425 protein-coding genes, 10 tRNA genes, 6 rRNA genes, 1 other RNA gene, 3 pseudogenes and 1 other annotated feature (2 of these 446 running past the window's edge) are annotated in these 461,373 nt (G+C 56.1%); of the genes and pseudogenes, 193 read left to right on the top strand and 252 right to left on the bottom strand.

The window, feature by feature from the left end; genetic code table 11:
* The 5 genes from A4308_RS00270 to A4308_RS00290 all read right to left on the bottom strand — a co-directional run.
* A protein-coding gene (locus A4308_RS00270; protein WP_063308437.1) for a glycoside hydrolase family 43 protein crosses the window boundary here: on the bottom strand, positions 1–1,132 show its 5' portion. Its footprint begins 479 nt before the window's first position; 1,132 of the gene's 1,611 nt are visible here — the first part of the coding sequence; its start codon is at positions 1,130–1,132; its stop codon lies beyond the left edge, outside the window.
* Between the two features lie 11 nt (positions 1,133–1,143).
* Entirely contained in the window at positions 1,144–2,526 is a 1,383-nt protein-coding gene (locus A4308_RS00275; RefSeq protein WP_014882316.1) for an MFS transporter, read from the bottom strand.
* 224 nt (positions 2,527–2,750) lie between these two features.
* Entirely contained in the window at positions 2,751–4,718 is a 1,968-nt protein-coding gene (yagF, locus tag A4308_RS00280) for a xylonate dehydratase YagF (protein ID WP_032637620.1), read from the bottom strand.
* Between the two features lie 14 nt (positions 4,719–4,732).
* Positions 4,733–5,641: a 2-keto-3-deoxygluconate aldolase gene (gene yagE, locus A4308_RS00285; RefSeq protein ID WP_014882314.1), complete on the bottom strand. Its 909-nt coding sequence runs from the start codon at positions 5,639–5,641 to the stop codon at positions 4,733–4,735.
* A 221-nt stretch (positions 5,642–5,862) separates the two neighbouring features.
* Positions 5,863–6,315 (bottom strand): YhcH/YjgK/YiaL family protein, encoded by a 453-nt coding sequence (locus tag A4308_RS00290; protein ID WP_023336704.1) that lies wholly within the window; start codon positions 6,313–6,315, stop codon positions 5,863–5,865.
* A 675-nt stretch (positions 6,316–6,990) separates the two neighbouring features.
* On the opposite strand from A4308_RS00290, the gene arcA reads away from it, so the two are divergent.
* The 5 genes from arcA to A4308_RS00315 all read left to right on the top strand — a co-directional run bounded on the left by arcA (position 6,991) and on the right by A4308_RS00315 (position 12,175).
* Positions 6,991–8,211, top strand: coding sequence for an arginine deiminase (gene arcA, locus A4308_RS00295; protein WP_014882312.1), 1,221 nt, complete (start codon positions 6,991–6,993; stop codon positions 8,209–8,211).
* A gap of 10 nt (positions 8,212–8,221) precedes the next feature.
* Positions 8,222–9,133 (top strand): carbamate kinase, encoded by a 912-nt coding sequence (gene arcC / locus A4308_RS00300; RefSeq protein WP_023331903.1) that lies wholly within the window; start codon positions 8,222–8,224, stop codon positions 9,131–9,133.
* A 26-nt stretch (positions 9,134–9,159) separates the two neighbouring features.
* A complete protein-coding gene (gene argF, locus A4308_RS00305) occupies positions 9,160–10,164 on the top strand; it encodes an ornithine carbamoyltransferase (protein ID WP_023310201.1) in 1,005 nt (334 codons plus the stop codon).
* Between the two features lie 47 nt (positions 10,165–10,211).
* Positions 10,212–11,615, top strand: coding sequence for a YfcC family protein (locus tag A4308_RS00310; RefSeq protein WP_045134401.1), 1,404 nt, complete (start codon positions 10,212–10,214; stop codon positions 11,613–11,615).
* Between the two features lie 80 nt (positions 11,616–11,695).
* Complete coding sequence (locus tag A4308_RS00315) at positions 11,696–12,175, top strand: arginine repressor (RefSeq protein WP_014882308.1); 480 nt, start codon at positions 11,696–11,698, stop codon at positions 12,173–12,175.
* A 3-nt stretch (positions 12,176–12,178) separates the two neighbouring features.
* Here A4308_RS00315 and A4308_RS22365 read toward each other — a convergent pair.
* A pseudogene (locus A4308_RS22365) lies at positions 12,179–12,296 on the bottom strand (hypothetical protein).
* Here A4308_RS22365 and A4308_RS21510 point away from each other — a divergent pair.
* From A4308_RS21510 to gbpA, 5 genes are all read left to right on the top strand, one after another.
* Positions 12,276–12,380 carry a pyrBI operon leader peptide gene (locus tag A4308_RS21510; protein WP_022646880.1) on the top strand — a complete coding sequence of 35 codons (105 nt, stop codon included), beginning with the start codon at positions 12,276–12,278 and terminating at the stop codon, positions 12,378–12,380. The pseudogene A4308_RS22365 and the gene A4308_RS21510 overlap by 21 nt on opposite strands.
* 34 nt (positions 12,381–12,414) lie before the next feature.
* Entirely contained in the window at positions 12,415–13,347 is a 933-nt protein-coding gene (gene pyrB, locus A4308_RS00320; protein WP_014882307.1) for an aspartate carbamoyltransferase, read from the top strand.
* 12 nt (positions 13,348–13,359) lie between these two features.
* Entirely contained in the window at positions 13,360–13,821 is a 462-nt protein-coding gene (pyrI, locus tag A4308_RS00325) for an aspartate carbamoyltransferase regulatory subunit (RefSeq protein ID WP_014882306.1), read from the top strand.
* Positions 13,822–13,895: 74 nt separating this feature from the next.
* Complete coding sequence (ridA, locus tag A4308_RS00330) at positions 13,896–14,282, top strand: 2-iminobutanoate/2-iminopropanoate deaminase (protein WP_014882305.1); 387 nt, start codon at positions 13,896–13,898, stop codon at positions 14,280–14,282.
* Between the two features lie 133 nt (positions 14,283–14,415).
* On the top strand, positions 14,416–15,867 hold the full coding sequence (gene gbpA, locus A4308_RS00335; protein ID WP_063308438.1) for an N-acetylglucosamine-binding protein GbpA: 1,452 nt from the start codon (positions 14,416–14,418) through the stop codon (positions 15,865–15,867).
* Between the two features lie 85 nt (positions 15,868–15,952).
* Here gbpA and A4308_RS00340 read toward each other — a convergent pair whose 3' ends face one another.
* Positions 15,953–18,337, bottom strand: a complete 2,385-nt coding sequence (locus tag A4308_RS00340) for a beta-N-acetylhexosaminidase (RefSeq protein ID WP_063308439.1) — start codon at positions 18,335–18,337, stop codon at positions 15,953–15,955.
* A 199-nt stretch (positions 18,338–18,536) separates the two neighbouring features.
* Positions 18,537–21,245, bottom strand: coding sequence for a magnesium-translocating P-type ATPase (gene mgtA, locus A4308_RS00345; RefSeq protein ID WP_063308440.1), 2,709 nt, complete (start codon positions 21,243–21,245; stop codon positions 18,537–18,539).
* A gap of 389 nt (positions 21,246–21,634) precedes the next feature.
* Between mgtA and treR the strand changes: the two genes are divergently transcribed.
* The 4 genes from treR (at position 21,635) to A4308_RS00365 (ending at position 26,718) form a co-directional block, all read left to right on the top strand.
* Positions 21,635–22,582 carry a trehalose operon repressor TreR gene (gene treR / locus A4308_RS00350; protein WP_014882301.1) on the top strand — a complete coding sequence of 316 codons (948 nt, stop codon included), beginning with the start codon at positions 21,635–21,637 and terminating at the stop codon, positions 22,580–22,582.
* A 127-nt stretch (positions 22,583–22,709) separates the two neighbouring features.
* The gene (gene treB / locus A4308_RS00355) at positions 22,710–24,128 is read left to right on the top strand and encodes a PTS trehalose transporter subunit IIBC (RefSeq protein WP_063308441.1); all 1,419 of its coding nucleotides are present in this window, start codon (positions 22,710–22,712) and stop codon (positions 24,126–24,128) included.
* Between the two features lie 51 nt (positions 24,129–24,179).
* The gene (gene treC / locus A4308_RS00360) at positions 24,180–25,835 is read left to right on the top strand and encodes an alpha,alpha-phosphotrehalase (protein WP_045268869.1); all 1,656 of its coding nucleotides are present in this window, start codon (positions 24,180–24,182) and stop codon (positions 25,833–25,835) included.
* A gap of 136 nt (positions 25,836–25,971) precedes the next feature.
* Positions 25,972–26,718, top strand: coding sequence for an oligogalacturonate-specific porin KdgM family protein (locus tag A4308_RS00365; protein ID WP_023331894.1), 747 nt, complete (start codon positions 25,972–25,974; stop codon positions 26,716–26,718).
* Positions 26,719–26,726: 8 nt separating this feature from the next.
* Here A4308_RS00365 and A4308_RS00370 read toward each other — a convergent pair whose 3' ends face one another.
* The gene (locus A4308_RS00370; protein WP_014882297.1) at positions 26,727–27,386 is read right to left on the bottom strand and encodes a MurR/RpiR family transcriptional regulator; all 660 of its coding nucleotides are present in this window, start codon (positions 27,384–27,386) and stop codon (positions 26,727–26,729) included.
* 179 nt (positions 27,387–27,565) lie between these two features.
* On the opposite strand from A4308_RS00370, the gene A4308_RS00375 reads away from it, so the two are divergent.
* The 5 genes from A4308_RS00375 (at position 27,566) to nrdG (ending at position 35,265) form a co-directional block, all read left to right on the top strand.
* A complete protein-coding gene (locus tag A4308_RS00375) occupies positions 27,566–28,969 on the top strand; it encodes a PTS fructose transporter subunit IIC (protein ID WP_071890786.1) in 1,404 nt (467 codons plus the stop codon).
* Positions 28,970–28,979: 10 nt separating this feature from the next.
* On the top strand, positions 28,980–31,577 hold the full coding sequence (locus A4308_RS00380; RefSeq protein WP_045134405.1) for a glycoside hydrolase family 38 C-terminal domain-containing protein: 2,598 nt from the start codon (positions 28,980–28,982) through the stop codon (positions 31,575–31,577).
* Position 31,578: 1 nt separating this feature from the next.
* A complete protein-coding gene (locus A4308_RS00385; protein WP_063308442.1) occupies positions 31,579–32,151 on the top strand; it encodes a PTS sugar transporter subunit IIA in 573 nt (190 codons plus the stop codon).
* A 369-nt stretch (positions 32,152–32,520) separates the two neighbouring features.
* Complete coding sequence (gene nrdD / locus A4308_RS00390; RefSeq protein WP_014882293.1) at positions 32,521–34,659, top strand: anaerobic ribonucleoside-triphosphate reductase; 2,139 nt, start codon at positions 32,521–32,523, stop codon at positions 34,657–34,659.
* 141 nt (positions 34,660–34,800) lie between these two features.
* On the top strand, positions 34,801–35,265 hold the full coding sequence (gene nrdG, locus A4308_RS00395) for an anaerobic ribonucleoside-triphosphate reductase-activating protein (protein ID WP_023338956.1): 465 nt from the start codon (positions 34,801–34,803) through the stop codon (positions 35,263–35,265).
* 32 nt (positions 35,266–35,297) lie between these two features.
* Here nrdG and A4308_RS00400 read toward each other — a convergent pair whose 3' ends face one another.
* The 12 genes from A4308_RS00400 to pmbA form a co-directional block, all read right to left on the bottom strand.
* On the bottom strand, positions 35,298–37,208 hold the full coding sequence (locus A4308_RS00400) for a BglG family transcription antiterminator (protein ID WP_023338955.1): 1,911 nt from the start codon (positions 37,206–37,208) through the stop codon (positions 35,298–35,300).
* A gap of 19 nt (positions 37,209–37,227) precedes the next feature.
* Positions 37,228–38,364 carry a lactonase family protein gene (locus A4308_RS00405; protein WP_063308443.1) on the bottom strand — a complete coding sequence of 379 codons (1,137 nt, stop codon included), beginning with the start codon at positions 38,362–38,364 and terminating at the stop codon, positions 37,228–37,230.
* 17 nt (positions 38,365–38,381) lie between these two features.
* Complete coding sequence (gene dagF, locus A4308_RS00410; protein WP_023338953.1) at positions 38,382–39,125, bottom strand: 2-dehydro-3-deoxy-phosphogluconate aldolase; 744 nt, start codon at positions 39,123–39,125, stop codon at positions 38,382–38,384.
* Entirely contained in the window at positions 39,122–40,240 is a 1,119-nt protein-coding gene (locus A4308_RS00415) for a DgaE family pyridoxal phosphate-dependent ammonia lyase (protein WP_063308444.1), read from the bottom strand. The genes dagF and A4308_RS00415 overlap by 4 nt, the downstream gene beginning before the upstream one ends.
* Complete coding sequence (locus A4308_RS00420; RefSeq protein ID WP_023338951.1) at positions 40,224–41,357, bottom strand: amidohydrolase/deacetylase family metallohydrolase; 1,134 nt, start codon at positions 41,355–41,357, stop codon at positions 40,224–40,226. The genes A4308_RS00415 and A4308_RS00420 overlap by 17 nt, the downstream gene beginning before the upstream one ends.
* A gap of 42 nt (positions 41,358–41,399) precedes the next feature.
* Positions 41,400–42,041, bottom strand: coding sequence for a DUF4310 family protein (locus A4308_RS00425; RefSeq protein WP_003856081.1), 642 nt, complete (start codon positions 42,039–42,041; stop codon positions 41,400–41,402).
* Between the two features lie 13 nt (positions 42,042–42,054).
* Positions 42,055–42,831 (bottom strand): DUF4311 domain-containing protein, encoded by a 777-nt coding sequence (locus A4308_RS00430; protein WP_008501408.1) that lies wholly within the window; start codon positions 42,829–42,831, stop codon positions 42,055–42,057.
* 22 nt (positions 42,832–42,853) lie between these two features.
* Positions 42,854–43,153, bottom strand: a complete 300-nt coding sequence (locus A4308_RS00435) for a DUF4312 family protein (RefSeq protein WP_063308445.1) — start codon at positions 43,151–43,153, stop codon at positions 42,854–42,856.
* 2 nt (positions 43,154–43,155) lie between these two features.
* Positions 43,156–43,518 carry an SFCGS family glycine-rich protein gene (locus A4308_RS00440; RefSeq protein ID WP_006179053.1) on the bottom strand — a complete coding sequence of 121 codons (363 nt, stop codon included), beginning with the start codon at positions 43,516–43,518 and terminating at the stop codon, positions 43,156–43,158.
* 10 nt (positions 43,519–43,528) lie between these two features.
* Entirely contained in the window at positions 43,529–43,867 is a 339-nt protein-coding gene (locus A4308_RS00445) for a glycine dehydrogenase (protein ID WP_086527803.1), read from the bottom strand.
* A gap of 316 nt (positions 43,868–44,183) precedes the next feature.
* Positions 44,184–44,570 (bottom strand): cytochrome b562, encoded by a 387-nt coding sequence (gene cybC / locus A4308_RS00450; protein ID WP_032637638.1) that lies wholly within the window; start codon positions 44,568–44,570, stop codon positions 44,184–44,186.
* Positions 44,571–44,608: 38 nt separating this feature from the next.
* Positions 44,609–45,961, bottom strand: a complete 1,353-nt coding sequence (pmbA, locus tag A4308_RS00455) for a metalloprotease PmbA (RefSeq protein WP_047343866.1) — start codon at positions 45,959–45,961, stop codon at positions 44,609–44,611.
* A 95-nt stretch (positions 45,962–46,056) separates the two neighbouring features.
* Here pmbA and yjgA point away from each other — a divergent pair, with 95 nt between their 5' ends.
* Positions 46,057–46,608 (top strand): ribosome biogenesis factor YjgA, encoded by a 552-nt coding sequence (gene yjgA / locus A4308_RS00460; RefSeq protein ID WP_014882279.1) that lies wholly within the window; start codon positions 46,057–46,059, stop codon positions 46,606–46,608.
* Between the two features lie 102 nt (positions 46,609–46,710).
* Here yjgA and mpl read toward each other — a convergent pair whose 3' ends face one another.
* On the bottom strand, positions 46,711–48,084 hold the full coding sequence (gene mpl / locus A4308_RS00465; protein ID WP_014882278.1) for a UDP-N-acetylmuramate:L-alanyl-gamma-D-glutamyl-meso-diaminopimelate ligase: 1,374 nt from the start codon (positions 48,082–48,084) through the stop codon (positions 46,711–46,713).
* Between the two features lie 197 nt (positions 48,085–48,281).
* Between mpl and fbp the strand changes: the two genes are divergently transcribed.
* Together fbp and A4308_RS00475 are read left to right on the top strand one after the other, a co-directional pair.
* The gene (gene fbp / locus A4308_RS00470) at positions 48,282–49,280 is read left to right on the top strand and encodes a class 1 fructose-bisphosphatase (protein WP_014882277.1); all 999 of its coding nucleotides are present in this window, start codon (positions 48,282–48,284) and stop codon (positions 49,278–49,280) included.
* A gap of 150 nt (positions 49,281–49,430) precedes the next feature.
* A complete protein-coding gene (locus A4308_RS00475) occupies positions 49,431–49,787 on the top strand; it encodes a helix-turn-helix domain-containing protein (RefSeq protein ID WP_063308446.1) in 357 nt (118 codons plus the stop codon).
* Here A4308_RS00475 and A4308_RS00480 read toward each other — a convergent pair.
* The 5 genes from A4308_RS00480 to ytfQ all read right to left on the bottom strand — a co-directional run bounded on the left by A4308_RS00480 (position 49,759) and on the right by ytfQ (position 56,009).
* A complete protein-coding gene (locus tag A4308_RS00480) occupies positions 49,759–51,330 on the bottom strand; it encodes a methyl-accepting chemotaxis protein (protein WP_014882275.1) in 1,572 nt (523 codons plus the stop codon). The two genes, A4308_RS00475 and A4308_RS00480, sit on opposite strands and share 29 nt — an antisense overlap.
* 93 nt (positions 51,331–51,423) lie before the next feature.
* Complete coding sequence (gene yjfF / locus A4308_RS00485; protein WP_023331880.1) at positions 51,424–52,425, bottom strand: galactofuranose ABC transporter, permease protein YjfF; 1,002 nt, start codon at positions 52,423–52,425, stop codon at positions 51,424–51,426.
* Positions 52,412–53,437: a galactofuranose ABC transporter, ATP-binding protein YtfT gene (gene ytfT / locus A4308_RS00490; protein ID WP_162269483.1), complete on the bottom strand. Its 1,026-nt coding sequence runs from the start codon at positions 53,435–53,437 to the stop codon at positions 52,412–52,414. The genes yjfF and ytfT overlap by 14 nt, the downstream gene beginning before the upstream one ends.
* 10 nt (positions 53,438–53,447) lie before the next feature.
* A complete protein-coding gene (gene ytfR / locus A4308_RS00495; RefSeq protein WP_045134407.1) occupies positions 53,448–54,950 on the bottom strand; it encodes a galactofuranose ABC transporter, ATP-binding protein YtfR in 1,503 nt (500 codons plus the stop codon).
* Between the two features lie 102 nt (positions 54,951–55,052).
* The gene (gene ytfQ / locus A4308_RS00500; RefSeq protein WP_014882271.1) at positions 55,053–56,009 is read right to left on the bottom strand and encodes a galactofuranose ABC transporter substrate-binding protein YtfQ; all 957 of its coding nucleotides are present in this window, start codon (positions 56,007–56,009) and stop codon (positions 55,053–55,055) included.
* Positions 56,010–56,318: 309 nt separating this feature from the next.
* On the opposite strand from ytfQ, the gene ppa reads away from it, so the two are divergent.
* The 3 genes from ppa to A4308_RS00515 all read left to right on the top strand — a co-directional run bounded on the left by ppa (position 56,319) and on the right by A4308_RS00515 (position 58,117).
* Positions 56,319–56,849 (top strand): inorganic diphosphatase, encoded by a 531-nt coding sequence (gene ppa, locus A4308_RS00505; protein ID WP_008501423.1) that lies wholly within the window; start codon positions 56,319–56,321, stop codon positions 56,847–56,849.
* 216 nt (positions 56,850–57,065) lie between these two features.
* A complete protein-coding gene (locus A4308_RS00510; protein WP_014882270.1) occupies positions 57,066–57,650 on the top strand; it encodes a hypothetical protein in 585 nt (194 codons plus the stop codon).
* Positions 57,647–58,117: a hypothetical protein gene (locus A4308_RS00515; RefSeq protein WP_023336692.1), complete on the top strand. Its 471-nt coding sequence runs from the start codon at positions 57,647–57,649 to the stop codon at positions 58,115–58,117. Before A4308_RS00510 ends, A4308_RS00515 begins: the two co-directional genes overlap by 4 nt.
* A 315-nt stretch (positions 58,118–58,432) precedes the next feature.
* Here A4308_RS00515 and A4308_RS00525 read toward each other — a convergent pair whose 3' ends face one another.
* Genes A4308_RS00525 through tamA form a run of 3 tightly spaced genes read right to left on the bottom strand, consistent with a single transcriptional unit; the run spans position 58,433 to position 64,286 of the window.
* Positions 58,433–58,777 (bottom strand): gamma-glutamylcyclotransferase family protein, encoded by a 345-nt coding sequence (locus A4308_RS00525; protein WP_014882267.1) that lies wholly within the window; start codon positions 58,775–58,777, stop codon positions 58,433–58,435.
* A gap of 2 nt (positions 58,778–58,779) precedes the next feature.
* Positions 58,780–62,556, bottom strand: coding sequence for an autotransporter assembly complex protein TamB (tamB, locus tag A4308_RS00530; protein WP_023331875.1), 3,777 nt, complete (start codon positions 62,554–62,556; stop codon positions 58,780–58,782).
* Positions 62,553–64,286: an autotransporter assembly complex protein TamA gene (gene tamA, locus A4308_RS00535; RefSeq protein WP_045134408.1), complete on the bottom strand. Its 1,734-nt coding sequence runs from the start codon at positions 64,284–64,286 to the stop codon at positions 62,553–62,555. Before tamA ends, tamB begins: the two co-directional genes overlap by 4 nt.
* A 224-nt stretch (positions 64,287–64,510) precedes the next feature.
* Between tamA and msrA the strand changes: the two genes are divergently transcribed.
* The gene (msrA, locus tag A4308_RS00540) at positions 64,511–65,152 is read left to right on the top strand and encodes a peptide-methionine (S)-S-oxide reductase MsrA (RefSeq protein WP_023336688.1); all 642 of its coding nucleotides are present in this window, start codon (positions 64,511–64,513) and stop codon (positions 65,150–65,152) included.
* On the opposite strand, the gene A4308_RS00545 is transcribed toward msrA, so the two are convergent.
* Complete coding sequence (locus A4308_RS00545) at positions 65,153–66,211, bottom strand: LacI family DNA-binding transcriptional regulator (protein WP_045134409.1); 1,059 nt, start codon at positions 66,209–66,211, stop codon at positions 65,153–65,155.
* A gap of 193 nt (positions 66,212–66,404) precedes the next feature.
* On the opposite strand from A4308_RS00545, the gene A4308_RS00550 reads away from it, so the two are divergent.
* From A4308_RS00550 to A4308_RS00575, 6 genes are all read left to right on the top strand, one after another.
* Positions 66,405–67,556: a Gfo/Idh/MocA family protein gene (locus tag A4308_RS00550; protein WP_045134410.1), complete on the top strand. Its 1,152-nt coding sequence runs from the start codon at positions 66,405–66,407 to the stop codon at positions 67,554–67,556.
* A 15-nt stretch (positions 67,557–67,571) separates the two neighbouring features.
* Complete coding sequence (locus A4308_RS00555) at positions 67,572–68,756, top strand: Gfo/Idh/MocA family protein (RefSeq protein WP_045134411.1); 1,185 nt, start codon at positions 67,572–67,574, stop codon at positions 68,754–68,756.
* On the top strand, positions 68,753–69,820 hold the full coding sequence (locus tag A4308_RS00560; protein ID WP_047027137.1) for a Gfo/Idh/MocA family protein: 1,068 nt from the start codon (positions 68,753–68,755) through the stop codon (positions 69,818–69,820). The genes A4308_RS00555 and A4308_RS00560 overlap by 4 nt, the downstream gene beginning before the upstream one ends.
* 12 nt (positions 69,821–69,832) lie before the next feature.
* Entirely contained in the window at positions 69,833–70,852 is a 1,020-nt protein-coding gene (locus A4308_RS00565) for a Gfo/Idh/MocA family protein (RefSeq protein ID WP_014882259.1), read from the top strand.
* Positions 70,853–70,931: 79 nt separating this feature from the next.
* The gene (locus A4308_RS00570) at positions 70,932–72,479 is read left to right on the top strand and encodes an MFS transporter (RefSeq protein ID WP_032637661.1); all 1,548 of its coding nucleotides are present in this window, start codon (positions 70,932–70,934) and stop codon (positions 72,477–72,479) included.
* Positions 72,480–72,674: 195 nt separating this feature from the next.
* Complete coding sequence (locus A4308_RS00575; protein WP_023338945.1) at positions 72,675–74,012, top strand: hemolysin family protein; 1,338 nt, start codon at positions 72,675–72,677, stop codon at positions 74,010–74,012.
* Between the two features lie 63 nt (positions 74,013–74,075).
* Here the strand turns inward: A4308_RS00575 and A4308_RS00580 are convergent, their stop codons facing one another.
* Entirely contained in the window at positions 74,076–74,282 is a 207-nt protein-coding gene (locus A4308_RS00580) for a DUF1107 domain-containing protein (protein ID WP_003856054.1), read from the bottom strand.
* A gap of 324 nt (positions 74,283–74,606) precedes the next feature.
* Here A4308_RS00580 and A4308_RS00585 point away from each other — a divergent pair, with 324 nt between their 5' ends.
* Entirely contained in the window at positions 74,607–75,164 is a 558-nt protein-coding gene (locus A4308_RS00585; RefSeq protein WP_014882256.1) for a YtfJ family protein, read from the top strand.
* Here A4308_RS00585 and cysQ read toward each other — a convergent pair.
* A complete protein-coding gene (gene cysQ / locus A4308_RS00590; protein ID WP_023338944.1) occupies positions 75,158–75,898 on the bottom strand; it encodes a 3'(2'),5'-bisphosphate nucleotidase CysQ in 741 nt (246 codons plus the stop codon). The genes A4308_RS00585 and cysQ overlap by 7 nt on opposite strands.
* A gap of 190 nt (positions 75,899–76,088) precedes the next feature.
* Between cysQ and A4308_RS00595 the strand changes: the two genes are divergently transcribed.
* The gene (locus A4308_RS00595; RefSeq protein ID WP_023338943.1) at positions 76,089–78,038 is read left to right on the top strand and encodes a bifunctional 2',3'-cyclic-nucleotide 2'-phosphodiesterase/3'-nucleotidase; all 1,950 of its coding nucleotides are present in this window, start codon (positions 76,089–76,091) and stop codon (positions 78,036–78,038) included.
* Positions 78,039–78,115: 77 nt separating this feature from the next.
* Here the strand turns inward: A4308_RS00595 and A4308_RS00600 are convergent, their stop codons facing one another.
* Entirely contained in the window at positions 78,116–78,502 is a 387-nt protein-coding gene (locus tag A4308_RS00600) for a winged helix-turn-helix transcriptional regulator (protein WP_023331869.1), read from the bottom strand.
* An 84-nt stretch (positions 78,503–78,586) separates the two neighbouring features.
* Between A4308_RS00600 and A4308_RS00605 the strand changes: the two genes are divergently transcribed.
* The 3 genes from A4308_RS00605 (at position 78,587) to A4308_RS00615 (ending at position 81,381) form a co-directional block, all read left to right on the top strand.
* The gene (locus A4308_RS00605; RefSeq protein WP_023331868.1) at positions 78,587–79,435 is read left to right on the top strand and encodes an SDR family oxidoreductase; all 849 of its coding nucleotides are present in this window, start codon (positions 78,587–78,589) and stop codon (positions 79,433–79,435) included.
* 80 nt (positions 79,436–79,515) lie between these two features.
* Positions 79,516–80,340, top strand: a complete 825-nt coding sequence (locus A4308_RS00610; RefSeq protein ID WP_023331867.1) for an AraC family transcriptional regulator — start codon at positions 79,516–79,518, stop codon at positions 80,338–80,340.
* 75 nt (positions 80,341–80,415) lie between these two features.
* On the top strand, positions 80,416–81,381 hold the full coding sequence (locus A4308_RS00615) for a DMT family transporter (RefSeq protein WP_014882250.1): 966 nt from the start codon (positions 80,416–80,418) through the stop codon (positions 81,379–81,381).
* 87 nt (positions 81,382–81,468) lie between these two features.
* On the opposite strand, the gene A4308_RS00620 is transcribed toward A4308_RS00615, so the two are convergent.
* A complete protein-coding gene (locus A4308_RS00620) occupies positions 81,469–83,118 on the bottom strand; it encodes a methyl-accepting chemotaxis protein (protein ID WP_063308447.1) in 1,650 nt (549 codons plus the stop codon).
* A gap of 245 nt (positions 83,119–83,363) precedes the next feature.
* On the opposite strand from A4308_RS00620, the gene ytfE reads away from it, so the two are divergent.
* A complete protein-coding gene (gene ytfE, locus A4308_RS00625) occupies positions 83,364–84,026 on the top strand; it encodes an iron-sulfur cluster repair protein YtfE (RefSeq protein ID WP_045134413.1) in 663 nt (220 codons plus the stop codon).
* Between the two features lie 84 nt (positions 84,027–84,110).
* Here ytfE and cycA read toward each other — a convergent pair whose 3' ends face one another.
* Positions 84,111–85,520: a D-serine/D-alanine/glycine transporter gene (gene cycA / locus A4308_RS00630; protein ID WP_014882247.1), complete on the bottom strand. Its 1,410-nt coding sequence runs from the start codon at positions 85,518–85,520 to the stop codon at positions 84,111–84,113.
* Between the two features lie 311 nt (positions 85,521–85,831).
* Entirely contained in the window at positions 85,832–86,452 is a 621-nt protein-coding gene (fklB, locus tag A4308_RS00635) for an FKBP-type peptidyl-prolyl cis-trans isomerase (RefSeq protein WP_008502892.1), read from the bottom strand.
* A gap of 233 nt (positions 86,453–86,685) precedes the next feature.
* Between fklB and A4308_RS00640 the strand changes: the two genes are divergently transcribed.
* The gene (locus A4308_RS00640) at positions 86,686–87,324 is read left to right on the top strand and encodes an OapA family protein (RefSeq protein ID WP_045134414.1); all 639 of its coding nucleotides are present in this window, start codon (positions 86,686–86,688) and stop codon (positions 87,322–87,324) included.
* 67 nt (positions 87,325–87,391) lie between these two features.
* Here A4308_RS00640 and rplI read toward each other — a convergent pair whose 3' ends face one another.
* Genes rplI through rpsF form a run of 4 tightly spaced genes read right to left on the bottom strand, consistent with a single transcriptional unit; the run spans position 87,392 to position 88,831 of the window.
* A complete protein-coding gene (gene rplI / locus A4308_RS00645) occupies positions 87,392–87,841 on the bottom strand; it encodes a 50S ribosomal protein L9 (protein WP_006810372.1) in 450 nt (149 codons plus the stop codon).
* A 41-nt stretch (positions 87,842–87,882) separates the two neighbouring features.
* The gene (gene rpsR, locus A4308_RS00650) at positions 87,883–88,110 is read right to left on the bottom strand and encodes a 30S ribosomal protein S18 (protein ID WP_000135199.1); all 228 of its coding nucleotides are present in this window, start codon (positions 88,108–88,110) and stop codon (positions 87,883–87,885) included.
* A gap of 4 nt (positions 88,111–88,114) precedes the next feature.
* Positions 88,115–88,429: a primosomal replication protein N gene (priB, locus tag A4308_RS00655; RefSeq protein ID WP_008502895.1), complete on the bottom strand. Its 315-nt coding sequence runs from the start codon at positions 88,427–88,429 to the stop codon at positions 88,115–88,117.
* 6 nt (positions 88,430–88,435) lie between these two features.
* Positions 88,436–88,831, bottom strand: a complete 396-nt coding sequence (gene rpsF, locus A4308_RS00660; protein ID WP_014068637.1) for a 30S ribosomal protein S6 — start codon at positions 88,829–88,831, stop codon at positions 88,436–88,438.
* Positions 88,832–89,172: 341 nt separating this feature from the next.
* Between rpsF and yjfY the strand changes: the two genes are divergently transcribed.
* A complete protein-coding gene (gene yjfY, locus A4308_RS00665) occupies positions 89,173–89,448 on the top strand; it encodes a DUF1471 family protein YjfY (protein WP_014882245.1) in 276 nt (91 codons plus the stop codon).
* 140 nt (positions 89,449–89,588) lie between these two features.
* On the opposite strand, the gene A4308_RS00670 is transcribed toward yjfY, so the two are convergent.
* The 6 genes and pseudogenes from A4308_RS00670 to ulaA all read right to left on the bottom strand — a co-directional run bounded on the left by A4308_RS00670 (position 89,589) and on the right by ulaA (position 93,995).
* Positions 89,589–90,275, bottom strand: a complete 687-nt coding sequence (locus A4308_RS00670; RefSeq protein WP_045134415.1) for an L-ribulose-5-phosphate 4-epimerase — start codon at positions 90,273–90,275, stop codon at positions 89,589–89,591.
* Positions 90,268–91,127 (bottom strand): annotated as a pseudogene (locus A4308_RS00675) (L-ribulose-5-phosphate 3-epimerase). Before A4308_RS00675 ends, A4308_RS00670 begins: the two are co-directional and overlap by 8 nt.
* A gap of 9 nt (positions 91,128–91,136) precedes the next feature.
* Entirely contained in the window at positions 91,137–91,787 is a 651-nt protein-coding gene (gene ulaD / locus A4308_RS00680) for a 3-keto-L-gulonate-6-phosphate decarboxylase UlaD (protein WP_032637676.1), read from the bottom strand.
* Between the two features lie 12 nt (positions 91,788–91,799).
* Positions 91,800–92,267, bottom strand: coding sequence for a PTS ascorbate transporter subunit IIA (ulaC, locus tag A4308_RS00685; RefSeq protein WP_014882241.1), 468 nt, complete (start codon positions 92,265–92,267; stop codon positions 91,800–91,802).
* Between the two features lie 9 nt (positions 92,268–92,276).
* Positions 92,277–92,582, bottom strand: coding sequence for a PTS ascorbate transporter subunit IIB (gene ulaB / locus A4308_RS00690; RefSeq protein WP_003856022.1), 306 nt, complete (start codon positions 92,580–92,582; stop codon positions 92,277–92,279).
* A 12-nt stretch (positions 92,583–92,594) separates the two neighbouring features.
* The gene (gene ulaA / locus A4308_RS00695; protein WP_063308448.1) at positions 92,595–93,995 is read right to left on the bottom strand and encodes a PTS ascorbate transporter subunit IIC; all 1,401 of its coding nucleotides are present in this window, start codon (positions 93,993–93,995) and stop codon (positions 92,595–92,597) included.
* Between the two features lie 359 nt (positions 93,996–94,354).
* Between ulaA and ulaG the strand changes: the two genes are divergently transcribed.
* Positions 94,355–95,419, top strand: coding sequence for an L-ascorbate 6-phosphate lactonase (gene ulaG, locus A4308_RS00700; RefSeq protein ID WP_045134418.1), 1,065 nt, complete (start codon positions 94,355–94,357; stop codon positions 95,417–95,419).
* A 110-nt stretch (positions 95,420–95,529) separates the two neighbouring features.
* Positions 95,530–96,285, top strand: a complete 756-nt coding sequence (gene ulaR, locus A4308_RS00705) for an HTH-type transcriptional regulator UlaR (protein ID WP_014882239.1) — start codon at positions 95,530–95,532, stop codon at positions 96,283–96,285.
* Here the strand turns inward: ulaR and yjfP are convergent.
* A complete protein-coding gene (gene yjfP / locus A4308_RS00710; RefSeq protein ID WP_045134419.1) occupies positions 96,282–97,004 on the bottom strand; it encodes an esterase in 723 nt (240 codons plus the stop codon). The two genes, ulaR and yjfP, sit on opposite strands and share 4 nt — an antisense overlap.
* A gap of 137 nt (positions 97,005–97,141) precedes the next feature.
* Between yjfP and bsmA the strand changes: the two genes are divergently transcribed.
* From bsmA to A4308_RS00725, 3 genes are all read left to right on the top strand, one after another.
* Positions 97,142–97,471: a biofilm peroxide resistance protein BsmA gene (gene bsmA, locus A4308_RS00715; RefSeq protein ID WP_014882237.1), complete on the top strand. Its 330-nt coding sequence runs from the start codon at positions 97,142–97,144 to the stop codon at positions 97,469–97,471.
* Between the two features lie 136 nt (positions 97,472–97,607).
* Positions 97,608–97,895 carry a DUF1471 family protease activator YjfN gene (yjfN, locus tag A4308_RS00720; protein ID WP_023331857.1) on the top strand — a complete coding sequence of 96 codons (288 nt, stop codon included), beginning with the start codon at positions 97,608–97,610 and terminating at the stop codon, positions 97,893–97,895.
* 172 nt (positions 97,896–98,067) lie between these two features.
* Positions 98,068–99,999, top strand: coding sequence for a methyl-accepting chemotaxis protein (locus A4308_RS00725; protein ID WP_045134421.1), 1,932 nt, complete (start codon positions 98,068–98,070; stop codon positions 99,997–99,999).
* Here A4308_RS00725 and A4308_RS00730 read toward each other — a convergent pair.
* Positions 99,996–101,618 carry an isovaleryl-CoA dehydrogenase gene (locus A4308_RS00730; RefSeq protein WP_045134422.1) on the bottom strand — a complete coding sequence of 541 codons (1,623 nt, stop codon included), beginning with the start codon at positions 101,616–101,618 and terminating at the stop codon, positions 99,996–99,998. The two genes, A4308_RS00725 and A4308_RS00730, sit on opposite strands and share 4 nt — an antisense overlap.
* 193 nt (positions 101,619–101,811) lie before the next feature.
* Here A4308_RS00730 and A4308_RS00735 point away from each other — a divergent pair, with 193 nt between their 5' ends.
* Positions 101,812–103,086 carry an MFS transporter gene (locus A4308_RS00735; protein ID WP_045134423.1) on the top strand — a complete coding sequence of 425 codons (1,275 nt, stop codon included), beginning with the start codon at positions 101,812–101,814 and terminating at the stop codon, positions 103,084–103,086.
* 82 nt (positions 103,087–103,168) lie between these two features.
* On the opposite strand, the gene rlmB is transcribed toward A4308_RS00735, so the two are convergent.
* The 14 genes from rlmB to nnr all read right to left on the bottom strand — a co-directional run bounded on the left by rlmB (position 103,169) and on the right by nnr (position 118,946).
* The gene (gene rlmB / locus A4308_RS00740) at positions 103,169–103,900 is read right to left on the bottom strand and encodes a 23S rRNA (guanosine(2251)-2'-O)-methyltransferase RlmB (protein WP_023331853.1); all 732 of its coding nucleotides are present in this window, start codon (positions 103,898–103,900) and stop codon (positions 103,169–103,171) included.
* A 70-nt stretch (positions 103,901–103,970) separates the two neighbouring features.
* Positions 103,971–106,415: a ribonuclease R gene (gene rnr / locus A4308_RS00745; RefSeq protein WP_014882231.1), complete on the bottom strand. Its 2,445-nt coding sequence runs from the start codon at positions 106,413–106,415 to the stop codon at positions 103,971–103,973.
* A 38-nt stretch (positions 106,416–106,453) separates the two neighbouring features.
* The gene (nsrR, locus tag A4308_RS00750) at positions 106,454–106,879 is read right to left on the bottom strand and encodes a nitric oxide-sensing transcriptional repressor NsrR (protein ID WP_014882230.1); all 426 of its coding nucleotides are present in this window, start codon (positions 106,877–106,879) and stop codon (positions 106,454–106,456) included.
* A gap of 192 nt (positions 106,880–107,071) precedes the next feature.
* The gene (locus A4308_RS00755) at positions 107,072–108,370 is read right to left on the bottom strand and encodes an adenylosuccinate synthase (RefSeq protein ID WP_006178975.1); all 1,299 of its coding nucleotides are present in this window, start codon (positions 108,368–108,370) and stop codon (positions 107,072–107,074) included.
* A gap of 104 nt (positions 108,371–108,474) precedes the next feature.
* The gene (locus A4308_RS00760) at positions 108,475–108,672 is read right to left on the bottom strand and encodes a DUF2065 domain-containing protein (RefSeq protein ID WP_003855996.1); all 198 of its coding nucleotides are present in this window, start codon (positions 108,670–108,672) and stop codon (positions 108,475–108,477) included.
* Positions 108,673–108,743: 71 nt separating this feature from the next.
* Positions 108,744–109,748, bottom strand: coding sequence for a protease modulator HflC (gene hflC, locus A4308_RS00765; RefSeq protein ID WP_013095290.1), 1,005 nt, complete (start codon positions 109,746–109,748; stop codon positions 108,744–108,746).
* Positions 109,749–109,750: 2 nt separating this feature from the next.
* A complete protein-coding gene (gene hflK / locus A4308_RS00770; protein ID WP_014882229.1) occupies positions 109,751–111,010 on the bottom strand; it encodes an FtsH protease activity modulator HflK in 1,260 nt (419 codons plus the stop codon).
* Between the two features lie 56 nt (positions 111,011–111,066).
* The gene (hflX, locus tag A4308_RS00775; protein ID WP_023331851.1) at positions 111,067–112,347 is read right to left on the bottom strand and encodes a ribosome rescue GTPase HflX; all 1,281 of its coding nucleotides are present in this window, start codon (positions 112,345–112,347) and stop codon (positions 111,067–111,069) included.
* Positions 112,348–112,420: 73 nt separating this feature from the next.
* Positions 112,421–112,732 carry an RNA chaperone Hfq gene (gene hfq / locus A4308_RS00780; protein ID WP_008502919.1) on the bottom strand — a complete coding sequence of 104 codons (312 nt, stop codon included), beginning with the start codon at positions 112,730–112,732 and terminating at the stop codon, positions 112,421–112,423.
* 85 nt (positions 112,733–112,817) lie between these two features.
* Positions 112,818–113,768 carry a tRNA (adenosine(37)-N6)-dimethylallyltransferase MiaA gene (gene miaA / locus A4308_RS00785; RefSeq protein ID WP_032629682.1) on the bottom strand — a complete coding sequence of 317 codons (951 nt, stop codon included), beginning with the start codon at positions 113,766–113,768 and terminating at the stop codon, positions 112,818–112,820.
* Positions 113,761–115,605, bottom strand: coding sequence for a DNA mismatch repair endonuclease MutL (gene mutL, locus A4308_RS00790; RefSeq protein ID WP_063308449.1), 1,845 nt, complete (start codon positions 115,603–115,605; stop codon positions 113,761–113,763). Before mutL ends, miaA begins: the two co-directional genes overlap by 8 nt.
* Before the next feature lie 9 nt (positions 115,606–115,614).
* Positions 115,615–116,952: an N-acetylmuramoyl-L-alanine amidase AmiB gene (gene amiB / locus A4308_RS00795; protein WP_045134425.1), complete on the bottom strand. Its 1,338-nt coding sequence runs from the start codon at positions 116,950–116,952 to the stop codon at positions 115,615–115,617.
* 16 nt (positions 116,953–116,968) lie between these two features.
* Positions 116,969–117,430, bottom strand: coding sequence for a tRNA (adenosine(37)-N6)-threonylcarbamoyltransferase complex ATPase subunit type 1 TsaE (gene tsaE / locus A4308_RS00800; protein WP_014882224.1), 462 nt, complete (start codon positions 117,428–117,430; stop codon positions 116,969–116,971).
* A complete protein-coding gene (gene nnr, locus A4308_RS00805; RefSeq protein ID WP_045134426.1) occupies positions 117,423–118,946 on the bottom strand; it encodes a bifunctional ADP-dependent NAD(P)H-hydrate dehydratase/NAD(P)H-hydrate epimerase in 1,524 nt (507 codons plus the stop codon). Before nnr ends, tsaE begins: the two co-directional genes overlap by 8 nt.
* On the opposite strand from nnr, the gene queG reads away from it, so the two are divergent.
* A complete protein-coding gene (gene queG, locus A4308_RS00810) occupies positions 118,945–120,084 on the top strand; it encodes a tRNA epoxyqueuosine(34) reductase QueG (RefSeq protein ID WP_045134427.1) in 1,140 nt (379 codons plus the stop codon). The two genes, nnr and queG, sit on opposite strands and share 2 nt — an antisense overlap.
* A gap of 270 nt (positions 120,085–120,354) precedes the next feature.
* Here queG and A4308_RS00815 read toward each other — a convergent pair.
* From A4308_RS00815 to orn, 4 genes are all read right to left on the bottom strand, one after another.
* Positions 120,355–120,430 (bottom strand) — tRNA-Gly (locus A4308_RS00815).
* Between the two features lie 36 nt (positions 120,431–120,466).
* Positions 120,467–120,542, bottom strand: a tRNA-Gly gene (locus A4308_RS00820).
* 37 nt (positions 120,543–120,579) lie between these two features.
* Positions 120,580–120,655: transfer RNA gene (locus tag A4308_RS00825), tRNA-Gly, on the bottom strand.
* A 196-nt stretch (positions 120,656–120,851) separates the two neighbouring features.
* Entirely contained in the window at positions 120,852–121,397 is a 546-nt protein-coding gene (orn, locus tag A4308_RS00830; RefSeq protein WP_014882221.1) for an oligoribonuclease, read from the bottom strand.
* Between the two features lie 107 nt (positions 121,398–121,504).
* On the opposite strand from orn, the gene rsgA reads away from it, so the two are divergent.
* The 3 genes from rsgA (at position 121,505) to mscM (ending at position 126,966) form a co-directional block, all read left to right on the top strand.
* Positions 121,505–122,557 carry a small ribosomal subunit biogenesis GTPase RsgA gene (rsgA, locus tag A4308_RS00835; protein WP_014882220.1) on the top strand — a complete coding sequence of 351 codons (1,053 nt, stop codon included), beginning with the start codon at positions 121,505–121,507 and terminating at the stop codon, positions 122,555–122,557.
* A 97-nt stretch (positions 122,558–122,654) separates the two neighbouring features.
* The gene (gene asd, locus A4308_RS00840; RefSeq protein WP_023331845.1) at positions 122,655–123,623 is read left to right on the top strand and encodes an archaetidylserine decarboxylase; all 969 of its coding nucleotides are present in this window, start codon (positions 122,655–122,657) and stop codon (positions 123,621–123,623) included.
* 19 nt (positions 123,624–123,642) lie between these two features.
* On the top strand, positions 123,643–126,966 hold the full coding sequence (gene mscM, locus A4308_RS00845) for a miniconductance mechanosensitive channel MscM (protein ID WP_023331844.1): 3,324 nt from the start codon (positions 123,643–123,645) through the stop codon (positions 126,964–126,966).
* A gap of 36 nt (positions 126,967–127,002) precedes the next feature.
* Here mscM and yjeM read toward each other — a convergent pair whose 3' ends face one another.
* Positions 127,003–128,502 (bottom strand): glutamate/gamma-aminobutyrate family transporter YjeM, encoded by a 1,500-nt coding sequence (gene yjeM, locus A4308_RS00850; protein ID WP_023336678.1) that lies wholly within the window; start codon positions 128,500–128,502, stop codon positions 127,003–127,005.
* Positions 128,503–128,700: 198 nt separating this feature from the next.
* Positions 128,701–129,678, bottom strand: coding sequence for an elongation factor P--(R)-beta-lysine ligase (gene epmA, locus A4308_RS00855; RefSeq protein ID WP_014882216.1), 978 nt, complete (start codon positions 129,676–129,678; stop codon positions 128,701–128,703).
* A gap of 310 nt (positions 129,679–129,988) precedes the next feature.
* On the opposite strand from epmA, the gene frdA reads away from it, so the two are divergent.
* Genes frdA through frdD form a run of 4 tightly spaced genes read left to right on the top strand, consistent with a single transcriptional unit; the run spans position 129,989 to position 133,282 of the window.
* Entirely contained in the window at positions 129,989–131,779 is a 1,791-nt protein-coding gene (gene frdA, locus A4308_RS00860) for a fumarate reductase (quinol) flavoprotein subunit (RefSeq protein ID WP_014882215.1), read from the top strand.
* On the top strand, positions 131,772–132,506 hold the full coding sequence (gene frdB / locus A4308_RS00865) for a fumarate reductase iron-sulfur protein (protein WP_014882214.1): 735 nt from the start codon (positions 131,772–131,774) through the stop codon (positions 132,504–132,506). Before frdA ends, frdB begins: the two co-directional genes overlap by 8 nt.
* A gap of 10 nt (positions 132,507–132,516) precedes the next feature.
* Positions 132,517–132,912, top strand: a complete 396-nt coding sequence (frdC, locus tag A4308_RS00870; protein ID WP_014882213.1) for a fumarate reductase subunit FrdC — start codon at positions 132,517–132,519, stop codon at positions 132,910–132,912.
* Positions 132,913–132,922: 10 nt separating this feature from the next.
* Positions 132,923–133,282 (top strand): fumarate reductase subunit FrdD, encoded by a 360-nt coding sequence (frdD, locus tag A4308_RS00875; protein WP_000609653.1) that lies wholly within the window; start codon positions 132,923–132,925, stop codon positions 133,280–133,282.
* Between the two features lie 29 nt (positions 133,283–133,311).
* Here the strand turns inward: frdD and ampR are convergent, their stop codons facing one another.
* Positions 133,312–134,187 carry a LysR family transcriptional regulator AmpR gene (gene ampR, locus A4308_RS00880; protein ID WP_014882212.1) on the bottom strand — a complete coding sequence of 292 codons (876 nt, stop codon included), beginning with the start codon at positions 134,185–134,187 and terminating at the stop codon, positions 133,312–133,314.
* Between the two features lie 132 nt (positions 134,188–134,319).
* Here ampR and A4308_RS00885 point away from each other — a divergent pair, with 132 nt between their 5' ends.
* Both A4308_RS00885 and A4308_RS00890 read left to right on the top strand, forming a co-directional pair.
* Positions 134,320–135,465, top strand: a complete 1,146-nt coding sequence (locus tag A4308_RS00885; RefSeq protein ID WP_045282250.1) for a cephalosporin-hydrolyzing class C beta-lactamase ACT-143 — start codon at positions 134,320–134,322, stop codon at positions 135,463–135,465.
* Positions 135,466–135,563: 98 nt separating this feature from the next.
* The gene (locus A4308_RS00890; protein ID WP_014882210.1) at positions 135,564–136,094 is read left to right on the top strand and encodes a lipocalin family protein; all 531 of its coding nucleotides are present in this window, start codon (positions 135,564–135,566) and stop codon (positions 136,092–136,094) included.
* On the opposite strand, the gene sugE is transcribed toward A4308_RS00890, so the two are convergent.
* Positions 136,091–136,408, bottom strand: coding sequence for a quaternary ammonium compound efflux SMR transporter SugE (gene sugE / locus A4308_RS00895; protein WP_045269679.1), 318 nt, complete (start codon positions 136,406–136,408; stop codon positions 136,091–136,093). The two genes, A4308_RS00890 and sugE, sit on opposite strands and share 4 nt — an antisense overlap.
* A gap of 258 nt (positions 136,409–136,666) precedes the next feature.
* Here sugE and A4308_RS00900 point away from each other — a divergent pair, with 258 nt between their 5' ends.
* Positions 136,667–137,266 (top strand): response regulator transcription factor, encoded by a 600-nt coding sequence (locus A4308_RS00900; RefSeq protein ID WP_045134434.1) that lies wholly within the window; start codon positions 136,667–136,669, stop codon positions 137,264–137,266.
* A 37-nt stretch (positions 137,267–137,303) separates the two neighbouring features.
* Here the strand turns inward: A4308_RS00900 and ecnB are convergent, their stop codons facing one another.
* From ecnB to efp, 3 genes are all read right to left on the bottom strand, one after another.
* Positions 137,304–137,450, bottom strand: a complete 147-nt coding sequence (ecnB, locus tag A4308_RS00905) for a lipoprotein toxin entericidin B (RefSeq protein WP_003025482.1) — start codon at positions 137,448–137,450, stop codon at positions 137,304–137,306.
* Between the two features lie 108 nt (positions 137,451–137,558).
* On the bottom strand, positions 137,559–137,690 hold the full coding sequence (locus A4308_RS00910; protein WP_013095266.1) for an entericidin A/B family lipoprotein: 132 nt from the start codon (positions 137,688–137,690) through the stop codon (positions 137,559–137,561).
* Between the two features lie 48 nt (positions 137,691–137,738).
* Positions 137,739–138,305, bottom strand: coding sequence for an elongation factor P (gene efp, locus A4308_RS00915; RefSeq protein ID WP_014882207.1), 567 nt, complete (start codon positions 138,303–138,305; stop codon positions 137,739–137,741).
* A 40-nt stretch (positions 138,306–138,345) separates the two neighbouring features.
* Between efp and epmB the strand changes: the two genes are divergently transcribed.
* Complete coding sequence (gene epmB, locus A4308_RS00920; protein WP_045282251.1) at positions 138,346–139,374, top strand: EF-P beta-lysylation protein EpmB; 1,029 nt, start codon at positions 138,346–138,348, stop codon at positions 139,372–139,374.
* 65 nt (positions 139,375–139,439) lie between these two features.
* Here the strand turns inward: epmB and A4308_RS00925 are convergent, their stop codons facing one another.
* Positions 139,440–139,793, bottom strand: coding sequence for a DUF4156 domain-containing protein (locus tag A4308_RS00925; protein WP_014882205.1), 354 nt, complete (start codon positions 139,791–139,793; stop codon positions 139,440–139,442).
* A 232-nt stretch (positions 139,794–140,025) separates the two neighbouring features.
* On the opposite strand from A4308_RS00925, the gene A4308_RS00930 reads away from it, so the two are divergent.
* The 3 genes from A4308_RS00930 to iadA are packed head-to-tail and all read left to right on the top strand — an operon-like array spanning position 140,026 to position 142,307.
* Entirely contained in the window at positions 140,026–140,691 is a 666-nt protein-coding gene (locus A4308_RS00930) for a nucleoside recognition domain-containing protein (protein WP_045134435.1), read from the top strand.
* Positions 140,672–141,133 carry a YjiG family protein gene (locus A4308_RS00935; protein WP_014882203.1) on the top strand — a complete coding sequence of 154 codons (462 nt, stop codon included), beginning with the start codon at positions 140,672–140,674 and terminating at the stop codon, positions 141,131–141,133. Before A4308_RS00930 ends, A4308_RS00935 begins: the two co-directional genes overlap by 20 nt.
* A gap of 10 nt (positions 141,134–141,143) precedes the next feature.
* Positions 141,144–142,307 (top strand): beta-aspartyl-peptidase, encoded by a 1,164-nt coding sequence (iadA, locus tag A4308_RS00940; protein ID WP_045134436.1) that lies wholly within the window; start codon positions 141,144–141,146, stop codon positions 142,305–142,307.
* A gap of 73 nt (positions 142,308–142,380) precedes the next feature.
* On the opposite strand, the gene groL is transcribed toward iadA, so the two are convergent.
* Both groL and A4308_RS00950 read right to left on the bottom strand, forming a co-directional pair.
* Positions 142,381–144,024: a chaperonin GroEL gene (groL, locus tag A4308_RS00945; protein WP_014882201.1), complete on the bottom strand. Its 1,644-nt coding sequence runs from the start codon at positions 144,022–144,024 to the stop codon at positions 142,381–142,383.
* Between the two features lie 31 nt (positions 144,025–144,055).
* On the bottom strand, positions 144,056–144,349 hold the full coding sequence (locus tag A4308_RS00950) for a co-chaperone GroES (protein WP_003855929.1): 294 nt from the start codon (positions 144,347–144,349) through the stop codon (positions 144,056–144,058).
* 179 nt (positions 144,350–144,528) lie between these two features.
* On the opposite strand from A4308_RS00950, the gene yjeH reads away from it, so the two are divergent.
* A complete protein-coding gene (gene yjeH, locus A4308_RS00955; RefSeq protein WP_023331835.1) occupies positions 144,529–145,776 on the top strand; it encodes an L-methionine/branched-chain amino acid transporter in 1,248 nt (415 codons plus the stop codon).
* Positions 145,777–145,800: 24 nt separating this feature from the next.
* Here the strand turns inward: yjeH and A4308_RS00960 are convergent, their stop codons facing one another.
* The gene (locus A4308_RS00960) at positions 145,801–146,265 is read right to left on the bottom strand and encodes an FxsA family protein (RefSeq protein WP_014882199.1); all 465 of its coding nucleotides are present in this window, start codon (positions 146,263–146,265) and stop codon (positions 145,801–145,803) included.
* A 335-nt stretch (positions 146,266–146,600) separates the two neighbouring features.
* Between A4308_RS00960 and aspA the strand changes: the two genes are divergently transcribed.
* The 6 genes from aspA (at position 146,601) to A4308_RS00990 (ending at position 152,398) form a co-directional block, all read left to right on the top strand.
* Positions 146,601–148,037 carry an aspartate ammonia-lyase gene (aspA, locus tag A4308_RS00965; protein WP_003855923.1) on the top strand — a complete coding sequence of 479 codons (1,437 nt, stop codon included), beginning with the start codon at positions 146,601–146,603 and terminating at the stop codon, positions 148,035–148,037.
* A gap of 115 nt (positions 148,038–148,152) precedes the next feature.
* Positions 148,153–149,454 carry an anaerobic C4-dicarboxylate transporter gene (locus tag A4308_RS00970; RefSeq protein ID WP_023331834.1) on the top strand — a complete coding sequence of 434 codons (1,302 nt, stop codon included), beginning with the start codon at positions 148,153–148,155 and terminating at the stop codon, positions 149,452–149,454.
* A 113-nt stretch (positions 149,455–149,567) separates the two neighbouring features.
* On the top strand, positions 149,568–149,891 hold the full coding sequence (gene cutA, locus A4308_RS00975; RefSeq protein ID WP_014882197.1) for a divalent cation tolerance protein CutA: 324 nt from the start codon (positions 149,568–149,570) through the stop codon (positions 149,889–149,891).
* Positions 149,867–151,570, top strand: a complete 1,704-nt coding sequence (locus A4308_RS00980; RefSeq protein WP_045282252.1) for a protein-disulfide reductase DsbD — start codon at positions 149,867–149,869, stop codon at positions 151,568–151,570. The genes cutA and A4308_RS00980 overlap by 25 nt, the downstream gene beginning before the upstream one ends.
* Before the next feature lie 49 nt (positions 151,571–151,619).
* Positions 151,620–152,195, top strand: a complete 576-nt coding sequence (locus tag A4308_RS00985) for a transcriptional regulator (RefSeq protein ID WP_014882195.1) — start codon at positions 151,620–151,622, stop codon at positions 152,193–152,195.
* A gap of 127 nt (positions 152,196–152,322) precedes the next feature.
* Positions 152,323–152,398 (top strand) — tRNA-Phe (locus A4308_RS00990).
* Positions 152,399–152,614: 216 nt separating this feature from the next.
* Here A4308_RS00990 and rrf (A4308_RS00995) read toward each other — a convergent pair.
* The 3 genes from rrf (A4308_RS00995) to A4308_RS01005 form a co-directional block, all read right to left on the bottom strand.
* A 5S ribosomal RNA gene (gene rrf, locus A4308_RS00995) occupies positions 152,615–152,730 on the bottom strand.
* Positions 152,731–152,795: 65 nt separating this feature from the next.
* Positions 152,796–155,699, bottom strand: a 23S ribosomal RNA gene (locus A4308_RS01000).
* A gap of 208 nt (positions 155,700–155,907) precedes the next feature.
* Positions 155,908–157,447, bottom strand: a 16S ribosomal RNA gene (locus tag A4308_RS01005).
* The 16S, 23S and 5S rRNA genes sit together here, the layout of an rRNA operon.
* Before the next feature lie 495 nt (positions 157,448–157,942).
* Between A4308_RS01005 and A4308_RS01015 the strand changes: the two genes are divergently transcribed.
* Positions 157,943–158,896 carry a nickel/cobalt transporter gene (locus A4308_RS01015; RefSeq protein ID WP_045282278.1) on the top strand — a complete coding sequence of 318 codons (954 nt, stop codon included), beginning with the start codon at positions 157,943–157,945 and terminating at the stop codon, positions 158,894–158,896.
* A gap of 33 nt (positions 158,897–158,929) precedes the next feature.
* Here the strand turns inward: A4308_RS01015 and proP are convergent, their stop codons facing one another.
* Positions 158,930–160,432 (bottom strand): glycine betaine/L-proline transporter ProP, encoded by a 1,503-nt coding sequence (proP, locus tag A4308_RS01020; protein ID WP_014882193.1) that lies wholly within the window; start codon positions 160,430–160,432, stop codon positions 158,930–158,932.
* Positions 160,433–161,081: 649 nt separating this feature from the next.
* Between proP and kdgT the strand changes: the two genes are divergently transcribed.
* Positions 161,082–162,074, top strand: coding sequence for a 2-keto-3-deoxygluconate transporter (gene kdgT, locus A4308_RS01025; RefSeq protein ID WP_014882192.1), 993 nt, complete (start codon positions 161,082–161,084; stop codon positions 162,072–162,074).
* 63 nt (positions 162,075–162,137) lie between these two features.
* On the opposite strand, the gene A4308_RS01030 is transcribed toward kdgT, so the two are convergent.
* Positions 162,138–163,013, bottom strand: coding sequence for a diguanylate cyclase regulator RdcB family protein (locus A4308_RS01030; protein WP_032637716.1), 876 nt, complete (start codon positions 163,011–163,013; stop codon positions 162,138–162,140).
* Entirely contained in the window at positions 163,010–165,364 is a 2,355-nt protein-coding gene (gene crfC / locus A4308_RS01035; RefSeq protein ID WP_014882190.1) for a clamp-binding protein CrfC, read from the bottom strand. Before crfC ends, A4308_RS01030 begins: the two co-directional genes overlap by 4 nt.
* A 596-nt stretch (positions 165,365–165,960) precedes the next feature.
* On the opposite strand from crfC, the gene A4308_RS01040 reads away from it, so the two are divergent.
* From A4308_RS01040 to phnP, 16 genes are all read left to right on the top strand, one after another.
* Positions 165,961–166,296, top strand: coding sequence for a zinc ribbon domain-containing protein YjdM (locus A4308_RS01040; protein WP_008500067.1), 336 nt, complete (start codon positions 165,961–165,963; stop codon positions 166,294–166,296).
* Between the two features lie 122 nt (positions 166,297–166,418).
* Positions 166,419–166,856, top strand: coding sequence for a VOC family metalloprotein YjdN (yjdN, locus tag A4308_RS01045; RefSeq protein ID WP_014882189.1), 438 nt, complete (start codon positions 166,419–166,421; stop codon positions 166,854–166,856).
* Positions 166,857–166,992: 136 nt separating this feature from the next.
* On the top strand, positions 166,993–167,781 hold the full coding sequence (phnC, locus tag A4308_RS01050) for a phosphonate ABC transporter ATP-binding protein (RefSeq protein ID WP_045282277.1): 789 nt from the start codon (positions 166,993–166,995) through the stop codon (positions 167,779–167,781).
* A gap of 22 nt (positions 167,782–167,803) precedes the next feature.
* A complete protein-coding gene (gene phnD, locus A4308_RS01055) occupies positions 167,804–168,820 on the top strand; it encodes a phosphonate ABC transporter substrate-binding protein (RefSeq protein WP_045135406.1) in 1,017 nt (338 codons plus the stop codon).
* 118 nt (positions 168,821–168,938) lie between these two features.
* Complete coding sequence (phnE, locus tag A4308_RS01060) at positions 168,939–169,718, top strand: phosphonate ABC transporter, permease protein PhnE (RefSeq protein ID WP_023331823.1); 780 nt, start codon at positions 168,939–168,941, stop codon at positions 169,716–169,718.
* A 20-nt stretch (positions 169,719–169,738) separates the two neighbouring features.
* Positions 169,739–170,464 carry a phosphonate metabolism transcriptional regulator PhnF gene (gene phnF, locus A4308_RS01065; RefSeq protein WP_045282275.1) on the top strand — a complete coding sequence of 242 codons (726 nt, stop codon included), beginning with the start codon at positions 169,739–169,741 and terminating at the stop codon, positions 170,462–170,464.
* Positions 170,465–170,917 carry a phosphonate C-P lyase system protein PhnG gene (gene phnG, locus A4308_RS01070; RefSeq protein WP_014882184.1) on the top strand — a complete coding sequence of 151 codons (453 nt, stop codon included), beginning with the start codon at positions 170,465–170,467 and terminating at the stop codon, positions 170,915–170,917.
* Positions 170,914–171,498, top strand: a complete 585-nt coding sequence (gene phnH, locus A4308_RS01075; RefSeq protein ID WP_023331820.1) for a phosphonate C-P lyase system protein PhnH — start codon at positions 170,914–170,916, stop codon at positions 171,496–171,498. The genes phnG and phnH overlap by 4 nt, the downstream gene beginning before the upstream one ends.
* Positions 171,498–172,562: a carbon-phosphorus lyase complex subunit PhnI gene (locus A4308_RS01080; protein WP_045282274.1), complete on the top strand. Its 1,065-nt coding sequence runs from the start codon at positions 171,498–171,500 to the stop codon at positions 172,560–172,562. The genes phnH and A4308_RS01080 overlap by 1 nt, the downstream gene beginning before the upstream one ends.
* The gene (gene phnJ, locus A4308_RS01085) at positions 172,555–173,400 is read left to right on the top strand and encodes an alpha-D-ribose 1-methylphosphonate 5-phosphate C-P-lyase PhnJ (RefSeq protein WP_014882181.1); all 846 of its coding nucleotides are present in this window, start codon (positions 172,555–172,557) and stop codon (positions 173,398–173,400) included. Before A4308_RS01080 ends, phnJ begins: the two co-directional genes overlap by 8 nt.
* The gene (gene phnK / locus A4308_RS01090) at positions 173,397–174,152 is read left to right on the top strand and encodes a phosphonate C-P lyase system protein PhnK (protein WP_014882180.1); all 756 of its coding nucleotides are present in this window, start codon (positions 173,397–173,399) and stop codon (positions 174,150–174,152) included. Before phnJ ends, phnK begins: the two co-directional genes overlap by 4 nt.
* A gap of 106 nt (positions 174,153–174,258) precedes the next feature.
* Positions 174,259–174,939, top strand: a complete 681-nt coding sequence (phnL, locus tag A4308_RS01095; protein WP_014882179.1) for a phosphonate C-P lyase system protein PhnL — start codon at positions 174,259–174,261, stop codon at positions 174,937–174,939.
* Positions 174,936–176,072 (top strand): alpha-D-ribose 1-methylphosphonate 5-triphosphate diphosphatase, encoded by a 1,137-nt coding sequence (phnM, locus tag A4308_RS01100; protein ID WP_045268834.1) that lies wholly within the window; start codon positions 174,936–174,938, stop codon positions 176,070–176,072. The genes phnL and phnM overlap by 4 nt, the downstream gene beginning before the upstream one ends.
* A complete protein-coding gene (gene phnN / locus A4308_RS01105; RefSeq protein WP_032637724.1) occupies positions 176,069–176,620 on the top strand; it encodes a ribose 1,5-bisphosphokinase in 552 nt (183 codons plus the stop codon). Before phnM ends, phnN begins: the two co-directional genes overlap by 4 nt.
* Positions 176,613–177,047: an aminoalkylphosphonate N-acetyltransferase gene (gene phnO, locus A4308_RS01110; protein ID WP_032637727.1), complete on the top strand. Its 435-nt coding sequence runs from the start codon at positions 176,613–176,615 to the stop codon at positions 177,045–177,047. Before phnN ends, phnO begins: the two co-directional genes overlap by 8 nt.
* A 9-nt stretch (positions 177,048–177,056) precedes the next feature.
* Complete coding sequence (gene phnP / locus A4308_RS01115) at positions 177,057–177,815, top strand: phosphonate metabolism protein PhnP (protein ID WP_045282273.1); 759 nt, start codon at positions 177,057–177,059, stop codon at positions 177,813–177,815.
* 82 nt (positions 177,816–177,897) lie between these two features.
* Here the strand turns inward: phnP and yjdP are convergent, their stop codons facing one another.
* Both yjdP and A4308_RS01125 read right to left on the bottom strand, forming a co-directional pair.
* Complete coding sequence (yjdP, locus tag A4308_RS01120; protein WP_014882174.1) at positions 177,898–178,218, bottom strand: DDRRRQL repeat protein YjdP; 321 nt, start codon at positions 178,216–178,218, stop codon at positions 177,898–177,900.
* 69 nt (positions 178,219–178,287) lie between these two features.
* Entirely contained in the window at positions 178,288–180,567 is a 2,280-nt protein-coding gene (locus tag A4308_RS01125; RefSeq protein ID WP_045282271.1) for a hybrid sensor histidine kinase/response regulator, read from the bottom strand.
* A 181-nt stretch (positions 180,568–180,748) separates the two neighbouring features.
* Here A4308_RS01125 and A4308_RS01130 point away from each other — a divergent pair, with 181 nt between their 5' ends.
* The 4 genes from A4308_RS01130 to lpxO all read left to right on the top strand — a co-directional run bounded on the left by A4308_RS01130 (position 180,749) and on the right by lpxO (position 185,378).
* The gene (locus A4308_RS01130; protein WP_014882172.1) at positions 180,749–182,263 is read left to right on the top strand and encodes a sugar ABC transporter ATP-binding protein; all 1,515 of its coding nucleotides are present in this window, start codon (positions 180,749–180,751) and stop codon (positions 182,261–182,263) included.
* Positions 182,264–182,265: 2 nt separating this feature from the next.
* Positions 182,266–183,261: an ABC transporter permease subunit gene (locus A4308_RS01135; protein WP_045282270.1), complete on the top strand. Its 996-nt coding sequence runs from the start codon at positions 182,266–182,268 to the stop codon at positions 183,259–183,261.
* Positions 183,262–183,293: 32 nt separating this feature from the next.
* Positions 183,294–184,235: an ABC transporter substrate-binding protein gene (locus A4308_RS01140; RefSeq protein WP_014882170.1), complete on the top strand. Its 942-nt coding sequence runs from the start codon at positions 183,294–183,296 to the stop codon at positions 184,233–184,235.
* Positions 184,236–184,469: 234 nt separating this feature from the next.
* Complete coding sequence (gene lpxO / locus A4308_RS01145) at positions 184,470–185,378, top strand: lipid A hydroxylase LpxO (protein ID WP_023336610.1); 909 nt, start codon at positions 184,470–184,472, stop codon at positions 185,376–185,378.
* Between the two features lie 3 nt (positions 185,379–185,381).
* Here the strand turns inward: lpxO and A4308_RS01150 are convergent, their stop codons facing one another.
* Complete coding sequence (locus A4308_RS01150; RefSeq protein ID WP_014882168.1) at positions 185,382–186,113, bottom strand: response regulator; 732 nt, start codon at positions 186,111–186,113, stop codon at positions 185,382–185,384.
* Positions 186,114–186,370: 257 nt separating this feature from the next.
* On the opposite strand from A4308_RS01150, the gene fdhF reads away from it, so the two are divergent.
* A complete protein-coding gene (gene fdhF / locus A4308_RS01160) occupies positions 186,371–188,518 on the top strand; it encodes a formate dehydrogenase subunit alpha (protein ID WP_078309985.1) in 2,148 nt (715 codons plus the stop codon).
* Between the two features lie 106 nt (positions 188,519–188,624).
* Complete coding sequence (locus tag A4308_RS01165) at positions 188,625–189,299, top strand: tetratricopeptide repeat protein (protein WP_045282269.1); 675 nt, start codon at positions 188,625–188,627, stop codon at positions 189,297–189,299.
* Positions 189,300–189,379: 80 nt separating this feature from the next.
* On the opposite strand, the gene gltP is transcribed toward A4308_RS01165, so the two are convergent.
* Complete coding sequence (gene gltP, locus A4308_RS01170) at positions 189,380–190,693, bottom strand: glutamate/aspartate:proton symporter GltP (protein WP_014882165.1); 1,314 nt, start codon at positions 190,691–190,693, stop codon at positions 189,380–189,382.
* Positions 190,694–191,116: 423 nt separating this feature from the next.
* Here gltP and acs point away from each other — a divergent pair, with 423 nt between their 5' ends.
* The 3 genes from acs to actP all read left to right on the top strand — a co-directional run bounded on the left by acs (position 191,117) and on the right by actP (position 195,173).
* Complete coding sequence (gene acs, locus A4308_RS01175) at positions 191,117–193,075, top strand: acetate--CoA ligase (protein WP_023331810.1); 1,959 nt, start codon at positions 191,117–191,119, stop codon at positions 193,073–193,075.
* A 137-nt stretch (positions 193,076–193,212) separates the two neighbouring features.
* Positions 193,213–193,527 carry a DUF485 domain-containing protein gene (locus A4308_RS01180; protein ID WP_063308450.1) on the top strand — a complete coding sequence of 105 codons (315 nt, stop codon included), beginning with the start codon at positions 193,213–193,215 and terminating at the stop codon, positions 193,525–193,527.
* Entirely contained in the window at positions 193,524–195,173 is a 1,650-nt protein-coding gene (actP, locus tag A4308_RS01185) for a cation/acetate symporter ActP (protein WP_014882162.1), read from the top strand. The genes A4308_RS01180 and actP overlap by 4 nt, the downstream gene beginning before the upstream one ends.
* 32 nt (positions 195,174–195,205) lie before the next feature.
* Here the strand turns inward: actP and A4308_RS01190 are convergent, their stop codons facing one another.
* Positions 195,206–195,895 (bottom strand): LrgB family protein, encoded by a 690-nt coding sequence (locus tag A4308_RS01190; RefSeq protein WP_014882161.1) that lies wholly within the window; start codon positions 195,893–195,895, stop codon positions 195,206–195,208.
* Complete coding sequence (locus A4308_RS01195; RefSeq protein WP_014882160.1) at positions 195,888–196,298, bottom strand: CidA/LrgA family protein; 411 nt, start codon at positions 196,296–196,298, stop codon at positions 195,888–195,890. The genes A4308_RS01190 and A4308_RS01195 overlap by 8 nt, the downstream gene beginning before the upstream one ends.
* A 102-nt stretch (positions 196,299–196,400) precedes the next feature.
* Here A4308_RS01195 and A4308_RS01200 point away from each other — a divergent pair, with 102 nt between their 5' ends.
* Positions 196,401–197,288, top strand: coding sequence for a LysR family transcriptional regulator (locus A4308_RS01200; RefSeq protein WP_014882159.1), 888 nt, complete (start codon positions 196,401–196,403; stop codon positions 197,286–197,288).
* An 81-nt stretch (positions 197,289–197,369) separates the two neighbouring features.
* Here A4308_RS01200 and A4308_RS01205 read toward each other — a convergent pair whose 3' ends face one another.
* From A4308_RS01205 to soxR, 4 genes are all read right to left on the bottom strand, one after another.
* The gene (locus A4308_RS01205) at positions 197,370–199,016 is read right to left on the bottom strand and encodes a Na+/H+ antiporter (RefSeq protein ID WP_023336607.1); all 1,647 of its coding nucleotides are present in this window, start codon (positions 199,014–199,016) and stop codon (positions 197,370–197,372) included.
* Positions 199,017–199,166: 150 nt separating this feature from the next.
* Positions 199,167–200,516 (bottom strand): guanine/hypoxanthine transporter GhxP, encoded by a 1,350-nt coding sequence (gene ghxP, locus A4308_RS01210; RefSeq protein ID WP_014882157.1) that lies wholly within the window; start codon positions 200,514–200,516, stop codon positions 199,167–199,169.
* A gap of 295 nt (positions 200,517–200,811) precedes the next feature.
* The gene (locus A4308_RS01215; protein WP_023336606.1) at positions 200,812–201,483 is read right to left on the bottom strand and encodes a glutathione S-transferase family protein; all 672 of its coding nucleotides are present in this window, start codon (positions 201,481–201,483) and stop codon (positions 200,812–200,814) included.
* A 381-nt stretch (positions 201,484–201,864) separates the two neighbouring features.
* A complete protein-coding gene (soxR, locus tag A4308_RS01220) occupies positions 201,865–202,323 on the bottom strand; it encodes a redox-sensitive transcriptional activator SoxR (protein ID WP_014882155.1) in 459 nt (152 codons plus the stop codon).
* Positions 202,324–202,421: 98 nt separating this feature from the next.
* Here soxR and soxS point away from each other — a divergent pair, with 98 nt between their 5' ends.
* Entirely contained in the window at positions 202,422–202,748 is a 327-nt protein-coding gene (gene soxS, locus A4308_RS01225; protein ID WP_008503387.1) for a superoxide response transcriptional regulator SoxS, read from the top strand.
* Between the two features lie 6 nt (positions 202,749–202,754).
* Here the strand turns inward: soxS and A4308_RS01230 are convergent, their stop codons facing one another.
* Positions 202,755–204,320 carry an EAL domain-containing protein gene (locus A4308_RS01230; protein ID WP_023336605.1) on the bottom strand — a complete coding sequence of 522 codons (1,566 nt, stop codon included), beginning with the start codon at positions 204,318–204,320 and terminating at the stop codon, positions 202,755–202,757.
* A gap of 526 nt (positions 204,321–204,846) precedes the next feature.
* Here A4308_RS01230 and A4308_RS01235 point away from each other — a divergent pair.
* On the top strand, positions 204,847–205,128 hold the full coding sequence (locus A4308_RS01235; protein WP_014882153.1) for a YjcB family protein: 282 nt from the start codon (positions 204,847–204,849) through the stop codon (positions 205,126–205,128).
* Between the two features lie 59 nt (positions 205,129–205,187).
* On the opposite strand, the gene ssb1 is transcribed toward A4308_RS01235, so the two are convergent.
* Entirely contained in the window at positions 205,188–205,715 is a 528-nt protein-coding gene (ssb1, locus tag A4308_RS01240; RefSeq protein WP_014882152.1) for a single-stranded DNA-binding protein SSB1, read from the bottom strand.
* A 251-nt stretch (positions 205,716–205,966) separates the two neighbouring features.
* Here ssb1 and uvrA point away from each other — a divergent pair, with 251 nt between their 5' ends.
* Positions 205,967–208,789 carry an excinuclease ABC subunit UvrA gene (gene uvrA / locus A4308_RS01245; protein ID WP_014882151.1) on the top strand — a complete coding sequence of 941 codons (2,823 nt, stop codon included), beginning with the start codon at positions 205,967–205,969 and terminating at the stop codon, positions 208,787–208,789.
* 2 nt (positions 208,790–208,791) lie between these two features.
* On the opposite strand, the gene A4308_RS01250 is transcribed toward uvrA, so the two are convergent.
* The 6 genes from A4308_RS01250 to dnaB form a co-directional block, all read right to left on the bottom strand.
* Positions 208,792–209,145 carry an MmcQ/YjbR family DNA-binding protein gene (locus A4308_RS01250; RefSeq protein WP_014882150.1) on the bottom strand — a complete coding sequence of 118 codons (354 nt, stop codon included), beginning with the start codon at positions 209,143–209,145 and terminating at the stop codon, positions 208,792–208,794.
* Between the two features lie 2 nt (positions 209,146–209,147).
* Positions 209,148–209,564 carry a secondary thiamine-phosphate synthase enzyme YjbQ gene (locus A4308_RS01255; RefSeq protein WP_014882149.1) on the bottom strand — a complete coding sequence of 139 codons (417 nt, stop codon included), beginning with the start codon at positions 209,562–209,564 and terminating at the stop codon, positions 209,148–209,150.
* Positions 209,565–209,677: 113 nt separating this feature from the next.
* Entirely contained in the window at positions 209,678–210,391 is a 714-nt protein-coding gene (aphA, locus tag A4308_RS01260; protein WP_045281830.1) for an acid phosphatase AphA, read from the bottom strand.
* A 217-nt stretch (positions 210,392–210,608) separates the two neighbouring features.
* Positions 210,609–211,802 carry an aromatic amino acid transaminase gene (gene tyrB / locus A4308_RS01265; RefSeq protein ID WP_063308451.1) on the bottom strand — a complete coding sequence of 398 codons (1,194 nt, stop codon included), beginning with the start codon at positions 211,800–211,802 and terminating at the stop codon, positions 210,609–210,611.
* A gap of 119 nt (positions 211,803–211,921) precedes the next feature.
* A complete protein-coding gene (gene alr, locus A4308_RS01270; protein WP_014882146.1) occupies positions 211,922–213,001 on the bottom strand; it encodes an alanine racemase in 1,080 nt (359 codons plus the stop codon).
* Between the two features lie 16 nt (positions 213,002–213,017).
* Complete coding sequence (gene dnaB / locus A4308_RS01275; RefSeq protein WP_008503375.1) at positions 213,018–214,430, bottom strand: replicative DNA helicase; 1,413 nt, start codon at positions 214,428–214,430, stop codon at positions 213,018–213,020.
* Positions 214,431–214,496: 66 nt separating this feature from the next.
* Here dnaB and A4308_RS01280 point away from each other — a divergent pair, with 66 nt between their 5' ends.
* Positions 214,497–215,480 (top strand): quinone oxidoreductase, encoded by a 984-nt coding sequence (locus A4308_RS01280; RefSeq protein WP_023331801.1) that lies wholly within the window; start codon positions 214,497–214,499, stop codon positions 215,478–215,480.
* Positions 215,481–215,664: 184 nt separating this feature from the next.
* On the opposite strand, the gene pspG is transcribed toward A4308_RS01280, so the two are convergent.
* The 4 genes from pspG to A4308_RS01300 form a co-directional block, all read right to left on the bottom strand.
* Positions 215,665–215,907 (bottom strand): envelope stress response protein PspG, encoded by a 243-nt coding sequence (pspG, locus tag A4308_RS01285; protein ID WP_014882144.1) that lies wholly within the window; start codon positions 215,905–215,907, stop codon positions 215,665–215,667.
* Positions 215,908–216,043: 136 nt separating this feature from the next.
* A complete protein-coding gene (dusA, locus tag A4308_RS01290; protein ID WP_014882143.1) occupies positions 216,044–217,039 on the bottom strand; it encodes a tRNA dihydrouridine(20/20a) synthase DusA in 996 nt (331 codons plus the stop codon).
* An 82-nt stretch (positions 217,040–217,121) separates the two neighbouring features.
* A complete protein-coding gene (gene traF / locus A4308_RS01295; protein WP_176602214.1) occupies positions 217,122–218,381 on the bottom strand; it encodes a conjugal transfer protein TraF in 1,260 nt (419 codons plus the stop codon).
* 223 nt (positions 218,382–218,604) lie between these two features.
* Complete coding sequence (locus A4308_RS01300; protein ID WP_014882141.1) at positions 218,605–219,093, bottom strand: cupin domain-containing protein; 489 nt, start codon at positions 219,091–219,093, stop codon at positions 218,605–218,607.
* A gap of 115 nt (positions 219,094–219,208) precedes the next feature.
* On the opposite strand from A4308_RS01300, the gene zur reads away from it, so the two are divergent.
* Positions 219,209–219,721 carry a zinc uptake transcriptional repressor Zur gene (gene zur / locus A4308_RS01305; RefSeq protein ID WP_014882140.1) on the top strand — a complete coding sequence of 171 codons (513 nt, stop codon included), beginning with the start codon at positions 219,209–219,211 and terminating at the stop codon, positions 219,719–219,721.
* Positions 219,722–219,769: 48 nt separating this feature from the next.
* Here zur and A4308_RS01310 read toward each other — a convergent pair whose 3' ends face one another.
* The 4 genes from A4308_RS01310 to A4308_RS01325 all read right to left on the bottom strand — a co-directional run bounded on the left by A4308_RS01310 (position 219,770) and on the right by A4308_RS01325 (position 222,586).
* Positions 219,770–219,979, bottom strand: a complete 210-nt coding sequence (locus tag A4308_RS01310; RefSeq protein ID WP_014882139.1) for a CsbD family protein — start codon at positions 219,977–219,979, stop codon at positions 219,770–219,772.
* Between the two features lie 120 nt (positions 219,980–220,099).
* Positions 220,100–221,437, bottom strand: coding sequence for an MATE family efflux transporter DinF (gene dinF, locus A4308_RS01315; protein WP_045281831.1), 1,338 nt, complete (start codon positions 221,435–221,437; stop codon positions 220,100–220,102).
* 63 nt (positions 221,438–221,500) lie between these two features.
* Positions 221,501–222,109 (bottom strand): transcriptional repressor LexA, encoded by a 609-nt coding sequence (gene lexA, locus A4308_RS01320; protein WP_014882137.1) that lies wholly within the window; start codon positions 222,107–222,109, stop codon positions 221,501–221,503.
* A 108-nt stretch (positions 222,110–222,217) separates the two neighbouring features.
* Entirely contained in the window at positions 222,218–222,586 is a 369-nt protein-coding gene (locus A4308_RS01325; protein ID WP_014882136.1) for a diacylglycerol kinase, read from the bottom strand.
* A gap of 154 nt (positions 222,587–222,740) precedes the next feature.
* On the opposite strand from A4308_RS01325, the gene plsB reads away from it, so the two are divergent.
* Positions 222,741–225,161: a glycerol-3-phosphate 1-O-acyltransferase PlsB gene (gene plsB / locus A4308_RS01330; RefSeq protein WP_063308452.1), complete on the top strand. Its 2,421-nt coding sequence runs from the start codon at positions 222,741–222,743 to the stop codon at positions 225,159–225,161.
* 126 nt (positions 225,162–225,287) lie between these two features.
* Here plsB and gntU read toward each other — a convergent pair whose 3' ends face one another.
* From gntU to A4308_RS01355, 5 genes are all read right to left on the bottom strand, one after another.
* Complete coding sequence (gene gntU, locus A4308_RS01335; RefSeq protein ID WP_014833577.1) at positions 225,288–226,628, bottom strand: gluconate transporter; 1,341 nt, start codon at positions 226,626–226,628, stop codon at positions 225,288–225,290.
* A gap of 3 nt (positions 226,629–226,631) precedes the next feature.
* Positions 226,632–227,159, bottom strand: coding sequence for a gluconokinase (gene gntK / locus A4308_RS01340; protein WP_014882134.1), 528 nt, complete (start codon positions 227,157–227,159; stop codon positions 226,632–226,634).
* A 126-nt stretch (positions 227,160–227,285) separates the two neighbouring features.
* Positions 227,286–228,281 carry a gluconate operon transcriptional repressor GntR gene (gntR, locus tag A4308_RS01345; protein WP_014882133.1) on the bottom strand — a complete coding sequence of 332 codons (996 nt, stop codon included), beginning with the start codon at positions 228,279–228,281 and terminating at the stop codon, positions 227,286–227,288.
* Between the two features lie 91 nt (positions 228,282–228,372).
* Positions 228,373–229,068, bottom strand: a complete 696-nt coding sequence (locus A4308_RS01350; RefSeq protein WP_000639796.1) for a pirin family protein — start codon at positions 229,066–229,068, stop codon at positions 228,373–228,375.
* A gap of 123 nt (positions 229,069–229,191) precedes the next feature.
* Positions 229,192–230,229, bottom strand: coding sequence for an oxidoreductase (locus A4308_RS01355; RefSeq protein ID WP_014882132.1), 1,038 nt, complete (start codon positions 230,227–230,229; stop codon positions 229,192–229,194).
* Positions 230,230–230,484: 255 nt separating this feature from the next.
* On the opposite strand from A4308_RS01355, the gene yhhY reads away from it, so the two are divergent.
* The gene (yhhY, locus tag A4308_RS01360) at positions 230,485–230,973 is read left to right on the top strand and encodes an N-acetyltransferase (protein WP_045281833.1); all 489 of its coding nucleotides are present in this window, start codon (positions 230,485–230,487) and stop codon (positions 230,971–230,973) included.
* Positions 230,974–231,060: 87 nt separating this feature from the next.
* Here the strand turns inward: yhhY and ggt are convergent, their stop codons facing one another.
* Positions 231,061–232,806, bottom strand: coding sequence for a gamma-glutamyltransferase (gene ggt, locus A4308_RS01365; RefSeq protein ID WP_023331796.1), 1,746 nt, complete (start codon positions 232,804–232,806; stop codon positions 231,061–231,063).
* Between the two features lie 123 nt (positions 232,807–232,929).
* On the opposite strand from ggt, the gene A4308_RS01370 reads away from it, so the two are divergent.
* Positions 232,930–233,307 (top strand): DUF2756 family protein, encoded by a 378-nt coding sequence (locus tag A4308_RS01370; RefSeq protein WP_045281834.1) that lies wholly within the window; start codon positions 232,930–232,932, stop codon positions 233,305–233,307.
* Here A4308_RS01370 and ugpQ read toward each other — a convergent pair.
* The 10 genes from ugpQ to livK form a co-directional block, all read right to left on the bottom strand.
* Complete coding sequence (gene ugpQ, locus A4308_RS01375; RefSeq protein WP_023336597.1) at positions 233,291–234,037, bottom strand: glycerophosphodiester phosphodiesterase; 747 nt, start codon at positions 234,035–234,037, stop codon at positions 233,291–233,293. The genes A4308_RS01370 and ugpQ overlap by 17 nt on opposite strands.
* Positions 234,034–235,104, bottom strand: coding sequence for a sn-glycerol-3-phosphate import ATP-binding protein UgpC (locus A4308_RS01380; protein WP_014882127.1), 1,071 nt, complete (start codon positions 235,102–235,104; stop codon positions 234,034–234,036). Before A4308_RS01380 ends, ugpQ begins: the two co-directional genes overlap by 4 nt.
* A gap of 1 nt (position 235,105) precedes the next feature.
* Positions 235,106–235,951 (bottom strand): sn-glycerol-3-phosphate ABC transporter permease UgpE, encoded by an 846-nt coding sequence (gene ugpE, locus A4308_RS01385; RefSeq protein WP_023331793.1) that lies wholly within the window; start codon positions 235,949–235,951, stop codon positions 235,106–235,108.
* Positions 235,948–236,835 (bottom strand): sn-glycerol-3-phosphate ABC transporter permease UgpA, encoded by an 888-nt coding sequence (gene ugpA / locus A4308_RS01390; RefSeq protein ID WP_023331792.1) that lies wholly within the window; start codon positions 236,833–236,835, stop codon positions 235,948–235,950. The genes ugpE and ugpA overlap by 4 nt, the downstream gene beginning before the upstream one ends.
* Before the next feature lie 106 nt (positions 236,836–236,941).
* On the bottom strand, positions 236,942–238,258 hold the full coding sequence (gene ugpB / locus A4308_RS01395; RefSeq protein WP_045281835.1) for a sn-glycerol-3-phosphate ABC transporter substrate-binding protein UgpB: 1,317 nt from the start codon (positions 238,256–238,258) through the stop codon (positions 236,942–236,944).
* A 268-nt stretch (positions 238,259–238,526) separates the two neighbouring features.
* Positions 238,527–239,240, bottom strand: coding sequence for a high-affinity branched-chain amino acid ABC transporter ATP-binding protein LivF (livF, locus tag A4308_RS01400; RefSeq protein ID WP_006812273.1), 714 nt, complete (start codon positions 239,238–239,240; stop codon positions 238,527–238,529).
* Position 239,241: 1 nt separating this feature from the next.
* Positions 239,242–240,009 carry a high-affinity branched-chain amino acid ABC transporter ATP-binding protein LivG gene (livG, locus tag A4308_RS01405; protein ID WP_014882123.1) on the bottom strand — a complete coding sequence of 256 codons (768 nt, stop codon included), beginning with the start codon at positions 240,007–240,009 and terminating at the stop codon, positions 239,242–239,244.
* A complete protein-coding gene (livM, locus tag A4308_RS01410) occupies positions 240,006–241,283 on the bottom strand; it encodes a branched chain amino acid ABC transporter permease LivM (protein WP_014882122.1) in 1,278 nt (425 codons plus the stop codon). The genes livG and livM overlap by 4 nt, the downstream gene beginning before the upstream one ends.
* Positions 241,280–242,206 carry a high-affinity branched-chain amino acid ABC transporter permease LivH gene (gene livH / locus A4308_RS01415; protein WP_014882121.1) on the bottom strand — a complete coding sequence of 309 codons (927 nt, stop codon included), beginning with the start codon at positions 242,204–242,206 and terminating at the stop codon, positions 241,280–241,282. The genes livM and livH overlap by 4 nt, the downstream gene beginning before the upstream one ends.
* 46 nt (positions 242,207–242,252) lie before the next feature.
* A complete protein-coding gene (gene livK / locus A4308_RS01420) occupies positions 242,253–243,362 on the bottom strand; it encodes a high-affinity branched-chain amino acid ABC transporter substrate-binding protein LivK (protein WP_045281846.1) in 1,110 nt (369 codons plus the stop codon).
* Between the two features lie 424 nt (positions 243,363–243,786).
* Between livK and panM the strand changes: the two genes are divergently transcribed.
* Positions 243,787–244,176: an aspartate 1-decarboxylase autocleavage activator PanM gene (panM, locus tag A4308_RS01435; RefSeq protein ID WP_045135385.1), complete on the top strand. Its 390-nt coding sequence runs from the start codon at positions 243,787–243,789 to the stop codon at positions 244,174–244,176.
* A 109-nt stretch (positions 244,177–244,285) separates the two neighbouring features.
* Here the strand turns inward: panM and livJ are convergent, their stop codons facing one another.
* The 6 genes from livJ to ftsY all read right to left on the bottom strand — a co-directional run bounded on the left by livJ (position 244,286) and on the right by ftsY (position 251,276).
* The gene (livJ, locus tag A4308_RS01440; RefSeq protein ID WP_014882117.1) at positions 244,286–245,386 is read right to left on the bottom strand and encodes a branched chain amino acid ABC transporter substrate-binding protein LivJ; all 1,101 of its coding nucleotides are present in this window, start codon (positions 245,384–245,386) and stop codon (positions 244,286–244,288) included.
* Between the two features lie 196 nt (positions 245,387–245,582).
* Positions 245,583–246,848 carry a 4-aminobutyrate--2-oxoglutarate transaminase gene (locus A4308_RS01445; RefSeq protein WP_045281836.1) on the bottom strand — a complete coding sequence of 422 codons (1,266 nt, stop codon included), beginning with the start codon at positions 246,846–246,848 and terminating at the stop codon, positions 245,583–245,585.
* A 136-nt stretch (positions 246,849–246,984) separates the two neighbouring features.
* Entirely contained in the window at positions 246,985–247,842 is an 858-nt protein-coding gene (rpoH, locus tag A4308_RS01450; RefSeq protein WP_014882115.1) for an RNA polymerase sigma factor RpoH, read from the bottom strand.
* Between the two features lie 251 nt (positions 247,843–248,093).
* The gene (ftsX, locus tag A4308_RS01460) at positions 248,094–249,149 is read right to left on the bottom strand and encodes a permease-like cell division protein FtsX (protein ID WP_014882114.1); all 1,056 of its coding nucleotides are present in this window, start codon (positions 249,147–249,149) and stop codon (positions 248,094–248,096) included.
* On the bottom strand, positions 249,136–249,807 hold the full coding sequence (ftsE, locus tag A4308_RS01465; RefSeq protein WP_014882113.1) for a cell division ATP-binding protein FtsE: 672 nt from the start codon (positions 249,805–249,807) through the stop codon (positions 249,136–249,138). The genes ftsX and ftsE overlap by 14 nt, the downstream gene beginning before the upstream one ends.
* Before the next feature lie 2 nt (positions 249,808–249,809).
* Positions 249,810–251,276 (bottom strand): signal recognition particle-docking protein FtsY, encoded by a 1,467-nt coding sequence (gene ftsY / locus A4308_RS01470; RefSeq protein ID WP_045281837.1) that lies wholly within the window; start codon positions 251,274–251,276, stop codon positions 249,810–249,812.
* Positions 251,277–251,403: 127 nt separating this feature from the next.
* Between ftsY and rsmD the strand changes: the two genes are divergently transcribed.
* On the top strand, positions 251,404–252,006 hold the full coding sequence (gene rsmD / locus A4308_RS01475) for a 16S rRNA (guanine(966)-N(2))-methyltransferase (protein ID WP_045135381.1): 603 nt from the start codon (positions 251,404–251,406) through the stop codon (positions 252,004–252,006).
* The gene (locus tag A4308_RS01480) at positions 251,990–252,271 is read left to right on the top strand and encodes a DUF1145 family protein (RefSeq protein WP_014882110.1); all 282 of its coding nucleotides are present in this window, start codon (positions 251,990–251,992) and stop codon (positions 252,269–252,271) included. The genes rsmD and A4308_RS01480 overlap by 17 nt, the downstream gene beginning before the upstream one ends.
* A gap of 60 nt (positions 252,272–252,331) precedes the next feature.
* On the opposite strand, the gene A4308_RS01485 is transcribed toward A4308_RS01480, so the two are convergent.
* The gene (locus A4308_RS01485; protein WP_059373650.1) at positions 252,332–252,688 is read right to left on the bottom strand and encodes a DUF2500 domain-containing protein; all 357 of its coding nucleotides are present in this window, start codon (positions 252,686–252,688) and stop codon (positions 252,332–252,334) included.
* A gap of 129 nt (positions 252,689–252,817) precedes the next feature.
* On the opposite strand from A4308_RS01485, the gene A4308_RS01490 reads away from it, so the two are divergent.
* Both A4308_RS01490 and zntA read left to right on the top strand, forming a co-directional pair.
* Positions 252,818–253,444, top strand: a complete 627-nt coding sequence (locus tag A4308_RS01490) for a lysoplasmalogenase (RefSeq protein WP_014882108.1) — start codon at positions 252,818–252,820, stop codon at positions 253,442–253,444.
* Positions 253,445–253,520: 76 nt separating this feature from the next.
* Positions 253,521–255,692, top strand: a complete 2,172-nt coding sequence (gene zntA, locus A4308_RS01495; protein WP_045281839.1) for a Zn(II)/Cd(II)/Pb(II) translocating P-type ATPase ZntA — start codon at positions 253,521–253,523, stop codon at positions 255,690–255,692.
* Between the two features lie 88 nt (positions 255,693–255,780).
* Here the strand turns inward: zntA and ubiA are convergent, their stop codons facing one another.
* The 5 genes from ubiA to malK form a co-directional block, all read right to left on the bottom strand.
* Positions 255,781–256,650, bottom strand: coding sequence for a 4-hydroxybenzoate octaprenyltransferase (gene ubiA, locus A4308_RS01500; protein WP_014882106.1), 870 nt, complete (start codon positions 256,648–256,650; stop codon positions 255,781–255,783).
* 12 nt (positions 256,651–256,662) lie between these two features.
* Positions 256,663–257,160, bottom strand: a complete 498-nt coding sequence (ubiC, locus tag A4308_RS01505) for a chorismate lyase (protein WP_014882105.1) — start codon at positions 257,158–257,160, stop codon at positions 256,663–256,665.
* A 180-nt stretch (positions 257,161–257,340) separates the two neighbouring features.
* Positions 257,341–258,294: a maltose operon protein MalM gene (gene malM, locus A4308_RS01510; RefSeq protein WP_045268807.1), complete on the bottom strand. Its 954-nt coding sequence runs from the start codon at positions 258,292–258,294 to the stop codon at positions 257,341–257,343.
* Positions 258,295–258,406: 112 nt separating this feature from the next.
* The gene (locus tag A4308_RS01515) at positions 258,407–259,750 is read right to left on the bottom strand and encodes a maltoporin (RefSeq protein WP_032637773.1); all 1,344 of its coding nucleotides are present in this window, start codon (positions 259,748–259,750) and stop codon (positions 258,407–258,409) included.
* Positions 259,751–259,821: 71 nt separating this feature from the next.
* Positions 259,822–260,931 (bottom strand): maltose/maltodextrin ABC transporter ATP-binding protein MalK, encoded by a 1,110-nt coding sequence (malK, locus tag A4308_RS01520; RefSeq protein ID WP_023331782.1) that lies wholly within the window; start codon positions 260,929–260,931, stop codon positions 259,822–259,824.
* Between the two features lie 369 nt (positions 260,932–261,300).
* Between malK and malE the strand changes: the two genes are divergently transcribed.
* The 3 genes from malE to malG all read left to right on the top strand — a co-directional run bounded on the left by malE (position 261,301) and on the right by malG (position 265,061).
* Entirely contained in the window at positions 261,301–262,491 is a 1,191-nt protein-coding gene (gene malE / locus A4308_RS01525) for a maltose/maltodextrin ABC transporter substrate-binding protein MalE (protein ID WP_023331781.1), read from the top strand.
* Between the two features lie 120 nt (positions 262,492–262,611).
* Positions 262,612–264,156: a maltose ABC transporter permease MalF gene (gene malF / locus A4308_RS01530; RefSeq protein WP_014882101.1), complete on the top strand. Its 1,545-nt coding sequence runs from the start codon at positions 262,612–262,614 to the stop codon at positions 264,154–264,156.
* A 14-nt stretch (positions 264,157–264,170) separates the two neighbouring features.
* The gene (malG, locus tag A4308_RS01535; RefSeq protein ID WP_003860332.1) at positions 264,171–265,061 is read left to right on the top strand and encodes a maltose ABC transporter permease MalG; all 891 of its coding nucleotides are present in this window, start codon (positions 264,171–264,173) and stop codon (positions 265,059–265,061) included.
* 96 nt (positions 265,062–265,157) lie between these two features.
* Here malG and psiE read toward each other — a convergent pair whose 3' ends face one another.
* The 6 genes from psiE to pgi all read right to left on the bottom strand — a co-directional run bounded on the left by psiE (position 265,158) and on the right by pgi (position 271,538).
* Positions 265,158–265,568, bottom strand: coding sequence for a phosphate-starvation-inducible protein PsiE (gene psiE, locus A4308_RS01540; protein WP_000202963.1), 411 nt, complete (start codon positions 265,566–265,568; stop codon positions 265,158–265,160).
* A gap of 178 nt (positions 265,569–265,746) precedes the next feature.
* Positions 265,747–267,843: a YjbH domain-containing protein gene (locus A4308_RS01545; protein WP_045281840.1), complete on the bottom strand. Its 2,097-nt coding sequence runs from the start codon at positions 267,841–267,843 to the stop codon at positions 265,747–265,749.
* Entirely contained in the window at positions 267,840–268,580 is a 741-nt protein-coding gene (locus A4308_RS01550) for a capsule biosynthesis GfcC family protein (RefSeq protein ID WP_014882098.1), read from the bottom strand. The genes A4308_RS01545 and A4308_RS01550 overlap by 4 nt, the downstream gene beginning before the upstream one ends.
* A complete protein-coding gene (locus A4308_RS01555) occupies positions 268,577–269,215 on the bottom strand; it encodes a YjbF family lipoprotein (RefSeq protein WP_014882097.1) in 639 nt (212 codons plus the stop codon). Before A4308_RS01555 ends, A4308_RS01550 begins: the two co-directional genes overlap by 4 nt.
* Positions 269,216–269,278: 63 nt before the next feature.
* Positions 269,279–269,521: an exopolysaccharide production protein YjbE gene (gene yjbE, locus A4308_RS01560; RefSeq protein ID WP_003860341.1), complete on the bottom strand. Its 243-nt coding sequence runs from the start codon at positions 269,519–269,521 to the stop codon at positions 269,279–269,281.
* 367 nt (positions 269,522–269,888) lie between these two features.
* Positions 269,889–271,538: a glucose-6-phosphate isomerase gene (gene pgi, locus A4308_RS01565; protein WP_014882096.1), complete on the bottom strand. Its 1,650-nt coding sequence runs from the start codon at positions 271,536–271,538 to the stop codon at positions 269,889–269,891.
* A gap of 373 nt (positions 271,539–271,911) precedes the next feature.
* Here pgi and lysC point away from each other — a divergent pair, with 373 nt between their 5' ends.
* The 3 genes from lysC (at position 271,912) to A4308_RS01580 (ending at position 274,613) form a co-directional block, all read left to right on the top strand.
* A complete protein-coding gene (lysC, locus tag A4308_RS01570; RefSeq protein ID WP_023331779.1) occupies positions 271,912–273,261 on the top strand; it encodes a lysine-sensitive aspartokinase 3 in 1,350 nt (449 codons plus the stop codon).
* 93 nt (positions 273,262–273,354) lie between these two features.
* Positions 273,355–274,299 (top strand): ketopantoate/pantoate/pantothenate transporter PanS, encoded by a 945-nt coding sequence (gene panS, locus A4308_RS01575; RefSeq protein WP_023331778.1) that lies wholly within the window; start codon positions 273,355–273,357, stop codon positions 274,297–274,299.
* 41 nt (positions 274,300–274,340) lie between these two features.
* Positions 274,341–274,613 carry a DUF3811 domain-containing protein gene (locus A4308_RS01580; protein ID WP_045135511.1) on the top strand — a complete coding sequence of 91 codons (273 nt, stop codon included), beginning with the start codon at positions 274,341–274,343 and terminating at the stop codon, positions 274,611–274,613.
* Here A4308_RS01580 and rluF read toward each other — a convergent pair whose 3' ends face one another.
* From rluF to metH, 5 genes are all read right to left on the bottom strand, one after another.
* On the bottom strand, positions 274,614–275,486 hold the full coding sequence (gene rluF / locus A4308_RS01585; RefSeq protein ID WP_032637776.1) for a 23S rRNA pseudouridine(2604) synthase RluF: 873 nt from the start codon (positions 275,484–275,486) through the stop codon (positions 274,614–274,616).
* A gap of 54 nt (positions 275,487–275,540) precedes the next feature.
* Complete coding sequence (locus tag A4308_RS01590) at positions 275,541–275,858, bottom strand: CcdB family protein (protein WP_023331776.1); 318 nt, start codon at positions 275,856–275,858, stop codon at positions 275,541–275,543.
* Positions 275,858–276,151 carry a type II toxin-antitoxin system CcdA family antitoxin gene (locus A4308_RS01595; protein ID WP_023331775.1) on the bottom strand — a complete coding sequence of 98 codons (294 nt, stop codon included), beginning with the start codon at positions 276,149–276,151 and terminating at the stop codon, positions 275,858–275,860. Before A4308_RS01595 ends, A4308_RS01590 begins: the two co-directional genes overlap by 1 nt.
* Before the next feature lie 95 nt (positions 276,152–276,246).
* Positions 276,247–277,878 (bottom strand): Na/Pi cotransporter family protein, encoded by a 1,632-nt coding sequence (locus tag A4308_RS01600; protein WP_014882089.1) that lies wholly within the window; start codon positions 277,876–277,878, stop codon positions 276,247–276,249.
* Positions 277,879–277,994: 116 nt separating this feature from the next.
* Positions 277,995–281,678, bottom strand: coding sequence for a methionine synthase (metH, locus tag A4308_RS01605; protein ID WP_045281842.1), 3,684 nt, complete (start codon positions 281,676–281,678; stop codon positions 277,995–277,997).
* 193 nt (positions 281,679–281,871) lie between these two features.
* Here metH and iclR point away from each other — a divergent pair, with 193 nt between their 5' ends.
* A complete protein-coding gene (gene iclR / locus A4308_RS01610; RefSeq protein ID WP_014882087.1) occupies positions 281,872–282,699 on the top strand; it encodes a glyoxylate bypass operon transcriptional repressor IclR in 828 nt (275 codons plus the stop codon).
* On the opposite strand, the gene aceK is transcribed toward iclR, so the two are convergent.
* The 11 genes from aceK to rluD form a co-directional block, all read right to left on the bottom strand.
* Complete coding sequence (aceK, locus tag A4308_RS01615) at positions 282,653–284,416, bottom strand: bifunctional isocitrate dehydrogenase kinase/phosphatase (RefSeq protein WP_014882086.1); 1,764 nt, start codon at positions 284,414–284,416, stop codon at positions 282,653–282,655. The two genes, iclR and aceK, sit on opposite strands and share 47 nt — an antisense overlap.
* 51 nt (positions 284,417–284,467) lie before the next feature.
* Positions 284,468–285,772 carry an isocitrate lyase gene (gene aceA / locus A4308_RS01620; RefSeq protein ID WP_014882085.1) on the bottom strand — a complete coding sequence of 435 codons (1,305 nt, stop codon included), beginning with the start codon at positions 285,770–285,772 and terminating at the stop codon, positions 284,468–284,470.
* Positions 285,773–285,803: 31 nt separating this feature from the next.
* Complete coding sequence (gene aceB / locus A4308_RS01625; RefSeq protein WP_045281844.1) at positions 285,804–287,405, bottom strand: malate synthase A; 1,602 nt, start codon at positions 287,403–287,405, stop codon at positions 285,804–285,806.
* A gap of 270 nt (positions 287,406–287,675) precedes the next feature.
* Positions 287,676–288,605, bottom strand: coding sequence for a homoserine O-acetyltransferase MetA (gene metA, locus A4308_RS01630; RefSeq protein WP_023331771.1), 930 nt, complete (start codon positions 288,603–288,605; stop codon positions 287,676–287,678).
* Positions 288,606–288,780: 175 nt separating this feature from the next.
* A 5S ribosomal RNA gene (gene rrf / locus A4308_RS01635) occupies positions 288,781–288,896 on the bottom strand.
* Between the two features lie 64 nt (positions 288,897–288,960).
* Positions 288,961–291,864, bottom strand: a 23S ribosomal RNA gene (locus tag A4308_RS01640).
* Between the two features lie 192 nt (positions 291,865–292,056).
* Positions 292,057–292,132 (bottom strand) — tRNA-Glu (locus A4308_RS01645).
* A gap of 85 nt (positions 292,133–292,217) precedes the next feature.
* A 16S ribosomal RNA gene (locus A4308_RS01650) occupies positions 292,218–293,757 on the bottom strand.
* A 430-nt stretch (positions 293,758–294,187) separates the two neighbouring features.
* Positions 294,188–296,761 carry an ATP-dependent chaperone ClpB gene (gene clpB / locus A4308_RS01655; RefSeq protein WP_014884862.1) on the bottom strand — a complete coding sequence of 858 codons (2,574 nt, stop codon included), beginning with the start codon at positions 296,759–296,761 and terminating at the stop codon, positions 294,188–294,190.
* Positions 296,762–296,891: 130 nt separating this feature from the next.
* The gene (gene yfiH, locus A4308_RS01660) at positions 296,892–297,623 is read right to left on the bottom strand and encodes a purine nucleoside phosphorylase YfiH (RefSeq protein WP_045269715.1); all 732 of its coding nucleotides are present in this window, start codon (positions 297,621–297,623) and stop codon (positions 296,892–296,894) included.
* Positions 297,620–298,600 carry a 23S rRNA pseudouridine(1911/1915/1917) synthase RluD gene (gene rluD / locus A4308_RS01665; protein ID WP_014884864.1) on the bottom strand — a complete coding sequence of 327 codons (981 nt, stop codon included), beginning with the start codon at positions 298,598–298,600 and terminating at the stop codon, positions 297,620–297,622. Before rluD ends, yfiH begins: the two co-directional genes overlap by 4 nt.
* A 131-nt stretch (positions 298,601–298,731) precedes the next feature.
* Here rluD and bamD point away from each other — a divergent pair, with 131 nt between their 5' ends.
* The 4 genes from bamD (at position 298,732) to pheA (ending at position 301,498) form a co-directional block, all read left to right on the top strand.
* Positions 298,732–299,469, top strand: coding sequence for an outer membrane protein assembly factor BamD (gene bamD / locus A4308_RS01670; RefSeq protein ID WP_014884865.1), 738 nt, complete (start codon positions 298,732–298,734; stop codon positions 299,467–299,469).
* Positions 299,470–299,736: 267 nt separating this feature from the next.
* On the top strand, positions 299,737–300,078 hold the full coding sequence (gene raiA / locus A4308_RS01675; protein WP_014884866.1) for a ribosome-associated translation inhibitor RaiA: 342 nt from the start codon (positions 299,737–299,739) through the stop codon (positions 300,076–300,078).
* Between the two features lie 103 nt (positions 300,079–300,181).
* Positions 300,182–300,307 (top strand) — a sequence feature (Phe leader region).
* Entirely contained in the window at positions 300,183–300,230 is a 48-nt protein-coding gene (gene pheL / locus A4308_RS22375) for a pheA operon leader peptide PheL (RefSeq protein ID WP_100249759.1), read from the top strand. It overlaps the preceding feature by 48 nt.
* A 30-nt stretch (positions 300,308–300,337) precedes the next feature.
* Entirely contained in the window at positions 300,338–301,498 is a 1,161-nt protein-coding gene (pheA, locus tag A4308_RS01680) for a bifunctional chorismate mutase/prephenate dehydratase (RefSeq protein WP_047027843.1), read from the top strand.
* On the opposite strand, the gene A4308_RS01685 is transcribed toward pheA, so the two are convergent.
* Genes A4308_RS01685 through aroF form a run of 3 tightly spaced genes read right to left on the bottom strand, consistent with a single transcriptional unit; the run spans position 301,495 to position 304,630 of the window.
* The gene (locus A4308_RS01685) at positions 301,495–302,367 is read right to left on the bottom strand and encodes an SMP-30/gluconolactonase/LRE family protein (protein ID WP_045281753.1); all 873 of its coding nucleotides are present in this window, start codon (positions 302,365–302,367) and stop codon (positions 301,495–301,497) included. The two genes, pheA and A4308_RS01685, sit on opposite strands and share 4 nt — an antisense overlap.
* A gap of 60 nt (positions 302,368–302,427) precedes the next feature.
* Positions 302,428–303,549, bottom strand: coding sequence for a bifunctional chorismate mutase/prephenate dehydrogenase (gene tyrA, locus A4308_RS01690; protein WP_023337646.1), 1,122 nt, complete (start codon positions 303,547–303,549; stop codon positions 302,428–302,430).
* 10 nt (positions 303,550–303,559) lie between these two features.
* Positions 303,560–304,630: a 3-deoxy-7-phosphoheptulonate synthase AroF gene (aroF, locus tag A4308_RS01695; RefSeq protein ID WP_014884870.1), complete on the bottom strand. Its 1,071-nt coding sequence runs from the start codon at positions 304,628–304,630 to the stop codon at positions 303,560–303,562.
* Between the two features lie 215 nt (positions 304,631–304,845).
* Here aroF and A4308_RS01700 point away from each other — a divergent pair, with 215 nt between their 5' ends.
* The 4 genes from A4308_RS01700 to A4308_RS01715 all read left to right on the top strand — a co-directional run bounded on the left by A4308_RS01700 (position 304,846) and on the right by A4308_RS01715 (position 307,621).
* Entirely contained in the window at positions 304,846–305,220 is a 375-nt protein-coding gene (locus tag A4308_RS01700; protein WP_045281752.1) for a DUF2799 domain-containing protein, read from the top strand.
* 201 nt (positions 305,221–305,421) lie between these two features.
* Positions 305,422–305,910: a YfiR family protein gene (locus tag A4308_RS01705; RefSeq protein WP_072093817.1), complete on the top strand. Its 489-nt coding sequence runs from the start codon at positions 305,422–305,424 to the stop codon at positions 305,908–305,910.
* On the top strand, positions 305,903–307,123 hold the full coding sequence (gene dgcN, locus A4308_RS01710; RefSeq protein ID WP_014884873.1) for a diguanylate cyclase DgcN: 1,221 nt from the start codon (positions 305,903–305,905) through the stop codon (positions 307,121–307,123). Before A4308_RS01705 ends, dgcN begins: the two co-directional genes overlap by 8 nt.
* 12 nt (positions 307,124–307,135) lie before the next feature.
* Complete coding sequence (locus A4308_RS01715) at positions 307,136–307,621, top strand: OmpA family protein (RefSeq protein WP_014884874.1); 486 nt, start codon at positions 307,136–307,138, stop codon at positions 307,619–307,621.
* A 2-nt stretch (positions 307,622–307,623) separates the two neighbouring features.
* On the opposite strand, the gene A4308_RS01720 is transcribed toward A4308_RS01715, so the two are convergent.
* The 7 genes from A4308_RS01720 to ffh all read right to left on the bottom strand — a co-directional run bounded on the left by A4308_RS01720 (position 307,624) and on the right by ffh (position 313,041).
* Complete coding sequence (locus A4308_RS01720) at positions 307,624–308,994, bottom strand: PepSY-associated TM helix domain-containing protein (protein WP_045281751.1); 1,371 nt, start codon at positions 308,992–308,994, stop codon at positions 307,624–307,626.
* Between the two features lie 38 nt (positions 308,995–309,032).
* A complete protein-coding gene (locus tag A4308_RS01725; protein ID WP_045281750.1) occupies positions 309,033–309,437 on the bottom strand; it encodes a DUF2946 domain-containing protein in 405 nt (134 codons plus the stop codon).
* Positions 309,438–309,569: 132 nt separating this feature from the next.
* The gene (rplS, locus tag A4308_RS01730; RefSeq protein WP_002914145.1) at positions 309,570–309,917 is read right to left on the bottom strand and encodes a 50S ribosomal protein L19; all 348 of its coding nucleotides are present in this window, start codon (positions 309,915–309,917) and stop codon (positions 309,570–309,572) included.
* Positions 309,918–309,960: 43 nt separating this feature from the next.
* Entirely contained in the window at positions 309,961–310,728 is a 768-nt protein-coding gene (trmD, locus tag A4308_RS01735) for a tRNA (guanosine(37)-N1)-methyltransferase TrmD (RefSeq protein WP_014884877.1), read from the bottom strand.
* Positions 310,729–310,759: 31 nt separating this feature from the next.
* On the bottom strand, positions 310,760–311,299 hold the full coding sequence (rimM, locus tag A4308_RS01740) for a ribosome maturation factor RimM (protein WP_028014127.1): 540 nt from the start codon (positions 311,297–311,299) through the stop codon (positions 310,760–310,762).
* A 15-nt stretch (positions 311,300–311,314) separates the two neighbouring features.
* Positions 311,315–311,563, bottom strand: coding sequence for a 30S ribosomal protein S16 (gene rpsP, locus A4308_RS01745; protein WP_003863133.1), 249 nt, complete (start codon positions 311,561–311,563; stop codon positions 311,315–311,317).
* A gap of 116 nt (positions 311,564–311,679) precedes the next feature.
* Positions 311,680–313,041 (bottom strand): signal recognition particle protein, encoded by a 1,362-nt coding sequence (gene ffh, locus A4308_RS01750; protein ID WP_045281749.1) that lies wholly within the window; start codon positions 313,039–313,041, stop codon positions 311,680–311,682.
* Between the two features lie 166 nt (positions 313,042–313,207).
* Here ffh and A4308_RS01755 point away from each other — a divergent pair, with 166 nt between their 5' ends.
* Both A4308_RS01755 and A4308_RS01760 read left to right on the top strand, forming a co-directional pair.
* The gene (locus A4308_RS01755; protein ID WP_014884879.1) at positions 313,208–313,999 is read left to right on the top strand and encodes a cytochrome C assembly family protein; all 792 of its coding nucleotides are present in this window, start codon (positions 313,208–313,210) and stop codon (positions 313,997–313,999) included.
* Positions 314,000–314,017: 18 nt separating this feature from the next.
* The gene (locus A4308_RS01760) at positions 314,018–315,304 is read left to right on the top strand and encodes an HlyC/CorC family transporter (protein ID WP_032629440.1); all 1,287 of its coding nucleotides are present in this window, start codon (positions 314,018–314,020) and stop codon (positions 315,302–315,304) included.
* 52 nt (positions 315,305–315,356) lie between these two features.
* On the opposite strand, the gene grpE is transcribed toward A4308_RS01760, so the two are convergent.
* A complete protein-coding gene (gene grpE / locus A4308_RS01765; protein WP_014884881.1) occupies positions 315,357–315,950 on the bottom strand; it encodes a nucleotide exchange factor GrpE in 594 nt (197 codons plus the stop codon).
* Between the two features lie 122 nt (positions 315,951–316,072).
* On the opposite strand from grpE, the gene nadK reads away from it, so the two are divergent.
* The 3 genes from nadK to bamE all read left to right on the top strand — a co-directional run bounded on the left by nadK (position 316,073) and on the right by bamE (position 319,175).
* A complete protein-coding gene (gene nadK, locus A4308_RS01775) occupies positions 316,073–316,951 on the top strand; it encodes an NAD(+) kinase (protein WP_008502500.1) in 879 nt (292 codons plus the stop codon).
* Positions 316,952–317,036: 85 nt separating this feature from the next.
* Positions 317,037–318,698 carry a DNA repair protein RecN gene (gene recN / locus A4308_RS01780; RefSeq protein WP_014884882.1) on the top strand — a complete coding sequence of 554 codons (1,662 nt, stop codon included), beginning with the start codon at positions 317,037–317,039 and terminating at the stop codon, positions 318,696–318,698.
* Between the two features lie 138 nt (positions 318,699–318,836).
* Positions 318,837–319,175: an outer membrane protein assembly factor BamE gene (gene bamE, locus A4308_RS01785; RefSeq protein WP_014884883.1), complete on the top strand. Its 339-nt coding sequence runs from the start codon at positions 318,837–318,839 to the stop codon at positions 319,173–319,175.
* A 108-nt stretch (positions 319,176–319,283) separates the two neighbouring features.
* Here the strand turns inward: bamE and A4308_RS01790 are convergent, their stop codons facing one another.
* Positions 319,284–319,571: an RnfH family protein gene (locus A4308_RS01790; protein ID WP_023331115.1), complete on the bottom strand. Its 288-nt coding sequence runs from the start codon at positions 319,569–319,571 to the stop codon at positions 319,284–319,286.
* Positions 319,561–319,998, bottom strand: coding sequence for a type II toxin-antitoxin system RatA family toxin (locus A4308_RS01795; protein ID WP_014832955.1), 438 nt, complete (start codon positions 319,996–319,998; stop codon positions 319,561–319,563). Before A4308_RS01795 ends, A4308_RS01790 begins: the two co-directional genes overlap by 11 nt.
* A gap of 156 nt (positions 319,999–320,154) precedes the next feature.
* On the opposite strand from A4308_RS01795, the gene smpB reads away from it, so the two are divergent.
* The 3 genes from smpB (at position 320,155) to A4308_RS01810 (ending at position 322,468) form a co-directional block, all read left to right on the top strand.
* A complete protein-coding gene (gene smpB / locus A4308_RS01800; protein ID WP_008502505.1) occupies positions 320,155–320,637 on the top strand; it encodes an SsrA-binding protein SmpB in 483 nt (160 codons plus the stop codon).
* Positions 320,638–320,726: 89 nt separating this feature from the next.
* Positions 320,727–321,090: a transfer-messenger RNA gene (gene ssrA, locus A4308_RS01805) on the top strand.
* A gap of 184 nt (positions 321,091–321,274) precedes the next feature.
* Entirely contained in the window at positions 321,275–322,468 is a 1,194-nt protein-coding gene (locus tag A4308_RS01810) for an integrase domain-containing protein (protein WP_023196286.1), read from the top strand.
* A 29-nt stretch (positions 322,469–322,497) separates the two neighbouring features.
* On the opposite strand, the gene A4308_RS01815 is transcribed toward A4308_RS01810, so the two are convergent.
* The 5 genes from A4308_RS01815 to A4308_RS01835 form a co-directional block, all read right to left on the bottom strand.
* The gene (locus A4308_RS01815) at positions 322,498–323,103 is read right to left on the bottom strand and encodes a hypothetical protein (protein ID WP_063308453.1); all 606 of its coding nucleotides are present in this window, start codon (positions 323,101–323,103) and stop codon (positions 322,498–322,500) included.
* Positions 323,103–323,996 carry a DUF4747 family protein gene (locus A4308_RS01820; RefSeq protein WP_023196287.1) on the bottom strand — a complete coding sequence of 298 codons (894 nt, stop codon included), beginning with the start codon at positions 323,994–323,996 and terminating at the stop codon, positions 323,103–323,105. Before A4308_RS01820 ends, A4308_RS01815 begins: the two co-directional genes overlap by 1 nt.
* 406 nt (positions 323,997–324,402) lie before the next feature.
* The gene (locus tag A4308_RS01825; RefSeq protein ID WP_063308454.1) at positions 324,403–324,969 is read right to left on the bottom strand and encodes a phage polarity suppression protein; all 567 of its coding nucleotides are present in this window, start codon (positions 324,967–324,969) and stop codon (positions 324,403–324,405) included.
* A gap of 18 nt (positions 324,970–324,987) precedes the next feature.
* Positions 324,988–325,215, bottom strand: a complete 228-nt coding sequence (locus tag A4308_RS01830) for an ogr/Delta-like zinc finger family protein (RefSeq protein WP_047352759.1) — start codon at positions 325,213–325,215, stop codon at positions 324,988–324,990.
* Positions 325,212–325,946, bottom strand: a complete 735-nt coding sequence (locus tag A4308_RS01835; RefSeq protein ID WP_063308455.1) for a hypothetical protein — start codon at positions 325,944–325,946, stop codon at positions 325,212–325,214. Before A4308_RS01835 ends, A4308_RS01830 begins: the two co-directional genes overlap by 4 nt.
* A 550-nt stretch (positions 325,947–326,496) precedes the next feature.
* On the opposite strand from A4308_RS01835, the gene A4308_RS01840 reads away from it, so the two are divergent.
* The 9 genes from A4308_RS01840 to A4308_RS01885 all read left to right on the top strand — a co-directional run bounded on the left by A4308_RS01840 (position 326,497) and on the right by A4308_RS01885 (position 332,838).
* Entirely contained in the window at positions 326,497–326,763 is a 267-nt protein-coding gene (locus A4308_RS01840) for a helix-turn-helix transcriptional regulator (RefSeq protein ID WP_063308456.1), read from the top strand.
* Positions 326,760–327,314, top strand: a complete 555-nt coding sequence (locus A4308_RS01845) for a host cell division inhibitor Icd-like protein (protein WP_063308457.1) — start codon at positions 326,760–326,762, stop codon at positions 327,312–327,314. Before A4308_RS01840 ends, A4308_RS01845 begins: the two co-directional genes overlap by 4 nt.
* A complete protein-coding gene (locus A4308_RS01850; protein ID WP_063308458.1) occupies positions 327,307–327,600 on the top strand; it encodes a hypothetical protein in 294 nt (97 codons plus the stop codon). The genes A4308_RS01845 and A4308_RS01850 overlap by 8 nt, the downstream gene beginning before the upstream one ends.
* Positions 327,593–328,042, top strand: coding sequence for a hypothetical protein (locus tag A4308_RS01855; RefSeq protein ID WP_063308459.1), 450 nt, complete (start codon positions 327,593–327,595; stop codon positions 328,040–328,042). The genes A4308_RS01850 and A4308_RS01855 overlap by 8 nt, the downstream gene beginning before the upstream one ends.
* Positions 328,043–328,114: 72 nt before the next feature.
* A complete protein-coding gene (locus tag A4308_RS01860; protein ID WP_063308460.1) occupies positions 328,115–328,375 on the top strand; it encodes a hypothetical protein in 261 nt (86 codons plus the stop codon).
* Positions 328,372–328,692, top strand: coding sequence for a DUF5375 domain-containing protein (locus A4308_RS01865; protein WP_063308461.1), 321 nt, complete (start codon positions 328,372–328,374; stop codon positions 328,690–328,692). Before A4308_RS01860 ends, A4308_RS01865 begins: the two co-directional genes overlap by 4 nt.
* A gap of 14 nt (positions 328,693–328,706) precedes the next feature.
* The gene (locus A4308_RS01870; RefSeq protein ID WP_063308462.1) at positions 328,707–331,040 is read left to right on the top strand and encodes a primase-helicase zinc-binding domain-containing protein; all 2,334 of its coding nucleotides are present in this window, start codon (positions 328,707–328,709) and stop codon (positions 331,038–331,040) included.
* 776 nt (positions 331,041–331,816) lie between these two features.
* Entirely contained in the window at positions 331,817–332,173 is a 357-nt protein-coding gene (locus A4308_RS01880) for a hypothetical protein (RefSeq protein ID WP_014884928.1), read from the top strand.
* A gap of 104 nt (positions 332,174–332,277) precedes the next feature.
* Entirely contained in the window at positions 332,278–332,838 is a 561-nt protein-coding gene (locus tag A4308_RS01885) for a YceI family protein (protein ID WP_032635751.1), read from the top strand.
* On the opposite strand, the gene A4308_RS01890 is transcribed toward A4308_RS01885, so the two are convergent.
* The 3 genes from A4308_RS01890 to A4308_RS01900 are packed head-to-tail and all read right to left on the bottom strand — an operon-like array spanning position 332,830 to position 334,683.
* Entirely contained in the window at positions 332,830–333,621 is a 792-nt protein-coding gene (locus A4308_RS01890) for an anti-sigma factor family protein (protein WP_014884930.1), read from the bottom strand. The two genes, A4308_RS01885 and A4308_RS01890, sit on opposite strands and share 9 nt — an antisense overlap.
* Positions 333,618–334,148 carry a sigma-70 family RNA polymerase sigma factor gene (locus A4308_RS01895; RefSeq protein ID WP_045281725.1) on the bottom strand — a complete coding sequence of 177 codons (531 nt, stop codon included), beginning with the start codon at positions 334,146–334,148 and terminating at the stop codon, positions 333,618–333,620. Before A4308_RS01895 ends, A4308_RS01890 begins: the two co-directional genes overlap by 4 nt.
* 7 nt (positions 334,149–334,155) lie before the next feature.
* Positions 334,156–334,683, bottom strand: coding sequence for a tetratricopeptide repeat protein (locus A4308_RS01900; protein ID WP_045281724.1), 528 nt, complete (start codon positions 334,681–334,683; stop codon positions 334,156–334,158).
* Positions 334,684–335,447: 764 nt separating this feature from the next.
* On the opposite strand from A4308_RS01900, the gene A4308_RS01905 reads away from it, so the two are divergent.
* The 5 genes from A4308_RS01905 (at position 335,448) to nudI (ending at position 351,129) form a co-directional block, all read left to right on the top strand.
* The gene (locus tag A4308_RS01905) at positions 335,448–345,569 is read left to right on the top strand and encodes a BapA/Bap/LapF family large adhesin (protein WP_063308464.1); all 10,122 of its coding nucleotides are present in this window, start codon (positions 335,448–335,450) and stop codon (positions 345,567–345,569) included.
* 77 nt (positions 345,570–345,646) lie between these two features.
* Positions 345,647–347,050 carry a TolC family outer membrane protein gene (locus A4308_RS01910; RefSeq protein ID WP_023331126.1) on the top strand — a complete coding sequence of 468 codons (1,404 nt, stop codon included), beginning with the start codon at positions 345,647–345,649 and terminating at the stop codon, positions 347,048–347,050.
* Positions 347,047–349,245 (top strand): type I secretion system permease/ATPase, encoded by a 2,199-nt coding sequence (locus A4308_RS01915; RefSeq protein ID WP_014884935.1) that lies wholly within the window; start codon positions 347,047–347,049, stop codon positions 349,243–349,245. Before A4308_RS01910 ends, A4308_RS01915 begins: the two co-directional genes overlap by 4 nt.
* Positions 349,246–349,255: 10 nt before the next feature.
* Positions 349,256–350,425 (top strand): HlyD family type I secretion periplasmic adaptor subunit, encoded by a 1,170-nt coding sequence (locus tag A4308_RS01920; RefSeq protein ID WP_127312435.1) that lies wholly within the window; start codon positions 349,256–349,258, stop codon positions 350,423–350,425.
* Positions 350,426–350,703: 278 nt separating this feature from the next.
* A complete protein-coding gene (gene nudI, locus A4308_RS01925) occupies positions 350,704–351,129 on the top strand; it encodes a nucleoside triphosphatase NudI (RefSeq protein WP_045269196.1) in 426 nt (141 codons plus the stop codon).
* On the opposite strand, the gene A4308_RS21550 is transcribed toward nudI, so the two are convergent.
* From A4308_RS21550 to A4308_RS01940, 4 genes are all read right to left on the bottom strand, one after another.
* A complete protein-coding gene (locus A4308_RS21550; protein ID WP_226856244.1) occupies positions 351,092–351,298 on the bottom strand; it encodes a helix-turn-helix domain-containing protein in 207 nt (68 codons plus the stop codon). The genes nudI and A4308_RS21550 overlap by 38 nt on opposite strands.
* A complete protein-coding gene (locus tag A4308_RS01930) occupies positions 351,295–351,813 on the bottom strand; it encodes a DUF6622 family protein (RefSeq protein WP_045281721.1) in 519 nt (172 codons plus the stop codon). The genes A4308_RS21550 and A4308_RS01930 overlap by 4 nt, the downstream gene beginning before the upstream one ends.
* Before the next feature lie 85 nt (positions 351,814–351,898).
* The gene (locus tag A4308_RS01935) at positions 351,899–353,080 is read right to left on the bottom strand and encodes an aminotransferase-like domain-containing protein (protein WP_063308465.1); all 1,182 of its coding nucleotides are present in this window, start codon (positions 353,078–353,080) and stop codon (positions 351,899–351,901) included.
* Positions 353,081–353,100: 20 nt separating this feature from the next.
* Entirely contained in the window at positions 353,101–353,988 is an 888-nt protein-coding gene (locus tag A4308_RS01940; protein ID WP_014884942.1) for a LysR family transcriptional regulator, read from the bottom strand.
* A gap of 96 nt (positions 353,989–354,084) precedes the next feature.
* Between A4308_RS01940 and A4308_RS01945 the strand changes: the two genes are divergently transcribed.
* Positions 354,085–354,687, top strand: coding sequence for a short chain dehydrogenase (locus tag A4308_RS01945; RefSeq protein ID WP_014884943.1), 603 nt, complete (start codon positions 354,085–354,087; stop codon positions 354,685–354,687).
* Here A4308_RS01945 and A4308_RS01950 read toward each other — a convergent pair.
* The 7 genes from A4308_RS01950 to A4308_RS01980 all read right to left on the bottom strand — a co-directional run bounded on the left by A4308_RS01950 (position 354,681) and on the right by A4308_RS01980 (position 363,110).
* The gene (locus A4308_RS01950; protein WP_014884944.1) at positions 354,681–355,415 is read right to left on the bottom strand and encodes a class I SAM-dependent methyltransferase; all 735 of its coding nucleotides are present in this window, start codon (positions 355,413–355,415) and stop codon (positions 354,681–354,683) included. The genes A4308_RS01945 and A4308_RS01950 overlap by 7 nt on opposite strands.
* A gap of 126 nt (positions 355,416–355,541) precedes the next feature.
* The gene (locus tag A4308_RS01955) at positions 355,542–356,921 is read right to left on the bottom strand and encodes an amidohydrolase family protein (protein WP_014884945.1); all 1,380 of its coding nucleotides are present in this window, start codon (positions 356,919–356,921) and stop codon (positions 355,542–355,544) included.
* 1 nt (position 356,922) lies between these two features.
* Positions 356,923–357,879 (bottom strand): carbamate kinase family protein, encoded by a 957-nt coding sequence (locus tag A4308_RS01960; RefSeq protein WP_023331135.1) that lies wholly within the window; start codon positions 357,877–357,879, stop codon positions 356,923–356,925.
* The gene (locus tag A4308_RS01965; protein ID WP_045281720.1) at positions 357,876–359,429 is read right to left on the bottom strand and encodes a hypothetical protein; all 1,554 of its coding nucleotides are present in this window, start codon (positions 359,427–359,429) and stop codon (positions 357,876–357,878) included. The genes A4308_RS01960 and A4308_RS01965 overlap by 4 nt, the downstream gene beginning before the upstream one ends.
* Positions 359,430–359,440: 11 nt before the next feature.
* Positions 359,441–360,856, bottom strand: a complete 1,416-nt coding sequence (locus A4308_RS01970; protein WP_045281719.1) for a DUF1116 domain-containing protein — start codon at positions 360,854–360,856, stop codon at positions 359,441–359,443.
* Positions 360,856–362,397 (bottom strand): acyl-CoA synthetase FdrA, encoded by a 1,542-nt coding sequence (gene fdrA, locus A4308_RS01975; RefSeq protein WP_045281718.1) that lies wholly within the window; start codon positions 362,395–362,397, stop codon positions 360,856–360,858. Before fdrA ends, A4308_RS01970 begins: the two co-directional genes overlap by 1 nt.
* Positions 362,398–362,504: 107 nt before the next feature.
* Positions 362,505–363,110, bottom strand: coding sequence for an ankyrin repeat domain-containing protein (locus A4308_RS01980; protein ID WP_014884950.1), 606 nt, complete (start codon positions 363,108–363,110; stop codon positions 362,505–362,507).
* 320 nt (positions 363,111–363,430) lie between these two features.
* On the opposite strand from A4308_RS01980, the gene A4308_RS01985 reads away from it, so the two are divergent.
* Positions 363,431–364,360, top strand: a complete 930-nt coding sequence (locus A4308_RS01985; protein WP_023331139.1) for a LysR substrate-binding domain-containing protein — start codon at positions 363,431–363,433, stop codon at positions 364,358–364,360.
* Here A4308_RS01985 and A4308_RS01990 read toward each other — a convergent pair.
* Entirely contained in the window at positions 364,357–364,515 is a 159-nt protein-coding gene (locus tag A4308_RS01990; protein WP_014884952.1) for a YqaE/Pmp3 family membrane protein, read from the bottom strand. The genes A4308_RS01985 and A4308_RS01990 overlap by 4 nt on opposite strands.
* Before the next feature lie 178 nt (positions 364,516–364,693).
* On the opposite strand from A4308_RS01990, the gene A4308_RS01995 reads away from it, so the two are divergent.
* The 3 genes from A4308_RS01995 (at position 364,694) to A4308_RS02005 (ending at position 365,783) form a co-directional block, all read left to right on the top strand.
* Positions 364,694–364,993 carry an ArsR/SmtB family transcription factor gene (locus tag A4308_RS01995; protein WP_014884953.1) on the top strand — a complete coding sequence of 100 codons (300 nt, stop codon included), beginning with the start codon at positions 364,694–364,696 and terminating at the stop codon, positions 364,991–364,993.
* 9 nt (positions 364,994–365,002) lie between these two features.
* On the top strand, positions 365,003–365,524 hold the full coding sequence (locus A4308_RS02000; protein WP_014884954.1) for a rhodanese family protein: 522 nt from the start codon (positions 365,003–365,005) through the stop codon (positions 365,522–365,524).
* A gap of 79 nt (positions 365,525–365,603) precedes the next feature.
* Positions 365,604–365,783 carry a hypothetical protein gene (locus A4308_RS02005; protein ID WP_045281717.1) on the top strand — a complete coding sequence of 60 codons (180 nt, stop codon included), beginning with the start codon at positions 365,604–365,606 and terminating at the stop codon, positions 365,781–365,783.
* A gap of 38 nt (positions 365,784–365,821) precedes the next feature.
* Here A4308_RS02005 and stpA read toward each other — a convergent pair whose 3' ends face one another.
* A complete protein-coding gene (gene stpA / locus A4308_RS02010) occupies positions 365,822–366,226 on the bottom strand; it encodes a DNA-binding protein StpA (protein WP_014884956.1) in 405 nt (134 codons plus the stop codon).
* 495 nt (positions 366,227–366,721) lie between these two features.
* Here stpA and alaE point away from each other — a divergent pair, with 495 nt between their 5' ends.
* Positions 366,722–367,171 (top strand): L-alanine exporter AlaE, encoded by a 450-nt coding sequence (gene alaE / locus A4308_RS02015; RefSeq protein WP_023331140.1) that lies wholly within the window; start codon positions 366,722–366,724, stop codon positions 367,169–367,171.
* 32 nt (positions 367,172–367,203) lie between these two features.
* Here the strand turns inward: alaE and A4308_RS02020 are convergent, their stop codons facing one another.
* The gene (locus A4308_RS02020) at positions 367,204–367,548 is read right to left on the bottom strand and encodes a DUF2002 family protein (RefSeq protein WP_006811693.1); all 345 of its coding nucleotides are present in this window, start codon (positions 367,546–367,548) and stop codon (positions 367,204–367,206) included.
* 160 nt (positions 367,549–367,708) lie between these two features.
* Between A4308_RS02020 and A4308_RS02025 the strand changes: the two genes are divergently transcribed.
* The 13 genes from A4308_RS02025 (at position 367,709) to leuA (ending at position 382,519) form a co-directional block, all read left to right on the top strand.
* Positions 367,709–368,035: a DUF883 domain-containing protein gene (locus tag A4308_RS02025; RefSeq protein ID WP_023308924.1), complete on the top strand. Its 327-nt coding sequence runs from the start codon at positions 367,709–367,711 to the stop codon at positions 368,033–368,035.
* A gap of 246 nt (positions 368,036–368,281) precedes the next feature.
* Complete coding sequence (gene nrdH, locus A4308_RS02030) at positions 368,282–368,521, top strand: glutaredoxin-like protein NrdH (protein WP_014884959.1); 240 nt, start codon at positions 368,282–368,284, stop codon at positions 368,519–368,521.
* Positions 368,518–368,928, top strand: coding sequence for a class Ib ribonucleoside-diphosphate reductase assembly flavoprotein NrdI (gene nrdI / locus A4308_RS02035; protein WP_014884960.1), 411 nt, complete (start codon positions 368,518–368,520; stop codon positions 368,926–368,928). Before nrdH ends, nrdI begins: the two co-directional genes overlap by 4 nt.
* Positions 368,901–371,045 (top strand): class 1b ribonucleoside-diphosphate reductase subunit alpha, encoded by a 2,145-nt coding sequence (gene nrdE, locus A4308_RS02040; RefSeq protein WP_045281716.1) that lies wholly within the window; start codon positions 368,901–368,903, stop codon positions 371,043–371,045. Before nrdI ends, nrdE begins: the two co-directional genes overlap by 28 nt.
* A 9-nt stretch (positions 371,046–371,054) precedes the next feature.
* Positions 371,055–372,014, top strand: coding sequence for a class 1b ribonucleoside-diphosphate reductase subunit beta (gene nrdF / locus A4308_RS02045; protein ID WP_014884962.1), 960 nt, complete (start codon positions 371,055–371,057; stop codon positions 372,012–372,014).
* Between the two features lie 333 nt (positions 372,015–372,347).
* Positions 372,348–373,559 carry a glycine betaine/L-proline ABC transporter ATP-binding protein ProV gene (gene proV / locus A4308_RS02050; protein WP_014884963.1) on the top strand — a complete coding sequence of 404 codons (1,212 nt, stop codon included), beginning with the start codon at positions 372,348–372,350 and terminating at the stop codon, positions 373,557–373,559.
* Positions 373,543–374,613, top strand: a complete 1,071-nt coding sequence (gene proW / locus A4308_RS02055) for a glycine betaine/L-proline ABC transporter permease ProW (protein ID WP_014884964.1) — start codon at positions 373,543–373,545, stop codon at positions 374,611–374,613. Before proV ends, proW begins: the two co-directional genes overlap by 17 nt.
* Before the next feature lie 9 nt (positions 374,614–374,622).
* Positions 374,623–375,618 carry a glycine betaine/L-proline ABC transporter substrate-binding protein ProX gene (gene proX / locus A4308_RS02060; protein WP_045281715.1) on the top strand — a complete coding sequence of 332 codons (996 nt, stop codon included), beginning with the start codon at positions 374,623–374,625 and terminating at the stop codon, positions 375,616–375,618.
* Between the two features lie 186 nt (positions 375,619–375,804).
* Positions 375,805–376,989: an MFS transporter gene (locus A4308_RS02065; RefSeq protein ID WP_014884966.1), complete on the top strand. Its 1,185-nt coding sequence runs from the start codon at positions 375,805–375,807 to the stop codon at positions 376,987–376,989.
* Between the two features lie 314 nt (positions 376,990–377,303).
* On the top strand, positions 377,304–377,834 hold the full coding sequence (mprA, locus tag A4308_RS02070; RefSeq protein ID WP_014884967.1) for a transcriptional repressor MprA: 531 nt from the start codon (positions 377,304–377,306) through the stop codon (positions 377,832–377,834).
* Between the two features lie 126 nt (positions 377,835–377,960).
* A complete protein-coding gene (emrA, locus tag A4308_RS02075) occupies positions 377,961–379,133 on the top strand; it encodes a multidrug efflux MFS transporter periplasmic adaptor subunit EmrA (RefSeq protein ID WP_014884968.1) in 1,173 nt (390 codons plus the stop codon).
* Between the two features lie 16 nt (positions 379,134–379,149).
* The gene (gene emrB / locus A4308_RS02080) at positions 379,150–380,697 is read left to right on the top strand and encodes a multidrug efflux MFS transporter permease subunit EmrB (protein ID WP_032635724.1); all 1,548 of its coding nucleotides are present in this window, start codon (positions 379,150–379,152) and stop codon (positions 380,695–380,697) included.
* A 166-nt stretch (positions 380,698–380,863) separates the two neighbouring features.
* Positions 380,864–382,519: a 2-isopropylmalate synthase gene (leuA, locus tag A4308_RS02085; protein ID WP_045281714.1), complete on the top strand. Its 1,656-nt coding sequence runs from the start codon at positions 380,864–380,866 to the stop codon at positions 382,517–382,519.
* Here the strand turns inward: leuA and A4308_RS02090 are convergent.
* The 19 genes from A4308_RS02090 to mltB form a co-directional block, all read right to left on the bottom strand.
* Positions 382,506–383,270: an AraC family transcriptional regulator gene (locus A4308_RS02090; protein WP_045281713.1), complete on the bottom strand. Its 765-nt coding sequence runs from the start codon at positions 383,268–383,270 to the stop codon at positions 382,506–382,508. The genes leuA and A4308_RS02090 overlap by 14 nt on opposite strands.
* A 53-nt stretch (positions 383,271–383,323) precedes the next feature.
* Positions 383,324–383,839, bottom strand: coding sequence for an S-ribosylhomocysteine lyase (gene luxS, locus A4308_RS02095; RefSeq protein WP_014884972.1), 516 nt, complete (start codon positions 383,837–383,839; stop codon positions 383,324–383,326).
* A gap of 152 nt (positions 383,840–383,991) precedes the next feature.
* Positions 383,992–385,536 (bottom strand): glutamate--cysteine ligase, encoded by a 1,545-nt coding sequence (gene gshA / locus A4308_RS02100; protein WP_045281712.1) that lies wholly within the window; start codon positions 385,534–385,536, stop codon positions 383,992–383,994.
* Between the two features lie 83 nt (positions 385,537–385,619).
* Entirely contained in the window at positions 385,620–386,048 is a 429-nt protein-coding gene (locus A4308_RS02105; protein WP_014884974.1) for a YqaA family protein, read from the bottom strand.
* Entirely contained in the window at positions 386,045–386,611 is a 567-nt protein-coding gene (yqaB, locus tag A4308_RS02110) for a fructose-1-phosphate/6-phosphogluconate phosphatase (RefSeq protein WP_014884975.1), read from the bottom strand. Before yqaB ends, A4308_RS02105 begins: the two co-directional genes overlap by 4 nt.
* Positions 386,612–386,869: 258 nt before the next feature.
* Positions 386,870–386,946 (bottom strand) — tRNA-Arg (locus A4308_RS02115).
* Positions 386,947–386,975: 29 nt separating this feature from the next.
* Positions 386,976–387,052: transfer RNA gene (locus tag A4308_RS02120), tRNA-Arg, on the bottom strand.
* Positions 387,053–387,081: 29 nt separating this feature from the next.
* Positions 387,082–387,158, bottom strand: a tRNA-Arg gene (locus A4308_RS02125).
* A 64-nt stretch (positions 387,159–387,222) separates the two neighbouring features.
* Positions 387,223–387,299, bottom strand: a tRNA-Arg gene (locus A4308_RS02130).
* 4 nt (positions 387,300–387,303) lie between these two features.
* Positions 387,304–387,396, bottom strand: a tRNA-Ser gene (locus A4308_RS02135).
* A 342-nt stretch (positions 387,397–387,738) separates the two neighbouring features.
* On the bottom strand, positions 387,739–387,924 hold the full coding sequence (gene csrA / locus A4308_RS02140) for a carbon storage regulator CsrA (RefSeq protein WP_000906486.1): 186 nt from the start codon (positions 387,922–387,924) through the stop codon (positions 387,739–387,741).
* A 241-nt stretch (positions 387,925–388,165) separates the two neighbouring features.
* Positions 388,166–390,793 carry an alanine--tRNA ligase gene (alaS, locus tag A4308_RS02145; protein ID WP_023331147.1) on the bottom strand — a complete coding sequence of 876 codons (2,628 nt, stop codon included), beginning with the start codon at positions 390,791–390,793 and terminating at the stop codon, positions 388,166–388,168.
* Positions 390,794–390,924: 131 nt separating this feature from the next.
* Positions 390,925–391,425, bottom strand: coding sequence for a recombination regulator RecX (gene recX / locus A4308_RS02150; protein WP_014884977.1), 501 nt, complete (start codon positions 391,423–391,425; stop codon positions 390,925–390,927).
* 68 nt (positions 391,426–391,493) lie between these two features.
* Positions 391,494–392,552 (bottom strand): recombinase RecA, encoded by a 1,059-nt coding sequence (gene recA, locus A4308_RS02155; protein WP_014884978.1) that lies wholly within the window; start codon positions 392,550–392,552, stop codon positions 391,494–391,496.
* Between the two features lie 89 nt (positions 392,553–392,641).
* Positions 392,642–393,139, bottom strand: coding sequence for a nicotinamide-nucleotide amidase (gene pncC, locus A4308_RS02160; protein WP_023331148.1), 498 nt, complete (start codon positions 393,137–393,139; stop codon positions 392,642–392,644).
* A 130-nt stretch (positions 393,140–393,269) separates the two neighbouring features.
* Positions 393,270–394,148 carry a metal ABC transporter substrate-binding protein gene (locus A4308_RS02165; RefSeq protein WP_045282211.1) on the bottom strand — a complete coding sequence of 293 codons (879 nt, stop codon included), beginning with the start codon at positions 394,146–394,148 and terminating at the stop codon, positions 393,270–393,272.
* A gap of 14 nt (positions 394,149–394,162) precedes the next feature.
* On the bottom strand, positions 394,163–395,023 hold the full coding sequence (locus tag A4308_RS02170) for a metal ABC transporter permease (RefSeq protein ID WP_014884981.1): 861 nt from the start codon (positions 395,021–395,023) through the stop codon (positions 394,163–394,165).
* Positions 395,020–395,673 carry a metal ABC transporter ATP-binding protein gene (locus A4308_RS02175; protein ID WP_023331152.1) on the bottom strand — a complete coding sequence of 218 codons (654 nt, stop codon included), beginning with the start codon at positions 395,671–395,673 and terminating at the stop codon, positions 395,020–395,022. Before A4308_RS02175 ends, A4308_RS02170 begins: the two co-directional genes overlap by 4 nt.
* Before the next feature lie 265 nt (positions 395,674–395,938).
* Entirely contained in the window at positions 395,939–397,039 is a 1,101-nt protein-coding gene (mltB, locus tag A4308_RS02180) for a lytic murein transglycosylase B (RefSeq protein WP_023331153.1), read from the bottom strand.
* 252 nt (positions 397,040–397,291) lie between these two features.
* Here mltB and srlA point away from each other — a divergent pair, with 252 nt between their 5' ends.
* The 7 genes from srlA (at position 397,292) to gutQ (ending at position 402,241) form a co-directional block, all read left to right on the top strand.
* A complete protein-coding gene (gene srlA, locus A4308_RS02185) occupies positions 397,292–397,855 on the top strand; it encodes a PTS glucitol/sorbitol transporter subunit IIC (RefSeq protein WP_023331154.1) in 564 nt (187 codons plus the stop codon).
* Positions 397,852–398,811, top strand: a complete 960-nt coding sequence (srlE, locus tag A4308_RS02190; protein WP_014884986.1) for a PTS glucitol/sorbitol transporter subunit IIB — start codon at positions 397,852–397,854, stop codon at positions 398,809–398,811. The genes srlA and srlE overlap by 4 nt, the downstream gene beginning before the upstream one ends.
* Positions 398,812–398,823: 12 nt before the next feature.
* Complete coding sequence (gene srlB / locus A4308_RS02195; RefSeq protein ID WP_014884987.1) at positions 398,824–399,186, top strand: PTS glucitol/sorbitol transporter subunit IIA; 363 nt, start codon at positions 398,824–398,826, stop codon at positions 399,184–399,186.
* Between the two features lie 14 nt (positions 399,187–399,200).
* On the top strand, positions 399,201–399,980 hold the full coding sequence (gene srlD / locus A4308_RS02200; RefSeq protein WP_014884988.1) for a sorbitol-6-phosphate dehydrogenase: 780 nt from the start codon (positions 399,201–399,203) through the stop codon (positions 399,978–399,980).
* Positions 399,981–400,086: 106 nt separating this feature from the next.
* Positions 400,087–400,446, top strand: coding sequence for a transcriptional regulator GutM (gene gutM / locus A4308_RS02205; protein ID WP_023331155.1), 360 nt, complete (start codon positions 400,087–400,089; stop codon positions 400,444–400,446).
* Between the two features lie 63 nt (positions 400,447–400,509).
* On the top strand, positions 400,510–401,283 hold the full coding sequence (gene srlR, locus A4308_RS02210) for a glucitol operon DNA-binding transcriptional repressor SrlR (RefSeq protein WP_014884990.1): 774 nt from the start codon (positions 400,510–400,512) through the stop codon (positions 401,281–401,283).
* A complete protein-coding gene (gutQ, locus tag A4308_RS02215; protein WP_014884991.1) occupies positions 401,276–402,241 on the top strand; it encodes an arabinose-5-phosphate isomerase GutQ in 966 nt (321 codons plus the stop codon). The genes srlR and gutQ overlap by 8 nt, the downstream gene beginning before the upstream one ends.
* On the opposite strand, the gene norR is transcribed toward gutQ, so the two are convergent.
* The gene (gene norR / locus A4308_RS02220) at positions 402,238–403,752 is read right to left on the bottom strand and encodes a nitric oxide reductase transcriptional regulator NorR (RefSeq protein WP_045134081.1); all 1,515 of its coding nucleotides are present in this window, start codon (positions 403,750–403,752) and stop codon (positions 402,238–402,240) included. The two genes, gutQ and norR, sit on opposite strands and share 4 nt — an antisense overlap.
* A gap of 186 nt (positions 403,753–403,938) precedes the next feature.
* Between norR and norV the strand changes: the two genes are divergently transcribed.
* The gene (gene norV / locus A4308_RS02225) at positions 403,939–405,387 is read left to right on the top strand and encodes an anaerobic nitric oxide reductase flavorubredoxin (RefSeq protein WP_045282210.1); all 1,449 of its coding nucleotides are present in this window, start codon (positions 403,939–403,941) and stop codon (positions 405,385–405,387) included.
* Positions 405,384–406,517: an NADH:flavorubredoxin reductase NorW gene (gene norW / locus A4308_RS02230; protein ID WP_023331159.1), complete on the top strand. Its 1,134-nt coding sequence runs from the start codon at positions 405,384–405,386 to the stop codon at positions 406,515–406,517. The genes norV and norW overlap by 4 nt, the downstream gene beginning before the upstream one ends.
* A 71-nt stretch (positions 406,518–406,588) precedes the next feature.
* Here the strand turns inward: norW and A4308_RS02235 are convergent, their stop codons facing one another.
* From A4308_RS02235 to A4308_RS02250, 4 genes are all read right to left on the bottom strand, one after another.
* A complete protein-coding gene (locus A4308_RS02235; RefSeq protein WP_023337689.1) occupies positions 406,589–407,611 on the bottom strand; it encodes a HoxN/HupN/NixA family nickel/cobalt transporter in 1,023 nt (340 codons plus the stop codon).
* Position 407,612: 1 nt separating this feature from the next.
* Positions 407,613–409,829: a carbamoyltransferase HypF gene (gene hypF, locus A4308_RS02240; RefSeq protein ID WP_045282209.1), complete on the bottom strand. Its 2,217-nt coding sequence runs from the start codon at positions 409,827–409,829 to the stop codon at positions 407,613–407,615.
* A 6-nt stretch (positions 409,830–409,835) separates the two neighbouring features.
* Positions 409,836–410,381 (bottom strand): electron transport protein HydN, encoded by a 546-nt coding sequence (gene hydN / locus A4308_RS02245; protein ID WP_008499565.1) that lies wholly within the window; start codon positions 410,379–410,381, stop codon positions 409,836–409,838.
* Positions 410,382–410,515: 134 nt separating this feature from the next.
* Positions 410,516–411,529 (bottom strand): LacI family DNA-binding transcriptional regulator, encoded by a 1,014-nt coding sequence (locus A4308_RS02250; RefSeq protein WP_045282208.1) that lies wholly within the window; start codon positions 411,527–411,529, stop codon positions 410,516–410,518.
* 214 nt (positions 411,530–411,743) lie between these two features.
* Here A4308_RS02250 and ascF point away from each other — a divergent pair, with 214 nt between their 5' ends.
* Together ascF and A4308_RS02260 are read left to right on the top strand one after the other, a co-directional pair.
* The gene (ascF, locus tag A4308_RS02255; protein WP_045282207.1) at positions 411,744–413,195 is read left to right on the top strand and encodes a PTS cellobiose/arbutin/salicin transporter subunit IIBC; all 1,452 of its coding nucleotides are present in this window, start codon (positions 411,744–411,746) and stop codon (positions 413,193–413,195) included.
* Between the two features lie 18 nt (positions 413,196–413,213).
* The gene (locus tag A4308_RS02260) at positions 413,214–414,638 is read left to right on the top strand and encodes a 6-phospho-beta-glucosidase (protein ID WP_045282206.1); all 1,425 of its coding nucleotides are present in this window, start codon (positions 413,214–413,216) and stop codon (positions 414,636–414,638) included.
* A gap of 86 nt (positions 414,639–414,724) precedes the next feature.
* Here the strand turns inward: A4308_RS02260 and hycI are convergent.
* The 9 genes and pseudogenes from hycI to hycA all read right to left on the bottom strand — a co-directional run.
* Positions 414,725–415,180, bottom strand: a pseudogene (hycI, locus tag A4308_RS02265) (hydrogenase maturation peptidase HycI); the annotation flags it as partial.
* The gene (locus A4308_RS02270; protein ID WP_045282205.1) at positions 415,173–415,583 is read right to left on the bottom strand and encodes a formate hydrogenlyase maturation HycH family protein; all 411 of its coding nucleotides are present in this window, start codon (positions 415,581–415,583) and stop codon (positions 415,173–415,175) included. The pseudogene hycI and the gene A4308_RS02270, both read right to left, overlap by 8 nt.
* Entirely contained in the window at positions 415,580–416,347 is a 768-nt protein-coding gene (locus A4308_RS02275; RefSeq protein WP_014885001.1) for an NADH-quinone oxidoreductase subunit B family protein, read from the bottom strand. Before A4308_RS02275 ends, A4308_RS02270 begins: the two co-directional genes overlap by 4 nt.
* Positions 416,347–416,889 carry a formate hydrogenlyase complex iron-sulfur subunit gene (locus tag A4308_RS02280; protein ID WP_014885002.1) on the bottom strand — a complete coding sequence of 181 codons (543 nt, stop codon included), beginning with the start codon at positions 416,887–416,889 and terminating at the stop codon, positions 416,347–416,349. Before A4308_RS02280 ends, A4308_RS02275 begins: the two co-directional genes overlap by 1 nt.
* A gap of 9 nt (positions 416,890–416,898) precedes the next feature.
* Positions 416,899–418,608: a formate hydrogenlyase subunit HycE gene (hycE, locus tag A4308_RS02285; RefSeq protein ID WP_014885003.1), complete on the bottom strand. Its 1,710-nt coding sequence runs from the start codon at positions 418,606–418,608 to the stop codon at positions 416,899–416,901.
* A 15-nt stretch (positions 418,609–418,623) separates the two neighbouring features.
* Positions 418,624–419,547 carry a respiratory chain complex I subunit 1 family protein gene (locus tag A4308_RS02290; protein ID WP_023331167.1) on the bottom strand — a complete coding sequence of 308 codons (924 nt, stop codon included), beginning with the start codon at positions 419,545–419,547 and terminating at the stop codon, positions 418,624–418,626.
* Position 419,548: 1 nt separating this feature from the next.
* Positions 419,549–421,363 (bottom strand): formate hydrogenlyase subunit 3, encoded by a 1,815-nt coding sequence (hycC, locus tag A4308_RS02295; protein WP_045282204.1) that lies wholly within the window; start codon positions 421,361–421,363, stop codon positions 419,549–419,551.
* Positions 421,360–421,968, bottom strand: a complete 609-nt coding sequence (locus tag A4308_RS02300) for a 4Fe-4S dicluster domain-containing protein (protein WP_023331169.1) — start codon at positions 421,966–421,968, stop codon at positions 421,360–421,362. Before A4308_RS02300 ends, hycC begins: the two co-directional genes overlap by 4 nt.
* 73 nt (positions 421,969–422,041) lie before the next feature.
* Positions 422,042–422,506 carry a formate hydrogenlyase regulator HycA gene (hycA, locus tag A4308_RS02305; RefSeq protein WP_045282203.1) on the bottom strand — a complete coding sequence of 155 codons (465 nt, stop codon included), beginning with the start codon at positions 422,504–422,506 and terminating at the stop codon, positions 422,042–422,044.
* 210 nt (positions 422,507–422,716) lie between these two features.
* Here hycA and hypA point away from each other — a divergent pair, with 210 nt between their 5' ends.
* The 10 genes from hypA to A4308_RS02355 all read left to right on the top strand — a co-directional run bounded on the left by hypA (position 422,717) and on the right by A4308_RS02355 (position 432,654).
* A complete protein-coding gene (gene hypA / locus A4308_RS02310) occupies positions 422,717–423,067 on the top strand; it encodes a hydrogenase maturation nickel metallochaperone HypA (RefSeq protein ID WP_032635694.1) in 351 nt (116 codons plus the stop codon).
* A gap of 3 nt (positions 423,068–423,070) precedes the next feature.
* Positions 423,071–423,934: a hydrogenase nickel incorporation protein HypB gene (gene hypB / locus A4308_RS02315; protein ID WP_045282202.1), complete on the top strand. Its 864-nt coding sequence runs from the start codon at positions 423,071–423,073 to the stop codon at positions 423,932–423,934.
* Complete coding sequence (locus A4308_RS02320) at positions 423,925–424,197, top strand: HypC/HybG/HupF family hydrogenase formation chaperone (RefSeq protein ID WP_014885010.1); 273 nt, start codon at positions 423,925–423,927, stop codon at positions 424,195–424,197. Before hypB ends, A4308_RS02320 begins: the two co-directional genes overlap by 10 nt.
* Before the next feature lie 3 nt (positions 424,198–424,200).
* Complete coding sequence (gene hypD / locus A4308_RS02325) at positions 424,201–425,322, top strand: hydrogenase formation protein HypD (RefSeq protein WP_045282201.1); 1,122 nt, start codon at positions 424,201–424,203, stop codon at positions 425,320–425,322.
* Entirely contained in the window at positions 425,319–426,329 is a 1,011-nt protein-coding gene (gene hypE, locus A4308_RS02330) for a hydrogenase expression/formation protein HypE (RefSeq protein WP_014885011.1), read from the top strand. Before hypD ends, hypE begins: the two co-directional genes overlap by 4 nt.
* 64 nt (positions 426,330–426,393) lie before the next feature.
* On the top strand, positions 426,394–428,466 hold the full coding sequence (gene flhA, locus A4308_RS02335) for a formate hydrogenlyase transcriptional activator FlhA (protein ID WP_023331174.1): 2,073 nt from the start codon (positions 426,394–426,396) through the stop codon (positions 428,464–428,466).
* Between the two features lie 154 nt (positions 428,467–428,620).
* Positions 428,621–429,619, top strand: a complete 999-nt coding sequence (locus tag A4308_RS02340) for an ABC transporter substrate-binding protein (protein ID WP_045282200.1) — start codon at positions 428,621–428,623, stop codon at positions 429,617–429,619.
* Positions 429,619–430,656 carry a FecCD family ABC transporter permease gene (locus A4308_RS02345; protein ID WP_045282199.1) on the top strand — a complete coding sequence of 346 codons (1,038 nt, stop codon included), beginning with the start codon at positions 429,619–429,621 and terminating at the stop codon, positions 430,654–430,656. Before A4308_RS02340 ends, A4308_RS02345 begins: the two co-directional genes overlap by 1 nt.
* Complete coding sequence (locus A4308_RS02350; protein ID WP_014885015.1) at positions 430,656–431,417, top strand: ABC transporter ATP-binding protein; 762 nt, start codon at positions 430,656–430,658, stop codon at positions 431,415–431,417. Before A4308_RS02345 ends, A4308_RS02350 begins: the two co-directional genes overlap by 1 nt.
* Before the next feature lie 16 nt (positions 431,418–431,433).
* On the top strand, positions 431,434–432,654 hold the full coding sequence (locus A4308_RS02355; protein WP_072251843.1) for an MDR family MFS transporter: 1,221 nt from the start codon (positions 431,434–431,436) through the stop codon (positions 432,652–432,654).
* Between the two features lie 5 nt (positions 432,655–432,659).
* Here the strand turns inward: A4308_RS02355 and A4308_RS02360 are convergent, their stop codons facing one another.
* Complete coding sequence (locus A4308_RS02360) at positions 432,660–433,004, bottom strand: nitrous oxide-stimulated promoter family protein (protein WP_014885017.1); 345 nt, start codon at positions 433,002–433,004, stop codon at positions 432,660–432,662.
* 175 nt (positions 433,005–433,179) lie between these two features.
* On the opposite strand from A4308_RS02360, the gene A4308_RS02365 reads away from it, so the two are divergent.
* A complete protein-coding gene (locus A4308_RS02365; RefSeq protein WP_014885018.1) occupies positions 433,180–433,410 on the top strand; it encodes a SymE family type I addiction module toxin in 231 nt (76 codons plus the stop codon).
* A 113-nt stretch (positions 433,411–433,523) separates the two neighbouring features.
* Positions 433,524–436,085: a DNA mismatch repair protein MutS gene (mutS, locus tag A4308_RS02370; RefSeq protein WP_023331179.1), complete on the top strand. Its 2,562-nt coding sequence runs from the start codon at positions 433,524–433,526 to the stop codon at positions 436,083–436,085.
* A gap of 86 nt (positions 436,086–436,171) precedes the next feature.
* On the opposite strand, the gene A4308_RS02375 is transcribed toward mutS, so the two are convergent.
* The 4 genes from A4308_RS02375 to A4308_RS02390 form a co-directional block, all read right to left on the bottom strand.
* The gene (locus A4308_RS02375) at positions 436,172–437,329 is read right to left on the bottom strand and encodes a DDE-type integrase/transposase/recombinase (RefSeq protein WP_045282386.1); all 1,158 of its coding nucleotides are present in this window, start codon (positions 437,327–437,329) and stop codon (positions 436,172–436,174) included.
* A 145-nt stretch (positions 437,330–437,474) separates the two neighbouring features.
* Complete coding sequence (locus A4308_RS02380) at positions 437,475–437,696, bottom strand: non-oxidative hydroxyarylic acid decarboxylases subunit D (RefSeq protein ID WP_003862116.1); 222 nt, start codon at positions 437,694–437,696, stop codon at positions 437,475–437,477.
* A 10-nt stretch (positions 437,697–437,706) separates the two neighbouring features.
* Positions 437,707–439,134, bottom strand: a complete 1,428-nt coding sequence (locus A4308_RS02385) for a non-oxidative hydroxyarylic acid decarboxylases subunit C (RefSeq protein WP_032635686.1) — start codon at positions 439,132–439,134, stop codon at positions 437,707–437,709.
* Positions 439,124–439,726 carry a non-oxidative hydroxyarylic acid decarboxylases subunit B gene (locus A4308_RS02390; RefSeq protein WP_014885021.1) on the bottom strand — a complete coding sequence of 201 codons (603 nt, stop codon included), beginning with the start codon at positions 439,724–439,726 and terminating at the stop codon, positions 439,124–439,126. Before A4308_RS02390 ends, A4308_RS02385 begins: the two co-directional genes overlap by 11 nt.
* A gap of 172 nt (positions 439,727–439,898) precedes the next feature.
* On the opposite strand from A4308_RS02390, the gene A4308_RS02395 reads away from it, so the two are divergent.
* Positions 439,899–440,306 (top strand): MarR family winged helix-turn-helix transcriptional regulator, encoded by a 408-nt coding sequence (locus tag A4308_RS02395; RefSeq protein WP_023331181.1) that lies wholly within the window; start codon positions 439,899–439,901, stop codon positions 440,304–440,306.
* On the opposite strand, the gene A4308_RS02400 is transcribed toward A4308_RS02395, so the two are convergent.
* A complete protein-coding gene (locus tag A4308_RS02400) occupies positions 440,303–441,190 on the bottom strand; it encodes a LysR family transcriptional regulator (RefSeq protein WP_045134139.1) in 888 nt (295 codons plus the stop codon). The genes A4308_RS02395 and A4308_RS02400 overlap by 4 nt on opposite strands.
* Before the next feature lie 108 nt (positions 441,191–441,298).
* On the opposite strand from A4308_RS02400, the gene A4308_RS02405 reads away from it, so the two are divergent.
* Entirely contained in the window at positions 441,299–442,507 is a 1,209-nt protein-coding gene (locus A4308_RS02405) for an MFS transporter (protein ID WP_045281978.1), read from the top strand.
* The gene (locus A4308_RS02410; protein WP_023338753.1) at positions 442,504–442,881 is read left to right on the top strand and encodes a DUF4440 domain-containing protein; all 378 of its coding nucleotides are present in this window, start codon (positions 442,504–442,506) and stop codon (positions 442,879–442,881) included. Before A4308_RS02405 ends, A4308_RS02410 begins: the two co-directional genes overlap by 4 nt.
* 52 nt (positions 442,882–442,933) lie before the next feature.
* Here A4308_RS02410 and rpoS read toward each other — a convergent pair whose 3' ends face one another.
* The 13 genes from rpoS to cysG form a co-directional block, all read right to left on the bottom strand.
* The gene (gene rpoS, locus A4308_RS02415; protein WP_008499600.1) at positions 442,934–443,926 is read right to left on the bottom strand and encodes an RNA polymerase sigma factor RpoS; all 993 of its coding nucleotides are present in this window, start codon (positions 443,924–443,926) and stop codon (positions 442,934–442,936) included.
* Between the two features lie 59 nt (positions 443,927–443,985).
* Positions 443,986–445,110, bottom strand: coding sequence for a murein hydrolase activator NlpD (gene nlpD / locus A4308_RS02420; RefSeq protein WP_023338754.1), 1,125 nt, complete (start codon positions 445,108–445,110; stop codon positions 443,986–443,988).
* Between the two features lie 116 nt (positions 445,111–445,226).
* On the bottom strand, positions 445,227–445,853 hold the full coding sequence (locus A4308_RS02425) for a protein-L-isoaspartate(D-aspartate) O-methyltransferase (protein WP_014885027.1): 627 nt from the start codon (positions 445,851–445,853) through the stop codon (positions 445,227–445,229).
* Entirely contained in the window at positions 445,847–446,608 is a 762-nt protein-coding gene (gene surE, locus A4308_RS02430) for a 5'/3'-nucleotidase SurE (protein ID WP_014885028.1), read from the bottom strand. The genes A4308_RS02425 and surE overlap by 7 nt, the downstream gene beginning before the upstream one ends.
* Positions 446,589–447,638, bottom strand: coding sequence for a tRNA pseudouridine(13) synthase TruD (gene truD, locus A4308_RS02435; protein ID WP_045281979.1), 1,050 nt, complete (start codon positions 447,636–447,638; stop codon positions 446,589–446,591). Before truD ends, surE begins: the two co-directional genes overlap by 20 nt.
* Positions 447,635–448,114 carry a 2-C-methyl-D-erythritol 2,4-cyclodiphosphate synthase gene (ispF, locus tag A4308_RS02440; RefSeq protein WP_006811766.1) on the bottom strand — a complete coding sequence of 160 codons (480 nt, stop codon included), beginning with the start codon at positions 448,112–448,114 and terminating at the stop codon, positions 447,635–447,637. Before ispF ends, truD begins: the two co-directional genes overlap by 4 nt.
* Positions 448,114–448,824, bottom strand: a complete 711-nt coding sequence (ispD, locus tag A4308_RS02445; protein WP_023338756.1) for a 2-C-methyl-D-erythritol 4-phosphate cytidylyltransferase — start codon at positions 448,822–448,824, stop codon at positions 448,114–448,116. Before ispD ends, ispF begins: the two co-directional genes overlap by 1 nt.
* A gap of 19 nt (positions 448,825–448,843) precedes the next feature.
* On the bottom strand, positions 448,844–449,155 hold the full coding sequence (gene ftsB, locus A4308_RS02450; protein WP_008499609.1) for a cell division protein FtsB: 312 nt from the start codon (positions 449,153–449,155) through the stop codon (positions 448,844–448,846).
* A 79-nt stretch (positions 449,156–449,234) separates the two neighbouring features.
* Entirely contained in the window at positions 449,235–449,561 is a 327-nt protein-coding gene (locus A4308_RS02455) for a DUF3561 family protein (protein ID WP_014885031.1), read from the bottom strand.
* 58 nt (positions 449,562–449,619) lie between these two features.
* Positions 449,620–450,225 (bottom strand): adenylyl-sulfate kinase, encoded by a 606-nt coding sequence (gene cysC, locus A4308_RS02460; RefSeq protein ID WP_014885032.1) that lies wholly within the window; start codon positions 450,223–450,225, stop codon positions 449,620–449,622.
* Complete coding sequence (gene cysN / locus A4308_RS02465) at positions 450,225–451,649, bottom strand: sulfate adenylyltransferase subunit CysN (RefSeq protein ID WP_014885033.1); 1,425 nt, start codon at positions 451,647–451,649, stop codon at positions 450,225–450,227. The genes cysC and cysN overlap by 1 nt, the downstream gene beginning before the upstream one ends.
* Before the next feature lie 9 nt (positions 451,650–451,658).
* The gene (cysD, locus tag A4308_RS02470) at positions 451,659–452,567 is read right to left on the bottom strand and encodes a sulfate adenylyltransferase subunit CysD (protein ID WP_008499613.1); all 909 of its coding nucleotides are present in this window, start codon (positions 452,565–452,567) and stop codon (positions 451,659–451,661) included.
* A gap of 9 nt (positions 452,568–452,576) precedes the next feature.
* Positions 452,577–453,935 (bottom strand): siroheme synthase CysG, encoded by a 1,359-nt coding sequence (cysG, locus tag A4308_RS02475; protein WP_014885034.1) that lies wholly within the window; start codon positions 453,933–453,935, stop codon positions 452,577–452,579.
* Between the two features lie 237 nt (positions 453,936–454,172).
* Here cysG and A4308_RS02480 point away from each other — a divergent pair, with 237 nt between their 5' ends.
* Complete coding sequence (locus A4308_RS02480) at positions 454,173–455,216, top strand: aminopeptidase (protein ID WP_014885035.1); 1,044 nt, start codon at positions 454,173–454,175, stop codon at positions 455,214–455,216.
* A gap of 71 nt (positions 455,217–455,287) precedes the next feature.
* On the opposite strand, the gene cysH is transcribed toward A4308_RS02480, so the two are convergent.
* From cysH to cysJ, 3 genes are read right to left on the bottom strand one after another with little or no spacing between them, the layout of a single operon-like run.
* Positions 455,288–456,022, bottom strand: a complete 735-nt coding sequence (gene cysH, locus A4308_RS02485) for a phosphoadenosine phosphosulfate reductase (protein WP_014885036.1) — start codon at positions 456,020–456,022, stop codon at positions 455,288–455,290.
* A gap of 15 nt (positions 456,023–456,037) precedes the next feature.
* Positions 456,038–457,750 carry an assimilatory sulfite reductase (NADPH) hemoprotein subunit gene (gene cysI, locus A4308_RS02490; protein WP_014885037.1) on the bottom strand — a complete coding sequence of 571 codons (1,713 nt, stop codon included), beginning with the start codon at positions 457,748–457,750 and terminating at the stop codon, positions 456,038–456,040.
* Positions 457,750–459,555: an NADPH-dependent assimilatory sulfite reductase flavoprotein subunit gene (cysJ, locus tag A4308_RS02495; RefSeq protein ID WP_023331194.1), complete on the bottom strand. Its 1,806-nt coding sequence runs from the start codon at positions 459,553–459,555 to the stop codon at positions 457,750–457,752. The genes cysI and cysJ overlap by 1 nt, the downstream gene beginning before the upstream one ends.
* A 306-nt stretch (positions 459,556–459,861) precedes the next feature.
* Here cysJ and queD point away from each other — a divergent pair, with 306 nt between their 5' ends.
* Positions 459,862–460,224, top strand: coding sequence for a 6-carboxytetrahydropterin synthase QueD (gene queD, locus A4308_RS02500; protein ID WP_014885039.1), 363 nt, complete (start codon positions 459,862–459,864; stop codon positions 460,222–460,224).
* Between the two features lie 30 nt (positions 460,225–460,254).
* On the opposite strand, the gene queE is transcribed toward queD, so the two are convergent.
* Together queE and A4308_RS02510 are read right to left on the bottom strand one after the other, a co-directional pair.
* Positions 460,255–460,926, bottom strand: a complete 672-nt coding sequence (gene queE, locus A4308_RS02505) for a 7-carboxy-7-deazaguanine synthase QueE (RefSeq protein ID WP_014885040.1) — start codon at positions 460,924–460,926, stop codon at positions 460,255–460,257.
* Positions 460,927–460,980: 54 nt separating this feature from the next.
* On the bottom strand, positions 460,981–461,373 hold the 3' portion of the coding sequence (locus tag A4308_RS02510) for an N-acetylmannosamine-6-phosphate 2-epimerase (protein ID WP_023331196.1). The gene runs 315 nt beyond the window's last position; 393 of the gene's 708 nt are visible here — the last part of the coding sequence; its start codon lies off the right edge, out of view; it ends in the stop codon at positions 460,981–460,983.

The following is a 461,373-nucleotide window of genomic DNA, read 5'->3' on the forward strand; positions in this document are numbered from 1 at the left end:
TGAAGGTCGAGTTAAGCGAGTCGTTGCCGTAGAGCCGTAAATAGCCGGGGCGCGCGGTGAGCGAGCCGAGGGTGTCGTCGAACGGAATGCGCAGGGTCTGCAGCTCCGGGTCAAGCGAACTGGCGTCGAAATCGTCCCGCCAGCTGTTCTGAGCGGCCGAAGGCTGCTCCGCCATGTGCGGGCCGGGCACGGTCAGCTGCGCGTGTTTTCCATCTTCCACGTACGGCCAGCCGTCGCGCCACTCAATACGGGCGATGCCGGTCTCGCGCCCCAGCGGGCAGTAGCCGCGCCCGCCGGAGGCCAGCAGCGGCACGCCGGGCAGGCGCAGCGGGCGACTGGTGAGGTAGGCCATATACCATTCCCCCGTGTGGGTCTGCAGCAGCGAACCGTGGCCGCTCTTCTGCAGCGGGTTCTCCGGCAGGTGCCAGCTGGTCATCATCGTCACCTCCGGGTGCAGCTCGTAAGGCCCGTCGATCGTTTTTGAACGCAGCACCACGACGGCGTGTTCGTAGCTGGTGCCGCCTTCGGCAACCATCAGGTAGTACCATCCTGCGTGGCGATACAGGTGCGCGCCTTCGGTGTAGCAGAGCGGCGTGCCGGTAAACAGGGTCTTACGCTCCGGCGAGAGGGTGCCGGTCTGCGGATCGAACTCCTGCATCACGATGGTGTTGTGCGGGTTGCTGTGGTGGCGCGGCCCCCACGGGCGGTAAAGGTAATATTTGCGGCCATCGTCGTCGTGGAACAGGGACGGGTCGAACCCACCGTTGCCCATCGGGATCGGCTCGCTCCACGGTCCCTCAATGGACGGCGCGGTGACGAGGAAATTGCGGCCGTTTTTCCACGGCGAGTCGACAATTTTCACGTCGGTATAGAGCAGCCAGAATTTGCCGTCGGCGTAGCTCAGGCACGGCGCCCAGATGCCGCCGGAGTCCGGGTTGCCCTTCATGTCCAGCATCGACACGCGGTCCAGCGGGGTGCTGACCAGCGACCAGTTTTTCAGGTCGCGGGAGTGGTAGATGCGCACGCCCGGGAACCACTCGAAGGTCGAGGTGGCGATGTAGTAGTCCTCGCCCTGGCGGCAGAGGGACGGGTCCGGGTTGAAGCCGGTGAGTATCGGGTTAGTGATTTCCATAGTGCCTCCGGTTAATGGGATGCGGCTGTCGCGGCGTCGGGAACGGCTTCACCCTGGGCCGCGCGGTGCTTGATCAGCTGCTGGCTGATGGCCTCCACGCGGGCGTCGGTGAGTTTGTAGAACGACAGCATGATGAACATGCCCGCGTAGAGCACTACCGGCACCACGCAGAACAGAATTTTGATGGTGGTCAGCACCTCAACCGGCTGCACGCTGCTGCTGGCGGAGTAGTTGACGTACGCGAGGATCCAGCCCACTACCGCCCCGCCAATCGCCAGGCCAATCTTCAGGCTGAACAGGTAGGTGGAGAACACCAGCCCGTCGAGGCGGCGCCCGCTGCGGCTCTCCTCGTAATCCACCACGTCAGAGGCCATGAGCCACTGGAGCGGCGTGGTGGTGTTAAAGACGAACAGGAACAGAATGTTGAGGGCGAAAATCAGGGCGATATGCTCCGCCGGGGTGACGAAAATCAGCAGGCTGATCAGCGAGTAGGCGACGATGATCCACTTGAAGGCGGTGACGCGGTCAAAGCGGCCCAGCAGGCGGGAGGAGCAGAGCGAGCCGAACATGGTGGCGAGGCTGCCATAGAGTAAAAACTGGGTCGCCAGCTCCGGGTGATCCATCACGTATTTGACGAAGTAGAGGGTCGCCCCGCCGCGCACCACGTTGGAACAGGTCGCCATCATCTTAAAGGCACACATAATGCGCCACTGGCCGTTGCCGAACAGCAGCCTGAGATCTTTTGCCACCGACGAGCCCGGCTGCACCTCAAAGGTGTAACGCTCTTTGGTGGTAAAGAAGCAGACGTAGAGCAGCACCACGCCGCTCAGCCCCAGCACGCACATGGCGCCGAAATAGCCCACCTGCTCGTCCCCTTTGCCGATGATGCTCACCAGCGGCAGGGCAATGCCGCTGATGGCGAGCGAACCCGCCGCCGCCAGGAAGAAACGCCAGGATTGCAGGGCGTGACGCTCTTTCGGGTCAGCGGTGATGACGCCCGGCATGGCGCAGTACGGCACGTTAACGAAGGTGTAGACCAGGGTCAGGAGAATGTAGGTCACGCAGGCGTAGATGATTTTGCCCTGCGCCGAGAAGTCCGGCGTGTAGAAGGTCAGTACGCAGACGATGCCGAACGGGATCGCGCCCCACAGCAGGAACGGGCGGAACTGGCCGTGCCGCGTGCGGGTGCGGTCAACCAGCAGCCCCATCAGCGGGTCGGTGACGGCGTCGAGCACGCGGGAGACCAAAAACAGCGTGCCCATAATGCCCGCCGACAGGCCGAAGACGTCGGTATAGAAATAGGCCAGCAGAAACATCGTGGCCTGCCAGACGAAGCCGCAGGCGGTGTCACCCAGCCCGTAGCCAATTTTGTCTTTCATGGTTAATTGCGTCATCAGATTTACACCCTTATGTCGTGTGCTGAATAACAACATCGTGTTAATGGAGTGTAATGAGCTGTTCAATTAACCAGCAATGGTCATATCTTATTTCTGAATTATGTTATTTTGCTTTTGTGACGCCAACGATATATCACAACTGATTGTTTAAATTAATAAATTACAGAAACGGGAAAGCCGTCCGCGGAATATTTTCCGCAGACGTTTTTTCCTGGAAATAATTAAATGCCGAGCGCTTTTTTACCGGCGTTAATTACCTCAATAATTTTATCGGTGTCATAAATACAGCCTTTCCAGGTGCCGCCGCTCACCGACTGCAATGCTGCCCATAGCCGCGTATCGTCCGGCAAAAAGTCGTGGGCGTGCAGGTCCGGATGCGTCTGCCGCCGTGCCAGCTCGCGCGCGCCCTCTTCCGGCGTCAGCGGGGTGTCCGCCGTGCCGATAAAGTTCACGCTGCCCGTCAGGGTCATACGATCCACGGCAATCTCAATGATGTCGTTATCGCGCAATTTGCCGATCGGCCCGCCCGCCAGCGCCTCCGGCGACACGTGCCCGAAGCAGGCGCCCGTCGACACGCCCGAGAAGCGCGCATCGGTAATCAGCGACACCGTTTTGCCCCACGAGATATGCTTCAGCGCGGAGGTGAGCTGGTAGGTCTCTTCCATGCCGGTGCCGGACGGTCCGCCGCCGATCACCACCATGATATCGCCCTGCTGAATCTCTTCCCGCTTGATGGCCTTAATCGCCTGCGCTTCTGAGACAAACACCCGCGCCCGGCCGGTGTGACGGTAAACGCCATCGTCACCGACCACCGACGGGTCGATCGCCGTGGCCTTGATCACCGATCCTTCCGGCGCAATGTTGCCCGTCGGGAAGCAGACCGTTGAGGTCAGCCCTTTCGCTTTGGCCTTCTCGGGCGGAAGGATCACGTCATCCGGATCGACGCCGTCCTGCTCGCGCAGGCACTGACGGAAGCGCGCCCGACGTTCCGAGGCCTGCCACCAGTCGAGGTTCTCGCCCACCGTCTGGCCGGTCACGGTCATGGCATCCAGATGCAGCAGGCCGAGATCGCGCAGGTGGAGCATCACCTCCGGCACGCCGCCTGCCAGGAACGCGCGCACGGTCGGATGATAGTCCGGACCGTTGGGCAGCACGCTCACCAGGCGCGGAACGTTACGGTTGATGCGCGTCCAGTGCGCGACGTCAGGAAGGGTGCAGCCCGCCGCGTGGGCGATGGCCGGTATGTGCAGCAGTAAATTGGTGGAACCGCCGAACGCCGCGTGGAGCACCATGGCGTTTTCGATGGCCTTATCGGTGAGGATATCGCGCGTGGTGATGCCGCGGTTATCCAGCTCGCTCACCGCCCGCGCCGACTGGCGGGCGATCTCGAGCCACACCGCCTGCCCGGACGGTGCCAGCGCGGAGTGAGGCAGTGCCAGACCCAGCGCTTCCGCGACCACCTGAGAAGTGCCCGCCGTGCCGAGAAACTGACACCCGCCGCCCGGCGACGCGCAGGCGCGACAGCCCAGCTCGGCGGCCTCCTGCAACGACAGCTCGTGGTTGGCAAATCGCGCGCCAATGGTCTGCACCTTGCCCGCATCTTCACCCACGGTCGGCGGCAGCGTCGCGCCGCCCGGCACCAGAATGGTCGGCAGATCGTGCATGGCGGCCAGCGCGATCATGGTCGCAGGCAGCCCTTTATCGCAGGTTGCCACGCCGATCACCGCCCGGCGCGTCGGCAGGGAGCGGATCAGACGACGAAACACGATCGCCGCGTCGTTGCGGTACGGCAGGGAGTCGAACATGCCGTGCGTGCCCTGAGAGCGCCCGTCGCACGGGTCGCTGACGAAGGCCGCGAACGGGATCCCACCGTTGCGGGTGATCTCCTTCGCTGCCGCCTGCATCTGCATGCCAATTTCCCAGTGCCCGGTGTGGTAGCCCAGCGCAACCGGGCGTCCGTCCCCGGCGCGGATGCCGCCCTGGGTACCGATGATCAGCACCTCTTTGCCGGTCAGCCTGTTGGCGTCCCAGCCCATCCCGGCGTTTTGCGTCATGCCGAACAGGTTGCCGCTGGGGGATTCCATCAGCATTTGCGGGGTCAGCGGCAGCGCGCCCTGCGGCCCCGCCGCGTGGGTGATCACCGCATAAAACGCATCGTCCTGTGGGGTGAAAATTTTCTCGATGGTCATGGTTATCTTCCGGCTCAGCAGAGCTTGAGCTGTTGCAGCAGGGATTTCAGCTGCGCTTTGCGCGGCTCGTCCAGCGGTGAAGCGGGCGGCAGCACGTGCGTGGAGATCGGGCGACCGCAAAGTACAATCGCCTCTTTAATGACGTTCACGAACGGCGTATCCAGCTGATACAGCTGCGGGATTTGCAGCAAGGTCTGATGATACTCAGCCGCTTTCGCCACGTCCTTATCGCGCCAGGCTTTCAGAAGATTTACCGACACCTGCGGCGCAAAGTTGCCGCTCGCCGAAATCGCCCCGTCGCCGCCGAGCAGCAGGGTATTAAACAGATGATCGTCGTAGCCACACAGCACGGTGAAGTGTGGGTGGGCCGCTTTGACGGTGTGGATCATGCTGCGCAGATGGGCGACGGAGTCGATGGTGTCTTTAATGCCTACGATGTTGCTGCGCGAGTCGGCGAGGGTTTTCACCAGCGCTGGCGTGAGATCCTGCCCGGTCAGCGCCGGGAAGTTATAGAGCATCACCGGCAGCGTGACGCTGTCGGCCACCTGTTCGAAATAGCGAATCAGGTTCGCTTCCGAGACTTTCCAGTAGTAGGGGTTGATGACCACGATGCCGTCCGCGCCCGCCTGCTGCGCGTGCTGGCTCAGTTCAATGGTTTCCCGGGCGTTGGTGCCGCCGGTGCCGATCAGAACCGGCACGCGACGATCGACATGATCGATAGCAAATCGGGCAATGGTTTTACGCTCTTCGGCGTTGAGCTGGGAGAATTCGCCGCCGCTGCCGAGGAAGAACAGGCCATCAACGCCTGCGGCGATCAGATCGTCGATCAGCGCGGCGGTGCCCTGCTTATCGAGCTGGCCATCGGCGGTAAAAATGGTGGAGACAGGGGGAATGATTCCCGTAAACAACACTGGCTGCGGCATGAGATCTCCTTGCTGAATCATTTTGTTCTACATTATAGAACATCGTTCATTAATTTAACGATCATACTATGACGCAGAAAAAGCGCAGGTAAATGGGAGATGAGGAGGGAGTGCGGGAAATTTAAGCTGGATCACAGATTAAAGGGTGCGGTCTGTTGCCCTCACCCTAACCCTCTCCCACAGGGAGAGGGGACTTTTACTCCCTGCCGGGGTTAATGGAGTTATTCAATCAGCATTTTCACCACGACTTTTCGCACCTTAGCAGGCGCCCCCACCGCGCACAGCGGCTTATGGACTTCGCCAGGCCAGAACACCACAAAATCCCCTTCGCTTAGCACCACGGTTTTCTCCTGCTCGCCTTCCGGCAGGAACGCGATGTCTTTGTCCGCCAGCCAGTCGGTATCCGGCGTACCGTGCGGCAGGGTGCTGAAAGTCATCCCTTCCTGACCCTTCATCACGATCTGGATGTCCAGATAGCGCGCATGAAACTCGGCGCGGCGTTCAGCAAACGGCTGAGTCATGTCTTCCGAGACCAGATAAAAGAGAGTGTTGCCATCGATATCATGCTTGCCGGGCGGCGTGGCGTCGGTGACGTGCCGCTTTATATAGTCAATGGCCTGGCGCAGTTCGTCAGGCAGCCAGGGCTGGAGATGGTGGATGTTGCCGATGATCATGAGAAAACCCTCAATGTAAAACAACGTTTCATTTTTGTCTTTTATACGAGAGTTCGCGCTGCCATACCAGCCCTTTTTCTGTGACCTTTGCGCGAGCGCATGTTTATCGGGAAAGGTGTTAATTCACTGTTAATCACACACAGGCAATTATGCAGCGGTTATGCATAACCTCATTTCGCGCGCGCGATAGCGCCAACATAACTTCCTGAATCGAAAGCGTAAATCACAAAACCTGCTGCCGTATCACATTTTATCACTTTAATAATTTCCTTTATAAACTCATAATTATTTATGGATTTTCCTTAAGTCAAAAATAGTTAACTGCCATTATTGCATAGCTATTCCCGCCACCAGATTTTAACCATTAAAATCAATGATATAACTAATTATTTCGAAACATTAAATTCTACAAAATAATAACAAATACAAATATTGCCACCGAATGCTGCTTAGCTATTCACGTGCCAATAATATGAAATTAATCATTATCTGATGCGAATCATGCAAATGAAAACAAACACCTTAATATCCATTTTCGCGTGAACTACATCACAATAATGATTATTTAACCGCCTAGTATGAACCACGAAATCAATTGAGCTTAGCCGCCATGAAATTAAACACATCACATGGCGCATGCCCTTTTTATTCTGAAAAACAGTTAAAGGAATAATTATGGAAAAGCATTACGTCGGTTCTGAAATTGGTCAATTGCGTAGCGTTATGCTGCACCGCCCAAATTTAAGTCTGAAACGTTTAACGCCATCGAATTGTCAGGAACTGCTTTTCGATGATGTGCTCTCGGTTGAACGGGCGGGCGAAGAGCATGATATCTTCGCAAACACGCTGCGCGAGCAGGGTGTGGAAGTCCTGCTGTTGACCGACCTCCTGACACAAACGCTTGATATTACTGAAGCGAAAGCCTGGCTGCTGGAGACGCAAATCTCGGACTATCGCCTCGGACCTACCTTTGCGGGCGACGTGCGCGGCTGGCTGGCGGACATGCCGCACCGTGAACTGGCGCGCAGATTAAGCGGCGGATTAACCTACGGCGAAATTCCGGCAGCCATCAAAAATATGGTGGTAGATACCCACACGGCCAATGACTTTATTATGAAGCCGCTGCCGAACCATTTATTTACCCGCGACACTTCCTGCTGGATTTATAACGGCGTGTCCATTAACCCGATGGCTAAACCCGCCCGTCAGCGTGAAACCAATAACCTTCGGGCAATATATCGCTGGCATCCGGCATTTGCCGACGGCGATTTTATTAAGTATTTCGGCGACGAAAATATTAATTACGACCACGCTACCCTGGAAGGCGGCGACGTATTAGTGATTGGTCGCGGGGCGGTATTGATCGGCATGTCCGAACGCACGACGCCGCAGGGCGTGGAGTTCCTCGCCAACAGCCTGTTCAAACACCGCCAGGCCGAGCGCGTGATCGCCGTTGAGCTGCCAAAACATCGCTCCTGCATGCACCTCGACACCGTGATGACCCACATCGACGTGGACACTTTCTCCGTCTACCCGGAAGTGGTGCGCAAAGACGCCCAGTGCTGGACGCTCACCCCGGACGGGCGCGGCGGCCTGCAACGTACCCAGGAAACCGACCTGCTGCACGCCATCGAGAAAGCGCTCGGCATTAACCAGGTGCGCCTGATCACCACCGGCGGCGACGCCTTTGAAGCCGAACGTGAACAGTGGAACGACGCCAACAACGTTCTGACCATCCGTCCCGGCGTGGTGATTGGCTACGAGCGCAACGTCTGGACTAACGAGAAGTACGACAAAGCCGGCATCACCGTGCTGCCCATCCCGGGCGATGAGCTGGGCCGCGGCCGCGGCGGCGCACGCTGCATGAGCTGCCCACTGGAACGCGACGGAATTTAAAGGAGCCATCATGGAACGAAAACCCACTCTGGTTGTGGCCCTTGGCGGCAACGCGCTGCTAAAGCGCGGCGAGCCGCTGGAAGCAGAGATCCAGCGCCAGAACATTGAGCAGGCCGCCCGCACCATCGCCGGGCTCACGGCGCAGTGGCGCGTGGTGCTGGTTCACGGCAACGGTCCACAGGTCGGGCTGCTGGCGCTGCAGAACAGCGCCTACGACAAAGTGACCCCTTACCCACTGGACGTTCTTGGTGCCGAAAGCCAGGGGATGATCGGCTACATGCTCCAGCAGGCGCTGAAAAACAACCTGCCGCAGCGTGAGGTGAGCGTCCTGCTTACGCAAGTGGAAGTGGACGCCGCCGACCCGGCGTTCAGCAACCCGACCAAATACATCGGCCCGGTGTACAGCGAAGCCCAGGCAAAAACGCTGGCCGCTGAAAAAGGCTGGGTGTTTAAGGCCGACGGCAGCTACTTCCGTCGCGTGGTGCCGTCACCGCAGCCGAAACGCATCGTCGAGAGCGACGCCATCACGGCGCTGATCCAGCGCGACCACCTGGTGATCTGCAACGGCGGCGGCGGCGTGCCGGTGGTGGAAAACGCCAACGGCTATCACGGCATTGAGGCGGTGATCGACAAAGACCTCTCCGCCGCCCTGCTGGCGCGCCAGATTGAGGCCGACGCCCTGCTGATCCTCACCGATGCCGACGCGGTGTACCTCGACTGGGGAAAACCGACCCAGCGCCCGCTGGCGCAGGTGACGCCAGAACTGCTCAGAGGCATGCAGTTTGACGCCGGATCGATGGGGCCGAAAGTGGCCGCCTGCCGCGAGTTTGTTGAAGCCTGCAACGGCATTGCCGGAATCGGCGCGCTGGCCGATGGGGCAGAGATTCTGGCGGGCGAGAAAGGCACGTTGATTCGTAACTGAACATACATTTAAAAAGGATTTCCCATATGACCATCAACCTGAAAAACCGCAACTTCCTGAAACTGCTGGACTACACCCCGGCGGAGATCCAGTACCTGATCGACCTCGCCATCGAGCTGAAAGCGGCCAAAAAAGCCGGACGCGAAAAGCAAACCCTGGTCGGCAAAAACATCGCCCTGATCTTTGAAAAAACCTCCACCCGCACCCGCTGCGCCTTCGAAGTGGGCGCGTTTGACCAGGGTGCGCAGGTGACCTACCTCGGCCCAAGCGGATCGCAGATCGGCCATAAAGAGTCGATGAAAGACACCGCCCGCGTGTTGGGGCGTATGTATGACGGTATCGAATACCGCGGCTACGGCCAGGCGATTGTTGAAGAGCTGGGTGAATACGCGGGCGTACCGGTGTGGAACGGCCTGACCGACGAATTCCATCCGACGCAGATCCTCGCCGATCTGATGACCATGCTGGAGCACGCGCCGGGCAAAACCCTGCCGGAGCTAAGCTTTGCTTATCTCGGCGACGCACGCAACAACATGGGCAACTCCCTGATGGTCGGCGCGGCCAAAATGGGGATGGACATCCGCCTGGTGGCACCGAAATCCTTCTGGCCGGAAGCGGGTCTGGTTGAGCAGTGCCGTGCCATCGCGAAAGAAACGGGCGCGCGCATCACCCTGACCGACGACGTGGAAGAAGGCGTGCGCGGGACGGATTTCCTCTACACCGACGTGTGGGTCTCCATGGGCGAGCCGAAAGAGGCGTGGGCCGAACGCGTCAGCCTGATGAAGCCGTATCAAATTAACGCGGACGTCATGAAAGCCACCGGCAACCCGAACGTCAAGTTCATGCACTGCCTGCCGGCGTTTCACAACGAGCACACCAAAGTGGGCCGCGAAATCGAAATGGCCTATGGCCTGAAAGGGCTGGAGGTGACGGAAGAGGTCTTCGAATCCCCGAACTCTATCGTCTTTGATGAAGCAGAAAACCGCATGCATACCATTAAAGCGGTCATGGTGGCGACACTCGGCGACTAATCACCGCCCGGCGCGCCGCGGGGTGCGCCGGGTTTCAGGAGAACATCATGGGCAAGTTCAAATTTCCCTCCGCATACACCATTCTCTTTTTTCTGATTGCCGTCGTTGCCGTCCTGACGTGGATTGTTCCGGCCGGGCAGTATCACATGGCCATGAACGAGGCGCTCGGCAAGGACGTGCCGGTTGCCGGAACCTATGCGCACGTAGCGGCCCATCCGCAGGGACTGGTTTCCGTGCTGATGGCCCCGATTGCCGGGTTGTACGATCCCGAGTCCGGCCAGGCCGGGGCGATCGACGTTGCGCTGTTTATACTGATCATCGGGGGATTCCTTGGGATCGTCACCAAAACCGGGGCCATTGACGCCGGGATCGAACGCGTCACCACCCGGTTGCGCGGTCGCGAAGAGTGGATGATCCCGATCCTGATGGCGCTGTTTGCCGCAGGCGGCACCATTTACGGCATGGCCGAAGAGTCCCTGCCGTTCTATACCCTGCTGGTTCCGGTGATGCTGGCCGCACGTTTCGACCCGGTGGTAGCCGCCTCCACCGTGCTGCTCGGCGCCGGGATCGGCACGCTTGGCTCCACCATTAACCCGTTCGCGACGGTGATCGCCGCCAACGCCGCCGGGATCCCCTTCACCAACGGTATCGCCCTGCGCGTGGCGCTGCTGGTCATCGGGTGGATCATCTGTGTGGCGTGGGTGATGCGCTATGCCCGTAAAGTGCGCAAGGATCCCTCTCTCTCCATCGTGGCGGACAAACAGGAGGAGAACCTCGCCCACTTCCTCGGCAACAAGGGCGAACAGTCGCTGGAATTCACCCCGGTGCGCAAAATCATCCTGGTGATTTTCGCCCTTGCCTTCGCGGTCATGATCTACGGCGTGGCGGTGCTCGGCTGGTGGATGGCGGAGATCTCAGCGGTGTTTCTCGCCAGTGCAATAATCGTCGGCCTGATCGCCCGCATGAGCGAAGAGGAACTGACCTCAACCTTTATCAACGGCGCGCGAGATTTGCTGGGCGTCGCGCTGATTATCGGTATCGCGCGCGGTATCGTAGTGATCATGGATAAGGGCATGATTACCCACACCATTTTGCACAGCGCCGAGGGAATGGTTACCGGCTTATCGACGGTGGCGTTCATCAACGTGATGTACTGGCTGGAGGTGGTGCTGTCGTTTCTTGTGCCTTCTTCGTCCGGCCTGGCCGTTCTGACGATGCCGATCATGGCGCCTCTTGCCGATTTCGCTAACGTCAACCGCGACCTGGTGGTTACGGCTTACCAGTCGGCGTCCGGTATCGTTAACCTGATCACTCCCACCTCTGCCGTCGTAATGGGCGGGCTGGCTATCGCCCGCGTGCCTTACGTGCGCTATCTGAAATGGGTCGCGCCGCTGCTGGGGATTTTAACGGTGGTGATTATGGTGGCGTTAAGTCTGGGGGCGTTGTTGTAATTTGCCGGATGGCGCTGCGCTTATCCGGCCTGTGGATCGGTGCGGTGTCACCGGTTATTTCGGGAACTGATATGGGAACTATGATGGATTACGAAGAGTACTCTCCCAAAGAGCAACTACAGCTAACGGTCTGCCAGCGTCTGATCGCGGAAAAGGGCTATCTCTCTCAGGAGGAGATCCGCCGCGACTTACAGGAGCGGGGTTTTGAGACCATCAGCCAGTCCACCGTTTCACGTCTGCTCAAGTTGCTCGGTGTCATAAAAATTCGAAATGCCAAAGGGCTAAAGATTTATTCGCTGAATCCCCAGCTGCGCCCGGCTCCTGATGCCGCGCGCACCGTGTCCGAAATGGTGGTGAGCGTTGAGCACAATAGCGAATTTATCCTTATCCATACCGTTGCCGGATATGGCCGCGCGGTGGCGCGTATCCTGGATTATCACCAGTTACCGGAAATTTTAGGCGTGGTGGCCGGAAGCAGTATCGTCTGGGTCGCCCCTCGGGTGGTGAAGCGCACCGCGCTGGTGCATAAGCAAATTAATTATTTACTCAGAACGCATTAATATTCATAAAGAACCGTTTGCATTGAGTAAAGCGTGCATTAAATCGCTTGATCCGCAAAGCGAGCTGCGTATAATGCCCGACAATTTGCCGGGAGGAAGCATGGTCAAGCGTGTACGACATAACGTCTTACCGCGTCTGAAATCAGACGCTGGCCTGCCGTTTTTCTTCCCGTTGCTTAATCTATTCCCAGAGCCCCTCATTTGAGGGGCTTTTTTTTGCCCGGCGTCAGGAGATAAACATGAATCCGCTTTATCAAAAACACATCATTTCCATAAACGACCTCAGCCGCGAAGAGCTGGAACTGGTTCTGGAAACCGCGGCAAAACTGAAGGCCAATCCGCAACCGGAGCTGCTGAAGCACAAGGTGATTGCGAGCTGCTTCTTTGAAGCCTCAACCCGCACCCGCCTCTCCTTTGAGACCTCCATGCACCGCCTGGGCGCGAGCGTGGTGGGCTTCTCAGACAGCAGCAACACGTCGCTGGGTAAAAAAGGCGAGACCCTGGCGGATACCATTTCAGTGATCAGCACCTACGTAGACGCGATTGTGATGCGCCACCCGCAGGAGGGCGCGGCGCGCCTGGCGACCGAGTTTTCCGGCGGCATCCCGGTACTGAACGCCGGGGACGGTGCCAACCAGCATCCGACGCAGACCCTGCTGGATCTGTTCACCATTCAGGAGACGCAGGGCACGCTGGAGAACCTGAACATCGCCATGGTCGGCGACCTGAAATATGGCCGCACCGTCCACTCCCTGACCCAGGCGCTGGCGAAATTTAACGGCAACCGCTTCTTCTTCATCGCCCCAGACGCGCTGGCGATGCCGCAGTACATTCTCGATATGCTGGACGAAAAAGGCATTGCGTGGAGCCTGCACGCCAGCATCGAAGAGGTGATGAGCCACGTGGATATTCTCTACATGACCCGCGTGCAGAAAGAGCGTCTGGATCCTTCCGAGTACGCCAACGTGAAGGCGCAGTTTGTGCTGCGCGCCAGCGACCTCGACGGCGCGCGCGACAACATGAAGGTGCTGCACCCGCTGCCGCGCATCGATGAGATCACCACAGACGTGGATAAAACGCCGCACGCCTGGTATTTCCAGCAGGCCGGGAACGGTATCTTCGCCCGCCAGGCGTTACTGGCACTGGTTCTGAATCGCGATTTAGCTCTGTAAGGGGAGACGACCATGACACACGATAACAAACTCCAGGTTGAAGCCATCAAACGTGGCACCGTGATTGACCACATCCCTGCGCAGGTGGGCTTTAAGCTGCTGACGCTGTTCAAACTGACCGAGACCGATCAGCGCATCACCATTGGCCTGAACCTGCCGTCGGGCGAGATGGGCCGCAAGGACTTGATCAAAATCGAGAATACCTTCCTGACCGACGAGCAGGTCAACCAGCTGTCGCTGTACGCACCGGATGCCACCGTCAACCGCATCGACGAGTATGAAGTGGTCGGCAAATCCCATCCTGGCCTGCCGGATCGCATCGAGAGCGTGCTGGTCTGTCCGAACAGCAACTGCATCAGTCATGCTGAGCCGGTTTCATCCAGTTTTGCAGTGAAAAAACGCGCTGATGACATCGCACTCAAATGTAAATACTGCGAAAAAGAGTTTTCTCATTATGTGGTGCTGGCCAACTAATTGAGGTTGGTAAAGGATCCCGGCCTCCCTATAATGGCCGGGAACATTTAATCAGCTGTTATTCTGGAGAAATCATGACCAAAGTACTCGCGACGGAAAATGCACCCGCGGCTATCGGCCCGTACGTTCAGGGCGTTGATCTGGGCAGCATGATCATCACCTCGGGCCAGATCCCGGTGAACCCAAAAACCGGTGAAGTGCCAGCCGACGTAGCGGCACAGGCGCGTCAGTCGCTGGAAAACGTGCAGGCTATCGTTGAATCTGCCGGTCTGAAAGTGGGCGACATCGTGAAAACGACCGTGTTCGTGAAAGATCTGAACGATTTCGCGACCGTTAACGCCACTTACGAAGCATTCTTTACCGAACACAATGCGACCTTCCCGGCGCGCTCCTGCGTTGAAGTGGCGCGTCTGCCAAAAGACGTGAAAATTGAAATCGAAGCGATCGCCGTGCGCCGCTAATCAATTTCAGGCAAACCAGGGCAGCTTCGGCTGCCTTTTTTATTTGGCTATTTTTACCTTCGTAATACGATGACGACGCGGTCCGGGAATAAATACACTCGCACACCTTTATACATTCCCGCTTCGGACAAAAATGAAAATCTCCAGAATTGCGTTGGCTATGGCCACTCTTACGGTAGCCTCTTCTGCGCTGGCACATGGCTATATCGAATCCCCTGCCAGCCGCGCTTATATGTGTAAACAGGGACAAAATATTGACTGCGGTCTGGTGGAATATGAACCCCAGAGCGTAGAACGTGCCTCCGGTTTCCCGTCAGGGAGCCTGCCGCCGGATGGCGAACTCGCCAGCGCCGGGATTGCCAACTACTCGCAGCTTGATAAGCAAAGCCAGAATGCCTGGACCAAAACGCCGATGACCGCCGGGGTACATCAGTTTGTCTGGCACCACACCGCGCCGCACAAAACCACCAACTGGCGCTATTACATCACCAAACAAAACTGGAACCCGAATAAGCCGCTGACCCGCGACCAGTTCGACTTAACGCCGTTTTGTACGGTAAACGGCAACGGCCAGGCGCCCGCAATGACCCAGTCGATGAACTGTAACGTGCCGGAACGTACCGGTTATCAGGTGATTTACGGCGTGTGGGAAATTGCCGATACGCCCAACAGTTTCTATCAGGCCATCGACGTGGACTTCGGTAACGGCGGCAACGTCACGCCGGATGAAACCCCGGTCGCCGCCTCCGTGTGGAGCAAAACGCTGAGCGGCCAGGTTGCGGGTAACAACCTCAACGTGGGCGATAAAGTAATTGCTCGCTTCTTCGATGCCAACGGCGAAATCGCCTCCATGGCGACCGAGCTGACTATCGCCTCGGCTCAACAGGGAGATGCCAACCAGTGGGCCTACGATCTGGCGCAAAAAATTAACAGCGCTCATCACGACGTGCGCGTCGGCGTGAAGGATGAAAGCGGAGACGTTAGCCCGGTTCACGGCGCAAACAGCGTCTTCGTAAAAGAAGACAGTACGCTAAAGTCAGTGGCTATCTCTTATGAAGAGCAAAAAGCGGTGGTTAATGAATCCATTGCCGTGACTGACCTGCATTACAGCAAAGTGACTCACGGTGCCGCGACGGTGACATTCCACGTCAATACGCAGGGTGACGTGAACCTTGAAGCACACGTATTGAACCATCCCGGAGCGGAAAAAGGTTATCTGAAGCAGGATATGAATAACAGCAACCAGGATGTGACCATGAACCTGACAAACGTCACGCCAGGGCACCACATGCTGAAATACTACGCTACCAATAAAGCCGGCACCCTGTTCGCGCAGGACGTGCTGGATATGATGCTCGAAGGTGAAGCAACCTCCGGCGATACCGGTAAATCTGATTTTATCTTCCCGGATAACCTTGCCTCTTATAAGGCGGGCACCGTGGTGTTGCAGCCCAAAGACGGTAAGACCTACGAGTGCAAGCCGTTCCCGTACAGTGGGTACTGCAAGCAGTACAGTTCGACCTCTACCCAGTTCGAGCCCGGCGTGGGTTCAGACTGGAAAGAGGCGTGGATGTTGAAGAACTGAGTTGCCTTTACGCCCGGCGGCACTTCGTTTGCCGGGCCTACACGTCACGTAGGCCCGGTAAGCGTAGCGCCACCGGGCGCTTATGTTACTGGTTTCGCGTCGCCCTGAGCAGCGTCTCCAGCGGATACACCGCAGCAATCACCACTTCGTCCTGCACCTTCGCCGCGTTATCCAGCTCGCGTTGAATCGAGGCGATCTCTTTGTCATCCAGCGTGCCCTGTCGCGCCACCAGATCCGTCAGCCTCAGGCCAATTGCGGCAAGCTTATCCACCTCCAGGATCACCGGTTTAATCGCCTTCAGCTGATAGCTGTTTTCGCTCAGCGCCAGCGCGTCGCTGGTGTTGCTCTGCCAGCGATTAAAGACGTGGCGCAGCGCGTCGGCGCTTTCCGTGTCTTCCGCATCGCTCACCAGACGGTCCGCCCATTTGTTCATCTGACGCACGGTGATGCTTTCCGCATTCAGCGCATCCGCGAGGCGGTTAAGCGGCTCAAACTGGTGATAGTTTCCCGCCTGGAACTTGAGGTGCTGACGGGTGTAATACTGGGCCGGTTCAAGCGCCTGCGCGAGGATTTGCAGCGGCAACGTGTCGGCATTATTCGCGAGCCGCGTGAATTGCACCTGCTGCTGGGTATGCTGCTGCAGGCCAACCGACACCGTCGTCCAGCTGTCCATCGCCTGCAGGCGGGTATACATGTTGTCGACATCATTGACGTCCTGCGCGGACCATAATCGCTCCGCCACCGCAAACGTCCGCGGCCACAGGCGGATATCCAGCACCGGCGCGACCACGTTTTCCGCCCACAGCGCGGCTTCTCCGCCGAGCAAATTAGCCTGATTCGCCACGTCCGGCACTACCGGTGGGATCCCTTTCGGCACCTCGTCCAGACGGGTACCGCTAATCGGATAGCGGGTATTGCCCACCAGGAAGTAACCGGTGAGCTTGTCGTTATCGACGGAGACGACCGGGCGCGTTTCACCCATCCAGGTGTCAACGGTAAACGTCACCTGATTGTCGTCGCGCCATGCAATATCCTGCACCGCACGGCGGGATTTCCCGGCAAAATCAATAAAACCGCGCCAGCCGGCGTCCCCTTTCACCAGGGTAAAACTCCCCTCGACCGGCTTGCCTTTCAGACGCGGCATGGAGAAGGCCCAGCTCTGGGCGCTGTCGGTGTCTGCTATCACGTCCACGCCATTCAGCCCCTGGGGAACGATTTCATTGCGGTAGTGATAGGCGGTGGACTGGGGTTGATCGAGGTAGAAACCGGTCGAAAGAATGCCCTTGTAGCCGGTTTGCGCCACCTTACCCAGCGCGTCCTGCCCCTGCCAGGACTGGATCAGAATGCTTTTCGGTAAGTCAGGGTGATAGATCTCATCCCAGCCGACCATCTGCCGATGATGTTTCTCGAGGATCGTCTCCAGCTTGCGGTTGAAATAGGCCTGCAGCGCGTGGCTGTCCGCCAGTGTGTTGTCGCGCATGAACGTCTGGATCGCGGCGTTCGCTTTCCACTGGCTGTCGTCCACCTCATCCCCGCCGATGTGCAGATACGGATCCGGGAAGATCGCCGCCAGTTCGCTGACCATCGCGTCAGCAAAGGCGTATGTGGCCTCTTTGGTCGGATCAAGCACCGGCTTCAGCACGCCCCAGTTGCGCTCCATTTTGTAGGGCCCCGGCGCGCTCATCAGCTCCGGGTAGGCCACAGCAATCGCCGAGGCGTGGCCCGGCATGTCGATCTCCGGCACCACGCGGATGCCGCGCTCGGTGGCATAGCGAACAATCTCGCGCATCTGCTCAGGGGTATAGAACAGCCCGTCGCTGGCAAGCTGCGTCAGCTTCGGGTAACGCCTCGAGCTGAAGCGCCAGCCCTGATCGTCGGTTAAGTGCCAGTGCAGGACGTTAAGCTTTGCGGCCGCCATGCCGTCAATCTGGCGTTTGATATCCACGATGGGAATGAAATGGCGCGCCGAGTCGAGCAGCAGCCCGCGCCACGGGAAGCGCGGCGCGTCTTCAATGGTCACCCACGGCAGCGACGTGTTTTCCGCGCCGTTTTGCACCAGCTGGAGCAGCGTTTCCATCGCCCGCAGCGCGCCGAAGCGGGTGTTGGCGGAGATGTTCACACCGTTGGCATCCACCGTGAGCTTATAGCTTTCATCGCTGTCCGGCAGCGGCTGTGGCTTCACCTTTTTGGCGATGGCGATGCGAATGGTCGGTTTGTCCGGTTGCTCAGCCTGCGGCTGTAGCGTCCAGCCGGTTTGCAGGGCGATACGCTGACGCAGGCGGTTGACCGCGTCGCCGAGATCGTCGCCGCTGACGGTCACGGAAAGTTGGCTGGTGAGCACCAGTGCGCCCTGCGTGGTCGGGCGTTCCACCTTCTCAGGCCAGGGCATTAACGGGAGATCCCCTGCCGGGGCGGCAAAGGCAGAGGCGCCGAGCAGCAGCCCGGCGGTTAAGAGACTGTACCGTAACATGAATGTTCCTTATCTGACGGGCCAAATAAAGGCAAAACATTCTGTTAACATGCGTACAAATTGTCGTCAAGCGAATGCGCCGACGGCGATCACAGGTTGTTGAATTTGGGAAGAAAGCTATTGCCCGGTGGCGCTGCGCTTACCGGGCCTACGTGACGGGAGTAGGCCGGGTAAGGCGAAGCCGCCACCCGGCAAAAAATCACTGCCATCCATACCGACGCGCATAAAACCCTTTCACCATCTGCGTCAGCACCATGTAGCCCGCGAGGATCGCCACCAGCCACGGGAAGTAGCTCAGCGGAAGCGCCTGAAGCTGCAGGTAACTTGCCAGCGGCGAGAACGGCAGCGCGATGCCGAGCGCCATCACAATGCCCGTCATCACAATCAGCGGCCATGCGGCACGGCTCTGGATGAACGGAATGCGGCGCGTGCGGATCATATGCACAATCAGCGTTTGCGACAGCAGACCCACCACGAACCAGCCGGACTGGAACAACGTCTGATGTTCCGGCGTGTTGGCATGGAACACAAACCACATCAGGCAGAAGGTCAGGATATCGAAGATGGAGCTGATCGGCCCAAAAAACAGCATAAAGCGCCCCAGATCGGACGGGTTCCAGCGCTGCGGCTTCTGGATCTGCTCGTCGTCGACGTTATCAAACGGGATCGCCACCTGGGACACGTCGTACATCAGGTTCTGGATCAGCAGGTGCAACGGCAGCATCGGCAGGAACGGCAGAAACGCGCTGGCCACCAGGACGCTGAACACGTTACCGAAGTTGGAGCTGGCGGTCATTTTGATGTACTTGAGCATGTTGGCGAAGGTGCGACGCCCTTCGATAACGCCCTCCTCCAGCACCATCAGGCTTTTTTCCAGCAGGATAATATCCGCCGCTTCGCGGGCGATATCCACCGCGCCGTCCACGGAGATGCCAATATCCGCGGCACGCAGGGCAGGCGCATCGTTGATGCCGTCGCCCATAAAGCCCACAACGTGCCCTTCACGACGCAGCAGGGTAACAATGCGCTCTTTGTGCATCGGTGTCAGGCGGGCAAACAGCGTGGTGTGCTGCGCCAGTTTCGCCAGCTCGTCGTCGGACAGGTGCTCAATGTCGCTGCCCACGACCACATCGCCCGCATCCAGCCCTACTTCGTGACACACTTTCGCGGCCACCAGCTCGCTGTCGCCGGTGAGGATTTTAACGGTGATACCGCTCGCCTTCAGCGCTTTGAGCGCAGGCGCGGTGGTCTCTTTCGGCGGATCGAGGAATGCGATGTAACCCTCGAGGATCAAATCGGATTCGTCGATACGCTGATAGTCCCCCTCGCGCGCGGGCAGAAACTTGCTGGCTACCGCCACCACGCGCAGCCCCTGACGATTCAGGTTGTCGGTAACGCGCTTGATGCGGCGCAGCATGGTGTCGTCCAGCGGTACGATCTCACCGTTATGGCGCACCTGCGTCGACACATTCAGGATCTCCTGCAGCGCGCCTTTGCAGATCAGCTGGTGCACGTCCGGCTGCTCGCTCACCACCACCGACATGCGGCGGCGTTCAAAGTCGAACGGGATCTCATCCACCTTCTGCCAGCGACCGGAGAGCGTGCGGGCGGCTTCCTCATCGACCCCTTCCAGCACCGCCACGTCGAGCAGGTTCTTCAGCCCGGTCTGGTAATGGCTGTTCAGCCACGCGCTGTGCAGCACGCGTTCGCTGGTTTTACCGGCGATATCGGTGTGGTTCTCCAGCACGATTTTATCCTGCGTCAGGGTGCCGGTTTTGTCGGTGCAGAGAATGTCCATCGCGCCAAAGTTCTGGATAGCGTCGAGGTGCTTGACGATCACTTTCTGTTTCGAGAGCTTCACCGCCCCACGCGCCAGCGTGGAGGTGACAATCATCGGCAGCATTTCCGGCGTTAAGCCAACGGCCACGGAGAGGGCAAACAGCGCCGCCTCCCACCAGTCGCCCTTGGTGTAGCCGTTGATCAACAGCACAATCGGCGTCATCACCATCATAAAGCGGATCAGCAGCATGCTGACGCGGCCAATCCCTTTCTGGAAGGCATTCGGCTCGCTCTCCTGCTCGCTGACGCGTCCGGCAAGCTGACCAAACCAGGTGTTGCCCCCGGTCGCGGTGACAATCGCCTGCGCCGTACCGCTGACGACCGTGGTTCCCATAAAGCACAGGGTGTCGCACTCAAGCGGGTTCATCTGCTGCGGATCACGGCTGCGCGCCACCTTTTCAACGGGCAGGGATTCCCCGGTCAGGGAGGCCTGGGCGACAAACAGATCCCGCGCCTGAATGATGCGTAAATCCGCCGGGATCATGTCCCCCGCGGCCAGCTTCACCAGGTCACCCGGCACCAGCTGGTCAATGGACAGCTCCACCCAGGCGTTTTCGCCGAGGTCGTTAATCACGCGCGAGACGGTCGCGGTGTTGCTGACCATCGCTTTCAGGGCGTCCGCCGCTTTGGTGGAGCGGGCTTCCTGAATAAAGTTCAGCAGCGTGGAAATCCCCACCATCAGGGCAATCACCCCTGCGGCAAAGAGATCTTCCGTCGCGTAGGAGATGATGCCGAGCACGGTCAGCAGCAGGTTGAAGGGGTTGCGGTAGCAGAGCCACAGGTGCACCCACCACGGAGACGGTTTTTGCGCCGGAATTTGGTTATCGCCGTGCACGGCGCGGATTTTGTCCACTTCCGTCGCGTTCAGCCCTTCCGGGTGGCCGCCAAAGGCGCGCCAGACTTCGTTCTCATCCATTGCCGCCACGTTCAGGCAGCGTTCGGTCAGGGAAGCGGGAATCGCTGCACCCGCGATGTTTTTTGCATTGGGCAGCGGGTCGCGCTGAATAAGACGATGTGGCAGGTGGCGGCTCAGCAGGGCCTGCAGCTGCCGGGTGATATTTTTAAACATAGTCATTCCTCCGCATCCGCAACGGCGGACGCAGCATTCCCTTCAGGCGTGGCAAAGCCGTACCTGTCAGGCACTCAATTTTTCAAGCAGGAACGTTTGGGACGTTGCTGCCTCACATCACCGGTGAGACAGCAAAAGCTGGCTTACCGGAAAGAACGTGTTCTCCCGTTCAGGAGAGGTGTGGGATCGGGATCCATGGAGCCTCCGGTAAGTAAAAACAGGGTGTCGCCGCGCAGTATAAGGATTTAAGCGTACCCTTTGTGACGATTCGGGCGGTATTATACCCCCCTGCAAATAAACCGAACGTAAACCAGACTTTGCCCATAGCGAAATCGCGCTATAGCATTAGGCTCAATTGATCATTTTGTCGTTGTTACAGGGAAAACAGCATGCAGAACCGCCTTACCATTAAAGACATCGCGCGTTTAAGCGGCGTGGGGAAATCGACCGTCTCACGGGTGCTGAATAACGAAAGCGGTGTCAGCGAACGCACCCGCGAGCGCGTCGAGGCGGTGATGAATCAGCACGGCTTTTCCCCTTCCCGCTCCGCGCGCGCTATGCGCGGGCAGAGTGACAAAGTGGTCGCGATTATTGTCTCTCGTCTGGATTCGCTCTCGGAGAACCTTGCCGTGCAGACCATGCTGCCCGCCTTTTACGAGCAGGGATATGACCCCATCATGATGGAGAGCCAGTTCTCGCCGCAGCTGGTTGAAGAGCATCTGGGCATGCTCCAGCGACGCAACATTGACGGCGTGGTGCTGTTCGGCTTTACCGGCATTAAAGACGAGATGCTAAAACCCTGGCAGCCCTCACTGGTCATGATGGCGCGCGACGCCCACGGTTTTGCCTCTGTCTGTTATGACGACGAGGGGGCGATTATCACCCTGATGCAGCGTTTGTACGATAAAGGCCATCGCCATATCAGCTTCCTCGGCGTACCCCACACCGACGTCACCACCGGCAAGCGTCGCCATGAGGCCTATCTGGCGTTTTGCAAAAAGCACAACCTCCCGGCCGTCGCCTCCCTGCCGGGTCTGGGCATGAAGCAAGGCTACGAGCAGGTTGCCAGTGTCCTGACCCCGCAGACAACCGCGCTGGTGTGCGCCACGGATACGCTGGCGCTGGGAGCCAGCAAATACCTTCAGGAGCAGCGCATCGACAGCCTGCAGGTGGCGAGCGTCGGCAGCACGCCGCTGATGAAGTTTCTGCACCCGGAGATCATCACCGTCGATCCGGGTTATGCCGAGTCCGGCAGACAGGCCGCCGCGCAGCTGATCGAGCAGATCAACGGGCGGAGCGAGCCGCGGCAGATCGTGATTCCCGCTCATCTTTCATAGCCCCCCTGAAGCGTTTATTGTGATCTTCGCCCGATTTCGGGAACGTTCCCATTTTCGCCGTCACGCTGAAAGAGTAGGCTTGCGCTCAGGTCATTACACCCCTCACCATCTGTCATGAGGTTTCATGATGAGTAAAGTCAAACAAGCAGATATTGATCAGCTGATCGTCCTGGTCGGCGGCCGCGAAAACATCGCAACCGTTAGTCATTGCATTACCCGCCTGCGCTTCGTGCTGAACGATCCGGCAAAAGCGAACCCGAAGGCCATTGAAGAACTCAAAATGGTTAAAGGCTGCTTCACCAACGCCGGGCAGTTCCAGGTGGTCATTGGTACCGAAGTGGGCGATTACTATCAGGCTCTGCTGGCAACCACCGGGCACAGCTCGGCGGATAAAGAGCAGGCCAAGAAGGCTGCACGCCAGAATATGAAGTGGCACGAGCAGCTGATTTCCCACTTCGCGGAGATCTTCTTCCCGCTGCTGCCGGCGCTGATCAGCGGCGGCTTAATTCTCGGTTTCCGTAACGTCATCGGTGATGTGCCGATGAGCGACGGCAAAACGCTGGCGCAGATTTATCCGGCGCTGAAAACCGTTTACGACTTCCTGTGGCTGATTGGTGAAGCGATCTTCTTCTACCTGCCGGTCGGGATTTGCTGGTCCGCGGTGCGCAAAATGGGCGGTACGCCGATTCTCGGTATCGTGCTGGGCGTCACGCTGGTCTCTCCGCAGTTAATGAACGCTTACTTACTTGGTCAGCAGGTGCCTGAAGTGTGGAACTTCGGTCTGTTCACCATCGCCAAAGTGGGCTATCAGGCGCAGGTTATCCCGGCCCTGCTGGCGGGGCTGATGCTGGGCTTTATTGAGACACGCCTGAAGCGCATCGTACCGGATTATCTCTATCTGGTGGTCGTTCCGGTCTGCTCGCTGATTCTGGCCGTCTTCCTGGCACATGCGTTTATCGGTCCGTTTGGCCGCATGATCGGCGACGGCGTGGCCTTCGCGGTGCGCCACCTGATGACCGGCAGCTTCGCACCGATTGGCGCCGCGCTGTTTGGCTTCCTGTACGCCCCGCTGGTGATCACCGGTGTACACCAGACCACGCTGGCCATTGATATGCAGATGATCCAGAGCCTCGGCGGCACGCCGGTCTGGCCGATTATCGCCCTGTCTAACATTGCGCAGGCGTCTGCGGTGACCGGCATCATCATCGTCAGCCGTAAGCACAACGAGCGCGAGATCTCCGTTCCGGCCGCGATCTCCGCCTACCTCGGCGTCACCGAACCGGCGATGTACGGTATCAACCTGAAATACCGCTTCCCGATGCTCTGTGCGATGATCGGTTCCGGTCTGGCAGGCCTGGTGTGTGGTCTGAACGGCGTGATGGCGAACGGGATTGGCGTGGGCGGTCTGCCGGGCATTCTCTCCATCCAGCCCGCTTACTGGCAGGTGTTTGCCCTGGCAATGGCGATTGCGATTATCGTCCCAATGGCGCTCACCACCGTGGTTTATCAGCGTAAGTTCCGTCAGGGCGCGCTGCAGATTGTTTAACTTCATCTTTCGGGGCGCAGTTGCGCCCCTTCGCATTTGCAGGAACGCATTATGAATACCCTTCCTCACTGGTGGCAGAACGGCGTCATCTATCAGATCTATCCAAAGAGTTTTCAGGACACGACCGGCAGTGGCACCGGCGATTTACGCGGCGTGACCGCGCGGCTGGACTACCTGAAAACCCTCGGCATTGACGCCATCTGGCTGACGCCGTTTTATATCTCGCCGCAGGTGGATAACGGCTATGACGTGGCGAATTACATCGCCATCGACCCGGCGTACGGTACGCTGGATGATTTTGACGAACTGGTCGCCGGGGCGCATCAACGCGGTATTCGCATCGTGCTGGACATGGTGTTCAACCACACGTCAACCCAGCACGCCTGGTTCCGGGAATCACTGAATAAGGAAAGCCCGTACCGCCAGTTCTACATCTGGCGCGACGGTACGCCGGAGCAACTGCCTAACAACTGGCGCTCCAAGTTTGGCGGCAACGCCTGGCGCTGGCACGCCGAGAGCGAGCAGTATTACCTGCACCTCTTCGCGCCGGAGCAGGCGGATCTCAACTGGGAAAACCCAGCGGTGCGCGCCGAGCTGAAAAAGGTATGCGAGTTCTGGGCCGATCGCGGCGTGGACGGCTTACGTCTGGACGTCATTAACCTGATTTCAAAAGATCAGGATTTCCCGAATGACGAAACGGGCGACGGTCGCCGCTTCTACACGGACGGGCCGCGCATCCACGAATATCTTCAGGAGATGAGCCGCGACGTCTTTACCCCGCGCAACCTGATGACGGTGGGCGAAATGTCCTCGACCTCGCTGGAGAATTGCCAGCAGTATGCCTCGCTCGACGGGCGCGAGCTGTCGATGACCTTTAACTTCCATCACCTGAAGGTGGATTACCCGGGCGGTGAAAAATGGACGAAGGCGAAACCGGACTTTGTCGCGCTGAAAACCCTCTTCCGCCACTGGCAGCAGGGGATGCACAACAAAGCCTGGAACGCGCTGTTCTGGTGTAACCACGATCAGCCGCGCATCGTTTCACGCTTTGGCGACGAAGGGGAACACCGCGTGGCCGCAGCGAAAATGCTGGGCATGGTGCTGCACGGTATGCAGGGCACGCCGTACATTTATCAGGGCGAGGAGCTGGGGATGACCAACCCGCACTTCAGCCGCATCACCGATTATCGCGACGTGGAAAGCCTGAATATGTTCGCCGAAATGCGGGCAAACGGTCGCGATCCTGACGAACTGCTGGCGATTCTGGCAAGCAAATCCCGCGATAACGGCCGCACGCCGATGCAGTGGGACGCCTCGCACAATGCCGGCTTTAGCGAGGGCGAGCCGTGGATTGGCGTCTGCGATAACTACGAAACCGTGAACGCCCGCGCGGCGCTGGACGACCAGGACTCGGTGTTTTACACCTACCAGTCGCTGATTCGCCTGCGCAAAACGCTGCCGCTGCTCACGTGGGGCGACTACGAGGATCTGCTCCCGGACCATCCTTCCCTGTGGTGTTATCGCCGTCAGTGGCAGGGGCAGACGCTGAGGGTGGTGGCGAACCTGAGCCGCGAGCGTCAGCAGTGGCAACCGGAGCCGGTACAGGGCGCATGGCGGGTCGCACTCAGCAACTATGATGATGTCCCCACCCGTCCCGACACGCTGCTCTTGCGCCCGTTTGAAGCTATCTGGTGGGTGCAGGAATAACTATCAGGAGATACAGCATGCTGTATCTCTTTTTTTTATGTTTAGCGATACGCTAAATGTACGACGATAACTTTTACATCGTGGCGTGCCGAAAATAAAAATAGCCCTGCCAATCAAATAACCTCGGCAGGACATTATGAAAAAGAGAATTATTAAAGCAACGTGTATTAGCGCACTATTATTAAGCACACAGGGATGGTGCGGAAATACATCCGTCGACCTTCGTTTTGGTCACAACACAAACTCAGACGTCAATGATTCCCGTATTAAGGTCATGCATCAGGCGGAGAATGGTTTTTACTTCTCCGTTGAAGCCGCACAAAACCACAATGATACCTTTTTTGGCGATACCGACCGATATAACCCAGACGAAAAAGGCTTAACGGAGGCGGCACAAGAGATTGAAACGCGCTGGCGCTTCGATCTTGGAAACGGCTTTGCCGTAGCGCCGGGCATGGTGACGGTTTTCACCGCCAGCAATACCCATTACCGCCCCTTCATTCAGGGCTGGAAAGCGTTCGATAACGGTCTGAATCTAGCCGCTCGTTATCGCTATAACACCGTCAATGACGCGCACAGCGACAAAGAACTCGACGGCAGCGGGTATACCCGCCGCCAGTCACACCAGTTCGACATCTGGTTCGCGTATAACATTGGCAAATTCGGGATGTCCTACAACCCACGCTTCCGCTGGCAGGATGGTGTCGATCAGGGAACCGGGGATGATACCTACTGGGAACATACCGTCGCCTTCAACTACAAGCTCGACGATGGCTGGACGCCTTACGTCGAACTGGTTTCACTGGATAAAACCTATATCAACGATGACGGCAACCATGAAAATGATTATGCCGTCCGTCTGGGGATAGTGAAGCAGCTCTGACGACCTGACTACACCGTATCGTGCTGCAGCAGCCTGCAGCCGATACGGTCTACCGCACTTAACAGTTCCAGCTGCCCTTCCCGCTGATATAACGATACCGCGTTGATATCAATCAACAACGGCCAGCATAGAGAAGAGAGCGCGGCCAGCGTAGACCCCTCGCGCGTGATCGCAATAATCTTTAATCCTTTGCGCAGCGCGTTACGCGCCATTTCAATTAACGACTGCGTCTCTCCGGATTTACTGATCAACACCAGCGTTCCCTTCGATACCCGCGTCAGCTGGTGCATATCGTTGAGAATAAGGTGCGGCAGGCTCGCCAGAGATAAAAAACGCGACAGGTAGTTGAGGCTGGTGAGTGATGCGCCCCGTGCATAGAGAAAAATATGGCTGGAATGGGTCAGCAATCTGGACATCTCCACCACAATCTCCTCCGCCTGCGGCCCCACGTCAGGGTTTACAGGCGCAGGGGTAAAATGATCGCGTAAAAAACGATACCGAAGCTCTGTATAGCTCTTATAGCCCATTTTCTTACACACGCGGTTAACGGAGGTTGTCGTGGTAAAAGTATCACGGGCAATCTCTTTTGCCGATATAGTAGAAATATGAGTAGCGTGATGCTGAATGTATTCAAATATCAAACGCTCACTTCCCTGAAATGAATTCATATATTACACCCTGTTTAATCCTGGCATGATTTTACCACAGCCGAAAAATATCCTCTGGAAGGCGCTTCACATATTGCAAGCCCGCGTATGACGATACGTAATAAGTATTAGCAAACATTAAAAACTGTTTTGGCTTCTCTTTATACTTTCCCTGTTTTCACATCCAGGGAATTATGACAATGACGAAACAAAAAGTTGTCGCGGTAACGGCCTGCCCGACAGGCATTGCACACACGTTTATGGCCGCGAATAAAATTATCGCATGGGCTAAAGCGCATAACATTGAGGTAAAGGTCGAAACGCAGGGTAGCGACGGTGTTAAAAATCGCTTAACAAAGCAGGATATTGCTTCTGCCACCGCCATTATTCTGGCAACCGACGTCCCCATTCAGGATGCCGAACGTTTTGATGACATTCCTCACCTTCAGACACGAACACAAGAGCTGATCAAGCACACCGACCGCTATCTGCGTCAGGCGCTGGCAATGGAAAAAAATGCGACCGCGGTGGCAGATGAAGACGAGGACGATCTCCGGCGTTCGGCTTACCAGATATTTATTGGCCATATCATGGCGGCCATCAGCTATATGTTACCGGTCGTGGTCATGGGTGGGCTGATGATGGCGACGGCCAAAATTACCGGCCAGTTTATTAACATTGAACATTCGCCGTTCAGCGTGCTGGATAAAGTGGGCTTTATGACCATCAAGTTCATGTATCCGGTCTTCGCCATGTTTCTGGCGTTTGCCATTGCCGGAAAACCGGCGCTGATCCCCGGGCTTATCGGCGGCATCATGTCAGACGAAGTCTACAAGCGCTTCTTTGATATCGAGGGCTTTATGCCCTCCGGCTTTTTTGGCGCGATTGGGATTGGCTTCTTTGTGGGCTATCTGGTGCGCTGGCTCAACGATTCGATTCATGTCCGCCAGCAGCTCACCACCATTAAAACCATGCTAATCGTCCCGCTGATCACCGGCATTACGCTGGTGATGGTCATGGAATATCTGATTAACCCGATTTTTGGCTCGCTTAATCAGCTGATGGTGGTCTTTTTTACCTCGGCAGGCGACACCGGTCGCGGGTTCTATTCCGCAATGATCGCCGCGGGCACCGCTTTCGACCTTGGTGGTCCGGTCAATAAGGCGGCAGGCTCGGTCGCGCTCGGCCTGAATGGCATGAGCGAGACGTTTGATTTAACCGCCCGCGAACTCTCTATCGTGATCCCCTCCATTGGCGTCGGTTTTGCCGCATTCCTCAACGGCCGCTTTGGTCTGCCGGATGTCTTCAGCCGGGAAGAAAAAACCGTTGGCAGCACCTCGTTATTGCTGGGCGTAATCGGGATCTCAGAAGGCGCTATCCCGTTCATCCTGAAAAACCCACGCCTGATCCCGGTGTTCATGACCGGTGCCGTCGCCGGTGCACTGGTGGCGATTGCACTCGGCGTGAAGCAGACGCTGCCTCTGCCCGCCATCTGGGGCTGGCCGCTGGCGACCAATGTGGCGGGCTATCTGGCGAGCGTCTTTATTGGCGCACTGATTTGCGCCCTGGGCGTGCTTTATGTCAGCCCAAAGAACGTCAGGTGAGGGAAACATCATGAGTCAGATCCACGTTATTGCCCACACGCACTGGGATCAGGAGTGGTATTTCACCCGTCAGGACAGCATGGTGCTGGCGTCATACAACTTTGCGGATGTTATCAACACGCTGGAGCAGAACCCGGCTTATGCCTGCTATCACCTTGACGGGCAGATGGCGGTCGTGGAGGACTTTCTTGCGATCAATCCCGATTATCGCGCCAGGCTGGAAAAGCTGGTCAGAGAAAAAAGGATTTTCGTCGGGCCGTGGTATACCCAGACGGACACCTACAACGTGCATGGCGAATCCATTATCCGCAACCTGAAGTACGGCATCTTCGCCGCCCGAACGCTGGGACATGCGATGCAGGTCGGTTATCTGCCGGATACCTTCGGCCACAATGCGCAGATGCCGACGATTTTGCAGGGCTGCAATATCGATAACATCGTCTTCTGGCGCGGTATCGATCACGACCGGCATGCCAAACGCAGCCAGTTTATCTGGCGCGCGCCGTCAGGGGCGAGCGTCATCGCCTGCGCGATGGCGCTCGGGTATGGCGCGGCTAAAAATATCGCTTCGCAAGCCAGCCATCTGCAGGGGAAAATCTACCCGATGGTCGATTTGCTGCGTTCACGGGCCGGTATCGATGACCTGCTCCTACCCTGCGGCGGCGATCAGGTCAGCATCGACCCGGCGCTGCCGACTATCCTGCAGGTCGCCAGCAAACACTCTCCCAACCAGGACTGGTACACCATCAGTTCGCTGGAGCGTTACGTGGACATCCTGCGCGCGCAGCGTGAGCAGTTTGAAAGCTGGGAAGGCGAGCTGAAATCGCCACGCTACACCCGCATCCATAAAACGATCGGCTCTGTGCGCTACGACATTAAAAAGAAAAATGATGAGATCGAGCAGTTTATCCTGCGACAGCTGGAGCCGACGATTGCCATGGCGCGGCATCAGGGGCTACCGGTCAATCTCTCTGTAGTCGATACCCTCTGGAAGACGCTTTTGCGAAGCCACGCCCACGACTCTATCGGCGGCTGTAATAGCGATGCGACCAATCGCGACATTCTGCATCGGCTGGAACAAACCGAGCAGCTGTGTCACAGCCTGTGGAATCTGGTGGTAAAAACGCTGGCCGCCGCCTGTGCTCAGGAAGGGGACCTGCTGATCTTCAATCCGCTGACCACCCCAATGCGGCGCGTGGTTAAAACCACGCTGTATAGCCGGGCTGAACATATCGCGCTGACGTATCAGGGGCAGCCCGTGCGCTTCGACGTCCTGAAAAGAGACATTTTACCCGGCGGAACGGCGATCTCCCTCACTGCCGAAGGCGAGTGTGAAACGCCCCTTCCTCCCTATTTCCGCTGGCACGTTGCTGTGCAGACGCCGGTTCTGCCGTCGGTTGGCTATCTCACCGTGAACGTTGAGAATAGCCCTGCGCCGCTACGGCAGCCTGAACAGGAAAAGGGCCGCGAAATAGAAAATGCGCATTATCGGCTGATGCTGGACGCCGGAACGCTTACCCTTGAGGACAAACACACGGGCAGATGCATCCCCGCGTTCTTTACCCTCGAAGACTGCGCGGATGCGGGCGACAGCTACGATTTCTCCCCGCTCGCGGGCGATACGCCAACGCGCTGTTCCCATTTCGCACTCATTGATTGCCTGAAAACGCCGCTTGTCGAAAAGCTGGTTATTGAGGCGACGCTGCTTCTGCCGCCGGATCTCGCCGGACATCAGGATGCAGCCAGAAAACCGTTATGCCTGCGTCTGGCGTGTGAATTGCGCCATGACGATCCGAACCTGTATGTCGACGGTGCGCTGGAAAACAGCCACTGCGATCACCGGCTGCGCTTGCTGATCAACAGCGATATTCACACGCATCACGCTATCGCCTCACAGCCCTTTGCGATCATCCAACGCGAAACGGGGTATGACGATGAAAACTGGCAGGAACGCTATCGCGAGCTGCCCGTGGATATCGAAACCAGCGAGGGCATTATCGCTGTCGCAGAAGAAGGCAAAGCGCTGGTGGTGAATAGCCGCGGCATGAAGGAGTTTCAGATCCTCGGGCACGAACCGGCAGTGATTGCCCTGACGCTGTTTAAGTCAACGGGTGTGCTCGGACGAAACGACCTGGACTGGCGGCCGGGTCGGGCATCCGGGATTAATAATACGGTGGTTGAGACCCCCGATGCCCAGTTGCTGAAGCCGTTGCACTTTTCATTCAGCGTCGCGCTGGCCGACAGTGCCGATCATCTGACGCTACGCCAGCTGGAAAATCTCGCGACCGGACAGCCCTTTACCTATCAACGGCAAAAGCTGCACACGCTCGATCATCGCCTTGAGCGCTTTTCGTTGCGCCTGCCCGAACGCCAGCTTCCGGCACACTTCTCGCTGTTGACCCTACCGGAGCCGCTTATTCTGTCTGCCCTGCCCCATGCCCAACAGTCACATGGCACGGTCATCCGCGTGTTTAACGCTGGCACGCAGCCGGTTCCCGTTCCGGCAGATCTCGCGGGGCTTCCTCAGATCAACTATCTGGAAGAGCCCGTGCAGCCGGTAACGGCGATCCAACCTTCCGCGACCTGCGATTTTTTGTTAGAGGCTTAATATGAACTTGCTTGCATTGACGCACCCCGATTTGGTTTTTATCAACCCGCCGCACCGTACCCCTGAAGCGCTGATCCGCTGGCTCGCCGAACCGCTCGTCAGGCGAAACGTCATCGGCGATCAAGAGACATTTATCCAGAGCGTTTTACAGCGTGAAAGTGAAGGTCCCACGGCTCTGGGCGAAGCACTTGCCGTTCCACACGGTAAAACCGAGACGGTGCATCAGGCGGCGTTTTGTCTGGCGCTTTTTGACGACCCAATACGCTGTCCGGGGCTGGAGGGGGATGAAGAGGTCAGAATGGTCTTCCTGCTCGCCATTCCCCCTGCTGAAGCAGGCAGCACGCATATGCAGCTGCTGACGACGCTAACCAGCCTGTTGACGGAAGACCGTGTGCGTGAGCAGCTTCTGGCGGCACGCACCCGGGAAGAGGCGCTGTCTGCCCTGAGTACGGAAGAACCGCACATTGAGGATGCGGTGCCCGCGCGTTCCCTTCTCATCCCACTGGTGCTGGGCACTGTCGCTATCGCCGCCTTTTTACAGGCAGGTTTAAGCTGGGTGCGCGGCATCCATTAATCACGTAGCGCTCAGTACAGACCGTGCTGAGCGCTTGTTTTTGTTGAATAATTAATCAGATTTTTCCTTCTGGTCTTTACAATCGCTGAAGCGCCCGCCGTTTGTACTCTCGTCTTTTTACTTTGTTCTGCATCAAATAAATCGCAAACAAGTTTGATGCAAATCACTATATGTAGCACTTAAAATGCACGCCAACCCAACATGTTGTATTAATCGTCTACTATTCCAACAACAAGACGGCGCTTACGCTGGCCGGAATTGTGGATAACACGAGCCGGGAACGCGGGAAGTCTTTGGCCTGGCGGGGAATGCGCCCGGTGAATACTTCTCCACCTCTGTGGATAAACTGTTTTTAAAAATGGAGTGATCATGACACCGCATGTGATGAAACGTGATGGCTGTAAAGTGCCGTTTAAATCAGAGCGCATCCAGGAAGCCATTCTGCGTGCAGCTAAAGCAGCGGGAGTCGATGACGCAGATTACTGCGCCACCGTCGCAGAAGTCGTTAGCAGCCAGATGAATGAACGCAGCCAGGTTGATATCAACGAGATCCAGACCGCGGTTGAAAATCAGCTGATGGCGGGCCCCTACAAGCAGCTGGCCCGCGCCTACATTGAGTACCGCCACGATCGTGACGTGCAGCGTGAAAAGCGCGGTCGCCTGAACCAGGAGATCCGTGGTCTGGTAGAGCAGACCAACTCTGCCCTGCTCAATGAAAACGCCAACAAAGACAGTAAAGTGATCCCCACCCAGCGCGATCTGCTGGCCGGTATCGTCGCCAAACACTATGCCCGTCAGCACCTGCTGCCGCGCGATGTGGTCTCAGCGCACGAGCGCGGTGAGATCCACTATCACGATCTCGACTATTCACCGTTCTTCCCGATGTTCAACTGTATGCTGATCGACCTGAAAGGCATGCTGACCCACGGGTTTAAAATGGGTAACGCCGAGATTGAACCGCCAAAATCCATCTCCACCGCCACTGCGGTCACGGCACAGATTATCGCCCAGGTCGCCAGCCACATTTACGGCGGCACCACCATTAACCGCATTGACGAAGTGCTGGCCCCGTTTGTGACCGCAAGCTTCAACAAGCACCGCAAAACGGCCGAAGAGTGGCAGATCCCGGACGCCGACGGTTATGCACACTCGCGCACCGAGAAAGAGTGCTATGACGCGTTCCAGTCGCTGGAGTATGAGGTGAATACCCTGCATACCGCCAACGGCCAGACGCCGTTTGTGACCTTCGGTTTTGGCCTGGGCACCAGCTGGGAATCGCGTTTGATCCAGCAGTCCATCCTGCGCAACCGTATCTCCGGCCTCGGTAAGAACCGCAAAACGGCGGTGTTCCCGAAACTGGTATTCGCCATCCGCGACGGGCTGAACCACAAAGTTGGCGATCCGAATTACGACATCAAACAGCTGGCGCTGGAGTGCGCGAGCAAGCGCATGTACCCGGATATTCTGAACTACGATCAGGTCGTAAAAGTAACCGGTTCATTTAAAACGCCAATGGGTTGCCGCAGCTTCCTCGGCGTATACGAAGATGAAAACGGCGAGCAGATCCACGACGGGCGTAACAACCTCGGCGTCATCAGCCTGAACCTGCCGCGCATCGCGCTGGAGGCGAAAGGCAATGAAGCGGAATTCTGGACGCTGCTGGATGAACGTCTGCAGCTGGCGCGCAAGGCGCTGATGACCCGTATCGCCCGCCTTGAAGGGGTCAAAGCCCGCGTGGCACCTATCCTCTATATGGAAGGGGCCTGCGGCGTGCGCCTGAAAGCGGACGATGACGTGTCTGAGATCTTCAAAAACGGCCGCGCGTCGATTTCGCTGGGCTATATCGGCATCCATGAAACCATCAATGCCCTGTCTGGCGGCACGCATATGTATGACAGCGACGCGCTGCGTGAAAAAGGCGTGGCGATTGTTCAGCGCCTGCGCGATGCCGTGGACCAGTGGAAAGAGGAAACCGGCTACGGTTTCAGCCTGTACAGTACCCCAAGCGAGAACCTGTGCGACCGCTTCTGCCGTCTGGACACCGCCGAGTTCGGCATCGTGGAAGGCGTGACCGATAAAGGTTACTACACCAACAGCTTCCACCTCGACGTGGAGAAGAAGGTAAACCCGTACGACAAGATCGACTTTGAAGCGGCGTATCCGCCGATCGCCAACGGCGGCTTCATCTGCTACGGCGAGTACCCGAACATTCAGCACAACCTGAAGGCGCTGGAAGACGTGTGGGATTACAGCTATCAGCATGTGCCGTATTACGGCACCAACACGCCCATCGACGAATGCTACGAGTGCGGCTTTACCGGCGAGTTCGAGTGTACCAGCAAAGGCTTTACCTGCCCGAAATGCGGTAACCACGACGCGGCACGCGTGTCGGTAACCCGCCGCGTGTGCGGCTATCTCGGTAGCCCGGATGCGCGTCCGTTTAACGCCGGTAAGCAGGAAGAGGTAAAACGCCGCGTGAAGCATCTGGGGAATGGGCAGATCGGGTAAGTTCTGCGCTGGGTTCTCCCCCTCACCCTACCCCTCTCCCTCAAGGGAGAGGGAACCGATCGAGCATATTGTTGAGCCCGGCTCCGGTTTTCTCCCTCTCCCTGTGGGAGAGGGCCGGGGTGAGGGCATCAGGTTAACGCTATGAATTACCATCAATACTACCCCGTTGATATCGTCAACGGACCCGGCACCCGCTGCACCCTGTTCGTGTCAGGCTGCGTCCACGAGTGCCCGGGTTGCTATAACAAAAGCACCTGGCGCTTAAATTCCGGTATGCCGTTTACCGCGGAAATGGCAGACCGGATCATTAACGATCTCAACGATACGCGCATCAAACGACAGGGAATTTCGCTCTCCGGCGGCGATCCTCTTCACCCGCAAAACGTGCCGGAGATCCTGAATCTGGTAAAACGCATTCGCCGCGAGTGCGCAGGAAAGGATATCTGGGTCTGGACGGGTTACAGGCTGGATGAACTGAATGCGGCTCAGATGGAAGTGGTGGAGTTGATTAACGTGCTGGTCGACGGCAAGTTCGTTCAGGATTTAAAAGATCCCGCGCTGATCTGGCGCGGCAGCAGTAACCAGGTTGTGCATCATTTGCGTTAATTAAAAGCGGATATTATTTATCCGCCTTTTTCTCAAAACCGACTCAAACTCTCCATCGCCACCGTTTTAAACTCGGCAAAATCGCCGCAGCTACAGAGCCGCGCCATGGCGCGCTCGCGCAGGAAGGTGACGAAGATATCGTAGATCGCCATCGCCTCTTCATACTCGCTTTTGCTGATGGCGAGCAGGAAAATCACGTGCGCGGTTTCGTCACCCCACGCAATCCCCTGCGGGGCGAGTACGGTGTAGACCACGGTTTTCTGGGCAAGCAGACCGAGGGAGTGCGGAAGCGCAATGCCGTCACCGAGCATGGTGCTGACGATGGCTTCACGTTCAACCACCGACTCCAGAAACGCCGTCCCCACAAACCCCTCCCCTTCAAGCTGTTCGCACAGCTCGCGGAACAGCGTTTGCTGGTCAATCGGCGCGTCGATGATGCGGAAATGGGCGGCGTCGAAGTATTTATCCAGCATCCACGGGCGGGTGCGGTCTACCAGCACCAGCTTGCCAATCTGCTCCAGCTGATAATCAGTCGGAAACGGTGCGATCATCACTACCGGTTTTGCTTTTTCACTGACGCGCGCGGTAGCGATAACAAAGTCCTCGCTAAGCGATTCCACCTGCTCGTACTCGCGCAGCGTGAGCGTGCGCGTGACCTCAATCTGCGGGTATTTACGCTGGAGTACCGCCTCAATCATACGCACCATCGCATTACCGGCGTCACAGACCAGCAGCACGCGCGGCTGGCGCTGGTAGCCAATGTTGTAGTGACGCTCCAGCCCGACGCCAATGTGCAGCACCAGGAAACCAATTTCGTTTTCGCTGATCGCATACGGCGTGTATTTGCCCCAGTTCGATACCGCCGCCAGGGTCATGTCCCAGGCCATCGGGTAGTGCTGCTTGATGTTATCCAGCAGCGGATTGGGGATCATGATTTGATACCGCACGCGGGTGATCATCGTCTTGATGTGCGTGAGCAGATCCGCGTGCAGCTGCGCGTCGCTGAGCAGGTTGTAGTTGTAGTGGGTGTTGATGTAGCGCAGGATGTAGTTCACCAGCGCCTCTTCGTCATCGGCGTTAATGGCGCTTGGGGCGATCTCCTGGATCTGCCGCGCAGCGATGTGCACGCAGAGCCAGTTCTCCTCCGAGGGTGCAAGCGCTTTGCCCGCCAGTTCCTGAATGGCCACAGCAATATCTTTCGCCGCTTCCCGCACGTTCTCCTCCACATCCTCCGCATGGAATTCCGGTAGCGGATAGCCTTCGCTGATGCGTCGCACTGATACCGCGCAGTACAGGCGCAGGAACAACTCCCCTTCGTCCGTCAGGCGAATGTGGTGACGCGTCAGCGCGTCGTGCAGCACTGGCACCATCTTTTCCGCCACGCCCGCATTGAGCGCGACATCCGTCACCAGCGGGTTCAGGCTGTCCTGCTGCGCCAGCTCCCAGAGCAGATCGGTCAGGCAGGCGCGAACCGACATTTCGCTGCCAAACAGCTTCATGCCATGGCGTGGACGGGTTTCCAGCGTCAGGTTATAGCGATGAAAACACTCGCGCACTTCCGCCATGTCGCTTTGTAGCGTGGCGCGGCTGACAAACCACTCGTCCGCCAGGTCCTCCAGCTTAAGCGAAAACGCCGACGTCAGAAAACGCACCACCAGATAATGCACGCGCTCCGCGCCCGTACGGGGAATACGCAGTGCGCGCGGATGGGAGGCCTGGAGCTGCTGATAACGCGCGGCGTCGTCAATTTTAAGCTGATAGCCATTTCCACGGCTCAGAATAAACTGCGCCCCGTGGCTCGCCAGCAGCGCGTTCAGGGCGGTGATGTCAGCACGGACGGTTCGCGTGGAGACCGACAGCCGCTGCGCCAGCTCGTCCTGCGGCAGCGTCTCGTTTTGCAACAGATCGAAAAGTTGCGCTAAACGTTGGTTCGGAAATCGCACGTCGTTGTCCTCTTACGGCTTAGGGTGAAATGACCATCTGGGATGGGCTGCCAACCGGCGTATAGTCTGGCTCGAAGCTCAACTTCCCATCCTGCGCCACGCGAAAACGGGTAATGTTATCGCTGCGCTGGTTCATAACGTACAGCCAGCGTCCTTGTTTATCGAGCGTCAGGGTGCGCGGGTAGTCGCCACGCGTCCACACGTCATCCTGATGCCTCAGCGTGCCTTCTGCTGTTACGGTAAAGTGCCCGATGCTGTTATGCAAACGGTTAGCCACATACAGCTGTTTACCGTCGGCGCTTAACGCCAGCCCGGCAGCAAAACTGGTGCCTTTGTACCCTTTTGGCAGGGCAGAGAGTGTTTTACCCGCTTTCAAGGTGCCGTTGGCATTCACGGCATAATGGGTGAGCGTTGAGGCCTCTTCGTTAATCAGCCACAGGGCATCCCCTTTCGGCCTAAAGACGAAATGGCGAGGTCCGGCCCCTTTCGAGGAGGCGCTGATAAACGGCGGATCGTTGGGGGTCAGCTTTCCGCTTCGATCGTCAAAACGGTACTGATAGATGCGATCTAACCCCAGATCGGTCGAAAACACGTACTTCCCGCTCGGATCGGCGGCGATCATGTGCGCATGAGGACCGTTGTGATCGCTGATAGCAAAACTGCCCTCTACAGCGGCTTCTGGTTTTGCTGCACCCGGTTCGCCCTGATCCTGATGTTTATCCGTGGCATCTCCCAGGCTGCCGTCTGCTTTGACCGGCAAAACGGCAATCGATCCGCTGACGTAGTTGGCCACCAGCAGGTGCTGGCCATTCGGCGTCAGCGAAAGATAAACCGGCCCCGCGCCGCCGGAGGCCACCTGATTCAACTCGCTCAGCTCGCCGTTATCTTCCACCCGCAGCGCCTGCACCACGCCCTGCTCCACTTCGCTTGCCAGATAGAGCGTTTTGCCGTCGTGTGAGACGGCCAACTGAGCGGCGTTCGGCAGTTTGCTCACCAGCGTTTTGTTGCCGAGCGCGCCGGTTTGCGCGTCAACGGTAAAACGGTACAGCCCTTCGCCGTTGGGGTTGTAGGTGCCGACCCAGGCATACTGGGTTTGCGCGACGGCGGCGGTAGCAAGCAAAGAGAGTGAAGCAACAAGCAGGTTACGGGTGTGCATGGTGGCTCCTTTGGGTGTTATGACTTAACCAGTTTCTTCGTCATCTCAAGCAGCGTACGCACATCTTCCGGACGCGTATCACCGCTGGCCTTGTCGATAATCGAGCTATAGATATGCGGGATGATCTTGCTCACGCCCGCGTCGAGGGCGATCTGCAGGATCGCCTCAAAGTTTTCCAGATCGATCCCACCGGTCGGTTCCAGCCAGAAGTCGTAACGGGCGCAGGCTTCCGCTACCGCCTGGTATTCGTCACGGCACTTAAGGCCACCCATCGGGAAGTATTTGATCGAGCTGCCGCCAAAATCTTTCAGCAGGGCAATCGCGGTTTCCACCGGGACGATACCGTCCGGTGCCGTGCTGCTCAGCGGACCGGTGGAAATTTTCACCATACCGACGGTGCCGGTCGGTGAGACCAGACCGTTCACCACAGAGTCGTTCTGCCCCAGCAGCGCGCGGCTGGTCGCCACGCCGGTAAAGACCTGGTTGACGTGCTGCGGCTGTACCTGACGGGAGATTTCACTGACCATCGCCGACTGGTTCGGGTCGCCCGCGCCCAGTCCCACGGAAAGCGCGTTATCAATCAGCGCCGCGTACTCGCGCATATCCGCCACTGCGCTTGCCACGTCCGGGTAATTTTTGGAGAGCACGCCCACCAGCACATGGCCTTCCGCCGCCTCGTAAATGGCGCTGGCATTGGCCTTCGAACCTGCCAGCACGTTCAGGCAGACGCGGTCACGGTAAAAATTGGGGGTCAGTTTCATGCGTTTTTCTCCTGTCCTAACACTTCGCTAATGCGGCGGTACACGATGTTCAGCTGGTCAGCATTTACGCTGCGCACGTCCGCTTCGATAATCCCTTCGTTGGCCTTGTAGCCACGGAAATAGATGGCGTATTCACCCTGCTTGAGCTTATTCACCAGGTCACCGGTGCCCACGCCGGTGGTCGCTTCGTCAAATTTAATCTCGGTGCGGGCAATATCGCGCCCGGCGCTGTCCCAGACTACGCGCGCGGTGACGCCGTTCAGGGTGTTAAGCGCGTCGATAAACGGCGTCATCTTCGCCACCATCTCGGCACCGCTCTCTTTGGTCGCCGTGAGGTAGTGTTCGATGGCGCAGGTCAGGCCGAGAATGCCCTCTTTACCCACCTTCATCGCGCGGCCAATACCTGCCGTCTGGCGTTTCACCCACTCAACGTACTGGGTTTTGCCGATCACCAGCCCGCTGGTTGGCCCTTCGATCGCCTTCGCACCGCTGTAGATCACCAGATCCGCGCCGGAACGGTAGTAAATATGCAGATCTTCTTCCGCTGCGGCATCGACGATCAGCGGCAGATCGTGTTTACGTGCGACTACTGCCGCCTGCTCGACGCTGAGCATGCTTTTCTGCACGCAGTGGTGAGATTTGATATAGAGGATCGCCGCCGTGCGCGGGGTGATCGCCGCCGCCAGCTGATCGGCGGAACATTCGTTGGCATAGCCCGCTTCGACCAGTTTTCCGCCGCCCAGCGCGACCATGGTGCCCACCGGCGCGCCAAAGTTAACGTTGTGGCCTTTCGGCAGGACAATCTCGTTGTTCGCAATCGGGGTCACGTGCAGGTTTTCCAGCAGCCAGTCGCTGTCTTTGACCAGCACTGCCGCTACGGACTGGGTAATGCCCGCCGACGCGCAGGAGACCACCGTCGCGCCTTCCACATCAAGAAGCTTCGCGATGTATTCCCCGGTTTTGTTGACCAGATCCTTCATCTCAAAATAGTGATTCATGCCGTCCATTGCGGCCTGCACCACTTCCGGGCGCGGCGTGGAAACGCCCAGCGCCGTCATGCGGCCCGAGGTGTTGATAACTTGCTTTAAGTGGTACTTCTCATAAATCGAAGGCATGTTCCGTGCTCCCTTGTTCGGTCATGTAGCCCTTGCCCGCGCGGATCGCGGCAAGCGGCACCAGAATATGTTCAGCCTGCAGGCTGTCGTTTTCGGCATCCGTCAGCACCGTTGGCTGGCGTTTAATCGTGAACAGCGTCAGGTCGGCGTCAAGGCCGGGCTGGATGCGGCCTTTACGCGTCAGGCGCAGGCCATCCGCGGCGTTGGCGGTGACGCAGTCAATGACCTGCGGCAAAGACATGCCGATGGCGAGAAACTTCGACATCACGCTTGCAAGCGACCCGACCGGTCCGTTAATCCGGTTACGGCAGTAGATATCCGAGCTGATGGTGTGCGGCAGAATGCCCATCGCGATGGCGCGTTTCGCCACCTCAAAGCTGAAGCTCGCCGTACCGTGCCCCACGTCCAGACGCACGCCGCGCTTCAGGGCGGAGGTGATGGAGGCGCGCAGCTCGCCGGAGGGCGTCAAAATACGGTTGGGTTTGCCGTTGTAGCAGTGGGTGATGATGTCGCCGGAACTGAGCAGTTCGGCGATTTCGTCGAGGTTCGGCGGGTTGTTGCCGATGTGCACCATCAGCGGCAGATCGCCGTTCTCGCTCTGGATGGCTTTCGCGCGCTCCAGCGGCGTAATGCCGTTTTCACCGACCACGCTGCTGCTCATGCGCGCTTTCAGGCCGACGATAAAATCAGGGTGGCGTTTTACTGCCTGCTTCACGGCATCGGCATCAATATTCGCCATATTGGCCAGTTCGTTCTGGGCAATCAGCCCGACGCGGGAGATGTTCAGCAGGGCAAACACCTCGGTGGCGGCTTTGCGGGTAATTTCATAGAAATCATCCACGTCATCTGCCCCGGTACTGCCGGCATCCACCACGGTGGTGACGCCCGTGGCAATGCCTACGCTGTCCGGCTCGTCGTGGTAAATCGGCGAGTTCGGGTAGCAGTGGACGTGAGAGTCAATCCAGCCTGCGCTGACGAACACATTACCGTTCAGCTCAACCGTTTTACGGGCAGGAGCGTCAATGTCGCCCAGCGCGGCGATTTTCCCATCCTGAATGGCGATATCGGTCAGGGTATCGTCGGCGAGGCGCGCGCGGCGCAGGAGTAAATCAAACATGGGGTTCTCCTGATAAGGCGGGCGCCTGAGCGCCCGCGGGTATTAAAGGGCGACCGGGAACAGCCAGCCCAAAATCATTGCACCGAGGATGGCGCCACCGGTGATCGGCTTCTGCCAGATGTAGAACAGCAGCGCGCCCACCAGCGAACCGACGCCGATAGGAATAGAGGCGGTCATGGCGCTGAGGATAATCAACGGCCCGAGGAAGCGGCCTGAGGCGTTACCCGCGCCCATCATCACGTCAGCCCCGTAGGTGGAGTTGCTCTGGTTGATGGTGAACTTACGCGCCAGGATGATGACGTAGCCAATCGCCAGGCCAATCACCAGGCCGGTAATCAGCGAGGCAATAAAGTTGGTCACCGGGAACATGATCCCCGCCCCCAACAGCAGCGCCGGCACGCCGAGCCCGACGCCGGTCTGAATCGCACCGCCGATGTCGAGAATACCCACCAGTGAGCCTTCAATGATGCGGGCGAACAGGAAGCTTGCGCCGAATGCCGCCACCGCACCGTAGACCCCGGTATCAATCCCCGCTTTCAGCATCGCCACGAAGGCCACTTCGTTAAACGCGCCGATGCCGTAGAGGTAGTACATGTGCGTCCCGGCGAACACGCCGGAGGAGAGCAGGCCAACGAAGATCGGGAACGACCAGTCGGCATACCAAAAACCTTTATTCTGTTCCATGTCGAGGCTCCTGTTATTTACCGCTGAGCGAGTTGTGGATCATGTCGAGCCAGTTCGGCACGGTCAGATGGAAGGATTCGATCATCTTCATGTCGAAGCCGCGGAAGAAGCCGCTCAGCACGAAGAGCAGAACGATCGCCGCCATCATCACTTTGGTGACGTGGTTCCAGCCGCTCTCTTCAACGCCTTTACCGATCAGGATCCCCAGCACCAGGCCCGGTACGGCGTTACCCATGATCAGCTGTGCCGCGCCGCCAAAGATGGTGGCCCAGAAGCCCGATTTTTTACCGGCGTCGATGGCCGCCAGCCAGAAGATCACCGGCATCACGGTGTTGACCAGCAGGTTCGCAGCGGGCACCAGCACCTTCACGGCGGTGACCTGAAGCGCAGCCGGTACGGAGGAGGCCGTCAGGTTAAGGAAAGTCACGACGATCATGCCGATCACGCCACAGGCAATCGCCATTTTGCGCGGATCGTGCAGCGTTTCGCCGACGTTACGGTTTTTGATCATCAGTGCCGCCGCGCCCCAGTTTGGGATGATGCGGTGGTCAACGTCCTGTGTGAAAGCACCCGCGGCCACGGAAGAGGCCCAGGCGTTAAAGAAGAAACCTAACCCAAAGGAGAAGTGAGAAGCGGGATCCCCTTCGCAGGAGTTCAGTTCCCCCAACGTACGAAACGCGCCCATACCCTGAGTGGTAGGCGCATGAAACATGCGTGCAGCCCCGGCCCCAACACCGACGCCTACCAGGCCGCCGATGATGAGCGATTTTATTAATATAATTAAGAACATCAGTCTGCCCTTTTATGAATAATCAGCGTTGCGTGACGAAGTCCACCAGATCGAGATTGATGGCGGTCACGTTGACGGTCACATCCAGCTCCACGCTGTAGGTGCGTCTTTCCCGGCGCAAAAAGAAGAACAGAAACGCTTCTTTACGCACCGCTTCTTGCGCCTGAACGACCTGCACATCCTGTGGCTCAATACGCAGTAAGATATGCGGTGAGGCTTTCATCACCGCGGCCTGAACGTGGTTGAGCGCGTCGGCAAAGGCGCGCGCTTTGGCGTCGCCCTTCCCCTTCACTCTCACCGTGGTTGTGAACTGTTCTTTCATGCTTATGCGCCGTGTTTCTTCTGCCACGCCTGCACCAGACGCTCGCCCAGCTCTTCTTTGTCCATAAAGCCAAAGCCCAGCACGTTGCAGCCTTCGTTGATGGCGGTGACGCCTTCATCCACCGAACGCATGCCGTATTTGGCTTTGTAGCCATACTTGGTTTGCGCGGTAATCGCGCCCGCGCCGCCGCTGCCGCAGAAGGAGATGCCGAAGGTGGCGTTTTCCGCTTTCATTACGTCGCCGAGCTTCATATCCGCTGCCATGCCCGGCACGACCACCGCGCGTCCACCTGCTTTTTCCACCCCGGCCGCCACTTTCTGACCTTTACCCAGGCGATCGCCAATCACGACTGTAATCTGTTCCATGTGTTGCTCCTTAAAGGTTGTCTTTCGCGACTTCAAAGTGAACGGAGAGCAGCCAGGCCTCTTCATCAGGAAGGTTGCCAAACTGCGCCACCACTTCACGGGCAAGCCGCATTGAATCCGGTGAAATTTCGTCAAACAGCTCTGCTTCAACCTCCGGCAGCGGCTCGCCGGTCACGGACCGGTGCGCCATGGCGCGAACGTGGGAGGTGAGCATCTGCTCCTGTACTGCGTTGGGGATGATGTTGTGCCGGGCCAGCAGGGCATAGACCTGCTGTAGCATGGTGTTCGCGAGCTGTTCTGTTTGCACCGCCTGTTCCCCAACGTCGTTCATTACCGCTCCGTTAATCACTCGTCTTACCCCGTTAATGGCTCTGGAATAAAACTAACGGTGGGGAGGAAGGGTTTGTAGCGAGTTGTTTTCCACTTCGAAGTGGAAAGGCAAGCCGCGGCAGTGATCTGTGCCACATAAATACGGTGAATGCGGTCAAATCAATGCATTTACGTGATGAATATCACTGATTCCAGCGGTCAAAGGCGGGCAGAGGCAACGAAAACGTTCAGGCGTGGTAATGCAAAAATGTGATGGCGATAGGGTTTACTTATCACCACGCAAAAAAAACGGGAGCCACTGGCTCCCGTTGGGTGTTGGTCCGATGCGCGATCGGTTAACGGTATTTCTTGTGATACGTGTTGCGGGTCGTCACGAACTGATCGGCTGCCGCCTGGGCTTCTTTAACTTTGCCTTCGTTGGCCAGCTTCAGCGCGCCGTCGATCTGGCCGACCAGCACGTCAAAGCCGTGGCGATAGTCTTTCATCTCTGCGCTGTCAGCCGCTTTGCTTTCCAGCTTCGGCGGTGTCGCTTTTTGGGCGTCCAGCGCCGCTTCACGCATTTTGGTCAGGGCGTCTTTCATTTCCGCCGCATTGTCCGTCTTTTGCACCACCTTCAGGTTTTGCCCGAGGATGCCCATGTCTTCTTCAAGATCGGCAGCAAACGCAGAAGAGCCAAGAACCAGCGTTGAAGCCGCGACGATCGCTAACAGATGTTTACGCATTGCTCACTTCCTTTTTTATTATTAACAAAACGCTATCTTTATTGACCCGCAATTTTCATCTCGGGCAGCAGTACAGAACCACACTGTATATTGCTACGTGTTTCAATATCGTTACCGACCGTAACGATGTTGCGCCACATGTCCTTCAGGTTGCCGGCGATGGTGATTTCGCTCACCGGATACTGAATTTCACCGTTTTCGACCCAGAAGCCCGCCGCCCCGCGAGAATAGTCTCCGGTGATGCCGCTGACGCCCTGGCCCATCAGTTCGGTTACCACCAGACCGGTGCCCATCTCTTTCAGCATCTGCTCAAAGTTCAGGCCCTGCCCGGCAATACGCCAGTTATGGATACCGCCCGCGTGGCCAGTACTTTTCAGCCCCAGCTTGCGAGCGGAGTAGTTGGTCAGCAGCCACTGGGTCAGAATGCCGTCCTTAACGATATCGCGGCGTTCCGTGCGCACCCCTTCGCTGTCGAACGGCGTAGAGGCCAGCCCTTTCAGCAGATGCGGGTGTTCTTCAATGGTCAGCCATTCCGGCAGGATCTGCTTGCCCAGCGAGTCGAGCAGGAAGGTGGATTTACGGTAAACGGAGCCACCGGCGATAGCGCCCACCAGATGACCAAACAGACCGGTTGCCACTTCATTGGCAAAAATCACCGGGGCTTTCATGGTAGAGAGTTTACGCGGCGACAGGCGAGACAGCGTGCGTTCGGCACACTCTTTGCCCACCCACTCCGGCGATTGCAAATCCCCCAGCGCGCGGCCAATGGTGTAAGCGTAGTCACGCTCCATGTCACCGTTCTCTTCGGCGATGACGCAGCTGGAGAGCGAGTGACGGGTGGAGCAGTAGCCCTGCAGCATGCCGTGGCTGTTGCCGAAAACTTTGATGCCGTAGTGGCTGTTGAAGCTGCCGCCTTCGGTATTGGTGATGCGCTTGTCGGCCTGCAGGGAAGCCTGCTCGGCACGCGCGGCCAGCTCGATGGCTTCATCCGGGGTGACGTCTGCCGGGTGGAAGAGATCAAGATCCGGCGCGTCAAAGGCCAGCAGCTCTTTATCGGCCACGCCGGCGTAAGGATCCGGCGAGGTGTATCGGGCGATATCCAGCGCCGCCTGCACCGTGCGGGCAATGGCATCCGGGCTGAGATCGGTAGACGACGCGCTGCCTTTGCGATTCTGGTGATACACCGTGATCCCAAGCGCGCCATCGCTATTGAATTCTACGTTCTCCACTTCGCCATAGCGGGTGCTCACGCTGATACCGGTGGTTTTGCTGACCGCCACTTCGGCGCCATCTGATTTTTCGGAAGCAAGCATCAGCGCGGTGGAGACGGCTTCTTCCAGAATCTTACGCTGCGCTTCAACTTGTGAGGTTACTTTCATCGCAAATGCCATACTGTAAGAGAGAGTTAAATGAAGTCTAACAGAGAACCGTTTTTCAGTGCGCGTCTTAACTGGTAACATTAGCCTCTTTTTTTAAGGAGCCTGACATGACTAAGCAGCCCGAAGACTGGCTCGACGACGTTCCCGGTGATGACATCGAAGACGAAGATGATGAGATCATCTGGGTCAGTAAAAGTGAAATTAAACGCGACGCCGAAGAGTTAAAACAGCTTGGCGCAGAAATGGTAGAACTGGGTAAAAACGCGCTGGACAAAATCCCGCTCGACCAGGATCTGCGTGATGCCATTGAACTGGCACAGAAAATCAAAAAAGAAGGCCGTCGTCGCCAGCTTCAGCTTATCGGGAAAATGCTGCGTCAGCGCGACGTAGATCCGATCCGCCAGGCGCTGGATAAACTGAAAAACCGCCACAACCAGCAGGTTGCGCTGTTCCATAAGCTGGAGCAGATCCGCGATCGTCTAATTGAACAGGGCGATGATGCGGTACCGGAAGTGCTGAACCTGTGGCCGAATGCCGACCGTCAGCAGCTGCGCTCTTTGATCCGCAACGCGAAGAAAGAGAAAGAAGGGAATAAACCGCCGAAGTCTGCGCGTCTGATTTTCCAGTATCTGCGCGAGCTGTCTGAGAACGAAGGGTAATCGGTGCGGTTTTGCGCCGGATGGCGGCGTAAACGCCTTATCCGGCCTACAAGGTCGTGCAAAATCCAGGCCCGGTAAGCGCTAGCGCCACCGGGCTTTTTTTTACTCTGCGGCCTCGGCCTTTTTCGCCAGACCGTCCAGCAGCTTCTGATGGATCCCACCAAACCCGCCGTTGCTCATCACCAGAATATGGTCGCCAGGCTGTGCGGCTTTGACCACCATATCCGCGAGCGCATCCACATCCGCACTCCAGTGGGCAGGCTGAATGCAGGCATCGGCCACTTCCGCCACCTGCCACGGAATATGCTGCGGCTGCAGCAGGAAGACTTCATCGGCACGGCCTAACGACGGGGCCAGATCGTCTTTGCAGATGCCCATTTTCATGGTGTTCGAGCGCGGTTCCAGCACGGCAAGAATGCGCGCGGTGCCGCCGACCTTGCCACGCAACGCGGCAAGCGTCGCCAGAATAGCCGTTGGGTGGTGCGCGAAATCGTCATACACCGTCACGCCATTCGCTTCACCGCGCAGTTCCAGACGGCGGCGGGCATTGATAAACGTGCCCAGCGCATTGGCGGCATCCGCAGGCAGAACGCCAACATGACGCGCAGCTGCAATCGCCATCAGGCCGTTGTGCATGTTGTGTTCGCCCACCAGGCCCCACTTCACCTCACCCACTTTTTCGCCGTCGAGCAACACTTCCCACTCGGAGGCATCCGCGTTGAGTTTCTTCGCCTGCCAGTGACCCTGCTCGCCCACCAGCTCCTGCTCGCTCCAGCAGCCCATCGCCAGAGTCTGCTTCAGGTTAATGTCATTCTCCGGCAGGATGATACGGCCCTGCCCCGGCACGATGCGCACCAGGTGGTGGAACTGCTTCTGAATCGCTTTCAGGTCGTCAAAAATATCCGCGTGATCGAACTCAAGGTTGTTGAGGATCAGCGTGCGCGGGCAGTAATGGACAAACTTGGAGCGTTTGTCGAAGAACGCGCAGTCGTATTCATCCGCTTCAATGACAAAGAATGGGCTATCGCCCAGACGCGCAGAAACGTCGAAGTTACCCGGCACGCCGCCGATCACAAAGCCCGGCTTGTAGCCACAGGCTTCGAGGATCCAGGTCGCCATGCCGGCGGTGGTGGTTTTTCCGTGGGTACCCGCAACGGCAACCACCCAGCGGTCACGCAGGACGAAATCATGCAGCCATTGCGGGCCGGACATGAATGGAATATTGCGCTCCAGCACCGCTTCAACGCACGGATTGCCGCGGGTCATGGCGTTGCCAATAATGACCAGATCCGGCTCGGGATCCAGCTGGCTGGCATCGTAGCCCTGAATCAGAGAGATACCCTGCTTCTCCAGAAGCGTGCTCATCGGCGGATACACATTGGCGTCCGAACCTGTCACTTCATGGCCCAGCGAGCGCGCCAGCATTGCCAGCCCGCCCATGAAAGTGCCACAAATCCCCAATATATGAATGCGCATACGTCACTATCCTTCTTCAATGTGGCGCACATTTTACTCACATGTTAGCGGCTGTGAAACGCATTTCAGGTAAATCCGTATGTTGCTGGCGCGATTCACCTCTGCGCTACTATTTGAATATTTGTTAAGATTGTTGGGCTTTAGTCGTTTTAGTGAACATACAATCGCTCTACTCACAAAGATGCAGGGAAAGTGTTATGAAAACGTTAGGTGAATTTATTGTCGAAAAGCAGCACGAGTTCTCTCATGCTACGGGTGAACTCACTGCTTTGCTGTCGGCAATAAAGCTGGGCGCTAAGATCATCCATCGTGATATCAACAAGGCCGGTCTGGTCGATATCCTGGGTGCCAGCGGTGCCGAGAACGTTCAGGGCGAGGTTCAACAGAAACTCGATCTGTTCGCAAATGAAAAACTGAAAGCTGCACTGCGCGCGCGCGACATCGTTGCGGGTATCGCCTCCGAAGAAGAAGATGAAATTGTTGTTTTCGAAGGCTGTGAACACGCGAAATACGTTGTACTGATGGATCCGCTCGACGGTTCCTCCAACATCGACGTTAACGTTTCTGTCGGTACCATTTTCTCCATCTACCGCCGCGTCACGCCTGTTGGCACGCCGGTGACCGAGGAAGATTTCCTGCAGCCGGGCAGTAATCAGGTGGCTGCCGGTTACGTCGTCTATGGCTCCTCCACCATGCTGGTGTACACCACCGGGTGTGGTGTTCACGCCTTTACCTACGATCCATCGCTGGGCGTCTTCTGTCTGAGCCAGGAGCGTATGCGCTTCCCGGAGAAGGGCAACACCTACTCCATCAACGAAGGCAACTACATCCGATTCCCGAACGGCGTGAAGAAGTACATCAAATTCTGTCAGGAAGAAGATAAAGCGACTCAGCGCCCGTACACCTCCCGCTATATTGGCTCGCTGGTCGCGGATTTCCACCGTAACCTGCTGAAAGGCGGTATCTACCTCTATCCAAGTACCGCCAGCCACCCTGACGGAAAGCTGCGCCTGCTGTACGAGTGCAACCCAATGGCGTTCCTGGCCGAACAGGCGGGCGGCAAGGCGAGCGACGGTAAAGAGCGTATTCTGGACATCGTGCCGGAAAGCCTCCACCAGCGTCGTTCCTTCTTCGTCGGCAACAACCACATGGTTGAAGACGTTGAGCGCTTTATCCGCGAGTATCCGGACGCGTAATCTCTCACCCCCGGGGAGCCCGTCTGGCTCCCCAACACATTTATATCTTTTACCGTATAAGTGTTTATAAAAAACACGCTTTAATATTCGCCATTGCTCCTGCATTATTTCCATAACAGTTTGACAGATATTTCGTGGAGCAGCATCGCAATGAAAAATTATTCCCGGGCGAATACCGGCATTGATTTAAACCTTATTCCTGTATTTATTGAAGTGGTCCGCTGCGGCAGCATGGCAAAGGCCTCTGTGCGCCTGGAGATGTCACGTCCTGCGGTGAGCCTGGCCCTGAAGCGTTTTAATCAACTGTTTGATGAGCCATTATTTTTCCGCAAAGGTTTATACCTTGAGCCAACTGAAAAAGCGTTAGCGTTAACCCACTCGCTGGAAATATTAATGGGCGATATTCACGATAATATTGCGGCCATTAATTCAGGGCGAAATAAACCCCCGGCACAGAACGTACCGGGGTTGGGAAATATTATGCCGCAGTCTGAGCCGTTAATTTAAATGATGACATGGCCTCCATCAGCTGACGCGACTGCTCTTCCAGAGAGCGGGTCGCGGCGGAGGATTGCTGCACCAGCGCCGCATTCTGCTGCGCCGTTTCGTCCATCTGATTCACCGCAATATTCACCTGCTCAATGCCGCGGCTCTGCTCCTGAGACGCGGTCGCAATCTCGCGCATCAGTTTGGTCATGCGCAGCACTTCGGTGGCAATCTCATCCATCGTTTCACCCGCCTGCTGGGCCAGCTCGCTGCCCTCGTTAACGTGGGTCTGCGAATCGCTGATAAGGGATCGGATCTCTTTCGCCGCGTCGGCGCTGCGGCTGGCAAGGTTACGCACTTCACCCGCCACGACGGCGAACCCGCGCCCCTGCTCGCCCGCGCGCGCCGCTTCCACGGAGGCGTTAAGGGCCAGAATATTGGTCTGGAAGGCAATGCCATCGATCACGCTCAGGATGTCAGCAATACGCGCTGAACTGCCGGAGATATCACGCATTTTTTCAATCACGTAGCAGACCATTTCGCTGCCGTGATCGGCGGTATCAGAAACCGATTTCGCCAGCTGGTGCGCCTGCTCGGCATTATCGGCGTTGAGTTTCACCGTGGCGGTAATCTGTTCCATACTGGCTGCTGTCTGCTCCAGCGAGGTGGCGGTGGATTCTGTACGCTCGGCAAGATCCCGGTTGCCCGCCGTCAGCTCACGGCTGCCGGTGTCGATTTGCGAGCTGGCATCGCGTACCCGCATCACCGAGTGCATCAGCGACTGACGCATCACCTCTATCGCCGCGTTAAGGCGGTTAAATTCCTGGCTCGCCGGGGCATTCAGCGTGTGGGTTAAATCGCCCGCCGCCACATTCTCCAGCTGAGCAATGGAAGCAGAGAGCGGCTTAAGCAGCATATGGCGCAGCACCAGCCAGGCAAGCACGATGATGCCAGCCGTCAGCAGCGCGGCGACAATAATCAGGATCAGCACGCGGGTTTTGCTCGCCTGTACGGCAGTGACTTCCGCCTTCCCTCGCGCTTCGCTCCATGTCTGAAACGCCTGCATATCGTTATCAAACTGCTTCGCCACGGGGATCAGCGTATTCTCCAGCAGGTCGTAATAACTGTCCGCGCTCTGGTCATTCAGGGTTTTTAGCATCGGGTTGATGCCCTGCTGGTTATACGTCGCCAGACTGGTTGCCACGTTATCCAGCAACTTTTGCCCCTGCTCGTCAGCCACGCCGCCGTCGATCACGCCTTTCAGCGTTTTCTGAGCCACGGCGATTTCCTGATTGATGTTTTTAACCGATTTGGCCGCATCATCGAGCATGCCGATTTCCATCATCCGGACGGCCTGGCCCGCCTCATTGCGAGCGCGCAGAATCAGCGTATAGCCGGTATTTAGCTGCACCATCTGCTCACCCTGAAGGTGATTAATGCGCTGCAGTGAAGAAGAACTCTGTGTGAGGGCATAAATGCCAATGCCGCTGACAATCAGCAGCAGAAGGGTCATAACGGCCAGTAAAGAGAGCAAGCCGGTACGAATCGATAGCGTTTTAAGCATGATATTATTTCCGGTAGCGAGATATTTCTGGACAGAAAAAAAGGTTATCGGCCGCTACCGGAAAATGTTTAGACTTTAAGCAAATTCAGCGTGTTATCGCTCTGTTACCGAGGTGTTTACGCGAGTAACAGGCGAGCTTTGACGGTTCTCCCAGAGCACCGTCAGACCGCGCTGCAGGGCAATAAATATAAACAGCAGAATGCCGATGGCGATCTTGGTCCACCAGGAACTGAGCGTGCCGTCAAAGTTGATATAGGTCTGGATCAGCCCCTGGATCGCTACGCCGAACAGCGTTCCCAGCACCGTCCCCACTCCGCCGCTGAGCAGCGTGCCGCCAATGACCACAGAGGCAATCGCGTCCAGCTCCACGCCTACGCCTGCAAGGGCATAGCCCGCCTGGGTATACACCGAGAAGACAATACCCGCCAGCGTTGCCAGGCCGGTTGAGAGCATATAGATGCGGATGGTCGTGCTGCGGGTCGAGATCCCCATCAGGTTTGCCGACGTGGCGTTCCCGCCAATGGCGTAAACCTGATTACCGAACCGGGTACGGTGGGCAAGGAAGATACCCACCACCACCACGCCCAGCATCAACAACCCCATCGCGCTCAGACGGCCACCGCCGGGGATTTTCCACGCCAGGCTGGAGAGCGTGTCGTACACCGGGTGGTTAATCGGGATGGACTCTTCCGATACCAGGTAACTTACGCCGCGCAGGAAGAACATCCCGGCGAGGGTAATAATAAAAGCGGGAATTTTTAGCGCGTCGATCAGTAGCCCCATAAAGGCGCCAAACGCACAGCCCATCGCCAGCACCAGCGGAAACGCTACCAGAGGGGAGATCCCCCAGAAACCGATCGCCTTGGCGAGGAACACGCCGGTAAACGCGATCACCGAGCCAACGGAGAGATCGATCCCACCGGAGAGGATCACAAAGGTCATCCCGACGGCGATGATGCCTAAAAAGGCGTTATCGGTCAGGATGTTGCAAATCACGCGTGTTGAGGCAAAACCGGGGAACTGGGTCAGACAGTAGAGATACCCCAGCACAAACACGCCCAGCGTGATCATTAACGGTAAATTACGTTTTATCATGGCCACGGATCCCCTTAATGATGCTGACAAAGCGCGGTGACTGGACGATCAGCACGCAGAGTACGACCACCGCTTTTACCACCTGGTTGAGTTCCGGCTGAAAACCGGAGAGCAGGATCCCGGTGTTCATGCCCTGAATGATCAGCGCGCCAATGACCGAGAGCAGCAGGTTAAAGCGCCCGCCCATCAACGATCCGCCGCCAATCACCACCGCGAGGATGGCATCCAGCTCCAGCCAGAGCCCAGCATTGTTGGCATCGGCCCCGCGGATATCGGCCGCGACAATCACCCCGGCAATGGCGGCGCAAACGCCGCTCAGCACGTAGGTCAGCATCACCATCAGCCGCGTATTGACCCCGGCATTTCGTGCCGCACGAATGTTGATCCCCACCGCTTCAATAAACATGCCGAGCGCTGTTTTGCGGGTGAAAAGCCAGAACACCACTAATGTAACCAGAGCCACGATCACCGGTGTTGGAAAGAACAGGAAATTGCCGCTGCCGATCCACGCCAGACTCGGGGAGTTAAAGGTGACTATCTGTCCGGAGGTGATCAGCTGCGCCACCCCGCGCCCGGCCACCATCAAAATAAGGGTGGCGACGAAAGGCTGAATTTTTAGTACCGCCACCAGAATGCCGTTCCACAGTCCGGCCAGCACGCCGGTTCCCAATGCCGCCAGCAGTACCACCGGCAGGCTATGGCCCGCCACGGTCATGGAGGCTGCGGTAGCCCCGGCAATAGCCATCACTGCGCCGACGGAGAGGTCAATCCCGCCGGTGGCTATCACCAGCGTCATACCAATCGCCAGCAGCGCGACGGGCGCGGCACGGTTTAAAATATCGATCGGGCTGCCAAACAGGCGACCATCCTGAACAATAATCTGGAAGAAATGCGGTGCGACAAGGCTATCCACCAGTAACACCAGCAGCAGCGCTGCGATTTGCGGCGTGCCGGTTGGCCAGTTAAAGCGGCGCTTTGACTCACCGGTTTGCGAAAGCGAACGGGACATCACAATTCACTCCTTATGCCGCGATGGCATTCATGATCGCCGGAACGGACAGCTTATCCAGCGGGATCTCAGCCACCTGTTTGCGATCGCGCATGATGATCACGCGATCGGCATACCCCACCAGCTCTTCCAGCTCGGACGAAATGACCAGCAGCGCCAGCCCGTCGGCACACAGCGTTTCGATAAGCCGGATAATTTCGGCGTGCGCGCCAACGTCAATGCCGCGCGTGGGTTCATCCAGGATCAGGAACTGCGGTTTGGTCAGCAGCCAGCGTGACAGCAGCACTTTCTGCTGGTTACCGCCGGAGAGAAATTCGATCGGCTGTTCCGCGCTCGGCGTACGAATACCCAGCTGGCGAATAAAGCGCTCGGCAATGGCGTTTTGCTCTTTACGCGGAATTGGACGCAGCCATCCGCGCTGCGCCTGTAGCGCCAGAATGATATTTTCCCGCACCGAGGCGGCGGCAATAATGCCGTCTGTTTTCCTGTCTTCCGGGCAGAACCCCACTCCCAGACAGGAGGCCTGATGCGGCGATCGCAGGGTTTGCGGTTTACCTTTGATCAACGCGGTACCGCTGTCCGCAGGCTTGATGCCGAAGATCACCTCGGCGGTTTCGGTCCGGCCTGACCCTAGCAGCCCCGCCAGCCCGACAATTTCGCCGGGGCGCACTTCGAGGTTAAACGGTGAGATGATCCCTTTTTTGCCGTAATCGCTGAACGCGGCCACCGGTTTTTCGCTCAGCAGCGTGCGCCCTGCGCGCTGGAGCGCATTGGTCTCCAGCTCACGGCCCAGCATCATTTTGACCAGCTCAATCTGCGGCAGCTCGCGGGTTTCACGGCAGCCGACAAAGCTGCCGTTACGCAGTACGGTAATGCGATCGCTCACTTCATACACCTGATCGAGGAAGTGTGTGACGAAGATCAGGCTGACGCCCTGATCGCGCAGCTGGCGCATCAGGGTAAAGAGCATCTCGACTTCCTGGGTATCGAGGCTGGCAGTAGGTTCGTCGAGGATCAGCACCTTCGCGGAGAGATCGATCGCGCGGCAAATGGCGACGATCTGCTGCATCGCGACGGAAAACCGGTTCAGCGGCTCGCGAACGTCGAGGGAGAAGCCGTAGGATTCCATCAGTTTCGTCGCCCGCGCTTCCATCTCTTTGCGCCGCAGCAGGCCAAAACGTCTTGGTTCACGACCAATAAACAGGTTATCCGCCACCGACATATTTGGCAGCAGGTTCACTTCCTGGTAGACCGTCCCAATCCCAAGCTGTTGAGCATGGGCGGTATTTTTTGGCGAAATGGCGTTGCCTTCCAGCCAGATGGTGCCGCGGTCGGCGTGATAAACGCCGGTCAGAGATTTAATCAGCGTCGATTTTCCCGCGCCGTTCTCGCCCAGCAGCGCCATAATTTCACCGCGCCGCAGGCTGAAATCAACGTTATCCAGCGCTTTTACACCCGGGAAAAATTTGCTTAAGCCCTCTGTGCGGAGGATTTCCTGGTGCTGTTCAGTGGTCATGGTTCCCCCTACATCAAGCCGGGTGGCGCTACGCTTATCCGGCCTACAAAAGAGCGTATCGTAGGCCGGGCAAGCGCAGCGCCACCCGGCAATTTCACTGGCTTAGTAGCCCATGTTTTTCTTCTTCTCTAACTCTTCTTTCGCCGTATCCGGCAGGTAGAGCGTGGACTTGGTGACGGTCACCTTCTCAGGCATCGTGCCGTCTTTCTTGAATTTCTCCAGCGCATCAAATGCCGGACCCGCCATATTTGGCGTCAGTTCTACGCTGGCATTGGCTTCGCCGTCGATCATCGCTTTGTAGATATCCGGCACACCGTCGATAGAGCCGGTGAGGATATCTTTGCCCGGCTTCAGGCCCGCTTCTTTAATCGCCTGAATCGCACCGATCACCATGTCATCGTTATGGGCGTAAACCATGCAGATGTTCTTGCCGTTGTTTTCCGCTTTAATAAAGCTCTCCATGACCTCTTTACCTTTACTGCGGGTAAAGTCGCCGGACTGAGAGCGGATAATCTTGATGTTTGGCGCTTTCGCGATGGCCTCAGCAAAACCCTTCTTACGGTCGATAGCCACGCTCGCCCCCACGGTGCCCTGCAGTTCAACGACGTTACACGGCTTGCCGTCGACCTGTTTTACCAGCCAGTCGCCAATTAATTGCCCTTCAAGCACGTTGTTGGCCGTCACGGTGGTCATATAGAGAGATTTGTCTTTAACGTCGATGGAACGATCGAGCAGAAAGACCGGAATCTCAGCATCTTTGGCTTCTTTTAGAACCGGTTCCCAGCCGGTCGCCACCACTGGCGCGATAAAGATGGCATCCACGCCCTGAGCAATAAATGAGCGCACGGCTTTGATCTGGTTTTCCTGCTTTTGCTGACCATCTGCGATTTTCAGCGTGATGCCGCGTTTCTGAGCCTCGCTTTTCGCAACGTTGGTTTCTGCCGCACGCCAGCCGGATTCAGAGCCAACTTGCGAAAAACCTACGGTTAAAGGGGCGGCCATCGCCATAGACGACATGGCTGCCGAAACTGCTGTGACAAGAAGTAAGCGCTTCCACATATGAGCGTCCTCGTAGGGGTGTTTATTGTTGGTTAAAAGATGTTCTGCGAAATGACTATAGCCAATGAAATATGTAACGAATTGCGTTACATCACACTTCGGAAAAGTGAATAAAACGTTAATCACAAGTTTGTAATCGCTTTCATTTCACCATTAAAAATGCGGCTGAGTTTATGGATTTTTCTGTCATGGAATCGGTCTGAAAAGTGGTGCTGGCGGGGAGAGAATGCGAAAACAGGCGGAGACATTCAGCGTGAGTTGGCTATAATACCTGCCACTTGTTTACCATCCATTTTAAAGGACACCGACATGAGCTTACTCAACGTCCCAGCGGGTAAAGAACTGCCAGAAGACATCTACGTAGTTATCGAAATCCCGGCAAACGCAGATCCGATCAAATACGAAGTGGACAAAGAGAGCGGCGCCCTGTTCGTAGACCGTTTCATGTCTACCGCGATGTTCTATCCATGCAACTACGGTTACATCAACCACACCCTGTCTCTGGACGGTGACCCGGTTGACGTACTGGTCCCAACGCCATACCCGCTGCAGCCAGGCGCAGTCATTCGCTGCCGTCCAGTTGGCGTGCTGAAAATGACCGACGAATCCGGTGAAGATGCGAAGCTGGTTGCAGTACCGCACACCAAGCTGAGCAAAGAGTACGATCACATTAAAGATGTGAACGACCTGCCAGAACTGCTGAAAGCGCAGATCACTCACTTCTTCGAGCACTACAAAGACCTCGAAAAAGGCAAGTGGGTTAAAGTTGACGGCTGGGACAACGCAGAAGCGGCGAAAGCAGAAATCATCGCCTCTTTCGAGCGCGCGGCTAAGAAGTAATTCTTACGCTGATAATGAAGGCCCCGCGAGTCGGGGCTTTTTTATGGATTAGTTAAAAGCACCACATGAGTTTTTAAGATAAATCCCATTTCTTTTATCTTGTATATTCTTAAAAAAAGGACACCCTATCATTTATGGTGGGAGTGGTTGAATAGCATGGAAATTAATAACATACTGTCATGATGATCATTAATCCCCATTCATAACAGGATTCATATGTCATCCATTAACATTGATGTTGCCCGCCCAACTGGAATTTATTTTATCATTGAACGACTGTATTCCCGCGATGGACTTATGCCTTCTATTGGGGAAATAAGCCCCTCTTTGACACAGGTGCATCGTACAGTCATTCAGCTAAAACGTAAGCAAGATATGTTTATGGATGGTATAAAAGTAATCCCAAAAGATATTACCCTTTGGCAACAGATAAAATATCTTACGGGTTCAAAAGTCACGACTAAAGATACCGATGCGTTAGTGTATACGACCGATTTTATCGGCTCCCTTGTTGCCACTACACCTTTAGGCAATATTGAGCATGAAAGCATTCCTCGCTTCCTCACGACAGAGTCTATTCACTCCCTTCCGCAAGCAGTGAGTTATGGGCGTGATCCCATCCCACAGGTACTTCTTTATGGTCGTAAGGATATTGTCTTCTTTATGGACAATGGTGGTAAAGGTACGCCAACCGCTATTGCAAAGTATAACCACAATACTCGTGACCTTGCCATAATCAAAGATCAGCTGGAAGCTGGTAAAACAATGAAGGAACTGCTTTCTAAGGGAGCAAAATTATGAGTAAGAAAAGCCATATCTTGAGTCTATTCATCCTTATTATTGCTGCCTTTATCTTTGGCAGAAGCACGTATGTTGAATACCTGGCATGGTACTATGGAAGCGATAATTTAGTCTTCAATGAAGTTAATATCGCCTTACTATCAAGTTTATTTAACGGACTCTATTTTGCTCTTTCAGCAAGTATTATCTACGCATCACTTATGTTATTAAAAAGAATTCCCAAAAATATCGTCGCTTCTTGTCTACTTCAGTTCTGTATCAACATCGGGCTATATACACTTTTTGTTGCAGTAGAGAGAGGATATAGTAAATTGCATACTTTAGGCTCGGGTGCTACTGATATCACCCACAGCTATTTTTTAGGGGCGTTGCTGACGAGCACACTCCTGACCGTCGCGATCGTGAGCGTTATACATGCTAAGTTTCTTTCTTCAAAGCATAAAGATGGGTTACATAAAGGCGTTTGACTGTTACGGCAAAGACAGCAAATGGCAGTATCTCTGCATCATAACATTCCAGCTTGCCTGGTTTTTGTTTTACTTATGGATCCCTTATCGAAGCGATTATGCGATTCTGCTGTTTTTACTGTTTTTCCTGCCCGTCATTTCAAGCAATACGCGGTGCATAAACTACTATGGCCGTTCACGCGCCTTGTGTTTTTTATGGATTATTGCCCCGTACGTCATGCTGTTCGTTCCTCTGTTCTTAACCAGACGCCGTAATACAGAAGATAATTGAAAGAGTAAAAAAACAACGCCACCTTCCGGTGGCGTTGTCGTTTTTCAGTACTGGTCTCTGTCTAACCAGTTACCGCTTACAATCCGCGTTAACCCATCGACCGGACGCTGGTAGACATACATCCACGCACTTCCGTACGGCGTCTGGATCAACTGGCGAGCGTATTCACCGCCCCTGGTGCGCAAGGCATCAAGTTCGGCAAGTGTAGCATTATCAATACGATAAACTTCACCCTGTACTGTTCCTTCGCCGGGAACCGCGCCTGGATAGTGGCCCAGGCTGTACAACTGGTAATTTTCGATATTGTAATTCCCCAGCAGCAGGGCATTGGTCATCCAGTGACTGTTGCCTTGCTTGGTTCGTAAACTGCCGTAGACAAATATTCGCATTGCTAAAACTCAAACTGATAGAGCAGATCAAGTGCCTGGTCTACGCCGGACACTGCTTCCAGATATAGCTTAGGCATCAGGCGATAGCGTAGCGTGAGTGTTGCCAGTGAGTCAAAGATACCCACACCGTATTTTACCTGCAGACCCGGCAGTACATAGCCACTGACCACCACCTGCGAGGAGTCACCCACGCCCTGGGTGTCCAGCGCCAGATTGCTTACGCCGAACGTCTCGCCGATTTTACCCACAACCTGCCCACTTTGTGCAACCCCCAGGCCGACTAACATTGAGGTCATCGCCGCACTGTCGCTCTGACCGCTGTCCAGACCCTGTCCACGCAGCAGGTAAGAGAGGGCTTCCTGCTGCGACATCGCCGGGTCAGAGAAGATCTCCGCCTTCGGTTCGTCGGCAGAGCCGGTGACGCGTACGCCTGCAATGACGTCGTTTTCCGTCGCTTCAGGGTTACGAATCGCTTCGATGTTCAACAGAGGCTGATCCGGTGGACCGGAGAACAGCAGCTCGCCCTTACGCACAATCAGATCCTGACCATAGGCATGGAAACGCCCTTCAGGAATATTGATCTGCCCGTTCAGGCCAAGCCCTTGTTTATCCTGGGCCACTTTCAGATCGCCCGTGAGCCTCGCCTTCAGCCCAAACGCATCCAACCGCACGTTATTCCCCACGTGTACGATAAGGTTACTATTAATCGGTATGCCAGCGCTCTTCTGTTCGACAGGTTTCAGATTTTCATTGAGCATAACTTCATCACTTGAGACACCGACGGCGCTTTCCGGAACCTCGTGAACCACAATACGCGCCCACGGCACGTCGACGCGCCCGTCCAGGGTGAAGAGGCTTGGCGTCGCCTCAAAGACCACATCCGGCGAGACATCCAGGCGCACCATTGGCGGTACGGTAATGCGCACCTTGCTGCCTTTGGCCGCGATGCGGGCACGCCAGTTATCGAGCTGGCTCCAGTCCGCATCACCGCTCAGGTTGATTTGCCCCTGCTGCGTTAACACCGAACCGCTCAGGGTCGAGCTCATACCGTTGAAGTTCATCGCAATCTGGCTGGGCTGCATATCAAACGGCATAAAGTTGCCGTCGATGTCCACGCCGCTGAGGCGCATCTGACCGAATAGCTGCGGGCTTTGCGCGTTGCCGCCCAGACGCAGGTTGGCGTTCAGCATGCCCTCGGCTTTCTCCCCGCGGGCGAATATCGGGTTCACCATCGCCAGGTTGAAGTTACGGATATTGACGTTGCCGCCCAGATTACGCCGTCCTTGCGGATCGGTAATTTGTACCTGTCCGTCAAGCTGACCGTTGTTAGTAAGACGGATCAGCCACCCCAGCTCAGCACGGTTGTTATGCAGGTCTGCGCTCAGGTTGAGGGTATCGAATGCCACCGGGAGCGACGCATCATTCACCTCCTGCGTCACCTTCACGTTACGGCCCGAAAGCGTGACGCTACCCTGCGGCAGCCCCTCTTTGGTCGTATCCCAGGCGACATCGGCTTTCCCGCTGAAGACGCCGCTGGCCTGCGTGGTGTCCGGCATAAACGGTTTCAGCATCGCCAGATCAAAGCGGTTGAGGTTTACCTGCGCGTGCCCTGCCGCGCCCGCATCGATGGTCTGCGGCACGCACAGTTCTGCATTCGGGTTGATCCAGCAGTGCGGCCCAATAGCGATCTTTTGTTCCGCATTACGGTAGTCCAGCGAGAGAGAGCGTGACAACGCCAGCGGCCCCACCGGCGTGTTGAAACGGGTATTGTCCAGCGTCCCTTTCCAGCGCTCCGCTTTGCGGTCGAAGCTGCCGGTCAGGTGAAGCTGCCCGGAAACCGGCTCACCCTGCACGCGTAGCTGGAGGTCATGCTGTTTTTCGTTCCCTTTGGCGTCCAGGGTAACCAGATTAATGTTCACGTCCGGCTGAGAAATGCGCTCCACTCGCAGATTCAGGTTACCGCCGATCTGATCGGTGGATTTCACATCCCCTTCCACACGGACGCGGGCAACGCTCAGTTCCTGCCAGCGCAGATTATTGGCGGTGATATCCGCAAGCAGTTGCGGTGCGTCGACCGTACCGCGCACTTTCACTAACCCTTTCGCCGTCCCGCCCAGGCCCGGCAGGGCGTTATCCAGGTTCGGCGCGTCGATGGTGGCATCAAGATTGAGATCTTTTACCCCCAGCTCGCCTTTGATATCCGCCGTGTTGCGCCCCAGCGCGACGTGCAGACCCGGGATCACCCACTGCAGGTAGCTGTTGCCTTTCACCGAGCCTTCAACATTCACCTTGTTCTGCTTCACGTTACCGGTGAGCTTGATCTCCGGCACGTCCATCTGCCACGTACCGCCGTACAGGCTACCGCGCGTTTTGATCAGCCCGTCCAGCTTCGACGGCCAGTCCGGCACCTCTTTGGCGGTGTTGATACCCGTCAGCTTCAGTTCGCCCCGCCAGCTGATCGCCTGCTGCCAGTCGAGCAGCGCGGTCAGCTCCGTTTTCCCTTCCAGCGCCGCAACGGTCAGCTTGTCGAGGTTGACCTGTTGTTCGTTGCCCTTCGCATCCAGCGTGATATTCGCGGGCGGTACGCCCTGCCCCTTCACCGCCGTGTGGAACGAGAGCGTGTAGTCAGTCATCTTGCCGCTCAGCTTCAGCTTCAGGTCATCGGCCTGGAACTGTTTTTCGCCGGTAAACGGCCAGTAAAGCTGCTTGCTGACGACCTCAAGATTGAGCGGCAGCCCGGCTTCAGCCAACTGAGTCTGCGCGCGCAGAACCATGTCCACCGGGCCGGAGAGATTGACCCCGACGTCCAGCTTATCGCGCAGCGCCCCACCCACTTTGACCTTCACTTTTTCGCCCTTCAGCGGGTCGATGTTGAGCGCGCTGTTCAGCGTGATATCCACCGGCCAGTTGTCGCGCAGCAGGGCGTTACCAGACGCATTCACCGACCCCTGGTTGGTGTCGATATCCAGCGCGTCGAGCTTCATGTTGCCGTCAATGCTGCTGACTTTCAGCAGCATGTTGTAGACGGTCAGGTCGGTATCGCCGGTCAGGCGTAGCTGCTCACCTTTGAACTCCTCAATATTGAGGTTCAGCGGCAGATGAACGTCAGTCATTTCCGGCAGAACAGGCTTCGAGAAGAGATCCTTCAGCGTTTCACCCAGCGGCTTTTCTTCCGGCTGCGGATTCTGGATCTTCGGCTCGACGATCTCTTCCTGCGCCACCTCGGCCACTTTCGGCAGCGCGATCAGCAAGCCCTGTAGTGAGGTTGGCGTCAGGGTCAGGTTTTTCTCCTGCCAGCGCAGGCCGGAGGTGAAATCCATGACGGAAACGGTGGTGTCGTCGATTTTAATATTGACGTTATCGAGCGCCACCCGATAGAGCGCAATCGGGTACGGCGTGGAGAGATTCAGCGGGCCGCTATCCTCTTCTTCCACCGGCGCAGACGGCGGCATTTTCTTCGAATCTATCGCCACGTTAACGTCTTTTAGCGACAGATCGTTAACGCACAGCTTGCTGTCACGCAGACAGCCCAGCTTCACCGCGAGGTGAAATTCCCCGGCATTTACCGCCACGCCCGGCTGCTCATAGCGGATGTTCTTCAGACGCAGGTCGCGCCAGCCGCCGGTCACCTGACCTATCTCCAGCCCCGGCACCCAGCGGTTCGCCGCGTTAAACAGCAGATGCAGCCCGGTCGTCGTCCCCACCAGAAACGCCACCGTACCGAGCAGCAGCACGATAAAAATCAGCACCCCGAGGCTTATTTTCTTCCATAAACTCATAATTCAGGCCCCAGACCGATGTAAAACTGTAATCCATGTTCTTCTTTGTCGCCGACCGGAACGGCGAAATCAAGCTTGATGGGCCCGACCGGTGACTGCCAGCGCACGCCTACACCTGCGCCAGTTTTAAAGTCGCTGCGGCGGATATCGCTCACCGCCTCGCCGCCATCAACGAACATGGCGCCCCACCATTTTCCGCTGACGTTGTACTGGTACTCCAGCGAGCCAGTGGCCAGCTTGGAGGCCCCGATCAGCTTGCCGTCATCGTCTTTAGGCGCGATAGATTTGTATTTGTAGCCGCGGATGCTGCGGTCGCCCCCGGCGAAGAAACGCAGGTCCGGCGGGACTTTGTCGAAATCGCCGGTTTCAATCCAGCCGAGGTTGCCGCGCATGACAAAGCGGTGTTTGTCATACAGCGTGCGGATCCAGACGTTTTGCGCCTGAATCACCGAGAAATCCACGTCAGAACCCCACATCGTGTTGGAGTAATCGATGGAGTAACGCTGGGAATCCCCCCAGGTTGGCATCAGGCCGCCGCGCGAGCGGGTGCGGCTGATCATCACCCCAGGATAGAGCAGCATGGTGGTGTTGGTGACGTTGGCCTGGGTAAAGTGGTCCAGGCTCCAGCGCAGGTTAATGGCGCGCTGCCAGCCGCTGGAGAGATCCCAGTAGCGGGATACCGCAAGCGTGGTGGAATCGGACTCTGTATCGTTCAGGTCGGTGCGCTTAAAGCCCCCCTGGACCAGATAGTACTGCTCAAGCGGATTTTTCAGCAGCGGCATTTTATAGCTGAAATCAAGCTGCTGCTCCGGTGCAGAGATACTGGCGCTGGTCGTCAGGCTGTGGCCGTATGAGTTCATCCACGGCTTTTTCCAGGTGGCCTTCACGCGCGGGCCGACGTCGGTCGAATAGCCAACACCGGTCTCAATGGTGTTCTCGGTGCGCGGCGAGACAACGCCATGCAGCGGCAACACCTTGGTTTTGCGAGACTTATCAAATTCCGGCGCGACAACCACCGAGTTAAACCAGCCGGTGGCGGAGAGACGACGGTTTAGTTCCGCCAGGTCGCTCGACTGGTAGTAGTCGCCTTTTTTAAACGGCACGAGGTTTTGCAGGTACTCTTCACGAATTTGCGAACCTTCAAACGTCACGTCGCCAAAGCGGTAGCGCTCCCCGCTGTCGTAGTCGATGTCCCAGAAGGCCTGGCGTCGCTCCAGCGCGATGCCCAGCTGGCTTTTGTTGAACTGGCTGTCAAAGTAGCCCTTACGCAGGGAAACGCTCGTCAGCTCTTTTTTGAAATGGTCGTAATCGCCATGGTTAAGCACGGTGCCGATCTTCGGCCGCGTGCTGAGCAGATCCAGGTAATCCCGGTCGGTACGCGCCCCGCCGCGCAGGACGACGTTCGTGCCACCAATCCGTACCGGCTCCCCCGCCGAGACGCGGGCAATAAGCACCTGACGCCCCTTCTTTGGCGGCGGACGGAGATCGAAATCAATGGTGGGTTCGTAATAACCCAGCGCTTTAAGCCCTTCACGGATCGCGTCATCCACGCGCGCGCGAAAACGCCGGTCCGGCGTCACCTCATCACTCTCGATGGTCGACAGCTGCGCACGCACGTTTTTTTCCAGCGCCCCGGAAAGCCCCTCAACCTGCAAACGGACATTCGCCGCGCTGGCAACCCCGCTTGTCAGCAACACACTGACCAAACATAACTGGCGGATTTTTGTCACGTTTTCTCCTGAATATCCCTGTTTCCACCCTGGAAGCAAATGCAGTGCCGCTCCGCGGCAAAATACGGCCTGTTAGCCAAAAACCCACATCACGGGTTGAAAATGGGTGTAACACCCAAATATTTCTTATGATTAAATCTAGACTCATTCAGCGCATTTATTGTGTTCAATTAAACGCGTCGTGACAACCTTAACCGAAACATCGCACCCCGGGAGGCCCCATCGTGAGTTTATTCGACAAAAAGCATCTGGTTTCACAAGCTGATGCATTACCGGGACGCAACACCCCTATGCCAGTGGCGACCTTACACGCCGTGAATGGCCATTCGATGACTAACGTGCCGGATGGAATGGAGATCGCCCTGTTCGCCATGGGCTGCTTCTGGGGCGTTGAGCGCCTCTTCTGGCAGCTGCCCGGCGTATACAGCACCGCTGCTGGCTACACCGGCGGCTACACGCCTAACCCAACCTACCGCGAAGTCTGCTCCGGCGAGACCGGCCATGCGGAAGCGGTTCGCGTGGTGTACGACCCTGCGGTGATTCGCTACGAGCAGCTTCTGCAGGTTTTCTGGGAAAACCACGATCCGGCGCAGGGTATGCGTCAGGGCAACGACCACGGCACACAGTACCGCTCGGCCATTTATCCGCTCACGCCTGAGCAGGATGCTGCCGCCCGCGCCAGCCTTGAGCGTTTCCAGCAGGCCATGCGGGAAGCGGGCGATACGCGTGACGTGACAACCGAAATCACCACCGCGAAACCGTTCTACTATGCCGAGGACGATCATCAGCAGTACCTGCACAAAAACCCGTACGGCTACTGCGGTATCGGAGGCATCGGCGTCTGCCTGCCGCCTCAACTGGCCTGATCACCGTTCCAGCGCCACGCGAGCCGCGTGGCGCGTTGCATTACAGACCGAGCCGTAATCCATCACTTTTCCCTGCAACAGCAGGTTAAAGACCGGCGCCTGCGGTCGGTTAAGCCGCGTTTGCAGCAGGTGAACGGCTTCAATCCCCAGCTCCCGACAGGGCACCGTCACGCCCGTGACCGGTTTTTCCAGACGGTGCGCCAGGTTCCATGCAAAATCGGTCGTTATCAGTGAAATATCTTCCGGAACGCGCAGCCCGTGTCGGGTTAACGCCCTGACCACCCCTTCCACCATGCTGGTGCTGTTCGGGAAAATCACCTCCGGCCACTGCGATCTATCATGGCTCATCAGCCACGCATCCAAAGCCCGCTCAGCCTCTTCAGCGGTAAACCACTCCGTCACGAGCAAATCACGCTGGGGATCGAAGCCCACGTGAAAATGGCGATACGCCTCTTTAATGCCGTCCAGACGCGCGTAAAGCGTTTCTCGCCGCAGGCAGGTGAGCGTGAGCACACGCCGATGTCCCTGCTCAAAAAGATACTGCATGGCGGTAAACCCAATCGCCCGGTGATCGGGTGACACGGCATCAAGCTCCCGATCCCGGTCAACGGAATTAATTAACACGCAGGGCTTATTTAACGTGCTCGCCAGTTTAAATATGGTGGAATCATCAGTCCCAATAATAATTATCGCGTTAATATTCTTCTGGCCGGCCTTTTCCATAAATAATTTCACGTCGGCGTGCTGTTCTTCTAATCCACAGCAGCTCACCCACACATTGTGTCGCGCGCAGGCTTCAGTAATCCCTTTTGTGACTTCCAGATAAAAAATATCGCCGCGTCCCTGAAAGGTTCTTTCTGGCGCAAAAACAGCGATACCGTTAATTAACAGTCTGCCGCTCGCCATGGACTCCAGTACGCCTAATTCTCTGGCAGTACGAACGATCGCCTCCCGGGCTTTATCGCTGGTGTACGATTTGCCGCTTAATACCCGAGATACCGTACTGACGGAATAGCCCGTCAGGGCCGCAATCTCCTCCATTTTTAACCTGCCCGGCATAGTGTGACCTCGCTCTCATTCAGTTTTTGCAAATATTTGCAGAAACAGCCTTTTGATTTTAAAACCAAATTTCAGAAAGCCTGGAGATTACTTAATCACCTTGCGAGTATTCTCACAAAAACACATTGTCGCTGCGGCTCGCCTTTCCTATTTTCCGGTCATCACTTCTTTTCAACAGAAATTAAGGTGTGACATGGATAAGGTACGTTTTGGCATTATTGGAATAGGTAATATCGGCACGGTCCACGCGCGCTATTTACTGGCGGGTACGGTCAGCGACGCGTGCCTGACGGCGGTTTGCGATGATGCACCGGAAAAGCATCCGGCCATTCGCCAGCTGGTCGGCAATCTCCCCGTGTTCAGTGACGCCCAGGAGATGATCCAGAGCGGGCTTATCGACGCGGTGATTGTCGCGACGCCGCACTACGAGCATCCGCGCTTGTCGATGCTGGCGATGCGCAACGGCATTCACACCCTGTGTGAAAAACCGGCGGGGGTATACACGGCGCAGGTGCAGGAGATGAACGCCTGCGCCCGGGAGTGCGACGTGGTGTTTGGCATCATGTACAACCAGCGCCCGAACCCGCTTTATCAGAAGGTAAAAGACCTTATCGACAGCGGCGAGCTGGGCGAGATCCGCCGCTCCAACTGGATCATCACCAACTGGTATCGTTCGCAGAGCTACTACAACTCCGGCGGCTGGCGCGCCACCTGGAAAGGGGAAGGTGGCGGCGTCTTGCTCAACCAGGATCCGCATCAGCTCGATCTCTGGCAGTGGCTGGTCGGAATGCCGGTCCGTCTGCGCGCGTTTTGCCAGTTCGGCAAACATCGCGATATCGAAGTGGAAGACGAGGTCACCGCCTATGCGGAGTACGCCAATGGCGCGACGGGCGTGTTTATCACTACCGTCGCGGAAACACCGGGGACCAACCGCCTGGAAATCGTTGGCGACCGCGGCAAGGTGGTCGTCGAAGAGGGGAAACTGCGCTACTGGCGGTTACGTGAATCCGAAACCGCCTTCAATGCCCGCTGGCAAAACGGTTTTGGTGAACCCGAATGCTGGGAGGTCTCCATCCCCGTCGCCCCGGAATGCAGCGAACATCACGTTATTACCGCCAATTTCTCTGCCGCCATTTTGCGCGGCGAGCCGCTGATTGCACCGGGTCTGGAAGGGATCCGCGGGCTTACGCTTTCCAACGCCATGCACCTCTCCACCTGGACAGACGACTGGGTCGACCTGCCGCTCAATGAGAAACAGTATCTGCGCCTGCTTCAGCAGCGTATTAGCACCTCAGTGGCTAAAGAGACCGCCAGCATCACGCTGGACGCCTCTGGCACCTGGTAACAGCGGAGAAACACGATGTTAAATGTCGCTATCGTGGGAACAGGGAATATCTCGCATAACCATATTCAGGGCTATTTGCAGTTTGGTCAGCGTTGCCGGATCGTCGCGCTGGTCGATATCTACCCGGAAAAAGCCCACGAGAAAAAAGCACGCTACGGCCTGACGGATGCCCGCGTGTACGCAAGCCACCAGCAGATGCTGGCGTCAGAGCCCGATGTGGACATCGTCGATGTCTGTACGCCGCCCTATGTTCACGCGGAGATCAGCATTGATGCCCTGCGCGCGGGGTGCCATGTGCTGTGCGAAAAACCGATGGCCGCCTCGCTGGAAGAGTGCGACGCGATGATCGCCGCACAGCAGGCCAGCGGTAAAACGCTCTCCATCATCGCTCAGAACCGCTTTACCGATGCTTTCTGGCGCTTAAAAGCAGCGCTGGATTCCGGCCTCGCGGGAAAAATCTGCCATGCGCAGGTGGATTCGTTCTGGTGGCGCGGACACTGCTATTACGACCTGTGGTGGCGTGGCACCTGGGAAAAAGAGGGAGGTGGCTGCACGCTTAACCACGCGGTACATCATATCGACGCCATCCAGTGGATGCTCGGCTTCCCGTCGGAGGTCGTGGCAATGATGACCAACGTGGCGCACGACAATGCCGAGGTGGAAGACCTCAGCGCCGCGATCTTCAAATACCCGAACGGCGCGCTCACGCAGCTTACCGCCTCGGTGGTGCACCACGGGGAAGATCAGAAAATCATCATTCAGGGCGATAAAGCGCGTATCTCCGCGCCGTGGCAGGCCTTTGCCAGCGTCAGCGCCGATAACGGCTTCCCACAGGAAAGCCAGGATCTGCCGCGAGAAGCGCAACTCAACGCGGTTTTTCACGACACCCGCAAACTCGAATGGACGCTACACAACGGGCAGATTAACGATCTGCTTTATGCCATTGAGCACGGCACGGCACCGTTAGTGGATGGCCTGCAGGGCAAGCGTTCCCTCGAACTGATTACCGCAATTTATAAATCAGCCATTACCCGCACCGTCGTCCCGCTGCCGATTCAGCGCGATGACCCGTTTTACCGTACCGGCGGGACGAACGCCCTCGCCCCCCGTTTTTATGAGAAGTCCGCAAGCGTGGCCAACTTCAGCGAAGTCGGTGCCATCCCCCTGGGAAAAGATCTGGATCGAGGAATGTCATCATGAACAAGAAAGACGGAATGAACTACGCCCCGGTAGGTAAACCGCAGCCGGTTGTCCGGGAAGGTGAATTTGTTTTTGCCGCTGCCGCACTCGACCACGGTCATATTTACGGCATGTGCAACGGCCTGATTGAAGCCGGCGCCACGCTGAAATGGGTGTACGACCCCGACCCGGCGAAAGTGGATAAATTCATCCAGCAATATCCGCAGGCCAACGTGGCGGCGTCGCTGGACGTGATACTCAACGACGACGAGGTGCGCCTGGTGGCGGGTGCCGCCATCCCGTCCGGGCGCTGTGCACTGGGGCTGAAAGCGATGGCCGCAGGTAAAGACTATTTCACGGATAAAGCGCCGCTCACCACCCTTGAACAGCTGGCCGATGCCAAAGCAATGGTGGCGCAAACCGGGAAGAAATACGCGGTGTATTACAGCGAGCGTCTGCACGTAGAGAGCGCGGTCTTTGCCGGACAACTGGTGCAGCAGGGCGCGATTGGCCGCGTCGTGCAAACCCTGGGAACCGGTCCACATCGGGAAGGGACCGGTCGTCCGGAGTGGTTCTACGATCGTCGCGACTTCGGCGGCATTCTCTGCGATATCGGGAGCCATCAGATTGAGCAGTTCCTTTTTTATACCGGCAACAGCGACGCCTCGGTGGTGGCAAGCCAGGTTCGCAACGTTAAACACCCGCAGTATCCCGCCTTCGAAGATTTCGGCGACGCGATGCTGAAAGGGGAAAACGGTGCCAGCGGCTATTTCCGCTGCGACTGGTTTACGCCAGACGGGCTGTCAACGTGGGGCGACGGTCGTCTGACCCTGCTCGGCACCGAAGGCTATATCGAAATCCGCAAATATGTCGATTTAACCCGCGGCGAGCAGGATGTGGTTTACCTGGTGAACAAGGAGGGAGAATTCCGTTATCCCGTCGCCGGGCAGGTCGGGTTCCCGTTCTTTGGTGAACTGATCCTCGACTGCCTGCACCGGACCGAAAACGCCATGACGCAGGCGCACGCCTTCAAGGCGGCGGAGCTTTGCGTAAAGGCTCAGATGCTGGCCAACGCGACGGCATAACGGGAGGCAACGATGACGATCCTGAACACAGCGGTTATCGGTGCCGGCGCGATTCACCGCTGCCATGTGAATGCATTACGCCAGATCCCCAACGTCGCGCTGCGCGCGCTGGTGGATATCGACAGCGTTAAAGGACTGACGCTGGCGATGGCCTATCAGTGCCGTTTTTATCAGGATTACCGGGAAATGCTGCTGGATGATGCCATCGACGTGGTCCATATCTGTACGCCGCATTTCGAGCATAAACGTATGATTCTGGCGGCGCTCGCCGCCGGGAAGCATGTGTTCTGCGAAAAACCGGTGGGGATGAACAGCAGTGAATTCGGCGATATCGTCCAGGCCGTCGACCAGTCGCCGGGTCTGCTCGGCGTTTGCTATCAGAACCGGCTCAACCCCACCAGCCTGCGCATCCGACAGGAGTTAAGCGAGGGCGGGCTGGGGAAGATGCTCGGCATGAAAGCGGTGCTGACGTGGTCGCGGTCGGGCGCCTATTACACCGAAAGTCCGTGGCGTGGACGGCTGGCAACGGAAGGCGGCAGTCTGCTGATCAACCAGGCGATCCATACCCTCGACCTGATGCAGTGGTTCGCCGGCGGGGTCACGCGCCTGAAAGGCGTGGTGGAGAGCGGTGAGCTGGCGGACGTAACCGAAGGGGAGGACAGCGCAATGGCGACGCTGCACTTTGCTAACGGCGCGCGTGGCCTGTTTTATGCCAGCAACTGCAATACCACGGATTCCCCCCTCTGGCTTGAGATCCATTGCGAACGGGGTTCGCTGCTGCTCAATGACAACGTGCTCTGGCGCATCACCCCGGGCGAACGTCGCAAGCTGGCAACCGATGATTCTCCTGACGGCTCGGTCAAAAGCTACTGGGGGCTGGGACACCAGCAGGCGATCCGCCGTTTTTATCATGCCATTCATCACCCGGAAACGGACTACACCGATATCCATGCTGCCGGGAAATCACTCACCCTTGTGGAGGCCCTTTATCGCTCATCTCAATTAAGAAAATGGATAGATATCAATAATTAGAACGTAATGTGTCGTCCAGCAGTAAATAAAAAAACGACCTGAAACACAGGTTAATCATTACCCTACACTGGATATTATTATGGTCAAACCAACTGAACGTAGAGTTGGTTACGGCGTAGCGCTTGGCTACGGCGTAACCGATCTGTTTGGCGGGGGCGCTTTTGCCATTATCGGCACCTGGCTGCTCTTTTTTTACACCACCTATTGCGGACTCTCAGTGATTGAGGCGGGTTCAATATTCGCCATTGCCCGCGTTATTGACGCACTCCTCAGCCCCATTATGGGATACGTCACCGATAATTTCGGTAATACCTGGCTCGGACGTAAATTTGGCCGCCGCCGCTTCTTTTTATTACTCAGCTCACCACTCATGTTTTTGTATGCCCTGCTGTGGCTGACGGACATGGGCTACTGGTACTATCTGGGCACCTATCTCTCGATTGAACTGCTGTCGGCGATGGTGCTGGTCCCGTGGGAAACGCTGGCAGCGGAAATGACAAACCGCTATGAAGAGCGTAGCCGCCTTTCCGGCGTGCGCATGATCTGCTCTCAGCTCGGGGGTTTTCTTGCGGTTTCCGTCCCCGGCGTCATTATGCAGTTCACGGGTAAAGATAATCCGTTTACCTATACCCTTACCGGGCTGATATTTTCCTGCGTATTTTGCATTGCGGTATTTATTACCTGGTACACCACCTGGGAAGCCAAAGATGTGCAGCAGGAGTCCGATTTTAAAGTGGATAACCAGCGCAGCAGCGGGATACTCAATCACCTGAAATATCTGGTTCTGGATCTCTTTTCTTCATTCCGCATTCGCGCGTTCCGGCTGCATATCATTATTTATATCTTTTCGTTTACGGCGATGGACGTATTCGGTTCGGTCTTTACCTATTATGTCGTGTATTGCCTGAGCCAGGATGCGGCAGCGGTATCTGGCTGGCTGAGCATTGCGGCCTTCGCCTCGGTGCCGGGCACATACGGGTTTATGCTGTTGCTGAACCGGCTGAATGTGACTCCTTCCGCCGCGCTCCGCCTCTCCTACGGCTGTATTTTCTGCGTGCTGGTATTCCTGTTTACGGTCTACCTTACCGAAACGCAGGTGCCGACGCTGCTGTTCTCGGCGGTCTTTATCTTGCTGGGTGCCGCCCGCTCCGGCCTTTACTACATTCCGTGGAATATCTACAGCTTCATTCCGGATATCGACGAGATGGTGACGCAGCAGCGACGCGAAGGGATTTTTGCCGGTGTGATGGTCCTGACCCGCAAAAGTACCGTGGCTATTGCCATCATGATTATTGGTCTGGTGCTGCAGGAGTCCGGTTTCGTGAAAGGCAGTGGCGCACAACCGGAAAGCGCGCTGGGGGCCATTATCGGCCTGATGATTTTTGCCACCGCGGCGCTTCTGGCGGTGAGTTTCTTCACTACCTACAAGTTTAAGCTCACCCGCGAGACGCATAAGTTGCTCCTCAAGGAGATTGCCCGACGGAAACTGGGCGGAGATTACCGCGACTGCGACGCCAGGACTCGGGTGATCATCAAGCAGTTAACCGGATACGAGTATGACCAGGTGTGGGGAGGCGACGCCACACGACAGACGGTGGGAAGCGCCCATTTATCTCCCGTGAAATAACCGCACAGACCGGTCAGCACTCCACTGTCCGGTCTGTTTTTATGCCAAAACGTGACCTCTGGCAGATTTACATCTCTTTACGCTATACTACCCGCTGAAATAATCAGCTCAACGCTACGGGCTGACGTTCTACGTGTTTTCACACAAATGGTATCAATTCCCCTTCTGAGGATCTGGCGAGAAGCCGGATAAACTATGTTAAACAGTATTTTAGTAATACTTTGTCTGATTGCCGTCAGTGCATTTTTCTCGATATCGGAGATTTCGCTGGCCGCCTCCCGTAAAATCAAACTGAAGCTGCTTGCTGATGAAGGCAACATCAACGCCTCCCGCATTCTCAAAATGCAGGAGAACCCCGGCACCTTCTTCACCGTGGTGCAGATTGGTCTGAACGCGGTCGCCATTCTCGGCGGTATCGTGGGCGATGCAGCGTTTTCGCCGGCGTTTTACAGCCTGTTTGTGCAGTACATGTCCGCCGAACTGGCCGAGCAGTTGAGCTTTATTCTCTCCTTCACGCTGGTTACCGGCATGTTCATCCTCTTCGCTGACCTGACCCCGAAACGCATCGGTATGATTGCGCCAGAAGCTGTGGCTTTGCGTATCATCAACCCGATGCGCTTCTGCCTGTTCGTGTTCCGTCCGCTGGTATGGTTCTTCAACGGCCTGGCAAACGTGATTTTCCGCATCTTCAAGCTGCCCATGGTGCGTAAAGACGACATCACCTCTGACGACATCTATGCGGTGGTGGAAGCTGGCGCGCTGGCCGGGGTGCTGCGTAAGCAGGAACACGAACTCATTGAGAACGTATTCGAACTGGAATCCCGTACCGTGCCCTCTTCCATGACGGGCCGTGAAAGCATTATCTGGTTCGATTTGCATGAGGATGAGCAGAGCCTGAAGAACAAAGTGGCACAGCATCCGCACTCTAAGTTCCTGGTCTGTAATGAAGATATCGACCACATCATCGGTTACGTCGACTCCAAAGACCTGCTCAACCGCGTGCTAGCAAACCAGAGCCTGGCGCTCAACAGCGGCGTGCAGATCCGCAACACCCTGATCGTGCCAGACACCCTGACGCTCTCGGAAGCGCTGGAAAGTTTCAAAACCGCCGGGGAAGACTTCGCCGTCATCATGAACGAATACGCGCTGGTGGTGGGGATCATTACACTGAACGACGTGATGACCACGCTGATGGGCGACCTGGTGGGCCAGGGGCTGGAGGAGCAGATTGTTCAGCGTGACGATAACTCGTGGCTGATTGATGGCGGTACACCGATTGAAGACGTCATGCGCGTGCTGGACATCGACGAGTTCCCGCAGTCCGGTAATTACGAAACCATCGGCGGCTTTATGATGTTTATGCTGCGCAAAATCCCGAAACGTACCGATTCGGTGAAGTTCTCCGGCTACAAGTTTGAGGTGGTGGACATTGATAACTACCGCATCGACCAGCTGCTGGTGACGCGCATTGACAACAAACCGACCGTGCTGGTGCCGCGGATGCCTGACGCAGAAGAGAAGGTGTCGGCGTAAGCCCCATATACATCAACGGCTCCCATTGGGAGCCGTCTTTTTAACTACTGCATAGCACGTTGGTTAAGCCATCTCAGTTTGCAGACGCATAACCTGACGGTTGACTTCGGACATCACAGACAGGTGCTGTTTGTCCTTCACTTTTGGGATAAGGATCTTGCCCTTATCAAATTCAAAAGCGCCAACATCCTTGATGTACAACCGTCCACGGAACAGGATCTTCACGTACTTCGCCACTTGAAGCGGGTTGTAGCGTTGGAAAATTTTCATTCTTGTATCTCCTGCGAATCATACGCTCTTGCGGTGCCACAATCGGCCCGACTGTCCTGAGCGCAAATTTTGATGCCCAATGACTATAGACCAGAACTACGGTGTTACCCAGTGTGCATAAGTTTATTTACCGTTTGATTACAATTATTCAGAATAATCTTTGCAAAGCGTGACTGAGAGCAGTATAAGCCGTCGTTTTTTCATGGATATGTGCGTTCACCCGCAAACTGGCATTGGGATTGCGGGAAAACCACATTGATCGCACTTATGATTAAAAGCGTAAGACCAAGTGGTCGGATCACCTGCAAACAATAAGGAAACGCCATGACCCTACGTAACATCCTTGCAGCAGCTTGTCTGCTGCTGCCCCTGTGGGCTTGCGCTCACAACATTGAAAAAGGACAACGTGTCCCGCCAGTCGGCATTGCTGACCGGGGAGAATTGATTCTCGACAATGATAAGTTTAGCTATAAAGCCTGGAATAGCGCGCAGCTCGCAGGCAAAGTGAGAGTTGTACAACATATTGCCGGTCGTACATCTGCAAAAGAGAAAAATGCCAACCTGGTGGAAGCGATCAAGGCCGCAAAATTCCCGCACGATCGCTACCAGACCACCACGATTGTGAACACCGATGACGCGATTCCCGGCTCCGGGATGTTTGTGCGTTCAAGCCTTGAGAGTAATAAGAAGCTCTATCCGTGGTCGCAGTTTATCGTCGACAGCAACGGAGTCACCCGTAAGGCCTGGCAGCTGGAGGAAGAGAGTTCCGCGATTATCGTGCTGGATAAGGAAGGTCGCGTCCAGTGGGTGAAAGACGGCGCGTTGACCCAGGAAGAGGTGCAGCAGGTCGTCGCCCTGCTGCACAAGCTGTTGGCTCAATAAATCGAGACGCGGAAGCCGGGGTTGAGGAAGGATTCACGCGGGGTATAGTCCAGCGGCTTGCCCTGCCAGTCATGAACATGCGCCCCGGCGGCCGCAGCAACCGCGTGCCCTGCCGCCGTATCCCAGACGTTAGTCGGCCCAAAGCGCGGATAAAGCTGCGCCTGTCCTTCCGCCACCAGGCAGAATTTCAGCGATGAACCAATCGACGTCGTCTGGTGTTCCCCCAGCTGCTGCAGGTACTCCTGCAGTTCACTGTCGCTGTGCGAGCGGCTAATCACCACCAGCGGTGGGCGCGCATCGCGCACCTGGATCTGCTTACGAACGCCGCACTCCTCCTTCCAGGCTTTACCTTCCGCCGCGCTGTACATCACCTTCATCACCGGGGCGTAAACCACGCCGAGCACCGCCTTTCCCTTTTCAATCAGAGCGATATTAACGGTGAACTCCCCGTTGCGCTTGATGAACTCTTTGGTACCGTCCAGCGGATCGACCAGCCAGTAGCGCTGCCAGTGCTGGCGTACATCCCAGCTCTGCGGCGCTTCTTCAGACAGAACGGGGATGTCCGGCGTCAGCGCCTGTAAACCGTTCATAATGACCTTATGCGCAGCGATATCCGCCGCCGTGACCGGGGAGTCGTCCGCTTTACTGACGACCTCCATCGGTTTTGCACCGTCATACACTTGCATGATGGCATCCCCCGCATCCCGTGCGAGTTGACAAATTTTATCTAGCATTCTCCACCTCTTTGTTAACGCAGTGAGGTTAACTCATTGTTTTAGTTATATCGTAATGTGAACAATTCCGCTATCTGTGAAGCAATTCCGGTTTCAGTACGCTTTTTTCTGTCAGGATTCACATTTCTGTAAGCAACACGCTATAGATACATACTCTTTTGTGGCATGGATCGAAAAAAGGACTCCTCTGATGATTAAGTTTAGTGCAACGCTTCTGGCGACGCTGATTGCAGCGAGCGTGCAGGCGGCGACGGTAGATCTGCGTATTCTGGAAACGACCGATCTGCACAGCAACATAATGGACTTCGATTACTACAAAGATACCCCTACCGAAAAATTCGGTCTGGTCCGCACGGCAAGTTTGATCGATGCCGCGCGCGGTGAAGTGAAAAATAGCGTGCTGGTGGACAACGGCGATCTTATTCAGGGTAGTCCACTCGGGGATTACATGGCCGCGAAGGGGCTAAAGAAAGGCGAGATCCATCCCGTTTATAAGGCGATGAATACGCTGGATTATGCCGTCGGCAACCTGGGCAACCACGAATTTAACTACGGCCTGAAGTACCTGCACGATGCGCTGGCTGGCGCAAAATTCCCTTACGTTAACGCCAACATCATCGACGTTAAGACGCAGAAGCCGCTCTTTACCCCCTATCTGATTAAAGAGACCGAGGTTGTCGATCAGGACGGTAAAAAACAGACGCTTAAAATCGGCTATATCGGCTTCGTGCCGCCGCAAATCATGACCTGGGATAAAGCCAACCTCGACGGTAAAGTGACCGTTAACGATATTACCGAAACTGCGCGCAAATACGTGCCGGAAATGCGCGAAAAAGGGGCCGATCTGGTGGTGGTGGTTGCGCACTCGGGACTCTCCGCCGACCCGTATCAGGCCATGGCGGAAAACTCCGTTTATTATCTGAGTGAAGTCCCGGGCGTCGATGCGATCCTGTTCGGCCACGCCCACGCGGTCTTCCCGGGTAAGGACTTTGCCAGCATTAAGGGCGCAGACATCGAGAAAGGGACGCTCAATGGCGTGCCATCGGTGATGCCGGGCATGTGGGGCGACCACCTTGGGGTGGTGGATCTGGTACTCAATAACGACGGCGGCAGCTGGAAGGTCACTCAGTCAAAAGCAGAGGCGCGTCCGATTTACGACGCTGCGGCTAAAAAATCACTGGCCGCTGAAGATAAAAAACTGGTCGACGTGCTGAAGCACGATCACGACGCCACCCGCGAATTCGTCAGCAAGCCGATCGGCCAATCCGCCGATAATATGTATAGCTTCCTGGCGCTGGTGCAGGATGACCCAACCGTTCAGGTCGTCAACATGGCGCAGAAGGCCTATGCCGAACACTTTGTTCAGGGCGATCCGGATCTGGCAAAACTGCCGGTGCTGTCTGCCGCTGCGCCATTCAAAGTTGGCGGGCGTAAGAACGACCCGGCAAGCTATGTCGAAGTTGAGAAAGGCCAGCTGACGTTCCGTAACGCCGCCGATCTCTATCTCTATCCGAACACGCTGGTGGTGGTGAAAGCGACGGGTAAAGAAGTGAAGGAATGGCTGGAGTGCTCTGCCGGACAGTTTAACCAGATCGATCCGAAGAGCAGTAAACCGCAGTCGCTGATTAACTGGGATGGCTTCCGAACCTATAACTTTGACGTGATCGATGGCGTGAATTATCAGATTGACGTTACCCAACCCGCGAAATATGACGGCGAGTGCCAGGCCATTAACCCGCAGGCCGAGCGCATCAAAAACCTGACCTTCAACGGTAAGGCGATCGATCCGAATGCCACCTTCCTGGTGGTAACCAATAACTACCGCGCCTATGGCGGTAAGTTTGCCGGTACGGGAGATAACCACATCGCCTTTGCTTCACCGGACGAAAACCGCTCGGTACTGGCGGCGTGGATCAGTGCTGAGTCGAAGAAGGCGGGCGAAATTCACCCGGCCGTGGATAACAACTGGCGCCTGGCACCGATCCACAGCGATACGAAACTGGATATCCGCTTTGAAACGTCACCGTCCGATAAGGCCGCCGCGTTCATTAAGGATAAGGCGCAGTATCCGATGAAGAAGGTGGCGACCGATGATATTGGCTTCGCGATTTATCAGGTTGACCTAAGCAAGTCGCGGTGATTGTGTCGGGTGGCGCTTCGCTTACCCGACCTACGAGATCGGGTAGGCCGGGTAAGGCGAAGCCGCCACCCGGCATGTCACGCCGCCCGATCGTCCCGATTCGCCATCACCTTCGGCGTATTCACCTCAATCCAGTCCGCCAGCGCAGCCACTTTCTCACTGACCTCAATCCCCATCGGCGTCAGGCTATACTCTACGTGCGGCGGCACAACCGGATATGACACGCGATCGACAAACCCGTCCTGCTCCAGCGCCTGAAGCGACTGGGACAGCATCTTTTCGCTTACCCCGCCCATTTTGCGGCGCAGATCGCTGAAGCGATGCGTTCCCTGACGCAGGGCCAGCAGAATCAGCACGCCCCAGCGGCTGGTAACGTGTTTGAGCACCTCCCGGGAAGGACACTGTTCCGCAAAGAGGTTGCCATCGCGCATTTGTTCGCTGAGTGTCGGTATCGTTGTTTTCATACTTACCTTTTTGTACGTACTTACTAAAAGTTAGCTATGGTGCTAGTGTGCCATAACACCAGACAAACACGAAGGAGATTCATCATGATTGCGATTACCGGCGCTACCGGCCAGCTTGGCCAATACGTTATTGAAGAACTGCTGAAAACGGTTCCGGCAAACGAGATTGTCGCCATTGTCCGTAACCCGGCGAAAGCCGACGCCTTAAGCCAGCAGGGAATTGTAGTTCGTCAGGCGGATTACACGAACGAAGCCGCCTTCACCGCCGCGCTGAGCGGCGTGCATAAGCTGCTGCTGATCTCCTCCAGCGAAGTCGGCCAGCGTGCAACCCAACATCAGAACGTCATTAACGCCGCCAAAGCCGCTGGCGTGAAATTCATCGCCTACACCAGCCTGCTGCATGCGGATCGCTCCCCGCTGGGCCTGCACGTTGAACACGTCGAGACGGAGAAAGCGCTGGCGGCGTCCGGCATTCCTTATGCCCTGCTGCGCAATGGCTGGTATACCGAAAACTATCTGGCAAGCGCGCCACCGGCGATTGAGCATGGCGTGTTTATAGGTGCGGCAGGCGAAGGCAAAATTGCCTCTGCCACCCGTGCAGACTACGCCGCCGCCGCAGCCAAAGTGATCGCTGAAGAGGGTCATGCTGGCAAGGTATATGAACTGGCTGGCGACCACGGCTGGACGCTGAGCGAGCTGGCGGCTGAACTCAGCAAACAGAGCGGGAAGCCGGTGACCTATCAGAATCTCAGCGAAGCCGATTTTGCCGCCGCGCTGAAGGGGGTGGGTCTGCCTGCGGGGCTGGCGGATATGCTCGCGGACTCCGACGTGGGTGCATCCAAAGGCGGCCTGTTTGACGACAGCCATACCCTGAGCACACTGATCGGCCGCCCGACCACGCCGCTGGCGGAGAGCATTAAAGCCATTCTGTAATTGTTACAGATTGGTTATTTTTTGTGGCATCCCCTCGGGTCATCTCTGATAATGAAGCGATGACCACGAGGAGGCTCAACGTGCAAGGCGTACCGGAACAGTTCATTGATGAGAGAGACAGCGCGCGCTTTCGCCATCTGGCGCAGGTGCCGGGCATCGAACTCTATCACGCGCATATTTCCCGCTACGCCTTTGAGCCTCACACCCATGAAGCCTTCGGGATCGGCACGATTGAAACCGGTGCCGAACGTTTTCGCTATCGCGGTACCCAGCACCTCGCGCCGGAGAAATCCGTCGTTACCATGAACCCGGACGAGATCCACACCGGGGAATCCGCCACCGAAGGCGGCTGGCGCTACCGGATGGTTTACATCGAACCTGACCTGCTGGAAGAGGTAACCGGCCTCCGGCACTGGTGGTTCAGCGAGGTGACCCGTTTTGACCCCCAGCGCTCGCAGCAAATCGGCAGGCTCATCTATGGCCTGTGGCATACGGACGATCCGCTGGCGCAAAAAGGATTATTGCTGGATCTGATTGAGACCTTTCAGCCCCTGGCCCATCACGCGCCGGTGGTTCAGGAAGGTGCGCACCGCTTCGAACGTGTGCGTGAGTATCTGCATGACAACTATATGCACTCCCTGACGCTGGATGAGCTGGCCAACGTCGTTTCGCTCAGTCCGTATCATTTTCAGCGCCAGTTCAAAGCCCATTTCCACGTTACGCCGCACCAGATGCTGATGGCTATCCGCCTGTGGCGCGCCAAAGCGTTCCTCACCCATGGCATGCCCGCAGCTGAGGTCGCTGCGGCGACCGGGCTGACCGACCAGTCACATTTGACCCGGGCATTTACCCGCCGCTACGGCATTACGCCCGTGCGCTACCAGAAGCAGGTCACCCGGCGCTAATGCGCAATCTCATACAATACGCGCGCATTTGCCCCTCCTACACTGAGCGCAACGTGAAGCAATAGGGATGGAAAAATGATTAGTGGCGTGTTGTATGCCCTGCTGGCAGGGATGATGTGGGGGCTGATTTTTGTTGGCCCGCTGATCGTGCCCGAATACCCGGCAATACTGCAGTCGACCGGACGTTATCTGGCGCTGGGGCTGATAGCCTTACCTCTGGCATGGCTGGGACGCGCGCGCCTGCGTCAGCTTAGCCGTCAGGACTGGCGCACCGCGCTGGCGCTGACCATGATGGGCAACCTCATCTATTACGTTTGCCTGGCGAGTGCCATTCAACGCACCGGGGCCCCGGTCTCGACCATGATTATCGGCACACTGCCGGTTGTCATCCCCATCTTTGCTAACCTGCTCTATAGCCACCGCGATGGCAAACTGGCGTGGCCAAAAATGGTGCCTGCGCTGTTGTGTACCGCCGTAGGGCTAATATGCGTCAATATTGCCGAGCTGCGTCATGGGCTGGAGGACTTTGATCTGTGGCGTTACGGCTCCGGCATTCTGCTGGCGTTCGTTTCCGTGGCGTGTTGGGCATGGTATGCCCTGCGCAATGCACGCTGGCTGCGTGAGAACCCGGACAAGCATCCGATGATGTGGGCGACGGCTCAGGCCCTGGTTACGTTGCCCGTTTCACTGCTGGGATATGTTGGAGCGTGCCTCTGGTTAGGCCATCAACAGCCCGATTTCGCCCAACCCTTCGGACCCAGACCGTGGGTATTTGTTGCCCTGATGGTGGCGATTGCAGTGCTGTGTTCCTGGGTGGGCGCGCTGTGCTGGAACATTGCCAGCCAGAAACTGCCAACGGTGATCCTGGGGCCGCTGATTGTTTTCGAAACCCTGGCCGGGCTGCTTTATACCTTCCTGATGCGCCAGAGCGTACCGCCTGTATTAACGGCCTGTGGGATTGTGTTGCTGGTCGTTGGGGTGGTGATGGCGGTGAGAGCGAAGCCGGAAAAACCGAGGGTTGTGTCAGCATCAGAAGTGTGATTTTTGCCGGGTGGCGGCTACGCCTTACCCGGCCTACACGGAGCGATTTTGTAGGCCGGGTAAGCGTCAGCGCCACCCGGCACCAGGTTAAAACGTTTCCCAGTTCGCTTCAGGCACGCTCGCTGCGGGCTGCGCTTTCGGCACGTAGGTTTTCACCGGCGCGGCTTTGACCGCCTGATTACGGGTAATTTTAAACACCGCCACCGCGTCATTCAGGCGTGCAGCCTGATCTTCCAGCGCGGCCGCCGCGGCCGCAGATTCCTCGACCAGCGAGGCGTTCTGCTGGGTCACGCGATCCATTTCAGCCACCGCCTGGCCCACCTGGTCGATACCGCGGCTCTGCTCGTCAGAGGCTGAGGCGATCTCGCCCATAATGTCCGTCACGCGGGTGACCGCATTGACGATCTCCGCCATCGTCGCCCCGGCTTCGTTAACCAGCTGCGAGCCGGCGTTCACGCGCTCGCCGGAATCGTCGATCAGCGCTTTGATCTCTTTCGCCGCCTGAGCACTGCGCTGGGCGAGGGTACGTACTTCCCCTGCGACCACCGCAAAGCCACGGCCCTGTTCACCTGCACGCGCAGCCTCTACCGCCGCGTTCAACGCCAGAATGTTGGTCTGGAAAGCAATACCGTCGATTACGTTGGTAATTTGCGCAATTTTACTGGAACTGGTGGCGATTTCGTCCATCGTGCGCACGACACCTTCCACCACGTTCCCGCCCTTCTTCGCCGTTGAGGAGGCATCCAGTGCCAGACGGGAAGCCTGACGGGCGTTATCGGCGTTCTGCTTCACGGTGGCCGTCAGCTGTTCCATGCTGGCTGCCGTTTCTTCCAGGGAAGCCGCCTGCTGCTCAGTACGGGAAGAAAGGTCGTTACTCCCGGCAGAAATTTCACCGGCTCCGGTGTAGATGGTGTCGGCACCTTCACGCACCACGCCAACGGTGTTCGCCAGCGAGGTCTGCATCTCCTGCACGTTGCGCGCCAGGATCGCCATTTCGTTCTTACCGTCAGCCTGAATCGGCTGGGTTAAATCCCCTGCCGCAATGGCGCGAATATGGTTGATCACCTCTTCCAGAGGCAGCAGCAGCACGCGTCGCATGGCGATCCAGCTGGAAATAATCACCACAATGACCAGCAGCATTACCGCAGAGAGGATCAACAGAATGCGTTTGTAGTCGCTTTCATTGTCCTGGATGCCTTTATCGGTAAGCGTTGCCTGTGCTTCGCGCCACTCGCGATAAACCGCCTGCATCGCAGTCTGTTTTTGCTCAGCGTTCTGCTTGAACATGTCTTCCAGATTGCCCTGGCTCAGCAGCACGTTCATTTGCGTCAACGTGGCGGAGTATGTGCGGTACTGCTCTTCCAGCCGATCGGCCAGTTTTTCATCCAGGCCCGGCGTTTCTGGCAGCGCGTAGTATTTATCGTAATGAACCTGGGCATCTGCGAGCAGGTTTTTCGCCGTGTTAACCAGCTCGTTCAGCTGTCCGCCGTTAATCTGAGAGGCCATGCTGCTTTGCAGACGCAGCATCCCACGGTTCAGCGTCACGCGCGCCTGGTTCAGGCTGATCCACGCATCGGTAAACTCCGCCACATTCTTGCTGGAGAGCTGCGACACGGTGAAATTGTCTTTATCGTTGTTCAGCGCGTTGATAAAGATCCCCGCGGAAATCACTTGCATGATGCCGAGTACAAGCAGCACCGAAATAAGAAGAGTAATAACTTTTATACGTTTAAACATACGTTGCCTTTGTTATATGCAGGTTTGTCTGACGTGGATATATCGGCAGGCAAGGCGGGTTGTTTACTGTTTCTCCACCTTTAAAAACTTTCTAAACCACTTTCCTGAGTCCATTCAGGGCGTTAACCCGGATAATTTTTTTGTGACTTACATCTCACTTTTCCCCTTCCCTCTAAAGGGTTATAGCGTCGCCTTAAAGATGCATTTAATATGCATCTTATATTCTTGATGACGAGGTAACTGCTATGGCCTTTCGCGACCAACCCCTCGGCGAGCTGGCGCTCTCCATCCCTCGCGCTTCTGCGCTGTTCCGTAAATACGATATGGATTACTGCTGCGGCGGTAAGCAAACCCTCGCGCGAGCGGCCTCACGTAAGGAGCTGGATGTGGAGGTGATTGAAGCAGAGCTGGCGCAACTGGCCGAACAGCCTGTTGATAAAGACTGGCGTACCGCCCCGCTCGCAGAAATCATCGACCACATCATTGTGCGTTACCACGATCGCCACCGGGAGCAACTGCCGGAGCTGATCCTGCAGGCGACCAAAGTCGAGCGCGTACATGCTGACAAACCTTCCGTACCCCGCGGTCTGGCGAAATATCTGACCATGCTGCACGAAGAGCTTTCCAGCCACATGATGAAAGAAGAACAGATCCTCTTCCCGATGATTAAACAGGGAATGGGCAGCCAGGCAATGGGTCCGATTAGCGTGATGGAAAGCGAGCATGATGATGCGGGCGAACTGCTGGAAGTGATCAAACACACCACCCACAACGTCACACCGCCGCCAGAGGCGTGCACCACCTGGAAAGCGATGTACAACGGCATTAACGAGATGATCGATGACCTGATGGAACACATCAGTCTTGAGAACAACGTGTTGTTCCCGCGGGCATTAGCTGGGGAATAAAAAAAGCCGCTGCGGCCTGATGCCCTCTCCCACAGGGAGAGGGTGCAAAAACTAAAAACGGCAACTGAAGTTGCCGTTTTGCTTTTATCTTACGCCTGCCATACGTTTCTTACCGATAAACACCCAGCCCAGCCCCAGCGCGATAAACCACAGCGGCGTAACAATCAGCGCCTGACGGGTATCATCTTCCAGCGTCAGCAGCACCAGCACGAACACGAAGAACGCCATGCACACCCAGCACATCAGCTTGCCCAGCGGCATCTTGTAGATCGACTTCTCATGCAGGTGTGGACGCTGTTTGCGGTACACCAGGTACGAGCAGAGGATAATGGTCCAGACGAACATAAACAGGATTGCAGAGACCGTGGTGATCATGGTGAACGCGCCAATCACGCTTGGGTTCACGTAGAGCATGACCACGCCGCCCAGCAGGCACATGCAGGAGAAAGTCAGCCCTTTCGCCGGTACCGCACGCTTAGACAGTTTCGCAAAGGCGCTCGGCGCCACGCCCTCCTGCGCCAGACCAAACAGCATACGGCTGGTTGAGAATACACCGCTGTTCGCGGACGACGCCGCAGAGGTCAGCACGACGAAGTTAATCAGGCTTGCCGCAGCGGGCAGCCCTACCAGCACAAACAGTTCAACGAACGGGCTCTTGCTCGGCACCACGGAGCTCCACGGCGTCACGGACATAATGATGATCAGCGCGAAGACGTAGAACATGATGATACGAACCGGAATCGAGTTAATGGCGCGCGGGAGAGACTTCTCGGGATCTTTAGTTTCGGCCGCCGTGGTTCCCACCAGCTCAATGCCCACAAACGCGAACACCGCAATCTGGAAGCCGGCAAAGAAGCCGCTGATGCCTTTCGGGAACCAGCCGCCGTCATTCCACAGATGGGTAAATGACGCCTGTACGCCGGTTGGCGACTGGAAGTGCGTCAGTACCATCACCAGGCCCACAACAATCAGCCCCACGATAGCGACAATCTTGATCATCGCGAACCAGAACTCCATCTCACCGAACATTTTTACGGTGGCGAGGTTGAGGCTCAGCAGCAAAGCGATAACCGCCAGCGAGGCCACCCAGTCTGACAGTCCCGGGAACCAGAACTGTGCGTAGGCGGTAATCGCCACGACGTCCGCCATACCGGTAACAACCCAGCAGAACCAGTAGGTCCAGCCGGTGAAATAGCCTGCCCATGGACCGAGCAGGTCAGACGCGAAGTCGCTGAAGGATTTGTATTCGAGGTTCGAGAGCAGCAATTCACCCATTGCCCGCATCACGAAGAACAGCATGAAACCAATGATCATATAAACGAAGATGATCGACGGCCCGGCAAGACTGATGGTTTTGCCTGACCCCATAAACAGCCCGGTCCCGATGGCCCCACCTATGGCGATAAGCTGAATATGACGGTTTGTGAGATTGCGCCGTAGCGACTGTTCAGACGTCGCCTCTTCTGCAGCGGCGACTTTGACCTGATCTACCATGTAATTTTTCCTGTTTATGCCTGTCTGTGTTGTTAAGGCTCTTCTGGCCTTTAAATACGTCAAAAGATGACGTTCCCCTTGTAAGGGCTTATCGATATTAGGTAAGAATCGGCGGGATGAATACTATGATTTAGATATTATGTTAATAATATGTTGAAAGTGAGTGTCATATCACTCATACAGCGCGAAACAGCTCACAAAAATACACGCAAAAGTTTCGTTTGCAAGATAAAATATTGATAACGTCGTAACTATAGGTTTTATCACTATTTTCCTCTCCCCGAACGGAGAGAGGAAATAAGAAAAGTCGATTACAGGATTTCCAGCAGCTCGACTTCAAATACCAGGGTGCTGAATGGCGGGATGGATGCGCCAGCACCACGCTCGCCGTAAGCCAGGTTGTGCGGGATAGTCAGTTCCCATTTGGAGCCAACTGGCATCAGGGTCAGCGCTTCAATCCAGCCTGCGATCACGCCGTTGACCGGGAATTCTGCCGGTTCGCCACGCGCCACGGAGCTGTCAAACACGGTGCCGTCGATCAGTTTACCGGTATAATGTACGCGAACGTGGTCGGTACGTGCCGGGATTGCGCCGTCGCCCTGGTTGATCACGCGGAACTGCAGGCCAGACTCGGTGCTGTTCACGCCTTCACGCTCACGGTTCTCTTCCAGATATTTCACGCCTTCGGCCGCCATCTCTTCGAAACGCGCGCGACGCACAGCGTCAGCTCGTTCATGAATTTCACGCAGTGCGCGGTGAACAACGTCAACCGGAACAGCAGGCTGTTTACCTTCCAGCGCGTCAGCGATACCCGCCACCAGCGCTTCTGGTAACAGACCTTCCAGGCCGGATTCGCTCAGCTGCTGTCCTACCTGCAAGCCGATACCGTAACTTGCCTGCGCTTCGATAGTGTCAAAAGTCGGGGTGGTCATGGGTTTTCCTTCCATCACATTTAAAGTAGCGGGCAGCATAGCAGCCATGCCCTTATGGGTAAAACTTTGTCTGAAGTTAAGGTGACAAACCGCGACGAAACAGAAACAATAGAGACAACCAGGATTAATCCCGAACTGATGTCACGGATGTCGGGTTTGCTACGCCGTTCAGGCAGTTAGCAAACTATACTTCGATGCACAGGATAAAAAAGACGCGGAGCAGGAGGAGAGCCATGCCCGGGCGATTTGAACTGAAACCTACCCTGGCGAAAATCTGGCAGGCGCCGGACAATTTTCGCATTATGGACCCGCTGCCTCCCCTGCATCGCAGAGGGATTATCATTGGTGCGCTGATGGTGATCGTGGGCTTCCTGCTTCCTTCCGGCGGTGATGATGCCGATACCGCCCCTGTCACCCGCAATGCACAACTGGATATTCAGTCGCAAACGCGGCCGCAGCCTGATGCACAGCCGATGCAAACGCAACTGGTGACCCCTTCGAACGATCCGGGTCAGGTCGCGCCGGTTGAACCGGAGCCCGTCCAGGAAGATCAGGCTCAAACCTCCGCCCCGGTAGAGCAGCAGGCTCAGCAGCCTACGGGCATTGAGCAGCAGTGGCGCTCCTATCGCGTCGAGCCGGGTAAAACCCTGGCGCAGCTTTTCCGCGATCACAACCTGCCGCCGACTGACGTGTATGCCATGGCAAAAGTGGAAGGTGCGGGTAAGCCGCTCAGTAACCTGCAGAATGGTCAGATGGTACAGATTCGCCAGAATGCCAGCGGTGTGGTGACAGGCTTAACGATTGATACAGGAAATGGTCAGCAGGTGCTGTTTACCCGCCAGCCGGACGGCAGTTTTGTCCGGGCGCGTTAAAACCTGGTTCTTTAAAAAGCAAAACGCCGGCACAAGGCCGGCGTTTCAACGTGAGCAGAGTAAAAAATTACTCAGCTACAACGTTAACAACCAGTTTAGCGAACACTTCGCTGTGAACCTGGAAGTCAACTTCGTGCTCACCAGTGGTACGCAGAACGCCGTTCGGCATGCGAACTTCGCTCTTAGCCACTTTAACGCCTGCTGCAGTCACTGCATCAGCGATATCGCGGGTACCGATGGAACCGAACAGTTTACCTTCGTCGCCAGCTTTAGACGCGATGGTAACGGTGCCCAGTGCGTTGATTGCTTCAGCGCGAGCGTTAGCAGCCGCCAGAACGTCAGCCAGTTTGGCTTCCAGTTCAGCACGACGTGCTTCGAAAAACTCTACGTTTTTCTTAGTAGCTGGAACAGCTTTACCCTGTGGAACCAGGAAGTTACGAGCGTAACCCGCTTTAACGTTTACCTGATCACCCAGGCTGCCCAGGTTTGCTACTTTATCAAGCAGAATAACTTGCATTACCTTATCCTCTTAAAGTCGTATTAATGGACCGTGCCCGATTACTGATGACGATCAGTGTACGGCAGCAGGGACAGGTAGCGAGCGCGTTTGATAGCGCGAGCCAGCTGACGCTGATATTTTGCACGAGTACCGGTGATACGGCTTGGGACAATCTTACCGCTTTCGGTGATGTAGTTTTTCAGCGTTGCGATATCTTTATAGTCGATCTCTTGAACGCCTTCCGCGGTGAAACGGCAGAACTTGCGACGACGGAAATAACGTGCCATATGGCTAGTCTCCAGAATCTATCAAATCAATCTGCTCGGCATGCAGAACCATTTTGCTCAGGCCGTTCTTTGCCTTGTGGCAAGAGATGAACCCCTGAACGATTACTGCGCTACCGACCGTTAAACTGTGAGTAATGGCCTGGTTTTCGTGTCCGCTAATAATAACGGGCATTTGGCACCACGCCTGCCGGTGAAACCCGGCTTCCTCTTGCACAGAACGATGCTCAAGCACGAACTGGCAATGCGGAATTCCTGATGGACTGACCTTTCGAAGGGGAGCCCTGCATACGATGCCGGACAACGCCAGACGGTTGGTCATCAGAAATTACTCTTCAGAATCCCCAGCATCAGAATCATCTGCGGTTTCGTTTGCGAAATCATCGCGACGCTCACGGCGCTCGTCTTTCGCTTTAACCATCGGAGATGCTTCGGTAACTGCGTTTTTGGTACGCATAACCATGCTGCGGATAACGGCATCGTTGAAGCGGAAGGTAGTTTCCAGCTCATCGATCACTTCCTGCGGCGCTTCAACGTTCATCAGAACGTAGTGTGCTTTGTGCAGTTTGTTGATCGGGTAAGCCAGCTGACGGCGGCCCCAGTCTTCCAGACGGTGGATCGTACCTTCTGCACCAGTGATGGCAGCAGAGTAACGCTCGATCATACCCGGAACCTGTTCGCTCTGGTCAGGATGGACCATAAAAACGATTTCGTAATGACGCATCGAATTGCTCCTTACGGATTATTCAGCCTCCTGTCTGGGTCAGCCGAGGCCCGGGGAGGCAAGGAACGTGTTAAAGGTCGGCTGAAAAATTGACGCGTCATAATACTTGCGCGCCCCTGGAAACTCAAGCTGATTGCACAAATAATTCGCACAAAGCGTAAAGCGGGTCTAAGTGGGTGATTTAAAATTGAACACACCAGGAAGCGTTGTTTTTTTGAACAACTGCATCAGAAATGGTCACGCATCCCCGCCGTATGAATGATTACACTTTAATCAGAGAACACCTGAATTAAAGAAGGAGTATTCCCTCTCTCACAGCACGCAGTCGTGGAGCGCATATCATGAAAAAAATCGCATTAGCCATTATGGCTGCGCTTTTGCTCAGTGCAAACGCGATGGCAGCCATCAAAATAGACGGCCGGCAGGCCAGGAACATGGATGATGTGCAAAGCTTAGGCGTAATCTATATCAATCATAATTTCGCCACTGAAAGCGAAGCAGATCAGGCACTAAATGAAGAGACCGATGCCCAAGGCGCAACCTATTACCACGTGATGTTAATCCGTGAGCCCGGCAGCAACGGCAATATGCACGCCAGTGCAGACATTTACCGATAACGCTTTAACGCTAGCACCAGGAAAGCCAACAACGAGAACATAGCCATAGTTTACGTTGCCCCCTGCCCGGGGGCTTTTTTTTTAAATGGCTCTGAAATACCACCGGTTACAACTGTTTTTCGGTATTCCAGAGCACTTATTTACTTCTGCCCGTAATAGGCATTCGGGCCGTGCTTGCGCATGAAATGCTTGTTCATCAGGTAATCATCAATCCCCTGAAGCTGTGGATTTATGTCGCGGGCAATCCACGCCATTTTGGCCACCTCTTCCATCACCACAGCATTATGCACAGCGTCGTGAGCATCTTTACCCCAGGAGAACGGACCGTGTTGGTACACCACAATTCCCGGCGTATGCAGCGGTTCTGACTCACCCAGCGTTTCGATAATCACCTTGCCGGTGTTGAGCTCGTACTCGCCTTCCACCTCGGCCTGCGTTAACGCGCGCGTGCAGGGAATATCCCCGAAGAAGTAATCCGCGTGCGTCGTGCCCAGCGCCGGGATGGCAAGCCCAGCCTGTGCCCAGGCGGTGGCATGGGTTGAGTGGGTATGCACTACCCCGCCGAGGGAGGGATAACGTCGATAAAGCGCCAGATGGGTAGCGGTATCCGAAGAAGGACGCCACTGTCCCTCTACGACGTTTCCTTCAAGGTCCACGACAACCATATCGTCGACCTTCATGGTCTCATACGCCACTCCGCTGGGTTTAATGACGATGAGGCCGCGCTCTCGGTCAATCGCGCTGACGTTACCCCAGGTGAACGTTACCAGGCCATAGCGCGGCAAATCCATATTGGCTTCATAGACCTGCTGTTTAAGCTTAAGCATGTTCCACCTCCAGCAAACCTGCTCGCGCCATACGCTCGCGCACCCAGTCCCGCGCGTTTGCCACTTCCGCTGCCGGGTCGTCAGACGTCTCGCTCCACATCTCAATCAGGTAAGGCCCGCAATACCCTGTCTGCTTGAGCGTCTCGAAGCATCGTTCGAACTCCACCACCCCGGTGCCGAACGGTACGTTTTTAAACACGCCTGGACGGGTATCTTTGACGTGCACCGCCACGATATGCCCGATGCCCGCCTGCAGCTCCATCTGCACGTCGTTATCCCATGCCGACAGGTTGCCGATATCCGGATAGAGCTGGAACCACGGGTTATTCAGATAGTGCGCGTAGCCCAGTGCCTTGCTGATGGAGTTCATTAACGGGTAGTCCATGATCTCCATCGCCAGCGTCACCTGCGCGCGGCTTGCCATTTCAACGCTCTCTTTCAGACCGTCACGGAAACGACGGCGCGTTTCATCGTTGGCTTCCTGATAGTAAACGTCATAACCCGCCAGCTGGATCACACGGATACCGACATCCTGAGCAAAGCGAATGGCTTTGCGCATGATCTCCAGCCCCTGCGCCCGCACGGCATCATCTTCGCTGCCGAGGGGAAAACGACGGTGAGCGCTCAGGCACATGGACGGCACGCGCACGCCCGTTTCGGCAATGGCGCTCACCAGCGCCAGACGCTGCTCGCGGCTCCAGTCGAGGCGAGAGAGGCGTTCATCCGTCTCATCCACTGACATTTCGACAAAATCGAAACCCAGCTGCTTCGCCAGCTGTAACCGCGCCAGCCAGCACTCCCCGTAGGGAGTGCCTTTTCATAGATGCCAAGCGGAACCTGTTTTGACAACATACCCGCTCCTTAGCCCCAAAGCTGAGCGATTGAGCGTTTGAACTGACGCGCTGCTTCCACCGGAGACGCCGCGTCACGGATGCTACGACCCGCGATAAAGACGTGAATCGGGATACCCTTGAACAGCGGCAGATCTTCCAGCGCCAGGCCACCGGTCACGGTCACTTTGAAGCCCATTTCGGCCAGACGTTTAATCGCGCTGATGTCCGCGTCGCCCCACGCCACGCCAGCGGCCTGCGCATCACGGCTGCGGTGGTACACCACCTGCTGGATCCCCGCATCGCGCCACGCCTGTGCCTGCTCCCAGGTCCAGAAACCGGTCAGTTCAATCTGCACGTCGCCGTTAAACTCTTTTGCCACATCCAGCGCGCCTTTGGCAGTGTTGATATCCGCGCAGCAGATCACGGTGACCCAGTCGGCGTTGGCTTCAAAACACATGCGGGAGAGGATTTTGCCCGCGTCAGCGATTTTGGCATCAGCCAGTACGATTTTGTGCGGGTAGAGCGCCTTCAGGTCACGAACGGCGCGAACGCCTTCGCCCACGCACAGAATGGTACCCACTTCAATGATGTCTACCTCTTCGGCAATCAGGCGGGTGGTTTCATAAGCATCGGACAGCGTCTGGTTATCCAGCGCAACCTGCAACATTGGTAATGACATGTTCAATTCCTCTTAAACGGCCGCCGCAGTGGCGTTATCAATTAAATCCAGCACTTCCTGCGCGGTACGGCAGGCGCGTAAACGGTCAAAATTGGCTTCATCATCAAACAGATTGACGATCTGCATGATGCCCACCTCCTGGTGGGTATTGGCATCGACAGCCGCCATGGTGATCAGGATATCGACCGGGTCGTTATCTTCATGGTTGAAGACCAGCGGCGTTTTCAGCGTGACCAGCGCAAAGCCGGTTTTCTTCACGCCCTCTTCCGGGCGGCCGTGCGGCATAGCCAGCCCCGGGGCAATCACAAAATAGGGGCCGTGCTGCGCCACGCCATCCAGAATGGCCTGGTAATAACGCGGCTCGACAACATCCGCCTTAACCAGCAGATCCACGCTCAGCTTCACCGCTTCCTGCCAGGTGCTGGCGTCAGCCTGCAAAAGGATGGAGTCATTCTCTGCCAGCGAATCTCGTAGTTTCATGTCGGGTCCTTACTTCACGTCTTGTGGGAAGTGTTCTTTGATCACTTCCAGCAGTTTTGGTCCGAAATCCGCAGGCGACAGCATGTTGCGCACGCCCACCACATATTTGTTGCCCGACACGCTAATCTCGCCGGCAATGTGAGTTGACGCGATGATGATGTCTGCGCCGTTCAGCTCACTTTTGTATTCACCCACTGCGCAGCTGTTTACCGTGTGGTCGATGTTTGACTGGGTTAAAAACTGGTCCACTTTCATCTTCATGATCATGGAGCTGCCTTGCCCATTGCCACACACAGCCAGGATACGTACGGTCATAATCGAAACTCCTTAGTGAGCAGAAACTTCTGCTGTTTGTTTTTCTGCATCTTCTTCTGCTCGCAGCGAACGGCCAGCGAAGAACATATAAGCCAGTGCAATCAGGATGATGACGGCCATAAAGACCAGCCCGACGGACGCAAAGCCCTGCATCATCGGCGGCGCCAGGATTGACCAGTCCGCCATGCCCATCCAGGCGCTCATACCGGTGAGCTTGACCGCCCACACGCAACCGAAGATTTCCACCATCCCCATCACCAGGCAGATCTTGAGCGCTGCACGCCAGCCGCCGAAGTGGTTAGCAAAGACGCCGATGGTGGCGTTGGAGAAGAACATCGGGATAAAGCCAGGAATAATCAGGATTGAGGAGCCGCAGGCCACCAGGATACCCGCCGCAATCAGCTGGCCGATGGTGCCCCACATAAAGCCCCAGACGACGGCGTTTGGCGCGAAGCTATAGATGGCCGCACAGTCAATTGCCAGAACGGCTCCCGGGATCAGGCGCTGAGAGATGCCGTTGAAGGCTTCAGAGAGCTCGGCGACGAACATACGCACGCCCTGGGTGATAATGAAAATGGCCACCGCGAAGGAGAAACCGGTCTGCAGGATATAAATCGTCCAGTGCGTTTTGCCCGCCATCGCCTGCACAACGTCAATGCCAAAGGAGAGCAGAATGGCGCCGAAGAACAGGGTCATCACAATCGCCGTCGAGACGATGTTGTCGTGGAAGATATTCAGCCAACCGGGCATCTTGAGGTCTTCAACGCTCTCCTCTTTTTTCCCTAGCCACGGCGCAACTTTATAAGCAACCCAGGCCGCAAACTGCTGCTGATGGCCGATGGAGAAGCCACAGCCGTCGGTTACTTCCTGGGTCGGCTTGTACATCATGTTGGAGGTGATGCCCCAATAGAGCGAGACCAGCACCGCGGTGCAGATAATCGTGGTCCACATTGGGTAACCGAAGATATAGAGAGAAACCGCGATCAGACCCGCCTGCTGGAACATGATGTGACCGGTAAGCATGATGGTGCGAATACCGGTAATGCGACGCAGCAACACGTAGATAATGTTCAGCGCCAGCGCGAGCAGAACCGCGTAACCCACCCAGCTGTAGGCGTCACCCATGCGGTCAATCGTGGCCATCATAGAGGCATAAGTATCGGAAATTGCACCGTTTATACCGTAGACCTCCGCCATTTTGGCGACGACTGGCTTAAACGTGCTGGTCAGGATGCCTGACCCCGCCTGCAACAGCATAAAACCGATAATGGTCTTAATCGTGCCTTTGATGATCACGCTGACGCTTTTACGCAGCAGGATGTAACCCAGGCACGTCACGATACCCAGCAGCAGCGGGGCGTTGGTCATTACCTGATTGAAGAAAACGGTAAAGACGTTGTAGAGGATCTCCATAACTCTCTCCAGAAATGAGAACACGAGGGGCAATCCCTGTGTGGTTGGTGTCATCACTCTAGTAATCACAAATAATCATCACAAGATTGAATTTGATTATTTGTGACGTATCACGCAAATTATTTCCATGGTGTTAGTAATGGTTTTCACTACCGCACAAACAAAATGAATTATTCTTTATAATTCATGTAATTAATCATTAACAGCGGATAGTCTAACAAGGATAAAGCGAAGTATCTGTGATATCGCACAGTTAAAATTACGCACTTTTGTCATTGCAAAGCACGTCAAATGGTGCCAGAGTTAATCACAACAAATCGCCATATGATTACTTTTGATTAAAACCAGGAGTCAAAACGATGAGTAAAGTGAACACCATCACCCGTGAATCATGGATTCTGAGCACCTTCCCGGAGTGGGGTAGCTGGCTGAACGAAGAGATCGAACAGGAACAGGTTGCTCCTGGTACTTTTGCCATGTGGTGGCTGGGCTGCACCGGTATCTGGCTGAAATCCGAGGGTGGCGCCAATATTTGCGTCGATTTCTGGTGCGGCACAGGCAAACAGAGCCACGGCAATCCGTTGATGAAAAAAGGCCACCAGATGCAGCGCATGGCCGGCGTGGAAAAACTGCAACCGAACCTGCGTACCACGCCGTTTGTGCTCGACCCTTTTGCCATTCGCCAAATCGATGCCGTGCTCTCCACCCACGATCACAACGATCATATTGACGTGAACGTGGCGGCGGCAGTAATGCAAAACTGCGCGGACGACGTGCCGTTTATCGGGCCGCAGACCTGCGTGGATCTCTGGATTGGCTGGGGCGTGCCAAAAGAGCGCTGCATCGTGATGAAGCCAGGCGACGTGGTGAAAATCAAAGACATTGAAATTCACGCCCTGGATGCCTTTGACCGTACCGCACTGATTACGCTGCCGGCTGACCAGAAAGCCGCAGGCGTTCTGCCGGACGGCATGGACGAGCGCGCCGTCAACTACCTGTTCAAAACCCCTGGCGGTTCCCTGTACCACAGCGGCGACTCACACTACTCCAACTACTACGCGAAGCACGGTAATGACCATCAGATTGACGTGGCGCTGGGCTCCTACGGCGAGAATCCACGTGGAATTACCGACAAGATGACCAGCGCCGATATGCTGCGTATGGCGGAAGCGCTGAACACCAAGGTCGTGATTCCGTTCCACCACGACATCTGGTCAAACTTCCAGGCCGATCCGCAGGAAATTCGCGTGCTGTGGGAGATGAAAAAAGACCGCCTGAAGTACGGCTTCAAGCCATTTATCTGGCAGGTAGGCGGCAAGTTCACCTGGCCGCTGGATAAAGACAATCTTGAGTACCACTACCCACGCGGTTTCGATGATTGCTTTACTATTGAGCCAGACCTGCCGTTTAAGTCCTTCCTCTGATTATCCGGCCACATCGCCAGACCCTGAGTCTGGCGATTTCATATTTATTTTAGTAATTTCACGCTATTTCAAATATCATCTTTTCAAATCAATTCTTATCGGAATAGCTCATGACGGAAGCGCAACGGCATCAAATTTTACTGGAACTCCTGGCGCAAACAGGGTTTATCACCGTCGAGAAAGTGATCGAACGTTTAGGCATCTCCCCCGCCACCGCGCGGCGGGACATTAACAAGCTGGATGAGAGCGGCAAACTGAAAAAAGTCCGCAACGGCGCAGAAGCCATCAGCCAGCAGCGTCCACGCTGGTCGCCGATGAATATCCATCAGGCGCAGAATCACGATGAAAAAGTGCGGATCGCCAGAGCCGCCTCACAGCTGGTGAACCCGGGTGAGAGCGTCGTCATCAACTGCGGGTCTACGGCATTTTTGCTGGGCCGCGAGATGTGCGGCAAGCCGGTGCAGATCATCACCAACTACCTACCGCTCGCCAACTATCTTATCGACCAGGAGCATGACAGCGTGGTGATCATGGGCGGCCAGTACAATAAGAGCCAGTCCATCACCCTTAGCCCCCAGGACAGTGAAAACAGTCTTTACGCCGGGCACTGGATGTTTACCAGCGGCAAAGGCCTGACTGCTGACGGTTTATATAAAACCGATATGCTGACTGCAATGGCAGAACAAAACATGCTGAACGTTGTGGGCAAACTCGTCGTGCTGGTCGACAGCAGTAAAGTCGGTGAACGCGCAGGCATGCTGTTCAGCCGCGCAGAACAGATCGACATGGTGATCACCGGCAAAGGGGCTAACCCCGAGATCCTCCAGAAACTGGAAGATCAGGGCGTCAAAATCCTGCGGGTTTAAAGGTGCTGGCGGAAAAACGCCACCGTGGCCTCCAGCGCCGCTGGCGTAATGCGGTGGCGGACGCCCGATTCCCACAAACAGGTCAGATTGCCGTCCAGTCCCTCACGCTTTAGCGCCTGCTGCAGGCGAAAGGTGCCGTCAGGCGGTACTACGTCATCTGCGTCACCGTGCCACAGCAGAAGCGGACGATCGGCCACGCGCGGCAGTGCGTGAGTCACTTCCCAGTCAGCCAGCTTCGCCGTCATTTCCGTCAAATCTTGCGGGGGAAAAAGCGTCTTCGCCAGCGACGTAAAGTAGCCGGAGCCCATCAGACAGGCGACGGATCTCACTTCAGGATGATGCGTCATAATCCCCAGCGCCGTCATGCCGCCCATCGAGGCCCCGGCAACCGCCAGCCGGTTATCGGCCACCAGCCCTGCGTCATAAAGCGCATCGCGCAGCCCGGAAAACTCGGTCAGACTGCCGTGCAGAATGGGCCAGAACTGACCAAGCCGCGCCTGTTCATCCCCCGTAAAGCGCGCACCGTGATCGGGGGCATCCGGCATGACGACACGAAAACCGGCCTGCGCCAGCGCCACCGCAAAATAACTGTAAACCAGCTTTGACGAGGTAAATCCATGATAAAAAACCACAACTGGCAGCGGTTTATCACGTTTCCCCGTCGGCATGGCGTGTAAAATTTCATGGTCGCCGAGACGGCGTATTTCAATTTCAATCATTGTCGACCCTGTACGAATGAATGATTCATAATGTTGAGAACTGGGTTACGGTTTCAGGCTATTTTCATTCGAAAATTACGCCCCAGATAACACTTCGGGAACATTCCCCCAAAACGAAATTCGCAGACAACTACACTATGGCTATCAGGAAAAGAGATATGGTTATGCACAGGTTTGCAGCTTTATTGCTGGTGCTTCTTCTCAGTGGCTGTAGCGCACTGCAGGGAACGCCGCAACCCGCTCCCCCGGTTGCCGATCACCCGCAGGAGATTCGTCGTAATCAGACAGAAGGATTACAACGAATGGGCACCGTCTCCGCGCTGGTTCGCGGTTCTCCGGATGACGCAGAAGAGGCAATAAAGGCACAAGCCGTCGCCGCCAAAGCAGATTATTACGTCATTATTATGGTCGATGAAACCATCATTACGGGGCAGTGGTATTCACAGGCCATTTTATACCGTCAGTAATGGTTTTCCTTTGAACGACATTTACACTGCTTTGCGTCCATAGACATTTTCCTGTCCACAATAAACTCCATGCCCGCGTCAATGGAAAGGAGTTTATTCGCGAAGGATTGCCCGGCGGATACCGGAGATATGTGAAATGGAGCTGACGATGAAACGAACTCTTGCTTTGACCTCTCTGTTGCTCTCAGCAGGCCTGGTGAGCACCACCGCGCAGTCAGCAGAATTTGCCAGCGCGGATTGCGTAACAGGTCTGAATGAAATAGGCCACATCTCCGTCAATAACATTTCGGGGAGCCCGCAAGATGTTGAACGTATCGTGGCATTAAAAGCCGATGAACAGGGTGCGTCATGGTATCGCATCATCCAGATGCAGGAAGATAACCATGTCGACCACTGGCGGGTACAGGCCATTCTCTACGTCTAAGCACCTTCCTGATAAAAGCCACTTATTTTTAGTGGCTTTTCGTCTTTGCAAATTTTTTATCTTTTACAAAACCATATAAAAACAATTCAATAACATTTTGTTACACTAATTCAGTAAACGTAATCCCCGCTCTGCCGTTGAAGAACCATACCTTTTCAATGATGAGCAATTTATGATCAATTTTTTCCGCCGTGCGGGCCTCGGGACAAAGCTATCGCTGCTGACGGGCGTCAGTGTTGCCGTGCTGTTTCTGCTTTTCACTTTCCTGCTCAGCCAAAAAGCCAGCCAGCAGCTTGAAGCCCTCGCGGTAGAAGACCTGCATAACCAGTCCACCGGTATGGTCGATATGGTGCAAATGTTCAACACCAGCCTGAGTGAAGAAGTCGAAAGCTATACCAGACTGTTTACGACTTTTTTGCCCCAGCCATTTAGCGTCGATACGCTTCAGACCCGGACAATTAACGGGCTCAATGTTCCTCTGCTGAAAGGCGGGGACACGGAACTCCATGAAAATACCACTTTTTCTGACGACTTCCTGAACCGAACGGGGGCCATCTCCACGCTATTTGTTCGCAGCGGTAACGACTTTATTCGCGTCGCCACCTCCCTGCGTAAAGAGAATGGCGAGCGGGCAATGGGGACCGTTCTGGATACCTCCAGCCCGGCCTTTGCCGCCGCCAATAAAGGTGATGTCTACCGTGGCCTGGCGCTGCTGTTTGGCAAACGCTATATCACCCAGTACCAGCCGGTGAAAAACGCCGAAGGTCATGTCATTGCGATCGTCTTTGTCGGGGTGGACATTAGCCACTCCTGGAACGTCATGCGCGAGAAAATCCTCAACCGCCGCCTGGGCGAGAGCGGTCACTTCTTCGTGCTGGATCGCAGCAACGGCAAAACACGCGGGCAATACCTGTTCCACACCACGGAAGAGGGACAACTGCCGAAGTGGGACAGCGCGACACAACAGCAGCTTCTGGATGATAAACCCGGCACCCTGGAGCGCGTAAGTGACGACGGACGGACGCTGAAAATGGCCTATACCCCGCTACCCGGCTGGAACTGGACTATCGTGGGCGAAGTGGATAAGTCAGTGCTGCTTTCAAGCGTCACCGCCATGCGCGATCGCTTCCTGCTGGCCGGTGTGGTCTTGTCGGTCCTCTTTGCAGGCCTGTTCGTGGTCCTTATTCGCCGTATGCTGACGCAACCGCTGCGCAACGTGATCCAGCTTGCACGGCAGTATGCCGACGGCGATCTTCGCTCCAGCCTGCCCGTGACGCGCCGGGACGAGGTCGGACAGCTGATTGACGCCATTAACGGCATTGGCGGCGGGCTGCAAAAAATTGTTCTGCAGGTTCGCGAGGCTGCAGGTGAGATCCAGACGGGGACTAACGCGCTGGCCTCCGATACCGGCGAGATCTCAGAGCAGATCAACAAGCAGGCCAGCAGCGTGGAGGAGACCTCAGCCAGCATGGAGCAACTGGCCGCGACCGTACAGCAAAATGCCGCCAACATGGAGCAAACGCAGCAACTGGTGGGAGAAACCTCACGCGCGGTTCACGAGGGGGGTGAAACGGTAACCCATGCGGTTGCCACGATGGATGACATTCGCGAAGCGTCAAAACGTATCGAAGATATTACCCGCGTGATTGAGTCCATCGCGTTTCAGACCAATATTCTGGCGCTGAATGCGGCGGTAGAAGCGGCACGTGCAGGCGAGCACGGAAAAGGTTTTGCGGTGGTTGCCCAGGAAGTTCGCGCGCTGGCGGGCCGGAGCGCCAACGCGGTGAAAGAGATAGAACAGCTGATTGGCGATACGCTGAGAAAAGTGAGCGAAGGTCACGCGCTGTCTGAACAGACGCGTCTGGCTATGGATTCCATCATCGTTCATATCGATAACATCAGCCAGCTGGTCACCGAAATTAACCATGCATCGCGCGAGCAATCCGCGGGGATTGGCCAGGTGAATCTCGCCATGACCCACATTGGTGAAGCGTCACACATCAACGCCGATCGCGTCTCGCGCAGCGAACAAACCGCACACACGCTGCGCGAGAAAGGTTTACACCTTACCCAACTGGTCAGTCTGTTCCAGCTTAAACGCTAGCCAACCCTGCCCGTGGCGCGCAGCAGCAAATCGCTTTGCACCTGCTCGCTCATCAGCGTACCGCCACGGGTATCCAGCATCATGCGGCACCACGCCTGCGCCACGGGCGGCGATGCGTGCCGCAGCATCTGGCTCCCGGCTCCCAGCAAGAAAAGCTGCTGCGCGATCTCCCGCCCCTGCGCCTCCTGTGGTTTACGCAGCTTTTGCTGAAGCTGGCGCCAGCTACGGTCAAAGTGTCTGTCCTGCCCTTTGACCTGCGCAAACTCATCGGCCAGCAGGTCGTGGATCCCGGGCTGCTTCGTCAGCACGCGCAGCACGTCCAGGCACATGATATTGCCTGAGCCTTCCCAGATACTGTTCACCGGCATTTCGCGATACAGGCGGGGAAGCTCACTCTCCTCGCAGTACCCTACGCCGCCCAGCACCTCCATCGCCTCTGCCACAAACGGGATACCCGCTTTGCAGACGCTAAATTTCGCGGCCGGCGTAAACAGCCGTGCCCAGGCCGCCTCTTGCGGATCCACGCGTTTATCCCACGCGCGGGCGAGACGGAACAGCAGTGCCGTTTGCCCCTCCAGCATCAGCGCCATGCGGCTTAAGACCTCACGCATTAACGGCTGATCGATGAGATTTTTACCGAAGGTTTGCCGCTGATGAGCGTGGTACAACGCCACAGACAGCGCCCGGCGCATTAAACCATGGCTGCCCAGCGCGCAGTCGAAGCGCGTCAGACCGCCCATTTTGAGGATCTGCCGTACCCCTTCCCCTTCTTCCCCCAGCAGCCAGCCGGAGGCATCAAGAAACTCCGCCTCGCTGCTCGCGTTGGAGCGGTTCCCGAGCTTGTCCTTCAGGCGCTCCAGCCGTACGGCGTTACGTTGTCCGTCAGGTAAAAAGCGCGGGACAAAAAAGCAGGATAAGCCACCTTTTGCCTGAGCCAGCACCAGATGCGCATCACTCTGCGGGACGGAGAAAAACCATTTATGGCCTACCAGACGGTAGCTACCGTCGCTGCATTTTTCCGCTTTGGTGGTGTTGCTCAGGACATCGGATCCCCCCTGCTTTTCCGTCATCCCCATGCCGATCAGCAGCCCGCGTTTTTGCCCACCCGGCACGAGATGGGGATCGTAGCGATCGCTCATCAGCGGCGTTAACCATGCATGAAACGGTTTAGGTAGCGACTGTTGCAACAGCGGCGTGGCGGCGAAGGTCATGGTGACGGGGCAAAGCGTGCCGGCTTCAACCTGCGCATGCAAAACAAACCGGGCCGCTCTGGCCACAAAGGAACCTCTTCGCGCCTCCTCTTCCCACGCCAGGTTATGTACCCGGTTGGCACAGAGCCCCTGCATCAGGAGGTGCCAGGCGGGGTGAAAGCGAATATCGTCCAGCCGCTCTCCGGTGGCGTCGTAGCGTAACAGCTCCGGTGGGTTGACGTTGGCCAGCCTGCCCAGCTCCAGCGACTCTGCGGTCCCTAACTGCTGCCCGATACTGGCGAGCAGCTCGCTATCCCACTCGGCCCCCTCGCGGGAAACCGCGTCACGCAGGGCGCAGTCGGAGAGGAAAAGGTTGCTGTTTGAAAGCGGTGCCGGTTGATTGAAAACGGTATGGGTCTGCCAGTGCATGCTGTCTCCCTCCTTCAGTGGCAATGAGGATAAGTATGGACAGGCCGCGTGCACGCTGCATGGGAGGGGGGTCACAAGCTGGCGATCCCGCTGATATCATTCGTGAAATAGCTCACAGAACATAAGAATAAACTATTTCATCACTCCGCTTTTGTTGAATAATTTATTCTTACCCCTTTCAGTGAGGATCGTTATGCAACCGGATGCGCACAAGCGAGCATTAATTGCAGGCTCCATTGGTAACTTCATCGAGTGGTATGAGTTTGCGGTCTACGGTTTTATGGCGACCGTGATTGCCAGAAACTTCTTCCAGCTCGAGGGAGAAGCGGGACTGACCAGCCTGATCCTCACCTGGGCCTCGTTTGCTATCGCGTTCTTCTTCCGTCCCCTGGGTGCGGTGGTATTTGGCCGCATCGGCGACAGGATTGGCCGGAAACCGACGCTGATCATTGTGCTGGTACTGATGACGCTCGCCACCACAGCCATTGGTCTTGTGCCCGTCTACGCCAGCATAGGCATTGCCGCACCGCTGATCGTTACGCTGCTGCGCATTTTGCAGGGATTGTTCGCAGGCGGAGAGTACGGTGGTGCAGTTTCGTTGATGACAGAGTTCGCTCCACGCGGCAAGCGCGGTCTGTATGGCGCGTGGCAGTCCTTTACCGTGGCGCTCGGGCTGCTAGCGGGCGCGGGGATTGTGGCACTGCTCTCCGCCCTTCTCACGCCTGAGGCATTACATGACTGGGGCTGGCGTATTCCATTCTTCCTTGCGCTGCCGATGGGGGCTGTCGCGCTATGGCTGCGTGTGAGTATGGAAGAGACGCCGAGCTTTGTGCAGCAGAAGGAAAAACCGGTTGTGGCTCAGGCCAGCACCTCCGCCACGCTCAAAACGATTCTGATGGGCATTTGCCGGGTCATGGTCTGGTCGGCGGCAGGGTATACCTACCTGGTGATTATGCCAACCTATCTCCAGTCGGCGCTACACACCGGGTTTAATCAGGCACTGCTGATAGCGGTGATTTCGAATATCGGCTTTGCGCTGACCATCATTCCCTCGGGTATCCTGAGCGACAAGATTGGCCGCCGCACGGTGATGATGATTGCCACCGCCCTGCTGCTGATCCTCGCCCTGCCGCTGCTGAAAATGTTGCAGGCTGAGTCCGCCACGCTGGCCGTTAAAGCGATGGTGGTGCTAATTGCGGGCGGACTGGTGGGGATGCTGGCAGGACCGGGGCCGGCGATGCTGTCTGAAATGTTCCCGACGCGCGTGCGTTATACCGGTCTGGGGCTGGCGTATTCCCTGTCAAACGCGATCTTCTCGGGCTGTGCGGGACTGATTATTACCGGATTAATTAAAGAGACGGGCAACCTGGATATTCCGGCATATTACGTGATGGCAACGGCGGTGGTGAGTATTTTCGCGCTGATGACGCTGCGAAAGGATGACCATTTGCGGTCGTTAGAGGAGTGAGGTTGTTTTGCCGGGTGGCGGCTTCACCTTACCCGGCCTACAAAAACGCAGGCCCGGTAAGCGAAGCGCCATCGGGCGAAAATCAGCTACGCTGACGCACCGCTTCAAACAGGCAGATGCCCGTCGCCACAGACACGTTCAGGGACGACACGCTGCCCGCCATCGGGATGCTGATCAGCTCGTCGCAGTGCTCGCGCGTCAGACGGCGCATACCTTCACCTTCCGCCCCCATCACCAGCGCCAGACGTCCGGTCATTTTGCTCTGGTACAGAGTATGATCTGCCTCACCCGCGGTACCGACGATCCAGATATTCTCTTCCTGCAGCAGACGCATGGTACGCGCCAGGTTGGTTACGCGGATCAGCGGAACGTTTTCCGCTGCGCCGCAGGCCACTTTCTTCGCCGTCGCGTTCAACTGCGCGGAGCGATCTTTCGGTACAATCACAGCATGCACACCTGCCGCATCCGCGCTACGCAGGCATGCGCCGAGATTGTGCGGATCGGTTACGCCATCAAGGATCAGGAAGAACGGGTTATCCAGTGCGGCAATAAGATCCGGCAGATCGTTTTCCTGATACTGACGGCCCGGCTTCACGCGGGCAATAATGCCCTGGTGAACCGCGCCTTCACTTTTCTCATCCAGGTACTGACGGTTCGCCAGCTGGATCACCACGCCCTGCGCTTCCAGCGCGTGGATCAGCGGCATCAGACGTTTGTCTTCACGCCCTTTCAGAATAAACACTTCCTGAAAACGCTCCGGTGCGCGCTCGAGAAGGGCCTGCACCGCGTGGATGCCGTAAATCATTTCACTCATTGATGGTTCTCATTATGACTGTTCTTTCCCCTCTCCCCCCTGGGGAGAGGGTCAGGGTGAGGGGCGGAACTTACTCCGCCTGTTTTTTCTTCGCTGCACGTTTTGCTTTGGTGGCAGCAGCGATTTTCTGCGTCTTCGCAGAAGGTTTTTTCGCTGAGCGAGCGTCTTTCTTCGCCGCCTTCGGCTTTTGCTTCTTCTCGCCGCGGAACGCGCTGTCTGGCTCGAAGTTTACCTTCTTACCCGCCTGACGACGTTTACCGCCGCCCGGTTTACCGTTTCCGCCTTTTTTCGCCCGTTCACGCTCGGTTTTACCGACGTTACGCGGCGCACGCTCGCTGGAGATGAGGCTGAAGTCGATTTTACGGTCGTCCATATTCACGGCTTCAACTTTCACTTCCACACGGTCGCCCAGACGGTAGGTCTGGCCGCCCGATTCGCCAATCAGGCGTTGACCAACCTGGTCGAAGCGGTAGTAGTCGTTATCCAGGCTGGAGACGTGCACCAGACCGTCGATAAATAGCTCGTCCAGACGCACGAAGAAACCAAAGCCGGTCACGCTGGCAATCACGCCTTTAAAGACGTTGCCCACCTGGTCCAGCATAAAGTCACACTTCAGCCAGTCCGCTACGTCGCGCGTGGCTTCATCAGCACGACGCTCGGTCATGGAACAGTGCTGACCGAGCTGCAGCATCTCTTCCATCGAATAGTGGTAACCGCCGGTTTCGGTAGTGTTCCCTTTATGGCCCTGCTCCTGCGCCAGCAGATACTTGATCGCGCGGTGCAGAGAGAGGTCAGGATAGCGACGGATCGGCGAGGTGAAATGCGCGTAAGACTGCAGCGCCAGGCCGAAGTGTCCCCGGTTTTCCGGATCGTAAATCGCCTGCTTCATCGAACGCAACAGCATCGTCTGCAGCATTTCTGCGTCAGGACGGTCGCCAATGGACTCCAGCAGCTCGGCGTAATCGCGCGGTTCAGGCTTGTTGCCGCCAGGCAGCTCCAGACCCAGTTCCGCCAGTACTGAACGGAACGCGGTGATGGCTTCCGTTGACGGCTTATCGTGAATACGGAACAGCGCCGGCTCTTTGGCTTTCTCAACGAAACGCGCTGCCGAGATGTTCGCCAGGATCATACACTCTTCGATCAGCTTGTGCGCATCATTACGCTGGGTCTGCTCGATACGCTCAATGCGACGCTCTGCGTTGAAGATAAACTTCGCTTCTTCGCTCTCGAACGAGATCCCGCCGCGCTCTTCGCGTGCCTGATCCAGCGTTTTGTAGAGGTTATGCAGTTCTTCAATATGCTTGACCAGCGGCGCGTATTGTTCGCGCAGATCCTGGTCGCCCTGCAGCATATGCCAGACCTTGGTATAGGTCAGACGCGCATGGGAACTCATGACCGCTTCATAGAACTTGTAGCCGGTTAAGCGCCCTTTGGTGGAGATGGTCATCTCACACACCATACAGAGGCGATCAACCTGCGGGTTCAGGGAGCACAGGCCGTTAGAGAGCACTTCCGGCAGCATTGGTATTACCTGAGAGGGGAAATACACCGAGGTACCACGGCTGCGCGCTTCGTTATCCAGCGGGGTGTGCGGGCGAACATAGTAGCTCACGTCCGCAATCGCCACCCACAGACGCCATCCGCCACCGCGTTTTTTCTCACAGTAAACGGCATCATCGAAGTCGCGGGCATCTTCGCCATCAATGGTGACCAGCGGCAGGGAGCGCAGATCCACGCGGCCCACTTTGGACTCTTCCGGCACTTCTTCACGCAGACTTTCGATCTGATCTTCAACCGCTTTCGGCCAGATGTAGGGGATCTCATGGGTGCGCAATGCCATATCAACGGCCATGCCAGTGCCCATGTTATCGCCCAGGACTTCCACGATTTTACCAACCGCTTTGGTGCGACGCGTTGGGCGCTGAGTGAGTTCTACCACAACCACAAAGCCCATGCGTGCGCCCATCACCTCTTCAGGCGGGATCAGGATGTCAAAGCTCAGACGGCTGTCGTCCGGCACCACAAAGCCCACACCCGCATCAGTGAAGTAACGGCCAACAATCTGGCTGGTTTTTGGCACCAGTACGCGCACCACGCGCGCTTCCCGGCGACCTTTACGGTCAGCACCCAGCGGCTGCGCCAGGATCTGGTCGCCGTGGATACACATTTTCATCTGTTCAGATGACAGATACAGGTCATCTTTGCGGCCTTCCACGCGCAGGAAGCCAAAGCCATCACGGTGCCCAATCACGGTGCCTTTCAGCAAGTCGAGGCGTTCAGGCAGCGCGTAGCACTGGCGGCGGGTAAAGACCAGTTGCCCGTCGCGCTCCATGGCACGCAGGCGACGGCGAAGGGCTTCAATTTGCTCTTCACCTTCAATATTTAATTCAACGGCAAGTTCTTCACGATTGGCGGGTTTTTCGCGTTTTGTTAAGTGTTCAATGATGAACTCGCGGCTGGGGATAGGATTCGCGTATTTTTCGGCTTCGCGTTCCTGGAAAGGATCTTGTGACATGTCGGTTCCTCCGTTGTCAGCTCCGGTGGAAATTTTCTTCATTCCACCAGCAATAATTTATAAAGCGGTTGATTCTCTTCAACCAAATCGGCCAGCGTGTAGTTATCCAGTTCCTTGAGAAAACTTTGCACAGCCTTAGAAAGCGCCTGTTTCAGGCGGCAAGCGGGTGTAATGTGGCAAAACTCACTGCTGCAGTTCACCAGAGACAAGGGCTCCAGTTCGCGTACCACATCCCCGATGCGAATACTCTGCGCCGGTTTACCGAGACGGATCCCCCCATTCTTCCCGCGGACGGCAGCAACGTATCCGGCACGACTAAGTTGATTGATTATTTTGACCATATGATTACGAGATACGCCGTATACCTCCGTCACTTCAGAGATACTGGTCATCTTCCCATCGGGTAACGACGCCATGTAAATCAGCGCACGTAAGCCGTAATCGGTGAAACTTGTTAACTGCACATCAACCTCAGGAAAAAGGGAAAACGCGGTCAAACCGCAGAGATATTCATTAATGATGATAAACCAGCCAGATAGATAGCGGCTAATTTATTTGACAGACGGGGCGAAAAAGCGGAGATCCAGGAGCGGTCGCCGGATGGCGCTACGCTTATCCGGCCTACGAGTTTCCCCGCAGGCCAGCATTCACGAAGATTATGCGTCGAACGGGTCGCGCAGGATCATCGTTTCAGTACGATCCGGGCCGGTAGAAATAATATCGATCGGCACTTCGGTCAGTTCTTCAATACGCTTGATGTAATCCAGCGCCGCCTGTGGCAGGCCACTACGCTCTTTCACACCGAAAGTGGTCTCAGACCAGCCCGGCATGGTTTCGTAAATTGGCTCAATGCCTTCCCAGTCATCAGCGGCCAGCGGAGTCGTGGTCACTTCACGACCGTCAGGCATACGGTAGCCGACGCAGATTTTCACTTCTTTCAGGCCGTCCAGCACGTCCAGCTTGGTCAGGCAGAAGCCAGACAGGGAGTTGATCTGCACGGCACGACGCACAGCAACCGCGTCCAGCCAGCCGGTACGACGACGACGACCGGTGGTCGCGCCAAACTCGTTACCCTGCTTGCAGAGGAACTCGCCGGTTTCATCGAACAGCTCGGTCGGGAATGGACCTGCCCCCACACGCGTGGAGTAAGCTTTGATGATGCCCAGAACGTAATCGACATAACGTGGACCCAGGCCAGAGCCGGTCGCCACGCCACCTGCGGTGGTGTTAGAAGAGGTTACGTACGGATAGGTACCGTGGTCGATGTCCAGCAGCGTACCCTGCGCACCTTCGAACATGACGAAATCGCCACGCTTGCGCGCCTGGTCCAGCAGATCGGACACATCAACAACCATACCGGTCAGAATGTCTGCAATCGCCATGACGTCATCCAGCACTTTCTGGTAGTCAACAGCGTCAGCTTTGTAGAAGTTCACCAGCTGGAAGTTGTGATATTCCATCACTTCTTTCAGTTTTTCAGCGAAGGTGGCTTTGTCGAAGAGATCGCCCACGCGCAGACCGCGACGTGCCACTTTATCTTCATAAGCCGGGCCGATACCACGACCGGTCGTACCGATCGCTTTCGCACCACGTGCTTTCTCACGCGCGACGTCCAGTGCCACATGATAATCCAGGATCAGCGGGCAGGCTTCGGAGAGCAGCAGACGCTCACGAACAGGGATACCACGGTCTTCCAGACCTTTCATCTCTTTCATCAGCGCAGCGGGAGACAGCACAACGCCGTTACCGATGATGCTGGTGACGTTTTCGCGAAGAATGCCTGATGGAATAAGATGGAGGACGGTTTTTTCACCGTTGATTACGAGAGTATGGCCTGCGTTGTGACCGCCCTGGTAGCGTACAACATATTTAGCCCGTTCAGTCAGAAGATCAACAATCTTCCCTTTACCTTCGTCACCCCATTGGGTGCCCAGTACGACGACGTTGTTACCCATTTTTTTCAAAATCACCGTTTGCTTAAAAATGGATTCTACCATCGCTTTTTCAGATATACAGCACTTTTTGACCTCAAAATACGCCAAATCCGACCACTTTTTGATCAGCCAATCGTTTTCCTCAACATGTAGTAGATAACGATGCCAGCAACCACAAGTCCACCGCCGAAACGGCGCAAAATATTATCCGGAAGTTGGCTCATGGTCGCGATCATGCGGCGCCAGGCACGCGGATAAAGCATCGGTCCCAGGCCTTCCAGCACTAACACCAGGGCCAGCGCCAGCCAAATGGTTGAATTCATTTTTATTCCTTATAAAAGAAAACCACCGCTCCGGAGGGAGCGGTGGTTTGAATACTCAAACGTGCCAGAGTTTATCGTGTTGCGTTAGTCGGCGTCTTCATATAACGGAAGAAATCGCTGTCCGGGCTGAGCACCATCACATCCTGGTTGCTCTGGAAGCTATTCTCGTAAGCACGCAGGCTACGGATAAAGGCGTAGAAGTCGGGATCCTGGCTGAAGGCATCAGCGAACAGCTTCGCCGCTTCCGCATCACCTTCACCGCGCAGAATACGGCCCTGACGCTCAGATTCCGCCAGCGTCTTGGTAACTTCGTAGTCCGCTGCCGCACGCAGCTTCTCAGCCTCTTCCTGGCCTTGTGAACGGTGGCGACGGGCTACCGCTTCACGCTCGGCGCGCATACGGTTGTAGATCGCTTCGGACACTTCAGCTGGCAGGTTGATCTGCTTGATACGCACGTCAACCACTTCGATACCCAGCGCAGCCATACTGTTCGGGTTGATCACCGGCACTTTACCGTTGGTTTCAGCCTGAACGCGTTCAGCTGCTTTCGCAATCGCGTCATCCGCTGCTGGCGTTTCCACTTCGTCTTCCGTGCCCGCTGTACCGGAATTCAGCGCATCGCGCACTTCCAGGGTCAGACGACCGCGGGAGTCGGTCACGATGTCTTTCACATCCAGACGACCAATTTCAGAACGCAGACGGTCAGAGAACTTACGTTTCAGCAGCACTTCCGCCTGAGAAACGTCGCCACCGCCGGTTGCCAGGAAGTAACGGCTGAAATCGCTGATGCGCCATTTGATGTAGGAATCAACGATCAGGTCTTTCTTCTCTTTGGTCACGAAACGGTCAGCCTGGTTATCCATAGTCTGGATACGCGCATCCAGCGTTTTCACTGACTGAATGAACGGCACCTTGAAGTGCAGACCCGGTTCGTAAATCACCGGACGTTTGTCACTGTCACGCACGACGCTGCTGAACTGGAACTTGATCCCACGCTCGCCCTCTTTCACCACAAAGATCGAGGTATACAGCACGACCAGTACGATGACGATGATCGCAATAACTGACTTACGCATCCTTATTCCCCCTGACGCTGGTAGTCGTTACGCTGCGCGTTAGCACGGCGTTGGTCCATAATGTCACCATCGTTCGAAGAAGGCGTTGTGTTCGCGCTGGCGCTGCCCGATGACGCTGGCGGCAGACGCAGCAGGTTGTTTGCTCCGCTGGTGTCTTTCGCGGCCGGCGCAGAACCGCCTTTCAGCATCTGATCCAGCGGCAGCACCATCAGGTTTCCACCTTTGCTGTCGTTAACCAACACTTTGCGGGTATGGCTCAGCACTTTTTCCATGGTCTCGATATAGAGACGCTCACGGGTAATTTCTGGCGCTGCTTTATATTCCGGCAGAATCTTCGCGAAGCGAGCCACTTCACCCTGTGCTTCCAGGATGGTCTGCGTCTTATACGCGCGTGCTTCTTCCAGAATACGCTGCGCCTGACCGTTAGCACGTGGCTGAACTTCGTTGGTGTACGCTTCCGCTTCACGGATGTACTGCTGTTCGTTTTCACGGGCAGCAATTGCATCATCAAATGCGGCCTTCACCTCTTCCGGCGGACGAGCAGCCTGGAAGTTAACGTCCAGCAGGGTGATACCCATGTTGTACGGACGAATGGTCTCCTCCAGCTCGCGCTGGGTATCGCTACGAATAACGGTACGACCTTCGGTGAGAATGCGGTCCATGGTGTATTTACCAATCACACCACGCAGGGCGCTATCAGTCGCCTGACGCAGGCTGTCATCGGCGCTGGTTACGCTAAACAGATAACGTTCAGGATCGGTCACGCGGTACTGGACGTTCATCTCAACGCGCACCACGTTCTCATCAGACGTCAGCATCACGCCAGAGGCGGCCAGTTCACGGACGGACTCCACGTTTACCGCTGTCACGTCGTCAATGAAGGTCGGCTTCCAGTTCAGGCCCGGCTCAACCAGATGGCTGAACTTACCGAAACGGGTGACCACGCCGCGTTCTGCTTCTTTAATGGTGTAGAACCCGCTGGCTGCCCAGATGATTACCACCGCAGCGGCCACAATGCCCACTACGCGGCCACCCATTGGCGGGCGCGGACTCTGAGTGGAATTACCCCCTGAGCCAGAACCTTTTCCTCCGCCCAGGCCACCAAGCTTTTTGCTCAGCTTGCGGAAGATATCATCCAGATCCGGCGGCCCCTGCTCGCGACCACCTTTATTGCCATTTCCCCCAGAGTTGCCGCCTTGATTATTGCTGCTTCCCCACGGGTCGCGGTCTTGTCCGTTATTACCGGGCTGATTCCACGCCATGTATATGCTCCATATTTGTTATGCAAGGGCGAATTTTTCAGGCTTCCCCTTTCTGATCAGACGATATAGTCCGCCAGCGCAGGTTCTTGTTTACAGAGGCGACGCCAGTCAACGATCGGCATACGCACCTGCATCCCCACGCTGCCGTCATCCTCCATCCACTCTTTTTCTATCGCCTGAAGCTGATAAAACCGGCTGCGCAGCCTGCCTTCCTGTGGCGGCAGGCGCAGCGTGTGCTGCGCTACCTCACCGGAAAGACGTTCTGTCAAAGCCTGGAAAAGCAGTGGCACACCAATACCGGCCTGAGCAGAAAGCCAGACCCGAATCGGTTTGTTCTCTTCATCTCGGTCGATACGCGGTTCGAAATCCTCCAGCATATCGATCTTGTTCATCACCAACAGCGTGGGAATTTCGTGGGCATCAATCTCTTCCAGCACCACGTTCACCGCGTCGATGTTCTCCTGCACGCGTACGTCAGCCGCATCAATCACGTGCAGCAGCAGGGTCGCCTGTCGCGTCTCCTGCAACGTCGCTTTAAACGCCGCCACCAGATCGTGTGGCAAATGGCGGATAAACCCTACGGTATCCGCCAGCACCGTTTCACCCACGTCTGCTACGTCAATACGACGCAGCGTAGGGTCCAGGGTCGCAAACAGCTGGTCTGCGGCATAAACCTGGGCCTCGGTTATCTGGTTAAACAGGGTGGATTTACCGGCGTTGGTATAACCCACCAGCGACACGGTCGGGATGTCAGCTTTGGTTCGCGCCCGACGCCCCTGTTCACGCTGTTTCTCTACACGTTCCAGACGCGAGAGGATCTGGGTAATACGGCCACGCAGTAAACGACGGTCGGTTTCGAGCTGGGTTTCACCCGGACCGCGCAAACCGATCCCGCCTTTTTGTCTTTCAAGGTGGGTCCAGCCACGCACCAGACGCGTCGCCAGATGGCGCAGCTGTGCAAGCTCAACCTGCAATTTCCCTTCATGGGTACGTGCACGCTGAGCAAAAATGTCTAAAATCAATCCCGTGCGGTCGATCACACGGCATTCGCAGAGAGCTTCCAGGTTGCGCTCCTGGGCTGGAGACAGCGCATGATCAAACAACACGACTGACGCGCCGGTTGCTTTTACGGCATCCGCAATTTCTACTGCTTTACCTTCACCAACAAAATACTTTGGGTGCGGCGCTTTACGGCTACCGGTAATCACCTGCATTGCTTCGACACCGGCGGAAGAGACCAGAGATTCAAACTCCTGGAGATCTTCCATATCTTTGTCTTGCGAAAAATAGATGTGTACCAGCACCGCCTGCTCACCGGCATCATAACGGTCAAACAAGCGTAAACCTCTCTAAAAAGATCAGCGGGGAACGCAGGATCCCTGGCTCCCCGTGTGGATAACAGCTGAAACCTTATTCGGTTTCGTCGCTGTCCTGCGCTGGCGTTGAAGAACCCTGCGCGTTGCTGCCATGATGGTAGTTACTGCCAGTGCCGCCGCCAGCGTTATTGCTGTGATGAGAGACTGGACGGGACGGAACAACAGTAGAGATAGCGTGCTTGTAGACCATCTGACTGACCGTGTTTTTCAACAGGATCACAAACTGATCGAAAGACTCAATCTGACCTTGCAGCTTAATACCATTCACCAAATAAATAGAAACTGGAACACGTTCCCGACGCAATGCGTTCAGGAACGGATCTTGTAAAGATTGCCCCTTAGCCATTCTATCTTTTCCTTATATGCTTGTTTTGTACTTAGAACCTTGCGATTCTGAAAAATTGCGCACGATACGTCTCAATTGTACACATTCAGTGGGCGATATCACCAACAACCTCAATCACCTCGTTTAACGCCTGTTGCGGTTTTTCACTGTCTAACCAGTGAACTCCCTCCCAACCGCGCAACCAGGTGATCTGGCGCTTCGCTAACTGTCTCGTGGCGCAAACACCTCGATAAACCATTTCATCGTATGAAATCTCACCTTCAAGATACGACCACATCTGGCGGTATCCCACACAACGAACGGAAGGCATATCCGTATGCAAATCTCCACGGGCAAATAGCGCCCGCACTTCTGCTTCAAAATCTGAAGCTAACATCTGATGAAAACGCTGCTCAATTCGTTGATGGAGCAGTTCACGGCTCGCCGGGGCGATGGCGAACTGATGCACCTGATACGGCAGAGCGTCTCCTGACGTTTGCGTCAGTTCCGTTAAAGTTTTACCCGAAATGAAAAAAACTTCCAGTGCCCGGGAAAGCCTTTGCGGATCATTTGGATGGATTCGCGCTGCCGCAACCGGGTCAATCTCTGCCAGTTGCTTATGCAACACGTCCCATCCCTGCTCTGCCGCCTGTTGCTCAATCTTTGCTCTCACGTCAGGATCTGCGGAAGGTAAAGGTGATAATCCTTCCAGCAGCGCCTTAAAGTAGAGCATGGTGCCGCCAACCAACAGCGGTATACGTCCCGCCGCCGTAATCTCGGCCATCTCGGCTAAGGCATCCCGGCGGAAATCCGCTGCGGAGTAAGCCTCTGCCGGGTCGAGAATATCCAGCAAACGGTGCGGTGCCGCACGCAGTTCTTCTGCGCCAGGCTTCGCCGTACCAATGTCCATCCCCCGATAGATGAGGGCGGAATCAACGCTAATCAACTCTACAGGCAAAACTTTGCGTAACTCAATGGCTAACGCCGTTTTGCCGGAGGCCGTTGGGCCCATTAAAAAAATTGCCTTTGGCAGGCTCGCCTTACTTACGTCAGTCATGTTTCAGGGCGGTCATCGCCGTTTTCAAATCAACAGGTTGTAATAACCCACCCGGTGGCGCTTTCACCAGCTGTGGGCAGAGGCGTTCGACCTCCGCCAGCACGGTAATCGCCTGCGCCATACTCCACGGTGTATGTTCACTGGCCAGATGGCGAGCGATCCACTGCGCGGTGTTGGCGGCCTCAAACGATGTTTGCTGCGCCAGGTAGCCTATCAGTTCAGGAATCAAGTTTTGTAAATTTTGTTGGCGTAAGGGTAAAGGCACTGCGCGAATTGTCACATGTTGTGGTTCGAGCACCATTTCAATGCCCATTTGCGCCAGTAGGGCCTCTGTACGCTGCAATACCCGCGTTTCTTCAGTGGATATTTTCAGACGAACCGGGATCAATAACGGCTGCGCACAGGCCGCATTTTCCCCTGGCGTCAGTTGCGCCTGTTTGAGCCAGCGTTCGGCAACCGGTAACGCCAGAAGCTGCAATTTACCGTCGCGTTCTAGCAATGCCATATCCGGTGCGATAATCGTCAGCACTCGCCCGAAACTCTGGCTGTGCCCTTCAAGGGACGGTGTCGCCACTGCAACGTGATCTTTGCGCTCAACAGCAGGCGTTTCCAGCAACTTACGGTACAACGCCCCCTGCTGCTTTTGATAGCCGGGTTGAGCGTTCGGATAGTTTGCTCCCGTCGGACGCGTCGTGCTTGCACCGGTTGAGAATCGAGGCGTTTCCGGCTCTCGCGCGACAGCAGGCTGCGCAAAATGGTTGCGGCCCGCAGCGACACGGTTTTCCGGGATGGGACGCGGTGAGGAATCGTCTTTTTCCAGCGGCAATGCAGGCTCAACCTGCTGTTGCAATACGCTCAGCACGCCCTGATAGATAAAATCATGCACCAGACGCGACTGATGGAAGCGCACCTCATGCTTGGCGGGGTGAACGTTAACATCGACCTGATGCGGGTCGATCTCCAGATAAAGCACAAAAGCCGGTTGCTGATCGGCCCCAAGCTTGTCTTCACAGGCCTGACGAATGGCGTGGTTAATGAGGCGGTCGCGCATCATGCGGCCATTCACGTAGCAATACTGAATTTCAGATAAAGCCGCACTGCTGGCGTTCGGGTCGGCCACCCAGCCACGTAAAGCGAGATCGCCATGCTGCCACTCTATCGCCAGCGCCTGTTCCAGAAATGGCGTTCCGCAGATAGCCCCTAAACGGCGCTCTTTCTGCCCGCCTTCCGCCACCGCGCGATACTGGCGCATCACCTTGCCGTTATGGCTGAGATTAATGGTGACGTCAAAACGCGCCAGCGCGATACGACGAATGATCTCGTCGATATGGCCGAATTCGGTTTTTTCGGTACGCATAAACTTGCGTCGGGCGGGGGTGTTGTAGAACAGATCCAGCACTTCCAGCGTGGTACCGACAGGATGCGCCGCGGGTTTAACCGTCACATCCATGTCGCGTCCTTCGGCGTATGCCTGCCAGGCTTCCTGCTGTTCAGCGGTACGAGAGGTCAACGTCAGGCGGGAAACCGAGCTAATACTGGCGAGCGCCTCGCCGCGAAAGCCGAGGCTGATTATCGCTTCAAGATCGTCCAGAGAGGCAATTTTACTGGTGGCATGACGCGCCAGCGCCAGCGCCAGCTCGTCTTTTTTTATCCCACAGCCGTTATCGCGAATGCGGATAAGTTTCGCCCCGCCGCGTTCGATATCAATATCAATACGGGTAGCTCCCGCATCGAGGCTGTTTTCCACCAGTTCCTTCACCACCGATGCAGGACGTTCCACCACCTCACCGGCGGCGATTTGGTTCGCAAGCTGCGGCGGTAGAACCTGAATCGGCATGATGTCTCCTTAGTTGGTCGCGGTCATCCCACCCGGCAGTGAAGCGTTGGCCACCTGGCCTGCTCCGCCCGACGGCGCGGACTGCAGCGGGTGCGCGTCAAAGTATTTACGCAGACCGTTATAAATCGCTTCGGCAATTTGCTGCTGATAGCTGTCGCTTCCCAGCAGGCGCTCTTCGGCGTTGTTGCTGATAAAGCCGGTCTCCACCAGAATTGACGGAATATCCGGCGAACGCAGCACGCCCAGGCTCGCATGTTCCGGGCGACGCTTGTGCAATGCCCCGATGCCCTGCAGCTGATTCAACACGTTAGTGGCGACATCATACCCGACGCGCTGGGAATGACCGAACTGTAAATCCAGTACCGCCTGGCTGAGGTACGGGTCTGACTGACTGTTTGCCAGCACATCACCCGCACCGCCCAGCAGTTCTGACTGTTTCTCATGCTCTTCCAGCCAGTTTGCCATCTCGCTGTTTGCCCGGCGGTTTGACAGCACCCACACAGACGCGCCCGTGGCACTGCGGTTTGGCGCAGCATCCGCATGAATAGAGACCAGGAAATTGGCATTTTGCTTACGCGCCACGTCTGAGCGGCCCATAACGGAAATAAAATAGTCGCCGTCGCGGGTCAACACGCCTTTAAACATAGGATCGTCATTCAGCAGCGCGCGCAGCTTGCGGGCAATGGCAATTGTGACGTTTTTCTCCCGCGTGCCGCCTGGGCCAATCGCACCAGGATCCTGACCACCGTGTCCGGCATCAATGGCGATAATCACTTTATCACCGCTGACCGCGCGGCGCGCACTGGCCGCCGGACGCGTTACCGTATTGCTGCTGGTTGCTGCGGTAATGCGATCGTTCTGCGATTTAAACGGATTACGCGCGGGTTCCGATGGACGCGGAGTATACACAGGCTCCTCCACGCGTTTCGCGACAACCGGTGGCGGCGGAGGCGGCGGCGGAACGTCGGCATTGATGGTAAAAACTACCGTATAGTTCGCGCCGTTTTGCTGCTTAACCGCTTTCGTTTTGCCCTTTTCGGTGAGATCCACCACCAGGCGCAATGACTGGCTGTCCTGCGGGTTACCCGAGCGGATACTTTTCACCAGGTTGTTACCGCTGAACCGAAGCGGGAGCCCCTGAATCACCCCGGTCTGTTTGATATCCAGCGCCACGCTGTGGCTGTCTGGCTGTGAAAAAGCGTATTCAGGGTCACCCATAAAGCTAAACGTGATCCGGGCCTGGCTTTCGCCGTTCGACACCTGAATATCCGAAAGGCTTGCCGCCCCGGCCTGCGCGCACAGCAGCACCGAAGCAGCTAACAGCCAACCTTTAACGCGATTTTTCATCCCGTCATCCCTACGCTTAACCGGCGAGACGCGCCAGTAAGGAACACCCTGATGAGGAAACCGCACTGATGCGAGCCTCACGCCCTTGTGCCTGGTAATCTATGTGAATTTCGACATCCGGGTCAGGTAACACACCCGCACCTTGTTGCGGCCACTCCACCAGGCAGATGGCATCATTGGCAAAATAATCACGGATCCCCATAAATTCCAGCTCCTCAGGATCCGCAAGGCGATATAAATCAAAGTGGTACACCATGAGATTGTCGAGGGTGTACGGCTCGACGAGCGTGTAGGTTGGGCTTTTCACATTCCCGTTATGCCCTAACGCCTGCAAAAAACCCCGGCTGAAAGTGGTTTTACCCGCCCCCAAATCACCATACAGATAAATGACGGTTGCCCCCTGACAGGCCTGCGCCACGCGCTTGCCGAGATCTAAAGTGGCTTGTTCATCAGGTAAAGGAATCGCTCGATTAGTCATTTTCTACGTCAATCACATCCGGGTTAACAACACGCCGTAGCGTGCAAAAAAGATCGGTGGCCAGCATACCGCGTGTTCCATATCGCGCCGCCAGTTTATCTGCCGCGACACCGTGGGCCACGCAGCCCGCACAGGCTGCATCATAAAGGGGAAGTTTCTGTCCAAGCAATGCGCCGATGATACCGGAAAGCACGTCGCCCATACCGCCGCTCGCCATGCCCGCATTTCCGGCATCAATAATGCCCAGCGCCTCGTCACTGGCAACGACGGTTCCTGCCCCTTTCAAAACGGCAACACCTCCGTAACGTTTTACCAGACGCTGAGCAGAAAGTAAGCGATCGCTTTCAATTTCTGCGACGCTGCAGTTAAGCAGGCGCGCGGCTTCGCCGGGGTGTGGCGTCAGGATGCGATTGTGACGCTTATCCGGGTTTATTGCCAGAAGGTTAAGCGCGTCGGCATCCCACAGCATCGGTTTACGAAAATTCTCGACTTTTTGCAGGGCCTGTTTACCCCATCCCTGTTGCCCAAGCCCTGGGCCAATGACCACGACATCCGCCCATTCGAGGCTTTCCTCAAGCGTCTGGGGCGTAAGCTCATGCACCATCAGCTCCGGTCGGGCTGTGATTATCGGTGCAATGTTCTCAATACGAGTGAGAATTCGCACTAAACCAGCACCGCTGCGTAATGCTGCCTCGCCGGTCATGCGAATCGCCCCTGCCGTACCGCGATCGCCACCAATAATCACCAACCTGCCGTGGTCGCCCTTATGGGATGTCGGACGGCGCGGCGGAAACCACTCAGTCAGCAGCGATGCATCAAAACGGGCGATGCGCATGTCCTGCCCGGCCAGCCAGCCCTCCAGCCCGAGCGCGTTATGGTGTAATACGCCGACCACATCCCGTGCTTTACCGGTTAACAGACCCGGCTTCAAAGCAATGAAGGTCACGGTGTGCGCAGCCTGGATGACGGCGCCAGGCGTCACGCCGGTTTGCGCGTTCAGGCCTGAAGGGATATCCAGCGCCACTACCGGGGCGCAATGTCTGTTGGCGTGTTCAATCAGCGCGGCAATATTCTCGCGGGGAGCACTGCGCAGCCCGGTACCCAGCAGACCATCAATAATCAGATCGACATCCTCCGGCCAGGCGATATCAGGCGCATGAATCACACCGCCGGCATTCAGCCAAGCCTCCCGCGCTGCGCTGGCCTCTTCCGGCAGGGGCTTATCACTTTCCAGCGCCAGCAGCGTAACGCGAATACCGGCAGCTACCGCAAGACGGGCAACGACGTAGCCGTCCCCGCCGTTATTGCCGTGTCCGCACAAAATCAGCCAGTGGGTGGATTGCGGCCAGGCGCTGCGGGCAACGGTAAATGCTGCCTCTCCCGCACGCTGCATCAGTTCATAAAGGGTGATCCCGAGGCTGTCTGCAGCCTCTTTTTCGGCGCGCCGGAGGTCATCCGCATGCCAGATGGAATGTGGTATACTTGCGGGGTTTTTCTTCACTGTATGGTCCGTCATGTCACAGCCCCTCGATCTCAATGAGTTAGCGCAAAAAATAAAACAGTGGGGTGCTGAGCTTGGCTTCCAGAAGGTGGGTATTACCGACACCGACCTCTCCGCCAGCGAGCCAAAACTGCAGGCCTGGCTGGACAAACAATACCACGGCGAAATGGAGTGGATGGCGCGTCACGGCATGATGCGTGCCCGCCCACACGAGCTTTTACCGGGTACCTTGCGCGTCATCAGCGTGCGCATGAACTATCTGCCTGCCAACGCGGCTTTTGCGCGCACGCTAAAAAATCCCTCTCTGGGTTACGTTAGCCGGTACGCCCTGGGGCGTGATTACCATAAGCTTCTGCGTAACCGTTTAAAAAAACTCGGGGAAACTATTCAGCAGCACTGTGTTTCGCTGAATTTTAGACCCTTTGTTGATTCCGCGCCTATTCTTGAGCGCCCGATCGCTGAAAAAGCCGGGCTTGGCTGGACAGGTAAGCACTCACTTATCCTTAGCCGTGACGCCGGATCGTTCTTCTTCCTTGGCGAATTGCTGATTGATTTACCGTTACCGATAGACGGCCCGGTGGAGGAAGGCTGTGGCCGCTGCGTGGCCTGCATGACCATCTGCCCGACGGGGGCTATCGTTGAGCCTTATACCGTTGATGCCCGTCGCTGCATCTCCTATCTCACTATCGAACTGGAAGGGGCCATTCCGGAGGAGTTTCGACCGCTTATCGGCAACCGCATCTACGGCTGCGATGACTGCCAGCTGATCTGCCCGTGGAACCGTTATTCGCAGCTTACGGATGAAGAGGATTTCAGCCCGCGTAAGGCGCTGCATGCGCCACAACTCATCGAACTGTTCGCCTGGAGCGAAGCCTGGTTCCTGAAAGTGACGGAAGGCTCGGCCATTCGTCGTATAGGTCATCTGCGCTGGCTGCGTAATGTCGCCGTCGCGCTGGGTAATGCCCCGTGGGATGAAGCGAACATTCAGGCTCTTGAAAGCCGTAGAGGTGAGCACCCACTTCTTGATGAACACATAGAATGGGCGATTGCGCAGCAGATTGAGAAGCGTAATGCCTGTGTGGTTGAGGTGCAGCTTCCGAAAAAAAAGCGGCTGGTCAGGGTCATCGAAAAAGGACTTACGCGGGATGCGTGAACTATTCACAGCCTGTGTATAAAAATAAAAACTCAAGCGCCATCTGGGCTTGAGAAGAGGTCAAGTGATCTCAATAACATTTTGAAATCAAATTTTCTTTAATTTATACAATTACTTGCAAGGATATTATTCACCCTGCTAACTTTTTGCACAGTCAGGATTGAAGACGAAATCTGTGGATAACTCTGTTCACAAGAGTATTTCAGGAATAATAGAAAACGTCCCCAACGACTCTTTTCGCTGTGGATAATTTAGATATGAAGAAGAATTTGGAGCGGGAAACGAGACTCGAACTCGCGACCCCGACCTTGGCAAGGTCGTGCTCTACCAACTGAGCTATTCCCGCTTGGGTGGTCCGTGCTCTGAAAGCACTTTCAAATTTTGGAGCGGGAAACGAGACTCGAACTCGCGACCCCGACCTTGGCAAGGTCGTGCTCTACCAACTGAGCTATTCCCGCTTGGGCAGTCTGTGCTGTGAAAGCACTTTTCAAATTTTGGAGCGGGAAACGAGACTCGAACTCGCGACCCCGACCTTGGCAAGGTCGTGCTCTACCAACTGAGCTATTCCCGCAAATCTGTACTGCTTTTGTTGCTGTCGTAACGTGTAATTCTCTGTCGTTACGGGAGGCGCATTATACGAGAAATCCTTTTAGCTGCAACCCCCCTTAAAGCGATTTTTTCGAAATTCAGTTCAAATGCTTATTAAATCGGCAAGCTGAACAATTTAACGACAAAAACCCGGCCACGCAAGGCGCCGGATCTCAAAATCACAGCTTAATAAAGTTTTCGCGGTAGTACGCAAGCTCTGCCACGGACTCACGAATATCGTCCATCGCCTGGTGCGTCCCCTGCTTTTTAAAGCCATCAAGGATTTCAGGTTTCCAGCGGCGCGCCAGCTCTTTCAGGGTACTGACATCCAGATAGCGGTAGTGGAAGTAAGACTCCAGCTCCGGCATGTACTTAAACAGGAAACGGCGATCCTGGCCAATGCTATTCCCACAGATAGGCGATTTACCTGCCGGAACCCATTGTTTCAGGAACTCAAGCGTCGCCAGTTCTGCCTCGCGATCGCCCAACGTGCTGGCCTTCACGCGATCCACCAGGCCGCTACCGGTGTGGGTGCGCACGTTCCATTCATCCATCAAAGCCAGCTGATCGTCGGACTGATGCACGGCAATTGTCGGCCCTTCGGCCAGAATATTCAGGTTGGCGTCCGTCACCAGAGTTGCAATCTCAATAATGCGATCGCGCTCGGGATCCAGCCCGGTCATTTCGAGATCGATCCAAATCAGGTTGTTTTCATCCGCGCTCATGTTATTTTCCACCCTTCTCGCATAACCGGCAGTAGCAGGTTAACTAGTATTAATTAGAGTGTATCATAGAGGTTTTGCCCCTTACGGGCGACCAGGAGCCAGCGCGATTGAGTAAAAATAAACTCTCCAAAGGGCAGCAGCGCCGCGTAAACGCCAACCACCAGCGCCGTCTTAAAACCACTTCGGAGAAGCCGGATTATGACGATAACCTGTTTGGTGAAGCGACAGAAGGCGTCGTCATCAGCCGTTTCGGTATGCATGCCGATGTGGAATCCGCCGACGGGGATATTCACCGATGCAATATCCGTCGCACCATCCGTTCACTGGTTACCGGCGATCGCGTGGTCTGGCGTCCGGGTAAAGAGGCGGCTGAAGGGGTCACGGTTAAAGGTATCGTTGAAGCTGTGCATGAACGCACGTCGGTGCTCACCCGCCCGGATTTCTACGATGGCGTGAAGCCGATTGCCGCCAACATTAACCAGATCGTTATTGTTTCGGCGATTTTACCTGAGCTTTCGCTCAATATTATCGACCGTTACCTTGTCGCCTGCGAAACGCTGCAGGTTGAGCCGATCATTGTATTAAACAAAATCGATCTGCTGGACGACGACGGGATGGCCTTCGTCAATGAGCAGATGGATATCTATCGCAATATTGGCTATCGCGTCCTGATGGTCTCCAGCCATACCAAAGATGGTCTGAAACCGCTGGAAGAGGCGCTCACCGATCGCATCAGCATCTTTGCGGGCCAGTCCGGCGTGGGCAAATCGAGTCTGCTGAACAATTTGCTTGGCCTCCAGCAGGCGATCCTTACCAATGATGTGTCTGATGTCTCGGGTCTTGGCCAGCACACCACCACCGCATCACGCCTGTATCACTTCCCGCACGGGGGCGATGTCATCGACTCCCCGGGCGTGCGCGAGTTCGGTTTGTGGCATCTTGAACCGGAACAAATCTTCAACGGATTTGTCGAATTCCATGATTATTTAGGCGCTTGCAAGTACCGCGACTGTAAACACGATAACGACCCAGGTTGCGCTATCCGTGAAGCGGTCGAAAAAGGTGAGATTGCGGAGACCCGCTTCGAGAATTACCACCGCATTCTTGAGAGCATGGATCAGGTAAAAACGCGTAAAAACTTTTCTGATTCTGACAACTGACAACTAAGCTAAGCATCGCTAAAATCGTCCCCTTTTTTCAGGTTCCGGCGGCTTACCGCCGGATCAGGAACGACAAAACAATGGCCTGGAGGCTACCTTGTTAAACGCATTTAAACTTTCGCTTCAATACATTCTGCCAAAACTGTGGCTCACTCGCCTGGCGGGCTGGGGCGCAAGCAAACGCGCGGGCTGGCTGACCAAACTGGTCATCGACCTTTTTGTGAAGTATTACAAGGTCGACATGAAAGAGGCACAGAAGCCAGACACCGCCAGCTACCGTACCTTCAACGAGTTTTTTGTACGCCCGCTGCGCGATGAAGTGCGTCCGCTGAACACCGACCCTAACGTACTGGTGATGCCCGCTGACGGCGTGATCAGCCAGCTGGGTAATATCGAAGACGACAAAATCCTGCAGGCGAAAGGCCATAACTACAGCCTGGAAGCGCTGCTGGCGGGTAACTACCTGATGGCGGACCTGTTCCGTAACGGTACGTTTGCGACCACCTACCTGTCGCCGCGCGACTATCACCGCGTACACATGCCGTGTAACGGTATCCTGCGTGAGATGATCTACGTTCCGGGCGATCTCTTCTCCGTGAACCACCTGACCGCGCAGAACGTACCGAACCTGTTTGCCCGTAACGAACGCGTCATCTGCCTGTTCGATACTGAATTTGGCCCGATGGCGCAAATTCTGGTGGGCGCGACCATTGTCGGCAGTATTGAAACCGTCTGGGCTGGCACCATCACGCCTCCGCGTGAAGGTATCATCAAACGCTGGACGTGGCCTGCCGGTGAAGCGGAAGGCTCTGTCGCCCTGCTGAAAGGTCAGGAGATGGGGCGCTTCAAGCTGGGCTCTACCGTTATCAACCTGTTTGCGCCGGGCAAAGTGAAGCTGGCTGAACAGCTTGAAAGTCTGTCGGTGACCAAACTTGGCCAGCCGCTGGCAGTCTCCACCGAAACTTTTGTGACACCCGATGCAGAACCTGCTCCGCTGTCACAAGAAGAGATCAACGCCGAGCATGACGCCAGCCCGCTGGTTGACGACAAAAAAGACGAAGGCTAACAACAGAAGGATCGCTGACGTGCGCCCGATTATCGTTCTACTGATGGCCTGGTGCCTCAGCATGGGGGCGTACGCAGCGACAGCCCCCGACGCCAAACAGATAAGTCAGGAACTGGAGCAGGCAAAAGCGGCCAAACCCGCTCAGCCAGAGACCGTCGAGTCGCTTCAGTCCGCACTGAACGCGCTTGAAGAGCGGAAAGGCTCTCTTGAACGCGCTCAGCAATATCAGCAAGTTATCGACAACTTCCCCAAACTATCGCAAACATTGCGCGCGCAGCTGGCGAATCTGCGTGATGAGCCGCGCGATGTGCCAGCCAACATGACCACGGACGCCCTGAATCAGGAAATCCTGCAGGTCAGCAGCCAGCTTCTGGAGAAGAGCCGTCTGGCTCAGCAGGAGCAAGAGCGTGCACGTGAAATTGCCGACTCCCTCAGCCAGCTCCCGCAGCAGCAAACCGACGCCCGTCGCCAGCTTAATGAAGTTGAGCGCCGCGTGGGTACGCAAACTGGCAACACGCCGCAGGCGCAGGCACAAAATCTTGGTCTGCAGGCGGAATCGGCGCGTCTGAAAGCCCTGGTAGATGAACTGGAACTGGCGCAGCTGTCCGCCAATAACCGCCAGGAGCTGTCGCGGATGCGCTCGGAACTCGCACAAAAGCAGAGCGAGCAGCTGGATGCGTATCTTCAGGCCCTGCGTAATCAGCTTAATAGCCAGCGCCAGCGCGAGGCCGAACGTGCTCTCGAAAGCACCGAACTGCTGGCGGAAAACAGTGCCAACCTGCCAGCGGACATCGTCGATCAGTTTAAGGTCAACCGTGAGCTTTCTGCCGCACTGAATCAGCAGGCGCAGCGTATGGATCTGGTTGCCTCACAGCAACGTCAGGCGACCAATCAAACCCTGCAGGTGCGTCAGGCGCTCAACACCCTGCGCGAACAGTCCCAGTGGCTTGGGTCATCAAACCTGCTGGGCGAGGCGCTGCGTGCCCAGGTTGCGCGTCTGCCGGAAATGCCGAAGCCGCAGCAGCTGGATACCGAGATGGCCCAGCTACGCGTTCAGCGACTGCATTTTGAGGATCTCCTCAATAAGCAGCCGCAAATTCGCCAAATCCGTCAGGCGGATGGCCAGCCCCTGACCAGCGAGCAAAACCGGATTCTGGAAGCTCAGCTGCGTACCCAGCGTGAACTGCTGAACTCCCTGCTGCAGGGCGGCGATACGCTGATTCTGGAGCTGACTAAGCTCAAGGTTTCCAACAGCCAGCTGGAAGATGCGCTGAAAGAGGTCAACGAGGCAACGCACCGTTATCTTTTCTGGACATCCGACGTGCGTCCAATGACCTTCTCATGGCCGATCGAGATCGTGCAGGATTTGCGCCGTCTGATTTCGCTGGACACCGTCAGCCAACTGGGACAGGCCAGCGTGATGATGCTGACCAGCAAAGAGACCATCTTCCCGCTGCTGGGCGCGTTGATTCTGGTGGGATTCAGCATTTACTCACGCAGGCATTTTACCCGTTTCCTGGAGCGTTCCAGCGCACGGGTGGGGAAAGTCACTCAGGACCATTTCTGGCTGACGCTGCGCACCGTGTTTTGGTCGATACTTGTCGCCTCTCCGCTGCCGGTGCTGTGGATGACGCTCGGGTACGGGCTACGGGAAGCCTGGCCCTATCCACTCGCCGTTGCCATTGGCGATGGCGTGACAGCCACGGTACCGCTGCTGTGGGTCGTGATGATCTGCGCCACCCTCGCGCGACCAAATGGCCTTTTCATTGCCCACTTTGGCTGGCCACGTAACCGCGTTGCGCGCGCCATGCGCTACTACCTGATGAGCATCGGGCTGATTGTGCCGCTGATTATGGCGCTGATCATGTTTGATAATCTCGATGACCGCGAGTTCTCAGGCTCGCTGGGCCGCCTCTGCTTTATGCTGATATGCGGTGCGCTGGCCATTGTCACGCTCAGCCTGAAACGTGCAGGGATACCGCTCTATCTGGATAAATCCGGTAGCGGCGACAACATGTTTAACCGACTGCTCTGGAACCTGCTGCTCAGTGCCCCTCTGATTGCAATGCTGGCTGCAGCAGTGGGATATCTGGCTACCTCGAAGGCGCTACTGGCGCGTCTGGAAACCTCGGTGGCGATCTGGTTCCTGCTTCTGGTGGTGTATCACGTTATCCGCCGCGGAATGCTGATCCAGCGCCGTCGTCTGGCCTTTGACCGCGCCAAGCATCGCCGGGCGGAGATCCTCGCTCAACGTGCGCGAGGTGAGGAAGAGTCAAACCATGTTAATAGCACGGAAGGCACGATAGACGCGGACGAGGTCGAACTGGATCTGGATGCCATCAGTACCCAGTCCCTGCGGCTGGTGCGTTCCATCCTGATGCTGATAGCCCTCCTGTCGGTAATCTTCCTGTGGTCGGAAATTCATTCCGCGTTTGGCTTCCTGGAGAACATCTCTCTGTGGGATGTGACGTCCACGGTGCAGGGCGTGGAAAGCCTGGAGCCGATTACCCTGGGTGCAGTGCTGATTGCCATTCTGGTGCTGATCATCACCACCCAACTGGTGCGTAACTTCCCGGCACTGCTCGAGCTGGCGCTATTGCAGCATCTGGATTTAACCCCCGGCACGGGATATGCGATTACCACCATCACCAAATACCTGATATTGCTTTTTGGTGGGATGGTCGGTTTCTCAATGATTGGTATCGAGTGGTCTAAACTGCAGTGGCTGGTCGCCGCGCTGACGTTTGGCCTGGGTTTTGGCATGCAGGAGATTTTCGCCAACTTTGTGTCCGGCCTGATCATCCTGTTTGAAAAACCGATTCGTATAGGCGATACGGTGACGATTCGCGATCTGACCGGTAGCGTAACGAAGATCAACACTCGCGCCACCACAATCAGTGACTGGGACCGTAAAGAGATCATCGTGCCTAACAAGGCGTTTATCACCGAGCAGTTTATCAACTGGTCGTTGTCAGACTCCGTCACGCGTGTGGTGCTGACAGTGCCGGCACCGTCGGATGCTAACAGTGAAGAAGTCACGCAGATCCTCTATACCGCTGCCGAACGCTGCACGCTGGTGCTCGATAACCCTGCACCGGAAGTGTTCCTGGTCGATTTACAACAGGGGATCCAGATTTTCGAGCTGCGTATCTACGCCGCCGAAATGGGGCACCGAATGCCGCTTCGCCACGAGATCCACCAGCTGATTCTGGCGGGCTTCCGCGAGCACGGTATTGATATGCCGTTCCCACCGTTCCAGATGCGTCTGGAAAGTATGGACGGACGAAAGATGGGTAAAACCCTAACCTCGGCGGCAAGAACCCGCCCGGCAGGAAGTTTGTAACTGTCTCCCCTCCCCTTCGGGAGGGGTATTTTAGCGCTATGCCACTTCCGTGACGAACGCCTGCGAGCGTCGACGGTAATTCTCGTAAATCCCCATCGCCAGCAGCGAGAAGAAGATCGGCCCACCCACCATCCACAACGCGCTGTTCCAGTCATTCGCCTCAACCACGGGCTGTATAACGGTAAAGATGTTGGCAAACGCCACGACCAGCACCACCACCGTGGTCGCCAGCAGCGTTGCCGCGCGGGTTTTGAAGATCACAAACGGACGCTCAAGATCCTGCTTCGCTTTGAAGAACGGGAACGCCAGGGTCAGGAACAGGTAGGGCAGCGTCATCGACACGTTCGCCATCAGGGTCAGCTTGTTGTAAAACGCAGACGCCGTATCGCCACCAAAAGACACCAGCAGGATGAACATGCAGACCAGCAGACACTGCATCCACATAGCGTTAGCTGGCATTCCTGCGGTGTTCAACTGCGTCATGCGTGCTGGCCACAGCGCTTTAGGCGTACCCTGAATGATCGCTTTCAGCGGCGAGTAGATAAGCGTGAAGAATGCGCCGGTATAGGCGAGGAACATCGACAGGCCGGTGATACGCGCAAACCAGACTCCCATTACCGATGCCGCCTCGGGGCTCAGGTTCATGGCCTGCCCCAGGGTCATCCCCAGGCTTTTCATTAGCACATAGGTAATGTTGCCGAGGTTAGTGGTGTTATTGCTCAACACCTGTTGCCAGTTGGTGCTGACGCCCCAGAGGAAAATGGCCAGTGAATAGCCGATGGAAATCACGATAGCGGCAAAAATAATCCCTTTGGCGAAGTTCTTTTCCGGGTTCTCGGTCTTGTCGACCAGCCCGCCTACCGCTTCAATACCACCGTAAGCGAAGATGGCAAACACCACAAAGGAGAGCATAGCCAGCCCGGACTGATAACCCGGATTAGGGGATGAAACAAAATTGACCTCCTGCGCAAAATGCCCGCCGTTCAGGCACAGAATAGCGATACTCACCAGCAGCAGCACCAGGTTCAGACACATCACTGAAATACCACCAACCGCGGTGATACGGGCAATTTTGTTGATACCTTTCGACGCCACCAGCGTGACCATCACCATCCAGAAGACCGCCAGAATACCGACGACCTGCGTGGAGCTCAGCCCTGCCAGAGACCAGACCTGCGTTTTATCCGTACCAAAAAGAAACGTGGAGAACGGCACCCAGACTTTGGCCGCCGTGCTGACCATCCACACGACGTAGGATGAAAACCACATAAACGTCCCGATAAACGCGTAACGCGGGCCGATACTGTTGTTCATCCACGAATAGATACCGCCCTCTTCTTTTCGGTAAGCCGAGCCCATCTCCGCCATCATTAGCGCAAACGGGATAAAGAAGAACAGAGCAGAAACGATATAAAACGGCGTCGCGCTATAGCCCATCAGATAGAAAGCCGACGGGCTGTTAGCAAAGCCAAAAACTGACGTAAAAATCATCAGTATGAGCCCGGTAAGGGTCATTTTTTTGAGTGAGTGGGACATATAACCATCCGAAGAGGAATTAAACTGCGCGGATGTTAGCAGATGACCAGACAAATATTGTGGCTATACGAAGCAATTTAAGAAAAAGACCCGTGTACACAGAAAATGGCAGTTTTTAATGTTGCCATGACGAAATGGAAAGGATAATTGCCACCAGAAGCGTAGGCCGGGTAAGCGATAGCGCCACCCGGCAATTCTTTACGCGCGATCGACCGTAAAGGCAATCACATCGCCCAGTTGCTCTGCGCCAAGGGCCAGCATTACCAGACGGTCAACACCCAGCGCTACGCCTGAGCAGTCCGGCAGACCGGCTTTTAACGCTTCCAGCAGGTTGTTATCAATTGGCTGCTGCGGCAGACCACGCGCGCCGCGCTTGCGGTTATCCTGCTCAAAACGCTGCTGCTGTTCACGCGCGTCGGTCAGTTCGTGGAAACCGTTCGCCAGCTCAATGCCTTTGTAATAGACCTCAAAACGCTCCGCTACGCGGTGATCTTCGGTGCTGATCTGCGCCAGTGACGCCTGGCTTGCCGGGAAATGGTAAACGAAGGTCGGGCGATCTTTGCCAATCAGTGGTTCAACACCAAAAGTGAACAGCAGTTGCAGCAGCGTGTCGCGATCCTCTTCGGTATCCGCCACGTTGCTCAGATCCAGTTTTGCCGCCACTTCGCGCAGCTGGGCCTTGTCCGCCGACAGCGGATCGATTTCCAGATGGCGCTGGAAAGCCTGCTGATAAGAGAGCGTTTCTGCTTCTGAACACTCCAGTACCTGCTGCAGCAGATCGTCCACCTCATTCATCAGGCGGTACATATCATAATGCGGGCGGTACCACTCCAGCATGGTGAATTCCGGGTTATGGTGACGACCCATCTCTTCATTTCGGAAACTGCGGCACAGCTGATACACCGGACCACACCCCGCCGCCAGCAGGCGTTTCATGTGGTATTCCGGGCTGGTCATCAGATACAGATTCATGCCCTGAGAGTGGCCAGGACCAACAAAACGGGTTTCAAACGGGACCAGATGAATATCCGTCACCGTTGCCTGACTCATGCACGGGGTTTCCACCTCCAGGACGCCGCGGTCGGCAAAGAAACGGCGGATCTCCGTCATAATTGCAGCGCGTTTTAACAGATTTGGGATGGATGCGCTCGGCTGCCAGGTGGCCGTTTCGCTCATGAGTTTTTCTCCGATTTCAGACAAGGGCACGAAGTCTACTCGTTAGCAGGGACAGAGACAAATTTTGCGCAGTAAAAAAGCGCATTTCATTTAGGTTGATTATTTCGTGACGTAATTCATCAATCACCATGATAAATCACCGCACAGAACAGCAAAAAAATCGAACACGTCAAATTTCCCTGACATCTACACGGTTATACTCTTTTACCCATAAAGGAGCAGTGGAAACGCTTTCGCAATCGTCCCTTTGGACGGGTGAACTACCTTTAGTTTGTCGCGTTGCGAAATAACAAAAATCTGGAGGAATGTCGTGCAAACTTTTCAAGCCGATCTTGCCGTAATTGGCGCTGGCGGGGCTGGATTACGTGCTGCGATTGCTGCAGCGCAGGCTAATCCAAACGCTAAAATCGCACTGATTTCAAAAGTCTATCCGATGCGCAGCCACACTGTTGCCGCAGAAGGAGGATCCGCCGCCGTTGCGCAGGATCATGACAGCTTTGAATACCATTTCCACGACACGGTTGCAGGGGGCGACTGGCTTTGCGAACAGGATGTCGTTGACTACTTTGTCCATCATTGTCCAACGGAGATGACCCAGCTTGAGCAGTGGGGATGTCCGTGGAGCCGCCGTCCGGACGGCAGCGTCAACGTCCGCCGCTTCGGCGGAATGAAGATTGAACGCACCTGGTTCGCCGCCGATAAGACCGGCTTCCACATGTTGCATACCCTGTTCCAGACCTCCCTTCAGTTCCCACAAATTCAGCGCTTTGATGAACATTTCGTCCTCGATATCCTGGTTGATGACGGGCATGCGCGCGGCCTGGTGGCAATGAACATGATGGAAGGCACGCTCGTTCAGATCCGCGCTAACGCGGTGGTGATGGCAACGGGCGGCGCGGGACGCGTGTACCGCTATAACACCAACGGCGGCATCGTTACCGGTGACGGCATGGGCATGGCGCTCAGCCACGGCGTGCCGCTGCGTGATATGGAGTTTGTGCAGTATCACCCAACCGGTCTGCCAGGGTCCGGCATTTTGATGACGGAAGGCTGCCGCGGTGAAGGCGGTATTCTGGTCAACAAAAACGGCTACCGCTATCTGCAGGATTACGGTATGGGTCCGGAAACGCCGCTTGGCGAGCCGAAGAACAAATACATGGAACTCGGCCCGCGCGACAAAGTTTCTCAGGCCTTCTGGCACGAGTGGCGCAAAGGCAACACCATCTCAACGCCGCGCGGCGACGTGGTTTACCTTGACCTGCGTCACCTGGGCGAGAAGAAACTGCTGGAACGTCTGCCGTTTATCTGTGAGCTGGCGAAAGCCTATGTGGGCGTCGACCCGGTGAAAGAGCCGATTCCGGTTCGCCCAACTGCACACTACACCATGGGCGGTATCGAAACCGATCAGCAGTGCGAAACCCGTATTCAGGGCCTGTTTGCGGTGGGCGAATGTTCCTCTGTGGGTCTGCACGGCGCCAACCGTCTGGGATCTAACTCGCTGGCAGAGCTGGTGGTCTTTGGCCGCATGGCGGGCGAACGCGCAATGGAGCGTGCCGCAACCGCAGGCGAAGCTAACGGTGCCGCGCTGGATGCGCAGGTCGCAGACGTTGAAAAACGCCTGAAAGACCTGGTGAACCAGGAAGGTAACGAGAACTGGTCGAAGATCCGCGATGAAATGGGTCTGTCGATGGAAGAAGGCTGCGGTATCTACCGTACCCCTGAGCTGATGCAGAAAACCGTCGACAAGCTGGCGGAGCTGCAGGAGCGCTTCAAGCGCGTGCGCATCACCGACACCTCCAGCGTCTTCAATACCGACCTGCTCTATACCATTGAGCTGGGCCACGGCCTGAACGTCGCGGAATGTATGGCGCACTCTGCGCTGGCGCGTAAAGAGTCGCGTGGGGCGCACCAGCGTCTGGACGAAGGCTGCACCGAACGTGACGACGTCAATTTCCTGAAACACACTCTCGCCTGGCGCGATGCGGATGGCACAACGCGCCTGGACTACAGCGACGTGAAAATCACCACGCTGCCGCCGGCTAAACGCGTGTACGGCGCAGAAGCAGAAGCCGCCGAGAAGAAGGAGAAGGCGAATGGCTGAGATGCAAAAACTGAAAGTTGAAGTGGTGCGCTACAATCCGGAAGTGGATACCGCCCCCCACAGCGCTTTCTATGAAGTGCCTTATGACGAGCAAACCTCCCTGCTGGATGCGCTCGGCTATATCAAAGATAACCTGGCACCGGACCTGAGCTACCGCTGGTCCTGCCGCATGGCAATCTGCGGCTCCTGCGGCATGATGGTCAACAAAGTGCCGAAGCTGGCATGCAAAACCTTCCTGCGCGATTACACCAAAGGCATCAAGGTTGAAGCATTGGGTAATTTCCCAATCGAGCGCGATCTGGTGGTCGATATGACGCACTTTATCGAAAGTCTGGAAGCGATTAAGCCGTACATCATTGGCAACCCGCGTACCCCGGATCAGGGACCCAATACCCAGACACCAGCGCAGATGGCGAAATACCATCAGTTCTCCGGCTGCATCAACTGCGGCCTGTGCTATGCCGCTTGTCCCCAGTTTGGCCTGAACCCTGAGTTCATCGGCCCGGCCGCCATTACCCTGGCGCACCGCTATAACGAAGACAGCCGCGACCACGGTAAAAAAGAACGCATGGCGCAGCTTAACAGCCAGAACGGCGTCTGGACCTGTACCTTTGTGGGTTATTGCTCCGAAGTTTGTCCGAAGCATGTCGACCCGGCCGCCGCAATTCAGCAGGGTAAAGTGGAAAGCTCGAAAGACTTTCTTATCGCTACCCTGAAACCACGCTAAGGAGTGCATGATGACGACTAAACGCAAAGCCTATGTACGGCCAGTGCCGTCCACCTGGTGGAAAAACCTGCCGTTTTATCGCTTCTACATGCTGCGTGAAGGCACGGCGGTACCGGCGGTCTGGTTCAGCCTTGAGCTGATGTATGGCGTTTTTGCCCTCAAGCACGGGCCGGAAACCTGGGCGAACTTTGTCGGTTTCCTGCAAAACCCCATCATCGTAATTCTGAACCTGATCGTGCTCGCGGCAGCGCTGCTTCATACCAAAACCTGGTTTGAACTGGCGCCAAAAGCGGCAAACATCATCGTAAAAGGCGAGAAAATGGGGCCAGAGCCGGTGATTAAAGGGCTATGGGGAGTGACGATCCTGGTCACTGTGGTCATTCTGTTTGTCGCACTGTTCTGGTAAGGAGACGACTGTGATTAATCCAAATCCAAAACGTTCAGACGAGCCGGTCTTCTGGGGCCTGTTTGGCGCAGGCGGCATGTGGAGCGCCATCATCGCGCCGGTGATCATTCTGCTGGTCGGGATTATGCTGCCGCTGGGGTTATTCCCAGGCGATGCGCTGAGCTACGAACGCGTGCTGGCGTTTGCGAGCAGCTTTATTGGTCGGGTATTCATCTTCCTGATGATCGTCCTGCCGCTGTGGTGTGGCCTGCACCGTATTCACCATGCGATGCATGACCTGAAAATCCATGTACCAAGCGGTAAATGGGTATTCTATGGTCTGGCGACCATCCTGACCGTGGTGACGCTGATTGCCGTGGTCACTATCTGATACATCTGGCCCGCCCTCCGGCGGGCCTTTTATTTCTGCATTTTTCCCACCAGCCATTGAGCAAACTCATGCATTGCGGGGGTTTCAGCCCTCGACTGTAATCGCGTGAGCCAGTAACTCCCCAGGTCAATCCGGGTGGCAAACGGCTGCACGATACGCTCGCTATTGAGCAGATGGGTAAACATATCCACAGGTGCTATGGCGATGCCCACACCTGCCTGCGCGGCTTCCAGCATGGTCACGGACGAATCAAAGACCATCACCCGATGCGTGGGTGACGGGGGATGTTCACCTGCCGCCTGCATCCACGCCGACCATTCGTCGCGTCGGTAGGAGCGCAGCAGGGTAAACTTCAGAATGTCGGCCGGAGACTGGAGCCCGAGAGCAATATCGGGTGAGCAAAGCGGGGACAGCGGTGCAGAACACAGGAACTGCGCTTCAGTGCCGTGCCACGCCCCGCCACCGTAGCGAATCGTATAATCCAGCCCTTCCGCCGCGGGATCGACGCGGTTGTTATGGGTCGAAAGATGAAGATCGATATGCGGATAGCAGCGACGAAAGTCCGCGAGCTGCGAGAATAAAACACCGGTAGCAAAGGTGCCGACCACACCCACTTTTAGCTTCTCCTGGGCGCGATGACTGGCAAAGCGATCCAGCATTCCGGCGATCCGATCGAATGAATCATTCAACACCGGCAGCAAGTTTTCACCTTCCGTGGTCAGCATCAGCCCGCGCGAAACGCGGACAAACAGCTGACAATTCAGATGCTGCTCCAGCGCTTTAACGTGCTGGCTGATAGCAGAGTGGGTCACGTTCAGCTCTATCGCAGCATGCGTAAAACTGAGGTGTCTGGCGGCAGCTTCGAAAGCGCGAAGCGAATTAAGCGGGAGATAGCTGCGGGTCATCATTACATCCGTTAGAAAAATTAACAGCTAATGCTAAATTTAACCGTTTGTCAGCCACAGTCAAATCCAACAGACTACTGAGGTCTGACGGGCCCGGACACTCCCTTGAACCGCTATTACGGAAGATAACTGATGAAGACAAAATCCCTTTGCTGTGCCCTGCTGCTCAGCACCTCCTGCTCTGTTCTCGCCGCGCCGATGTCAGAGAAACAGCTGTCTGACGTGGTGGAACGTACCGTTACCCCCCTGATGAAAGCGCAAGCCATTCCGGGCATGGCGGTGGCGGTGATTTATCAGGGTCAGCCGCACTACTTTACCTTCGGAAAGGCCGATGTTACGGCGAACAAACCTGTCACCCCGCAAACCCTGTTTGAGCTGGGCTCTATAAGTAAAACCTTCACCGGCGTATTAGGTGGCGATGCGATTGCGCGCGGAGAAATATCGCTGGGCGACCCCGTGACAAAGTACTGGCCCGAGCTAACAGGCAAGCAGTGGCAGGGTATTCGCATGTTGGATCTGGCGACCTACACCGCGGGTGGCCTGCCGCTACAGGTGCCGGATGAGGTCACGGATAACACCTCCCTGCTGCGTTTCTATCAACACTGGCAACCGCAGTGGAAACCAGGCACAACGCGTCTTTATGCGAACGCCAGCATCGGGCTTTTTGGCGCCCTCGCGGTTAAACCCTCCGGTATGAACTTTGAACAGGCCATGACGAAGCGGGTCTTCAAGCCACTCAAACTGGACCATACATGGATTAACGTTCCGAAAGAAGAAGAGGCGCATTACGCCTGGGGATACCGTGATGGTAAAGCAATCCACGTTTCACCGGGAATGCTGGATGCCGAAGCGTATGGTGTCAAAACCAACATCCAGGATATGGCGAGCTGGCTGAAGGCCAACATGAACCCTGACGCCCTTTCGGATTCAACGTTGAAACAGGGTATTGCCCTGGCACAGTCTCGCTACTGGCGCGTGGGTGCCATGTATCAGGGTCTGGGCTGGGAGATGCTCAACTGGCCGGTAGAAGCCAAAACCGTCGTGGAGGGCAGCGATAACAAGGTGGCTCTTGCACCGTTACTGGTGGCAGAAGTGAACCCTCCAGCTCCGCCAGTAAAAGCATCATGGGTACATAAAACAGGCTCGACGGGTGGATTCGGCAGCTATGTCGCATTTATTCCTGAAAAGGAACTCGGCATTGTTATGCTGGCGAACAAGAGCTACCCGAACCCGGCGCGCGTGGAAGCGGCATACCGTATTCTGAGCGCTCTGCAGTAAAACCTTGCCGGGTGGTGCTAACGCCCACCCGGCCTGCAAAATTCCCGCATTTTCCCTGCTGTCATCTACACTTAACAAAAAACAGTAAGGAAACTCCTATGCGCATTCTGCCTGTTATCGCCGCGGTGACAGCCGCGTTTTTAGTGGTTGCCTGCAGTTCCCCTACCCCACCTCCTGGTGTCACTGTCGTCACGCCTTTTGACGCACAACGCTTTCTCGGAACATGGTATGAAATCGCCCGCCTCGACCATCGGTTTGAACAGGGTTTAGAGAAGGTGACTGCACATTACAGCACGATGGAGGATGGGGGTATTCAGGTTATCAACCGGGGCTATAACCCCGATCGGCAGATGTGGCAGCAGTCTGTCGGGAAAGCATACTTCACCGGCGACCCGCGACGGGCCGCGCTCAAAGTCTCTTTCATTGGCCCCTTCTATGGCGGCTATAACGTGATAGCGCTCGACAGAGAGTACCGTCACGCACTGGTCTGCGGGCCGGATCGCAACTATCTGTGGATTCTTTCCCGCACGCCAACCATTTCGTCGGAGATGAAACAGCAGATGCTGGATGTCGCGACCCGGCAAGGGTTTGATGTGTCGAAACTCATCTGGGTTAAACAGCCCCACTAATGGGTGCTGAGCTTCAGTCCAATGATACCGGCCACAATCAGGGCGAGGCTGACGATACGCGCCAGGCTCGCTGACTCACCCAGCAACAGAATGCCGGTAATTGCAGCCCCCACGGCACCAATCCCCGTCCAGACAGCATAGGCTGTTCCCACGGGCAGGGAACGCATCGCCCATGAGAGCAGAACAATACTCACAATCATCGCAGAAACGGTAATGACGCTGGGCGTCAGGCGGGTAAAACCGTGGGTGTACTTAAGACCAATCGCCCATACCACTTCGAGCAGGCCGGCAATAAAAAGAATAATCCAGGACATCTCAGGCTCCTTAACTTAAATAAGTTGGGGCCGTCCCCGATGAAGAAAGCGCTTACGGGTCGTCCCGCAAGGCAGATAACGCCTCATATTTTGGTTAACGTGCGATTTTTTTTCAATCATTTTCTGCTGACCCCCTTAAGGCCAGAAATAGCCGCAGTAAGGCGCGCAGTTCAGGCATTTATTACTCATCGGACTTCTCTATGATGATGTGCTTTCTGATGGCAGGAAGCCAAACCACTAGCCGACTGCGAATAAAATATGTTCAAAATACTTTTGATTGACCGTTGTCACTTTACCCGCGCGGGGTTTGAAGCATGGCTCAATCATTCCGGTTTATTCCCGGGACATTACGTTGTGACCGGGCTGAACAATCTTTTCCTCGCCAGAGAGCATATTCTGCAATGGAAACCCTCACTGGTTATCGCTGACCTGCATGGTTTCAGGCAGGATACTCCCCATTTTCAGCAATTCTCTTCCTTACTGAATGCCAGCGAAAAACTCCCCTTTATTATGTTGCAATCGGGAGAGGACAGAGACATGACGGCCTGGCTGGAGAACTTCCCGGTCTGGTCTTCACTCATGAAAAATGCCCGTCTTGAGGAACTCGCCACGGTTATTAATGACGCGTTAATTTCGGGCTCAGACACGCACAGACCAACAGTGGCCACGCCGTTGCTGACCCGCCAGGAGGAGAAAGTGCTGACAATGTGGATGGACGGCGCAAGCAATCAAAAAATTGCCGCTCACCTGAGTATCAATGGGAAAACGGTATATACCTACAAGCGAAATATCCGCATGAAGCTGCATATGGACACGCGCTTTTCCCCGTTTTTATCTCCGCAGGGTACAGAAAACTGACGGTACGAAACCCTTCTGGTTCCGTACCGTTAATTAATTACTGCTGTGCTTTTGTTGCCGCACCAGAGATTGCACTACCACCTTCAGAAATATCCTGACCAACGCCACGCGTGGTATTACAGGCAGTTAATACTGAAGAAAGTACCAGGACAGAAAAGATCGCTGCAATTGTCTTCTTAACCATAATATCTTCCTTTTATAGCCAAAGTTATTTTGTGTATAGCAACTTAAGAATAGACAAGATCCCGCCGATTGACGGACAAGGAAGCATTTTTAGGAAAATTAGACGAGTTTAGCTGGCTGCGTGAGAAATGATATGCCCAAGATCCTGGATATCTTCCCCCATGCCGCGCGTGGTGTTACAGCCGGAAAGTAATGCACTGGAGAGCGCTAACAGAAGCAGAATTTTAACGGTACGTTTCATCATCCCTGCCTGCAAAAATCAGGCGCAGCGGGCGCTGCGCCCTGACTATTACTTCACGCGTGATACGTATTCGCCGGAGCGGGTATCCACTTTGATCACTTCGCCAGTCTGTACGAACAGTGGCACTTTAACCACAGCACCGGTAGACAGCGTCGCTGGTTTACCGCCAGTACCGGCAGTGTCACCTTTCAGACCTGGATCGGTTTCAACGATTTCCAGCTCAACAAAGTTTGGTGGAGTAACAGCGATAGGCTGACCGTTCCACAGGGTCACGATGCACTCAGCCTGATCCAGCAGCCATTTTTCGCTATCGCCAATCGCTTTCGCGTCAGCAGACAGCTGCTCGAAGGTTTCGTTGTTCATGAAGTGCCAGAACTCACCGTCGTTGTACAGGTAAGTCAGGTTCATATCCACAACATCTGCGCCTTCAGCGGAGTCGGTAGATTTGAAAGTTTTCTCAACGCGGGTACCGGTCAGCAGGCGGCGCAGCTTAACGCGTGCGAATGCCTGGCCTTTACCTGGTTTAACGAATTCGCTGGCTTCAACCGCGTACGGTTCGCCGTCCATCATGATTTTAAGACCAGCACGAAAATCGTTGCTATAGTACGTTGCCATAAGGCCCTCTAAATTTGTTAACTGGTAGCTAAGCCACAAAATGGCGCATATTGTAACCCTAAACACCCCGTCCAGAGAAGATTGGTTATCGCAACTTGCCGATGTAATCACCAGTCCTGATGAATTGCTGCGTCTTTTAGACCTCGATCAGCACCCAGAGTTGCTTGCGGGCCGCGAGGCAAAGCGCCTTTTCGCCCTGCGCGTTCCACGCGCGTTTGTTGCGCGCATGGAGAAAGGCAATCCTGACGATCCGCTTTTAAAACAAACCATTACCTTGCAGGATGAGTTCATTACTGCACCAGGGTACAGCACCGATCCCCTGGAAGAGCAGAACAGTGTGGTACCGGGTTTACTGCATAAGTATCTCAACCGCGCCCTGCTGCTGGTCAAAGGCGGCTGCGCGGTAAATTGTCGCTATTGCTTCCGTCGGCACTTCCCTTACGCCGAAAACCAGGGAAATAAGCGTAACTGGCAGGTCGCGCTGGACTATATCGCCGCCCATTCAGAGCTGGATGAGATTATTTTTTCCGGCGGTGATCCGCTGATGGCAAAAGATCATGAGCTGGACTGGCTGTTAACCCAGCTTGAGGCCATCCCGCACATCAAACGTCTGCGTATTCACAGCCGTTTACCGATTGTCATTCCGGCACGCATTACTGACGGACTGGTGTCGCGCCTGGCGCAATCCCGCTTGCAGGTGCTGCTGGTGAACCATATTAACCACGCGAATGAAATTGACGATGCATTTCGCGCGGCGATGGCGCGCCTGCGTAAGGTGGGGGTCACGCTGCTGAACCAGAGCGTGCTGCTGCGTGGGGTAAATGATAGCGCCCGCGTGCTGGCCGACCTCAGTAACGCCCTGTTTGATGCGGGCGTGATGCCCTATTATCTGCATGTGCTGGATCGCGTGCAGGGTGCGGCGCACTTCATGGTGACCGATGAAGAAGCCCGACAGATTATGCGCGAGCTGTTAACGCTGGTTTCAGGTTATATGGTGCCTAAACTGGCACGCGAGATTGGCGGAGAACCGAGCAAGACGCCGCTGGATTTGCAGCTGCGGCAGCACTAAAAGGCAGTTGGCGCTACGCTTACCTGACCTGCAGCGTCCGGGCGCAGCGCCATCACCACGTTAACTCAGTTTGGGCACTTGTAGACCTGGCCGCTCATCTGGCTGGCGGTTGGCACGAAGCTGGAGAGCATTCCCTGCGTTGGGCTACTCACGCCGTAAATCACATTGCCGCCCATCGCCGCAGCCTGATTACGCAGGGCATTCGCCGCACCGCGCATTGAGCCGCCCTCTTCACCATGCTGTCCCGACATCCAGTTGCTTTGCTCGCCCGTGGCCGTACCTAACAGCTGGCATTCGCTACCCGGCTTATCTTCTACAAAGCGAACACCCTGGCCCGCCGCCGACAGCTCATTGCTGGAGCTACAACCCGCCAGCAGCAATGCTGCCCCTACAATCCCTGCACAGACTTTTACGCGCATGTTATTCCTCGTTTTCAATAAGCTGGACAGTAGTTGTCCGTGTCTAAATCTTATACCTAAAAGATGACCAAAAGAAAAATGCCGAGCATTTCTGCGAACCAGATTCCGCCAGGCACTCCTCCGACATCTTAAATGAATTCTGATAATAGCCTTTGGGATATCGTGTTTTAGCCCTCGATCGTATTTAGTGGTGCGACGTACAACTTTTGTACGCAATGAAAAAGGGGGTTTCATGAGTGCATCATCCTCAGGAGAGGAAAAAGTGACATGGGTAGGCTATCTGGCGTTTGTACTCACCATCGTATTTTTCTCCGGTTTTTTCGCCAAAAGTACTGAATGGTGGCGCGTGCTGGACTTTACCGTCTTAAACGGTAGCTTTGGACCGGTCAACGGCGCCCTGACGTTTCGCGGCACGGGCGGAACGGGGGCGAAAGACGGTTTTTTATTTGCCCTTGAACTGGCGCCCTCGGTCATTTTATCGCTCGGGATCATTGCCGTCACCGAAGGCCTGGGCGGACTGCGTGCCGCACAACAGCTGATGACGCCTATTTTGCGTCCGCTGCTTGGCGTGCCGGGGATCTGCTCTCTGGCCCTTATCGCCAACCTGCAAAACACCGATGCGGCGGCAGGTATGACCAAAGAGCTGACCGACGACGGAGCAATTACCGACCATGAACGCGCCATTTTCGCTACCTTCCAGACCAGCGGAAGCGCCATTATTACCAACTATTTTTCTTCCGGCGCCGCGCTTTTCACGTTTATTACCGTCCCGGTGATCGCGCCGCTGGCCGTCATTCTGGTATTCAAATTTGTTGGCGCTAACTTCCTGCGACTGTGGATCGCCCGTATGGAAGATCATCGTATTCAGGAGGAAAATAATGATCGCCCAGCCGCGTAAAAATATCATGGACATGTTTATTGATGGTGCCCGTCGCGGCTTTACCATCGCGACCACCAGCCTGCTGCCAAACGTGGTCATGGCATTTGTCATTATTCAGGCACTGAAGGTGACGGGCCTGCTGGATATCGTGGGCAATGTTTGCGAGCCCGTCATGGCGCTCTGGGGGCTTCCGGGCGCGGCGGCAACGGTCCTTCTGGCCTCGGTGATGAGTATGGGCGGCGGCGTGGGGGTCTGCGCCAGTCTGGTCGCCGCCGGCTCACTCAACGGTCACGATGCCACCATCCTGCTGCCCGCCATCTATTTGATGGGCAATCCGGTGCAAAATACTGGCCGCTGCCTGGGTACCGCAGGCGTGAATCCGAAATATTACCCGCACATTATTACGGTTTGCGTCATTAACGCTCTGCTCTCAATGTGGGTGATGCAGCTACTCTTCTGAGGAGATAAAAATGGATTTTTCAGTGCTGGAACCCCATCTTTTCCGCAACGCACATCTCTACGCCCCGGAGGATCGGGGACATTGCGATCTGCTGATCGCTGGGGGAAAAATTGTTGCGTGCGAAAAAGCGGGGCATGCAACAACGCGGATGGCGTGTCCTGAAACCGATCTCGCCGGAGCGGTGATTTGCCCGGGATTTATCGATCAGCACGTGCATCTCATCGGTGGCGGCGGTGAAGCGGGGCCCCACACCCGCACGCCGGAGGTGCGGCTGTCTGCGCTGGTAGCAGCAGGTATCACCTCCGTGGTTGGCCTGCTGGGCACCGACGGCGTCACCCGACACCCTGAATCACTGCTGGCAAAAACACGAGCGCTTGAGCATGAAGGGATCAGCGCGTGGATGCTGACGGGCGCGTACGGACTGCCTTCTCCGACGATTACCGGCAGTATTGAAAAAGATGTGGCGCTGATCGACAAAATCATTGGTGTGAAATGCGCGATTTCCGATCATCGCTCTTCCGCGCCAGCGGACGATCGGCTCGCCAGCATGGCCGCCCAGTCACGCGTCGGCGGGCTATTGGGTGCCAAAGCGGGTATCTCCGTTTTTCACCTCGGCAACAGCCCGAAGCTGCTGGAGCCGCTCCTTAACATTCTGAATAACGCCGACGTTCCCCGCACGAAGCTGCTGCCAACCCACGTTAACCGCGGCGAGGCGCTTTTCCTCGCCGCGCTAAACTATGCTCGCGAAGGGGGTTATATCGATATCACCACCAGCATCAGCGAACCCATTGATGCCGCCACCGCCATTGCGACAGCCCGCGAAGCGCAGGTGCCGTTTAACCGTCTCACGCTCAGCTCGGACGGTAACGGTAGCCAGCCGAATTTTGACGCAAATGGCAACCTGGTAGGCATTGGCGTGGCAGGATTCGAATCCCTTCCGGAAACCCTACAGCAGTTGGTCAGCCGCTATCACCTGCCGCTGGAGGAGGCGCTTCTGCCATTTACGCGTAATGTGGCGGAGTTTCTCGGGCTGGAGCATAAAGGACGGATCGCGCCCGGATGCGATGCCGATTTCCTGGTGTTGACGGACGATCTAAAAATCCACGAGGTCTGGGCGAAAGGCCGCCAGATGGTGCGCGAAGGTGTTGTGTGCGTGAAAGGCACCTTTGAGTAGCAGCTGGACAGGCAATAAAAAACCCCGGGCATCGCTGCCCGGGGTTCGTTCTGAGAGGTTCAGAACAACATGATTACATCATGCCGCCCATACCACCCATGCCGCCCATACCAGCAGCACCTAAGTCAGGCGCGTCGCCTTTAGGCATATCAGTAACCATGCACTCGGTAGTGATCATCAGGCCAGCTACAGATGCCGCATACTGCAGAGCAGAACGGGTAACTTTAGTTGGGTCCAGAATACCGAAGTCGATCATGTTGCCGTATTCTTCAGTTGCCGCGTTGTAACCGTAGTTACCTTCGCCCGCTTTCACGTTGTTCGCAACCACAGATGGCTCTTCACCGGCGTTAGAAACGATCTGACGCAGAGGCGCTTCCATTGCGCGCAGCGCAACTTTGATACCCACGTTCTGGTCTTCGTTCTGTGCAGTCAGGCCAGCCAGTTTAGCGGCAACACGCACCAGCGCAACGCCACCACCAGCAACCACGCCTTCTTCTACCGCAGCACGGGTCGCGTGCAGGGCATCGTCAACGCGCGCTTTTTTCTCTTTCATTTCAACTTCGGTCGCAGCACCGACTTTGATAACGGCGACACCGCCTGCCAGTTTCGCTACGCGCTCCTGCAGTTTTTCACGGTCGTAATCAGAGGTTGCTTCTTCGATCTGCTTACGGATCTGACCAACACGGCCCTGAATAGCGGCTTCTTCACCCACACCGTCGATGATGGTGGTGGTGTCTTTGTTGATCACAACGCGTTTTGCCTGGCCCAGGTCTTCCAGGGTCGCTTTTTCCAGCTCCATACCGATCTCTTCAGAGATAACGGTACCGCCAGTCAGGGTAGCGATATCCTGCAGCATCGCTTTACGACGATCGCCGAAGCCAGGTGCTTTAACCGCAGCCACTTTCACGATGCCACGCATGGTGTTAACCACCAGGGTCGCCAGCGCTTCGCCTTCAACGTCTTCAGCGATGATAACCAGCGGTTTGCCTGCTTTCGCAACGGCTTCCAGCACTGGCAGCATTTCGCGGATGTTGGAGATTTTCTTGTCAGCCAGCAGGATGAACGGGCTTTCCAGCTCAACAGCGCCAGTCTCTGGCTTGTTGATGAAGTATGGGGACAGGTAGCCGCGGTCGAACTGCATACCTTCAACCACGTCCAGTTCGTCTTCCAGACCGGTACCGTCTTCAACGGTGATAACGCCTTCTTTACCGACTTTGTCCATCGCTTCAGCGATCAGTTTACCTACGGTTTCGTCGGAGTTAGCGGAGATGGTACCTACCTGAGCAATGGCTTTGGAGTCAGAGCACGGTACGGACAGCGCTTTCAGCTCTTCAACAGCGGAAGCGACAGCTTTGTCGATACCACGTTTCAGATCCATTGGGTTCATGCCCGCAGCAACGGCTTTCAGACCTTCAGTGATGATAGCCTGCGCCAGTACGGTCGCGGTGGTGGTACCGTCACCTGCAGCATCGTTCGCTTTAGAGGCAACTTCTTTCACCATCTGAGCACCCATGTTTTCGAACTTGTCTTCCAGTTCGATTTCACGTGCTACAGAAACACCATCTTTGGTGATGGTTGGCGCGCCGAAGGATTTATCCAGCACTACGTTACGGCCTTTCGGGCCCAGGGTCACTTTAACTGCATCGGCCAGTACGTTTACGCCGCGGAGCATTTTTACACGAGCGTCGTTACCGAATTTTACGTCTTTAGCTGCCATGTTCTTATTTCCTCAAATTCTCGTGCGTAAATTACGCTTCAACAATTGCCAGAATGTCGCTCTCGGACATGATCAACACTTCTTCATTGTCGATCTTCTCGGATTTCACGCCGTAGCCATCGTTGAAAATTACGATGTCACCAACTTTAACGTCCAGCGGCTGCACAGTTCCGTTTTCTAGGATGCGGCCCTTACCGACAGCGATGATTTCGCCACGCGTTGATTTGGCTGCAGCAGAACCGGTCAGAACGATGCCGCCAGCAGACTTGGTTTCAACTTCTTTACGTTTGACGATCACACGATCATGTAACGGACGAATACTCATTGATAGCTCTCCTTTGAGAAAGTCATTATCAGTTATGGATGACGCCGGCCCGCATGCGGTTTTCCGACTAGTGCCCTGAGAGATGGGGATAGCTTTTTCCCCCTTCAAGGGGGAGTTGAAAAAAAATTTTGCGAAAGTGTTACCATCCCCTCTCTTTTGGTATTGGCAGGACGATGTCAATGAGTGGACTTAAACAGGAGTTGGGACTGGCGCAGGGCGTTGGCCTGCTCTCAACCTCCTTGTTAGGTACGGGCGTATTTGCCGTACCCGCACTGGCGGCGCTGGTAGCAGGCAATAACAGCCTGTGGGCGTGGCCGGTGCTGATTGTGCTGGTGTTTCCGATAGCCATTGTGTTTGCCATCCTCGGGCGGCACTTCCCTGACGCAGGCGGTGTGGCGCACTTTGTCGGGCTGGCGTTTGGCCCGCGACTGAAGCGTGTTACCGGCTGGCTGTTTCTCTCGGTGATCCCGGTGGGTCTTCCTGCGGCATTGCATATTGCAACCGGCTTTGGACAGGCGCTGTTTGGCTGGCATAACGAGCAGCTCCTGCTGGCTGAACTGGGTACGCTGGCCATCGTCTGGTGGGTGGGCTCACGCGGCGCCAGCTCAAGTGCAAACCTGCAGACGCTGGTTGCGGTACTGATTGTTGCGCTCGTTGCGGCTGTCTGGTGGGCGGGCAATATCACAATTAAGGACATTCCCTTCCCGGCAGCGACAAACATTGACCATTCACAGCTTTTCGCAGCCCTTGCCGTTATGTTCTGGTGTTTTGTGGGTCTCGAAGCGTTCGCCCATCTGGCCTCTGAATTTAAGCAGCCTGAGCGCGATTTTCCGCGCGCGCTGATGATTGGCCTGCTGCTGGCAGGAACAGTTTACTGGGCCTGCACCGTGCTGGTATTGCACTTCAACGCATTCGGTGCGGATAAAGCGGCTGCCGCGTCACTGCCGGGCATAGTGGTACACCTGTTTGGCGTAAAAGCGCTGTGGGTCGCATGTATGATTGGCTATCTCGCCTGTTTTGCCAGCCTGAATATTTATATCCAGAGCTTTGCCCGTCTGGTGTGGTCGCAGGCGCTTTATAATCCTGAAAGCCGTCTTGCGCAGTTGTCCAAACGTCAACTTCCGGTGAATGCACTGAATACCGTGCTGGGCTGCTGCGTGTTGAGTACGCTGGGTATTTACGTACTGAAAATCAATCTGGATGCCCTGATCGTCTACGCCAACGGCATTTTCATTATGATCTATCTGCTGTGCATGCTGGCGGGCTGTCGTCTGCTGGAAGGCCGTTATAAAGCACTGGCGGTCGTCGGGGGTGTGCTTTGCCTGCTGTTGCTGGCAATGGTGGGATGGAAGAGTGTGTATGCCATCGTCATGCTGGCAGGGCTGTGGCTGTTTTTACCGAAGCGGCAAAATCCTCAGGCCCGGTGAGCGATGCGCCACCGGGCATAAAAATCACCGATCGTCTTTGTGGTCTAAACGGTCGTGCTGTTCATCCTTACGCTGATACTCCCCTTCAAACGTATCGCCCGGGCCCGTACTGAAGCCACCACCCGGCATACGGCTAAAACGCAGATGCGGCAGCAGCTTCATGGTCAGGTGTTTTTGCACTGGCGGCAGAAGCAGCAAAAGGCCGAGGAAGTCGGTAAAGAAGCCAGGCAGAATAAGCAGCAGACCCGCGATAATCAGCGACACGCTTTTGATCATCTCTTCTGCCGGGCTTTCGCCTGCAGCCATCTTCTGCTGCATTATCAGGAAATTTTTGAAACCCTGGTTACGCACCAGCGACATGCCGATGACGGAGGTGAAAATCACCAGAACCAGCGTCAGCAGGACGCCCAGTACATGGGCAACCTGGATAAAAATGGAAATCTCAATGTAAACATAGAGAAAGAAAGCAATAAATGGTATCCAGCGCACTGGCATCTCCTGTAGGGCAGGTGCCGTCAGGCCCCTGTCTGAATGTGTTCGCGACGCGCGTTTGTATGAAATGGTGGCAGTTAGCGAAAATTCAATCGGTTTGCACGGATATTTTTTCTGGAAATATTAAAGCGGTGACACATTTCACAGATTAATAATTATCATGGAATCGGCTCGATAATAAGTGATCCAGCTTACGGCAATTCGCTATCATCAGCATATGATCTCGAGCATCTGGCTGATTGAGGGAATAATCGTCGGTCAGAAAATATTCAAAACCACATATATACTGTGTGTTTAGTACAATCCATCGGCAGCTTGAAAAGAAGGTTCACATGTTAAACAACATTCGTATCGAAGAAGACTTGTTGGGTACCAGGGAAGTTCCAGCGGATGCCTACTATGGTGTTCACACTCTGAGAGCGATTGAAAACTTCTACATCAGCAACAGCAAAATCAGCGACATCCCTGAGTTTGTCCGTGGCATGGTGATGGTGAAGAAAGCCGCAGCGCTGGCTAACAAAGAGCTGCAAACCATTCCTAAAAGCGCGGCAAATGCGATTATCGCTGCCTGCGATGAAGTGCTGAACAACGGCAAATGCATGGACCAGTTCCCGGTTGACGTCTATCAGGGCGGCGCGGGTACCTCCGTCAACATGAATACCAACGAAGTACTGGCAAACATCGGCCTGGAGCTGATGGGTCATCAGAAAGGTGAATACCAGTACCTGAACCCGAACGACCACGTTAACAAATGCCAGTCCACCAACGACGCCTACCCAACCGGCTTCCGTATCGCGGTGTATGCCTCCGTGGTGAAACTGGTGGACGCCATCAACCAACTGGGCGATGGCTTCCAGCGTAAAGCGGTTGAGTTCCAGGATATCCTGAAAATGGGTCGTACCCAGTTACAGGACGCAGTGCCAATGACGCTGGGCCAGGAATTCCACGCATTTAACGTGCTGCTGAATGAAGAGACCAAAAACCTGCTGCGCACCTCTGAGCTGCTGCTGGAAGTGAACCTGGGCGCAACCGCCATCGGTACGCGTCTGAACACCCCGGATGGCTATCAGCAGCTGGCGGTTCAGAAGCTGGCTGAAGTGTCCAACCTGCCAGTCGTGCCTGCGGAAGACCTGATTGAAGCCACCTCCGACTGCGGCGCGTACGTGATGGTACACAGCGCACTAAAACGTCTGGCGGTGAAACTGTCCAAAATCTGTAATGACCTGCGCCTGCTCTCTTCCGGCCCGCGCGCTGGCCTCAACGAAATCAACCTGCCAGAACTGCAGGCGGGTTCGTCCATCATGCCAGCTAAGGTGAACCCGGTCGTGCCAGAAGTGGTGAACCAGGTTTGCTTCAAAGTCATCGGTAACGACACTACCGTGACGATGGCCTCCGAGGCCGGTCAGCTGCAGCTGAACGTAATGGAGCCTGTGATTGGCCAGGCGATGTTCGAATCTATCCACATCCTGACTAACGCCTGCTACAACCTGCTGGAAAAATGCATTAACGGCATTACCGCAAATAAAGAAGTGTGTGAAGGCTACGTTTACAACTCTATCGGGATCGTCACCTACCTCAACCCGTTCATCGGTCACCATAACGGTGACATCGTCGGTAAGATTTGTGCCGAAACCGGTAAGAGCGTGCGTGAAGTGGTGCTGGAGCGCGGACTGTTGACCGAGGCTGAGCTGGACGATATCTTCTCCGCCCAGAACCTGATGCACCCGGCATATAAAGCGAAACGATATACCGATGAAAGCGAACAGTAACCGTTCAGGCTAGGCTTTTAAAGGCACGTCACTTGTGACGTGCCTTTTTTCTTTTTAGGCGTTACCAAAATACAACAATTCAATATCAACTTGTTAATAAGCAAGGCAGGTCCTTATGTTTGGAGCAGAACTCGTCATCGTCTTGTTGGCGATTTATTTGGGAGCAAGACTCGGGGGTATCGGCATCGGTTTTGCCGGCGGTCTCGGGGTGCTCGTTCTTACCCTTATCTTTCAGATTAAACCCGGCGCAATCCCCTTTGACGTTATCGAAATCATCATGGCAGTTATTGCCGCTATCGCCGCTATGCAGGTGGCAGGCGGTATGGACTACCTGGTGAGTCTGGCGGAGCGTATGCTGCGCCGCCATCCTAAATACATTACCTTCCTTGCCCCGCTGGTCACCTGGTTTATGACCATTCTCGCGGGAACTGGCCACACGGCGTTCTCCACGCTGCCGGTGATTACCGAAGTGGCAAAAGAACAGGGGATTCGCCCGTCTCGTCCCCTCTCTATTGCCGTCGTTGCGTCTCAGATTGCCATCACCGCCTCGCCGATCTCTGCCGCCGTGGTCTTCTTCGCCGGTATCCTGGAGCCGATGGGCGTGAGCTACCTGACGCTGCTGGCGATCTGTATTCCGGTGACGCTGATTGCGGTCATGATTACTGCCGTGCTGTGTAACTTCCTCGGTGCCGAACTGAAAGACGATCCGGTTTACCAGGAGCGTCTGGCAAAAGGTGAAGTGAGACTGCGCGGTAGCCAGGTCTTCGAACTGAAGCCGCACGCAAAGCGCTCCGTACTGCTGTTCCTGATTGGTATCGTCGCAGTGATGTTCTACGCAACCGCCATCAGTGACACCGTGGGGCTGATTCAGAACCCGGTTCTGCCGCGTAACGAAGCGATTGTGGTGTTCATGCTGACTATCGCGACGCTGATTAGCATCACCTGTAAAATCGACACCAGCGAAGTGCTGAACGCCAGTACCTTTAAATCCGGTATGAGTGCCTGCGTGTGTGTACTGGGTGTGGCATGGCTCGGCGATACTTTCGTGAAGGCGCATATCAGCGATATCCAGACCGTAGCCGGCGACCTGCTGCACAACTACCCGTGGCTGCTGGCGGTCGTGCTGTTCTTTGCTGCGACCCTGCTTTACTCCCAGGCAGCAACCACCAAAGCGCTGATGCCTGCGGCACTCATGTTAGGCGTAACGCCGCTGACGGCGATTGCCTCTTTCGCAGCCGTTTCCGCACTGTTCGTTCTGCCAACCTACCCAACCCTGCTGGCAGCGGTTGAAATGGATGACACTGGCTCTACCCGTATCGGTAAATACGTGTTTAACCACGCGTTTCTGATCCCGGGCGTGGTAGCAATTACGCTTTGCGTCATCCTCGGCTTTATCATCGGTGGCATTGTGCTGTAAACCTTCAGCCGTTGTAAAAATAGTTAAAATCGGGCCGCACTGCGGCCCGATTCATTAATGACCAATCGTCTTGCGTGATATAGTGAAGACTTTCGTGATGAGGAGGTCGACTTGTGAACACGCCTGATGCCGTTGTCGTACTGTGTACCGCCCCTGATGAAGCCTCTGCCCAGGATCTCGCCGCCAAAGTGCTGGCCGAAAAATGGGCAGCCTGCGTAACGCTCCTCCCCGGCGCAACCTCCCTTTATTACTGGGAAGGCAAACTGGAGCAGGAGTACGAAGTCCAGATGTTGCTTAAAACCAACCGGGCGAACCAGCAGGCGCTCCTCGACTGCCTCAAGTCTCATCATCCTTACCAAACTCCAGAGCTGCTGGTGCTGCCAGTGCTCCATGGCGATAACGACTATCTCACATGGCTCAACGCTTCCTTACGCTGATCCTGCTGCTGTGCAGCACATCAGTATTTGCCGGGTTGTTTGACGCACCCGGCCGTTCAAACTTTATTCCTGCCGACCAGGCGTTTGTTTTCGATTTTCAGCAGAACCAGCACGATCTCAATCTGACCTGGCAGGTGAAAGAGGGTTACTACCTTTACCGCAAACAGGTCAGCATCACGTCCGCAAAGGCTAACGTCGGCGCATTGCAGATGCCCGCGGGCGAGTGGCACGAGGACGAGTTCTACGGTAAGAGTGAAATCTATCGTCAGCGCTTAAACGTACCCGTCACGGTGAATCAGGCGGATAAAGGCGCCACGCTGACCGTGACGTATCAGGGCTGTGCCGACGCGGGCTTCTGCTATCCTCCTGAAACGAAGGTCGTTCCGCTTACTGAAGTTAAAGCCGCTGCCTCCCCTCTTCCCTCTGGGGAGAGGGCCAGGGTGAAGGGAGAAGGCGAAGCCACTTCAGATCTTCCCTTCTCAGCATTTTGGGCGCTACTGATTGGTATTGGCATTGCCTTTACGCCGTGTGTACTGCCCATGTACCCGCTGATCTCCGGGATTGTGCTAGGCGGTAAGCAACGGCTTTCCACCGCCCGGGCGCTGCTGCTGGCTTTTATTTATGTCCAGGGCATGGCATTAACCTACACGGCGCTCGGCCTCGTGGTCGCCGCCGCTGGATTGCAATTCCAGGCAGCGCTTCAGCATCCTTACGTGCTTATTGGTCTGTCAGTTGTCTTTATTCTTTTGGCGCTGTCGATGTTTGGCCTGTTCACTCTGCAACTGCCCTCTTCGCTGCAAACCCGCTTAACGCTGATGAGTAATCGTCAGCAGGGAGGATCTGCAGGCGGCGTGTTCGCAATGGGTGCAATTGCCGGGCTAATCTGTTCACCCTGCACCACTGCGCCGCTCAGCGCCATCCTGCTGTACATCGCCCAGAGCGGCAATATGTGGCTCGGTGGCGGAACGCTGTATCTTTATGCGCTGGGGATGGGTCTGCCGCTCATTTTTGTGACGGTCTTTGGTAATCGTCTGCTGCCGAAAAGCGGACCGTGGATGGAGACGGTGAAAACCGCGTTTGGTTTTGTCATTCTGGCGCTACCGGTGTTCCTGCTGGAGCGCATCATCGGAGACGAGTGGGGAAGGCGTCTGTGGGCGATGCTTGGCGTCGCATTCTTCTCCTGGGCATTTATCGTCAGCCTGGGGGCGAAAAAGCCATGGATGCGCCTTGTGCAAATCCTGCTGCTGGCGGCTGCACTGGTCAGCGTGCGTCCGCTGCAGGACTGGGCATTTGGCACGCCGGTGGGTCAGACGCAGGCGCATCTGGACTTCACCCGCATTAACAATGTCGATGAGCTCAATAGCGCCCTGGCTCAGGCAAAAGGTAAACCGGTGATGCTCGATCTCTATGCTGACTGGTGTGTTGCCTGCAAAGAGTTTGAAAAATACACCTTTAGCGATCCTCAGGTACAAAGCGCCCTGAAAGAGACGGTGTTGCTTCAGGCAAACGTCACGGCCAACAATGAGCAGGATAAGACTCTGCTTAAGCACCTTAACGTACTCGGGCTGCCAACCATTTTATTCTTCAATGAACAAGGGGAAGAGCAGCCAGAACAGCGTGTAACCGGGTTTATGGATTCAACGGCATTCAGCGCGCATTTGCGCAATCGCCAACCGTAAACAACACTTTAGACGGGACATACCGTTGGGAATAGCGGAGGAGATAACCGTGCAACGTGAAGACGTACTGGGACAAGCCCTGCAATTACTTGAGATTCAAGGGATCGCCAGCACCACGCTTGAGATGGTAGCCGACCGTATCGATTACCCTCTGGATGAGTTAACGCGTTTCTGGCCGGATAAAGAGGCCCTGCTTTATGATGCGCTGCGCTACCTTAGCCAGCAGGTGGATATCTGGCGCAGACAGCTGATGCTTAATGAAGAACTGACGGCTGAGCAAAAGCTGTTGGCTCGCTACACCGCCCTGACTGAATGTGTCAGTAACAATCGTTATCCGGGCTGCCTGTTTATTGCCGCCTGTACATTTTATCCCGATCCCGGGCATCCAATACATCAGCTGGCGGATCAGCAAAAGCGTGCGGCGCATGACTTCACTCACGAGCTACTGACAACGCTTGAAGTGGATGACCCGGCAATGGTCGCTAAGCAGATGGAGCTGGTACTGGAGGGTTGTCTGAGCCGCATGCTGGTGAATCGTAGCCAGGCCGATGTGGATACGGCGCACCGCCTGGCGGAAGATATTCTTCGCTTTGCTCAGTGTCGTATGGGCGGGGCGTTGACGTAAGCGAATCAGCGAAATTTGGTCTTTTCGGCGCGTAAATCGCCAGATTGCCGTAAAGTTAAGCAATTGAACAGCTTTCCCCGAAATAATGTTGACGATAAGGCGTGATTGCGGTTTAATGCGCTCCGTTGCCCGGATAGCTCAGTCGGTAGAGCAGGGGATTGAAAATCCCCGTGTCCTTGGTTCGATTCCGAGTCCGGGCACCACTATTTAAAGAACCCAGCCATAGGCTGGGTTTTTGCTTTTCTGCGTTTATAAATCCCTTCTTTTATATTCTTGCTTCTCTTGCCGGTGAGATCGTGCAATCTGCTTTGCCGGATGGCGGCTTTGCCTTATCGGCCTACGGGAAAGTTTCAAGGAGAGGAATAAAGTCCAAAGCAAAAAACCCCGCACCTTACGGTACGGGGTTCCTCTTGATTGATGCCTGGCAGTTCCCTACTCTCACATGGGGAGACCCCACACTACCATCGGCGCTACGGCGTTTCACTTCTGAGTTCGGCATGGGGTCAGGTGGGACCACCGCGCTAAAGCCGCCAGGCAAATTCTGTTATCTGTATCAGGCTGAAAATCGTCTCTCTCACGCCAAAACAGCTTCGGCGTTGTAAGGTTAAGCCTCACGGTTCATTAGTATCGGTTAGCTCAACGCATCGCTGCGCTTACACACCCGACCTATCAACGTCGTCGTCTTCAACGTTCCTTCAGGAGACTTAAAGTCTCAGGGAGAACTCATCTCGGGGCAAGTTTCGTGCTTAGATGCTTTCAGCACTTATCTCTTCCGCATTTAGCTACCGGGCAGTGCCATTGGCATGACAACCCGAACACCAGTGATGCGTCCACTCCGGTCCTCTCGTACTAGGAGCAGCCCCCTCAATTCTCCAGCGCCCACGGCAGATAGGGACCGAACTGTCTCACGACGTTCTAAACCCAGCTCGCGTACCACTTTAAATGGCGAACAGCCATACCCTTGGGACCTACTTCAGCCCCAGGATGTGATGAGCCGACATCGAGGTGCCAAACACCGCCGTCGATATGAACTCTTGGGCGGTATCAGCCTGTTATCCCCGGAGTACCTTTTATCCGTTGAGCGATGGCCCTTCCATTCAGAACCACCGGATCACTATGACCTGCTTTCGCACCTGCTCGAGCCGTCACTCTCGCAGTCAAGCTAGCTTATGCCATTGCACTAACCTCCTGATGTCCGACCAGGATTAGCTAACCTTCGTGCTCCTCCGTTACTCTTTGGGAGGAGACCGCCCCAGTCAAACTACCCACCAGACACTGTCCGCAACCCGGATCACGGGTCTACGTTAGAACACCAGCCATTAAAGGGTGGTATTTCAAGGTCGGCTCCACGCAGACTGGCGTCCACGCTTCAAAGCCTCCCACCTATCCTACACATCAAGGACCAGTGTTCAGTGTCAAGCTATAGTAAAGGTTCACGGGGTCTTTCCGTCTTGCCGCGGGTACACTGCATCTTCACAGCGAGTTCAATTTCACTGAGTCTCGGGTGGAGACAGCCTGGCCATCATTACGCCATTCGTGCAGGTCGGAACTTACCCGACAAGGAATTTCGCTACCTTAGGACCGTTATAGTTACGGCCGCCGTTTACCGGGGCTTCGATCAAGAGCTTCGCGTTGCCGCTAACCCCATCAATTAACCTTCCGGCACCGGGCAGGCGTCACACCGTATACGTCCACTTTCGTGTTTGCACAGTGCTGTGTTTTTAATAAACAGTTGCAGCCAGCTGGTATCTTCGACTGATTTCAGCTCCACCCGCAGGGGCTTCACCTACATATCAGCGTGCCTTCTCCCGAAGTTACGGCACCATTTTGCCTAGTTCCTTCACCCGAGTTCTCTCAAGCGCCTTGGTATTCTCTACCTGACCACCTGTGTCGGTTTGGGGTACGATTTCGTGTTACCTGATGCTTAGAGGCTTTTCCTGGAAGCAGGGCATTTGTTACTTCAGCACCGTAGTGCCTCGTCATCACACCTCAGCGTTAATAAGGTACCGGATTTACCTGGAACCTCCGCCTACATGCTTAAACCGGGACAACCGTCGCCCGGCTAACATAGCCTTCTCCGTCCCCCCTTCGCAGTAACACCAAGTACAGGAATATTAACCTGTTTCCCATCGACTACGCCTTTCGGCCTCGCCTTAGGGGTCGACTCACCCTGCCCCGATTAACGTTGGACAGGAACCCTTGGTCTTCCGGCGAGCGGGCTTTTCACCCGCTTTATCGTTACTTATGTCAGCATTCGCACTTCTGATACCTCCAGCAACCCTCACAGGCCACCTTCAACGGCTTACAGAACGCTCCCCTACCCAACAACACATAGTGTCGCTGCCGCAGCTTCGGTGCATGGTTTAGCCCCGTTACATCTTCCGCGCAGGCCGACTCGACCAGTGAGCTATTACGCTTTCTTTAAATGATGGCTGCTTCTAAGCCAACATCCTGGCTGTCTGTGCCTTCCCACATCGTTTCCCACTTAACCATGACTTTGGGACCTTAGCTGGCGGTCTGGGTTGTTTCCCTCTTCACGACGGACGTTAGCACCCGCCGTGTGTCTCCCGTGATAACATTCTTCGGTATTCGTAGTTTGCATCGGGTTGGTAAGCCGGGATGGCCCCCTAGCCGAAACAGTGCTCTACCCCCGAAGATGAGTTCACGAGGCGCTACCTAAATAGCTTTCGGGGAGAACCAGCTATCTCCCGGTTTGATTGGCCTTTCACCCCCAGCCACAGGTCATCCGCTAATTTTTCAACATTAGTCGGTTCGGTCCTCCAGTTAGTGTTACCCAACCTTCAACCTGCCCATGGCTAGATCACCGGGTTTCGGGTCTATACCCTGCAACTTAACGCCCAGTTAAGACTCGGTTTCCCTTCGGCTCCCCTATTCGGTTAACCTTGCTACAGAATATAAGTCGCTGACCCATTATACAAAAGGTACGCAGTCACCTAACAAGTAGGCTCCCACTGCTTGTACGTACACGGTTTCAGGTTCTTTTTCACTCCCCTCGCCGGGGTTCTTTTCGCCTTTCCCTCACGGTACTGGTTCACTATCGGTCAGTCAGGAGTATTTAGCCTTGGAGGATGGTCCCCCCATATTCAGACAGGATACCACGTGTCCCGCCCTACTCTTCGAGTTCACAACCTGTGCATTTTCGTGTACGGGACTATCACCCTGTACCGTCGGACTTTCCAGACCGTTCCACTAACACACAAGCTGATTCAGACTCCGGGCTGCTCCCCGTTCGCTCGCCGCTACTGGGGGAATCTCGGTTGATTTCTTTTCCTCGGGGTACTTAGATGTTTCAGTTCCCCCGGTTCGCCTCGTTAACCTATGTATTCAGTTAACGATAGTGTGACGAATCACACTGGGTTTCCCCATTCGGACATCGCCGGGTCAAAGGTTCATATCACCTCGCCGGCGCTTTTCGCAGATTAGCACGTCCTTCATCGCCTCTGACTGCCAGGGCATCCACCGTGTACGCTTAGTCGCTTAACCTCACAACCCGAAGATGTTTCTTTCGATTCATCATCGGCTTGCGAAAATTTGAGAGACTCGAACACACATAACATGTGTGTCGTTTCAATTTTCAGCTTGATCCAGATTTTTAAAGAGCAAAACTTCTTAATGCACTCAAAAGTACATTCAGAAGTTCATCATTCATCAGACAATCTGTGTGAGCACTGCAAAGGCAGGTTCTTTAAGGTAAGGAGGTGATCCAACCGCAGGTTCCCCTACGGTTACCTTGTTACGACTTCACCCCAGTCATGAATCACAAAGTGGTAAGCGCCCTCCCGAAGGTTAAGCTACCTACTTCTTTTGCAACCCACTCCCATGGTGTGACGGGCGGTGTGTACAAGGCCCGGGAACGTATTCACCGTAGCATTCTGATCTACGATTACTAGCGATTCCGACTTCATGGAGTCGAGTTGCAGACTCCAATCCGGACTACGACGCACTTTATGAGGTCCGCTTGCTCTCGCGAGGTCGCTTCTCTTTGTATGCGCCATTGTAGCACGTGTGTAGCCCTACTCGTAAGGGCCATGATGACTTGACGTCATCCCCACCTTCCTCCAGTTTATCACTGGCAGTCTCCTTTGAGTTCCCGGCCGGACCGCTGGCAACAAAGGATAAGGGTTGCGCTCGTTGCGGGACTTAACCCAACATTTCACAACACGAGCTGACGACAGCCATGCAGCACCTGTCTCAGAGTTCCCGAAGGCACCAAAGCATCTCTGCTAAGTTCTCTGGATGTCAAGAGTAGGTAAGGTTCTTCGCGTTGCATCGAATTAAACCACATGCTCCACCGCTTGTGCGGGCCCCCGTCAATTCATTTGAGTTTTAACCTTGCGGCCGTACTCCCCAGGCGGTCGACTTAACGCGTTAGCTCCGGAAGCCACGCCTCAAGGGCACAACCTCCAAGTCGACATCGTTTACGGCGTGGACTACCAGGGTATCTAATCCTGTTTGCTCCCCACGCTTTCGCACCTGAGCGTCAGTCTTTGTCCAGGGGGCCGCCTTCGCCACCGGTATTCCTCCAGATCTCTACGCATTTCACCGCTACACCTGGAATTCTACCCCCCTCTACAAGACTCTAGCCTGCCAGTTTCGAATGCAGTTCCCAGGTTGAGCCCGGGGATTTCACATCCGACTTGACAGACCGCCTGCGTGCGCTTTACGCCCAGTAATTCCGATTAACGCTTGCACCCTCCGTATTACCGCGGCTGCTGGCACGGAGTTAGCCGGTGCTTCTTCTGCGGGTAACGTCAATTGCTGCGGTTATTAACCACAACACCTTCCTCCCCGCTGAAAGTACTTTACAACCCGAAGGCCTTCTTCATACACGCGGCATGGCTGCATCAGGCTTGCGCCCATTGTGCAATATTCCCCACTGCTGCCTCCCGTAGGAGTCTGGACCGTGTCTCAGTTCCAGTGTGGCTGGTCATCCTCTCAGACCAGCTAGGGATCGTCGCCTAGGTGAGCCGTTACCCCACCTACTAGCTAATCCCATCTGGGCACATCTGATGGCAAGAGGCCCGAAGGTCCCCCTCTTTGGTCTTGCGACGTTATGCGGTATTAGCTACCGTTTCCAGTAGTTATCCCCCTCCATCAGGCAGTTTCCCAGACATTACTCACCCGTCCGCCACTCGTCACCCGAGAGCAAGCTCTCTGTGCTACCGTTCGACTTGCATGTGTTAGGCCTGCCGCCAGCGTTCAATCTGAGCCATGATCAAACTCTTCAATTTAAGTTTGATGCTCGTGAATTAAACTTCGTAATGAATTACGTATGTTCACTCAGAGACTTGGTATTCATTTTTCGTCCGAGGACGTTAAGAATCCATGTCACTTTGAGTGCCCACACAGATTGTCTGATAAATTGTTAAAGAGCAGTACAACGCGGCTTTCGCTCACCGTTGCGAGGTGGCGTATATTACGCTTTCCTCTTTCAGAGTCAACCCGTTATTTCAGGATTTTTTCTCTTCAACCGACCGGGTTGTCTGTGAAGTGATTCACATCTGCCGTGTCGATGGAGGCGCATTATAGGGAGTTCTCCGCAGGCCGCAACCGCTAAATGACAGAAAAATGACTGACTGCTGCATTCCACAGCAAAACCCCGCCTTATACCCTTTTACACACAGACTTATCCACAACATCATCAGGATCCCGATGCGATCCTGCGAACTGAAAAGGAAGATCAACTATACTAGCGGCAAATATTCTTCCTGGCAGAGCACTCCCTCATGAACACACAACGCCTCACCCGCGACTGGCGTCTCCCTACCGCAGGGGTGATACTGCTGGCTATTCTGTTTGCCAGTTTTACCCTGCATACGCACTGGAGCGCCTTTATCCAGTGGTGTCTTGCCACTCAAATTACCCTGCACCGTTATCTGGTGATGTATCTGCTGCAGCTGAATAACCACCAGTACAGCGGCGGACTATGGCTCTTAACAGGCGCCTTCCTTTATGGCGTGCTGCACGCCATCGGGCCGGGGCACGGGAAATTCATTGTGACGACCTATCTGACCACTAATAAGGAAAGCGAGCGGGCTGCCCGGATCGTTCCTTTCCTTGGCAGCCTGATGCAGGGCGTGAGCGCCATTCTGTTTGTCTTTATTCTGGCGGTGGGGTTTAACCTCGCCTCAGGGGATATCAGTACCAGCCGCTGGTATGTAGAGAAGATAAGCGCAGTGCTGATTGGTGTATTCGGCGCGTTCGTCATTTATCAGGCATTAAAGAGCCTGCGTCCGCGCAGAATGACGATCTCAGCCATCAGTCCCCTCCATCAGCACAATGAACACTGTGGCTGCGGCCATCACGGCGTGGGTGCCGACCTGACGCAGGGAGACTGGAAAACTCGCCTGGGGGTGATTCTGGCGATTGGCGCACGCCCGTGCAGTGGGGCAATCATGATTCTGATGTTTTCAAATGCGCTGGGCATTGTCACCTGGGGGATGGCTGCCGTCATGACAATGTCCCTGGGAACGGCACTCTCGATTATGGGGCTCTCGCTGGCGGTACGTTATGCCCGTGAACGCACGGTGGCCTGCTTCGGGGGAAATAGCACGTTAAGATGGCTGGTGCCAGCCGTCAAAATAGCCGGCGGGATAGTTCTGATCCTGTTCGCGACCGTTCTCTTCCTGACGGTCATCCCCATCAGCGCCAATGGCGACTACATCGCTGCCGGATGCTAATAAAAGAAAACCCGCCGTTGGCGGGTTTCTTTATTACTCGTTGATGCGTGGATGCTGATCCACCAGTCGGGAGCGTTTTTTCTGCAGTTCTTCAATCTCTGCGTCAATGTCTTCAATCTTCTGCTCTACGTTATCGTAGTGCTCACGCAGGATCTCTTTCGCTTCCTGAATATCCGATGCCGCAGGCGTCGCCCCTTTCAGTGGACGGTTCGCCGTCTCCTTCATCGTAATACCGGTAATCAAGCCAATCACCGCGATCACCATCAGGTAATAAGCAGGCATCATCAGATTCTGCGTGCTTTCCACCAGCGAGGCGGCAAGCGTCGGGGTCAGACCGGCAATCAGTACCGAGATGTTAAAGGCTGCCGCCAGCGCACTGTAACGAATATGCGTCGGGAACATCGCAGGCAACGTTGAGGCCATCACCCCGATGAAGCAGTTCAGGATCACCGCCAGCATCAGCAGACCCGCAAAAATCAGCCCCAGCACGTTACTGTTGATCAGAATAAAGGCCGGGATTGCCAGGGCAAACAGCGCCACGCTTCCCAGAATAATGAACGGTCGACGGCCAAAGCGGTCACTCAGCAGACCCATAATCGGCTGCACGAACAGCATACCCACCATGATGGCGATAATAATCAGCACACCGTGATCTTCCGAGTAATGCAGGTTATGCGACAGATAACTCGGCATGTAGGTCAGCAGCATGTAGTAGGTCACGTTGGTCGAAATCACCAGACCAATACAGGTCAGCAGGCTGCGCCAGTGCTTAGTGGCAATCTCTTTGAACGACACCTTCGGACCATCCTGCAGCCCTTCGCGGTCACCCTGCTCCAGTTTCTCAACGTGCTGCTGGAACGCCGGTGTCTCTTCCAGCGCATGACGCAGATACAGACCGATGATCCCCAGCGGCAGCGCGAGGAAGAACGGGATACGCCAGCCCCAGTCGAGGAAGTTCTCTTCACCGACGACGGTTGAAATCAGCACCACGACACCCGCCCCCATCACGAACCCGGCAATCGAGCCGAAGTCCAGCCAGCTCCCCATAAAACCGCGCTTACGGTCCGGGGAATACTCCGCGACGAAGATCGAGGCTCCGGTATATTCCCCACCGACGGAGAAACCCTGCGCCATCTTACAGAGCAGCAGCAGAATCGGTGCCCAGATGCCGATCGTGGCATAGGACGGAATCAGGCCGATACAGAAGGTACTGATCGACATGATGACAATGGTGATAGCAAGGATCTTCTGGCGACCGTATTTATCACCAAGCATACCGAAGAACAGACCACCCAGCGGGCGAATAAGGAAAGGAACAGAGAACGTCCCCAGTGCGGCAATCATCTGCAGGCTGGGGTCAGCCCCTGGGAAAAACACTTTACCTAACGCGTAGGCCACAAAGCCATAGACACCAAAATCGAACCATTCCATCGCATTACCGAGCGAGGCTGCGGTGATGGCCTTACGCAATTTTGCGTCGTCAATAATAGTGACGTCGCGAAGCGTGATGGGTTTAATCTTTTTCCTTCTCAGCATAGCTATCCTCGTTGACTCGGCCCTGTCTGTTTCACAATCCAGTGTGGGTGCTGTGAACCTTGGGATCCGCTCCATGCGAATCGCCTTATTCAAGCGTAGCAGGTTTACTTACATTGACGTTTATCGTCGATACAACCGAACCTGTTGACGCCTGCCAGGGCAGTTAATGACCTTTTTACCCTACCAGCGTTTATATTTGTGATCAACTTCACAGATATATTTATGCTGCGTAAAGTGAAGACAGTCTTTGTCAATTTCCGCAAATAAGCACTTTCTCAACCCATCCCAGGGAAACATTTTCATGTTGTCCCCTTTTCTTTTTTTCACGACATAAAAAGCCGCTTTTTTACAAGAGATTTACATAAACCCCATCCAGCCAGAACGCGGCGTAAAGTTTACAATCAATATGTGACGCAGATAACTAAAACACTGTTTTATTTTCATTGAATCATTATTCCAGTGATCGCATGATAATTCCCGAAACATAGCGATGAGTGTTTTCTGACAAGAGAAAACCAGAGCGCTTACTGAATTTTGTTGCGGGGTTATCCAATACAAGCATCAAGAAAACCCTTCATCATCTTGAATTTATTGATTTTTTATTCGCGCCCGCCGCTCGCTATGAGGGGTAACATTGTGAGGGTTGTATATGAAGATTAAAGCCACAATAGAACGTATTCCTGGTGGTATGATGCTGGTCCCCCTGGTACTCGGTGCTATTCTGAATACCTTAGCGCCTGAAACCGGGGCTTATTTTGGCGGTTTCACAAAAGGGATGATTACAGGCACCGTCCCCATCCTGGCAGTCTGGTTCTTTTGTATCGGTGCATCCATTAATTTACGTGCAACAGGCACCGTATTACGCAAATCCGGCACGCTGGTCATAACCAAAATAGCGGTGGCCTGGGTTGTCGCCATGATATGCGCGATGTTCATTCCGGAGAATGGAATTCAGACCGGTTTCTTCGCGGGTTTATCGGTCCTGGCAATTGTCTCGGCGATGGATATGACTAACGGCGGGTTGTATGCCAGCCTGATGAACCAGTACGGAACGAAAGAAGAATCCGGGGCATTTGTTCTGATGTCTCTGGAGTCCGGCCCGCTCATGACGATGCTGATCCTGGGTTCTGCTGGCCTGGCCTCTTTTGAGCCTCACCACTTTGTTGGCGCGATCCTGCCCTTCCTGATCGGTTTCGCCCTCGGGAATCTGGATCACGATCTGCGCGATTTCTTCAGCAAAGCCACACCCGTACTCATCCCGTTCTTTGGTTTTGCGCTGGGCAACACCATCAACCTGAACGTGATCCTTGATACGGGCCTGCTGGGTATTGTGCTGGGGGTTGCGGTCATCATCATCACCGGTATTCCGTTGATTATTGCCGACCGCGTGATTGGCGGCGGAAACGGCACGGCGGGTGTCGCCGCCTCTTCAGCCGCAGGTGCTGCGGTCGCAAACCCGGTGATTATTGCTCAGATTAACCCGGCCTTCGAACCGGTAGCCGCTTCTGCAACGGCACTGGTGGCTGCCAGCGTGATTGTTACCGCGATTCTGGTGCCGATCATCACGGCACTGTACGCGAAACGCTACGGAAACGTGCAAGAGAAAGATGTAGAAAGGAAGGCAGCAGAGCTTCAACATTAACAAACCGCACCAAACCATCCCCTCTCCCCTCTGGGGAGAGGGCCAGAGTGAGGGGTGAGGGGTTCAACCAAAAATCTCCTCCACCATCGCCTCCACCAGACGTTTTGCCGAACACAGCCTCGGCATACCCAGCGCAACGGTCTGCCAGTTTTGCGTAACTGACCAGCTCACCGGGTGTTTATCCGCCTGACACCAGTCACCCAGCCAGCCCAGCATGTCTTTATGATCGATTAAACCCGCCGAAGCGGGTGTGGTCAGCCACTGATGATAGAAATGGCGCGTTGCAGGAGACGCATTGATACCCTGAGCAAGATAATTGGCAGCCATACTGCGTAAATTATCCTTGAGCATGGCCGATACATCGTCCTTCGCCAGACGGCAAGCATCGCCGAAGGCCCCCCAGCGCAACTCTTCCAGGACAATGAAACAACGCCCGGCCAGCGACCAGCCATCATAATGACCGGCTCGCCAGCGAGTGAAAATTTGCTCGCTGTGCTCACCCGCCTGGACGGTCAGTCCACGCTGAGTTAGCGCCTTTTCTTTATAAACGGCACGTTGGGTAAAATGCGATGAGAGCTCAGCGTACTGTTCAAGCAGGCCCGGAGAGGGCTGAGCCCTTAAGTGAGCCTGCTGACGAAGTGTATTCAATTTATCCGCCATCAGCGTCAGCGCAAGATGGCCAGGGTCAAGCATCCCGGCGAGTTTTTCAGCCAGACCGAGGCGCAGGGCAGCATTCTCATTCAGCATTCCGGCCATCGCCCAGGGTCGTAACCGGGTGTGCGTCATGATCTCCTGAGTCAAGCGCTCACGAAACTGCAGCTGCTGCGGCCCCAGATGAGGATGACGTGCAACGTCCACGCCCTGCACAAGATCGACCATAAATTTAGGATGAATACACTCCAGCGTCCGCCCGGGACCGTCCAGTAGCTGTGTTGTCATGGTTGCTCTGCCGCGAATAGAGTTTGAATATCATCGCGTAACAGTCGGGTATCTTCCTGTATCCACGTCGCAGTAGTGATACTTTGCTTCAACAGCTGGCTGAGCGCTCGGGTCGAATGCTCATTTTGTTGACGCACTGCGAGGCTATCACGCAAGCTTTCCTGTAACCCGGTCAGGTATAACGAAAATTCTGCAAAGAACGTCGCCATTCCTGCCGTAACAGAGACATCGACCTGGGCGGACAAAGCTTTACGTATATGTTCACAAAACTGATCAATATGTTGCTTAAATTTGTCATGTAGCTGCGCAATGTCGATAACATAGCGCGTGCGGGTCGCCACATATTCATCCCAGCCCCAGCCCGGATTATTCAGCCAGCGAGAGACGGTCTCACGCATGCTGCCCGCGCCCGATGGCTGTCCTGCAGGGCGGTTGTCCTGCGCGATGGCATCGTTAAACAGCGCCTGCGTATTGACGTTAAGCTGGTTAGCCTGAAAAGCCGGGAAGCTAATCCGCGCCCGAAAGCCGGCATGGCTCAGATGCTCTTTAATACGCGTTTCGATGGGACGCATGGCGTCATTCAGGGAACGCGCCAGCGTAGACTCCAGCTGATCGAAGCGTAACGCCAGCTCCCGGCAGATCTTTGTCTGCGCATCCAGCATGATAAGCTCGCAGGAGGAGCGGATTTTACTCAGGGCAATCTGTGCCTGCCCCTCGTCATCCAGTACCAGCTGCTGTAGTTCTTGCGGTTCGTCACCGCGAGGATTCAACCGATCGTTACCGGCTAAATCAAGGATATTGCGAGCGCTAAACACGTGACCAATCGCCTGGTGAAGCGCTGTTTTTTGGGCCCCCATAAAGTCCGCAGTGGCATTCAGCGCCTGCTCAACTTCATGTTTCACCTCATCGCTCACCACCCGCTGGCGCGTCTGCATCATCGCCATGTCCTCTTCAAGACGCGTAATATTCAGTTCCAGCGCGTCAAAGGCGACCGTCAGCCCCTGATAGCGGAAGTCGAGATATTCCCGGGCATTTTGTGCGTAGTTGAGCAGCTTATGGGACGCCGAGCGCAACGCAAATAACGAGGCATTAGCATAGGCGGCGTAAATCAGTTTGCGTATCGGTTGTTCAAACAGCGAATCTTCCCAGAGCAAATCGGCGGCGTGACGGATATGGCCAATATCATCCAGGTCCGCCGTACGCCAGCGGCGACCGAGGGCGGCTTCGGCAAAATCCTGCACCCAGGGTTGCTCCTGATGATCCGGCAGTTGTCCGTGGGTATTCATCTCGTAGCGAGCGCGGTTCGCCAGATACGCCCACATGGAGGAGACAGGGTAGATCTGGCCAGGCGAAATATTGCCTTTCATTAAGGTGCCGGAGATCATCGCCCGGACCTGCTCTTCATCATCGCTATTGCGATCTTTCTGGTCGAATTTATTCACCAGGGCATACAGAGGCACGGATTTCCCCGCCACCGAAATAGCCTGACGGACCTCTTCATCAGATATAGATTTAAGCTGGGTATAATCCATTACCGCCAGCACCGCCGATGCGCGGGCTAACTGCTCACTCAGCATTTTTTGCAGATGCGGCTGTCCGGCCTCATTAGGCCCAGGGGTATCGAGCAGCGTCAGTTGCCCGAGGTGGGCATCCAGACCCGCAAGATGCACGAACTCCACTTCAATGACCGGAATGTGTTCAATGGCCGCGTATTCTGAAAACGGAAACGCCACGCCCAGCGCCTGAGAGAGTCTGACCAGGTCATTGAGGCTTTTCAGGCAATGAAATATTGGCTGCGCTCCAAGATGATGCTTTTCAAAGGCTTCACCTTTTTCAATGCGTTCCAGCAGCGTATTCATGTCTTTATCAATTTCCAGATGCTGGGCCAGCTTCCCACGATCGTAATCGCATAGTTGTTTCTGCAGCAGCTGGATCAAATCATCAATAGGCGAGACATGTGAGAAATGGAGTACCGGCTCTTTCTGGCCTGGCGTATGACGAATCAGGGTAGGAAGCGCCGTCATTGGGCGGTTGCGATTAGGCAACACTTCGGTCCCCACAATGGCATTAATGGTGGTCGATTTCCCCGCTTTCATGGTACCAACGATAGCCAGAACCATTTCCAGACGTGTTATTTTGCGTAATTCATTATTCAGCATTGCCTGCTGCGCTTCGACACCCCGCGCACTAAAATGCAAAGGCAGAACGTTGTTCTTTTCACCCGTAATAGCGGCCGTCGTGTTCTCCAGCATCGCTGTCGGCATTGACTTCAAGGTATCAAGATTTTGCAGGGCAAGCTGTAACAAACGCTCAGCTTCCTGGCTTAATTCAAAAATGGTCTGTGTGTGCATGATAAAAGCCTTTCCTTAACGCAAATTTATTACTTTTATTAAGCCACTGGTATTAATTATGATGTTCAGGCTTATATGATCACGTGTGGAAAACATGTTCACCGGAATATAACTGATTGAAGATAATCAGAAATAAATGGCTATCCTTGCATGGCGTGTAAAGCTCTCCTCAAGGCCTGACAGCCAAAAGATAAAAAGCGTAGCCCTTTTTAAGAAACTTCAGGATATATCATCATTATTTATCCACCTAAAAAGAACGGGTTATGCCACAACCATACGAAATGCATGGCAGCAAAGACCAAAGATAAATAACAATGTGTTGCTTCACCTTATCCGAAATGAAGGTGCGTAGCAATTTGCCACAATAAAATATTCGATATATTTAGCGACTTCTCTTTCCACCGTGTTAATGACGTTAGCATCGCTTAACTGACTGACAGGAAGTGTCACTCCCGACACATTTTTTGCTTTTTTTTAAATTCAGAATATCACCGACAAACGTGTGGATTTGCGCTATACTTGCCGCCTTTTTCGGCACACTGCCGTCATTTAGCTGGCATTTTCCAGCGTGTTAACACTTTTTTGAGGATACCGATATGTCTCTCCCACACTGCCCGAAATGCAATTCTGAATACACCTATGAAGATAATGGCATGTTCATCTGCCCGGAATGTGCGCATGAATGGAATGATGCCGAACCGGCACAGGATGCAGATGCCCTGATCGTAAAAGATGCGAACGGTAACCTGCTGGCGGATGGCGACAGCGTCACCGTAGTTAAAGATCTGAAAGTCAAAGGCAGCTCTTCCATGCTGAAGATCGGTACCAAAGTGAAGAACATCCGTCTGGTTGAAGGCGATCATAATATCGACTGCAAAATTGACGGCTTCGGTCCGATGAAACTGAAATCTGAGTTCGTGAAAAAGAACTGATTTTTCTCCTGTAGGCTCGATAACCGAAGCGCCGCCGGGCGCTTTTCCGGATGTGCTACGCTTATCCGGCCTACAAAAAAAGAACTACACTTAATGGGCTTTTCTTACGTGAGGTAAAGAATATGCCGTTAAGTCCCTACATCTCCTTCGCCGGCAACTGTGCAGAGGCAACCGCCTTTTATCAGCAGGCCGTCGGCGCTGAACTCCTCTATAAAATCACTTTCGGTGAAATGCCCAAAAGCGACAGCAGTGAAGAAGGCTGTCCGTCCGGCATGCAGTTTCCTGATTCCGCTATCGCCCACTCTAACGTCCGCATTGCGGGCAGCGACATCATGATGAGCGACGGGCAGCCGCCGGGCAGCAACGCGCAGTACGCCGGGTTCACGCTGGTGCTCGACACGCAGGATGTGTCAGAAGGCAAGCGCTGGTTCGACAACCTCGCCGCTGGCGGCAATATCGACATGGCGTGGCAGGAGACCTTCTGGGCGCACGGTTTCGGTAAAGTCACCGATAAATACGGCGTACCGTGGATGATTAACGTCGTTAAGCAGCAGCACTAATTTTCTGGCGGTGGGCGGTCCGCCTCCGCCTGTCATCAAACTCCCCTCAACTCTTCAAATTCCCGCAACCGAGACTTAACCCAAATGTCACATTGATGCGCCAGCATGAGGCCACATTTATCGTGAGGCCCCGCACATGCAAACTGTCATCCGCGTCGAGAAACTGAGCAAGACCTTCAATCACAACAAGGCGCTGCATGCCGTTGATCTGACCGTCCAGCAGGGCGACATGGTGGCGCTTCTCGGCCCTTCTGGCTCAGGTAAATCCACCCTTCTGCGCCATTTAAGCGGTCTTATCACCTGCGATAAAACGCCGGAAAGTCACGTCGAATTGCTGGGCAACACAGTGCAGCGCGCCGGGCGTCTGGCAAGTGATATCCGCAAGAGCCGTGCCCAGACGGGCTACATCTTCCAGCAGTTCAACCTGGTCAATCGCCTGACGGTACTGGAGAACGTGCTGATTGGCGCACTCGGCAGCACACCGTTCTGGCGCACCTGCCTGCGCTGGTTCTCACCTTCCCAGAAGCAGGAAGCTCTTCAGGCGTTGACTCGCGTCGGTATGGCACACCTCGCCCACCAGCGTGTCTCCACCCTGTCCGGTGGACAACAGCAGCGCGTCGCCATCGCCCGCGCCCTGATGCAGAAAGCAAAAATCATTCTGGCCGATGAACCTATCGCCTCGCTGGACCCGGAATCCGCCCGCATCGTGATGGAAACCCTGCGCGACATTAACCAGAACGACGGCATTACCGTGGTGGTAACGCTGCATCAGGTGGATTACGCCCTGCGCTACTGCGAGCGCATTGTCGCCCTGCGTCAGGGCCATGTGTTCTTTGACGGCGCAAGCCATCAGTTTGATAACGACCGTTTTGATCATCTCTACCGCAGCGTAAACCGCGTCGAAGAGCGCGCGCAGGCTGCATAACTCCCCATAACGAGGAATGGAAATGAACTACAAAGCCGTTGCCGCGCTGGCCTTTACCAGCATGTTCAGCATCAGCACCCTGTTAAGCCCGGCGTATGCACAAGAGCAGGAAAAAGCGCTGAACTTCGGCATTATTTCGACGGAATCACAGCAGAACCTGAAGCCTCAGTGGGAACCGTTCCTGAAAGATATGGAAACCAAACTGGGGATCAAAGTGAATGCCTTCTTCGCCCCGGACTACGCGGGCATTATCCAGGGAATGCGCTTTAATAAAGTCGACATCGCCTGGTACGGCAACCTCTCCGCAATGGAAGCGGTGGACCGCGCCAACGGCCAGGTCTTTGCCCAGACCGTTGCGGCAGATGGCTCCCCGGGCTACTGGAGCGTGCTGATCGTGAACAAAGACAGCCCGATCAACAACCTCAACGACATGCTCGCCAAACGCAAAGAGCTGACCTTTGGTAACGGCGACCCGAACTCCACCTCCGGCTTCCTCGTCCCTGGCTACTACGTCTTCGCGAAAAACAACGCCTCCGCCAGCGACTTCAAACGCACCGTCAACGCCAGCCATGAAACCAACGCCCTGGCCGTGGCGAACAAGCAGGTGGATGTTGCCACCAACAACACCGAAAACCTCGACAAGCTGAAAACCTCCGCGCCGGACAAGCTGAAAGAACTGAAGGTGATCTGGAAATCGCCGCTGATCCCGGGCGACCCGATCGTCTGGCGTAAAAACCTCTCCGAAAGCACCAAGGACAAGGTGTACGACTTCTTTATGAACTACGGCAAAACGCCGGAAGAGAAAGCGGTTCTTGAGAAACTGGGCTGGGCACCGTTCCGCGCCTCCAGCGACCTTCAGCTGGTCCCGATTCGCCAGCTGGCGCTGTTTAAACAGATGCAGGCCGTGAAGGACAACAAAGGGCTCAAGGAAGAAGAGAAGACCAGCAAAGTCTCTGACATTCAGGCCCAGCTGGAAGACCTCGACCGCCTGACCGCGGCACTCGGCGCCATGACCAGCGTAAATAAAGCGGTGCAGTAGTTTCTTTTCCCCCTCTCCCCGTGGGAGAGGGCCGGGGTGAGGGCATCAGCGCGCACATTTCCCCCTCACCCTAACCCTCTCCCTCAAGGGAGAGGGAATTAAAACCCAAGGAGCCAACATGCAAACCATTACCCTCCCACCGCCAAAGCGCAGCTGGTTCTCGCTCATAAGCTGGGCCATCCTGCTGGCGGTGCTGGTTATCTCCTGGAAGGGCGCAGAAATGGATCCCCTGCTGCTCTTCAAAGATTCCGGCAACATGGCAACCTTTGCCGCCGACTTCTTCCCGCCGGACTTCAGCCAGTGGCAGGACTATCTCAGCGAAATGGCCATTACCCTGCAAATTGCCGTCTGGGGCACCGCTCTTGCAGTCATTCTCTCCATTCCGTTTGGCCTGATGAGCGCGGAAAACATCGTGCCGTGGTGGGTATACCAGCCGATGCGTCGCCTGATGGACGCCTGCCGCGCGATTAACGAAATGGTCTTTGCGATGCTGTTCGTGGTGGCCGTGGGTCTGGGTCCGTTCGCGGGCGTCATGGCGCTGTTCATCCACACCACCGGGGTGCTCTCCAAGCTGCTCTCGGAAGCGGTCGAAGCCATTGAGCCCGGCCCGGTGGAAGGCATCCGCGCCACCGGCGCCAACAAAATCGAAGAGATCCTCTACGGCGTCCTGCCGCAGGTGATGCCGCTGCTGATCTCCTACTCGCTGTACCGCTTTGAATCCAACGTTCGCTCCGCCACGGTCGTCGGCATGGTCGGTGCAGGCGGAATCGGCGTCACCCTGTGGGAAGCGATTCGCGGTTTCCAGTTCCAGCAAACCTGCGCCCTGATGGTGCTCATCATCGTCACCGTCAGCCTGCTGGATTTCCTCTCTCAACGTTTGCGTAAGCACTTCATCTGAGAAGCGAGGCTTTGTTTTCTATGCACTTATCCAGACATCCGACCAGTTACCCAACCCGCTGGCAAGAAATTGCGGCAAAGCTCGAAGTGGAACTGCGCACGCACTACCGCTGCGGAGACTACCTGCCCGCCGAGCAGCAGCTTGCGGATCGCTATGAAGTGAATCGCCACACCCTGCGCCGCGCCATTGACCAGCTGGTCGAGCGCGGCTGGGTGCAACGCCGTCAGGGCGTGGGCGTGCTGGTGCTGATGCGCCCGTTCGACTATCCGCTCAATGCCCAGGCGCGCTTTAGTCAAAACCTGCTGGATCAGGGCAGCCATCCCACCAGCGAAAAGCTGCTCTCGGTCCTGCGCCCGGCCTCCAGCCATGTGGCGGACGCGCTGGGCATTCAGGAAGGCGATAACGTCATCCACCTGCGCACGTTGCGCCGCGTCAACGGCGTAGCGGTATGCCAGATTGACCACTACTTCGCGGACCTCGCCCTCTGGCCAGTGCTGCAAAACTTTTCCAGCGGTTCCCTGCACGACTTTCTGCAGGACGCCACGGGCATCGCCCTCAAGCGCACCCAGACGCGTATCAGCGCCCGCCGCGCGCAGGCTAAAGAGAGCAAAGTTCTCGAAATCCCCAATATGGCGCCGCTGCTCTGCGTGCGCACCCTCAACCACCGTGACGGCGAGGTCAATGCGACGGAATACTCCGTCAGCCTGACCCGTGCCGACATGATCGAATTCACTATGGAGCACTGAATGCACGTCGATACCGCCACCCGACAGCGCTGGATGCGTGTGCTGGCCCACAGCCAGCCTGCTGCCCTGCGCGATCGCATGAACGCCCTGAGCCTGACGCCAGACTACGACACTATCCGCGCACCGGAAATTGGCCTGGTGCAGATCCAGGCCCGGATGGGCGGCACCGGGCAGCGCTTTTTTGCGGGAGACGCCCCCCTCACCCGCGCCGCGATCCGCCTGAACAGCGGCACGCTGGGCTACAGCTACGTGCTGGGACGCGATAAAGCACACGCCGAGCGCTGCGCAGTAATAGACGCCCTTTTGCAGGAACAAACGCATTTTCAGACGTTAATGGAAACCCTTATTGCCCCGCTGGAAGCTGACCGCGCCGCACGACTTGCCGCACGTCAGGCCGAAGTGAATACCAGCCGGGTCGACTTCTTTACGCTCGTTCGCGGAGACAACGCATGACGCTTCAACCTGCTTTTACCCTGGCCGTCCAGGATGCCCAACAAAGTTTTCGTCGCCTGCTGAAAGCCATGAGCGAGCCGGGGGTGATTGTCTCGCTGCACCAGCTTTCACAGGGCTGGCTGCCGCTGAATCTGGCGACCACCAGCGTGTTACTGACCCTTGCCGACAACGACACACCGGTGTGGCTGTCAGGCGCCTTATCTAATGACATCGCCAGCCAGAACCTGCGTTTTCACACCAGTGCCCCGCTGGTTGAGCAACCGCGACAGGCGGTCTTTGCCGTGGCCGACGAACACATCAGCCACGAGCAGCTCAACGCCCTGAGCGAAGGCAGCGCCGTTGCACCGGAAACCAGCGCCACGCTGATTCTGCAGGTCTCCAGCCTGAGCGGCGGCCGCATGCTCCGCCTGACCGGTGCAGGCATCGCCGATGAACGCATGGTTGCGCCGCAGCTGCCGGAATGCATCATTCATGAGCTGACCGAACGCCCGCACCCGTTCCCGCTGGGCATAGACCTGATCCTGACCTGCGGCGAGCGTCTGCTCGCCATCCCACGGACCACCCACGTGGAGGTGTGCTGATGTACGTTGCCGTTAAAGGGGGCGAAAAGGCGATCGCCGCCGCCCATGCCTTGCAGGAACACAGACGACGGGGCGATGAAAAACTGCCCGAACTGAGCGTCGCCCAGATTGAGCAGCAGCTGAACCTGGCCGTTGACCGGGTGATGACCGAAGGCGGCGTCGCCGATCGCGAGCTGGCGGCGCTGGCGCTGAAGCAGGCCAGCGGCGATAACGTCGAAGCCATCTTTCTGCTGCGCGCCTGGCGCACCACGGTTCCCCGCTTCACGGCGAGCGAGCCGGTGAATACGGCGCAGATGCGCCTGGAGCGCCGTATTTCTGCCGTTTATAAAGACATCCCCGGCGGCCAGCGGCTTGGCCCCACCTACGATTACACCCATCGCCTGCTGGATTTTACCCTGCTGGCGAACGGCGAAGCGCCACGGCTCAGCACCACGGATGCCGAACAGGAGCCGTCTCCGCACGTCTTCAGCCTGCTGGCTAACCAGGGGCTGGCGAAAGCGGAAGAAGATTCGGGTACCGCGCCAGATGACATCACCCGCACGCCGCCAGTTTTCCCGTGCTCGCGCTCCTCGCGTCTGCAGCAGCTGATGCGCGGCGACGAAGGCTATCTGCTGGCGCTGGCCTACTCCACCCAGCGCGGCTATGGGCGTAACCACCCGTTTGCGGCCGAAATTCGCAGCGGCTATACCGACGTGGAAATCGTGCCGGAAGAGCTGGGTTTTGCGGTGAACGTCGGCGAACTGCTGATGACCGAATGCGAAATGGTTAACGGCTTTGTCGCGCCAGAGAATGAAGACCCGCACTTTACCCGCGGCTACGGCCTAGTGTTTGGCCTGAGCGAACGCAAAGCCATGGCGATGGCGCTGGTCGACCGCGCCCTGCAGGCACCGGACTACGGCGAGCACATCGCCGGCCCGGCGCAGGATGAGGAGTTCGTGCTGGCCCATGCAGACAACGTTGAGGCCGCCGGTTTCGTCTCGCACCTCAAGCTGCCGCACTACGTCGATTTCCAGGCCGAACTGGAACTGCTGAAACGTCTGCAACGGGAGCGCGCCAATGGCTAACTTAAGCGGCTACAACTTTGCCTATCTGGATGAGCAAACCAAACGCATGATCCGCCGCGCCATCCTCAAAGCGGTTGCCATTCCGGGCTACCAGGTACCGTTCGGCGGCCGCGAGATGCCAATGCCCTACGGCTGGGGCACCGGCGGTATTCAGTTGACCGCCAGCGTGATCGGGGAAGCCGACGTGCTTAAGGTCATCGACCAGGGGGCAGACGACACCACCAACGCCGTTTCGATCCGCAACTTCTTCAAGCGCGTGACCGGCGTAGCGACCACTGAAAAAACCGAAGACGCGACGCTGATCCAGACCCGCCACCGCATTCCGGAAACCCCGCTGACTGAAGATCAGATTCTGATTTTCCAGGTGCCGATCCCGGAGCCGCTGCGCTTTATCGAGCCGCGGGAAACCGAAACCCGCACCATGCACGCGCTGGAAGAGTACGGCGTGATGCAGGTGAAGCTTTACGAGGACATCGCCCGCTTCGGCCATATCGCCACCACCTACGCCTACCCGGTGAAGGTCAACGGGCGCTATGTGATGGACCCGTCGCCAATCCCGAAATTCGATAACCCGAAGATGGACATGATGCCAGCCCTGCAACTCTTTGGCGCCGGGCGTGAAAAACGCATCTATGCCGTACCGCCTTACACCCGTGTGGAGAGTCTCGATTTTGATGACCACCCGTTTACGGTGCAGGCGTGGGACGAGCCATGCGCCATCTGCGGATCCCAACATAGCTATCTGGATGAAGTGGTGCTGGATGACACGGGCAAACGGATGTTCGTCTGCTCCGACACCGATTTCTGCCGCCAACAGAGCGAGGCGAACAGCCAATGAAACCGCTGCTTTCGGTTAATAACCTGACTCACCTATACGCGCCGGGCAAAGGCTTCAGCGACGTGTCGTTCGAGCTGTGGCCGGGCGAAGTGCTGGGGATTGTCGGCGAGTCCGGCTCCGGCAAAACCACGCTTCTCAAGTCCCTCTCCGCGCGCCTGACGCCGCAGAACGGTGAGATTTTATATGAGGGCACGTCGCTGTATGGCATGAGCGAGGCCGAGCGCCGTCGCCTGCTGCGTACCGAGTGGGGCGTAGTGCATCAGCACCCAATGGACGGGCTGCGCCGCCAGGTTTCAGCGGGAGGCAACATCGGCGAACGACTGATGGCCACCGGCGCGCGCCACTACGGTCACATCCGCGCCACCGCGCAGCACTGGCTGGAGGAGGTTGAAATCCCCGCCTCGCGTATCGACGACCTGCCCACCACTTTCTCTGGCGGCATGCAGCAGCGTTTACAGATCGCCCGCAACCTGGTCACCCATCCGAAGCTGGTGTTTATGGATGAGCCCACCGGCGGGCTGGACGTCTCGGTTCAGGCGCGCCTGCTCGATCTGCTGCGCGGCCTGGTGGTGGAGTTGAACCTGGCGGTGGTGATTGTCACCCACGATTTGGGCGTCGCACGCCTGCTGGCGGACCGTCTGCTGGTGATGAAGCAGGGTCAGGTGGTGGAAAGTGGGCTGACCGACCGCGTGCTCGACGATCCCCATCATCCGTACACCCAGCTGCTGGTGTCGTCCGTATTGCAGAATTGAGGCTGCTGTTGCCGGGTGGCGCTGCGCTTACCCGGCCTACGAACACCGCACCTGTAGGCCGGGTAAGGCGAAGCCGCCACCCGGCAAAACGAATCTCGAGGCCAACATGATCCACGTACAAAACGTCAGTAAAACCTTTGTGCTCCACCAGCAAAACGGCGTGCGGCTGCCCGTCCTGCAAAACGCGTCGTTAGAAGTCGGCAACGGCGAATGCGTCGTGCTGCACGGCCACTCCGGCAGTGGAAAATCCACCCTGCTGCGCTCCCTGTACGCCAACTATCAGCCAGACGAAGGCCACATTCATATTCGCCACAACAACGAGTGGGTGGATCTGGTACAGGCACCCGCGCGTAAGGTACTTGAAGTGCGCCGTTCGACGATCGGCTGGGTCAGCCAGTTTCTGCGGGTGATCCCGCGGATCTCCGCTCTGGACGTGGTGATGCAGCCACTGCTGGATCTCGGCGTACCGCGTGATACCTGTGCCGCCAAAGCCGCCAGCCTGCTGACGCGCCTCAACGTGCCGGAGCGTCTGTGGCACCTTGCCCCATCGACCTTTTCCGGTGGCGAGCAGCAGCGGGTCAACATCGCACGCGGCTTTATTGTCGACTACCCGATTTTACTCCTGGATGAACCCACCGCTTCGCTCGACAGCAAAAACAGCGCAGCGGTGATGGAACTGATCGAACAGGCCAAAGCGCGCGGCGCGGCGATCGTCGGGATCTTCCACGATGAAGCCGTGCGCGAGCGCGTAGCGGACAGACTGCACCCGATGGGGACAAACGTATGATTATCAATAACGTCAGGCTGGTGCTGGAAAACGAGGTCGTGGATGGCTCGGTTGAAATCCAGGACGGCGTCATCCGCGCGTTTGCCGAAACCCGGAGCCGCGCGCCTGACGCGATGGACGGCGAAGGTGGCTGGCTGCTGCCGGGGCTCATTGAGCTGCACACCGACAACCTCGACAAATTCTTCACCCCGCGCCCAAAGGTGGACTGGCCCGCCCATTCGGCGATGAGCAGCCACGACGCGCTGATGGTCGCCAGCGGTATTACCACCGTGCTGGACGCGGTGGCGATTGGCGACGTGCGCGACGGCGGCGACAGGCTTGAAAACCTGGAGAAGATGATTAACGCCGTGGAAGAGACGCAAAAGCGTGGCCTTAACCGCGCCGAGCACCGTTTGCACCTGCGCTGCGAGCTGCCGCACCACACCACCCTGCCGCTGTTTGAAAAACTGGTGGGCCGCGAGCCTGTCTCGCTGGTCTCCCTGATGGACCACTCGCCGGGGCAGCGTCAGTTCGCCAACATTGAGAAGTATCGTGAATACTATCAGGGCAAATACTCGCTCAACGATGCCGAGATGGCGCGCTACGAAGAAGAACAGCTGGCGCTTGCGGCACAGTGGTCGCAGCCGAACCGTCTCAGGATTGCCGCAATGTGCCGTGACCGCAATATTGCGCTGGCAAGCCATGACGATGCCACGCACGATCATGTGCGTGTATCCCACCAGCTTGGTAGCGTGATCGCCGAATTTCCCACTACGTTCGAAGCCGCAGAGGCGTCGCGTCAGCACGGGATGAACGTACTGATGGGCGCACCGAATATCGTGCGCGGCGGCTCGCACTCCGGCAACGTGGCGGCAAGCAAGCTCGCCTCTCTCGGCCTGCTGGATATCCTCTCGTCTGACTACTACCCCGCCAGCCTGCTGGATGCGGCATTCCGGGTCGCGGACGATGAGGAGAACCGTTTTACGCTGCCGCAGGCCATTCGCCTGGTGACCAAAAACCCGGCCGCCGCACTCAATCTTCAGGATCGCGGTGAGATTGCCGAAGGAAAACGGGCTGATCTGGTGCTGGCCCACCGCAAAGGCGAGCATATTCATATCGACCACGTCTGGCGTCAGGGAAAAAGGGTGTTCTGATGGGAAGACTTATCTGGTTGATGGGGCCGTCCGGCTCCGGTAAGGACAGCCTGCTGTCTGCCCTGCGGCAGCGGGAACATTCACAGCTGCTGGTGGCGCACCGCTATATTACCCGCGCGGCGAACGCCGGAAGTGAAAACCATATCGCCCTGAGCGAGCAGGAGTTTTTCACCCGCGCCGGGCAAAACCTGCTGGCACTGAGCTGGCACGCTAACGGTTTCTACTATGGCGTCGGCATTGAGATCGACCTCTGGCTGCACGCGGGTTTTGATGTGCTGGTCAACGGCTCACGCGCCCATCTGCCGCAGGCAAAAGCCCGATATGAAGCGGCCCTGCTGCCGATCTGCCTGCAGGTTTCCCCGGACGTTCTGCGCAGCAGGCTGCAAAACCGGGGGCGCGAAAACGCGCGTGAGATTGACCAGCGGCTGGCGCGCGCGGCGCGCTACACCCCTTCAGGCTGCCATGTCCTCAATAACGACGGAAGTTTGCTACAGTCAGTCGAGATCTTTTTATCCCTTATCCGTCAGAAGGAGAAACAGCATGCCTGACTGCCAGCTTCGCCCCGCCACTGCTGATGATGCGCAGAGCGTGTACGCCCTCATCTGCGAACTTAAGCAAGCAGAGTTCGATCACCAGGCGTTTCATGCCGGCTATCTGGCTAATCTGCAGGATCACAATATGCGCTACCAGCTTGCCGAGCTGGACGGGGAAGTCATCGGCATGATCGGTCTGCACATGCAGTTTCACCTCCATCACGCCCGCTGGATCGGCGAGATCCAGGAGCTGGTGGTAATGCCGCAAGCGCGCGGGTTAAAGGTGGGTAGCCAGTTGCTCGCCTGGGCAGAGGACGTTGCACGACAGGCTGGCGCGGAGTTGACAGAACTTTCCACCAGCGTGAAGCGCGTGGACGCCCACCGTTTCTACCTTCGTGAAGGGTATACGCAGAGCCATTTCCGCTTCACCAAACCGCTGTAGAGGTGAGTGATGAGTCTGACCATAACGTTAACCGGCACCGGCGGTGCCCAGCTGGTGCCCGTCTTTGGCTGCGACTGCGCGGCGTGTAGACGCGCGCGTTTGCAGGAAAATTATCGCCGTCGTCCCTGCAGTGCGGTGGTCAAATACAACGATGCGGTCACGTTGCTGGACGCCGGTATTCCACACCTGATGGAGGACTGGCCCGCGGGCAGTTTTCAGCAGTTTTTACTCACTCACTATCATATGGATCACGTTCAGGGGCTGTTTCCCCTGCGCTGGGGCATGGGTGCAACGATTCCGGTCTACGGCCCACCGGACGACGCGGGGTGTGACGACCTGTTCAAACATCCGGGGATCCTGGATTTCAGTCATACGGTCGAACCGTTTGTGGTGTTTGAGCTACAGGGACTGCGGGTGACTCCGCTACCCCTCAACCATTCGAAGCTGACGTTTGGCTATCTGCTGGAATCCGCCCACAGCCGCGTGGCGTGGCTTTCAGACACGGCGGGATTACCGGAAAAAACGGTGAAGTTTCTGCTCAACAATCAGCCGCAGGCGATAATCATCGACTGCAGTCATGAACCGCGTGACGAGCCGCCGCGTAACCATTGTGATTTGAACACCGTGGTTGCGTTAAACGAGGTGATTGGCTGTCCGCAGGTGATCCTGACGCACATCAGCCATCAGTTTGACGTGTGGATGATGAACACCCCGCTGCCGAACGGTATCGAAGCGGGGTATGACGGCATGGTGCTGGTACTCGACTGAGTTTTGCCGGGTGGCGGCTGCGCCTTACCCGGCCTACACGCCAGGGTTTTGTAGGCCTGCGTAAGCGAAGCGCCACCAGGCTTTAGCCGCGATCGTAATCGTCTTCTAAACGCCGTTCATCCTCTTCCAGTCGACGCCTGTCGTCATCTAACTGACGTTGACGCTCGTCTAAACGGCGGCGTCTGTCTTCGAGCTGCCGACGGCGATCGTCGTACTGACGGCTGTCGCTTTGACGGCTGCGATCGTAGCGATCGTCGTCGTCATTACGGCTGCTGTCGGGGTTATAAGCATCGTTGATCGCCTGCTGAATGTTGCCAATGGCATCATCAATCACGTCGGCGTGGGCCAGCTGGCTGGTGAGTGACAGCAGACCCAATATCAGAGCGGAAAAGTAACGTTTCATAAGGCCAGACTCACAGGTGGACTGGCGTTAAGGTAATCAACGGCACTGTGCCGGAGTAGCGGAGGAATCTCAAATTACCATCACCTTACGCAGCGCCTGTGCCAGCTGTACGCGGGTAAACGGCTTACGCAGTAGCTGAACGTCCGGCAGCTGAGGGTTATGCGTCGGCCGCAAATCCTGGCCGCTGATCAGCAGCACCGGAAGCTGCGGATAATGACTGCGCACATGGTTAATGACCTCCGCTCCGCTGAGGCTTCCGGGCAGCATCAGGTCGCTGATAAACATGCCAATATCCGGCGATGCCTCCAGCATGCTCAGGGCCTGCTCGCCATTCTCCGCTTCGAGCGTCAGGTAGCCTAGCTGATGCAGCTGCTCACACAGGGTCTGGCGGACATCCGCCTCATCTTCCAGTACCAGCACCAGCCGCTCGCTATCCGGGGAGGTGGTAGCCGGGAGCGCCTCACTTTCAGACGCGGTGGAAAACGTCGAGCGCGGCAGATGGAGCCGAACGGTGGTGCCCTGCCCCGGCGCGCTTTCAATCTCCACGCGTCCCCCGGACTGACGCACAAAACCGTACACCATCGACAACCCTAATCCGCTGCCACTTCCGGTCTGTTTGGTGGTAAAGAACGGTTCAAAGACCCGGGATTTCACCTCCTGCGCCATACCGCTACCATGGTCAATGACCTCCAGCGCCACCATATCCTGCCTGCGGCCGTCGCTGCGGGTCACGCGCTGGTTCCATGTACGAATTTTAATGACGCCGCTTTGCCCTTCCATCGCATCGCGGGCGTTCATCACCAGGTTGATAATCGCGTTTTCCAGCTGGCCGACGTCTATCCATGCGGGCCATGCCGGGGTTTGCGCTTCAATCTCCAGAGTCAGGGTGACAGGCAAGGAGTGGCGCATCAGTTCCCGCAGGTTCTCCAGCAGCGGTTTCATCTCAACGGTATGCGGCGTCAGGGATTGCTTGCGGGAAAATGCCAGCAGGCGCTGGGTCAGCATGGCGCCGCGTTCTGCCGCCTTCAGCGCCCGGGTAATACGCGGCGCGTCTTTTGATTCGGGGTCGATCAGCTCAAGACTGCCGATGATCACCGCCAGAAGATTATTAAAATCATGCGCCAGCCCGCCGGTCAGCTGTCCGACAGCCTTCATCTTCTGGCTGTGGAGCAACGCTTCTTCCAGTCCCTGACGCTCGATGCGGTCAATCTCCATCTGCGTCGTTTTCTCTTTCAGCAGACGCGTCGTGTGCTCAAGTGAAGCAGTGTTGCGGGCAAAAACGTTAAACGCGCGCGCCAGCTCGCCCAGCTCGTCCCGCCGCTGCAATGCGGGCACCGAGACATCCTGTTCGCCACGGGCAAGGCGCGACATGGCCCGGGAGATAGCCGTCAGGTTGGAGGCCAGGTTACGGTAAATATACCAGCAGGCGCACCCGGTGATGATCAGCGCCAGCACGGCGAAAATGCTGATAAAAACGCTAATGGATTGCAGCTCGTGATGGCTCTGGGCCGTGCGAAGCCGGGAGGCTTGCGCGACCTGTTCAACGTACTGATTGATATCGCTATTCAGTATCGCTACCAGCGCCTTGATGTGGAACATATACCAGCTTATTGCCAGATCGCTCTCTGCCAGCTGCGTCGACAGCGGGGCAAGCTTACGCAGCTCGGCGTTAAAGTCGGGCAGCACAACGTTGACCGCAGGCTGCGTCGCGCGCTGGGGCAACATCGCCGTCACCGTATCCAGCTGCTGTATCGTGGCGCGTGGTGAAGGGGTTTCGATGGCGGCGGCGATCAGCCTGTCCATTTCCATCAGCAGCTGCGCATCCGGAACATCGCTGCCAGTACGGCGGTTGATGTCCTGCAGATGACGCAGGTAACTCTGGCTCTGGTAGAGCGAACTGAGCAGCGCGTTACGCTCCAGATGGCGTCGCTGCCCGCGCTCCAGCATCCCCGTCACGCCTTGCTGTAATTCATTGCTTCTCTGAATAATCCGCGCCACCAGCGCCGGCTCCTGCTGCGCCAGCGGCGCATCGGCCAGCTGCTCCAGCGAGCGGCGCAATGCCGTTTGCATCTGCTTTAACCGCTCCGCCTCGCCTTTGTACTCCAGCGATCCGACTACCTGCGACAGCCGCACCGCCGCCGTCGCCACGTTAGCCGTATCGCGAGCGAGGTTCATGCTGCCGGTCATGTCATCTAGCGTTTGCTGCTGCACCTGCTCCTGGATCTGGCTGGCATGACGGAAGCCAAGCACCGCCACGCCGCTGACCATCAGCGTGACCGCAACAACCAGCAGATTGAACATCAGCAGGCGGCCACGTGCACTGGTAAAAAACGGGGGGCGTGATGACATCTCTTTAGGCTCCTTAGCGGTCTGATGCCCTCACCCTGGCCCTCCCCCACGGGGAGAGGGAAAAGAGAAATGTGACGGCGGTTAGCTATTCATAACTATGACAAATATGAACAGCTTCTGACATTTTGCATTTACGCACCTGTGATGAAGTGCAGATATCGACATTCACAGGAGATCCGCCATGAGCAGAACCCCGGTTTTAGAGATGCGCGGCATAGCCAAAACCTTTGGCAATTTCCACGCGCTCAAGGGCGTGGATTTGACGGTTTTCCCCGGTGAGATCCACGCGCTGATGGGCGAAAATGGCGCGGGCAAAAGCACGCTGATGAAAATCCTCGCAGGTGCCTACACTGCCACCCGCGGTGAGATCCTGATCGACGGACAGCCGTTTCACATCAAAGGGCCGAAAGATGCCCTGGCCGCAGGCATTACCTTGATTTACCAGGAGATGCAGCTCGCCCCCAATCTGACCGTGGCGGAAAACATTTTCCTCGGCAGCGAACTGTCGCGCGGCGGGCTGGTTCAGCGTAAAGAGATGGCCGCCCAGGCGCAGGCGGTGATCGATCGCCTCGGCGCCCAGTTCAGCGCCACCGATCGGGTGATGAAGCTGACCATCGCCGAACAGCAGCAGGTGGAAATTGCCCGCGCGCTGCACCGCAACAGCCGCATTCTGGTGATGGACGAACCCACCGCCGCCCTCTCTTCACGCGAAACCCACCGCCTGTTTGAACTGATTCTGCGCCTGCGCGATGAAGGCATGGCGATTATCTATATCAGCCACCGTATGGCGGAAGTGTATGAACTCTCTGACCGCGTCAGCGTTCTGCGTGACGGGCAGTACGTCGGCAGCCTGACGCGCGACAAGCTCAACGCCTCCGAGCTGGTGAAAATGATGGTGGGCCGCCCCTTAAGCGATCTGTTCAACAAAGAGCGCGATATCCCTCTCGGCAGCCCGCGCCTGAACGTCCACCACCTTACCGACGGTAAAAAAGTGCGGCCGTGCAGTTTACAGGTCCGTTCCGGCGAAATCGTCGGGCTGGCCGGGCTGGTCGGTGCCGGACGCTCCGAGCTGGCGCAGCTGATTTTCGGCGTGCGCAAAGCCACGGGCGGCATGATTGAGGTGGACGGCGAGCCGGTGGTGATCCACTCCCCGCGCGCGGCCATTGAAAACGGGATCGGTTTTCTCACCGAGAACCGTAAGGAGCAGGGGCTGTTTCTGGAGCTGGCGGCGCAGGAGAACATCACCATGGCGACGCTGGAACGCGATGCCACCTTCGGCATGCTGAACCGCAAAAAAGCCCAGTCCATTTCCGATGACGCTATCGCCCTGCTCAACATTCGTGTGCCCCATTCACAGGTACGCGCGGGCGGACTGTCCGGCGGTAATCAGCAAAAACTGCTGATCTCGCGCTGGGTGGCGATAGGCCCGCGCATACTGATTCTGGACGAACCCACCCGCGGCGTGGACGTTGGCGCGAAAAGCGAGATCTACCGCATCATGAACCAGATGGCGCGTAAGGGCGTAGCAATTTTGATGATCTCCAGCGAACTGCCGGAAGTGGTGGGCATGAGTGACCGGGTGTACGTGATGCGCGAAGGCAGCATTGCGGGTGAACTCCACGGGCGCGATATCTCTCAGGAAAACATCATGACGCTGGCAACCGGCGTGGACGACACACATCATCAGGCGGTGTAATTATGACAACTCCAACCCATCCGCAGCAGGTGGCGAAATCCGCCTCCGCCAAAAAAATGCTGATGAGCGATCTGATGCAAACGATCGGCATTTTACCTATTTTAATTCTGATCGTGGCGGTATTTGGCTTTATCGCCCCTAACTTCTTCACCGAGAGCAACCTGCTCAACATCACCCGTCAGGCGTCAATCAACATCGTGCTGGCAGCGGGGATGACCTTCATCATCTTAACCGGTGGGATTGACCTCTCCGTGGGGTCGATTCTCGGTACTACCGCCGTTGCGGCAATGGTGGTGTCGCTGATCCCGGAATTCGCCGGACTTTCTATTCCGGCGGCGCTGATGCTCGGCATGGTGCTGGGGCTGTTCAACGGCGCGCTGGTGGCCTTTGCCGGGCTACCGCCGTTTATCGTCACGCTCGGTACCTATACGGCGCTGCGCGGCGCGGCCTACCTGCTGGCAGACGGCACCACGGTGATCAACTCGAATATCAACTTCGAGTGGATCGGCAATAACTACCTCGGTCCCGTGCCATGGCTGGTGGTCATTGCTTTGGCGGTCATTGCTATCTGCTGGTTTATCCTGCGCCGCACTACGCTGGGCGTTCACATCTACGCCGTGGGCGGCAACACGCAGGCGGCGCGCCTGACGGGTATCAAGGTCTGGATGGTACTGCTGTTTGTCTACGGCATGAGCGGGCTGCTCTCCGGCCTCGGTGGCGTGATGAGCGCCTCACGCCTTTACAGCGCCAACGGCAACCTCGGTACCGGCTATGAGCTGGATGCGATTGCGGCGGTGATCCTCGGCGGTACCAGCTTCGTCGGCGGGATCGGCACGATCACCGGCACGCTGGTGGGGGCATTGATTATCGCCACCCTCAACAACGGCATGACGCTGATGGGCGTCTCCTACTTCTGGCAACTGGTGATCAAAGGGGCGGTGATCATCATTGCGGTGCTGATCGACAAATACCGTACCCGACACCATCAAAGTGCATAACAACAAAACCCTACAGCTTCGAGGAATAGAATATGCGTTTAAAACCGTTAGTGACCGCGCTCTGTGCTGGCGCGCTGCTTGCCGCAACGCCGTTTGCGCAGGCGAAAGATCTGAAGTCCATCGGCGTGACGGTGGGTGACCTGGCCAACCCGTTCTTTGTGCAGATCACCAAAGGTGCCGAGCTGGAAGCGCGCAAGCTGGCGGGCGATAACGTCAAAGTGACGCTTGTCTCCAGCGGTTACGATCTCGGTCAGCAGGTGGCGCAGATCGATAACTTTATCGCCGCGAAAGTGGACATGATCATCCTCAACGCCGCGGATTCCAAAGGGATCGGCCCGGCGGTGAAACGCGCGAAGGATGCCGGGATCGTGGTCGTGGCGGTTGACGTGGCGGCGGAAGGTGCCGATGCGACCATCACCTCCAATAACACCCAGGCGGGCGAAATGGCCTGTAAGTACATTACCGATCGCCTGAAAGGCAAAGGCAATGTGGTGATCATCAACGGACCACCGGTCTCAGCGGTGCAAAACCGTGTGGAAGGTTGCCAGATGGAATTCAAAAAACATCCGGATATCAAGGTGCTCTCGGATAACCAGAACGCCAAAGGCAGCCGTGAAGGCGGTCTGGAAGTCATGACCTCTCTTCTGGCGGCCAATCCGAAGATCGACGGCGTATTCGCGATTAACGATCCTACCGCGATCGGCGCCGATCTGGCGGCAAAACAGGCGCAGCGCAATGAATTCTTCATTGTGGGTGTGGATGGCAGCCCGGATGGTGAAGAAGCGCTGAAGCGGGAAAACTCCCTGTTTGTGGCAACCCCGGCACAAGATCCGCAGGTGATGGCGGCAAAAGCGGTCGAGATCGGCTACGACATTCTCCAGGGTAAACCGGCACCGAAAGAACCGGTGCTGATCCCGGTGACGATGATCGATAAAAAGAACGTCGGTACCTATAAAGGATGGACGGTTAAGTAACCCCTCAGCCTAAACCCTCTCCCCTTTGGGGAGAGTGGGTGGCAAAAAACGCTGGCCGGGCTGCAGGCTTTTATTCGCGAGGGCAATTAATTTAACAATAATTGCGATTTTTCATTACAGTTCTATGAATTTTACATTCCCGAACTACACTCTCTCCATCTGGCATATTCGGCGTGGGCAGACACTCTGTCCGCACGCTTTTCCGAAATGAGATAGAAAGAGGACAAGGGAAAAATGTTCGCAGCCATCATCATCGGTATTTTCATTATTAGCGTTATTTACGCGCATTCACGCGGGAAAGAAAAACAGACGCTGTCTCGTCAGTTGTTCGACCATTCGACGTTCATGGCCCCCATCAATATGTTTATGACGGCGTTCTCTTCCCTGCCCGCCAGGGAGGCTTTCTTTGAGACAGAGCGTTTCCCTGAATTAAAAACGCTGACGGAAAACTGGCAGGTTATTCGTGAAGAGGCTGTGCGTTTACAGGATCATATAAAGGCGGCGCAAAATAATAACGACGCTGGCTTTAACACCTTTTTTAAACGCGGCTGGAAACGTTTTTATCTGAAATGGTACGCCGACGCTCACCCTTCTGCGCAAGCGCTTTGCCCGGTGACCACGCAACTGGTGAGTCAAATTCCTTGCGTAAAGGCGGCGATGTTTGCCGAACTGCCTGCGGGGGCAAAGCTGGGCAAGCATCGCGATCCCTACGCGGGCTCGGTTCGCTATCATCTGGGCTTATCTACCCCGAATGACGATCGCTGCTTTATTGAAGTGGACCAGCAGCGCCATAGCTGGCGCGATGGCGAGGCCGTCATTTTTGATGAGACTTACGTTCACTGGGCAGAAAATAAAACCGATCAAACGCGCATTATTCTTTTCTGTGATATCGAGCGTCCGATGAAGTGGGGCTGGGCACAGGCAGTTAACCATTGGGTAGGGACGACGCTGATGTCTGCAGCCAGCTCACCCAATGATGAGAATGACCGCACTGGCGGCATTAATCGCATTTTTAAATATGTTCATGCGGGGCGCGAACGCGGACAGCGTCTTAAAAAACGAAATCGTAAAGCCTATTATGCCCTCAAGTACCTGTGCATCAGCGCCATTTTTGCCGCCCTTCTTATTCCGGCGATAACATAGACCTTATGCCGCCTGTTCGGGGCGGCTAACATCGGTGGCAAATACATACCCCAGTCCACGAATGGTTTTAATGAGCGCAGGCTGATGCGGGTTGACCTCGATTTTCCGGCGCAGACGCATGATCAGCACGTCGATAGTCCGGTCAAACACCTCCGTGCTTTCGCTGTGGGTGAGTTCCAGCAGTTGATCGCGGCTGAGTACCCGGCGGGCATTTTGCGTAAGCGCCAGCAGCAGGCCATATTCCCCCTGGGTCAACGGCACGACGTTACGCTGCGGATCAATCAGTTCACATCGGGAGGTATCCAGCGTCCAGTTGTCGAAGGTTATCCCCGCTACGCGTGGCATCGGCGTTTCTGCGGCCAGCACGCCGGTCCGACGCAGGACCGCTTTAACCCGGGCAACCACCACGCGCGGATTAAACGGTTTGCCAATATAGTCGTCGGCTCCCATCTCCAGCCCCACCACCACGTCGGATTCACTGCCCAACCCGGTTAACATGATCACCGGTAGCGCCGGACGCTGCTTCTGCAACTGCAGCAAAACCTGTAACCCATTGATATCCGGCAGCATCATATCCAGCAGGACAAGGGCGATCTCCGGCGTCTGTTGTACCCGGCCTGGCACATCCTGGCCGTTATGGCAGACAAGCACGTCAAAGACGTGTTCACTCAGCACATCCTGCAGCAGTTCGCACACTGCCAAATCGTCATCAACCACCAGAATCGCCGGTTTCATCATATGCTTCCGTCAGGGGATTATGTTAAGTCTGAACCATTCTGCCGTCAGCTCCAGTGAAAGGGCGTTTTCCGTGATGGAAATTCAACCCATGTCACATACCCTGCCCATTCGACACGTCAATTTTGACGATGGTCTGCTTTTCGTCAGGGTTGTCGGCAGGAATACGCCGTAAAACGCGCCATTACCCCTACTAAAAACATGGCATAGAAGCTGCATTAGTCGGTGCGAAAGATTCGATTAACTGGAGCAGACTGATGAAAAAAGTCGTCACGGTTTGCCCTTATTGTGCCTCAGGTTGCAAGATCCACCTGGTGGTCGATAACGGCAAAATCGTCCGGGCGGAGGCCGCACAGGGGAAAACCAACCAGGGCACGCTGTGTCTGAAAGGGTATTACGGCTGGGATTTTATCAATGATACCCAAATCCTCACCCCGCGCCTGAAAACCCCTATGATCCGCCGCGAGCGCGGTGGCAAGCTGGAAGCCGTCAGCTGGAACGAGGCTCTCGATTACGTCGCCACGCGCCTCAGCGCCATCAAGGCCAAGTACGGCCCGGATGCGATTCAGACGACCGGTTCCTCACGCGGGACTGGGAATGAAACCAACTATGTGATGCAAAAATTCGCACGCGCCGTTATTGGAACCAATAACGTCGACTGCTGCGCTCGCGTCTGACACGGCCCATCGGTTGCAGGTCTGCACCAGTCGGTCGGTAACGGCGCAATGAGTAATGCCATCAACGAGATAGACAACACCGATCTGGTGTTTATTTTCGGCTATAACCCAGCGGATTCTCACCCTATCGTCGCGAACCATGTTATTCGCGCCAAACAGAACGGGGCGAAAATCATCGTCTGCGATCCGCGCAAAATTGAAACCGCGCGCATTGCAGATATGCACATCGCATTGAAAAACGGCTCGAACATCGCGCTGTTGAATGCGATGGGGCACGTCATTATTGAGGAGAATCTGTACGACCAGGCGTTTGTGGCCAGCCGCACGGAGGGCTTTGAAGAGTATCGTAAAATTGTCGAAGGCTATACGCCAGAGTCCGTTGAAGCGATAACCGGCGTCAGCGCACAGGAGATCCGCCAGGCCGCACGCATGTACGCCGGGGCGAAAACCGCCGCCATTCTGTGGGGCATGGGTGTGACCCAGTTCTACCAGGGCGTGGAAACCGTGCGTTCGTTGACCAGCCTCGCCATGCTGACGGGTAACCTGGGCAAGGCCCACGTCGGCGTCAACCCGGTACGTGGCCAGAATAACGTCCAGGGGGCCTGCGATATGGGCGCGCTGCCGGATACCTATCCAGGATACCAGTACGTCAAATTCCCGGAAAACCGCGAGAAATTCGCGAAAGCCTGGGGGGTCGAAAGCCTGCCGGAACACACCGGCTATCGCATCAGCGAGCTGCCGCACCGTGCGGCGCACGGTGAAGTGCGTGCGGCCTACATCATGGGTGAAGATCCGCTCCAGACCGATGCCGAACTCTCTGCGGTACGTAAAGGGTTTGAGGATCTTGAGCTGGTGATTGTCCAGGACATCTTTATGACCAAAACCGCGGCGGCGGCGGATGTGATTTTACCGTCGACGTCATGGGGTGAGCATGAAGGCGTCTACACGGCGGCTGACCGCGGTTTCCAGCGCTTCTTCAAAGCGGTCGAACCGAAGTGGGATCTGAAAACCGACTGGCAGATCATCAGCGAAATCGCCACCCGTATGGGCTACCCGATGCACTACAACAACACTCAGGAGATCTGGGACGAGTTGCGGCATCTGTGCCCGGACTTCTACGGTGCCACCTATGAAAAAATGGGTGAGCTGGGGTATATCCAGTGGCCATGCCGCGATGAGTCGGAAGCCGACCAGGGGACGTCATACCTCTTCAAAGAGACGTTCGATACCCCGAACGGGCTGGCGCAGTTCTTCACCTGCGACTGGGTCGCACCTATAGATAAACTCACCGACGAGTATCCGATGGTGCTCTCCACCGTGCGCGAAGTAGGCCACTACTCCTGTCGCTCAATGACCGGGAACTGCGCCGCGCTGGCCGCGCTGGCAGATGAACCCGGCTACGCGCAGATCAACACTGCTGACGCGGAACGCCTGGGTATTGAGGATGAAGCGCTGGTATGGGTGAACTCGCGCAAAGGGCGAATCATCACCCGTGCGCAGGTAAGCGATCGTCCCAACAAAGGGGCGGTCTATATGACCTACCAGTGGTGGATTGGTGCCTGTAACGAACTGGTGACGGAGAATTTAAGCCCGATAACCAAAACGCCGGAGTATAAATATTGTGCCGTCAACGTGGAGCCCATTGCGGATCAACACGCTGCCGAACAGTATGTGATTGACGAATATAACAAGCTGAAAGCCCGACTGCGTGAAAGCGCAATGGGTTGAAGCGGGTAATTAATTAATGAACAAAGGGAGTGATATATTCACTCCCTTTTTTTATTTCCGCCACCGCGATTATACTGCGCGGCGTGTACCCAGAAGATAAGAATCCATGAAAGCCATTTTTCTGTTGTTATTCTTTATAACCTCGTTCGCCTGCGCGGATGAGATAGGCAGCCAGTATCTGAAGCAGGCGGAAGCGGGCGATGCCCGCGCCCAGTATTATCTTGCTGATACCTACTTCAGCTCGGGGGACCGCACACAGGCCGCGCGGTGGGCCGAAAAAGCCGCAAAAGGTGGCGATGTCGATGCCATGGCGCTGTTGTCGCAAATTCACTTTACGCAGGGGGATTACGCGCAGGCCAAGGCTCTGGCGCAGCAGGCAAACATTGCAGGCAGCAAACGCGGCGCGATCATGCTGGCGCGCGTGCTGGTCAACACTGAGGCCGGTCAAACCGACTATCCCCAGGCCATTCAGCTCCTGCAAACGGCGACTGAAGATATCGACAACGATTCGGCGGTAGACGCGCAGCTGCTGCTGGGGCTGATCTATGCCAACGGCGTTGAGGTGGCTCAGGATGACGTGCGGGCCGCGTCGTGGTTCAAGCGAAGTTCTACCCTGTCGCGAACGGGCTATGCGGAGTACTGGGCGGGGATGCTGTTCAGACAGGGCGAGAAAGGGTTTATCACGCCGAATAAGCAGAAAGCGCTTTACTGGTTGAACCTGAGCTGTACGGAAGGGTTTGATACGGGATGTGAAGAGTTTGATGCGTTGAGCGGGGAGTAAAGCGCCGGGTGGCGGCTTCGCCTTACCCGGCCTACAAAACCCGTAGGCCCGGTAAGCGCAGCGCCACCGGGCATAAGATGTTACCGATCGGCCGTCTTATCAAAACGCCCCAGCACCTCGCGTTCATACGCCAGCGCTTTTTTACGGTCGAATTTGTGTTCCCACTTGGCGATAACCAGCACCGCCAGGGCATTCCCCACCACGTTCAGCGCCGTACGCGCCATATCGAGGATACGGTCGACACCGGCGATAAACGCCAGACCTTCCAGCGGAATACCCACGCTGCCCAGCGTCGCGAGCAGCACCACGAACGAAACGCCCGGTACGCCTGCAATACCTTTAGATGTCACCATCAGGGTCAGCACCAGCACGATCTCCTGCCACAGCGACAGGTCAATGCCATACAGCTGCGCAATAAAGATAGCGGCGATACTCTGGTACAGCGTTGAACCGTCCAGGTTGAAAGAGTAGCCGGTCGGCACCACGAAGCTGGTGATAGAGGCAGGCGCACCGTAAGCCTCCATCTTCTCAATAATGCGCGGCAGCACGCTCTCAGAGCTTGCCGTGGAGTACGCCAGAATCAACTCATCTTTCAGGATACGGATCAGGATCCAGATGCTCAGCCCGCACAGGCGCGCCACAATGCCCAGCACCACCAGCGCAAAGAACAGGATGGCGAAGTGCACCAGGATCACCAGCTTCGCCAGCGGCCACAGGGAGGCAAAGCCGAAGTTTGCCACGGTCACCGCAATCAATGCGAACACCCCAACCGGCGCGTAGCGCATCACCATGTGGGTCACTTTGAACATGGTTTCGGAGATAGAGCGGAAGACGGTGACCAGCGGTTCACGGTGCGTGGCAGGCAGCGAGGAGAGCCCCAGGCCAAACAGCACCGAGAAGAAGATGATCGGCAACATCTCGCCTTTCGCCATCGATGCCACGATATTGGTCGGCACCAGTGAAAGGATCGTGCCCATCAGGCCGTGCGCATGGCTCTGCACTTCCGCCGTTGTGCTTTGGTATTTCGAAATATCCACCGTGGCCAGCTGCGACATATCGATCCCGGAACCTGGCTGGAACACGTTTGCCAGGGTAATCCCCAGAATAATCGCAACCGTAGTGATCACTTCGAAATAGAGAATGGTTTTCGCACCGATACGGCCTAACTGTTTCGCGTCACCGACCCCGGCAATGCCGACCACCAGCGTCGAGATCACAATCGGCACCACGATCATCTTGATCAAATGAATAAAGATATCGCCCGCCGGGGAGAGCAGGTTGGCAATCAGCCATTCGCGGCTGTCGCTATGATAGTGGAGATAACTGCCCAGCAAGATGCCCAGCACAAGGGCTAGCAAGATCTGCCAGGCCAGGCTGACTTTAACGTTTTTCATAGAAACTGACTTCCTCAATGAAATCTCCGCACCAGCAAAACTGCATGAATATGGAGACATACTGAAAGGGTATGAATTGTGTTGCGTTGGTTTATGGGATTTTTTAACGCGGCGTATGAGTATCATTTGCGCGACCTGTTGCGCAAGCCTTAAAGAACGACGCATTTCACTGGAAAATGACGGTATAACGCGAGTTTGTCATTATCCTGATAAATAACCATTTGTTATAAAAACGCTTTTTTAAATCTAAATGCGAATAATCGTCAGGCTGAATTATTTCCCTTCAAAGTTTCATTCGCTCGTTTTTCAACCTCTTCAAACAATGCGTGATCTGTAGCCCAAATAATAAACAAAGCTTGTAAAGCCCCTACTATTAACGTTTTTGCGACATATTATTAACATCTTACAAGGAGAAAAAAAGCCATGAGCCAAATACATAAACACGACATTCCCGCAAACATTGCGGACCGTTGCCTGATCACCCCGGAGCAGTACCACGAGAAATATCAGCAATCAGTTTCCCACCCTGACGCCTTCTGGGGCGAGCAGGGACACATCCTTGACTGGATCAAACCTTATCAGAAGGTGAAAAACACCTCCTTTGCGCCCGGCAACGTCTCCATTAAATGGTATGAAGATGGCACGCTGAACCTGGCGGCGAACTGCCTGGATCGCCATCTTGCCGAACGCGGGAATGAAACCGCCATCATCTGGGAAGGCGACGATGCCTCACAGAGCAAACACATTACCTATAAAGAACTGCATCGCGACGTCTGCCGTTTCGCCAACGTCCTGCTGGAAAAAGGCATTAAAAAGGGCGATGTGGTGGCTATCTATATGCCAATGGTGCCGGAAGCCGCGGTTGCTATGCTGGCCTGCGCGCGTATCGGCGCAATTCACTCGGTTATCTTCGGCGGGTTCTCGCCGGAAGCCGTTGCAGGCCGTATTGTCGATTCCAGTTCAAAACTGGTGATCACCGCCGATGAAGGCGTGCGCGCCGGACGCGGTATCCCGCTGAAGAAAAACGTCGATGAAGCGCTGAAAAACCCGAATGTCAAAACGGTCAGTAACGTTATCGTGCTGAAGCGTACCGGCGGCAAGATCGACTGGAACGAGGGACGTGACCTGTGGTGGAGTGACCTGATCGAGAAAGCGAGTGACCAGCATCAGCCTGAAGAGATGAATGCTGAAGACCCGCTGTTCATTCTTTACACCTCCGGTTCAACCGGTAAACCGAAAGGCGTGCTGCACACCACCGGCGGTTATCTGGTTTATGCGGCCACGACCTTTAAATATGTTTTCGACTACCACCCGGGCGACATCTACTGGTGTACCGCCGACGTGGGCTGGGTGACCGGGCATAGCTACCTGCTCTACGGCCCGCTGGCCTGCGGTGCCACCACGCTGATGTTTGAGGGCGTGCCAAACTGGCCGACCCCGGCGCGTATGTGTCAGGTAGTCGACAAGCACCAGGTCAACATTCTCTACACCGCGCCAACGGCGATCCGCGCGTTAATGGCGGAAGGCGATAAGGCCATCGAAGGCACTGACCGCTCTTCGTTGCGCATCCTCGGTTCCGTGGGTGAACCCATTAACCCCGAAGCCTGGGAGTGGTACTGGAAGAAAATCGGCAATGAAAAATGCCCGGTGATGGACACCTGGTGGCAGACCGAAACCGGCGGCTTCATGATCACCCCTATGCCTGGCGCCACACAGCTGAAGGCCGGTTCTGCCACGCGCCCATTCTTCGGCGTACAGCCTGCGCTGGTGGATAACGAGGGCAACCCGCTGGACGGGGCCACCGAAGGCAACCTGGTGATCGTCGACTCGTGGCCAGGCCAGGCGCGTACCCTGTTCGGCGACCACGAACGCTTTGAGCAGACCTATTTCTCGACCTTTAAAAACATGTACTTCAGCGGCGACGGCGCGCGCCGTGATGAAGACGGTTATTACTGGATCACCGGTCGCGTGGATGACGTGCTCAACGTTTCTGGCCACCGTCTGGGGACGGCTGAAATTGAATCGGCGCTGGTGTCGCATCCGAAAATTGCTGAAGCCGCCGTTGTCGGGATCCCGCACAACATCAAAGGCCAGGCGATTTACGCTTACGTCACGCTGAACCACGGCGAGGAGCCATCACCCGAGCTGTACGCCGAGGTGCGCAACTGGGTACGTAAGGAGATCGGCCCGCTTGCTACGCCGGACGTGCTGCACTGGACCGACTCGCTGCCGAAAACCCGCTCCGGCAAGATTATGCGCCGTATCCTGCGCAAAATCGCGGCGGGGGATACCAGCAACCTCGGTGATACCTCAACGCTCGCGGATCCTGGCGTGGTGGAAAAACTGCTCGAAGAGAAGCAGTCCATCGCAATGCCTTCCTAGTTTTTTCTCCCTCTCCCCGTGGGAGAGGGCCGGGGTGAGGGCATCAGACCGCACCTTCCTCTCCCCTCACCCTAACCCTCTCCCCAAAGGGGAGAGGGGACTAAAAACAAACCAACCTTACCTTTGGAGACTCTGTGATGAATGACCATATTTGTCAGCAGATAGAGAATAGTGCGCACTACAGGGAGCTCGTCGAAAAACGGCAACGGTTTGCCTTCATCCTTTCTTTCATCATGCTGATTATCTACGTCGGCTTTATTATGCTGATCGCCTTTGCTCCGCACTGGCTGGGCACCCCGCTGCACGCGGGCACCAGCGTCACGCGCGGCATTCCTATTGGCATTGGCGTGATTGTGATCTCCTTCTTACTGACCGGCGTGTACGTCTGGCGCGCGAACGGTGAATTCGATCGTCTCAACAGAGCGGTACTGCAAGAGGTAAAAGCATCATGAAGCGGATCCTGACGGCGCTTGCCGCCACACTTCCTTTTGCCGCCCACGCGGCGGATGCCATCACCGGCGACGTTCAGCGCCAGCCGACTAACTGGCAGGCGATTGTGATGTTCCTGATTTTCGTCCTGCTGACCCTGTACATCACTTACTGGGCGTCGAAGCGCGTGCGCTCCCGTAATGATTATTACACCGCGGGCGGCAACATTACCGGTTTTCAGAACGGGCTGGCGATAGCGGGCGACTTTATGTCTGCCGCCTCGTTCCTCGGGATCTCCGCGCTGGTTTATACCTCCGGCTACGACGGCCTGATCTACTCCCTGGGCTTCCTCGTCGGCTGGCCGATCATCCTGTTCCTCATTGCCGAGCGCTTGCGCAACCTCGGGCGCTATACCTTCGCTGACGTGGCCTCCTATCGCCTGAAACAGGGGCCTATTCGCACCCTCTCCGCCTGCGGTTCGCTGGTGGTGGTTGCGCTATACCTGATTGCGCAGATGGTCGGGGCAGGTAAATTGATCGAACTGCTGTTCGGTCTGAACTACCACATCGCCGTGGTACTGGTTGGCGTCCTGATGGTGATGTACGTCCTGTTCGGCGGCATGCTGGCGACCACCTGGGTACAGATTATCAAAGCGGTCCTGCTGCTGTTCGGCGCCAGCTTTATGGCCTTTATGGTGATGAAGCACGTCGGGTTCAGCTTCAATAACCTGTTTACCGAAGCGATGGCGGTTCATCCAAAAGGAGAGGCAATCATGAGCCCGGGCGGGCTGGTGAAAGATCCGATATCCGCACTCTCCCTCGGTCTCGGCCTGATGTTCGGTACCGCGGGCCTGCCACACATTCTGATGCGTTTCTTCACCGTGAGCGATGCGCGTGAAGCGCGTAAGAGCGTCTTCTACGCCACCGGCTTTATGGGTTATTTCTACATCCTGACCTTTATCATCGGCTTTGGCGCGATCATGCTGGTAGGGGCAAACCCGGCGTTTAAAGACGCGGCGGGTGCGCTGATTGGCGGCAACAACATGGCGGCGGTGCATCTGGCCGACGCGGTGGGCGGTAACCTGTTCCTCGGCTTTATCTCTGCCGTGGCCTTCGCCACCATCCTTGCCGTAGTAGCGGGACTGACGCTGGCCGGTGCCTCTGCGGTCTCGCACGACCTCTACGCCAACGTGTTCCGTAAAGGGGCAAGCGAACGTGACGAGCTGAAAGTCTCCAAGATCACCGTGCTGGTGCTGGGTGTGGTCGCCATTTTGCTCGGTATTCTGTTCGAGAAGCAGAACATCGCCTTTATGGTGGGGCTGGCCTTCTCGATTGCGGCGAGCTGTAACTTCCCGATCATCCTGCTCTCCATGTACTGGTCAAAACTGACCACCCGTGGGGCGATGATTGGCGGCTGGCTGGGGCTGCTGACGGCGGTGATCCTGATGATTCTGGGCCCGACCATCTGGGTACAGATCCTCGGTCACGAAAGCGCCATTTTCCCGTATGAGTATCCGGCGCTGTTCTCGATTGCCGTGGCGTTTATTGGTATCTGGGTCTTCTCGGCCACCGACAACTCGCCGGAAGGTAACCTGGAGCGTGAGAAATTCCGCGCCCAGTTTATTCGCTCCCAAACCGGCCTGGGCGTTGAACAGGGCCGCGCACACTAAGCCTTTCTCCCCGGTCTCTCAGGCCGGGGAGTTTAAAACATCACCCATGCCACCAGCGGTGCGATAAGCACCATCGTCACGCCAGAGAGCATCATCACCAGACTTGCCACCACGCCTTCCTGCTGACCCAGCTCATACGAACGCGCCGTACCTGCGCCATGAGACGCCGCGCCAAACCCTGCCCCTTTCGCCATCCCCTCCCGAATAGAAAGCCGCAAAAAGAGCATATCGCCCACCGCCATGCCAAAGACGCCCGTCACGACCACAAACAGCGCCACCAGATCCGGCTGCCCGCCAAGCGGTTTAGCCGCTGCCAGCGCAAACGGCGTCGTCACCGAACGCACGGCCAGGCTGCGCTGAATTTCATCGGGCAGCGTAAACAGCCGCGCCAGCCAGACCGAGCTACACACCGCCACCACCGTGGCAGTCAGAACGCCTGCGCTGAGCGACATCCAGTGGCGTTTAATAATATTCAGGTTGTCGTACACGGGAACGGCAAAGGCGATGGTGGCCGGGCCGAGCAGCCACAGCAGCCAGTGGGATTCCCCAATGTAGTTCTGCCAGGAAATATGGCCGAAGACCAGCATGAGCACCAGCAGGATGGGGGTGAACACCAGCGGCATGAGCGGCAGCGCGCGAAAGCGGCGGTACAAACGCTTGTTGGCAAAGTAGATTACGATGGTCGCAATCAGACACAGCACGCTTATCTGAACGTTAGTCATGCTTCTGCCTGCTGATTTCAAAGCGATAGACTTTATCCACCACCCAGGCAGTGGCGCCCAATACCATCAGCGTACTCAGGGCGATAACCGCGAAGATGCGCCAGCCGTCGACCATCAGCAGCTGGGCATAGTTCACCACCGCGACCACCGCAGGCACGAAGAACAGCAGCATCTCCGCCAGCAGCCAGCGCGCGCCGGCTCGCACCCAGCTAAGGGGCAACGCGCGACAGAGGATCAGCGTTAGCATTAGCACCATCCCGACCAGATTGGCGGGTAAAGGCAGGTGCAGCCAGTCGACAAGATATTCCGCGAAAACAAACAGTCCGGCATAGAGCAGTACCTGAACCGGTACCTGGAGTCGTTGCACAACGGCAGGCGTAACACGACTTAACGCCACGGCCATGGGGGTTTTCCTCAAAATTGAGACGAGGCGCCAGTATAGAGAGCGCACGTCAGGGACAGAAATGAATTAAAATCATCGAAGGTATAGTTTCGAGGAATAATCATGGACATAAGAACGCTGCGCTATTTTGTCGAGGTGGTTCGCCAGCAAAGTTTTACCCGCGCAGCGGAGAAGTTGTTCGTTACCCAGCCGACCATCAGCAAGATGCTGAAAAACCTTGAGGACGAGCTGAACTGTACCCTGCTGCTTCGTGACGGACGCAAGCTGCTGCTGACGGATACCGGGCGCGTGGTCTTCGAGCGCGGGCTGGCGATTCTGGCTGAGTTCCGCCAGCTTGAGGCTGAGCTTGCGGATATCAACCACCTTACCAAAGGGCTATTACGTCTTGGCATTCCGCCGATGGTCGGCATGATGATGGCCGGGCCGATTAGCCTCTTTCGTCAGCGCTACCCCGGCGTTGAGCTAAAAATTTCTGAATTTGGCGGCCTGACCGTCCAGCAGGCCGTGATGAACGGCGAGCTGGATGTGGCGATGACGGCCCTCCCCGTAGAGGAAGAGAGCGGTCTGGCGACGCTGCCGCTGTTCAGCCATCCGCTGTGCGTTCTCGTACCGCGCTCCGGTGACTGGCTGAAAATTGACTCGGTGAAACCCGAACTGCTCGGCGAACATCCGTTGCTGATCTACAACGAAGACTTCGCCTTAAGCCGCCAGCTGATGACGCTGTTTAACCAACATAATGTGAAGCCACGCATTGCGGTGCGCAGCGGTCAGTGGGATTTTCTGGCCGCGATGGTTCAGGCTGGCGTGGGGATTGCCATTCTGCCGCAGCCGATTTGCGAGCGGCTGGATAAAAATACGCTTCGCTGGATCCCGCTGGAGAGCGAGCTGCACTGGCAGTTAGGGATGATCTGGCGTGAAGGGGTGTATCTGTCGCATAGCGCGCAGGCGTGGCTGGAGTGCTGTAAGGGGTTTTGGGTGCAGTCTGAATAGTGCCGGGTTGCGGCTTCGCCTTACCCGGCCTACGATTCGAATGTAGGCCCGGTAAGCGCAGCGCCACCGGGCAAAAGCGCGCTACTGATTCTCTATCAACAACGCTTCCAGCAAATCCAGATCGTGCAACAGCTTTTGCAGCGTCTCGTTGCTGATCTGCCGCGTGGCGCGCAGATGGTACAGCTCGGCACGCTCTGAACGCAGCGCCGCCAGGCGGAACCGGCGTTCCAGGTTTTCCTCCTGCAGCGAGCTTTCCACGTCATTACGTCCGTCAGCCCGACGGCGCAGGTTACCAATCACGCGGGAACTCACTTCCGTCAGCAGCTGATTATCGATGTTCTCGTCTGTATCCGCCGCCAGACGCTCTTCCATTTTCTGAATAGCGACTATCGCCACTTCGGCGGTAGCCGCACGCGCAATACGCTCCTCTTTATGCTGTTGGGTCGAATCCCCGGCGTCAATGTGCTGCAGTAAAATCGGCAGCATCACCACGCCCACGAACAGCGAGAAGAGGATCACGCCTGCCGCCAGGAACACCAGCTCGTAGCGCGCCGGGAAGACATCGCCCGTCGGCAGCAGCAGCGGAATAGAGAGCACACCGGCAAGGGTGATCGCCCCACGCACGCCAGCGAAAGAGGCAATCAGCAGCTCGCGTGTGGTCCAGGAGCCAAACTCCATCGGCTTTTTCGTCAGGAAGCGCACGCTGAATTTCTTCATCGTCCAGAGCCAGCCAAAACGCACCAGCATCAGTGCCATGTAGATCAGCACGATGTCGGTAAACAGCATCCAGACTTCAACGTTCGGATCGGCCTCTGCCGCAATCAGCGAGGACTCCATAATGCCCGGCAGTTGCAGGCCCAACAGCAGGAATACCATGCCGTTAAACACAAATTCCAGCATCGCCCAGGTGCTGTTGGCACGCAGACGCATTGCCAGCGGCGCGCGGCGCATCACGCCGGAGCGGGTAATGGTCATCCCTGCCGCTACCGCCGCCAGAATGCCCGATACGCCAATATGTTCGGCAATCAGGTAGGAGGCAAACGGCAGCAGGAACAGCAGTACGATTTGCGTGGCGGGTTCATCACCGCCCCAGCGGCTGAGGAAGCGCAGGGAGCGACCATACAGCCAGCTCACTACAAAGCCCGCGAGGATACCGCCAATCGCCACTTTGAAGAATTCCAGCGTCGCGCCGCCAATGGTAAAGACCATCGTCCCCATGGCAACCGCCACGGCAAACTTCAGGGCGACCAGACCAGAGGCGTCATTCATCAGCGCCTCGCCCTGCAAAATCCCCATGATTTTCTTCGGAATACGACCTTCACCCACAATGCCGGAAAGCGCCACGGCATCGGTTGGCGAGAGCACGGCGGCCAGCGCAAAGGCGGGGATTAACGGGATACCCGGTACGGCCCAGTAAATCAGGAAGCCAATCCCGACGACGGTGACGACGACCAGCGCCAGCGCCAGGCCGAAGATCTCTCGCCCATGCTCAAGGAATTCGCGCGTGGGCGTTTTCCAGCCATCAGCAAACAGCAGTGGCGGAATAAACAGCACGAGGAACAGGTCGGGGTCAAATTCCACGTGCAGGCCAAACGTCGGCCACGCCAGCAGCGCGCCGATGGCAATTTGCATTAATGGCAGGGGGACCTGAAAGGGCAGTACGCGTGTAACCACCCCGGATAATGAGACCACAAGGGTCATGATGAGTATTGTGAAGAAGATTTCCATGCGTTCCCTGTTTGCTGTGTTACTTATGTACTACGGAAGGCGTCGTGCCTTTTATTCTATCTTCTTCAGAGTAACGCAAAAGGCAACGGGATGAGCTCTGAAAATAAAAACGGGCGGCCTGAGCCACCCGTTTTCGCATCAATGGACAACTTAGATGGCCCAGCCGCCTGCGTAGAATGCCACCAGCGCAACGGCGATCACCACGGTGCCGATGTTCAGCTTGCGCCATTCACCAGAGACCAGACGACCAATGACCAGCGACGCGAAACCGATCATGATGCCGGTCACGATGTTACAGGTCAGCACGATAAACACGGCGGTAATCAGGCCAGACATGGCATCCACGAAATCCGCAAAGTCGATCTTCGCCACGTTGCTCAGCATCAGCAGGCCGACATACATCAGCGCTGGCGCGGTCGCGTAAGCCGGTACCAGATAAGAGAGCGGAGAGAGGAACAGGATCAGCAGGAACAGCACGCCGACGGTGATGGCCGTCAGGCCGGTTTTACCGCCTGCTGCCGTGCCCGCTGCGGACTCGATATACACTGCCGCAGGCGCTGCGCCCACCAGTCCTGAGAAGACGCTGCTCAGGGAGTCAGTCGTCAGGGCTTTGCCGCCATCAATAATCTGACCGTCTTTATCCAGCAGGTTAGCCTGACCGGCCACCGCGCGAATCGTACCGGTTGCGTCAAACACGGCGGTCATCACCAGTGCCAGCACGCTTGGCAGGATTACCGGGTTAAGCGCACCGACGATATCCAGGCTGCCAATCAGAGAATTGCCCTTGTCATCGCTCAGCGACGGCATGGCGAAAATACCGGAGAAGTGGACGTTCGGATCGAAAATCAGGCCGACAATGGATACACCGATAATGGTCAGCAGAATGCCGCCCGGCACTTTCAGTTTTTCCAGACCGATAATCACCGCCAGACCGATCAGCGACATGATCACCGGGAAGCTCGCGAAATGCCCCAGCGCCACCGGCAGGCCGTCCAGCGGGTTCTTGATCACCAGGCCCACGCCGTTAGCGGCAATCAGCAGCAGGAACAGACCGATGCCGATACCGGTGCCGTGCGCCACGCCCTGCGGCAGGTTGCGCAAAATCCAGCTACGAATGCCGGTAGCAGAGATAACGGTGAACAGCACACCCATCAGGAACACGGCGCCGAGTGCGACCGGTACGCTGATCTGCTGACCCAGCACCAGGCTGAACGCGGTGAACGCGGTCAAAGAGATGGCGCAACCAATCGCCAGCGGCAGGTTCGCCCACAGCCCCATCACAATGGAGCCCACACCGGCTACCAGGCAGGTCGCGACAAAAACAGCTGCTGGCGGGAAGCCCGCTTTACCCAGCATGCCCGGCACAACGATGACGGAGTAAACCATCGCCAGAAACGTTGTCAGACCGGCAACAACTTCCTGACGCACGGTGCTGCCGCGAGCCGAAATTTTAAACATGGCGTCAAGTGAACCGCCGGTACGCGCAGATGGCGTAGACATAGAAAACATCCCCTGAGAGTTTTTATAGAACGTTCATAAGCGTGGTGGAGACGCCACTGCCAGCTAATACGTCAAATCCTTGTTTTGCGTTTGCGACGAAAGGGCGTCACAAAAAAAGCAAACGTTTAGCTCCGCGCTTAAAAACGGGTGGTCAAATTAAGGCAAACGATTATCCAGCCTAAACACCGCCCTTTTCAACTGAACTTTATCGTTTTTCACTAAAATTCGCTTATGACGCTGAAGAAATAAACAGAGGATGCGCAAACGTTATCGTCTATGCGCAATTTGTTTACATTTAATCCTCACCCGGGATGGATAATGGCCCACCCTGTTCCAGGGTTCGCCTCCAGCCGGGACTGTTATCGACCTTTTGCTTCCAGGCCTCAATATGCGGCAGATTGTCGATGCCCCCACGCGCCAGCAGGGCAAAGATCGGGAAACTCATCTGAATGTCGGCCATGCTGAGCGCGTCCCCGGCAAACCAGCTGTTTTGAGCGAGATGCGAATCAATAAAGCGCGCATGCGTTTCCAACTGGGGATTGAGATACGCTTTCTGCACCCCCTTACCCAGCGCCTTGCCCAGGAGTCGGATGCCTGGCGGCACGGGCGGCTTGCCGAGGCTGTTGAAAACCAGCTTCATTAACAGCAGTGGCATCAGCGATCCTTCCGCGTAATGCAGCCAGAAGCGGTATTGCACCTTATGCGCCGGATCTAACGGCTTAAGGCGCGATTCGGCATCATAGGTTTCCTGGAGGTACTCCAGAATGGCACCCGATTCCGCGAGGATCAGTCCGTTATCTTCGATGATGGGTGATTTGCCCAACGGATGCACCTTTTTGAGAGCCTCCGGCGCCAGCATGTTCTTTTCGCGCTGGTAGTGAACGATCTCATAAGGCAGGGCGAGTTCTTCCAGCGCCCAGATCACACGATGTGAGCGCGACTGGTTAAGGTGATGTACCGTGAGCATGGTCTTCTCCTGTGATTCATACTTTTTAACTATAGAAAATTGAACAACACCGCGAAAAAAATTCGGCTAAAAACCGGTCAGCGACGCTGGCGAAAAAACGGGGCTTGCATAGAATTAAAGTGTCAGCACAATCCGGAACCTCACCAACCAGCTCGACACGAGGGGTGCTGATGTCGGGGGAAACCCTCCCGTGAACCAGCGGGATAGAGAGAAAGACAAAGACCGGGAAAAACTAAAGCGCCCTTAGTGGCGCTTTAGTTCTTTATAGGGTGCGTGTGTATGCCGGGTGGCGGCTGCGCCTTACCCGGCCTACGTTCGAGAATGTGGTTTTTGTAGGTCGGGTAAGGCGCAGCCGCCACCCGACGCGCAGGCCGCAGAGACTTACTCCTCCTCCAGCAGCCGCGCCCCTGTCCCCTGCTCGCCCAGCCTGTCGCCAGGGTTCCGCAACGGGCAGTCGCTGCGGGACAGACAGCCGCAGCCGATACAACCGTCCAGTTCATCGCGCAGCGCAACCAGCGTATGAATACGTCTGTCCAGCTCTTCACGCCACTGGGAGGAGAGCTCTTTCCACTCTTTCGGGCTCAGCGTGTGGCCCTCCGGCAACACCCCAAACGCCTCACCTATCGTCGCCAGGGGAATGCCGATTCGTTGCGCAATTTTGATAATCGCCACATAACGGAGAACGTCACGGGTATAGCGGCGCTGGTTTCCGCCGTTACGGATGCTTTTAATTAACCCTTTGCTTTCATAGAAGTGGAGCGCCGATACCGCAACACCGCTTCGCTTTGCCACTTCGCCAGGGGTTAAAAGCGCTTTAATACGCGGCAATCTCTTTTCCATAAAACCTCTTTACCTCAAGTTAACTTGAGGAATTATACTCCCCCGCAGAGAAAACGACGAATCAACCAAGAAAGTTGTATCTACAGAGGGGCAACCTTATGTCGCATCAGCAGATTATTCAGACACTTATTGAATGGATTGATGATCATATCGATCAACCGTTGAACATTGATGTGGTCGCTAAAAAGTCGGGCTATTCGAAATGGTATTTACAGAGAATGTTCCGCACTGTTATGCATCAAACCCTGGGTGAGTACATTCGTCAGCGCAGATTACTGCTGGCGGCGCAGGCGTTACGCTCAACGCAGCGACCGATTTTTGATATCGCGATGGATCTTGGCTATGTGTCGCAACAAACCTTTTCCCGCGTGTTTCGCCGCGAGTTTGACCGTACGCCGAGCGACTATCGCCACCAGTTGAATTAATCACCCTTAGTGCAAAGGTTGCTGCTGCCAGGTCATAAATTCCTGGGGCGGCATCGCTTTCGCGAAGTGCCATCCCTGACAGAACTGGACGCCACGCTTCAGCAACCAACTCACCTGCTCTGCCGTTTCGACCCCTTCCGCAATGGTTTTAAGCCGCAGGCTTTGCGCCATCTCGATAATATGCTCGGCGATCAGGTGGCTGGTGCTGTTGGTCGTTAGAGTATCAATAAACGATTTATCGATCTTCAGAATGTCGACGTTCAGCGAATAGAGGTTGTGCAGGTTCGAGTAACCGGTCCCGAAATCATCGATCGCCACTTCATAACCCGCCTGCCGGAAAGCCTGAATCACCGGAGTGGTTTTGGGCACATCAATGAACCCACGTTCCGTCACTTCGATTTTGATTTGCTGGGCACGGACGGCATAGTGGCGCGCCTTGTCAGAAATCATGGCGATCAGCCGCGAGGAGTGGAAATCCGTGGCCGACAGGTTAATTGAAATATAGAGATGCGGATGCTCAGCCAGGAAATGACCCAGATCGCTGAATACCTCCTCAACGACATAATCCGTAATCCGCTCGCTCATTCCCTCTTTTTCAGCCAGCGGAATAAACTCAGCCGGACTCATCACCTGCCCGTTGAAACCCGGCCAGCGCAACAACGCCTCTGCCCCCACGCACTGGTTGTTCTTGATATCAATAATCGGCTGATAGTGCAGGCAAAGCTGTCGTTTGTGCAACGCCCGATGCAGCAACCGCCCTGGCGAATTAAGCTCGCGGTGCGTCCGCGACCATACCAGCAAAATAATAATGCTGCAGATCATCCCCAGCGGCAGCGTCAACGTCGCCTGATGGTAGAGCGTTTCGTAAAAACGCTTATTTGACGTCGACACGATAGCGGCAATAGGCCGTTTCGGTGATTTCACGACGGTATAGAAACGGTTATCTTTTTGAAATACCGATTCCTTATCCTGAATCATCGAATTTAATAAAGAAGGATTAGCTTTCTGGCTAACGGAAAAGAATGCATTGGTTACCGTGTCGTACACTCCCCAGGAGAGAGAATGATCGGTAGACATCACTTCGCTGTAAGAAAGCGGATTGACCACCACGACATAATTTCCACGCTGCATATATGTCATTTTATAGCCAGTATAAAATGGCGTGTCGCGAAAATAATAGATAGCGATGTCAGGTTTACGGGTGTAATTGGCAATCGGGATCGCGTAAGGTTGGTCCGGCGTAAAAACGGTTGAACAAAGAAAATTCTGACCTTCTGCATAAATTAAATCAGCGACAAACAGGCGGCCACGCACAACGTTCAACATATATTGGCGATGTTCCGGTGTACAAAGTTTACCCTGATATTTTTCGGCCTCGTCCCGGGCCAGATCAACTTGTTGAATAACCAGTTCTGTTTTGTCTAAAGCCAGTTCAGCAAATGTACGGAGCTGAGCGCTTGTTTCCGACACGGCTCTTAGCTGGGCAAACCATAGGGCAAGCATCACCGGCAGCATAACTACCATGATGATCCCTACTACCCTGAGCATTTTGCGCCGCGCGCTACGATTCATTTCCCGCCCTATATCCCTGCATGTTGTACGCCTGTAGTAATGAAGGCCGGATGCTTTGTTAAACAGGTGATTACGTTGCATGAATCATGCGAAGTTAGCAACTGACTTTTAGTATTAAAAATCTTAAATTTCGTTATGACGATAATATTTTCCCGTAAGCTAAACTGTAAGTATTCGTTCCGTTTCAATTAAGGGAAATAATTATCCAGCGAACATGTGGGGTTTGAAGATAACACAACAGAGAATCGATGTTTTATAAATGCCCGGCTATTACCCCATTATTTTCTGGATGAGCAAAAAATAACGTGCCACTTATAAAAACAACGTGGCTGGCCCATCGTGTGTCCGCTCAGCAGGTATCGGGACCCAGGTACCCGGCACCATCACCTTTTTTGCGTAATAAAATCCCCATTTTGAACGCTCAGACGCTGGCGAATAAATCAACAAATGTGATATAGTTCACACATATTCTGTAACGAGAAACACCGTTTCATTCAGTTCGTCTGTTTTGTAGAGGATGGGTTCTATGGCAACCATTACTACCAGCATGGTTCTCCTGCGCTGGCCTTTGTTGAGCGCGGTACTGATGTTTTTAGCCAGCACGCTGAACATTCAGTTTCGTAAATCTGACTACGCGGGTCTTGCGGTCATCAGCACTCTGCTGGGACTTGGCGCGGCTTGCTGGTTCGCAACGGGCCTGTTGGGCATCACCCTGCTGGATATTGCCGCTGTCTGGGAAAATATTAAAGTCGTGATGGTAGAGGCAATGAGCCACCAGCCACCAGACTGGCCAATGGTGATTACCTGATTCCTGTATAAACAAAAAACCCAGACGATGTCTGGGTTTTTTGTTTGAGCATCCGTTGATCAGAACGGGATGTCGTCGTCGAAGTCCATTGGTGGCTCGTTAGACGGTGCCGGAGCAGACTGCTGCTGCGGACGAGACTGCGCGCCGCCACTGAACTGGTTGCCGCCCTGTGGCTGCTGAGGCTGACCCCAACCGCCCTGCTGCTGCTGACCGCCACCTGCTGGCGCGCCACCGCCCTGACGGCCGCCCAGCATCTGCATGGTACCGCCAACGTTTACCACAACTTCGGTGGTGTACTTCTCAGCGCCGGACTGATCGGTCCATTTACGGGTGCGCAGCTGGCCTTCGATATAGACCTGAGAACCTTTACGCAGATACTCACCGGCAACTTCTGCCAGTTTGCCAAACAGCACCACGCGGTGCCATTCAGTCTGCTCTTTCATCTCACCGGTCGCTTTATCACGCCAGGATTCGGAAGTAGCCAGCGTAATGTTGGCAACTGCGCCACCACTCGGCATGTAGCGTACTTCCGGGTCCTGGCCCAGATTACCGACGAGAATCACCTTGTTTACGCCTCTGCTGGCCATGTTCGTGTCTCCTGAATACGTTTCTTAATAGTGTAAACGCGCGAGTGTACCATTTCCAGACGCCACTTTGATAGTTGCGTAGTATCTTCCAGAGTTCGCGCGCGAACTGAACATTGTTACACAGCGAATCAGAAAATGCATTCCAATACTGTATATTCAAACAGGTTAAATTGTGTCATAATTAGCCGTTTCTGACAGCCGTTTGTCCTTCAAACAAACCAGGCAATCCGTGTTTCAACCGGGAAAGGTGAATGGATAAGATCGAAGTTCGGGGCGCCCGCACCCACAATCTCAAAAATATCAACCTCATAATCCCTCGCGACAAACTCATCGTCGTGACCGGGCTTTCGGGGTCTGGCAAATCCTCACTGGCTTTCGACACCTTGTATGCCGAAGGACAGCGTCGTTACGTTGAATCTCTCTCCGCGTACGCGCGTCAGTTCCTGTCGCTGATGGAAAAACCGGATGTCGATCATATTGAAGGGTTATCGCCTGCGATCTCCATCGAGCAGAAGTCGACTTCGCATAACCCGCGTTCAACGGTCGGTACCATTACTGAAATTCATGACTACCTGCGTCTGCTGTTTGCGCGCGTGGGTGAGCCGCGCTGCCCGGACCACGACGTCCCGCTGGCGGCGCAGACCGTGAGCCAGATGGTGGATAACGTGCTGTCGCAGCCGGAAGGCAAACGCCTGATGCTGCTGGCGCCAATTATTAAAGAGCGTAAAGGCGAACACACCAAAACGCTGGAGAACCTGGCAAGCCAGGGCTATATCCGCGCCCGTATTGACGGCGAAGTGTGCGACCTGTCGGATCCGCCAAAACTGGAGCTGCAGAAAAAGCACACCATTGAAGTGGTGATCGATCGCTTTAAGGTGCGTGAAGACCTCGCGACGCGTCTTGCGGAATCGTTCGAAACGGCGCTGGAACTCTCCGGTGGTACCGCCGTTGTTTCCGATATGGACGACCCGAAAGCGGAAGAGCTGCTCTTCTCCGCCAACTTTGCCTGCCCGATTTGCGGCTACAGCATGCGCGAGCTGGAACCGCGTCTGTTCTCGTTCAACAACCCGGCAGGCGCATGCCCAACCTGCGACGGCCTGGGCGTACAGCAGTATTTCGACCCGGACCGCGTGATCCAGAACCCTGAGCTGTCGCTGGCAGGCGGCGCCATTCGCGGCTGGGATAAGCGTAACTTTTACTACTTCCAGATGCTGAAATCGCTGGCGGAGCACTATAAGTTCGACGTTGAAGCGCCGTGGGCCAGCCTGAGCCCGAACGTGCACAAAGTGATCCTGTTCGGTTCCGGTAAAGAGAACATCGAGTTCAAATACATGAACGATCGTGGTGATACCTCCGTGCGTCGCCACCCGTTCGAAGGGGTGCTGCACAATATGGAGCGCCGCTACAAAGAGACCGAATCCAGCGCGGTACGCGAGGAGCTGGCGAAGTTCATCAGCAACCGCTCCTGTGCCACCTGTGAAGGCACGCGTCTGCGTCGCGAAGCGCGTCATGTCTTTGTCGAAAACACAGCGCTGCCGACCATCTCAGACATGAGCATCGGCCACGCGATGGACTTCTTCAACAACCTGAAGCTCTCCGGTCAGCGCGCGAAAATCGCTGAAAAAGTGCTGAAGGAGATTGGCGATCGTCTCAAGTTCCTGGTGAACGTGGGTCTGAACTACCTGACGCTTTCCCGCTCGGCAGAAACGCTGTCCGGCGGTGAGGCCCAGCGTATCCGCCTGGCCAGCCAGATTGGCGCGGGCTTAGTCGGCGTGATGTACGTGCTGGATGAGCCGTCAATCGGCCTGCACCAGCGCGACAACGAACGTCTGCTCGGCACGTTGGTCCACCTGCGCAACCTCGGTAACACGGTGATTGTGGTGGAGCACGACGAAGACGCGATTCGCGCTGCGGATCACGTGATCGACATTGGTCCTGGCGCGGGCGTACACGGCGGTCAGGTGGTCGCGGAAGGGACGCTGAAAGACATTATGGCGGTACCCGAGTCGCTGACCGGCCAGTACATGAGCGGCAAGCGTAAGATTGAGGTGCCAAAACAGCGCGTAGCGGCAGATCCGGAAAAAGTGCTGAAGCTGACCGGCGCGCGCGGCAACAACCTGAAAGATGTGACGCTGACGCTACCGGTTGGCCTGTTTACCTGCATCACTGGCGTGTCCGGTTCCGGTAAATCGACGCTGATTAACGATACCCTGTTCCCGATTGCGCAGACGGCGCTGAACGGTGCGACGCTGGCCGAGCCCGCGCCGTACCGAGACATTCAGGGGCTGGAACATTTCGATAAGGTTATCGACATTGACCAGAGCCCGATTGGCCGAACCCCTCGCTCGAACCCGGCGACCTATACCGGCGTCTTCACGCCCGTACGTGAACTGTTCGCCGGCGTGCCGGAAGCGCGTTCACGCGGGTACACGCCGGGACGGTTCAGCTTTAACGTGCGCGGCGGCCGCTGTGAAGCGTGCCAGGGCGATGGCGTCATCAAAGTTGAGATGCACTTCCTGCCGGATATCTACGTCCCGTGCGACCAGTGCAAAGGTAAACGCTATAACCGCGAAACGCTGGAAATTAAGTACAAAGGCAAGACCATCCACGAAGTGCTGGACATGACCATCGAAGAGGCGCGCGAGTTCTTTGACGCCGTCCCTGCGCTGGCACGTAAGCTGCAGACCCTGATGGACGTCGGTCTGACCTACATTCGTCTGGGGCAGTCCGCCACTACGCTGTCGGGCGGTGAAGCCCAGCGCGTGAAGCTGGCGCGTGAGCTCTCCAAACGCGGCACCGGTCAGACGCTGTATATTCTGGATGAGCCGACTACCGGTCTGCACTTTGCGGATATCCAGCAGTTGCTCGACGTGCTGCATCAGCTGCGCGATCAGGGCAACACGATTGTGGTCATCGAACATAATCTGGACGTGATTAAAACCGCGGACTGGATTGTCGATCTCGGCCCGGAAGGCGGCAGCGGCGGCGGTGAAATCCTCGTCTCCGGTACGCCAGAGACCGTTGCAGAGTGCGAAGCCTCGCACACCGCGCGCTTCCTTAAACCGTTGCTGTAATGTCAGACGGAGAGTTGTTGTCGGGTCGCTTCCGGCAGCAGCTCTACTGCCTGTTTATAAGACGCATCCACCAGATAGTAAATTTGCGAGCCGGGCAGGGATCCATCCAGATAAACCGTGCTCCAGTGCGCCTTATTCAGGTGTTTGCTCGGCCTCACATCATCATGCTGCTGGCGTAGCAAATCCGCCAGCTCCGGGCTGGTTTTCAGCGACGCGGCCGGGCGGCCTTCGACCTCTTTCACCATCGCAAACAGCACATCTCCCACTTTTATCTGCGTGGCTTTCCAGTCGCTATGCACGCTCTGCTCCGCGCCAGGTTTACTCATGCAGTACTGAAGTAGCTCCGAAATTGTCATCATTATTCCCCTTGTAGCGTTGCGATAATTTTACGCGAACCACCGTGAATGCGATGTTCTCCCAGCCAGATCCCTTGCCACGTTCCCAGCAGTAGCCGCCCGTTGTGTACCGGCAGCATCAGCGATACCCCGAGCAGAGAAGATTTGATATGCGAAGGCATGTCATCTGCGCCCTCATAATCGTGCTCATAGGGGGCGTTGTCCGGGACACTCTTCAGAAAATGGTTTTCCATATCAGACCGGACAGTGGGATCGCAATTTTCATTAAGCGTGAGGGAGGCTGACGTGTGTTGAAGCAGCAGATGCAGTAAACCCGTTCTGACGCGCGACAAATCGCGGATTTGCCCGATGACTTCCTCCGTCACCAGGTGAAACCCGCGGGGTTTAGCGCTTAAGGTCAGGGTCTGTTGATACCACATGTGCTGCTCCGTTTAGAAAGATGAACCTTTCTAAGTGTGCAGCAAGAAGTCGAAAGGTAAAACCCGCCGCAGAGAGATTTGATTAAAAAAGAATCAAACTCGCGGCCAGACGCTTAATAGTCCGAGTTAACAATCACCTCTTCGCCAAATTTTCCGGCCATCGGCAGCGGTCGATAGGTCGAGTTAGAGGCGCGTAACACCCTGATCGCTCTGGCTCCTGTATCCTGCGCCGCGGTAATGTCGTTATCCGAATCACCATAGAACACTTTGATGTTTTTCTTCTCCAGCCACTGGGTTTTGGTGTTTTGCCCTTCTTTGTCACCCGCAAAAATGACCGGGTTCATGTTGGCAGCCGGGATCTGGAAATCATCCTGCAGGGTTCTGGAGACGGTTTCTGTTTTGGTCTGACTACGACCGGTGACGAAGTAAATGCTGTCGCCGCGCTTCACATGCATGGCAATGACCGCCCGGGCGACCTCTTTCGGGATACTGTAATCGTCCCAGCCGTTATTCATCTTTTCCCAGAACGCCGGGTTCTTCAGATACGCTTCGCTGTCCGGCGAATACATTTTTTTGCCGCGCCAGAATCCCGGGCTGGAGAACAGAACGGTGTCGTCAATATCAAAGCCAACGGCCATGGGCGGGCGGCCCATCAGACTGTTTTCGATTTGGGCCACGGATACCCAGTGAATAGGAGCCTGTTCGGCAAGAATGGCAGCGGTAGTGCCGGTGTAAAGCGGCGTTGGCGCAGAAGCGCGCGCGACGACGGCACTATTAAGTGAGAACAATAAGCAGGCGGCGCTGAGCGCCAGTGTGATCTTGCGCATATTTTCCCCTGAATATTCAGTTTGTTATCGTTTTATTTTGAGTGAATGGTCAAAAAACTATCCGACCATAACCCCAGCGGCAGGTGAAGAAAAGGAGTTTTTGATTATCAATCTGAAGAAAAAGAAGACGATCACAAAGCGAGACATCGACCTGAGTAGCCTGATGCCCTCACCCCGGCCCTCTCCCACAGGGAGAGGGAGAAACCGTAGTGAGTACTTACATTACCGCAGCAAATGCCTGTGCCACGCGATGAACGTTGCTGGCATTGAGACCCGCGACGCACATGCGGCCGCTGGCAATCAGGTAGACGCCGAACTCGTCGCGCAGACGGTCGACCTGCGCGGCGCTCAAACCGGTGTAGCTGAACATCCCGCGCTGCCTGATCAGATAATCAAAGTTATGCCCCGGTACCGCCTCTTTCAGCACGTTGACCAGCTCCTGACGCATCGACAGAATGCGCTTACGTATGGATTCCACTTCGGCAAGCCAGCTAGCTTTCAGCTGTTCGTCACCGAGTACCGTCGCCACAACCTGCGCACCAAAGTTCGGGGGGCTGGAGTAGATACGGCGCACCGTAGCTTTAAGCTGGCCCAGCACGCGGCTGGCAGCTTCGGCATCTTCGCAGACCACGGACAGCCCGCCGACGCGTTCGCCATACAGGGAGAAGATTTTCGAGAAAGAGTTGCTCACCAGCACAGGCAGGCCGGCACTCGCAACGGCGCGGATAGCATAGGCATCGTCTTCCATCCCGGCGCCAAAGCCCTGATAGGCGATGTCGAGGAATGGAATCAGGTTGCGAGCCTTGAGCACCTCAATGACGGCATCCCACTGGTCATTGGTGAGGTCCGCACCCGTTGGGTTGTGGCAGCACGGATGCAGCAGCACAATGCTGCGCGCCGGCAACGTTTTCAGTTTTTCCAGCAGGGCTTCAACGCGCACGCCGTTGGTTTCGCTGTCAAACCACGGATAAGTCTCGACATTAAAGCCTGCGCCCTCAAAAATTGCGACGTGGTTTTCCCACGTCGGGTCACTGACCCACACGCCGGAATCCGGGAAGTATTTTTTCAGGAAATCAGCACCGACTTTCAGCGCGCCCGATCCACCCAGCGTCTGGATGGTCGCCACACGTTTTTGCGCAAGTACCGGATGATCGGCCCCAAACAGCAGCGGTGCGATGGTATTGCGGTACGCATTGAGCCCTTCCATCGGCAGATAGAGCGACGCTCCATGCGGGACCGCATTCAGACGCGCTTCGGCTTCGGCAACGGCTTGCAACTGAGGAATAATACCCTCTTCGTTGTAATACAAACCGATGCTGAGGTTCACTTTATCGCTGCGAGGATCTTCTTTGAAACGCTCCATTAAGGAGAGAATAGGGTCGCCGGCATAGGCGTCAACGTTCTGAAACACGCGATGGTTCTCCGGAATTCGATGAGGCAGGAGTTTCAACAATAAACCGGAAGTGGGAGAAGGTCGAGAGGATGTTAATAAAGTTGAAGTGAGGTTAATAACCTCACTTCACAGACGGTTCAGTCAAGGTATTTCATCGCCACCCGGGAGGTCAGGCGCGTGATAAGTTCGTAAGCACTCACTTTCGTTATTTCAGCAATGCGCTCAACGGGCAGGCCCTCACCCCACATCACCACATCATCACCTGCTTTATCCTGGGCGTCGGGTCCAAGGTCCACGCAAATCATGTCCATCGCGACGCGACCGACAATGTTGACCTCGCGACCATTGACCAGCACCGGTGTACCTGTCGGTGCAGCACGCGGATAGCCATCTCCGTAGCCCATCGCCACCACGCCAAGGCGCGTGTCGCGCTCGCTAATCCAGGTGCCGCCATAGCCCACCGGCTCGCCCGCTTTGTGCTCACGCACGGCAATAAGATTCGAGACCAGCGACATCACTGGCTTAAAGCCAAAGTCCGGCCCCCAGGGTTTGCTCTCCAGAGGCGACACGCCATAAAGAATAATGCCCGGGCGCGCCCAGTCAAAGTGCGACTGCGGCCACAGCAGGATCCCGCCGGAAGCCGCAATCGAGCGCATTCCCGGCTTGCCTTCGCAGAAGGTGTTAAAGATATCGAGCTGCTGCTCGGTTGCCCCACATTCAGGCTCATCGGCACGCGCAAAATGGCTGACGATGTTCACGGGCTGGCGCACGTTTTTGCACCGGCACAAACGCTGATAAAACGCCTCCGCATTTTCCGGGCGAACGCCCAGACGGTGCATGCCCGTGTCGAGCTTCATCCAGACGGTAACGGGTTCACTCAGCTCGGCGTTTTCCAGCGCGGACAGCTGTTCTTCGTTATGTACCGCCGTGTGCAGATGCTGGTCAGCAATCGTAGGCAAGTCTGTGGCTTCGAAAAAGCCTTCCAGTAGCAAAATGGGTTGCGTGATCCCCCCCGCACGCAGGCGGAGAGCTTCTTCAAGACGGGCGACGCCAAAGGCGTCGGCATCGGGGAGCGTTCGCGCGGTCTCAAGAAGACCGTGTCCGTAAGCGTTCGCTTTCACGACTGCAACGAGCTTGCTGGCGGGCGCCAGTTCACGCAAACGTTGCAGGTTGTGTCGCAGAGCGCGGCGGTTAATGACTACAGTTGCCGCTTGCATTTGAATTCCTTAGAAATTACTCATCATCATATTGAGGACCGGCGTAGTTGTCGAAACGCGACCACTGTCCGTTAAAGGTCAGACGCACCGTCCCGATCGGGCCGTTACGTTGTTTACCAATAATAATTTCGGCGATCCCTTTCAGGTCGCTGTTCTCGTGATAAACCTCATCACGGTAGATGAACATGATTAAGTCGGCATCCTGCTCGATGGAGCCGGATTCACGCAGGTCGGAGTTGACCGGGCGTTTATCGGCACGTTGTTCCAGGGAGCGGTTCAGCTGCGACAGCGCCACCACCGGCACGTGCAGCTCTTTGGCTAACGCCTTAAGCGAGCGGGAAATCTCTGCAATTTCCAGCGTACGGTTATCGGAGAGCGACGGCACGCGCATCAGCTGGAGGTAGTCGATCATGATGAGGCCGATACCGCCGTGTTCGCGGGCGATACGGCGCGCGCGGGAGCGCACTTCCGTCGGCGTCAGGCCAGAGGAGTCATCGATATAGATGTTACGTTTTTCCAGCAGAATGCCCATTGTGCCGGAGATACGCGCCCAGTCTTCATCATCGAGCTGGCCGGTACGGATACGAGTCTGGTCCACGCGCGACAGCGATGCCAGAGAACGCATCATAATCTGCTCGGAGGGCATCTCAAGACTGAAGATGAGAACAGGTTTATCCTGCAACATTGCGGCGTTTTCGACGAGGTTCATCGCAAATGTCGTTTTACCCATCGACGGACGCGCCGCAACGATAATCAGATCCGACGGCTGCAGGCCGGCGGTCTTTTTGTTGAGGTCGTCATAACCGGTGTTGACCCCGGTGACACCATCGTGCGGTTGCTGGAACAACTGCTCGATACGCGCCACGGTCGCGTCGAGCACATCGGCAATGTTTTTAGGCCCTTCGTCTTTGTTCGCACGGCTTTCGGCAATTTTAAAGACGCGGGACTCCGCCAGGTCGAGCAGGTCTTCGCTGGTGCGCCCCTGCGGATCAAAACCGGCTTCGGCGATCTCGTTCGCCACCGATATCATTTCACGGACGACGGCACGCTCCCGCACGATATCGGCATAAGCGCTGATGTTCGCCGCGCTTGGCGTGTTTTTTGACAGTTCTGCCAGGTAGGCAAACCCGCCGACGCTGTCCAGCTGACCCTGACGCTCAAGCGATTCCGCGAGCGTAATCAGGTCAATCGGGCTGCCCGACTCCTGCAGGCGCGCCATTTCGGTAAAGATATGACGGTGCGGACGGGTGTAGAAATCCTCAGACACCACGCGCTCAGCGACGTCGTCCCAGCGTTCGTTATCCAGCATTAAACCGCCCAACACCGACTGTTCCGCTTCAATCGAGTGCGGCGGGACTTTTAACCCTGCGACCTGGAAATCACGCTCGCGGGGTTCAGTCTGTTTGTTGAAGGGTTTGTTTCCTGCCATAGTGAATGGAGTTACCGAGATAAAGAGTGGGTCGAAAGATTACCATATTTTTCTTACGGAGGGAGCATGGCAACGCGCATTGAGTTCCAGAAACACGGCGGTCCGGAAGTACTGAAAGCGGTGGAGTTTACCCCCGCAGTGCCTGGCGAGAACGAAATTCAGGTTGAAAACAAAGCTATCGGCATTAACTACATCGATACCTATATTCGCGGCGGTCTCTACCCGCCTCCGTCAATGCCGAGTGGTCTGGGCACCGAGGCGGCCGGTGTCGTCATTAAAGTGGGCAGCGCGGTTAAGCATATTAAAGAGGGCGACCGCGTGGTGTATGCGCAATCTGCGCTGGGCGCTTACAGCTCCGTCCACAACGTTCCGGCGGATAAAGCCGCTCTGCTGCCTGGCGCAATCTCCTTCGAGCAGGCGGCCGCTTCGTTCCTGAAGGGGTTAACGGTTTACTATCTGCTGCGCAAAACCTATGAAATTAAACCCGACGAGCAGTTTCTTTTTCATGCCGCAGCGGGTGGCGTGGGGCTGATTGCCTGCCAGTGGGCGAAAGCCTTAGGCGCGAAACTCATCGGTACCGTGGGCAATGCCCAAAAAGCGCAGCGTGCGCTGGACGCGGGGGCGTGGCAGGTGATCAACTATCGCGAAGAGAGCATCGTCGAGCGCCTGAAAGAGATTACTGGCGGTAAAAAAGTGCGCGTGGTGTATGACTCGGTGGGCAAAGACACCTGGGAGGCGTCGCTGGACTGCCTGCAACGTCGCGGGCTGATGGTGAGCTTTGGGAATGCGTCAGGCGCTGTCACTGGCGTCAATCTTGGCATCCTGAATCAGAAAGGCTCGCTCTACGTGACCCGCCCTTCCCTGCAGGGCTATATCACCAACCGGGAAGAACTGGAGGAAGCCAGCAACGAGCTATTCTCGCTGATCGCCAGCGGCGTGATTAAGGTGGACGTGGCGGATGCGCAGAAATATCCGCTGACCGATGCGCAGCGTGCGCATGAGGTGCTGGAAAGCCGGGCGACACAGGGTTCAAGTTTACTCATTCCCTGAGCCCCAAAAAGAAATTGGGCTTCCCGTGGGAAGCCCTTTCTTTTTTTAGTTCGGCTGTATGTAGGGTACAGCTCGATGAATTCTGTAGCGGCAGCCATAGTGACAGATTCGATAAGTAAATCCTATTCTGTTCTAAGTAATGCTGCCGGGAAAGTTACAAGTATGTGACGAACCCCTCAATACCTTAGTAACGGAAGCGGTTATTGCGCTGATAAGTCGGCAGTTTTGGTGATTTAATCGCCCGTATCGCCCACACCACCGCAATGGCCAGTAATAACCACGGCAGCAGTTTGATGGTCAGGGCAAACAGTCCGCCGATAAACATCACCACCGTCGCCACGACGAGCGCAGCGAGAATGCCGAGCAGCGAAACGCCCGTGGCTAACAGCATGACAAAAAAGCCAATGACAAAAAGTAGTTCCAGCATGGTGCTCTCCCACGAATTCCCGAGTAATACAGTCTGTATTACAAGAATCATGCCAAAACTAAACCATTGTTCTTAAAGAAAAACGCCCCGCAATGATATGCAGGGCGTGGTGAATTTGACGATCTTTTAGCGAAAATTATCGCTTATCTGCGACCAGTCGCAGCGCATGTTCCAGCACCTCGATATCCGCACCGGCTTTATGTGCGTTCTCACTGAGGTAACGACGCCACTGCCGCGCCCCCGGTATGCCCTGGAACAGGCCCAACATATGGCGGGTAATGTGGCCGAGATACGTGCCGTTGCTCAGCTCGCGCTCAATGTAAGGATACATGGCGCGCACGACGGCAACCGGATCGGTATCGGCGCCGTCAACGCCAAAGATTTCACGGTCGACCGTCGCCAGAATGCCCGGGTTCTGATAGGCCTCGCGTCCGACCATCACGCCGTCCATATGTTCGAGGTGCGCTTTGGCTTCTTCAAGCGACTTAATACCGCCGTTGATCGACATCGTCAGATGCGGGAAATCACGTTTAAGCTGATATACGCGCGGATAGTCCAGCGGTGGGATCTCACGGTTCTCTTTCGGGCTCAGGCCGGAGAGCCAGGCTTTACGGGCGTGGATGATAAACATCTCGCATTCGCCTTTGCCGGACACCGTGTTGATGAAATCGCACAGGAATTCGTAGCTGTCCTGGTCGTCAATGCCGATACGGGTTTTGACCGTCACGGGAATGGAGACCACATCACGCATCGCCTTGATACAGTCGGCAACCAGCTGCGCGTTCCCCATCAGACACGCACCGAACATACCGTTTTGCACACGGTCTGAAGGACAGCCAACGTTGAGGTTAATCTCGTCATAGCCGCGCGCTTCCGCCAGCTTCGCACACTGCGCCAGCGCGGCCGGATCGCTGCCACCCAGCTGCAAGGCAACCGGATGCTCTTCTTCACTGTATGCCAGATAGTCGCCCTTGCCGTGAATGATTGCACCAGTGGTCACCATTTCGGTGTACAGCAGCGTATGGCGGGAGAGCTGACGCAGGAAGAAGCGGCAGTGTCTGTCCGTCCAGTCGAGCATTGGCGCAATGGAGAAACGGTGTGCTGGGAAAGCGGTCTGGTATTCTGACAACATGGCGAAGTTTTAAGCATCTGGTGGAAAAGGGGCGCTACTATAGCACAAAGAAAAGCCGGAGGCGCAGCGCCTCCGGTGCACTTTAGAACGTCATGCTTAGCTGTGCCCCTGCGCCCCAGGTTTCGTCTTCACCGTAGAGGCCCATCAGGTCAACATGCACGGTGTTGAACGGCGCGAAGCCGACACCACCGGTAAAGACGTTGCTGTCGTTACCCTTCACGTCAGCGCGATAACCTGCGCGTACCGCCAGCCAGCTCAGCGGGGTCACTTCAGCACCTACCCCAACATACTGCGAGGTATCTTCGCTCTTGAAACCTTTGGTTTCGGTCAGATCGCCATCAGCGGTCAGCGTAACAAGATCGTTGTGCCAGGCGGCGCCCGCGGTGACCAGCGGACGGATCTGGTAGGTGTCTTTATAGCTCACCACTTCTCCCGTACGCCCGTTGCGGATGCGGATATCCTTGCTGTCGATATCGCGTGACATCAGGTTTTGCCCGCTCAGGCCGACCGTCCAGTTTTCGCCAAAATCAGCGGCAATACCAGCATCAACGTTAAAGCCCGTATCGTCTGTACGGTAGCGGCTATCGTTCCACTTATTACTGTCGTAATCGTAGATGGAAGTGGTGTAGTTATAGATCCAGGTTTTTTGCAGTTTTGGCGTGACGCCAACGGAAACCGGGATGCCCCCGAGATCGAACTGACGGGCAACCGCAATACCGTAGTCGGACACAATCGCCGCCCGGCCAGACGCCGTTGAGTTGAGGTTTTTGGTAATCTGATCCGTGCCATTCAGCGCTGCATCCAGGGCAACACCGGCAGCAACCACATCGCTTCGTTGAATACTGCGCAGATAATCAATATCTTGCTGGTCGATAGATGAGCTAACCCGACCATGAGCATAACCTTTGGCCATAAAGGCCACGGAAAGCACATCGTTAGGGATACTCACGGCAAGTCCTGCCCCTGCCGTTGCACGTGCAGTTTTACCCTTGAGATAGTCCAGTTCATCGGCAAGATCTTTGGCCGCGCCCTGGAACTGGTTGATCGAACCTAACGGATTGGTGATGACTTCAATAGGCGTAAGGTTATCAACCACATCCTTATAGTGATTGATTTTGTCGTTGATGGTATCAATCTCATCCTGAAGATTGTCTTCATCCGTCACCTGCACCCCAACGGATGGCAAAATGACCGTCACATCATCGTCCGGTTTTGCCTTTGCCAGCAGCGCGGGGTTGATTAACGCTCCGCTGCCATAACTGCCAGCGGCTACGCCCGTCCCGCCCATGGCGTCGCTACGTGATTCTGTCCAGGTATTGGCTGCTCCCGCCTGATTTGCCATAAACAGGGAAACAGCAATGCTAACCACCGAAAATTTAAAATGTTTTTTCACAGTATGCCCGTAATAGTTTGTTATTAGATAACCCCTGTCTGTTATCACCCAAACAGGAACGAACTATTGCTGTGAATAAGAAGCAAAAGACCCGCTATTTCTTTCCCTAAGTGAAATTCCCTTACGGCCTGTTGTAATTTGTGACGGCCTTCAATATTTATAGAAGAGGAAATTATTTTTTCACAGGTTTTCCATCATGCGGGCCAAAAAACTGCGGAGGATGGTCAACCCAGCGATCCTCCCGCGTGGCGGCATAGACCGGATTGAGCGGATAGTAGATGCGGTTGTGCTTCTTGTTGGCCTCGCCCACCACCAGTAATCGAACCTCTTCATCCGTGTTGTTGATAAAGGTATGGCAGACGCCGGTTCCGGCAGGAAATCCCACGCTGTCGCCGGGTTCAAGTTTCCACAAATAGCCATTAATCCAGGCTTCAGGATAGCCCTCAAGCACGTAGATAAACTCTTCTTCGTCACTCTCTGCATGGGGATAGGATGTCCGACGCCCGGGCAATAAACGCTCATGATGAATACCGATACGTCGGAGGCCAAGGCTGCGGGCCAGCGGTGCACCGATAGAAAAGAGCTCATTACTGTCGGGGTAGGTGGCGTCATCCGGCCCTTCTATGTCGCGCCAGTGCTTAATACAGTCTGGTTTTTTCATGATGATATTCCCGATTTGCGATGCGTCAGGTATAGCACAGCCTGACGGATATCGGTGTTTTTACCAGAACATGATAAAGTGAGGGTTTTACGTCCCAGAACATCCGAGGTGCTCAATGGATAAGTCCACAAAAGAGCTGTTAGCGCAGGCCGAAAAGCTGTGCGCGCAACGCAATGTGCGCCTGACTCCGCAGCGCCTTGAAGTCTTACGTCTGATGAGCCTACAACAGGGTGCCATCAGCGCCTATGACCTGCTCGACCTGCTCCGCGAAAGCGAGCCGCAGGCTAAACCGCCGACAGTGTATCGCGCGCTGGATTTCCTGCTGGAACAAGGATTTGTTCATAAAGTGGAATCCACAAACAGCTATGTACTGTGCCATCTTTTCGATCAGCCCACCCACACGTCGGCCATGTTTATCTGCGACCGTTGTGGCGTAGTGAAAGAAGAAGCTGCGGAAGGCGTGGAAGACATTATGCATACGCTGGCGGCAAGAATGGGGTTTGCCCTGCGTCATAATGTGATTGAAGCACACGGGCTGTGTTCAGCGTGTGTCGAGGTGGAAGCGTGTCGACATCAGGATGAGTGTCAGCATGACCACTCTATTCTGGTGAAAAAAAAGCCGCGTTAGCAGCAAAAGAAAAGGCGGCCTGAAGCCGCCCCAGTAGGTTATTCAGCGTTACCAGCGGTAATCGTTGCGGGTTTCCCAGTCTTTGACTTCGTTTTCCGCCTGATCTTTCGCGTAGCCGTAACGTTCCTGAATTTTACCGACAAGCTGATCGCGCTTACCTTCAATGACGGTCATATCGTCATCTGTCAGCTTACCCCACTGTTCTTTCGCTTTACCTTTGAACTGCTTCCAGTTGCCGCCGATTTCGTCTTTATTCATCATCGTGTCCTCTTAGTTAAGCGTCGGGTCGTAACGTCCGTTACGTTCTTTTCTGCTGGACGTGATAATTATTGTAGTTAAGGATTCGGCGGTTGATTTCATATTCGGAATCTTTAACCATCACGATATATCGTGATGCGAAGGAAACCAGGTATTGTTTTGCCAGTGGCGGCGCCATATAAAAGCCAGCGACAGGCCACGCAGAGAGAGAAAGACCGCAAGCGCCAACCACAAACCATGATTACCCAGCCAGGGAAGCGTCAGCAGCGTCAGGCCAAATCCTGCCGCCGCAACGGCCATACTGTTACGCATTTCCGCCCCTCGCGTCGCACCAATAAACATGCCGTCCAGCAGATAACACCAGACACCCACCACCGGTAAGATGACTTGCCAGATGAGATAGTGGCTCGCCAGTTCGCGCAGCGCAGGGAGAGAGGTCAGTAAGGCAACAATCTGTTCGCCGAAGCAGGCATAGACCACAGCAAACACCAGCGCTACCAGTCCTGACTGACGGCAGGCTGCCCGCCAGACATCATGAAGCTGCCCGCTTTCACGCGCGCCATACGCCTGCCCCGAATGTGCTTCAACCGCGTAGGCAAAGCCGTCCAGCGCATAGGCGGTAAACGTCAGCAGCGTCATCAATACCGCGTTGACCGCGACGATTTCAGGCCCCAGCCGTGCACCGAAGACCGTCAGCGCGCCGAAGCAGAGTTGCAGAAGCAGCGAGCGCAGCATGATGTCACGGTTAAGCGCCAGCAGCTTACGGATATTGCCGCGCCATGCGGTTTTCAGCAGCGCGAGGGAGATCCCGCGCATCGCCAGCACGCGCCAGACCATCCACAGCCCCATCACAAAGGTCCCGTATTCAGCAATCGCCGTCGCCAGTGCCGCGCCCCGCACGTTCATATGGAGGCCCATCACCAGCCAGAGATCCAGCACGATGTTGAGCAGGTTTCCCACGACCAGCAGAATCACTGGCGCACGAGCATACTGAACGCCCAGTAACCAACCCAGCAGAACCAGATTTGCCAGCGAAGCGGGCGCACTGAGCCAGCGGATTTCGAGAAAACGTCGCGCCTGCTCCAGTACCGCCTCACTGCCGCCAACGATATGGAGCGCAAGGTCAATCAGGGGATCACGGAGTAAAACGATTAACGCGCCCGCGCCCAACGCAAGCATCAGCGGCTGCACCAGCGCCCGCGCCAGACGTAACGGATCTTTTGCACCATACGCCTGTGCCGTGAGTCCGGTGGTGCTCATGCGCAAAAAGAGCAGCAGCATAAAGAGGAAGCTGGTTGCCGTCGCGCCAATCGCCACGCCGCCAAGATAGACAGGGGAATCGAGATGCCCAATAACGGCCGTGTCGACCAGACCCAGCAAGGGCACGGTGATATTGGAGAAAATCATCGGCAGTGCAAGACGCCACAATGCCTTATCGGATGCCGTCAGCAGTGACATGAGAAACACCGGGAGTGGTCAATAAGGCAGGCTACAGCGGAACCGTAGCCTGTCAGGAAGAGATTACAGCCATTCACCGTTGCGAATCACACCGACCGCCAGACCTTCGATAGAGAAGCTCTGTTCGCGGAGATCGACCACAATGGGAGAGAACTCGCTGTTTTCGGGCAGCAACTGAACGGTGTTACCCTGCTTTTTCAGACGCTTAACGGTCACTTCGTCATCAATGCGCGCGACCACCACCTGGCCGTTCCGCACATCCTGCGTTTTGTGTACCGCCAGCAGATCGCCGTCGAGAATGCCGATATCTTTCATCGACATGCCGCTTACGCGCAGCAGAAAATCTGCGCTCGGCTTGAACATACCAGGATCAACCTGGTAGTGGCCTTCGATATGCTGCTGCGCCAGCAGCGGCTCACCCGCAGCAACACGGCCTATCAGCGGAATGCCCGTCTCTTCTTCCACCAGCAGGCGGATACCGCGTGACGCGCCTGAAACAATTTCAATCACGCCCTTACGTGCCAGCGCTTTCAGGTGTTCTTCGGCAGCATTCGGAGAACGGAAGCCCAGACGCTGAGCGATTTCCGCACGCGTGGGTGGCATACCCGTCTGGCCGATATGATCCCGAATGAGATCAAACACCTCTTGCTGCCTGGTCGTTAATGCTTTCATTCCGCCCCCTGGGTGTATATACAGTTATGCTGTGAGTATATACAGTCAAAGGTGAATTTGGAACCAAAAACTGCACAAAAAACCAGGGACTTAATTATTACTCGAGGCTCATCGGAAATGTGACCAAAGCAGCGTGACCCAGGTAATGACTGCAGTGATAATCGCCAGCAGCACAGCGGCAGAACCCATGTCTTTCGCGCGACCGGAGAGCTCGTGGAACTCTGAGCCAATACGGTCAACAACGGCCTCAATAGCGCTATTGAGAATTTCCACTATCATCACCAGAAGCACGGAACCGATGAGAAGTACGCGGGTAATAGCATCGACATCAAGGAAACAGGCGATGATGACCGCGATGATAGCGGCGACACCTTCCTGACGAAAGGCGGCTTCGTTGATCCACGCGGCACGGAAACCTTTCCATGAATAGCCGGCGGCTTTGATGATACGCGTTAACCCAGTGGTATTATTGGCCATTAAAAGAACCTTTTATGAAAAAAAGCGTCAGTAACAGGAACTGTAGCGCGTTTCGCTACAGCCTGAAGTATGACGGGTAACAACAGAAATTTTGCGCGCTTTCTGTTATCCTTGCGCCGCAATTGCATTATTAACCAGAGGCTTTACATCGTTTATGTCCGGCTGGCCACGAATTTACTACAAATTACTTAATTTACCATTAAGCATCCTGGTAAAAAGCAAGTCTATCCCAGCAGAACCCGCGCTGGAATTGGGGCTCGATACGTCGCGTCCTATTATGTACGTTTTGCCTTATAACTCGAAGGCAGACTTACTGACCCTTCGCGCCCAATGTCTGGCGCATGACTTACCTGACCCGCTTGAACCGCTGGAAGTCGACGGCACGTTGTTGCCGCGCTACGTGTTCATTCATGGCGGGCCGCGTGTATTTACCTATTACACGCCAAAAGAAGAGTCCATTAAGCTGTTCCACGACTATCTCGACCTGCACCGCAGCAATCCCGATTTGGATGTGCAGATGGTGCCGGTATCGGTGATGTTTGGCCGCCGTCCGGGCCGTGAAAAAGGCGAAGAGAATCCGCCGCTGCGTATGCTTAACGGCATCCAGAAGTTCTTCGCGGTCTCCTGGCTGGGACGCGACAGCTTTGTGCGCTTCTCCCCTTCCGTTTCACTGCGCCGAATGGCAGATGAGCACGGTACCGACAAGATCATCGCGCAGAAGCTGGCGCGCGTAGCACGTATGCACTTCGCCCGTCAGCGCCTCGCGGCCGTCGGGCCACGACTCCCGGCGCGTCAGGACCTGTTCAACAAACTGTTGGCCTCCAAAGCGATCGCCCGCGCCGTTGAAGACGAAGCGCGTAGCAAGAAGATTTCGCATGAGAAAGCCCAGCAGAACGCCATTGCGCTGATGGAAGAGATTGCCGCGAACTTCTCTTACGAGATGATTCGCCTTTCCGATCGTATTCTCGGCTTTACCTGGAACCGCCTGTATCAGGGCATCAACGTTCATAACGCCGAGCGTGTACGCCAGCTGGCGCATGATGGCCATGAAATTGTCTATGTCCCCTGCCACCGCAGCCACATGGACTACCTGCTTCTCTCCTACGTGCTCTATCACCAGGGGCTGGTACCACCGCACATCGCGGCCGGTATTAACCTGAATTTCTGGCCAGCGGGCCCGATCTTCCGCCGCCTGGGCGCCTTCTTTATCCGTCGTACCTTCAAGGGCAATAAGCTCTACTCCACCGTGTTCCGAGAGTATCTGGGCGAACTGTTCAGCCGCGGCTATTCCGTGGAGTACTTCGTGGAGGGTGGTCGCTCCCGTACCGGACGTCTGCTTGATCCGAAGACCGGCACGCTGTCGATGACCATTCAGGCGATGCTGCGCGGCGGAACCCGTCCGATCACGCTGGTGCCTATCTACATTGGTTATGAGCACGTCATGGAAGTGGGTACGTATGCCAAAGAACTGCGTGGCGCAACCAAAGAGAAAGAGAGCCTGCCGCAGATGTTGCGCGGCCTGAGCAAGTTACGCAACCTGGGTCAGGGCTACGTGAACTTTGGCGAGCCAATGCCGCTGATGACGTACCTGAACCATCACGTTCCGGAGTGGCGCGAATCCATCGATCCTATCGAAGCGGTTCGTCCTGCCTGGCTGACACCAACGGTTAACGGCATTGCATCCGAGCTGATGGTGCGTATTAACAACGCGGGGGCGGCTAACGCCATGAACCTGTGCTGTACCGCGCTACTGGCTTCTCGTCAGCGCTCCCTGACCCGTGAACAGCTCACGGAGCAGCTGGACTGCTACCTGGACATGATGCGCAACGTGCCTTACTCGATTGATTCAACGGTTCCTGCGGCTACCGCCAGCGAGCTCATCGATCACGCGTTGCAGATGAACAAGTTTGAAGTCGAGAAGGATACGATCGGCGACATTATCATTCTGCCGCGCGAACAGGCCGTGTTGATGACGTACTATCGCAACAACATCGCGCATATGCTGATGCTGCCGTCGCTGATGGCGGCCATCATTACCCAGCATCGCCACATTTCACGTCAGGAGCTATTGCGTCACGTTGATACGCTCTACCCGATGCTGAAAGCGGAGCTGTTCCTGCGCTGGAGCAAAGATGAGTTGGCCGTTGAGCTGGATAAACTGACGGAAGAACTTCGTCGTCAGGGGCTGATCACCGTTGCCAACGATGAGCTGCATATCAATCCGTCACGCTCCCGAACCCTGCAGCTGCTGGCGGCCGGTGCGCGCGAAACGCTGCAGCGCTACGCCATTACGTTCTGGCTGCTGAGTGCGAACCCGTCGATCAACCGCGGTACGCTGGAGAAAGAGAGCCGGACGCTGGCACAGCGCCTGTCTGTGCTGCACGGCATTAACGCACCAGAATTCTTCGACAAAGCGGTCTTCAGTTCCCTCGTGCTGACGCTGCGTGATGAAGGCTTCATCAGTGATACGGGCGATGCCGAGCCAGAAGAGACGCTGAAGGTTTACCAGATGCTGGCAGAGCTGATTACGTCAGATGTGCGCTTGACGATTGAGAGCGCGACGCAGGGCGAGTGATGTAAAAAAGCCGGGTGGTGGTTTCACCTTTCCCGGCCTGATGTTCTGCATAAGATGAAAAGATTAAGGCCCGGTCAGCGTTAACGCTACCGGGCCTTATTTTTGAGCCGGGTTAAATCACCGCATTCAGCTCAGCAACGTAAAGGCAATCATCCCGACAATCGCACCCGTCGTACCGAGGATGGTTTCCATCAGCGTCCAGGTTTTCAGGGTTTGCGCTTCGGTGGCGCCGGTAAATTTACCGAACAGCCAGAAGCCAGCGTCGTTAACGTGAGAGACCACAATTGAACCGCCCGCGATACAGATAGACAGCGCTGCCATCTGCGCACCGGAGTAGTTCAGCTGTTCAATCACCGGCATTACCAGACCCACGGCGGTTAAACACGCCACGGTGGCGGAACCCTGGATAATACGCACAGCCGCCGCCAGCACGAAGCAGGTTACCGCAATCGGCAGGCCCATTCCGGTCAGCGCTTCACCCAGAGCCGGGCCCACGCCAGAATCCACCAGCACCTGCTTGAACACGCCACCGGCACCAATCACCAGCAGGATAATACCCGCAGGCTGCAGCGCGGCACCGCAGATCTCCATCACGCGGTCTTTCGGCATTCCCTGACGCATCGCAAGGCCGTAAATAGCCACCAGACACGCCACCAGGATCGCCGTAAACGGGTGACCAATGAACTCAAACCATTCGTAGGCGGTAGAGCCCACCGGCACAAAACGCGCTGCGATGGTTTTCAGACCCACGAGGACCAGCGGGAGCAGGATCAGTGACAGACTGAAGCCAAAGGACGGCATTTTGCCTTCGCCCAAATGCGGCTCGGTGATGTCATCCGGAATGTGCAGCTCAACGTAACGGCTAATGAAGTTGCCCCACAGCGGGCCGGCAATGATCATTCCCGGGATCGCGGCGCACAGGCCAATCAGGATCATCCAGCCAAAGTCAGCGTGCATCTGGGAGGCCAGCAGCATCGGCGCGGGCCCAGGCAACAGAAACGCTGCCGCTGCCGCCACGCCCGCAAACAGCGGAATGACCAGCTTCACGAGGTTGGTACCGGTATGACGCGCCATAGAGAATGCCACGCTAATCAGCAGCACAACCGCCACCTCGAAGAACAGCGGCAGCGCGCAAATCAGACCCGCCAGACCAATCGCATAGTGCGCGCGGCTGTGGCCGAAGGATTTCAGCATCTTGACGGCAATCTGATCGACCGCGCCCGTCTCATGTAAAATCTTGCCAAACATCGCGCCCAGCGCGACCACAATCGCCAGGAAGCCGAGCGTGCCTCCCATCCCTTTTTCCATCGTCGCAGCGATCTTGTCGAGCGGCATACCGGAAAAGAGACCTGCACCAATAGAAACCACCATCAAAGCAACGAAGGCGTGCATACGCGCCTTCATCACTAAAAACAGCAGCAGCAATACCGAACCCACTGCTGTCAAAACTAGCGTTAATGTACTCAAAACTTACTGCCTTTTATTAATGACCTCGATGGTGCTGGCTACAACACCCTCCAGTGACTGATCGATATCAACCACTAAGACGTCTTTCTCATCTTCACCCGGCTCCTGGAGCGCGTCGAACTGCGTCACCAGCATCTGGGTTTTGAAGAAGTGACCTTTACGCGCCTTCAGTCGGCTTTCAATCACCTCGAAATCGCCTTTCAGGTAGATGAAAGAGAGGTTCGGGTTGCCGTCGCGCAGCAGATCGCGGTAGGTTTTTTTCAGCGCGGAGCAGACGATCAGCGAAACTTTGTTGGTACGCTGCATGGCGAATGCGGCGTCGTTCAGCGCCTGCAGCCACGGTTTGCGATCGTCGTCGTTCAGCGGCTCGCCGGAGGCCATTTTCATGATGTTGCTGCGCGGATGGAGGAAGTCACCATCAAGAAACGCAGCCTGGAGTTGATGCGCCACTTCGCTCGCCACGGCAGATTTACCGCTACCGGACACGCCCATCAGGACGTAAACGTGGTGATCATGATTAGTCGTGCTCAAAGGGTGTCCCTCAGTCAATTGTTACGGGTAACAGTTATCGGTAACATTGTCCTGCCGGGGCAAAAGAGAAGCAATATCCAAACGTGCGCGAAGTGAATAAGTGTGAGCTAGTTCAAATTTGTCAGCTCAAATAGATCCACCCGGTGACAAGGTGAAACCTAAATCTAACATCTTAGGCGTAACCGTCTCGCCACGAATGCGCGCCAGCAGGCGTTCTGCGCCAATGCGGCCCATACGTTCACGCGGTGTCAGCACGCTCGCCAGACGCGGCTCCATCACCTGGCCGATGTCATGGCCGTGGAAACCCGCAATCGCCATATCTTCCGGGATCTTCAGCCCCAGGCGCTGGCATTCGAACGCTGCACCGACCGCAAGGTCATCGTTGGTACAGAAAATACCGTCCAGTTGCGGATACTCGCGTCGCGCCTGACGCATCAGCTCAATACCCGACGTATAGGAAGAGGACTGCTCAACCATTACGCTGTACGGGGTTAAGTTCGCGTCGAGCATCGCCTGCTCGTATCCCTTCTGTTTGATGATAGTACGTTCATCAAGACGCGCGCCCAGATAGGCGATATGACGATGTCCCCGGGCGATGATGGCCGCCGTCATCTGACGTGCCGCTTCGAAGTTATCAAAACCCACGGCGATGTCGAGGCACGGCGACTGGCTGTCCATCAGCTCCACCACCGGAATACCCGCCACTTCAATCATTTTTAGCGTGCGGGCGGTGTGCGTACGTTCGGTTAAAATCAGGCCGTCGATGTTCCAGGAAAGCATGGATTCAAGACGTTCTTCTTCCAGCTCCGGCTTGTACCCGTAGTGGGCGAGCATGGTCTGGTAACCAAACGCATCGGTGACGCTTTCAATGCCGCGAAGCACCTCGGCGAAAACCTGGTTGGTTAAGGAAGGCAGGAGGACACCCACCGCACGGCTGGTCGCATTGGAGAGAATATCGGGTGCGCGGTTGGGGATATAACCCAGTTCATCAAGGGCTGCGGCAATCTTGCCACGCAACGCCACGGAAACCTGTTCCGGGTTACGTAAAAAGCGGCTGACCGTCATTTTGGTCACACCGACGCGATCGGCGACATCCTGAAGTACGGGGCGTTTCTTTTTCATCGTCCTGAGAAATCTTGAAGTGAGAGATTTGCTCAGTTTATCACGGACAAAGCTCAACCTTCCCCGTTTAAAGGGAAGGTTGAGAAATTATTTAGACCGGCGGCAGGTCAAACAGCAGGATTTCACTTTCGCTGTCGGCGTGCACGGAGAGTGCCTGTTCATCCCAGATAGCCAGACCATCGGCAGTGGTGGCTTTGGTGCCGTTGATGGACACCTCACCTTTCACTACCTGGATCCAGACGCGGCGGTTAGCGGCAATCTGATGCACAGACTGTTCATCTTTCGCCAGCGCCCAGCGGTACAGCTCCATGTCCTGATGCACTTTCAGGGAACCTTCACGCGCATCCGGGGACAGCACCAGCTGTTTGCCCTGTTTGGCGTCGAAGCGGCGCTGCTCATAGCGCGGCGTGATGCCGGTCTCTTCTGGAATGATCCAGATTTGATACAGGTGCAGTTTTTCCGTTTTACTCGGGTTGTACTCGGAATGACGCACCCCGGTACCCGCGCTCATGATCTGGAACTCGCCCGCCGGAACCTGCTCTTTGTTGCCCATGCTGTCCTGGTGCTCAACCGCCCCTTCCAGCACATAGGTCAGGATTTCCATGTCTTTGTGCGGGTGGGTACCGAAGCCCTGACCTGCATCAATCACGTCGTCGTTAATGACGCGCAGTGCAGAGAAGCCCATGAAGTTCGGGTCGTAGTAGTCGGCAAACGAGAATGAATGCCATGAGTCCAGCCAGCCATGATTCGCGTGACCACGTTCGTTTGCTTTGCGTAAATAGATCATTGTTTTCACCCTCAGTTCGTTTCGATGGAGTAAGTGTGGACGCAAACAGCCTGGGATCATAGAGGGTGAAAATTGACTCCTCTGTTCAAAAATTGTGAACAAGCGCAGAGGAGCCGTTTTTGCTTATTTCGCGAGGGTGATCGTGGCAGGAGAAGCCTGTTCGAACGCCCGCTCGAGCAGTTCGAGGTTGGTAAGAACGTCAGATTCCTTGACGTAATTGGGTGCCCCGCGGGTCAGCGTTTCAAACAGCGCATCGTAGACGCGACCATAGTCGCCGGTTTCCGGCTTCAGCGCTTCTTTGACCGTTACGCCTTCGTCGTTGACATATTCCAGTACGCCCACGGAATCATCCGCCGCAAAGCCCGGTTCACCCGGCATAATGTTGGCCTTCAGACTCGTCTCCTGCTGGTCGATACCGTACTTGATGAACGAGCCACGGGTGCCGTGAACGATAAATTTCGGATAGTCGATTTTCACCAAATGGCTGGTTTTGACGATGGCTTTCAGGTCACCGTAGAACAGCTGCGCTTCAAAGGTATCGTCCGGGTTGGCTTTATTGCGCAGACTGCGAATGTCATACGCAGCGTGGTCCGGCCGGCCAAACAGGGAGATGACCTGGTCCATAGTGTGCACGCCAAGTCCGTAGAAAGAGCCATCCTGAGGCAGCCCGGGTTGGGTTTCCGCTACCGGACGGTAGTAATCAAAGTGACTTTCGATTTCCACAATGTCACCGAGCTTACCGCTTTCAATCGCTTTTTTCGCCGTCAGGAAACAGCTGTCAAAGCGACGATTCTGGTACGGCGTCACGGTTAGCCCTTTGCTTTTTGCCAGCGCGAACAGCGCTTTCGCTTCGGCAAGGGTTGGGGTGAACGGTTTTTCCACCAGCACGTTTTTGCCCGCTTCCAGCGCGCGTTTCGCATAGTCAAAATGGCTGTCGGCGTGGGTGCAGACAACCACCAGCTTAACCTGCGGGTCGTTAAGCACCTCATCGAGATCGCTGGTGAAATGAATATGGGAGTACTGCGGGAGTTGCTCTTCCGGCTTCGCGCGGCGGCGGAAGATGTGCGCGACGTGCCAACTGTCTTTACGGTTGAGAACATACGGCAGGTGATAGCGGGTCGTACTTTTACCAAATCCAATAAATGCGCAATGTAGTGTCATGGCTCAGTCCTTTTGGAAGGTTACTGAGTCTAACCATAACAAAAAAAAGCCAGCTAAAAGCTGGCTAAAGTAATACTGGAAGCAATGTGAGCAATGTCGTGCTTTCAGGTCCCCGTAGGGGTCTTCCTGAATGCAGAGCAATAATAATCATTCTCATTCGCACTTGTCCAATACTTTTTGCAAAAAATAGCGGTTGACTCAAATTTTAAAGTCATTGATGTTGAGAGGGACATTTAACTGACTGAGGAACAAGGGATGAGTGAGATTGTGATACGCCACGCGGAACCGAAAGATTATGACGCCATTCGTCAGATCCACGCCCAGCCGGAGGTGTACCACAACACGCTACAGGTTCCTCACCCTTCGCTGGAAATGTGGCAGATGCGGCTAGGCGACCAGCCCGGTATTAAGCAACTGGTTGCCTGTATGGACGATATCGTGGTTGGGCACCTCACCATTGATGTTGCCCAGCGCCCGCGCCGCAGCCACGTGGCCGATTTTGGTATCTGCGTAGGCGCACAGTGGCACAACCGCGGCGTCGCCAGCGCGCTGATCCGCACCATGATCGACATGTGCGACAACTGGCTGCGCGTCGACCGCATCGAATTAACGGTGTTTGTGGATAACGAGCCGGCAATAGCCGTGTACAAAAAACACGGATTCGAGATTGAAGGTACTGGCAAGCGCTACGCCCTGCGCAACGGTGAGTATGTGGATGCGTATTATATGGCGAGAATGAAGTAATTTGTTGCCGGGTGGCGGCTTCGCCTTACCCGGCCTACATTCGTGCCGTTGTAGGCCCGGTAAGCGCAGCGCCACCGGGCAACAAAATCAGTACCCCGCCGTCAAATCATCTACCGAACGCGGGTCCGATGCCCCAAACAGCGCGCCGTCCGGCCCGACCATAATGCTCTGGGTGCTGCCCATCGCCTCTTTTACCGCCACCTTCTGTCCACGTTGCTCCAGCAGTTTGATGGTGTCCGGGCTAAAGCCCTTCTCAACGCGCAGTTCATCCGGCAGCCACTGGTGATGAAAACGCGGCGCGTTGGTCGCTTCGGCGACGTTCATCCCAAAATCGATGCTGTTGACCACCATCTGCAATACCGTAGTGATAATCCGGCTTCCGCCAGGACTGCCGGTGACCAGCCAGGTTTTACCGTCTTTCACCACGATAGTGGGTGACATGGATGACAGCGGTCGCTTCTTCGGCCCAACCGCATTCGCATCGCCGCCCACCAGACCGTAGACGTTCGGCACGCCCGGCTTGGCAGAGAAATCATCCATCTCGTTGTTAAGCAGAATGCCGCTGTTGCCCGCCACAATCCCGGTACCAAAGGTGGTGTTGAGCGTATAGGTCACCGCCACCGCGTTACCGTCTTTATCCACCACCGAGAAGTGGGTGGTCTGGTTGCTTTCATACGGTGCCAGCTTGCCGGGGCGGATCTCGCTGGACGGTTTAGCCTTGTTGATGTCGATCTCATCAGCAATGGATTTGGCATATGCCTTGTTGGTCAACGCCTGCCACGGCACCTTCACGAAGTCCGGGTCACCGAGGTATTCCGAGCGGTCGGCGTAGGCGCGTTTTTCGGCCTCCGCCATTACCTGCATCGCATCCGCGCTGCCGAAGCCGAACTTATGCATATCGAAGTTTTCAAGAATATTGAGGATCTGCACGATGTGGATCCCGCCGGAGGACGGCGGTGGCATCGAGAAGACTTCGTAGCCGCGATAGGTTCCGCTAATTGGCTCACGCTCTACCGCCTTGTACTCGGCCAGGTCCGCTTTGGTGATGAGCCCGCCGTTTTTCTTCATCTCTTCAGCAATCTGGTCAGCAATCGCCCCTTTGTAGAACGCGTCCGGACCGTTTTCAGCTATCAGCTCAAGGCTTTTGGCGAGGTTCTTCTGCACCAGCTTATCGCCCTTCTTCAACGGCTCGCCGTCTTTCCAGAAGATGGCTTTACTGTTTTCGTGATTGGGAATCACTTCACTGCCGTAGGTTTTGAGATCGTCCGCCAGAGCGTCATTCACCACAAAGCCGTCCCGGGCCAGTTTAATGGCTGGCTGCACCACTTTGTTCAGCGGCATGGTGCCGTATTTCTCCAGCGCCAGCGAGAAGCCCGCCACGGTGCCCGGCGTACCGCTTGCGAGATGGGAAGTCAGGGATTTTTTACTGTCCGGGTTCCCCTGGTCGTCGAGGAACATATCGCGGGACGCCTGAGCAGGTGCCATTTCGCGGAAGTCGATGGCGGTCGTTTTGCCGTCTTTGGTGCGCAGCATCATAAAGCCGCCGCCGCCCAGATTCCCCGCCTGCGGGTGCGTTACCGCCAGTGCATATCCCACCGCGACCGCCGCATCTACCGCGTTACCGCCCTGTTTGAGAATGTCGACGCCCACATGGGTTGCCAGCGCATCCACGGACGCCACCATGCCGTGGGTTGCCCGCACGGGATGAAAAACATCTTCCTCCACGCCATACGATACTGGCGGAGCCGCTGGCGGGTTGGCCGCCACGCTAAATGTCCCGCCTGCCATCAGCGCGGCGATGGCGACCCAGCGCAAAAACGTTGGTTTCATCATTATTGTTCTCCAGGTGAAGGGATCCATATTCCCCGCTTAAGCCTGGTTCACAACTCCTAAAAAATCATCGTCATGGTGAAATCAGGGTAAACTTAAGAGAGACCTCAACAGGAGGAAATGACAATGAAACGCTTACTGATCCTTGCGGTGCTGATCCCGTTTGCCGCGCTCGCACAGCCACTTAACACCATGAACAATCCGAACCAGCAGGGTTATGTTATCCCGAGCCAGCAGCGTATGCAGACGGAGATGATGAGCCAGCAGCAACAGCAAAAAGGGATGCTGAACCAGCAGTTGAAAACACAGACCCAGATGCAGCAGCAGAGCCTGCAAAATCAGATGAACGCCAACACCCAGCGCGTACAGCAGGGACAGGTGCGTGAGCAGCCGCTGCCGAATAAAAACGGTGGGATGTTAGGTGGGATGACGTCGTCAGGCAGCGGACAGCAGCATATGCTGCCGTCGCAGTCGAATGGCAGTATGCTTAACCCGCAGAACTAAAATTCGGGCCGATCAGGTCTATGGCATCGGTACAGATGCTGTCCACGCCCCAGCGCAGCAGTTCGGCTGCACGCTGGGGTTTATTCACGGTATAAACCAGAATATGCAGACCCGCGTCTTTGAGCATCTTCACCCGCGCCTCGTCCAGCAGCCTGTGATTGAGATGGATAGAGACACAGCCTAAGCGGGTCGTCAGCTCGCGCCAGTCCTCACGCCACTCGTCCAGCAGCAGCCCACGCGGGAGTTCAGGCACGGCAGCCTGGGCCGCTTCCAGGGCGTCAATTTCAAACGAGGAGAGCAGCGGCGCCGTCATCCCTTCCCATAGCTCACGCGCGGCCAGCGCAATGACTTTACCCGTCAGCGTCCCGGTGCCGGTGGTCGGTTTGATTTCAATGTTTGCCATCATGCCGTGCTGACGACAGCGGTCCGCCACCTCCGCCAGCAGCGGAAGCGGTTCGCCTTTGAATTCACCGCTGTACCAGCTTCCGGCATCCACTTTCAGCAGATCGCGCCACGGCAGTTCACCCGCCACGCCCCAGCCGTTGCTGGTGCGTTCGAGGTTGTCGTCATGCAGCAGGAAAATCTCGCCGTCCTTCGACAGCTTGGCGTCAAACTCGATCATCGTGTGACCGTAGCGCGCGCCAACATCAATCGCCGCCAGGGTATTTTCCGGCGCCAGTTTACCGCCGCCACGGTGGGCGACGATGTGGGGATAAGGCCAGTTGCTCATACTCGTTGTCCTGTTTCACCATCAAAGAGGTGCAGATGATTTTCCGGCAGGTGCAGCCACAGCGTGCTGCCTGCTTTCGGGCGCTCCTGATGTGCCAGACGCACCACCATTTTTTGCTCGCCCCAGCGCCCGTGCGCCAGGTTATCTGCCCCCAACATCTCCAGCGTGTCCATCACCAGCGGCACGCCGCCGTCCGCCTGAGAGGTTAAACCGATATGCTCGGGGCGGATCCCGAGCGTCATCTTACGCCCGGCGTAGCCACGATAGTACCAGTTGATCGGTAATGCCATCCCGCTTTCCAGCTCAAAGTGCGTGCCTGCATTGCTGATACGCCCTTCCAGCAAATTCATTGCCGGGCTGCCGATAAAGCTCGCCACAAAGCGGGTGGCCGGTTTCTCGTAAACATCCACCGGCGTACCAATCTGCTCGGCGATGCCTTTGTTCATCACCATCACGCGCTGGGCAAGGGTCATAGCTTCGACCTGATCGTGGGTCACGTACAGGGAGGTGGTTTTCAGACGGCGATGGAGCTGTTGCAGCTCAAGACGCATCTGCACGCGCAGCTTGGCATCCAGGTTGGAGAGCGGTTCATCGAACAGGAATACCGCCGGGTCGCGCACGATGGCGCGCCCCATCGCCACGCGCTGGCGCTGACCACCGGAGAGCTCGCGCGGGCGGCGCTTGAGCAGGCCGTCCAGTTCCAGAATGCGTGCCGCTTCTTTGACGCGCTCGTCGATATGGCCTTTGCCCATGCCGCGGATTTTCAGCCCCCACGCCATGTTCTCTTCCACGCTCATGTGCGGATAGAGGGCGTAGTTCTGAAACACCATCGCAATACCGCGATCCTTCGGTTCCATCTCGGTGACGCGCTGGCGGTCAATCCAGATATCGCCCGAGGTCACGCGCTCCAGCCCCGCCACCATGCGCAGCAGGGTGGATTTGCCGCAGCCGGACGGGCCAACCATCACGATAAATTCCCCGTCCGCTACGTCGAGCGTCAGCGGCTGAATGACCTGGGTTTTGCCGTCCCAGCTTTTGGTTACTGCCTGAAGTTTTAAACCTGCCATCTTATTTCTCGCTATCGACCAGGCCGCGGACAAACGCGCGCTGCATGGCTAAAACAATGACTACGGGTGGGATAAGGGTGAGCAGCATCGCCGCCATCACCTGGTTCCAGAGGGTGGTGCCTTCGCCGGTGGCAATCATGCCTTTGATGCCCGCGACGGCGGTGCCGAGGCTGACGTCCTGGATAATCAGCAGCGGCCACAGGTACTGGTTCCAGCCGTAGATAAAGGTGATCACAAACAGCGCCGCAAGGTTGGTTTTCGACAGCGGCAGCACGATATCGCGGAAGAAGCGCATAGGTGACGCGCCGTCGATACGCGCGGCTTCAATCAGCTCGTCCGGCAGGGTCATAAAGAACTGGCGGAACAGGAAGGTGGCGGTCGCCGAGGCCATCAGCGGCAGGGTTAAGCCCGCGTAGCTGTCGAGCATCTTTAGGTTGGCGATCACTTCCACCGTCGGGAAGATACGCACTTCCACCGGCAGCATCAGGGTGATAAAGATCATCCAGAAGAAGAGGTTGCGCAGCGGAAAACGGAACCAGACGATGGCGAAGGCGGAGAGCATCGACACCGTGATTTTGCCGACGGTGATGCCGAACGCCATGATGAAGCTGTTGAGCATCATCAGCCAGAACGGCGCGCTGTTCGCGCCCACGCCCTGGGTCCAGATGGTCTTCATGTTCTCAAACAAATGCGAACCTGGGATCAGCGTCATCGGCGTGTCGAACACCGCTTTGGTGTCCAGCGTGGCGGCGACAAACGCCACGTACAGCGGAAACAGGATGACGATGATCCCTAAAATCAGCATGGTATGGCTGAAAATCGTCAGCCCGCGACGGTTCTCAATCATTGGTAGCGCACCTTACTTTCAACATAGCGGAACTGCACCACCGTGAGGATGATGACGAGGAACATCAGCACCACCGACTGCGCGGCGGAGGCCGAGAGATCAAGCCCCGCAAAGCCTTCGCGGTAGATCTTATAGATAAGCGTCGTGGTCGCCTGCACCGGGCCGCCCGCGGTCGCCGCGTCGATCACCGGGAAAGTGTCGAAGAAGGCGTACACGAGGTTAACCACCAGCAGGAAGAAACTCACCGGGGCGATCAGCGGCAGCGATAATCTGAAGAAGCGGCGAACCGGCCCTGCGCCGTCAATCGCCGCGGCTTCCACCAGCGAACGCGGGATGGACTGCAGTGCGGCAAAGAAGAACAGGAAGTTATAGCTGATCTGCTTCCACACCGAGGCGAACACCACCAGGAACATCGCCTGACCGCTGTTCTGGGCGTGGTTCCAGTCGTAACCCAATTCGGCCAGGAAATGGGTAATCAGCCCGCGCCCCGGGTTAAACAGGAAGATCCACAGCACGGCCGCAACGGCGGGCGCGACGGCGTAAGGCAGCAGCATCAGGGTCTGATACAGGCGGCTGCCGCGCACCACGTAATCCACCAGCGCGGCAAAGAACAGCGAAGCGACCAGACCGCTGACGGTGACCAGCGCGCTGAATTTCATCGTCGTCCAGAAGGAGTCCAGATAGTAGCTGTCGTGGAACAGCGCGGTGAAGTTGTCCAGGCCAACAAACTGGCTGGACAGCCCGAACGGGTCGACGCTTTGTACCGAGTACCACAGCGCTTCGCCCGCAGGCCAGATAAAGAAGATAACGGTGATGACCAGCTGCGGCGCGACCAGAAGATAGGGCAGCCAGCGGGAGCGGAACACCGGACGGGATGATGACATTGAGATTGGGTTCCTGAACAATGCCGGGTGGCGGCTACGCCTTACCCGGCCTACATGTGGCACGTCGTAGGCCCGGTAAGCGTAGCGCCACCGGGCGAATCACAGATTACGATTTGGTCGACTGCTCAAAACGGCGCAGCAGCTGATTCCCGCGTTCTACCGCTGAATCCAGCGCCTGTTGAGGCGTTTTCTTCCCGGTCCACACGCTTTCCAGCTCTTCATCCACGATGGTGCGGATCTGCGGCATGTTGCCCAGACGCAGACCTTTGGTGAACGGCAACGGCGGCTTGTTCAGCATCTGACGCGTCGCGATATCCGCGCCCGGGTTTTTGCTGTAGAAGCCCTGCTCGCGGGTCAGGTCATAGGCGGCTTTGGTGATCGGCAGGTAGCCGGTTTTCTGGTGCCACTCAGCGGCAATCTCTGGCTTCGCCAGGAAGTCGAGGAACTCGGCCACGCCTTTGTAGGTGCCCTTGTCTTTGCCCTGCATCACCCACAGGCTGGCCCCGCCGATGATGGCGTTCTGCGGCGCGCCCTTCACGTCAGCGTCGTACGGCATCATGCCCACGCCGTAGTTGAATTTGGCGTAGTGACGGATATCTGCCAGCGAACCGGAAGACGCGGTGGTAATGGCGCAGTCACCGTTGTAGAACTTTTCAGTGGATTCGTCTTTACGGCCGAAGTAGCTGAAATCGCCCTTTTTGTTGAGCGCTTCCAGCAGCGCAATGTGCTTCACCTGCTCCGGCTTGTTGAACTCCAGTACCGCGTCAATGCCGTCGAAGCCGTTGTTTTTGGTGGCAACCGGCAGGCCGTGCCAGGCGCTGAAGTTTTCAATCTGGATCCAGCCCTGCCAGCCGCTGGCGTAGCCGCACTTCATGCCCGCCGCTTTCAGCTTAGCGGTGTATTCCGCCAGGTCTTGCCAGGTTTTTGGCGGCTGCTCCGGATCTAAACCGGCTTTCCTGAAGGCATCTTTGTTGTAGTACAGGACCGGCGTGGAGCTGTTAAACGGCTGAGACAGCAGGTGACCGGTTTTGGAATCGGTGTAGTAGCCCGCCACGGTTGGCACGAACTGCGACTCGTCGAAGTTGATGCCCGCCTCTTTGAAGACTTCATAGACCGGCTTGATGGCTTTCGAGGCCATCATGGTCGCGGTACCCACTTCATAAACCTGTAACAGTGCAGGGGCGTTACCGGTACGGAAGGCGGCGATGCCCGCGCTCAGGCTCTGCTCGTAGTTGCCTTTGTACACCGGCACAATCTTGTAATCCGGGTGGGTGTCGTTGAAACGCTGCGCCAGGGAGTCAACTTCTTTACCCAACTCCCCTTCCATGGAATGCCAGAATGGAATGGTGGTGACAGCCATTGCGTTCGTCGCAAAAGCCAGACCCAGTGCCAGACCCAAAGCTGTGTGTCGTAACGATGTCATTGTCATCTCTCTTATTGTGCCGGATGCGCGATATCACGCGTTTTATGCTCGCGAGGTAACATGACATGCTCGAATGACAGAAAAATAACTGTTTGTTTACAGATAAGTGACAGCAAAGCGTCAGGGGGATGATGGTTGTGTGAAGGGTGTTGGGGGGTTGGGTGATTGAGTGCGGTCTGATGCCCTCACCCCGGCCCTCTCCCACAGGGAGAGGGAGAAAGGCATGTAGGCCCGGTAAGCGTAAGCGCCACCGGGCAACACAGACGGCTTAGCCTCCGAGGTACGCGCTCCGCACCGCTTCGTTCGCCAGCAGCGCATCGCCGGTATCTTCAAGCACCACGCGGCCGTTTTCCAGCACGTAGCCACGGTCGGCGAGCTTCAGCGCCTGGTTGGCGTTCTGCTCGACGAGGAAGATGGTCATCCCCTCTTTACGCAGCTGCTCGATGGTGTCGAAGATCTGCTGGATGATGATCGGCGCCAGACCGAGCGACGGTTCGTCCAGCAGCAGCAGGCGTGGCTGGCTCATCAGCGCGCGGCCAATCGCCAGCATCTGCTGCTCACCGCCGGACATGGTGCCCGCACGCTGAATACGGCGCTCCCACAGGCGCGGGAAGAGTTCGTATACCCACTTGATGCGGGTCTGGTATTCATCGCGGTGAGCGAAGAAGCCGCCCATCGCCAGGTTCTCTTCCACCGTCATGCGCGAGAAGACGCGACGCCCTTCCGGAACAATCGCCACCGCTTCACGCATGATTTTTGCAGTCTGCCAGTCGGTAATGTCTTTGCCATCAAACACAATCCGCCCGCTGGTAGCCCGCGGGTCGCCGCACAGGGTACCGAGCAGCGTGGTTTTGCCCGCGCCGTTGGCGCCAATCAGGGTGACGATTTCACCCTGATTGATGTGCAGGCTGACGTCGTGCAGCGCCTGGATCTTGCCGTAGTGCGCATTGACCTTGTCGAACGTTAACATCGCTTTTTCCATCTTATGCCTCACCAAGGTACGCGCGGATCACGTCCGGATTGTTGCGGATCTCTTCCGGCGTGCCGTTTGCCAGCGGCGTGCCCTGGTTGACCACGTAAATACGGTCCGAAATACCCATCACCAGCTTCATGTCGTGCTCAATCAGCAGGATGGTGGTGTCGTGGTGATCGCGCAGCTCGGCAATCAGCTCGTCCAGCTCTTTGGTCTCTTTCGGGTTGAGGCCCGCCGCCGGTTCGTCGAGCATCAGGATCTCCGGCTGCGTCACCATGCAGCGCACAATCTCCAGACGACGCTGATCGCCGTAGGCCAGGTTGCTCGCCTGACGGTTGGCGTGCTGCAGCAAGCCGATGCGGTCGAGCCAGGTGGCGGCGCGGTCGAGGGCCTCCTCCTGGGCGCGGCGGAAGGCCGGAGTCTTCAACAGACCGGAGAACAGCCCGGTTTTGAGCTGCTGATGCTGTGCCACCAGCAGGTTCTCAATCACCGTCATCTCGCGGAACAGGCGCACGTGCTGGAAGGTACGCACCACGCCCATGCGGGCAATTTGCTGGCCCGGCAGCCCTTCCAGGTGCTTATCGCGCAGCATGATGGTGCCGCCCGTCGGCTTGTAGAAACCGGTCAGGCAGTTAAACACCGTGGTTTTTCCCGCGCCGTTGGGGCCAATCAGGGAGACGATCTCTTTCTTATGCAGATCCAGATTCACGTTGTTGACCGCCAGCAGGCCGCCAAAACGCATCATCAGACCGTTAACGGATAATAATGGCTGACTCATGCCTGCTCTCCTTTCGCTTTCCCGTTCTTCAGCTTCAGCTGTGGACGGGTCATCGGCAGCAGGCCCTGCGGACGCCAGATCATCATCAGCACCATCAAACCACCCAGCATCAGCATGCTGTATTCGTTAAAGTCACGCATCAGCTCGCGCGAGACCACCAGCAGGATGGCCGCGAGAATGACGGCAAACTGCGAGCCCATCCCGCCGAGCACCACAATCGCCAGCACAAAGGCCGATTCGGCAAACGTGAACGATTCCGGGCTGACGAAGCCCTGACGCGCGGCAAACAGCGTCCCGGCGAAACCGGCAAACGCGGCGCTGATGGTAAACGCGGTCAGCTTGATGCGGGTCGGGTTCAGGCCCAGGGAGCGGCAGGCGATCTCATCTTCACGCAGCGCTTCCCACGCGCGGCCCAGCGGCATGCGCAGCAGACGGTTAATCACGAAAAGGGTCACCACCACCAGCAGCAGCGCAACCAGGTAGAGCCAAATCACGCGGTCGGACGGGTCATACTTCACGCCAAAGAAGTTGCTGAAGGTATCCCAGCCGCCTTCGCGGGCGGTACGGCTGAACTCCAGCCCGAAGAAGGTCGGTTTCGGGATCTGGCTGATGCCGTTCGGACCACCGGTGATTTCGGTGTTATTCAGCAGCAGGATACGGACGATTTCGCCAAAGCCTAAGGTCACAATCGCCAGGTAGTCACCGCGCAGGCGCAGCACCGGGAAGCCAAGCAGGAAGCCCGCAGCGGCAGAAACCAGGCCCGCCAGCGGCAGACAGGTCCAGAAGCCGAGGCCGTAATAATGGTTCAGCAGCGCGAAGGTGTAGGCACCGATGGCGTAAAAACCACCGTAGCCCAGCACCAGCAGGCCAGAGAGCCCCACCACCACGTTCAGACCGAGACCCAAAATCACGTAAATCATGGTCAGGGTAGCGATATCCACCGTGCCGCGCGAGACCACGAATGGCCACGCCACGGCCGCCACCAGCAGCGCCACGAGGAACAGCTTTTGCTTCACGGTGGAACCGTCGATAGCCGGAAGAACAAATTTCGGCCCGGAGACACCTTTCAGCGTCTTCTGGAACAGCGGACGCAGCAGCTGGAACAGGAACACCACCGCCGTGCCAATAAACACCCACTGCCAGCGGATATCAGGTGCGGTATCCACCACCAGTTTGGTGCCGCTCAGCTCCAGCTGGACGCCCATAAAGACGCCCGCCAGCACGAAGAACATGGCGGCAGAGAGCAGCGCCATTGCAAAATGCATCGGTTTCATACTTTCTCTACCTCCGGACGGCCCAGAATACCGGTAGGCATGACCAGCAGAACCAGAATCAGCAGGGCAAACGACACCACGTCTTTATATTCGGTGCTCAGGTACGCCGAGGAGAGCGCTTCCGCCACGCCCAGGATCAGGCCACCGATCATCGCGCCAGGAATACTGCCGATACCGCCAAGTACTGCCGCGGTGAAGGCTTTCATTCCGGCCATAAAGCCGATGTACGGGTTGATCACGCCGTAGAACTGGCCGAGCAGCACGCCCGCCACTGCCGCCATCGCGGCACCGATCACGAAGGTCAGGGCAATCACGCGGTCAGTATTGATGCCAAGCAGGCTCGCCATCTTCAGGTCTTCCGCGCAGGCACGGCAGGCGCGCCCCATGCGGGAATAACGGATGAACAGCGTCAGGGCGAGCATTGCAATAAAGGTCACGACCCAGATGACGAGCTGCATGGTGGTGATAGAGGCAGAGAAGTTTTCGCTGGCCCCCACGATCCACTGGCCGTTAAACAGGCTTGGCAGCGCCACGTCGCGCGACCCTTCGGTCAGGCTGACGTAGTTTTGCAGGAAGATCGACATCCCGATGGCGGAGATGAGCGCAATCAGACGCTTGGAGCTGCGCACCGGCCGATAGGCCACGCGCTCGATGCTCCAGCCATAGGCGCTGGCGATCACAATGGCGCCGACAAACCCGGCGGCAACCAGCAGCCAGCTGCTGTCGATGCCCATCATCATCAGGGCGGCGATGATCATAAAGGAGATGTAGCTACCGATCATGTACACCTCGCCGTGGGCGAAGTTGATCATGCCGATAATGCCGTAAACCATCGTATAGCCGATGGCAATCAGCGCGTAGGTGCTTCCCAGCGTGACGCCGTTAAACATCTGCTGCAGGAAATAGAGAAACTGCTCGGACATATGCAAACCTTTTTATTCCCGCCCGGCGGTCCGGGCGGCGGGATAATTATTTGGCGGCCGAGGAAGACCCGTCGGCGTGCCACTTAAAGACACCAAACTCAAATCCCTTCAGATCGCCTTTCTCATCCCAGTTCAGCGGCCCAATCACGGTGTTCGCCCCGTGTGCTTTTAAATCTTTCACCAGATCCAACGGCTCTTTGCTGCCGGTACGCTCCAGAGCCGTCGCCAGAGACTGTACGGCCGCGTAGGTGATCCAGACATACGGACCACTCGGGTCCTTTTTCTGCGCCTTAAGCGCATCAACGATAGCCTTGTTCGCCGGATCCTGGTCATAGCGTTTTGGCATCGTAACCAGCATGCCTTCGGCAGAATCGCCCGCGATGTTCGACAGGGAGGCATTACCCACGCCCTCTGGTCCCATAAACTGGGTTTTCAGACCGGTGGCGCGTGCCTGACGCAGCATCTGCCCCATTTCAGGGTAGTAGCCGCCGTAGTAAACGAAGTCGATGTTCTCTTTTTGCAGACGAGCAATCAGCGCGGAGAAGTCTTTCTCACCGGCAGTGATGCCGTCGAAGAAGACGATGTTCGCGCCACCTTTTTTCAGGCCGTCCTGAACGGAACGCGCCAGGCCTTCGCCGTACTGCTGCTTGTCATGAATGATGGCAATGCGCTTTGGCTTTATGGTTTCGAGGATAAATTTGGCGGCGGTGGGTCCCTGGGAAGAATCGAGACCGGCGGTACGCATAATGTGCTGATAGCCGCGCTGGGTCAGTTCTGGGTTAGTGGCGCCGGGGGTGATCATCAGAATTCCTTCGTCTTCGTAGATATCAGACGCAGGCTGGGTGGACGATGAGCACAGGTGGCCAATCACATACTGGATGCCATCGTTGACGATTTTGTTGGCGACCGCGACGGCCTGTTTCGGATCGCAGGCGTCGTCATATTCCACGCCCACCAGCTTGTCGCCTTTGATGCCGCCTTTGGCGTTGATGTCTTTGATGGCCTGGCGCGCGCCGTTGAACTCCATATCACCCCACTGGGCAACAGGGCCGGACATTGCGCCCACGACCGCAACTTTGATCTCTTCCGCCATGGCTGCATGCGAGATCGCCAGTGCAACCATTCCCGCGATAAATGTTTTCGCGTTCCTTTTCATCTCAGAATCCCCATTCGTGATGTCGTGTTTATATTTTGTTTTATTATGGTTAAAAAGCATTCTGTACTTTTAATGCACAACGCTATTTTTACCAGTGCCTTTAATGGTTTAGCGCAGTTTTTTGCCAAAAACCAGACTAAAATCTCTATTTTTCAGGCGATTAAGCAAAGATAATATTCTGAAATCATGCAGAGATAAACAAATAAAAGTGCAGTTTGCAGCATAAAATAACGGTACAAAGCGCCGAATAAATCACTACCATTCAGGTTAAAATTCTGCTTATTTTTCGATCCATGTGTTTTCAAACTGCCCAGCGCGTTACCAAAAAACTAATCACCTGGTTAATGAGAATAAAAAGAGGAAGCCGCTGAGTGAATAAATTGAGTACACTGCCCCTACTCAATTTGATTTGGACATGTAGCTAATGAAACTGACTATCGTGCGTCTGGTGACCTTTAGCGACCAGGATCATATCGACCTGGGCAAGATCTGGCCGGAATATTCCCCTTCGTCGCTACGCGTCGACGAGACTCACCGCATTTATGCCGCGCGTTTCAACGAACGCCTGCTGGCTGCGGTTCGCGTGACCCTGAGCGGTACAGAAGGGGCGCTGGACTCACTGCGTGTACGTGACGTCACCCGGCGTCGCGGCGTGGGGCAGTATTTAATTGAAGAAGTGATCCGCGAAAACCCGAACGTGACCTCATGGTGGATGGCTGACGTAGGTGTAGAAGACCGCGGCGTGATGGCGGCGTTTATGCAGGCGTTAGGGTTTACGGCGCAGGAGAGCGGGTGGGAGAAGCGCCAGGGATGAATTGTGCGGCCTGATGCATGCGGTGCGGCCTGATGCCCTCACCCCGGCCCTCTCCCACGGGGAGAGGGAGAAAACACTAAAAAAGGCAACTTACGTTGCCTTTTTGCGTTTATTTTGCGTCTGTCGCCGTACCGTTGGCATGCCAGTCAAACACGCCGAACTCAAAGCCTTTCAGGTCACCCTTCTCATCCCAGGACAGTGGTCCCATCACGGTTTCGACGGTGTTCGCTTTCAGCCAGGTCGCAATCTCAGCCGGATCGGCTGACTGGTTCAGACCCGCCTGCAGAGACTGAAGCGCCGCGTAGGTGGTCCAGACGAACGCGCCGCTTGGATCCTGTTTCTTCGCCTTGATGGCATCTACGATAGGTTTGTTCGCAGGGACCTGGTCGTAGTTCTTCGGCTTGGTCACCAGCAGGCCTTCAGCGGATTCACCTGCGATGTTAGACAGGGAAACGTTCGCTACGCCTTCAGGCCCCATAAACTGGGTTTTCAGACCGGCTGCACGCGCCTGGCGCAGGATCTGGCCCATCTCCGGGTGGTAACCGCCGTAGTAAACGAAATCGATATTCTCTTTTTTCAGGCGCGCCACCAGCGTGGAGAAGTCTTTCTCACCGGCAGTGATCCCATCGAAGAAGACCACATTGGCGTTGCCTTTCTTCAGACCATCCTGCACCGCACGCGCCAGACCTTCACCGTACTGCTGTTTGTCATGAACAATCGCGATACGCTTCGGCTTCACTTTATCCAGAATGTATTTCGCCGCCGTTGGACCCTGGTCAGAGTCCAGGCCCGTGGTGCGCAGGGTCAGTTTGTAGCCGCGCGCGGTCAGCTCCGGTGCGGTCGCCGCCGGGGTGATCATCAGAATCCCTTCGTCTTCGTAGATGTCAGACGCAGGCTGAGTTGAGGAAGAGCACAGGTGACCGATAACGTATTTGATCCCGTCGTTCACCACTTTGTTCGCAACCGCTACCGCTTGTTTCGGGTCACAGGCATCATCATATTTTACGATCTGCAGTTTTTCGCCTTTAATACCGCCCTTAGCATTAATGTCTGCAACCGCCTGTTCAGCGCCCGTAAATTCCTGGTCGCCGTACTGTGCTACCGGACCGGACATTGCGCCAACCACAGCCACCTTAATGTCTGCCTGTGCCATGGTGCTGAATGCCAACGCAATACATCCTGCCAGTAACGCTTTACCCTTCATGTTCATCCTGAGATTCCCCATTATTATGGTTATTACGATTGTTGTGATGTTGTTGTGCAGCGCTTTATTTCAGTTATTGGTGTGCTGTTCGCGCTTTTTCAGCATACTCTGCTAAAACATACCCCATTTTTATGATTTTGGAATAGCTAATTTGAAATGAATATATGATAAGCCCGGCAAAGATTTCACCGGGCGCGCGGCTTTAACGTGTCAGCGAGGCGGAGATAATGTCCAGCGCTTGACGGAACTGCACTTCGGGGATTGTCAGCGGATAAAGGAAACGAATAACGTTGCCGTAAACGCCGCAGCTCAGCAGAAGCAGACCGTCCTGCAGCGCGCGTTCCTGTACCAGGCGGGTGAATTCCGGCGAAGGCTGGCCCGTTTGCGGGTCATTAAACTCTACCGCCACCATCGATCCTTGCGCGCGAATGTCGGCGATATACGGACAGTGTTCCTTCGCTTTGTTCAGCACCTCTACCAGGTGATGACCAAGATGCGCAGAACGTGTACAGAGATCCTCCTCATCAATCACGTCCAGCACCGCATGCGCAGCGGCAATCGCCAGCGGGTTCCCCGCGTAAGTACCGCCCAGCCCGCCCGGCGCAGGTGCGTCCATCACGTCGGCACGGCCCGATACCGCAGAGAGCGGCATCCCACCCGCGAGGCTTTTCGCCATAGTGATCAGATCCGGCTTCACGCAGTGGTGTTCCATCGAGAACAGTTTGCCTGTACGGGCGAAACCACTTTGTACCTCGTCGGCAATCAGCAAAATACCGTGGGTATCACAGAGGGCACGCAGCGCCTGCATAAAATCGGCAGGCGCGATATTGAAACCGCCCTCCCCCTGAACCGGTTCGAGAATAATGGCCGCGACCTGATCCGGTGCGATATCCGCTTTAAAGATGCGTTCCAGGCTTTTTAACGCCTCATTCGTGCTGACGCCGTGCAGATCGTTTGGATACTGCGCGTGATACACCGAGCCAGGGAACGGACCAAAGCCCAGTTTGTACGGCGCAACTTTGCCAGTCAGCGCCATGGTCATAAAAGTACGGCCGTGGAACGCGCCGCCGAAAGTGATGAGGCCAGGACGTCGGGTATAGGCGCGGGCTATTTTAACCGCGTTTTCAACCGCTTCTGCGCCCGTCGAGAAAAAGGCCGTTTTGGCCGGGCCATCAATGGGCACGCGCTGGTTGATACGCTCGGCCAGCGCCACATAGCCTTCATACGGCACAATCTGGTACGCCGTATGGGTAAAGGCGTGGAGTTGTTTTTCAATAGCGGAAATGACTTTGGGATGGCGATGGCCGGTATTCAGCACCGCAATGCCGGCGGCGAAGTCGATATACTCGTTGCCTTCTACGTCCCACACCGTGGCATTTTCGGCTTTATCGGCATAGAAATTACACATGACGCCGATACCGCGCGGCGTCGCCTGCAAACGCCGGTCGTTCAGTTCGTTATTTTTCACCCTGTCCCCCTGAGAAAATCGCCTGCTTAGCGCATCAGTAAGTGTTTGCCAGGGGGGAGGAATTCGCCAGAGCGGGCGCTAAAAAAACAAAACCCCCGGACTCTCATCCAGGGGTTCTCAGTGTACTTCGCAGAAATTACGCTTCGATAGCGGCGCGAAGTTTTTTCATGGCGTTCTTTTCAAGCTGACGCACACGTTCAGCGGAGACGCCGTAGCGGTCGGCCAGTTCCTGCAGCGTGGACTTGTTGTCTTCGTCCAGCCAGCGGGCACGGATAATATCCTGACTACGTTCGTCGAGGCCTTCCATCGCATGGGTGAGCTTATTCGCGGCCTGATCTTCCCAGTTATCCTCTTCAATGCCGTCAGCAAAGTTGGAGGTTTTATCCTGCAGATACAGAACCGGGGCCATTGGCTGGCTGTCAGAGCCGTCGTCGTCGGAGGACATATCAAACGTCATGTCCTGCGCGGCCATACGGGATTCCATCTCACGCACATCTTTGCTGGATACACCCAGCTCGCGCGCCACCATTTCCACTTCATCCTGATTGAACCAGCCCAGACGCTGCTTGGTTTTACGCAGGTTGAAGAACAGTTTACGTTGCGCTTTTGTCGTGGCGACTTTCACGATACGCCAGTTGCGCAGCACGTATTCATGAATTTCTGCTTTGATCCAGTGTACGGCGAAGGAGACCAGTCGCACACCCACTTCCGGGTTAAAGCGACGTACAGCCTTCATCAGACCGATGTTACCTTCCTGAATCAAGTCCGCCTGCGGCAGGCCATAGCCCGCGTAATTACGAGCAATGTGAACAACAAAGCGCAGGTGAGACAGGATCAGCTTTTTCGCTGCTTCCAGATCGCCCTGGTAATGCAGCTTTTCAGCAAGCTCCTTTTCTTCCTCGGCCGTTAACATCGGCCAGGTGTTCGCAGCCCGGATGTAAGATTCCAGGTTACCAACAGGGGCTAAAGCTAAAGTTTGCATTTCTTTGGTCATTCATTCCTCTCAATGTTTCTTCTGGTCCAGGTTGTCCCCGTCAGGCAACAACCATGCCAAAGCGTTTGAGCCACGAGATTAGCATTCACTCTTTTATCAGACAGTGATTTTATCCACAAGTTCCAGGTGCAACAGTGAATAAATTACGCACAAAATGTGACATGGAGATGATAACAGGGGAAGAGACAACAGGGACGCTTTCCCTGCAGAGCGAACATCTCGGTGCAGGGAAAGATTATATCACGCTTTTATTAGTCGGGAGTAAAGTGGCGTAAATGTTGAACGGTCGCCAGCCAGGCAGCCACCCAACCAATCATCGAGCAAACCAGCAGTAATAACAGGCACTCGTCAAAGCCTAAGCCACTGATATCAAACTTAGTTCCGAAAACCTGCGCCACTTCCGTCACGGCCGATGACAAACGCATCACCAAAATTTCTGACAAAATCAGTGAAAGAAATGCCCCGGAAAAACCGAGCAATGCGCCGCCATAGAGGAACGGACGAAGGATGAAGCCATCCGTCGCGCCAATCAGTTTCTGCACGTTAATGGTATCGCGGCGAGCAAAAATGCTCAGGCGCACGCTGTTACCAATGACGAGGAACACCGCGGCCACCATCAGTACGCCGATCATCGCCGACACACGTCCCACCAGCCCGGTCAGCGCGGCAAGACGGGCAAACCAGCTGTCGTCCATGCGCACTTCATCAATTCCGTTAATCCGAGTGATGCGATCGCGTAACGTATTTAGCGAATCGGTCCCCTGGAAATCGAGCTTCGGGATCACCACCGCCACCGCAGGTAACGGGTTCTCTTCGAGCATATCCAGCGCGCCGCCAAAACCGGACCAGTTGCGAAACTCGCCCAGCGCTTCTTCACGGGAAAGATAGTTGACCTTCTCCACGCCCTGCTCGGCCTGGATTTGCCCGACCACCTGCGCCGCCGCGTTATCGTCGAGCGCTTTATCCAGATAAACGGTGATCTGCGGCGACGGATAATACTGGGACGCCGCCTGGTTCACGTTCTTATAAACCATGTAGCAGACGCTTGGCAGCGTCAGGGAGATGGCGATGACCATCACCGTCAGGAACGTTGCCAGCGGTTTGCTTTTCAGATCCTGCAACGCGCCGTGGAAAGCGTAGCGCACCTGCTCGTTAAACACGTTGGTTTTGCGCGAAGCCGGCTTTGGCGCCGCTTTCTGGCGCTTAGGTGCGTTACGATTGCCATCACCGCCCCCCTGCGGCTTACGGAAACGGTCAAACCGGTTCCCGAACTGCCGAATCTGGTTCATTGCATCACGCTTGTTCACCATGGCCTCCGTGCAAATGTCCATCGCTCAGAGTCAGCATGCGGTACGAACGACGGGAAATCAGCCCGATATCGTGCGTCGCCATCAATACTGTGACCCCAACGCGGTTGAATTCCTCAAACAGACGCAAAATCCCTTCGGAGAGCGCATCGTCCAGGTTACCTGTGGGTTCATCCGCCAGCAGTACGGCCGGCTTGTTCACCACCGCACGGGCGATGCCCACACGCTGCTGTTCACCGCCGGAGAGCTGGATCGGGAAGTTCTTCGCTTTGTCCAGCAGCCCAACCTTATCCAGCGCCGCAGAGACGCGACGACGGATATCATCATAGCTGGCACCGGCAATAATCAGCGGGATAGCGACGTTATCGAAAACGGTGCGATCCATCAGCAGATGGTGATCCTGGAAAATCATGCCGATCTGACGACGCAGGAACGGCACTTCACGGTTCTTAAGACGGCTAATATCATGGCCGCTGAACCAGATTTTCCCGGCGCTTGGCCGTTCGATCCCACAGATAAGCTTGAGCAGAGTACTTTTCCCCGCGCCGGAATGGCCGGTCAGGAATGCCATCTCGCCTGGCTGCAGGTGGAATGTGACTCCCTGCAACGCTTGTCTCCCACCGAGATAGGCCTTGCTGACGTGTTCAAAGCGAATCATTGTTAGTCCTCTCGGGCAAATAGTGCCTCAATAAAGTCGTCCGCTTTAAACGGACGCAAATCCTCAATACGCTCGCCCACACCGATGTAGCGGATAGGAATGCCGAACTGGTCGGCTACGGAGAAGATCACCCCGCCTTTCGCGGTGCCGTCCAGCTTGGTCAGCGCGATCCCGGTCAATCCTACCGCTTCATTGAACAGCTTCGCCTGGCTAACGGCGTTCTGTCCGGTGCTGGCGTCGATAGTCAGCATAATTTCATGCGGTGCATCTTCGTCCAGCTTCTTCATGACGCGGACGATTTTCTTCAACTCTTCCATCAGGTGCGATTTGTTCTGCAAACGCCCTGCGGTGTCAGCAATCAGCACGTCCACGTTACGGGACTTCGCCGCCTGAATGGCATCAAAAATCACGGACGCGGAATCCGCGCCAGTATGCTGGGCAATCACCGGAATGTTGTTCCGCTGGCCCCACACCTGCAGCTGCTCAACCGCCGCCGCACGGAAGGTATCGCCCGCCGCCAGCATCACCGATTTGCCCTGCTGCTCGAACTGACGCGCCAGCTTGCCGATAGTCGTGGTTTTACCCACGCCGTTAACACCCACCATCAGAATAACAAATGGCGTTTTGCCTTCAATATTAAGCGGTTCATCAACTTTTGCGAGAATTTCACCCATCTCGTCTTTCAGCAGGCCGTACAGTGCCTCGGCATCGCGCAGCTGTTTGCGGCTTGCCCCTTCGGTCAGGCTGGCGATGATCTTACGGGTGGTTTCCACCCCCACGTCAGCGATCAGCAGTTGCTCTTCCAGCTCTTCGAAGAGATCGTCGTCGATCTTCTTGCCGCGGAACAGACTGATAAATCCGGAACCCAGATTTTCTTTGGTTTTTAACAGGCTGCGCTTCAGACGGGCAAAGAAACCTTCTTTGGTCGGTTTTTCCTGCTCCTGAACGATCTCTTCTTCAGCCTGCTCCTGCTCTTCCACCGGCACGACGATAACCGCGTCTTCAGCCGCTTCCGCCGCCAGCGCCTGGGCTTCCAGCTCGTCGTCGGTCAGCTCTGGCTCAAGCGCCGCCTCTTCTTCCACCGCCTCAACAATTTCAACGGTTTCCGCTTCGGCCTGCCACTCTTCTGCAGATACCTCTTCGGCTTTAACCTCTTCCGGCAGCGGCAGCTCTTCATGTTCGATAACAGCCTGCGGTGCGTCGGTAACGGCTTCGGGTACAACCAGTTCTGGCTTCTCGCTCTCCTGAACCTGTTCAGTGACTTCAACCACCTCTTCAGCAAACGATTCAATCTCTTCTTTGCTGTGGACAGGTTCTTCCGCTTCGATAACCGCAGCGGTTTCTACAGGCGTTTCAGGCTGTGACTGCTCTTCTACAACCTGTTGTTCTTCGGTTTTCTGTTCTGTTTCTTGCTCTTTTTCACCGAAACCCAACCAGGAAAAGAAGCCACGTTTTTTTTGTTTTGCCATCTGCGACTACACTCCTCGCGGCGCTATATACAGGGAAGCTAAAAAAATGATGAAATAGTCTAACACTTTACTTAATTGACATCACCGCCCGCAATCGCAGGGCAATGGTTAACAGAGCTTTCCAGAGATGAAGAAACCCACCCGCGCCCCGGCCGGTCAAATTCGAATTATCGGCGGTCAGTGGCGAGGCCGGAAATTACCGGTGCCGGACAGCCCCGGTTTACGCCCGACAACCGACCGCGTTCGCGAGACGCTGTTTAACTGGCTCGCCCCGTCAATGGTAGATGCCCACTGCCTGGACTGCTTCGCCGGCAGCGGTGCATTAGGGCTCGAAGCGTTGTCGCGCTACGCCGCCAGCGCCACGCTGCTGGAGATGGAGCGCGGCGTGGCACAGACGCTGCAGCAAAATCTGGCGACGCTCAAAGCGAGTAACGCCAAAGTCGTAAACACCAATACCCTGAGCTTCCTCGCGCAGAAAGGCACGCCGCATCAGGTGGTGTTTGTCGATCCGCCGTTCCGCAAGGGGCTGCTGGAAGAGACGTTATCCCTGCTGGAACAAAACGGCTGGCTGGCGGATGACGCATTAATTTACGTTGAAAGCGAAGTGGAAAACGGTCTTCCGCCGGTGCCCGCGCACTGGGATCTGCACCGCGAAAAGGTTGCCGGTCAGGTCGCTTATCGTCTTTATCACCGTCAGGTACAAGGAGGCTCTGATGCCGGTACTGATTAACCTGGGACGTTTGCTGATGCTGGGCGTCTGGGCATTTTTGATTTTGAATCTGGTGCACCCGTTCCCGCGCCCGTTGAACATCTTCGTTAACGTGGCGCTGATTTTCACCTCGTTCATGCACGCCCTGCAGATGGTAATGCTGAAAAACGGCCTGCCAAAAGATGGCCCGCCGATGACCGGCTGGCAGCAACTGCGGGTATTTATTTTCGGCGTGTTTGAGTTGCTGGTGTGGATGAAGAAGTTTAAGGCGCAGGTGAAGAAGTAGGGTGCGGCCTGATGCCCTCACCCTAACCCTCTCCCACCGGGAGAGGGGACCGATCGCGCATTATTCCGCCCTAAAACCTTCAAACCGCGACCCTTTGTAGCTCAGCATTCCTTTCTCACCCACCGTCAACTGGTGGTACTGCTGCGCCTCCAGGCGGAAAGTCATCTCCAGCCCGCCGGTTTCCGGCTTAAAGCTGGCTTCATAGCGCATCGTCGCGCCTGCAGGCGTAACCTGCTGTTGGCGAGAGCGTCGGTCGTTGAGGGCTTTCTCGCGCTTATTGCTCACCACCACCCGCTTTTGCATCAGCGGTGCGGCCTCGTTATCCGCCTTTTCCCGGCGCTGCTGCACGAAGCGAAACGAGGCGGCAATGACCATAATCGCTACCACGATAATGAAAAACAGCGGCATCTTGCTCATTGAAACATCCCATCAGATTATGCGGAATTCAGGATACCTCGCCTGCCCCGGCATTGCCAAACGCCCGCCCGCGTCACTACACTGGATCAGAAACTGATTATTCAGCCTTAACAGTTACAGGGAGTTAATATGCTTTGGTCATTTATCGCTGTCTGTTTTTCCGCATGGCTTTATGTTGATGCGTCCTACCGTGGCCCAGCCTGGCAGCGCTGGTTGTTTAAACCCGTCACGCTGTTGCTCCTTCTGCTGCTTGCCTGGCAAGCGCCGATGTTTAACGCCATCAGCTACCTGGTTCTCGCCGGGCTGTGCGCGTCCCTGATTGGCGATGCCTTAACCCTGCTCCCGCGTCAGCGTCTGCTGTATGCTGTTGGGGCGTTTTTCCTGTCGCATCTGCTGTATACCATTTACTTTGCCAGCCAGATGACGCTCTCCTTCTTCTGGCCGCTGCCGCTGGTGCTGCTGGTGATTGGCGCACTGCTGATAGCGGTGATCTGGTCGCGTCTGGAAGAGATGCGTTTGCCGGTCTGTACATTTATCGCCATGACGCTGGTGATGGTGTGGCTCGCTGGCGAGCTCTGGTTCTTCCGCCCGACGTCTCAGGCGATGTCTGCGTTCTTCGGCGCAGCACTGCTCTTACTCGGTAATATCGTCTGGCTGGGCAGCCACTATCGCCGTCGCTTCCGCGCCGACAACGCGATTGCTTCCGCCTGCTACTTTGCCGGGCACTTCCTGATCGTGCGTTCGCTGTATATCTAAATAACGCTTGACTCTGGAGTCGACTCCAGAGTGTATGCTGCGGTTAATGAGAAAATTATCATTACCGGAGACTGCCATGTCGACTCCAGAAACACCTAAAAAAATCCCACAATTTTCGGCACTTAAGCTCAGCCCGGTTCCGCCAAAAGAGGACTGCTGCTGCGAGGGGAGCTGCGAAACGCAAGCCGACGCGCTGCCCGAAAGCGGTAATCGCTACAGCTGGGCCGTCAACGGTATGGACTGCGCAGCCTGCGCACGTAAAGTGGAAAATGCGGTCAAACAGGTGCCGGGCGTCAGCCACGTTCAGGTGCTTTTTGCGACCGAAAAGCTGTTAGTCAGCGCCGACAAGGATGTCAGTAAGCAGGTTGAAGCCGCCGTCAGCAAGGCGGGATACACCCTGCGCAGCGAAACAGCCCCTGTCGAAAAGACCGCCTCCCTGAAGGAAAATCTGCCGCTCATTACCCTCATCATCATGATGGCCCTGAGCTGGGGTCTGGAACAGATTAACCATCCGTTTGGCAACCTGGCGTTTATCGCCACCACGCTGGTCGGACTGTTTCCTATTGCCCGCCAGGCATTACGTCTGATGAGAAGCGGCAGCTGGTTCGCCATCGAAACGCTGATGAGCGTGGCGGCGATCGGCGCGCTTTTTATCGGCGCGACGGCGGAAGCGGCGATGGTTCTGCTGCTGTTCCTGATCGGCGAACGGCTTGAGGGCTGGGCCGCCAGCCGCGCGCGTAAAGGGGTGAGCGCGTTGATGGCACTGAAGCCGGAAACCGCGACGCGGGTTAACGAAGGCAAACGTGAAACGGTCGCCATCAGCACGCTGCGCCCGGGCGACGTCATTGAAGTCGCCGCAGGGGGGCGCTTGCCTGCCGATGGCGCACTGCTTAGCGCCACCGCAAGCTTTGATGAAAGCGCCCTGACAGGAGAATCCATTCCGGTTGAGCGTACCGCGGGAGAAAAAGTGCCTGCAGGCGCCACCAGCGTTGACCGCCTGGTGCAGCTTGAGGTGCTTTCCGGGCCCGGCGACAGCGCCATCGACCGTATCCTGAAGCTGATTGAAGAAGCTGAAGAGCGCCGTGCCCCCGTCGAGCGTTTTATCGATCGCTTTAGCCGGATTTACACGCCCGCCATTATGCTGATTGCTCTGCTGGTTACGCTCGTTCCACCGCTGTTCTTTGGCGCGCCCTGGGAGGGCTGGATTTATAAAGGTCTGACCCTGCTGCTGATTGGCTGCCCGTGCGCGCTGGTGATCTCCACACCAGCGGCGATCACCTCCGGTCTGGCGGCAGCGGCACGTCGCGGGGCGCTGATTAAAGGCGGTGCGGCGCTGGAGCAGCTGAGCCAGGTTCAGCATATCGCCTTCGACAAAACCGGCACGTTAACCGTCGGCAAACCCCAGGTGACCGGCATTTATCCGCAGGATATCGCTGAAGATGAACTGCTTACCTTAGCCGCCGCCGTCGAACAGGGTTCCACCCACCCGCTGGCGCAGGCCATTGTTCGGGAAGCGCAGGCTCGCGGATTACCGATTCCGGCGGCCACCGCCCAGCGCGCGCTGGTCGGGTCTGGGATTGAGGCCAACGTCGACGGTAAAAAGGTCCTGATTGTCGCGGCGGGTCACTCCCCTTCCGCACAGGTTCAGGCGTTAGAGCAGGCCGGGCAAACTGTCGTGGTTGTTATGCAGGACGGCGTGACGAAAGGGATGCTGGCGCTGCGCGATACCCTGCGTGATGACGCGAAGGAAGCCGTAGCGGCGCTGCATCAGCTGGGCGTGCAGGGCGTGATCCTGACCGGGGATAACCCACGTGCGGCGTCAGCCATTGCGGGTGAACTGGGACTGGAATTTAAAGCTGGATTGCTGCCCGCCGATAAGGTCAGTGCGGTAACCGAACTGAACAGCCACGCCCCGCTCGCGATGGTCGGAGACGGCATTAACGATGCACCAGCGATGAAAGCATCCACCATAGGCATTGCGATGGGAAGCGGCACCGACGTGGCGCTGGAGACGGCAGACGCGGCGCTGACGCATAACCGTCTGACCGGGCTGGCAGAGATGATCGGCCTGGCGCGGGCGACGCGAGCCAATATCCGCCAGAACATCGGGATTGCGCTCGGACTGAAGGGGATTTTCCTGGTGACGACGCTGCTCGGCATGACCGGGCTGTGGCTGGCAGTGCTGGCGGATACGGGGGCAACGGTGCTGGTGACGGCGAACGCGCTCAGGCTGTTGCGTCGTCGATAAAAAAACGCCCGGTGGCGCTAACGCTTACCGGGCCTACATGTTCTTCCATATCGTAGGTCGGGTAAGGCGAAACCGCCACCCGACTTTTTTATAAGAAATAGCTCATCGCCAGGCCTAAAAACAGCACCAGCCCGACATAGTTATTATTCAAAAACGCTTTAAAGCAGGCTTCACGTTCGCGTTTGGCAATCAGCTTTTGCTGGTAAGCAAACAGCAATCCCGCCACCAGCACCGACCAGTAAAACTCCCAGTTCAGCCCGTTCAGACGGCCAATCGCGACCATCAGTGCCAGTACCGCGACCTGTAAAATGCCGATGATCAGTTTGTCCTGACGTCCAAAGAGAATGGCGGTCGATTTAATACCAATTTTCAGGTCATCGTCGCGGTCTACCATCGCATATTGCGTGTCATACGCCACGGCCCAGAGAATATTCGCCAGGAACATCAGCCAGCAGCTGAGCGGAAGGGATTCGCTCACCGCCGCAAACGCCATCGGAATCGACCAGCCAAATGCCGCGCCCAACACAACCTGAGGCAGATGGGTATAGCGCTTCATGAACGGATAAACCCAGGCCAGTGCAAGCGCAGCGACGGAAAGCAGAATTGTCATGGTGTTCAGCGTTAACACCAGCAGGAATGAGAGCAGCACCAGTACGAGGAACAGCACGCGGGCTTCTTTTCCGGTCACCTGGCCGCTGGGTAACGGACGGTTGGCTGTCCGTTTTACATGGCCGTCGAATTTACGATCGGCATAGTCATTCACCACGCAGCCCGCCGCGCGCATCAACCAGACACCGGCGACAAATACGCCCAGGATCCATAGCGGCGGTACGCCCGGCGTTGCAACCCACAGCGCCCATAAGGTCGGCCACAGCAGCAGTAACGCGCCAATAGGTTTATCAGTACGCATTAAGCGGTGATACGCCAACAGCTTATTCTGCGTCAGGCTCCACTCCATTTTTTCTTCCTCTTAGTACAACGGTGATGCCGGTAAAAAAAGTTCCGTCAGGATTAACGGCTTACCGCTCAGGCGAAGGCGAGAACGGCGTCCCCACAGTTCGGCATCACGCCCAATCTCAATAAAATCCCGGGTCAGCTCAGATGAGGTAAAAAGATAACGTCCCAGCGGGGTTTTCCCCAGCCGCTGCAGCGCCAGCTCAGGCCCGGAAAGGGTGGACTCGGGCACTACCGTCCGTCCGGCAAGCCAGGGCTCACCATCGGCACAGAGCAAAATTTCGCGCAGCCAGTAGCGTTCCTCTTGCGGCAGCAGCGGCAGCTCGCTGGCGATCTCATCGCCGGAGACAAACCCTTCCTGTATCAGGGTCACCGTGACCGTTTTACCTTGCTGTTCAAAACGTTTCGTCATGGAATCTTCCAGCAGCAACCAGTCCAGTTGCTGCGGATCAAGCGCAGGTATTTGGTCGAAATAGCGCAGCGCACGCAGTTGCGTTAGCGCGGGGTGTGACATGCCAGACTCTCCGATACATAACGTAATGGCATTGTATCGCAGAAACACGGATTGAGGGGGGCCAAACGTTATTTAACGATCACGATCGCAACATGGATGCAACAGCCAGGCGGACACGAAAAAAAGTGCGCCCACTCAGGCGCACTAAACTACTGACAAATCAGCACTGTGGGGAAACGGTTACCCCTTGCCTTTTACACTGCTGATAAAGGTGGAACGGGCAGTGGTTGAACCTAAACGTTCGGCTTCATCAAGCAGTTTCAGCGCTTTATCGACATCGCCGCGCTTCACCGCCTGCTTAATGGCGTTGTTGAAGTATTCTTCGGTGTCGTTCAGTACCGGCTCAGCTTTCTTCGCCGGTGCTGGTGCAGCGGCAGCGACCGGTGCGGCTGCGGTGGCAGCTGGCGCGGTATAGGCAGGTGCAGCGGTATTACCCACGGTTACCGGGCCGCTACCGGAGGAGCCAAACAGCGGGCCGACCAGCACGCTGGAACCGCTGTTCGTTTTCACCTTCAGCTTTAGCGTTCCGTCGGTGACGTGGCGTGCAATCGGGTCTGGAATATCAGGTACGGCGTTGCCGGTGCCCTTCGCATAGGCTTTGGCCGGGTCAAGCAGCGTGGTGGTTTTCTGCAGATCTTGCTCAGTCGTAAAGACCAGCACGTAGAGTTTTTGCTGTCCCAGCGCAGGCGTAAGACGCATGACACCTTCCAGACGATCGGCACTCATTACGCCAGGTTCCTGATAAGTAAAATATTCACTTGGGAAAAAGGCAGATGGTGTCATGTTCTGATCGAGAATCAACACGTTTGGCGCAAATACGCTCGTCTGCTTGTTGACTTCACTGGTCAAGGTAATGGCCAGTTCACCGATATTAGCAGGTACGCTATACGCAGCGACCGGGCCAGTAATACCCGGAACATTAATCGTTTGTCCGCCCGTTGAGAGCTGGGTGGTCTGGGTTTTAGACTGATCGACAGGCGTCCAGACCAGCTGTTGCAGTGTCGCCGCCGGAATGGCTGGTGCAGATGTTGTATTCTGCGGAACGAAGTTCACGTTAGCGAGCGTGACAGCAGGCGCGCTTGCCAGCAGCCCTGCGGATAAACAAAGGGCAAGAAGAGTTTTGTTCATTTTCATTGTTATCACCTCAAAATGCACAGGTCAGCGGTAGCCAGGCAATAGCGCGCCGTCCCAAGGATTGAGGGGCTTGCGCCCCTCAGTTTGGTCATTACGTCAGATTAAGACGGGATTACCACCAGATTTCCATCTGGGCGCCGAAGGACCACTCGTCGTTGTCGCCGCGACCGAAGGAACCACCGTTGAAGCCATCTTTAACCGCTTTACCGAAGTTAGGGTTATTCGCTGGGTTACCGTTGTAGTCATAGCCCCACTTCTCATCCCACTTCGCATAGGTTGCGAAGACGCGGATAGCAGGACGAGACCAGATGCTGTCGCCAGCCTGCCACTGTTGCGCCAGGGTGATTTTGTACTGGTTGTTGGTTTCGCCAGTTTCCTGGGATTTGACGTTGTCGTAACCCACTTCCAGCAAGGTGCTCATGATTGGTGTCCATTTGAACATTGGACGAACACCTACAGTCCACCACTTGGTGCCGTTGTTGTTATCCCAGTCGATATCCTGATACATACCGACGTACATCAGGTCCCAACGATCGCCCAGAGAGATTGCACCGTGGTCAAGGATACGCAGCAGGCTGCCGTTGTTGTTGATGTCATAGGCAAAACCGGTATTGCCATCAATGCCTACGCCAGAACCTTGAGACAGGCCTTTACCCTGAGAGGTCATGGAGTCGGTGGCGTACTGAACCACAAACTTGTTGTAGCCTTTCAGCATGCTCTGGGTGTGTTCAGCGGTGAACATCCAGCCGTCTTTAGACGCACCGTCAACCAGACGATAGTCATCACGTGGGTTAGCACGGCCATAGTCAACGCCCAGCTCAAGGGTGCCGCCTGGGTTAACTTCCATCTGTGCTAAACGCACGTCAAAGACGTCGTTCGCGGTGCGGGTGGTGTAATCATAAATACTGTTGCTGGCGAAGGAGGAAGAACCGCCTGATTCAGAAGAGCGGGTTGCTGCCAGAGAAAGTTTACCGAAACCGACGTCGATATTTTCCAGACCCGCACCAGGACCAGAGATATCCCAGTAGTAGAAGTCGATCATGTGAACGTCATGACGCTGATAGAAGCGCTTACCAGCCCAGATGGTGGAACCTGGCAGCCATTCGATCAGGTTTTTACCCTGCACGTTGGCTTCACGGAACGCCGGGTCAGTGGCTTCCCAGTCGTTCTGTTGTGCTACGGAATACGCTACGTTGGTGTCGAAGTAGAAGCTCTTGTCGCCTTCTTTCCACACTTCCTGGCCCAGCTTCAATTCCGCATAGGTTTCACATTCGTTACCAAGACGGTATTTACTTTGAGCACCGGTTGCCTGGAAGCACTGTTGTTCGCCGCCACTCCCCGTCCAGCCGATACCGGAACGAGCATAACCATGGAAATCCACGGCCATTGCCTGAGCAGACATTACGCCCGCTGCGACGGCAACTGCCAGAGGAAGTTTGCGCAGAGTAATCATCATTCTATCTCCTGAGATCATTGCTTTTCTTTGAACACTTCACCTGTCGGTTTCGTGTCTTCTTTTGGGATTGCTTAAACGCCTGGCTCTTTATGCAACCGACGACATGCAGTGCCATCCTCACGGAACAGATGGCAACGCTCTGGCGGCAAGCCGATAGCGAATGTGGCACCCTCTTCTACCAACACCACGTCATTCTGGCGGTAGACCAGGTTCTGACGAATGGCGGGGATCTGGATATGAATCTGTGTTTCGTGACCAAGCTGTTCAACGACCTGAACCTCACCTTCCAGCGTCACATCGGCAATGTGGCTCGGCAGGAGATGCTCAGGGCGGATACCGAGGGACATGTTTGCCCCGACCTGTACGTTGGCGCTGTCCACCGGCAGCCAGACTTGCTGGCGGTTTGGTAGCTCCACCTGTACCTGTTCAATGGCCGTTGCAGTCACTTTAACCGGCAGGAAGTTCATCTTTGGCGAGCCAATAAAGCCTGCAACAAAGCGGTCTGCCGGGTAGTGATAGAGCTCCAGCGGTTTACCCACCTGCGCCACGCGACCGGCATCCAGCACCACGATTTTGTCGGCCAGCGTCATCGCTTCGACCTGATCGTGGGTGACGTAAATCATCGTGCGGCCAAGACGTTTGTGCAGACGGGAGATTTCGATACGCATCTGAACGCGCAGGGCGGCATCCAGGTTAGAAAGGGGTTCGTCGAGCAGGAAGACGCGCGGTTCGGCCACCAGCGTACGGCCAATCGCCACACGCTGACGCTGACCACCGGAAAGCGCTTTCGGTTTACGCTCCAGCAGGTGCGCCAGCTGTAATACTTCCGCCACCTGGGTGACGCGCTGGTTAATCACGTCTTTCTTCGCGCCGGCCAGCTTCAGGCCAAAGGACATGTTCTCGGCAACGGAAAGATGGGGATAAAGTGCATAAGACTGGAACACCATACCGACGCCACGTTCGGCAGGCGGGATGTCGTTCATTCGGGTATCACCGATCAGCAGGTCGCCGCTGGTGATGGTTTCAAGACCGGCAATCATACGCAGCAGAGTAGATTTACCACAGCCTGATGGGCCGACAAACACCACAAACTCACCTTCAGTGATGTCCAGATTGATGTCTTTTGACACCACTACGTCGCCCCAGGCTTTCGTTACATTACGCAGCTGTACGCTCGCCATGCCCTTCTCCCTTCGTTACAACCTGTCACCGACAGAAACATTCAACATAAGTTCACTATGGGGTATCTATAACTTTCACGAATCCTCCACCCCCCGGCTTTTTTATGGGGGAGGAGGCGGGAGGATGAGAGAGCAGGCTCTGCGACCGCAGCCGGGGGGCTGAGGCGAAATTCGTGAAGCCGCCTGCAAAATTCGGTGGGTTTTTATGTGCGCCAGCACTCATAACTTAAATTTATGCAACGGAGATCACACAAACGGGGGGTGGGGCGTAGGGGTTGGGAGGATGGAAAGAGGATGTCAAATAAGGAGACTGATTCACGTTGAACCACTGAAGTCATACTACGAGACATCACCAAAAGGATGGCAGATATGAATATCAAGACTGGCGCACGCGTTTTCGCATTGTCCGCCCTTGCAGCAATGATGGTTTCCGCACCGGCGCTCGCCAAAATTGAAGAAGGCAAGCTGGTTATCTGGATTAACGGCGACAAAGGCTATAACGGCCTGGCCGAAGTGGGCAAAAAATTCGAGAAAGACACCGGTATCAAAGTTACCGTAGAACATCCGGACAAACTGGAAGAGAAATTCCCGCAGGTTGCAGCAACCGGCGACGGCCCGGATATCATCTTCTGGGCGCATGACCGTTTCGGCGGCTACGCGCAGTCTGGCCTGCTGGCTGAAGTCACCCCGGACAAAGCGTTCCAGGACAAACTCTTCCCGTTCACCTGGGATGCCGTTCGCTACAACGGCAAGCTGATCGCTTACCCTATCGCAGTTGAAGCCCTGTCTCTGATTTACAACAAAGACCTGGTACCAAACCCACCGAAAACCTGGGAAGAGATCCCGAAACTGGATAAAGAGCTGAAGGCGAAAGGTAAATCCGCTCTGATGTTCAACCTGCAAGAGCCGTACTTCACCTGGCCGCTGATTGCTGCCGACGGCGGTTACGCGTTCAAGTTTGAAAACGGCAAATATGACGTGAAAGACGTGGGCGTGGATAACGCAGGCGCGAAAAAAGGCCTGACCTTCCTGGTTGACCTGATCAAGAACAAACACATGAACGCGGATACCGATTACTCCATCGCGGAAGCGGCGTTCAACAAAGGCGAAACCGCGATGACCATCAACGGTCCGTGGGCCTGGACCAACATTGATAAGAGCAAAATCAACTACGGCGTAACGCTGCTGCCAACCTTCAACGGCAAGCCGTCTAAACCGTTCGTTGGCGTGCTGAGTGCGGGTATCAACGCCGCCAGCCCGAACAAAGAGCTGGCGAAAGAGTTCCTGGAAAACTACCTGCTGACCGATCAGGGTCTGGATGAAGTGAACAAGGATAAACCGCTGGGCGCCGTGGCGCTGAAATCCTTCCAGGATCAGCTGGCGAAAGATCCACGCATCGCGGCCACTATGGATAACGCCCAGAAAGGCGAAATCATGCCGAACATCCCACAGATGGCAGCGTTCTGGTACGCCACCCGTACTGCAGTCATCAACGCAGCAAGCGGTCGTCAGACTGTTGATGCCGCGCTGAAGGATGCGCAGGGTCGTATTACTAAGTAAGCAGAAAAACGGCGGGTGGCGCGTGCGCTTACCCGCCCTACGACTACGGCACGATCCGTAGGTCAGGTAAGCGCCGCGCCACCTGACGAAAAGTTTCCACCGTTGTAGAGGAAGAACCCCATGGATGTCATTAAAAAGAAGCACTGGTGGCAAAGCGACGCGCTGAAATGGTCAGTGATAGGTCTGCTGTGTCTGCTGGTGGGTTACCTTGTTGTTTTAATGTACGTACAAGGGGAATATCTCTTTGCCATCATGACGCTGATCTTAAGCTCTGCTGGCCTGTATATTTTCGCCAACCGTAAAGCCTATGCCTGGCGCTATGTTTACCCTGGCGTGGCCGGGATGGGGCTGTTTGTCCTGTTCCCACTGATCTGTACCATCGCCATTGCATTCACTAACTACAGCAGCACCAACCAGCTTGCGCAGGAACGCGCCCAACAGGTGCTTCTGGACCGTTCCTATCAGGCGGGAAAAACCTTTAATTTCGGCCTGTATCCTGCGGGTGACGAATGGAAGTTAGCGCTCACTGACGGTGAGAGCGGCAAAAACTATATTTCCGACGCGTTTAAATTTGGCGGCGAGCAGAAGCTGGCCTTAAAAGAGGCTGCGGCCCTGCCGGAAGGTGAACGTGCTAACCTGCGTATCATTACCCAGAACCGCCAGGCGTTGACCCAGCTCACCGCCGTGCTGCCAGATGAAAGCAAAGTGACCATGAGCTCGCTGCGCCAGTTCTCCGGCACTCAGCCGCTCTATACCCTGGCAAAAGACGGCACGCTGACTAACAATCAGAGCGGCGTGAAGTATCGCCCGAACAACGACATTGGTTTCTATCAGTCCATTACTGCCGACGGCAAATGGGGTGATGACAAACTCAGCCCGGGTTATACCGTTACCATCGGCTGGGATAACTTTACCCGCGTGTTCACCGACGAAGGCATCCAGAAACCGTTCTTCGCCATCTTCGTCTGGACGGTGATTTTCTCGGTGCTCACCGTGATCCTGACCGTGGCCGTGGGCATGGTGCTGGCCTGTCTCGTGCAGTGGGAATCCCTGAAAGGCAAAGCGATTTACCGCGTGCTGCTGATTCTGCCGTATGCCGTGCCGTCGTTTATCTCGATTCTGATTTTCAAAGGGCTCTTTAACCAGAGCTTCGGTGAAATCAACATGATGCTGAGCGCGCTGTTCGGTATCAAACCGGCCTGGTTCAGCGACCCAACCACCGCCCGCTCGATGATTATTATCGTGAACACCTGGCTGGGCTACCCGTACATGATGATCCTGTGCATGGGCCTGCTGAAGGCTATCCCGGACGATCTGTACGAAGCTTCAGCGATGGACGGCGCGGGTCCGTTCCAGAACTTCTTTAAAATTACGCTGCCGCTGCTCATTAAGCCGCTGACCCCGCTGATGATTGCCAGCTTTGCCTTTAACTTTAACAACTTCGTGCTGATTCAGCTGTTGACCAACGGTGGCCCGGACCGTCTCGGCACCACCACGCCAGCAGGCTATACCGACCTGCTTGTGAGCTACACCTACCGTATCGCCTTCGAAGGCGGCGGCGGACAGGACTTCGGTCTGGCAGCAGCCATTGCCACCCTGATCTTCCTGCTGGTTGGTGCCCTGGCGATTGTGAACCTGAAAGCCACACGTATGAAATTTGACTAAGGAGGGCATCGATCATGGCTATGGTACAACCCAAATCTCAGAAATTGCGCCTCCTGGCGACACACTTAGGCCTGCTGATTTTCATCGCGGCAATCATGTTCCCGCTGCTGATGGTTATCGCGATCTCCCTGCGTTCGGGTAACTTCGCGACCGGGAGTCTCATCCCGGACGAAATCTCCTGGGAGCACTGGAAGCTGGCGCTGGGCTTCAGCGTGGAGCATGCGGATGGACGCGTGACTCCTCCGCCGTTCCCGGTGCTGCTGTGGCTGTGGAACTCGGTGAAAGTGGCGACCATTACCGCAATCGGTATTGTCACGCTCTCCACCACCTGTGCTTACGCCTTCGCCCGTATGCGTTTCCCGGGCAAAGCGACGCTGCTGAAAGGCATGCTCATTTTCCAGATGTTCCCGGCCGTGCTGTCGCTGGTCGCGTTGTATGCCCTGTTTGACCGTCTGGGTCAGTACGTGCCGTTTATCGGCCTGAACACCCACGGCGGCGTGATCTTCGCCTATCTTGGCGGTATCGCCCTGCATGTGTGGACCATCAAAGGGTATTTCGAAACCATCGACGGTTCGCTGGAAGAGGCGGCCGCGCTGGATGGCGCTACTCCGTGGCAGGCCTTCCGTCTGGTGCTGCTGCCGCTGTCGGTACCTATCCTGGCGGTGGTGTTTATCCTGTCGTTTATCGCTGCGATCACCGAAGTACCGGTCGCCTCTCTGTTACTGCGCGACGTGAACAGTTACACCCTGGCCGTGGGTATGCAGCAATACCTCAACCCGCAAAACTACCTGTGGGGCGACTTTGCTGCGGCGGCTGTACTCTCTGCCATCCCGATTACCGTGGTGTTCCTGCTGGCCCAGCGCTGGCTGGTTAACGGCCTGACGGCGGGCGGTGTGAAAGGTTAAGTTTCATTTGTTATGCCACTGCAACCCTCAACTTTAGACGTATTGTATTGACCCAACTTGTGACTGTTGTTAGGCGCTCTTCGGAGCGCCATTTTTTTATTCCCGTTTCAGCCGCTTCGAGTTACACAGCCAGAGGGTGATCACCAGCAGCAGGATCGCCGCCGAGTAGATCAGCACGTCGAGGGGGGATTTATGATCGACGATGATCAGCCGCACAATCGCGGTGATCCCAATGTAGACAAAATAGCGCAGCGGGAAGTGAAAGCCCGACTGAAAGTACTTCACAATCAGGGCAATAAACTCGAAGTAGAGAAAGTAGACCACCAGGCCTTCCACCAGCGCATATTTGCTGGTTTGTTCAGGGGCGAACAGCACATCCGCCAGATGCACCGTCTCTTTGCCAAGGAAGACGACCAGAATCAGACCAAGGCTTAGCAGACCGAGATTTAGCACGGTCTGGAGGATCGTTGAGATAAACTCAACGCGCGGGCGAGTCAGGGATGTCATACAGCACCTCATTCTCCAGGGCGAGGTTCCTGTATAACGCAAAAATGTGACGGGGATCTATATTTTTTGTTTATGTTTTGTCCGCATTAGCATTCTTGCCGGTCGACACTGCGTTTGCCCGGCCTACAAAAACACTCTTGTAGGCCCGGTAAGCGCAGCGCCACCGGGCAAACAAGCATCAGCGGAAGTTAACGTTCTTATCGCTGGTCATGTCATACAGCTGGAACTTACGCCCAAGCTGCTGGCCCCCGTCGCGCGTCAGCGGTGTCCAGCCCACTGCCGCACGGCTGCGGGTTGGGCCTGACGAGAAGAGATCCAGCGGAATCGACACATAGACCCCTTTAGTGAAGTCCCCTTCCCCGTACTCGTCCGGCGAGACGTTGGTGATGGTGGCATAACCGCCCACCACGACGCCGCTGTCGAAATGTTTGGAGATATCCAGCGTGCCACCCTTGTCGCCCGCCAGATACTGGCCGACGCTGGCTTTCACCAGTACGTCCTGCGCGAATGACGGTGTCCAGTAGGCGGTCAGATGGCCCGTTTTGACGCTGTAGTCGGTGAACTTCATCATGTCCTGCGCGCTGCGCCAGTCACGCTGTTTCACGTAGTTAGCATCAATCCCAAATGCCCAGTTGCTGTCGACAGGACGGTAAAGCACCTCTGCCCCTGCGCCACCGAACATGGTTTCCAGATATCCGCCGTACACCTGGCCGTAGAAACCGTTGCCGAAGTACTGGAAGTAGTTGGCCTGCAGGTTATTCACGTAGACATCGTTCTGCACATATTCACGAACGCGAGTTCTTACGCGCGGCAGTTTTGAATCGTTCGGCGGGTTGGTGTAGTTAAATTTGTCGTAGTTGTTGGCGATATTGCCGAACAGGCTACCGGTAGTCAGCAGATGGTCGGTGACCCACAGATCTGCCGTCGCCATTGCGCCCAGCTGATACATGTAGAAGTTTTCCGGTCCGCCAACGGACTGGTTCAGCACCGGATCGATATGGAAATCAAAGCGCGACTTGTCGATATACCAGCCTTGCTCGGTGGTGTCTGGCACGACCGGCTCAACGCGTTTTTGCACCAGCTCGGTTTCATGCCCGAGCGGCTCGCCTTCGAGATGGCGCTTGAGGCTGGCAACGTCCGTTTCCGTCGTCACCTGCGGCAGGTTCAGGCGGTTCTCGGTCACGCGGATCGTGCGGATCCCGTCCGGGAGATCGTTCATGACGATCCGGTTGGCGCGCTCGATCCCTTCCCGCGAGTCGCGGTATTTCACCTGCTCGCCGGTGACGTAAAGCGTGTCGCCCTTGGTCTGAATCTTTGGATCCGCCAGACCGGCATTGTATTTCAGCAGCGTCAGCTGATTTGCCACCACGGAGTGCTGCAGAATCGCATCCTGCGGCTCCGGCTGATAGGCTGGCCGCGCGTTATCATTGTAGTGTGGCCGCATGTCGTTAAAGTTGGTGCGCAGCGTGAAACCAAACATCACGGTATTACCGCGCTCGTAGCTGAGGTTAACGTCGGCCCAGTCGGTGACGCGATAAATGGCGCCGACGTTAAACTTGCTCTTCTGCTCAATCTTCCCGGCGAAATCCTGCGAGTAGTCGTTTCCTTCGTACTCCAGCTTCAGGCGCAATGGCTGCCAGGGGGTCTGGTATTCCACGCCACCGAACAGCGAGGCCGGGCCATGGAACATCTGGTCGCCGTTGATGGAACCCGCTTTCTGGTAACTGTTATCGCGGTAGCAATATTTATCGCTGTAGGTGCAGAACGGGTTTTTGACGTTACCGCTGGTACCGAGATAGCCCCATCCCAGGCCAAGCGAGAAGTCGAACGGCCCCCAGGCCTTGCTGGCCACAATGTATTCCGCATCAAACAGGCCGGTCCCGCCGATATCTTTGGCCCCCACGGACACCTGCGGCATCCAGTAGCTCTCTTCCCACAGGCGCAGCTTGAGGTCGAAGGCTTTATCTTTGTAAGTCTGGTCGCCAGAGAACGCCTCGACGCTGCTGTACTGTTTCGTTCGCACATCGGTGTAGCGCAGCGTGGTTTCAAGCCACGGGAAAAGCTGTACCGAGGCGGAATAGTAGCGGTACTGGTCGTTATCGCGGTAGTTCAGACTGATTTCCCCTTCACGCGCCATGCGCGCGGTGGGCGTTTGCAGTAAACCGATGCCGCCGAAGTCTGACTGAGACGGGCCAATGGGTGCCGGATACGTTTCTGCATGACAGGCGGCGCTTACACAGAGCGCCAGCATGCTGTAGAGATAGGTTTTTTTCATTCTTCCGGTATCCGCTGTGTCAGGGAGTGAAGGATATCGGCGTTAAGCCCGTCATATGCCTTCGTCCAGAAATGGTCGGCAAAACCGACAAAAATGATGCTGCCAGGCATGGGCTCGATATGACGTTTATTCCAGTAAGCTACCGGCGCTTTTTGCGTGTGCCCGTCAGGGTAAACGACCCAGGCGTAGCTGTTATCGGCACCGCTCAGCAGGCTTTGCTCGTCGAGATAGCTCACCACGTCGCGACCTGGCGTAAAGGGCTTTTTACCCGGGCTGCTGACAAGCCCCATCACGGTCACCGTCGTCGGTTTTACGGGCAGCCAGAGGGTGTACTCCCCTTCAAGGGTTGGGTTGCCCTTTTCCGTGACGCGTACTTCATCGGGATCAAGATTCACCTTCTGGCGGCCAGTCACCTTCAGCGCCTGAAGCTGCTGGCGAATGCTATTGATTGCTGCGGCATCGTCACCGTCTTCCTGCGCCGCCAGACCTGTCAGACGGGCAAGCAGTGCAAGATGTTCTTGCTCTGCCTTAATCGTTGCCTGACGCTCGCCGATCACCGCCCCCGGCCACCAGCTGTTGGCAAGCCTCGGCTGCCCGACGAGATCGAGCAGATGTTCAGCGTTGGTTAACGTTTTGGGTTTCTCGTTGTCCGCCGTGTAGACCTTCACCGTTCCTGCAGACCATGCCGCAGGGGTTGCAAGGCTCGCAATTAGCGCAACGCGGATAATTGTTTTCATGATTTTGCGGCCTTGATCAGCGTGGTTTTCACCGGGAAGAAACCGGCACCGAGATACTGCAGGGACTGACGGATTTGCCCTTCCTCGTCGATCCAGAAGCGGTTATGCCAGGTGGCCTGGTCGGTTGTTACCTCTTCATCCAGCACGCGTACCTGGGTTTCATCGCTCCCCACTTTCACACTGTCGGTGCCATCCCAGCGGAAGGTGGAATGCGCCGTGGCGTAACGCACCTGCTTGTGTTCAGTCCAGCCCATCGTGCGCGTCCAGCCAGCGCCGTCGGTAATCTGGTTCGGCTTGATCAGCGGATCGGCCGCGATATTGTTCACCTCAAGCAGGTTGTCGCCCCCGAGCAGGGTTTTCACGATACGGCCATGCTGCGTCACGATGGTGGCCTGATCCTGCGTCACCCATTTCTGCTGCCCGTTTTCATCGAAAGCGAGCACCACAAACAGTTGCGGGCCATCATTAAGCTGCATGTACTGACTGGCGTAGGGCATGTTCTGAAGTTCGTCATCGGTCAATTGCACGCCCGGCGTACCGAACAGGCTGTCCCACAGTGAATGACCCAGCCCTTTGGTGGTGGCTGAGCACGCCTGCAACAGCAGGCAAATCAGAATGATTGCAGGTCGCTTCACGACTCTTCTCCGAAGGGGCGAAATAACCACACCGAAGTGTGGTTATGATTAAAACACCCGGTCTTACTGGGTGCTGGTTGTCGTAGTGGTCGTGGTTCCGGTATTGGAGCCATCACCGCCACCGGTTGCCGCCAGCGCGACACCCACGGCTGAACTTACGGCGCTGGTGCTGGCTGCGGTAGAGCTTCCCGCAGACGCAGACGTCGCTGCCGACCCTGCTGCTTCCCCGACCTGGACCGGAGCTGCATAGACAGATGTCGCCGCAAGTGCAGATATGGCAAAAATGCCATACAGTACTTTCTTCATAACAATTTCCCTTCAATGAATGAATGGAGATTTGCCCGAAAAGAAATTCAGGCGGAATCGAGTATACACAACTAAAGCAGCGGGATTACCGTGAGGGGAAATAGGGAAGGGGTTTTCGGACTAATGGATAAAATCGAAATGAAAAGCAAATAATTAAAATATATAATCACTAAAAATCAATAATTTATAATATAAACACATTATCTTACTTCTACGTATTTTCTTAAAATAAACCGCAGCAATTAACGGGTTAACCGTCTTTTTCGGATTAAACTCACATCCAGAATTTGAGTTAACTAACAGACATCAGGAATTATCCGATAAAAAAATGCCGGCATTTCGCCGGCACATTTTCATGATGTTTTAATTACGCGCGCCAGGCTTTATAGCGGTTAATCAAACCATTGGTCGAGCTGTCGTGGCTGGTGATCGCTTTATCGTCACCCAGCTCTGGCAGAATGCGGTTTGCAAGCTGTTTGCCCAGTTCAACGCCCCACTGGTCAAAGGTGAAGATGTTCAGGATGGCACCCTGAGTAAAGATCTTGTGCTCGTACAGCGCAATCAGCGCACCCAGGCTGAACGGGGTGATTTCACGCAGCAGGATGGAGTTGGTTGGGCGGTTGCCTTCGAACACTTTGAACGGCACAACGTGGTCCAGAGTGGCCGGATCTTTACCCTGATCGCGATACTCCTGCTCAACCACCTCGCGGGATTTACCGAACGCCAGCGCTTCAGTCTGGGCGAAGAAGTTAGACAGCAGTTTTGGATGGTGGTCAGACAGCGGGTTATGGGTAATAGCCGGGGCGATGAAATCGCACGGTACCATTTTGGTTCCCTGGTGGATCAGCTGGTAGAACGCGTGCTGGCCGTTAGTGCCCGGCTCACCCCAGATGATTGGACCCGTCTGGTAATCCACCGCGTTGCCGTTACGGTCAACGTACTTACCGTTGGATTCCATATTGCCCTGCTGGAAGTAGGCCGCAAAGCGATGCATGTACTGGTCGTACGGCAGGATCGCTTCGGTTTCAGCGCCAAAGAAGTTGTTGTACCAGATACCAATCAGCGCCAGCAGCACCGGCAGGTTTTTCTCAGGTGCGGTGGTGGAGAAGTGTTTATCCATCGCGTGCGCGCCGGAGAGCAGTTCAACGAAGTTATCGAAGCCTACGGACAGAATGATGGACAAACCGATGGCAGACCACAGAGAGTAACGGCCGCCAACCCAGTCCCAGAACTCGAACATGTTCGCGGTGTCGATACCGAACTCGCCAACCGCTTTACCATTGGTGGACAGCGCCGCAAAGTGTTTCGCCACGTGCTTGTTGTCGCCCGCGGTTTTCAGGAACCAGTCACGCGCGCTGTGGGCGTTGGTCATGGTTTCCTGGGTGGTGAAGGTTTTAGACGCCACCAGGAACAGGGTGGTTTCCGGGTTCACGTTCTTCAGCACTTCGGCGATGTGAGTACCATCGACGTTAGACACGAAATGCATGTTGAGGTGGTTTTTGTACGGACGCAGCGCTTCGGTCACCATGAACGGACCCAGGTCAGAACCGCCGATGCCGATGTTTACCACGTCGGTGATCGCTTTACCGGTATAGCCTTTCCAGCTACCGGAGATGATCGCTTCGGAGAAAGCTTTCATCTTTTCCAGCACCGCGTTCACTTCCGGCATAACATCTTTGCCGTCAACGATGATTGGCGTATTGCTACGGTTACGCAGGGCCACGTGCAGCACAGCACGGTCTTCGGTGCGGTTGATTTTCTCGCCGGAGAACATGGACTTGATAGCGTCGGCAAGCTGAGTCTCTTTTGCCAGATCCTGCAGCTTTGCCAGCGTCTCTTCGGTAATGCGGTTTTTGGAAAAATCCACCAGCATCAGGTCGTCGAAGGTCGCGGAGAACTTAGCGAAACGATCGGCATCTTTCGCGAACAGATCCGCGATGGTGACGTCTTTCATTTCATCAAAATGTTTCTGGAGTGCCTGCCAGGCAGCGGTCTGCGTTGGGTTGATGTTTTTCATTAGCAATACTCTTCTGATTTGAGAATTGTGACTGCGGTCGATTGTAGCGCCTGCAAATAAAAATTGTGATGGTTTTTATGCCATTGCCCTGGCCTGCATCAAACACAGGTGAAAAGACCCGAAAAGTATAGCTGCTGAAGTGCCCTCCCGGGCGGCGAATTGTCGGTCAAAAGGGGGTAAAACGGAGCATAAAATATGGCCCTGTTATAAGTCCTGTTTCTCAGGGGTACCCCCCCATAAAAAATCCGCATAATCCCAGCATTGACAGGACCTCCCCCGCATTTTATTTATAGGGCCGTATTTTGCGCCTGCACCTGTTTTCGTTTCACTCTTGTGCCAAGGTCGCTTATTCATTCCCTGACACGAGGTTGTTATGACGAGTTTTGTGGTCGCCAAGTTTGGCGGCACCAGTGTGGCCGACTACGATGCCATGAACCGCAGCGCCGATGTGGTGCTGGCCGATCCGAATACCCGCCTGGTGGTGCTCTCCGCATCCGCTGGCGTGACGAACCTGCTGGTTTCTCTGTCTGAAGGACTGGAAGCGACAGAACGTTTCGTGAAGCTGGATGCACTGCGCAAAATTCAGTTCGACATCCTTGAGCGTCTGCAAAATCCAAACGTGATCCGCGAAGAAGTGGAACGCCTGCTGGAAAATATCACCACCCTGGCAGAAGCAGCGTCTCTGGCCACCTCCACCGCCCTGACCGATGAACTGGTCAGCCACGGTGAATTGATGTCTACCCTGCTGTTCGTTGAAATCATGCGCGAACGTAACGTTCAGGCGCAGTGGTTTGACGTGCGTAAAGTGATGCGCACCAGTGACCGTTTTGGCCGCGCTGAACCGGACGTTGAGATGCTGGCTGAGCTCACCAACCAGCAACTGGCCCCGCGCCTGGCTGAAGGCATGGTGGTCACCCAGGGCTTTATCGGCAGCGAAGCCAAAGGTCGCACGACGACGCTGGGCCGTGGCGGCAGCGACTATACCGCGGCTCTGCTGGGTGAAGCTCTGCATGCCACCCGTGTGGATATCTGGACTGACGTGCCGGGTATCTACACCACCGACCCGCGCGTGGTTTCCGCGGCGAAACGTATTGATGTGATCGCGTTTGAAGAAGCGGCGGAAATGGCCACCTTCGGCGCGAAGGTGCTACACCCGGCAACGCTGCTGCCTGCCGTGCGCAGCGATATTCCGGTCTTCGTGGGCTCCAGTAAAGATCCTAAAGCGGGCGGCACGCTGGTTTGCAAGAAAACGGAAAACCCACCGCTGTTCCGTGCGCTGGCCCTGCGCCGTCGCCAGACGCTGGTGACGCTGCATAGCCACAATATGCTCCACTCCCGCGGTTTCCTGGCAGAGGTGTTTGGCATTCTGGCGCGTCACAATATCTCCGTAGACCTCATCACCACCTCCGAAGTGAGCATTGCGCTGACGCTGGACACCACCGGCTCGACCTCCACCGGCGATACCCTGCTGACGCAGTCGCTGCTGATTGAGTTGTCCGAGCTGTGCCGCGTGGAAGTGGAAGAAAACCTGGCGCTGGTGGCCATCATTGGCAACAAGCTGTCGCGCGCCTGCGGCGTGGGCAAAGAGGTGTTTGGTGTGCTCGACCCGTTCAACATCCGCATGATTTGCTACGGTGCCTCCAGCTACAACCTTTGTTTCCTGGTCCCTGCCGATCAGGCTGAGCAGGTCGTGCAGAAACTTCATCAGAATTTGTTTGAATAAAATTCGTTAGCACGTTAAACAATATCGATAAGCCGGGCACAGACCCGGCTTTTTCATAACAAAACAACACGACAATACTGCAAGGAATTCACTATGTTATCCGTTATCACCCGGCTGTTCCCCTTATGGGCGCTGCTGCTCTCTGTCCTCGCGTATTACACGCCCGCCACGTTCACCGGTATTGGTCCATGGGTCGCCACGCTGCTGATGCTGATTATGTTCGGCATGGGGGTGCATTTAAAAATCGACGATTTCAAACGCGTGCTGTCGCGCCCGGCTCCGGTTGCTGCGGGTATCTTCCTGCATTACCTGGTGATGCCGCTCGCGGCGTGGCTGCTGGCGATGGCCTTTAAGATGCCGCCGGATCTCTCTGCCGGAATGGTGCTGGTGGGCAGCGTCGCCAGCGGCACGGCGTCTAACGTCATGATCTATCTGGCGAAAGGGGATGTAGCCCTCTCCGTTACCATTTCATCCGTTTCCACGCTGGTGGGCGTGATTGCCACGCCGCTGTTAACCCGCCTGTACGTGGACGCGCATATTCAGGTGGACGTGATGGGGATGCTGCTCAGCATTCTGCAGATTGTGGTGATCCCGATTGCCCTGGGGCTGGTCATTCACCATCTGTTCCCGCGCGTGGTGAAAGCCGTTGAGTCCTACCTGCCTGCGTTTTCGATGGTCTGCATTCTGGCCATCATCAGCGCCGTGGTGGCGGGTTCTGCCTCGCACATTGCTTCCGTCGGTTTTGTGGTGATCGTCGCAGTCGTGCTGCATAACACCATCGGCCTGCTGGGAGGATACTGGGGCGGGAAGCTGTTTGGTTTCGACGAATCCACCTGCCGCACGCTGGCGATTGAAGTCGGGATGCAGAACTCCGGTCTGGCGGCGGCGCTTGGCAAAATTTACTTCTCGCCGCTGGCGGCCCTGCCGGGTGCCCTGTTCTCGGTGTGGCACAATCTTTCAGGTTCGCTGCTGGCGGGCTACTGGTCCGGCAAACCGATTAATGCACAAACGAAAAAAGAAGCGGTGAAACAGGATTGAATTGCTTTACACTGAAGCCTCACCCTCAGGAGGCTTCAGCAATGGCTACACCACGTTTGACCCAGAAAGACATGACGGAAGCCGAGCAGCGCGAACTGAAAACGCTTCTCGACCGCGCCCGCATTGCACATGGCCGCACGCTGACGAACGCCGAAACCAATCAGGTGAAAAAAGAGTACATCGACAAGCTGATGGCGGAACGTGACGCTGCGGCGAAGAAAGCCCGCAAACTGAAAAAAGAGCAGGCTTATAAACCGGATGCAGAGGCGACCTTCTCCTGGTCCGCCAGCACGTCAATCCGTGGAAGGCGCTAATCAGCGCCCTTTCTTTTTACGACCCGGCTGGGTAAATCGCTTACCGTTACCCGGCTTGCCTCGCCCTTTCTCTTCCGCCTGCGGCGCCTTCACCACCGGGCGTTTAATCGCCTGGGTTTTCGGCTTCGCCTTAGCCTTCGGCTTCGCTTCTGACGACGAGTTTTCGATAAGCCTGAACAGCTCAATCAGCTCGTCATCCGTCAAGTCACGCCACTCGCCCAGCGGGATCCCGGACAGGCTAACGTTCATGATGCGCGTACGTTCAAGCTTCGTCACTTCATAACCGAAGTACTCGCACATGCGGCGGATCTGGCGGTTTAAGCCCTGTACCAGGGTAATTCGGAACGCGAAAGGCGCTTCTTTCTTGACCTTACACTTCTTCGTCACCGTGCCCAGGATCGGCACGCCTGCGCTCATCCCGCGGATAAACTCGTCCGTTACCAGTTTGTTTACCGTAACGATGTACTCTTTCTCATGGTCGTTACCGGCTCGCAGGATTTTGTTCACCAGATCGCCATGGTTGGTGAGGAAAATCAGCCCCTGCGAATCTTTATCCAGACGGCCAATCGGGAAGATGCGGCTGCTGTGGTTCACGAAATCAACGATGTTGTCTCGCTCACCGTCTTCCGTGGTGCTGACAATCCCAACCGGTTTATTCAACGCGATAAACACCAGGTCTTCTGCATCACGCGGTTCAATGACCTGACCATTCACTTTGACCACGTCGCCAGGCACCACCTGATCGCCGATGGTGGCGCGTTTGCCGTTAAGAAACACGTTACCTTGTTCAATGTAACGGTCAGCCTCGCGACGTGAGCAGATCCCGCTCTCGCTAATGTATTTGTTTAATCGGGTTGATTGAGTTGGCAGCATAGTTTCTCCTGTGAAGGGCGAAATATACCTTACCTTGCGGCTGACAAAAAAGTGTTAGTAACCGTTGATCAAAAAATCGAGTGCATCCCGCAATGAGGCCCGGTCTTGAGTAAGATCGGCGACACGCTCGCCTAACTCTTTTGGCGATATGCCTGCCATCATGTGCATCATAACCACGCAGGGCTTACCCGCTATCTCAACGACAGGGCACACTTTCGCAGGCGGCTGAATGCCTCCCAGGTGGCTAAGCTCAACTGCGGGGGCGACCAGAACATGCTTCATCACATTGGCCACGGGATGCTGCATATTGATTAGCCAGGGATAGGCAGTTTTCCCCTTACCTTCATTCTCATAAGCAAAATATTGCTCCATCAGAACGACCTCTGAAAGTCACTAAAGGAGCCGTTTTCATCAACCCACTGGTTAATAGCCTCGATAGACGCTTTATTTTCTTCTAACCACTCTGCACGCTGATGTGCACGAAACTGCTCCTGCAATGCAGCCGTAAGTACAGCAGAGAGATTAAGTTTAAGCCGTCGCGCCTCTTCAAGGATTTCTGGTGCTAACGACACATTGACTGATTTTTTGATGCCATGAGTAGTGCGCATGAGAACCCCCATCGGTATGCGCATGAATTGGCGAAGTGTAGCGTAATAAACGAGCATTTTCTATTCCCTTAAAAATGTAAGGTCTGCAGCGTAAATGGCGCTTTATAAGGTGTCACGCCTCGCAAAACGGTTTTGCGAGGCGCTTTCAGAGATTAATACTCGTCCCGCTCGTCATCTTCATCCGGCTGTTCCATCACGCTATAGGCCACCGCGCAGAACAACGAGTTGAGACGCTTCATGTCCCCCAGCAGCCCCAGGTGCAGGGAGCTGGTCTCGATACTCTGCACGTTTTGCTGGTGAAGACGCTCAACGTGGGCGTGCGAGTAGCGACGGTTGAGGATGCGGAAGCGATGCTTGTTACGACGCAGGCGGCGCGCGCTCGGCACGTCGCTGGAGAAGAAGACCAGCATCGCCAGCTTCAGGTTGCTCAACAGCTGTTCGTGGAGCGCCTCCAGCTCCTTCAGGCCCTCAATGGAGAATGCCCGACGTGCTGCCAGTGACTTATCTGCAATCTCACTCCCCATACGCTCCACGATATCGGAGGCTTGCTCCAGGTTGAGCGACATCTCGATGATTTCTGCCCAGCGGCGAGACTCCTCTTCCGCCAGTTCATCCTGCGGAATACGCGCCAGATAGAGCTTAATGGCGGTATAAAGCACGTTGATATCGTCCGCCAGCCTGCGCAACTCTTTCTCTTCGCGCGGTTCGCCGTGCATCACCTTCTGCAGCCCTTCGAGCATGGTTTCCATCGCATCACCCATGCGTAGCGTCTCGCGGGCGGCATTCGCCAGCGCCAGCGCCGGGGTATCCAGCGCGGAGGTATCCAGATGCTTCGGTTTCAGGCGCGCATCCAGCTCCGGTTCATCCTGAATGAGTCGTTCGCAAAAGCGGGCCATCGGCCCCGCAAAAGGCACCATCGCCAGGCAGCGCACCAGGTTATAGAAAACGTGGAAATAGATCACCAGCTCCGCTTTCGGCAGCGAGAGGTTATCCATCAGGTTCGCCAGCGGGTGCACAAACGGCAGGATAATCAGGCTACCCACCAGCTTAAACAGCAGGCTGCCGAGCGCCACGCGGCGAGCCGCAGCGTTGGCGGCACTGTTGTTGAGCATTGCCAGCAGGCCAGACCCCAGGTTCGCACCAATCACCAGACATAGCGCCACCGGGAAGGAGATCGCCCCGGCAGCGGTGAGCGTGGCCGTCAGCAATACGGCTGCCAGGCTTGAATAGCTGACGATGGCAAACACCGCGCCAATCAGCGCGTCCAGCATGATGTCACCGGTCAGAGAGGCGAAGATGACCTGAACGCCGTTGGCCTCGGTGATGGGGGTGACCGCCTGCACAATCAGCTCCAGCGCCAGCAGGATCAGCCCCAGGCCAATCCCCACGCGCCCAAGCTGCCCGGCACGCGTCTGTTTGCGCCCGAGGAAGAAGATGACGCCAATGAAAATCAGCAGCGGCGACAGCCAGGAGAGATCGAACGTCAGAATACGCGCCATCAGCGCGGTACCCACGTCGGCCCCCAGCACGATCACCAGTGCCGGCGCGAGCGCCACCAGATCCTGTGCCACAAAGGAGGTGACAAGAAGGGTGGTGGCATTACTGCTCTGAACCAGCGCCGTGACGCCTATCCCCGCACAAAAGGCGAGCGGCTTCTTCTCAACGCTGCTGCTGAGAACGGTGCGTAAACGAGCACCAAAGACGCGCATCACGCCGGTACGGACGATATGGGTCCCCCAAACGAGCAGTGCGACTGCGGAGAGCAGATGTAACAGGGTCAGCACGGAAGGTTTTCCTCCTTATCGTTATTCATTTTCCTTAGGTTCAGTATAAGGGTTTAAACGTAAGAAAGAGACAGGGCGCCCCATGAGCGCCCTGTTTGTTGTAAGGAAAAGTGATTTTAGTCGGCGTCGTAGCCGAGATTAGGCGCCAGCCAGCGCTCGACTTCTGACACGCTCATGCCTTTGCGCAGGGCGTAATCTTCGATCTGATCACGCTGTAGCTGCGCCACGGCAAAGTACTTGCTGTCCGGGTGGCTGAAATACCAGCCGGAAACAGAGGCACCTGGCCACATGGCAAACGACTCGGTGAGTTTCATCCCCGTATGGGCCTCAACATCGAGAAGTTTCCAGATGGTGCCTTTTTCGGTGTGCTCCGGGCAGGCCGGATAGCCCGGCGCCGGGCGAATGCCCTGGTAGTTTTCGCGGATCAGCTCCTCGTTGCTGAGGTTTTCATTGGCCGCGTAGCCCCAGTACACCTTACGTACGCGCTCATGCAGATACTCAGCGAAGGCTTCCGCCAGGCGGTCGGCAATCGCTTTGACCATGATTTTGTTGTAATCATCATGCTGCGCTTCGTATGCCTCCGCCAGCGCATCTTCTTCCAGGCCGCCGGTTACCGCAAAGGCGCCGATATAGTCGGCTTTGCCACTCAGTTTCGGTGCGACGAAATCCGCCAGACAGTAGTTGGCGAAGCCAACTTTCTCCGTTTGCTGACGCAGGTGATGGCTCACGGTCAGCACATGCGTGCGGGTTTCATCGCGGTAGATTTCCACATCGTCACCCACGCGGTTCGCCGGGAACAGCCCCACCACGCCGCGCGGATTGAGGGATTTCTCTGCACTCAGCGTGTCGAGCATGTCATTGGCATCTTTAAACAACCGCTTCGCCTCTTCACCAACCACCTCATCCTCGAGGATGCGCGGATATTTGCCCGCCAGCGACCAGGTCATGAAGAACGGCGTCCAGTCAATGTAGTTACGCAGCGTTTCGATGCTGGCGGTGACGTCCTGCACGCCCAGACGATGCGCAACCGGCGGGGTATAGCTCGACCAGTCAAACGCCAGATCGTTATCGCGCGCCGCCTGAAGTGAAACCGGCGGCGTGCGCGGTTTCTTACGACCGTGCTGGATGCGGACGGTTTCGTACTCTTTGCGGGTGCGCGCCACGAAGTCATCGCGCTGGGTGTCGGAGAGCAGCGCGGACACCACGCCTACGGTGCGCGAGGCGTTCTGCACATAGACCGTCGGGCCGCTGTAGTTCTGTTCGATTTTTACCGCCGTATGCGCTTTCGACGTGGTTGCCCCGCCAATCAATAACGGAATAGTGAAGCCCTGACGCTCCATCTCTTTCGCCACGTTGACCATCTCGTCCAGCGACGGCGTGATCAGCCCGGAAAGGCCAATCAGGTCGGCATTCACCTCACGCGCGGTTTTGAGGATTTTATCCGCCGGAACCATTACCCCGAGGTCGATAATTTCGTAGTTATTGCACTGCAGCACCACGCCGACGATATTCTTGCCGATGTCGTGCACGTCGCCCTTCACGGTGGCGATGACCATCTTGCCGTTGCTGGAGCCTTTCTCTTTGCTGGCCTCGATAAACGGCTCCAGATAGGCCACGGCCTGCTTCATCACGCGGGCAGATTTCACCACCTGCGGCAGGAACATTTTTCCCTCGCCGAACAGATCGCCGACCACGTTCATGCCGTCCATCAGCGGGCCTTCGATCACCTCAATCGGGCGGGCTGCCTGCTGGCGCGCTTCTTCGGTGTCCTGCTCAATAAACTCGGTGATGCCTTTCACCAGCGAATATTCCAGACGCTTTTTCACGTCCCAGGAACGCCACTCGGCCTGCTGAACGTTGGCCGATTCATCCGTTTTGCTGCCGCGGTATTTCTCCGCGAGGTCCAGCATGCGCTCGGTGGCGTCGTCGCGACGGTTAAGGATGACATCTTCTACCGCGTCGCGAAGCTCGGCAGGGAGGTCATCGTAAATCGCCAGCTGGCCGGCATTAACGATCCCCATGTCCATCCCGTTGCGGATGGCGTAGTAGAGGAACACGGCGTGGATCGCTTCACGCACCGGGTCGTTGCCGCGGAACGAGAACGACACGTTCGACACGCCGCCGGAGATTAACGCATGCGGCAATTCACGTTTAATGTCTTCACATGCGCCGATAAAGTCCTGGGCATAGTTGTTATGCTCTTCAATCCCGGTCGCGACGGCGAAAATGTTCGGGTCGAAGATGATGTCTTCCGGCGGGAAACCCACCTCTTCGGTCAAAATCTTGTACGCGCGGCGGCATATCTCAATTTTACGCTCGCGGGTATCCGCCTGGCCCACTTCGTCGAAGGCCATGACCACCACGGCGGCACCGTAGCGGCGGACCATCTTCGCGTGGTGGATAAAGATATCAACGCCCTCTTTCATCGAGATAGAGTTGACGATGCCTTTACCCTGAATGCACTTCAGCCCTTTTTCGATGACTTCCCATTTGGAAGAGTCGATCATGATCGGCACGCGGGCAATGTCCGGCTCGCCGGCAATCAGGTTGAGGAAACGCACCATCGCCGCTTCGGCGTCGAGCATCCCCTCGTCCATGTTGATATCAATAATCTGTGCGCCGCTTTCCACCTGCTGGCGGGCGACGTCCAGCGCTTCGCTGTACTTCTCTTCTTTGATCAGCCGTTTGAACTTCGCGGAACCGGTAACGTTAGTCCGCTCCCCCACGTTCACAAACAGGCTGTCGTCGCCAATGGTCAACGGCTCGAGACCAGAAAGACGACAGGCAACGGGAATCTCAGGCAGCTTACGCGGCGGAAGCCCGGCCACGGCGTTGCTCATGGCGGCAATGTGTTCCGGCGTGGTGCCGCAGCAGCCGCCAACAATGTTCAGGAAGCCAGATTCAGCCCACTCGCGGATTTGCGCCGCCATGGTGTCGGCATCCAGATCGTATTCACCAAAGGCATTGGGCAGACCGGCGTTCGGGTGCGCGGTGACATAACACTCTGCGATGCGCGATAACTCCTGCACGTACTGGCGCAGTTCATCTGGCCCCAGGGCACAGTTCAGGCCAAAGGAGAGCGCTTCCGCGTGGCGCAGGGAGTTATAAAACGCTTCGGTGGTCTGGCCGGACAGGGTACGGCCGGAGGCGTCGGTAATGGTGCCGGAAATCATGATCGGCAGGTCAACGCCCAGTGCCTCGAACTCCTCTTTCACCGCGTAAATCGCGGCTTTGGCGTTGAGGGTGTCGAAAACCGTTTCAATCAGGATCAGGTCGGAACCGCCTTCCACCAGCGCTTTGGTCGATTCACGGTAGGCAGCGACCAGCTGGTCAAAGGTGATATTACGAAATGCCGGGTCGTTGACGTCCGGTGAGATTGATGCGGTGCGGTTGGTTGGGCCAAGCACCCCGGCAACGTATCGCGGTTTGTCCGGCGTGCGGGCAGTCCATTCATCTGCGCAGGCACGAGCCAGTTTAGCCGCCTCAAAGTTGATCTCCGCCGACAGGGATTCCATCTGGTAATCCGCCATGGCGATGGTTGTCGAGTTAAAGGTGTTGGTTTCAACGATATCCGCCCCTGCCTCGAAGTAGGCATTGTGGATATCCTTAATGACGGACGGCTTGCTGAGCACCAGCAGGTCGTTGTTACCTTTCAGATCGCAAGGCCAGTCAGCGAAGCGTTCGCCGCGGAAATCGTCTTCACTCAGACGATAGCCCTGGATCATCGTGCCCATGCCGCCGTCCAGCACCAGAATTCGTTCATTTAACTGCGCACGCAGTTGCTCTACTTTGCTGCTCACACTTGCTCCCGACAACGCTCAACAAGGCCAAAAGGCTGCGTTCCATACTGGCACAATCTCGCAGGGTGGAAAAGTCACACAGCGGTAACATGAGACATGTTCACCATCACTCCTCCGATCAGTCAGGATAACGGTTGCAAAATCACCAAATAAAACGAAAATGATTTCCACGATACAGAAAAAGGAGATCGTCATGGTCGCGACCGTTCCCGCCAAACGCGGCAGAAAACCTGCTGCCACCCCCGCAGCACAACCGAGCGGACAGGTACAATCGCTCACGCGCGGTCTGAAGCTGCTGGAGTGGATAGCCGAGTCGCACAGCAGCGTGGCCCTGACGGAGCTGGCCCAGCAGGCTGGCCTGCCGAACTCCACCACGCACCGCCTGCTGACCACTATGCAGCAGCTGGGCTTTGTCCGCCAGGTCGGCGAGTTGGGACACTGGGCGGTGGGCGCACATGCCTTTATCGTTGGCAGCAGCTTCCTGCAAAGCCGCAATCTGCTGGCGATTGTGCATCCGATTCTGCGCAAGCTGATGGAAGATTCCGGCGAGACGGTAAACCTGGCGGTGCTTGATCAGAGCGATCATCAGGCAATCATTATCGATCAGGTGCAGTGCACGCAGCTGATGCGTATGTCCGCGCCGATTGGCGGTAAGCTGCCGATGCATGCGTCCGGGGCAGGAAAAGCGTTTCTGTCTCAGCTCAGCGAAGATCAGGTGACAGGGCTGCTGCATCGTAAAGGGCTGCACGCCTATACCCATGCCACGCTGGTTTCGCCGGTGCATCTGAAAGAGGATCTGGCGTTAACCCGCAAGCGTGGCTATTCATTTGATGATGAAGAACATGCTTTGGGTCTGCGCTGTATCGCGGCCTGTATCTTTGACGAGCACCGCGAGCCGTTTGCCGCCATCTCTATCTCCGGGCCGATTTCGCGCATGACCGACGACCGCGTTACCGAGTTAGGTGCGCTGGTGATTAAGGCGGCGAAAGAGGTGACGCTGGCGTATGGTGGGATTCGTTAAACCGGATGCAAAACCGCTGCTTGCGGCGGTAAGCGTACACATCTTCCACATGCCCGTTTTTGATCCGCGTTTGCAGCCCGCGCCAGTAGCTGGCACGAAAAAGGTCGGCGTGCATCTCTTCAAATAGCGGCCCGATGCGCGGGTCGGCGCACAGCCAGTGGCGAAACTCTTCGGGAAAGACATCGCCCGGCGAAACGCTGTACCACGGTTCACCAGACAGTTCATCTTCCGGGTAACGGGGCGGCGGGATATCGCGGAAATTCACTTCGGTCATGTAGCAAATTTCGTCATAATCATAAAACACCACTCGCCCGTGGCGCGTGACGCCGAAGTTTTTAAACAGCATATCGCCCGGAAAAATATTGGCCGCGGCAAGCTGGCGAATCGCGTTACCGTATTCTTCTATAGCATCGCGCAGCGCCTGACCCTCGGACTGCTCCAGCCAGATGTTCAGCGGCACCATGCGGCGCTCGATGTAAAGATGGCTAATCACGATTTTGTCGCCAAGATCGGTGATTTTCCCCGATGCTTCCTTGAGCAAAAGCGCCATCAGCGCCGGGTCGATCTGTTGCTTATCCAGCACAAAGTTTTCGAATTCCTGAGTATCCGCCATACGTCCGACACGGTCATGCTCTTTGACCAGCTGATAGCAGGCGCGGACGTGCGCGGCGGTCATCTCTTTCTGCGGCGCGAACCGGTCTTTAATGACCTTAAATACGCGGTCGAACCCCGGAAGCGTAAACACCAGCATCACCATGCCGCGAATGCCAGGCGCTTCGATAAACTGTTCATCTGCGGTGGTGACATAACGCAGGTATTCCCGATAGCTTTCCGTTTTAGCGTGCTTCTGACAGCCAATCGCCATATACAGCTCGGCGGTGGTTTTGCCCGGCAGGATCTCCCGCAGCCATTCCACCAGCGCGGCAGGCAACGGTGCGTACACCATGAAATAGGAGCGGGCGAAGCCAAATACAATGCTGGCCTCGGCGCTGGTGGTCAGGCAGGTATCGACAAACAGTTCCCCGTCATCTGTCCGATGGATGGGTAGCAGAAACGGTACGATGGCCGATGGCGTGACCAGTTTTCCTACCAGCCAGGCGGCTTTATTGCGGTAGAAAAGCTCGTTGGCAACCTGCAAGTGGCTGCGGCCGAGTAACGCCTCGCCGAAGGTTTCACGCAGGTGGGTGTGGATATAACCTATATCCCGGGTTTTATTCTCCCAGGGCAAACGCAGCGGCAAATCGGTTAGCACACGGTGCAAAAGCTTCTCCCACCCGCGTTCCGGGAAGAAATCTTTCGCCAGCGGACGTGGGATAGCACGAAATCGTCGTTCAGGCTGAGAGCTGAAGATAAATAACCGCTCAGGAGATAATGAGCGGTGGTCAAATAACCGGCAATAGACGGAGTTGAAAAAGCTCTCCGCAATCTCGAAGCGCGGGTAGTCAGGTAATAAATGGGTGTAGTGCTCTTTCACGCGCAGTAAAAAGTCCGCATCCGGGCTTTTACCATCGGTAATACAGCGCAACTGCTCCACCACCAGACCCACGTGGTGGTCATAAAGGTGAATACGCTGCTTCATGGCCTGCTGAACCGCATGCCAGTCCGCATGTTCAAAGCGCTGTTGCGCACCGGATGTCACTTCAAGAAAACGACCATACTGGGCATCGAAGCCCTGCAAAATAGTTTGAGCAATCAGTAATTCCAGGCCACGCGACATATATTCCCCCTCACCCCAACCCTCTCCCCGAGGGGGGAGAGGGGGAAACGATTAGAACTGTGCTTCTTCGGTTGATCCCGTTAAGGCGGTGACGGAGGAGGCACCGCCCTGAATGATAGTGGTCACGTTGTCGAAGTAGCCCGTTCCCACTTCCTGCTGGTGAGAAACGAAGGTATAACCCTCTTTTCCGGCGGCGAATTCTGGCTGCTGAACCTTCTCGACGTAGTGTTTCATGCCTTCACCCTGCGCATAAGCATGTGCAAGGTCGAACATGTTGAACCACATGCTGTGGATACCCGCCAGGGTAATGAACTGGTACTTGTAGCCCATATCAGAAAGCTGCTGCTGGAAGCTGGCGATGGTTTTATCATCCAGATTCTTCTGCCAGTTGAAGGACGGCGAGCAGTTATAGGCCAGCAGTTTGCCCGGATATTTCGCATGAATGGCATCGGCAAAACGTTTTGCCAGCGCCAGATCCGGCGTGGAGGTTTCACACCAGACCAGGTCGGCGTAAGGGGCATACGCCAGGCCACGGCTGATCGCCTGTTCGATGCCTGCATGGGTACGATAGAACCCTTCACTGGTGCGCTCACCGGTGATGAACTCGCTGTCGTACGGATCGCAGTCAGAGGTGATCAGGTCAGCCGCATCCGCATCGGTACGAGCAATGACCAGCGTCGGCACGCCGAGCACGTCTGCCGCCAGACGCGCGGCAACCAGTTTCTGAATCGCTTCCTGGGTCGGAACCAGCACCTTACCGCCCATGTGTCCGCACTTCTTCACCGATGCCAGCTGATCTTCGAAGTGAACGGCCGCTGCACCGGCCTCAATCATTGATTTCATCAGCTCGAACGCGTTCAGCACGCCGCCGAAACCCGCTTCCGCATCCGCGACGATCGGCAGGAAGTAGTCAATAAAGCGCGGATCGTTGGGTTCGATGCCTGCCGCCCACTGGATCTGATCCGCACGGCGGAAGGTGTTGTTGATTCGATCAACCACCGACGGCACGGAGTTCGCCGGGTAGAGGGACTGATCCGGATACATACTGGATGCCAGGTTGGCATCCGCCGCAACCTGCCAGCCGGAAAGATAGACAGCCTCAATACCGGCCTTCGCCTGCTGCAGTGCCTGACCGCCGGTCAACGCCCCGAGGCTATTGATATAACCCTTTTTGGAACCACCGTGCAGCAGCTTCCACATTTTCGCCGCGCCATTTTGCGCCAGCGTGCATTCCGGATTGACCGAGCCGCGTAATTTCACCACTTCTTCCGCGCTGTACGGACGACGAATGCCTTCCCAGCGCGGTTGTGTCCATTCTTTCTTCAGTTCTTCGATTTGTTGGGTACGGGTTTTCATGTGCAGATGCTCCATATTGTTATGTGGTGAGTTACGCCAGGAAGCGGTAGCCCGGCAGGGTCAGGAAGTCGATTAAGTCATCTGAGGTGGTGATTTGTTCCATCAGGCGTGCAGCATCATCAAAACGTCCGCTGCTGAAGCGGTGTTCGCCCAACTCGTCCTGGATCACCCGCATTTCTTCGGCCAGCATCTGGCGGAACAGGGCTTTGGTCACCGGCTTGCCGTTGCTGAGCGTTTTTTGATGATGGATCCATTGCCAGATAGAGGTGCGGGAGATTTCCGCCGTGGCGGCATCTTCCATCAGGCCGTAGATCGGCACGCAGCCGTTGCCAGAGATCCAGGCTTCGATGTACTGCACCGCAACGCGAATGTTGGCGCGCATGCCCTCTTCCGTACGTTCACCTGCACACGGTGCCAGCAGCTGTTCTTCAGCCGTTGGCGCATCCTCTTCGCGCGTAACAAAGAGCTGATTTTTATTGTCACCGAGTACGCGGTTAAAGACTTCCATTGCCGTGTCTGCGAGGCCCGGATGGGCGATCCACGTTCCGTCATGACCGTTACGCGCTTCAAGCTCTTTATCGGCCTTCACTTTGTTGAGCACCTGATTGTTACGCTCCGCGTCTTTGCTCGGAATAAATGCCGCCATGCCGCCCATCGCAAAGGCACCGCGCTTGTGGCAGGTTTTGATCAGCAGGCGCGAGTAGGCGCTCAGGAACGGCTTATCCATAGTGACGACCTGACGATCGGGCAGTACACGATCGGGATAATTTTTCAGGGTTTTGATATAGCTGAAGATATAGTCCCAACGCCCACAGTTCAGGCCGACGATGTGGTCACGCAGGGCATGCAGAATTTCGTTCATCTGGAAAACCGCAGGCAGCGTTTCAATCAACAGGGTGGCTTTGATGGTGCCACGTGGCAGGTTGAAACGATCTTCTGCATAACTGAACACCTCACTCCACCACGCCGCTTCCTGCCAGGCCTGCGTTTTTGGCAGATAGAAATAGGGGCCGCTGCCTTTTGCCAGCAGGTTTTTGTGGTTGTGGAAGAAATAGAGCGCGAAATCAAACAGGCTGCCGGGAATGGCTTCCCCACGCCAGGTGACGTGTTTTTCAGGCAGATGGAGACCGCGTACGCGACAGATCAGCACCGCCGGATTCGGTTTAAGTTGATAGATTTTCCCGGCTTCGTTGGTATAGCTGATGGTGCCGTTCACGGCGTCGCGCAGGTTGATTTGCCCCTCGATAACCTTACGCCAGTCCGGTGCCAACGAGTCTTCAAAATCAGCCATAAAGACTTTAACGTTCGCGTTCATGGCGTTGATCACCATTTTGCGTTCTACCGGACCGGTGATCTCAACGCGGCGATCCTGTAAATCTTCAGGAATACCACGAATTTTCCACTCACCACGGCGAATGGAAGCGGTTTCCGAAATAAACCCAGGCAACTTGCCATCGTCAATTTCCTGCTGCTGGTGAATGCGTGCTGCCAGCAGCTTATTGCGCTGCGGCGTAAAGCGGGTCACCAGTTCAGTCAGAAATTCGACCGCCTCTGCCGTCAATATTTGCTGTTCTTGCTCACCATGCGGCTGGGTAAAGGCCAGTTCGTCGACCGTCGTTGCCTGTTGAGTCATTACTCTGCTCCTCATCAAAGATCCAAAATCACGCCCCCGATGCGAACGAAAGATCGTTGTGTAGTTTTCGCTCAGCAGAATTAAGACTATCTCTATTCTTTCCAAAATCAAAAACAATTTCCATTTTATTTTATTTATAACGTTAACTCCTTGATCAGTATGAAATTAAAGTTTTTCTCAATGTTGAGTAGAATTTCGGAAATAAAAAAGGCACCCGAAGGTGCCTGATGCGAACAGCTGAAACGCTTTAGGATCGTTTAATGCAGAAGATTACTCTAGCGTCGGATTCATGTGTCGCAGATCGTATGGCGTGATTTGGTAGACGTAATAGTTGAGCCAGTTAGTAAAAAGCAAATTCCCGTGGCTGCGCCAGGTTGCTCTCGGTTTGTTTTGTGGATCGTTTTTCGGGAAATAGTTGTACGGCACATCCGGATTAAGACCCGCTTCGACATCACGGAAATACTCTGACGCAAGGGTATGCGGATCGTATTCAGGATGCCCGGTTACAAAGGCAATGCGCTTATCTTTGCTGGCAAACAGGTATGCATCCCCCTCTTCCGTTTCGGCCAGGATCTCCAGATCGGTGTAATCACGGATCAGCTGCGCCGGGAAATCGGCATAGCGCGAATGCGGCGCCAGAAACGAATCATCAAACCCGCGCGTCAGCAGAGCATGTGGATGAAGAATGTGGTGTTCGTATACGCCGGAGAGCTTTTCAGTGCGGGTTTGTTTAGGGATACCATAAAGAATATTCAGTGCCGCCTGTACCGCCCAACAAACAAACAAGGTGGACGTGACGTGATCTTTTGCCCACTCCAGTACCTGTTTGATCTGCGGCCAGTAGGCAACATCGTTAAATTCAACCAGACCGAGCGGTGCGCCGGTCACAATCAGGCCGTCGAAGTTTTCCCCCTGAATGTCATCGAAGTTACAGTAAAAGTTGTTCAGGTGCTCAGAAGGCGTGTTGCGTGACTCGCGCGCATCGATCCGCAGCAGCTGAATATCGACCTGCAGCGGAGAGTTTGAAAGCAGACGCAGGAACTGATTCTCTGTTTCAATCTTTTTCGGCATCAGGTTGAGAATAAGAACCTTCAGCGGGCGAATTTCCTGAACTGTTGCGCGTGAAGCCGTCATCACAAAGACGTTCTCTTCACGTAAGAAATTGACGGCTGGTAGCTCGTCCTGCACCCGAATCGGCATATCGTTGAATCCTCAAAGCATACGTATAAACGTTTAGACATCCAGACAGCTAACAATACCGAGATCCGGCCTGAATGTCGAGTCTGCAAGAGGAAGGTGAGAAAGTTTCAAGGAGAGGAATAACGCCCAAAGCAAAAAACCCCGCACCTTACGGTACGGGGTTCTTCTATTTGATGCCTGGCAGTTCCCTACTCTCACATGGGGAGACCCCACACTACCATCGGCGCTACGGCGTTTCACTTCTGAGTTCGGCATGGGGTCAGGTGGGACCACCGCGCTAAAGCCGCCAGGCAAATTCTGTAATCTGTATCAGGCTGAAAATCGTCTCTCACCGCCAAAACAGCTTCGGCGTTGTAAGGTTAAGCCTCACGGTTCATTAGTATCGGTTAGCTCAACGCATCGCTGCGCTTACACACCCGACCTATCAACGTCGTAGTCTTCAACGTTCCTTCAGGAGACTTATAGTCTCAGGGAGAACTCATCTCGGGGCAAGTTTCGTGCTTAGATGCTTTCAGCACTTATCTCTTCCGCATTTAGCTACCGGGCAGTGCCATTGGCATGACAACCCGAACACCAGTGATGCGTCCACTCCGGTCCTCTCGTACTAGGAGCAGCCCCCCTCAATTCTCCAGCGCCCACGGCAGATAGGGACCGAACTGTCTCACGACGTTCTAAACCCAGCTCGCGTACCACTTTAAATGGCGAACAGCCATACCCTTGGGACCTACTTCAGCCCCAGGATGTGATGAGCCGACATCGAGGTGCCAAACACCGCCGTCGATATGAACTCTTGGGCGGTATCAGCCTGTTATCCCCGGAGTACCTTTTATCCGTTGAGCGATGGCCCTTCCATTCAGAACCACCGGATCACTATGACCTGCTTTCGCACCTGCTCGAGCCGTCACTCTCGCAGTCAAGCTAGCTTATGCCATTGCACTAACCTCCTGATGTCCGACCAGGATTAGCTAACCTTCGTGCTCCTCCGTTACTCTTTGGGAGGAGACCGCCCCAGTCAAACTACCCACCAGACACTGTCCGCAACCCGGATCACGGGTCTACGTTAGAACACCAGCCATTAAAGGGTGGTATTTCAAGGTCGGCTCCACGCAGACTGGCGTCCACGCTTCAAAGCCTCCCACCTATCCTACACATCAAGGACCAGTGTTCAGTGTCAAGCTATAGTAAAGGTTCACGGGGTCTTTCCGTCTTGCCGCGGGTACACTGCATCTTCACAGCGAGTTCAATTTCACTGAGTCTCGGGTGGAGACAGCCTGGCCATCATTACGCCATTCGTGCAGGTCGGAACTTACCCGACAAGGAATTTCGCTACCTTAGGACCGTTATAGTTACGGCCGCCGTTTACCGGGGCTTCGATCAAGAGCTTCGCGTTACCGCTAACCCCATCAATTAACCTTCCGGCACCGGGCAGGCGTCACACCGTATACGTCCACTTTCGTGTTTGCACAGTGCTGTGTTTTTAATAAACAGTTGCAGCCAGCTGGTATCTTCGACTGATTTCAGCTCCACCCGCAGGGGCTTCACCTACATATCAGCGTGCCTTCTCCCGAAGTTACGGCACCATTTTGCCTAGTTCCTTCACCCGAGTTCTCTCAAGCGCCTTGGTATTCTCTACCTGACCACCTGTGTCGGTTTGGGGTACGATTTCGTGTTACCTGATGCTTAGAGGCTTTTCCTGGAAGCAGGGCATTTGTTACTTCAGCACCGTAGTGCCTCGTCATCACACCTCAGCGTTAAAAGGTACCGGATTTACCTGGAACCTCCGCCTACATGCTTAAACCGGGACAACCGTCGCCCGGCTAACATAGCCTTCTCCGTCCCCCTTCGCAGTAACACCAAGTACAGGAATATTAACCTGTTTCCCATCGACTACGCCTTTCGGCCTCGCCTTAGGGGTCGACTCACCCTGCCCCGATTAACGTTGGACAGGAACCCTTGGTCTTCCGGCGAGCGGGCTTTTCACCCGCTTTATCGTTACTTATGTCAGCATTCGCACTTCTGATACCTCCAGCAACCCTCACAGGCCACCTTCAACGGCTTACAGAACGCTCCCCTACCCAACAACGCATAAGCGTCGCTGCCGCAGCTTCGGTGCATGGTTTAGCCCCGTTACATCTTCCGCGCAGGCCGACTCGACCAGTGAGCTATTACGCTTTCTTTAAATGATGGCTGCTTCTAAGCCAACATCCTGGCTGTCTGTGCCTTCCCACATCGTTTCCCACTTAACCATGACTTTGGGACCTTAGCTGGCGGTCTGGGTTGTTTCCCTCTTCACGACGGACGTTAGCACCCGCCGTGTGTCTCCCGTGATAACATTCTTCGGTATTCGTAGTTTGCATCGGGTTGGTAAGCCGGGATGGCCCCCTAGCCGAAACAGTGCTCTACCCCCGAAGATGAATTCACGAGGCGCTACCTAAATAGCTTTCGGGGAGAACCAGCTATCTCCCGGTTTGATTGGCCTTTCACCCCCAGCCACAGGTCATCCGCTAATTTTTCAACATTAGTCGGTTCGGTCCTCCAGTTAGTGTTACCCAACCTTCAACCTGCCCATGGCTAGATCACCGGGTTTCGGGTCTATACCCTGCAACTTAACGCCCAGTTAAGACTCGGTTTCCCTTCGGCTCCCCTATACGGTTAACCTTGCTACAGAATATAAGTCGCTGACCCATTATACAAAAGGTACGCAGTCACCTAACAAGTAGGCTCCCACTGCTTGTACGTACACGGTTTCAGGTTCTTTTTCACTCCCCTCGCCGGGGTTCTTTTCGCCTTTCCCTCACGGTACTGGTTCACTATCGGTCAGTCAGGAGTATTTAGCCTTGGAGGATGGTCCCCCCATATTCAGACAGGATACCACGTGTCCCGCCCTACTCTTCGAGTTCACAACCTGTGCATTTTCGTGTACGGGACTATCACCCTGTACCGTCGGACTTTCCAGACCGTTCCACTAACACACAAGCTGATTCAGACTCCGGGCTGCTCCCCGTTCGCTCGCCGCTACTGGGGGAATCTCGGTTGATTTCTTTTCCTCGGGGTACTTAGATGTTTCAGTTCCCCCGGTTCGCCTCGTTAACCTATGTATTCAGTTAACGATAGTGTGACGAATCACACTGGGTTTCCCCATTCGGACATCGCCGGGTCAAAGGTTCATATCACCTCGCCGGCGCTTTTCGCAGATTAGCACGTCCTTCATCGCCTCTGACTGCCAGGGCATCCACCGTGTACGCTTAGTCGCTTAACCTCACAACCCGAAGATGTTTCTTTCGATTCATCATCGGTTTGCGAAAATTTGAGAGACTCGAACACACATAACATGTGTGTCGTTTCAATTTTCAGCTTGATCCAGATTTTTAAAGAGCAAATATCTCAAACATGACTCGCAAGTCAGTTTTGAGATATGACGGCAGGTGACTTTCACTCACGAACCAGCAAGTGGCGTCCCCTAGGGGATTCGAACCCCTGTTACCGCCGTGAAAGGGCGGTGTCCTGGGCCTCTAGACGAAGGGGACACTGAAGTCTCAATCGCAAGACGCCTTGCTATTTACTTTTCATCAGACAATCTGTGTGAGCACTACAAAGGCAGGTTCTTTAAGGTAAGGAGGTGATCCAACCGCAGGTTCCCCTACGGTTACCTTGTTACGACTTCACCCCAGTCATGAATCACAAAGTGGTAAGCGCCCTCCCGAAGGTTAAGCTACCTACTTCTTTTGCAACCCACTCCCATGGTGTGACGGGCGGTGTGTACAAGGCCCGGGAACGTATTCACCGTAGCATTCTGATCTACGATTACTAGCGATTCCGACTTCATGGAGTCGAGTTGCAGACTCCAATCCGGACTACGACGCACTTTATGAGGTCCGCTTGCTCTCGCGAGGTCGCTTCTCTTTGTATGCGCCATTGTAGCACGTGTGTAGCCCTACTCGTAAGGGCCATGATGACTTGACGTCATCCCCACCTTCCTCCAGTTTATCACTGGCAGTCTCCTTTGAGTTCCCGGCCTAACCGCTGGCAACAAAGGATAAGGGTTGCGCTCGTTGCGGGACTTAACCCAACATTTCACAACACGAGCTGACGACAGCCATGCAGCACCTGTCTCAGAGTTCCCGAAGGCACCAATCCATCTCTGGAAAGTTCTCTGGATGTCAAGAGTAGGTAAGGTTCTTCGCGTTGCATCGAATTAAACCACATGCTCCACCGCTTGTGCGGGCCCCCGTCAATTCATTTGAGTTTTAACCTTGCGGCCGTACTCCCCAGGCGGTCGACTTAACGCGTTAGCTCCGGAAGCCACGCCTCAAGGGCACAACCTCCAAGTCGACATCGTTTACGGCGTGGACTACCAGGGTATCTAATCCTGTTTGCTCCCCACGCTTTCGCACCTGAGCGTCAGTCTTTGTCCAGGGGGCCGCCTTCGCCACCGGTATTCCTCCAGATCTCTACGCATTTCACCGCTACACCTGGAATTCTACCCCCCTCTACAAGACTCTAGCCTGCCAGTTTCGAATGCAGTTCCCAGGTTGAGCCCGGGGATTTCACATCCGACTTGACAGACCGCCTGCGTGCGCTTTACGCCCAGTAATTCCGATTAACGCTTGCACCCTCCGTATTACCGCGGCTGCTGGCACGGAGTTAGCCGGTGCTTCTTCTGCGGGTAACGTCAATTGCTGCGGTTATTAACCACAACACCTTCCTCCCCGCTGAAAGTACTTTACAACCCGAAGGCCTTCTTCATACACGCGGCATGGCTGCATCAGGCTTGCGCCCATTGTGCAATATTCCCCACTGCTGCCTCCCGTAGGAGTCTGGACCGTGTCTCAGTTCCAGTGTGGCTGGTCATCCTCTCAGACCAGCTAGGGATCGTCGCCTAGGTGAGCCATTACCCCACCTACTAGCTAATCCCATCTGGGCACATCTGATGGCAAGAGGCCCGAAGGTCCCCCTCTTTGGTCTTGCGACGTTATGCGGTATTAGCTACCGTTTCCAGTAGTTATCCCCCTCCATCAGGCAGTTTCCCAGACATTACTCACCCGTCCGCCACTCGTCACCCGAGAGCAAGCTCTCTGTGCTACCGTTCGACTTGCATGTGTTAGGCCTGCCGCCAGCGTTCAATCTGAGCCATGATCAAACTCTTCAATTTAAGTTTGATGCTCGTGAATTAAACTTCGTAATGAATTACGTATGTTCACTCAGAGACTTGGTATTCATTTTTCGTCCGAGGACGTTAAGAATCCATGTCACTTTGAGTGCCCACACAGATTGTCTGATAAATTGTTAAAGAGCAGTTGCAACGCGGCTTTCGCTCACCGTTGCGAGGTGGCGTATATTACGCTTTCCTCTTTCAGAGTCAAGCGTTTATTTTGCTTTTCTCTGCTGACCCGGCGGCTTGTGTGCCGTTGTTCCGTGTCAGTGGAGGCGCATTATAGGGAGTAATTCCGAACCTGCAAGGATAAAGTGAAAATTATTTACTGACTGCTCACTTTCCAGGCAAAACACTTCCCAGACCTCAATTCTCGCCTGGTTTTTAAACAAAAACGAGCCGCAAGCGGCTCGTTTTTGCGTTTTGTGACTTACTGCACTGCCACAATGCGATCGTCGTTGGCTTCCAGACGGATAACTTTGCCCGGAATCAGCTCCCCGGACAGGATCTGCTGCGCCAGCGGGTTTTCGATCTGCTGCTGGATAGCACGTTTCAACGGACGCGCACCATACACCGGATCATAACCGTTCTCGCTCAACAATTTCAGCGCATCGTCAGAGATGTGAATTTCATATCCACGCTCTTCCAGACGTTTGTACAGACGCTGCAGCTGGATCTGCGCAATCGACGCAATGTGTTTCTCACCCAGAGGATGGAACACCACCACTTCATCAATACGGTTGATGAACTCTGGACGGAAGCTATGGCTGACAACCCCCATCACCAGATCCTTCATATGGCCGTAGTCCAGCTCACCGAAACGTTCCTGAATCAAATCAGAACCCAGGTTCGATGTCATAATGACGACCGTATTACGGAAGTCGACCGTTCTCCCCTGCCCGTCAGTCAGACGGCCATCATCCAGCACCTGAAGCAGAATGTTGAACACATCCGGGTGCGCTTTTTCCACCTCATCCAGCAGAATGACGGAATAAGGACGGCGACGCACCGCTTCTGTCAGATAGCCACCTTCTTCATAACCGACATATCCTGGAGGTGCCCCGACCAGACGCGAGACGGAGTGTTTTTCCATAAACTCGGACATGTCGATGCGCACCATCGCATCGTCGCTATCGAACATAAAGTTAGCCAGCGCTTTGCACAGCTCGGTCTTACCGACACCGGTCGGCCCCAGGAACAGGAACGAACCAATCGGGCGATTAGGATCGGACAGCCCCGCACGGCTACGGCGGATGGCATTGGAGACGGCTTCAACCGCCTCGTCCTGACCGATCACGCGCTGATGCAGATCCTGCTCCATACGCAGCAGTTTATCGCGTTCGCTTTCCATCATGCGCGCCACCGGAATACCGGTCCAGCGAGCCAGCACTTCTGCAATTTCTGCATCCGTCACTTTATTACGTAACAGACGCATGGTTTTGCCTTCCGACTGCGTGGCGATCTCAAGCTGTTTTTCCAGCTCCGGGATTTTGCCGTACTGCAACTCGGACATTCGCGCCAGATCGCCCACACGGCGAGCCTGTTCGATGGCGATTTTCGCCTGCTCAAGTTCCGCTTTAATGGTCTGCGTGCCAGACAGTGAAGCTTTCTCGGCTTTCCACTCTTCTTCCAGCTCAGAATACTGACGCTCTTTGTCGTCCAGTTCTTCGTTGAGCATATCGAGGCGTTTCTTACTGGCTTCATCAGACTCTTTCTTCAGCGCCTGCTGTTCCAGCTTGAGCTGAATGATACGACGGTCGAGCCTGTCCAGTTCTTCCGGTTTCGAGTCAATCTGCATACGAATGCTCGACGCCGCTTCATCAATCAGGTCGATCGCTTTATCCGGCAACTGACGGTCAGCAATATAACGGTGCGAAAGCGTCGCAGCCGCCACAATCGCCGGGTCGGTGATTTGCACATGGTGATGCAGCTCATAACGTTCTTTCAGACCACGCAAAATCGCGATGGTATCTTCAACGCTTGGCTCGGCAACAAACACTTTCTGGAAACGACGTTCCAGAGCAGCATCTTTCTCAATGTACTGGCGGTACTCATCCAGCGTCGTGGCGCCAACGCAATGCAGTTCACCACGTGCCAGGGCTGGTTTCAGCATGTTCCCGGCATCCATCGCGCCGTCGGCCTTACCGGCCCCCACCATGGTGTGCAGTTCGTCAATAAACAGAATGACGTTGCCTTCCTGTTTAGCCAGGTCGTTAAGCACACCTTTCAGACGCTCTTCAAACTCACCGCGGTATTTCGCCCCGGCCACCAGCGCCCCCATATCCAGTGCCAGCACGCGGCGACCTTTCAGCCCTTCCGGCACTTCACCGTTTACGATACGCTGCGCCAGCCCTTCAACAATGGCGGTTTTACCCACACCGGGCTCACCAATCAGAACCGGGTTGTTCTTGGTACGACGCTGCAATACCTGAATCGTACGGCGGATCTCTTCGTCACGGCCGATGACCGGGTCAAGTTTGCCCTGCTCAGCACGTTCGGTCAGATCGACCGTAAATTTCTTCAAAGCCTGACGTTGGTCTTCGGCTCCCTGATCGTTCACGCTTTCACCTCCGCGCATTTTCTCAATCGCCTGAGTCACATTGGCGGTGGTTGCACCGGCAGATTTCAGCAGGTCGGTTAAGGTACCGCGTGATTCAAGCGCCGCCAGAACAAACAGCTCTGACGAAATAAAGTTGTCCCCACGTTTTTGCGCCAGCTTGTCGCAAAGGTTCAGCACGCGCACCAGATCCTGAGACGGCTGAACATCACCGCCGGTACCTTCTACCTGCGGTAAACGGCTCAGTGCCTGATCGATAGCGGTGCGTAACTGGCCAGCATTAATGCCAGCAGACGTTAATAAAGGACGTACCGATCCCCCTTCCTGATTCAGCAAGGCGCTCATTAAATGAAGAGGTTCGATGAATTGGTTGTCGTGCCCCAGCGCGAGCGACTGGGCATCGGCAAGAGCAAGCTGGAATTTATTAGTAAGACGATCCAGACGCATAACTCCTCCCATAAACAGGTCAAATTTGCTACTGGAGATTAAATGAGGTCATCCCTCAATTATTCAAGGTTAATGATCTGAATTATGTGAAAAGAAAACGGCACGTTCCGGATCGTCTTGATTCTTTAGGTTATATCAGCCAAATAAAACTTGCCATACGACCCGTAGTCTTGTCGCGGCGATAAGAGAAAAAATCACCCTTTTCGGTGAAAGTACAGCGATCTCCGCCGAAGATCTGCGTGACACCGACGCTATTCAGGCGCTGACGGGCAAGCTGGTAAATATCTGCCAGATATTTTTCACCGGAAGGCTGAAAAGCCTCAGCGGCTTGCGGATCTTTTTCCATGAATGCTTCGCGAACTTCCGGCCCCACTTCAAAAGCACGAGGGCCAATCGCCGGACCCAGCCAGGCCATGATATTGGCAGAATCATCGTTAAAGCAGGCGACGGTCTCTTCCAGCACGCCCTCACACAATCCACGCCAGCCTGCATGCGCGGCAGCCACTTCAGTACCTGCCCGGTTACAGAACAAAACCGGCAGACAATCGGCGGTCATAACGGCACAAACCGTGCCCGGAGTATTGCTGTAAGAGGCGTCTGCGCGTTTAGAAGCGTAAGGTTCTCCCGTCAGCTTCAGCACCGCTTTACCATGAACCTGTTCCAGCCAGACCGGTTTCGAGGGCAGATTCCCCGCAGCAAACAGACGCCTGCGGTTCTCTTCTACGTGCTCCAGGTTATCGCCACAGTGTGCGCCGAGATTCAACGACTCCCACGCGCCCTGGCTGACTCCGCCAGTCCGGGTTGAGCTGCAGGCGGCCACGCCTTCAGGTAGTGGCCACTCCGGGACAATCAGTTTGGTCATAACCAGTCCACGTGGTCCTTATGTTCTTCGAAATCAGCACGCATGGCGTCAATCAGTTCCACCATATCCTGTGGGAGAGGCGCATGCCACTCCATCTGAATACCGGTGATGGGGTGATAGAGACGCAGCATGGTCGCGTGCAGCGCCTGACGATCGAACTTGCGCAGTACGCTGATGAACTCATCCGATGCGCCTTTTGGCGGACGCGGACGACCGCCGTATACCTGATCCCCCACCAGCGGATGGGTAATGTGGGCCATATGAACACGGATCTGGTGCGTACGACCGGTTTCCAGGCGCAGGCGCAGGCGCGTATGAATACGGAAGTGCTCCATAATGCGATAGTGCGTCACCGCTGGTTTCCCCATCGGGTGCACCGACATATGAGTGCGTTTAGTTGGGTGACGGCTAATCGGTTCTTCTACCGTACCGCCAGCGGTCATGTGGCCAATGGCTACCGCTTCGTATTCACGGGTAATTTCACGCAGCTGCAGTGATTCCACCAGACGGGTCTGAGCAGGAACGGTCTTTGCCACGACCATCAGACCTGTGGTGTCTTTATCCAGACGGTGAACGATACCCGCGCGCGGGACATCAGCAATCGGTGGATAGTAATGGAGAAGCGCATTAAGTACCGTACCGTCAGGGTTCCCCGCCCCCGGATGAACAACCAGGTCGCGCGGCTTGTTGATCACCAGAATGTCATCATCTTCATAGACGATGTCCAGTGGGATATCCTGCGGCTCGAAGCGGATTTCCTCTTCGATTTCAGCATTGATGGCAACAGCTTCCCCACCAAACACTTTCTCTTTTGGTTTGTCCCAGATCTTGCCGTTTACCAGCACGCGCTGGTCAAGGATCCATTCTTTTATGCGTGAACGCGAATAATCAGGGAACAATTCGGCCAAAGCCTGATCTAAGCGTTGACCGAGCTGATTTTCGGAGACTGTTGCGGTGAGTTCTACTCGTTGTGCCATAAACTGCTTCTTTGTTTAACGTTGGGTTTTACGGCTTTGCCGTTTAATATAGTGTGCTATTGTAGCTGGTCTTAATCGGGAGCAGGAACAGAGTTTCTCCCGGACAAACATTTGAGGAAAGTCAAAACGTCATGACGCGCATGAAATATCTGGTGGCAGCGGCCACGTTGAGCCTGGCTTTGGTGGGCTGCTCCGGTTCGAATGAACAGGTCCCTGACAATCCGCCGAATGAAATCTATGCGACTGCACAACAAAAGTTGCAGGACGGTAACTGGAAACAGGCGATAACGCAACTGGAAGCGTTGGATAATCGCTATCCATTTGGTCCGTATTCGCAGCAGGTACAGTTAGATCTTATCTACGCCTACTACAAAAATGCCGACCTGCCGCTGGCTCAGGCAACTATCGATCGTTTCATGCGTCTGAATCCGACTCATCCTAACATCGATTACGTCATGTACATGCGCGGTCTGACCAACATGGCGCTGGATGACAGTGCTCTGCAGGGCTTCTTCGGCGTGGATCGTTCCGATCGTGATCCCCAGCATGCGCGTGATGCCTTCAATGACTTCTCCAAACTGGTGCGCGGCTATCCAAACAGTCAGTACGTGACCGACGCGACCAAACGTCTGGTGTTCCTGAAAGATCGCCTGGCGAAGTATGAATACTCCGTTGCGGAATACTATACCCGCCGTGGCGCATGGGTTGCCGTGGTTAACCGCGTAGAAGGTATGCTGCGTGATTACCCGGATACTCAGGCAACGCGTGACGGCCTGAAGCTGATGGAAAATGCTTACCGTCAGATGCAGATGACCACTCAGGCTGAAAAAGTGGCGAAAATTATCGCCGCTAATAGCAGCAACACCTGATAGTGCTTCAATGCAAAACGGCAGCCCGAAGGCTGCCGTTTTTGTATCCATTTCTGATATTCGCTGAAGCGCTTTATCTCAACTCATCCCGTCAACTATGACCGCAATTTTTGCCTTCCACAAGGTAAATCTCACCTCTTCCTGCCCTGCCTCACAAAAAAGATTCCCTGACAAAAACCGACAAAATAACGTGATCTAAATCACACATTTTGACATTAGGTCGGGTATGCTGGAATCACCAAGACGGAAAGACAAGAGGTAAAATTTATGACAATGAACATTACCAGTAAACAAATGGAAATTACTCCGGCAATTCGCCAGCACGTCGCAGACCGTCTCGCCAAACTGGATAAATGGCAAACTCACCTGATTAACCCGCATATCATTCTGTCTAAGGAGCCACAGGGTTTCATCGCTGACGCAACTATCAATACTCCAAACGGCCATCTGGTCGCCAGCGCAAAACATGAAGATATGTACACGGCTATTAACGATTTGATCAACAAGCTGGAACGGCAGCTCAATAAAGTGCAACACAAAGGTGAAGCCCGTCGCGCCGCATCCTCGGTGAAAGACGCCAGCTTCGCGGAAGAAGTTGAAGAAGAGTAATCCTTTAAATTGAGTGTACCGCCAACGCGCCTTCGGGCGCGTTTTTTATTGACAGGGTGAAAACAGTACAGGTACTTTAACGGTATCAATCACAGGATGATGTTATGAAACTTACGCCGTTCTTCTTCGCATTCTTTTTTACCTTCCCCTGACCGGGAGGCGTTTCGTCGTGTGATAAAGAATGCGAAGACGAACAACAAGGCCTCCCACACCGGGGGGCCTTTTTTATTGATAACGATAAAATGAGACAGGCGACACTATGACACCGGAAAACCCGTTACTGGACCTGCGCGTAAAAATCAGCGCGCTGGATGAGAAATTACTGGCACTGCTGGCCGAACGTCGCATGCTCGCCGTTGAAGTGGGGAAAGCCAAGCTGGACTCCCATCGTCCGGTACGTGATATTGACCGCGAACGCGATCTGCTGGAACGTCTGATCCAGCTCGGCAAAGCGCACCACCTCGATGCCCATTACATCACCCGGTTGTTCCAGCTCATCATTGAAGACTCCGTTCTCACTCAGCAAGCGCTGCTCCAGCAGCATCTGAACAAAACTAACCCGCATTCTGCGCGTATCGCCTTCCTCGGCCCGAAAGGCTCTTACTCTCACCTGGCCGCACGTCAGTATGCCGCTCGCCATTTCGAAGAATTTATTGAGAGCGGCTGCGCAAAATTTGCCGATATCTTTAACCAGGTCGAGACCGGCCAGGCGGATTACGCCGTCGTGCCCATTGAAAACACCAGTTCGGGTGCCATCAACGACGTTTACGATTTGCTGCAGCACACCAGCCTGTCGCTGGTTGGCGAGCTGACGATCCCTATCGATCACTGCGTGCTGGTTTCCGGCTCAACCGATCTGAGCAAGATAGAAACCGTCTACAGTCATCCCCAGCCGTTCCAGCAGTGCAGCCAGTTCCTGAACCGCTATCCGAGCTGGAAAATCGAGTACACCGAAAGCACCTCCGCGGCAATGGAAAAAGTGGCGCAGGCTAACTCGCCAGCCGTCGCTGCACTCGGTAGCGAGGCGGGTGGCGCGTTGTATGGCTTACAGGTGCTGGAGCGCAACCTGGCAAACCAGACGCAAAATATTACCCGTTTCGTGGTGCTGGCGCGCAAGTCCATCAATGTGTCAGACCAGGTGCCAGCGAAAACCACGCTGCTGATGGCGACCGGACAACAGGCGGGTGCACTGGTTGAAGCCCTGCTGGTGCTGCGCAACCACAACCTGATCATGACCAAACTGGAATCGCGTCCAATTCACGGTAACCCGTGGGAAGAGATGTTTTATCTCGATATCCAGGCCAACCTGGAGTCTGCCTCCATGCAGAAGGCCCTGCGTGAACTGGGTGAGATAACCCGTTCCATGAAAGTGCTGGGCTGCTATCCGAGCGAAAACGTCGTGCCTGTCGATCCAAGCTAACGTTCGATAAAGCGACTTTTCTTCATCCCTGCCACATTTACGGGCAGGGTGAAGATGGCGCCGGAGAGCGGATACTCAGCCACCTCTTCTGCATCCATATTTTCCCGCGTGGTCGTAATGAACAGCGTTTTCATATCATCGCCGCCAAAGCAGACCATCGTCGGGCAACGTACAGGCAAGCGATACTCTTCCAGCTGCTCCCCTTGCGGTGAAAAACGCGCGATACGCCAGCCGTCAAACAGTGAGCTCCAGTAGCAGCCTTCCACATCGACTGCCGCGCCGTCCGGTATCCCTTCGCCCTCTTTAAATTGACGAAAGATCTCACGTCTGCCGGGTTCACCCTGCTGATCAACCGGAGTGCGATAGATCACCCCATTGGGCGTATCGGAGGTATACATCCACCGCTTATCCGGACTAAACGCTAAGCCGTTATGCCCGTGAATATCACACTGGATTACTTTCGGTGTCAGATCGTTGTCGATACGCATCAGCAACGCGCCGTTGTAATCCCCCGGCCCCCAGAACGTCCCCGCATAGAAACGCCCCATACTGTCGGTTCCCCCGTCATTAAAACGCGCCAGCTGTGGGTTAGAGGGGTTATCGCACACCTTACGCTGCAGGAGGCCATGCTTATCGGCAAGCCAGATGCCATTGCGCATGGCCACGATAAACCCGCCGCGTTCACGCAACGCAAAACAGCCCACTTCCTCATGGAAAGAGAGCACGGTGTGTTCTGCCGTTGGCAGATGATATCGGTGGATTTCGCCTTCCAGGATATCGGCCCAGTAGAGCGCATGCTCTTCAGCGCTCCATGTCGGACACTCAGGCAGGTGCCCGGTGTAATTCAACAGCAGCTGCGGTTCAGCCATGACAGTTCCCCAAAATGAAAAAAGCCAGCAATGCTGGCTTTCAGTATATACATCATCGGATTACTGGCGACTGTCATTTGCCTGGCGCAACAGCGTGCGGCTCTCGCTCTGGAAACGCGTGGCGTAATCACCGAACCAATGCTCCACTTTACGGAAACTGTCGATAAACGCCTGCTTGTCGCCATGCTCCAGCAGCGTAATGGCTTCGCCAAAGCGCTGATAGTAACGTTTGATCAGTGCCAGATTATTTTCGGACGACATAATAATGTCGGCGTAAAGCTGGGGATCCTGCGCAAACAGACGTCCAACCATCGCCAGTTCCAGACGATAGATCGGTGATGAGAGCGCCAGCAGCTGTTCAAGCTGCACGTTCTCTTCCGCCAGATGCAGACCGTAGGCAAAGGTCGCAAAGTGGCGCAGTGCCTGAATAAACGCCATGTTCTGATCGTGCTCAACCGCGCTGATACGGTGCAGTCGTGCGCCCCATACCTGAATCTGTTCGAGGAACCACTGATAGGCTTCCGGCTGACGCCCGTCGCAGTAAACCACCACTTGCTTCGCCAGGCTGCCGCTGTCCGGGCCAAACATCGGGTGCAGACCCAGTACCGGACCCGTATGCGCGGCCAGCATTGCCTGCAGCGGACCATTTTTGACAGAAGCAAGGTCCACCAGGATGCAATCCTGCGGTAAAGGCGGAAGTTTTCCGATGATCTGCTCCGTCACGTGGATCGGCACGCTGACGATAACCATTCCCGCGTCTTTCATCAGTTCTGGCGCCTGGGCCCAGTCCTCTTTCTCCAGAATGCGCACCTGGTAGCCAGAAAGCGTCAGCATTTTTTCAAACAGACGCCCCATCTGCCCGCCGCCGCCGACAATCACCACCGGACGCAGGGACGGACAGAGGGTTTTGAAGCCTTTGTCGTTTTCGCTGGAATAGGATTCGCGCATTACGCGACGCAGCACATCTTCAATCAAATCCGGCGAAACACCCAGCGACTGGGCCTCTTTACGACGGGAAGCCAGCATTGAGGCTTCCCGCTCCGGAACGTAAATCGGCAGGCCGTATTTACTTTTTACTTCACCGACTTCAGCAACCAGTGCCATACGGCGCGCCAGCAGATCCAGCAGCGCCTTGTCCACTTCATCAATTTGATCGCGTAATGCGGTCAATTCAGCAACCATAGCTAACCTCTTAAGCCAGACGCGTCGCCAGCTGGCCATTTAAATCTTTATGGATCTCACGCAGCAGCGCATCGGTGGTTTCCCAGCTGATGCAGGCATCCGTCACGGAGACGCCGTGCTTCATCGCACTGCGCGGTTGTTCAGATGACTGATTACCTTCATGAATGTTGCTCTCAATCATCAGACCGATAATCGAACGGTTGCCGTCTTTGATCTGTGCGACCACGGATTCGGCAACCGCGGGCTGGCGACGATAATCTTTATTCGAATTACCATGACTGCAATCTACCATCAGTGCCGGGCGCAGTCCCGCCTGCTCCATCTCTTTTTCACACTGCGCCACATCTGCCGGGCTGTAGTTTGGCGCTTTACCGCCGCGCAGGATCACATGACCGTCCGGGTTACCCTGAGTTTGCAGGAGGCACACCTGGCCCGCCTGGTTGATACCCACAAAACGGTGCGGCATTGCGGCGGCGCGCATAGCGTTGATCGCCGTCGCCAGACTGCCATCGGTACCGTTTTTAAAACCAACCGGCATCGACAGACCAGACGCCATCTCGCGGTGGGTTTGCGATTCCGTCGTCCGCGCACCAATCGCAGACCAGCTGAACAGATCGCCCAGGTATTGCGGGCTATTCGGATCAAGCGCTTCGGTTGCCAGCGGCAGCCCCATGCTAACCAGCTCCACCAGCAGGCGACGCGCAATCTTCAGCCCTGCTTCCACATCAAACGAGCCATCCATGTGCGGATCGTTAATCAACCCTTTCCAGCCAACAGTCGTGCGTGGCTTCTCAAAATAGACGCGCATCACCAGATAGAGGCTATCGCTGACCTCCTCCGCTAATGCTTTAAATCGATGAGCGTACTCAATGGCGGTTTCAGGATCGTGAATAGAGCAAGGACCACAGACCACCAGCAGGCGCGGATCGCGACCAGCGATAATGTCAGAAATGGTCTGGCGAGAGTGCTCAATTTGAGCCTCCTGCGCTGCACTCAGCGGGAATGCTGCTTTCAGTTGATCCGGGGTAATTAAAACCTGTTCGTCAGTGATATGTACGTTGTTCAGCGCGTCTTTTTGCATGATGGCGATCCTGTAATGCTCGTTTGCGATAGTTGTTATCCTCGATGAGGTGAAGCAACGATACCACAACAAGTAAAGATTTCAATCCAAAATCCGTAAATATTACTTTACATAAGCTAATTATTAGCAAAAAACAGCCGTTAAATACGTAAACTTTAAATTACACTCCGCTTTTCTTCCGCCAGGCTATGCTGAAGAAAAAAAGGAGAATCGCTATGCGCTCAATTGCTCTGGTGCTGTTGTTGCTGTTTTTATCGGGCTGCCAGATTAATCCTTACACTTTTCAGCCCCACTGGACGAGTCCGGACTGGTTCAGTGCCGGAAAAGAAGACGCCATGAATGGCCTGCCGGTTAAAGATAACCAGACCCTGGCCGATAGTTTTAATGACTCTCATGTTGATCGTAGCGAATATCTCCGCGGCTACGCTGATGGTCAGAAGAAAGTGTGCGAAGAAGGTTTTATTCATGCCTGGGGATTAGCGGGCAAATCTTATCCAGCCAGTTGTGATAGCGTTGAAAATGCTGTGAAACTCCGTGCGTCATGGCAAAAAGGAATGGACGAAAGTATGCGTTCCAGCAGACTTAATTAAGTCTGTGTTTATCCCCTGGAAAATAAACCACTGTAGGATTTAGCTTAGGTCAGCCGAAGGCTATTTCTGACATAATGACGGCTCAGACAAACAATGGTATTCTGCCCGCATCTCTTAAGGACATCTATTTCCGGAGCGGTACGGCGGATTCTGGTGAGAAATTCATACTTGATCTCTTTGTTCCGACTCACTCTGGTGTTAATGCTGTTTCTTATGGTGGGCCCGGCGACGGCAGGCGCGCTCACGGAGACGGATAAATCGGTACGTTCGATTGTCTCGGGGATTGTGAGCTATACGCGATGGCCGTCACTTTCCGGACAGCCCAGGCTTTGCATTTATGCCACCTCTCACTACACGCACGCACTCAGCGGCAATGAAGGGCATACCGAGTTACCCTACACTCCCGTTATTGTCCGTAACGATCGGGAAGCCCTGGACGCGACGTGCGATGCTGTTTATTTCGGGTCTGAACCGCCGGCAAAACAACTTGAATTAATAAGTCAATATCAGGGCAGAGCATTGCTATTAATCTCAGAGCAAAATCCGGAATGTGTTATTGGCAGTGCTTTTTGCCTGATAATCGAACGTGGCCAGGTGCGGTTTTCCGTCAATCTGGATGCATTGTCGCGCAGTGGTGTCAGGGTCAATCCCGATGTATTAATGCTTGCACGGAATAAGCAGCATGGATAAAGATTTCACCTCGACGCCACGTCCAACGTTTAAAAGAACGCTTAGGCGAAACAGCATGATAAGCGTCATCATCACGATGACGCTTATATGGCTGTTACTCTGTTTTGCTTCCGTCGTGACGTTAAAACAATACGCGCAAAAGAATCTCGAATTAACCGGCGCCACCATGAGCCACAGTCTTGAAGCCTCTCTGGTTTTCAACGATTCGTTGGCCGCCAACGAAACCCTCGCAGCCCTGGGTAAGCAGGGGCAGTTTGCCGTAGCAGAAGTCATTAACGTACACAAAAAGCGTTTTGCATACTGGTCCTGGAATCCGAAGGATAATAACGACACGCTGGGGGCGCTGGTCAGCCGCTGGCTTTTCCCTGTACCGATTGCACAGCCAATCATGCATAACGGTTCGATGATCGGCGAAATTCGCCTTACCGCGCGTGACAGCCTGATTAGCCACTTCATCTGGATGTCGTTTGCCGTTCTTACCGGCTGTATTCTTTTTGCCACCGTCGTCGCGATCGCCATTACCCACTCTCTGCATCACGGCATGGTCACGGCCCTGCAAAACATCACCGATGTGGTGCATGACGTCCGCACAAACCGTAATTTCTCCCGACGGGTGAAAGATGGGCGTATCGAAGAGTTCCACCAGTTTGGTGAAGACTTCAACAGCCTCCTGGATGAGATGGAGGAGTGGCAGCTTAAGCTTCAGGCGAAAAATGCCCAACTATTGCGTACCGCCATGCACGATCCGCTCACCGGCCTTGCTAACCGCGCAGCGTTTCGTAACAGCATTGCGGCACTGATGAACGACCCTTCGGCGAGAATAAATTCGGCCCTGCTCTTCCTTGATGGTGATAATTTTAAGTTTATCAATGACACCTGGGGACACGCGGCAGGAGACTGCGTGCTGATTGAAGTCGCCAGCAGGATGGTGGAATTTGGCGATAAGCGCCATCAGTCCTATCGCCTTGGCGGTGACGAATTTGCCATGGTGCTGTACGGCGTTCATTCTGAGCTTGAAGTTCAACACATTTGTGCTGCGTTATCGCAGCAGTTTATCCGTCCGTTTGATCTGCATAACGGACAAAAAGCATCAATGTCACTCAGCATTGGCTTTGCTCTGGCGTGGGAAAATGCGTCCGTTGAAGCATTACTGGAAAAAGCCGACCGCAATATGTACCAGGTCAAAAACCAGCGTACAAAAACAATAAGTTAGAAAGGATATACTATGTTAAAACGATACTTCGCGCCGTTAGTCCTGGCCTCACTGGTTCTGGCAGGCTGTCAGTCGCCGCCTGAAGGTAAATTCACGCCAGAACAAATTGCAGCGATGAAGTCCTACGGTTTTAACGAACTGAACGGCGACTGGTCCCTGGGATTATCGGATACCATTCTGTTTGATAAAAATGACGCCAGACTCCGTTCCGAAAGTGAAACACAGATCCAATCCATGGCCGCTCGTCTGGCGAAAACCGGCCTGAATCACGCTCGAATGGATGGTCATACGGATAATTACGGCGAAGAAAGTTACAACGAAGCGCTGTCGTTAAAACGTGCCAATGCCGTTGCCGACGCATGGGCGAAGGGAGCGAATATCCCGCGCGAGAATCTCACCACCCGGGGATTAGGCAAAAAATACCCGATTGCGAGCAACAGTACCGCGCAAGGGCGCGCTGAAAACCGCCGGGTATCAGTGGTTATCAGCACGCCATAGGGTTATTTAGCGGATGATTCGGCGAGCGACACGCCTGTTGCCGCTCGCCAGCGTAGCCAGTCGATCAGGATAAACAGCGCCAGACTCATCCCCATAACAGGCAAAGCCAGCCCCAGTAGCACGCTGATGATGAGCGTAACACCTCTTCCCCATCCTGACAGCGCCAGCCAGCACTGACAAAGCGTTTGTACCGGATTGACTGCCGATTGTGCCGGGCGACGCATCCACCACATCCGGTACCCCCAGATGATAAGCACGCACAGGGCAAGCCCGAAGGCAACGAGCAGCAGCTGATTCACCAGCCCGAATAAAATCCCCATATGGAAATCTACGCCCCAGCGGGTCAGTTTTGCCATTAGCGGGAAATCCTCAAAACGGGTTCTGTCCAGAACCTGCATCGTACCGGGATCAACCGCAACCGCATCCACCTGAGTTGGCCAGCTGCGATCGATTTCCGTCACGGTCCAGGCACGGTCCGCCGTTTTCGCCGGGCGGATCTCAAGCTTGCTGGCATCAATCCCCGCTTTACGCGCCGCGCTTAATACGCCATCAAATTGCGTCAGATCCATCGCCATTTCAGGCATCATCATGCCAGCATGGTGACCGCGATGCTCCGCGTGTTCGTCCATCATGGCAGGCGCACCTGAAAGCGTGGTGTTCACCTGAGGCGTAAGCCAGTTCATTTGTGCCCGGAGTTTATCGACGTTTCCGCCCGCCCACTGCGACCACGTCAGGCCGGTTGCGGAGAACAACAGCATTCCGCCCAGCAGGATCCAGCCTAATACCACATGCACACGACGACGGTTCTGGAAGCGGTTGTTAATTCGCCGTTTCGGTCGGGTATAAAACCACAGGGCAATACCGCCCAATGCGGCAACCCACATCCACGACGCGGCCAGTTCGCTATAGAGACGCCCGATATCACCCAGCATCAAAGAGGTATGCAAATAATCAATGGTCTGGCGCAGCGGTAAAATCCCGCTGGTGCCGTACACCGTCATATCCCCCAGCACCGCCAGATTTACCGGATCGACAAAGATAGCCCGGTTTTCCGATGGCTCCAGCGTCGGGTCAGCAAACATCACGCGGGTGGTTTCGCCTTCAACCAGCCCCGGACGAACGGCGTGCAAACGCAAATCTGAACCCACGATTTTTTCCGCCACGGCAATTTGGTTCGCCAGCGGCTGCGGCTCGCCCGCGGAATCGGTGTGGAGCGCGTGCCGATAGAGGACATTTTCCAGCTGTGGCGTCGCCACATACAGCGTACCGGTTAACGCAGCGAAGAAGATAAACGGGCCAACAAACAGCCCGATGTAGAAATGGAGGCGACGCAGCAGGTTTCCCCATGCCGCGCGCGGTGTGCAGGTAGTCATACTTTTCCTTTTTAAGGCAAAAAGTTATCGATATTTTTTTAAAGGGAGAAAGCAGACTGCCGCGGCGGCGCGCGGGTATCGGGGTAAAGCCAGGGGAAAAAGTGCCAGTGGCTGACCGCCTGACGCGGCGGCTTAAGGCGAAGCCGTTGCAGCACCACGCAGAGCAGGACGATCAGCGCCAGCATCATGCCAGGTACATGCGCTAACAGCACGCAGTAACCGCACGCTTCCGCATGGTCGACAGGCATCGTATGCGGCGTATCGCCATGATGCGCGTCCATCGACATCATGCTCATGTCATGATGCATGCCCGGCATGGCACTCATGGGATCTTTCTGCAAGGAGACGGAGATAAGCGGCGCTACCACGATCAGCAGGATCGCAAACAGCGCGGTCAAGGCCGCTGCGCGTTTCCAGGTGTGCTGATGCAGTACGTTGCCCACTTTCCCTCCATTCAAGAGGCAAGCATTGTAAATGATTTATGACAAAAGGGTTAATGCGAGAGGTGCGATGCGATAAAAAAAGGGCCGGCCTTTCGGCCAGCCCTTTCTAACAGGATGTCGCTTAAGCGAATCTTAGTTCAGACGCTCTTTAATACGAGCAGACTTACCAGTACGCTCACGCAGGTAGTACAGTTTAGCTTTACGTACAGCACCACGACGTTTAACAGCAATGCTGTCAACTACCGGAGAGTGAGTCTGGAAGACACGCTCAACGCCTTCGCCGTTGGAAATTTTACGAACAGTGAATGCAGAGTGCAGACCGCGGTTACGAATAGCGATAACCACGCCCTCGAATGCCTGCAGACGTTTTTTGGAACCTTCAACAACCCATACTTTCACTTCCACGGTGTCACCTGGACGGAAGGAAGGTACGTCCTGCTTCATCTGCTCTTGTTCAAGTTGCTTAATAATGTTGCTCATAATTTAATCTCTTATCCTGGGTAAACTGATATTCGGGAGCGTATTACGCCTTCCCATCATGTTCATGCTGCTGGTTCGCGTGTTCAGTTTTGAACTCGGCCAGCAACTTTGCTTGCTCTTCAGTCAGAGCCAGGTTTTCCAGAAGTTCAGGTCTTCTAAGCCAGGTTCGGCCCAGCGACTGCTTCAAACGCCAGCGACGTATCTCGGCATGGTTTCCAGACAGTAACACCGCCGGGACTTCCATCCCTTCTAACACTTCAGGACGAGTATAGTGTGGGCAGTCCAGCAACCCATCGGCAAAGGAATCTTCCGTTGCCGAAGCTTCATGGCCCAGTACACCCGGAATGAACCGGGCAACGGAGTCAATCAGCGTCATCGCTGGTAACTCACCACCGCTGAGAACGTAATCGCCGATAGACCATTCTTCGTCAATCTCGGTTTGAATTACGCGCTCATCTATCCCTTCGTAGCGACCACAGACCAGAATCAGCTTTTGATTCGTCGCCAGTTCGCTCACGCCCGCTTGATCAAGCTTGCGTCCCTGAGGTGACAGATAAATCACCTTTGCGCCTTCACCTGCCGCGGCTTTTGCTGTGTGAATGGCATCCCGCAAGGGTTGCACCATCATCAACATCCCCGGTCCGCCGCCGTAAGGACGATCGTCCACGGTACGGTGCCGGTCATGCGTGAAGTCACGAGGACTCCAGCTCTGGATGCTCAGCAGGCCATTCTTTACTGCCCGGCCAGTTACCCCGTAATCGGTAATCGCGCGGAACATTTCAGGAAACAGGCTAATTATGCCAATCCACATAGCGCCGTCTTTTACCGTTTATCCGGAGAATTTAAAAACCAGGATCCCAATCTACTTCAATGGTTTGAGTAGCGAGATCGACTTTCTTGATAACCTGTCCATCGAGGAACGGGACCAACCGCTCCTTGATGCCAAATGCATCTTTCAGGTTTGCCTTAATGACGAGAACGTCATTTGACCCGGTTTCCATCATATCGATGACTTTTCCCAGGCTGTAGCCTTCGGTAGTGACTACCTGGCAACCCATAAGGTCTTTCCAGTAGTAGTCGCCCTCTTCCAGCTGCGGCAACTGCGACGAATCCACGACAATTTCACAATTAGTCAGCGCATTCGCGGCATCACGATCGTCAATGCCTTTCAGCTTGATGATGATGTCCTGATTGTGGTGACGCCAGCTTTCCAGCTCGACCTCTTCCCACTTACCGGCTTTCTGGATAAACCAGGGCTGGTAATCAAAAATGCTATCAGCGTCTTCAGTGGAGGAAAACACTCTGAGCCAACCACGGATACCGTAGCAAGAACCCATTTTTCCCAATACGATCGGTTCAACAGGTGCTTTATTGCTCATCATGACCACCGTGACAGATTAAGCTGCTTTGTTTGCTGCTTTGATCAGCGTAGCAACGCGATCGGAAACAGTAGCGCCCTGGCCAACCCAGTGAGCGATACGATCCAGATCCAGACGAGTTTCTTCTTCTGCGCCAGCGGCCAGTGGGTTGAAGAAACCAACGCGCTCGATGAAGCGACCGTTGCGTGCATTACGGCTGTCAGTGACAACAACCTGGTAGAACGGACGCTTTTTAGCGCCGTGACGAGCTAAACGAATAGTTACCATAACATCCTCTTGTGTGAATAAAACAACCGGGCCCCATCGAGGAACGGAGCCCGGGTGTCATATTAAAAGCCCGAAAATTTTACTCATTTTCGGGCAAAAAGCAATCTCAAAAGCGATTATCGCCCAGGAAAGCCGGGTGGCATCATGCCTTTCATCCCGCGCATCATCTTCGCCATGCCGCCTTTCTTCATTTTCTTCATCATGCGCTGCATGTCGTCGAACTGTTTCAGAAGGCGGTTAACGTCCTGCACCTGCATGCCGCAACCGGCTGCGATACGGCGTTTACGGGAACCTTTGATGATGTCCGGGTTAGCGCGTTCTTTCAACGTCATCGAGTTGATGATCGCCTCCATACGCACCAGCATTTTGTCATCCATCTGCGCTTTCACGTTGTCTGGGATCTGCCCCATGCCCGGCAGTTTGCCCATCAGGCTGGCCATGCCGCCCATGTTTTTCATCTGGCGCAACTGCTCAAGGAAGTCGGTCAGATCGAAACCGTCGCCTTTTTTCAGCTTGCTGGCGAGTTTTTCCGCCTGCGCACGGTCAACCTTGCTCTCGATATCTTCAATCAGCGACAGCACGTCGCCCATGCCGAGGATACGGGAGGCAATACGATCCGGGTGGAACGGCTCCAGCGCTTCGGTTTTCTCGCCCACGCCAAGGAATTTAATCGGCTTACCGGTGATGTGGCGAATCGAGAGCGCCGCACCGCCGCGGGCGTCGCCGTCCACTTTGGTCAGCACCACGCCGGTTAACGGCAGCGCTTCGTTAAACGCTTTCGCGGTATTCGCCGCATCCTGACCGGTCATGGCGTCGACAACAAACAGGGTCTCTACCGGGTTGATAGAGGCATGCACCTGCTTGATCTCATCCATCATCGCTTCGTCAACGTGCAGACGACCGGCGGTATCCACCAGCAGCACGTCGTAGAATTTCAGCTTCGCCTCTTTCAGCGCGGCGTTAACGATGTCGACAGGCTTCTGGGCCACGTCTGACGGGAAGAAATCCACACCAACCTGCTCGGCCAGGGTTTCCAGCTGTTTGATCGCCGCCGGGCGATAGACGTCCGCAGAGACCACCAGCACTTTCTTCTTGTGCTTCTCACGCAGGAATTTACCCAGCTTACCGACGCTGGTCGTTTTACCCGCCCCCTGCAGGCCCGCCATCAGCACCACGGCCGGTGGCTGAGCCGCCAGGTTAAGCACCTGGTTCTCTTCGCCCATCGCCGAAACCAGTTCGTTACGAACGATTTTGACGAACTCCTGACCCGGGGTCAGGCTCTTGTTAACTTCATGACCAACCGCCTTCTCTTTAACGCGGTTGATAAAATCACGAACAACCGGCAACGCGACGTCTGCTTCCAGCAGCGCCATGCGCACTTCGCGCAGCGTTTCCTTGATGTTCTCTTCAGTAAGGCGTCCGCGGCCGCTGATGTTGCGCAGCGTGCGCGACAAACGATCGGTTAAATTATCAAACATTGTCTCTCGCCTGAGTAGAAACGTTGGGCCGCATTGAGCGACACATACACAGAATTTTGCCGGAGTATAACATGAAGGCGTCTTTGTTGTTATGCAACGGTTGGAGCAGGCGTCACGTAACGTTATACTGCTTCTCTTTCTTATTAAGACAACTGTCGATGCCTATATGCCTGTTTTCGCACTGATCGCCCTTGTTGCCTACTCTGTCAGCCTCGCGCTGATCGTTCCCGGACTGCTGCAAAAAAACAGCGGCTGGCGGCGCATGGCTATTCTTTCCGCGGTGATCGCACTGATAAGCCACGCGTTTGCGCTGGAATCACGTATCATCCCCGGCGACGGCAGCGTGCAAAACCTGAGCGTCCTCAACGTCGGCTCGCTGGTCAGTTTGATGATCTGTACGGTAATGACCATCGTGGCGTCTAAAAATCGCGGCTGGCTGCTGCTACCGATTGTTTATACCTTCGCGCTGATCAATCTGGCCTTAGCCACCTTTATGCCCAATGAATTCATTACGCATCTGGAAGCGACCCCGGGGATGCTGGTGCATATCGGCCTGTCGCTGTTTGCCTACGCGACGTTAATCATCGCGGCGCTTTACGCCATGCAGCTCGCCTGGATTGACTACCAGTTGAAAAACAAAAAGCTGGCGTTTAACCATGAAATGCCGCCGCTGATGGTCATTGAGCGTAAGATGTTCCACATCACCCAGGTCGGGGTGGTGCTGCTGACGCTCACGCTCTGCACAGGCCTGTTCTACATGAAGAACCTGTTCAGCGTGGAGAATATCGATAAAGCGGTGCTCTCCATCATCGCGTGGTTTGTCTATATTGTCCTGTTATGGGGCCATTATCATGAAGGCTGGCGCGGTCGCCGCGTGGTCTGGTTCAACGTCGCGGGGGCGGGCATTCTCACCCTTGCCTATTTTGGCAGCCGCTTCATACAGCAATTTGCTGGCTAAGAAACAAAGGAGTTCCCCCTGGAACACATCTCTACCACCACGCTGATCGTTATCCTGATCGTCATGGTGGTCATCTCCGCCTATTTCTCCGGCTCGGAAACCGGCATGATGACCCTAAACCGCTACCGGTTACGTCATCGTGCCAAACAGGGTAACCGTGCCGCACGTCGCGTTGAAAAACTGCTCCGCAAGCCGGATCAACTGATAAGCCTGGTGCTCATCGGTAACAACCTCGTCAATATTCTTGCCTCTGCTCTGGGCACCATCGTCGGTATGCGCCTGTACGGCAACGCCGGGGTCGCTATCGCCACCGGTGTGCTGACGTTTGTGGTACTGGTGTTTGCTGAAGTGCTGCCTAAGACCATCGCCGCGCTTTACCCGGAGAAAGTCGCCTACCCGAGCAGCTTCCTGCTGGCGCCGCTGCAAATCCTGATGATGCCGCTGGTCTGGTTGCTGAATATGGTGACGCGCGTACTGATGCGGATGGTGGGCATCAAAGCCGATGTCACCATCAGCAGCGCGCTCAGCAAAGAGGAACTGCGCACCATCGTGCACGAATCCCGCACGCAGATTTCCCGGCGCAATCAGGACATGCTCCTGTCGGTGCTGGATCTGGAAAAAGTGAGCGTGAACGACATCATGGTGCCGCGGAACGAAATCGTCGGCATTGATATCAATGACGACTGGAAAGCCATCGTCCGCCAACTGACGCACTCCCCGCACGGGCGCATCGTGCTCTATCGCGACTCGCTGGATGACGCCATCAGCATGCTGCGCGTGCGTGAAGCGTATCGTCTGATGACCGAGAAAAAAGAGTTCACCAAAGAGGTTATGCTGCGCGCCGCCGACGAAATTTACTATGTGCCGGAAGGAACGCCGCTCAGCACGCAGCTGGTTAAATTCCAGCGCAACAAGAAAAAAGTCGGCCTGGTCGTCAATGAATACGGCGACATTCAGGGACTGGTGACGGTCGAAGATATTCTGGAAGAGATAGTCGGCGACTTTACTACGTCAATGTCGCCTTCTCTCGCGGAAGAGGTCACCCCGCAAAACGACGGTTCAGTGCTGATTGACGGGAGCGCGAACATTCGCGAACTCAATAAAGCCTTTAACTGGCATTTGCCGGAAGATGAAGCGCGTACGATTAACGGGATGATTCTGGAAGCGCTGGAGGAGATCCCGGCGGCAGGCACGCGGGTGCGCATTGAGCAGTACGATATTGATATCCTGGACGTGCAGGACAATATGATTAAGCAGGTGAAGGTTCTGCCCGTCACGCCGCTTCGGGAAAGTATTGCCGAATAAAATTGTAGGCCGGGTAAGGCGAACGCCGCCACCCGGCACTACAGGTAGCAAATTACGCTTTCGCTTTCGCCACGGTCACCATCGCAGCGCGAATGGTACGGCCGTTCAGGGTATACCCTTTCTGCATCACGCCCAGCACTTTACCGGCTTCAATCTCTTCAGATTCGACCATCGCAATCGCCTGGTGGACGTTTGGATCCAGCGGAACGTTGGTATCGGCAATCACTTCCACGCCAAACTTACGCACCACGTCGAGCATGGATTTCAGCGTCAGTTCGATACCTTCGATCATCGCCGCATTGTCCGGGTTCGCTTTATCAGCCACTTCCAGGGCGCGATCGAGGCTATCAATCACCGGCAGCAGTTCGTTGACGAATTTCTCCAGCGCGAATTTATGCGCCTTCTCAACGTCCTGCTCGGTACGACGACGCAGGTTTTCCATTTCCGCCTTAATGCGCAGAACACTTTCGCGTTCGCGATTCTGTGCTTCTACCAGTTGGGCTTCCAGATTCGCAATTTTTTCATCGCGCGGGTCCACCTGCTCAGCAGATGCGTCTGGCTCTACTGCCTCAACTTCATCGTGCTGTTCCGTGATAATTTCTTCAGGGGCTTGCCCCTCAGGCGTTTTCTGTTCTTTACTACTCATGAATTTCTCCGCGTTTTTCTGCATTCATCTCGCTAACTTCGCTTATTATGGGGATCAGTTTCCTGGATTCAAGGGAACAAGAGAGATTGTCATCATTCATCAGGCACAAGGACCTCCAGAAAATGAATAATCATTTCAGGTGTATTGGGATCGTCGGGCATCCGCGTCACCCTACCGCATTGACGACACATGAAATGTTGTATCGCTGGTTGTGTAGCAAAGGCTATGAAGTGATGGTCGAGCAGCAGATTGCGCAGGAGCTGCAGCTCAAGAGCGTCAAAACCGGCACCCTGGCAGAGATTGGACAACAGGCCGATCTCGCCGTGGTGGTGGGCGGTGACGGAAACATGCTCGGTGCCGCACGCACGCTGGCGCGCTATGATATCAAGGTTATCGGCATCAACCGAGGCAATCTCGGCTTTTTAACCGATCTCGACCCGGACAACGCGCAACAGCAACTGGCTGACGTGCTGGAAGGTCACTATATCAGCGAAAAGCGCTTCTTACTGGAAGCGCAGGTGTGCCAGCAGGACTGCCAGAAGCGCATCAGCACCGCGATTAACGAGGTCGTACTTCACCCCGGTAAAGTGGCGCATATGATTGAGTTCGAAGTCTATATCGACGAAATCTTTGCCTTCTCGCAGCGCTCTGACGGGCTGATTATCTCCACCCCAACCGGCTCTACCGCCTACTCACTTTCTGCGGGTGGCCCCATTCTGACGCCCTCGCTGGATGCTATTACCCTGGTGCCGATGTTCCCGCACACGCTCTCCGCCCGGCCGTTGGTCATCAACGGTGACAGCACGATACGTCTGCGCTTCTCGCACCGCCGTAACGACCTGGAGATCAGCTGCGACAGCCAGATTGCGCTGCCGATCCAGGAAGGTGAAGATGTTCTCATTCGCCGATGCGATTACCACCTGAACCTGATTCACCCGAAAGATTACAGCTATTTCAACACATTAAGCTCGAAGCTCGGCTGGTCAAAAAAATTGTTCTGATTTTACATCCAGGACTTTACTGTATAAAAAACCAGTTTATACTGTATGAAAACACAGTCATGGTTTTTCATACAGGAAAACAATTATGCTGGCACAACTGACCATCAGCAACTTTGCCATAGTTCGTGAGCTTGAGATCGATTTCCACAGCGGCATGACGGCGATCACCGGGGAAACCGGTGCGGGTAAATCCATTGCCATTGATGCCCTCGGCTTGTGCCTTGGCGGCCGCGCCGAGGGAGACATGGTGCGCAGGGGCGCAAACCGCGCCGACCTGTGCGCCCGCTTCTCCCTGAAAGACACGCCTGCCGCCCAGCGCTGGCTCGAACAGAACCAGCTTGAAGATGGGCGTGAGTGTTTACTTCGCCGCGTGATCAGCAGCGACGGCCGTTCCCGTGGTTTTATCAACGGCACGGCGGTCCCCCTCTCTCAGCTTCGCGAACTCGGCCAGCTGCTTATTCAGATCCACGGTCAGCACGCGCATCAGCAGTTAGTCAAACCAGAACAGCAGAAAGCATTGCTTGATGGCTATGCGGGTGAGTACGCGCTTACTCAGCTCATGGCAGAACACTACCGTCTGTGGCATCAGAGCTGCCGGGAGCTGGCTCAGCATCAGCAGCAAAGCCAGGAGCGCGCCGCGCGTGCGGAGCTGCTGGCGTACCAGCTTAAGGAGCTGAACGAATTCAATCCGCAGGCGGGTGAGTTTGAGCAAATCGACGAGGAGTACAAGCGCCTCGCCAACAGTGGCCACCTGCTCTCAACCAGCCAGAATGCGCTCAATATGCTCGCTGATGGCGAAGACGCGAACCTGCAGAGCCAGCTCTATAGCGTTCGTCAGCTGATCACCGAGCTGGCAGGCATGGACAGCAAACTCTCTGGCGTACTGGATATGCTGGAAGAGGCCGCGATTCAAATCTCAGAAGCCAGTGACGAACTGCGCCACTACTGTGAGCGTCTGGATCTCGACCCGAACCGTCTGTTTGAACTGGAACAGCGCATCTCCCGTCAGATCGCCCTGGCGCGTAAGCACCATGTTACGCCGGAAGAGCTGCCGGGCTACTATCAGGCTCTGCTGGAAGAGCAGCAGCAGCTTGACGATCAGGCTGACTCGCAGGAAACCCTTTCTCTGGCGGTGAACCTGCATCATGAACAGGCGCTGGCCACAGCGCAAAAGCTGCATGAAATCCGTCAGCATTACGCTCAGGAACTCAGCCAGCACATCACCGACAGCATGCATACGCTGGCAATGCCGCACGGTGTATTCACCATTGATGTTCGCTTTGAAGAGCATCACCTGACGGCGGAAGGTGCGGATCGCATTGAGTTCCGTGTCACCACCAACCCGGGCCAACCACTACAGGCTATCTCCAAAGTCGCCTCCGGCGGCGAGCTGTCGCGTATTGCGCTGGCGATTCAGGTTATTACCGCGCGTAAAATGGAAACCCCGGCGCTGATTTTCGATGAGGTGGATGTCGGGATCAGCGGTCCAACGGCGGCGGTTGTCGGCAAACTGCTGCGTCAGTTAGGCGAATCAACGCAGGTGATGTGCGTCACTCACCTGCCGCAGGTTGCGGGCTGTGGTCATCATCACTTTATTGTCAGCAAAGAAACCGATGGCGAAATGACGGAAACGCACATGATGCCGCTCGATAAACGTGCACGTCTGCAGGAGCTGGCACGCCTGCTCGGCGGCAGTGAAGTCACGCGTAATACGCTCGCGAACGCGAAAGAACTGCTGGCGGCATAAACTTTTTCGGGATCTCAGGGTCATAGAGAACAACAAAAACGCCGCCAGACCGGTTTCAAAGTGGGGCAAGGTCTATTATCATCGGCATATTACATATGAGCCGCGTTCTGCTCGGGCCCGAAAAGGAATCAAATCACTATGCGTTGTAAAATGCTGACCGCTGCCGCAGCGGTTCTTCTGATGTTGACCGCAGGCTGTTCCACTCTGGAGAAAGTGGTTTACCGTCCTGACATCAACCAGGGGAACTACCTTACCCCTAACGATGTGTCCAAAATCCGTGTGGGGATGACACAACAGCAGGTCGCTTATGCACTGGGAACCCCGATGATGTCCGATCCGTTCGGCACTAACACCTGGTTCTATGTATTCCGTCAGCAGCCAGGCCATGAAGATGTGACCCAGCAGACCCTGACGCTGACTTTCAGCAGCGCCGGTGTGTTGACCAACATAGACAACAAACCTGCCCTGACCAAATAATCAGGCGTCAGAAATGCAAAAAGGTGCTCAATGAGCACCTTTTTTGTTTCTGAATTCTTACGCAGAGTCGTAGCCCCGGTAAGCGCAGCGCCACCGGGGGAGAAAGCGCTACTTACTCGCCTTCTCGGCACGCTGGCGACGCAGCTCTTTCGGGTCGGCAATCAGCGGACGATAAATCTCCACCCGATCGCCCTCTTTCAGCACGTCACCCAGCTTCACCGGACGGCTGTAAATACCGACCTTATTTTTCGCCAGGTCGATATCACTGCGAAGCTCGAGGATGCCGGACGCGCGGATAGCCGCTTCTACGGTCGCGCCCTCGTCCAGCATCACGCGCTGCAAATACTGTTTCTCTGGCAGCGCGTACACCACTTCCACAGCAATCTTATGCGACACTGTAAACCTCTTTGGCGCGGGTCGTGAACGCCTGAACCATATTCGAGGCCAGCTCTTTAAAGATGCGGCCAAACGCCAGCTCAATCAGCTTATTGGTAAATTCAAAGTCCAGATGGAACTCAATACGGCAGGCGTCCGCGCTCAGTGGGGTAAACTTCCAGCCCCCCATCAGCGTTTTAAACGGACCATCGACCAGATGCATCAAAATACTCTGATTGCTGGTCAGCGTATTGCGGGTGGTGAACGTCTTGCTGATCCCCGCTTTGGAGACATCCACCGCCGCGGTCATCTGCGTCGGGCCAGACTCCAGAACGCGGCTTCCGGTACACCCCGGAATAAATTCTGGATAAGACTGAACATCGTTCACTAACTGATACATCTGTTCCGCGCTGTAAGGCACAAGCGCAGTACGGCTAATCTGAGGCATAGCATTTTCCATGGTCACACAACGGACAAATAATAACATTTATCACCTGTTAAAAAAACGCTAAGCCTCATCTCGTGCTAAGATAGCGCGTTAGACCTCACAGGACGCAATGAGGTGACTTTTTGAAATCAGATTACCGACGGCTTTACGACACTTATGACGAAGAAAAAAGCACATAAACCAGGCTCGGCGACCATTGCGCTCAACAAGCGTGCGCGCCACGAGTATTTCATTGAAGAAGAATTCGAAGCTGGCCTTGCGTTACAGGGCTGGGAAGTAAAATCGCTGCGCGCCGGGAAAGCCAATATCGGCGACAGCTACGTGATCCTGAAAGATGGCGAAGCTTTCCTGTTCGGCGCGAACTTTACGCCGCTGACCGTCGCCTCGTCACACTACGTGTGTGACCCAACGCGCACCCGTAAGCTGCTGCTAAATAAGCGTGAGCTGGAATCTCTTTACGGACGCATCAACCGCGAAGGTTTCACCGTGGTCGCCCTGTCGCTGTACTGGAAAAACGCCTGGTGCAAGGTGAAGGTTGGCGTGGCGAAGGGTAAAAAGCAGCACGACAAACGTACTGACCTGAAAGAGCGCGAGTGGCAGCTTGATAAAGCGCGCATCATGAAAAACGCAGGACGTTGATTCTGCACACTTATTGTACTATTCAATAAGTTAGCGTTCCGGGCTGGTATCCAGGAAGTGAAATCTGGTATACTCAGTTCAACACTATTGGGGCTGATTCTGGATTCGACGGGATTTGCGAAACCCAAGGTGCATGCCGAGGGGCGGTTTGCCTCGTTAAAAGCCGCAAAAAAATAGTCGCAAACGACGAAAACTACGCTTTAGCAGCTTAATAACCTGCTCTGAGCCCTCTCTCCCTAGCTTCCGCTCTTAAGACGGGGATCAAAGAGAGGTCAAACCCAAAAGAGATCGCGTGGAAGCCCTGCCTGGGGTTGAAGCGTTAAAACTAATCAGGCTAGTTCGTTAGTGGCGTGTCTGTCCGCAGCTGGCGTGCGAATGTAAAGACAAACTAAGCATGTAGTACCGAGGATGTAGAAATTTCGGACGCGGGTTCAACTCCCGCCAGCTCCACCAAATGATGATCCGGATACGTCCGGTGAAGTACAGAAAGCCCGCATGGCAGAAGCCCTGCGGGCTTTTTTGTGTCTGACGTTGTCCGAGAACATCCGGCTAAATCCGGTGATTATTGGTATACGTTTAGGTATACGGTAGGATGTATACCTAAAAACGTATACCAATTCATGAAGGAGCGGCCACAGTGGCACGGACAACACGCCCCCTTACCAACACCGAAGTTCTGCGCGCTAAGGCGTTAGAGAAGGATCTAACGCTGCACGATGGCGACGGGCTTTTCCTGATAGTGAAAACTAGTGGCAAAAAGCTCTGGCGCTTTCGCTATCAACGTCCGGTAACAAAGCAGCGGACAATGATGGGGCTCGGTGCCTTCCCCGCCCTATCGCTTGCTGATGCCCGAGGATTAAGAGCGGATTACCTTGCCTTATTAGCCAACGGAATCGACCCGCAAATTCAAACTGAAGTTGCAGAGGAACAGCAGCAAATAGCACTGGACAGTATTTTTTCAACGGTCGCCGCTAACTGGTTCCAGCTCAAAAGCAAAAGCGTTACCCCTGATTACGCAAAAGACATTTGGCGCTCACTGGAGAAAGATGTATTCCCTGCCATCGGTGAGATCCCCGTTCAGCAAATCAAAGCCCGGACACTGGTTGAAGCTCTTGAGCCAATCAAAGCTCGTGGGGCGCTTGAGACTGTACGTCGACTGGTTCAGCGCATTAACGAGATAATGATTTATGCCGTAAACACTGGTCTTATTGATGCTAATCCAGCATCAGGTGTTGGGATGGCCTTTGAGAAGCCCAAAAAACAAAACATGCCGACGCTTCGGCCAGAAGAGTTACCAAAACTCATGCGTTCTTTGGTGATGTCAAATCTCTCTGTTTCGACTCGCTGTTTAATTGAATGGCAACTCCTGACGCTTGTGCGCCCTTCTGAGGCCTCCGGTGCTCGTTGGGCAGAAATCGATCTCGATGCAAAGCTTTGGACAATTCCAGCCGAACGGATGAAGGCGAAACGTGAGCACATAGTTCCTCTCTCAACTCAGGCATTAGAGATTCTCGAAGTGATGAAGCCAATCAGCGCTCACCGTGAACATGTTTTTCCCAGTAGGAATGATCCAAAACAATCCATGAATAGCCAAACAGCTAATGCAGCTTTGAAGCGTATAGGATATGGAGGAAAATTAGTTGCACACGGTTTACGATCTATTGCAAGTACTACATTGAATGAAGCGGGATTTAATGCAGATGTGATAGAAGCGGCATTAGCTCATACAGATAAAAATGAGGTAAGAAGAGCATATAACCGCTCTATCTATTTAAAGCAAAGAATAGGTATGATGGAATGGTGGGGTGAAAAAGTTTATAATAAAAACTGAAAAAAATAAAAGCTCATTCTTATGAGCTTTTATTTTCCTGCATTATCTTTCGAATTATCAGCATCCTGTTTATTTTGAAAAGTCATAAAGGTATTATACCAACTAGAAACACGGAATATAGCAAGAACAGCTGCTAATGCAGAGAACACTGAGTAAACAAATATAAAGTAAGCAAAAAAACTAAATGTTAATAAAGCATACTTATAGAAAACACCTAAATAATAATACATAAAAGCATTATTTATGAGAATACTACTATAGGCCTTGGTAACCAAGGCCGTAATAATAGTTAGTAATTGCAACAATATAAAATGGACAAAAGTTGCATTGACTGACATATAAGGAGAATATTCTACTTCTCCACTTTCACTTTTTTCATCACCAGTTATTATTTTTTTAAAGGCCTCATCACCAATAGCTATCCACATAGCAAAACCACCTAATGAAAAGCCCAGAAGGTTCGGCATCAATGACAGGATATCATTCCACCACCCCTGATGAGACCAAGATGGATAAAGAATCACTGTCATTAAAAAAGCACACCAAAAATAGCGACTTTTAAACACAGCCCCAGCGCCACCATAGATTTTCCAGTATCTAGCCAATGCACAGGTTGATTCTTTTTCTTCACTCATTACTTTCTCAGAAGCCTCTTAAATTCATCTGCTAATGATTTTGCCCTTAATAACAATAGCTCAGAAACCGATGTTACGTCAGAATCATATGGTTCAACCCTTTGAAGTGGTACGTCACTTGAGGCATGAACCTCTACTAATCCCGCCTCATTAATCCTGCGTATACTAACTTCACCATTTCTCGAAGCAATAAGAGCATCCTGTTTTAACTCACCATCAGGTTTAATTTCCTGACCTCGCTCAGACTTATATGTTTTATCCTCTTCAATAACCCCAATACGCTTGAAGCGCTTTTGCATAACACTTTCTGCAGAAGCGAGATCATCCGGATTAGGACGTCGAGTGACCATATTTATACACGTAATACCTTTTAAAGAAAGCATACGTTCTACACTATCTGGCTCAGTCAATATTGTAACATTAACCTTTCCAAATTTCTCTATAATTCTCTCATGAGAAAATATCCCATTCAGAAAGCTTTCTATTTGTCTTGATGTAAGATGCCGGCTCTTGTCCTGCATTTCGTAAACTAAAAGATGACTTGCGGGTAGAAAAACAAATGAGAATCTAGCTACATTTGGTTTTAAATTATCAGGTATATTTATTCTTTCCTTTTCCTCATCTGAAGCTATATCTTTCTTTACGATATCGAACCAATCGCCATTAACGTCAATATCTGTATACTTTAGAATTTCCCCCTCAAAAGGTTCACTAATTACCTGACCTTTCTTATAAGGGTAAAAATATGATAAAGTTGCGAATGAGTCTCCTCTTAAATTAACATTGCTCGCATTTTTTCTTGCCATCCTGAATAACTCGACATACTTTTCTGGCGAGTGGGGGTGCATGGTTATATTCACAGCCCCGTAAGTTAATTTTTTTGCCCTTGCCATTTTTATCTTTGTTCCCTTATTTCGTGAAAGAATCATATATACATGAAAGGCTTAGGAAAAACTATGTCTTAACGCACACCATCTAATAGCCAAAGGAAATAAAAATATAAATCATTATTCAAAATGGGAATATTATTTACCCCACGGATAATGCTCATTGATTCCACTACCAGATTCGTAAAAATTAAAAAAACAACATCCAAGAGCAGCGCGCAATGCTCTCCCCGCCCCGCCTGCCCGCTTAATGGGGCGTTTTTAATGCAGGTGCATGAGTGGCCTCAGGCCGCGCCAGAGCTGGCGCTAGCGCGGGTGGCAGGGACGTAAAAACGTATGCAAAACCATGCACCTTATGGATGCATGGCTTAATTCGGGAAAAAGGGCGGGATTTACGTTTTTTTTTGACCGGTTACTGCGCAGCCAGTTCAGCGCGTTTTCGGACGTAATTCTGGTTTTGTGCAGGTGTGAATTTTTCACGATTATCATCCCGCGAAGCCGCGTCAGGCCTGAATCCGATGGCTGTTAAAATGTCATTATCCTGTGCGGAATAATTTATTTTTTCACCAGCGGCCAGCCACACCGACAGCGCTTCACGCAGATAATCGACTGAATGCTGCATCACGCAGTGTTTTACAGCGGGATGCTGGTTGTTATAGCCCATCAGTTCAGGTGCAAGAGCGGCGGTCAGCTCCGCGCCGTGCGTCTGCATAAAATCATTCAGGCGGTTACGGATGCTGATGCGCTGCACGTCCTCATGCGAACGAATATAGCGACCGGCAGCCTGATTAATTTCCCATTTTTTTACGTCGATAATATCGCGCAGCTTTTGCAGGCTGCGGGAGTTGTTAGTCTCACCGGCGGCTAACAGCTCTCCGTATTCCTGTTCAGCGTCAGCCAGCTCCTTTTTGCGGGTCAGCCAGCTGGTTTTGTTGTTCTGACAGACGCCAAAAGCCTGCTCCAGCGTTAATATTGTCATCGGGTGTCTCCGTCGACGTTACAGACTTTGTTTCTTCGCTTTCCCGGCATGAGCCGAGATAAATTCGTCATCCTTTAATTCCGTCTCTGAAGGCGGCCTGATAACCGAGTCGAGCGACTCCATCGTCCGGAATGTGGCCGAACAGAGAATGTTGGTGCACTGGTAATAGGCATGTTTGACGGTTTCAGACAGATAGCGGCTGGTACGGGTATGTGCCGGGCACTTACAGAACGGGCAGTGCATCATGACAGCAATCCCCGCGCTTCAAGGTCAGCCTTTCGCACACTCAGCTTGTCAAAGTAGCTCTTACGCTGACCGGCGGTTACTGCGACGCCGTAATTCATATGTGGCAGCGTCTCGGCCGACAGCCCGGCTTTAAACAGCACCGGCTCATCAGCCAGACGGATATGGCAGTCTTTCACCGCTTGCTTAAGCCACGTCTGCACCTCCTGCATAATCGCTTTATCCGGCTCGACATAGCCCTGAATCCCGACGGTGTTCGCAAGAGGATTCCCCAGTGCCAGCATTTTGAGTTTCATCGCCCGGACAAGTGCCCCGCACGTATCGCGTAACGCGTTATCCAGCTCTTTTCCCGCATACTGGCTGAGCACATTGTGATGTGCCTGACGGTATGCTCTGGCCGTGCTGTCACAGTTACCTTTCAGCCGGTCGCACTCAAAAGTCAGCACCTCAGCGAGCTGGTCACACTCCTGTGCCAGTTCACGGGAAGCCACACGCGCCAGATGCTGTTTTTTCAGCTCATCCGTCAGTACCGCACCACCGGCACGAAATGCCGTGCGCCATTCACTCGCGTCACTACCGCTTTCCTGCTCAAGTTCTGTTTTTTGCTGTGCGGTACGGGCAATCGCGGTGGCGGTGTCATCCATCATGCGGGCGTTTTCAAGATGCTCAGCTCTGGCCGCGTCCAGTTGCCGGAATGCCGGAGTCAGATAGTCAGGAATAGTCGTGGTGGTCATGTTGTTACTCCTCAGTGATGTCAAGCTGAGGAGATTCTGCATCGCCCCGCACAACAACTCGATTCATTGCCGTTGTAGCAGACATGGCACAAACAGGACTTTAAAACCCGGCTGGCCAGAGAAAGGTCGAAGGTAAAACCCTCTCTCTGTTTGTTTTTTTAACTATAACTATTCACTACTGTTCACTGTAAATAAAAATATAGTTAATACAGTAAGTTAAGAGGTGAACAGTTGAGAGTGAAGTGTTCACCGAGTGTTCACTACTGTTCACGGCAAAGAACCAATCAATTGTAAATTTCAAGATTTTCTGGCTATTAATTTATTGAGTTAAACAGATAAAAACGATTTGTATTTCACTTTAATAATTTCCAACTGCTTTCAGAGCCTTCTAGCGCCAATTTAAGTAGTAATGCTTAAATATTAATCATTCGAATTCCGTCGAAACAAAATCATCCCCTGTTGCATCGAGAGAAAATATTCACAAAATAGAGAGCTACCCGATTTCGGACGGATAAGTTCGGATCTCTGCGGATATTAATGAGGTAGCGTTATGCACACGGCTTTATCAGTACCAACTTCCCGCTCTGGCGCGCATTTAACGCCAGTTTCAGCACAACCTCAGGAGCGTTTTTTACGCCTCCCTGAAGTGATCCATCAATGCGGCCTGTCCCGCTCCACCCTTTACGATTTAATCGCCCGTAACTCTTTCCCGGCGCAGGTCTCCCTCGGCGGGAAAAACGTCGCCTGGCTTCAGTCCGAAGTCACCGCATGGATGGCGGAACGCATTGCTCACCGCAACCGGAAATGTGACGCATGAATCAGAGCCGCTTTCAAATAACCCCTTTTTCTGGCTTGCATCTGTTGTGTGTTTCCTGGTACAGTTTTGCTGCTGTCGCAAAATCGGCAGCCGGGCGTAGGAACCCGTGTTACTTCAAGGCGACACCAGACGCGCCATGCGTCTTTTTTTATGTCGTTGCTCAGGCACACCTTATTTTCAAACGGTGGTTTTTATCCCCCCGTTTTAGTCAGATAATGGTGGTCCGGGCGGGGCAGCCTTCGGGCTGGCCGGTTTCCTTGAAGGCCGGTATTCCTACCCCCGTCCGGGCTACCACCCATGAGTGTAGGAACTCCGGTGGTAGTTTTTCAGACTACTTCAAGGAGATTGCCGCTATGGCTACGATCCTCACCCCGTCACACCCCAAATTTATCTTTGTGTTTGCGGCCGTTCGCCGCGCAGACCGCAAGCCCCGTATCTGTATGCTCCGCACCGTTGCCGGTGATGAACAGACCGCACGTCTCTCTCTCGTTCGTGACTACGTGCTTTCCCTTGCCGCCCGTCTGCCTGTTGCGGGGGGATGCCATGCATAAGAGCGCTCAGACCGTCTCAGCCTGTCGTGATGACTTCAATACCATCAGTGAACACCTGAGCCTCGAATCGTTTCATAAACTCAATCGCGCCTGTGAAACCCTGCATTACTTTGGCAGCGATTTACGGCGTCATGAAATAAACGGACTTAGCCAGCTTTATACCCCTCAAATCCTGAGTTACGTGCACGAAGATATCAGTCATGTGCTGGAAGAACTCAAGGCCAAAGGCCTGTGTCGGGATTTCGTTGCACCGGCCACGGTAAGCGGAGGCGAGCACCATGTTTGATTTCCCTCAGCCGGGTGAAACATACCGTTGTTCAGGTTTTCCTGATGTGATGGTGTCGGGCGTGCTGGCCGACGGTATTCCGTGGGATATGCCGTACCGCTGCCCGGGGCTGGTCTGGAACCCGTACCAGCGCACCTACACCATCCTTATTCGTATTATTGCCGGTGGCAGCATGGCAGAAATTCCGCTCCGTCGTTTTTTGCAGGACTTTACCTGTGAGAAGCCGGACGTATTTAAGCGCAGCCCTGAAAACCGTCACGCTGTCTTACGTGAAATCGCCGCTGCCCCGGAATTACAGCAATACCGGGCGCGAAATCTCGATATTTATCGAGGCGATATTACCCCGGTCAGACGTCCCGCGCCGGTTGCGCGAAAATGGCGGAATAATGTCGCAACGGAAACGGAAATTAAACCGGATAACAGCTACCGCCATTATCTGTAATTAAAAAACGACACCCGAAAATAAAATGTGCGTATCTGCGCAGGGATACGCACGTGCTCAGGAGACGGAATCATGCCTGTTAATAACCCGGCCTTAATACAAAATCAGCGCCTTGCAGCGTTCAGTCAGAATGACCTCGAATGTCTGGAACACCTTCGCAATGTCGGCCAGTTCGTCGGCGATATGATGCAGGAGAAGGAGAGTACAACCCTGTATCGTGACCTGGCGCACCAGTCTCAGCTCGCCTCGGTCATTTACCTCATGACGTCACAGCTCGGCGGCGTTGTCGACCGCTGCGGTCAGCGCTGGCTGACCGGGGAGGCTGCCGTATGAAACAGCCGCTCACGCCCGTTCTTCGCGCCGCGCTGTATCGTCGTGCGGTCGCCTGTGCCTGGCTGAATTTGTGCGCCCGTCAGCACCGCTATCCGCAGCTCACCCTCGATGAGCTGGAAAATGCCATGGCCGCCGAGCTGGAGGGCTTTTATCTGCGCCAACATGGCGAGGAAAAAGGCCGTCAGATTGCCTGTGCGCTGCTGGAAGATTTAATGGAAGCCGGGCCACTGAAAGCCGCGCCGTCGCTGTCCTTTCTCGGGCTTGCCGTAATGGATGAACTTTGCGCCCGTCATATCGATACGCCGGTTGTGCACTGAGGGAGAAAATAGCGATGAAAATGAACGTAACCGAAACCATAAAACAGGCGTGCGGCCACTGGCCGCGCATTCTCCCGGCGCTGGGCGTACCGGTCATCAAAAACCGGCATCAGGCGTGTCCGGTGTGCGGCGGATCTGACCGCTTTCGTTTTGACGATAAAGAGGGGCGCGGGACGTGGTTTTGTAACCAGTGCGGCGCAGGTGACGGGCTTAAGCTGGTCGAAAAGGTGTTCGGCGTGTCGCCCTCCGAGGCCGCCGGGAAGGTGAACGCCCTGACCGGCAGCCTGCCGCCGGTTGCTGAGGATATTATTGCCGCCGCTGAGGCTGAAACTGACGCCAGCCGCAAAGCCGCTGCCACGCTTGCCGCAAAGCTTCTGGAGAAAACCCGCCCGGCCACCGGCAGCGCCTATCTGACCCGCAAGGGATTTCCCGGCCGTGAATCTCTCATGTTCACGGCCACGCACAAAACCGGCGGCGTGACGTACCGCGCCGGTGATTTAATCGTGCCGCTGCAGGACGAGACCGGCGCACTGGTTAACGTTCAGCTCATTAATGCTGACGGCCTCAAACGCACCCTGAAAGGCGGAGCGGTAAAAGGAACGTATCACCTTATCGAAGGGAAAAAAGAGGCGGGAAAACGGCTCTGGATAGCGGAGGGCTATGCGACCGCACTCACCGTGCATCACCTGACCGGTGAAACCGTTATGGTGGCGCTCTCGTCCGTGAACCTTCTTTCTCTGGCAAGCCTTGCCCGACAGAGGCACCCGGCCTGTCAGATTATCCTCGCCGCCGACCGCGACCTCAGCGGAAACGGCCAGACCAGAGCGACAGCGGCCGCAGAAGCCTGCGAGGGTCTGGTCGCTCTCCCGCCGGTGTTCGGTGACTGGAATGATGCGTTTATGCAGAATGGTGAGGAGGCCACACGTAAGGCGATTTATGACGTCATCCGGCCACCGGCTGACAGCCCTTTCACTACCATGAGTGAGGCGGAGTTTACCGCCATGAGCACCAGTGAAAAGGCGATGCGGGTGCATGAGCATTACGGCGAAGCGCTGGCCGTGGATGCGAACGGCCAGCTCCTGTCCCGGTATGAAGCCGGGACATGGAAAATTATCCCGCCGTCGGACTTTGCGCGCGACGTGGCCGGGCTGTTCCAGCGACTGCGCGCCCCGTTCTCGTCGGGGAGAATTGCCTCCGTGGTCGATACCCTGAAACTCATTATTCCCCAGCAGGCCGCCCCGGCGCGTCGTCTGATTGGTTTTCGCAACGGTGTACTCGATACCCTCACCGGCGTATTCAGTCCACACAGCAAATCGCACTGGCTGCGCACCCTGTGCGACGTGGACTTTACCCCGCCGGTGGAGGGCGAAACGCTGGAAACACACGCGCCGAATTTCTGGCGCTGGCTCGACCGTGCGGCCAGCGGAAACGTTGATAAACGTGATGTGATACTTGCCGCGCTGTTTATGGTGCTGGCGAACCGCTACGACTGGCAGCTCTTTCTCGAAGTCACCGGTCCCGGCGGGAGCGGGAAAAGTATTCTGGCCGAAATTGCGACCCTGCTCGCCGGGGAGGACAACGCCACGTCAGCGACCATCGAGACGCTGGAGTCACCTCGTGAGCGCGCCGCGCTGATTGGTTTCTCGCTGATACGCCTGCCTGACCAGGAGAAATGGAGCGGTGACGGCGCAGGACTCAAGGCCATCACCGGCGGCGATGCCGTATCGGTTGACCCGAAATACCGCGACGCCTATTCGGCCTATATCCCGGCGGTGATTCTGGCCGTGAATAATAACCCGATGCGCTTCACTGACCGCAGCGGCGGTGTGTCCCGTCGCCGTGTCATCATCCACTTCCCGGAGCAAATCGCCCCGGAGGAGCGCGACCCGCAGCTTAAGGACAAAATCGCACGTGAACTGGCTGTGATTGTTCGCCAGCTCATGCAGCAGTTCAGCGACCCGATGACCGCTCGCACGTTGCTCCAGTCTCAGCAGAACTCAGACGAGGCACTCAGCATCAAGCGCGATGCCGATCCGACGTTTGATTTTTGCGGCTATCTGGAGGCGCTGCCCGAGCCTGACGGGATGTATATGGGGAATGCGAATATTGTCCCGCGTCAGCCGCGTCTGTACCTCTATCACGCGTATCTGGTTTACATGGAGGCGCACGGCTACAAGAACACGCTCAGCCTGACCATGTTCGGCAAAGGGCTGTCATCGATGCTGAAAGAGTACGGGCTGAATTACGGCAAACGGCGAACGAATCAGGGGATGCAGACCAATCTCACGCTCAGGGACGAAAGCAACGCCGACTGGTTGCCCCGGTGCGACGAAACCTCAGCGATATAACCTACCCTGACCGGCATCAGCCGGTCTTTTTTTACCTGTAATCCCGGAAAGTGAACAGTAAAGTGTTCACTGTTCACGGACTATTCACTACCTATATTATTGAAATATATTGCAATTAATGCAGAGTGAACAGTGTGAACAGTTTTCTGTAAAAAAAGTTTTTTTCTTGATGTGATCTATTCAAAAACAAGTTCGCTTAATCACAGGAAACATAGCTACAAATCACCATTGGTATACGTTTAGGTATATCAATGAAAGTTGAATTGAAAAATAAACAATAAAAACATGAAGTTGAGAATATTATTCAGACTCCGCCAGCCCACCAAAATTCTCCATCGGTGATTACCAGAGTCATCCGATGAAGTCCTGAAAGCCCGCACGGCGCAAGCCCTGCGGGCTTTTTTGTACCTGTTTATTGTCTTCACTGCTGTATAGATTGAATCCTCAAGTTTATGTTGTACTCCTCTGGCATTGACAAGCATCAACACTCTCCCCTATCTCCTGTGGAAAATAACCTACACCACCCAGCGCTACGGATTAGCAACTCAGCCCGGAAGGAACCCCACCATGTACAGACCCATAACCGTCATACTTTTCATTCTCCTGACCCTCGCCGCCCTCGCAGAAATAGGCGTCTTATCCTTTGGATAATCCTTAGGCAAAATACCCCGCGTCAGGATGCATTGATCTCATTACAGTTTTTTCCTAAAGCCATCCCGCTTCGCCTGTGCCAGGCTGAATCACGCTCATAACCGAAAACGTTAAATGAGGATATTATGAAAAAAACAATTATCGCATTATCTGCCGTTCTGCTGGCTTCCCCAGTATTTGCTGCGACCACACATGCAACTGATGATACCGTCGCGGCAGCGAACGCAAACGCCAATGAGGCGAAGCAAAAACTGCACGAAGAGCAGAACAAAGGTGAAGAGCTGAAGCTGAAACAGCAGCATGCTGCGGAAGGTAAAAGCGAGAGCCTGGGCAGCAAGGTCAGCGAAGATTCCCAGAAAGCCTGGCATAAAACCAAAGAAGGCACCGAGAAAGGGTGGGATGCCACCAAAGAAGGCGCTGAGAAAGGCTGGAACAAAACCAAAGAAGGTGCCAGCGAGCTGGAAAAGAAAGTCACTGAGTAACCTTTACGCTCACGAAAAGGCCGCGCTTGCGGCCTTTTTTATTTCTTCGAATACAATTAGTCCCTCAGGCGTTTACGCAGTGCGCGTTTATCGGAGAAACCACTATGTATCGCCTTTTTGCCATTCTGACCGCCCTTCTGTTATGTCCTTCCCTGTACGCCGCCCCAAAAAGCTATCTTATCGACAGCGATAACACCGCTATTCGGCTATCGTGGCATGCCTTCGGCGGCATTCTCTCCTGGGCGACGTTCAGCGGCGTGACGGGTGCCGTGACGCTCAACCCGGATAACGACGTCGACGACCATATTCACGTCACCATTCCCGTATCAACTCTGGTGGCTTCTAACAAATTGCTCACCTGGCAGCTGAAAAGCGACATGTTTTTTGAATCCGAGCGCTACCCGACCATCGAGTTCATTAGCTCACGCGTGGTCGCTCAGAGCGCCGGGCGGTTCAGGGTATTCGGCACGCTGATCGTACGAAACATTGCCCGGCCGGTGATCCTGGAGGCCGTGTTGAAAGACCCGCATGCGCAGGCCCCCCGGCTTGATGCCACCACGGCGATCTCGCGCGCATCCTATGGAATGGATAAGTTTGCGCTGGTCGTGGACGATCGTATAGCCATTGCCATTGCAATCAAGACGAACGATGTGCCGTCATCCTGAGATGAGGCGCTGTAGCTGCTCCGCGTTTGCCCGCAGGTGAGACGGCGGATTGCGGCCAATAAGGACAAACTGATAGCCCGCATCCTGCCACCACGCCAGGTTCATGCTGTGCCGCTGCTCCTGGCGGAGCGAGGCCGTCGCCTTCTCATCGACAGGCGAGATACAGAGCGCCATTGGGCCGTAGTCGGCGTTGAGCCAGGCAATCTGCGCGATTGAGGTCGTTTCATAGCGCAGCATGCGCACCATTTTAAGCTCTGCCCCTCGCAGAATAAGCTGCGACATAGTTAGCTTCATGCCGATATCCTGCGCCGCCCGTTCGAGCCCGCGCTGCAGGACCGGCGCTGCGCTGTCCATATCCAGCAGCGTCTCGACGCTGTACAGGGACATATATTGCGCTTCGAGGTCGCGAATATGGGCGTTCTCATCCGCTGGCGCGGAAGCGGGCCGCAACAGGTAGCCCAGCCCGGAGCCGACCATCAAAAAGCTGACCGACGCGGCAATCAGCGCCCGCCTGCTGACGCCAACCGGCGTGGAGGGCCGTGGGTCAGGAAGCGCCGTCAGACGCGCCTGCATCGTCCCAAGAGGCGCATCATCCAGCAGGGAGGCAAACGCCCCGGCGTAATCCTGGCTGCTTTTCATCAGTTCGGCGGTTCGCCCGGAGAGGCGTTCGTCACTGTTTAAATGCTCTTCAAATTGCTGTGCGTCGGCGCGGCACATCTCGCCATCTATCCATGCCACGATAGCGTCGTCGTTATAGGGCGGTGCAAAACGGTGCGCGTTCAAGAACGTTTCTCCTTTACCGGAGGCAGTGCGTCGACGGACCTGGCAAGCCGAGCCCGTGCCGTGGCCAGCCGGCTCATCACGGTACCGATCGGCACTGCCAGCGTGTCCGCCGCCTCCTGGTAGGTAAAGCCTTCGACATAAACCAAAAATACCGCGTTACGCTGGGCTTCGGGCAAGGCGTTAACGCGCTGCATCACCTTCAGATAATGCAGGCGCGTCTCATCCTGTTCGCGGGTATCCGGCGCGAGGAGTTCGTCGCTGGCCACAAATCCCTGCCCCTGACGCACGTATCGCGCCCGAAGTTCAGAGATCCAGATGGAGTGCAGGATCGCGAACAGCCACCTGTCGATGCGTGTGCCCGGCGTATACTGGCTGCTTTTTTCAAGCGCACGCACGCAGGTGGACTGAACCAGCTCTTCGGCGATATCCCTGTTGCGCGACAACACCAGTCCATAGCGCCAGAGACGCGACAGGTGTGCGGCTAACTGTTGACGAACCTCACTGGTTGCGATGAGTTTTCCCTCCACGAGAAAATCAGGATTCCGGATGTCCGTTGATGGCGGCCTGCAGGTCGCGATACTCCTCGCAGGACTGGCCACAAATACCGGCAATCACCTTCAGTTGTTCTTTCGCGAGATCGGGTCGTCCTTTTACCATCCACGCTTCACCGAGATACTCCCGGGCTTTGGCATAATCCGGTGCGATAGCCAGCGCGCGCTGGTAGTAACCAATGCCTTCGTCCGTACGGCCAAGTTTGCGCGTGGCGAACCCGCGATAGTTCCACGCTTCAGCCGTATTGCTATTTTTCAGTGAATCAAGCAGATTCAGCGCCGCCTGGTACTCCCCTTTCTTCGCGAGATGGTACGCATAGTTGGTTTTGTCCTGATCGCTGAGGCTGCTGCTCTTGTCCGGCACGCATTTCTGGGTGCCGCTGTCATACACCTGCCCGGAAGGACAGTCGGGCGTTTTGCTCTCGGTACTATTATCGCCCATTGCCAGCGCAAGCGGAGACAGCAGGGAAAAAATCAGCACCGGGATCAGGCGAAACGAGGTCGTGTTCATATAAAGCTCCTGGGTTAGAAGGGAGTGACGTCAGTAAACGCCCGACCGGCGGTTTTTATTCATTCTTCCGCGATTTTTTACCGTCCAGAAAATCATGCCTGCGACGTAATCACATTGAAAATAAATCAGGTTATTTTATATCTATCTTCCCATTATTATTATCCTGCAACCGCTAGCAGAGTTTTAACCCCCTACAAGAATATATTTTATTACACCGGTGATATAATATATCTTATATCAAAAACGTTACCCTAACTTAAACACACATTAAGCACGATTAAATAATCACAATTTAAATTATATTTAAAACATCTCCCACCAATAATTACACTGCATCTTCAGGATGACTAAGTCACAACACACGGAAAATAAAAAGACATTAAAAACATAACGATAGAAAAAAACATCAATAAACACCATCAATACATTAATGCCCTCTTCATTGTTTACCCCTTTATTTACGCAAGCTTAATTTGCACATTCAGAGTTTTCTGGCTATGTCATTTTTATCTCCTCAAAACGAATTCCTCTATTAATTACAGGGTTTTAAAAGACGCAAAACACAAATAAAACGTATTTCTTTCATATGTAATTAGATTCGCTCTGATGTTGCCACTCTGAATTCTGGCGGGCATCGTTCGCTCTAAAAAAGACGGTGAGGACTGTTTAATTAACAGTCACTCCGCCGGGGGCGCCCTTTACCTTCTACAGAGATGGCTCGTCTTGCTCGCCGTTCACGGTAACTCTGCTGGAGTCATAACGAAATGAGCCAAATCTCTGTTATATCAAAACTTACTGGCGTGGAAACTACGACGGAAGGCACACAGGTTACGCTGAGCCATTCCTCTATCGTTGAGCTTCATGTAGAGCGAGCTGATGTCTCCCATTTCGCGCGAAGTGGTAACGATCTGGTGGTGACACTGCACTCAGGGGAAGTAATAACCCTTAAAAATTTCTACGTCACGGACGCGCAGGGCGTAAGCCAGCTGGTACTCCAGGACAGCGACGGTGCGTTATGGTGGATAGAAGATCCTGCCGGGGCCGCCACGTATGAATCTATCGCGTCGACAGACGTGCTGCTAGCGGCATCCGGAAGTGATACCGGTGGCGCGGCCATCTGGCCATGGGCGCTGGGCGGTATTGTTGCCGCAGGCGGCATCGCGGCGGCGGCAAGCTCCGGCGGTGGTGGCGGGGGGGGTGACGATGACAATAACGGTAACCCTAATCCTAATCCTAATCCTGATCCTGATCCCGGCACGCCAGGTGAACCTTCTACCCCGGATACAACGCCGCCGAATGCACCTTCGAACCTGACGTTCTCGTCGGACGGGAAAACCGTCACCGGTACCGCTGAACCCGGCAGCACAATCACGCTGAAAGATGCAAACGGCAACGTTATCGGCACAGGGAAAACCGGCAGCGACGGCAACTTTACTGTTTCTCTCGGCACTCCGCTGATCAACGGTGAACATGTCACCGCAACTGCGACGGATGCGGCAGGGAATACCAGCCAGAGCGCAACGGTGACCGCGCCGGATCTCACCGCCCCCGATGCCCCAACGATTGGCAGCGTAACGGACGATGTCGCCCCTCAAACGGGGGCGCTGACTAACGGCAGCAGCACCAACGATCAGCGGCCCCAGCTCAGCGGCACCGCCGAGGCGGGCTCAACCGTGACGATCTATGACGGCGGGATCGCCATCGGCACGGCAGTCGTCTCCAGCAATGGCACCTGGACATTCACCCCGTCAGTTGATCTGAGCGAAAGTACCCACCAGATTACGGTGCGGGCAACTGACGCCGCCGGTAATACCGGCCCCGCTTCACCGGTCTTCACGCTGACCGTCGATCTCACCCCGCCGGCAACGCCGACGGCGATCGTACTGACTGACGACACGGGGACTATCAGAGGAACCATCACCTCTGGCACCGCCACCGATGCATCAAAACCGATCCTGGCGGGAACGGGCGAGCCGGGTGGAACCATTACTATTTACGATAATGGTGTGGTCGTGGGTACCACAACCGTACTGCCCAACGGCACCTGGAGCATCAGGCCAGACGGTCCGCTCCCGGACGGAGCACACTCGATAACCGTCGTGGAAACCGATGCCGCCGGAAACCAGAGTGCGGCATCAGCGCCTATCAACTTCACCGTTGACACTACCCCGCCGCTGGCCCCCGGCAATCTCGTCGTGTCAAATGATGGCGGTTCCATCAGCGGTACCGCAGAGCCGGGCAGCACGGTAACCATCCGGGATGGCAATGTCATCCTTGGCACGTCGGTAGCAGACAGTGAGGGTAACTTCACCCTGACGCTGACCCCGCCTAAGCTCAACGGCGAAACGCTGACCGCAAACGCCACCGATGCCGCAGGCAATACCGGCCCCGCAACCGCCGCGGCGGCACCGGATACGACCCCACCGCAGACCCCGGTTATCGTGTCGGTGATTGATGACGTGCAGGCCACAACCGGCCCCGTGGGCCAGAATGGGCTGACCAACGACCGGGCCCCGACCCTGAACGGCACGGGCGAACCCGGTTCGACCATCACGATATCCAACGGCAGCGATATCCTCGGCACGGTGAACGTCCCCTCATCCGGCCTGTGGAGCTTTACACCGCCTGTACCACTGTCTAACGGTACCTATGTGTTCACGGCGACAGCAACAGATGCTGCCGGTAACCCGAGCGGTCAATCGAACGCGTGGACGATTACCGTTGACGGTACCGCACCAGACGCCCCGGTGATTACGCAGGTCGTGGACGATGCTCCCGGGGGAACGCTTGGCTCGCTCAACCTGAATGACACCACCAACGACGCCACCCCGACGCTGAGCGGCACCGCCGAGGCAAACGCCACGGTCACAATTCGTGCTGACGGGGTGGTGATAGGTACCACCGTCGCTGATGGCCTCGGTGCATGGAGCTTTACCCCTTCCACACCACTGGGTGAGGGTCCGCATACCCTGACGGCAGTTGCAACCGACGCGGCAGGCAATACAAGCGGCGTGTCCAACAGTTGGGGGCTGATAATTGACAGCGTGGCGCCCGCTACGCCGGTCATTACTCAGGTGGTGGATGATGCCCCCGAGGGCCTCGGTGCGCTTAGCCCCAACGGCAGTACCAACGACACCACGCCAACGCTCAACGGCACGGCTGAACCGGGCTCAACGGTCACCATTCGTCTTGATGGTGCCGATCTTGTCACGGTCCCGGTCGGCAGCAACGGTACGTGGACCTATACCCCCACCGCACCGCTTGGCGAGGGACCTCATACTTTCACCGTTGTTGCCACCGATGCGGCAGGTAACACCAGCCTGCCGTCAACCGGCTTCAACATTATCGTCGATACCACGCCGCCAGTGGCCGCGACCATTGCCAGCGTGACGGATGATGTCGGCGGCGTTCAGGGGCCGCTCAGCAGCGGCGATACTACCGATGACACCCAGCCGCTGCTGCAGGGTACCGCACCGCCTGACGCGGTCGTCACCGTCTATGACGGCACAACGCTGCTCGGCACCGCCATCCTTGACGGAAGCGGCGGCTGGAGCTTTACGCCTGTTACCCCGCTCACCGACGGCCCGCATTCGCTGACGGTGCATACCACGGATGCCGCAGGCAATACCACTGTCTCCAGCCCGTTTGTGCTGACGGTGGATACCGTGGCGCCTGCCACGCCGGATATCCCGGCAATTACCGTCAATCCTGACGGAACAGAAACGCCGCTGAACCCGGGAGAAACCACCCGCGATACCACGCCGACCCTGAGCGGCACCGGTAATCCGGGCGATACGGTGACGATCTACAACGGTGGCGTCAAACTTGATGATGTCGTGGTGGACGGTACCGGGAACTGGACCTGGACGCCCGCCACACCGCTGCCTAACGGCACCTATGACATTACCCTGACCGTGACCAACATGGACGGCACGGGTAACGAAAGCGCGCCGTCACAGCCGGTAACCATCACCATTGACACCGACCCGCCAGCGACACCTGCGGCACCGGTTATTACCGACAGCGTCAGCCAGGTCACCGGCCCCGTTCCCGATGGTGGAACCACCAACGATCCGCGCCCGGTTCTGAGCGGCACCGGAACGGCGAACGACGTTATCAACATCACCGACACCGTCAATGGCATACCGACCGTTGTTGGCACCGTCACGGTAGACAGCACCGGCAACTGGAGCTGGCGTCCTGACAGCAATATTGGCGAGGGCAGCCACGTCTATACCGCCACCGCTACCGATGAAGCGGGCAACGTCTCTGCCGCGTCACCGGCGATCACCATCACCGTGGATACCGTGGCACCGGATACACCGGTAATTAGCGCCGTTGGCGGCGAGCCGAGCGGTGGCTTCATCACAGACGCCACGCCGACAGTCGGCGGCACCGGCGTGAACGGTGAGACGGTGATCGTCTACAACAACGGCGTCGAACTGGGACGCGTCGTCGTGGCGAATGGAGAATGGAATATTGACCTGCCAGCCCAAACGGACGGCCCGCTAAATATCACCGTTGCGGGCGTCGACGCGGCAGGTAACGTCAGCGCGCCCAGCCCGGTATTTACCGTGACACTCGATACCGTTGCGCCTGAGATCCCGCAGATCAATGCCGTCTCAGATAGCCAGCTCACCAACAATGTGCTCTATACCCGCGACGGTGTACCAACGCTCACCGGAACCGGTGAACCGGGATCGACCGTTGTCGTCTCGGTGGATGGCACGCCATCCGCCGTACCGGTAACTGTTCAGCCAAACGGCTCCTGGACCTGGACAGCCGACAGTACGCTGGCGGATGGACAACATACCTTTACCGTATCGGCCACCGATCCAGCCGGTAACACCTCAGCCATCTCTGCGCCGCTTAACGTCACGGTTGATACTCTCGACCCAACCGCCCCTGACAATCTGAACCTGGCTGCAGAAGGGACGCCACTGACCGGTACCGCCGAAGCGGGAAGCATCATTACCGTGATGAACGGTAGCACCGTCATTGGGACTGGTGTTGTCGACAGCACCGGCAACTTCTCCATCGCGGTCAGCCCGGCACCGCAGGACGGCGCGTCTCTGACCGTGAGCGCCGCCGATGCTTCGGGGCGCACCAGCCCTGATGCGACTTACAACGTCATCGGTACGTTGCCTAATCTTCCTGATATTCCCGTCATTACGGCAATCAACGATGACGCAGCGCCGCTCACGGGCGATGTAAAAGGCAAAACCACCAATGACATCACGCCTACGCTGACCGGTACGGCCGAAGCGGGCAGCCTGGTAACCATCTATCAGGACGGTGGACTGACGCCTGTGGCGACGGTAACGGCCGACGGCAGCGGCAACTGGAGCTATACACCGGCCGCGCTTGGCGAAGGTCTGCACTCCTTTGAGGTAACCGCGACACTCAACGGTGCGACCAGCGGCCGCTCTCCTGCCGCCAGCGTCACCGTTGACCTCACCGCACCGGGCACACCGACCATCGGCGCGGTGATTGACGACGTGGGTCCAGGCACCGGTCCGTTAACCAACGGCCAGACCACCAACGACAACCAGCCGACGCTGACCGGCACCGGCGCGGTGGGAGATACCATCTCCGTCTATAACAACGGGACGCTGCTGGGCAGCGCAGTGGTCGGCAATACCGGCACCTGGAGCTTCACGCCACCTTCTCCGCTGGCGGAGGGTACTCACGTACTCACCATCCGCGAGACCGATCCGGCGGGGAATCAGAGCGCGCCTTCTGCGGGCTTCACCGTTGTGGTGGATACCGTTTCCACCACGCCGGTCATCACTAACGTAACGGATGATGTGGGCAATTCCGCCACAACCGTGGTCAGCGGCACACCAACCAACGACGCCACGCCAACCCTTTCAGGAACGGCGGAAGCCAACAGCGTGGTGACGATATTCGACGGCGGCACGCAGATTGGCGTGGTTACGGCGGACGGCACCGGCGCATGGACATTTACCCCGGACACCGCACTCGCCGAAGGCTCGCATAGCTTCACCGCTCAGGCGACAGACCCGCAGGGTAACGTCAGCGCAGTCTCAGGCGCCTGGAGCGTGGTGGTTGACCTGACAGCACCGACGGTGCCAACGCTGGATACGGTGAATGACAACGTCCCTGGCGGCATCACGGGCAACCTCACCAGCGGGCAGGTAACCAACGACAGCACACCAACGATCGGCGGTACCGGACAGGCGGGCAGCACCATCCACATCATGAACAACGGTACGCAGATCGGTACTGCAATCGTCGACGGAAGCGGAAACTGGTCCTTCACCCCGACCACGCCGCTGGTCGACGGCAGCTACGCCCTGCGCGTGTACGCAACGGATGTCGCGGGCAACGCCTCGGCTAACTCCTCCGTCTTCACCTTTACCGTCGATACCGCAGGTCCGGTCGTGCCAGTAGTGACCAGCGTGATCGACGATATCGCACCGGTCACCGGGACGCTTACGTCAGGCAACACCACCAATGACGCGCGCCCGACCTTCAACGGCACGGGTGAAGTGGGTTCTACAGTGCATGTGATCGTTGATGGTAACGAAATTGGCACCGCAGTCGTGAATGCCCAGGGTAACTGGACCTTCACCCCGGGGAGTGACCTGAGCGACGGGCCGCATGCCATCACCTTCAATGCCACCGACGCGGCAGGCAACACCGGCAGTACGACCGCGCCGTTTAACCTGACGGTAGATACTGGCGTGCCGTCTGCGCCGGTTATATCAACCGCAGCAGACAACGTGGGCAGCGTTCAAACCCCGCTCTCTTCCGGGCAGAGTACCGACGACACCACGCCGACGCTAAACGGCACCGCGACGGCCAACGCCACGGTCACCGTTTATGAAAACGGGCAGCCGATCGGCACCGCGCTGGCAGACGGTACCGGCGCATGGAGCTTCACGCCGTCAACGCCGCTGTCCAGCGGCAGCCATACCTGGACCGCCACCGTCACCGATGCCGCGGGGAACGTCAGCCCGGCTTCGCCAGGCTTTACCCTGGTTGTCGATACCACGGCACCGAACGCGCCGGTTATCAGCCAGGCGATTGACGACGTGGGCAGCATCACCGGCCCGATCACGTCCGGGCAGACCACGGACGACACCGTACCGCGCCTTGTCGGAACCAGTGAACCGTTTGCCACGGTGAATATCTATGAGGGAACCACGCTGGTCGGGACAGGGACTGCTGACGGCACCGGTAACTGGAGTATCTTGCTCAATACCACGCTGACAACGGGCGCACACAGCTTCACCGCCCAGGCGACGGACGCGGCAGGCAACACCAGCGTGTCGTCGGCAAGCTTCAGTCTGACGATAGACACCACGCCGCCTGCGCTGCCAGTGCTCACCAGCATTCTGGACGACGTGGGCAATGCGGCAACGCCCGTTGCTAACGGCGGGTTGACCAACGATGCCCAGCCAACCCTCAGCGGGACGGCGGAAGCCGGATCGACGGTGAAAATCTTTGATAACGGCGTGCAGATTGGCAGCGTGACGGCCACCGGCGGGGCATGGAGCTTTACCCCTTCCCCGGCGCTGGGCAACGGTTCGCACAATTTAACCTTTACCGCCACCGATGCGGCGGGCAACGTCAGCGCGCCAACCGCCGGGTATGTGATTAACGTTGATACCCTTGCCCCGTCAGCGCCCGTCATTAGCTCGGTAGTTGATGATGTGGGCAGCGTCACCGGACCGATAACCGGCCCGACCAACGACACGCGCCCTACGCTGAACGGAACCGCGGAAGCGAATGCGACGGTAAGGATCTACGATGGCATCACGCTGGTGGGTACCGTCACCGCGGATGCCAGCGGCAACTGGACCCTGCCACAAACCACCACCACACTGACGCAAGGCACGCATAACTTCACGGCCACAGCCACCGATGCGGCGGGCAACACCAGCGTGGCGTCCACCGTGACGACGATTATCGTCGATACGACCGCCCCAACGGCGCCGACCGGGACCTTCAACGCCGACGGTAGCGTGCTGACCGGGAATGCCGAAGCAGGTAGCACCGTCAGTATCCGCCTTGCGGACGGCTCAACGGTAACCGCCATTGCGGGCAGTAACGGCACCTACAGCTATACCTTTACGAATAAACAGACCGAAGGCCAGACGCTGCAGATCACCGCCACCGACGCGGCGGGCAACACCTCGCTGCCCGGCTCGGCGCTCGCGCCGGTGGTGCCGCTCTCCGCCAGCAATAACGTCGAAGAGTTGGATCTCAGTACCACGGCCACCGTCACCAACAGCCAGTACAGCGACTACGGCTTCCTGCTGGTCGGCGCCGTGGGCAACGTCCTGACGCTGCTCGGGAACGACACCGCGCAGGTGAACTTCACGGTGGGCAACGGCGGGAGCGCGGATATCGTGGTGAACGCCAACGCCACGGGGGCTGTGCTCTCTCTGCTTAACACCCTTGAGCTGGTGGTGCAGCACTACGTCAACGGCGCCTGGACCACCGTGGTGGACACCGGACAGCCGCAGTTTGCTGACCTGCTGACCCTCGGTGCCACCGGCGTATCGCTGAACCTGACCGGGCTGGCTGACGGCAACTACCGTGTGCTCAGCTATAACACCAACCTGCTGGCGACCGGCTCCTACACCAGCCTCGACGTGGCGGTGAAAGAGACCGGTCCGGGCACGGTCACGGGCGATACCAGCCTCAACGGGAACGTGATTCTGGATACAGACCCGACCGCTGGCAGCGACAACGCCCCGGCCGGAACCACGATCTCCGCCGTTACGAATGCGCAAGGTGTTACCACCAACATCAATGCCGACGGGACGGTGGTCCAGGGACAATACGGTACGCTGACCATTAACCGCGACGGCAGCTACTCCTACACCCTGACCGACACCAGCGCGGCAGTCATTGGCCGGACAGAGAGCTTCACCTACACCATCACCCATAACGGCGTCAGCGCCTCGGCACAGCTGGTGGTGTCGCTCGGAACGGGAACCGTCAGCAACGGCATTGTCGCCGTGGACGATACCAACGCCCTGACCTTCGACACCAGCGTGCACGAAATCAATAACGGCACCTCGTCTCAGGGCGGCTTTACCCTGGTGGGTATCAATCTCGGCAACACGCTGGGGCTTAACCTGCTGGACGATATGACCAACCCCATTATCTATAACGTGGAGGAAGGCACCACCCGCACCATGACCATCCAGGCCTCCGTGGGCGGCGTGGCGCTGGCGTCGGTGTTTGATTTGTACGTCTATAAATTTAACAACGCCACCCAGACTTTCGAGCAGGTACGCGTCGAGTCGGGCTGGCTGCGTGCCCCGCTGCTGGGCGGCACGTCATCTCAGCTAACGCTGCAATTGCCTGCCGGGGAGTACCTGTTCCTGCTGAATACCGCGTCCGGGATCACCGCCCTGACGGCCTACACGCTGAGCGTTCTGCAGGATCATGTCTACAGCGTATCGAGCATCAGCGAGACGACCACGGGCGACGTGCTGGCGAATGACCCGGTTCCAGCAGGCACGCTGGTTACCGAAGTGAACGGCGTGGCGGTCAACGGCACTGGCACCACCACCATTCAGGGGGAATACGGCACGCTGACCATTAATTCATCCGGTCAGTACACCTATACCCTGAGGAGTGGTGTCGGTGTGGACCATATCAGCACGCCGGATACCTTCGTCTATACCGTCACCGCGCCAGACGGCACGAAAGACACGGCATCGCTCAACATCACTCCAACCGCCCAGCCGATGAATGCGGTGAACGATGTTAGCGCCGTGATGGATGTAACGTCAGTACACCATACGTCAGCGTACTCCGATACCACCGTGGGTACGGCAAGCTGGACGACTGCCTTGCTCTCGTCAACCCAGGGTAGCGGCAGCGGAACTTTTGTGGTGGATCCAAACACCGCGCTGCATAACGCCTCGCTGCACTTTAACGTGTCCTCGCTGCTGTCGCTGGGCGGACTGACGGTGAACTGGACAATCAGCGACGGCTCGGGCGTGATCCGCAGCGGCTCCTTCGGCGGCATTTCGTTACTGAACGGCAGTATTGACGTTCCGCTGACCGGTCTGGATCTCAACGCCGGGACCTACACGCTGAGCTATACCGGTAGCGTACCGGGGCTGAGCGTCGGGAACATTACCATTACCCCAAGCGTCAACGGCACCACTTACTCGCTGACTGATTTTGACGCCACGGGCACTCACACCGTCAACGGCAATATCTTTGACGGCACCGACTCGGGCGGCGTGCTGGATCAGCTCCACTCGGTGGATACACGCGTCAGTATTACCGGCTACAACGGCGTGACCACCACGCTGGATCCGTACACCGGCAGCGCAACCGTCAATATCACCGGCCATTACGGCACCCTGGCGATTGCCGCTGACGGGCATTACACCTATACCCTCAACAGCGGGGTATCGCTCTCATCCATGACCTCGAAGGAGACCTTCAACTACACCCTGACCGATGCCACCGGGAAGACGGACAGCGCCTCGCTGACCATCAACATGGCGCCTCAGTTCATCAGCTCTGAACACAACGACGTCATTACCGGCACCGCCTACGGCGACACGCTGATTTACCAGGTGCTGAACAATACGGTAGGGAATGCCACGGGGGGGAACGTCAGCAGCACCGCGGGCGACCACTGGACCGGCTTCTCGCTGGCGCAGGGGGATAAAATCGACATTAGCGACCTGCTGGTGGGCTGGAACGGTAGCGCCTCCACGCTCGGGAACTACCTCCATGTCACTAATAGTAATGGTAATACCGTGATCTCCATCGACCGTGACGGTGCAGGGAGCACCTACACTAATACCACGCTCGTGACGCTTGATGGCGTTCAAACCACCTACGACGAGCTCGTTAACCAGCAACACATCATTACCACATAACAGCTGTAGTACTAACCCGGGCGCACAGCGCCCGGGGATTAATAATAAAGCTGCACTTATTTTATTAGGGACATGACATGGGAATGAAGATGCCTTACTGGTGGCTCTCGTGCTGCCTGATATCTGTGCCCGCTCTGTGCGCGAATCCGGCGGCGACCATCAATACCGGACAACTGCGCGAAACGCAGGAACTCCCCTCACTGAATGGCCGTGTCGCCCCTGCGGCTGGCAACGCCGCGCCCGGCTCATTACAGCTTGGCGAGGCCGTCAACCGTGCCGTTACCTGGCATCCGGCGATCGGTGAAGCCGTGGGCAAACTCTACGAACAGAGCGAAGAAGTCGACGTCGCCAAATCGAAATACTATCCGCAAATTAACGCGGGCATGGACAACGGGTACTCCCACGACGGCGATCAGAACGGCTTTACGCCGTCGCTGGTGCTCTCTCTTTCACAAATGCTCTACGACTTCGGCAAAGTGGCCAGCCAGGTACGAGCCGAAAATGCCGGGGTTGCCCAGCAGCAGGCCAACGTGCTGGTGAGCATCGACACCATTGCCCATGATACCGCCGTCGCCATGGTGCAGGTGCAAACCTGGCAGCAGATGGTCGACACCGCCAAAGAGCAGCTCGATGCCCTCTCCTCAATAGGCACACTGACCCGTCAGCGTAACGACGAAGGGGCGACCTCGCTTTCTGACGTGGTGCAGACCGACGCACGTATTGAAGGGGCGCGCGCGCAGCTGATGCAGTATCAGGCCAGCCTCGACAGCGCCCGTGCCACGCTGATGAGCTTTCTCGGCTGGAACAGCCTGAACGCGATCAGCAATGATTTTCCGCAAAAGCTGGCCCGCAGCTGTGACATCGCCGAGCCGGACGATCGTCTGGTTCCGTCTGTCCTTGCCGCCTGGGCCCAGGCCAACGTCGCCCAGGCCAACCTCGACTACGCCGACGCGCAAATGACGCCAACCGTCTCGCTGGAGCCGGAGGTCCGTCACTATCTGAACGATCGCTACGCGGGCAGCGAAACGCGGGATCGCACGCAATATTCCGCCTGGGTGAAGGTGCAAATGCCGCTCTATCAGGGCGGCGGCCTCACCGCCCGGCGTAACGCTGCCGGACACGCGGTGGAAGCGGCGCAGTCGACCATTCAGCGTACCCGTCTTGATGTCCGCCAGAAACTGCTGGAGGCCCGCAGCCAGGTGATGAGCCTGCAAAGCACGCTGCAAATTCAGGGCCGCCAGGAGGCGCTCAGCGCCCGTACCCGCGAGCTTTACCAGCAGCAGTATCTCGATCTCGGCTCGCGCCCGCTGCTGGACGTGCTCAACGCCGAGCAGGAGGTCTATCAGGCACGCTTCACCCAGCAACAGACCCTCGGTCAGTTGCACCAGTTACAGCTCAACTGCCTCTATAACACCGGACAATTGCGTCATGCGTTCGATCTTGATAACCGCACCATCCAGACCGTGGAGATCCAGCCATGAAGCAACGCGAAATCCCGCAAGAAGAAACAATGACGGATGAGGCGCTGGCGCAGTGGGCGCAGGCGTTTGGCTTTGTTGCCACGCGCTACCGCGTCGCCTGCTCGCCCGGAGCGCTGATTGCGGGCGCCCCCTGGCTGAAAGGCAAACCGATGGTACCTGCCCTGACGCAGCTTGCCCGGGAAGCCGGGTTGACGTTCCAGTTGCTCACGGCCGATCGGCAGTCGATCAACAGCTGGCGCCTGCCGGTGGTGGTGGCGCTGAACGACGGAAAAATTGGCGTGGTCGACAGCTTCGACGGGGAAGACACGCTGGACGTCAGCTTTTTCGACGACAAGATGCATACCAACCGTCTGTCGATGAGCGCGCTGCTGCCCACCATCCGCCACGTTATTGCCCTGCGCCCGCTGGCCGCGCTGAAGGACAGCCGCGTGGATGCCTACATCTCGAAATACCGCCCGGACTGGCTCTACCGGCTGGTGATGCGCGATCTGCGCCCGTACAGCTGGGTGATGCTGGCAGCCTTGTTCATCAACCTGCTCTCCCTCTCCGGCATTGTCTTTTCCATGCAGGTGTATGACCGGGTGATCCCTGCCCAGTCCTACCCGACGCTTTACGTCCTGACCATCGGCGTGCTGATCGCCACCCTGTTTGGTTTTGTGCTGCGCGTGGCGCGCGGTCACATTATGGATCTGCTGGGCAAACGCTCGGATCTGCGGGTCTCAGACCGCGTGTTCGGCCACGCCCTGCGGCTGCGCCACAGCGCCATTCCGCGCTCCACCGGCAGCTTTATCTCCCAGCTGCGCGAGCTGGAGCAGATCCGCGAGATGGTGACCTCCTCCACCATTTCGACCATTGTCGACCTGCCCTTTTTCTTCCTGTTTGTGGTGGTACTGGCGATCATCGCGCCGCAGCTGGCGTGGATCGCCCCGGTCGCGGCGGTGATCATGGTCCTGCCCGGCCTGCTGCTCCAGAAGAAGCTGGCGGAGCTGGCGAAGCAGTCGGCGCATGAATCAACCCTGCGCAACGCGGTGCTGGTGGAGAGCGTGCAGGGGCTGGAGGACATCAAGCTAATGCAGGCGGAAAACCGCTTTTTGCAGCAGTGGAATAGCTATATCCAGATCACCGCCGAATCCGGCCTGCGCACCCGCGAACTGACGCAGAACCTGATCAGCTGGGGGATGACCATCCAGAGCCTGGTCTACGCCGCGGTGATTGTGGTCGGCGCGCCAATGGTGATCGACGGCACCCTGACCACCGGTTCGGTGGTTGCCGCGTCGATGCTGGCCTCCCGGATGATCGCGCCGATGGCGACGCTGTGCGGCGTGCTGGCCCGCTGGCAGCAGGTGAAGGCCGCCAAAGAGGGGCTGGACAGCATTATGCAGTTGCCGACCGAGAACCAACGCGAAGAGACGCCGATCCGCCAGGACGTCCTGCGCGGACACTATCTTTTCGAACAGGCGCAGTTCCGCTATCAACCGGACGATCCGCGCATGGCGCTACGCATTAACCGTCTGGAGATCAAGCCGGGCGAGAAAGTGGCGATCCTTGGACGTAACGGCGCGGGCAAATCGACACTGCTCCAGGCCATGGCGGGCGGGATGGATCTGGCGGCAGGCGAATTGCGGCTTGATAACCTCAGCCTGCCACATCTCGACGTGGCGGACGTGCGGCGCAACGTCGGCTTTATGACCCAGAACGCGCGGCTGTTTTACGGCACCCTGCGCGAGAACATCACCCTTGGCATGCCACGCGCCACCGACGAAGAAATTTTCGCCGCGCTGGAGTTGACCGGCGCAGCGGGCTTTGTGCAGAAACTGCCCAAAGGGCTGGACTACCCGATCATGGAAAACGGCGTGGGGCTTTCCGGCGGGCAGCGGCAGTCCATTCTGCTGGCGAGGATGCTGCTGCGCGATCCGAATATCGTGCTGATGGATGAACCTACCGCGTCGCTGGATGAGCACACTGAACGGGAGTTTATCCAGCGTCTGGGCGACTGGCTCGGCAACCGTACTTTGATTGTCGCCACCCACCGCGTGCCGGTGCTGGAGCTGGTGGAGCGCGTGGTCGTACTGAAAGAAGGGATGCTGGTGATGGACGCGCCAAAAGCGCAGGCGCTTAACAACAGCCGCATTCAGCAACAGCAGCAGCAGGCAGCAACCGGACGGGAGTGGAAAAATGAAAATCAGTCAGCGTGACGTTGCCGCAATGGACGATCTGGATAACGCGCTTGAATCCGAAAGTGGCTACACCGGCGCACGTCGAATCGTCATCTTCTCGTTGCTGATGTTTGTGGCTCTGGGCGTCTGGGCATGGTTTGGCGTGCTGGATGAGGTCTCAACCGGCTCGGGGAAAGTGATCCCCAGCTCGCGCGAACAGGTATTACAGTCGCTCGACGGCGGGATCCTCACCGAGCTGAACGTTCATGAGGGCGATCAGGTGCAGGAAGGACAGGTGCTGGCGCGACTTGATCCGACGCGTTCCGAATCGAACGTCGGTGAAAGTGCAGCGCGCTACCGCGCATCACTGGCCTCCAGCGCACGTCTGAATGCCGAGGTGAACGATCTCCCGCTAACGTTCCCGCCTTCGCTGGCAAAATGGCCGGATCTGATTGCCGCCGAAACGCGGCTCTACAACTCCCGCCGTGCGCAGCTGGATGATACCCAACGGGAGCTGCGCGCCGCGTTAGATCTCGCCAATAAAGAGCTGGCGATTACCCAAAGGCTGGTTAAAACCGGGGCCGCCAGCCATGTGGAGGTGCTGCGCCTGCAGCGACAGAAAAGTGACCTGGAGCTGAAGCTCACCGACGTGCGCTCGCAGTATTACGTTCAGGCGCGCGAGGCGTTATCCAAGGCTAACGCGGAAGTGGATATGGTTTCCGCGGTCCTTAAAGGCCGCCAGGATTCCGTCACCCGCCTGACGGTAAAATCCCCGGTGCGCGGGATTGTGAAAAACATCAAAGTCACCACCATCGGCGGCGTGATCCCGCCTAACGGCGAGCTGATGGAGATTGTGCCGGTGGACGATCACCTGCTGATTGAAACCCGCCTCTCGCCGCGCGATATCGCCTTTATCCACCCGAACCAGGAGGCGCTGGTCAAAATCACCGCCTACGATTACGCCATCTACGGCGGTCTGCATGGGGTGGTAGAGACCATTTCACCGGACACCATCCAGGACGAAGCCAAGCCGGAAGTGTTCTATTACAGGGTGTTTATCCGCACCAGCCAGGATTACCTGGTCAATAAAGCGGGCAGGCACTTCTCGATTGTACCGGGCATGATTGCGACAGTGGACATCAAGACCGGCGAGAAAACGGTGCTGGATTATCTGATTAAGCCGTTTAACCGGGCGAAAGAGGCGCTGCGGGAGCGGTAGTCAATCGCCTTACCAGTCCTACACACTAAAGCTAAGGGGAATGCGGTTTTCTCCCTCTCCCTGTGGGAGAGGGTTGGGGTGAGGGCGTCAGACCGCAACACAGAAAAAATTCACCGCCGATAGGGCGTTAAAACGGGCGAAAGCATTCGATATCAGCGCTGAATTCTGGCTGAATCTGCAACAAAATGTGGAAAACCGAGGGATGAGAATCCCCCCTAACATAACCTCCCCCGCCTTATCTGCTAAAGTAGCCCAAATTCATTTTTCAGGAAGAAATCATGCGCCAACGAACCATTGTCTGCCCCATCATCCAGAACGACGGTGCCTATCTGCTGTGTAAAATGGCCGACGATCGCGGCGTGTTTCCCGGTCAATGGGCCCTCTCCGGCGGCGGAATGGAACCGGGCGAAACCATGGAACAGGCGTTGCGCCGTGAGATCCGCGAAGAGCTGGGCGAAGCGCTGGAGATCGTCTCGGTCACGCCATGGGCTTTTCGCGATGACATCAGGGTAAAAACCTACGCCGATGGCACCACCGAGGAGATTTATATGATCTATCTGATCTTCGACTGCATGAGCGCCAACCGGGACGTCACGTTTAATGAGGAGTTTCAGGAGATCGCCTGGGTTAATCCGGAATCGTTAAAAGATCTGGATCTCAACGAAGCTACCCGCATGACCTTCGCGCAAAAGGGTCTTCTTTAATCGCCCACTGCCCCGGCGTTTTACCGGTCCATGTTCTGAAAACCTCAATGAATGCGCTGACGCTGCTGTAGCCGCAGGACAGCGCAATCCACCCTACCGGCTTCCCCGCCGCCAGCCACTCCATTGCCCGCATGACGCGAGTCAGCTGCCGCCAGTTAACGAAGTTCATTCCGCCCGGTGAAGTGCGGTACGATTATACACCCCAACATACCGCGCAAATTTCCCAATAAATACGCCGGCAAACACGCCCCCGGAGACGATCGCCAGCGCGCTCATGGCGGGTTGTTGCATCGTCTGAGGCGAAACCGCGCTCATCACCCCCAGCACATACTTAACGCCAAACGCCAGCATCATAAACGGCAGCGCGGTGTAGTCTGCCTGGCGGTAAAGCGTACGCGGCGCATCTGCCCGGGTGATAACCGCCCGCTTAATCAGGAGATACCCCAGCGCGGCACCGGCGAAGATCCCCCCCGTCCACAATGCGACAGTCGCAGGCGTCAACGTGCGATAGAGCACCAGATCGTAAATATCCCACACCAGAAAGATCGCCGGGATAATGGCAAGCCTCTCCAGCGTAACGGTGGCGGGCCTGCGGGCTTTGATACCACGGGAGATGAGGAAGATAAACAACACCCACACCCAGGCGGGCGTGTGCGTAACAACACCGATCAGAAATTCAAACATGGAACTCACCATGAACGATCGCGGCCCGTGCCGCCCTGAACGCGTATTGCGCATAACGGCAGGAATGCCATTATGCGCAGGTCTTTTAAAGCGATTTCTTCAGGCGCTGCACCGCCTCTTTCAGCTGCTCATCTGTTGGTGTCACAAACGACATGCGCAGCGTGGTCTGGTCCGGTTCATTGCAGTAGAAAAACTCGCCCGGGACAAATACCACGCCGTTGCTTAACGTCTTTTCCAGCCAGCGGGTGGTGTTCATACCGTTGTTCATTTTCGCCCACAGGAACATGCCGCCTTTAGGCTTGTGGAACGACATCACATCACCCAGCTCCGCTTCCAGTTCGGTGGCGAAGGTCTGGTATTTCTGGCGATAAGCTTCGCGGATCATCTTAATCTGCCCGGCCAGGCGACCGGTTTTCAGGTACTCATACGTCATTAACTGCGACAGCGTGCTGGTGTGCAGGTCGGTGGTTTGCTTAAGGTTCACCACCGCACGCTTCAGCCACTCCGGCACCAGCACCCAGCCTACGCGGGTGCCCGGCGCGAGTATTTTAGAGAAGGTTGAGGTGTAGACCACGTTCTCTTCGTTACCGATGTCTTTGGCATGGGCAATTAACGGGCGGAAGACCTCATCGGTGTAGTTAATTTCGCTGTACGGGTCGTCTTCAATAATGACGAAATCATAGCGTTTCGATAATTCCACCAGATGTTTACGACGCGCTTCAGAGAGCGTCACGCCGCCCGGGTTACCAAAGGTCGGGACGATATAAACCGCTTTGATGGTTTTCTTTGCCACCAGCGCCTCAAGTTCGTCGACCTTCATGCCGTCGCCGTCGGTGCCGACGGACTCAAAATTCGCCTGCGCCAGGCCGAAAACCTGCAGCGCGGCAAGATAGGTTGGACGCTCGACGACGACGGTATCGCCTGGGTTAATTAATGCACGCGCCAGCACGTCGAGAGACTGCTGCGAACCGGACGTCACCACCACGTCATGGGCTTTACAGGCAATGCCACGTCCTTCACAGATGCGTTGGATCTCTTCCCGCAGTCCCGGAAAACCTTCGGTCAGACCATACTGAAACGCCTCGCCAAAATGTTGCGATAAGACGGCATCCGCGGCTATTTTAAGCCCTTCGTGATCGAACAAATCGGGGTTCGGAATCCCTCCGCCCAGCGAAATCACGCCAGCCATTTTGCTATGTTTTAATAATTCACGGATGGCAGATGATTGCAGGCCCTGCGCGCTGCTGGCGAGTTTGTTTGCAGACATTCTTTGATTACCTTCTTTTTTTATATTGTGCCCAATCTTAGCAGAATATGAGCGATAAATTCCGTTAGCTTCGGAAGAGGACGTAAATCCTGGCGCCACAATAAATGCACCGGCCTCGGCGCGGGGGTGAACGGCTCCAGTACCCGAATCAGCCTGCCGCTTGCCAGCTCTTCCGCCACCAGCACTTCCGGTTGTAGCAACAGCCCCGCCCCTGCGCGTGCCGCCATACGCAGGCCATAGCCGTCGTTACATCTTAAGATGGCATCACGCTTCCAGCGTACTTCCCCTTCCACGCCCGGTAGCCGCCACTCGTTACGCGCGGTCCATACCGTGTGCGAAAGACACAGATGATCCACCAGATCGGCAGGCGTTTGCGGCGTACCGTGTCGCGCTAAATAGTCCGGTGCGGCGCAAATCACCATGTTGTAGGGGCACAAATATTTCGCCACCAGATCGTCATTGCGAATATCACCAATGCGAATGGCCAAATCGACCCCCTCCTCCACCAGATCGACCATTCGGTTAGTCAGATCCAGTTCGATGCGCACCTGCGGGTAACGTTGTAAAAAGGTGGCGGTGAGCGGGGCGATCACGCAGCCGCCAAACGACGTAGGCGCCGTGACGCGCAGGGTTCCGGCCGGTGTGGCACGCAGGCGTTCAACCGCGTTTTCGGCGATTGAGACCTGCTCCAGCACCCGTCTGGCTTCTTCAAAATAGACGCGGCCCGCATCCGTCAGGCTCTGACGACGCGTGTTACGCTCAAGCAGGCGGGTGCCAAGCTGGGACTCCAGCAACGCAATATACTTTCCCACCATGACCGCCGACATCTCAAGGCGGGAGGCCGCGCCGGTAAAGCTGCCGCTTTCTACCACCGCGATAAACGTCTCCATGCCGCGAAGCTTATCCATATTCCGAACCTCTGGTTAGCAATCTTCTAACTTTAGCCCAGTTTATCTGACTTTTTATTTATTAAAGAATGAAGGCTCACACATAAGGAGTCTGCTATGAAAATCGTGATTATTGGTGCCAGTGGTACGGTCGGTCAGGCAGTAACAGAAGCGCTAAGCCGCCGTCATGAGGTGATCCGCGTGGGTCGTACCCAGGGCGACTATCAGGTGGATATCACCTCGCAGGAGAGCGTGCAGGCGCTGTTTGAGAAAATTGGCCGGGTGGATGCCATTGTCTCCGCCAGCGGTGGCCTCTACTTTGGCCCGCTTGCGACCATGAAAGACAGCGACTTTAATCAGGGCCTGCAGGATAAACTTCTGGGGCAGGTGCGCCTTGCGCTAACCGGCCAGCACTATCTGAACGAAGGTGGCTCTATCACCCTGATTAGCGGCATTGTGGCGCACGAGCCGATTGCCCAGGGAGTAAACGCCACCACCGTGAATGCCGCACTGGAAGGGTTTGTTCGCGCCGCAGCCTGTGAGCTGCCGCGCGGGATCCGCATTAACCTGATTAGCCCGACGGTCCTGACGGAATCCGCTGAAGCGTACGACGGTTTCTTCCCCGGCTTTGAGAGCGTCCCCGCTGCAACCGTGGCGCAGGCCTATCGCCGCAGCGTGGAAGGGGTACAGAGCGGTCGGGTGTATAAGGTTGGTTACTGAGCCTTACGGGCGGCGATCAGCACCAGCATCGGGCGCTCTGCCTCTTCGGCCAGCGCGGGCCAGGCCGCAATTTGCCCCTGCGTTGGCCCCCATTCGTTGACTTCGCTTATCGTTAATCCGGCCTTGATCAGCGCGTTGAGCGTGGTGCCCAGCGTACGGTGATACTTGATGACCCCGTCCGCCAGCCAGTTGCTGACGCGCTGGCTCTCGTCCTGATAATGATTCACGCCCCAGAACCGCTCGCCGTTGTCGTCGGTCAGCCAGCCCTGGCGGGTGGCGCAGGTGTAAATGGGGTGCTCCATCGAGAAGACCAGGCTGCCACCGGGTTTAAGCGCGCGCTGAACGTTGGCGAATAACGTATCCAGTTCCGGCAGGTAGTGCAGTGCCAGCGAGCTGTAGACCAGGTCCAGGCTGTTATCTTTGAGCGCCAGCGACTCCAGATCGCTACGCTGATAATGAATCTGTGGGTCAGCGGTAAGCTCCGCAGCCCGGGCGAGCATCTTTTCTGAGATATCAACACCCGTGATGTCAGATGCACCCAGTTCGCGCGCAGCGCGACAAAACCAGCCGTAGCCGCAGCCGAGATCGATAACCGATTTCCCGGTTAAATCCGGCAGCATGCTTTTCAGCGAAGGCCACTCCGGCGCACCGTCCAGCCCCTGCACCGAGCGCGGAAGCTGAGCGTAGCCTTCGAAAAACGCCGGGTTGTCGTAGATATTTTGTGCCATGGCAGATCCCTCTTTAAGAATGTGACTCCCAGTATAAAACATTGCCGGGTGGCGCTGCGCTTACCCGTCCTATGATTTGAGGGTTTCAGTAGGCCGGGTAAGGCGAAGCCGTCACCCGGCTCGCCTCTAGCCCACAGTACCCCAGACCAGATTTCCCTTATGGAACGTCGCGGTACGCGGTGAAATCCGCGCCACGGCTTCGGCGGAGCACGAGGCATCCACCAGCACAAAGCTGGCATCGTCCTGCGCTTTCGGCCACACCCGTTCGCCTTTGTCGTTCAGCGGCAGAACGTCACCGGTCGCGATACCGAGCGCCCGGGAAAGCGTCTGCTCGTTCGGGCGAATGTACAGCTGCGCGTAAAGATTGGCTTTTTCCAGCATATCTCCCAGGCCGTACGGCGACCAGTGGTCGATCACGCTGTCGGTGCCGGTCATGACAAACACGCCCTTATCACGCAGCTGTTTCAGCGGCATATGGAGGGTACCAATCGGCACGGTAGAGGCGATGGTCACCTGCTGCGCCGCCATACGGGTCGCAATCGCATCCACCTCCTGCTCGTTAAGCGTCGCCAGCGCGAAGGCGTGGCTGATAGTCAGCTTGCCCTTCAGCTCCGGCGTTTTCTCCACCGTTTCCACCATGTAATTCACCGCCGCCACGCCCGCCGGGCTGGTTTCATGCAGGTGAATATCCACCCCTTTGTCGTAATCCAGCGCAATCTGGAACATCAGATCGAGGGATTTCTCCATCGCGCCGTCGACGTTCGTCGGGTCCAGCCCGCCCACGTAGTGCGCACCGGCCTGCATCGCGTCGCGCATCAGTTTTTCAGAATGGGAAAGCAGCAGTCCGTGCTGTGGAAACGCGACAATTTCACAGTCAAAGCCAGGCTGGCGGCGCGATAACACCGCCTGCAGATTTTCCAGGTTTTTCAGGCCGGAAACCGGCTCAATGTTGCAGTGGCTGCGGGCGATGGTGGAACCTTTCGACTGGATCAGGTCGATAAGTGCCTCCGCGCGTTCCTGGGTGTAGGGCTGCAGTTCCGGCAGCAGCTTCTGCTCAAGGCGGATCATGTCCTGAATCGTGGTCCCCGCCGGGCGGTTCAGGGAGCGCCACGGACCGCCGTAGAAGGTTTTATCCAGATGGATGTGCATGTCGCGCATCGCCGGGAGCATCAGTTTTTTACCCGCGTCATAGTGAGGCAGAGACGCGTCGGCGTGGCTAATGTTATCGCGCAGGGCGACGATCTTGCCGTCTTTAATCTCCAGCGTTTTCAGCTCGGTGCGAGTGCTCGTCGCCACGCTGCCGTCGAAAGTAAACCCGGCTTCGAGCAGCACGTTGTCCAGATAGTAATGCTTCGCGGTGATGTTCATCGGTTTACCGGTCTCGCAGGCGGGCGCAGCGGTATCCGCAGCATACGCGACGGAGCCGGTGGCACCAAACAGCGCGCAGGCGGTGACCATTTTGCCGCTCTGGCTGATAAATTCGCGGCGGCTTTTATTATCATTCATCTTATTTTCCTTCATTCACAATATGGGTACCGGTTTCCCCGCGCAGTGCCGCGGGCAGACAGTCCGGGGAGGTGATAATCACTCGCCTGCCGCCGTGGTGTAAAAATTCCAGCGAGGCCACGATTTTGGGCAACATGCTCCCTGCCGGGAAATGGCCTTCCTCCATGTAGCGCGTCATCTGCGCCACGTTGACGGTATCCAGCGCCTGCTGGTTCGGCTTGCCGAAGTGAATGCACACCTTCTCCACGCCGGTGGTGATGACCAGCACGTCGGCGCGGATCTCCCGTGCCAGCAGCGCGGTGGAGAGATCTTTATCTATTACCGCGTCGACGCTGCGGTAGTCGCCCTGCTCCGAGCGCACGACGGGAATTCCTCCACCGCCCGCGCCGATCACCACAAAACCTTTTTGCGTCAGCGCCTTGATGGCATCTGCCTCTACGATGCGCAGCGGCTGCGGCGAGGCCACGACGCGGCGATAGCCGCGGCCTGAATCCTCGACAAAATGCCAGTCCGGGTGCGCCTGCTGCAGATCATTGCGCTGCGCCTCGCTGAAGAAAGCGCCAATCGGTTTCGTCGGGTGCGTAAAGCCGGGATCGTCTTTATCCACTTCGACCTGGGTGACGACCGTGACCGCTTTTTGCTCCCCGCGCCCCGCCAGACGGTTGTTAAGTGCCTGCTGGATCAGGTAGCCGATACCGCCCTGGGTATCCGCGACGCAGTTTGCCAGCGGCGTCAGCGGGAGCCCTTCCCGTTCGTGAGCGATTTCGGCCCGGCGCAGATCCAGCCCCACCTGGGGGCCGTTGCCGTGGGTGAGTACGATGTCATAGTCGGAGGCCAGCATCTCGAGCACGGACTCTGCCACCGCTTTGACCGCTTGCGCCTGATGCTCAACCGACTGGCTGGCGTTGTCTTTGATAATGCTGTTGCCGCCGATGGCAACGACCATAAGCTCTTTCATACGTTTTCCTTCGCAACGGTACCAGTCGCAGCGCTCGCCGCTTCGCGGTTATCCAGCACATGCTTCACCACAAACATGCCGCCCATCATCAGGTAGGCCGTAACGAACATCAGCGAACTGCCTTCGGCAAAGCCCACCACCGGGGCGTGGATCACCCCAAACAGTGCCAGCAGCGCCCCACCCGCGGCCGCAACGGCCCCGCGCAGCGGCTTGTTGATGATGGCGAAGATAGCGATACAGCCCCACAGCATGCTGGCAAGCGGCGCGCCGTTGCCGAGATGCATCAACCCTTCGTAGTAAATCCCTTTGCTGTGCAGCACGTCGGTGCCGATTTTCGCTGCGCTGGTCCCTGCCGCATTCATCACGCTGTTCATCATGGTGAGCGCCCAGTTGGCGATCCACGGGAACAGGCAGATGAAGATGACGGGCACCTCCACTTTCGGCGTTTCCCGCACCACCTGGTTAGCGGTAACGACGCCGATAAACACCAGAATGGGCACGATGGCAGTCATCGGAATGATGGCGAGCATAAACGCCCCCAGCCCGAACAGCGGCACGATGAACATGGTCACCCCGGAAGCCAGCGTGTAGCCAATGCTGGCCCCCATCGCTTTCCAGCCCGGGTGGCCGACGTAGACCGTGACCGGGAACGGGTTACCCATCAGGCAGCCCAGCATCGACGCCAGACCGTTCGCCAGCATCACCTTACGGGTCGGGTACTCATCCCCCGCCGCGTGGGCGCTTTCGATGTTCTCCAGGTCAAAGATATAGTTCGCCAGCCCCAGCGGCACGGCGGATGCCAGATACGGCAGCGCGTGCGGCAGCCCCTGCATAAAGCTGTCGACGTGCACTTCCGGCGGGTTAAAGCCGAAGGATGACATAGACGCCTTAATGGCTTCCGGGCTTTGCAGCCCCGAGATCCACGCTAATGCCGTACCGGCAATCAGCAACAGCAGACCGGTCGGGATTTTGGCGAAAATCGGCTTTTTGCCGAACCAGTTGATAAAAATCAGCAGCAGTACGATGAATGACACGGTCGGCGCTTCAAACGCCTGCAGCATCGGGTTCATCGCCAGCAGCAGCAGGCCTAAACCGGAGAGACACGACAGCAGCACGGTGCGCGGGATCATCTTGCGGATGGTCTCCCCGAGGAACGAACCGCCCGCGAGGATCATTGCTTCCACAAAGCACCACACCAGACCGATCTGAATCGCGAAATCCGCATCCCCGGTCTGCTGGTAGACGGGCATGAGGACCAGGAAGGTCACGGTAAAAATCGACGGCGCGCTCGGGCCGGACGGCAGCGCCGTCACGTCCGTGCGCCCGGTGGCACGGGCCATCTGCAGGCCAAACCAGGCATAACAGATGCTCGCCACCAGCACCGCCAGCCCGAAGGCTGGTGCGATGCGTCCATAAACAATCTCCTTCGGGATGCCGACGACAAAAATGAGCAGCCCCATCATGGTCAGCAAATTGGTCAGGTTGTTGGTCATCAACCCGAAATAAGCCGCCCAGTCACCTCTTTTCCACTCCAGTTTCATGTTTTTCATGGATGCATGCCTTATAAAACGTAGCGATCGCGGAAGGTCAACAGCGCCTTTTCAAAACAGCTGAACGGCGGGTGAACGATGCCCGCCCCAATCATGCCGATACCGGCGTCCTTGTGGGCAATGGCGGTATTAATGACCGGCAAAATGCCGCTGCCTGCCACTTTGGTGATGTCGATGGCAGTCGGGATGCCCATAAAAGAGAGCAGCGGAATGGTGACGTTCGGGTTTTCGCCGAGGGTGATTTCGCGCATCTGCCGGGAGAAGTCGATGGCTTCTTCCACCGTGCCGCCCACCAGCGCCACAATCGCCGGCGCCGTCGCCATGGCAAAACCGCCGATGCCGTAGGTTTCCGTAATTGCGCTGTCGCCGATATCCAGCCCGGAGTCTTCCGGCTTATAGCCCGCAAACATCGGGCCAATGACCTGCTGCGCCGGGCCGGTGAACCATTGCCCCGGCAGGCCGGAGATGCGCAGACCGAACTCGTAGCCGTTGCGCGCCATGGTGGTGACAACGGTGCTGTACTCAATGCCGTGGGCGGCGTCCAGCGCGGCTTTGCACATTGCCATCCACGTCGGGCCGGAGAAGTAGTCGCTGCTGGCGACAAACTCGAACACCTCACGCTGCTGCTCAACAGGATAACCCGCCTGGATCAGACCCGGCGTCAGGGCCTGGATCAGCAGCGTAGTGCCCGCGTTGTTGCGGTTGTGGCACTCGTCGCCCATGTGCAGCGCCTGGGCCAGCATCAGACGAAGATCGATTTCACCGACGATCTTCATCGCGTCGCGCAGCATCGGGCCGAGCACGTCGCGCATCCAGTTCAGGCGGTCAATCACGCTCTGGTCGTTGGCGCCCATGCGCAGGATCTTCGCCATCTGCTCGCTGAGGTTGGTGAACGCGCGGTTGCCGTAGGTTTTGTTCTCAACGATGTGCATAAACATCGACGCGGAGGTGACGCCCGCCATCGAGCCCACGCAGTCGTGCTCGTGGCACGGCGAGAAGGTGATTTCCCCTGAAGCGGCGAGCCTTGCAGCCTCCTCCAGATCCGCCGCCAGCCCCTCGAACACCAGCGCGCCGGTGACCGCCCCTTTCATCGCCCCGCACATGTTTTCCCACGAGACAGGCGGACCGGCGTGCAGGATGGTGGTGCGGGTCATGCGCGGCACGACGTTAATCGCCTGGTCATAGCCCACCAGCACCGGGTGGGACTGAATAATGCGCTCAAGCGCGATGTGGTTAGCGGCGGCAATTTTCTCCGCCAGCGATTTTTCGGCCAGTTGATCGAGCGCCTCAACGATCTGCATGTTGCCCTGCCCTGGCGGCGTCCAGTCGAGCTGGGTCACGGGAACGTGCTGTTTTTTGAGGTCGTCGCTGAACATCGCGATACCGACGTTAATCACGTTCAGCGGCTGGTTAAATAAGGTGGTCATTATGCGTTCTCCCCTTTGCAGACAAATTCGCGAGCCAGTAATCCGGTATTGGTGCTGCTGCTGGCCCAGATGACGCCCGCATCGGTCAGGAGCTGGCACTGCTGAGCAAGCTTCTGCGGATCCTGGTCGGTACCAAGCACATAGCCTAAGAACGCCAGCGGACGGCTGTCGGCCTTCGCGATCGCCTGCGCCTCTTTGATCGCGTCGAGCATCACGCCAACCGGATCCTCATGCGCGCCAAACCCGAGCACAAAATCCATCACGATGACCCCCACCTGCGGATCGCGCGCCTCCTGCAGCAGGCGGCTGATGCGGTTGGTCGGGTCGATCATCGGGTGCGGTTTGCCGTTGGTGAAATCATCATCGCCAAAGTCGAGGAAGGTATGGGCCTGGCTGACGTTGATGTCGCTCAGACGCTTCGCCGGATCCGGCTGGATGTTGCTGTAGACGTCGTCGTACTTCTCCAGCGCCGCAAACATCGCTTCGTCGCACAGGGTCCCACCGCAGAAGAGCCCACGAATGTATTTTTGCTGCGGGGTCAGGCGGGCGCGCACCTCTTCAATCAGCGGCCAGTTGAGCGGGTGCAAATCCAGAGACGCTTTGTCGATGCCGGTAAGGAGTACCGCTTTCAGGGCTGCCTCTTTGGTGGCTCGGGCAAACTGCAGGCCGTCTTCATCAGCGGGCGGTACGTTGCGGCCGAGGAAACACACGACGACGGGCTTGCGGCAGGCGCGGGCGCGGGCGAGGACTTTTTCAGCCACCGCGGGTGCGGGTGGCTTGGAGATGAGGGCAATCACCTGGGTGCCTTCATCGGCCTCCAGCATGTCGATGGCGTCGAGCATCATCAGGCCGCCGATTTTCTCGCTGAGATCGCGCCCGCCGGTGCCAATCAGCTGCGACACACCGCCGCCGAATTCATGAATGCGCACGCTGAGTTCCTGGCTGCCGGTCCCGGATGCGCCGACAATCCCAATCGTCCCGCGACGTACCGCGTTAGCGAAGCACAGCCCCGCGCCGTTGATAATGGCGGTGCCGCAGTCCGGCCCCATCATCAGCAGCCCTTTCTGGTGGGCCAGCTGCTTCAGCGCCAGCTCGTCATCGAGCGACACGTTATCGGAAAAGAGCATGACGTTAAGATCGTTTTCCAGCGCCTGACGTGCTTCGCGGGCGGCGAAGGTGCCGTTGACGGAGATCACCGCAAGGTTGCTGTCCGGGCGATGGGTTTTGGCGCTGGCAATCGTGGCGTAGCGCGCTTCGTGGGAGCCGGCACGCTCTTTGCGCGTGAATAACGCTTCGATGGCCGCCAGCGTTTCATCATTCGCCGCATCGCCTTTAATAACGATCATCAGATCGCCGTTTTTCGCGTTTTCTAATTCCGGCGTCAGCAGTCCAAGGTTTTTTAATACGCCTTTATTCATCTCCGTCGCCATCGCCACAAAGGCCTGTTCAACCCCCGGCAATTTATTGGCTTTAGTGGAAACGGACATTAATGAGACGGAGTCAAAATAAGTGTTCTTTTTAATCACGATTTTCGTTGGCATTATTTGCACCTGTTTTCGGATAAAAGGGGGCCGCCGTCGTGCAAAATGCACGTCGGTAAAAATGCTTTTTTATTAAGCGGCCAGCCGGAACAGGCTGACCGTCGTCTTTACGCGCCGGCCGCCAGCAGCAGGTCGGCGATCGCGTGGTAGCCTTTTTCCCGCGCCAGCTCGAGCGGGGTTTTACCGTATTTATCGGTCATGTGCGGGTTCGCGCCGTTATCCAGTAACAGCTTCACAATTTCCTGCTGTTTCTCGCCGCCGTCATTCAACACGATGGCCTCCAGCAGCGGCGTCCAGCCGACAAAGTTGGTGTGGTTGACGTTAATATCGGTTTTTGCCAACAGCTCGCGCACAATTTCAACGTGGCCTTTCTCACTGGCCGGGGTAATCCCCACGCCACCGAAGCGCGTCAGGCGATCCAGGTCCGGATTTGCCGGAAGAACGATGCGCAGTAACGTTAAATCATTGGTCAGGCAGCTAATCAGGAAGGGGTTAAAACAGGTCTGGTCCTGTTTATCAATATCCGCACCGGCTGCAATTAAAAATTCCACACAGGCATAATGCTTTTTCAGGCTGGCAATAATAATGGCGGTTCTTTTCTGGCGGTTGGTGGCGTTAATATCCACGCCTTTCTCCAGACAGGCTTTTAGCGCGTCGACGTTCCCCTCTTCTGCCGCCAGCAGAAATTCCGTCACCAGTGCAGTTGCAGACATATTCAGACTCCCTATGTTTCATTTCTGATGACCTGAGAATAGCAACAGCCTGGTGATAAAAGAATCCGCTTAAAATTCATTCATCGACAGGCAATTCATTGTTGAGTTAAATTCAACGGTTCAGCTAAAACGTGCGTCTGTGCAACCTTTTTCTTATGTTTTACCGCTTTTTAGCGCCTCAGGCTGCATTATCCTTATGGCTGAAAAAGCCTTGTACCGCGCGGCCCTGAGCAAATAGTCAGAACTGTGACCGGCTTCAAATGTGATGTAACAGCGCTGTTAAAATATGTTCAAAACTGATGGCAACCAGGAGCCGTAATATGAATTCCATCTTTACCGAAGAGAACCTGCTGGCCTTCACCACTGCGGCACGTTTTAGCAGTTTCAGCAAAGCCGCCGCCGAGCTGGGCGTGACCACCTCGGCCATCAGTTACACCATTAAACGCATGGAGACCGGGCTGGACGTGGTGCTGTTTGTGCGTAACACGCGCAGCATTGAGCTGACCGAATCTGGCTTTTACTTTTACCGCAAGGCAACCGACCTGCTGAACGACTTTCACGCCATCAAGCGCGGAATTGATACCATTTCGCAGGGCATTGAGGCGCGGGTGCGTATCTGTATCAATCAGCTTTTGTATACTCCACGCCATACTGCACGCCTGCTGCAGGTGCTGAAAAAGCAGTTTCCCACCTGCCAGATCACAGTGACCACCGAGGTGTATAACGGCGTATGGGATTCCATCATCAACAACCAGGCCAATATCGCGATTGGTGCGCCGGACACCCTGCTCGACGGCGGCGGCATTGATTACACCGAGATTGGCGCCATCCGCTGGGTATTTGCTATCGCACCGGAACATCCGCTGGCCTTTGTCCCCGAGCCGATTGCGGAGAGCCAGCTGCGGCTATATCCCAACATCATGGTGGAAGATACCGCGCACACCATTAATAAGAAGGTCGGCTGGCTGCTGCACGGGCAGGAGGCGATTCTGGTGCCGGATTTCAACACTAAGTGCCAGTGTCAGATTCTGGGAGAAGGGATTGGCTTTTTGCCGGAATACATGGCCCGCGAGGCGGTAGAAGACGGGCTACTGGTCACCCGACGCATCAACAATCCGCGTCAGGATTCCCGCATGCTGCTTGCCACACAACATGCGGCGACCGGCCAGGTCACTCGCTGGATCAAACAACAGTTTGGTCCAGCGGGCGTGCTGACGAACATCTATAGCGATTTACTCTGGCGGGCTTAGCTTTTGGTTTGAACCCAAAACGCGTGGATAAGACCGGGAATGTAACCCAGCAAGGTCAAAAGAATATTCAGGATAAACGCCCAGCCAAACCCCTTACCGAGCAGCACGCCCAGCGGAGGAAGAATAATCGTAAAGACAATACGCCAAAAACCCATAAGCACTCCGTACAAGCTAACCAGTTGAAAATAAATAAGAGTATGACTCTAAGCGTAGCCAGTTTATCGGCTTCTGCCATCCAGACCCGTCCCATTTACCCTCTTTTACGCTTTTGGCAGTGGTGTAACGCACCGGAATAGTTTAGTATTTACTTAATTAAGGAAACACTAAACTAATATGACTGAACTTGAACAACTCCAGGCCAGCGCTGAGCAGGCCGCCGCCCTGTTGAAAGCGATGAGTAATCCACGTCGGCTGCTGATCCTCTGCACATTATGCGGAGCTCCCGGCACCCGTGCGGGCGACCTGGCGCGTGCCACCGGGCTGAGTCCTTCCGCCACGTCGCAGCATCTGGCGCGTATGCGTGAGGAAGGGCTTATCGACAGCACCCGTGAGGCGCAGCGCATTCTTTATTTCATTAAAAACGATGCGGTGCTTCAGCTCATCAGCACCCTGAAAACCCTTTATTGTCCGTAAGGAGTCGCCATGTCACTTCCGCTGATTACACCGCAACAGGCCAAAGCCCGCGTAGCCGAGGGCGCCAGACTCATAGATATTCGTGATACCGACGAATATGCCCGCGAGCATATTTCCGGGGCAGAGTCAGTACCGCTAGCCACCTTACCCGGCGGACTTAACGCTCGGGCGGGTGAAATAGTGCTTTTTCACTGTCAGTCCGGTGCCAGGACGTCCGGGAATGCTGACCGCCTGGCCCAGGCGGCGTCACCCGCTCAGGCATTTGTGGTCGAGGGGGGCATTCAGGGCTGGAAGCAGGCCGGGCTGCTGACCGTTGAAGATAAATCCCAGCCTCTCCCGCTGATGCGTCAGGTGCAAATCGCGGCCGGGCTGTTGATTCTCTGCGGCGTGGTGCTGGGCTATAGCGTCTCCAGCGGCTTTTTCCTGCTCAGCGGTTTTGTGGGCGCCGGGCTGCTGTTCGCTGGTGTAACGGGATTTTGCGGTATGGCGAGACTGCTCAAGGTGATGCCATGGAACCGGCGTACCTCATAAGCAGTAATCTGTGAAAGTCACTGTACCCGGCGTCATACGTGGGCTAAGGTGAAGATCGCTTAAACGATGAGGAGGTAATATGTTTTCTGTCGGTGATTATGTGCAACCGCGTAAAGGCGGCCCGAAGCTGAAAGTGCTCGAAGTGAATGGTGAAAGCGTTGTGGCGGTTCAGGCCAGTAATGAACAAGGCGAAAAATATAACCTGAAAGCGGCCGATCTGGCGCCGTATAGTGAAGAAGGTGATTTTGGCGTCTGCTGAACAGACAACCGGGCGGCGATTACCGCCCGGCTCACGCATTAGATCAGAAAATCATCCAGCGATTTACCCTCTGCCAGCGCGCTGGCAATAGGCTTCGGCGTGCGGCCCTGGCCGGTCCACGTTTTCTCTTCACCGTTCTGATCAATAAAGCGATATTTCGCTTCACGCGGTTTACGCTTTTTAGTCGGTTTACCCGTCTGCGCCAGCTCGGAACCCAGCAGATCGGTCGGTGAAATACCATCGGCTTTCATCAGCTCCAGCAGGGCATTAATTTTCTCCTGCTGCTCAGCACGCTGCTGCTCTAATTCCGCCAGCTCACTGCGTTTCTCTTCAGTAACGACCCTGACCTTTTCCAGCATTTCCTCAAGAACGTCCAGGGATAATTCACGCGCCATCGCACGCAGGGTTCGGATATTATTAAGATTCTGTAACGTCAAAGACATATTATTTGAAAACCTTTTCTTTGGGGTAAATAGATAAATCACCCACAGAATAATTCATTTTGGCCAGAATATCTACCCAAGGGTCCGCAGGGGCATCAGTGTAAATATATTTAAATATTAACGTTAATAATAATGCAGGATGCCGGCGAGCCTGGTGCGAATCTAATCACCACATCAATATAAACGGTCAACTTTAATTCAAATTACAGCATACTGCGCCGCCATCCAGACAAGGATGACTCACCCTGGCCACATAGAAAATCAAGTCTTTGTTTTTTATGAAAAAGCACCTTAGCAAGACAGATTATAACGAGCAGAACAAAAAACACTCAATTTTAGAGAATTTTGTGGACAAAAGGCGATTAAATAAAAATTAATCACTAGTTGTTAGTTCAAACACAGAGAGATACGCTATACACGCCAAACAAAGCAACCTAAAGCACTAATCGCCGAAGGGAAATCGTTTCCACTGTGTTTTTCTCAAGGAGTTCAGACATGTTCTCGCCGCAATCTCGCCTGCGCCATGCTGTGGCGGATACTTTTGCGATGGTTGTTTACTGTTCCGTCGTGAACATGCTGATTGAAATATTCCTCTCAGGAATGACCTTTGAGCAGTCACTTTCTTCGCGTCTGGTGGCTATCCCGGTCAACATTATTATCGCATGGCCATACGGGTTATACCGCGATGCGGTCATGCGTTTCGCTCGTCGTATCAGCCCCGCAGGCTGGGTAAAAAACCTGGCGGACGTGCTGGCTTATGTGACGTTCCAGTCTCCGGTATATGTGGCTATTCTGTTAACCGTGGGCGCAGACTGGCACCAGATCGTCGCGGCGGTCAGTTCGAATATCGTTATTTCGATGTTGATGGGCGCCGTATACGGCTATTTCCTCGACTACTGCCGCCGTCTGTTCAAAGTCAGTCAGTACAGCCAGGCGAAAGCGTGATGTGAAGCGACTGGCGAATGCCAGTCGCCAGTTTACTGTACGTCGCCAAACAGTCCCTTCAGAAACCGCTCCAGCGCCATGCGCGAACTGAAGCCATGCGGAATACCATAATGCTCATGCGTTTCTCCGCCTAAATAGAGCGGGAATTGCTGATAATGATCGCAGGTTTTAATATCCGAGGCAGGCTCAGCAAATGACAGACTTCTGTCTTTCAGCGTCGGGTGAATAATGAGAGCAGTACGTCCCATTCTGGCTTCACGATTAACATACACATAATTCTCACCGCGGCGATATCCATACGCTTTTGACGTCACCTCATCCATGGTGAATCCCTCTTTTTCAAGAACGCGTGCCACCTCGTCAGGTCGTAAATACATATCTTTTCCTCGTTATCTTTTCCTGCCCGGCAACCTTACAGTATTCAGCATTAGCAGGGCTTTCAGAATAGTCCATAAACTGCCGGATAACGCGTGACGCGCTTCAGATATTAAATTTCTGAACTAAACTGATCGGGAACGCAAATTTACGGAGGATCGTATGTTTAACAGACCGAACCGAAACGATATTAACGACGACGCGCAGGATATTCGTAATGATGTCAGCCAATTAGCGGACACGCTGGAAGAGGTGCTGAAGTCCTGGGGATCTGACGCGAAGGACGAAGCGGATGCCGCAAAACGTAAGGCTCAGTCTCTGCTCCGTGAAACCCGCGCCAGAATGAACGGACGTTCACGCGCCACGCAGGCTGCCTGCGACATGGCAAGCTGTGCAACGACCTTCGTACGTGAAAAGCCACTGTGTACGCTGGGAACGGTCGCAGCGGTCGGCATCTTTGTCGGCGCCCTGCTCAGCCTGCGAAAATAAGTGCGGCTTCTCATCAGCCCCGGTGGCCTCAGGCGCCGGGGCTTTTCTTTGCCTTATCCTTTGAAAAACCCGTGCAGCCCGCACTGCCCCGCTGAGCTCATCACCAGGGCAACATCAATCTGAATTTCCCATATCTTGTATGGTTGAAACTTAAGATAACTACATCTAGTATTCCCTTTAGCAAGACACACACAACCTGACGCGATGACTCGCGCCGCTCTCTCATTTTAAATGGAAATACGAATCATGAGCATTATTATTTACACTCGTAACAATTGTGTTCAGTGCCATGCCACCAAACGGGCGATGGAAAGCCGTGGAATGGTTTTTGAGATGGTGAATATCGACCAGCAGCCTGAGGCCGCTGAGACCCTGCGGGCGCAGGGATTCCGTCAGCTCCCGGTGGTCATTGCCGGTGAAACCCGGTGGTCCGGCTTTCGCCCGGACATGATTAACCGTCTGAGCGCCCAGGCCGCCAGCGCATGAGTGGGCTGGTCTACTTCTCCAGCAGCTCGGAAAACACGCTTCGCTTTATCGAGCGCGTCGGGCTGCCTGCGGTGCGTATTCCGCTTAATGAGCGGGAACGTATTCAGGTAGACGAACCTTACATTCTGGTGGTGCCCAGCTATGGCGGTGGCGGTACGGCAGGCGCCGTGCCTCGCCAGGTGATCCGCTTTCTTAACGATCCGCATAACCGCAGGCTTATCCGTGGCGTGATCGCGGCAGGCAATCGTAATTTCGGCGATGCCTTTGGCCGCGCCGGGGATGTCATCTCTCAAAAATGCGGCGTGCCGTATCTCTATCGCTTCGAACTGATGGGGACACAGCAGGACGTAGAAAATGTGCGAAAAGGAGTGAACGAATTTTGGCAACGACAACCGCAGAACGGATAATCCAGGCAACACCTGATTACCACGCATTAAACGCAATGCTTAACCTCTATGATCGGGAGGAGCGCATTCAGTTTGGCAAAGATCATGAGGCGGTGGAGGCCTTTTTCGCCGCCCACGTCCGTCCAAACAGCGTCGTTTTTGGCAGCCAGCAGGAACGCCTCGACTTTCTGGTTAAAGAGGGCTATTACGAGGAGCGCGTGTTGACCCGCTACGACCGCGCCTTCGTGGCGAAGCTTTTCGAGCGCGCGCATGCGAGCGGTTTTCGTTTCCAGACCTTCCTCGGCGCGTGGAAGTATTACACCAGCTACACCCTGAAAACCTTCGACGGTAAACGCTACCTGGAGCATTTTGAAGATCGCGTCGTGATGGTGGCGCTGACCCTTGCCCAGGGCGATGAAGCGTTGGCTGAACGGCTGATGGAGGAGATCCTCGCCGGGCGCTTCCAGCCCGCCACGCCAACGTTTCTCAACTGCGGTAAGGCCCAGCGCGGCGAGCTGGTCTCCTGCTTCCTGCTGCGCATCGAAGACAATATGGAGTCGATTGGCCGTGCGGTAAACTCGGCGCTTCAGCTTTCCAAACGCGGCGGCGGCGTGGCGTTTCTGCTCTCGAACCTGCGTGAAGCGGGCGCGCCGATCAAGCGCATTGAAAACCAGTCTTCCGGCGTGATCCCGGTGATGAAGATGCTGGAAGATGCATTCTCCTACGCCAACCAGCTTGGCGCACGCCAGGGCGCCGGGGCGGTTTACCTGCACGCGCATCATCCCGATATTCTGCGTTTTCTGGATACCAAACGCGAAAATGCCGACGAAAAAATCCGTATCAAAACCCTGTCGCTGGGGGTGGTGATCCCGGATATCACCTTTAAACTGGCAAAAGAGAATGCCGAGATGGCGCTCTTTTCGCCGTATGACGTTGAGCGTATTTACGGCAAACCCTTTGGCGACGTAGCCATCAGCGAGCGCTACGAGGAGCTGGTAGCCGACGAGCGCATCCGCAAAAAAACCATCAATGCCCGCGATTTCTTCCAGACGCTGGCAGAAATCCAGTTTGAGTCTGGCTATCCGTACATCATGTACGAGGATACGGTAAACCGCGCGAACCCGATTGCCGGACGCATCAACATGAGCAACCTGTGCTCGGAGATTTTGCAGGTCAACAGCGCGTCAACATACGACGAGAACCTGGACTACGCGGCTATCGGCAAGGATATCTCCTGTAACCTCGGGTCGTTGAATATCGCCCACACCATGGATTCCCCTGACCTCGGCCGCACGGTGGAGACCGCCATCCGCGGGCTGACGGCGGTATCGGACATGAGCCACATCCGCAGCGTGCCCTCCATCGAAGCGGGTAACGCCGCATCGCACGCTATCGGCCTGGGGCAGATGAATCTTCACGGCTACCTGGCACGCGAAGGCATCGCCTACGGCAGTCCGGAAGGGCTGGATTTTACTAACCTCTATTTCTATACCATCACCTGGCATGCGCTGCACACCTCAATGATGCTGGCGCGCGAGCGCAACCAGCGGTTCGCGGGATTTGAACAGTCGCGCTACGCCAGCGGGGAATATTTCAACCAGTATCTTGAAGGTGAGTGGCAGCCGAAAACCGCAAAAGTGCGCGATCTCTTTGCCCGCGCGGGGATAACCCTGCCGACGCGCGAGATGTGGCAGCAGCTGCGTGATGACGTGATGCGCCACGGTATCTATAACCAGAACCTCCAGGCCGTGCCGCCAACCGGGTCTATCTCGTATATCAACCATGCCACGTCGAGCATTCATCCGATTGTGTCGAAAATTGAAATTCGCAAGGAAGGCAAGACCGGACGCGTTTACTACCCTGCCCCGTTTATGACCAACGACAACCTGGCGCTGTATCAGGATGCGTATGAAATCGGCCCGGAAAAAATCATCGATACCTACGCCGAAGCGACAAAACACGTGGATCAGGGGCTGTCGCTGACGCTCTTCTTCCCGGATACCGCCACCACGCGGGATATCAACAAAGCGCAGATCTACGCCTGGAAGAAAGGCATCAAAACGCTTTACTACATTCGCCTGCGCCAGCTTGCGCTGGAAGGCACCGAAATCGAAGGCTGCGTGTCCTGCGCGCTGTAAGGAGAAAGGATGAAACTGTCACGCGTGAATGCCGTTAACTGGAACAAAATCCAGGACGATAAAGATCTGGAGGTATGGAACCGCCTGACCAGCAACTTCTGGCTGCCGGAAAAAGTCCCGCTCTCCAATGATATTCCGGCCTGGCAAACCCTGAGCCACGCCGAACAACAATTGACGATCCGCGTCTTTACCGGCCTGACGCTCCTGGACACCATCCAGAACACCGTTGGTGCCCCGGCGTTGATGGCTGACGCGCTGACGCCGCATGAAGAGGCGGTGATGTCGAACATTAGCTTTATGGAGGCGGTGCACGCCCGCTCTTACAGCTCGATTTTTTCCACGCTGTGCCAGACCAAAGACGTGGATGCGGCTTACGCCTGGAGTGAAGAGAGCGCGTCATTGCAGCGCAAGGCTGCGCTGGTGCTTGAGTATTATCGGGCCGACGAGCCGCTGAAAAAGAAGGTCGCCAGCGTGTTTCTGGAATCCTTCCTCTTCTACTCTGGCTTCTGGCTGCCAATGTACTGGTCGAGCCGGGGCAAGCTCACCAACACCGCCGACCTGATTCGGCTCATCATTCGGGATGAAGCGGTGCACGGGTATTACATCGGCTATAAATACCAGAAAGGTCTGGAGAAAATCAGTACGGAAAAACGCGATGAACTAAAAGGGTTTGCGCTCGATTTGCTGATGGATCTGTACGATAACGAGCTGAGCTATACCGAAGAGCTATACGCCGGAACGGGCTGGGAAGAAGACGTCAAAGCGTTCCTCTGCTACAACGCCAACAAGGCGCTGATGAACCTTGGTTACGAGGCGCTGTTCCCGCCGGAGATGGCGGAAGTGAACCCGGCCATTCTGGCGGCGCTGTCGCCTAATGCCGACGAAAACCACGATTTCTTCTCCGGGTCCGGTTCATCGTATGTGATGGGCAAAGCGGTGGAGACGAAAGACGAAGACTGGGATTTTTAATGAGTGAATTAATGTTCATTAATTAAATATAAATCCCTTTATTTCTACCAGAATATTTCCCTGGGAACTACACTGTAATTCCTCCGTCATATTCGCCTGAATCACACCGATTCAGGCGAAATTCCCCGATGCAGCAGCAAAAATTTAAGAAAAACTCAAATGACGCTCAGCCCTTTACTCATGGGAAATTCAGCCGTTTCGCTTACCTGAAAATCCCCACCATAAGCAAACGCAGGGTTGTCTCAGATTCTCAGTATGTTAGGGTTATGCCCGTTAACAATTTACCATGGTAATCATATTGGCATAAACAAATAACAGGACACTCTCTATTGCATGGCAATTAAATTAGAAGTGAAAAATCTTTATAAAGTATTTGGCGAGCATCCACAGCGCGCATTCAAATATATTGAAAAAGGCCTTACGAAAGAGCAAATTCTGGAAAAAACCGGGCTATCGCTTGGCGTTAAAGACGCCAGTCTGGCCATTGAAGAAGGCGAGATTTTTGTCATCATGGGGTTATCCGGTTCGGGTAAATCCACTATGGTTCGCCTTCTCAATCGCCTGATTGAACCCACCCGCGGACAGGTGCTGATTGACGGCGTGGATATCGCCAGAATATCAGACGCAGAGCTCCGCGAGGTGCGCAGAAAGAAGATTGCAATGGTGTTCCAGTCATTCGCGCTAATGCCGCATATGACGGTGCTGGATAATGCCGCTTTCGGTATGGAATTAGCGGGCGTTGCTGCGCAAGAACGTCAGGAAAAAGCGCTTGATGCGCTGCGTCAGGTTGGGCTCGAAAATTATGCTCACGCCTACCCGGATGAACTTTCCGGCGGGATGCGTCAGCGTGTGGGTTTAGCCCGCGCATTAGCCATTAATCCAGACATATTATTAATGGATGAAGCCTTCTCCGCGCTCGACCCGTTAATTCGCACCGAGATGCAGGATGAGCTGGTAAAATTACAGGCAAAACATCAGCGAACCATTGTCTTTATTTCCCATGATTTAGATGAAGCCATGCGTATTGGCGACCGCATTGCGATTATGCAAAATGGTGAGGTGGTGCAGGTCGGCACGCCGGATGAAATACTGAATAATCCGGCAAATGATTACGTGCGTACCTTCTTCCGCGGCGTGGATATTAGCCATGTGTTTAGCGCGAAAGATATTGCCCGTCGAACGCCAAACGGCATTATCCGTAAAACGCCAGGTTTCGGTCCACGCTCCGCGCTTAAGCTTCTGCAGGACGAAGACCGTGAATACGGTTATCTGGTTGAACGCGGCAATAAATTTGTCGGCATTGTCTCCATCGACTCCCTGAAAACCGCCCTTAGCGAAAATCAGGGAATCGATGCGGCGTTAATTGACGCTCCCCTTGCCGTGGACGCCGAAACGCCGCTCAGCGAGTTGCTCTCCCACGTCGGCCAGGCGCCGTGTGCCGTTCCGGTCGTCGGGGAAGAACAACAGTACGTCGGCATCATCTCAAAACGCATGTTGCTGCAGGCTTTAGATCGCGAGGGAGCAAACAATGACCGATCAATCTAACCCGTGGGGCACCACTGAAGCAGCGGACAGCGCTGCGCAATCTGCCGATGCGTGGGGCTCCACGCCAGCACCTGCCGATGGCGGTGGCGCGGCGGACTGGCTCAACAGCGCACCTGCGCCTGCGCCAGAACACTTCAACATTATGGATCCGTTCCATAAAACGCTGATCCCACTCGATAGCTGGGTCACGGAGGGGATCGACTGGGTAGTAACGCATTTTCGTCCGCTCTTTCAGGGGATCCGCGTCCCGGTGGATTACATCCTCAACGGCTTCCAGCAGCTGATGCTCGGTATGCCAGCGCCGGTCGCGATCGTTTTATTCTCGCTGATCGCCTGGCAGTTCGGTAGCGCAGGAATGGGGATCGCCACGCTGATTTCGCTGATTGCCATTGGCGCCATTGGCGCCTGGTCGCAGGCGATGATCACCCTGGCACTGGTGCTGACCGCCCTGCTCTTCTGTATTGTCATCGGCCTGCCGATGGGGATCTGGCTGGCACGTAGCCCGCGGGCGGCGAAGATCATTCGTCCGCTGCTGGATGCGATGCAGACCACACCGGCATTCGTCTATCTGGTGCCTATCGTAATGCTGTTCGGTATCGGTAACGTGCCGGGCGTGGTGGTAACCATTATCTTCGCCCTGCCGCCGATTATTCGTCTGACCATCCTGGGCATTAACCAGGTGCCGGCCGATCTGATCGAAGCGTCACGCTCGTTTGGTGCCAGCCCGCGTCAGATGCTGTTTAAGGTTCAGCTCCCGCTGGCGATGCCGACCATCATGGCAGGCGTTAACCAGACGCTGATGCTGGCGCTGTCGATGGTGGTCATTGCCTCAATGATCGCCGTGGGCGGTCTGGGCCAGATGGTGCTGCGCGGTATTGGCCGTCTCGACATGGGGCTGGCTACCGTCGGCGGCGTGGGCATTGTGATCCTCGCCATTATTCTTGACCGCCTGACACAGGCTGTCGGTCGTGATTCACGCAGTCGCGGCAACCGTCGCTGGTATACCACCGGCCCTGTCGGGTTATTCACCCGCCCTTTCACGAAATCAAAATAAGGAACAACGATGCGACATAACGTACTTTTTGCCACAGCGTTTGCCACCCTTGTCTCCACCAGCACGTTTGCAGCTGACCTGCCGGGTAAAGGCATCACCGTGCAGCCGGTGCAGAGCACCATTTCGGAAGAGAGCTTCCAGACGCTCATCGTCAGCCGAGCCCTGGAAAAACTGGGCTACACGGTCAACACGCCGAGCGAAGTGGATTACAACGTGGGCTACACCTCGATTGCCTCCGGTGATGCCACCTTTACCGCGGTGAACTGGCAGCCGCTGCACGACGATATGTATGCCGCCGCCGGTGGCGACAAGAAATTCTATCGTGAAGGCACCTTCGTAACCGGTGCAGCGCAGGGTTATCTGATCGACAAGAAAACCGCCGTTAAGTACCACATCACCAATATTGAACAGCTGAAAGATCCGAAGATCGCCAAACTGTTCGACACCAACGGTGACGGTAAAGCCGACATGATGGGTTGCTCACCGGGCTGGGGCTGTGAAGCGGTGATTAATCACCAGAACAAAGCCTATGACCTGGCGAAGACGGTTGATGTCAGCCACGGCAACTATTCGGCGATGATGGCCGACACCATTGCCCGCTTCAAAGAGGGTAAACCGGTGATCTACTACACCTGGACGCCGTACTGGGTGAGCGACGTGCTGAAGCCGGGTAAAGACGTGGTGTGGCTGCAGGTGCCATTCTCCTCCTTGCCGGGCGAGCAGAAGGATATCGACACCAAACTGCCGAACGGCATGAACTACGGCTTCCCGGTGAATACCATGCATATTGTGGCGAACAAAGCCTGGGCCGAGAAAAACCCGGCGGCAGCAAAATTGTTCTCGGTAATGAAACTGCCGCTGGCGGATATCAATGCTCAGAACGCCATGATGCATGCGGGCAAATCGTCTGAAGCGGATGTCAAAGGTCACGTCGACGGCTGGATCAAAGCCCACCAGCAGCAGTTTGACGGCTGGGTGAAAGAGGCGCTTGCGGCGCAGAAGTAAAGCACAAAGCCTTACCCCTCACCCTAACCCTCTCCCCTTTGGGGAGAGGGCCGGGGTGAGGGGGCACCAGACCGTACGATCCCCCTAAACCGCACAATCCATCACCCAACAATCCCCCACCTTAACAATCATTCGCTATTATGGTTTCCGGAAAAATAATCACTTAACGAACGATTCCTGAAACTCATGACAAAAACAACTCCAGGGCTTAGCCCCGCACTTATCCTTTTAATGTCCGTGGCAACGGGTCTGGCCGTCGCCAGCAACTATTACGCGCAACCCCTTCTCGACACCATCGCCCGCGCGTTCAACCTTTCTGCCAGTTCCGCTGGCTTCATCGTGACGGCGGCACAGCTCGGCTACGCCGCCGGGTTGCTGTTCCTGGTGCCGCTTGGCGATATGTTTGAACGCCGGATGCTGATTGTTTCGATGACGCTGCTGGCGGCAGGTGGCATGCTGATCACCGCCAGCAGCCAGTCGCTGACGATGATGATCGTCGGTACCGCGCTGACCGGGCTGTTCTCCGTCGTCGCGCAAATCCTGGTTCCCCTCGCCGCGACGCTGGCCTCCCCGGACAAACGTGGCAAGGTAGTGGGCACCATCATGAGCGGCCTGCTGCTGGGGATTTTGCTGGCGCGTACCGTGGCAGGACTACTGGCAAGCCTCGGCGGCTGGCGCACCGTTTACTGGGTGGCGAGCGTGTTAATGGTGGTGATGGCGCTGGCGCTGTGGCGCGGCCTGCCGAAGGTGAAGCAAGAGAACCATCTTAACTATCCGCAGCTTCTGGCCTCCGTGTTCAGCCTGTTCACTCAGGATAAACTCCTGCGCACCCGCGCCCTGCTGGGATGTTTGACCTTCGCCAACTTCAGTATTCTCTGGACCTCAATGGCGTTTCTGCTCGCGGCACCGCCGTTTAACTATTCTGAAGGCGTCATTGGTCTGTTCGGCCTGGCCGGTGCTGCGGGAGCGCTGGGTGCGCGTCCGGCGGGTGGGCTGGCCGACAAAGGCAAATCACATTTGACCACCACCGCCGGGCTGGTTTTGCTCCTGCTCTCCTGGGCGGCGATCTGGTATGGACACGTCTCGGTGCTGGCGCTGATCGTCGGTATTCTGGTACTCGACCTCACCGTACAGGGTGTCCACATTACTAATCAGACCGTGATTTATCGCGTGAAACCCGAAGCGCGTAATCGCCTCACCGCCGGATACATGACCAGCTACTTCATTGGTGGTGCTGCCGGTTCATTAATTTCAGCGTCGGCGTGGCAGCATGCCGGCTGGTCGGGCGTGTGTGGGATTGGGGCCATCGTTGCCGCGCTCAACCTTCTTGTATGGTGGCGCGGCTACCATCGCCAGGAGGCGATTCACTAAGTTTTACATTGCTTTGGGCCTCTTAGGGTATAAAGGGGCCCTGCAGTCTGTTAATGTAAACGTAATCATTTATCCCAGAAATTTTAATGTGGGTGACATATCTACAATTGGCATGAATAGTTCAGACCCCCGTCCTCACATCCTCTCTTCTACGGGTTCACACCCTACTCTTTCTGTGCTCACCGGGTCACGGACTTACCCGGCGCTTTCTGACGGTGACATTCATTTGGCGGATATAACCGCACAAATAATTCATTTACATTATTTGTCACTGTCGTTACTATATCGGCTGTAATTAATGAGGTTATGCCCAAATGGATAGTTCGTTTACGCCCATTGAACAAATGCTTAAATTCCGCGCCAGTCGCCATGAGGACTTCCCGTATCAGGAAATCCTGCTGACTCGCCTGTGCATGCACATGCAGGGTAAGCTTCTGGAAAACCGTAATAAGATGCTGAAAGCTCAAGGGATTAACGAGACGTTGTTTATGGCGTTGATTACGCTGGAGTCTCAGGAAAACCACAGTATTCAGCCTTCTGAGCTGAGCTGCGCGCTGGGCTCTTCCCGTACCAATGCAACCCGTATTGCCGATGAGCTGGAAAAGCGCGGCTGGATTGAACGCCGTGAAAGCGACAACGATCGTCGTTGCCTGCATCTGCAACTGACCGACAAAGGTCACGAATTCCTGCGTGAGGTACTGCCACCTCAGCACAATTGCCTGCACAAACTCTGGTCTGCCCTCAGCACCGCCGAGCGCGACCAGCTTGAGCACATCACGCGCAAGCTGCTCACCCGTCTGGATCAGATGGATGAAGATGGCGCCATTCTTGAGGCGCTGCGCTAACGCGACGACACGCTCAACAATCCAGATTCATAAGAAAACCGACAGGCCAGCACGTCACACTGCTGGCCTTTCTGACAACAGGTCGGCTCAGCCGATGTGAAAATAAGAAGATCGTGGAGAACAACAATGAGCGCAAATGCGGAGAGCACTAACCCGCAGCAACCGGCCAACAAGAAAGGCAAACGTAAAAGTGCCCTTCTTCTGTTGACCTTGCTCTTTATTATTATTGCCGTGGCATATGGGATCTATTGGTTTTTAGTATTGCGTCATGCTGAAGAGACAGACGACGCCTACGTGGCAGGGAACCAGGTACAGATTATGGCGCAGGTGTCGGGCAGCGTGACGAAAGTCTGGGCTGACAATACCGACTTTGTGCAAAAAGGCGATGTGTTGGTCACCCTCGATCCGACTGACGCGCAGCAGGCATTTGAGAAAGCCCAGACCGCGCTGGCCTCCAGCGTTCGTCAGACCCGCCAGCTGATGATCAACAGCAAACAGCTGCAGGCCAATATCGACGTGCAGAAAACTGCACTCGCCCAGGCGCAGAGCGACCTCAACCGCCGCGTACCGCTCGGCACCGCCAACCTGATTGGCCGTGAAGAGCTGCAACACGCCCGCGATGCCGTTGCCAGCGCTCAGGCGCAGCTGGATGTGGCGATTCAACAGTACAATGCCAACCAGGCAATGGTGCTGGGCACCAGCCTTGAAAACCAGCCCGCCGTGCAGCAGGCGGCGACTGAAGTGCGTAACGCATGGCTAGCCCTGCAGCGTACCAAAATCGTCAGCCCGATGACCGGCTATGTCTCCCGCCGTTCCGTTCAGCCAGGGGCGCAGATCAGCCCGACCACGCCGCTGATGGCGGTCGTTCCGGCAGACAATCTGTGGGTAGACGCTAACTTTAAAGAGACGCAACTTGCCCATATGCGTATCGGCCAGACCGCGACGGTTGTCAGCGACATCTACGGCGATGACGTGAAGTACACCGGGAAAGTGGTTGGCCTGGACATGGGTACCGGCAGCGCCTTCTCCCTGCTGCCTGCGCAGAACGCCACCGGTAACTGGATCAAAGTGGTTCAGCGTCTGCCTGTGCGTATTGAACTGGATGCAAAACAGCTGGCGGATCACCCGCTGCGTATCGGCCTCTCAACGCTTGTGACGGTTGACACCGCGAACCGCGACGGTCAGATCCTGGCAAGCCAGGTGCGTAGCAGCCCGGCTTATGAAAGTAACGCCCGTGAAATTAGCCTCGATCCGGTCAACAAGCTGATCGATGACATCGTGAAGGCAAACGCCGGTTAATCCGAAGGTGAGCGTTATGCAACAGCAAAAGCCGCAAAAACCGCTGGAAGGCGCGCAGCTGGTCATTATGACCATTGCGCTGTCGCTGGCGACATTCATGCAGGTGCTGGACTCCACCATCGCAAACGTGGCGATCCCGACCATCGCCGGTAACCTTGGCTCGTCGCTGAGCCAGGGGACCTGGGTCATTACCTCATTCGGGGTGGCAAACGCCATCTCCATTCCGATCACCGGCTGGCTGGCAAAGCGTGTCGGTGAGGTGAAGCTGTTCCTGTGGTCTACGGTGGCGTTTGTGCTGGCCTCCTGGGCATGCGGCATGTCAAACAGCCTGACGATGTTGATTTTCTTCCGCGTCATTCAGGGGATTGTCGCCGGGCCGCTGATCCCGCTTTCCCAGAGTTTGCTGCTGAGCAACTATCCCCCTGCGAAACGCTCCGTCGCGCTGGCGCTCTGGTCAATGACCGTGATCGTCGCGCCTATCTGCGGACCCATTCTCGGCGGATACATCAGCGATAACTATCACTGGGGCTGGATCTTCTTCATCAACGTACCGATTGGCGCCGTCGTGGTATTAATGACGCTGCAATCGCTGCGGGGACGAGAGACGCGCACCGAACAGCGGCGTATCGACAGCATCGGGCTGGCGCTGCTGATCCTGGGTATCGGTAGCCTGCAGATCATGCTCGACCGGGGTAAAGAGCTCGACTGGTTCAACTCGCAGGAGATCGTCATCCTGACCATTGTCGCGGTGGTGTCGCTCAGCTTCCTGATTGTCTGGGAGCTGACGGACGACAACCCGATAGTCGATCTCTCGCTGTTTAAGTCGCGAAACTTCACCATCGGCTGTCTGTGTATCAGCCTCGCCTATATGCTCTACTTCGGCGCGATTGTTCTGCTGCCACAGCTGTTGCAGGAGGTGTATGGCTATACCGCAACCTGGGCGGGGCTGGCGTCTGCACCTGTTGGGGTGATCCCGGTTCTGCTGTCGCCGATCATTGGCCGCTTCGCCCATAAGCTCGACATGCGTCGTCTGGTGACGTTCAGCTTCATCATGTACGCGGTGTGCTTCTACTGGCGTGCGTATACCTTCGAGCCGGGAATGGACTTTGGCGCCTCGGCGTGGCCGCAGTTTATTCAGGGCTTCGCGGTCGCGTGCTTCTTTATGCCGCTAACCACCATCACGCTCTCCGGCTTACCCCCTGAGCGTCTGGCGGCGGCGTCGAGCCTGTCGAACTTCACCCGAACGCTGGCGGGCTCCATCGGGACGTCGATCACCACCACCCTGTGGACGAACCGTGAATCGATGCACCATGCCCAGCTGACCGAAGCGGTGAATCCGTACAACCCGAATGCCCAGCAGATGTACAGCCAGCTGCAGGGCATGGGGATGACGGAGCAGCAGGCATCCGGCTGGATTGCCCAGCAGATCACCAGCCAGGGACTGATTATCTCGGCTAACGAGATTTTCTGGATTTCGGCAGGGATCTTCATCGTCCTGCTGGGGCTGGTGTGGTTTGCCAGACCACCGTTTGGTGCCGGTGGCGGGAGCGGTGGCGCGCACTAGTCCTGTGCGGCGGTTGCCGGGTGGCGGCTACGCCTTACCCGGCCTACGATAACCGGGCCGCCATCCGCAGGCCCGGTTGTCCAAAACGCGATAGCAATTGTCATTTCCGATAAAGCAGCGCGCCTGAAATCTCGTCACGATAGTGAAAAGACAACAGGAGCGCACCATGCTGAACACACCCGCAGACAAATACACGCCTTACCCAACTCTCTCTCTGCCCGATCGCCGCTGGCCGGAGCAGCGCATCACCCGCGCGCCGCGCTGGCTCTCAACCGACTTACGCGACGGCAACCAGGCGCTGGCCGAGCCGATGGACAGCGTCCGCAAGCTCCAGTTTTGGGATCTTCTGCTGAGCTGCGGCTTTAAGGAGATTGAGGTCGCCTTTCCTTCCGCCTCGCAGACGGACTTCAACTTTGTTCGCCAGCTGATTGAAGAGAACCGCATCCCGGATGACGTCACCATTCAGGTGCTCACGCAGGCGCGGGAAGATCTGATCGTCCGCACCTTTGAGTCCCTGCGCGGCGCAAAGCAGGCCACGGTACATCTTTATAACGCTACCGCCCCGCTGTTCCGTCGTCTGGTGTTTGGCATGGAGAAGGCGCAAATCGTCGAGCTGGCTACGCGCTCCACCCGCCTTATTCGTCAGCTGTGTGAAGAGAACCCGGATACCCACTGGCAGTATGAATATTCACCGGAAACCTTCTGCTTTACCGAGCCGGAGTTTGCGCTGGAAATTTGTGAGGCCGTGGCAGAGATCTGGCAGCCGTGCGATGCGCGTCCGATGATCATCAACTTACCGGCCACCGTTGAAGTCAGTACGCCAAACGTCTATGCCGATCAGATTGAATATTTCTGCCGTCACTTCAGCCGCCGCGCCGACGTCTGCATCAGCGTGCATCCGCATAACGACCGCGGCACAGGCGTCGCCAGCGCGGAGCTGGCCGTCATGGCCGGGGCTGACCGCGTCGAGGGCTGTCTGTTTGGTAACGGCGAGCGGACGGGCAACGTCTGCCTAGTGACGCTGGCGATGAACCTCTACAGCCAGGGCGTTAGCCCCGACCTGGACTTTAGCGATATGAACCGAGTGGTGGAAGTGGTGGAAACCTGCAACCAGCTGCCGGTACACCCGCGCCATCCGTGGGCAGGACGGCTGGCCTACACCGCCTTCTCCGGTTCGCACCAGGACGCGATCAAAAAAGGCTTTGATGCCCGCAAGCCTGGCGAGCGCTGGGAGATGCCCTACCTGCCTGTTGACCCTCAGGATATCGGCTGCACCTATGAAGCGGTGATCCGCGTGAACAGCCAGTCAGGGAAAAGCGGTAGCGCGTGGCTTATCGAGCAAAATCATGGGCTGAAACTGCCCCGCGCCCTGCAGCAGGATTTCAGCCAGCACGTGCAGCAGGAAACCGACCGCCACGGAAAAGAGATGACGCAAAATGCACTGTGGCAGCTGTTCCGCACCCGCTACGGTCTGGTGGAAACACCGCAGTTTGCGCTGCAATCGTACCGCAGCGACAGTCAGCAGGATGGCCAGCTGCGTTTAACGGCAAGCGTCACAACGCAGGGGAGGACGCGTCAGCTTGAGGGACACGGGAATGGCTTGCTGTCCGCTGCCGCTCATGGCCTGAGCCGCTGGATCAACGCGCCGTTTGTAATTAAGGATTATCACGAACACACGCTGGGTGAACGCAGCGACAGCCGCTCGGTGGCATACATTCGCTGTCTGTTCCAGGACGGTACCAGCCGCTGGGGCGTAGGCATTGATAGCGACGTTGCACGCGCATCGCTTCAGGCGCTCTTTAATGCGGTCAGTCGTTCTTAAAATAATCGCTGGGTGAGATACCCATCACCCGGCGGAACATGGCCGTAAAGGCGCTGTGGCTGCCGTAACCCAGATCCAGCGCCACACCTAATACCGGCTGGCCCTGCGCCAGCCGCACTAAGGCTTCCAGCAGCCGCGCCCTTCTCACCCACTCGCTGTAGCGTAATCCCGTCTGCTGCTGAAAATGACGGTTCAGCGTGCGCTCGCTCATGCCAAGCGCGCTCGCGCTCTGTTGACTGTTCCAGCTCTCTCCTGGCGACTGACGGATCTGTCGGCACAGCTGGCGTAACGGTTTACTTTCCGGCTCCGGCAGATGAAACGGCAGCACCGGCATGATGCGAAGCTCATCCAGAATGAGTTCATACACGCGCTCGTCACGGCTTCCCGGTGAGTACGATTCAGGCAGTGAGAGGGCGGAGAGGATCAGCTCGCGCAACAGCGGCGAGATCTGCACGATCTGGCACGTGGCCGGGAGATCGGCTCGCGCCAGTGGATCAATAAACAGCGTTCGCGCCGCTACGCTACCGGTGATGCGCAGGGCGTGTTGTGTCCCCGCAGGAAGCCAGACGCCGCGACCGGGGGGCACCACCCAACAGCCAGATGCCGTTTCGACCCGCACGACGCCCGTCAGGCTGTGCAGCAGCTGCGCGCAATCGTGCTGGTGCCATGGCTCACTGTCGCCATGAACGTAATCATGGGCAAACGGAACAAGGGGACGATGGGTAAAGGAGAACGTTGAGGTTGTGGTCATGGGCTAAACAACCCTCACCCTACCCTCTCCCGGAGGGAGAGGGAAAAGGTGCACTAGATGTGCAGTTCCTGCAGTTTTTCTTTCGGCAGGGCCAGCTCTTCGTTGCTGTTCACGCGAACATCACGCTCGATGATGTGACGAGCGATGTCCTGCGCTTCTTCCAGAGAGTGCATCTGGTAAGTCCCGCACTGGTAAACGTTCAGCTCTGGGATCTGGTTCTGCTCTTTCACCTTCAGCACGTCTTCCATGGCTGCTTTCCACGCGTCTGCAACGCGTTTCTCTTCCGGCTGACCGATCAGGCTCATGTAGAAACCGGTACGGCAGCCCATCGGAGAGATATCGATAATCTCAACGCCGTTACCGTTCAGGTGGTCGCGCATAAATCCGGCGAACAGGTGCTCCAGCGTGTGAATGCCTTTCTCTGGCATCACTTCTTTGTTCGGCACGCAGAAGCGCAGATCGAAGACGGTGATCGTGTCGCCGTGCGGGGTGTGCATGGTCTTTGCCACGCGGACTGCAGGTGCTTCCATACGGGTATGGTCGACAGTAAAGCTATCTAATAACGGCATACGTCACCTCCGATAGTGATTTTTTTTAAAATAAACTGAACTCTTCTACACAATGCGCGTCTGAGTATATGAAAGACGCGCATTTGTTATCATCATCCCTGAATTCAGAGATGTATATTTTGGCCACAGCGATGTGGCCTTTTTCTTTTGGTTCAAGCCTGTTTCGCCAGAAACGCTTCAAACGACTCCGTATCCGCCGCTTCAACTTCTTTCTGACGCACCACGGACGCATCGCGTTCTGCTTCAAAATCCGCTTCGCGCAGGATCTGTAATGGCTCCTGCATCAGCATCTCACGGTACTCCGCGGAGAGTGCACGCCCGGTACCACCAATGCCCTGATCAATCATAGAACGCAGAATGCGTGCTGAGAATGTTAGTTCCGGGTTATCGAAGCACTCTACCAACTGGTCGCAGATCTGTTGGTAGGCGTCGCCGCCGTCAATGCTGTCCAGAGTCCGGGCAACACGCTTCAGGTCACGGAACAGATCTTTACCCACTTTGGTCAGCGGGAACTGTGCCGTTTCGCAGCCAATACCCAGCGTCAGACCAGGCTTACGCCCTTCCAGAATCACGCGATTCCAGTTTGTACGGGTGCAAAGCAGTTCGTCTGCACTCATTTCCGGCGCATCCGCCAGCGCACACCAGACCATAAACAGATCCAGGAAGCGAACCTGCTGCTCATCAACGCCAATCGGTGAGAACGGGTTGATATCCAGCGAACGTACTTCAATGTATTCAATGCCGCCGCGCTGTAGCGCATCCGACGGGGTTTCACCGCTGCGCGTCACGCGCTTAGGACGAATCGGCGCATACAGTTCGTTTTCAATCTGCAACACGTTGCTGTTGATTTGCAGGCGTTTGCCGTCTTTTTCGAGGCCGATTTTCGCGTACTCTTCCGACGGGGTTTTGATCGCCCGCTTCAATCCTGCCACATATTCGTGCAATTCGTTAAACGTAATACCGAGATTGCTTTGCGATTTATTGGTATAGCCCAGATCGCTCATGCGAAGAGACGTCGCGTACGGGAGATAGTACATGCCGCACTCGGTCTTTTCGAACGGCAGCGTGGTGGGTTTCCCCTGCAGGAACGAAGAGCAAATGGCAGGTGACGCGCCAAAGAGATACGGGATCACCCAGCCGAAACGGTAATAGTTGCGGATCAGACGGAAATACCCGGCTGAGATCGCTTCTTTGTCCGTTTCTCCCCCTTTCGCCTGCCAGAACGCCATCGGCAGCGAGAAATTGTAGTGCACGCCAGAGATGGTCTGCATCAATGCGCCGTAGCGATTTTTCAGACCTTCACGATAGAGCGTTTTCAGCCGACCGATATTTGACGCGCCGTACTGCGCCAGCTCAATCTCCTGGCCCTGTTCGATATAGCACGGCATGCTGAGCGGCCACATACGCTCGTCACCAAGATTGCGCGCCGTATAGCGATGAATATCGCGCAGGATTGTCAGCATGTGATCAATATCGCCGTCCACCGGCGTGATGAACTCCAGCAGCGCTTCAGCGAAATCGGTTGTGATCCATTTATGTGTCAGCGCCGAGCCTAACGCCTTCGGGTGACCCGTCGTCGCTAAGCTACCGTCCGCGTTAACGCGCAGCGTTTCACGCTCAAGACCACGCTGAATACCCTTCAGAGCCTGAGGGTGGTTTTCCAGCCAGGCCAGCGCCTGAGATACGTCCGGGATCAAATTGACCTCCCGCCTGTCAAAGTAATGTTACTCAGCATAATTGTAATGGTTGACGATTGAAGGTCGCGTATTCATTCCACCAATTAGTGCCACCACGTCATACCCTGTAGTGTTGCCCACGCCACGAGAACATAGCGCAACGCCTTGCCAAGGCACAAAAAAAAGAGCACCGGTCCCCAGGAGATGCGCATCCATCCCGCCAGCAGACACAGTAAATCGCCTATTACAGGCATCCAGCTTAATAACAGCGTGGCAGCGCCATAGCGTTTTAGCCAGCCAACTGCCTTTTCCTGCCAGCGCGACGTTTTGCGCAGCGGAAAGAAACGCCCAAGAATAACGTTAGTCAGCCCTCCAAGGCTATTACCCATTGTTGCTATTAATACAAGTAGCCAGGGCTGACTGACGCCGGACAACAACATCGCCACCAGCACCACTTCCGAATTTCCCGGTAACAGCGTGGCGCTTAAAAAACTGCTGGCGAATAATGAGGCAAGTGACAATGCGTCACTCACAGTAAGCGCACATCCACCGCATCCATTCCGGCATCACGTGCGGCCTGGATACCAAAATCGGCATCCTCAAACACGACGCATTTTGCCGCCGGTACGCCCATTAATTCTGCGCAGAGCAGGAAGGTGTCCGGTGCTGGCTTGTGACGCTTAACATGATCGGCAGCGACGACAGCTGAAAAATAGTGGCGCAGGCCAAGATGGTTGAGCAAGGCTTCTGCAATCGCGCTCTCGCTGCCCGTGCCGACAGACATAGGGCGACGTCCGTGCCACGCTTTAACCACGTCGATAAGGGGTAAAGGTTGTACGGTGTCTAACAGTATGGCTTTAACCGCATCGGTTTTTTCGCGCGCGAGCAGGTAGGGGTCGAGATCGGCCTGATTCAGTTCAATCACGGCCTGCGCAATACGCCAGGTTGGGGATCCGTTGAGGGCTATCATCGCCTGCAGGTCGAAACGCATACCGTAGCGGCCCAGGACCTCGGTCCAGGCTTGACGATGCGTGGGTTCGGTATCCAGCAGGGTGCCATCCATATCGAAGATCAAACCGTCATACTGTGCGTACATCGTGCTCTCGCTAAACGATTAACAAAGCATTACTTTATCGTAAATGGTGGTTTTTGTCGCTGATTGCGAAGTGATAACAATGAGAGTGATTAAGAACTAAACATCGAAGGGGACGATAAGAAGAGATGGTGCATCCGGGAGGATTACTCGGCTACGCCTCGCCCTACGGGCCGTTGCTGAAGCAACGTTATCCTCCCTGGTGCTTGCGTTTAACTCGCAGACCTTGAAACAACAGTATGGCTGTTATCTCGGAGAATATGGTGCATCCGGGAGGATTCGAACCTCCGACCGCTCGGTTCGTAGCCGAGTACTCTATCCAGCTGAGCTACGGATGCATCAGGGAAATGCTTTAAGAAACAGTAAATGGTGCATCCGGGAGGATTCGAACCTCCGACCGCTCGGTTCGTAGCCGAGTACTCTATCCAGCTGAGCTACGGATGCATCAGGGAACTGCTTTCAGAAATAGTAAATGGTGCATCCGGGAGGATTCGAACCTCCGACCGCTCGGTTCGTAGCCGAGTACTCTATCCAGCTGAGCTACGGATGCATCGGGATTTACTACTGTACTGCTCGATATTCATATCACTTCGAAAGCAATATGAAGTAATAGATGGTGCATCCGGGAGGATTCGAACCTCCGACCGCTCGGTTCGTAGCCGAGTACTCTATCCAGCTGAGCTACGGATGCAAAATGGCGGTGAGGCGGGGATTCGAACCCCGGATGCAGCTTTTGACCGCATACTCCCTTAGCAGGGGAGCGCCTTCAGCCTCTCGGCCACCTCACCACACAACGCCTCTTTCGAGTGCTTCGAGTAACTCGTTAAGAGCTTCTCGTCGCTGCGTGGCGCATATATTACTTTCTGGGACTTATAAGTCAAACAATTTTCCAAAAGCTTTTATCGTTTGCACAAATCACACGCAATTCGCATGTAAAACCCGCAAAGAGGGTGTTTTATAAGCGGATTTTGCATCGAACTTCTCAAAAAACGTTTGTAGAAAGGCTGGGGTTGGGGCGCGTTAAGAATATTAGAGTGGTTAAAAAGAGAGCGGTTGAAATGAAACGGTAACGTTGAGCAGGAAAAATGACAGGAGGGTTGCGTCTCGCCCGACAGCGAGACGCGACAATATCAGTAACTGGACTGCTGGGATTTTTCAGCCTGGATACGCTGGTAGATCTCTTCACGGTGGACAGATACTTCTTTAGGAGCGTTAACACCAATACGTACCTGGTTACCCTTTACCCCTAAAACTGTCACGGTGACCTCATCCCCAATCATGAGGGTCTCACCAACTCGACGAGTCAGAATCAGCATTCTTTGCTCCTTGAAAGATTAAAAGAGTCGGGTCTCTTGTATCCCGGCATTATCCATCATATAACGCCAAAAAGTAAGCGATGACAAACACGTAAAGTGTAAGCAGTCACGGCATCACATTCTGTTAAACGTAAGTTTAGCCGATATACACAAACTCAACCTGACTTTATCGTTATCGATAGCACAGTGAACAAGACGCCATAACGTTGCCGCTATGGCGTCTGATTGTGCTTTGTAGTTATTACAGTTTCGCGCTCACCCAGCTTTCTACGCTGGCCAAAGCTTGCGGAAGTGCCGCCGCATCCGTACCACCGGCTTGCGCCATGTCCGGACGACCGCCTCCCTTGCCACCCACCTGCTGGGCGACCATACCAATCAGTTCCCCTGCTTTTACGCGGTCGGTCACATCCTTAGAGACGCCCGCAATCAGAGAAACCTTACCTTCTGCCACTGTCGCCAGCACGATAACGGTAGAACCAAGCTGGTTCTTGAGATCGTCGACCATAGTACGCAGCATCTTAGGCTCAACGCCCGCCAGATCGCTGACCAGCAGTTTGACGCCCTTAATGTCTACCGCTTTGCTGGAGAGGTTTGCACTCTCCTGCGCCGCAGCCTGTTCTTTCAGCTGCTGGAGCTCTTTTTCCAGCTGACGGGTTCGCTCCAGCGCAACACGCACTTTCTCGCCCAGATTCTGGCTATCGCCTTTCAGCAGCTGCGCGATGTCGTGCAGCTGATCGCTCTGCGCATGCAGGCTGGCAATTGCGCCTTCACCGGTTACCGCTTCAATACGACGCACGCCAGCCGCCGTACCCGACTCGGAAACGATGCGGAACAGGCCGATGTCACCGGTGCGCGATGCGTGAGTACCACCGCACAGTTCGGTCGAGAAGTCGCCCATGCTCAGTACGCGAACACGTTCGTCATATTTCTCACCAAACAGCGCCATCGCACCTTTTTTCTTCGCGTCCTCGAGGTCCATGATATGGGTCTCGATCGGCAGGTTACGACGGATCTGAGCGTTCACCAGATCCTCCACCGCACGGATTTCCGACGGTTTCATCGCTTCAAAGTGCGAGAAGTCGAAACGCAGCACTTTGTCATTAACCAGAGAACCTTTCTGTGCAACATGGGTGCCCAGCACGTCGCGCAGGGCAGCGTGCATCAGGTGGGTTGCAGAGTGGTTCAGACGAATACGCGCACGGCGTGCTTCATCAACATTCGCCTGCACGCCCTCGCCCACTTTCAGCGAACCGGAAACCAGTTTGCCCTGGTGACCAATCGCCTGACCAAATTTCTGGGTGTCGCTTACGCTGAAGCTGAAACCATTGCCTTTCAGTTCGCCCTTATCGCCAACCTGGCCGCCGGACTCAGCGTAGAACGGCGTTTTGTCCAGAATGACAACCGCATCCTGACCTGCACTGATGCTGTCTACGGCTTTACCGTCAACAAACAGGGCGGTCACTTTACCGGTCAGCTCCAGTGCGTCGTAGCCTTTGAATTCAGACGCGCTATCAACGCGGATCATCGCGTTGTAGTCTGCGCCGAAACCGCTGGATTCACGCGCACGACGACGCTGTTCTTCCATCGCGGCTTCGAAGCCCGCTTCGTCAACTTTGATGTTACGCTCACGGCAAACGTCCGCCGTCAGGTCAACCGGGAAGCCGTAGGTGTCGTACAGGCGGAAAGCGGTTTCGCCATCCAGCGTGTCGCCCTTCAGTTTTGCCAGTTCTTCATCCAGCAGCGCCAGACCGCGCTCCAGCGTACGGGCAAACTGCTCTTCTTCGGTTTTCAGAACCTGCTCGACCTGCGCCTGCTGGCGTTTCAGCTCGTCACCGGCTGCACCCATCACGCCAATCAGTGGCCCAACGAGTTTGTAGAAGAAGGTGTCCTTCGCGCCCAGCATGTTGCCATGACGGATCGCACGACGAATGATACGACGCAGCACATAGCCACGGTTTTCATTCGACGGGATTACGCCGTCGGCAATCAGGAACGCACAGGAACGAATGTGGTCTGCAATCACGCGCAGCGATTTGTTGTTCAGATCGGTCGCACCGGTCACTTCCGCAACGGCTTTGATCAGGGTGCTGAACAGGTCAATTTCGTAGTTGGAGTTAACGTGTTGCAGCACGGCGGCAATACGCTCCAGGCCCATACCGGTATCAACGGACGGTTTCGGCAGCGGCTCCATGGTACCGTCTGCCTGACGGTTGAACTGCATGAAGACGATGTTCCAGATCTCAATATAGCGATCGCCGTCTTCTTCCGGGCTGCCAGGAGGTCCACCCCAGATGTGGTCGCCGTGATCGTAGAAGATCTCGGTGCACGGACCGCAAGGACCGGTATCACCCATCTGCCAGAAGTTGTCAGACGCGTATGGCGCGCCTTTGTTATCACCGATGCGAATAATGCGCTCGCGCGGGATACCGACCTCTTTTTCCCAGATTTCGTAGGCTTCGTCATCGGTTTCATAGACGGTAACCCACAGACGCTCTTTCGGCAGGTTGAACCAGTTTTCACCGGTCAGCAGTTCCCACGCATATTGAATGGCATCGTGTTTGAAATAGTCGCCGAAGCTGAAGTTACCCAGCATTTCGAAGAACGTGTGGTGACGCGCGGTGTAACCGACGTTTTCCAGGTCGTTGTGTTTACCGCCCGCACGCACGCAACGCTGTGAGGTTGTGGCGCGGGAATAATTACGCTTGTCGAGACCAAGGAACACATCCTTGAACTGGTTCATCCCGGCGTTGGTAAACAGTAAAGTCGGGTCGTTGTTCGGTACCAGGGAGCTGCTGGCAACAACCTGGTGTCCCTTACTATGGAAAAAATCGAGAAACGCCTGACGGATCTCAGCGGTGCTCTTGCTCATAATTATCCTGAAATCAAGCTAACGAAATGTCGCAGCCAGCCTGTATCGATAAACCGTTGGACAGACCAGCTACTGGAAAAAGTGGGAATAAGATAAGTTTTCTTTGGTGGGAAGTAAAATCCCGCATGCGTTCAATCCACAAAATTGCGCCAGATATCCTGAATATCTTCCATCAGAAAGCCGCGGTAGAGCAAAAAGCGCTGGATTTTGACTTTATCTGAAAAATCACGCGGCAGCGGTTCGCCGTACTTTCGAATCGCCTGCTCTTTCGCCAGTTCACACCAGTCTGTGTCGCATTCACGCATCGCTTTTTCAATCGATTCCCGGGCTACCCCTTTCTGATTCAGTTCCTGGCGGATGCGTGCAGGACCGTAGCCTTTACGTCCGCGGCTGGCGAGAAAGCGGGCGGCAAAGCGTTCGTCATCGAGGTAATGATGTTCATAGCACCAGGCAACCACGCGGTCATAATCTTCGGCAGTGGCATCAATCTCTTCCGGCCCGTTTTTGCTCATGACAGGCGCTGACAGTTTTCGTCTTAGCTCCTGTTCGCTGTGGTCACGCACGGCAAGAATACGTACGGCACGGTCCAGCAAGCGCGAGTAGGCGGGTCGGCGTGTGGTCGGTTCACTCATATAAAACCTGCAGATTCAGAAATGCAAAAAGGGCCGCATCAGCAGCCCTTCATCTTTACACGAGAGACTTAAAAGTCTTCGTTGGTTTCTTCAGCATCCGCAGCATCCACCACGAAATCAGGTTTAGAGTCCTGGTTGCTCAGCAGAAGCTCACGCACCTTCTTCTCAATCTCTTTCGCCGCAGCCGGGTTCTCTTTCAGCCAGGAAATCGCATTCGCTTTACCCTGACCAATTTTGTCACCGTTATAGCTATACCAGGCGCCCGCTTTTTCAATCAGCTTCTCTTTCACGCCCAGGTCAACCAGCTCACCGAAGAAGTTAATCCCTTCGCCGTAGAGGATCTGGAATTCAGCCTGTTTGAACGGTGCGGCGATTTTGTTCTTCACAACCTTCACGCGCGTTTCGCTACCAACGACGTTTTCACCCTCTTTCACCGCGCCGATACGGCGGATATCCAGACGGACAGAGGCGTAGAATTTCAGTGCGTTACCACCGGTTGTGGTTTCCGGGTTACCGAACATCACACCAATTTTCATACGGATCTGGTTGATGAAGATCAGCAGCGTGTTGGACTGCTTCAGGTTACCTGCCAGCTTACGCATCGCCTGGCTCATCATACGTGCCGCGAGGCCCATGTGAGAGTCGCCGATTTCACCTTCGATTTCCGCTTTTGGCGTCAGTGCAGCAACGGAGTCGACCACGATAACGTCAACAGCACCAGAGCGCGCCAGCGCGTCACAAATTTCCAGCGCCTGCTCACCGGTGTCCGGCTGAGAACACAGCAGGTTGTCGATGTCCACGCCCAGTTTACGCGCATAAACAGGATCCAGCGCGTGCTCGGCATCGATAAACGCACAGGTTTTACCTTCGCGCTGTGCCGCAGCAATCACCTGCAGCGTCAGGGTGGTTTTACCGGAGGACTCTGGCCCGTAGATCTCTACGATACGGCCCATTGGCAGACCGCCCGCGCCCAGCGCGATGTCCAGAGAAAGCGAACCGGTGGAGATCGTTTCAACATCCATGGTACGGTCTTCACCCAGGCGCATGATGGAGCCTTTACCGAATTGCTTTTCGATCTGGCCCAGTGCTGCCGCCAACGCTTTCTGTTTGTTTTCGTCGATAGCCATTATTACTCCTGTCATGCCGGGAGAAGCGACTGTGCTTCACCGTGGATTTCTGTTCTGTTGGTGCAATTATACTGTATGGTCATACAGTATCAAGTGTTTTGTAGAAATTGTTGCCAGAGCGTTTTTAACGCATATTCCGTTGCCTGACGACGCACGCTTTCACGGTCGCCGCTAAAGCACTCCCGGCGAGTGATCCCTTCACCTTTTGAGGTCGCAAAACCAAACCAGACGGTGCCTACGGGCTTCACGTCACTGCCGCCGTCCGGGCCCGCGATGCCGCTGATTGAAATCGCGTAATCTGCCCGCGCCTCTTTTAGCGCGCCAATGGCCATCTCGATCACCACCGGCTCGCTGACCGCGCCGTGCTGTTCCAGCGTGGATTCACGCACGCCAATCATCTGTGCTTTAGCTTCGTTACTGTAGGTCACAAAGCCGCGTTCAAACCAGGCGGAACTGCCGGCAATATCGGTAATCGCTTTCGCCACCCAGCCGCCGGTGCAGGATTCCGCGGTGGTAAGGGTCGCCCCGCGTTGCTTAAGCGCCAGTCCGACTATCTCGCTAAGCTGCATCAATTCATGGTCAGTCATTCTCGCTCCAGGCTTCAGAAAAACGTGCAGCACAAGATAGCACTTTCTCGTCAAATATGGGGATGCGCTTCGGGTTTTACGAGGGGGCTTCAGAAAAAAGCCGATGCGGGCGCACCGGCTATGGGGGAGGTTATTTCATACTGTCAGCGAGGGTGTTCACGTTGTGGCGAAATGCCTTAACGTAGGTATCAGCAACCCCACCTTTTGCCGACAGGGCTTCCGGGTAAAGTTCGCCTCCCGGCTGCGCGCCTGTCGCCGTCGCAATTTGCTTCACCAGACGCGGATCGAGCTGGTTTTCCATAAACCAGGTTTTCACGCCATCGGCTTTGATCTGATTGATAATCTCAGCGACCTGCGCTGCGCTGGCCTCGCTGTCTGAAGAGAGCCCTTGCGGTGCCATGAAGGTGACGCCATACGCGCGGCTAAAATAGCCGAATGCGTCATGGCTGGTCAGCACGTTACGTTTTTCCTGTGGGATCTGGCTAAAGCGGGTTTTGGCCCAGCCGTCCAGTTGCGTCAGTTGCGCGATATACGGCTGGCCTGAAGCCTCCAGTGCCGCTTTATCCTCTGGATCTGCTTTCACCAGCCCGTTCAGAATATTTTGTGCATACAGCGCACCGTTCGCCGCGCTATTCCAGGCATGCGGGTCGGTCACGGTCTTTCCATCTTCCTCGAGCGTGTGCGTTTTTACCCCGGTTGAGGCCACAACCAGCTGCCCTTTGAAACCGGAGGCTTTCACAAGACGGTCGAGCCACCCTTCCAGCCCCAGGCCGTTGACCACCACCACGTCAGCCTTGCTCAGCGCCGCGCTGTCTTTAGGTGACGGTTCGAAGGTATGCGGATCGCCGTCCGGCCCGACCAGCGTCGTCACGTTCACATGGTCGCCGCCCACTTCCTGCGTAATATCTCCCAGTATCGAAAAGCTGGTCACCACATTCAGCGTTTTCGCCATCACGCCGTTCGACAGCATACCCAGCGCAAGCGCCATCACTAATCCTGTATGTTTCATCGTTTCCCCTTGCCTTAAAAAAGCGCGCGCAGACTGCCAGCCAGCCTGCTTCGCGTGCCAAATAAAACAGAAATAAAGAACAACGCGCTGGCGGTCAGCACAATGGACGGTCCGGCGGGCAGACTGATTGCCCAGGACAAACTTAAGCCCAGCCACGCGCAGAAAATTCCGCTGATGCCGGCCATCAAAAGCAAACCTGGCAATGTGCGCACCCAGCAGCGTGCCGCCACCGCCGGGAGCATCATCAGCCCGACGGCCATCAGCGTGCCGAGCACCTGAAAACCGGCCACCAGGTTAAGCACCAGCAGCGCCAGAAACAGTCCGTGGAGCAGGCCGGGCAACCCGCGGGCATTGACCTGCAACCAGGCGGTATCAAAGGCTTCGGTCACCAGCCCACGATAGAAAATCGCCAGCGTTATCAGGGTGAACATGCAAACGCCCGTGACAAACAGCGCCGCATCGTTGTCCACCGCAAGAATGGAACCAAACAGCAGATGCAGCAGATCGACATTCGACCCGCGCAGCGACACCAGCGTGACGCCCAGTGCCAGTGAGCCAAGGTAAAATCCGGCAAAGCTGGCATCCTCTTTAAGCGGCGTGCGTCGGCTGACCAGGCCGGCCACCAGCGCCACGGTAATGCCGGCAATAAAACCACCGATACTCATCGCCAGCAGCGACATACCGCTGAGCAAATACCCTACGGCGACACCGGGTAAAATGGCGTGAGAAAGGGCATCACCCATCAGGCTCATCCGGCGCAGCTGGAGGAATACGCCGAGTGCGGTTGTACTGACAGAAAGGGCCAGGCAGACCACCAGCGCACGACGCATAAAGCCGTACTCAATAAACGGCTGGAAAAAGAGATGCCAAATCATGCCACCCTCACCCGCTCGGTTTTCCAGTGGGGAATGTCAGCATCCAGCATTAATGTTTGCGGGAAGTGGCGTGCCACACGCTCGCTGTCATGCAATACCGCAAGCAGAGTCTGGCCCTGCATATACATCTCCAGCATTAGATCCATCAGCACGTTGCAGGTCGCTTCGTCGACGCCGGTGAAAGGCTCATCGAGCATCACAAGCGGTGCCTGCTGCACTAAAACGCGGGCAAATAACATGCGCTGAAACTGCCCACCGGAGAGTTCATCAATGGTGGAAAGCGCCATCGACGCCAGCCCGACCCGCTCCAGCGCGCTGGCAATGCGTAACCGCGTTTCCCGACGAAACCCGGATAAGAGCGATATGCCCGGCCAGCAGCCCATACTCACCACGTCCTGAACGGTGAGCGGAAATTGCGCCTCGAGTGCGTGGCGCTGTGCCAGCCAGCCAATCACCGGGCGCTTACCCTGCCAGCGAAAGCTGCCGCCCACGGGAGGAATAAACCCGGCGAGCGTTTTCAGCAGCGTGGATTTTCCGCAGCCATTGGCGCCGACGATAGCCGTCATACTGCCGCGCTCAATCGTGCCTGAGAGGGGCCGCGTTACAGGCTGGCGGTCATAGCCCGCGACCAGTTCGTTCATCAGGATCATGGCAGCGCCACCGCCCAGCGCACGGCCAGCCCGATAAAAACAATAAGCACCAGCGCCAGTAAAAGCCGAACCGGAGCAGACAGAGAGAAAAGGGACGTTGACATCTCGACACCACGTTAAATGTTATAACATAACAATAATGAAAGGTGATTGAGATGTAAATGGCGGGTTTGAAAAGGGAGTGTGGCGAAATGTTTCTGTAAAACGACCCTCTCCCGTGGGAGAGGGTCAGGGTGAGGGCATCAGGCCTGCCCGTCAGAGCGACTTACTGACTAAACGGTGACGCCGCCGGCACGCGGGCCTGCGAGACCGCCAGCCCCAGCTGCCATACGGCCATGGCATAATGAGTGCTGTGGTTATAACGGGTGATGGTGTAGAAGTTCGGCATGCCGTACCAGTACTGATAACCGGTTCCCACGTCCAGACGCAGCAGGCTTACCTGGTCAACATTGCCCAGCGGCTGCGTTGGCGTTAAGCCTGCCGCCGTCAGCTGCGCGACGCTGTATTTGGTTTTAAAGCCGTTTTCCAGACCAAATGCCTCGCCGTTCGCCTGCACGGCTACCTGACCACCTGGCGTCCAGCCGTGCGCTTTGAAGTAGTTTGCCACGCTGCCGATGGCATCCACCGGATCCCACAGGTTGATATGACCATCGCCATTGAAGTCGACGGCATATTGTTTATAGGAGGATGGCATAAACTGGCCGTAGCCCATCGCACCGGCAAACGAACCTTTCAGATCGAGCGGGTCGTCCTGCTCGTTGCGCGCCATCAGCAGGAAGGTTTCCAGCTCGGAAGAGAAATACTCCGCGCGGCGCGGGTAGTTAAAGGAGAGCGTCGCCAGCGCATCGAGGATGCGGGTTTTGCCCATTACGCGGCCCCAGCGGGTTTCCACGCCGATAATCCCGACGATGATCTCCGGCGGCACGCCGTATACCTGCCACGCGCGATTAAGGGCATCTTCATACTGATTCCAGAACACCACGCCGTTTTGCACGTTGTCCGGGGTAATAAACTGTTTGCGATAGCGCAACCATGCGCCGTTTGGCCCGGTAGGGACCTGTGCCGTCGGTGCCTGTCTGTCCATCAGGCGCAGCACGTAGTCCAGACGCTTTGCCTGGGACAAAATTTCGTGCAGCTGCTGGCGGTCAAAGCCGTGTTTGCTCACCATTTTATCAATGAACTGCTCGGCCGCCGGGTTATTCGCGAAGTCGCCACCCATCTGCATCATATTGTGCTGCGGCTCCAGCAGGAACCCTCCGGAAGGGGCGCCAGCCGTTTGCTGAACAGCTTCGGTCTTAGGTTTGCTACTGCAGGCAGACAGCAGAATAAGCGCTGGCAACAGCGCTGCATAACGACGCTTGAACATGAGACATCCATTTAACGGGTTCGATAAGAACCCAGTATGGTAAAGCATCCGTAACACCTCAAGGAAGCGGTACGCACCTCCCCGACGCAAATCCGTGCTTTTTTCCACCGGAAATCATTCATCACATCAATTAACTTTCAAAATAATCCATTTTTCTTTCATTGTGAGATCCAACTAACACTTTAAAACCTTTCAAAGTGATTATTATTAGCCCCAGTAATACAAAACAAAAAAGCCCCACAGGAGAGAACAATGATAGAAACCATCACCCACGGCGCCGAGTGGTTCATCGGGCTGTTTCAGAAAGGCGGAGAAGTGTTCACCGGCATGGTGACCGGGATCCTGCCCCTGCTGATCAGCCTGCTGGTGATCATGAACGCGCTGATTAACTTTATCGGCCAGCATCGCATTGAACGCTTCGCTCAGCGCTGCGCCGGGAACCCGCTGTCCCGCTACCTGATTTTGCCGTTCATCGGCACCTTCGTGTTCTGCAACCCGATGACCTTAAGCCTCGGCCGCTTTATGCCAGAAAAGTACAAGCCGAGTTATTACGCCGCCGCCTCCTACAGCTGCCATTCGATGAACGGCCTGTTCCCGCACATCAACCCCGGAGAGCTGTTTGTTTACCTCGGTATCGCCAGCGGCCTTACCACCCTTGGTCTGCCGCTCGGCCCGCTGGCGGTCAGTTACCTGCTGGTTGGCCTGGTGACCAACTTCTTCCGCGGCTGGGTCACAGACCTCACCACCGCCATTTTCGAGAAAAAAATGGGTATCCAGCTTGAACAAAAAGTCCATCTTTCAGGAGCCACAGCATGAACCGGATCCGCATTGAGAAAGGCACGGGTGGCTGGGGCGGCCCGCTGGAGTTCGACGCCACCGAAGGCAAAAAGATCGTTTACATCACCGCAGGCACGCGCCCGGCGATCGTCGATAAGCTGCGTGAGCTGACCGGCTGGGAAGCCGTCGATGGCTTTAAAGAGGGTGAGCCGCCGGAAGCGGAAATCGGCGTGGCGGTGATCGACTGCGGCGGCACGCTGCGCTGCGGCATCTATCCGAAGCGGCGTATTCCGACGGTGAATATCCACTCCACCGGCAAATCCGGCCCGCTGGCACAGTACATCCTTGAAGACATCTATGTGTCAGGCGTGAAAGAGGACAACATCACTCTGGTGAATGGCAGTCCCGCGCCGCAAAAAGTGGCCCCGCGAGATTACGATACCAGCAAGAAAATCACCGAGCAGAGCGACGGCCTGCTGGCGAAGGTCGGGATGGGGATGGGCTCCGCCGTGGCGGTGCTGTTCCAGTCCGGGCGCGACACCATCGACACGGTACTGAAAACCATTCTGCCGTTTATGGCGTTCGTCTCGGCGCTGATCGGCATCATCATGGCGTCCGGCCTGGGCGACTGGATTGCCCACGGCCTCGCCCCGCTCGCCAGCCACCCGCTCGGGCTGGTGACGCTGGCCCTGATCTGCTCCTTCCCGCTGCTGTCGCCGTTCCTCGGCCCGGGCGCGGTGATCGCTCAGGTCATCGGCGTACTGATTGGCGTACAGATTGGCCTCGGCAATATTCCGCCACACCTCGCCCTGCCCGCCCTGTTTGCCATTAACGCCCAGGCCGCGTGCGACTTCATCCCCGTCGGACTGTCACTGGCCGAAGCGCGCCAGGACACCGTGCGCGTAGGCGTGCCGTCCGTACTGGTCAGCCGCTTCCTGACGGGCGCGCCGACGGTGCTGATTGCCTGGTTTGTCTCCGGCTTTATCTATCAATAAGAGGTTCCTGCGATGACCGTGATTTATCAGACCACCATTACCCGCATCGGCCAGAGCGCAGCGGATGCGCTCAGCGACCAGATGCTGATTACTTTCCGCGAAGGTGCCCCGGCGGATATCGAAGAGTTTTGCTTTATTCACTGCCACGGCGAGCTTAACGGCGAGCTGAAAGCAGGAAGCCAGCTGGAGCTGGGCGAGACGCGCTATGCGGTAACCGCCGTCGGCGATGTCGCCGAGCAAAACCTGCGCGAACTGGGCCATATCACCCTGCGTTTTGACGGACAGCCGCAGGCGGAGTATCCCGGTACGGTTCACGTAGCGGGCCCGGTTCCGCAGGCTGTCACCCCAGGCTGCACGTTAAAATTTGTTGCGTAATTAAGGAGAAACACATGAGTCAGGTTGCCGTTGTCATTGGTGGAGGACAAACCTTAGGTGAGTTCCTTTGCCGTGGGCTTGCCGCAGAAGGCTACCGCGTGGCGGTCGTGGATATTCAGAGTGAAAAAGCCGCCCGCGTGGCGGACACCATCAACACCGAATTTGGTGAAGGGATGGCGTACGGGTTTGGTGCCGACGCCACCAGCGAGCAAAGCGTAATGGCGCTCGCCCGCGGCGTGGACGAGATTTTTGGACGTACCGACCTGCTGGTCTACAGCGCGGGAATTGCGAAAGCGGCGTTTATCAGCGATTTCGAACTGGGGGATTTTGACCGCTCGCTGCAGGTCAATCTGGTGGGTTATTTCCTCTGCGCCCGCGAGTTTTCCCGCCTGATGATCCGCGACGGTATTCAGGGGCGCATTATTCAGATCAACTCGAAATCCGGGAAAGTGGGCAGCAAGCACAACTCCGGCTACAGCGCGGCCAAGTTTGGCGGCGTGGGGCTGACGCAGTCTCTGGCGCTGGATCTGGCTGAATACGGCATTACCGTTCACTCGCTGATGCTGGGCAACCTGCTGAAATCGCCAATGTTCCAGTCCCTGCTGCCGCAGTACGCCACCAAGCTCGGCATCAAGGCTGAGGACGTGGAGCAGTACTACATCGACAAAGTGCCGCTGAAGCGCGGGTGCGATTATCAGGACGTGCTGAACATGCTGCTGTTTTACGCCAGCCCGAAAGCGTCGTACTGCACCGGGCAGTCGATTAACGTCACCGGCGGGCAGGTGATGTTCTGATCGAGCGGTTTTGCCCGGTGGCGCTAACGCTTACCGGGCCTACAAAAACCTTCAAACCGTAGGCCGGGTAAGGCGCAGCCGCCACCCGGCAATTAAAGGAGTCAATATGGTCACCGCACTCATCACCGTCGCCGCCCTCGCCTGGATCTGCCAGATGGCGTTTGGCGGCTGGCAGATCCATCAGTTCAACCGCGCGTTTGATGCCCTGTGTCAGAAAGGTCGCGTGGGCGTCGGACGTTCCGGCGGACGCTTTAAACCGCGCGTGGTGGTCGCCGTTGCGTTGGATGAACACGATTGCGTATGCGATTCCCTGATCATGCGTGGCATGACGGTGTTTGCTCGTCCGACTAAAATCCAGGCAATCAACGGCATTTCACTGCAGGAATTACGGCCTGATGTGATCTTTCCCCATGATTCAGGCTGTCAGAATGCACTATCATTAGCGCTTAATCTGAAACATGGATAATTTCGTTGTGAAAGCTATAGACTTGCGAAATTATCATTTCGCAACCTAAGGAACGAAGCGCCTATGAAACCACGTCAGCGGCAGGCGGCCATTCTCGAGTATCTGCAAAAGCAGGGGAAATGCTCGGTGGAGGATCTGGCCCACTACTTTGACACCACCGGCACGACAATACGCAAGGACCTGGTATTGCTCGAAAACTCTGGCGCCGTCATCCGAACTTACGGCGGGGTGATGCTGAATAAGGACGAAGCTGACCCGCCTATCGATCACAAAACGCTGATCAATACCCACCAGAAAGCGCTTATTGCCGAGGCCGCCGTTAAATTTATTCACGATGGTGATTCCATCATTCTCGACGCAGGCAGCACCGTCCTGCAAATGATCCCCCTGCTCAGCCGCTTTAACAACATCACGGTGATGACCAACAGCCTGCATATCGTCAACGCCCTGTCGGAATTTGACAGCGAGCAGACTATCCTGATGCCCGGCGGCACCTTTCGCAAAAAATCGGCGTCGTTTCACGGTCAGCTGGCCGAGAACGCTTTCGACCACTTCAGCTTCGATAAGCTGTTTATGGGCACCGACGGCATCGATCTGAACGCAGGCGTCACGACCTTCAATGAGGTATTCAGCGTCAGTAAAGCGATGTGCAACGCCGCACGGGAAGTGATTTTGATGGCAGACTCGTCGAAGTTTGGCCGCAAAAGCCCCAACATTGTCTGTAGCCTTGAAAGCGTTGATAAGCTGATTACCGACGCGGGGATTGATCCGGCGTTCAAAAAGGCGCTGGAAGAGAAAGGTATCGACGTGATCGTAACCGGAGAGAGAGATGAGTGATTTTCTGTTAGAAACGGGCCGCCAGACGCTGATGCTGGAGCTGCAGGAAGCCAGCCGCCTGCCAGAACGTCTGGGCGAGGATTTTGTCCGCGCCGCCAACACGATTATCCACTGCGAAGGCAAAGTGATCGTGGCGGGCATCGGTAAATCCGGCCATATCGGCAAAAAAATTGCCGCGACGCTGGCGAGCACCGGCACCCCGGCCTTCTTCGTGCATCCCGCCGAGGCGCTGCATGGCGATCTGGGGATGATTGAAAGCCGCGATGTGATGCTGTTTATCTCCTACTCCGGTTCGGCCAAAGAGCTGGATCTTATTATTCCGCGCCTGCAGGAGAAATCGGTCGCTCTGCTGGCGATGACCGGCAAATCCCGCTCGCCGCTGGCGCTGGCCGCTAAAGCGACGCTGGATATTTCCGTTGAGCGTGAAGCCTGCCCGATGCACCTTGCCCCGACCTCCAGCACCGTCAACACCCTGATGATGGGTGACGCGCTGGCGATGGCGGTGATGCAGGCGCGCGGATTTAACGAAGAAGATTTTGCCCGTTCGCATCCGGCGGGCGCGCTCGGCGCGCGGCTGCTCAATAAGGTTCATCATCTGATGCGCACTGACGATGCCATTCCCCAGGTCAAGCTCGATACCAGCGTGATGGACGCGATGCTGGAACTGAGCCGCACCGGGCTGGGGCTGGTCGCGGTGTGTGACGACAACGGTAGCGTCCAGGGCGTATTCACTGACGGCGACCTGCGGCGCTGGCTGGTGGGGGGTGGCAAACTGGAAACGAAAGTGTCTGACGCGATGACCAAAGGCGGGCTGACGCTGAATGCCGACAGCCGCGCCATTGAGGCCAAAGAGGTGCTGATGAAGCGCAAAATCACCGCCGCACCGGTGGTGGATGACGCCGGCAAGCTCTGCGGTGCCATCAACCTGCAGGATTTCTACCAGGCGGGGATTATTTAACCCTTCAGCCCAAGACGCTTCGCCAGCCGGTGCAGGTTGGCGACGTCCATCTCCAGCGCCCGCGCGCACGCCGCCCAGCTGCGGTTGTTCTGCTCCAGCGCACGGGTAATCATCTGACGCTGGAACGCTTCCGTCGCCTCGCGCAGGTTTTCATTTGCATTCTCCGGCACACGCTGAGCCACCGCCTGCACGGCGTCATCGTGCAACGCAAAATGACGCGCGTGGATCACAACCTCATCACCCGCACGCGTCGCCCGCGCCAGCACTACCGCACGGTGAATCGCATGCTCGAGCTCCCGCACGTTGCCCGGCCAGCCGTAGCTCAACAGATGCGCCCTTGCCCCCGGGCTGAGTACCACGCGGGAAAGCCCCATTCTGAGACGGCATTGCTCGCAGAAATAGCCCGCCAGCAGAACCACATCTTCTCCGCGCTCGCGCAGCGGCGGCACGGTAAGCGGGAACACGCTCAGACGGTGGAAAAGATCCGCGCGGAAATGCCCGGCCAGCACCGCTTCTCGCAGGTCGCGGTTGGTCGCCGCCAGCACGCGCACGTCCACCCGTAAGCTGCGGTCATCCCCCACGCGCTGGATGTCACCGTACTGCAATACGCGCAGCAGTTTGGCCTGGAGCGAAAGCGAAAGCTCTCCAATCTCATCGAGAAACAGCGTCCCGTTATCGGCCATCTCAAACTTACCGCTGCGGTTGCTGATGGCCCCGGTAAATGCCCCTTTGACGTGACCAAACAGCTCGCTTTCCGCCACGCTCTCCGGCAATGCGGCACAGTTAAGGTATACGAGCGGGTTGGCCGCGCGTGGTGAGGCTTCATGAATTGACTTCGCCACCAGCTCTTTACCGGTGCCGGTTTCACCGAAGATCAGCACGTTCAGGTCGGACGCGGCGACAATCTCAATCTCTTTTTTAAGCTGCGCTATGCCCGGCGACAGGCCGATCATCTCCGTGTGCGCCACCGGCTCAAACGCCGACGGGCTGCCGGGAAGAATATTCTGGCTTTCCAGCTGTTCTATCAGCAACGCGTTATTGAGCGCCCCGGAGGCCAGCGCGGCAATCAGCCTTAACTCTTCATCACTGAAGGTGTCGAACTGGTCCGGCGACATGCCGTCGAGGGTTAATGCGCCAATCAGGTGTTGTCCGGCAAACAGCGGCAGACCGATACAGGCGTGCACCTTCAGGCTCTCCTGCCCCGGGATCAGACCGTCGTAGGGATCCGGCAAGTCGCTGTCCGCCGGGAAACGTACCACGTCACCCGCACGGGCAATGGTTTCCAGCCGCGGATGCCCTTCAAGAGTAAACCGCCGCCCGAGAACATCTTTCGCGAGCCCGTCGATAGCCAGCGGAATAAATTGTCTCCCCTCGTAGCGCAACAGCGCCGAGGCATCGCACGCCAGCACGTGACGCAGCGTGGAGATAAGCCGCTGAAAACGGTCCTGATGACCGATACCGGTTTGCAGTTCAATGGCGATCTTCGCCAGCACATCTACGGAAAAACTCATGGCTGCCTCGCTGTCATTTTGACAATAAATAGTGTCATATTGACCGTCATCAGGATAGTCATAATGACTACTCATCACGAGGTATATAAATAATAATCCATTAAAATCAATAAAATAAAAGTTGGCACGCAATGTGATATAGGCAAATCATCTTATTCAAAAACGCTGTATTACGTTGAGGTTGCTATGTCTATTCTGGTTAAAAATAACATTCATTGGGTGGGTCAACGTGACTGGGAGGTGCGTGATTTCCACGGGACGGAATACAAAACGCTGCGCGGCAGCAGCTACAACAGCTATCTTATCCGTGAAGGCAAAAACGTCCTGATCGATACCGTCGATCACAAATTCAGCCGCGAGTTCGTGCAGAACCTGCGCAGCGAAATCGATCTCGACGCAATCGACTACATCATCATCAACCACGCGGAAGAGGATCACGCCGGTGCGTTGACCGAGCTGATGTCGTACATTCCGAATACACCGATCTACTGCACCACCAACGCCATTGACTCGATCAACGGTCATCACCATCATCCGGAGTGGAATTTCCACACCGTGAAAACCGGCGACTCGCTGGATATCGGCAACGGCAAACAGCTGATCTTCGTAGAAACCCCAATGCTGCACTGGCCGGACAGCATGATGACCTACATGACCGGCGACGCGGTATTGTTCAGCAACGACGCCTTTGGCCAGCACTACTGTGACGAACGCCTGTTCAATGATGAAGTGGATCAGACCGAACTGTTTGAGCAGTGCCAGCGCTACTACGCCAACATTCTGACCCCGTTCAGCCGTCTGGTGACGCCAAAAATCACCGAGATCCTCGGCTTTAACCTGCCGGTGGACATGATTGCCACCTCCCACGGCGTGGTGTGGCGTGAAAACCCCACCCAGATCGTTGAGCTGTACCTGAAATGGGCGGCGGATTATCAGGAAGACCGCATCACGATTTTCTACGACACCATGTCCAATAACACCCGCATGATGGCGGACGCCATTGCCCAGGGCATCAACGAAGTGGATCCGAACGTGGCGGTGAAAATCTTCAACGTGGCGCGCAGCGATAAAAACGAGATCCTCACCAATGTCTTCCGCTCAAAAGGCGTGCTGGTGGGCACCTCCACGATGAACAACGTGATGATGCCGAAAATTGCTGGCCTGGTGGAAGAGATGACCGGCCTGCGTTTTCGCAACAAACGCGCCAGCGCGTTTGGCTCTCACGGCTGGAGCGGCGGCGCGGTAGATCGCCTCTCTACCCGTCTGCAGGATGCAGGTTTTGAGATGTCCCTGAGTCTGAAAGCGAAATGGCGCCCGGATATCGACGCGCTGGAAATTTGCCGTCAGCATGGCCGCGACATTGCCCGTCAGTGGGCGCTCGTACCGCTTCCTGAGGCGTCTGCAAAACCTACCGAACAGCAGGAAGCCTGTGCCTGTGCAGCTGCCGCTGCTGCACACCTCGGCCCACGCATGCAGTGCAGCGTTTGCCAGTGGATATATGACCCGGAACGGGGCGAACCCCTTCAGGACGTTGCCCCGGGCACCCCGTGGTGCGACGTGCCGGATACCTTCCTCTGCCCGGAATGTTCCCTCGGTAAAGACGTCTTTGACGAACTGGGTACGGAGGCAAAATGAATCACGGAATCGTCATCATCGGTTCGGGCTTCGCCGCCCGCCAGCTGGTGAAAAATATCCGCAAACAGGACGCTAACGTGCCGGTGACGGTGATCGCCGCCGACAGCATGGATGAGTACAACAAGCCTGATTTAAGCCATGTCATCAGCCAGAATCAGCGCGCCGAAGACCTCACCCGCCAGACGGCGGGGGAGTTCGCGGAACAGTTTAACCTGCGCCTGTTTCCCTACACCTGGGTTACCGATATCGACGCCGCCGCGCACGTCGTGAAGGCGAAAGACAAAATCTGGCAGTACGACAAGCTGGTTCTGGCCACGGGGGCCTCTGCCTTTGTGCCGCCCGTTGAAGGGCGAGAGCTGATGATCACCCTAAACAGCCAGCAGGAGTATCAGGCAAGCGAAACGGGGCTTCGCGATGCGCAACGCGTGATGATCGTCGGCGGTGGGCTGATTGGTACCGAGCTGGCGATGGATTTCTGCCGCGCGGGTAAAACCGTTACCCTGGTTGACCACGCGGCGAGCATTCTGTCGGCGCTGATGCCCGCAGAAGTAAGCAGCCGCTTACAGCATCGACTGACCGACATGGGCGTCCATCTGCTGCTCAAATCGCAGTTACAGAGTCTGAGCAAAACCGCAGGCGGCATTCGTGGGGCGCTCGACCGCAACCGCAGCGTTGAGGTGGATGCGGTGGTTGCCGCGACGGGTCTGCGCCCGGAAACCGCGCTGGCACATCGCGCAGGCGCCGAAACAGACCGCGGCGTAAAGGTCGACAGCTACCTGCAAACCTCACAGCCGGACATTTATGCCCTGGGCGACTGCGCGGAAATTAATGGCCGGGTGCTGCCGTTTCTGCAACCGATCCAGTTGAGCGCCATGGTCCTGGCGAAAAACCTGATCGGCGTCAGCGCGCCGCTAAAGCTTCCGCCGATGCTGGTGAAGGTGAAAACGCCGGACCTGCCGCTGCACCTTGCGGGAGAAACGCAGCGACAGGATCTGAACTGGCAAATCGCCATTGAATCACAGGGGATGGTGGCGCGCGGCATCGACGCAGATGACCAACTGCGCGCCTTTGTGGTGAGCGAAGAGAGAATGAAGGAGGCGTTTGCGCTGCTGAAATCGCTACCTGCTTAACCGTCGTATTGCCGGGTGGCGCTGCGCTTACCCGGCCTACAAAACAACAAAAAGAGAGTTGAGGCAAAAATTCAGGAGCGCACCACCAGCGCATCGTAGCCGCGCCAGCGGTAGTTGGCCATGGAGATCAGCCAGCAGGCGACAAACAGCCCGACCACCACAAATCCGGCGTTGCCGAGGTTATCGTTTACCGCGCCCACCGCATCCCAGATGCCGCCGCTAAGGGCAAATTTATCCATCAGCAGACCCAGCGCTTCCAGCCCACCAATGAACAGCGCCACCACCACGGAGGTACCGGTAATGGTCATGTTGTAGTAGAGCTTGCGCTGCGGTTTGTTAAACGCCCAGCCGTAGGCACCGACCATCAGCAAATTGTCGAGGGTATCCACCAGCGCCATACCGCTGGCGAAGAGCGCCGGGAAGATCATGATTGACCACACCGACATCCCGCTGGAGGCGCTGGCGGCAGAAATCCCCAGCACGCCAATTTCAGTGGCGGTATCAAACCCGAGACCAAACAGGAAGCCCACCAGGTACATCTGCCAGCTTTTATTGACGAGGCGGAAGGTTTTGCCAAACAGCCAGCTCATCACCCCACCCTGGGCGGGAAGCTCCACGTCGCTGCGGGCCGCATGCCCCTTTTTCAGCGCCTGGAAACTGCACCATACGCCGCGCAAAATCACCATATTCACCAGCGCCATCGCCAGCAGGAAGGTGGCGGAAACGGCGGTGCCAATCAGGCTCCCGGTCTCGTGGAACCATGCCATATTTTTCTGAAACGCCGTGGCGGTGGCGGCGATAGCGATGGAAGCCAGCACCACGATGGTGGAGTGCCCCAGCGAGAACCACGCCCCCACGCCGGACGGGCGTTTGCCCTGCTGCATCATCTTACGCGTCACGGTATCAATGGCAGCAATGTGGTCGGCATCCACCGCATGACGCAGCCCGTAACACCAGGCCAGCAGGCTTGCCGCCATCAGCGCCGTACTGCCGCTGAAGGTGTGCCATGCCCAGCCCCAGGCCAGCAGGTTTGCCATTACCAGTGCCAGCAGCAGAAGCGCGGCGCGAGGTTCATTGCGTAACAGTCGTAACATTTTAAATCCTTTGTGAACATGACCGGGCAGCGGCGACCACCGCCTGCCCGAAGGAGATCGCTCCGTCACCTGCAGGCAGGCGCGAAGGAAAAAGAAGCGTAAAGTCAGAAAGATAATGCCGCAGGCGCGCGCGCAGCAGGCGGTTATGTAACACACCGCCACTGAGGCAGATTGTTGAAAGCGATAAGCGTCGGGCATGGGATGCGGCATGCTCCGACAGCCCTCTGGCCAGCGCATCGTGAAACGCCCACGCGCGCTCGCAGGGCTCCGCCTGCCAGGCAAGCCACTGTTGCCAGAAAAGTGCAAGGTCGTCCACCGACAGCGTAACCGGGTGTTTCACACCGTTGCACCGTGCCGCCAGCGCCTCCAGCCTGCAGGCCGCTTCGCCTTCGTAGCACTGCGTATCGATGCCCAGCGCACAGGCAACCGCATCAAACAGGCGTCCACAGGACGAGGCCCGCGGCGCGTTGATGCCACGCTGGATCGCCGTCGCCAGTAGCGGCCAGTTCTGGCCCTGCACTGCCCGCGTCTCCGGGAACTGCTGCCAGTCAGGCACAAAGGCCAGGCAGTGGGCGAGCAAATTGCGCCACGGCTGCTTCGCTGCCAGATCGCCCCCCGGCAGCGCAACGGCAGGCAGGCCACCCAAATGTTCGCAGTCGACATAGTTCACCCGCAGGCACTCTCCGCCCCACAGCGCGCCATTCTCGCCCATGCCGATCCCGTCCAGCGTCAGGGCGATAACGTCCCCACCGCCGAGCGGCCAGCCATTTTCAGCCAGACACGCCGCCGCATGGGCATGATGATGCAGCACGGTTTCAACGGGCAGCGCCTGCTCCAGCGCCCACTGACGGGCGTGATACGCCGGATGGGCATCGCACACGACACGCGCGGGCTTAAAGGCATAAACCTGTTGCATCATTGCCAGCGCCGAACGCCACTGTGCGTCGACCCCCTCGTCACTGAGATCGCCAAAATGCGGGCTCAACACAGCCTGATTTCCGCGCACCAGGCAGAAGGTATTTTTCATCTCTGCCCCGGTAGACAATATGGCAGGGATATCGTCAAACCCGGCGGGTAACGTGATGGCATCCGGCACAAAACCGCGCGCGCGACGCAGCATCGCGCCATCCCGATCCACCACCGAATCATCCATCCGTTGCAGAATATCGCGGTTGTGCAGCAGGAAGCCGTCAGCCATGTCGCGGAGCGCATCCAGCGCTTCCTGATTCGTCATCGCAGGCGGGCGGCCGCTGAGGTTGCCGGAGGTCATCACCAGCGGACGCTGGCAGTCCATCATCAGTAAATGCTGAATCGGATTCGCAGGCAGCATCACGCCGACACAATCTAGCCCCGGCGCAATGGCCTCAGGCAGCGCGGGAAGCGAGGCTTTGGGCGTCAACACAATGGGCGCAGCAGGAGAGCGTAGCAGGGTCTGCATCGCCTCCGGCAGGTCATCCGCATCGGGGATCATCACCGCCAGCGGCTTCGTCGGGCGCTGTTTGCGTGCCCGTAGCGTCGCCACCGCCTGCGGGTTAAGCGCGTCGCAGGCAAGGTGAAAGCCTCCCAGCCCCTTGATGGCGACAATACCGCCGCTTTTTAGCTTCTCCACTGCGGCGCGTAATGCCGGTTCGCGCGTGGCAACGCTGTCCCCGGCTCGCCACATCAGCGCTGGCCCGCAGTCCGGGCAGGCCACCGGCTGAGCGTGAAAACGCCGATCGGCCGGGTTGCGATACTCGGCTTCACACGGTGCGCACAGCGGGAAGTCGGCCATTGACGTGGCCGGGCGATCGTAGGGCATGGCGCGGATGATGGTGAAGCGCGGGCCGCAATGGGTACAGTTGATAAACGGGTAACGATAACGGCGCTCGCGGGGATCGCGCATCTCCGCCAGGCACGCCGGACAGGTGGCGGCATCCGGCACGATTTGCGTGTCCATCGCCCCGCTCTCGCTCTGGCGGATGGTAAAATCCGTCGGCAGAGCGGGCCAGCTAAAGGGCTGCGTGTCTACGTCGTCAATCCGCGCCAGCGGTGGGCAGTCCTGGCGCAGCCTCGCGGTAAAGTCCCCCCCATTACCCGCGAGACGCACCAGGACACCCTCTCCGTCGTTACAGACGTCGCCCGTCAGCATCATCTGGTGCGCCAGCTGCCAGACAAAGGGACGAAACCCTACGCCCTGCACTTTGCCGCGCACCCGAAGCTGTACGCCGTTAACGCGCATTGCGACTTAAAACAGCAGCGATGACGAGGTGTCAAACGCTGCGCGACGGCGTTTTTCTGCGCTCATCTGCTCGAGCTTGTCGCGATCCACGCAGACCAGCGCGTGGGTCGGGCAGGCTTCCATACAGGCCGGGCCAGCTTCACGGTGGTAGCAAAGGTCGCATTTGTTGGCCTCGGCTTTCTCCGCCCGCACGCTCAGGCCCATACCGCTGTTGCGTACTACCGGACGGACAACCACTTCCATCGCGCCATACGGGCAGGCGACCACGCAGGTTTTACAGCCAATGCAGCGCTCCTGCATCACATGCACAAAGCCCTTCTCGCGTTTAATCGCCCCGTTCGGGCAGACGTTCGCGCACGGTGCGTCTTCGCACTGGCGACAAATAGCGGCGGTGGAAATATTCACGCCTTTAATGACGTGGATGCGTGGCAAAAACGTGTCGGGGGTAAGTGATGCGCAATCCTGCTCCGCCTGATGGGAAACCACGCACGCCACTTCACAGGTACGGCAACCAATGCACTTACTGGCATCGGCCATAATAAAACGGTTCATCTGCTTCTCCAGCATTACAGTTATGCGCGGAGCTATTCATAAACCGTGCCAATTATTAACCAATTGATTTTAAACGACTTTAAAAATCACAGTCGCGCTGTCATCGTCACTTATGACGATGACAGCTGTCGACATCAGCAGTGGGGGCCGTCAGTCACGGAGTCGCGCAGGATAAGCTCGCCGGAGAACGTTTGCTGATATTTGAATTCACCGCCGTCGAGCATGAAAATCAGACGACTGATGGTTTCCTGGATCATCTCCGTGACCGGAATACGCACGCTGGAGAGCGAAGGCACAATGTACGGCGCTATCGCCACGTCGTCGAAGCCGATGACTGACACCGCGTCCGGCGTGGCAACGCCGCTCTCGTGCAGCTGTTTAATGGCGCCAATCGCCATGTCGTCGTTGCTCGCCACCAGCGCCGTAAAGCGTTCGCCGCGTGCGAGCAGTTCGGATACCGCCGCCGCGCCGCTGGCCGGGTTCCACTTCCCTTCGGCGATAAGCTCGTCGCGCAGGGCAATACCGTGCTGCGTCAGCGCATCTTTGTAACCAGACAGTCGCTCAACGCCGGTCGGGGAATCCAGCGAACCGGTGATAAACGCAATCTCCCGGTGCCCTTTTGCAATCAGCTGCGACACCGCGTCCTGACAGGAAGCTTTATGATCGGACCAGACGCTGTGGCTGCTGTTTTTCCGCAGGCGGCGGTTGAGCACCATAATCGGCTGCTCACACTTCTCGACGATCGCATCCAGTTTATCCACGTTCAAAAAGCGCGGGTAGATGATCACCGCGTCGCAGCGCATATCGAGCAGATACTGGATCGCCTCGCGCTCTTCATCCGCGCTGTGCTTGCCGTCCGCGAGGATCAACTGTCGCCCTTTCTCTTCCGTCATTCGTGCGGCATGAAACAGCAGTTCGCTAAAGTAGACGCCGTGATAAAGGGTGTTCGTCACCACCAGCCCCAGGGTCTGGGTACGTTTGGTCGCCAGGTTTCGCGCCAGTAAATTCGGGCGATAACCGCTCTCTTCAATGGCCTGAAAAACCCGGTCTTTGGTCTCCTGGCTGACATAGCCATTTCCCGACAGCACGCGGGATACCGTCGCTTTCGAAACGCCTGCCCGCTTCGCCACTTCAAGCATCGTGGTCATGTTGTTATTCCATCTGAATCTGATGAAGCGCAGTGTACTGCACTGCAGAAAAATTGTCGCAGCGGCGAAATCACGCTTTCGCTACCGACTAGTGATCATCATCACGAATTGAAAAAATGACCAAAAAGCGATCTTGTTTCACTCAAAGAAACTCATGATGATTATGTGGAACCGGTTTCCTACATTTCACACAACGATAACAGGATCACATCCGATGGCCAAAAATTACGCTGCGCTGGCGAACGACGTTATCAGCGCGCTGGGCGGCAAAGAGAACATCGTCGCCGTCACCCACTGCATGACGCGACTGCGTTTCGTTCTGAAAGACGAAACCCTCACCGACGCCGCGCGCCTGAAAAGCATCAGCGGCGTGCTTGGCGTAGTGCGTAACGACAACCAGTGCCAGGTGATCATTGGCAACACGGTTTCTCAGGCCTACCGCGAAGTGGTAAGCCTGCTGCCCGTTGACCTGCAGCCCGCGGTGCCGGAAGGCCCGCAGAAGCTGACGTTACGCCGCATTGGCTCCGGGATCCTCGACGCGCTGATCGGCACCATGTCGCCGCTGATCCCCGCGATCATCGGCGGTTCGATGGTCAAGCTGCTGGCGATGATCCTTGAGATGACAGGCGTACTGCCAAAGGGCGCGCCAACGCTTACCATTCTGACGGTGATTGGCGACGGGGCATTCTTCTTCCTGCCGCTGATGGTGGCCGCCTCGGCGGCAGTGAAATTCAAAACCAATATGTCGCTGGCGATCGCCATTGCGGGCGTGCTGGTGCACCCGAGCTTTATCGAGTTGATGGCGAAAGCCGCGCAGGGCGAGCATGTTGAGTTCGCCTTTATCCCGGTGACGGCGGTGAAATACACCTACACCGTTATCCCCGCGCTGGTGATGACCTGGTGCCTGTCTTACATCGAACGCTGGGTCGATCGCATTACCCCGGCGGTAACGAAAAACTTCCTCAAGCCGATGCTGATCGTCCTGATTGCCGCCCCGCTCGCCATCGTGCTGATTGGGCCGCTCGGGATCTGGATCGGGAGCGCTATCTCCGCACTGGTTTACACCATTCACGGCTATCTGGGCTGGCTCTCCGTCGCCATCATGGGCGCACTCTGGCCGCTGCTGGTCATGACGGGAATGCACCGCGTCTTTACGCCAACCATTATTCAGACCATTGCCGAAACGGGTAAAGAAGGGATGGTCATGCCGTCAGAAATCGGCGCCAACCTGTCGCTCGGCGGTTCGTCTTTAGCGGTGGCATGGAAAACCAAAAACCCGGAACTGCGACAGACGGCGCTGGCTGCGGCGGCTTCTGCCATCATGGCGGGGATCTCTGAACCGGCACTGTACGGTGTGGCGGTACGTCTCAAGCGTCCGCTGATTGCGAGCCTGATCAGCGGCTTTATCTGCGGCGCGGTGGCTGGCATCGCGGGTCTTGCCAGCCACTCGATGGCGGCGCCGGGGCTGTTTACCAGCGTGCAATTCTTCGACCCGGCCAACCCGATGACCATCGTCTGGGTATTCGGCGTGATGGCGCTGGCAGTTGTGCTGTCGTTTGTTCTGACCCTGCTGTTAGGGTTTGAGGATATCCCGGTCGAAGACGAGGCCGAAAAAGCGCGCGCTCTGCAGACCGCGCCGGTACAGAACAACGCAGCAAAAGCATAAATTGAAAGCGAGGTAAGAATGTCTGTTTTTCCACAAGGATTTTTATGGGGCGGCGCGCTTGCCGCTAACCAGAGTGAAGGTGCTTACCGTGAAGGCGGCAAAGGACTGACGACGGTCGATATGATCCCCCACGGCGCCAATCGTCTGGCGGTGAAGCTCGGCAAGGAAAAGCGTTTTTCGCTGCGTGACGACGAGTTTTACCCGAGCCACGAGGCGATTGATTTTTACCATCGCTATAAAGAAGACATCGCCCTGATGGCGGAGATGGGCTTTACGGTATTCCGCACCTCGATTGCCTGGAGCCGCCTCTACCCGAACGGTGACGAACCGCTGCCGAACAAAGAGGGCATAGCCTTTTACCGCGCGGTATTTGAGGAGTGCAAAAAGTACAACATCGAGCCGCTGGTGACGCTCTGCCACTTCGACGTGCCGATGCACCTGGTGACGGAATACGGCTCCTGGCGCCACCGCAAGATGGTCGACTTCTTCGCCCGCTACGCCCGCACCTGCTTTGAGGCGTTTAACGGGCTGGTAAAATACTGGCTGACTTTCAACGAAATCAACATCATGCTGCACAGCCCGTTCTCCGGTGCCGGGCTGGTGTTTGAGGAAGGTGAAAACGAAGATCAGGTAAAATATCAGGCCGCGCACCACGAGCTGGTGGCGAGCGCGCTGGCAACCAAAATCGCTCACGAGGTGAACCCGGAAAATCAGGTGGGCTGCATGCTGGCGGGCGGTAACTTCTATCCGTACTCCTGCAAACCGGAAGACGTGTGGATGGCGCTGGAGAAAGACCGCGAGAACCTGTTCTTTATCGACGTGCAGGCACGCGGCCGCTATCCGGCCTACTCGGCTCGCGTGTTCCGTGAGAAAGGCGTGGTCATTGTCAAAGACCCCGGCGATGACGAGCTGCTGAAAAACACCGTCGATTTTGTCTCGTTCAGCTATTACGCCTCGCGCTGCGCGTCGGCGGATATGAACGCGGGCAACACCAGCGCGGCAAACATCGTGAAGTCCCTGCGTAACCCGCACATTCAGGTGAGCGAATGGGGCTGGGGCATTGACCCGCTTGGCCTGCGCATCACCATGAACATGATGTACGACCGCTACCAAAAGCCGCTGTTCCTGGTGGAAAACGGCCTGGGTGCGAAAGATGTCATTGATGAAAACGGCGAGATTAACGACGACTACCGCATCAGCTATCTGCGCGAGCATATCCGCGCGATGGGTGATGCGATTGAGGACGGCGTGCCGCTGATGGGCTACACCACCTGGGGCTGTATCGACCTGGTTTCAGCGTCTACCGGCGAAATGAGCAAACGCTACGGGTTCGTGTACGTTGACCGCGACGATGCGGGGAACGGCACGCTGGACCGGAAGCGCAAGAAATCGTTCTGGTGGTATAAGAAGGTGATTGCGAGTAACGGGGGCGATCTCGAGTAGCCTGTTGCCCTCACCCCGGCTCTCTCCCACAGGGAGAGGGAACGGGTTTGGTAGGCCGGGTAAGGCGAAGCCGCCACCCGGCACTGCTCAGAGCGGAGAAAACCCCCGTCCCCAACCCACCCTTCAAGCCGTGAATAAACCACTTCCACCGCCTCTTTTACCGGCGGCGTCATCGGGTAATAAAACCCAACAATGTCCGGCTGAATCCCCAGGAACAGCACCTCGCCCACATCGTCCTTGATCTGATCCACGAGGTAATTCAGCGGCATATTGTGGGTCGTCATCATAAACATCCCGGCAATGTCGTCCGGGTCAATGAGTCGGATCTCTCCGGGGTTGAGCCCCATATCGGTAGCATCGACAATCAGCAGCCTCTCCGGGCGCAGCTCGCGGATGGCGACCACGTCATTTTCTGGCGCGCTACCGCCGTCAATCACCACCCAGTTGCCCTGCGGGTTCGCGGCGCACATCTCTGCCAGCAGCGGGCCCGCGCCGTCGTCGCCCATCATGCTGTTGCCGACACACAATAAAACGTCAGTCATGTAATCTCCTCACCATCAGGTAGATGGCACTCTCCTGATGAATATCATGCAGCATGCCGAGCAACGTTTTGCTCCACGCCTGCTGTTCGGCGGATTGCCTGCTCAGCGCCGCATCAAAGGCGTTGGCGAGCATCGCAATGTGGTTGGCATCGATGACGATCTCACCGTACTTTGGCACGCCTTCCATTTTACGCCGCGCCGTGCTGCCCTCCTCCAGCGTGGCGATCCACGCCAGATACTCAGGCCAGGGGCAGCTCAGCGCGGCCTCCAGACAGTCAATCACCCCGAGGTGATGCCCAATCGCCAGGCTGTAATAGACCACCTGCTGCGCCGCATCCGGCGTGGCATCGTTCTCATCAATAAACTTACGGCTCAGTTGACTGAACACCACCGTTTCACTCATCGGATACGCGCCTCGTCCACAATGCTGTTCAGGTTCGCCACAATCTCATTCAGACGCGGATCGTTTTCCGCCTCCAGCCAGCGGGCTACCTGCTGCTCGCCCTGGCTCAGCAAACGCAGATAATCGTCGGCAATCTGACGACCATAACGGTAGCCCGCCAGCCTGCGCGCCGTACGGTCGACCTTCACCCGCAGCGGCTGCACCATATCCGGATGGAGGAGCATCGCGGGCTGGTTGTCGAGCTCGCCCGGTTCACGGGCGTGGATTTTCTGCTCCAGCAGGCCAAGCGCCATCGCAAAGCCGTACAGCGTGGCGGCAGGCGTCGGCGGGCAGCCCGGAATGTAAACATCCACCGGTACGATTTTGTCGGTGCCGCCCCAGACGCAGTAGAGATCGTGGAAGATGCCGCCGCTGTTGCCGCAGGCACCGTAGGAGATGCAGATTTTCGGGTCTGGCGCAGACTGCCAGGCACGCAGCGCGGGCGAGCGCATGGCACGGGTGACCGCCCCGGTAAACAGCAGAATATCCGCATGGCGCGGAGACGGCACCACTTTGATACCGAAGCGTTCAGCGTCAAACAGCGGCGACAGCGTAGCGAAGATCTCGATCTCGCAGCCGTTACAGCCGCCGCAGTCCACGCGGTAGACGTAGGCCGAACGTTTGATTTTTTTCAGCAGCGACGCCTTCATGCTGGCAATGGATTCCTCCACCGTCATTGGCACCGGCATGCCATTGTCGTCGCGCGGGCCGAGTAAGTGTTCCATCAGCTGGCCTCTCTCATATGGCGGGTGATATCAATCCGGTCGGACGGCAGCAGGCATTTCTGACGCTTGCACTCCGGGCAGGTTTCAAAACTTTCACGGTGATGTTCCGCCCGGACGTCACCGTTGTGCTGCAGCAGCGCGATGGCGTAGTCGATCTCTTTTTGCACGGCGAACGGACGCTTGCAGACGCGGCAGTGACACAGCGCGAAACGCGACTGCTGGAGGAAATCGGCTTTCTTCCACACTGCCAGCTCGTACTCCTGCGACAGGCGAATGGCGACCGTCGGGCAAACTTCCTCGCAGCGGCCGCAGAAAATGCAGCGTCCGAGGTTAAACTGCCAGGCCAGTTCGCCGGTTTTGAGATCCGTTTCCACCGTCAGGGCATTCGACGGGCAGGCATTGACGCAGGCCGCGCAGCCGATGCACTGCTGCGGATTGTGCTCCGGCTTGCCGCGAAAGTTTTTATCGACCGGCATCGGCTCCAGCGGATAACGGCTGGTCTGCGTGCCGGTTTTGATCACTTTTTTGATAAAGGTAAACATGACGAGTCCTTATTTCAGCGGCGAGTTCTTACGCTCGATGCTGTAGCGCTCAAGCTCTTTGTACGGCACCACCTGACTTTTCTTCTTGCGCACGTCCACCACGGTCATGCGATCGGTGCAGGAGTAGCAAGGGTCGAGGCTACCGATGATCAGCGGCGCATCGGAGACCGTATTGCCGCGCAGCATGTAGCGCAGCGTTGGCCAGTTGGCGTAGGTCGCCGCACGGCAGCGCCAACGGTAGAGCTTCTGGTTGTCGCCAGTCATGCTCCAGTGGATATCGTCCCCGCGCGGCGCTTCTGCAAAGCCGAGCGCGAAGCGGTTCGGGATGTAGGTGAAGCCCTCTACCATCAGCGGACCGCCCGGCAGGTTATCGAGGCCAAAGTCGATCATGTTCAGGGCAGTGAACACCTCGTTGATGCGGACTTTCAGACGTGAGATGACGTCGCAGCCCTGCTCGCTGTGCACGGTCATGGGCAGCAGGCCGTAGCCGACGAACGGGTGATCGGCGCGGGTGTCGCGGGCGTGGCCGCTGGCGCGCACCATCGGGCCGACGTTGCTGAAGTCGCGGGCAATTTCCGGATCAAGACGGCCAATCCCTACGGTGCGCTGCTCGATGTTTGGCGTGCTGAGCAGCATATCCACCAGCTCCTGCACGTCCCGACGCATCTGCTGCGCCAGCTGACGGGTCTGGATCATGTCATCTTTCAGCAGGTCGCGGCGGATCCCGCCGATCAGGTTCAGCCCGTAGGTTTTACGTGCCCCGGTGAGGATCTCCGCCATCTTCATCGAGGCTTCACGCACGCGGAAGAACTGCATAAACCCGGAGTCAAAACCGACGAAGTGGCAGGCCAGGCCAAGGTTTAGCAGGTGCGAGTGCAGACGTTCCACCTCCAGCAGAATGGCGCGGATCATCTGCGCACGTTCCGGCACCACGATCCCCATACCGTTTTCTACCGACGTGGTGTAAGCGGTGCTGTGGGCAAAGCCGCAGATGCCGCACACGCGGTCAGAAAGGAACGTCACTTCGTTGTAGCCCATGCGGGTTTCCGCCAGCTTTTCCATGCCGCGATGGACGTAGAACAGGCGGTAGTCGGCGTCGATAATGTTTTCGCCGTCGACGAACAGACGAAAGTGGCCCGGTTCGTCGGAGGTGACGTGCAGCGGGCCAATCGGCACCACGTTGTTCTTTTTACTGCCCAGCTCGTTAATGAACTCGTAGGTTTCGCTGTCGGTGGTCGGCGCCGGGCGCTGGCGGTAGTCCATGCTGTCTTTACGCAGCGGATAGAGTTCATCCGGCCAGTCGTCCGGCAGTACCAGGCGGCGCTCGTCCGGCAGGCCGACCGGCACCAGGCCGTACATGTCGCGCACTTCGCGTTCGCCCCAGACGGCAGCAGGCACCCGCGGCGTAACGGACGGATATTCCGGCTTATTCGGATCGACTTCGACGCGCACGGTCAGCCAGCACTTCTCGCCCTGCTCCATCGACATCACGTAGTACACGGCGTAATTGCCACATAGCTGGCGCTCGTCGTTACCGAACAGCACCGACAGCCAGCCGCCCTGCTGGTAGTAAAGAAACTCCACCACCTCCGGCAGGTAGTTCACCTTTATGGTGACGGTGATCTGGTCTTTGGTTTGCCAGGACTCTTCCAGCACCACGCCGGGGAAAGCCTGGTGCAACGCGGCGAGATACTGCTGACCTTTCTTTTCTTCAGACATAAACACTCTCTTTAATCACGCCACCAGCAAGGAGACGAACGCTAAAAATGCAAAGCCAAAACCGGCCCAGGTGATGCGCGAGGTCGCCACAAAACGCAGACGCGCCATGCTGTTCTCGAACAGCGCAATCACCAGCACGCCGATAAGCAGCTTGATCGCAGCAACCACGACGGCCAGCACCAGGCCGCCCGCGGAAAAGTGCGTCATCTGCCCCCACGGGAAGAAGACGCCGACAAACATCTGCAGCACCACCAGCTGCTTGAGGCTGATCCCCCACTTCAGTACCGCAAAGCCGTAGCCGCTGTATTCGGTGAGTGGCCCCTCCTGTAATTCCTGCTCGGCTTCCGCGAGATCGAACGGCAGTTTGCCCATCTCAATAAACGTGGCGAACGCGCAGGCGCAGAGTGCCAGCACCAGCGGAATGGAGCGGCTTACCGGCCAGTGATAAACGGTATGGGTTATAAAGCTGATATGGGTGGAGCCTGCGACCTGCGCGGCGACCCACAGCCCCAGCAGCAGGATCGGCTCAACCAGCACACCCAGCATCGCCTCGCGGCTGGCACCGAGGCCGGTAAACGGACTCCCGGTGTCCAGACCCGCAATCGCAAAGAAGAAACGGGCGATGGCGAAGAGGTAGATAAGCGTGATCAGATCGCCGAGCGCAGGCAGCGGTGAGCCCACCGTGACGACGGGCAGCGCGGTGGCGATGGTGAGCATCACGCCAACCATCACAAACGGCGTCAGGCGAAAGACCCAGCCTGCGGCATCGGGCGCCACGCTCTGGCGAGAGAGCAGCTTGAAGAGATCGCGATACTCCTGGAGCACGCCAGGGCCGCGACGGTTGTGCATCCGGGCGCGCGCCACGCGCGTGATGCCCGAGAGCAGCGGCGCAACGGCAAACAGCACCAGCGCCTGAAGAATTGCCAATAACAGACTCATGTCAGGCTCCTCGTGAAATCACAATGACCACCAGCACCGACAGCTCAATCAGCGCCAGACGGCGGAACAGTGCGGGCGCGGCAGCACTCTGCCAGCCCGGAACCCAACCCTGCGGGTTGAGCATGCGGCGCAGCTTCAGCACGGCGGCGAAGTTCTCTTTTACCGGCATGGCGAAACCGTGGGCGGTGATGACCATTGACTGCTCGTGTTCGTAGCCGCAGGCCCAGGCTGCGCCGCGCGTACGGGAGGCGAGTCGATCGCGTTTAAAGAACAGCATCAGCACGAACGGCAGTAGCGGAGAGGCAATCAGCAGCAGGGCTATCATCGGTTGGGAAACGGTGGTTTGTGCCGTCTCAAGCGGCAACGGAATAGCGTTTCCAAGCAGCGGCAGCAGCCACGGCGCGGCACCCCCACCCGCGATGCAGCACAGCGCCAGCGCAACCACGCTGGTGGCCATCAATACCGGTGCACAGCAGGCATTTTCAGCCTCACGCGTGCGCGGTGCGCCAAGGAAGGTAACGCCGTAGACTTTCGCCATACACATCACCGCCAGCGCCCCGGTAATCGCCAGGCCGACCGCCAACAGCGGCCCCAGCAAACGGCCGATAAACGCATCGCTCTGACCGAGCGCGAAGAAAGACTGGTAGATCACCCACTCGCCGGCAAAACCGTTCAGTGGCGGCAGCGCGGCCATCGCCATCAGCCCCACCAGCATCGCCAGGGAAATCACCGGCATCTTTTTGCCAATGCCGCCGAGCTTTTCGATATCCCGATGACCGGTGCGGAACCAGACGCTGCCCGCGCCGAGGAACAGGGTGCTTTTAAACAGGCTGTGGTTGACGAGGTGATACAGACCACCGATAAACCCGGCGGCAATCAAGGCGGGCTGATTCAGCGCCAGACCGGTGACGCCCGCGCCAAGACCGAGCAGGATAATGCCGATATTTTCGAGCGTGTGGTACGCCAGCAAACGCTGGATGTTGTGCTCCATCAGCGCGTACAGGCCACCCACGAACGCGGTGATCATCCCGGCCAGCAGCAGCACGCCCCCCCACCACAGCGGCGGTTGCCCGCTGGTCAGCGTGAGTACCAAAATCCCGAATAAACCCACTTTCATCACCACCACAGAGAACAGCGCGGCGGCGGGCGCGGAGGCATTGGCATGCGCCTGCGGCACCCAGCCGTGCAGCGGGATGATCCCGGCGAGCAGGCCAAAGCCCACAACGCCCAGCAGCCAGACGTCATTCCCCAGCGGATGGCCGTTGAGCGCAGAGAAATCCAGCGTACCGAAGCGTTGCCACACCAGCCAGCAGGCCAGCGCCAGCAGCAGCGTGCCGAGGCGACCAAGAGCAAACCACAGCTTGCCGGAGGCGCTACAGCCCGTCAGGAACACGCCGCACAGGGCCATAATTTCGGCCATCACCACCAGCGCGCCAAGATTGCTGGCGATAACGGTGCAGACCGCCGTCGCCATGAGCAGGTTTACCAGCAGACCATTAGCTCTGGTGTGCTGGTGGCGGTGCCAGTCGATATTGAACAGGCTGACAAACAGCCCGCACAGACCGAACGTCACCAGCCAGATGGCATTCAGCGGCGTAATCTCAACGCTGTGACGAATCAGCGGCATCACGGCCTCTGTGGATTGCCCCCCCAGCAAAACGACACCGCCTGCCGCGAGCGTCATCAGGCTGCCGAGCGCCCCGCCGATACCGGCTATCCAGCCGCTCAGGATTTTATGGAAAGAGAAGAGCAGCGCCAGCACGGCGGCGGCCGCAAAGTACGCTACGGCGCTGTTAATCATGTCTATCGCGTTCATTTCGCCCCCTCGTTAAGCGCCTGCAGAAGCGAAAGATCGCCGACGTCGGTATTAATGGTCAGCTCGCGCTTGCGTTTGCTGGTACGGGCGATATCGCGGATGTTAACCAGAATGAGCGCCTTAGTCGGACAGGTCCGCACGCAGGCCGGTCCCTGTTCATCAAAGCTGCACAGGTCACACTTCACCGCCACGGCGCGGATGCCGGGAACCCAGTCCAGTAGCGTACTTACGCGTGCCGGAGCCGGTGGCGCGGGCGGCGCTTTCGGGGAGTTGGCATTGGCCGGAATGTGCAGCGGACGGCTGCCGGAAAATTCAATGGCGCCGAACGGGCAGGCAATGCCGCACAGCTTGCAGCTGACGCACAGGCTTTCGTTCAGCTGGACCGCGCCATCAACGCGGGTGATGGCATTCACCGGACAAACACCCGCGCAGGGGGCATCTTCACAGTGGTGGCAGAGCTGCGGAGCAGACTCTTTTTCATTACGCATGACGCGAAGGCGCGGCATGGACTGCAGCCCGTGCAGGCGGTGGGTTTCCGAACACGCCGCCTCACAGGTTCGACAGCCAATACAGACCGTCGAGTCAGCAATTACAAAACGGTTCACCGGGCAATCCTCAGGTGATGGTCATTTTTGACGACGAAAAGCTGTCTTCTCGACACTTTTCGACACTCGGTTCTCAGGCAACGTTTGCGGAAGGGTTTCCGGCGATCAGCTGTTTCAGGTCGACCGGTAAGTCGTGTTCAACCGCGTGATAAAGCCCGTTGTAAACCGGCGCGATTTTCTCCAGATAGTGTTCAAGCACCTGCTGGCGATCGCGGTTGCTGACGTAGCCATCGACCATGCCGTCAGCCATCAGTTGCGCTTGCGCAATACACTGTTTTTCACCCTCTTTGTTCTCGACGTAGTACTCAATGGTGTGGCTGTTAAAGCTGTCTGCCAGGGTGACAAAGACCGTGAAGTGGCTGAAGAGGACAAAGCGCATATCGCCTTGCGCCGCACAACTCATCGCATGATGCAGACGCGCTTTTGACAGGGTGATTCCCTGAACCAGAGAGTTGCAGTAGAGGTGCCACTGCTCCTGTAGCTGCTGGTGGCGCTGCGCGATGTAATCCGCTTTTTCGCTGATTTCCCAAATAGTCATAAAAGGTATCCGGTTAATGGAGATAGTGGCTGTTAAGCAGATTCCGTGCCAGTTTTTAATTAACTGATTTTATTGGTCTTTAATTTCAAAACTGCTGTCAACGCGGCGGTGTCGACGTGTCATTTCGACAGCATTGACATCGTCACGCCCTGACAAAATACAGGCTGGCACTGTTATTGCATTACCGGGGCAATTCATTGAGGAGGCGTCATGCACGAAATCACCCTCTGCCAGCGAGCGCTTGAACTTATCGAACAGCAGGCAGTGCAAAACCACGCGAAACGCGTCACCGGCGTCTGGCTGAAGATCGGGGCATTTTCCTGCGTCGAGACCAGCGCCCTGACCTTCTGTTTTGAGCTGGTATGCCGCGGCACGCTGGCGGAAGGCTGCGAGCTGCATATCGACGAGCAGCAGGCGGAGTGCTGGTGCGAGCAGTGTCAGCAGTACGTCACGCTGCTCTCCTCAAAGGTTCAGCGCTGTCCGCAGTGCCAGCGTACCGGGCTGCGGATCGTGGCGGATGACGGTATGCAGATCCAACGCCTCGAAATCGAGAAGGAGTAATGTATGTGTAGTACCTGCGGTTGCGCCGAAGGCAACCTGTATATAGAAGGGGACGAACACCGCCCCCACTCCGCGTTTCGCTCCGCGCCCTTTTCCCCTGCCCCGCGTCCTGCGGCAGTTCTGACCGGCATTACCTTTGCGCCGCAACGCTCCGACGCGGGCGACCTGCACTACGGCCACGGCGAAGCGGGCACTCATGCGCCGGGCATGAGCCAGCGGCAGATGCTGGACGTCGAGATCAACGTGCTGGACAAAAATAACCAGCTCGCGGCCCGCAATCGCGTGCGCTTTGCCGCCCGCAAACAGCTGGTGCTGAACCTGGTCTCCAGCCCGGGTTCAGGCAAAACCACGCTGTTAACAGAAACACTCAAGCGCCTGAACAAACGCGTCTCTTGCGCAGTGATCGAGGGCGATCAGCAGACCGTAAACGATGCCGCGCGCATTCGTGAAACCGGCACCCCGGCGATTCAGGTCAACACGGGCAAAGGCTGCCATCTGGATGCGCAGATGATTGCCGATGCCGCACCGCGTTTGCCGCTTGAAGAGAGCGGCATCCTGTTTATTGAAAACGTCGGTAACCTCGTGTGCCCGGCGAGCTTTGACCTCGGCGAGCGCCACAAAGTCGCGGTGCTCTCCGTCACCGAAGGGGAAGACAAGCCGCTGAAGTACCCGCATATGTTTGCCGCCGCCTCCCTGATGTTGCTGAACAAAGTCGACCTGCTGCCGTACCTGAATTTCGACGTGGAGAAATGCCTGGCGTATGCCCGCGAAGTGAATCCGGAGATTGCGATCGTGCTGGTCTCCGCCACGCGCGGCGACGGCATGGACGCATGGCTAAACTGGCTGGAGAGCGAACGATGTGCATAGGCGTACCCGGACAAATTCAGGCAATCGACGGTAACCAGGCCAGGGTGGAGGTCTGCGGTATATTGCGCGATGTGGATCTGACGCTGGTGGGCAGTACCGATGAAACCGGCGCGTCACGTCTCGGCCAGTGGGTGCTGGTCCATGTGGGCTTTGCAATGAGCGTGATTAACGAAGCGGAAGCCCGCGACACGCTGGATGCGCTGCAAAACATGTTTGACGTGGAGCCTGACGTGGGCGCCCTGCTGTACGGCGAGGAGCGGTAGCACATGCGTTACGTTGATGAATACCGCGCGCCAGAACAGGTACTGCAGCTTATCGGGCACCTGAAAACACGGGCGGCGCTGCTGAACAACACGAAAGAAAGGCCGCTGCGGATCATGGAGGTGTGCGGCGGACACACGCACGCCATCTTCAAATTTGGCCTCGACCAGCTACTGCCAGATAACATCGAGTTTATCCACGGCCCCGGCTGCCCGGTCTGCGTGTTGCCAATGGGCCGCATCGACAGCTGTATTGAAATTGCCAGCCAGCCTGACGTCATTTTCTGTACCTTTGGCGATGCGATGCGCGTGCCGGGGAAAAATGGCTCGCTGCTGCAGGCGAAAGCGCGCGGTGCGGACGTGCGGATCGTCTACTCGCCAATGGATGCCCTGACGCTGGCGAGGGATAACCCTGAGCGCAACGTCGTCTTTTTTGGGCTGGGTTTTGAAACCACTATGCCCGCGACGGCCATTACGCTGCAGCAGGCCAAAGCCCGCAACGTCACTAATTTTTTCTTTTTCTGTCAGCACATCACGCTCATTCCCACGCTGCGCAGCCTGCTGGAGGAGCCGGATAACGGTATCGACGCCTTTCTGGCCCCGGGACACGTCAGCATGGTGATTGGCACAGACGCCTACGGTTTCATCTCTGAACAGTACAATCGTCCGTTAGTGGTCGCTGGTTTCGAGCCACTTGATCTACTGCAAGGTGTGACCATGCTGGTTGAGCAGAAAATAGCGGCCCTGAGTGCGGTCGAAAACCAGTACCGCCGCGTGGTGCCCGATGCGGGAAATGAACGGGCCCAGCAGGTCATTGCCGACGTGTTTAGCGTTGAAGGCGACAGCGAGTGGCGCGGTCTGGGGCTGATTGCCGAATCCGGCGTGCGCCTCACGCCAGCCTATCGCGCGTTTGATGCAGAAACATATTTCCGCCCGCAGCCGCAGCAGGTGTGCGACGATCCCCGCTCTCGCTGTGGCGACGTGCTCACCGGTAAGTGTAAACCTCATCAATGCCCGTTATTTGGCAACACCTGTAACCCGCAAACCGCGTTTGGCGCGCTGATGGTCTCCTCCGAAGGGGCATGCGCCGCGTGGTATCAATATCGCAACCAGGAGTGTGAAGCATGAACACGGTGGAAATGGCGCACGGAAGCGGTGGGCAGGCGATGCAGCAGTTGATTAACCGGCTGTTTATGGAGGCTTTTAACAACCCCTGGCTCGCCGAGCAGGAAGACCAGGCGCGCATCGCGCTCTCGACACTCACTGCCCAGGGCGACAGGCTGGCGTTTTCCACCGACAGCTACGTCATTGACCCGCTGTTTTTCCCGGGCGGTGATATCGGCAAGCTCGCCATCTGCGGCACGGCCAACGACGTTGCCGTCAGCGGCGCCATTCCACGCTACCTCTCCTGCGGGTTTATCCTTGAAGAGGGGCTGCCGATGGAGACGCTCACGGCGGTGGTCAACAGCATGGCACAGACGGCGCGCGAGGCGGGGATCGCTGTCGTCACCGGCGATACCAAAGTGGTTCAGCGCGGCGCCGCCGACAAACTGTTTATCAACACCGCCGGGATGGGCGCGATCCCCGCCGACATCCACTGGGGCGCACAGCAACTTAGCGTGGGCGACGTTCTGCTGGTGAGCGGCACGCTGGGATGCCATGGCGCGACGATTCTTAATCTGCGCGAAGGGTTAGGGCTGGACGGCGAACTGCGTAGCGACTGTGCGGTGCTTACCCCGCTGATTCAGACTCTGCGCGCCATTCCTGGTGTGAAAGCCCTGCGCGACGCCACCCGTGGCGGCGTGAATGCCGTCGTCCACGAGTTCGCCGTAAGCTGCGGGTGCGGGATTGAACTGACCGAGCGTGGTCTTCCTGTCAAACCCGCCGTACGCGGGCTGTGCGAGCTGCTAGGGCTTGATCCCCTCAACTTTGCGAACGAAGGCAAGCTGGTGATCGGCGTTGAACGCGCAGCGGCGGAATCTGTCCTGGCCGGGCTGCGGTCGCATCCATTAGGGAAAGATGCCGCCATCATTGGGGAAGTGGTTGAGCGCAAAGGGGTGCGCCTGACCGGGCTTTACGGCGTGAAGCGCACACTGGATCTGCCGCACGCTGAACCGTTACCCCGAATTTGCTAGAACCGCGCCATAAGCGGTCAGCACTGAATGTCTCTTTTCTGCCAGTTTCAATTGGAAAGCAATAATGCCGTATACACCGATGAGCGATCTTGGACAGCAGGGCCTGTTTGATATCACGCGCACACTTTTACAGCAGCCCGATCTCAGCGCGCTAAGCGATGCTTTGACGCGACTGGTCAGGCAATCAGCCCTGGCAGACAGCGCCGCAATTGTGCTCTGGCATAGCGGAACGCAACGCGCGAGCTACTACTCAACGCGTGATAATGGCAAAACGTTTGAATACGAAGATGAAACGTATCTGGCGCATGGTCCGGTGCGCCGCATTCTCTCCCGTCCGGAAGCCCTGCACTGCAATTTTGAGGAGTTCAGGATGGCGTGGCCGCGGCTTGCCGGGAGCAACCTCTATCAGCCTTTTGGCCACTACAGCATGCTGCCGCTGGCGGCGGAGGGCCATATCTTTGGCGGCTGCGAGTTCATCCGCACGACCGACCGGCCCTGGAGCGAAGCGGAGTACGAGCGTCTGCACACCTTTACCCAGATTGTGGCCGTGGTGGCAGAGCAGATCCAAAGTCGCGTCACCAATAACGTGGATTACGACCTGCTGAGCCGCGAGCGCGATAACTTCCGCATCCTGGTGGCAATCACTAACGCCGTGCTGTCACGTCTCGATATGGATGAGTTGGTCAGCGAAGTCTCAAAAGAGATACACCACTATTTCAAAATCGACGCTATCAGTATTGCGCTGCGGGGGCATCGCAAGGGCAAGCTGAATATCTATTCCACGCACTATCTCGATGAAGCCAACCCGGCGCATGAGCAAAGTGAAGTGGATGAAGCGGGCACCCTTTCTGAACGGGTATTCAAAAGCAAAGAGATCCTCCTGCTTAACCTGAGCGAACAGGATCCGGTAGCGCCGTATGAGCGAATGCTGTTTAACACCTGGGGCAATAAGATCCAGACCCTGTGCCTGCTACCGCTGATGTCCGGCAATACCATGCTTGGCGTGCTGAAACTGGCGCAGTGTGATGAAGCCGTGTTTACCACCGCCAACCTGAAGCTGCTGCGCCAGATTGCCGAGCGTATCTCCATCGCGCTGGATAACGCCCTCGCCTATCAGGAGATCCATCGCCTGAAAGAGCGGCTGGTGGACGAGAACCTGGCCCTGACCGAGCAGCTTAATAATGTGGACAGCGAGTTTGGCGAAATCATCGGGCGCAGCGATGCGATGTACAGCGTCCTCAAGCAGGTGGAAATGGTGGCGCAGAGCGACAGCACGGTGCTGATTTTGGGTGAAACCGGCACGGGTAAAGAGCTGATTGCCAGAGCCATCCACAACCTGAGCAATCGCAACAGCCGCCGGATGGTGAAGATGAACTGCGCGGCGATGCCTGCGGGCCTGCTGGAAAGTGACCTCTTCGGCCACGAGCGCGGCGCATTTACCGGGGCCAGCAGCCAGCGCCTGGGGCGTTTTGAACTGGCCGATAAAAGCTCGCTGTTCCTCGACGAAGTGGGCGATATGCCGCTGGAGTTGCAGCCTAAACTGCTGCGCGTCTTGCAGGAGCAGGAGTTTGAGCGCCTTGGCAGCAACAAGCTTATCCAGACTGACGTGCGGCTGATTGCCGCCACCAACCGCGACCTGAAAAAAATGGTCGCCGACCGCGAATTCAGAAGCGATCTCTACTATCGCCTGAACGTCTTCCCGATCTGCCTGCCCCCGCTGCGCGAACGTCCGGAAGATATCCCCCTACTGGTAAAAGCCTTTACCGCGAAGATCGCCCGCCGAATGGGGCGAAATATCGACAGTATTCCTGCCGAAACGCTACGCACCCTCTCGTCGATGGAGTGGCCGGGTAACGTCCGCGAACTGGAAAACGTCATTGAGCGTGCGGTGCTGCTCACGCGTGGCAATGTGCTGCAACTCTCCCTGCCGGAGGTTTCTCTGCCTGAAACGACCGTGACCGCAGCCGAGATCGCAAAAGAGGGAGAAGATGAATATCAGCTCATTATGCGCGTGCTGAAAGAGACGAACGGCGTGGTCGCCGGCCCGAAAGGGGCAGCCCAGCGTTTAGGCTTAAAACGCACGACCCTGCTGTCGCGCATGAAGCGCCTCGGGATTGATAAAGAGAACCTGCTGTAAGTCCGCATGCTGGCGGTGTTATTCTGGCACCGCCTTTTGTCACCCTGCGCAATTGTCCCTCATTGACACAAAATCGTTTCCTCTGTATAAAATTCCGCCTTAATAATGAGTTTCATTTGCATCAAAAAATAATTTTAATGAAGGGTAGCGTTTAATGAAAAAGGTCATCTGCGCGTTGGGCCTGGCGATTGCGTCGGTCAGTTCTGCTCTGGCAACCACATATCCTCTGACCATTGAAAGCTGTGGTTATAAAGAGACCTTCACCAAAGCGCCGGAACGCGTCGTGGCCCTGGGTCAGAATACCGTCGAAATTTTGCTCCTGCTCGGCCTGCAGGATAAGGTGAAGGCCAGCGCCTTCTGGCCGACCAAAGTGCTGCCGCAGCTGGCTGAACAGAACGCAAAAATCAAAACCCTAACGGTAGAAATCCCTACGCTTGAATCTATCCTTGCGCAAAATCCTGATTTTGTACCTGCCCAGCTTCCTCTGTTACTTGGGCCAGAGAGTAAGGTCGCAAAACGTGAAGATTTGGCGACCGTCGGTGTGAATAGCTACGTCTCACCGGGCATGTGCGCGACCAAAAAAGCCACAGGAGATATGTACGGCAGCCGCCAGAAGCTGTGGGACATGACCTATCTCTATAAGGAGATTGAGGATTTTGCCAAAATCTTTAACGTGGAAGATCGCGGCCAGGCCGTCATTGCCGATTTCAAAAAACGTGAGGCTGACCTGCGCCAGGAGTTTGGTAAAAACAAAAAGGACCTCTCCTTTGTTTTCTGGTTCTCAAGCTCCTCTCCTTCGGCTGATGCTTACGTCGGCGGTAAAAACAGCGCCTCCGGATTTATTGCCAACGTGCTGGGCGGGCACAACGCCATTACATCTGAAACCGAATGGCCAACCGTGGGCTGGGAAAGCATTATTGCCGCTAATCCGGATGTGATTGTGGTCTCCAGTCTGGACCGTAACCGCTGGGCGCTGGATAACGCGGAAGAAAAAATCAAATTCCTGAAAAACGATCCTGCCGTCAGCCAGCTTGATGCCGTCAAAAAAGGCCATATCGTGGTGATGGACGGCCAGGCGATGAACCCAACGATTCGTACAATTTACGGTGCTGAACAGGTGGGTGAACAGCTCAGAAAACTGGGGCTGAACTGATGACAGCCGCTGTACTTCAGGCCCGCCAGGGCCTGTTCCTGACCACGTCTGCTCTGCTTGCCATTGTACTGTTGTTTCTGGTCATCGCCCTTGGCGTCAGCGTCGGTGAACTGTCCATCCCGCTGGATAACGTGTTTTATGCTATCAGCAATAAAATGGGGCTCACCGAGGTTCCGCTCAACCGCATCTATGAGAGCGTTATCTGGGACTTTCGTCTGAGCCGTGCGCTGGTTGCTGCCTGCTGTGGCGCCGGGCTAGCCATCTGCGGTGCCGTCCTGCAAAGTCTGTTGAAGAACGCGCTGGCGGAACCCTATGTTCTCGGCGTGTCTGCGGGGGCCTCAACCGGGGCGGTTTCCGTCGTGGTGCTGGGTGTGGGAACGGGAGCCGTTTCGCTGTCTGCGGGGGCCTTCGCGGGTGCCTTCGCCGCCTTTGCATTTGTCGCTTTTCTGACCAACGGCGCGCGCGGCGGCAATGAACGCACTATTCTGGCAGGCGTTGCGGCTTCGCAGTTGTTCAATGCCATTACCGCCTACACCATCAGCACGTCAGCCAGCGCACAGCAGGCGCGAGATGTCATGTTCTGGCTGCTGGGCAGCTTCAGCGGCGTACGCTGGCCGGAATTCCAGCTGGTACTGGTGGTGGTCCTGCTGGGGTTAGCCGTTTGCCTCTTCTATTCCCGGGCGCTGGATGCCTTTACGTTCGGTGACGACGCTGCCGCATCGCTGGGGATTGCAGTTCCCTGGGTACGCCTGGCGTTATTTATCACGACCGCACTGATTACCGCGACCATCGTCAGTATGGCAGGCTCCATCGGCTTTGTGGGGCTGGTGGTTCCGCACGTCATGCGTTTCCTGTTCGGACCTTTGCATCGCACGCTGCTCATTGCCAGCGCGTTGGCCGGGGCGATCCTGATGGTGCTGGCAGACATTGCCTCACGCATGCTGATTGCGCCGCAAAGCCTGCCCGTCGGCGTAGTGACCGCACTGGTGGGCGTTCCCTTCTTTGCCGTGATTATTTACCGTTCAAGGAATAAGTGATGAGTATCTGCGCTGAAAATATTACCTGGAAGGTCGGCAAAAAGGCGATCGTCAATGACGTCTCGCTGAAGGTCTCCCGGGGGGAAACCGTCGGCCTGCTGGGCCCAAACGGCTGCGGAAAATCGTCTCTTTTGCGTATCCTCGCGGGACTGCGTCGCCCGGATGCGGGCCGCGTGACGCTGGACGGGCAGGACATCTCCCGCATCGCCAAAAAGCAGCTTGCCCGCCGGGTAGCGTTCGTTGAGCAGCACGGGATGACCGACGCCAACATGCGCGTTCGCGACGTGGTGAAACTTGGACGAATTCCGCACCACTCCGCTTTTTCCAACTGGAGCACGCACGATGACGAGACCGTCACGGCGGCACTGCAACGCGTGGATATGCTGGATAAAAGCGACCAGGGCTGGCTGAGCCTCTCCGGCGGAGAGCGCCAGCGGGTGCACATTGCCCGCGCGCTGGCCCAGACCCCAACGGAAATCCTGCTGGACGAACCGACCAACCACCTGGACATTCATCATCAGATGCAGCTGATGCAGTTGATCAGCGAATTACCGGTCACCAGCATTGTCGCTATCCACGATCTTAACCACGCCTCGATGTTCTGCGACTCGCTGATTGTGATGCAGAAGGGGCAAATTGTGGCGACGGGGACACCTCAGGACATCTTATCTGAGTCGTTGCTCTGGGATGTTTTCCGGGTCAAAACCAAAATTGAGATCTCGCCGTTCCATGGCAAAAAGCACATCCACTTTATCGTTTAGGGGCGCGTAAATCACAATGCTCCTTCGCACAGCCGCCACGCTCTGGCCGCCCGTCTTACTGGGTAGCCAGTTTGTTTTCAACATTGGCTTTTACGCCGTCGTTCCTTTCCTGGCGATATTCCTGCGCGACGACATGCTGCTCTCCGGCGGACTGATCGGGCTGATTCTGGGCCTGCGCACCTTCTCCCAGCAGGGGATGTTTATCGTTGGCGGTGCCCTCTCGGACCGGTTTGGCGCGAAAGTGGTTATCCTCAGCGGCTGTATTGTTCGTGTTTCAGGTTATCTGCTGCTGGCCTTCGGGGAATCGCTCTCGCCGATTATTGTGGGCGCATGTCTGACGGGCATCGGCGGCGCATTATTTTCCCCTTCGATTGAGGCATTGCTGGCCAAAGCGGGCACGCACAGTGAGGCGAAAGGGACACGAAGCCGGGCGGAGTGGTTTGCACTGTTTGCAGTCTGCGGGGAACTCGGCGCGGTACTGGGCCCGGTTGCTGGCGCCCTGTTAACGGGGCTTGGCTTCCGCCAGGTGGCGCTGGCGGGTGCAGGGGTCTTTATTATTGCGTTAGTGGTGCTCTACTTCTGCCTTCCTGCTTCTGGCCGCCGTTCGCAAACGCTTAAAATACAGCCCTGGTGGACAACCTTCCGCCAGCCTCGCTTCGTCGCCTTCATCATTGCCTATAGCTCATGGCTGTTAAGCTACAACCAGCTTTATCTGGCGCTGCCGGTGGAGATCCAGCGATCTGGTGGTAACGAGAAAGATCTCGGTCCGCTTTTTATGCTCGCCTCCATGCTGATCATTACCTTACAGCTGCCGCTGGCACGCTTTGCCCGCCGCGTGGGCGCGGTGAGGATCCTGCCGGTGGGCTTTTTGCTGCTTTCTACGGCCTTTGCGAGCGTAGCGATGTTTGCAGCGACTGAACCGCCGGAGGGCTGGTTGCGGTTGCTGCCGTCGGTCTTATTTGTCACGTTACTGACGCTGGGACAAATGCTGCTGGTCCCCTCGGCAAAAGATCTCATTCCGCGGTTCGCCGAGGAATCAACGTTGGGGGCGCATTATGGTGCTCTCGCCACCGCCGGAGGGATTGCGGTACTGGCGGGAAATTTGTTGTTTGGCAGTCTGCTGGATCGCGCGCTGGTGCCTTCGGCTCAGGCAATATACCCCTGGCTGCTGCTGGCCCTCTTCCCGTTGTGCAGCGCCCTGGCCCTGCAGGTAATTTGCCGCCCGCTGCGAAGCTGAACGGCTCACTTTTTCGGGCGATACTTTTCCGGTAATTCCGGCACCGGACGACGATCGTCAATCAGATGACGAACGGTCAGGACAGGATGACGCCATAACATGCGTGGCCCCGCCCAGCGCATAATCTGCTTCATCTCTTCCCGCTTTGCGGGCTGGTAGCAGTGTACCGGACACTGTTTACAGGCAGGCTTTTCTTCACCAAAAACACACTTATCCAGGCGCTTATCGGCATACGCGTTCAGCGCCTGATAATGCCCCTCTTCCCGAGACGCCTGCGGGCACTGCTTTTCAAACAACGCGATCATTTTCGCGATAGTCTCTTTTTCTCGTGATATGCGTTTACCGGACATAGCGACTTACCGATTAATAAGATGCATCAATAATACTCTTTTAAACCCTGAATTTCAGTTGTTGCATTCCGTTTTCTGAAGCCTGATTCCAGCATTAATGCTACACCTCCTGAAAATCACGGGTATTTTATACAGGCATCAGGAGTGACCGTTGTCCGTATTGTCTGGAGGTTCTATGCAAGAGATCGCGACTGGCAAACCCTACCGCCATTTAAAAGTGGGATATTTCAGAAAACGTCACGAGGATCGAAAAACTAAGATACCTAAGCGTTACAGCGTACATGCGGCGTTGAGCTTAAAAGGGGACTGGCTTGAAAAGGCGGGCTTTACTACCAACGCCCAGGTCAGGGTGGGCGTGGAACATGGCAAAATTGTCATCGAGTTGATGCCGGAAGGCACCTCGTAAAGCCGCGACATTTTTCTGCGACATCGCTTTTTTTCATGCGACAATAGCAGGAACTAACGGCCACTGAGCCGCTCAAAACGGTTTCTTTTCAAAGAAATGGACATCATAACTCCATGAGCACAATCGACAATTTCGACGCACATACGCCGATGATGCAGCAGTATCTGAAGCTGAAAGCACAGCATCCGGAAATCCTGCTGTTTTACCGTATGGGCGATTTTTACGAGCTGTTTTATGACGATGCCAAACGTGCATCGCAGTTGCTCGACATTTCGCTGACCAAACGTGGCGCATCGGCAGGTGAGCCCATCCCGATGGCAGGCATCCCGCACCATGCGGTAGAGAACTACCTGGCCAAACTGGTCAATCAGGGAGAATCCGTCGCCATTTGCGAACAGATTGGCGATCCGGCGACGTCGAAGGGGCCGGTTGAACGCAAAGTCGTGCGCATCGTCACGCCAGGTACCATCAGTGATGAAGCCCTGCTTCAGGAGCGCCAGGATAACCTGCTGGCGGCGCTGTGGCAGGACGGCAAAGGGTTTGGTTATGCCACACTGGACATCAGCTCCGGGCGTTTTCGTCTGAGTGAACCCGCTGACCGTGAAACGATGGCTGCCGAATTGCAGCGCACCAACCCGGCCGAGCTGCTCTATGCCGAAGATTTCGCCGAGATGGCGCTGATTGAAGGTCGCCGAGGTTTACGCCGTCGCCCGCTGTGGGAATTCGAAATAGATACCGCGCGCCAGCAGCTGAATCTGCAGTTTGGCACCCGCGACTTGATCGGTTTTGGCGTTGAAAATGCGCCGCGCGGGTTGTGTGCAGCAGGTTGCCTGCTGCAATACGTGAAAGACACCCAACGCACCGCCCTGCCGCATATCCGTTCTATCACCATGGAGCGCCAGCAGGACAGCATCATCATGGATGCCGCCACGCGCCGCAACCTGGAGATCACGCAGAACCTGGCGGGTGGCATAGAAAATACCCTCGCGTCGGTCCTCGACAGCACGGTGACGCCGATGGGGAGCCGTATGCTGAAACGCTGGCTGCATATGCCCATTCGCGATACGAATACGCTTGTCTGCCGTCAACAGACGATTGCCGCATTGCAGGATCGTTACACCGAGCTGCAGCCCGTTCTGCGTCAGGTGGGCGATCTCGAGCGTATCCTTGCCCGTCTGGCATTGCGCACCGCGCGCCCACGCGATCTCGCACGTATGCGTCATGCTTTCCAGCAGTTACCGGAACTGCGTGCTCAGTTGAGCGACGTTGACAGCGCTCCGGTTCAGAAACTCCGTGAAACGATGGGCGAGTTTACCGAGCTTCGCGAACTGCTGGAACGCGCCATTATCGATGCGCCTCCGGTTCTGGTGCGTGACGGCGGCGTCATTGCCCCTGGCTACAACGAGGAGCTGGACGAATGGCGTGCGCTGGCCGACGGTGCAACGGATTATCTTGATAAACTGGAAATCCGCGAGCGCGAGCGTCTTGGGCTCGACACCCTGAAAGTGGGGTATAACGCGGTACACGGTTACTATATTCAGATCAGCCGCGGGCAGAGCCATCTGGCACCAATTCACTACGTCCGTCGTCAGACGTTGAAAAACGCCGAGCGCTACATTATTCCCGAGCTGAAAGAGTACGAAGACAAAGTGCTCACCTCGAAAGGTAAAGCACTGGCGCTGGAAAAACAGCTGTATGAAGAGCTGTTTGACATGCTGATGCCACACCTGGCCGATCTGCAGCTTAGCGCCAGCGCGCTGGCGGAACTGGATGTGCTGGTGAACCTGGCTGAACGCGCGGAAACGCTGAACTATACCTGTCCGACCTTTACCGACAAGCCCGGTATCCGCATCACTGAAGGCCGTCACCCGGTGGTCGAGCAGGTACTGAATGAGCCGTTCATCGCCAACCCGCTGAACCTCTCGCCGCAGCGAAGAATGCTGATCATTACCGGGCCAAACATGGGCGGTAAAAGTACCTATATGCGCCAGACCGCTTTGATTGCGCTGCTCGCCTATATCGGCAGCTACGTCCCGGCGCAACACGTTGAGATTGGCCCTATCGACCGTATCTTTACCCGCGTCGGGGCGGCAGACGATCTGGCGAGCGGTCGCTCAACCTTTATGGTGGAGATGACCGAAACGGCTAACATTCTGCACAACGCGACGGAACACAGTCTGGTGCTGATGGACGAAGTCGGACGCGGAACATCAACCTACGATGGCCTGTCGTTGGCATGGGCCTGCGCTGAAAGCCTCGCGAACAAAATCAAAGCCATGACGCTGTTCGCCACCCATTACTTCGAGCTGACGCAGCTACCGGAGAAGATGGAAGGGGTGGCTAACGTCCACCTTGATGCGCTGGAACACGGCGATACCATCGCCTTCATGCACACGGTGCAGGACGGTGCGGCGAGCAAGAGCTATGGCCTGGCCGTCGCGGCGCTGGCTGGCGTACCGAAAGAGGTAATTAAGCGCGCGCGTCAGAAACTGCGTGAGCTGGAAAGCCTGTCACCGAATGCGGCGGCGACGCAGATTGATGGCACACAGATGTCGCTGCTGGTGCCTGCGGAAGAGACGTCACCTGCGGTGGAAGCACTGGAGAATCTCGACCCGGATTCACTGACGCCGCGTCAGGCGCTGGAGTGGATTTATCGGTTGAAGAGTCTGGTTTAGTTCTCTGCGGTCTTTATTGCCCGGTGGCGCTGCTGTATGACCGGATACATAGGTGACAGATCAGACCGGGAACATAGGTAACACTTTTAGTCTATCCGGAGCACACTCTGGGTTTTTCGGTCGTAGTACGCAAGCGTTATCCCATTAAAGATGATGGCCTCAAGGCCATCATCTTGTTCTTCCAGCATGATGTACTCCCCAGTCAGTGCTTCACTCAGGAACACCGTACCCTTTTTTCCCATATAGAGGGTCCCCCTCGATTTCACCCTGTAGACTGTACCTCCTTCCGGATAAGCATATTCAGGAACACGGCCATCCCAGTGTCGGTTTGAGGGTTGCCATACCGTTCCGGGCGTTGCTCCCGCCAGTGCTTCATGCGGCCTTTCGTAGTTAAATTCTTTCCGGTAGTCACTGAACCACCGCTGTTGTTCTTCCATCGTCATGAAGGTGTTGCCCTGTTTCACCGCACTTTTCAGGGAGCGGTGCATTCGCTCATGGCGGCCATTTTCTTCCGGATGCCCCTTTCTGATACGCTCCGGCCTGATGCCCAGCTTGATTAGCCAGACGGCAAGACGACTTAATCCGGCTATTCCTGTTCCCGCGAAGGGCTGGCCGTTATCGGTTCTAAGCACTTCCGGCAGACCATATTCCAGGAACGCATCCGTCAGGCACTCTCTGACAAAGGGTTCACTCTCACGGTGTGTTCCCCGGCAGCTGAGCAGATACCGGCTGTGATTATCGGTCAGGGTGAAAGGATGGCAGTACTCTCTGCTGAGCAGCCTGAACTTGCCTTTAAAATCAGCGCTCCAGACCTGATTGTTCTCACTGATGATGGTCAGGGGCTGGCGATTGCCTGGTGTTCTGCGTTTTCGTTTTTTATCCGGAACCAGGCCTTCGCGCTTGAGGATATCGCCGATAGTGCTGGCGGCAGGTACGGTAAAATCGACGTGATGATTGAGCAACCACATCCGCAGTTTTTTTGGCCCCCAGTCAGGGTGTTTTTGACGCAGGGCAGTCAGGTGTCCGGCGATATCATCAGGAACCGTCCGGGAGTGGGAGCGTGGCGCACGCGACCGGTCCGAGAGAGATGACAGGTCAGAAGGGTCAAAACGCTGAAGCCATTTATAGCCGGTTTTACGGCTGATGCCAAAAAGACGGCAAAGCGCGGAGAAGGAATCCGTACCTGCATGGCAGGCACGGATAAAATCAAGGCGTTGCATAGGTCGGGTCTCAGTCCAGGGCATAGCGAGTCTCCTCTTCTATGCCAGTTATAACTGTTACCCATGTATCCGGTCTAAAGTGTTACCCATGTTTCCGGTTCATACCCTGCGCTTACCGGGCCTACGGGTTTTGTAGGCCGGGTAAGGCGAAGCCGCCACCCGGCTTTTTTTACAGCAGCGGCGGGATCGTCGGCACCTGCGGTGCCTCGTCAATATCCTTCTGCGTCATACGAAACGCTTCCGGATAATGTTCACGGCTGGTGCGGCGCAGCGGCTCGGTATCGCGCCAGGTATAGAGACAATGCTGGCACTGATAAACCGTCCAGACCCCCTTCACGGGTGATGTCGCCATCACTTCAATATGTTCATCGGCACAACGTGGACAAATCATCTTTTCCTCCTTATTGACGTGCTGCCAGCATCGCGGTCAGTTTTTCAGCCCAGGCTTTGGTCTCAGGCAGATCCTGTACCGGCTGGCTATAGTGGCCTCGGGTGTCCGGGGCGACAGGCGTCGTCGCATCAATAATCAGTTTGTCGGTAATGCCCGCCGGGCTGGAGCCTGGGTCGAGTTCAAGCACCGACATGTTCGGCAGTTGAACCAGATCGCCTGCCGGGTTGACCTTCGATGACAGCGCCCACATCACCTGCGGGAGGTTGAACGGGTCAACATCTTCATCCACCATAATCACCATCTTCACGTAGCCCAGGCCATGCGGCGTAGTCATGGCACGCAAACCGACCGCGCGGGCAAAACCGCCGTAACGCTTTTTGGTGGAGATAATCGCCAGCAAACCGTGGGTGTACATCGCGTTCACCGCCTGCACTTCCGGGAATTCGGCTTTCAGCTGCTGGTATAACGGCACGCAGGTGGCTGGGCCCATCAGATAGTCAATTTCGGTCCACGGCATACCGAGGTACAGGGATTCGAAAATCGGTTTCGTGCGATAAGAAACTTTATCAATACGTACCACCGTCATATTACGGCCACCGGAATAGTGCCCGGTAAACTCTCCAAACGGCCCTTCGATTTCACGTTTACGACCTTCAATCACCCCTTCCAGGATCACTTCAGAGCCCCACGGTACATCGAAACCGGTCAACGGTGCGGTGGCAATCGGGTATGGGCTTTCGCGCAGGGCACCCGCCATCTCATATTCTGACTGATCGTATTTCAGCGGCGTCGCGCCCATCAGGGTGATGATCGGATCGTTGCCGAGAGTAATTGCAATCGGCAGATCTTCCCCACGCTCTTCCGCTTTATGCAGATGCAGGGCGATATCGTGCATCGGCACCGGCTGCAGGCCGAGCTTGCGCTTACCTTTCACCTCCATGCGATAAATGCCGACGTTCTGCTTGCCAAAGTTATCCGGGTCAAGCGGATCGCGCGAAACAACGCACGCTTTGTCGAGATAAAAACCACCGTCTCCGTCATTCAGGCGAAACAGCGGCAGGATGTCGAACAGGTTGATGTCTTCACCGTCCACCGTATTCTCAGCCCAGGCCGGGTTGGCGCGGCGCTCCGGTGCGATGGGGAATTTATCCCAGCGGCGGATAAACTCGTCGATCTGTTTTTTTACCGGGGTATTCGCAGGCAGCCCCATCGAAATGGCGTGGTTCTGCCAGGAGCCGATGGTGTTCATCACCACGCGGGCATCGGTAAACCCGCGAATATTGTCAAACCACAGAGCGGGCGCACCGTCGCCAATGCGACCGGTGGCGTTGGCTGCCGCCGCCAGATCCGGCTCCGCATTCACCTCTTCCTCAATTTTCAGCAGTTGCCCTTGCTCATCGAGTGCCTGCAGAAAGCTTCTCAAATCATCAAATGCCATTTTTATTCTCCTGTGAAAAATCTTTCGCCTCCCGCAGCCCATTCCAGCGACGTGCCTTTTTATGCTCCAGACCAAACTGGTCGAGCACGCGGGTCACGATATGCTGGGTGATGTCATCGGCGGTCTGCGGATGGTTGTAATACGCAGGCATGGGCGGCACCATCGCCACGCCCATTCGGGAAAGCGCCAGCATGTTCTCCAGATGGATGGTGCTGAGCGGCGTTTCGCGGGGAACCAGCACCAGCTTGCGCCCCTCTTTCAACACCACATCCGCCGCACGGCCCACCAGCCCTTCGGCGTAGCCTGCGCGGATCCCCGCCAGCGTTTTCATGCTGCAGGGAATAACGATCATGCCGTCGGTACGAAACGACCCGGAGGAGATAGTGGCGGCCTGGTCAGCCGGGCTGTGGACAACGTCAGCCAGCGCAGCAACGTCCTGCGCGGTGTAAGGCGTTTCCAGCTCGATGGTGGTTTTAGCCCACTTCGACATCACCAGATGCGTTTCCACCTCAGGCATCTCCCGCAGCGCCTGCAGCAGCGCCACGCCCAGCGGAGCCCCCGTCGCCCCCGTCATTCCCACGATCAATCTCATTCATCACCTCAATTAACTTGTTCGTGTACGAACATTATAGGTAAACTACTCCCGGATCGTTTTTCTGACAAGATCGTTCGCATACGATCACACTAATTGCTAAAAAATGCCGCGTTATCATCCCGGGCTTTAGCGGCTATCATAGGGGGAGATTTTTTCCGTCGGAGTGTTCATGGAACTAAGACAAGAGGCGTTCCACCTGTTACGTCAGCTTTTTCAACAGCATACCGCGCAGTGGCAACATGCCTTACCGGAGCTGACCAAGCCGCAGTATGCGGTTATGCGCTCTGTTGCCGAGCATCCGGGCATTGAACAGGTGGCATTGACCGAAGTGGCAGTCAGTACGAAAGCGACCCTGGCGGAAATGCTGAGCCGCATGGAGGCGCGCGGGCTGGTCAAACGCGAGCATGACCCCGCCGATAAGCGCCGCCGGTTTGTCTTCCTGACACCAGAAGGCGAAGCCCTGCTTGAAGGCTGCAAGCCGGTAAGCAATGAAGTAGATGAGGCATTTTTAGGGCGCCTGAGTCAGGCCGAGCGGGAGCAGTTCTCCGCGCTTATCAAGAAAATGATGCACGATTAATTCACGCTGGCGCGCATAAAATCAATAAAGGTGCGTACTTTCGCCGGCACGTGCCGGGCATCCGGATAAACCGCGTAAATGCCCTGCCGCGCGAAGGTATATTCCGGTAAAACCGGCACCAGTTTTCCCGTATCCAGCGCATCGCGCACCAGCCATTCCGGCAGTAATGCCACTCCACCTCCGGCGAGTGCAAAGGCCATAAGAGCCTGCGCACTGTCGGCAAACAGGCGCGGCGCTTTTTTTATCTCCAGCGTGTCGGGCAAACCACCGGCATTTTTCACCTGCCAGCGCAGCGGCGAGGTTAAGCGCTCGTGGATAATCCAGTCCGCATGGGCAAGCTGCGCCAGCGATGCGATCGGATGAGTACCGAGCCACTCGGGTGTCGCAACGGGCAGGATCGAAAAGTGCGCGATCAATGCAGCGTGATAGCGTGAATCGGTAAGCGTTCCCAATCGGATAGCCACATCAAAGCGCTCTGAGATAAGGTCGGCATGAAGTGACGACGAAACATGACGCACGCGAAGATCCGGGTGCTGCTGGCTGAACCTTGCCAGCATCGGCACCACGACCTGTGAGCCATACTCAGGCGTGGTCGTGATCCGCAACTCCCCGGTGAGCCCGGCATGATTCGCGCGGACATCATCCTGCAACTGTTCTGCATCCTTCAGAAGCGCGACGCTGCGTTGATGAAAAAGGGTACCCGCGTCGGTTAACGTCAGGCGGCGGGTGGATCGCAGCAACAGGGTAACGCCCAGTTCGGCTTCGAGCTGACGAATATTGAAGCTGACCACGGCTTTTGTCAGCCCCATCGCCTCAGCTGCCGCAGTGAAACTGCCGGTGTCTGCCACCGCAACAAACATCTGCGTCCGCTGTAAGTTAATCATCATCACGCCTTTTACCGTCAAAATATTTTTGACAGTATATCGCGCTTTGTCTGGTTTATCCGTGCCTGACGCGTCGATACGATACGCCTCCTCACGGGAGGAACCACCATGACCTATCGCAGCAAAGTCGCCGTTGTCTATCTGCTGGGCTTTTTTCTTGATTTGATTAACATGTTTATTGCCAGCGTCGCTTTTCCGGCAATGGCTCACGCCTTTCACGCCACGCCTTCAGCACTTGCCTGGGTCAGTAACGGGTACATTGCTGGTCTGACGCTGGTGATCCCGTTTAGCAGCATGCTCACGCGCCGAATTGGACCGAAGCGCGTCATCCTGCTCTCGCTTTTTCTGTTCAGCGCTGCCTCTGCTGCGGCAGGCTTGTCTGCCACGCTGGAAAGCCTGATTGCCTGGCGAGTGTTGCAGGGGGTGGGAGGAGGCTTATTGATTCCCGTTGGACAGGCGTTGACCTGGCAACAGTTTAAGCCTCACGAGCGAGCCAGACTCTCCTCAGCGGTTATGCTGGTCGCACTGCTTGCCCCCGCCTGCTCCCCTGCTATAGGAGGCGTGCTGGTGCAAACGCTAAGCTGGCGATGGATATTTTTCGCCACGCTCCCGGTTGCCATCGTGACCTTTGTTCTGGGCTGTTTGTGGCTTAAACACGAACAGCCCGCGATGAAAGCAAGCCGGCTGCTAAACCTGCCTTTACTTGCGGACCCGCTTTTGCGTTTTTCCATGCTGGTCTATGTCTGTGTACCAGGCATATTTATTGGTGTGAACGTCACGGGTATGTATTACCTTCAGAGCGAGGCCAATATGACACCCGGCGCAACGGGAATGCTGATGCTGCCGTGGTCTGTGGCATCGTTTGTCGCTATCACGGCAACGGGACGCTATTTTAACCGTATTGGTCCTCGTCCCCTTGTCGTCACAGGCTGTCTGCTCCAGGCGCTGGGCGTTCTGCTTTTACTGAGCGTCAGTCCGGCCAGCACAGCGCTGTTACCCACCCTTGCGTTTGTGTTGATGGGTGCAGGGGGAAGTCTTTGCAGCAGCACGGCTCAGAGCAGCGCTTTTCTGACAACGCGCCGGGAAGATATGCCGGATGCCAGTGCGCTGTGGAATCTTAATCGTCAGTTGAGTTTTTTTATGGGAACCCTGCTGCTGGCGCAGGTCCTCAACCTTGCGCAGGCCTGGCTACCCCCGCTCGCCGCATGGCACGGGATGTTTATTTTTGCCGCAGGCATGACCTTACTGCCTGTACTGTACGTTTTTCGTCTTAACAATACGCAGGTGCTCACCCAGCTGCGACAGGAGAATTCATGACGCCTTTCGAACACGAGATTATCGAGCTCCACATTGCACTTGAAAACTGGCTAGGCAAAGGCGAAGGCGATTCCGACGCCCTGCTCGCCCGTTTTCGGTCTGATTTTCTGATGATCCCACCCGGTGGGGTCCATATAGACTACAACGGGCTTGTTCGTTTTCTGGATAACCAGCGCGGAAGTCGTCCAGGGCTTAAGATCGTCATTGACGAATTATCGACGCGACAGAGCTGGGATGATGGCGCGGTGCTTCACTACCGGGAGACGCAAACCCGCCCGGATCACCCCATCAACGTGCGCTGGTCAACCGCAGTGCTGAATCAGGAAGATGGCAGGATCACATGGCGTCTGCTGCACGAAACGGCGCAGCCATAGCACAAAAGAAAAAGGCCCGTCTCACGACGGGCCTTTTTTGACGAAAGGTTGCTTATTCGCGGAACAGCGCTTCGATATTCAGACCTTGCCCCTGCAGGATTTCACGCAGGCGGCGCAGACCTTCAACCTGAATCTGACGAACACGTTCACGAGTCAGACCAATTTCGCGGCCAACATCTTCCAGTGTCGCAGCTTCATACCCCAGTAAACCGAAACGACGTGCCAGCACTTCACGCTGTTTGGCGTTCAGTTCGAACAGCCATTTGACGATGCTCTGTTTCATGTCATCGTCCTGCGTGGTGTCTTCCGGACCGTTGTCTTTTTCATCGGCCAGGATGTCCAGCAGCGCTTTTTCGGAGTCGCCACCCAACGGGGTGTCAACGGAGGTAATGCGCTCGTTGAGACGCAGCATACGGCTTACGTCATCAACCGGTTTATCGAGTTGTTCGGCAATTTCTTCTGCGCTTGGCTCGTGGTCCAGTTTATGGGACAACTCGCGCGCGGTACGCAGATACACGTTCAACTCTTTGACGATGTGGATCGGCAGGCGGATCGTACGGGTCTGGTTCATAATAGCCCGTTCGATGGTCTGACGAATCCACCAGGTCGCGTAGGTTGAGAAACGGAACCCGCGTTCCGGGTCAAACTTCTCAACTGCGCGGATGAGACCTAAGTTGCCCTCTTCAATCAGATCCAGCAGAGCCAGACCACGATTGCCGTAACGGCGGGCAATTTTCACGACCAGTCGCAGGTTACTTTCGATCATGCGACGACGCGAGGCAACATCACCACGCAAAGCACGACGTGCGAAATAGACTTCTTCTTCGGCCGTTAGCAGTGGGGAGTAACCAATCTCCCCAAGGTAAAGCTGAGTCGCGTCCAGTACACGCTGTGTGGCGCCCTGCGATAACAGCTCTTCTTCAGCCAAATCGTTATCACTGGGTTCCTCTTCTACTAAGGCTTTTTCGTCAAAAGCCTCTACTCCGTTCTCATCAAATTCCGCATCTTCATTTAAATCATGAACTTTCAGCGTATTCTGACTCATAAGGTGGCTCCTACCCGTGATCCCTGAACGAGACACCCTGGCTGGCATGCCCCGTCAAATTATCGCTGCGGCAAATACTGCAGCGGGTTTACGGATTTCCCCTTGTAACGAATTTCAAAATGCAAGCGTGTAGAACTGGTTCCGGTGCTACCCATGGTAGCGATTTTTTGCCCCGCCTTAACTTCTTGTTGTTCCCGGACCAGCATTGTGTCGTTATGGGCGTAGGCACTCAGGTAATCATCATTGTGTTTGATGATGATAAGATTACCGTAACCGCGCAGAGCATTACCGGCATACACAACGCGTCCGTCTGCGGTCGCGATGATAGCCTGTCCTTTACTGCCTGCGATATCGATCCCTTTGTTCCCACCCTCAGAAGTGGCGAAGTTTTCGATAATCTTGCCGTCAGTTGGCCAGCGCCAGGTAGTGATTGACGAACTGGCATTCTGACTGCTTGCAGTCGGTTCAGTAGAGCTAACCACAGGTGCCGTAACCGGTGCTGTGACAGTAGTCGCAGTCCCTTTATTATTCGGCAACATTTTGTTAGCAGTCTGATCACCTGAATCCTCAGAATACGTAATTACAGGTTGTGAAGCAACCACCGTGGTGGATTTTTGTGCAGGCTTAACGCTGTTATTTTGTGCGGTCACATCGGCCGCTGAAACCGTGTTGCCAGGCGTCAGTGGCGTACCCGTTGCGTTGCCCACCTGGAGCGTTTGCCCAACCTCCAGACCATACGGGGCCTGGACGTTGTTACGCTGTGCGAGGTCACGGAAATCGTTCCCGGTGATCCAGGCAATATAGAACAGCGTATCGCCGCGTTTCACGGTATAGGTGCTGCCGCCGGTATAGCTGCCTTTCGGAATGTTCCCATACTGACGGTTATACACTATGCGGCCATTTTGGGTCTGAACAGGCTGTTCAACTGGCTGAATCTGTGTTGGCTGCGTCATTGGGCGCTGAACTGGCTGGATTGACGGATTTTGTTGCGCCGTGGCAGTTCCCATTTTAGGCGGAGGCGTGATCAACATTCCGCTGGACGTGTTACCCGAGCCGCTGTTTCCGCCGACGGAACTGACGGGCGCAGGTGCATTGTTAGAACTTGTACAGCCAGCCAGCCAGAGCGAAACCAGTGATAATGCCGCAACACGGCTGATGGTGAATTTAGGGCTTCCCGCGCTCATTTATCCCCCAGGAATGTGTTAACTACCAGTGACTTAAAATTTACCGTGATGGCACGAATCTTTCGCGCCACACCATACGCTGAATTTGCCTTAATAACCCTGGATAAATCCGAGTCTCAGGCCAACTCCCCCTTTACCAGAGGCACAAAGCGCACGGCTTCCACGGTGTCGATAATAAACTCGCCGCCACGTCGACGAACGCGCTTCAGGAGCTGCTGCTCATCGCCGACGGGCAGAACAAGAATGCCCCCCTCATCCAGCTGCGACAACAGGGCTGCAGGAATTTCAGGCGGGGCTGCCGTCACGATGATGGCGTCGAACGGGGCGCGAGCCTGCCAACCCTGCCATCCATCACCGTGTCGTGTCGAAACATTGTGTAAATCAAGTTGTTTCAGGCGACGACGCGCCTGCCACTGTAAACCTTTAATCCGCTCAACGGAGCAGACATGGTGCACCAGATGCGCCAGGATCGCGGTCTGATAACCCGAGCCGGTGCCAATCTCCAGCACGCGCGAATTGGGCGTGAGCTCAAGCAGCTCCGTCATGCGCGCCACCATGTAAGGCTGCGAAATCGTCTGGCCTTGCCCAATAGGCAGCGCCACGTTTTCCCACGCTTTGTGTTCAAACGCCTCGTCTACAAATTTCTCACGCGGAACCTGGGCAAGCGCTTCAAGCACATGCTCGTCGCGGATCCCCTGTGCGCGAAGTTGTTCCAGAAGAGTTTGTACACGTTTGCTTACCATTGCGCGTTCACTCCTGCGCGATCCAGCCAGCCCGACACCACATCTTGCGCACTATACGCCGTTAAATCTACGTGCAGTGGCGTAACAGAAACATAGCCTTCATCCACGGCGGCAAAGTCGGTATCCGGACCCGCATCGCACTTATCGCCAGGAGGGCCGATCCAGTAAAGCGTGTTGCCGCGAGGATCCTGCTGCGGGATCACCTGATCGGCCGGATGACGGCTGCCGCACCGTGTGACGCGAATGCCTTTAATTTCATCCAGCGGGAGATCCGGCACGTTGATGTTCAGAATACGCCCGGTACGCAGCGGCTCGCGGCCGAGCGCCCGCAGGATCGAGCAGGTCACCGCGGCGGCGGTGTCGTAGTGCGTGTGGCCGTTTAACGAAACCGCCAGCGCCGGGAACCCCAGATGACGACCTTCCATTGCGGCCGCCACGGTACCGGAGTAAATCACGTCGTCGCCGAGGTTCGGCCCGGCATTAATACCGGAGACAACAATATCCGGACGCGGTCGCATCAGGGCATTCACGCCCAGAAAGACGCAGTCGGTCGGTGTGCCCATCTGAACGGCAATATCGCCATTTTCAAAGGTAAAGGTGCGAAGCGACGACTCCAGGGTCAGTGAGTTAGACGCTCCACTGCGGTTACGATCGGGCGCCACAACCTGCACATCCGCAAATTCACGGAGGTGCTTCGCCAGGGTCTGAATGCCTGGCGCGTGGATCCCGTCATCGTTACTCAGCAATATTCGCATAATCACCCGAGGTGTTGATAAGTTCCCTGACAACGCTGGTGGCAAAGCTACCGGCCGGCAGCCAGAAGCGTAACTCGACGGTGACGTCATCCCACCAGTTCCAGCTTAGCTGCTGCGGGTAGAGCAGCATCGCGCGGCGTGCTGCTTCGACTTTTTCCCGCACCAGCAAAGATTGTAATGCTTGCGCATCGGCGACAGCCGTCTGCTCAGCGCTCAGCGCGTCGCCCTGCGTCCCCCACTCACCGGAGCCGGGTAACGCGGCGGTAATCATCAGCGATTTCGCGTCCACGCGCGACTGCACATCGGCCATTTCGTCGGCCGTTGCCACAAACCAGCTTCCGCGTCCCGCTAATTGTAGCGCATCGCCAACAACAACTTGATTCGCGTCCGGTTTTTTCAGCCTTTCGCTCACAATCTGATTAAACAACGCACTGCGGGCCGCCGACAACCAAAAACTACGCTTATTCCTGTCGCGCACCGGCGCATCGCTTTGTGCCCATCGCAGCGCGCCCTGCAGGTTACTGCCGCCAATGCCAAAGCGCTGGGCGCCAAAGTAGTTCGGTACGCCGCGTTCATTGATGGCGTTGAGGCGTTTTTCAACGTCTGAACGGTCGGACACTTCACGCAATACCAGCGTAAACGCATTGCCTTTCAACGCCCCCAGGCGCAGTTTGCGCTTGTGACGGGCGTATTCCAGCACTTTACAGCCTTCCAGCTCAAACTGGCTTAAATCAGGCATCGTATTGCCGGGAACGCGCGCACACAGCCACTGTTCGGTGACGGCGTGTTTATCTTTCTGTCCGGCGAAGCTCACCTCGCGGGCATGAATTTTGAGGAATTTTGCCAGCGCATCGGCCACAAACCGGGTATTGCAGCCGTTTTTAAGAATTCGTACCAGGATATGTTCGCCTTCACCGTCCGGCTCAAACCCCAAATCCTCAACCACCACGAAATCTTCTGGGCTGGTCTTCAGCATGCCAGAACCCAGCGGTTTACCGTGCAGATAAGTCAGGTTATCGAAGTCCGTCATTTGGCGGCCTTCACCAGCAGCGCCACCGCTTCACAGGCAATACCCTCGCCGCGACCGGTAAAGCCCAGCTTCTCGGTGGTGGTGGCTTTGACGTTCACGTCGTCCATGTGACAGCCCAGATCCTCAGCAATAAACACGCGCATCTGCGGTATATGCGGCAGCATTTTCGGCGCCTGAGCGATGATCGTCACGTCGACGTTGCCCAGCGTGTAGCCTTTGGCCTGAATGCGGCGCCAGGCTTCGCGCAGCAGTTCGCGGCTGTCTGCGCCTTTAAACGCCGGATCGGTGTCCGGGAACAGCTTGCCGATATCCCCCAGCGCAGCGGCGCCCAGCAGGGCGTCGGTCAGCGCATGCAACGCCACGTCGCCATCAGAATGCGCCAGCAGACCTTTTTCGTAAGGAATACGTACGCCGCCAATGATAATTGGGCCTTCTCCGCCAAAGGCGTGTACATCAAAACCGTGTCCAATTCGCATTATGCCTTCTCCTGATGGGTCGAACGGGTAAGATAAAATTCCGCGAGCTGTAAATCTTCCGGGCGCGTCACTTTTATATTATCAGCGCGTCCTTCAACCAGTTCGGGGTGAAAACCGCAATACTCCAGCGCGGAGGCTTCATCCGTGATGGTCGCCCCTTCTTTAAGCGCACGCGTTAAGCAGTCGTGGAGTAATTCGCGGGGGAAAAATTGTGGCGTCAGCGCGTGCCAGAGATCGACGCGCTCAACGGTGTGGGCGATAGCCTGCTTGCCAGGCTCGGCGCGCTTCATGGTGTCACGCACCGGAGCGGCCAGGATGCCCCCCACTTTACTGGTTTCACTCAGCGCCAGCAGGCGCGCCAGATCGTCCTGATGCAGACACGGACGTGCGGCGTCGTGCACCAGCACCCACGGCGCGTCTCCGGCAGCCTGAATGCCCGCCAGCACGGAATCGGCGCGCTCGGCGCCGCCGTCAACAACGGTAATCTGTGGATGGTTTGCCAGCGGTAGCTGCGCAAAACGCGCATCGCCGGGGCTGATGACAATGATCGCTCGCGTCACCCGCGGGTGCGCCAGCAGCGCCGCCACGGCATGCTCGAGGATCGTTTTATCACCAATTGAAAGGTACTGCTTGGGACACTCTGTTTGCATGCGCCGGCCAAAACCTGCGGCCGGCACCACGGCACAGACGTCCGAAAAAGTTGCTGCCATGTCGTAATCCTGGGCCTGATTATCGATTATTTTGTGCTGAGCCCTGATTGCGTTTAGACGCATCCGGAACCAGACGATAAAAGGTTTCGCCCGGCTTAGTCATACTGAGTTCATTGCGTGCGCGTTCCTCAATCGCCTCCTGTCCGCCATTGAGGTCATCAATTTCAGCAAAGAGTTGATCGTTACGCGCCTTAAGTTTGGCGTTTGTTGCCTGCTGAGCCGCGACGTCATCGCTCACCCGGCTGTAGTCGTGCAGTCCGTTCTTACCGAACCACAACGAGTATTGCAGCCAAATCAGCAAAGCCAGCAACAGCAGCGTTAGTTTACCCATCCTGCCCCCTGAAAAAACGGCTTCATCATCCCATAACTTTCCGCTGGACTCTACTCTGGGGTGTTAATTATGCCGCAAGTTAACCCATCAGCCATAAAAATAGCAGCCCAAATATGATGACTACGGCGGCGATAGTGAACACGGCACTATACAGGAGCCGGCCATTGAACAGGGAGTGCAACGCAATGCCGACGACAACCGCGACGGGCATCAGCGCCAGGAAGAAAGGCCAGGTGTAGAGGAAGAAGAACAGCGTATTGCCGCCATACATAAGAAACGGGATGCCAAGCGCCAGCAACCAGGAGACGAAGCCAATAATGGCCCCGGGAAATGACCAGGTCGTTTCGTCGTCGGTCGCGAGCGGCTCCGACCCGGTGGTGATAATGTAGTTTTCACTGTTGCGCATAGCTAATCCTGTGACCGTGACTCATCGTTCGGAAAGACAGCTCCCGAACGATACCGCCTCAGGATCTGATAATATCGTCCCGTCTGAGCAGGTCTAATAATTGGCTTACTAAATTTGTTACCAATTGTTGACCTTCCAGGTGAATCTCAGGCGATTCAGGCGCTTCGTAAACCGCGTCAATTCCGGTGAAGTTGCGCAGTTCGCCGGCACGCGCTTTTTTGTACAGCCCTTTCGGGTCGCGAGCTTCGCAGACCGCCAGTGGCGTATCGACAAACACTTCGATAAAGCGATCCTGCCCCACGCGCTCACGTACCATCTGGCGCTCAGCACGATGCGGCGAGATAAACGCCGTTAACACCACCAGCCCCGCATCCGCCATCAGGCTGGCGACTTCTCCCACCCGGCGAATATTCTCTTTGCGGTCGTCGTCGCTGAAGCCTAAATCGCTGCACAGACCATGACGGACATTATCCCCGTCCAGCAGGTAGGTGCTCACGCCCCTCTGATGCAGCGCCTCTTCCAGCGCGCCCGCTACCGTGGATTTACCGGAGCCAGAAAGCCCGGTAAACCACAGCACAACCCCACGATGTCCGTGGAGTTGCTCACGCTGCGCGACGGTGACCGGATGAGGATGCCAGACGACGTTCTCATCATGTGCGGCCATTATTTGCCTCCCAGCAGATCGCGGGCGCCCCAGTGCGGGAAGTGCTTACGCACCAGCGCGTTCAGCTCCAGTTCGAAGGCGCTGAATTCAGAGGCGACGGTCGCCTGCTCGTTTGGCTCACGAACCATCCCCGCGCCGACGGTGACGTTAGTCAGACGGTCGATAAAGATCAGGCCGCCCGTTACCGGGTTCTGCTGATACGGATCCAGCACCAGCGGCTCATCGAAAGTCAGATCCACCAGGCCAATACCGTTCAGCGGCAGCTCGCTCACGTCACGCTGGGTGAGATTGTTGATGTCCACCTGGAACTGAATGCCGTCCACGCGGGCGCGAGTTTTCTTGCCCGCAATTTTGATGTCGTAGCTCTGGCCTGCGGTCAGCGGCTGTTCCGCCATCCAGACCACATCCACAGACGCGCCCTGCACTGCTGCCAGCGTTTCCTGCGCGTCGACCAGCAGATCGCCCCGGCTGATATCAATCTCGTCTTTCAGCACCAGGGTGACCGCCTCCCCTGCCCCGGCTTCCTGGAGGTCGCCGTCGAACGTCACGATGCGCGCGATTGCCGATTCTACGCCGGAGGGCAGCACTTTGACACGCTGTCCCACCTTCACGGAGCCGGAGGCAATCGTGCCGGAGAAGCCGCGGAAATCGAGATTTGGACGGTTAACGTACTGCACCGGGAAGCGCATCGGCTGGGTATCAACCACGCGCTGAATTTCAACGGTCTCCAGCACTTCCAGCAGCGTCGGGCCGCTGTACCACGGCATATTCGCACTCTGGGAGGCGACGTTATCGCCTTCCAGCGCGGAAAGCGGCACGAAGCGGATATCCAGATTACCCGGCAGCTGTTCGGCAAAGGTCAGGTAACTCTGGCGGATCTCCTCAAATTTCTCTTCGCTGAAGTTCACCAGATCCATCTTGTTGACCGCCACGACCAGGTGTTTGATCCCCAACAGCGTGGAGATAAAGCTGTGACGACGGGTTTGATCCAGCACGCCTTTACGGGCGTCGATCAGCAGGATCGCCAGGTCGCAGGTCGACGCGCCGGTCGCCATATTACGGGTATACTGCTCGTGCCCCGGGGTGTCGGCGATAATAAATTTGCGCTTCTCCGTTGAGAAATAGCGATAGGCCACGTCGATGGTGATGCCCTGCTCGCGCTCCGCCTGCAAACCATCCACCAGCAGCGCCAGGTCGAGTTTTTCACCCTGGGTACCATGACGTTTGCTGTCGTTGTGCAGAGAAGAGAGCTGATCTTCGTAAATCTGGCGTGTATCGTGCAACAGGCGACCAATCAGGGTACTTTTCCCGTCATCCACGCTGCCGCAGGTCAGAAAACGCAGCAGGCTTTTGTGTTGTTGCGCGTGCAGATACGCTTCCACGCCGCCTTCGTTGGCAATTTGTTGAGCAATAGTGGTGTTCATGGCGGCTCCTTAGAAATAACCCTGACGTTTCTTCAGCTCCATGGAGCCTGCCTGGTCGCGGTCAATCACGCGCCCCTGTCGCTCACTGGTGGTCGACACCAGCATCTCTTCAATGATCTCCGGCAGCGTCTGCGCGTTGGATTCCACCGCGCCGGTCAGCGGCCAGCAGCCGAGGGTACGGAAACGCACCATCTGTTTTTTGATGACTTCGCCCGGCTGCAGGTCGATGCGATCGTCGTCGATCATCATCAGCATGCCGTCGCGCTCGAGCACCGGGCGCTCAGCCGCCAGATACAGCGGAACGATCTCGATATTTTCCAGATAGATGTACTGCCAGATATCCAGCTCGGTCCAGTTGGAGAGCGGGAAAACGCGGATGCTTTCGCCTTTGTTGATCTGGCCGTTGTAGTTGTGCCACAGCTCCGGGCGCTGGTTTTTCGGATCCCAGCGGTGGAAACGATCGCGGAAAGAGTAGATACGCTCTTTAGCACGAGACTTCTCTTCGTCACGGCGCGCGCCGCCGAAGGCGGCATCAAAGCCGTATTTGTTCAGCGCCTGCTTCAGCCCTTCGGTTTTCATGATATCCGTATGTTTGGCGCTGCCGTGCACGAAGGGGTTAATGCCCATCGCCACCCCTTCCGGATTTTTATGCACCAGCAGCTCGCAGCCGTAAGCTTTTGCGGTACGGTCGCGGAATTCGTACATTTCGCGGAATTTCCAGCCGGTATCGACGTGCAGCAGCGGGAACGGCAGCGTACCCGGATAAAACGCTTTACGCGCCAGATGCAGCATGACGCTGGAATCTTTACCGATGGAGTACATCATCACCGGGTTAGAAAATTCGGCTGCCACTTCGCGGATAATATGGATACTTTCCGCTTCGAGCTGCCGCAGGTGAGTAAGTCGTTTTTGGTCCATAACCGTTCCTTAAGCCAGATTCACCACAGAGGAACCAAACCCCTCTGAGTCTGTAGTATGTTGAAACCAGGCGAGCGTACTGTGCAGCTGTACCACTTCCCCCACCACGATCAGGGCGGGCATCGGGGCATCTTTCGCCAGGTCTGCAAGTTCGAGTAATGTGCCGATAGCAACATGCTGATCGACGCGGGTGCCGCGAGAAATCACGGCAACGGGCGTCGCTGCCTCGCGACCGTGCTGAATCAGCTGTTCGCTGATGTCTGCGGCTTTCATCGTGCCCATGTATATCGCCAGCGTTTGCCGGCTCTGGGCGAGATGCGACCAGTCAAACGGCGTGCTGTCGGCCTTGTAGTGCCCGGTCACAAAAGTGACGCTCTGCGCATAATCGCGATGGGTCAGCGGAATACCGGCATAGGCCGTTACTGCTGATGCCGCCGTAATGCCAGGCACCACCTGGAACGGCACGCCCGCTTCGGCTGCCGCCTGCAACTCTTCTCCGCCGCGTCCGAAGATAAACGGATCGCCCCCTTTCAGACGCACCACGGTTTTGCCCGCTTTAGCGGCAGCAATCAGCATCTGATTGGTGTCGTGCTGCGGCACAGAGTGCTCGCCTGCCCGTTTGCCGACGCAAATTTGCTCCGCGTCGCGACGAATCAGCTCGCGCACGCCGTCGGTGACCAGATGGTCGTAGAACACCACGTCCGCGTCCTGCAGCACCTGAAGGCCACGCAGCGTCAGAAGCCCGGCATCGCCCGGCCCTGCGCCCACCAGAATGATCTCCCCGTTCGTACTGCCAGGGTTATCCAGTTCGTCTTCAAGAATTTTCTGCGCCGCCGTCTCATTGCCGGCCTGCATCAGGCTGGCAAAGCGGCCGCGAAACACCCGCTCCCAGAAGCGACGACGTTCCGCCACGCTGGTCAGCCGGGTCTTCAGATGGTTACGCCAGTAGCTGGCTGTCTCCGCCATGCGCCCGAGGCTTGTCGGCAGCAGTGCTTCGATTTTTTCCCGCAGCACGCGCGCCAGCACCGGAGCGGTCCCGCCGGAGGAGATCGCCACCAGAAGCGGCGAACGGTCAACGATCGACGGGAAGATAAACGAGCATAACGGCTGGTCGTCCACCACGTTCACCAGACGGTAACGGGCCTGAGCGGCGTCGGAAACACGACGGTTCAGGTCGCGATCTTCGGTCGCCGCTATTACCAGCACTACGCTGTCGATTTGTGATTCGTCAAAATCCGCTTCTGCCACTACCCGCACCTGCGCCCCCGCACGTTGCAAAAACGCGATTTTGCGATCGGCAATTTCACCCGTGCCAACAACCAGCACCGGTTTCTCTTTAATCGCGGCAAATAAGGGCAGATAGTCCACAGGCAACAACTCACTAACAACGAGGAATAGAGGGACTATAGGGGGCAGCTTAGACCGAATGAAATTACGAATTGGAATGAGTAGTTACTCAATGGAATAACGATGTGAAAAAGTTAATATCAAAAAGTGCTTAACACGCGAATTTTCGGGCATTTAAGAGCAATTCAAATTGTGTATGGACGATCACAGTTTCATACTAGGCCAGTTAAAATTTTGCTCTGTTTTTAAGGACTCACTATGTTTTCCGCAACGCGCCACTGTGTTGCTGCCCTGGCGCTAGGCGTTTGCTTTATTCTTCCGGCTCAGGCAAAAAATCAACCCTATGGTGAAATCGCCACTCAGCAGGCGCGGCATATTGCTACCGTTTTCCCTGGCCGCATGACCGGTTCACCTGCGGAAATGCTCTCTGCTGACTATATTCGCCAGCAATTTGCTGATATGGGTTACCAGAGCGATATCCGGTCGTTTCACAGCCGCTATATCTATACCTCGCGCAATAAAACACAAAACTGGCACAACGTGACCGGCAGTACGGTTATTGCGGCTCACGAAGGTCGCGCGGCGGAACAGATTATTATCATGGCGCATCTCGATACTTACGCACCGCTCAGCGATGCCGACACCGATAACAACCTCGGCGGGCTGACGCTGCAGGGCATGGACGATAACGCAGCGGGTCTTGGCGTGATGCTCGAACTGGCCGAGCGAATGAAGAACATTCCGACGCAATATGGCATTCGTTTCGTTGCCACCAGCGGTGAAGAGGAGGGTAAGCTCGGCGCTGAGAATCTCCTTAAACGCATGAGCGCTGAAGAGAAGAAAAATACGCTGCTGGTAATTAACCTCGATAACCTGATTGTCGGCGATAAACTGTATTTCAACAGCGGGCAGAGTACACCGGGTAGCGTGCGTAAACTGACGCGTGACCGGGCGCTCGCCATTGCCCGCAGCCACGGGGTGTATGCCGCCAGCAACCCGGGCGGCAATCCAAATTATCCGCGAGGAACGGGCTGCTGCAACGACGGCGAAGTGTTCGATAAAGCGGGTATTCCGGTCCTGTACGTGGAAGCAACCAACTGGGCGCTGGGGAAAAAAGATGGCTACCAGCAACGGGGAAAATCGAAAGCCTTCCCGGACGGGACAAGCTGGCATAACGTGATGCTGGATAATCAGCAGCATATTGATAGCGCCCTGCCGCAGCGCATTGAACACCGCAGCCGGGACGTGGTGAAAGTGATGCTGCCGCTGGTGAAGGAGCTGGCGAAGGCGGGGAAAGGCTGAGGTTTTTAAGTATAGCGCGGCCTGATGCCCTCACCCCAACCCTCTCCCACAGGGAGAGGGCGGTTGAGGAATTACCCTTCGTGCAACCCGCACTCGCGCTTCAGCCCAAAGAATCGCGTCTCTTCTTCCGCCATTCCCGGTTCCCATTTGCGCGTGGTGTGGGTGTCTCCAACTGACAGGTAGCCCTGGTCCCACAGCGGATGGTACTTCAGCCCGTGTTTTTGCAGGTACTGGTACACCGTCCTGTTATCCCAGTCGATAATCGGCAGCACCTTAAAGACTCCGCGCTGGACTGCCAGCACCGGCAGCGTGGCACGGCTGCCTGACTGCTCACGGCGCAACCCTGCAAACCACGTCTGCGCGTTAAGCTCTTTCAGTGCCCGGTTCATCGGCTCGACTTTGTTGATCTCATTGTATTTCTCAATGCCCTCAACGCCCTGCTCCCACAGCTTGCCGTAGCGTGCCTCCTGCCAGGCCGCGCTTTCCGTCGCGCGGTAGACTTTCAGGTTCAGCCTGAGCTTGTCCGTCAGCTCGTCAATAAACTGGTAGGTTTCCGGGAACAGGTAGCCGGTGTCGGTGAGGATCACCGGAATGTCCGGACGGATCTGATTCACCAGATGCAAACTCACCGCCGCCTGAATACCAAAACTCGACGAAAGCACATAGTCTCCCGGCAGGTTTTCCAGCGCCCAGGCCACGCGCCCTTCGGCGTCGAGCTTTTCCAGTTGGGCGTTGGTTTCTGCCAGCGCCAGAATGCGTTCGACTTTTGGCAGTTCGTTAAGGGCGTTTAGATCGAGTACGGACATAATTACCTCTCGTGGTTACTCCCAGAAATCCCTTGCGGGATCGAGCACCGGGCGAATGATGCCCGCACGCACCGTAAAGTCGCCGAAGCCTTCACCCGCTTCGCGCTCTTTCGCCCAGCGCCCGACAAGCTCGTCGATGGAATCAAGGATTTCCGGCTCGGTGATGTTCTCGCGGAACATACGCGGAATACGTGTGCCGATACGGTTACCGCCCAGATGCAGGTTATAGCGACCCGGCGCTTTCCCCACCAGCCCCAGCTCGGCCAGCATCGCGCGGCCGCAGCCGTTCGGGCAGCCGGTCACTCGCATAACAATATGCTCGTCCGGAATGCCGTGTTTTTCCAGAATCGCTTCCACTTTGTCAGTAAATGACGGCAGGAAACGTTCCGCTTCGGCCATCGCCAGCGGACAGGTCGGGAACGACACGCAGGCCATGGAGTTTTCACGCTGCGGTTTGACCGCATCCATCAACCCATGATCGCGCGCCAGCGTCTCGATCTTCGCCTTCTGGCTCTCCGGCACGCCGGCAATGATCAGGTTCTGGTTAGCGGTAATGCGGAACTCGCCTTTGTGGATCTTCGCAATTTCCAGCAGACCGGTTTTCAGCGGACGGCCCGGATAATCCAGAATTCGACCATTTTCGATAAACAGCGTCAGATGCCATTTATTGTCGATACCTTTCACCCAGCCAATACGATCGCCGCGACCGGTGAATTCGTAAGGACGGACTGGCTCAAATTTGATCCCCGCGCGACGCTCCACTTCCGCTTTGAACGTCTCCACTCCCACGCGCTCGAGGGTATATTTGGTTTTCGCGTTTTTACGGTCGGTACGGTTACCCCAGTCGCGCTGGGTCGTGACCACGGCTTCCGCCACCGCCAGCGTGTGCTCCAGCGGCAGGAAGCCGAACTCGCTCGCGGTGCGGGCGTAGGTTTTCTTGTTACCGTGCTCAATGGACAGGCCCCCGCCCACCAGCAGGTTAAAGCCGACCAGCTTGCCGTTTTCGGCAATCGCCACGAAGTTCATGTCGTTGGCGTGCAGGTCAATATCGTTCTGCGGCGGGATCACGACCGTGGTTTTGAACTTACGCGGCAGATAGGTCTGGCCGAGAATCGGTTCTTCATCGGTGGTCGCGACTTTCTCCTGATCGAGCCAAATCTCTGCATAGGCGCGGGTGCGCGGCAGCAGATGCTCAGAGATCTTCTTCGCCCACTCATACGCTTCGGCATGCAGCTCAGACTCGTACGGGTTCGACGTGCAAAGCACGTTACGGTTCATGTCGTTGGCGGTAGCCAGTGCGTCCAGCCCGACGGAGTGCAGCATCTGGTGCACCGGCTTCACGTTCTTCTTCAGAATACCGTGGAACTGGAAGGTCTGACGGTTGGTCAGGCGGATGCTGCCGTAAATCGTGTTTTCGCCAGCGAATTTATCAATCGCCTGCCACTGTTTGGTGGTGATGACCCCACCCGGCAGACGGCAGCGCAGCAGCATCGCATGACGCGGCTCCAGCTTCTGTTCGGCACGCTCAGCGCGAATATCGCGGTCGTCCTGCTGGTACATACCGTGGAAACGGATCAGCAGGAAGTTGTCACCTTTAAAACCGCCGGTGAGACCGTCATTCAAATCTTCAGCAATGGTGCCGCGCAGGTAGTTGCTTTCCAGCTTCATGCGCTCGGCGTCTGTCAGTTTACCTTCGACCACCAGTGGCCCTGGATGTTTTTCGCTCATTAGTAGACATCTCGCTGATAACGGCGCTCAACGCGCAGCTCACTTAAAAATTCATCCGCCGTTTCGGCATCCATACCGCCGAATTCGGCAATCACTTCCAGCAGTGCCTGCTCAACGTCTTTCGCCATGCGATTGGCGTCGCCGCAGACATAAATGTGGGCACCGTCATTGATCCAGCGCCACAGCTCTGCACCCTGTTCGCGCAGTTTGTCTTGTACGTAGACTTTTTCTTTCTGGTCGCGGGACCAGGCCAGATCGATACGGGTCAGCACGCCCTCTTTGACGTAACGCTGCCACTCAACCTGGTAGAGGAAATCTTCGGTAAAGTGCGGGTTACCGAAGAACAGCCAGTTTTTGCCTGGCGCGTCGTCCGCCGCACGTTGTTGCATAAAGGCGCGGAACGGCGCAATACCGGTGCCTGGACCAATCATGATCACCGGGGTTTCCGGGTTCGCCGGCAGGCGGAAGTTGTCGTTGTGCTCGATAAAGACGCGCACTTCGCCCTCTTCTTCCACGCGGTCCGCCAGGAAACTTGATGCCCCACCCGCACGGGCGCGGCCTTCGATGTCATAACGCACCACGCCGACGGTGATATGCACTTCGCTCTCCACCTCTGCCTGAGAAGACGCGATGGAGTAGAGGCGCGGGGTCAATGGACGCAGCAGCCCGACCACTGCATCGGCATCCAGCTGCGCCGGAGAGAAACGCACCATATCGACAATCGGCGTCGTCGCGGCGTAATGCTGCAGTTTCGCTTTGTCGCCCACCAGCGGCAGCAGCGATTCACTGCGCGTTAAGGTGGCGTAATTTTCGACGATGTTCGGAGTGTTGACCGTCAGTTCGAAATGCCACTGCAGCGCATCAGAAAGCGACTGGGTTTTGCCGTCAACGGTGACAGGCTCATCACCTTTCAGCCACAGCAGCTCAACCAGTTCTTTCACCAGCGCCGGATCGTTCTGATACCAGACGCCCAGCGCATCGCCAGGCTGATAACGCAGGCCAGAGTCACCGAGATCGATTTCGATATGACGCACGTCTTTTTCCGAGTCGCGGCCAGTGATTTTCTGGTTCACCGACAGGCTTGCCGCCAGCGGTGCTTCTTTCGTGTAAGGGCTGGTATGGATATCGTTGACGACGCCCGCTGAGGTCAATGCGGCCTGCGCCGGCGTCTCTTTCGGCACGCGCGCTTTCAGCACCTCAACAATGCGCGCACGCCATTCGGCGGCGGCAGTCTGGTATTCCACATCCGCGTCGACGCGGTCCAGCAGGCGCTCTGCGCCGAGCTCCGCCAGCTTACTGTCGAAGTCTTTACCGGACTGACAGAAGAATTCATAGGAGGTATCGCCCAGACCAAACACGGCAAACGCCGTGCCATCCAGTTTTGGGGCTTTTTTCGAGAACAGAAACTTATGCAGCGCTACCGCTTCTTCAGCGGGTTCACCTTCGCCCTGGGTAGAGGCGACCACCACCAGCAGCTTTTCTGACGCGATTTGCTTAAATTTATAATCGCCGGCGTTGACCAGGTTCACATTCAGTTTGGCGGCCAGCAGGTCGTCACGCAACGCTTCGGCCACGCGGCGGGCGTTGCCCGTCTGCGAGGCGGAAATCAGCGTAATAGCGGGAATTTCCACAGCCGTTGCCGGTGCGCCCGCGACAGCGCCAGGCTGCTGATTGAGCATTCCCCAGAAATAACCGGAGACCCAGGCAAGCTGAGTGGGAGAAAAATCAGAGGTGGCAGCCTGAAGGCGCGCCAGTTGCTCCGGGTTCAGGGGAAGCAAATTTGATGGTGGGGCCTGTGTTGTCATGCGTCGTTATGTTCCAGTAGCCAAGCGGACTTTAAGCGAATAAATCCAAACTGAAGATAAGGTTAACGGCGAGGATAATAACAATTAAAGAAGGGATGGAAATAATAAATAACCAAATGGACTAACCTGTTTTAGTTATCGTTCTTAGCGATAAAACAGGTTAACTAACTCATTGAAAATAAATAGTTAAAAACCAAAAAAGCACCTTACCACCATGGCTGCGCCTTCAGAGCCGTTTTAGTTAATGCTAAAAATTGTGCTTTCCGGTACTATGCGGCGGTTTTTTCCGCATTACTGAGAGCGATCATGTCCACCACACTGTTTAAAGATTTCACCTTCGAAGCCGCCCACCACCTTCCGCATGTTCCTGAAGGGCATAAATGTGGCCGTCTGCATGGGCATTCGTTTATGGTGCGTCTTGAGATCACCGGTGAAGTTGATCCGCATACCGGTTGGATCATGGATTTTGCCGAACTGAAGGCCGCGTTTAAACCGACCTACGACCGTCTGGATCACTACTATCTGAATGAGATCCCGGGCCTTGAAAACCCGACCAGCGAAGTGCTGGCAAAATGGATTTGGGATCAGATGAAGCCGCTGGTACCACTGCTGAGCGCGGTGATGATCAAAGAGACCTGCACGGCAGGCTGCGTGTATCGCGGAGAGTAAAAAAATAGCCCGGCAAAACCGGGCTTTTTTTTAGGCTATATTCAGGTATTTGTGCGTCTGCATGGACAGGCGCCAGTTACGCGCGATACAGGTTTCAATACACAGACGCGTCGCATCTTCTTTCTGGCTGATAGGCTGCAGGGCAATCACCCGCTGCTTTTCATCCGTCAGCGTCGCCAGCAGTTCGTCCAGCGCTTCGATATCGCGCACGCGCCCTACCGGGTGCTTAATCTCATCCGCGCGTTCCAGCGCCTGAGAGAGCACGTCATACCCGCCGCGCATATTCACTTTTGGCGAAACCGTCACCCAGGTAGAGTGAGAGCAGCGCACTTCGTGGGTGCCACTGGTTTCAATCTGGCAGCTGTAGCCGTTCTTTTCGAGCAGCTCGGTCAGCGGGGTCAGATCGTGGATACAGGGTTCACCGCCGGTGATCACCACATGGCGCGCCGTCCAGCCCTGACGACCAATAATCGCCAGCAGATCTTCTGAACTGCCCGCGCCCCACTTATCGCTCTCTTTGGTTTTCGCCAGAATGCTAAACAGCGACACTTCCCGATCTGCGAGCTTATCCCACGTATGTTTGGTATCACACCAGGCACAGCCAACCGGGCATCCCTGTAAACGAATGAAAATAGCGGGAACGCCGGTAAAGTAACCCTCGCCTTGCAGGGTCTGGAACATCTCGTTAATCGGGTACTGCATAGTCATCTCAGTTAAGGGGATAAACGATAAGTATCGCAGATCCCCGCCGGATGGTCATGCTCCATCGGTGCTTTGCGCGCTAATCGCCGCCATAAACCGTTCGGTAATTTGCTGTGGACGGGTGATCGCGCCACCGACGACGACCGTGTGCGCACCCAGCGCCAGGCACCGGGCCGCGCGTTCAGGCGTATCCACGTTCCCTTCGGCAACCACGGGAACCGTCACGGCTGCCAGCACGGCCTTCAGGAACGCGCAGTCGTTCTCCGGAAGCGAATGGCCTGCCGTTTCCGCCGTATAGCCGTAAAGCGTCGTGCCGACGCAGTCAAAGCCCAGCGCCTGCGCCGTCACGGCTTCGTCCACGGTGGAAATATCCGCCATCAGCAGTACCGAGGGGTAGCGCGAGCGGATGCGCATGACCAGCGTTTCCAGGGATTCCCCACCGGGACG

The organism is Enterobacter sp. ODB01 (genome assembly GCF_001623605.1).
In the GTDB taxonomy this organism is placed as follows: Bacteria; Pseudomonadota; Gammaproteobacteria; order Enterobacterales; family Enterobacteriaceae; genus Enterobacter; species Enterobacter kobei.

What these genes read in the sequence shown, in the direction of transcription:
- A4308_RS00755 (WP_006178975.1), bottom strand. Translation starts at nt 108,370, where the DNA reads ATGGGTAACAACGTCGTCGTACTGGGCACCCAATGGGGTGACGAAGGT.
- A4308_RS00570 (WP_032637661.1), top strand. Translation starts at nt 70,932, where the DNA reads ATGGTCAAACCAACTGAACGTAGAGTTGGTTACGGCGTAGCGCTTGGC.
- sugE (WP_045269679.1), bottom strand. Translation starts at nt 136,408, where the DNA reads ATGTCCTGGATTATTCTTTTTATTGCCGGCCTGCTCGAAGTGGTATGG.
- psiE (WP_000202963.1), bottom strand. Translation starts at nt 265,568, where the DNA reads ATGACATCCCTGACTCGCCCGCGCGTTGAGTTTATCTCAACGATCCTC.
- cysD (WP_008499613.1), bottom strand. Translation starts at nt 452,567, where the DNA reads ATGGACCAAAAACGACTTACTCACCTGCGGCAGCTCGAAGCGGAAAGT.
- cysQ (WP_023338944.1), bottom strand. Translation starts at nt 75,898, where the DNA reads ATGCTAGATAAAATTTGTCAACTCGCACGGGATGCGGGGGATGCCATC.
- A4308_RS01550 (WP_014882098.1), bottom strand. Translation starts at nt 268,580, where the DNA reads ATGAAAACAATTATCCGCGTTGCGCTAATTGCGAGCCTTGCAACCCCT.
- livG (WP_014882123.1), bottom strand. Translation starts at nt 240,009, where the DNA reads ATGAGTCAGCCATTATTATCCGTTAACGGTCTGATGATGCGTTTTGGC.
- yjgA (WP_014882279.1), top strand. Translation starts at nt 46,057, where the DNA reads ATGACTAAGCAGCCCGAAGACTGGCTCGACGACGTTCCCGGTGATGAC.
- treR (WP_014882301.1), top strand. Translation starts at nt 21,635, where the DNA reads ATGCAGAACCGCCTTACCATTAAAGACATCGCGCGTTTAAGCGGCGTG.
- recX (WP_014884977.1), bottom strand. Translation starts at nt 391,425, where the DNA reads ATGAGTGAACCGACCACACGCCGACCCGCCTACTCGCGCTTGCTGGAC.
- pyrI (WP_014882306.1), top strand. Translation starts at nt 13,360, where the DNA reads ATGACACACGATAACAAACTCCAGGTTGAAGCCATCAAACGTGGCACC.
- hypA (WP_032635694.1), top strand. Translation starts at nt 422,717, where the DNA reads ATGCACGAAATCACCCTCTGCCAGCGAGCGCTTGAACTTATCGAACAG.
- hypD (WP_045282201.1), top strand. Translation starts at nt 424,201, where the DNA reads ATGCGTTACGTTGATGAATACCGCGCGCCAGAACAGGTACTGCAGCTT.
- amiB (WP_045134425.1), bottom strand. Translation starts at nt 116,952, where the DNA reads ATGAAAAATCGCGTTAAAGGTTGGCTGTTAGCTGCTTCGGTGCTGCTG.
- norV (WP_045282210.1), top strand. Translation starts at nt 403,939, where the DNA reads ATGTCTATTCTGGTTAAAAATAACATTCATTGGGTGGGTCAACGTGAC.
- csrA (WP_000906486.1), bottom strand. Translation starts at nt 387,924, where the DNA reads ATGCTGATTCTGACTCGTCGAGTTGGTGAGACCCTCATGATTGGGGAT.
- A4308_RS00555 (WP_045134411.1), top strand. Translation starts at nt 67,572, where the DNA reads ATGTTAAATGTCGCTATCGTGGGAACAGGGAATATCTCGCATAACCAT.
- cycA (WP_014882247.1), bottom strand. Translation starts at nt 85,520, where the DNA reads ATGGTAGATCAGGTCAAAGTCGCCGCTGCAGAAGAGGCGACGTCTGAA.
- A4308_RS02395 (WP_023331181.1), top strand. Translation starts at nt 439,899, where the DNA reads ATGGAACTAAGACAAGAGGCGTTCCACCTGTTACGTCAGCTTTTTCAA.
- A4308_RS02390 (WP_014885021.1), bottom strand. Translation starts at nt 439,726, where the DNA reads ATGAGATTGATCGTGGGAATGACGGGGGCGACGGGGGCTCCGCTGGGC.
- dgcN (WP_014884873.1), top strand. Translation starts at nt 305,903, where the DNA reads ATGGATAAAGATTTCACCTCGACGCCACGTCCAACGTTTAAAAGAACG.
- leuA (WP_045281714.1), top strand. Translation starts at nt 380,864, where the DNA reads ATGCTGAACACACCCGCAGACAAATACACGCCTTACCCAACTCTCTCT.
- A4308_RS02410 (WP_023338753.1), top strand. Translation starts at nt 442,504, where the DNA reads ATGACGCCTTTCGAACACGAGATTATCGAGCTCCACATTGCACTTGAA.
- livJ (WP_014882117.1), bottom strand. Translation starts at nt 245,386, where the DNA reads ATGAACATGAAGGGTAAAGCGTTACTGGCAGGATGTATTGCGTTGGCA.
- hydN (WP_008499565.1), bottom strand. Translation starts at nt 410,381, where the DNA reads ATGAACCGTTTTATTATGGCCGATGCCAGTAAGTGCATTGGTTGCCGT.
- A4308_RS01125 (WP_045282271.1), bottom strand. Translation starts at nt 180,567, where the DNA reads ATGTCATCACGCCCCCCGTTTTTTACCAGTGCACGTGGCCGCCTGCTG.
- rpoS (WP_008499600.1), bottom strand. Translation starts at nt 443,926, where the DNA reads ATGAGTCAGAATACGCTGAAAGTTCATGATTTAAATGAAGATGCGGAA.
- ulaR (WP_014882239.1), top strand. Translation starts at nt 95,530, where the DNA reads ATGACGGAAGCGCAACGGCATCAAATTTTACTGGAACTCCTGGCGCAA.
- A4308_RS02090 (WP_045281713.1), bottom strand. Translation starts at nt 383,270, where the DNA reads ATGACCACAACCTCAACGTTCTCCTTTACCCATCGTCCCCTTGTTCCG.
- ulaG (WP_045134418.1), top strand. Translation starts at nt 94,355, where the DNA reads ATGAGTAAAGTGAACACCATCACCCGTGAATCATGGATTCTGAGCACC.
- A4308_RS01250 (WP_014882150.1), bottom strand. Translation starts at nt 209,145, where the DNA reads ATGACAATTTCGGAGCTACTTCAGTACTGCATGAGTAAACCTGGCGCG.
- A4308_RS01935 (WP_063308465.1), bottom strand. Translation starts at nt 353,080, where the DNA reads ATGTCTGCAAACAAACTCGCCAGCAGCGCGCAGGGCCTGCAATCATCT.
- phnO (WP_032637727.1), top strand. Translation starts at nt 176,613, where the DNA reads ATGCCTGACTGCCAGCTTCGCCCCGCCACTGCTGATGATGCGCAGAGC.
- uvrA (WP_014882151.1), top strand. Translation starts at nt 205,967, where the DNA reads ATGGATAAGATCGAAGTTCGGGGCGCCCGCACCCACAATCTCAAAAAT.
- smpB (WP_008502505.1), top strand. Translation starts at nt 320,155, where the DNA reads ATGACGAAGAAAAAAGCACATAAACCAGGCTCGGCGACCATTGCGCTC.
- A4308_RS02250 (WP_045282208.1), bottom strand. Translation starts at nt 411,529, where the DNA reads ATGACCACGATGCTTGAAGTGGCGAAGCGGGCAGGCGTTTCGAAAGCG.
- srlD (WP_014884988.1), top strand. Translation starts at nt 399,201, where the DNA reads ATGAGTCAGGTTGCCGTTGTCATTGGTGGAGGACAAACCTTAGGTGAG.
- A4308_RS00420 (WP_023338951.1), bottom strand. Translation starts at nt 41,357, where the DNA reads ATGTTTGATTTACTCCTGCGCCGCGCGCGCCTCGCCGACGATACCCTG.
- zur (WP_014882140.1), top strand. Translation starts at nt 219,209, where the DNA reads ATGGATAAGTCCACAAAAGAGCTGTTAGCGCAGGCCGAAAAGCTGTGC.
- A4308_RS00340 (WP_063308439.1), bottom strand. Translation starts at nt 18,337, where the DNA reads ATGTTACGGTACAGTCTCTTAACCGCCGGGCTGCTGCTCGGCGCCTCT.
- raiA (WP_014884866.1), top strand. Translation starts at nt 299,737, where the DNA reads ATGACAATGAACATTACCAGTAAACAAATGGAAATTACTCCGGCAATT.
- A4308_RS02320 (WP_014885010.1), top strand. Translation starts at nt 423,925, where the DNA reads ATGTGCATAGGCGTACCCGGACAAATTCAGGCAATCGACGGTAACCAG.
- A4308_RS01380 (WP_014882127.1), bottom strand. Translation starts at nt 235,104, where the DNA reads ATGGCAGGTTTAAAACTTCAGGCAGTAACCAAAAGCTGGGACGGCAAA.
- cybC (WP_032637638.1), bottom strand. Translation starts at nt 44,570, where the DNA reads ATGCGTAAACATCTGTTAGCGATCGTCGCGGCTTCAACGCTGGTTCTT.
- A4308_RS02350 (WP_014885015.1), top strand. Translation starts at nt 430,656, where the DNA reads ATGAGTATCTGCGCTGAAAATATTACCTGGAAGGTCGGCAAAAAGGCG.
- ispF (WP_006811766.1), bottom strand. Translation starts at nt 448,114, where the DNA reads ATGCGAATTGGACACGGTTTTGATGTACACGCCTTTGGCGGAGAAGGC.
- frdC (WP_014882213.1), top strand. Translation starts at nt 132,517, where the DNA reads ATGACGACTAAACGCAAAGCCTATGTACGGCCAGTGCCGTCCACCTGG.
- A4308_RS01135 (WP_045282270.1), top strand. Translation starts at nt 182,266, where the DNA reads ATGACAACTCCAACCCATCCGCAGCAGGTGGCGAAATCCGCCTCCGCC.
- alr (WP_014882146.1), bottom strand. Translation starts at nt 213,001, where the DNA reads ATGCAAGCGGCAACTGTAGTCATTAACCGCCGCGCTCTGCGACACAAC.
- A4308_RS01865 (WP_063308461.1), top strand. Translation starts at nt 328,372, where the DNA reads ATGAAACAGCCGCTCACGCCCGTTCTTCGCGCCGCGCTGTATCGTCGT.
- A4308_RS02365 (WP_014885018.1), top strand. Translation starts at nt 433,180, where the DNA reads ATGCAAGAGATCGCGACTGGCAAACCCTACCGCCATTTAAAAGTGGGA.
- yjdN (WP_014882189.1), top strand. Translation starts at nt 166,419, where the DNA reads ATGCCGTTAAGTCCCTACATCTCCTTCGCCGGCAACTGTGCAGAGGCA.
- A4308_RS01180 (WP_063308450.1), top strand. Translation starts at nt 193,213, where the DNA reads ATGAATGACCATATTTGTCAGCAGATAGAGAATAGTGCGCACTACAGG.
- gutM (WP_023331155.1), top strand. Translation starts at nt 400,087, where the DNA reads ATGGTCACCGCACTCATCACCGTCGCCGCCCTCGCCTGGATCTGCCAG.
- ulaC (WP_014882241.1), bottom strand. Translation starts at nt 92,267, where the DNA reads ATGAAACTACGAGATTCGCTGGCAGAGAATGACTCCATCCTTTTGCAG.
- rluD (WP_014884864.1), bottom strand. Translation starts at nt 298,600, where the DNA reads ATGGCACAACGAGTAGAACTCACCGCAACAGTCTCCGAAAATCAGCTC.
- hflC (WP_013095290.1), bottom strand. Translation starts at nt 109,748, where the DNA reads ATGCGTAAGTCAGTTATTGCGATCATCGTCATCGTACTGGTCGTGCTG.
- A4308_RS01840 (WP_063308456.1), top strand. Translation starts at nt 326,497, where the DNA reads ATGCACACGGCTTTATCAGTACCAACTTCCCGCTCTGGCGCGCATTTA.
- A4308_RS01905 (WP_063308464.1), top strand. Translation starts at nt 335,448, where the DNA reads ATGAGCCAAATCTCTGTTATATCAAAACTTACTGGCGTGGAAACTACG.
- luxS (WP_014884972.1), bottom strand. Translation starts at nt 383,839, where the DNA reads ATGCCGTTATTAGATAGCTTTACTGTCGACCATACCCGTATGGAAGCA.
- dinF (WP_045281831.1), bottom strand. Translation starts at nt 221,437, where the DNA reads ATGTCACTGCTGACGGCATCCGATAAGGCATTGTGGCGTCTTGCACTG.
- A4308_RS00315 (WP_014882308.1), top strand. Translation starts at nt 11,696, where the DNA reads ATGATGGATTACGAAGAGTACTCTCCCAAAGAGCAACTACAGCTAACG.
- grpE (WP_014884881.1), bottom strand. Translation starts at nt 315,950, where the DNA reads ATGAGTAGTAAAGAACAGAAAACGCCTGAGGGGCAAGCCCCTGAAGAA.
- malG (WP_003860332.1), top strand. Translation starts at nt 264,171, where the DNA reads ATGGCTATGGTACAACCCAAATCTCAGAAATTGCGCCTCCTGGCGACA.
- A4308_RS01870 (WP_063308462.1), top strand. Translation starts at nt 328,707, where the DNA reads ATGAAAATGAACGTAACCGAAACCATAAAACAGGCGTGCGGCCACTGG.
- A4308_RS00290 (WP_023336704.1), bottom strand. Translation starts at nt 6,315, where the DNA reads ATGATCATCGGCAACATCCACCATCTCCAGCCCTGGCTGCCTGACGAA.
- ampR (WP_014882212.1), bottom strand. Translation starts at nt 134,187, where the DNA reads ATGACCCGCAGCTATCTCCCGCTTAATTCGCTTCGCGCTTTCGAAGCT.
- phnF (WP_045282275.1), top strand. Translation starts at nt 169,739, where the DNA reads ATGCACTTATCCAGACATCCGACCAGTTACCCAACCCGCTGGCAAGAA.
- A4308_RS01280 (WP_023331801.1), top strand. Translation starts at nt 214,497, where the DNA reads ATGGCAACGCGCATTGAGTTCCAGAAACACGGCGGTCCGGAAGTACTG.
- A4308_RS01350 (WP_000639796.1), bottom strand. Translation starts at nt 229,068, where the DNA reads ATGATCTATTTACGCAAAGCAAACGAACGTGGTCACGCGAATCATGGC.
- rimM (WP_028014127.1), bottom strand. Translation starts at nt 311,299, where the DNA reads ATGATGAGCAATAAAGCACCTGTTGAACCGATCGTATTGGGAAAAATG.
- nlpD (WP_023338754.1), bottom strand. Translation starts at nt 445,110, where the DNA reads ATGAGCGCGGGAAGCCCTAAATTCACCATCAGCCGTGTTGCGGCATTA.
- phnM (WP_045268834.1), top strand. Translation starts at nt 174,936, where the DNA reads ATGATTATCAATAACGTCAGGCTGGTGCTGGAAAACGAGGTCGTGGAT.
- A4308_RS01685 (WP_045281753.1), bottom strand. Translation starts at nt 302,367, where the DNA reads ATGGCTGAACCGCAGCTGCTGTTGAATTACACCGGGCACCTGCCTGAG.
- rpsR (WP_000135199.1), bottom strand. Translation starts at nt 88,110, where the DNA reads ATGGCACGTTATTTCCGTCGTCGCAAGTTCTGCCGTTTCACCGCGGAA.
- ghxP (WP_014882157.1), bottom strand. Translation starts at nt 200,516, where the DNA reads ATGTCTACGCCATCTGCGCGTACCGGCGGTTCACTTGACGCCATGTTT.
- ispD (WP_023338756.1), bottom strand. Translation starts at nt 448,824, where the DNA reads ATGGCAGCAACTTTTTCGGACGTCTGTGCCGTGGTGCCGGCCGCAGGT.
- ytfQ (WP_014882271.1), bottom strand. Translation starts at nt 56,009, where the DNA reads ATGTGGAAGCGCTTACTTCTTGTCACAGCAGTTTCGGCAGCCATGTCG.
- A4308_RS00430 (WP_008501408.1), bottom strand. Translation starts at nt 42,831, where the DNA reads ATGTTCTTAATTATATTAATAAAATCGCTCATCATCGGCGGCCTGGTA.
- A4308_RS01130 (WP_014882172.1), top strand. Translation starts at nt 180,749, where the DNA reads ATGAGCAGAACCCCGGTTTTAGAGATGCGCGGCATAGCCAAAACCTTT.
- A4308_RS01040 (WP_008500067.1), top strand. Translation starts at nt 165,961, where the DNA reads ATGTCTCTCCCACACTGCCCGAAATGCAATTCTGAATACACCTATGAA.
- A4308_RS00375 (WP_071890786.1), top strand. Translation starts at nt 27,566, where the DNA reads ATGACGAAACAAAAAGTTGTCGCGGTAACGGCCTGCCCGACAGGCATT.
- A4308_RS00435 (WP_063308445.1), bottom strand. Translation starts at nt 43,153, where the DNA reads ATGAAAGAACAGTTCACAACCACGGTGAGAGTGAAGGGGAAGGGCGAC.
- rplS (WP_002914145.1), bottom strand. Translation starts at nt 309,917, where the DNA reads ATGAGCAACATTATTAAGCAACTTGAACAAGAGCAGATGAAGCAGGAC.
- A4308_RS01490 (WP_014882108.1), top strand. Translation starts at nt 252,818, where the DNA reads ATGCTTTGGTCATTTATCGCTGTCTGTTTTTCCGCATGGCTTTATGTT.
- A4308_RS01310 (WP_014882139.1), bottom strand. Translation starts at nt 219,979, where the DNA reads ATGAATAAAGACGAAATCGGCGGCAACTGGAAGCAGTTCAAAGGTAAA.
- emrA (WP_014884968.1), top strand. Translation starts at nt 377,961, where the DNA reads ATGAGCGCAAATGCGGAGAGCACTAACCCGCAGCAACCGGCCAACAAG.
- A4308_RS02275 (WP_014885001.1), bottom strand. Translation starts at nt 416,347, where the DNA reads ATGGAACACTTACTCGGCCCGCGCGACGACAATGGCATGCCGGTGCCA.
- treB (WP_063308441.1), top strand. Translation starts at nt 22,710, where the DNA reads ATGAGTAAAGTCAAACAAGCAGATATTGATCAGCTGATCGTCCTGGTC.
- A4308_RS02405 (WP_045281978.1), top strand. Translation starts at nt 441,299, where the DNA reads ATGACCTATCGCAGCAAAGTCGCCGTTGTCTATCTGCTGGGCTTTTTT.
- A4308_RS01965 (WP_045281720.1), bottom strand. Translation starts at nt 359,429, where the DNA reads ATGAAAAACATGAAACTGGAGTGGAAAAGAGGTGACTGGGCGGCTTAT.
- frdB (WP_014882214.1), top strand. Translation starts at nt 131,772, where the DNA reads ATGGCTGAGATGCAAAAACTGAAAGTTGAAGTGGTGCGCTACAATCCG.
- A4308_RS01915 (WP_014884935.1), top strand. Translation starts at nt 347,047, where the DNA reads ATGAAGCAACGCGAAATCCCGCAAGAAGAAACAATGACGGATGAGGCG.
- hypF (WP_045282209.1), bottom strand. Translation starts at nt 409,829, where the DNA reads ATGCGCGTTAACGGCGTACAGCTTCGGGTGCGCGGCAAAGTGCAGGGC.
- A4308_RS02400 (WP_045134139.1), bottom strand. Translation starts at nt 441,190, where the DNA reads ATGATTAACTTACAGCGGACGCAGATGTTTGTTGCGGTGGCAGACACC.
- A4308_RS02260 (WP_045282206.1), top strand. Translation starts at nt 413,214, where the DNA reads ATGTCTGTTTTTCCACAAGGATTTTTATGGGGCGGCGCGCTTGCCGCT.
- acs (WP_023331810.1), top strand. Translation starts at nt 191,117, where the DNA reads ATGAGCCAAATACATAAACACGACATTCCCGCAAACATTGCGGACCGT.
- A4308_RS00640 (WP_045134414.1), top strand. Translation starts at nt 86,686, where the DNA reads ATGCCCGGGCGATTTGAACTGAAACCTACCCTGGCGAAAATCTGGCAG.
- gltP (WP_014882165.1), bottom strand. Translation starts at nt 190,693, where the DNA reads ATGAAAAACGTTAAAGTCAGCCTGGCCTGGCAGATCTTGCTAGCCCTT.
- cysC (WP_014885032.1), bottom strand. Translation starts at nt 450,225, where the DNA reads ATGGCCGCACATGATGAGAACGTCGTCTGGCATCCTCATCCGGTCACC.
- dagF (WP_023338953.1), bottom strand. Translation starts at nt 39,125, where the DNA reads ATGAAACTGACCCCCAATTTTTACCGTGACCGCGTCTGCCTGAACGTG.
- A4308_RS01705 (WP_072093817.1), top strand. Translation starts at nt 305,422, where the DNA reads ATGCTGTTTCTTATGGTGGGCCCGGCGACGGCAGGCGCGCTCACGGAG.
- dnaB (WP_008503375.1), bottom strand. Translation starts at nt 214,430, where the DNA reads ATGGCAGGAAACAAACCCTTCAACAAACAGACTGAACCCCGCGAGCGT.
- A4308_RS00415 (WP_063308444.1), bottom strand. Translation starts at nt 40,240, where the DNA reads ATGCCTTCGATTTATGAGAAGTACCACTTAAAGCAAGTTATCAACACC.
- nudI (WP_045269196.1), top strand. Translation starts at nt 350,704, where the DNA reads ATGCGCCAACGAACCATTGTCTGCCCCATCATCCAGAACGACGGTGCC.
- A4308_RS01215 (WP_023336606.1), bottom strand. Translation starts at nt 201,483, where the DNA reads ATGCTCACGGTACATCACCTTAACCAGTCGCGCTCACATCGTGTGATC.
- yjfP (WP_045134419.1), bottom strand. Translation starts at nt 97,004, where the DNA reads ATGATTGAAATTGAAATACGCCGTCTCGGCGACCATGAAATTTTACAC.
- phnG (WP_014882184.1), top strand. Translation starts at nt 170,465, where the DNA reads ATGCACGTCGATACCGCCACCCGACAGCGCTGGATGCGTGTGCTGGCC.
- A4308_RS01165 (WP_045282269.1), top strand. Translation starts at nt 188,625, where the DNA reads ATGAAAGCCATTTTTCTGTTGTTATTCTTTATAACCTCGTTCGCCTGC.
- A4308_RS00670 (WP_045134415.1), bottom strand. Translation starts at nt 90,275, where the DNA reads ATGCTTAAGCTTAAACAGCAGGTCTATGAAGCCAATATGGATTTGCCG.
- yqaB (WP_014884975.1), bottom strand. Translation starts at nt 386,611, where the DNA reads ATGTACGCACAGTATGACGGTTTGATCTTCGATATGGATGGCACCCTG.
- A4308_RS02005 (WP_045281717.1), top strand. Translation starts at nt 365,604, where the DNA reads ATGTTTTCTGTCGGTGATTATGTGCAACCGCGTAAAGGCGGCCCGAAG.
- arcC (WP_023331903.1), top strand. Translation starts at nt 8,222, where the DNA reads ATGGAACGAAAACCCACTCTGGTTGTGGCCCTTGGCGGCAACGCGCTG.
- malM (WP_045268807.1), bottom strand. Translation starts at nt 258,294, where the DNA reads ATGAAAATGAACAAAACTCTTCTTGCCCTTTGTTTATCCGCAGGGCTG.
- rpsP (WP_003863133.1), bottom strand. Translation starts at nt 311,563, where the DNA reads ATGGTAACTATTCGTTTAGCTCGTCACGGCGCTAAAAAGCGTCCGTTC.
- alaS (WP_023331147.1), bottom strand. Translation starts at nt 390,793, where the DNA reads ATGAGCAAGAGCACCGCTGAGATCCGTCAGGCGTTTCTCGATTTTTTC.
- A4308_RS01325 (WP_014882136.1), bottom strand. Translation starts at nt 222,586, where the DNA reads ATGGCCAATAATACCACTGGGTTAACGCGTATCATCAAAGCCGCCGGC.
- traF (WP_176602214.1), bottom strand. Translation starts at nt 218,381, where the DNA reads ATGGCAAATCAGGCGGGAGCAGCCAATACCTGGACAGAATCACGTAGC.
- actP (WP_014882162.1), top strand. Translation starts at nt 193,524, where the DNA reads ATGAAGCGGATCCTGACGGCGCTTGCCGCCACACTTCCTTTTGCCGCC.
- A4308_RS00575 (WP_023338945.1), top strand. Translation starts at nt 72,675, where the DNA reads ATGTTAAACAGTATTTTAGTAATACTTTGTCTGATTGCCGTCAGTGCA.
- A4308_RS00620 (WP_063308447.1), bottom strand. Translation starts at nt 83,118, where the DNA reads ATGTTTAAACGTATAAAAGTTATTACTCTTCTTATTTCGGTGCTGCTT.
- A4308_RS00370 (WP_014882297.1), bottom strand. Translation starts at nt 27,386, where the DNA reads ATGAATTCATTTCAGGGAAGTGAGCGTTTGATATTTGAATACATTCAG.
- A4308_RS01970 (WP_045281719.1), bottom strand. Translation starts at nt 360,856, where the DNA reads ATGACCACCTTATTTAACCAGCCGCTGAACGTGATTAACGTCGGTATC.
- A4308_RS01485 (WP_059373650.1), bottom strand. Translation starts at nt 252,688, where the DNA reads ATGAGCAAGATGCCGCTGTTTTTCATTATCGTGGTAGCGATTATGGTC.
- phnE (WP_023331823.1), top strand. Translation starts at nt 168,939, where the DNA reads ATGCAAACCATTACCCTCCCACCGCCAAAGCGCAGCTGGTTCTCGCTC.
- rpsF (WP_014068637.1), bottom strand. Translation starts at nt 88,831, where the DNA reads ATGCGTCATTACGAAATCGTTTTTATGGTCCATCCTGACCAGAGCGAA.
- aceA (WP_014882085.1), bottom strand. Translation starts at nt 285,772, where the DNA reads ATGAAAACCCGTACCCAACAAATCGAAGAACTGAAGAAAGAATGGACA.
- A4308_RS00900 (WP_045134434.1), top strand. Translation starts at nt 136,667, where the DNA reads ATGTTCAAAATACTTTTGATTGACCGTTGTCACTTTACCCGCGCGGGG.
- A4308_RS01480 (WP_014882110.1), top strand. Translation starts at nt 251,990, where the DNA reads ATGCCGGTACTGATTAACCTGGGACGTTTGCTGATGCTGGGCGTCTGG.
- phnH (WP_023331820.1), top strand. Translation starts at nt 170,914, where the DNA reads ATGACGCTTCAACCTGCTTTTACCCTGGCCGTCCAGGATGCCCAACAA.
- iclR (WP_014882087.1), top strand. Translation starts at nt 281,872, where the DNA reads ATGGTCGCGACCGTTCCCGCCAAACGCGGCAGAAAACCTGCTGCCACC.
- A4308_RS01830 (WP_047352759.1), bottom strand. Translation starts at nt 325,215, where the DNA reads ATGATGCACTGCCCGTTCTGTAAGTGCCCGGCACATACCCGTACCAGC.
- livH (WP_014882121.1), bottom strand. Translation starts at nt 242,206, where the DNA reads ATGTCCGAGCAGTTTCTCTATTTCCTGCAGCAGATGTTTAACGGCGTC.
- kdgT (WP_014882192.1), top strand. Translation starts at nt 161,082, where the DNA reads ATGAAGATTAAAGCCACAATAGAACGTATTCCTGGTGGTATGATGCTG.
- srlA (WP_023331154.1), top strand. Translation starts at nt 397,292, where the DNA reads ATGATAGAAACCATCACCCACGGCGCCGAGTGGTTCATCGGGCTGTTT.
- A4308_RS00515 (WP_023336692.1), top strand. Translation starts at nt 57,647, where the DNA reads ATGAGTAAGAAAAGCCATATCTTGAGTCTATTCATCCTTATTATTGCT.
- A4308_RS00580 (WP_003856054.1), bottom strand. Translation starts at nt 74,282, where the DNA reads ATGAAAATTTTCCAACGCTACAACCCGCTTCAAGTGGCGAAGTACGTG.
- A4308_RS00550 (WP_045134410.1), top strand. Translation starts at nt 66,405, where the DNA reads ATGGATAAGGTACGTTTTGGCATTATTGGAATAGGTAATATCGGCACG.
- yjfY (WP_014882245.1), top strand. Translation starts at nt 89,173, where the DNA reads ATGAAAAAAATCGCATTAGCCATTATGGCTGCGCTTTTGCTCAGTGCA.
- A4308_RS00510 (WP_014882270.1), top strand. Translation starts at nt 57,066, where the DNA reads ATGTCATCCATTAACATTGATGTTGCCCGCCCAACTGGAATTTATTTT.
- ascF (WP_045282207.1), top strand. Translation starts at nt 411,744, where the DNA reads ATGGCCAAAAATTACGCTGCGCTGGCGAACGACGTTATCAGCGCGCTG.
- A4308_RS00970 (WP_023331834.1), top strand. Translation starts at nt 148,153, where the DNA reads ATGTTTGGAGCAGAACTCGTCATCGTCTTGTTGGCGATTTATTTGGGA.
- A4308_RS00935 (WP_014882203.1), top strand. Translation starts at nt 140,672, where the DNA reads ATGATCGCCCAGCCGCGTAAAAATATCATGGACATGTTTATTGATGGT.
- livF (WP_006812273.1), bottom strand. Translation starts at nt 239,240, where the DNA reads ATGGAAAAAGCGATGTTAACGTTCGACAAGGTCAATGCGCACTACGGC.
- A4308_RS01580 (WP_045135511.1), top strand. Translation starts at nt 274,341, where the DNA reads ATGGCTACACCACGTTTGACCCAGAAAGACATGACGGAAGCCGAGCAG.
- A4308_RS02375 (WP_045282386.1), bottom strand. Translation starts at nt 437,329, where the DNA reads ATGCCCTGGACTGAGACCCGACCTATGCAACGCCTTGATTTTATCCGT.
- nrdG (WP_023338956.1), top strand. Translation starts at nt 34,801, where the DNA reads ATGAATTACCATCAATACTACCCCGTTGATATCGTCAACGGACCCGGC.
- A4308_RS00930 (WP_045134435.1), top strand. Translation starts at nt 140,026, where the DNA reads ATGAGTGCATCATCCTCAGGAGAGGAAAAAGTGACATGGGTAGGCTAT.
- A4308_RS01370 (WP_045281834.1), top strand. Translation starts at nt 232,930, where the DNA reads ATGAAACGCTTACTGATCCTTGCGGTGCTGATCCCGTTTGCCGCGCTC.
- rpoH (WP_014882115.1), bottom strand. Translation starts at nt 247,842, where the DNA reads ATGACCAAAGAAATGCAAACTTTAGCTTTAGCCCCTGTTGGTAACCTG.
- A4308_RS01885 (WP_032635751.1), top strand. Translation starts at nt 332,278, where the DNA reads ATGTATCGCCTTTTTGCCATTCTGACCGCCCTTCTGTTATGTCCTTCC.
- ulaA (WP_063308448.1), bottom strand. Translation starts at nt 93,995, where the DNA reads ATGGAGATCCTCTACAACGTCTTTACCGTTTTCTTCAATCAGGTAATG.
- epmA (WP_014882216.1), bottom strand. Translation starts at nt 129,678, where the DNA reads ATGAGCGAAACGGCCACCTGGCAGCCGAGCGCATCCATCCCAAATCTG.
- dusA (WP_014882143.1), bottom strand. Translation starts at nt 217,039, where the DNA reads ATGTTGTCAGAATACCAGACCGCTTTCCCAGCACACCGTTTCTCCATT.
- yjbE (WP_003860341.1), bottom strand. Translation starts at nt 269,521, where the DNA reads ATGAAGAAAGTACTGTATGGCATTTTTGCCATATCTGCACTTGCGGCG.
- zntA (WP_045281839.1), top strand. Translation starts at nt 253,521, where the DNA reads ATGTCGACTCCAGAAACACCTAAAAAAATCCCACAATTTTCGGCACTT.
- A4308_RS01825 (WP_063308454.1), bottom strand. Translation starts at nt 324,969, where the DNA reads ATGACAATATTAACGCTGGAGCAGGCTTTTGGCGTCTGTCAGAACAAC.
- A4308_RS01795 (WP_014832955.1), bottom strand. Translation starts at nt 319,998, where the DNA reads ATGCCTCAGATTAGCCGTACTGCGCTTGTGCCTTACAGCGCGGAACAG.
- nrdI (WP_014884960.1), top strand. Translation starts at nt 368,518, where the DNA reads ATGAGTGGGCTGGTCTACTTCTCCAGCAGCTCGGAAAACACGCTTCGC.
- clpB (WP_014884862.1), bottom strand. Translation starts at nt 296,761, where the DNA reads ATGCGTCTGGATCGTCTTACTAATAAATTCCAGCTTGCTCTTGCCGAT.
- A4308_RS01200 (WP_014882159.1), top strand. Translation starts at nt 196,401, where the DNA reads ATGGACATAAGAACGCTGCGCTATTTTGTCGAGGTGGTTCGCCAGCAA.
- A4308_RS01715 (WP_014884874.1), top strand. Translation starts at nt 307,136, where the DNA reads ATGTTAAAACGATACTTCGCGCCGTTAGTCCTGGCCTCACTGGTTCTG.
- priB (WP_008502895.1), bottom strand. Translation starts at nt 88,429, where the DNA reads ATGACCAACCGTCTGGCGTTGTCCGGCATCGTATGCAGGGCTCCCCTT.
- A4308_RS01815 (WP_063308453.1), bottom strand. Translation starts at nt 323,103, where the DNA reads ATGAGTGAAGAAAAAGAATCAACCTGTGCATTGGCTAGATACTGGAAA.
- A4308_RS01140 (WP_014882170.1), top strand. Translation starts at nt 183,294, where the DNA reads ATGCGTTTAAAACCGTTAGTGACCGCGCTCTGTGCTGGCGCGCTGCTT.
- mgtA (WP_063308440.1), bottom strand. Translation starts at nt 21,245, where the DNA reads ATGTTTAAAAATATCACCCGGCAGCTGCAGGCCCTGCTGAGCCGCCAC.
- A4308_RS00595 (WP_023338943.1), top strand. Translation starts at nt 76,089, where the DNA reads ATGATTAAGTTTAGTGCAACGCTTCTGGCGACGCTGATTGCAGCGAGC.
- A4308_RS02355 (WP_072251843.1), top strand. Translation starts at nt 431,434, where the DNA reads ATGCTCCTTCGCACAGCCGCCACGCTCTGGCCGCCCGTCTTACTGGGT.
- A4308_RS02340 (WP_045282200.1), top strand. Translation starts at nt 428,621, where the DNA reads ATGAAAAAGGTCATCTGCGCGTTGGGCCTGGCGATTGCGTCGGTCAGT.
- mltB (WP_023331153.1), bottom strand. Translation starts at nt 397,039, where the DNA reads ATGTTCAAGCGTCGTTATGCAGCGCTGTTGCCAGCGCTTATTCTGCTG.
- A4308_RS01880 (WP_014884928.1), top strand. Translation starts at nt 331,817, where the DNA reads ATGAAAAAAACAATTATCGCATTATCTGCCGTTCTGCTGGCTTCCCCA.
- A4308_RS00760 (WP_003855996.1), bottom strand. Translation starts at nt 108,672, where the DNA reads ATGAATTCAACCATTTGGCTGGCGCTGGCCCTGGTGTTAGTGCTGGAA.
- efp (WP_014882207.1), bottom strand. Translation starts at nt 138,305, where the DNA reads ATGGCAACGTACTATAGCAACGATTTTCGTGCTGGTCTTAAAATCATG.
- rnr (WP_014882231.1), bottom strand. Translation starts at nt 106,415, where the DNA reads ATGTCACAAGATCCTTTCCAGGAACGCGAAGCCGAAAAATACGCGAAT.
- A4308_RS01700 (WP_045281752.1), top strand. Translation starts at nt 304,846, where the DNA reads ATGCGCTCAATTGCTCTGGTGCTGTTGTTGCTGTTTTTATCGGGCTGC.
- bamD (WP_014884865.1), top strand. Translation starts at nt 298,732, where the DNA reads ATGACGCGCATGAAATATCTGGTGGCAGCGGCCACGTTGAGCCTGGCT.
- soxS (WP_008503387.1), top strand. Translation starts at nt 202,422, where the DNA reads ATGTCGCATCAGCAGATTATTCAGACACTTATTGAATGGATTGATGAT.
- emrB (WP_032635724.1), top strand. Translation starts at nt 379,150, where the DNA reads ATGCAACAGCAAAAGCCGCAAAAACCGCTGGAAGGCGCGCAGCTGGTC.
- cysI (WP_014885037.1), bottom strand. Translation starts at nt 457,750, where the DNA reads ATGAGCGAAAAACATCCAGGGCCACTGGTGGTCGAAGGTAAACTGACA.
- ulaB (WP_003856022.1), bottom strand. Translation starts at nt 92,582, where the DNA reads ATGACCGTACGTATCCTGGCTGTGTGTGGCAATGGGCAAGGCAGCTCC.
- A4308_RS01945 (WP_014884943.1), top strand. Translation starts at nt 354,085, where the DNA reads ATGAAAATCGTGATTATTGGTGCCAGTGGTACGGTCGGTCAGGCAGTA.
- phnK (WP_014882180.1), top strand. Translation starts at nt 173,397, where the DNA reads ATGAAACCGCTGCTTTCGGTTAATAACCTGACTCACCTATACGCGCCG.
- rplI (WP_006810372.1), bottom strand. Translation starts at nt 87,841, where the DNA reads ATGCAAGTTATTCTGCTTGATAAAGTAGCAAACCTGGGCAGCCTGGGT.
- cysH (WP_014885036.1), bottom strand. Translation starts at nt 456,022, where the DNA reads ATGTCCGTACTCGATCTAAACGCCCTTAACGAACTGCCAAAAGTCGAA.
- A4308_RS01855 (WP_063308459.1), top strand. Translation starts at nt 327,593, where the DNA reads ATGTTTGATTTCCCTCAGCCGGGTGAAACATACCGTTGTTCAGGTTTT.
- A4308_RS00980 (WP_045282252.1), top strand. Translation starts at nt 149,867, where the DNA reads ATGGCTCAACGCTTCCTTACGCTGATCCTGCTGCTGTGCAGCACATCA.
- A4308_RS01515 (WP_032637773.1), bottom strand. Translation starts at nt 259,750, where the DNA reads ATGATGATTACTCTGCGCAAACTTCCTCTGGCAGTTGCCGTCGCAGCG.
- phnJ (WP_014882181.1), top strand. Translation starts at nt 172,555, where the DNA reads ATGGCTAACTTAAGCGGCTACAACTTTGCCTATCTGGATGAGCAAACC.
- phnD (WP_045135406.1), top strand. Translation starts at nt 167,804, where the DNA reads ATGAACTACAAAGCCGTTGCCGCGCTGGCCTTTACCAGCATGTTCAGC.
- A4308_RS00560 (WP_047027137.1), top strand. Translation starts at nt 68,753, where the DNA reads ATGAACAAGAAAGACGGAATGAACTACGCCCCGGTAGGTAAACCGCAG.
- aroF (WP_014884870.1), bottom strand. Translation starts at nt 304,630, where the DNA reads ATGCAAAAAGACGCGCTGAACAACGTACATATCACTGACGAACAGGTT.
- epmB (WP_045282251.1), top strand. Translation starts at nt 138,346, where the DNA reads ATGGCGCATATTGTAACCCTAAACACCCCGTCCAGAGAAGATTGGTTA.
- yjdP (WP_014882174.1), bottom strand. Translation starts at nt 178,218, where the DNA reads ATGAAACGTTACTTTTCCGCTCTGATATTGGGTCTGCTGTCACTCACC.
- A4308_RS01195 (WP_014882160.1), bottom strand. Translation starts at nt 196,298, where the DNA reads ATGGCCGTGGCGTTAAGTCGTGTTACGCCTGCCGTTGTGCAACGACTC.
- A4308_RS01960 (WP_023331135.1), bottom strand. Translation starts at nt 357,879, where the DNA reads ATGAAAGAGCTTATGGTCGTTGCCATCGGCGGCAACAGCATTATCAAA.
- A4308_RS01930 (WP_045281721.1), bottom strand. Translation starts at nt 351,813, where the DNA reads ATGTTTGAATTTCTGATCGGTGTTGTTACGCACACGCCCGCCTGGGTG.
- ugpA (WP_023331792.1), bottom strand. Translation starts at nt 236,835, where the DNA reads ATGTCATCATCCCGTCCGGTGTTCCGCTCCCGCTGGCTGCCCTATCTT.
- A4308_RS02175 (WP_023331152.1), bottom strand. Translation starts at nt 395,673, where the DNA reads ATGATCCTGATGAACGAACTGGTCGCGGGCTATGACCGCCAGCCTGTA.
- A4308_RS01545 (WP_045281840.1), bottom strand. Translation starts at nt 267,843, where the DNA reads ATGAAAAAAACCTATCTCTACAGCATGCTGGCGCTCTGTGTAAGCGCC.
- A4308_RS01190 (WP_014882161.1), bottom strand. Translation starts at nt 195,895, where the DNA reads ATGACTAACGTTCAGATAAGCGTGCTGTGTCTGATTGCGACCATCGTA.
- A4308_RS01950 (WP_014884944.1), bottom strand. Translation starts at nt 355,415, where the DNA reads ATGGCACAAAATATCTACGACAACCCGGCGTTTTTCGAAGGCTACGCT.
- tyrA (WP_023337646.1), bottom strand. Translation starts at nt 303,549, where the DNA reads ATGGTTGCTGAATTGACCGCATTACGCGATCAAATTGATGAAGTGGAC.
- truD (WP_045281979.1), bottom strand. Translation starts at nt 447,638, where the DNA reads ATGACGGACTTCGATAACCTGACTTATCTGCACGGTAAACCGCTGGGT.
- rsmD (WP_045135381.1), top strand. Translation starts at nt 251,404, where the DNA reads ATGAAGAAACCCACCCGCGCCCCGGCCGGTCAAATTCGAATTATCGGC.
- A4308_RS01595 (WP_023331775.1), bottom strand. Translation starts at nt 276,151, where the DNA reads ATGCTCGTTTATTACGCTACACTTCGCCAATTCATGCGCATACCGATG.
- phnC (WP_045282277.1), top strand. Translation starts at nt 166,993, where the DNA reads ATGCAAACTGTCATCCGCGTCGAGAAACTGAGCAAGACCTTCAATCAC.
- A4308_RS00275 (WP_014882316.1), bottom strand. Translation starts at nt 2,526, where the DNA reads ATGACGCAATTAACCATGAAAGACAAAATTGGCTACGGGCTGGGTGAC.
- nadK (WP_008502500.1), top strand. Translation starts at nt 316,073, where the DNA reads ATGAATAATCATTTCAGGTGTATTGGGATCGTCGGGCATCCGCGTCAC.
- A4308_RS21550 (WP_226856244.1), bottom strand. Translation starts at nt 351,298, where the DNA reads ATGAACTTCGTTAACTGGCGGCAGCTGACTCGCGTCATGCGGGCAATG.
- A4308_RS01820 (WP_023196287.1), bottom strand. Translation starts at nt 323,996, where the DNA reads ATGGCAAGGGCAAAAAAATTAACTTACGGGGCTGTGAATATAACCATG.
- A4308_RS02360 (WP_014885017.1), bottom strand. Translation starts at nt 433,004, where the DNA reads ATGTCCGGTAAACGCATATCACGAGAAAAAGAGACTATCGCGAAAATG.
- pspG (WP_014882144.1), bottom strand. Translation starts at nt 215,907, where the DNA reads ATGCTGGAACTACTTTTTGTCATTGGCTTTTTTGTCATGCTGTTAGCC.
- nnr (WP_045134426.1), bottom strand. Translation starts at nt 118,946, where the DNA reads ATGACGGACCATACAGTGAAGAAAAACCCCGCAAGTATACCACATTCC.
- aceB (WP_045281844.1), bottom strand. Translation starts at nt 287,405, where the DNA reads ATGACTCAACAGGCAACGACGGTCGACGAACTGGCCTTTACCCAGCCG.
- orn (WP_014882221.1), bottom strand. Translation starts at nt 121,397, where the DNA reads ATGAGCGCGGATGAAAACAACCTGATTTGGATCGATCTCGAAATGACC.
- panM (WP_045135385.1), top strand. Translation starts at nt 243,787, where the DNA reads ATGAAACTGACTATCGTGCGTCTGGTGACCTTTAGCGACCAGGATCAT.
- proP (WP_014882193.1), bottom strand. Translation starts at nt 160,432, where the DNA reads ATGCTGAGAAGGAAAAAGATTAAACCCATCACGCTTCGCGACGTCACT.
- rluF (WP_032637776.1), bottom strand. Translation starts at nt 275,486, where the DNA reads ATGCTGCCAACTCAATCAACCCGATTAAACAAATACATTAGCGAGAGC.
- hfq (WP_008502919.1), bottom strand. Translation starts at nt 112,732, where the DNA reads ATGGCTAAGGGGCAATCTTTACAAGATCCGTTCCTGAACGCATTGCGT.
- yagF (WP_032637620.1), bottom strand. Translation starts at nt 4,718, where the DNA reads ATGACCATCGAGAAAATTTTCACCCCACAGGACGATGCGTTTTATGCG.
- A4308_RS01590 (WP_023331776.1), bottom strand. Translation starts at nt 275,858, where the DNA reads ATGGAGCAATATTTTGCTTATGAGAATGAAGGTAAGGGGAAAACTGCC.
- A4308_RS00615 (WP_014882250.1), top strand. Translation starts at nt 80,416, where the DNA reads ATGATTAGTGGCGTGTTGTATGCCCTGCTGGCAGGGATGATGTGGGGG.
- ubiA (WP_014882106.1), bottom strand. Translation starts at nt 256,650, where the DNA reads ATGGAGTGGAGCCTGACGCAGAATAAGCTGTTGGCGTATCACCGCTTA.
- ugpB (WP_045281835.1), bottom strand. Translation starts at nt 238,258, where the DNA reads ATGACATCGTTACGACACACAGCTTTGGGTCTGGCACTGGGTCTGGCT.
- tamB (WP_023331875.1), bottom strand. Translation starts at nt 62,556, where the DNA reads ATGAGTTTATGGAAGAAAATAAGCCTCGGGGTGCTGATTTTTATCGTG.
- A4308_RS01845 (WP_063308457.1), top strand. Translation starts at nt 326,760, where the DNA reads ATGAATCAGAGCCGCTTTCAAATAACCCCTTTTTCTGGCTTGCATCTG.
- ftsB (WP_008499609.1), bottom strand. Translation starts at nt 449,155, where the DNA reads ATGGGTAAACTAACGCTGCTGTTGCTGGCTTTGCTGATTTGGCTGCAA.
- phnP (WP_045282273.1), top strand. Translation starts at nt 177,057, where the DNA reads ATGAGTCTGACCATAACGTTAACCGGCACCGGCGGTGCCCAGCTGGTG.
- A4308_RS02065 (WP_014884966.1), top strand. Translation starts at nt 375,805, where the DNA reads ATGACAAAAACAACTCCAGGGCTTAGCCCCGCACTTATCCTTTTAATG.
- A4308_RS02020 (WP_006811693.1), bottom strand. Translation starts at nt 367,548, where the DNA reads ATGTATTTACGACCTGACGAGGTGGCACGCGTTCTTGAAAAAGAGGGA.
- A4308_RS00950 (WP_003855929.1), bottom strand. Translation starts at nt 144,349, where the DNA reads ATGAGTATTCGTCCGTTACATGATCGTGTGATCGTCAAACGTAAAGAA.
- metA (WP_023331771.1), bottom strand. Translation starts at nt 288,605, where the DNA reads ATGCCGATTCGGGTGCAGGACGAGCTACCAGCCGTCAATTTCTTACGT.
- A4308_RS02425 (WP_014885027.1), bottom strand. Translation starts at nt 445,853, where the DNA reads ATGGTAAGCAAACGTGTACAAACTCTTCTGGAACAACTTCGCGCACAG.
- A4308_RS02025 (WP_023308924.1), top strand. Translation starts at nt 367,709, where the DNA reads ATGTTTAACAGACCGAACCGAAACGATATTAACGACGACGCGCAGGAT.
- ridA (WP_014882305.1), top strand. Translation starts at nt 13,896, where the DNA reads ATGACCAAAGTACTCGCGACGGAAAATGCACCCGCGGCTATCGGCCCG.
- A4308_RS01995 (WP_014884953.1), top strand. Translation starts at nt 364,694, where the DNA reads ATGACTGAACTTGAACAACTCCAGGCCAGCGCTGAGCAGGCCGCCGCC.
- A4308_RS00910 (WP_013095266.1), bottom strand. Translation starts at nt 137,690, where the DNA reads ATGAAACGTACCGTTAAAATTCTGCTTCTGTTAGCGCTCTCCAGTGCA.
- rlmB (WP_023331853.1), bottom strand. Translation starts at nt 103,900, where the DNA reads ATGAGTGAAATGATTTACGGCATCCACGCGGTGCAGGCCCTTCTCGAG.
- yhhY (WP_045281833.1), top strand. Translation starts at nt 230,485, where the DNA reads ATGAGTGAGATTGTGATACGCCACGCGGAACCGAAAGATTATGACGCC.
- argF (WP_023310201.1), top strand. Translation starts at nt 9,160, where the DNA reads ATGACCATCAACCTGAAAAACCGCAACTTCCTGAAACTGCTGGACTAC.
- norW (WP_023331159.1), top strand. Translation starts at nt 405,384, where the DNA reads ATGAATCACGGAATCGTCATCATCGGTTCGGGCTTCGCCGCCCGCCAG.
- queE (WP_014885040.1), bottom strand. Translation starts at nt 460,926, where the DNA reads ATGCAGTACCCGATTAACGAGATGTTCCAGACCCTGCAAGGCGAGGGT.
- A4308_RS01235 (WP_014882153.1), top strand. Translation starts at nt 204,847, where the DNA reads ATGGCAACCATTACTACCAGCATGGTTCTCCTGCGCTGGCCTTTGTTG.
- pyrB (WP_014882307.1), top strand. Translation starts at nt 12,415, where the DNA reads ATGAATCCGCTTTATCAAAAACACATCATTTCCATAAACGACCTCAGC.
- phnL (WP_014882179.1), top strand. Translation starts at nt 174,259, where the DNA reads ATGATCCACGTACAAAACGTCAGTAAAACCTTTGTGCTCCACCAGCAA.
- iadA (WP_045134436.1), top strand. Translation starts at nt 141,144, where the DNA reads ATGGATTTTTCAGTGCTGGAACCCCATCTTTTCCGCAACGCACATCTC.
- crfC (WP_014882190.1), bottom strand. Translation starts at nt 165,364, where the DNA reads ATGCACACACAGACCATTTTTGAATTAAGCCAGGAAGCTGAGCGTTTG.
- proV (WP_014884963.1), top strand. Translation starts at nt 372,348, where the DNA reads ATGGCAATTAAATTAGAAGTGAAAAATCTTTATAAAGTATTTGGCGAG.
- A4308_RS01910 (WP_023331126.1), top strand. Translation starts at nt 345,647, where the DNA reads ATGGGAATGAAGATGCCTTACTGGTGGCTCTCGTGCTGCCTGATATCT.
- hycC (WP_045282204.1), bottom strand. Translation starts at nt 421,363, where the DNA reads ATGAACGCGATAGACATGATTAACAGCGCCGTAGCGTACTTTGCGGCC.
- gutQ (WP_014884991.1), top strand. Translation starts at nt 401,276, where the DNA reads ATGAGTGATTTTCTGTTAGAAACGGGCCGCCAGACGCTGATGCTGGAG.
- A4308_RS02385 (WP_032635686.1), bottom strand. Translation starts at nt 439,134, where the DNA reads ATGGCATTTGATGATTTGAGAAGCTTTCTGCAGGCACTCGATGAGCAA.
- A4308_RS02235 (WP_023337689.1), bottom strand. Translation starts at nt 407,611, where the DNA reads ATGTTACGACTGTTACGCAATGAACCTCGCGCCGCGCTTCTGCTGCTG.
- hflK (WP_014882229.1), bottom strand. Translation starts at nt 111,010, where the DNA reads ATGGCGTGGAATCAGCCCGGTAATAACGGACAAGACCGCGACCCGTGG.
- A4308_RS00475 (WP_063308446.1), top strand. Translation starts at nt 49,431, where the DNA reads ATGAAAAATTATTCCCGGGCGAATACCGGCATTGATTTAAACCTTATT.
- soxR (WP_014882155.1), bottom strand. Translation starts at nt 202,323, where the DNA reads ATGGAAAAGAGATTGCCGCGTATTAAAGCGCTTTTAACCCCTGGCGAA.
- mpl (WP_014882278.1), bottom strand. Translation starts at nt 48,084, where the DNA reads ATGCGCATTCATATATTGGGGATTTGTGGCACTTTCATGGGCGGGCTG.
- trmD (WP_014884877.1), bottom strand. Translation starts at nt 310,728, where the DNA reads ATGTGGATTGGCATAATTAGCCTGTTTCCTGAAATGTTCCGCGCGATT.
- mprA (WP_014884967.1), top strand. Translation starts at nt 377,304, where the DNA reads ATGGATAGTTCGTTTACGCCCATTGAACAAATGCTTAAATTCCGCGCC.
- srlE (WP_014884986.1), top strand. Translation starts at nt 397,852, where the DNA reads ATGAACCGGATCCGCATTGAGAAAGGCACGGGTGGCTGGGGCGGCCCG.
- A4308_RS00405 (WP_063308443.1), bottom strand. Translation starts at nt 38,364, where the DNA reads ATGCACACCCGTAACCTGCTTGTTGCTTCACTCTCTTTGCTTGCTACC.
- proW (WP_014884964.1), top strand. Translation starts at nt 373,543, where the DNA reads ATGACCGATCAATCTAACCCGTGGGGCACCACTGAAGCAGCGGACAGC.
- A4308_RS02170 (WP_014884981.1), bottom strand. Translation starts at nt 395,023, where the DNA reads ATGATTTGGCATCTCTTTTTCCAGCCGTTTATTGAGTACGGCTTTATG.
- A4308_RS00725 (WP_045134421.1), top strand. Translation starts at nt 98,068, where the DNA reads ATGATCAATTTTTTCCGCCGTGCGGGCCTCGGGACAAAGCTATCGCTG.
- fbp (WP_014882277.1), top strand. Translation starts at nt 48,282, where the DNA reads ATGAAAACGTTAGGTGAATTTATTGTCGAAAAGCAGCACGAGTTCTCT.
- A4308_RS00925 (WP_014882205.1), bottom strand. Translation starts at nt 139,793, where the DNA reads ATGCGCGTAAAAGTCTGTGCAGGGATTGTAGGGGCAGCATTGCTGCTG.
- panS (WP_023331778.1), top strand. Translation starts at nt 273,355, where the DNA reads ATGTTATCCGTTATCACCCGGCTGTTCCCCTTATGGGCGCTGCTGCTC.
- tsaE (WP_014882224.1), bottom strand. Translation starts at nt 117,430, where the DNA reads ATGACTAATCGAGCGATTCCTTTACCTGATGAACAAGCCACTTTAGAT.
- A4308_RS02345 (WP_045282199.1), top strand. Translation starts at nt 429,619, where the DNA reads ATGACAGCCGCTGTACTTCAGGCCCGCCAGGGCCTGTTCCTGACCACG.
- yjeH (WP_023331835.1), top strand. Translation starts at nt 144,529, where the DNA reads ATGAGTGGACTTAAACAGGAGTTGGGACTGGCGCAGGGCGTTGGCCTG.
- ubiC (WP_014882105.1), bottom strand. Translation starts at nt 257,160, where the DNA reads ATGTCACACCCCGCGCTAACGCAACTGCGTGCGCTGCGCTATTTCGAC.
- ftsE (WP_014882113.1), bottom strand. Translation starts at nt 249,807, where the DNA reads ATGATTCGCTTTGAACACGTCAGCAAGGCCTATCTCGGTGGGAGACAA.
- A4308_RS01150 (WP_014882168.1), bottom strand. Translation starts at nt 186,113, where the DNA reads ATGAAACCGGCGATTCTGGTGGTTGATGACGATTTGGCAGTGTGCGAA.
- ssb1 (WP_014882152.1), bottom strand. Translation starts at nt 205,715, where the DNA reads ATGGCCAGCAGAGGCGTAAACAAGGTGATTCTCGTCGGTAATCTGGGC.
- A4308_RS02270 (WP_045282205.1), bottom strand. Translation starts at nt 415,583, where the DNA reads ATGAGTGAAACGGTGGTGTTCAGTCAACTGAGCCGTAAGTTTATTGAT.
- A4308_RS01080 (WP_045282274.1), top strand. Translation starts at nt 171,498, where the DNA reads ATGTACGTTGCCGTTAAAGGGGGCGAAAAGGCGATCGCCGCCGCCCAT.
- lpxO (WP_023336610.1), top strand. Translation starts at nt 184,470, where the DNA reads ATGTTCGCAGCCATCATCATCGGTATTTTCATTATTAGCGTTATTTAC.
- yfiH (WP_045269715.1), bottom strand. Translation starts at nt 297,623, where the DNA reads ATGACCAAACTGATTGTCCCGGAGTGGCCACTACCTGAAGGCGTGGCC.
- A4308_RS01230 (WP_023336605.1), bottom strand. Translation starts at nt 204,320, where the DNA reads ATGAATCGTAGCGCGCGGCGCAAAATGCTCAGGGTAGTAGGGATCATC.
- A4308_RS21510 (WP_022646880.1), top strand. Translation starts at nt 12,276, where the DNA reads ATGGTCAAGCGTGTACGACATAACGTCTTACCGCGTCTGAAATCAGAC.
- fklB (WP_008502892.1), bottom strand. Translation starts at nt 86,452, where the DNA reads ATGACCACCCCGACTTTTGACACTATCGAAGCGCAGGCAAGTTACGGT.
- A4308_RS01920 (WP_127312435.1), top strand. Translation starts at nt 349,256, where the DNA reads ATGGACGATCTGGATAACGCGCTTGAATCCGAAAGTGGCTACACCGGC.
- A4308_RS01850 (WP_063308458.1), top strand. Translation starts at nt 327,307, where the DNA reads ATGCATAAGAGCGCTCAGACCGTCTCAGCCTGTCGTGATGACTTCAAT.
- hypE (WP_014885011.1), top strand. Translation starts at nt 425,319, where the DNA reads ATGAACACGGTGGAAATGGCGCACGGAAGCGGTGGGCAGGCGATGCAG.
- aceK (WP_014882086.1), bottom strand. Translation starts at nt 284,416, where the DNA reads ATGTCGCGTGGCCTGGAATTACTGATTGCTCAAACTATTTTGCAGGGC.
- malF (WP_014882101.1), top strand. Translation starts at nt 262,612, where the DNA reads ATGGATGTCATTAAAAAGAAGCACTGGTGGCAAAGCGACGCGCTGAAA.
- malK (WP_023331782.1), bottom strand. Translation starts at nt 260,931, where the DNA reads ATGGCGAGCGTACAGCTGCGTAATGTAACGAAAGCCTGGGGCGACGTA.
- mutS (WP_023331179.1), top strand. Translation starts at nt 433,524, where the DNA reads ATGAGCACAATCGACAATTTCGACGCACATACGCCGATGATGCAGCAG.
- nrdF (WP_014884962.1), top strand. Translation starts at nt 371,055, where the DNA reads ATGAAACTGTCACGCGTGAATGCCGTTAACTGGAACAAAATCCAGGAC.
- lexA (WP_014882137.1), bottom strand. Translation starts at nt 222,109, where the DNA reads ATGAAAGCATTAACGACCAGGCAGCAAGAGGTGTTTGATCTCATTCGG.
- A4308_RS00545 (WP_045134409.1), bottom strand. Translation starts at nt 66,211, where the DNA reads ATGCCGGGCAGGTTAAAAATGGAGGAGATTGCGGCCCTGACGGGCTAT.
- ulaD (WP_032637676.1), bottom strand. Translation starts at nt 91,787, where the DNA reads ATGTCATTACCAATGTTGCAGGTTGCGCTGGATAACCAGACGCTGTCC.
- srlB (WP_014884987.1), top strand. Translation starts at nt 398,824, where the DNA reads ATGACCGTGATTTATCAGACCACCATTACCCGCATCGGCCAGAGCGCA.
- A4308_RS01355 (WP_014882132.1), bottom strand. Translation starts at nt 230,229, where the DNA reads ATGACACTACATTGCGCATTTATTGGATTTGGTAAAAGTACGACCCGC.
- recA (WP_014884978.1), bottom strand. Translation starts at nt 392,552, where the DNA reads ATGGCTATCGACGAAAACAAACAGAAAGCGTTGGCGGCAGCACTGGGC.
- hycA (WP_045282203.1), bottom strand. Translation starts at nt 422,506, where the DNA reads ATGACTATTTGGGAAATCAGCGAAAAAGCGGATTACATCGCGCAGCGC.
- hycE (WP_014885003.1), bottom strand. Translation starts at nt 418,608, where the DNA reads ATGTCTGAAGAAAAGAAAGGTCAGCAGTATCTCGCCGCGTTGCACCAG.
- ffh (WP_045281749.1), bottom strand. Translation starts at nt 313,041, where the DNA reads ATGTTTGATAATTTAACCGATCGTTTGTCGCGCACGCTGCGCAACATC.
- A4308_RS00600 (WP_023331869.1), bottom strand. Translation starts at nt 78,502, where the DNA reads ATGAAAACAACGATACCGACACTCAGCGAACAAATGCGCGATGGCAAC.
- A4308_RS00425 (WP_003856081.1), bottom strand. Translation starts at nt 42,041, where the DNA reads ATGGAACAGAATAAAGGTTTTTGGTATGCCGACTGGTCGTTCCCGATC.
- A4308_RS02000 (WP_014884954.1), top strand. Translation starts at nt 365,003, where the DNA reads ATGTCACTTCCGCTGATTACACCGCAACAGGCCAAAGCCCGCGTAGCC.
- A4308_RS01300 (WP_014882141.1), bottom strand. Translation starts at nt 219,093, where the DNA reads ATGAAAAAACCAGACTGTATTAAGCACTGGCGCGACATAGAAGGGCCG.
- ggt (WP_023331796.1), bottom strand. Translation starts at nt 232,806, where the DNA reads ATGATGAAACCAACGTTTTTGCGCTGGGTCGCCATCGCCGCGCTGATG.
- gbpA (WP_063308438.1), top strand. Translation starts at nt 14,416, where the DNA reads ATGAAAATCTCCAGAATTGCGTTGGCTATGGCCACTCTTACGGTAGCC.
- lysC (WP_023331779.1), top strand. Translation starts at nt 271,912, where the DNA reads ATGACGAGTTTTGTGGTCGCCAAGTTTGGCGGCACCAGTGTGGCCGAC.
- ftsY (WP_045281837.1), bottom strand. Translation starts at nt 251,276, where the DNA reads ATGGCAAAACAAAAAAAACGTGGCTTCTTTTCCTGGTTGGGTTTCGGT.
- A4308_RS00365 (WP_023331894.1), top strand. Translation starts at nt 25,972, where the DNA reads ATGAAAAAGAGAATTATTAAAGCAACGTGTATTAGCGCACTATTATTA.
- A4308_RS01835 (WP_063308455.1), bottom strand. Translation starts at nt 325,946, where the DNA reads ATGACCACCACGACTATTCCTGACTATCTGACTCCGGCATTCCGGCAA.
- nrdH (WP_014884959.1), top strand. Translation starts at nt 368,282, where the DNA reads ATGAGCATTATTATTTACACTCGTAACAATTGTGTTCAGTGCCATGCC.
- queD (WP_014885039.1), top strand. Translation starts at nt 459,862, where the DNA reads ATGTCCACCACACTGTTTAAAGATTTCACCTTCGAAGCCGCCCACCAC.
- A4308_RS02280 (WP_014885002.1), bottom strand. Translation starts at nt 416,889, where the DNA reads ATGTTTACCTTTATCAAAAAAGTGATCAAAACCGGCACGCAGACCAGC.
- pheA (WP_047027843.1), top strand. Translation starts at nt 300,338, where the DNA reads ATGACACCGGAAAACCCGTTACTGGACCTGCGCGTAAAAATCAGCGCG.
- pncC (WP_023331148.1), bottom strand. Translation starts at nt 393,139, where the DNA reads ATGACTGACCATGAATTGATGCAGCTTAGCGAGATAGTCGGACTGGCG.
- A4308_RS00380 (WP_045134405.1), top strand. Translation starts at nt 28,980, where the DNA reads ATGAGTCAGATCCACGTTATTGCCCACACGCACTGGGATCAGGAGTGG.
- A4308_RS00735 (WP_045134423.1), top strand. Translation starts at nt 101,812, where the DNA reads ATGCAACCGGATGCGCACAAGCGAGCATTAATTGCAGGCTCCATTGGT.
- stpA (WP_014884956.1), bottom strand. Translation starts at nt 366,226, where the DNA reads ATGTCTTTGACGTTACAGAATCTTAATAATATCCGAACCCTGCGTGCG.
- aphA (WP_045281830.1), bottom strand. Translation starts at nt 210,391, where the DNA reads ATGCGCAAGATCACACTGGCGCTCAGCGCCGCCTGCTTATTGTTCTCA.
- ugpE (WP_023331793.1), bottom strand. Translation starts at nt 235,951, where the DNA reads ATGATTGAGAACCGTCGCGGGCTGACGATTTTCAGCCATACCATGCTG.
- A4308_RS00310 (WP_045134401.1), top strand. Translation starts at nt 10,212, where the DNA reads ATGGGCAAGTTCAAATTTCCCTCCGCATACACCATTCTCTTTTTTCTG.
- treC (WP_045268869.1), top strand. Translation starts at nt 24,180, where the DNA reads ATGAATACCCTTCCTCACTGGTGGCAGAACGGCGTCATCTATCAGATC.
- A4308_RS01940 (WP_014884942.1), bottom strand. Translation starts at nt 353,988, where the DNA reads ATGGATAAGCTTCGCGGCATGGAGACGTTTATCGCGGTGGTAGAAAGC.
- arcA (WP_014882312.1), top strand. Translation starts at nt 6,991, where the DNA reads ATGGAAAAGCATTACGTCGGTTCTGAAATTGGTCAATTGCGTAGCGTT.
- ugpQ (WP_023336597.1), bottom strand. Translation starts at nt 234,037, where the DNA reads ATGAGCAACTGGCCTTATCCCCACATCGTCGCCCACCGTGGCGGCGGT.
- gntR (WP_014882133.1), bottom strand. Translation starts at nt 228,281, where the DNA reads ATGAAAAAGAAACGCCCCGTACTTCAGGATGTCGCCGATCGCGTCGGT.
- yjfF (WP_023331880.1), bottom strand. Translation starts at nt 52,425, where the DNA reads ATGATAAAACGTAATTTACCGTTAATGATCACGCTGGGCGTGTTTGTG.
- A4308_RS01755 (WP_014884879.1), top strand. Translation starts at nt 313,208, where the DNA reads ATGCCTGTTTTCGCACTGATCGCCCTTGTTGCCTACTCTGTCAGCCTC.
- hypB (WP_045282202.1), top strand. Translation starts at nt 423,071, where the DNA reads ATGTGTAGTACCTGCGGTTGCGCCGAAGGCAACCTGTATATAGAAGGG.
- ecnB (WP_003025482.1), bottom strand. Translation starts at nt 137,450, where the DNA reads ATGGTTAAGAAGACAATTGCAGCGATCTTTTCTGTCCTGGTACTTTCT.
- yjfN (WP_023331857.1), top strand. Translation starts at nt 97,608, where the DNA reads ATGGAGCTGACGATGAAACGAACTCTTGCTTTGACCTCTCTGTTGCTC.
- plsB (WP_063308452.1), top strand. Translation starts at nt 222,741, where the DNA reads ATGTCCGGCTGGCCACGAATTTACTACAAATTACTTAATTTACCATTA.
- A4308_RS01985 (WP_023331139.1), top strand. Translation starts at nt 363,431, where the DNA reads ATGAATTCCATCTTTACCGAAGAGAACCTGCTGGCCTTCACCACTGCG.
- livK (WP_045281846.1), bottom strand. Translation starts at nt 243,362, where the DNA reads ATGAAAAGGAACGCGAAAACATTTATCGCGGGAATGGTTGCACTGGCG.
- recN (WP_014884882.1), top strand. Translation starts at nt 317,037, where the DNA reads ATGCTGGCACAACTGACCATCAGCAACTTTGCCATAGTTCGTGAGCTT.
- A4308_RS02290 (WP_023331167.1), bottom strand. Translation starts at nt 419,547, where the DNA reads ATGAGTCTGTTATTGGCAATTCTTCAGGCGCTGGTGCTGTTTGCCGTT.
- pgi (WP_014882096.1), bottom strand. Translation starts at nt 271,538, where the DNA reads ATGAAAAACATCAACCCAACGCAGACCGCTGCCTGGCAGGCACTCCAG.
- A4308_RS00885 (WP_045282250.1), top strand. Translation starts at nt 134,320, where the DNA reads ATGAAGACAAAATCCCTTTGCTGTGCCCTGCTGCTCAGCACCTCCTGC.
- A4308_RS01990 (WP_014884952.1), bottom strand. Translation starts at nt 364,515, where the DNA reads ATGGGTTTTTGGCGTATTGTCTTTACGATTATTCTTCCTCCGCTGGGC.
- A4308_RS01720 (WP_045281751.1), bottom strand. Translation starts at nt 308,994, where the DNA reads ATGACTACCTGCACACCGCGCGCGGCATGGGGAAACCTGCTGCGTCGC.
- mutL (WP_063308449.1), bottom strand. Translation starts at nt 115,605, where the DNA reads ATGCCGATTCAGGTTCTACCGCCGCAGCTTGCGAACCAAATCGCCGCC.
- A4308_RS00385 (WP_063308442.1), top strand. Translation starts at nt 31,579, where the DNA reads ATGAACTTGCTTGCATTGACGCACCCCGATTTGGTTTTTATCAACCCG.
- A4308_RS02455 (WP_014885031.1), bottom strand. Translation starts at nt 449,561, where the DNA reads ATGCGCAACAGTGAAAACTACATTATCACCACCGGGTCGGAGCCGCTC.
- ytfR (WP_045134407.1), bottom strand. Translation starts at nt 54,950, where the DNA reads ATGACCACTGAACAGCACCAGGAAATCCTCCGCACAGAGGGCTTAAGC.
- A4308_RS01030 (WP_032637716.1), bottom strand. Translation starts at nt 163,013, where the DNA reads ATGACAACACAGCTACTGGACGGTCCCGGGCGGACGCTGGAGTGTATT.
- A4308_RS00525 (WP_014882267.1), bottom strand. Translation starts at nt 58,777, where the DNA reads ATGCGAATATTTGTCTACGGCAGTTTACGAACCAAGCAAGGCAACAGT.
- bsmA (WP_014882237.1), top strand. Translation starts at nt 97,142, where the DNA reads ATGGCTATCAGGAAAAGAGATATGGTTATGCACAGGTTTGCAGCTTTA.
- surE (WP_014885028.1), bottom strand. Translation starts at nt 446,608, where the DNA reads ATGCGAATATTGCTGAGTAACGATGACGGGATCCACGCGCCAGGCATT.
- A4308_RS00440 (WP_006179053.1), bottom strand. Translation starts at nt 43,518, where the DNA reads ATGGAACAGATTACAGTCGTGATTGGCGATCGCCTGGGTAAAGGTCAG.
- A4308_RS00585 (WP_014882256.1), top strand. Translation starts at nt 74,607, where the DNA reads ATGACCCTACGTAACATCCTTGCAGCAGCTTGTCTGCTGCTGCCCCTG.
- alaE (WP_023331140.1), top strand. Translation starts at nt 366,722, where the DNA reads ATGTTCTCGCCGCAATCTCGCCTGCGCCATGCTGTGGCGGATACTTTT.
- miaA (WP_032629682.1), bottom strand. Translation starts at nt 113,768, where the DNA reads ATGACTGACGTAAGTAAGGCGAGCCTGCCAAAGGCAATTTTTTTAATG.
- A4308_RS00730 (WP_045134422.1), bottom strand. Translation starts at nt 101,618, where the DNA reads ATGCACTGGCAGACCCATACCGTTTTCAATCAACCGGCACCGCTTTCA.
- queG (WP_045134427.1), top strand. Translation starts at nt 118,945, where the DNA reads ATGTCACAGCCCCTCGATCTCAATGAGTTAGCGCAAAAAATAAAACAG.
- A4308_RS00890 (WP_014882210.1), top strand. Translation starts at nt 135,564, where the DNA reads ATGCGCATTCTGCCTGTTATCGCCGCGGTGACAGCCGCGTTTTTAGTG.
- yjeM (WP_023336678.1), bottom strand. Translation starts at nt 128,502, where the DNA reads ATGTCCCACTCACTCAAAAAAATGACCCTTACCGGGCTCATACTGATG.
- A4308_RS01255 (WP_014882149.1), bottom strand. Translation starts at nt 209,564, where the DNA reads ATGTGGTATCAACAGACCCTGACCTTAAGCGCTAAACCCCGCGGGTTT.
- A4308_RS01900 (WP_045281724.1), bottom strand. Translation starts at nt 334,683, where the DNA reads ATGAACACGACCTCGTTTCGCCTGATCCCGGTGCTGATTTTTTCCCTG.
- A4308_RS01205 (WP_023336607.1), bottom strand. Translation starts at nt 199,016, where the DNA reads ATGGAAATCTTCTTCACAATACTCATCATGACCCTTGTGGTCTCATTA.
- A4308_RS01860 (WP_063308460.1), top strand. Translation starts at nt 328,115, where the DNA reads ATGCCTGTTAATAACCCGGCCTTAATACAAAATCAGCGCCTTGCAGCG.
- cysJ (WP_023331194.1), bottom strand. Translation starts at nt 459,555, where the DNA reads ATGACAACACAGGCCCCACCATCAAATTTGCTTCCCCTGAACCCGGAG.
- A4308_RS01015 (WP_045282278.1), top strand. Translation starts at nt 157,943, where the DNA reads ATGAACACACAACGCCTCACCCGCGACTGGCGTCTCCCTACCGCAGGG.
- groL (WP_014882201.1), bottom strand. Translation starts at nt 144,024, where the DNA reads ATGGCAGCTAAAGACGTAAAATTCGGTAACGACGCTCGTGTAAAAATG.
- malE (WP_023331781.1), top strand. Translation starts at nt 261,301, where the DNA reads ATGAATATCAAGACTGGCGCACGCGTTTTCGCATTGTCCGCCCTTGCA.
- pmbA (WP_047343866.1), bottom strand. Translation starts at nt 45,961, where the DNA reads ATGGCATTTGCGATGAAAGTAACCTCACAAGTTGAAGCGCAGCGTAAG.
- yagE (WP_014882314.1), bottom strand. Translation starts at nt 5,641, where the DNA reads ATGCCGCAGCCAGTGTTGTTTACGGGAATCATTCCCCCTGTCTCCACC.
- bamE (WP_014884883.1), top strand. Translation starts at nt 318,837, where the DNA reads ATGCGTTGTAAAATGCTGACCGCTGCCGCAGCGGTTCTTCTGATGTTG.
- A4308_RS00480 (WP_014882275.1), bottom strand. Translation starts at nt 51,330, where the DNA reads ATGCTTAAAACGCTATCGATTCGTACCGGCTTGCTCTCTTTACTGGCC.
- nrdD (WP_014882293.1), top strand. Translation starts at nt 32,521, where the DNA reads ATGACACCGCATGTGATGAAACGTGATGGCTGTAAAGTGCCGTTTAAA.
- flhA (WP_023331174.1), top strand. Translation starts at nt 426,394, where the DNA reads ATGCCGTATACACCGATGAGCGATCTTGGACAGCAGGGCCTGTTTGAT.
- proX (WP_045281715.1), top strand. Translation starts at nt 374,623, where the DNA reads ATGCGACATAACGTACTTTTTGCCACAGCGTTTGCCACCCTTGTCTCC.
- ytfE (WP_045134413.1), top strand. Translation starts at nt 83,364, where the DNA reads ATGGCCTTTCGCGACCAACCCCTCGGCGAGCTGGCGCTCTCCATCCCT.
- A4308_RS00605 (WP_023331868.1), top strand. Translation starts at nt 78,587, where the DNA reads ATGATTGCGATTACCGGCGCTACCGGCCAGCTTGGCCAATACGTTATT.
- ppa (WP_008501423.1), top strand. Translation starts at nt 56,319, where the DNA reads ATGAGCTTACTCAACGTCCCAGCGGGTAAAGAACTGCCAGAAGACATC.
- cysN (WP_014885033.1), bottom strand. Translation starts at nt 451,649, where the DNA reads ATGAACACCACTATTGCTCAACAAATTGCCAACGAAGGCGGCGTGGAA.
- livM (WP_014882122.1), bottom strand. Translation starts at nt 241,283, where the DNA reads ATGAAACCGATGCATTTTGCAATGGCGCTGCTCTCTGCCGCCATGTTC.
- A4308_RS00565 (WP_014882259.1), top strand. Translation starts at nt 69,833, where the DNA reads ATGACGATCCTGAACACAGCGGTTATCGGTGCCGGCGCGATTCACCGC.
- A4308_RS01955 (WP_014884945.1), bottom strand. Translation starts at nt 356,921, where the DNA reads ATGAATGATAATAAAAGCCGCCGCGAATTTATCAGCCAGAGCGGCAAA.
- A4308_RS01980 (WP_014884950.1), bottom strand. Translation starts at nt 363,110, where the DNA reads ATGTCTGCAACTGCACTGGTGACGGAATTTCTGCTGGCGGCAGAAGAG.
- A4308_RS02380 (WP_003862116.1), bottom strand. Translation starts at nt 437,696, where the DNA reads ATGATTTGTCCACGTTGTGCCGATGAACATATTGAAGTGATGGCGACA.
- aspA (WP_003855923.1), top strand. Translation starts at nt 146,601, where the DNA reads ATGTTAAACAACATTCGTATCGAAGAAGACTTGTTGGGTACCAGGGAA.
- fdrA (WP_045281718.1), bottom strand. Translation starts at nt 362,397, where the DNA reads ATGCCAACGAAAATCGTGATTAAAAAGAACACTTATTTTGACTCCGTC.
- srlR (WP_014884990.1), top strand. Translation starts at nt 400,510, where the DNA reads ATGAAACCACGTCAGCGGCAGGCGGCCATTCTCGAGTATCTGCAAAAG.
- A4308_RS02165 (WP_045282211.1), bottom strand. Translation starts at nt 394,148, where the DNA reads ATGAAACATACAGGATTAGTGATGGCGCTTGCGCTGGGTATGCTGTCG.
- norR (WP_045134081.1), bottom strand. Translation starts at nt 403,752, where the DNA reads ATGAGTTTTTCCGTAGATGTGCTGGCGAAGATCGCCATTGAACTGCAA.
- A4308_RS02480 (WP_014885035.1), top strand. Translation starts at nt 454,173, where the DNA reads ATGTTTTCCGCAACGCGCCACTGTGTTGCTGCCCTGGCGCTAGGCGTT.